This window comes from Nocardia grenadensis (assembly GCF_050942415.1).
Taxonomy (GTDB): domain Bacteria; phylum Actinomycetota; class Actinomycetes; order Mycobacteriales; family Mycobacteriaceae; genus Nocardia; species Nocardia grenadensis.
In genome coordinates, this window is record NZ_CP192054.1 from 4,811,822 (window position 1) to 5,271,686 (window position 459,865).

At 67.9% G+C, this 459,865-nt stretch carries 432 protein-coding genes, 3 tRNA genes, 1 other RNA gene, 5 pseudogenes and 1 riboswitch (2 of these 442 cut by a window edge); of the genes and pseudogenes, 220 read left to right on the forward strand and 221 right to left on the reverse strand.

Going from position 1 to position 459,865, the window contains the following annotated elements; translation table 11 throughout:
• On the reverse strand, positions 1-554 hold the start of the coding sequence (gene ctaD / locus ACQPYS_RS21980; RefSeq protein ID WP_063039829.1) for an aa3-type cytochrome oxidase subunit I. Its footprint begins 1,186 nt before the window's first position; the window shows 554 of its 1,740 coding nt (coding positions 1-554); the start codon lies at positions 552-554; its stop codon lies beyond the left edge, outside the window.
• A gap of 573 nt (positions 555-1,127) precedes the next feature.
• Between ctaD and ACQPYS_RS21985 the strand changes: the two genes are divergently transcribed.
• The 7 genes from ACQPYS_RS21985 to ACQPYS_RS22015 all read left to right on the forward strand — a co-directional run bounded on the left by ACQPYS_RS21985 (position 1,128) and on the right by ACQPYS_RS22015 (position 6,980).
• Positions 1,128-2,219, forward strand: a complete 1,092-nt coding sequence (locus ACQPYS_RS21985) for an ABC transporter substrate-binding protein (RefSeq protein WP_433490666.1) — start codon at positions 1,128-1,130, stop codon at positions 2,217-2,219.
• 410 nt (positions 2,220-2,629) lie between these two features.
• Positions 2,630-2,884, forward strand: a complete 255-nt coding sequence (locus tag ACQPYS_RS21990) for a hypothetical protein (RefSeq protein WP_433490667.1) — start codon at positions 2,630-2,632, stop codon at positions 2,882-2,884.
• A 374-nt stretch (positions 2,885-3,258) separates the two neighbouring features.
• Positions 3,259-3,480, forward strand: coding sequence for a hypothetical protein (locus ACQPYS_RS21995; protein ID WP_433490668.1), 222 nt, complete (start codon positions 3,259-3,261; stop codon positions 3,478-3,480).
• Between the two features lie 171 nt (positions 3,481-3,651).
• Complete coding sequence (gene nrdF, locus ACQPYS_RS22000; RefSeq protein WP_063039824.1) at positions 3,652-4,614, forward strand: class 1b ribonucleoside-diphosphate reductase subunit beta; 963 nt, start codon at positions 3,652-3,654, stop codon at positions 4,612-4,614.
• Positions 4,615-5,027: 413 nt separating this feature from the next.
• Entirely contained in the window at positions 5,028-5,849 is an 822-nt protein-coding gene (locus tag ACQPYS_RS22005; RefSeq protein WP_433490669.1) for an SH3-like domain-containing protein, read from the forward strand.
• A gap of 30 nt (positions 5,850-5,879) precedes the next feature.
• Positions 5,880-6,602 (forward strand): thiocyanate hydrolase subunit gamma, encoded by a 723-nt coding sequence (gene scnC, locus ACQPYS_RS22010; RefSeq protein ID WP_431939817.1) that lies wholly within the window; start codon positions 5,880-5,882, stop codon positions 6,600-6,602.
• A gap of 18 nt (positions 6,603-6,620) precedes the next feature.
• On the forward strand, positions 6,621-6,980 hold the full coding sequence (locus tag ACQPYS_RS22015; RefSeq protein ID WP_431939818.1) for a thiocyanate hydrolase: 360 nt from the start codon (positions 6,621-6,623) through the stop codon (positions 6,978-6,980).
• Between the two features lie 72 nt (positions 6,981-7,052).
• Here the strand turns inward: ACQPYS_RS22015 and ACQPYS_RS22020 are convergent, their stop codons facing one another.
• The 3 genes and pseudogenes from ACQPYS_RS22020 to ACQPYS_RS22030 all read right to left on the reverse strand — a co-directional run.
• Positions 7,053-7,964, reverse strand: a complete 912-nt coding sequence (locus tag ACQPYS_RS22020; RefSeq protein WP_433493101.1) for a MerR family transcriptional regulator — start codon at positions 7,962-7,964, stop codon at positions 7,053-7,055.
• A gap of 55 nt (positions 7,965-8,019) precedes the next feature.
• A complete protein-coding gene (locus ACQPYS_RS22025) occupies positions 8,020-8,343 on the reverse strand; it encodes a WYL domain-containing protein (protein ID WP_433493102.1) in 324 nt (107 codons plus the stop codon).
• Positions 8,313-8,522 (reverse strand): annotated as a pseudogene (locus ACQPYS_RS22030) (WYL domain-containing protein); the annotation flags it as partial. The pseudogene ACQPYS_RS22030 and the gene ACQPYS_RS22025, both read right to left, overlap by 31 nt.
• On the opposite strand from ACQPYS_RS22030, the gene ACQPYS_RS22035 reads away from it, so the two are divergent.
• A complete protein-coding gene (locus ACQPYS_RS22035) occupies positions 8,467-8,886 on the forward strand; it encodes a TIGR03086 family metal-binding protein (protein WP_433490670.1) in 420 nt (139 codons plus the stop codon). The pseudogene ACQPYS_RS22030 and the gene ACQPYS_RS22035 sit on opposite strands and share 56 nt — an antisense overlap.
• A gap of 345 nt (positions 8,887-9,231) precedes the next feature.
• Here ACQPYS_RS22035 and ACQPYS_RS22040 read toward each other — a convergent pair whose 3' ends face one another.
• Positions 9,232-9,615 carry a pirin-like C-terminal cupin domain-containing protein gene (locus ACQPYS_RS22040; protein ID WP_433490671.1) on the reverse strand — a complete coding sequence of 128 codons (384 nt, stop codon included), beginning with the start codon at positions 9,613-9,615 and terminating at the stop codon, positions 9,232-9,234.
• A gap of 330 nt (positions 9,616-9,945) precedes the next feature.
• Between ACQPYS_RS22040 and ACQPYS_RS22045 the strand changes: the two genes are divergently transcribed.
• Positions 9,946-10,767 (forward strand): mycofactocin-coupled SDR family oxidoreductase, encoded by an 822-nt coding sequence (locus tag ACQPYS_RS22045; protein ID WP_433490672.1) that lies wholly within the window; start codon positions 9,946-9,948, stop codon positions 10,765-10,767.
• 357 nt (positions 10,768-11,124) lie between these two features.
• Here the strand turns inward: ACQPYS_RS22045 and ACQPYS_RS22050 are convergent, their stop codons facing one another.
• The gene (locus ACQPYS_RS22050) at positions 11,125-11,313 is read right to left on the reverse strand and encodes a DUF397 domain-containing protein (RefSeq protein WP_063039802.1); all 189 of its coding nucleotides are present in this window, start codon (positions 11,311-11,313) and stop codon (positions 11,125-11,127) included.
• Positions 11,313-12,188 carry a helix-turn-helix domain-containing protein gene (locus ACQPYS_RS22055; protein ID WP_433490673.1) on the reverse strand — a complete coding sequence of 292 codons (876 nt, stop codon included), beginning with the start codon at positions 12,186-12,188 and terminating at the stop codon, positions 11,313-11,315. Before ACQPYS_RS22055 ends, ACQPYS_RS22050 begins: the two co-directional genes overlap by 1 nt.
• A gap of 323 nt (positions 12,189-12,511) precedes the next feature.
• Here ACQPYS_RS22055 and ACQPYS_RS22060 point away from each other — a divergent pair, with 323 nt between their 5' ends.
• The gene (locus ACQPYS_RS22060) at positions 12,512-12,649 is read left to right on the forward strand and encodes a hypothetical protein (protein WP_433490674.1); all 138 of its coding nucleotides are present in this window, start codon (positions 12,512-12,514) and stop codon (positions 12,647-12,649) included.
• Entirely contained in the window at positions 12,646-13,224 is a 579-nt protein-coding gene (locus ACQPYS_RS22065; protein WP_433490675.1) for a hypothetical protein, read from the forward strand. The genes ACQPYS_RS22060 and ACQPYS_RS22065 overlap by 4 nt, the downstream gene beginning before the upstream one ends.
• Positions 13,225-13,259: 35 nt before the next feature.
• On the opposite strand, the gene ACQPYS_RS22070 is transcribed toward ACQPYS_RS22065, so the two are convergent.
• The 4 genes from ACQPYS_RS22070 to ACQPYS_RS22085 all read right to left on the reverse strand — a co-directional run bounded on the left by ACQPYS_RS22070 (position 13,260) and on the right by ACQPYS_RS22085 (position 16,403).
• Complete coding sequence (locus tag ACQPYS_RS22070) at positions 13,260-14,033, reverse strand: ESX secretion-associated protein EspG (RefSeq protein ID WP_433490676.1); 774 nt, start codon at positions 14,031-14,033, stop codon at positions 13,260-13,262.
• Between the two features lie 123 nt (positions 14,034-14,156).
• The gene (locus ACQPYS_RS22075) at positions 14,157-15,329 is read right to left on the reverse strand and encodes a WXG100 family type VII secretion target (protein ID WP_433490677.1); all 1,173 of its coding nucleotides are present in this window, start codon (positions 15,327-15,329) and stop codon (positions 14,157-14,159) included.
• A complete protein-coding gene (locus tag ACQPYS_RS22080; protein WP_433490678.1) occupies positions 15,326-15,799 on the reverse strand; it encodes a hypothetical protein in 474 nt (157 codons plus the stop codon). The genes ACQPYS_RS22075 and ACQPYS_RS22080 overlap by 4 nt, the downstream gene beginning before the upstream one ends.
• A 40-nt stretch (positions 15,800-15,839) precedes the next feature.
• Entirely contained in the window at positions 15,840-16,403 is a 564-nt protein-coding gene (locus ACQPYS_RS22085; RefSeq protein WP_433490679.1) for a DUF3558 domain-containing protein, read from the reverse strand.
• Positions 16,404-16,745: 342 nt separating this feature from the next.
• Between ACQPYS_RS22085 and ACQPYS_RS22090 the strand changes: the two genes are divergently transcribed.
• Positions 16,746-17,036 carry a hypothetical protein gene (locus tag ACQPYS_RS22090; protein WP_433490680.1) on the forward strand — a complete coding sequence of 97 codons (291 nt, stop codon included), beginning with the start codon at positions 16,746-16,748 and terminating at the stop codon, positions 17,034-17,036.
• 47 nt (positions 17,037-17,083) lie between these two features.
• On the opposite strand, the gene ACQPYS_RS22095 is transcribed toward ACQPYS_RS22090, so the two are convergent.
• The 5 genes from ACQPYS_RS22095 to ACQPYS_RS22115 all read right to left on the reverse strand — a co-directional run bounded on the left by ACQPYS_RS22095 (position 17,084) and on the right by ACQPYS_RS22115 (position 22,525).
• On the reverse strand, positions 17,084-18,202 hold the full coding sequence (locus ACQPYS_RS22095; RefSeq protein WP_433490681.1) for a Fic family protein: 1,119 nt from the start codon (positions 18,200-18,202) through the stop codon (positions 17,084-17,086).
• Between the two features lie 164 nt (positions 18,203-18,366).
• On the reverse strand, positions 18,367-19,731 hold the full coding sequence (gene mgtE / locus ACQPYS_RS22100; RefSeq protein WP_431939830.1) for a magnesium transporter: 1,365 nt from the start codon (positions 19,729-19,731) through the stop codon (positions 18,367-18,369).
• A 299-nt stretch (positions 19,732-20,030) separates the two neighbouring features.
• Positions 20,031-20,630 carry a hypothetical protein gene (locus ACQPYS_RS22105; RefSeq protein WP_433490682.1) on the reverse strand — a complete coding sequence of 200 codons (600 nt, stop codon included), beginning with the start codon at positions 20,628-20,630 and terminating at the stop codon, positions 20,031-20,033.
• A complete protein-coding gene (locus ACQPYS_RS22110) occupies positions 20,627-21,421 on the reverse strand; it encodes a MerR family transcriptional regulator (protein WP_433490683.1) in 795 nt (264 codons plus the stop codon). The genes ACQPYS_RS22105 and ACQPYS_RS22110 overlap by 4 nt, the downstream gene beginning before the upstream one ends.
• Positions 21,422-21,553: 132 nt before the next feature.
• On the reverse strand, positions 21,554-22,525 hold the full coding sequence (locus tag ACQPYS_RS22115; RefSeq protein ID WP_433490684.1) for a hypothetical protein: 972 nt from the start codon (positions 22,523-22,525) through the stop codon (positions 21,554-21,556).
• A gap of 387 nt (positions 22,526-22,912) precedes the next feature.
• Between ACQPYS_RS22115 and ACQPYS_RS22120 the strand changes: the two genes are divergently transcribed.
• Positions 22,913-23,908, forward strand: a complete 996-nt coding sequence (locus tag ACQPYS_RS22120; RefSeq protein ID WP_433490685.1) for an LLM class F420-dependent oxidoreductase — start codon at positions 22,913-22,915, stop codon at positions 23,906-23,908.
• 75 nt (positions 23,909-23,983) lie between these two features.
• Here the strand turns inward: ACQPYS_RS22120 and ACQPYS_RS22125 are convergent, their stop codons facing one another.
• The 5 genes from ACQPYS_RS22125 to ACQPYS_RS22145 form a co-directional block, all read right to left on the reverse strand.
• Complete coding sequence (locus ACQPYS_RS22125) at positions 23,984-24,670, reverse strand: hypothetical protein (RefSeq protein ID WP_433490686.1); 687 nt, start codon at positions 24,668-24,670, stop codon at positions 23,984-23,986.
• A gap of 290 nt (positions 24,671-24,960) precedes the next feature.
• On the reverse strand, positions 24,961-27,120 hold the full coding sequence (gene nrdE, locus ACQPYS_RS22130; protein WP_433490687.1) for a class 1b ribonucleoside-diphosphate reductase subunit alpha: 2,160 nt from the start codon (positions 27,118-27,120) through the stop codon (positions 24,961-24,963).
• Positions 27,117-27,566: a class Ib ribonucleoside-diphosphate reductase assembly flavoprotein NrdI gene (gene nrdI, locus ACQPYS_RS22135; protein ID WP_063039775.1), complete on the reverse strand. Its 450-nt coding sequence runs from the start codon at positions 27,564-27,566 to the stop codon at positions 27,117-27,119. The genes nrdE and nrdI overlap by 4 nt, the downstream gene beginning before the upstream one ends.
• A gap of 119 nt (positions 27,567-27,685) precedes the next feature.
• Positions 27,686-27,916, reverse strand: a complete 231-nt coding sequence (gene nrdH, locus ACQPYS_RS22140) for a glutaredoxin-like protein NrdH (RefSeq protein WP_030521995.1) — start codon at positions 27,914-27,916, stop codon at positions 27,686-27,688.
• A gap of 533 nt (positions 27,917-28,449) precedes the next feature.
• Positions 28,450-29,019: an NAD(P)H-dependent oxidoreductase gene (locus tag ACQPYS_RS22145; RefSeq protein ID WP_063039924.1), complete on the reverse strand. Its 570-nt coding sequence runs from the start codon at positions 29,017-29,019 to the stop codon at positions 28,450-28,452.
• Between the two features lie 205 nt (positions 29,020-29,224).
• On the opposite strand from ACQPYS_RS22145, the gene ACQPYS_RS22150 reads away from it, so the two are divergent.
• Both ACQPYS_RS22150 and nadE read left to right on the forward strand, forming a co-directional pair.
• Entirely contained in the window at positions 29,225-29,830 is a 606-nt protein-coding gene (locus ACQPYS_RS22150; RefSeq protein WP_063039922.1) for a TetR/AcrR family transcriptional regulator, read from the forward strand.
• Between the two features lie 11 nt (positions 29,831-29,841).
• Positions 29,842-30,666, forward strand: coding sequence for an ammonia-dependent NAD(+) synthetase (gene nadE, locus ACQPYS_RS22155; protein ID WP_433490688.1), 825 nt, complete (start codon positions 29,842-29,844; stop codon positions 30,664-30,666).
• Positions 30,667-31,110: 444 nt separating this feature from the next.
• On the opposite strand, the gene ACQPYS_RS22160 is transcribed toward nadE, so the two are convergent.
• Both ACQPYS_RS22160 and moaA read right to left on the reverse strand, forming a co-directional pair.
• Positions 31,111-31,353 (reverse strand): MoaD/ThiS family protein, encoded by a 243-nt coding sequence (locus ACQPYS_RS22160; protein WP_433490689.1) that lies wholly within the window; start codon positions 31,351-31,353, stop codon positions 31,111-31,113.
• A complete protein-coding gene (gene moaA, locus ACQPYS_RS22165) occupies positions 31,346-32,404 on the reverse strand; it encodes a GTP 3',8-cyclase MoaA (protein WP_431939837.1) in 1,059 nt (352 codons plus the stop codon). Before moaA ends, ACQPYS_RS22160 begins: the two co-directional genes overlap by 8 nt.
• A gap of 136 nt (positions 32,405-32,540) precedes the next feature.
• Between moaA and ACQPYS_RS22170 the strand changes: the two genes are divergently transcribed.
• From ACQPYS_RS22170 to ACQPYS_RS22180, 3 genes are read left to right on the forward strand one after another with little or no spacing between them, the layout of a single operon-like run.
• Positions 32,541-33,764 carry a molybdopterin molybdotransferase MoeA gene (locus ACQPYS_RS22170; protein ID WP_433490690.1) on the forward strand — a complete coding sequence of 408 codons (1,224 nt, stop codon included), beginning with the start codon at positions 32,541-32,543 and terminating at the stop codon, positions 33,762-33,764.
• Positions 33,761-34,858, forward strand: coding sequence for a bifunctional molybdenum cofactor biosynthesis protein MoaC/MoaB (gene moaCB / locus ACQPYS_RS22175; RefSeq protein ID WP_433490691.1), 1,098 nt, complete (start codon positions 33,761-33,763; stop codon positions 34,856-34,858). Before ACQPYS_RS22170 ends, moaCB begins: the two co-directional genes overlap by 4 nt.
• Positions 34,851-35,321 carry a molybdenum cofactor biosynthesis protein MoaE gene (locus ACQPYS_RS22180; protein ID WP_084481567.1) on the forward strand — a complete coding sequence of 157 codons (471 nt, stop codon included), beginning with the start codon at positions 34,851-34,853 and terminating at the stop codon, positions 35,319-35,321. Before moaCB ends, ACQPYS_RS22180 begins: the two co-directional genes overlap by 8 nt.
• On the opposite strand, the gene ACQPYS_RS22185 is transcribed toward ACQPYS_RS22180, so the two are convergent.
• Positions 35,273-36,379 carry a CobW family GTP-binding protein gene (locus tag ACQPYS_RS22185; protein WP_431939841.1) on the reverse strand — a complete coding sequence of 369 codons (1,107 nt, stop codon included), beginning with the start codon at positions 36,377-36,379 and terminating at the stop codon, positions 35,273-35,275. The genes ACQPYS_RS22180 and ACQPYS_RS22185 overlap by 49 nt on opposite strands.
• A gap of 386 nt (positions 36,380-36,765) precedes the next feature.
• Here ACQPYS_RS22185 and ACQPYS_RS22190 point away from each other — a divergent pair, with 386 nt between their 5' ends.
• Complete coding sequence (locus tag ACQPYS_RS22190) at positions 36,766-37,140, forward strand: hypothetical protein (RefSeq protein WP_433490692.1); 375 nt, start codon at positions 36,766-36,768, stop codon at positions 37,138-37,140.
• A 75-nt stretch (positions 37,141-37,215) separates the two neighbouring features.
• Here the strand turns inward: ACQPYS_RS22190 and ACQPYS_RS22195 are convergent, their stop codons facing one another.
• The 6 genes from ACQPYS_RS22195 to ACQPYS_RS22220 form a co-directional block, all read right to left on the reverse strand.
• A complete protein-coding gene (locus ACQPYS_RS22195) occupies positions 37,216-37,677 on the reverse strand; it encodes a PaaI family thioesterase (RefSeq protein WP_433490693.1) in 462 nt (153 codons plus the stop codon).
• A 24-nt stretch (positions 37,678-37,701) separates the two neighbouring features.
• Positions 37,702-39,072, reverse strand: a complete 1,371-nt coding sequence (locus ACQPYS_RS22200) for an MFS transporter (protein WP_433490694.1) — start codon at positions 39,070-39,072, stop codon at positions 37,702-37,704.
• A gap of 243 nt (positions 39,073-39,315) precedes the next feature.
• Positions 39,316-41,103 (reverse strand): GMC family oxidoreductase N-terminal domain-containing protein, encoded by a 1,788-nt coding sequence (locus tag ACQPYS_RS22205; protein ID WP_433490695.1) that lies wholly within the window; start codon positions 41,101-41,103, stop codon positions 39,316-39,318.
• Between the two features lie 91 nt (positions 41,104-41,194).
• Positions 41,195-42,847, reverse strand: a complete 1,653-nt coding sequence (locus ACQPYS_RS22210; protein WP_433490696.1) for an alkaline phosphatase D family protein — start codon at positions 42,845-42,847, stop codon at positions 41,195-41,197.
• An 85-nt stretch (positions 42,848-42,932) separates the two neighbouring features.
• Complete coding sequence (locus tag ACQPYS_RS22215) at positions 42,933-43,661, reverse strand: LppU/SCO3897 family protein (RefSeq protein WP_433490697.1); 729 nt, start codon at positions 43,659-43,661, stop codon at positions 42,933-42,935.
• The gene (locus ACQPYS_RS22220; RefSeq protein WP_433490698.1) at positions 43,658-44,266 is read right to left on the reverse strand and encodes a hypothetical protein; all 609 of its coding nucleotides are present in this window, start codon (positions 44,264-44,266) and stop codon (positions 43,658-43,660) included. The genes ACQPYS_RS22215 and ACQPYS_RS22220 overlap by 4 nt, the downstream gene beginning before the upstream one ends.
• 483 nt (positions 44,267-44,749) lie before the next feature.
• Between ACQPYS_RS22220 and ACQPYS_RS22225 the strand changes: the two genes are divergently transcribed.
• Together ACQPYS_RS22225 and ACQPYS_RS22230 are read left to right on the forward strand one after the other, a co-directional pair.
• Positions 44,750-45,151: a hypothetical protein gene (locus tag ACQPYS_RS22225; protein ID WP_063039755.1), complete on the forward strand. Its 402-nt coding sequence runs from the start codon at positions 44,750-44,752 to the stop codon at positions 45,149-45,151.
• A 135-nt stretch (positions 45,152-45,286) separates the two neighbouring features.
• Entirely contained in the window at positions 45,287-46,150 is an 864-nt protein-coding gene (locus tag ACQPYS_RS22230; RefSeq protein ID WP_063039753.1) for an SDR family oxidoreductase, read from the forward strand.
• A gap of 264 nt (positions 46,151-46,414) precedes the next feature.
• On the opposite strand, the gene ACQPYS_RS22235 is transcribed toward ACQPYS_RS22230, so the two are convergent.
• The 4 genes from ACQPYS_RS22235 to ACQPYS_RS22250 form a co-directional block, all read right to left on the reverse strand.
• Positions 46,415-47,173, reverse strand: coding sequence for a TetR/AcrR family transcriptional regulator (locus ACQPYS_RS22235; protein WP_431939850.1), 759 nt, complete (start codon positions 47,171-47,173; stop codon positions 46,415-46,417).
• Positions 47,174-47,501: 328 nt separating this feature from the next.
• Positions 47,502-48,728: an acyl-CoA dehydrogenase family protein gene (locus ACQPYS_RS22240; protein ID WP_373861456.1), complete on the reverse strand. Its 1,227-nt coding sequence runs from the start codon at positions 48,726-48,728 to the stop codon at positions 47,502-47,504.
• 206 nt (positions 48,729-48,934) lie between these two features.
• Positions 48,935-50,218, reverse strand: a complete 1,284-nt coding sequence (locus ACQPYS_RS22245; RefSeq protein WP_063039751.1) for a cytochrome P450 — start codon at positions 50,216-50,218, stop codon at positions 48,935-48,937.
• Between the two features lie 292 nt (positions 50,219-50,510).
• The gene (locus ACQPYS_RS22250; RefSeq protein WP_431939852.1) at positions 50,511-51,683 is read right to left on the reverse strand and encodes an aminoglycoside phosphotransferase family protein; all 1,173 of its coding nucleotides are present in this window, start codon (positions 51,681-51,683) and stop codon (positions 50,511-50,513) included.
• Between the two features lie 282 nt (positions 51,684-51,965).
• Between ACQPYS_RS22250 and ACQPYS_RS22255 the strand changes: the two genes are divergently transcribed.
• The 3 genes from ACQPYS_RS22255 to ACQPYS_RS22265 all read left to right on the forward strand — a co-directional run bounded on the left by ACQPYS_RS22255 (position 51,966) and on the right by ACQPYS_RS22265 (position 54,014).
• On the forward strand, positions 51,966-52,175 hold the full coding sequence (locus ACQPYS_RS22255; protein ID WP_063039746.1) for a FitA-like ribbon-helix-helix domain-containing protein: 210 nt from the start codon (positions 51,966-51,968) through the stop codon (positions 52,173-52,175).
• Positions 52,176-52,437: 262 nt separating this feature from the next.
• Positions 52,438-53,043 carry a TetR/AcrR family transcriptional regulator gene (locus tag ACQPYS_RS22260; protein WP_084481563.1) on the forward strand — a complete coding sequence of 202 codons (606 nt, stop codon included), beginning with the start codon at positions 52,438-52,440 and terminating at the stop codon, positions 53,041-53,043.
• 77 nt (positions 53,044-53,120) lie between these two features.
• Positions 53,121-54,014 carry an alpha/beta hydrolase gene (locus ACQPYS_RS22265; protein ID WP_433490699.1) on the forward strand — a complete coding sequence of 298 codons (894 nt, stop codon included), beginning with the start codon at positions 53,121-53,123 and terminating at the stop codon, positions 54,012-54,014.
• A gap of 344 nt (positions 54,015-54,358) precedes the next feature.
• On the opposite strand, the gene ACQPYS_RS22270 is transcribed toward ACQPYS_RS22265, so the two are convergent.
• The 8 genes from ACQPYS_RS22270 to ACQPYS_RS22305 all read right to left on the reverse strand — a co-directional run bounded on the left by ACQPYS_RS22270 (position 54,359) and on the right by ACQPYS_RS22305 (position 61,881).
• Entirely contained in the window at positions 54,359-54,640 is a 282-nt protein-coding gene (locus tag ACQPYS_RS22270; protein ID WP_433490700.1) for a DUF4254 domain-containing protein, read from the reverse strand.
• 730 nt (positions 54,641-55,370) lie between these two features.
• Complete coding sequence (locus ACQPYS_RS22275) at positions 55,371-56,126, reverse strand: SDR family oxidoreductase (RefSeq protein ID WP_063039738.1); 756 nt, start codon at positions 56,124-56,126, stop codon at positions 55,371-55,373.
• A gap of 1 nt (position 56,127) precedes the next feature.
• Entirely contained in the window at positions 56,128-56,931 is an 804-nt protein-coding gene (locus ACQPYS_RS22280) for an enoyl-CoA hydratase/isomerase family protein (protein WP_433490701.1), read from the reverse strand.
• Positions 56,931-58,610, reverse strand: coding sequence for a CocE/NonD family hydrolase (locus ACQPYS_RS22285; protein ID WP_433490702.1), 1,680 nt, complete (start codon positions 58,608-58,610; stop codon positions 56,931-56,933). Before ACQPYS_RS22285 ends, ACQPYS_RS22280 begins: the two co-directional genes overlap by 1 nt.
• On the reverse strand, positions 58,607-59,365 hold the full coding sequence (locus ACQPYS_RS22290) for an SDR family NAD(P)-dependent oxidoreductase (protein ID WP_433490703.1): 759 nt from the start codon (positions 59,363-59,365) through the stop codon (positions 58,607-58,609). The genes ACQPYS_RS22285 and ACQPYS_RS22290 overlap by 4 nt, the downstream gene beginning before the upstream one ends.
• A gap of 13 nt (positions 59,366-59,378) precedes the next feature.
• On the reverse strand, positions 59,379-60,200 hold the full coding sequence (locus tag ACQPYS_RS22295; protein ID WP_433490704.1) for an enoyl-CoA hydratase/isomerase family protein: 822 nt from the start codon (positions 60,198-60,200) through the stop codon (positions 59,379-59,381).
• The gene (locus ACQPYS_RS22300; protein WP_433490705.1) at positions 60,197-60,916 is read right to left on the reverse strand and encodes an SDR family NAD(P)-dependent oxidoreductase; all 720 of its coding nucleotides are present in this window, start codon (positions 60,914-60,916) and stop codon (positions 60,197-60,199) included. Before ACQPYS_RS22300 ends, ACQPYS_RS22295 begins: the two co-directional genes overlap by 4 nt.
• Complete coding sequence (locus ACQPYS_RS22305; RefSeq protein ID WP_063039726.1) at positions 60,913-61,881, reverse strand: amidohydrolase family protein; 969 nt, start codon at positions 61,879-61,881, stop codon at positions 60,913-60,915. The genes ACQPYS_RS22300 and ACQPYS_RS22305 overlap by 4 nt, the downstream gene beginning before the upstream one ends.
• An 87-nt stretch (positions 61,882-61,968) precedes the next feature.
• Here ACQPYS_RS22305 and ACQPYS_RS22310 point away from each other — a divergent pair, with 87 nt between their 5' ends.
• Positions 61,969-62,586 carry a TetR/AcrR family transcriptional regulator gene (locus tag ACQPYS_RS22310; RefSeq protein WP_431939859.1) on the forward strand — a complete coding sequence of 206 codons (618 nt, stop codon included), beginning with the start codon at positions 61,969-61,971 and terminating at the stop codon, positions 62,584-62,586.
• On the opposite strand, the gene ACQPYS_RS22315 is transcribed toward ACQPYS_RS22310, so the two are convergent.
• The 5 genes from ACQPYS_RS22315 to ACQPYS_RS22335 are packed head-to-tail and all read right to left on the reverse strand — an operon-like array spanning position 62,587 to position 68,787.
• Positions 62,587-64,188 carry an AMP-binding protein gene (locus tag ACQPYS_RS22315; RefSeq protein ID WP_433490706.1) on the reverse strand — a complete coding sequence of 534 codons (1,602 nt, stop codon included), beginning with the start codon at positions 64,186-64,188 and terminating at the stop codon, positions 62,587-62,589.
• Positions 64,185-64,919, reverse strand: coding sequence for an ABC transporter ATP-binding protein (locus ACQPYS_RS22320; protein WP_433490707.1), 735 nt, complete (start codon positions 64,917-64,919; stop codon positions 64,185-64,187). Before ACQPYS_RS22320 ends, ACQPYS_RS22315 begins: the two co-directional genes overlap by 4 nt.
• Complete coding sequence (locus ACQPYS_RS22325; RefSeq protein ID WP_063039714.1) at positions 64,916-66,682, reverse strand: branched-chain amino acid ABC transporter ATP-binding protein/permease; 1,767 nt, start codon at positions 66,680-66,682, stop codon at positions 64,916-64,918. Before ACQPYS_RS22325 ends, ACQPYS_RS22320 begins: the two co-directional genes overlap by 4 nt.
• Complete coding sequence (locus ACQPYS_RS22330; protein ID WP_433490708.1) at positions 66,675-67,550, reverse strand: branched-chain amino acid ABC transporter permease; 876 nt, start codon at positions 67,548-67,550, stop codon at positions 66,675-66,677. The genes ACQPYS_RS22325 and ACQPYS_RS22330 overlap by 8 nt, the downstream gene beginning before the upstream one ends.
• Before the next feature lie 7 nt (positions 67,551-67,557).
• Positions 67,558-68,787, reverse strand: a complete 1,230-nt coding sequence (locus ACQPYS_RS22335; protein ID WP_433490709.1) for an ABC transporter substrate-binding protein — start codon at positions 68,785-68,787, stop codon at positions 67,558-67,560.
• 463 nt (positions 68,788-69,250) lie between these two features.
• On the opposite strand from ACQPYS_RS22335, the gene ACQPYS_RS22340 reads away from it, so the two are divergent.
• The 5 genes from ACQPYS_RS22340 (at position 69,251) to ACQPYS_RS22360 (ending at position 75,282) form a co-directional block, all read left to right on the forward strand.
• On the forward strand, positions 69,251-70,015 hold the full coding sequence (locus ACQPYS_RS22340; protein WP_433490710.1) for a tryptophan 2,3-dioxygenase: 765 nt from the start codon (positions 69,251-69,253) through the stop codon (positions 70,013-70,015).
• A complete protein-coding gene (locus ACQPYS_RS22345; protein ID WP_433490711.1) occupies positions 70,005-71,045 on the forward strand; it encodes an amidohydrolase family protein in 1,041 nt (346 codons plus the stop codon). Before ACQPYS_RS22340 ends, ACQPYS_RS22345 begins: the two co-directional genes overlap by 11 nt.
• 108 nt (positions 71,046-71,153) lie before the next feature.
• Positions 71,154-72,452, forward strand: coding sequence for a cytochrome P450 (locus ACQPYS_RS22350; RefSeq protein WP_433490712.1), 1,299 nt, complete (start codon positions 71,154-71,156; stop codon positions 72,450-72,452).
• A 48-nt stretch (positions 72,453-72,500) separates the two neighbouring features.
• A complete protein-coding gene (locus ACQPYS_RS22355) occupies positions 72,501-73,865 on the forward strand; it encodes a hypothetical protein (RefSeq protein WP_433490713.1) in 1,365 nt (454 codons plus the stop codon).
• A 70-nt stretch (positions 73,866-73,935) separates the two neighbouring features.
• A complete protein-coding gene (locus ACQPYS_RS22360; RefSeq protein WP_433490714.1) occupies positions 73,936-75,282 on the forward strand; it encodes an FAD-binding oxidoreductase in 1,347 nt (448 codons plus the stop codon).
• Between the two features lie 205 nt (positions 75,283-75,487).
• Here ACQPYS_RS22360 and ACQPYS_RS22365 read toward each other — a convergent pair whose 3' ends face one another.
• Positions 75,488-76,936, reverse strand: coding sequence for a PLP-dependent aminotransferase family protein (locus ACQPYS_RS22365; protein WP_433490715.1), 1,449 nt, complete (start codon positions 76,934-76,936; stop codon positions 75,488-75,490).
• Here ACQPYS_RS22365 and ACQPYS_RS22370 point away from each other — a divergent pair.
• The 4 genes from ACQPYS_RS22370 (at position 76,935) to ACQPYS_RS22385 (ending at position 79,953) form a co-directional block, all read left to right on the forward strand.
• Positions 76,935-78,014 carry a DMT family transporter gene (locus tag ACQPYS_RS22370; RefSeq protein WP_433490716.1) on the forward strand — a complete coding sequence of 360 codons (1,080 nt, stop codon included), beginning with the start codon at positions 76,935-76,937 and terminating at the stop codon, positions 78,012-78,014. The genes ACQPYS_RS22365 and ACQPYS_RS22370 overlap by 2 nt on opposite strands.
• A gap of 56 nt (positions 78,015-78,070) precedes the next feature.
• A riboswitch (guanidine-III (ykkC-III) riboswitch) is annotated at positions 78,071-78,137 on the forward strand.
• Positions 78,138-78,147: 10 nt separating this feature from the next.
• Positions 78,148-78,462, forward strand: coding sequence for a DMT family transporter (locus tag ACQPYS_RS22375; RefSeq protein ID WP_063039696.1), 315 nt, complete (start codon positions 78,148-78,150; stop codon positions 78,460-78,462).
• Between the two features lie 2 nt (positions 78,463-78,464).
• Positions 78,465-78,797 carry a DMT family transporter gene (locus tag ACQPYS_RS22380; protein ID WP_433493103.1) on the forward strand — a complete coding sequence of 111 codons (333 nt, stop codon included), beginning with the start codon at positions 78,465-78,467 and terminating at the stop codon, positions 78,795-78,797.
• A 100-nt stretch (positions 78,798-78,897) separates the two neighbouring features.
• Entirely contained in the window at positions 78,898-79,953 is a 1,056-nt protein-coding gene (locus ACQPYS_RS22385; RefSeq protein ID WP_433490717.1) for a PDR/VanB family oxidoreductase, read from the forward strand.
• A 284-nt stretch (positions 79,954-80,237) separates the two neighbouring features.
• Here ACQPYS_RS22385 and ACQPYS_RS22390 read toward each other — a convergent pair whose 3' ends face one another.
• Positions 80,238-80,693, reverse strand: coding sequence for an NUDIX domain-containing protein (locus ACQPYS_RS22390; RefSeq protein WP_157107377.1), 456 nt, complete (start codon positions 80,691-80,693; stop codon positions 80,238-80,240).
• A 475-nt stretch (positions 80,694-81,168) separates the two neighbouring features.
• On the opposite strand from ACQPYS_RS22390, the pseudogene ACQPYS_RS22395 reads away from it, so the two are divergent.
• Positions 81,169-81,273 (forward strand): annotated as a pseudogene (locus tag ACQPYS_RS22395) (dihydrodipicolinate reductase); the annotation flags it as partial.
• Positions 81,274-81,507: 234 nt separating this feature from the next.
• On the opposite strand, the gene ACQPYS_RS22400 reads toward ACQPYS_RS22395, so the two are convergent.
• Complete coding sequence (locus ACQPYS_RS22400) at positions 81,508-82,107, reverse strand: TetR/AcrR family transcriptional regulator (protein ID WP_433490718.1); 600 nt, start codon at positions 82,105-82,107, stop codon at positions 81,508-81,510.
• Between the two features lie 334 nt (positions 82,108-82,441).
• On the opposite strand from ACQPYS_RS22400, the gene ACQPYS_RS22405 reads away from it, so the two are divergent.
• From ACQPYS_RS22405 to ACQPYS_RS22415, 3 genes are all read left to right on the forward strand, one after another.
• Positions 82,442-83,554, forward strand: coding sequence for an alkene reductase (locus tag ACQPYS_RS22405; protein ID WP_433490719.1), 1,113 nt, complete (start codon positions 82,442-82,444; stop codon positions 83,552-83,554).
• 117 nt (positions 83,555-83,671) lie between these two features.
• Positions 83,672-84,226: a TetR/AcrR family transcriptional regulator gene (locus ACQPYS_RS22410; protein WP_433490720.1), complete on the forward strand. Its 555-nt coding sequence runs from the start codon at positions 83,672-83,674 to the stop codon at positions 84,224-84,226.
• Positions 84,227-84,295: 69 nt separating this feature from the next.
• Positions 84,296-86,044, forward strand: coding sequence for an alpha/beta fold hydrolase (locus ACQPYS_RS22415; RefSeq protein ID WP_433490721.1), 1,749 nt, complete (start codon positions 84,296-84,298; stop codon positions 86,042-86,044).
• A gap of 201 nt (positions 86,045-86,245) precedes the next feature.
• On the opposite strand, the gene ACQPYS_RS22420 is transcribed toward ACQPYS_RS22415, so the two are convergent.
• Both ACQPYS_RS22420 and ACQPYS_RS22425 read right to left on the reverse strand, forming a co-directional pair.
• Positions 86,246-86,680: a DoxX family protein gene (locus tag ACQPYS_RS22420; RefSeq protein ID WP_433490722.1), complete on the reverse strand. Its 435-nt coding sequence runs from the start codon at positions 86,678-86,680 to the stop codon at positions 86,246-86,248.
• A 108-nt stretch (positions 86,681-86,788) separates the two neighbouring features.
• A complete protein-coding gene (locus ACQPYS_RS22425) occupies positions 86,789-87,424 on the reverse strand; it encodes an NADPH-dependent F420 reductase (RefSeq protein WP_433490723.1) in 636 nt (211 codons plus the stop codon).
• Positions 87,425-87,522: 98 nt separating this feature from the next.
• Between ACQPYS_RS22425 and ACQPYS_RS22430 the strand changes: the two genes are divergently transcribed.
• Positions 87,523-87,903 carry a winged helix-turn-helix transcriptional regulator gene (locus ACQPYS_RS22430; protein WP_431939878.1) on the forward strand — a complete coding sequence of 127 codons (381 nt, stop codon included), beginning with the start codon at positions 87,523-87,525 and terminating at the stop codon, positions 87,901-87,903.
• An 18-nt stretch (positions 87,904-87,921) separates the two neighbouring features.
• On the opposite strand, the gene ACQPYS_RS22435 is transcribed toward ACQPYS_RS22430, so the two are convergent.
• Positions 87,922-88,113 carry a TetR/AcrR family transcriptional regulator C-terminal domain-containing protein gene (locus ACQPYS_RS22435; protein WP_433490724.1) on the reverse strand — a complete coding sequence of 64 codons (192 nt, stop codon included), beginning with the start codon at positions 88,111-88,113 and terminating at the stop codon, positions 87,922-87,924.
• A gap of 66 nt (positions 88,114-88,179) precedes the next feature.
• On the opposite strand from ACQPYS_RS22435, the pseudogene ACQPYS_RS22440 reads away from it, so the two are divergent.
• Positions 88,180-89,405: pseudogene (locus ACQPYS_RS22440) on the forward strand (DUF2252 domain-containing protein).
• 121 nt (positions 89,406-89,526) lie between these two features.
• On the opposite strand, the gene ACQPYS_RS22445 reads toward ACQPYS_RS22440, so the two are convergent.
• Entirely contained in the window at positions 89,527-90,189 is a 663-nt protein-coding gene (locus ACQPYS_RS22445) for an O-methyltransferase (protein ID WP_433490725.1), read from the reverse strand.
• 285 nt (positions 90,190-90,474) lie between these two features.
• Here ACQPYS_RS22445 and ACQPYS_RS22450 point away from each other — a divergent pair, with 285 nt between their 5' ends.
• Positions 90,475-91,446, forward strand: coding sequence for an AraC family transcriptional regulator (locus tag ACQPYS_RS22450; RefSeq protein WP_433490726.1), 972 nt, complete (start codon positions 90,475-90,477; stop codon positions 91,444-91,446).
• Here ACQPYS_RS22450 and ACQPYS_RS22455 read toward each other — a convergent pair.
• Positions 91,443-92,642, reverse strand: coding sequence for a cytochrome P450 family protein (locus tag ACQPYS_RS22455; RefSeq protein ID WP_433490727.1), 1,200 nt, complete (start codon positions 92,640-92,642; stop codon positions 91,443-91,445). The genes ACQPYS_RS22450 and ACQPYS_RS22455 overlap by 4 nt on opposite strands.
• Positions 92,643-92,999: 357 nt before the next feature.
• Here ACQPYS_RS22455 and ACQPYS_RS22460 point away from each other — a divergent pair, with 357 nt between their 5' ends.
• Positions 93,000-93,884, forward strand: coding sequence for an FAD-dependent oxidoreductase (locus tag ACQPYS_RS22460; RefSeq protein ID WP_433490728.1), 885 nt, complete (start codon positions 93,000-93,002; stop codon positions 93,882-93,884).
• Positions 93,885-93,927: 43 nt separating this feature from the next.
• Here ACQPYS_RS22460 and ACQPYS_RS22465 read toward each other — a convergent pair whose 3' ends face one another.
• Positions 93,928-94,731 (reverse strand): lipase family alpha/beta hydrolase, encoded by an 804-nt coding sequence (locus ACQPYS_RS22465; RefSeq protein ID WP_433490729.1) that lies wholly within the window; start codon positions 94,729-94,731, stop codon positions 93,928-93,930.
• A 246-nt stretch (positions 94,732-94,977) separates the two neighbouring features.
• On the opposite strand from ACQPYS_RS22465, the gene ACQPYS_RS22470 reads away from it, so the two are divergent.
• Entirely contained in the window at positions 94,978-95,598 is a 621-nt protein-coding gene (locus ACQPYS_RS22470) for an antibiotic biosynthesis monooxygenase (protein ID WP_431939883.1), read from the forward strand.
• Between the two features lie 14 nt (positions 95,599-95,612).
• On the opposite strand, the gene ACQPYS_RS22475 is transcribed toward ACQPYS_RS22470, so the two are convergent.
• Positions 95,613-96,287: a TetR/AcrR family transcriptional regulator gene (locus tag ACQPYS_RS22475; RefSeq protein ID WP_307718778.1), complete on the reverse strand. Its 675-nt coding sequence runs from the start codon at positions 96,285-96,287 to the stop codon at positions 95,613-95,615.
• Positions 96,288-96,343: 56 nt separating this feature from the next.
• On the reverse strand, positions 96,344-97,567 hold the full coding sequence (locus tag ACQPYS_RS22480; protein ID WP_433490730.1) for a cytochrome P450: 1,224 nt from the start codon (positions 97,565-97,567) through the stop codon (positions 96,344-96,346).
• Between the two features lie 329 nt (positions 97,568-97,896).
• Between ACQPYS_RS22480 and ACQPYS_RS22485 the strand changes: the two genes are divergently transcribed.
• On the forward strand, positions 97,897-98,196 hold the full coding sequence (locus ACQPYS_RS22485; RefSeq protein ID WP_063039647.1) for a DUF1540 domain-containing protein: 300 nt from the start codon (positions 97,897-97,899) through the stop codon (positions 98,194-98,196).
• A gap of 151 nt (positions 98,197-98,347) precedes the next feature.
• Here ACQPYS_RS22485 and ACQPYS_RS22490 read toward each other — a convergent pair whose 3' ends face one another.
• The gene (locus tag ACQPYS_RS22490) at positions 98,348-99,025 is read right to left on the reverse strand and encodes an NPCBM/NEW2 domain-containing protein (RefSeq protein ID WP_433490731.1); all 678 of its coding nucleotides are present in this window, start codon (positions 99,023-99,025) and stop codon (positions 98,348-98,350) included.
• Positions 99,026-99,310: 285 nt separating this feature from the next.
• On the opposite strand from ACQPYS_RS22490, the gene ACQPYS_RS22495 reads away from it, so the two are divergent.
• The 6 genes from ACQPYS_RS22495 to ACQPYS_RS22520 all read left to right on the forward strand — a co-directional run bounded on the left by ACQPYS_RS22495 (position 99,311) and on the right by ACQPYS_RS22520 (position 103,403).
• Positions 99,311-99,553 (forward strand): hypothetical protein, encoded by a 243-nt coding sequence (locus ACQPYS_RS22495; protein ID WP_433490732.1) that lies wholly within the window; start codon positions 99,311-99,313, stop codon positions 99,551-99,553.
• On the forward strand, positions 99,553-99,723 hold the full coding sequence (locus ACQPYS_RS22500) for a hypothetical protein (protein WP_433490733.1): 171 nt from the start codon (positions 99,553-99,555) through the stop codon (positions 99,721-99,723). Before ACQPYS_RS22495 ends, ACQPYS_RS22500 begins: the two co-directional genes overlap by 1 nt.
• Entirely contained in the window at positions 99,723-100,376 is a 654-nt protein-coding gene (locus ACQPYS_RS22505) for a TetR/AcrR family transcriptional regulator (RefSeq protein ID WP_431939890.1), read from the forward strand. Before ACQPYS_RS22500 ends, ACQPYS_RS22505 begins: the two co-directional genes overlap by 1 nt.
• A 166-nt stretch (positions 100,377-100,542) precedes the next feature.
• Positions 100,543-102,195 (forward strand): DEAD/DEAH box helicase, encoded by a 1,653-nt coding sequence (locus ACQPYS_RS22510; RefSeq protein ID WP_433490734.1) that lies wholly within the window; start codon positions 100,543-100,545, stop codon positions 102,193-102,195.
• Positions 102,196-102,477: 282 nt separating this feature from the next.
• Positions 102,478-102,825 carry a glycerophosphodiester phosphodiesterase family protein gene (locus ACQPYS_RS22515; protein WP_433490735.1) on the forward strand — a complete coding sequence of 116 codons (348 nt, stop codon included), beginning with the start codon at positions 102,478-102,480 and terminating at the stop codon, positions 102,823-102,825.
• On the forward strand, positions 102,816-103,403 hold the full coding sequence (locus tag ACQPYS_RS22520; protein WP_433490736.1) for a glycerophosphodiester phosphodiesterase family protein: 588 nt from the start codon (positions 102,816-102,818) through the stop codon (positions 103,401-103,403). Before ACQPYS_RS22515 ends, ACQPYS_RS22520 begins: the two co-directional genes overlap by 10 nt.
• A 71-nt stretch (positions 103,404-103,474) precedes the next feature.
• Here ACQPYS_RS22520 and ACQPYS_RS22525 read toward each other — a convergent pair whose 3' ends face one another.
• Complete coding sequence (locus ACQPYS_RS22525; RefSeq protein ID WP_433490737.1) at positions 103,475-104,971, reverse strand: MFS transporter; 1,497 nt, start codon at positions 104,969-104,971, stop codon at positions 103,475-103,477.
• 131 nt (positions 104,972-105,102) lie between these two features.
• Between ACQPYS_RS22525 and ACQPYS_RS22530 the strand changes: the two genes are divergently transcribed.
• The 9 genes from ACQPYS_RS22530 to ACQPYS_RS22570 all read left to right on the forward strand — a co-directional run bounded on the left by ACQPYS_RS22530 (position 105,103) and on the right by ACQPYS_RS22570 (position 116,812).
• Positions 105,103-105,786 (forward strand): TetR/AcrR family transcriptional regulator, encoded by a 684-nt coding sequence (locus ACQPYS_RS22530; protein WP_431939894.1) that lies wholly within the window; start codon positions 105,103-105,105, stop codon positions 105,784-105,786.
• 344 nt (positions 105,787-106,130) lie between these two features.
• Positions 106,131-107,855 carry an arginine--tRNA ligase gene (gene argS, locus ACQPYS_RS22535; RefSeq protein WP_433490738.1) on the forward strand — a complete coding sequence of 575 codons (1,725 nt, stop codon included), beginning with the start codon at positions 106,131-106,133 and terminating at the stop codon, positions 107,853-107,855.
• Positions 107,856-107,994: 139 nt separating this feature from the next.
• Positions 107,995-109,941, forward strand: a complete 1,947-nt coding sequence (locus ACQPYS_RS22540; protein ID WP_433490739.1) for an acyl-CoA dehydrogenase family protein — start codon at positions 107,995-107,997, stop codon at positions 109,939-109,941.
• Between the two features lie 452 nt (positions 109,942-110,393).
• A complete protein-coding gene (locus tag ACQPYS_RS22545; protein WP_433490740.1) occupies positions 110,394-111,710 on the forward strand; it encodes an MFS transporter in 1,317 nt (438 codons plus the stop codon).
• A 3-nt stretch (positions 111,711-111,713) separates the two neighbouring features.
• A complete protein-coding gene (locus ACQPYS_RS22550) occupies positions 111,714-112,418 on the forward strand; it encodes a GntR family transcriptional regulator (protein ID WP_063039629.1) in 705 nt (234 codons plus the stop codon).
• Positions 112,415-113,296, forward strand: coding sequence for an isocitrate lyase/PEP mutase family protein (locus ACQPYS_RS22555; protein ID WP_433490741.1), 882 nt, complete (start codon positions 112,415-112,417; stop codon positions 113,294-113,296). The genes ACQPYS_RS22550 and ACQPYS_RS22555 overlap by 4 nt, the downstream gene beginning before the upstream one ends.
• The gene (locus ACQPYS_RS22560) at positions 113,296-114,735 is read left to right on the forward strand and encodes a dihydroorotase (RefSeq protein WP_433490742.1); all 1,440 of its coding nucleotides are present in this window, start codon (positions 113,296-113,298) and stop codon (positions 114,733-114,735) included. Before ACQPYS_RS22555 ends, ACQPYS_RS22560 begins: the two co-directional genes overlap by 1 nt.
• Positions 114,732-115,448: an isochorismatase family protein gene (locus ACQPYS_RS22565; protein WP_433490743.1), complete on the forward strand. Its 717-nt coding sequence runs from the start codon at positions 114,732-114,734 to the stop codon at positions 115,446-115,448. The genes ACQPYS_RS22560 and ACQPYS_RS22565 overlap by 4 nt, the downstream gene beginning before the upstream one ends.
• On the forward strand, positions 115,445-116,812 hold the full coding sequence (locus ACQPYS_RS22570; RefSeq protein WP_433490744.1) for an FAD-dependent oxidoreductase: 1,368 nt from the start codon (positions 115,445-115,447) through the stop codon (positions 116,810-116,812). Before ACQPYS_RS22565 ends, ACQPYS_RS22570 begins: the two co-directional genes overlap by 4 nt.
• Before the next feature lie 153 nt (positions 116,813-116,965).
• Here the strand turns inward: ACQPYS_RS22570 and ACQPYS_RS22575 are convergent, their stop codons facing one another.
• The 8 genes from ACQPYS_RS22575 to ACQPYS_RS22610 all read right to left on the reverse strand — a co-directional run bounded on the left by ACQPYS_RS22575 (position 116,966) and on the right by ACQPYS_RS22610 (position 125,644).
• Positions 116,966-117,943, reverse strand: a complete 978-nt coding sequence (locus ACQPYS_RS22575; RefSeq protein ID WP_063039619.1) for an alpha/beta hydrolase — start codon at positions 117,941-117,943, stop codon at positions 116,966-116,968.
• A 546-nt stretch (positions 117,944-118,489) separates the two neighbouring features.
• Entirely contained in the window at positions 118,490-118,966 is a 477-nt protein-coding gene (locus tag ACQPYS_RS22580; protein WP_431939903.1) for a RidA family protein, read from the reverse strand.
• Between the two features lie 108 nt (positions 118,967-119,074).
• Positions 119,075-120,724 (reverse strand): aminopeptidase P family N-terminal domain-containing protein, encoded by a 1,650-nt coding sequence (locus ACQPYS_RS22585; protein ID WP_433490745.1) that lies wholly within the window; start codon positions 120,722-120,724, stop codon positions 119,075-119,077.
• A gap of 49 nt (positions 120,725-120,773) precedes the next feature.
• The gene (locus tag ACQPYS_RS22590; protein ID WP_265804244.1) at positions 120,774-121,553 is read right to left on the reverse strand and encodes an ABC transporter ATP-binding protein; all 780 of its coding nucleotides are present in this window, start codon (positions 121,551-121,553) and stop codon (positions 120,774-120,776) included.
• A 19-nt stretch (positions 121,554-121,572) separates the two neighbouring features.
• Positions 121,573-122,598 carry an ABC transporter substrate-binding protein gene (locus tag ACQPYS_RS22595; protein WP_433490746.1) on the reverse strand — a complete coding sequence of 342 codons (1,026 nt, stop codon included), beginning with the start codon at positions 122,596-122,598 and terminating at the stop codon, positions 121,573-121,575.
• Between the two features lie 20 nt (positions 122,599-122,618).
• Entirely contained in the window at positions 122,619-123,467 is an 849-nt protein-coding gene (locus ACQPYS_RS22600; protein WP_063039610.1) for an ABC transporter permease, read from the reverse strand.
• Positions 123,468-123,724: 257 nt separating this feature from the next.
• On the reverse strand, positions 123,725-124,654 hold the full coding sequence (kdgD, locus tag ACQPYS_RS22605) for a 5-dehydro-4-deoxyglucarate dehydratase (RefSeq protein WP_433493104.1): 930 nt from the start codon (positions 124,652-124,654) through the stop codon (positions 123,725-123,727).
• A gap of 189 nt (positions 124,655-124,843) precedes the next feature.
• On the reverse strand, positions 124,844-125,644 hold the full coding sequence (locus ACQPYS_RS22610; protein ID WP_245664703.1) for an IclR family transcriptional regulator: 801 nt from the start codon (positions 125,642-125,644) through the stop codon (positions 124,844-124,846).
• 148 nt (positions 125,645-125,792) lie between these two features.
• Here ACQPYS_RS22610 and ACQPYS_RS22615 point away from each other — a divergent pair, with 148 nt between their 5' ends.
• From ACQPYS_RS22615 to ACQPYS_RS22645, 7 genes are all read left to right on the forward strand, one after another.
• The gene (locus ACQPYS_RS22615; RefSeq protein ID WP_063039606.1) at positions 125,793-126,659 is read left to right on the forward strand and encodes an isocitrate lyase/PEP mutase family protein; all 867 of its coding nucleotides are present in this window, start codon (positions 125,793-125,795) and stop codon (positions 126,657-126,659) included.
• A gap of 17 nt (positions 126,660-126,676) precedes the next feature.
• Complete coding sequence (locus ACQPYS_RS22620; RefSeq protein ID WP_433493105.1) at positions 126,677-127,921, forward strand: 3-isopropylmalate dehydratase large subunit; 1,245 nt, start codon at positions 126,677-126,679, stop codon at positions 127,919-127,921.
• A complete protein-coding gene (locus ACQPYS_RS22625; protein WP_063039602.1) occupies positions 127,918-128,451 on the forward strand; it encodes a hypothetical protein in 534 nt (177 codons plus the stop codon). Before ACQPYS_RS22620 ends, ACQPYS_RS22625 begins: the two co-directional genes overlap by 4 nt.
• A gap of 50 nt (positions 128,452-128,501) precedes the next feature.
• Entirely contained in the window at positions 128,502-129,797 is a 1,296-nt protein-coding gene (locus tag ACQPYS_RS22630; protein ID WP_433493106.1) for an MFS transporter, read from the forward strand.
• A complete protein-coding gene (locus ACQPYS_RS22635; protein WP_433490747.1) occupies positions 129,794-131,476 on the forward strand; it encodes a class I adenylate-forming enzyme family protein in 1,683 nt (560 codons plus the stop codon). Before ACQPYS_RS22630 ends, ACQPYS_RS22635 begins: the two co-directional genes overlap by 4 nt.
• Before the next feature lie 195 nt (positions 131,477-131,671).
• On the forward strand, positions 131,672-131,896 hold the full coding sequence (locus ACQPYS_RS22640) for an antitoxin VbhA family protein (protein ID WP_433490748.1): 225 nt from the start codon (positions 131,672-131,674) through the stop codon (positions 131,894-131,896).
• A 291-nt stretch (positions 131,897-132,187) separates the two neighbouring features.
• Complete coding sequence (locus ACQPYS_RS22645) at positions 132,188-133,690, forward strand: plasmid pRiA4b ORF-3 family protein (protein ID WP_433490749.1); 1,503 nt, start codon at positions 132,188-132,190, stop codon at positions 133,688-133,690.
• Between the two features lie 10 nt (positions 133,691-133,700).
• On the opposite strand, the gene ACQPYS_RS22650 is transcribed toward ACQPYS_RS22645, so the two are convergent.
• Entirely contained in the window at positions 133,701-135,173 is a 1,473-nt protein-coding gene (locus ACQPYS_RS22650) for an AAA family ATPase (RefSeq protein WP_433490750.1), read from the reverse strand.
• 55 nt (positions 135,174-135,228) lie between these two features.
• On the opposite strand from ACQPYS_RS22650, the gene ACQPYS_RS22655 reads away from it, so the two are divergent.
• On the forward strand, positions 135,229-135,423 hold the full coding sequence (locus tag ACQPYS_RS22655; RefSeq protein WP_433490751.1) for a hypothetical protein: 195 nt from the start codon (positions 135,229-135,231) through the stop codon (positions 135,421-135,423).
• A 259-nt stretch (positions 135,424-135,682) separates the two neighbouring features.
• Here ACQPYS_RS22655 and ACQPYS_RS22660 read toward each other — a convergent pair whose 3' ends face one another.
• A complete protein-coding gene (locus ACQPYS_RS22660) occupies positions 135,683-136,483 on the reverse strand; it encodes an aminoglycoside phosphotransferase family protein (RefSeq protein ID WP_433490752.1) in 801 nt (266 codons plus the stop codon).
• Positions 136,484-136,646: 163 nt separating this feature from the next.
• Complete coding sequence (locus tag ACQPYS_RS22665; RefSeq protein WP_433490753.1) at positions 136,647-136,910, reverse strand: hypothetical protein; 264 nt, start codon at positions 136,908-136,910, stop codon at positions 136,647-136,649.
• Between the two features lie 202 nt (positions 136,911-137,112).
• Between ACQPYS_RS22665 and ACQPYS_RS22670 the strand changes: the two genes are divergently transcribed.
• From ACQPYS_RS22670 to ACQPYS_RS22695, 6 genes are all read left to right on the forward strand, one after another.
• On the forward strand, positions 137,113-137,877 hold the full coding sequence (locus ACQPYS_RS22670) for a hypothetical protein (RefSeq protein WP_433490754.1): 765 nt from the start codon (positions 137,113-137,115) through the stop codon (positions 137,875-137,877).
• Positions 137,861-138,334 (forward strand): NUDIX domain-containing protein, encoded by a 474-nt coding sequence (locus ACQPYS_RS22675; protein ID WP_433490755.1) that lies wholly within the window; start codon positions 137,861-137,863, stop codon positions 138,332-138,334. Before ACQPYS_RS22670 ends, ACQPYS_RS22675 begins: the two co-directional genes overlap by 17 nt.
• 23 nt (positions 138,335-138,357) lie before the next feature.
• Positions 138,358-139,224 carry a helix-turn-helix domain-containing protein gene (locus tag ACQPYS_RS22680; protein WP_433490756.1) on the forward strand — a complete coding sequence of 289 codons (867 nt, stop codon included), beginning with the start codon at positions 138,358-138,360 and terminating at the stop codon, positions 139,222-139,224.
• Positions 139,221-139,412 carry a DUF397 domain-containing protein gene (locus ACQPYS_RS22685; RefSeq protein ID WP_280458882.1) on the forward strand — a complete coding sequence of 64 codons (192 nt, stop codon included), beginning with the start codon at positions 139,221-139,223 and terminating at the stop codon, positions 139,410-139,412. The genes ACQPYS_RS22680 and ACQPYS_RS22685 overlap by 4 nt, the downstream gene beginning before the upstream one ends.
• Before the next feature lie 137 nt (positions 139,413-139,549).
• The gene (locus ACQPYS_RS22690) at positions 139,550-140,704 is read left to right on the forward strand and encodes an NERD domain-containing protein (protein ID WP_433490757.1); all 1,155 of its coding nucleotides are present in this window, start codon (positions 139,550-139,552) and stop codon (positions 140,702-140,704) included.
• A 538-nt stretch (positions 140,705-141,242) separates the two neighbouring features.
• Positions 141,243-141,836: a hypothetical protein gene (locus tag ACQPYS_RS22695; protein ID WP_433490758.1), complete on the forward strand. Its 594-nt coding sequence runs from the start codon at positions 141,243-141,245 to the stop codon at positions 141,834-141,836.
• Positions 141,837-141,935: 99 nt separating this feature from the next.
• On the opposite strand, the gene ACQPYS_RS22700 is transcribed toward ACQPYS_RS22695, so the two are convergent.
• Positions 141,936-142,910 carry a DUF3039 domain-containing protein gene (locus ACQPYS_RS22700; protein ID WP_433490759.1) on the reverse strand — a complete coding sequence of 325 codons (975 nt, stop codon included), beginning with the start codon at positions 142,908-142,910 and terminating at the stop codon, positions 141,936-141,938.
• Positions 142,911-142,973: 63 nt separating this feature from the next.
• Positions 142,974-143,432, reverse strand: a complete 459-nt coding sequence (locus ACQPYS_RS22705; protein WP_218020809.1) for a helix-turn-helix domain-containing protein — start codon at positions 143,430-143,432, stop codon at positions 142,974-142,976.
• Between the two features lie 781 nt (positions 143,433-144,213).
• On the opposite strand from ACQPYS_RS22705, the gene ACQPYS_RS22710 reads away from it, so the two are divergent.
• The 5 genes from ACQPYS_RS22710 to ACQPYS_RS22730 all read left to right on the forward strand — a co-directional run bounded on the left by ACQPYS_RS22710 (position 144,214) and on the right by ACQPYS_RS22730 (position 150,663).
• Positions 144,214-144,996 carry a hypothetical protein gene (locus tag ACQPYS_RS22710; protein WP_433490760.1) on the forward strand — a complete coding sequence of 261 codons (783 nt, stop codon included), beginning with the start codon at positions 144,214-144,216 and terminating at the stop codon, positions 144,994-144,996.
• The gene (locus ACQPYS_RS22715; RefSeq protein ID WP_433490761.1) at positions 144,989-146,110 is read left to right on the forward strand and encodes an XRE family transcriptional regulator; all 1,122 of its coding nucleotides are present in this window, start codon (positions 144,989-144,991) and stop codon (positions 146,108-146,110) included. Before ACQPYS_RS22710 ends, ACQPYS_RS22715 begins: the two co-directional genes overlap by 8 nt.
• A 465-nt stretch (positions 146,111-146,575) precedes the next feature.
• Positions 146,576-146,875, forward strand: coding sequence for a hypothetical protein (locus ACQPYS_RS22720; RefSeq protein WP_433490762.1), 300 nt, complete (start codon positions 146,576-146,578; stop codon positions 146,873-146,875).
• A gap of 57 nt (positions 146,876-146,932) precedes the next feature.
• Positions 146,933-149,260, forward strand: coding sequence for an N-6 DNA methylase (locus ACQPYS_RS22725; protein ID WP_433490763.1), 2,328 nt, complete (start codon positions 146,933-146,935; stop codon positions 149,258-149,260).
• Between the two features lie 110 nt (positions 149,261-149,370).
• Positions 149,371-150,663 (forward strand): DUF6973 domain-containing protein, encoded by a 1,293-nt coding sequence (locus tag ACQPYS_RS22730; protein ID WP_433490764.1) that lies wholly within the window; start codon positions 149,371-149,373, stop codon positions 150,661-150,663.
• Between the two features lie 18 nt (positions 150,664-150,681).
• Here ACQPYS_RS22730 and ACQPYS_RS22735 read toward each other — a convergent pair whose 3' ends face one another.
• From ACQPYS_RS22735 to arfB, 3 genes are all read right to left on the reverse strand, one after another.
• Positions 150,682-151,047 carry a hypothetical protein gene (locus ACQPYS_RS22735; RefSeq protein WP_396901548.1) on the reverse strand — a complete coding sequence of 122 codons (366 nt, stop codon included), beginning with the start codon at positions 151,045-151,047 and terminating at the stop codon, positions 150,682-150,684.
• Positions 151,048-151,460: 413 nt separating this feature from the next.
• Entirely contained in the window at positions 151,461-151,967 is a 507-nt protein-coding gene (locus tag ACQPYS_RS22740; protein ID WP_433490765.1) for a hypothetical protein, read from the reverse strand.
• A 441-nt stretch (positions 151,968-152,408) separates the two neighbouring features.
• Entirely contained in the window at positions 152,409-152,837 is a 429-nt protein-coding gene (gene arfB / locus ACQPYS_RS22745; protein WP_396901550.1) for an alternative ribosome rescue aminoacyl-tRNA hydrolase ArfB, read from the reverse strand.
• 308 nt (positions 152,838-153,145) lie between these two features.
• Here arfB and ACQPYS_RS22750 point away from each other — a divergent pair, with 308 nt between their 5' ends.
• Positions 153,146-153,967, forward strand: a complete 822-nt coding sequence (locus ACQPYS_RS22750) for a lysostaphin resistance A-like protein (protein WP_396901551.1) — start codon at positions 153,146-153,148, stop codon at positions 153,965-153,967.
• Positions 153,968-154,230: 263 nt separating this feature from the next.
• On the opposite strand, the gene ACQPYS_RS22755 is transcribed toward ACQPYS_RS22750, so the two are convergent.
• Both ACQPYS_RS22755 and ACQPYS_RS22760 read right to left on the reverse strand, forming a co-directional pair.
• Positions 154,231-155,127 carry an aminoglycoside phosphotransferase family protein gene (locus ACQPYS_RS22755; protein WP_433490766.1) on the reverse strand — a complete coding sequence of 299 codons (897 nt, stop codon included), beginning with the start codon at positions 155,125-155,127 and terminating at the stop codon, positions 154,231-154,233.
• Between the two features lie 64 nt (positions 155,128-155,191).
• Positions 155,192-155,797, reverse strand: coding sequence for a dihydrofolate reductase family protein (locus ACQPYS_RS22760; RefSeq protein ID WP_433490767.1), 606 nt, complete (start codon positions 155,795-155,797; stop codon positions 155,192-155,194).
• Between the two features lie 393 nt (positions 155,798-156,190).
• Between ACQPYS_RS22760 and ACQPYS_RS22765 the strand changes: the two genes are divergently transcribed.
• Complete coding sequence (locus ACQPYS_RS22765; RefSeq protein WP_433490768.1) at positions 156,191-156,622, forward strand: pyridoxamine 5'-phosphate oxidase family protein; 432 nt, start codon at positions 156,191-156,193, stop codon at positions 156,620-156,622.
• 214 nt (positions 156,623-156,836) lie between these two features.
• On the opposite strand, the gene ACQPYS_RS22770 is transcribed toward ACQPYS_RS22765, so the two are convergent.
• Entirely contained in the window at positions 156,837-157,379 is a 543-nt protein-coding gene (locus ACQPYS_RS22770) for an MOSC domain-containing protein (RefSeq protein ID WP_433490769.1), read from the reverse strand.
• Positions 157,380-157,467: 88 nt separating this feature from the next.
• Positions 157,468-157,896: a nitroreductase family deazaflavin-dependent oxidoreductase gene (locus tag ACQPYS_RS22775; RefSeq protein WP_433490770.1), complete on the reverse strand. Its 429-nt coding sequence runs from the start codon at positions 157,894-157,896 to the stop codon at positions 157,468-157,470.
• 86 nt (positions 157,897-157,982) lie between these two features.
• On the opposite strand from ACQPYS_RS22775, the gene ACQPYS_RS22780 reads away from it, so the two are divergent.
• Positions 157,983-158,927 carry an AraC family transcriptional regulator gene (locus ACQPYS_RS22780; RefSeq protein WP_433490771.1) on the forward strand — a complete coding sequence of 315 codons (945 nt, stop codon included), beginning with the start codon at positions 157,983-157,985 and terminating at the stop codon, positions 158,925-158,927.
• A 10-nt stretch (positions 158,928-158,937) separates the two neighbouring features.
• On the opposite strand, the gene ACQPYS_RS22785 is transcribed toward ACQPYS_RS22780, so the two are convergent.
• Positions 158,938-159,987 (reverse strand): linear amide C-N hydrolase, encoded by a 1,050-nt coding sequence (locus tag ACQPYS_RS22785; protein ID WP_063039534.1) that lies wholly within the window; start codon positions 159,985-159,987, stop codon positions 158,938-158,940.
• A gap of 479 nt (positions 159,988-160,466) precedes the next feature.
• Positions 160,467-160,664: a hypothetical protein gene (locus tag ACQPYS_RS22790; RefSeq protein ID WP_433493107.1), complete on the reverse strand. Its 198-nt coding sequence runs from the start codon at positions 160,662-160,664 to the stop codon at positions 160,467-160,469.
• Between ACQPYS_RS22790 and ACQPYS_RS22795 the strand changes: the two genes are divergently transcribed.
• The 6 genes from ACQPYS_RS22795 to ACQPYS_RS22820 all read left to right on the forward strand — a co-directional run bounded on the left by ACQPYS_RS22795 (position 160,572) and on the right by ACQPYS_RS22820 (position 166,793).
• Positions 160,572-161,015, forward strand: a complete 444-nt coding sequence (locus ACQPYS_RS22795; RefSeq protein WP_433490772.1) for a VOC family protein — start codon at positions 160,572-160,574, stop codon at positions 161,013-161,015. The two genes, ACQPYS_RS22790 and ACQPYS_RS22795, sit on opposite strands and share 93 nt — an antisense overlap.
• A gap of 15 nt (positions 161,016-161,030) precedes the next feature.
• Positions 161,031-161,384: a DUF1707 SHOCT-like domain-containing protein gene (locus ACQPYS_RS22800; protein ID WP_433490773.1), complete on the forward strand. Its 354-nt coding sequence runs from the start codon at positions 161,031-161,033 to the stop codon at positions 161,382-161,384.
• 519 nt (positions 161,385-161,903) lie between these two features.
• Positions 161,904-162,776 (forward strand): YczE/YyaS/YitT family protein, encoded by an 873-nt coding sequence (locus ACQPYS_RS22805; protein ID WP_433490774.1) that lies wholly within the window; start codon positions 161,904-161,906, stop codon positions 162,774-162,776.
• Positions 162,777-163,205: 429 nt separating this feature from the next.
• The gene (locus tag ACQPYS_RS22810) at positions 163,206-164,657 is read left to right on the forward strand and encodes an amidase (protein ID WP_433490775.1); all 1,452 of its coding nucleotides are present in this window, start codon (positions 163,206-163,208) and stop codon (positions 164,655-164,657) included.
• A 37-nt stretch (positions 164,658-164,694) separates the two neighbouring features.
• A complete protein-coding gene (locus ACQPYS_RS22815; protein WP_433490776.1) occupies positions 164,695-165,153 on the forward strand; it encodes a hypothetical protein in 459 nt (152 codons plus the stop codon).
• Positions 165,150-166,793, forward strand: a complete 1,644-nt coding sequence (locus ACQPYS_RS22820) for a flavin-containing monooxygenase (RefSeq protein WP_433490777.1) — start codon at positions 165,150-165,152, stop codon at positions 166,791-166,793. Before ACQPYS_RS22815 ends, ACQPYS_RS22820 begins: the two co-directional genes overlap by 4 nt.
• Before the next feature lie 69 nt (positions 166,794-166,862).
• On the opposite strand, the gene ACQPYS_RS22825 is transcribed toward ACQPYS_RS22820, so the two are convergent.
• Together ACQPYS_RS22825 and ACQPYS_RS22830 are read right to left on the reverse strand one after the other, a co-directional pair.
• A complete protein-coding gene (locus ACQPYS_RS22825; protein WP_433490778.1) occupies positions 166,863-168,110 on the reverse strand; it encodes a cytochrome P450 in 1,248 nt (415 codons plus the stop codon).
• 160 nt (positions 168,111-168,270) lie between these two features.
• A complete protein-coding gene (locus tag ACQPYS_RS22830; RefSeq protein ID WP_433492984.1) occupies positions 168,271-169,383 on the reverse strand; it encodes an IS630 family transposase in 1,113 nt (370 codons plus the stop codon).
• Positions 169,384-169,463: 80 nt separating this feature from the next.
• On the opposite strand from ACQPYS_RS22830, the gene ACQPYS_RS22835 reads away from it, so the two are divergent.
• Both ACQPYS_RS22835 and ACQPYS_RS22840 read left to right on the forward strand, forming a co-directional pair.
• Entirely contained in the window at positions 169,464-170,276 is an 813-nt protein-coding gene (locus tag ACQPYS_RS22835; protein WP_433490779.1) for an AraC family transcriptional regulator, read from the forward strand.
• A gap of 94 nt (positions 170,277-170,370) precedes the next feature.
• The gene (locus ACQPYS_RS22840) at positions 170,371-170,997 is read left to right on the forward strand and encodes a LysE family translocator (protein WP_433490780.1); all 627 of its coding nucleotides are present in this window, start codon (positions 170,371-170,373) and stop codon (positions 170,995-170,997) included.
• Positions 170,998-171,049: 52 nt separating this feature from the next.
• Here the strand turns inward: ACQPYS_RS22840 and ACQPYS_RS22845 are convergent, their stop codons facing one another.
• A complete protein-coding gene (locus ACQPYS_RS22845) occupies positions 171,050-172,312 on the reverse strand; it encodes an MFS transporter (RefSeq protein WP_433490781.1) in 1,263 nt (420 codons plus the stop codon).
• 91 nt (positions 172,313-172,403) lie between these two features.
• Between ACQPYS_RS22845 and ACQPYS_RS22850 the strand changes: the two genes are divergently transcribed.
• The gene (locus tag ACQPYS_RS22850; RefSeq protein ID WP_433490782.1) at positions 172,404-173,357 is read left to right on the forward strand and encodes a LysR substrate-binding domain-containing protein; all 954 of its coding nucleotides are present in this window, start codon (positions 172,404-172,406) and stop codon (positions 173,355-173,357) included.
• On the opposite strand, the gene ACQPYS_RS22855 is transcribed toward ACQPYS_RS22850, so the two are convergent.
• A complete protein-coding gene (locus ACQPYS_RS22855) occupies positions 173,299-173,832 on the reverse strand; it encodes a hypothetical protein (RefSeq protein ID WP_245664700.1) in 534 nt (177 codons plus the stop codon). The genes ACQPYS_RS22850 and ACQPYS_RS22855 overlap by 59 nt on opposite strands.
• A gap of 232 nt (positions 173,833-174,064) precedes the next feature.
• Between ACQPYS_RS22855 and ACQPYS_RS22860 the strand changes: the two genes are divergently transcribed.
• Together ACQPYS_RS22860 and ACQPYS_RS22865 are read left to right on the forward strand one after the other, a co-directional pair.
• On the forward strand, positions 174,065-174,505 hold the full coding sequence (locus tag ACQPYS_RS22860) for a DUF2267 domain-containing protein (RefSeq protein WP_063039516.1): 441 nt from the start codon (positions 174,065-174,067) through the stop codon (positions 174,503-174,505).
• A 52-nt stretch (positions 174,506-174,557) separates the two neighbouring features.
• Positions 174,558-175,484, forward strand: coding sequence for a DUF5996 family protein (locus ACQPYS_RS22865; RefSeq protein ID WP_433490783.1), 927 nt, complete (start codon positions 174,558-174,560; stop codon positions 175,482-175,484).
• Positions 175,485-175,602: 118 nt separating this feature from the next.
• On the opposite strand, the gene ACQPYS_RS22870 is transcribed toward ACQPYS_RS22865, so the two are convergent.
• Positions 175,603-176,694: an alpha/beta fold hydrolase gene (locus ACQPYS_RS22870; RefSeq protein WP_433490784.1), complete on the reverse strand. Its 1,092-nt coding sequence runs from the start codon at positions 176,692-176,694 to the stop codon at positions 175,603-175,605.
• Positions 176,667-177,425: a MerR family transcriptional regulator gene (locus ACQPYS_RS22875; protein WP_433490785.1), complete on the reverse strand. Its 759-nt coding sequence runs from the start codon at positions 177,423-177,425 to the stop codon at positions 176,667-176,669. Before ACQPYS_RS22875 ends, ACQPYS_RS22870 begins: the two co-directional genes overlap by 28 nt.
• Positions 177,426-177,858: 433 nt before the next feature.
• Between ACQPYS_RS22875 and ACQPYS_RS22880 the strand changes: the two genes are divergently transcribed.
• Positions 177,859-178,794: an AraC family transcriptional regulator gene (locus ACQPYS_RS22880; protein ID WP_063039510.1), complete on the forward strand. Its 936-nt coding sequence runs from the start codon at positions 177,859-177,861 to the stop codon at positions 178,792-178,794.
• 248 nt (positions 178,795-179,042) lie between these two features.
• Here ACQPYS_RS22880 and ACQPYS_RS22885 read toward each other — a convergent pair whose 3' ends face one another.
• Both ACQPYS_RS22885 and ACQPYS_RS22890 read right to left on the reverse strand, forming a co-directional pair.
• The gene (locus ACQPYS_RS22885; protein ID WP_063039508.1) at positions 179,043-179,285 is read right to left on the reverse strand and encodes a hypothetical protein; all 243 of its coding nucleotides are present in this window, start codon (positions 179,283-179,285) and stop codon (positions 179,043-179,045) included.
• Positions 179,286-179,910: 625 nt separating this feature from the next.
• Positions 179,911-180,204: a hypothetical protein gene (locus ACQPYS_RS22890; protein WP_433490786.1), complete on the reverse strand. Its 294-nt coding sequence runs from the start codon at positions 180,202-180,204 to the stop codon at positions 179,911-179,913.
• On the opposite strand from ACQPYS_RS22890, the gene ACQPYS_RS22895 reads away from it, so the two are divergent.
• Both ACQPYS_RS22895 and ACQPYS_RS22900 read left to right on the forward strand, forming a co-directional pair.
• Complete coding sequence (locus ACQPYS_RS22895) at positions 180,191-180,349, forward strand: hypothetical protein (RefSeq protein ID WP_433490787.1); 159 nt, start codon at positions 180,191-180,193, stop codon at positions 180,347-180,349. The two genes, ACQPYS_RS22890 and ACQPYS_RS22895, sit on opposite strands and share 14 nt — an antisense overlap.
• Before the next feature lie 143 nt (positions 180,350-180,492).
• Positions 180,493-181,767 carry a VWA domain-containing protein gene (locus ACQPYS_RS22900; RefSeq protein ID WP_433490788.1) on the forward strand — a complete coding sequence of 425 codons (1,275 nt, stop codon included), beginning with the start codon at positions 180,493-180,495 and terminating at the stop codon, positions 181,765-181,767.
• Between the two features lie 39 nt (positions 181,768-181,806).
• On the opposite strand, the gene ACQPYS_RS22905 is transcribed toward ACQPYS_RS22900, so the two are convergent.
• The 4 genes from ACQPYS_RS22905 to ACQPYS_RS22920 all read right to left on the reverse strand — a co-directional run bounded on the left by ACQPYS_RS22905 (position 181,807) and on the right by ACQPYS_RS22920 (position 184,833).
• A complete protein-coding gene (locus ACQPYS_RS22905) occupies positions 181,807-182,163 on the reverse strand; it encodes a hypothetical protein (RefSeq protein ID WP_157107365.1) in 357 nt (118 codons plus the stop codon).
• Between the two features lie 651 nt (positions 182,164-182,814).
• Positions 182,815-182,937, reverse strand: coding sequence for a hypothetical protein (locus ACQPYS_RS22910; RefSeq protein WP_281179783.1), 123 nt, complete (start codon positions 182,935-182,937; stop codon positions 182,815-182,817).
• 230 nt (positions 182,938-183,167) lie between these two features.
• Complete coding sequence (locus tag ACQPYS_RS22915; RefSeq protein WP_063039500.1) at positions 183,168-183,605, reverse strand: DUF6069 family protein; 438 nt, start codon at positions 183,603-183,605, stop codon at positions 183,168-183,170.
• A 247-nt stretch (positions 183,606-183,852) separates the two neighbouring features.
• Positions 183,853-184,833, reverse strand: a complete 981-nt coding sequence (locus ACQPYS_RS22920) for a zinc-dependent alcohol dehydrogenase family protein (protein ID WP_433490789.1) — start codon at positions 184,831-184,833, stop codon at positions 183,853-183,855.
• A gap of 84 nt (positions 184,834-184,917) precedes the next feature.
• On the opposite strand from ACQPYS_RS22920, the gene ACQPYS_RS22925 reads away from it, so the two are divergent.
• From ACQPYS_RS22925 to ACQPYS_RS22945, 5 genes are all read left to right on the forward strand, one after another.
• The gene (locus tag ACQPYS_RS22925) at positions 184,918-185,301 is read left to right on the forward strand and encodes a winged helix-turn-helix transcriptional regulator (RefSeq protein ID WP_063039495.1); all 384 of its coding nucleotides are present in this window, start codon (positions 184,918-184,920) and stop codon (positions 185,299-185,301) included.
• 133 nt (positions 185,302-185,434) lie between these two features.
• Positions 185,435-185,893: a nitroreductase/quinone reductase family protein gene (locus ACQPYS_RS22930; protein WP_063039891.1), complete on the forward strand. Its 459-nt coding sequence runs from the start codon at positions 185,435-185,437 to the stop codon at positions 185,891-185,893.
• An 82-nt stretch (positions 185,894-185,975) separates the two neighbouring features.
• Complete coding sequence (locus ACQPYS_RS22935; protein ID WP_281179782.1) at positions 185,976-186,104, forward strand: hypothetical protein; 129 nt, start codon at positions 185,976-185,978, stop codon at positions 186,102-186,104.
• Between the two features lie 261 nt (positions 186,105-186,365).
• Positions 186,366-187,358: an MlaD family protein gene (locus ACQPYS_RS22940; RefSeq protein ID WP_433490790.1), complete on the forward strand. Its 993-nt coding sequence runs from the start codon at positions 186,366-186,368 to the stop codon at positions 187,356-187,358.
• Between the two features lie 94 nt (positions 187,359-187,452).
• Complete coding sequence (locus ACQPYS_RS22945) at positions 187,453-187,998, forward strand: hypothetical protein (protein WP_433490791.1); 546 nt, start codon at positions 187,453-187,455, stop codon at positions 187,996-187,998.
• Here the strand turns inward: ACQPYS_RS22945 and ACQPYS_RS22950 are convergent.
• The gene (locus ACQPYS_RS22950; RefSeq protein WP_433490792.1) at positions 187,943-188,365 is read right to left on the reverse strand and encodes a DUF6223 family protein; all 423 of its coding nucleotides are present in this window, start codon (positions 188,363-188,365) and stop codon (positions 187,943-187,945) included. The two genes, ACQPYS_RS22945 and ACQPYS_RS22950, sit on opposite strands and share 56 nt — an antisense overlap.
• A 190-nt stretch (positions 188,366-188,555) precedes the next feature.
• Between ACQPYS_RS22950 and ACQPYS_RS22955 the strand changes: the two genes are divergently transcribed.
• Positions 188,556-189,638, forward strand: coding sequence for a sensor histidine kinase (locus ACQPYS_RS22955; protein ID WP_433490793.1), 1,083 nt, complete (start codon positions 188,556-188,558; stop codon positions 189,636-189,638).
• Complete coding sequence (locus ACQPYS_RS22960; protein WP_433490794.1) at positions 189,635-190,297, forward strand: response regulator; 663 nt, start codon at positions 189,635-189,637, stop codon at positions 190,295-190,297. The genes ACQPYS_RS22955 and ACQPYS_RS22960 overlap by 4 nt, the downstream gene beginning before the upstream one ends.
• A gap of 64 nt (positions 190,298-190,361) precedes the next feature.
• Here ACQPYS_RS22960 and ACQPYS_RS22965 read toward each other — a convergent pair whose 3' ends face one another.
• The gene (locus ACQPYS_RS22965) at positions 190,362-191,360 is read right to left on the reverse strand and encodes a hypothetical protein (protein ID WP_433490795.1); all 999 of its coding nucleotides are present in this window, start codon (positions 191,358-191,360) and stop codon (positions 190,362-190,364) included.
• 122 nt (positions 191,361-191,482) lie between these two features.
• Positions 191,483-191,755: an IPT/TIG domain-containing protein gene (locus ACQPYS_RS22970; RefSeq protein ID WP_433490796.1), complete on the reverse strand. Its 273-nt coding sequence runs from the start codon at positions 191,753-191,755 to the stop codon at positions 191,483-191,485.
• A gap of 317 nt (positions 191,756-192,072) precedes the next feature.
• On the opposite strand from ACQPYS_RS22970, the gene ACQPYS_RS22975 reads away from it, so the two are divergent.
• The gene (locus ACQPYS_RS22975; protein WP_433490797.1) at positions 192,073-193,617 is read left to right on the forward strand and encodes an acyl-CoA carboxylase subunit beta; all 1,545 of its coding nucleotides are present in this window, start codon (positions 192,073-192,075) and stop codon (positions 193,615-193,617) included.
• Between the two features lie 399 nt (positions 193,618-194,016).
• Here ACQPYS_RS22975 and ACQPYS_RS22980 read toward each other — a convergent pair whose 3' ends face one another.
• Complete coding sequence (locus ACQPYS_RS22980; protein WP_433490798.1) at positions 194,017-195,069, reverse strand: fatty acid desaturase family protein; 1,053 nt, start codon at positions 195,067-195,069, stop codon at positions 194,017-194,019.
• A 320-nt stretch (positions 195,070-195,389) separates the two neighbouring features.
• On the opposite strand from ACQPYS_RS22980, the gene ACQPYS_RS22985 reads away from it, so the two are divergent.
• The 3 genes from ACQPYS_RS22985 (at position 195,390) to ACQPYS_RS22995 (ending at position 198,339) form a co-directional block, all read left to right on the forward strand.
• Positions 195,390-195,533 (forward strand): hypothetical protein, encoded by a 144-nt coding sequence (locus ACQPYS_RS22985; protein ID WP_433490799.1) that lies wholly within the window; start codon positions 195,390-195,392, stop codon positions 195,531-195,533.
• 49 nt (positions 195,534-195,582) lie between these two features.
• Positions 195,583-196,731, forward strand: coding sequence for a nucleotide disphospho-sugar-binding domain-containing protein (locus tag ACQPYS_RS22990; protein WP_433490800.1), 1,149 nt, complete (start codon positions 195,583-195,585; stop codon positions 196,729-196,731).
• 231 nt (positions 196,732-196,962) lie between these two features.
• Complete coding sequence (locus tag ACQPYS_RS22995) at positions 196,963-198,339, forward strand: MFS transporter (protein ID WP_433490801.1); 1,377 nt, start codon at positions 196,963-196,965, stop codon at positions 198,337-198,339.
• 24 nt (positions 198,340-198,363) lie between these two features.
• On the opposite strand, the gene ACQPYS_RS23000 is transcribed toward ACQPYS_RS22995, so the two are convergent.
• The 3 genes from ACQPYS_RS23000 to ACQPYS_RS23010 all read right to left on the reverse strand — a co-directional run bounded on the left by ACQPYS_RS23000 (position 198,364) and on the right by ACQPYS_RS23010 (position 202,534).
• A complete protein-coding gene (locus ACQPYS_RS23000; protein WP_433490802.1) occupies positions 198,364-198,945 on the reverse strand; it encodes a TetR/AcrR family transcriptional regulator in 582 nt (193 codons plus the stop codon).
• A 4-nt stretch (positions 198,946-198,949) separates the two neighbouring features.
• A complete protein-coding gene (locus ACQPYS_RS23005) occupies positions 198,950-201,175 on the reverse strand; it encodes an MMPL family transporter (protein WP_433490803.1) in 2,226 nt (741 codons plus the stop codon).
• Between the two features lie 150 nt (positions 201,176-201,325).
• Positions 201,326-202,534: an MFS transporter gene (locus ACQPYS_RS23010; protein ID WP_433490804.1), complete on the reverse strand. Its 1,209-nt coding sequence runs from the start codon at positions 202,532-202,534 to the stop codon at positions 201,326-201,328.
• A 59-nt stretch (positions 202,535-202,593) separates the two neighbouring features.
• Between ACQPYS_RS23010 and ACQPYS_RS23015 the strand changes: the two genes are divergently transcribed.
• Entirely contained in the window at positions 202,594-202,983 is a 390-nt protein-coding gene (locus ACQPYS_RS23015; protein ID WP_431939965.1) for an ArsR/SmtB family transcription factor, read from the forward strand.
• A gap of 143 nt (positions 202,984-203,126) precedes the next feature.
• Here ACQPYS_RS23015 and ACQPYS_RS23020 read toward each other — a convergent pair whose 3' ends face one another.
• Positions 203,127-204,920 carry an AMP-dependent synthetase/ligase gene (locus ACQPYS_RS23020; RefSeq protein ID WP_433490805.1) on the reverse strand — a complete coding sequence of 598 codons (1,794 nt, stop codon included), beginning with the start codon at positions 204,918-204,920 and terminating at the stop codon, positions 203,127-203,129.
• Between the two features lie 539 nt (positions 204,921-205,459).
• On the opposite strand from ACQPYS_RS23020, the gene ACQPYS_RS23025 reads away from it, so the two are divergent.
• Positions 205,460-206,293 carry a slipin family protein gene (locus ACQPYS_RS23025; RefSeq protein ID WP_431940035.1) on the forward strand — a complete coding sequence of 278 codons (834 nt, stop codon included), beginning with the start codon at positions 205,460-205,462 and terminating at the stop codon, positions 206,291-206,293.
• 118 nt (positions 206,294-206,411) lie between these two features.
• On the opposite strand, the gene ACQPYS_RS23030 is transcribed toward ACQPYS_RS23025, so the two are convergent.
• The 3 genes from ACQPYS_RS23030 to ACQPYS_RS23040 form a co-directional block, all read right to left on the reverse strand.
• Positions 206,412-207,425 carry a hypothetical protein gene (locus ACQPYS_RS23030; protein WP_431939967.1) on the reverse strand — a complete coding sequence of 338 codons (1,014 nt, stop codon included), beginning with the start codon at positions 207,423-207,425 and terminating at the stop codon, positions 206,412-206,414.
• Positions 207,425-208,705, reverse strand: coding sequence for a Dyp-type peroxidase (locus tag ACQPYS_RS23035; protein WP_433493108.1), 1,281 nt, complete (start codon positions 208,703-208,705; stop codon positions 207,425-207,427). Before ACQPYS_RS23035 ends, ACQPYS_RS23030 begins: the two co-directional genes overlap by 1 nt.
• 62 nt (positions 208,706-208,767) lie before the next feature.
• Complete coding sequence (locus ACQPYS_RS23040) at positions 208,768-209,328, reverse strand: hypothetical protein (protein WP_063042643.1); 561 nt, start codon at positions 209,326-209,328, stop codon at positions 208,768-208,770.
• Between the two features lie 454 nt (positions 209,329-209,782).
• Between ACQPYS_RS23040 and ACQPYS_RS23045 the strand changes: the two genes are divergently transcribed.
• The 3 genes from ACQPYS_RS23045 to ACQPYS_RS23055 all read left to right on the forward strand — a co-directional run bounded on the left by ACQPYS_RS23045 (position 209,783) and on the right by ACQPYS_RS23055 (position 213,062).
• Complete coding sequence (locus ACQPYS_RS23045; protein ID WP_433490806.1) at positions 209,783-211,057, forward strand: FAD-dependent oxidoreductase; 1,275 nt, start codon at positions 209,783-209,785, stop codon at positions 211,055-211,057.
• Positions 211,058-211,289: 232 nt separating this feature from the next.
• On the forward strand, positions 211,290-211,991 hold the full coding sequence (locus tag ACQPYS_RS23050) for a hypothetical protein (protein ID WP_433490807.1): 702 nt from the start codon (positions 211,290-211,292) through the stop codon (positions 211,989-211,991).
• Positions 211,992-212,564: 573 nt separating this feature from the next.
• On the forward strand, positions 212,565-213,062 hold the full coding sequence (locus tag ACQPYS_RS23055) for a MarR family winged helix-turn-helix transcriptional regulator (RefSeq protein ID WP_433490808.1): 498 nt from the start codon (positions 212,565-212,567) through the stop codon (positions 213,060-213,062).
• Between the two features lie 338 nt (positions 213,063-213,400).
• On the opposite strand, the gene ACQPYS_RS23060 is transcribed toward ACQPYS_RS23055, so the two are convergent.
• From ACQPYS_RS23060 to ACQPYS_RS23100, 9 genes are all read right to left on the reverse strand, one after another.
• On the reverse strand, positions 213,401-214,405 hold the full coding sequence (locus ACQPYS_RS23060; RefSeq protein ID WP_433490809.1) for a hypothetical protein: 1,005 nt from the start codon (positions 214,403-214,405) through the stop codon (positions 213,401-213,403).
• 283 nt (positions 214,406-214,688) lie between these two features.
• Complete coding sequence (locus ACQPYS_RS23065; protein ID WP_431939973.1) at positions 214,689-216,068, reverse strand: DoxX family protein; 1,380 nt, start codon at positions 216,066-216,068, stop codon at positions 214,689-214,691.
• A 157-nt stretch (positions 216,069-216,225) separates the two neighbouring features.
• The gene (locus ACQPYS_RS23070) at positions 216,226-216,768 is read right to left on the reverse strand and encodes a helix-turn-helix domain-containing protein (protein WP_431939974.1); all 543 of its coding nucleotides are present in this window, start codon (positions 216,766-216,768) and stop codon (positions 216,226-216,228) included.
• 231 nt (positions 216,769-216,999) lie between these two features.
• Positions 217,000-217,395, reverse strand: a complete 396-nt coding sequence (locus ACQPYS_RS23075) for a tautomerase family protein (protein ID WP_431939975.1) — start codon at positions 217,393-217,395, stop codon at positions 217,000-217,002.
• A gap of 261 nt (positions 217,396-217,656) precedes the next feature.
• Entirely contained in the window at positions 217,657-218,019 is a 363-nt protein-coding gene (locus tag ACQPYS_RS23080; RefSeq protein ID WP_433490810.1) for a hypothetical protein, read from the reverse strand.
• A complete protein-coding gene (locus ACQPYS_RS23085; RefSeq protein WP_433490811.1) occupies positions 218,016-218,867 on the reverse strand; it encodes an arylamine N-acetyltransferase family protein in 852 nt (283 codons plus the stop codon). The genes ACQPYS_RS23080 and ACQPYS_RS23085 overlap by 4 nt, the downstream gene beginning before the upstream one ends.
• Positions 218,864-219,733 (reverse strand): NAD(P)-dependent oxidoreductase, encoded by an 870-nt coding sequence (locus ACQPYS_RS23090; RefSeq protein WP_433490812.1) that lies wholly within the window; start codon positions 219,731-219,733, stop codon positions 218,864-218,866. Before ACQPYS_RS23090 ends, ACQPYS_RS23085 begins: the two co-directional genes overlap by 4 nt.
• A 40-nt stretch (positions 219,734-219,773) precedes the next feature.
• The gene (locus ACQPYS_RS23095) at positions 219,774-221,192 is read right to left on the reverse strand and encodes an MFS transporter (RefSeq protein ID WP_433490813.1); all 1,419 of its coding nucleotides are present in this window, start codon (positions 221,190-221,192) and stop codon (positions 219,774-219,776) included.
• A 14-nt stretch (positions 221,193-221,206) separates the two neighbouring features.
• Positions 221,207-221,779: an NADPH-dependent FMN reductase gene (locus ACQPYS_RS23100; protein ID WP_063042668.1), complete on the reverse strand. Its 573-nt coding sequence runs from the start codon at positions 221,777-221,779 to the stop codon at positions 221,207-221,209.
• Between the two features lie 112 nt (positions 221,780-221,891).
• On the opposite strand from ACQPYS_RS23100, the gene ACQPYS_RS23105 reads away from it, so the two are divergent.
• From ACQPYS_RS23105 to ACQPYS_RS23115, 3 genes are all read left to right on the forward strand, one after another.
• Positions 221,892-225,008, forward strand: coding sequence for a BTAD domain-containing putative transcriptional regulator (locus ACQPYS_RS23105; protein ID WP_433490814.1), 3,117 nt, complete (start codon positions 221,892-221,894; stop codon positions 225,006-225,008).
• Positions 225,009-225,409: 401 nt separating this feature from the next.
• On the forward strand, positions 225,410-225,664 hold the full coding sequence (locus tag ACQPYS_RS23110; protein ID WP_431939982.1) for an IPT/TIG domain-containing protein: 255 nt from the start codon (positions 225,410-225,412) through the stop codon (positions 225,662-225,664).
• Positions 225,665-225,900: 236 nt separating this feature from the next.
• Positions 225,901-226,581: an IPT/TIG domain-containing protein gene (locus ACQPYS_RS23115; protein ID WP_433490815.1), complete on the forward strand. Its 681-nt coding sequence runs from the start codon at positions 225,901-225,903 to the stop codon at positions 226,579-226,581.
• Positions 226,582-226,894: 313 nt separating this feature from the next.
• On the opposite strand, the gene ACQPYS_RS23120 is transcribed toward ACQPYS_RS23115, so the two are convergent.
• Positions 226,895-228,097, reverse strand: coding sequence for an IS256 family transposase (locus ACQPYS_RS23120; protein ID WP_433493109.1), 1,203 nt, complete (start codon positions 228,095-228,097; stop codon positions 226,895-226,897).
• Positions 228,098-228,246: 149 nt separating this feature from the next.
• Between ACQPYS_RS23120 and ACQPYS_RS23125 the strand changes: the two are divergent.
• Positions 228,247-228,610, forward strand: a pseudogene (locus ACQPYS_RS23125) (transposase); the annotation flags it as partial.
• 67 nt (positions 228,611-228,677) lie between these two features.
• On the forward strand, positions 228,678-229,169 hold the full coding sequence (locus ACQPYS_RS23130; protein ID WP_433490816.1) for a GNAT family N-acetyltransferase: 492 nt from the start codon (positions 228,678-228,680) through the stop codon (positions 229,167-229,169).
• Positions 229,170-229,972: 803 nt separating this feature from the next.
• Here the strand turns inward: ACQPYS_RS23130 and ACQPYS_RS23135 are convergent.
• From ACQPYS_RS23135 to ACQPYS_RS23150, 4 genes are all read right to left on the reverse strand, one after another.
• Positions 229,973-230,197 carry a TetR family transcriptional regulator C-terminal domain-containing protein gene (locus tag ACQPYS_RS23135; RefSeq protein WP_433490817.1) on the reverse strand — a complete coding sequence of 75 codons (225 nt, stop codon included), beginning with the start codon at positions 230,195-230,197 and terminating at the stop codon, positions 229,973-229,975.
• Between the two features lie 264 nt (positions 230,198-230,461).
• A complete protein-coding gene (locus ACQPYS_RS23140) occupies positions 230,462-230,719 on the reverse strand; it encodes a MerR family DNA-binding protein (protein ID WP_431939986.1) in 258 nt (85 codons plus the stop codon).
• Positions 230,720-230,785: 66 nt separating this feature from the next.
• On the reverse strand, positions 230,786-231,409 hold the full coding sequence (locus ACQPYS_RS23145; protein ID WP_433490818.1) for an MFS transporter: 624 nt from the start codon (positions 231,407-231,409) through the stop codon (positions 230,786-230,788).
• A 36-nt stretch (positions 231,410-231,445) separates the two neighbouring features.
• Complete coding sequence (locus ACQPYS_RS23150; protein ID WP_433490819.1) at positions 231,446-231,961, reverse strand: MarR family winged helix-turn-helix transcriptional regulator; 516 nt, start codon at positions 231,959-231,961, stop codon at positions 231,446-231,448.
• Positions 231,962-232,124: 163 nt separating this feature from the next.
• On the opposite strand from ACQPYS_RS23150, the gene ACQPYS_RS23155 reads away from it, so the two are divergent.
• The 6 genes and pseudogenes from ACQPYS_RS23155 to arsA all read left to right on the forward strand — a co-directional run bounded on the left by ACQPYS_RS23155 (position 232,125) and on the right by arsA (position 237,416).
• The gene (locus tag ACQPYS_RS23155) at positions 232,125-232,502 is read left to right on the forward strand and encodes an ArsR/SmtB family transcription factor (protein ID WP_433490820.1); all 378 of its coding nucleotides are present in this window, start codon (positions 232,125-232,127) and stop codon (positions 232,500-232,502) included.
• Complete coding sequence (arsB, locus tag ACQPYS_RS23160) at positions 232,499-233,590, forward strand: ACR3 family arsenite efflux transporter (RefSeq protein ID WP_433490821.1); 1,092 nt, start codon at positions 232,499-232,501, stop codon at positions 233,588-233,590. The genes ACQPYS_RS23155 and arsB overlap by 4 nt, the downstream gene beginning before the upstream one ends.
• Complete coding sequence (locus ACQPYS_RS23165; protein WP_433490822.1) at positions 233,587-234,039, forward strand: low molecular weight phosphatase family protein; 453 nt, start codon at positions 233,587-233,589, stop codon at positions 234,037-234,039. The genes arsB and ACQPYS_RS23165 overlap by 4 nt, the downstream gene beginning before the upstream one ends.
• Positions 234,039-234,694, forward strand: a pseudogene (locus tag ACQPYS_RS23170) (arsenate reductase ArsC). The gene ACQPYS_RS23165 and the pseudogene ACQPYS_RS23170 overlap by 1 nt, the downstream one beginning before the upstream one ends.
• Positions 234,695-234,706: 12 nt before the next feature.
• Entirely contained in the window at positions 234,707-235,117 is a 411-nt protein-coding gene (locus ACQPYS_RS23175; protein WP_433490823.1) for an arsenate reductase ArsC, read from the forward strand.
• A 541-nt stretch (positions 235,118-235,658) separates the two neighbouring features.
• The gene (gene arsA, locus ACQPYS_RS23180; protein WP_433493110.1) at positions 235,659-237,416 is read left to right on the forward strand and encodes an arsenical pump-driving ATPase; all 1,758 of its coding nucleotides are present in this window, start codon (positions 235,659-235,661) and stop codon (positions 237,414-237,416) included.
• 60 nt (positions 237,417-237,476) lie between these two features.
• On the opposite strand, the gene ACQPYS_RS23185 is transcribed toward arsA, so the two are convergent.
• From ACQPYS_RS23185 to ACQPYS_RS23200, 4 genes are read right to left on the reverse strand one after another with little or no spacing between them, the layout of a single operon-like run.
• Positions 237,477-238,316, reverse strand: a complete 840-nt coding sequence (locus tag ACQPYS_RS23185) for an alpha/beta fold hydrolase (protein ID WP_433490824.1) — start codon at positions 238,314-238,316, stop codon at positions 237,477-237,479.
• The gene (locus tag ACQPYS_RS23190) at positions 238,313-239,395 is read right to left on the reverse strand and encodes a flavin-containing monooxygenase (RefSeq protein WP_433490825.1); all 1,083 of its coding nucleotides are present in this window, start codon (positions 239,393-239,395) and stop codon (positions 238,313-238,315) included. Before ACQPYS_RS23190 ends, ACQPYS_RS23185 begins: the two co-directional genes overlap by 4 nt.
• Positions 239,392-240,615: an MFS transporter gene (locus ACQPYS_RS23195; RefSeq protein ID WP_431939994.1), complete on the reverse strand. Its 1,224-nt coding sequence runs from the start codon at positions 240,613-240,615 to the stop codon at positions 239,392-239,394. The genes ACQPYS_RS23190 and ACQPYS_RS23195 overlap by 4 nt, the downstream gene beginning before the upstream one ends.
• Positions 240,616-240,631: 16 nt before the next feature.
• Positions 240,632-241,141: an ArsI/CadI family heavy metal resistance metalloenzyme gene (locus ACQPYS_RS23200; protein WP_433493111.1), complete on the reverse strand. Its 510-nt coding sequence runs from the start codon at positions 241,139-241,141 to the stop codon at positions 240,632-240,634.
• 96 nt (positions 241,142-241,237) lie between these two features.
• Between ACQPYS_RS23200 and ACQPYS_RS23205 the strand changes: the two genes are divergently transcribed.
• The 4 genes from ACQPYS_RS23205 to ACQPYS_RS23220 all read left to right on the forward strand — a co-directional run bounded on the left by ACQPYS_RS23205 (position 241,238) and on the right by ACQPYS_RS23220 (position 243,066).
• Positions 241,238-241,597 carry an Rv2640c family ArsR-like transcriptional regulator gene (locus ACQPYS_RS23205; protein ID WP_431939995.1) on the forward strand — a complete coding sequence of 120 codons (360 nt, stop codon included), beginning with the start codon at positions 241,238-241,240 and terminating at the stop codon, positions 241,595-241,597.
• Positions 241,598-241,674: 77 nt separating this feature from the next.
• Positions 241,675-242,049, forward strand: coding sequence for a hypothetical protein (locus ACQPYS_RS23210; RefSeq protein WP_433490826.1), 375 nt, complete (start codon positions 241,675-241,677; stop codon positions 242,047-242,049).
• Complete coding sequence (locus ACQPYS_RS23215) at positions 242,046-242,627, forward strand: hypothetical protein (RefSeq protein ID WP_433490827.1); 582 nt, start codon at positions 242,046-242,048, stop codon at positions 242,625-242,627. Before ACQPYS_RS23210 ends, ACQPYS_RS23215 begins: the two co-directional genes overlap by 4 nt.
• 16 nt (positions 242,628-242,643) lie before the next feature.
• Positions 242,644-243,066 carry a creatininase family protein gene (locus tag ACQPYS_RS23220; RefSeq protein WP_433490828.1) on the forward strand — a complete coding sequence of 141 codons (423 nt, stop codon included), beginning with the start codon at positions 242,644-242,646 and terminating at the stop codon, positions 243,064-243,066.
• A 167-nt stretch (positions 243,067-243,233) separates the two neighbouring features.
• Here the strand turns inward: ACQPYS_RS23220 and ACQPYS_RS23225 are convergent, their stop codons facing one another.
• From ACQPYS_RS23225 to pgm, 8 genes are all read right to left on the reverse strand, one after another.
• Entirely contained in the window at positions 243,234-243,761 is a 528-nt protein-coding gene (locus tag ACQPYS_RS23225; protein ID WP_433490829.1) for a hypothetical protein, read from the reverse strand.
• Positions 243,762-243,796: 35 nt separating this feature from the next.
• Positions 243,797-245,218: a hypothetical protein gene (locus tag ACQPYS_RS23230; protein ID WP_433490830.1), complete on the reverse strand. Its 1,422-nt coding sequence runs from the start codon at positions 245,216-245,218 to the stop codon at positions 243,797-243,799.
• On the reverse strand, positions 245,178-245,474 hold the full coding sequence (locus ACQPYS_RS23235; RefSeq protein ID WP_433490831.1) for a WXG100 family type VII secretion target: 297 nt from the start codon (positions 245,472-245,474) through the stop codon (positions 245,178-245,180). Before ACQPYS_RS23235 ends, ACQPYS_RS23230 begins: the two co-directional genes overlap by 41 nt.
• On the reverse strand, positions 245,471-245,803 hold the full coding sequence (locus tag ACQPYS_RS23240; RefSeq protein ID WP_433490832.1) for a WXG100 family type VII secretion target: 333 nt from the start codon (positions 245,801-245,803) through the stop codon (positions 245,471-245,473). Before ACQPYS_RS23240 ends, ACQPYS_RS23235 begins: the two co-directional genes overlap by 4 nt.
• Positions 245,804-246,178: 375 nt before the next feature.
• Positions 246,179-246,254, reverse strand: a tRNA-Ala gene (locus ACQPYS_RS23245).
• 94 nt (positions 246,255-246,348) lie between these two features.
• On the reverse strand, positions 246,349-247,086 hold the full coding sequence (locus tag ACQPYS_RS23250) for a DsbA family protein (RefSeq protein ID WP_433490833.1): 738 nt from the start codon (positions 247,084-247,086) through the stop codon (positions 246,349-246,351).
• 57 nt (positions 247,087-247,143) lie between these two features.
• Positions 247,144-248,391 carry an MFS transporter gene (locus ACQPYS_RS23255; RefSeq protein ID WP_433493112.1) on the reverse strand — a complete coding sequence of 416 codons (1,248 nt, stop codon included), beginning with the start codon at positions 248,389-248,391 and terminating at the stop codon, positions 247,144-247,146.
• A 575-nt stretch (positions 248,392-248,966) separates the two neighbouring features.
• Positions 248,967-250,604, reverse strand: a complete 1,638-nt coding sequence (pgm, locus tag ACQPYS_RS23260; RefSeq protein WP_063039385.1) for a phosphoglucomutase (alpha-D-glucose-1,6-bisphosphate-dependent) — start codon at positions 250,602-250,604, stop codon at positions 248,967-248,969.
• Positions 250,605-251,227: 623 nt separating this feature from the next.
• Here pgm and ACQPYS_RS23265 point away from each other — a divergent pair.
• Entirely contained in the window at positions 251,228-252,556 is a 1,329-nt protein-coding gene (locus ACQPYS_RS23265) for a D-arabinono-1,4-lactone oxidase (protein ID WP_433490834.1), read from the forward strand.
• Here the strand turns inward: ACQPYS_RS23265 and ACQPYS_RS23270 are convergent.
• Positions 252,521-253,264: an SIR2 family NAD-dependent protein deacylase gene (locus tag ACQPYS_RS23270; protein WP_063039062.1), complete on the reverse strand. Its 744-nt coding sequence runs from the start codon at positions 253,262-253,264 to the stop codon at positions 252,521-252,523. The two genes, ACQPYS_RS23265 and ACQPYS_RS23270, sit on opposite strands and share 36 nt — an antisense overlap.
• 489 nt (positions 253,265-253,753) lie before the next feature.
• Here ACQPYS_RS23270 and ACQPYS_RS23275 point away from each other — a divergent pair, with 489 nt between their 5' ends.
• The 7 genes from ACQPYS_RS23275 to ACQPYS_RS23305 all read left to right on the forward strand — a co-directional run bounded on the left by ACQPYS_RS23275 (position 253,754) and on the right by ACQPYS_RS23305 (position 258,539).
• Positions 253,754-253,942 (forward strand): hypothetical protein, encoded by a 189-nt coding sequence (locus tag ACQPYS_RS23275; protein WP_084481526.1) that lies wholly within the window; start codon positions 253,754-253,756, stop codon positions 253,940-253,942.
• 64 nt (positions 253,943-254,006) lie between these two features.
• Complete coding sequence (locus ACQPYS_RS23280) at positions 254,007-254,240, forward strand: hypothetical protein (protein WP_063039067.1); 234 nt, start codon at positions 254,007-254,009, stop codon at positions 254,238-254,240.
• Positions 254,241-254,289: 49 nt separating this feature from the next.
• The gene (smpB, locus tag ACQPYS_RS23285; RefSeq protein WP_063039068.1) at positions 254,290-254,763 is read left to right on the forward strand and encodes an SsrA-binding protein SmpB; all 474 of its coding nucleotides are present in this window, start codon (positions 254,290-254,292) and stop codon (positions 254,761-254,763) included.
• Between the two features lie 86 nt (positions 254,764-254,849).
• Positions 254,850-255,218: a transfer-messenger RNA gene (ssrA, locus tag ACQPYS_RS23290) on the forward strand.
• Between the two features lie 311 nt (positions 255,219-255,529).
• Complete coding sequence (locus ACQPYS_RS23295; RefSeq protein WP_433490835.1) at positions 255,530-256,432, forward strand: metal-dependent hydrolase; 903 nt, start codon at positions 255,530-255,532, stop codon at positions 256,430-256,432.
• Positions 256,429-257,547 carry a PDR/VanB family oxidoreductase gene (locus ACQPYS_RS23300; RefSeq protein WP_433490836.1) on the forward strand — a complete coding sequence of 373 codons (1,119 nt, stop codon included), beginning with the start codon at positions 256,429-256,431 and terminating at the stop codon, positions 257,545-257,547. Before ACQPYS_RS23295 ends, ACQPYS_RS23300 begins: the two co-directional genes overlap by 4 nt.
• 26 nt (positions 257,548-257,573) lie before the next feature.
• Complete coding sequence (locus tag ACQPYS_RS23305) at positions 257,574-258,539, forward strand: alpha/beta fold hydrolase (RefSeq protein WP_433490837.1); 966 nt, start codon at positions 257,574-257,576, stop codon at positions 258,537-258,539.
• Positions 258,540-258,587: 48 nt separating this feature from the next.
• Here ACQPYS_RS23305 and ACQPYS_RS23310 read toward each other — a convergent pair whose 3' ends face one another.
• The 3 genes from ACQPYS_RS23310 to recQ form a co-directional block, all read right to left on the reverse strand.
• On the reverse strand, positions 258,588-259,562 hold the full coding sequence (locus ACQPYS_RS23310; protein ID WP_433490838.1) for a helix-turn-helix transcriptional regulator: 975 nt from the start codon (positions 259,560-259,562) through the stop codon (positions 258,588-258,590).
• A 109-nt stretch (positions 259,563-259,671) separates the two neighbouring features.
• A complete protein-coding gene (locus ACQPYS_RS23315; RefSeq protein ID WP_431940010.1) occupies positions 259,672-260,667 on the reverse strand; it encodes a hypothetical protein in 996 nt (331 codons plus the stop codon).
• Positions 260,668-260,768: 101 nt separating this feature from the next.
• Positions 260,769-262,637 (reverse strand): DNA helicase RecQ, encoded by a 1,869-nt coding sequence (gene recQ / locus ACQPYS_RS23320; RefSeq protein WP_431940011.1) that lies wholly within the window; start codon positions 262,635-262,637, stop codon positions 260,769-260,771.
• Between the two features lie 254 nt (positions 262,638-262,891).
• On the opposite strand from recQ, the gene ACQPYS_RS23325 reads away from it, so the two are divergent.
• Positions 262,892-263,785 carry an SMP-30/gluconolactonase/LRE family protein gene (locus ACQPYS_RS23325; protein WP_431940012.1) on the forward strand — a complete coding sequence of 298 codons (894 nt, stop codon included), beginning with the start codon at positions 262,892-262,894 and terminating at the stop codon, positions 263,783-263,785.
• 135 nt (positions 263,786-263,920) lie between these two features.
• The gene (locus ACQPYS_RS23330) at positions 263,921-264,472 is read left to right on the forward strand and encodes a DinB family protein (RefSeq protein ID WP_431940013.1); all 552 of its coding nucleotides are present in this window, start codon (positions 263,921-263,923) and stop codon (positions 264,470-264,472) included.
• A gap of 57 nt (positions 264,473-264,529) precedes the next feature.
• On the opposite strand, the gene sigJ is transcribed toward ACQPYS_RS23330, so the two are convergent.
• The 3 genes from sigJ to ACQPYS_RS23345 form a co-directional block, all read right to left on the reverse strand.
• A complete protein-coding gene (sigJ, locus tag ACQPYS_RS23335) occupies positions 264,530-265,471 on the reverse strand; it encodes an RNA polymerase sigma factor SigJ (protein WP_431940014.1) in 942 nt (313 codons plus the stop codon).
• A gap of 108 nt (positions 265,472-265,579) precedes the next feature.
• On the reverse strand, positions 265,580-266,365 hold the full coding sequence (gene hisN, locus ACQPYS_RS23340; protein ID WP_063039084.1) for a histidinol-phosphatase: 786 nt from the start codon (positions 266,363-266,365) through the stop codon (positions 265,580-265,582).
• Positions 266,366-266,438: 73 nt separating this feature from the next.
• Positions 266,439-267,029 carry an NADPH-dependent FMN reductase gene (locus ACQPYS_RS23345; protein WP_431940015.1) on the reverse strand — a complete coding sequence of 197 codons (591 nt, stop codon included), beginning with the start codon at positions 267,027-267,029 and terminating at the stop codon, positions 266,439-266,441.
• A 140-nt stretch (positions 267,030-267,169) separates the two neighbouring features.
• Here ACQPYS_RS23345 and ACQPYS_RS23350 point away from each other — a divergent pair, with 140 nt between their 5' ends.
• The 13 genes from ACQPYS_RS23350 (at position 267,170) to ACQPYS_RS23410 (ending at position 282,040) form a co-directional block, all read left to right on the forward strand.
• Positions 267,170-268,024: a helix-turn-helix domain-containing protein gene (locus ACQPYS_RS23350; protein ID WP_063039391.1), complete on the forward strand. Its 855-nt coding sequence runs from the start codon at positions 267,170-267,172 to the stop codon at positions 268,022-268,024.
• Positions 268,025-268,089: 65 nt separating this feature from the next.
• Positions 268,090-269,211: a peptide chain release factor 2 gene (prfB, locus tag ACQPYS_RS23355; protein WP_063039393.1), complete on the forward strand. Its 1,122-nt coding sequence runs from the start codon at positions 268,090-268,092 to the stop codon at positions 269,209-269,211.
• A 62-nt stretch (positions 269,212-269,273) separates the two neighbouring features.
• Positions 269,274-270,146 (forward strand): mechanosensitive ion channel family protein, encoded by an 873-nt coding sequence (locus tag ACQPYS_RS23360; RefSeq protein ID WP_063039088.1) that lies wholly within the window; start codon positions 269,274-269,276, stop codon positions 270,144-270,146.
• Positions 270,133-270,297 carry a hypothetical protein gene (locus ACQPYS_RS23365; protein WP_157107352.1) on the forward strand — a complete coding sequence of 55 codons (165 nt, stop codon included), beginning with the start codon at positions 270,133-270,135 and terminating at the stop codon, positions 270,295-270,297. The genes ACQPYS_RS23360 and ACQPYS_RS23365 overlap by 14 nt, the downstream gene beginning before the upstream one ends.
• A gap of 56 nt (positions 270,298-270,353) precedes the next feature.
• Positions 270,354-271,043 carry a cell division ATP-binding protein FtsE gene (gene ftsE, locus ACQPYS_RS23370; protein ID WP_039826181.1) on the forward strand — a complete coding sequence of 230 codons (690 nt, stop codon included), beginning with the start codon at positions 270,354-270,356 and terminating at the stop codon, positions 271,041-271,043.
• Positions 271,043-271,948, forward strand: coding sequence for a permease-like cell division protein FtsX (gene ftsX, locus ACQPYS_RS23375; RefSeq protein ID WP_063039090.1), 906 nt, complete (start codon positions 271,043-271,045; stop codon positions 271,946-271,948). Before ftsE ends, ftsX begins: the two co-directional genes overlap by 1 nt.
• Positions 271,949-272,189: 241 nt before the next feature.
• Entirely contained in the window at positions 272,190-273,599 is a 1,410-nt protein-coding gene (locus ACQPYS_RS23380) for an acyl-CoA dehydrogenase family protein (RefSeq protein ID WP_433490839.1), read from the forward strand.
• A gap of 40 nt (positions 273,600-273,639) precedes the next feature.
• The gene (locus ACQPYS_RS23385; protein ID WP_063039094.1) at positions 273,640-274,860 is read left to right on the forward strand and encodes an acyl-CoA dehydrogenase family protein; all 1,221 of its coding nucleotides are present in this window, start codon (positions 273,640-273,642) and stop codon (positions 274,858-274,860) included.
• A 645-nt stretch (positions 274,861-275,505) separates the two neighbouring features.
• A complete protein-coding gene (locus ACQPYS_RS23390) occupies positions 275,506-276,141 on the forward strand; it encodes a hypothetical protein (RefSeq protein ID WP_431940018.1) in 636 nt (211 codons plus the stop codon).
• Positions 276,142-276,347: 206 nt separating this feature from the next.
• The gene (locus ACQPYS_RS23395; RefSeq protein WP_431940019.1) at positions 276,348-277,967 is read left to right on the forward strand and encodes an acyl-CoA synthetase; all 1,620 of its coding nucleotides are present in this window, start codon (positions 276,348-276,350) and stop codon (positions 277,965-277,967) included.
• A 169-nt stretch (positions 277,968-278,136) separates the two neighbouring features.
• A complete protein-coding gene (locus tag ACQPYS_RS23400) occupies positions 278,137-279,783 on the forward strand; it encodes an acyl-CoA synthetase (protein ID WP_433490840.1) in 1,647 nt (548 codons plus the stop codon).
• Between the two features lie 65 nt (positions 279,784-279,848).
• Positions 279,849-280,412 (forward strand): hypothetical protein, encoded by a 564-nt coding sequence (locus ACQPYS_RS23405; RefSeq protein WP_433490841.1) that lies wholly within the window; start codon positions 279,849-279,851, stop codon positions 280,410-280,412.
• 185 nt (positions 280,413-280,597) lie between these two features.
• On the forward strand, positions 280,598-282,040 hold the full coding sequence (locus ACQPYS_RS23410; RefSeq protein ID WP_063039105.1) for a PepSY-associated TM helix domain-containing protein: 1,443 nt from the start codon (positions 280,598-280,600) through the stop codon (positions 282,038-282,040).
• A gap of 61 nt (positions 282,041-282,101) precedes the next feature.
• Here ACQPYS_RS23410 and galK read toward each other — a convergent pair whose 3' ends face one another.
• Positions 282,102-283,247, reverse strand: coding sequence for a galactokinase (galK, locus tag ACQPYS_RS23415; protein WP_084481476.1), 1,146 nt, complete (start codon positions 283,245-283,247; stop codon positions 282,102-282,104).
• A 305-nt stretch (positions 283,248-283,552) separates the two neighbouring features.
• Between galK and ACQPYS_RS23420 the strand changes: the two genes are divergently transcribed.
• Positions 283,553-285,073: a GGDEF domain-containing protein gene (locus ACQPYS_RS23420; RefSeq protein ID WP_063039107.1), complete on the forward strand. Its 1,521-nt coding sequence runs from the start codon at positions 283,553-283,555 to the stop codon at positions 285,071-285,073.
• Between the two features lie 233 nt (positions 285,074-285,306).
• Here ACQPYS_RS23420 and ACQPYS_RS23425 read toward each other — a convergent pair whose 3' ends face one another.
• On the reverse strand, positions 285,307-286,059 hold the full coding sequence (locus tag ACQPYS_RS23425) for a DUF6319 family protein (protein ID WP_063039109.1): 753 nt from the start codon (positions 286,057-286,059) through the stop codon (positions 285,307-285,309).
• A gap of 161 nt (positions 286,060-286,220) precedes the next feature.
• On the opposite strand from ACQPYS_RS23425, the gene ACQPYS_RS23430 reads away from it, so the two are divergent.
• Entirely contained in the window at positions 286,221-287,036 is an 816-nt protein-coding gene (locus ACQPYS_RS23430) for a nuclear transport factor 2 family protein (RefSeq protein ID WP_433490842.1), read from the forward strand.
• A gap of 245 nt (positions 287,037-287,281) precedes the next feature.
• Positions 287,282-288,283: an AurF N-oxygenase family protein gene (locus ACQPYS_RS23435; RefSeq protein ID WP_433490843.1), complete on the forward strand. Its 1,002-nt coding sequence runs from the start codon at positions 287,282-287,284 to the stop codon at positions 288,281-288,283.
• A gap of 55 nt (positions 288,284-288,338) precedes the next feature.
• On the opposite strand, the gene ACQPYS_RS23440 is transcribed toward ACQPYS_RS23435, so the two are convergent.
• On the reverse strand, positions 288,339-289,079 hold the full coding sequence (locus tag ACQPYS_RS23440) for a TetR/AcrR family transcriptional regulator (protein WP_433493113.1): 741 nt from the start codon (positions 289,077-289,079) through the stop codon (positions 288,339-288,341).
• A gap of 520 nt (positions 289,080-289,599) precedes the next feature.
• On the opposite strand from ACQPYS_RS23440, the gene ACQPYS_RS23445 reads away from it, so the two are divergent.
• Positions 289,600-289,782, forward strand: coding sequence for a hypothetical protein (locus ACQPYS_RS23445; RefSeq protein ID WP_063039119.1), 183 nt, complete (start codon positions 289,600-289,602; stop codon positions 289,780-289,782).
• Positions 289,783-290,214: 432 nt separating this feature from the next.
• On the opposite strand, the gene ACQPYS_RS23450 is transcribed toward ACQPYS_RS23445, so the two are convergent.
• The gene (locus tag ACQPYS_RS23450; RefSeq protein WP_431940023.1) at positions 290,215-290,622 is read right to left on the reverse strand and encodes a RidA family protein; all 408 of its coding nucleotides are present in this window, start codon (positions 290,620-290,622) and stop codon (positions 290,215-290,217) included.
• A 133-nt stretch (positions 290,623-290,755) separates the two neighbouring features.
• On the opposite strand from ACQPYS_RS23450, the gene ACQPYS_RS23455 reads away from it, so the two are divergent.
• Both ACQPYS_RS23455 and ACQPYS_RS23460 read left to right on the forward strand, forming a co-directional pair.
• Entirely contained in the window at positions 290,756-291,604 is an 849-nt protein-coding gene (locus ACQPYS_RS23455) for a helix-turn-helix domain-containing protein (RefSeq protein WP_431940024.1), read from the forward strand.
• Between the two features lie 133 nt (positions 291,605-291,737).
• On the forward strand, positions 291,738-292,859 hold the full coding sequence (locus tag ACQPYS_RS23460; RefSeq protein ID WP_431940025.1) for an NADH:flavin oxidoreductase: 1,122 nt from the start codon (positions 291,738-291,740) through the stop codon (positions 292,857-292,859).
• A 116-nt stretch (positions 292,860-292,975) separates the two neighbouring features.
• Here ACQPYS_RS23460 and ACQPYS_RS23465 read toward each other — a convergent pair whose 3' ends face one another.
• The 3 genes from ACQPYS_RS23465 to ACQPYS_RS23475 form a co-directional block, all read right to left on the reverse strand.
• Positions 292,976-293,416: a nitroreductase family deazaflavin-dependent oxidoreductase gene (locus tag ACQPYS_RS23465; RefSeq protein ID WP_433490844.1), complete on the reverse strand. Its 441-nt coding sequence runs from the start codon at positions 293,414-293,416 to the stop codon at positions 292,976-292,978.
• A gap of 741 nt (positions 293,417-294,157) precedes the next feature.
• A tRNA-Met gene (locus ACQPYS_RS23470) sits at positions 294,158-294,231 on the reverse strand.
• 229 nt (positions 294,232-294,460) lie between these two features.
• Positions 294,461-294,534 (reverse strand) — tRNA-Met (locus tag ACQPYS_RS23475).
• Positions 294,535-295,097: 563 nt separating this feature from the next.
• Here ACQPYS_RS23475 and ACQPYS_RS23480 point away from each other — a divergent pair.
• Entirely contained in the window at positions 295,098-295,433 is a 336-nt protein-coding gene (locus ACQPYS_RS23480) for a transglycosylase family protein (RefSeq protein WP_063039129.1), read from the forward strand.
• A gap of 167 nt (positions 295,434-295,600) precedes the next feature.
• Here the strand turns inward: ACQPYS_RS23480 and ACQPYS_RS23485 are convergent, their stop codons facing one another.
• Positions 295,601-298,603 carry a UPF0182 family protein gene (locus tag ACQPYS_RS23485; RefSeq protein WP_433490845.1) on the reverse strand — a complete coding sequence of 1,001 codons (3,003 nt, stop codon included), beginning with the start codon at positions 298,601-298,603 and terminating at the stop codon, positions 295,601-295,603.
• A 181-nt stretch (positions 298,604-298,784) separates the two neighbouring features.
• Between ACQPYS_RS23485 and ACQPYS_RS23490 the strand changes: the two genes are divergently transcribed.
• Positions 298,785-299,378: a PPA1309 family protein gene (locus tag ACQPYS_RS23490; protein ID WP_433490846.1), complete on the forward strand. Its 594-nt coding sequence runs from the start codon at positions 298,785-298,787 to the stop codon at positions 299,376-299,378.
• Between the two features lie 58 nt (positions 299,379-299,436).
• Here ACQPYS_RS23490 and ACQPYS_RS23495 read toward each other — a convergent pair whose 3' ends face one another.
• Positions 299,437-300,462: a YlbL family protein gene (locus tag ACQPYS_RS23495; RefSeq protein WP_218020802.1), complete on the reverse strand. Its 1,026-nt coding sequence runs from the start codon at positions 300,460-300,462 to the stop codon at positions 299,437-299,439.
• Between the two features lie 87 nt (positions 300,463-300,549).
• Entirely contained in the window at positions 300,550-300,813 is a 264-nt protein-coding gene (locus ACQPYS_RS23500) for a mycoredoxin (protein WP_433493114.1), read from the reverse strand.
• 414 nt (positions 300,814-301,227) lie between these two features.
• Between ACQPYS_RS23500 and ACQPYS_RS23505 the strand changes: the two genes are divergently transcribed.
• The 3 genes from ACQPYS_RS23505 (at position 301,228) to ACQPYS_RS23515 (ending at position 305,674) form a co-directional block, all read left to right on the forward strand.
• Positions 301,228-302,280: an IS110 family transposase gene (locus ACQPYS_RS23505; protein WP_433490847.1), complete on the forward strand. Its 1,053-nt coding sequence runs from the start codon at positions 301,228-301,230 to the stop codon at positions 302,278-302,280.
• A gap of 317 nt (positions 302,281-302,597) precedes the next feature.
• Positions 302,598-304,727, forward strand: coding sequence for an ATP-dependent DNA helicase UvrD2 (locus tag ACQPYS_RS23510; RefSeq protein ID WP_433490848.1), 2,130 nt, complete (start codon positions 302,598-302,600; stop codon positions 304,725-304,727).
• Positions 304,728-305,392: 665 nt separating this feature from the next.
• Complete coding sequence (locus ACQPYS_RS23515) at positions 305,393-305,674, forward strand: WhiB family transcriptional regulator (protein ID WP_051714877.1); 282 nt, start codon at positions 305,393-305,395, stop codon at positions 305,672-305,674.
• 152 nt (positions 305,675-305,826) lie between these two features.
• Here ACQPYS_RS23515 and ACQPYS_RS23520 read toward each other — a convergent pair whose 3' ends face one another.
• The 5 genes from ACQPYS_RS23520 to ACQPYS_RS23540 form a co-directional block, all read right to left on the reverse strand.
• On the reverse strand, positions 305,827-307,170 hold the full coding sequence (locus tag ACQPYS_RS23520) for an ABC1 kinase family protein (RefSeq protein ID WP_431941819.1): 1,344 nt from the start codon (positions 307,168-307,170) through the stop codon (positions 305,827-305,829).
• Between the two features lie 81 nt (positions 307,171-307,251).
• Positions 307,252-308,115 carry a TOMM precursor leader peptide-binding protein gene (locus ACQPYS_RS23525; RefSeq protein WP_431941820.1) on the reverse strand — a complete coding sequence of 288 codons (864 nt, stop codon included), beginning with the start codon at positions 308,113-308,115 and terminating at the stop codon, positions 307,252-307,254.
• 183 nt (positions 308,116-308,298) lie between these two features.
• Entirely contained in the window at positions 308,299-309,726 is a 1,428-nt protein-coding gene (locus ACQPYS_RS23530; RefSeq protein ID WP_433490849.1) for a zinc-dependent metalloprotease, read from the reverse strand.
• A gap of 199 nt (positions 309,727-309,925) precedes the next feature.
• Positions 309,926-310,855, reverse strand: a complete 930-nt coding sequence (gene nudC / locus ACQPYS_RS23535; RefSeq protein WP_431941822.1) for an NAD(+) diphosphatase — start codon at positions 310,853-310,855, stop codon at positions 309,926-309,928.
• Between the two features lie 39 nt (positions 310,856-310,894).
• Entirely contained in the window at positions 310,895-311,959 is a 1,065-nt protein-coding gene (locus tag ACQPYS_RS23540) for a potassium channel family protein (RefSeq protein WP_433490850.1), read from the reverse strand.
• 134 nt (positions 311,960-312,093) lie between these two features.
• On the opposite strand from ACQPYS_RS23540, the gene ACQPYS_RS23545 reads away from it, so the two are divergent.
• On the forward strand, positions 312,094-312,510 hold the full coding sequence (locus ACQPYS_RS23545; protein ID WP_063039404.1) for a DoxX family protein: 417 nt from the start codon (positions 312,094-312,096) through the stop codon (positions 312,508-312,510).
• Between the two features lie 25 nt (positions 312,511-312,535).
• On the opposite strand, the gene ACQPYS_RS23550 is transcribed toward ACQPYS_RS23545, so the two are convergent.
• Together ACQPYS_RS23550 and ACQPYS_RS23555 are read right to left on the reverse strand one after the other, a co-directional pair.
• A complete protein-coding gene (locus ACQPYS_RS23550) occupies positions 312,536-315,922 on the reverse strand; it encodes an ATP-dependent helicase (protein WP_433490851.1) in 3,387 nt (1,128 codons plus the stop codon).
• Complete coding sequence (locus ACQPYS_RS23555) at positions 315,919-320,226, reverse strand: PD-(D/E)XK nuclease family protein (protein WP_433490852.1); 4,308 nt, start codon at positions 320,224-320,226, stop codon at positions 315,919-315,921. The genes ACQPYS_RS23550 and ACQPYS_RS23555 overlap by 4 nt, the downstream gene beginning before the upstream one ends.
• Before the next feature lie 93 nt (positions 320,227-320,319).
• On the opposite strand from ACQPYS_RS23555, the gene ACQPYS_RS23560 reads away from it, so the two are divergent.
• Both ACQPYS_RS23560 and ACQPYS_RS23565 read left to right on the forward strand, forming a co-directional pair.
• Positions 320,320-321,096 carry an alpha/beta hydrolase gene (locus tag ACQPYS_RS23560; RefSeq protein WP_433490853.1) on the forward strand — a complete coding sequence of 259 codons (777 nt, stop codon included), beginning with the start codon at positions 320,320-320,322 and terminating at the stop codon, positions 321,094-321,096.
• Positions 321,096-321,392: an MGMT family protein gene (locus tag ACQPYS_RS23565; protein WP_433490854.1), complete on the forward strand. Its 297-nt coding sequence runs from the start codon at positions 321,096-321,098 to the stop codon at positions 321,390-321,392. Before ACQPYS_RS23560 ends, ACQPYS_RS23565 begins: the two co-directional genes overlap by 1 nt.
• 11 nt (positions 321,393-321,403) lie before the next feature.
• Here ACQPYS_RS23565 and ACQPYS_RS23570 read toward each other — a convergent pair whose 3' ends face one another.
• Positions 321,404-322,195 carry an amino acid ABC transporter ATP-binding protein gene (locus tag ACQPYS_RS23570; RefSeq protein ID WP_433490855.1) on the reverse strand — a complete coding sequence of 264 codons (792 nt, stop codon included), beginning with the start codon at positions 322,193-322,195 and terminating at the stop codon, positions 321,404-321,406.
• Entirely contained in the window at positions 322,192-323,670 is a 1,479-nt protein-coding gene (locus ACQPYS_RS23575; RefSeq protein ID WP_433490856.1) for an ABC transporter substrate-binding protein/permease, read from the reverse strand. Before ACQPYS_RS23575 ends, ACQPYS_RS23570 begins: the two co-directional genes overlap by 4 nt.
• Before the next feature lie 174 nt (positions 323,671-323,844).
• Between ACQPYS_RS23575 and ACQPYS_RS23580 the strand changes: the two genes are divergently transcribed.
• From ACQPYS_RS23580 to ACQPYS_RS23590, 3 genes are all read left to right on the forward strand, one after another.
• Positions 323,845-325,635 carry an NTP transferase domain-containing protein gene (locus ACQPYS_RS23580; protein WP_433490857.1) on the forward strand — a complete coding sequence of 597 codons (1,791 nt, stop codon included), beginning with the start codon at positions 323,845-323,847 and terminating at the stop codon, positions 325,633-325,635.
• Positions 325,636-325,851: 216 nt separating this feature from the next.
• A complete protein-coding gene (locus tag ACQPYS_RS23585) occupies positions 325,852-326,589 on the forward strand; it encodes a hypothetical protein (protein ID WP_169811939.1) in 738 nt (245 codons plus the stop codon).
• Positions 326,590-326,644: 55 nt separating this feature from the next.
• A complete protein-coding gene (locus ACQPYS_RS23590; protein WP_433493115.1) occupies positions 326,645-326,821 on the forward strand; it encodes a DUF6886 family protein in 177 nt (58 codons plus the stop codon).
• Between the two features lie 41 nt (positions 326,822-326,862).
• Here ACQPYS_RS23590 and ACQPYS_RS23595 read toward each other — a convergent pair whose 3' ends face one another.
• From ACQPYS_RS23595 to ACQPYS_RS23615, 5 genes are all read right to left on the reverse strand, one after another.
• Entirely contained in the window at positions 326,863-327,666 is an 804-nt protein-coding gene (locus tag ACQPYS_RS23595; RefSeq protein ID WP_433493116.1) for a sirohydrochlorin chelatase, read from the reverse strand.
• Positions 327,667-327,728: 62 nt separating this feature from the next.
• Entirely contained in the window at positions 327,729-328,943 is a 1,215-nt protein-coding gene (locus tag ACQPYS_RS23600; protein ID WP_433490858.1) for a uroporphyrinogen-III synthase, read from the reverse strand.
• Complete coding sequence (nirD, locus tag ACQPYS_RS23605) at positions 328,940-329,338, reverse strand: nitrite reductase small subunit NirD (RefSeq protein ID WP_063039174.1); 399 nt, start codon at positions 329,336-329,338, stop codon at positions 328,940-328,942. The genes ACQPYS_RS23600 and nirD overlap by 4 nt, the downstream gene beginning before the upstream one ends.
• A gap of 298 nt (positions 329,339-329,636) precedes the next feature.
• Positions 329,637-332,165, reverse strand: coding sequence for a nitrite reductase large subunit NirB (nirB, locus tag ACQPYS_RS23610; protein WP_433490859.1), 2,529 nt, complete (start codon positions 332,163-332,165; stop codon positions 329,637-329,639).
• A gap of 479 nt (positions 332,166-332,644) precedes the next feature.
• The gene (locus tag ACQPYS_RS23615) at positions 332,645-333,907 is read right to left on the reverse strand and encodes an MFS transporter (RefSeq protein ID WP_063039178.1); all 1,263 of its coding nucleotides are present in this window, start codon (positions 333,905-333,907) and stop codon (positions 332,645-332,647) included.
• A gap of 65 nt (positions 333,908-333,972) precedes the next feature.
• Between ACQPYS_RS23615 and ACQPYS_RS23620 the strand changes: the two genes are divergently transcribed.
• On the forward strand, positions 333,973-334,641 hold the full coding sequence (locus ACQPYS_RS23620; RefSeq protein WP_063039180.1) for a FadR/GntR family transcriptional regulator: 669 nt from the start codon (positions 333,973-333,975) through the stop codon (positions 334,639-334,641).
• A gap of 224 nt (positions 334,642-334,865) precedes the next feature.
• The gene (locus ACQPYS_RS23625) at positions 334,866-336,356 is read left to right on the forward strand and encodes an MFS transporter (protein WP_433490860.1); all 1,491 of its coding nucleotides are present in this window, start codon (positions 334,866-334,868) and stop codon (positions 336,354-336,356) included.
• Between the two features lie 84 nt (positions 336,357-336,440).
• Here ACQPYS_RS23625 and ACQPYS_RS23630 read toward each other — a convergent pair whose 3' ends face one another.
• The 3 genes from ACQPYS_RS23630 to ACQPYS_RS23640 all read right to left on the reverse strand — a co-directional run bounded on the left by ACQPYS_RS23630 (position 336,441) and on the right by ACQPYS_RS23640 (position 339,869).
• Positions 336,441-337,295: a TIGR02569 family protein gene (locus ACQPYS_RS23630; protein WP_030523402.1), complete on the reverse strand. Its 855-nt coding sequence runs from the start codon at positions 337,293-337,295 to the stop codon at positions 336,441-336,443.
• Between the two features lie 164 nt (positions 337,296-337,459).
• Positions 337,460-338,641, reverse strand: coding sequence for an adenylyltransferase/sulfurtransferase MoeZ (gene moeZ, locus ACQPYS_RS23635; protein ID WP_063039412.1), 1,182 nt, complete (start codon positions 338,639-338,641; stop codon positions 337,460-337,462).
• Positions 338,642-338,816: 175 nt separating this feature from the next.
• Positions 338,817-339,869, reverse strand: coding sequence for a DUF3152 domain-containing protein (locus ACQPYS_RS23640; RefSeq protein ID WP_084481486.1), 1,053 nt, complete (start codon positions 339,867-339,869; stop codon positions 338,817-338,819).
• Between the two features lie 227 nt (positions 339,870-340,096).
• Between ACQPYS_RS23640 and ACQPYS_RS23645 the strand changes: the two genes are divergently transcribed.
• The gene (locus tag ACQPYS_RS23645) at positions 340,097-340,753 is read left to right on the forward strand and encodes a TetR/AcrR family transcriptional regulator (protein ID WP_030523399.1); all 657 of its coding nucleotides are present in this window, start codon (positions 340,097-340,099) and stop codon (positions 340,751-340,753) included.
• 76 nt (positions 340,754-340,829) lie between these two features.
• On the opposite strand, the gene ACQPYS_RS23650 is transcribed toward ACQPYS_RS23645, so the two are convergent.
• The 3 genes from ACQPYS_RS23650 to ACQPYS_RS23660 all read right to left on the reverse strand — a co-directional run bounded on the left by ACQPYS_RS23650 (position 340,830) and on the right by ACQPYS_RS23660 (position 343,432).
• Complete coding sequence (locus ACQPYS_RS23650; protein ID WP_030523398.1) at positions 340,830-341,057, reverse strand: DUF3107 domain-containing protein; 228 nt, start codon at positions 341,055-341,057, stop codon at positions 340,830-340,832.
• 492 nt (positions 341,058-341,549) lie between these two features.
• Positions 341,550-342,251, reverse strand: a complete 702-nt coding sequence (locus tag ACQPYS_RS23655; RefSeq protein WP_063039184.1) for a ferritin-like fold-containing protein — start codon at positions 342,249-342,251, stop codon at positions 341,550-341,552.
• Between the two features lie 41 nt (positions 342,252-342,292).
• On the reverse strand, positions 342,293-343,432 hold the full coding sequence (locus ACQPYS_RS23660; RefSeq protein WP_433490861.1) for an alpha/beta hydrolase: 1,140 nt from the start codon (positions 343,430-343,432) through the stop codon (positions 342,293-342,295).
• A gap of 524 nt (positions 343,433-343,956) precedes the next feature.
• Here ACQPYS_RS23660 and ACQPYS_RS23665 point away from each other — a divergent pair.
• From ACQPYS_RS23665 to ACQPYS_RS23685, 5 genes are all read left to right on the forward strand, one after another.
• A complete protein-coding gene (locus tag ACQPYS_RS23665; protein WP_433493117.1) occupies positions 343,957-345,720 on the forward strand; it encodes a DEAD/DEAH box helicase in 1,764 nt (587 codons plus the stop codon).
• Between the two features lie 129 nt (positions 345,721-345,849).
• Positions 345,850-347,136 carry an Rv3212 family protein gene (locus ACQPYS_RS23670; protein WP_433490862.1) on the forward strand — a complete coding sequence of 429 codons (1,287 nt, stop codon included), beginning with the start codon at positions 345,850-345,852 and terminating at the stop codon, positions 347,134-347,136.
• Positions 347,137-347,174: 38 nt separating this feature from the next.
• Positions 347,175-347,675: a nitroreductase/quinone reductase family protein gene (locus ACQPYS_RS23675; RefSeq protein ID WP_063039419.1), complete on the forward strand. Its 501-nt coding sequence runs from the start codon at positions 347,175-347,177 to the stop codon at positions 347,673-347,675.
• 62 nt (positions 347,676-347,737) lie between these two features.
• Positions 347,738-348,340, forward strand: a complete 603-nt coding sequence (locus tag ACQPYS_RS23680) for an acid phosphatase (RefSeq protein ID WP_431941838.1) — start codon at positions 347,738-347,740, stop codon at positions 348,338-348,340.
• Positions 348,341-348,414: 74 nt separating this feature from the next.
• On the forward strand, positions 348,415-348,921 hold the full coding sequence (locus ACQPYS_RS23685) for an N-acetyltransferase family protein (protein ID WP_433490863.1): 507 nt from the start codon (positions 348,415-348,417) through the stop codon (positions 348,919-348,921).
• Between the two features lie 13 nt (positions 348,922-348,934).
• On the opposite strand, the gene ACQPYS_RS23690 is transcribed toward ACQPYS_RS23685, so the two are convergent.
• Positions 348,935-349,354: a hypothetical protein gene (locus ACQPYS_RS23690; RefSeq protein ID WP_063039188.1), complete on the reverse strand. Its 420-nt coding sequence runs from the start codon at positions 349,352-349,354 to the stop codon at positions 348,935-348,937.
• Between the two features lie 102 nt (positions 349,355-349,456).
• Here ACQPYS_RS23690 and ACQPYS_RS23695 point away from each other — a divergent pair, with 102 nt between their 5' ends.
• Positions 349,457-350,404: a diacylglycerol/lipid kinase family protein gene (locus ACQPYS_RS23695; protein ID WP_063039190.1), complete on the forward strand. Its 948-nt coding sequence runs from the start codon at positions 349,457-349,459 to the stop codon at positions 350,402-350,404.
• A gap of 254 nt (positions 350,405-350,658) precedes the next feature.
• Positions 350,659-350,913, forward strand: a complete 255-nt coding sequence (locus ACQPYS_RS23700) for a WhiB family transcriptional regulator (RefSeq protein WP_033243220.1) — start codon at positions 350,659-350,661, stop codon at positions 350,911-350,913.
• A gap of 210 nt (positions 350,914-351,123) precedes the next feature.
• Here ACQPYS_RS23700 and ACQPYS_RS23705 read toward each other — a convergent pair whose 3' ends face one another.
• Positions 351,124-352,638, reverse strand: coding sequence for a sensor histidine kinase (locus ACQPYS_RS23705; RefSeq protein ID WP_063039192.1), 1,515 nt, complete (start codon positions 352,636-352,638; stop codon positions 351,124-351,126).
• Positions 352,639-353,066: 428 nt separating this feature from the next.
• Complete coding sequence (locus ACQPYS_RS23710) at positions 353,067-353,282, reverse strand: biotin/lipoyl-binding carrier protein (RefSeq protein ID WP_063039199.1); 216 nt, start codon at positions 353,280-353,282, stop codon at positions 353,067-353,069.
• Positions 353,283-353,427: 145 nt separating this feature from the next.
• On the opposite strand from ACQPYS_RS23710, the gene ACQPYS_RS23715 reads away from it, so the two are divergent.
• Complete coding sequence (locus ACQPYS_RS23715) at positions 353,428-353,502, forward strand: 50S ribosomal protein bL37 (RefSeq protein WP_022597109.1); 75 nt, start codon at positions 353,428-353,430, stop codon at positions 353,500-353,502.
• 93 nt (positions 353,503-353,595) lie between these two features.
• Here ACQPYS_RS23715 and rsrA read toward each other — a convergent pair whose 3' ends face one another.
• Positions 353,596-353,868 (reverse strand): mycothiol system anti-sigma-R factor, encoded by a 273-nt coding sequence (rsrA, locus tag ACQPYS_RS23720; RefSeq protein WP_063039428.1) that lies wholly within the window; start codon positions 353,866-353,868, stop codon positions 353,596-353,598.
• 20 nt (positions 353,869-353,888) lie between these two features.
• Positions 353,889-354,557, reverse strand: coding sequence for a sigma-70 family RNA polymerase sigma factor (locus tag ACQPYS_RS23725; RefSeq protein ID WP_085995454.1), 669 nt, complete (start codon positions 354,555-354,557; stop codon positions 353,889-353,891).
• Positions 354,558-354,859: 302 nt separating this feature from the next.
• Here ACQPYS_RS23725 and ACQPYS_RS23730 point away from each other — a divergent pair, with 302 nt between their 5' ends.
• Both ACQPYS_RS23730 and ACQPYS_RS23735 read left to right on the forward strand, forming a co-directional pair.
• Positions 354,860-355,351 (forward strand): aminoacyl-tRNA deacylase, encoded by a 492-nt coding sequence (locus ACQPYS_RS23730; protein WP_063039201.1) that lies wholly within the window; start codon positions 354,860-354,862, stop codon positions 355,349-355,351.
• 123 nt (positions 355,352-355,474) lie between these two features.
• Positions 355,475-355,828, forward strand: coding sequence for a hypothetical protein (locus ACQPYS_RS23735; protein ID WP_063039203.1), 354 nt, complete (start codon positions 355,475-355,477; stop codon positions 355,826-355,828).
• A gap of 47 nt (positions 355,829-355,875) precedes the next feature.
• Here ACQPYS_RS23735 and ACQPYS_RS23740 read toward each other — a convergent pair whose 3' ends face one another.
• Positions 355,876-356,727, reverse strand: coding sequence for an SOS response-associated peptidase (locus tag ACQPYS_RS23740; protein WP_063039205.1), 852 nt, complete (start codon positions 356,725-356,727; stop codon positions 355,876-355,878).
• A gap of 183 nt (positions 356,728-356,910) precedes the next feature.
• Between ACQPYS_RS23740 and ACQPYS_RS23745 the strand changes: the two genes are divergently transcribed.
• The 6 genes from ACQPYS_RS23745 (at position 356,911) to ACQPYS_RS23770 (ending at position 363,105) form a co-directional block, all read left to right on the forward strand.
• On the forward strand, positions 356,911-358,416 hold the full coding sequence (locus ACQPYS_RS23745) for an aldehyde dehydrogenase family protein (protein WP_433490864.1): 1,506 nt from the start codon (positions 356,911-356,913) through the stop codon (positions 358,414-358,416).
• An 80-nt stretch (positions 358,417-358,496) separates the two neighbouring features.
• Complete coding sequence (gene aroA / locus ACQPYS_RS23750) at positions 358,497-359,807, forward strand: 3-phosphoshikimate 1-carboxyvinyltransferase (protein ID WP_433490865.1); 1,311 nt, start codon at positions 358,497-358,499, stop codon at positions 359,805-359,807.
• 128 nt (positions 359,808-359,935) lie between these two features.
• On the forward strand, positions 359,936-360,805 hold the full coding sequence (gene rsgA, locus ACQPYS_RS23755) for a ribosome small subunit-dependent GTPase A (RefSeq protein ID WP_433490866.1): 870 nt from the start codon (positions 359,936-359,938) through the stop codon (positions 360,803-360,805).
• A gap of 187 nt (positions 360,806-360,992) precedes the next feature.
• Positions 360,993-361,958, forward strand: coding sequence for a hypothetical protein (locus ACQPYS_RS23760; RefSeq protein WP_431941894.1), 966 nt, complete (start codon positions 360,993-360,995; stop codon positions 361,956-361,958).
• Between the two features lie 5 nt (positions 361,959-361,963).
• The gene (locus ACQPYS_RS23765; protein ID WP_431941893.1) at positions 361,964-362,317 is read left to right on the forward strand and encodes a GntR family transcriptional regulator; all 354 of its coding nucleotides are present in this window, start codon (positions 361,964-361,966) and stop codon (positions 362,315-362,317) included.
• A gap of 398 nt (positions 362,318-362,715) precedes the next feature.
• Positions 362,716-363,105 (forward strand): DUF732 domain-containing protein, encoded by a 390-nt coding sequence (locus ACQPYS_RS23770; protein WP_063039212.1) that lies wholly within the window; start codon positions 362,716-362,718, stop codon positions 363,103-363,105.
• A gap of 88 nt (positions 363,106-363,193) precedes the next feature.
• Here the strand turns inward: ACQPYS_RS23770 and secA are convergent, their stop codons facing one another.
• Positions 363,194-366,040 (reverse strand): preprotein translocase subunit SecA, encoded by a 2,847-nt coding sequence (secA, locus tag ACQPYS_RS23775; RefSeq protein WP_431941892.1) that lies wholly within the window; start codon positions 366,038-366,040, stop codon positions 363,194-363,196.
• 308 nt (positions 366,041-366,348) lie between these two features.
• Here secA and ACQPYS_RS23780 point away from each other — a divergent pair, with 308 nt between their 5' ends.
• From ACQPYS_RS23780 to bluB, 6 genes are all read left to right on the forward strand, one after another.
• The gene (locus ACQPYS_RS23780; RefSeq protein WP_431941891.1) at positions 366,349-367,758 is read left to right on the forward strand and encodes a WS/DGAT/MGAT family O-acyltransferase; all 1,410 of its coding nucleotides are present in this window, start codon (positions 366,349-366,351) and stop codon (positions 367,756-367,758) included.
• Positions 367,759-367,765: 7 nt separating this feature from the next.
• Positions 367,766-368,269, forward strand: a complete 504-nt coding sequence (locus tag ACQPYS_RS23785) for a DUF6912 family protein (protein WP_431941899.1) — start codon at positions 367,766-367,768, stop codon at positions 368,267-368,269.
• Positions 368,270-368,431: 162 nt separating this feature from the next.
• Positions 368,432-369,586, forward strand: a complete 1,155-nt coding sequence (locus tag ACQPYS_RS23790; RefSeq protein WP_433490867.1) for a ferredoxin reductase — start codon at positions 368,432-368,434, stop codon at positions 369,584-369,586.
• Positions 369,587-369,870: 284 nt separating this feature from the next.
• On the forward strand, positions 369,871-371,244 hold the full coding sequence (locus ACQPYS_RS23795; RefSeq protein ID WP_431941889.1) for a fatty acid desaturase family protein: 1,374 nt from the start codon (positions 369,871-369,873) through the stop codon (positions 371,242-371,244).
• Between the two features lie 216 nt (positions 371,245-371,460).
• Positions 371,461-372,717 carry a fatty acid desaturase family protein gene (locus ACQPYS_RS23800; RefSeq protein WP_063039225.1) on the forward strand — a complete coding sequence of 419 codons (1,257 nt, stop codon included), beginning with the start codon at positions 371,461-371,463 and terminating at the stop codon, positions 372,715-372,717.
• 614 nt (positions 372,718-373,331) lie between these two features.
• Positions 373,332-373,967, forward strand: a complete 636-nt coding sequence (bluB, locus tag ACQPYS_RS23805) for a 5,6-dimethylbenzimidazole synthase (RefSeq protein ID WP_433490868.1) — start codon at positions 373,332-373,334, stop codon at positions 373,965-373,967.
• A gap of 43 nt (positions 373,968-374,010) precedes the next feature.
• On the opposite strand, the gene hpf is transcribed toward bluB, so the two are convergent.
• From hpf to cofD, 15 genes are all read right to left on the reverse strand, one after another.
• On the reverse strand, positions 374,011-374,730 hold the full coding sequence (gene hpf, locus ACQPYS_RS23810; RefSeq protein ID WP_431941887.1) for a ribosome hibernation-promoting factor, HPF/YfiA family: 720 nt from the start codon (positions 374,728-374,730) through the stop codon (positions 374,011-374,013).
• A gap of 190 nt (positions 374,731-374,920) precedes the next feature.
• A complete protein-coding gene (locus tag ACQPYS_RS23815; protein WP_433490869.1) occupies positions 374,921-375,553 on the reverse strand; it encodes a ComF family protein in 633 nt (210 codons plus the stop codon).
• Between the two features lie 41 nt (positions 375,554-375,594).
• On the reverse strand, positions 375,595-377,400 hold the full coding sequence (lpqB, locus tag ACQPYS_RS23820; protein ID WP_433490870.1) for an MtrAB system accessory lipoprotein LpqB: 1,806 nt from the start codon (positions 377,398-377,400) through the stop codon (positions 375,595-375,597).
• The gene (mtrB, locus tag ACQPYS_RS23825; RefSeq protein WP_433493118.1) at positions 377,397-379,235 is read right to left on the reverse strand and encodes an MtrAB system histidine kinase MtrB; all 1,839 of its coding nucleotides are present in this window, start codon (positions 379,233-379,235) and stop codon (positions 377,397-377,399) included. Before mtrB ends, lpqB begins: the two co-directional genes overlap by 4 nt.
• A 151-nt stretch (positions 379,236-379,386) precedes the next feature.
• Positions 379,387-380,064: an MtrAB system response regulator MtrA gene (gene mtrA, locus ACQPYS_RS23830; RefSeq protein ID WP_033243239.1), complete on the reverse strand. Its 678-nt coding sequence runs from the start codon at positions 380,062-380,064 to the stop codon at positions 379,387-379,389.
• A 79-nt stretch (positions 380,065-380,143) separates the two neighbouring features.
• Entirely contained in the window at positions 380,144-380,818 is a 675-nt protein-coding gene (locus tag ACQPYS_RS23835) for a dTMP kinase (protein ID WP_433490871.1), read from the reverse strand.
• A gap of 77 nt (positions 380,819-380,895) precedes the next feature.
• Positions 380,896-382,377, reverse strand: a complete 1,482-nt coding sequence (ahcY, locus tag ACQPYS_RS23840) for an adenosylhomocysteinase (protein ID WP_433490872.1) — start codon at positions 382,375-382,377, stop codon at positions 380,896-380,898.
• Between the two features lie 201 nt (positions 382,378-382,578).
• Positions 382,579-383,736 carry an alkane 1-monooxygenase gene (locus tag ACQPYS_RS23845; RefSeq protein ID WP_433490873.1) on the reverse strand — a complete coding sequence of 386 codons (1,158 nt, stop codon included), beginning with the start codon at positions 383,734-383,736 and terminating at the stop codon, positions 382,579-382,581.
• A gap of 230 nt (positions 383,737-383,966) precedes the next feature.
• Entirely contained in the window at positions 383,967-384,587 is a 621-nt protein-coding gene (locus ACQPYS_RS23850; protein ID WP_063039241.1) for a TetR/AcrR family transcriptional regulator, read from the reverse strand.
• A gap of 41 nt (positions 384,588-384,628) precedes the next feature.
• Positions 384,629-384,811: a rubredoxin gene (locus ACQPYS_RS23855; RefSeq protein ID WP_063039243.1), complete on the reverse strand. Its 183-nt coding sequence runs from the start codon at positions 384,809-384,811 to the stop codon at positions 384,629-384,631.
• Between the two features lie 29 nt (positions 384,812-384,840).
• Positions 384,841-385,026 carry a rubredoxin gene (locus ACQPYS_RS23860; protein ID WP_063039245.1) on the reverse strand — a complete coding sequence of 62 codons (186 nt, stop codon included), beginning with the start codon at positions 385,024-385,026 and terminating at the stop codon, positions 384,841-384,843.
• Positions 385,023-386,255: an alkane 1-monooxygenase gene (locus ACQPYS_RS23865; RefSeq protein WP_063039247.1), complete on the reverse strand. Its 1,233-nt coding sequence runs from the start codon at positions 386,253-386,255 to the stop codon at positions 385,023-385,025. The genes ACQPYS_RS23860 and ACQPYS_RS23865 overlap by 4 nt, the downstream gene beginning before the upstream one ends.
• Before the next feature lie 249 nt (positions 386,256-386,504).
• The gene (locus ACQPYS_RS23870; protein WP_433490874.1) at positions 386,505-387,023 is read right to left on the reverse strand and encodes an NUDIX hydrolase; all 519 of its coding nucleotides are present in this window, start codon (positions 387,021-387,023) and stop codon (positions 386,505-386,507) included.
• The gene (locus ACQPYS_RS23875; protein WP_433493119.1) at positions 387,020-388,372 is read right to left on the reverse strand and encodes a coenzyme F420-0:L-glutamate ligase; all 1,353 of its coding nucleotides are present in this window, start codon (positions 388,370-388,372) and stop codon (positions 387,020-387,022) included. Before ACQPYS_RS23875 ends, ACQPYS_RS23870 begins: the two co-directional genes overlap by 4 nt.
• 14 nt (positions 388,373-388,386) lie before the next feature.
• Positions 388,387-389,385 (reverse strand): 2-phospho-L-lactate transferase, encoded by a 999-nt coding sequence (cofD, locus tag ACQPYS_RS23880; RefSeq protein WP_433490875.1) that lies wholly within the window; start codon positions 389,383-389,385, stop codon positions 388,387-388,389.
• A 513-nt stretch (positions 389,386-389,898) separates the two neighbouring features.
• On the opposite strand from cofD, the gene ACQPYS_RS23885 reads away from it, so the two are divergent.
• The 7 genes from ACQPYS_RS23885 (at position 389,899) to ACQPYS_RS23915 (ending at position 396,985) form a co-directional block, all read left to right on the forward strand.
• On the forward strand, positions 389,899-390,132 hold the full coding sequence (locus tag ACQPYS_RS23885) for a WhiB family transcriptional regulator (protein ID WP_039826355.1): 234 nt from the start codon (positions 389,899-389,901) through the stop codon (positions 390,130-390,132).
• Between the two features lie 85 nt (positions 390,133-390,217).
• Positions 390,218-390,697 carry a metallopeptidase family protein gene (locus ACQPYS_RS23890; protein ID WP_169811940.1) on the forward strand — a complete coding sequence of 160 codons (480 nt, stop codon included), beginning with the start codon at positions 390,218-390,220 and terminating at the stop codon, positions 390,695-390,697.
• A gap of 591 nt (positions 390,698-391,288) precedes the next feature.
• Complete coding sequence (locus ACQPYS_RS23895; RefSeq protein WP_084481536.1) at positions 391,289-391,663, forward strand: DUF3499 domain-containing protein; 375 nt, start codon at positions 391,289-391,291, stop codon at positions 391,661-391,663.
• A 57-nt stretch (positions 391,664-391,720) separates the two neighbouring features.
• Positions 391,721-393,097, forward strand: coding sequence for a phosphomannomutase/phosphoglucomutase (locus tag ACQPYS_RS23900; RefSeq protein ID WP_431941359.1), 1,377 nt, complete (start codon positions 391,721-391,723; stop codon positions 393,095-393,097).
• A 114-nt stretch (positions 393,098-393,211) separates the two neighbouring features.
• Entirely contained in the window at positions 393,212-394,408 is a 1,197-nt protein-coding gene (locus tag ACQPYS_RS23905) for a hypothetical protein (RefSeq protein WP_063039261.1), read from the forward strand.
• Complete coding sequence (gene manA / locus ACQPYS_RS23910) at positions 394,408-395,622, forward strand: mannose-6-phosphate isomerase, class I (protein WP_431941358.1); 1,215 nt, start codon at positions 394,408-394,410, stop codon at positions 395,620-395,622. The genes ACQPYS_RS23905 and manA overlap by 1 nt, the downstream gene beginning before the upstream one ends.
• Before the next feature lie 436 nt (positions 395,623-396,058).
• The gene (locus ACQPYS_RS23915; RefSeq protein ID WP_431941357.1) at positions 396,059-396,985 is read left to right on the forward strand and encodes a cation diffusion facilitator family transporter; all 927 of its coding nucleotides are present in this window, start codon (positions 396,059-396,061) and stop codon (positions 396,983-396,985) included.
• Here the strand turns inward: ACQPYS_RS23915 and ACQPYS_RS23920 are convergent.
• The 5 genes from ACQPYS_RS23920 to ACQPYS_RS23940 form a co-directional block, all read right to left on the reverse strand.
• A complete protein-coding gene (locus ACQPYS_RS23920; RefSeq protein ID WP_433490876.1) occupies positions 396,982-398,454 on the reverse strand; it encodes a phytoene desaturase family protein in 1,473 nt (490 codons plus the stop codon). The two genes, ACQPYS_RS23915 and ACQPYS_RS23920, sit on opposite strands and share 4 nt — an antisense overlap.
• Positions 398,455-398,480: 26 nt before the next feature.
• Positions 398,481-398,876 carry a RidA family protein gene (locus ACQPYS_RS23925; RefSeq protein WP_431941355.1) on the reverse strand — a complete coding sequence of 132 codons (396 nt, stop codon included), beginning with the start codon at positions 398,874-398,876 and terminating at the stop codon, positions 398,481-398,483.
• Between the two features lie 80 nt (positions 398,877-398,956).
• Positions 398,957-400,261, reverse strand: a complete 1,305-nt coding sequence (locus tag ACQPYS_RS23930; protein ID WP_433490877.1) for a cytochrome P450 — start codon at positions 400,259-400,261, stop codon at positions 398,957-398,959.
• Positions 400,262-400,467: 206 nt separating this feature from the next.
• On the reverse strand, positions 400,468-401,187 hold the full coding sequence (locus ACQPYS_RS23935; protein ID WP_431941353.1) for a TIGR03089 family protein: 720 nt from the start codon (positions 401,185-401,187) through the stop codon (positions 400,468-400,470).
• Between the two features lie 16 nt (positions 401,188-401,203).
• Positions 401,204-402,610, reverse strand: coding sequence for an LCP family protein (locus tag ACQPYS_RS23940; protein ID WP_431941364.1), 1,407 nt, complete (start codon positions 402,608-402,610; stop codon positions 401,204-401,206).
• 213 nt (positions 402,611-402,823) lie between these two features.
• On the opposite strand from ACQPYS_RS23940, the gene rfbD reads away from it, so the two are divergent.
• Genes rfbD through ACQPYS_RS23955 form a run of 3 tightly spaced genes read left to right on the forward strand, consistent with a single transcriptional unit; the run spans position 402,824 to position 405,741 of the window.
• Positions 402,824-403,693, forward strand: a complete 870-nt coding sequence (rfbD, locus tag ACQPYS_RS23945; RefSeq protein WP_433490878.1) for a dTDP-4-dehydrorhamnose reductase — start codon at positions 402,824-402,826, stop codon at positions 403,691-403,693.
• Between the two features lie 11 nt (positions 403,694-403,704).
• Positions 403,705-404,607 (forward strand): glycosyltransferase family 2 protein, encoded by a 903-nt coding sequence (locus tag ACQPYS_RS23950; RefSeq protein ID WP_431941351.1) that lies wholly within the window; start codon positions 403,705-403,707, stop codon positions 404,605-404,607.
• Positions 404,608-404,661: 54 nt separating this feature from the next.
• Positions 404,662-405,741: a sugar phosphate nucleotidyltransferase gene (locus ACQPYS_RS23955; protein WP_431941350.1), complete on the forward strand. Its 1,080-nt coding sequence runs from the start codon at positions 404,662-404,664 to the stop codon at positions 405,739-405,741.
• 3 nt (positions 405,742-405,744) lie between these two features.
• Here the strand turns inward: ACQPYS_RS23955 and ACQPYS_RS23960 are convergent, their stop codons facing one another.
• Positions 405,745-407,316: a carboxylesterase/lipase family protein gene (locus ACQPYS_RS23960; protein WP_433490879.1), complete on the reverse strand. Its 1,572-nt coding sequence runs from the start codon at positions 407,314-407,316 to the stop codon at positions 405,745-405,747.
• A gap of 116 nt (positions 407,317-407,432) precedes the next feature.
• Here ACQPYS_RS23960 and ACQPYS_RS23965 point away from each other — a divergent pair, with 116 nt between their 5' ends.
• Complete coding sequence (locus ACQPYS_RS23965) at positions 407,433-407,654, forward strand: FmdB family zinc ribbon protein (protein WP_433490880.1); 222 nt, start codon at positions 407,433-407,435, stop codon at positions 407,652-407,654.
• Between the two features lie 80 nt (positions 407,655-407,734).
• Here ACQPYS_RS23965 and ACQPYS_RS23970 read toward each other — a convergent pair whose 3' ends face one another.
• The 4 genes from ACQPYS_RS23970 to ACQPYS_RS23985 form a co-directional block, all read right to left on the reverse strand.
• The gene (locus ACQPYS_RS23970) at positions 407,735-408,031 is read right to left on the reverse strand and encodes a SelT/SelW/SelH family protein (RefSeq protein ID WP_063039286.1); all 297 of its coding nucleotides are present in this window, start codon (positions 408,029-408,031) and stop codon (positions 407,735-407,737) included.
• A 54-nt stretch (positions 408,032-408,085) separates the two neighbouring features.
• A complete protein-coding gene (locus ACQPYS_RS23975) occupies positions 408,086-408,526 on the reverse strand; it encodes a YchJ family protein (protein ID WP_084481506.1) in 441 nt (146 codons plus the stop codon).
• Positions 408,523-408,861, reverse strand: a complete 339-nt coding sequence (locus ACQPYS_RS23980; protein WP_245664686.1) for a hypothetical protein — start codon at positions 408,859-408,861, stop codon at positions 408,523-408,525. Before ACQPYS_RS23980 ends, ACQPYS_RS23975 begins: the two co-directional genes overlap by 4 nt.
• A 131-nt stretch (positions 408,862-408,992) precedes the next feature.
• The gene (locus tag ACQPYS_RS23985) at positions 408,993-411,509 is read right to left on the reverse strand and encodes an AAA family ATPase (protein ID WP_433490881.1); all 2,517 of its coding nucleotides are present in this window, start codon (positions 411,507-411,509) and stop codon (positions 408,993-408,995) included.
• A 505-nt stretch (positions 411,510-412,014) separates the two neighbouring features.
• Here ACQPYS_RS23985 and ACQPYS_RS23990 point away from each other — a divergent pair.
• The 4 genes from ACQPYS_RS23990 to ACQPYS_RS24005 all read left to right on the forward strand — a co-directional run bounded on the left by ACQPYS_RS23990 (position 412,015) and on the right by ACQPYS_RS24005 (position 419,736).
• A complete protein-coding gene (locus ACQPYS_RS23990; protein ID WP_433490882.1) occupies positions 412,015-414,879 on the forward strand; it encodes a DUF5691 domain-containing protein in 2,865 nt (954 codons plus the stop codon).
• Positions 414,876-415,982 carry an ATP-binding protein gene (locus tag ACQPYS_RS23995; protein ID WP_063039292.1) on the forward strand — a complete coding sequence of 369 codons (1,107 nt, stop codon included), beginning with the start codon at positions 414,876-414,878 and terminating at the stop codon, positions 415,980-415,982. Before ACQPYS_RS23990 ends, ACQPYS_RS23995 begins: the two co-directional genes overlap by 4 nt.
• Complete coding sequence (locus tag ACQPYS_RS24000; protein ID WP_433490883.1) at positions 415,979-418,399, forward strand: DUF5682 family protein; 2,421 nt, start codon at positions 415,979-415,981, stop codon at positions 418,397-418,399. The genes ACQPYS_RS23995 and ACQPYS_RS24000 overlap by 4 nt, the downstream gene beginning before the upstream one ends.
• Positions 418,400-418,557: 158 nt before the next feature.
• Entirely contained in the window at positions 418,558-419,736 is a 1,179-nt protein-coding gene (locus ACQPYS_RS24005) for a VWA domain-containing protein (protein ID WP_433490884.1), read from the forward strand.
• A 54-nt stretch (positions 419,737-419,790) separates the two neighbouring features.
• Here the strand turns inward: ACQPYS_RS24005 and ACQPYS_RS24010 are convergent, their stop codons facing one another.
• The 4 genes from ACQPYS_RS24010 to ACQPYS_RS24025 all read right to left on the reverse strand — a co-directional run bounded on the left by ACQPYS_RS24010 (position 419,791) and on the right by ACQPYS_RS24025 (position 426,771).
• Complete coding sequence (locus tag ACQPYS_RS24010; protein ID WP_431941362.1) at positions 419,791-422,304, reverse strand: ABC transporter permease; 2,514 nt, start codon at positions 422,302-422,304, stop codon at positions 419,791-419,793.
• Between the two features lie 64 nt (positions 422,305-422,368).
• The gene (locus ACQPYS_RS24015) at positions 422,369-423,145 is read right to left on the reverse strand and encodes an ABC transporter ATP-binding protein (RefSeq protein WP_433490885.1); all 777 of its coding nucleotides are present in this window, start codon (positions 423,143-423,145) and stop codon (positions 422,369-422,371) included.
• 162 nt (positions 423,146-423,307) lie between these two features.
• Positions 423,308-425,176, reverse strand: coding sequence for a serine/threonine-protein kinase (locus tag ACQPYS_RS24020; protein ID WP_063039302.1), 1,869 nt, complete (start codon positions 425,174-425,176; stop codon positions 423,308-423,310).
• A 248-nt stretch (positions 425,177-425,424) separates the two neighbouring features.
• Positions 425,425-426,771 carry a serine/threonine-protein kinase gene (locus ACQPYS_RS24025; protein WP_433490886.1) on the reverse strand — a complete coding sequence of 449 codons (1,347 nt, stop codon included), beginning with the start codon at positions 426,769-426,771 and terminating at the stop codon, positions 425,425-425,427.
• A gap of 109 nt (positions 426,772-426,880) precedes the next feature.
• Between ACQPYS_RS24025 and ACQPYS_RS24030 the strand changes: the two genes are divergently transcribed.
• Together ACQPYS_RS24030 and ACQPYS_RS24035 are read left to right on the forward strand one after the other, a co-directional pair.
• Entirely contained in the window at positions 426,881-427,651 is a 771-nt protein-coding gene (locus tag ACQPYS_RS24030) for a deoxyribonuclease IV (protein WP_431941340.1), read from the forward strand.
• A 171-nt stretch (positions 427,652-427,822) separates the two neighbouring features.
• The gene (locus tag ACQPYS_RS24035) at positions 427,823-428,758 is read left to right on the forward strand and encodes a TauD/TfdA dioxygenase family protein (protein ID WP_433490887.1); all 936 of its coding nucleotides are present in this window, start codon (positions 427,823-427,825) and stop codon (positions 428,756-428,758) included.
• Between the two features lie 424 nt (positions 428,759-429,182).
• On the opposite strand, the gene ACQPYS_RS24040 is transcribed toward ACQPYS_RS24035, so the two are convergent.
• The 5 genes from ACQPYS_RS24040 to ACQPYS_RS24060 all read right to left on the reverse strand — a co-directional run bounded on the left by ACQPYS_RS24040 (position 429,183) and on the right by ACQPYS_RS24060 (position 434,329).
• Positions 429,183-430,334 carry an MCE family protein gene (locus tag ACQPYS_RS24040; RefSeq protein ID WP_433490888.1) on the reverse strand — a complete coding sequence of 384 codons (1,152 nt, stop codon included), beginning with the start codon at positions 430,332-430,334 and terminating at the stop codon, positions 429,183-429,185.
• Positions 430,335-430,618: 284 nt separating this feature from the next.
• Positions 430,619-431,104 (reverse strand): glutathione peroxidase, encoded by a 486-nt coding sequence (locus ACQPYS_RS24045; RefSeq protein ID WP_431941337.1) that lies wholly within the window; start codon positions 431,102-431,104, stop codon positions 430,619-430,621.
• Positions 431,101-432,324, reverse strand: a complete 1,224-nt coding sequence (locus ACQPYS_RS24050) for a cytochrome P450 (RefSeq protein WP_431941336.1) — start codon at positions 432,322-432,324, stop codon at positions 431,101-431,103. The genes ACQPYS_RS24045 and ACQPYS_RS24050 overlap by 4 nt, the downstream gene beginning before the upstream one ends.
• Positions 432,324-433,124 carry an SDR family oxidoreductase gene (locus ACQPYS_RS24055; protein WP_063039310.1) on the reverse strand — a complete coding sequence of 267 codons (801 nt, stop codon included), beginning with the start codon at positions 433,122-433,124 and terminating at the stop codon, positions 432,324-432,326. Before ACQPYS_RS24055 ends, ACQPYS_RS24050 begins: the two co-directional genes overlap by 1 nt.
• Positions 433,124-434,329: a cytochrome P450 gene (locus tag ACQPYS_RS24060; RefSeq protein ID WP_433490889.1), complete on the reverse strand. Its 1,206-nt coding sequence runs from the start codon at positions 434,327-434,329 to the stop codon at positions 433,124-433,126. Before ACQPYS_RS24060 ends, ACQPYS_RS24055 begins: the two co-directional genes overlap by 1 nt.
• 312 nt (positions 434,330-434,641) lie before the next feature.
• Between ACQPYS_RS24060 and ACQPYS_RS24065 the strand changes: the two genes are divergently transcribed.
• The 6 genes from ACQPYS_RS24065 (at position 434,642) to ACQPYS_RS24090 (ending at position 440,530) form a co-directional block, all read left to right on the forward strand.
• Complete coding sequence (locus tag ACQPYS_RS24065) at positions 434,642-436,111, forward strand: aldehyde dehydrogenase (RefSeq protein ID WP_433490890.1); 1,470 nt, start codon at positions 434,642-434,644, stop codon at positions 436,109-436,111.
• Between the two features lie 74 nt (positions 436,112-436,185).
• The gene (locus ACQPYS_RS24070; RefSeq protein ID WP_433490891.1) at positions 436,186-436,935 is read left to right on the forward strand and encodes an SDR family oxidoreductase; all 750 of its coding nucleotides are present in this window, start codon (positions 436,186-436,188) and stop codon (positions 436,933-436,935) included.
• The gene (locus tag ACQPYS_RS24075) at positions 436,935-437,969 is read left to right on the forward strand and encodes an NAD(P)-dependent oxidoreductase (protein WP_433490892.1); all 1,035 of its coding nucleotides are present in this window, start codon (positions 436,935-436,937) and stop codon (positions 437,967-437,969) included. Before ACQPYS_RS24070 ends, ACQPYS_RS24075 begins: the two co-directional genes overlap by 1 nt.
• Positions 437,969-439,435 (forward strand): FAD-dependent oxidoreductase, encoded by a 1,467-nt coding sequence (locus tag ACQPYS_RS24080; RefSeq protein ID WP_433490893.1) that lies wholly within the window; start codon positions 437,969-437,971, stop codon positions 439,433-439,435. Before ACQPYS_RS24075 ends, ACQPYS_RS24080 begins: the two co-directional genes overlap by 1 nt.
• A gap of 18 nt (positions 439,436-439,453) precedes the next feature.
• Complete coding sequence (locus ACQPYS_RS24085; protein WP_063039320.1) at positions 439,454-440,032, forward strand: TetR/AcrR family transcriptional regulator; 579 nt, start codon at positions 439,454-439,456, stop codon at positions 440,030-440,032.
• A gap of 75 nt (positions 440,033-440,107) precedes the next feature.
• The gene (locus tag ACQPYS_RS24090) at positions 440,108-440,530 is read left to right on the forward strand and encodes a nitroreductase family deazaflavin-dependent oxidoreductase (RefSeq protein ID WP_084481538.1); all 423 of its coding nucleotides are present in this window, start codon (positions 440,108-440,110) and stop codon (positions 440,528-440,530) included.
• Between the two features lie 211 nt (positions 440,531-440,741).
• Here the strand turns inward: ACQPYS_RS24090 and ACQPYS_RS24095 are convergent, their stop codons facing one another.
• From ACQPYS_RS24095 to ACQPYS_RS24105, 3 genes are all read right to left on the reverse strand, one after another.
• Complete coding sequence (locus tag ACQPYS_RS24095) at positions 440,742-441,356, reverse strand: MBL fold metallo-hydrolase (RefSeq protein ID WP_433490894.1); 615 nt, start codon at positions 441,354-441,356, stop codon at positions 440,742-440,744.
• On the reverse strand, positions 441,353-442,438 hold the full coding sequence (locus ACQPYS_RS24100; protein ID WP_433490895.1) for an S-(hydroxymethyl)mycothiol dehydrogenase: 1,086 nt from the start codon (positions 442,436-442,438) through the stop codon (positions 441,353-441,355). The genes ACQPYS_RS24095 and ACQPYS_RS24100 overlap by 4 nt, the downstream gene beginning before the upstream one ends.
• A gap of 506 nt (positions 442,439-442,944) precedes the next feature.
• A complete protein-coding gene (locus tag ACQPYS_RS24105) occupies positions 442,945-443,235 on the reverse strand; it encodes a hypothetical protein (RefSeq protein WP_245664687.1) in 291 nt (96 codons plus the stop codon).
• Between the two features lie 297 nt (positions 443,236-443,532).
• On the opposite strand from ACQPYS_RS24105, the gene ACQPYS_RS24110 reads away from it, so the two are divergent.
• A complete protein-coding gene (locus tag ACQPYS_RS24110) occupies positions 443,533-444,312 on the forward strand; it encodes a hypothetical protein (RefSeq protein WP_433490896.1) in 780 nt (259 codons plus the stop codon).
• Between the two features lie 14 nt (positions 444,313-444,326).
• Here ACQPYS_RS24110 and ACQPYS_RS24115 read toward each other — a convergent pair whose 3' ends face one another.
• From ACQPYS_RS24115 to ACQPYS_RS24135, 5 genes are all read right to left on the reverse strand, one after another.
• Positions 444,327-445,073 carry an ESX secretion-associated protein EspG gene (locus ACQPYS_RS24115; protein ID WP_433490897.1) on the reverse strand — a complete coding sequence of 249 codons (747 nt, stop codon included), beginning with the start codon at positions 445,071-445,073 and terminating at the stop codon, positions 444,327-444,329.
• Positions 445,070-446,326 (reverse strand): WXG100 family type VII secretion target, encoded by a 1,257-nt coding sequence (locus ACQPYS_RS24120; protein WP_433490898.1) that lies wholly within the window; start codon positions 446,324-446,326, stop codon positions 445,070-445,072. Before ACQPYS_RS24120 ends, ACQPYS_RS24115 begins: the two co-directional genes overlap by 4 nt.
• Positions 446,319-446,702 carry a hypothetical protein gene (locus ACQPYS_RS24125; protein ID WP_431941328.1) on the reverse strand — a complete coding sequence of 128 codons (384 nt, stop codon included), beginning with the start codon at positions 446,700-446,702 and terminating at the stop codon, positions 446,319-446,321. Before ACQPYS_RS24125 ends, ACQPYS_RS24120 begins: the two co-directional genes overlap by 8 nt.
• Before the next feature lie 38 nt (positions 446,703-446,740).
• The gene (locus tag ACQPYS_RS24130) at positions 446,741-447,412 is read right to left on the reverse strand and encodes an alpha/beta hydrolase (protein WP_433490899.1); all 672 of its coding nucleotides are present in this window, start codon (positions 447,410-447,412) and stop codon (positions 446,741-446,743) included.
• A 104-nt stretch (positions 447,413-447,516) separates the two neighbouring features.
• Entirely contained in the window at positions 447,517-448,239 is a 723-nt protein-coding gene (locus tag ACQPYS_RS24135) for a hypothetical protein (RefSeq protein WP_433490900.1), read from the reverse strand.
• Between the two features lie 227 nt (positions 448,240-448,466).
• Between ACQPYS_RS24135 and ACQPYS_RS24140 the strand changes: the two genes are divergently transcribed.
• Together ACQPYS_RS24140 and ACQPYS_RS24145 are read left to right on the forward strand one after the other, a co-directional pair.
• The gene (locus ACQPYS_RS24140; RefSeq protein WP_063039448.1) at positions 448,467-449,639 is read left to right on the forward strand and encodes an acyl-CoA dehydrogenase family protein; all 1,173 of its coding nucleotides are present in this window, start codon (positions 448,467-448,469) and stop codon (positions 449,637-449,639) included.
• Between the two features lie 9 nt (positions 449,640-449,648).
• A complete protein-coding gene (locus ACQPYS_RS24145) occupies positions 449,649-450,776 on the forward strand; it encodes an acyl-CoA dehydrogenase family protein (protein WP_433490901.1) in 1,128 nt (375 codons plus the stop codon).
• A 34-nt stretch (positions 450,777-450,810) separates the two neighbouring features.
• Here the strand turns inward: ACQPYS_RS24145 and ACQPYS_RS24150 are convergent, their stop codons facing one another.
• Together ACQPYS_RS24150 and ACQPYS_RS24155 are read right to left on the reverse strand one after the other, a co-directional pair.
• The gene (locus ACQPYS_RS24150; protein WP_063039342.1) at positions 450,811-451,446 is read right to left on the reverse strand and encodes a phosphoribosyltransferase; all 636 of its coding nucleotides are present in this window, start codon (positions 451,444-451,446) and stop codon (positions 450,811-450,813) included.
• Positions 451,446-452,312 (reverse strand): carbon-nitrogen hydrolase family protein, encoded by an 867-nt coding sequence (locus ACQPYS_RS24155; protein WP_063039344.1) that lies wholly within the window; start codon positions 452,310-452,312, stop codon positions 451,446-451,448. Before ACQPYS_RS24155 ends, ACQPYS_RS24150 begins: the two co-directional genes overlap by 1 nt.
• Before the next feature lie 60 nt (positions 452,313-452,372).
• Here ACQPYS_RS24155 and ACQPYS_RS24160 point away from each other — a divergent pair, with 60 nt between their 5' ends.
• Together ACQPYS_RS24160 and ACQPYS_RS24165 are read left to right on the forward strand one after the other, a co-directional pair.
• Positions 452,373-454,175 (forward strand): DEAD/DEAH box helicase, encoded by a 1,803-nt coding sequence (locus ACQPYS_RS24160; RefSeq protein WP_245664688.1) that lies wholly within the window; start codon positions 452,373-452,375, stop codon positions 454,173-454,175.
• Positions 454,176-454,280: 105 nt separating this feature from the next.
• Entirely contained in the window at positions 454,281-457,616 is a 3,336-nt protein-coding gene (locus tag ACQPYS_RS24165) for an AAA domain-containing protein (RefSeq protein ID WP_433490902.1), read from the forward strand.
• Positions 457,617-457,726: 110 nt separating this feature from the next.
• On the opposite strand, the gene ACQPYS_RS24170 is transcribed toward ACQPYS_RS24165, so the two are convergent.
• Together ACQPYS_RS24170 and ACQPYS_RS24175 are read right to left on the reverse strand one after the other, a co-directional pair.
• The gene (locus tag ACQPYS_RS24170) at positions 457,727-458,914 is read right to left on the reverse strand and encodes an amino acid deaminase/aldolase (RefSeq protein WP_433490903.1); all 1,188 of its coding nucleotides are present in this window, start codon (positions 458,912-458,914) and stop codon (positions 457,727-457,729) included.
• 30 nt (positions 458,915-458,944) lie between these two features.
• Positions 458,945-459,394 carry a TetR family transcriptional regulator gene (locus ACQPYS_RS24175; RefSeq protein ID WP_245664689.1) on the reverse strand — a complete coding sequence of 150 codons (450 nt, stop codon included), beginning with the start codon at positions 459,392-459,394 and terminating at the stop codon, positions 458,945-458,947.
• A 439-nt stretch (positions 459,395-459,833) separates the two neighbouring features.
• On the opposite strand from ACQPYS_RS24175, the gene ACQPYS_RS24180 reads away from it, so the two are divergent.
• On the forward strand, positions 459,834-459,865 hold the 5' portion of the coding sequence (locus tag ACQPYS_RS24180) for a tyrosine-protein phosphatase (RefSeq protein ID WP_433490904.1). 727 nt of this gene lie beyond the right edge of the window; the window shows 32 of its 759 coding nt (coding positions 1-32); it begins with the start codon at positions 459,834-459,836; its stop codon lies beyond the right edge, outside the window.

The window sequence follows — 459,865 nt, forward strand, 5'->3', positions numbered from 1 at the left end:
ATGGTGCCCAGACCGGAGACGGCCAGACCCATGATCCACAGATCGGTGCCGACACCCGGCGAGTGCAGGATATCGGTGAGCGGCACGTAGGCCGTCCAGCCGAAGTCCGCGGCGCCGCCCGGGGTGATGAAGCCAGCGGTCGCCATGGTGGCGCCGAACGCGTACAGCCAGTAACTCAAGGCGTTCAGGCGCGGGAAGGCGACGTCGGGGGCGCCGATCTGCAGCGGCAGGATGATGTTGGCGAAGCCGAACACGATCGCGGTCGCGTAGAACAGCAGCATGATCGTGCCGTGCATGGTGAACAGCTGGTTGAACTGCTCGGGCGACAGGAACTGCAGGCCCGGACGAGCGAGCTCACCACGCATCATGAGGGCCATCAGGCCACCGATGAGGAAGAACGCCATCGAGGTGGTCAAGTACATGACACCCAGGACCTTGGGGTCCGTGGTGGTCACCATCTTGTAGATGAACGACCCCTTCGGCCCTGTTCGCGCCGGAAATGGCCGAGTCGCTTCCACCCCCTGCGGGACTGGTTTGGGCTCTACGGCAGTCACTGATCCTCCTGAAGGTGCCTTTAAAGTCCGCTCCGCAGGCTCCACTGTTTTGCCCGCCGCCCGGTGTGCCCGGGCGGCCAACGGTTAGCTTGCGCTTCTCGAATCGTAAACCTTCCGCTGAAGCGGGGTCCCCCGGGTCCTACTCTCTGTCGTACTCGGGGCCGCCGAGCACTCTTTCCCGAGCGAACGCCCGCCGGTCACCGGTGGCGGCAGCAGGCCCCGAGTACACCGACCCGGCTCACCGTCCCTGTCACGCAGCCGCACAGAGCAGACACAACCCCATGCGCCGAGTCCTACGAAGCACCGCCGAGGGGCGAAGCCCATCTCGCCGTCCATGCCGCACAAAACAGATGTAACCCGTACGCGTCGAGTTGTACGAGATACCGCGAAGGGTTGAGGCCCGTCTCGCCCCTTGACCGAAGGTGCTCAACGGTCGCGCTCTACGGACGGCCCACCGCACATCGCAGGAGCCGAAGGCTGGAGTCTCGAGGCCGAAACGGCGAGACCAAGGGGGCCTCAATCGCGCGACGCCGAAGGCGGCGCCAAAAAACACAGCCGTGTACCCTTCCCCGCATGCCGGTGAGCCCCGCTGTCCACAACCCCGCCGCGCGTGAGCCCTGGATCTCCGGGCGGACCGGCCGGTTCGGCCGGCTTCTGGGCGCCGTGCTCGCCTGTACCGCGCTGGCGGTGTCGGCGTGCGCGGATCATCCCGACGATTCGGCCTCGATCATCCGCACCACGACGAAAATCGCAGGTGCGGGGGTGGTCGGTATCGAACGCGACACCACGCAGGCCTGCCCGCTACCGTCCCCGCCCGATCCGGCGGACGGCCCGACCCGCACCGTCCGGCACGCGTCGGGCGAGTCCCGGGTTCCGGCGGATCCGCAGCGCATCGTGGTGCTGGGGACCTCCGCGCTCGATGCCACCTGCGCGGTCGGGCTGTGGGAGCGGGTGGTCGGCACGACCACGGTCCCGGGTCCCGCGCCGCAGCCCGGCTATCTGGGTTACGGGGTGGTCGAGATCCCCGGTGTCGGTACCGCCGCCGATCCCGATCCGGCACTCATCGCCCAATTGGACCCCGATCTGATCATCGGCGAGGTCCCCGCCGGCCGCGCCGGCTATGAAGCATTGAGCGCGATCGCCCCGACGGTGCTGGTCGGCGCGGAGCCGAACTGGGAGGAGCAGTTCACCGCGTTCGCGGGCGCAATGGGCCGGCAGGGTGCGGGCGCGGCGGCGCTGGACGCCTATCACACCGAGGCCGCCGATACCGGCGCCACCATCAACGCCCGCTACGTCCAGGCCTCGATCGTGCGTTTCACCCCGGGCGGTACGGAGTACCTGGGCAGCGAAACCTTCGCCGCGCAGATCCTCGCCGATACCGGCGCCACCCGGCCCACCGGGCAGCGCGACACCTCCGCCCCGATCGACGAATCCGATCCCGTGGCCGCCGAGGGCGATCTGATCTATGTACTGTTCGCGGGCCCGGACGGGCAGGAGCACGGGGAATCGGTGATGCGCTCGCAACCGTGGGAGGAACTCGGCGCGGTGGTCGATAATCGCACCTTCGTGGTCGACGACGCGCTGTGGCATACCACCGGCCTCACGGCGGCGCGGGCGGTTCTCACCGATATCCGCGACACCCTGAACGCCTACGTCATGGACTGACGCTCCCGCGCACGCCCGGTCGAGGTGGGCAGCCTCGGGTACGTGGTCGGCATTCCACCTCGTGGGGACCGACGCCGCCCGCACACCCGGTCGGGGTGGCGGTCGCCGGTACGGGGCCGCCGCCCGGCACTCCGTGCGAGCCACCCGCCGGGTCTCACCGCACAGCAGGACCGGAGCCCGGTACCGCGCGGCGGCATCGCCTGCCGAACAGGCGCCGATCGGTCCACAGAGGACTCACAGTGCGGCTCCAGTAATCCGCCAGACAGCGTCCCTACCGTGGTTCTCACCCCATCGGAAAGAGGTGCCCACGTGCGGAAACGACCTGAACGGCCACAGACGGAACTACCCTACGAACACGATCTCGGGCTCGCCCACGATATGTCGGTGATGCTGGGCCGCCGGCGGGCGCTGTGGATCACGGGCGCGGTCGGGACCGCATCCGTGACCGCGGCCTGCTCGTCCGGTACCGGCACCGCACCACCGGTTCGGCAGCATTCACCGCCGCGAGCGGCACCGCGGGCGCCGGGGAGAACGCCCGGCTGACCGCCCAGATCGCGCTGCCGCGGGAAGCCTGCGAGCAGGTCTTCGGTGCCGACTCCGGTTATGCCCGCAGTGTGACGAACCTCGGGAGAGGTGACGCCGGCCGGGGACAACGTCTTCGGTGACGGCCGGGACGCCGAGCCGGCCACGGTGACCGGCGATCCCGGGAGCGGGATGGAGATCTCGCTCACCATCGCTTAGCCGAGAAGTCGGCGAACCGAGCCGACGGTGGTCCCGGACAGGGCGGCCCCCGCCGGAACCGCCCGCAGGTGGCGCGGGGCCCGGTGGTGCTCCGCCCGCGGGCCCACCTCCCGGCGACGGCACCGCCTCCGGCATCGGGCCCGGCGTAGAACCGCGGAACGCTGGTCCGGCCGGCTGACCGGAACACGGCCCACCGGATCCCGCACACCGCCGAAGCCACCGGTCCGCAATCGGACATCAACCGTTCCGAGACCCTGTTTTCGCAGGTGAGCAGCCTTAACCGGCGTACCGTCGAAGTATGGGCGGCAACACTGAGGGTGATCGCTCACTCGCGAGCCGGCTGAGTATCGGGATCGCCATCGGACTGGCGATCGGTATCCCGCTCGGCCTCGTGGTGCTGAACAACCTGGTCCTCGGAATCGGGCTGGGTATCGGCTTCGGGCTGGCCTTCGGTCTCGCCATGGCACCGTCGAGTGACGACAGATCCGATGGCCACCACAAACCACCGTCCAACGACTGAAGTACGCTCGGCGCCTGCGGGGCCCACGCGCGCCGAAATCTCCCGCTCCCTAGCGCATTCGACGCGTGAAACACAAGTTGTGGTAGCGCTCGGCGATTCAACCCCCAAGGGGTAGTGTTACGGCACGCGCTGAGCAGTCGTCGGATTCGTTGGGAAGGGTGTGGAAGCAGCATGAAGCTCATCGATCGGGTTTCGGCCATCAACTGGAATCGGGTACCCGACGAGAAGGACGCCGAGGTCTGGGATCGGCTCACCGGTAACTTCTGGCTGCCGGAGAAGGTCCCGGTGTCCAACGACATCCCCTCCTGGAACACCCTCACCGCCGACGAGAAACAACTCACCATGCGGGTGTTCACCGGCCTCACCCTGCTGGACACCATCCAGGGCACCGTCGGCGCGGTCAGCCTCATCCCCGACGCGCTGACCCCGCACGAGGAGGCGGTGCTCACCAATATCGCGTTCATGGAGTCGGTGCACGCCAAGAGCTACAGCTCGATCTTCTCCACCCTGTGCTCGACCCGCGAGATCGACGACGCCTTCCGCTGGTCGGAGGAGAACCGCAACCTCCAGCGCAAGGCCGAGATCGTCCTCGAGTACTACCGCGGCGAGGACCCGCTCAAGCGTAAGGTCGCCTCCACCCTGCTGGAGAGCTTCCTGTTCTACTCCGGCTTCTACCTGCCGATGCACTGGTCCTCACGCGCCAAGCTCACCAACACCGCCGATATGATCCGCCTGATCATCCGGGACGAGGCGGTGCACGGCTACTACATCGGCTACAAGTACCAGCGCGGACTCGAACAGGTCACCCAGGCCGAACGCGACGAGCTGAAGAACTACACCTTCGAGCTGCTGTTCGAGCTCTACGACAACGAGGTCGACTACACCCAGGACCTCTACGACGAGGTCGGCCTGACCGAGGATGTCAAGAAGTTCCTGCGCTACAACGCCAACAAGGCCCTGATGAACCTGGGTTACGAGGGCCTGTTCCCGAAGGACGAGACCGAGGTGAATCCGGCCATCCTCTCGGCCCTGTCCCCCAATGCCGACGAGAACCACGACTTCTTCTCGGGTTCGGGTTCCAGCTATGTCATCGGCAAAGCGGTCAACACCGAGGACGAGGACTGGGAGTTCTGACCGGAACGGCGCCGATATCCGGCTGAGCGGACGATTCGAGGGATCCTGTCGAGCGGGACCGCCGCATCGGGGTCGCGGCGATGGGTATCGATGGTCGGCGAGCGGCGGAGACTCCGCGAAACGTCCGGAGACCGGGTGGAGCCGGGCGTCGATTCGGCTCCACCCGGCGGTCGCAGTGTCCTGGCAGCCGACCGGTAGTACGGCGCCGAGCCGATGCTCGGCGTGCGGGTAGGTGCGGTAGCGGCCCACACGCTCGGCGTCCGACGCAGCCGGCTTACCTATATCGAACCGGAGTATCGGCTGGTCGTTACCCTCGGAACCGAGTCACAGATTTGATGGTTTCGAAACCGGTGAATCCGACCGACCGCCGTTAAGGTTGAGGGCGACCTACCCACTTCAGGGAGATGGCGATCATGGCAAATTCGGTCATGGACGACTACGTCAGTCAACTGCGCGTCGCGCTACACCAGCTCCGCGATTGGCCCTACCCCGATCAGATCGATCACGCGCTCTTTCGGGCATTCATGAAAACCCCGCACGATGTGGGCGGGGAACCCGATGCGCCGGCTGTTTTCGAAGAGAAGGAAGAGGAGGTCTGGGAGCTCAATACGTTCATCACCTGCGAGGTGCTGGGCTGGCGGGGCATCTGGACTTCCGAGGAACGCCGCCGGCTGGGAAATGTCGATGTCGGGCGTACGCAATATCTCGGATTTCCGTATTACGGCCGCTGGGTGCTGGCCGTCGCTCGTTGCCTCATCGACAAACGGCATATCACGCTGCGTGAACTGCTCGAACGAACCCAGGAGGTCCGGGAGCGCAGCGCGGGCAGCTCCGGCCCGTTGACGGCCGCGCCCCGTGGCACCGGAGACGGTACCGAGGTGGCCCGGAATATTCATCACCGTGACGCGGTCGGTCACGGCGATCCCCAATGTTTCGCCGGGCAGGCGGAAACTCCCCGGTTCGGAGTCGGCGACCGGGTACTGGTGCGTGACCTTCCGACCATCTTCTACACCCGCACCCAGGAGTATCTGCGCGGTAAACCGGGGACGGTCGTCAAAGTGTCGTACGAGAGCCCGATACCGGAAGACGAGGCGTTCGACCGCGAGGACCGGCGCCCCGAATGGTTCTACATCGTGCGCTTCGATATGACAGATCTGTGGGATCCGTATCGAGGATCCCCCGGCGACACGTTGCAGGCGGAAATATCGGAGCCCTGGCTCCAGGCGATCTCGTAGACCGGGTTACACCTCAGTGGGAGGAACACGATGAGCGGGATATCGAACGAAGGCGAGGACACCGAAGCACCCCGGCACGCGGCGCCGATGGTGGAGGAGGTCACCGATTTCGAGGTGCTCGAGGTCGCGCTACGCGAACTCGCGATCGAGAAGGGACTGTTCACCGCCGAGGACCACCGCCGGTACACCGAGTATTTCGAGCAGTTGGGTCCGGCGCCGGGTGCCCGGTTCGTCGCCAAGGCGTGGTCCGACCCCGACTTCAAGCAGCTCGCCTTGGACGACGCCATCACCGCATGCCATGAGGTCGGCATCGATTGGCTGAAACCGACCGGCTTCGGAACCCCCAGCGATTTCACCGCGCTGCACGTCCTCGAGGACACACCGACGCTGCATCACGTGGTCTGCTGCAGCCTGTGCTCCTGCTACCCCCGTCCGCTGCTCGGGAATTCGCCCGAGTGGTACCGGACCCCGAACTACCGCCGCCGGCTCGTCCGCTGGCCGCGTCAGGTTCTCGCCGAATTCGGCCTCTACCTCACCGAAGATGTCGAGATCCGCGTCGAGGACTCCAATTCCAAGCATCGGTTCATGGTCCTACCGGTACGCCCGGACGGCACGCAGGGATGGAGCGAGGAGGAGCTCACCCAGATCGTGACACGTGACTGTTTGATCGGCGTCGCCCTGCCCAAGCCGGGACGCACCGCGGACGTGGAACGCCCCCTACACACCGCGGTGCACCCGGCGCAGAACTACTGACGGACCGGAGGACAACAGATGCCAGTGAGCGAGGACATCACGCGGGTCAGAGTGCCGCTGTTGGAGGAGATGATCGCCCGGGGGCAGGTGTGGTCACGAATGGCCGACAAGTACGGCGTCGAAAACCCGTCGCCACCGTGGAAATCGAGTCTGGACGGAATATGCGACGCCCTCGACCGCGAAGGGGCGGCACTGCCGCTGCTCACCCGGCGTGACGAGGAGGACCGTCTCACCGAGGAGGTGTATCCGGCGCTGCCGTTCCCGGAGAATCAGCTCGTCGCGCTGGCGCATTCGTTGATCGCCAGAGGAGTCATCGACGAAGCCGAGTTGGCCGGCCATATCGAGGAGGTCCGGGCCAGGCTCGAAGCGGGGGGATGAATCGGTCGTCGGTGCGTGTGGAAGAACGCGTCTCCGGTGCGGCGACGGTGTCACCGCACCGGAAGACACCGATCAGGCGTGGGCACGCAACGCGTCGATGAACCACTCCCAGGCCGGAACGCGAGGTTCCCGCCGCGGCCAGTCGTTGAGTACTGCCAGCAGCTCCCAGTACCGCTCGACCCGGCGGTCGGTGAATACCTCGGTCCGATCGGCCAATCGCCGGCGTGCCGCCGCGGGCAGAGCGGCGTCGATGATCTGTTCCAGTACCTCTTTGCCGCGGACAGATCCGGGTGTCACGCCTTCATCGAGCGCGCGCCCGGCGTACTCGGACACACGATCCGGATCGATGTCGCTCTCCGGCCCGGTCTCGCCGGTGGCGCCGACCACCGCCATCTGCCGGCAACGGGCCTGGAAGTCGGTGTCGGTCACCAGTTCGGCCAATTCGATCCAGGCGTTCACCTGCTCCGGGCTCGGGTCGTCGGGGAGTTCAGGGGGCAGCATGCGCATCCCGTGCGCGATATTCGCGCCCGGCGCGTCGCCCGCTATCCCGTCGAACATGGCGTTGACGAAGTCGTCGATCAACCGTTGCCGTTCGGCGGCGGACAGTTCGGCCATCTTGTGCATAATTCTCATCTCCTCGGTCGAGCTTCCTCGATGAGCGACCGAACGCAGGACCGCGCGCCGGATCCGCAGGGTGCGGATCTCGGCGTCCAAGGCGCGGGCGTGTGATGCGGCGACCTCGGCCACGGTGGCCTGTCGTCGCAACACCTTCTGCACAGTCGGCAGGTCCAGGCCCAGCTCACGGAGCGTGCGCACCAGATCGAGCCGGGCCACCGCTTCGGTGTCGTAGAGCCGGTAGCCGGACGGCGACCGATCGGTCGCCGGTACGACTCCGGAGTCCGACCAGAACCGGATGGTCCGCACCGAGAGTCCAGTGCGGCGCGCCAACTCACCGATGGTGAACAGTCCCTCGTAGTCACTCACGGGAATCAGCCTGAACCTTCCAGTAGATGGAGAGTCAACAGGTATTTCGCCCGTATCACATGTCGGCAGGATCCGGCCGCCCCGATGCCGTCCGATGATGTTCGCCGGCGGCCTCCGCGATCGCGATGATCCGGTCCCGCAACTCCGCCGGGGCGAGGATATCGACCTCGGCGCCGAAACCCACCAGCACGGCCGCGGCCCCTTCCACACTGCGCACCGGCAGCCGGTACACATCCGGCTCGCCGGGGACGGGATCGGGGTCACCGAGCGCGGCGTCACCGCCAGGGACCGCAACACCAGCGATAGTCGCGGCCGGTGCACGCGCAGCACGATCTCGGTGGCGGGCGCTGCACGGAAGTCGTCGCGCATCTGCCGCCACACCCGGTGCAGATCGAGGTCCGGCGGCCGGCGGCCGGGTTCACCGAGCCGGCGCACGGCGCTGATCCGGGACACCCGGTAGCTGCGCGGCCTGCCCCGATGGGCGGCGACGAGATACCAGGTCGTGCCGACAACCGGCGCCGACCCACGCCCGCTCCCCGCCCGAGCCGATATCGACACGAACCGGCCCGGTGAGGACTACTTGAAACGGTCGAGCGCCGCCCTCGACCGGTGGGCCGACGACACACTGCTGACCCGCACACTCATCGCGCCCTGGGGCGAGGCCCCCGGTGGACTCGCCGTCGGCGGATACCTCATGGAAACCGTCGCGCACGGCTGGGACCTGGCCGTATCCATCGGACAGCCCGCGGAAGCCGACCCGGCACTGGTGGCCAAGGCGCAGGCCATCGCCGACCGGGCGTTGAGCGACGCGTTCCGCGGTCCCGGGTCACCGTTCGGTATTCGCGTCGAGCCGCCCGCCGAGGCCGGACCGACGGAGCGACTGGCCGCCTTCCTCGGCCGCAGCCGGCCCGAGAGCCGCTGACGGTTTCCGCGCGCCCGTCGCACCGCGTCGCAGATCGGGCCGGTGCGGTGGGCAGGCCGCCCTACAGGCCGAGGACCATTTCGAATTCGCGCCGGTCTCCCGAATGCCGGTCCGTCAACCCGTGGCGCGAGTACAGCCGTTCGAGCGCGGGACAGCTGGTTGGCAAGACCTCAGTGGTCGCCGGAGGAGCCGGCGGGGTCGGTCCGGCCACCGCCGTTCGACCGGCGGGCTTGGGCGTACGTGTTCGTCACGGCCGGCGCGTGGCCGAACCGGAGGCCGCCGTCGAGGATGTACGGGCCCGGCGAACGCAGGTGTCCGGGCATGGTCGTCGGGCTCGCCCGCGGTTTACTCGCACGGGCGGAGTCTGGCATTCGGCAGCGGTGGCGCCGGTAGTGGCGGCTTTTGGTGGGGTGGGGACTCGCCGAACAGAGCAGGCTTTCCGCCATCCCTCGGGTCGGCGGGTTCGAAACCGAGCTCGGCCTGGTAGCGGCGCCGGTACTCGACAATCTCCTGGTGATCGCGTCCGACGAAGTTCCACCACATCACGATCTGCTCCCGCAGCGGGACGCCTCCCAGGAGGATGACGCGGGCTCCGGTGTCGCCCGCGGTGATGACCAAGGTGTCGGATCCGGGCGGTATGCAGGCGAGTGATCGATGGTCGACGGCGGCCGAGTTCACCGTGACCTCGGCGCTCACGGCGAGGACGGCGTGTTCGAAGTCGGCCCGCACGGCGAGTTGTGTCGAGGCGCCGGGCTCGAGTACCAGCTCGGCACCGAACAGGTCCGGGGTTCGCGTGTCGAGGGGAGCTCGATCCGAGCAGCGCTCCGATGAACACACGTGCCGTGACGCCGGGGCGTGTCACCGATTCCGGCGCATAGTGCGCGAACGCGTTCTCGCTGAACCTCGTCGCGTCCGGCAGCGCGTACCAGAGCTGCACGCCGTGCAGGGCGCCGGAATCGCCGGATACACCGGCATCAAATACTGGCGATACTCCGAACCGGCATGCAACGCGCGCCGGCAATGTGAGGATGGGGGCATCGAGCCGACGAGGGAGGAACCATGGGGAAGTTGGACGGAAAAGTCGCTGTCGTCACCGGCGGCGCACGCGGGCAGGGCCGCTCGCACGCCGTGACGCTGGCCACGGCGGGCGCCGATATCGTGCTGTGCGATATCGCCGCGCCCATCGCGAGCGTGCCCTACGCACTCGGTTCGGAAGACGACCTCGCCGATACGGTGAAACTGGTCCGCGACACCGGCCGCCGCTGTATACCCGTCACCGCCGACGTTCGTGATCAGGAACAGCTCTACGCCGTCGCCGACCGCGCCATCGACGAATTCGGCCGTATCGACATCCTCGTGGCCAACGCGGGCATCGCATCCAACGCTCTGATCGCCGAAATGCCCGAACAGACCTGGCAGGACATGATCGATGTCAACCTGACCGGCGTCTACCACAGCTTCCGCGCCGTCGTCCCACATATGATCGAGCGCGGCGCGGGCCGCATCGTCGCCACCGCCTCCATCGTCGCCCGCATGGGCGCCCGCAGATCCGGCCACTACGCCGCCGCGAAATGGGGTGTGGTCGGCCTGGTGAAATCACTGGCCGAGGAGGTCGCGGAACACGGCATCACCGTGAACGCGGTCCTCCCCTCGGGCGTACAGACCGACATGATCATGAACCCCGCCACCTACCGCGAACTGATGCCCGACCACGAGAACCCCACCCGCGAGGACGCCATGGCGATGTTCGAGGCCGGGGGCGGGTTGATCCAGCCCGAAGAGGTCTCCGAGTTGATCCTGCTACTCGTCTCCGACTCCGGCGGCCGCTACAACGGCGAAGCGCTGACAATCTCAGGCGGCCTGAGCACCCACACGGTCTGAGCGGATCTATTCGGATCCACTGGATTGGCGAACCGCGGCAGAGACCTTCGAGTCCGGACCGACAGGATGAAGTATTGCGCCGCCGTGACCCCGGTGATGGCCGGGCCGTGATCGTGCACCTCACCGAGGCGGCCGACACAATGAAATCGTCCAGGTGTCGCGACGCTCACTGGGACTATCGGGAGTTCTTCGCCACCCCTGTTATCGCCGGTGGCCATATCGGGTACACATTCGTAGCCGGACCGCCTGTCACCGGTGATCTGGTTCCGACGGTCACGGCCTTCGGCCCGGATCAGGCCGAGGTGGGGCGGACCCGCGCCACAGTTCCCGGCGCCCTGAGACGACGGGAGATCGTTTTCAGTCCCCGCGCATCCGGGCGATGAAGGCGTCCCAGTCCGCAGGCGCGAAGTCCAGCGCCGGACCGACCGGGTTCTTGGAATCCCGGACACCTACCCGTCCTGATCCCAACCATGCGACTTCCACGCAGTCGCCACCACCCCCGCTGTACGACGACTTGAACCACTGCACACCCGATAATTCGCCCATTACTGGTCGTATCTCCTTGCGATTCCTCTTATTCGATCTCGTGAAGTCACCTCATCGAGCGCCGCGGACCGGAGCGTTTCGTACAGTGAGCGAAACCGCATCACATCATCGGCGTCCTCGAAAGTCATGGAGCCGATGGCACCCTCAGAGTGGACCACAGCCGGTTCGCTATCCGGGAAGTCGAGCACGATGAAAGGCTGGACGACATCACCGGTCGGTAGCCCGGCGGCGAAAGGCAGTATTCGCAAAGTGACGTTGTCGTGGGTGCTCGTATCGGCGATTGCCCGGCACTGAGCTGCCATGATTCGCTTCGAACCAACCACCGTGTGCAGCACGTTCTCATGCAGCAAGTACTCCATCCCAGTCTTCGACCGCCGCTGCGCGAGCCGTCGCTGACGCTGCATCCGCACCTCTACCCGGCTGTCTATCTGCTGCTCGCGGTCGTCCGGCGCGTAGGCGCGGTAGATAGCTCTGGCATAGTCGGCCGTTTGAAGAAGGCCAGGAATCACAAGCGGTTGGAAGAACCGCAAATCGGTGGCATAGGCCTCCAGCTCGAGATAGGAACTGAATCCCTCGTGCATAAAATGTCGATAGTTCTGCCACCAGACCTTCGTATTCGATTCCGCGGCAATGGCCATCAGATACTGGGTGCGATCGTCCGGCAGATCGAAGTAACGGCAGAGGTATTCGACTTCCCGAACCTTGATCCGCTCGTACTGCCCCAGTTCGATCCGGCTCAATGTCGCCCGGCTGAACTCGGTCTCCCGAGCCACCTGTTCGAGCGTCGAACCGCGTGCGTGGCGCGCGTCGCGCAACGCTCTCCCCAGTTGCCGCCGCGGCAGTGTGGTGCCGCTGAGATCCGCCTTGCTCGGCATCGTGCCTCCCCTGTTTCTCAACGAATCGCCCGGCGTTTCTCAGTTCGAGAACAATCGTAGGCAGGTACCGGGAAACGTGCTGCGACTTCCGATCGATCCCGTGACGGCCTCCCGTCGACCCACGCCGAGTCTGTGACCTGCAGCAACATAGTCGCATGTCCGAGAGATACGGAAGACGTTGTCGCAAAGACGCTTTCCCGGCGGGCTCCGGCGCCGCCGGTGCACCCGCGCCGACGCGCCACACCGAATGCGAAGGCCGGGTGGCGGCCTGGCGACTCGATGGCGGGGCGATCCGGATTCTGGAGGTGCGCGACACTTCGGGCGTGAGCATGCCGCTGCCCGCCGACACCTGCACCGACCTCGCGGATATGCGCGAGCGGTTCCCCGAATACGCCCTGCTGTGGGATACGATCCGCCACGAGTTCTGGGCGCATACCGTCGCGCGGGGACTGCTCGGATGACCGCAATCCGCTACCCCGACGACGAGTCGGTCGCCGAGATCACCGCGCATTTCCTGCCGGTCGTACCCGCCGGATCGCTGCCCGTACTGTTCGGATTCCGATTCGACGGCGAGACGATCCACGCCGAATGCGCCGAGGTCGATCCGAGCCGGGGCGTCACGGATCCGAATCCGATCCATGTGGCGGCCGCCCGAGTGCGTGCCGTCCTCGGCCCCGGCATGTTCGGATTCGGTTTCGTCTTCCTCGTTTTCGCCGATCAACTGGATTCCCGCGATGCCGCACGGCACATCCCGGCACCTGTCCGTACCGCCGCGGCGCGACTGCCCGCCGGGCCGGATATGCTCGCGGCCGCCACCATCGATGCCGCCGGTCGCCAGTGGTGGGCAGTCCGCCCCCACCAGTGCGCCGCCGACCCGGTACTCCTGCGGTACCCCGCAGTCGCACCACCGGATTGGCGCCTACCCGAATCCATCGACGCGTCCCTGTGGACCGCCGCACTCGCTCTCGACGCCGCCAACCATCCGCATCTACTGAGGCTGCGGATCACGAACCCGCGCGAACGGACCGGACTGTGAGTGCCACCCGTGTCCGCCCGCACCGAAGCCCGTGCTCACCAGGCGTCGGCGTGCTCCTCCGCCAACCGGCGCCAGCCCAGATCCAGCCAGCTGCCGAAATGGCGGGTGAACTCGGCCGGGGTGGCCGGGCGCACCGTCACGTGGGTGCCGCGCTGTTCGATGTAGCGGCCGTCGCCGGTGATATCGTGCCATTCCAGCAATCGGAGCGGGTCGGCATTCGCATCGAATCGCCCCATTCGCAGCACCGCGCAACCGCCACCGTCGGCCTCTCTCCGGACCAGCCGCCGATACCGGTCCCGCGCGCGAGTGCGCTGCGGATTCTCGAACTGCTCCGGCCGGGAGTCCACATCGTCGGGATGGAAGGTCTCGGGTCCGGCTGTCCCGGGCGCGCACCCGGGCAACGTGGTCACCAGCCGGGCCGCCAGCTGCTCCGGCCGCAACAGTCGCACCTGAATCGACCCGAAGTCGTCGGCATTACCGGCCTGGCTCATCGTCACCGCATGGCTCTCGGTGCGCGCGCCCACGATCCGGTAGTTGCGCATATCGCCGCGTCCGGTGCTGCGTTTGTGCGCGACGGTGCCGCCGAAGATCGCGATATGCATTGTCGAGGTGCCCAGCGTATCCAGGGCCACCTGGATAGTGGCGCGCTCCTCCCGCGTATACCGCTCCCGCACCGCGAGACGATGCGCCCGGGCTTCATCGTTGAAGGCGAAACGGCTGGTGTAGCGCAGTGGGCTGGGGAACCGGTCGTAGGCGTCGCTGTACCACAGCGCCGCGAAATCATCCGGCTCCCACGTCCACTCGGACATCGATCATTCCTCTTTTTCGTTGCGGGACAACAGTTCCCGCGATGTATTGACGACGTTCCGGTACCGCACCGAACACCGCTCGGCCGGCTGACCGAGCGATTCGTACGGCGAAACTCTCGGCTTCTAGTCGGGGTTGCGTCCGATCACGCCACCGGCGATGGTGGGCGGGATATCACCCAGCAACTCCTCGGTGTTCTCCTGATTGATCAGGTAATCGGGTGTCGAACGCTTCGACTCGTCATCCTGACCACCACGTCCCGCACCGGCGCCACCCATCGGCATACCCGTCATCCCACGGTTGGCCGCCGCGTTCGCCGCGGCGGCGGACGCCGCGGCCGGGACGCCGGCGGCGGTATTCGGTGCGCCCTGGACGGTCCGACCGGGCGTCGGCGACTCGGGAGTACCGGGGGAACCGGGACCCCCCGGAGGTGCGCCGCCCGGCGAGCCGGGACTTGTGGTCACACCGGACGGGGTTGTGCCCGCAGGGACAGTGGGGGTGGTGCCGGTGGGGGTTGCGGTGGACGCGGGGGCGGTGGCGGTATCGCCGGGGTCCGTGGTGGTATCGCCGGGGTCGGTGGCGGTCGACTCCGGCGTCTCCTCACCGGGGGCTTCGCCCGGCGTCTCGGCCTCCGGCGTCCCCGGCGTCTCGCCGGCAGGCGTCTCCCCTGCCGTACCGGTGGGGCTCTCCGAGGTGGTAGCGCCGGGGTTCCCGGTATCGGTGTCGTATCCGCCGGGTGGCAGGGCGGGGATATCGGTTGTGGAGGTGGGACCGACAGGGACCGGAATCACCGGGATCTGGGTATCGAGTTCCCCGAACCGGCCGACGTAATGGGTTTGCATCGCCACCCTGGCCGCCTCGGTACGCCGACCGATCTCGCTGTCGTTGAACGTTTCGTTCAACCAACCCTTGAATCCATCGGTGGTCAGAGGGTCACCGATGGCGTTCTTGGTTTCGACGATGGCGGTAGCAGCATTGCGTACTCCAGCGGACAGCGCTTCGAGCGCCGATGTCGCCGGGCGAGCGTACTGGTCGATGTAGTCCTGGATGGCCTGCTTGGATTGTTCGGCGGCCGGGCCGGACCAGGACTGCGCCAGCGAGGCTCGAGTGGAACGTATGAACGTCTCGACACCCTGCTCCCACAGCTGACGCATCTGCCAGTACCGCTCCGCCTGGTCGATCGCATCTTGGACGAGAAGCGGACTGAATGCCGCTTTGATCTCGGAGTGTTCCCATTCATTAGTGTGCTCGCCACCACCCAGGATGGTCGGGTTTTCGTAATCAGGAGTGTTGCTCATCGTGTCGATCCGCCCGGAAGAATGTACGGTCCGAGGGTCGGCGCCACGGGCGGCCGATCAGGAAGGGTCTCACTCAAGGAATTAAAGGCGGCGGCCCATTCACTATCAGCCTGCATCATCTGGTCGCGCATGATCCGGAAAACATTCTGTATATCTTCGACGATCCGATAGTGCTGCTCCATGATTTCGTAGACGCCATTGCCATCTGGGGCACCCCTGCCCTTCACCTTGTACCGACCGACCATCGCACGTGCAGATGTCAAGCGGTCGTTGGCTTCTCCCAGGCCCCACACGTCTTGTCGGGATATGTCGTCCGCGATTGTTTCTATATTGGTGATCAGCAGCTTGAAAGTTTCGCAATCGCGGTCCAGGTAGATGAAGTCCTCCGGAGTCATTCGGACAGTGATCTGGCCTTCGGATGCCGCAGCAAGCATATTGGCCATCGGCCGCGGCGCTGGATTATCACTCACTAACTTCACCCTCCCGTGGAGCAGTAGTGGAATGTGCGTGCTATGCCCCAGCAGGGATGGACGGCGCGACTATTTCAGCCAGAGCCCGGGCAAGCACACAGGTGTCTGTCTGCCCGCTCTTACTCCGCGAGGGTGGGTTCGTCAGCCCGAATTCCAGGCTGCCGCCTTTCATCTCCACGTTGACGTGACAGGATTCTTCCGGGCGATGTTCCAGCTGCCGCGTCGACAGGGCCGGGCGACCACCGGCCGTGAACTCGGTGGCATCGGCAAAGTTTTTACTTCGCACGAGCTCCACGGTGAGATTCGTTGTCCGGATGCTGACCCCATAGCCGTCCGGTTGTGCCCACAAGCATCCGACCCATTTCGCTCCGCTCGACCTCTCCGACTTATCCGGATTCTTGCTCCGTAGTCCCTCCGAGTCGAGAACATCCTGCGGAATGTCGGTGCAGGGGTCGAACCCTGCCGGAATCTGCGCGGCGAGAGTCGGCCCGGCCGGAACTTCAGGACTGGCAGCCCCTTCTGTCGAGGAGTCACACCCTGCCAGCACGAAGACGGCCCCGCACACCAGTGCGGTCAGTCGCTTCCGATTGCCCCTGGCCACCATCCGACCTCCACCGCCGATACCATCAGTCGTCCGACCCTTGGGGAGGACCGGCGTCTCCGCCCCCTGCTGCCGGCTCGTCCAGACGTTACCGGCGCTAAAAACTCGACGCAACCGCCAAGCCTCCCGGACCTGCACGCATAGTCAACGCGCCGGCGAATTCGTCCCCCTGCTCACCAACCCACGTCGAGCGGCGACCAAATCCTCTGCGCGCCTGGGAAAACGCGATGTTCTCCACTCTGCTTCTTGTCTGCGGACTGTCGAGTGCCCTACGTCGAATACCACTCCCACCGGGGCCTACTCTTCCGGCTTGGCACCGTACGACGCCTCTCAGGAGAATGCCGGGTGGCCCATGTCGATCTGACCGCTGCACGGTGGCGGGAACTGTCCGACGAATCGGCGTCGCGGGTAGCGCGTGCCACAGCCCGCGGGAACAGCGCAGAGCTGGTCGGTGTCCGCCGCCACGAGTACGCGGGCCGGCAACAGCGAGTTGCGTTGTTCGACCGGGCGGGTTTGCGGTTCTCGCTGGTACCGGGAGGTCGGGTGCGGCTCGGCTACGACGGGGGCAGATTCGTCCCGTCGCCACGCCAGGCGGCCGATTTCGCCGAGATCGCCGAGAGTACGGCCTGCCGGTGATTTTCATCCGCTCCGATGAACCCATAACCACCCGCGTCCGCCGGGCATCAGAGCGCCGCCAGCTCATAGGAGGTGCTCCGACCGCCCGCGTCCGACCGCAGCAATACTCCGCGGTCGACCAGTTCGTTGATATCGCGCAGGGCGGTGTCCTGAGAGCATTTGGTGATGATGGCCCATTTGCGGGTGGTGAGTTTGCCGTTGAACCCATCCAGGAGCCGGTTCAGCATCGTTATTTGGCGGTCGTTCAGCGGGAGCGACTGCTGGTGCCGCCAGAAACGGGACTTCAGCAGGACCTTGTCCACCGTCTCGTCCGAGTGGGCGATCGCACGCCGGAGCGCTTCGAGGAACCAGATCAGCCACTCCGTCACATCGAGCGAGCCCTTCTGGGTGCGTTCCAGGATCCGGTAGTACGCCGCACGGTCGCGCTGGATCTGCGCGGAGAGGCTGTAGAACCGCCGGGAACTATGGTCCGCACGCGCCAGCCACAGGTCGCCGAGGGCGCGCGCGACGCGGCCGTTTCCGTCGTGGAAGGGGTGCACGGTCACGATCCACAGATGCGCCAATCCGGCTTTGATTATCGCCGGTTCCGCGGTATCGGCATCGACCCAGTCCAGGAACTTTCGCATCTCGAGGTCCAGCCGCGTGGCCGGCGGCGCCTCGAAATGCACCCGCTGTCGACCGTAGCCACCGGAGACCACCTCCATCGGGCCGGCCTCATCGGCGCGCCAGGCACCGATGCCGATCCGGGTCCTACCGGAGTATCCGGTAGGGAAAAGGGCGGCTTGCCAGCCGAACAGACGTTCCGCGGTGACCGGCCGGTCGTCGTGCGCGGTGGCATCGAGCACCATTTCGACAACACCGTCGACATGCCGATCGGTCGGCGCAAGCGCACCGATATCCACTCCGAGGTGACGGGCGAGGGAAGAACGCACAGAGGCCACGTCCAATAACTCGCCTTCGATTTCGCTGGTCTTGACCACATCCTGGGTTAGCACGGCCAGGCTTGCCTCGTCCTGGATGGAGTCGGCTGTCTCGGCGAGCCGGCCCAGCAGACGACCCTGCTGATGTGCCACCTCGGCCAGCGGCGCAGCCAAGCGGGCGGCGTCGTATTCGAACACCGGCCAGCCGGCGCGCTGCCAGATGTACTTCCGGTACCCGGAGGTCATGCGGCGATACTACGGCCTATTCACCGCAGATTCTGCGGTGAATAGGCCTTCGATTCCCCGCACGGGCTTCGCCGCGCTGTCGACGAACGAGCACCCGCGAACCATCACTCCTATGGCACGGGCCGGGCCGCCCCAGCGCCGGACTCGACCCGACGCTGCCCCGCTCAGATCCCCAGCACCAGCTTCGCCGTGGTGAAGTAGATAATCAGCCCGGTCGCGTCGACCAGCGTCGTGACCATGGGCGCCGACACCACCGCCGGGTCGATCCGCAGCCGCTTGGCCAGCAGCGGCATGGTCCCGCCGATGGTGGCGGCCCAGGCACAGATGAGCACCAGCGTGACCCCGACGACCAACGCGACCCGGGGGCCCACGAACAATCCGCCGATGATCACGCCGACCACGGCGAGCATCGTCCCGAGCACCAACCCCACCCGGCACTCCCGCCAGATGACCTTGAACAGGTCGCCGCCGCGTACCTCGCCGACCGCGACCGCACGCACACAGGCCGTGGCAGCCTGCGCACCGGCATTACCGCCCGCCCCGATGAGCAGCGGAATGAACAGCGCCAGCTGCGCGGCCTGTTCGAGGGTGGCTTCGAAGAACCCGGTCACACTTACCGTCAGCGTGGCCGCCACCAGCAGCAGCATCAGCCACAGCGCGCGGTAGCGGGCGAGCTGGAACACCCCGGCGGCCATGTAGTGGCCTTCCCAGGGCGCCGAACCGGCCTGTTTGGCGACATCCTCGCTGTCCGCGGCCTCGATGACCTCGACGGCGTCGTCGATGGTGAGCAGCCCGACCAGCCGGTCCTCGCTGTCGACGACGGGCAGGTTGATGTCGTTAGTCTCGCGCATGAGGCGTGCGGCCTTCTCCGCCGAATCGGTGGCGCGGACGAAGGCGGGTTCGGTGACGACGAGGTCGGCGACCATGGTGTCGGGGCCGGTGAGTACGAGTTCACGCAGTTCCACGATGCCCTGGAGGCGGCGGCCCGCGTCGACCACGGGGAGGGTGTAGACCGTTTCGGCGTTGCCGCCCTTGAGCCGGACCGTGCGCAGGGCGTCGGCCACGGTGAGGGTGCCGGGGATCGCGACGACCTCGGGCGACATGTACCGGCCGACCGAACCCTCGGGGTAGCCGAGCAGCGCGGCGGTCATCCGGCGTTCGCGAGGGCTCAGCCCGGCGAGGGCTTTCTTCGCCACCTTGGCCGGCGCTTCGCGCAGCATGCGGGCGCGGTCGTCGGGTGCCATGCCCTCGACGAGTTCGCGGAAGCTCTGATCCCGCAGACCCTGCAGGATCTGCTGCTGATCGACGGGTTCGAGTTCCTCGAACACCGCGAGTGCCAGATCCTTGTCCAGCAATCGGAACGCGACCCCGGCCTCGACGGCATTCATCCGTGCGAGTTCGTCGGCGATGACGTGCGGCGGATGGTTGTCCAGCCAGTGCAGCGCGGCATCGACGCGGTGGCTCTCGACCACGTCCTGGAGGGATTCCGACAGCGTCGTCGGCACTTCGATGAGATCGATCTGCGACATGAGAAGTCCTCGGCACAGCAGTGAGTTGCGAGTGATTTCGAAGGAAAGTCACACCGCGAGGCGCCGAGCCGGGCCGCTCCGCCGACAGTTACTGCTGGCGGAAGCGCGGGCGGACGGCGCCGCGCGGCCTTCGACTGGGAGGTTCGCTGCGCATTGCAACACCACCTCCTCTTAGGTCGCCGCCGCGCGCGTGGGTACACGCCCGATCCGGATAACTGTCTATGAATGCGAACGCATTCTTGATCAGAATACATCCTGACCATGGGAAGCCCGCATCGAAAGGTTCGTCACACGGCGTTTCACACTTCCGGGCGTGTCCGCGCGCCACGGAGTTGCTCGGGATTGTCGAGAAACAGGCTTATCCGGGTCACCGCGGCGGAGATCCTACCGCTGGGCACCGGTGACTCCACCCGGATATCGGTCGGTTCGCGCAGCGTCACATCGATGGTGGTGCCATCCGGTCCGGCGAGGAACAGGCGGTCGCCGTCCAGTGCTGTCCCGGTGTGGTTGTAGCGCCGGTGTTCGGTGACGGCCGCGATCCGGTCGAATGCGATGGTCGCGATCTCGCGGCCGCCGCGGCGCAGCACCAGCGCCCGATCGGTGGCGTAGTGCGGGTAGGCGATATCCGCGACGAACACCGCGAACAGCAGCAATAGTGACCACAGCGACAGCACGCCCAGCGAAATACTCAGCCACGCCCACGGAATCAGGAGGTGGAGCACCGCCATCTCCAGCAGGGTCGCCGCCAGAAAGGCCAGGGGCATCGCCAGCGCGCCCCGCGTGCCGGGCAACGGTTCACGTTCCCGGCCGTCGCAATCGGTGCGACGGCGCAACCACAACCAGACCCCGAGGTAGGCCCGGCCCTGGTTCCGCAGGAACCTGGATGGGCGCCCGGTCACGGTCGAACGTCCGTGCCGGTGAGCAGTTCGATCGCCCGCAGTACCGCGCGGCGCTGGGCCGGATCGGGCACGAGTGCCACCAGCGACAGATCGGGGCCGCTCGCGTCGCTGGACGCGGTCGAAGCCGCCAGCGATTCGAAGTCGGCAGCGCGCAGCCCGGCGGCGAGCTCGTATGCCACCCGTTCGATCAACTCCCCGGACCGCTCCACCGCCCGGCCGCTCAACTGCTCCCAGCCCCGCAGCATCCGCCGGTAGCTCTCCCGTGCCGAGGTATCGGAGAACGCGCGCGCGAACCACGTGAACATCTCCTCCGGAGTGTCGCCGGAGATGGCGATGATCTCCAGGAGATCGCGCTCCCGGTCGAGTGCCGCGCGTTCCAGATCGTCGGCCTGGTCCCGGGCAGCGTCGAGCACGTCGGCGAGCTCTGCGGGTAGCGCGGTGAGCGTGCGGCCGGCGTCGACGGCGGCCAGCATTCGGCCGAGCCCTTCCTTCTTACGGACTAGCTGGGCGACGCGGTGGGAGATCTCGTCGTGCAGGGCCGCCAGATCCGCGCGGAGATCATCGGTATCCGATGTCCCGCGCTCGGTCTCGAACACCGCGGCCACCGCACCCAGCGGCAACCCGTTGTCGGCGAGCCAGCGGATACGCATGAGTCGCGCCAGCTCCGCCAGTCCGTAGTCGCGATAGCCGCCGTCGGGGCGGACCGGTTCGGGCAGCAGGCCCAGCCGGTGATAGTGGCGGACGGCGCGGGGAGTCGTTCCGGCGGCGGTGGCTATCTCGCTGATTCTCACACCATCAGCTTCGGGTGTGACGCTACGTCGCAGTCAAGTACTGGGGCCTGGAATCGGACACACCGGGCCCGCCGGCGTCCGGCTCCGGTTCGTCCTATGCCGTACGGGGCTGCGAGCTCGGTCACACTCTCGTCACCGTGCCCCGTCCGATGCCTCGCCGGGTTCGTATGGCCATGGGGGGGCGGCGGTTTCGGAGCCGGGGACGGGGGTCAGGAATCGTCCATCGGGGCGATCGGTTGTATAGATCTCGTGTGGTCCCTGCCGGTCGTCGAATTCGCCGATTTCATGCCGGGCAATCGACAGTGCGCCCAGCTTGGAATCGACCATGATTCCATCGGGGCCGACCTGCGCGACCACGCCCGTGTGATTGATCACGCCGCGGCCGGCTTCCTCGCCGTCTCCTGGTGCCGCCCGATAGACGACGACATCCCCCGGGGTAGCGGAACTTTCGTCGGTCACCCGGCGAAACCCGTTGTCGGCCAAAATGTCGTCGACTTTCGCGCCGGGAAGCCAGCCGGCTGCACCGTCACGGCTGAATGTATAGCCGTGGCAATTGAAGTGTGGATTGATCTTGCCCCGTGGTTCGAAGTGGTCCAGTTGCTGACCGAGGTCTCGCTCCAGGTAGAACAGCCCTTTCAGACCCTCTGGCGTTCGGTAGTACCAGGGCCCTTCGGGTGCCAGGTGCGAGATCGTTTCCCAGGTGCGCGGCGGGATTCTGGTGCCCCTGTCGGTCTCGTACGTGCGTAGCTCTTTCGATCCTGGTGTCACCCAGCCTGCGCGTTCGATATGGGAGTCGATGATGGTCTGCCCTCGCCCGGCGTCCGGTTTGCCGATGTGCGAGCCATCCAGCGGCGCCGAGTTCTCGCCGATGTCATCGGCTCGGCGGCTTCCGGGCACACTGCCGAGAAGAGGACTTCTGTCGACAGCGAACGTCAGCGTCAGATGACTTTTCCGCTCGACATCGGCCAGCAGTCCTTCGAGCTTCAATGCCCCCGCTCTGACGTCACTTACCTTGTCTTTGAAATCACCCGACCAGCCCGTGAAAGCTTTCAGGAGGCGGCTTTTGACCTCGGTGATACCTTCGGGACCGGTCATCGGGCGCACGGAGAACTCCCTGTGTCGCTGGTGTTCCGTCTATCGACAGCAATGTCGCACAAGACTGCCGTGGCTGTCACCTTCGGCAGAGGTGACGCAACGGTGGCCGATGGCGTCCACGGCGTGACCAGGCCGACCGCCCGGGCCCGATCGACGGATTTCGTCGGCCCGTTCGCCACGGGGAGCAGTCCTCAGACAGGCGGTACCACCCGTGGAATGCGACTCGGGCAGGGGGCGCCCGTACCGGGCAGCCGCACTCGGGTGCGGGCGTGCGGTGGCGGCACCAGCAATTCGGCGCGGTCAGCGTACAAACGTTGCCCACCCGCCCAGGGCTTGCCAGAGTGGAGACCGAGATATCTCGCGGTGGCCCCGGGCCCGACATCTGAGGAGAGTGCTGTGCGCTTCGGAATCTTCATCCCGCAGGGGTGGCGTCTCGACCTGGTAGGTCTCGAACCCGCTACCCACTGGGAGGTGATGCGGGGTCTGGCTGCCCGCGCCGATGCGCACCCGGTATGGGAGTCGCTGTGGGTGTACGACCATTTCCACACCGTTCCGGAGCCCAGCGAGGAAGCCACCCACGAGGCCTGGACCCTCATGTCCGCCTTCGCCGCCACCACCACCCGGGTGCGGCTGGGGCAGATGTGTACGGCGATCAGTTACCGTAACCCGGCCTACCTGGCCAAGGTCGCGGCGACGGTGGACCTCATCTCCGGCGGCCGCACCGAAATGGGTATCGGCGGTGGCTGGTACGAACACGAATGGCGTGCCTACGGATACGGTTTCCCCACCGCCGGGGAGCGGCTCGGCCGGCTCGACGAAGGGGTGCAGATCTTCCGTCAGGCCTGGCAGACCGGCACCGCCACCCTCGACGGCCGCTACTACCAGGCGGACGGTGCGATCGTGCGCCCGCTACCCGCCCAGGAGGGCGGCCCGCCGCTGTGGATCGCGGGCGGCGGCGAGAAGAAAACCCTGCGTATCGCCGCGAAGTACGCGAACTACACCAACTTCGCCGGTAACAGCCCCGACGAGTTCACCCACAAATCGGAGATCCTGCGCGCGCATTGCGCCGAGGTCGGCACCGACTTCGACGCCATCGTGCGCAGCGCCAACTTCAATGTCGCCATCGGCGCCACCGAGGCCGAGGTCGAACAGCGAAAAGCCGAGCACGTCGCCCGGATCGCCCCGGTCCTGGGCGAGGAGAAGGCCCGCGCCTATGTCGACAACCTGAACAATGGCAGCGCGGCGGCCGGCACCCCGGAGCAGATCGTGGAGAAACTGTCCGCCGTCCGCGATCGCGGGCTGGGCTACGCCATCTTCAACTTCCCCGAAGCGGCCTACGACACCAGCGGTATCGAACTCTTCGAACGCGAAGTCCTCCCGGCGCTTTCCTGACTTCGGGCAGAGGTGGTCCCGGCACTCCGAGTCCGACAAATACGCCGTGGACCACCGCGCGATATCGGAGCCGTATCAGACGCTCGGAATGGTACGTGCGGACTGGATGTCTTCGATTCTCCCCAGGACTCCACCGATCGCGCTCTCGTCGAAGCCGAGGTCGTCGAGGGCCGCACGCACCTGTTCAGGGGACAGGGAATCCACCGCTTCCAGTACGTCCGAATCGAAGTCGGCGCCGCGGTGGGTGTCCGCGAAGTCGGAGTCGATCCCGAACGATATCGCGTCATCGCGACGGGGGTCCCGGGCCTGTGGAAAGGCGTACCCGTGGTCGAATAGAACCAGGTCACCGTTCTGGTCGCGCCGGTAATTGTGGGCCAACCCATCCGGCATACCGATGATGTAGTGCAGGACGGCCGCCTGTTGCTGCTGCTTCGCGTCGAAGGCGTGCCAGGACTCCTCATCGGGTCGCAGTTTGCGGTATTCCTGCACGGAGCCAGGGCCATGCGGCCCCCGCTCGATCAGCCCGGTGGGGGGTACGAGGTCGAACCCCAGCAACCGGTTGATGCGATACGCCGCGACCTCCCGCTTCGCCAGTTCACCCGGCACGTGCCGAATCCAGCTGATCCCTTCGAAGGTTTCCTCGGCCGCTGGCTTGTAGACCACCAATTCGTCGGCGCTGTCCCGCATGATGTGCACACCGTTGTTGCCCGGCGGCAGCGACGCGGTCAACTCGTCTTCGGATCTCAACCGCCGGGAACTCATCGCCTGCTCCTCCGGCGTCGGCCGATACGACCGCGACAGTTCCGGCCGCCCCGAAGCGGGATCCCGTGAATGTTCGATCCGGTCTCCACCGAGCAGGCCGACGGATGCCTCTTCTGCGTTGCCGGCGGCTGCAGGACCGGTCCGGATCGTCCCGTTGAAGTCCTGCCGCCGACCAATATCCCGCTCGGTGAATCTCATCAAAGCGCCGGTGATCCGTTCCACCACTTCCGACATGCGGTGCCACTGTGCGCCCATTGATCACCAGGGCCGGCCTGTATCCTGCACGAGGACTACAGCATGCAGCTCACGCAGCCCTCGACCTCGGTGCCCTCCAGCGCCATCTGCCGCAGGCGGATGTAGTAGAGGGTTTTGATGCCCTTGCGCCAAGCGTAGATCTGGGCTTTGTTCAGGTCGCGGGTGGTGGCGGTGTCCTTGAAGAAGAGGGTCAGCGACAGGCCCTGGTCCACGTGCTGGGTGGCCGCGGCGTAGGTGTCGATGATCTTCTCGTAGCCGATCTCGTACGCGTCCTGGTAGTAGTCCAGGTTCTCGTTGGTCATGTACGGGGCCGGATAGTAGACGCGGCCGATCTTGCCTTCCTTGCGGATCTCGATCTTCGACGCCACCGGGTGGATGGAGCTGGTGGAGTGATTGATGTAGGAGATCGACCCGGTCGGCGGGACGGCCTGCAGGTTCTGGTTGTAGAGGCCGTGCTCCATGACCGCGGCCTTCAGCTCCCGCCAGTCGTCCCGGGTGGGGATACGGATACCGGCGTCGGCGAACAGCCGCGCGACCCGCTCGGTCTTCGGCTCCCATACCTGATCGGTGTACTTGTCGAAGTACTCACCCGAGGCGTACTTGGATTCGGGGAACCCGCCGAAGTACGTACCACGTTCCCGCGCAAGCATATTCGAGGCCCGCAGGGCGTGATAGACGACGGTGTAGAAGTAGATATCGGTGAAGTCCAGGCCCTCTTCGGACCCGTAGTGGATATGTTCGCGCGCCAGGTAGCCGTGCAGATTCATCTGACCGAGGCCGATGGCGTGCGAGGAGTTGTTGCCCTGTTCGATCGAGGGAACCGAGTTGATATGGGTCTGATCGGAGACGGCGGTCAGCGCCCGGATCGAGACCTCGATGGTGCGCGCGAAATCCGGGGAATCCATCGCCTTGGCGATATTGAGCGATCCCAGGTTGCAGGAGATGTCCTTGCCCACATGCGCGTAGGTGAGGTCGTCGTTGTAGATCGACGGGGTGGAGACCTGCAGGATCTCCGAGCACAGGTTCGAGTGGGTGATCTTGCCGGCGATCGGGTTGGCCCGGTTCACCGTGTCCTCGAACATGATGTAGGGGTAGCCGGATTCGAACTGCAGCTCGGCGATGGTCTGGAAGAACTCACGCGCCTTGATCTTGGACTTGCGGATCCGCTTGTCGTCGACCATCTCGTAGTACTTCTCGGTGACATCGACATCGGCGAACGGCTTGCCATAGATCCGTTCCACGTCGTAGGGCGAGAACAGGTACATGTCCTCGTTCTTCTTGGCCAGTTCGAAGGTGATGTCGGGGATCACCACGCCCAGCGACAACGTTTTGATGCGAATCTTCTCGTCCGCGTTCTCCCGCTTGGTGTCGAGGAACCGGTAGATATCGGGGTGGTGGGCGTGCAGGTACACCGCGCCCGCACCCTGGCGCGCACCGAGCTGGTTGGCGTAGGAGAAGGAGTCCTCGAGCAGTTTCATGATCGGGATGACGCCCGAGGACTGGTTCTCGATCTTCTTGATCGGGGCACCGTGTTCACGGATATTACTGAGCAGCAGCGCGACCCCACCGCCGCGCTTGGACAGCTGCAGCGCGGAATTGATGGAGCGCCCGATGGACTCCATATTGTCCTCTATGCGAAGGAGGAAACAACTAACGGGCTCACCGCGCTGCTTTTTCCCCGAGTTCAGGAAGGTCGGGGTGGCCGGCTGGAACCGGCCGTCGATGATCTCCTCGACGAGTTTGCCCGCGAGCACCTCGTCACCGGCGGCCAGGGTCAGCGCCACCATGCACACCCGGTCCTCGAAACGCTCCAGGTAGCGCTTCCCGTCGAAGGTCTTGAGGGTGTAAGAGGTGTAGTACTTGAACGCGCCCAGGAAGGTCGGGAACCGGAACTTCTTGGCGTAGGCCTGCTGGAACAGCTTCTTGACGAAGGCCCGGCCGTACTGCTCGAGCACCTCGGACTCGTAGTAGTTCTCCTCGACGAGGTAGTCGAGCTTCTCGTCGAGGTTGTGGAAGAAGACGGTGTTCTGGTTGACGTGCTGCCGGAAGTACTGGTGCGCGGCCTCGCGATCCTTGTCGAACTGGATCTCGCCGTTCGGACCGTACAGGTTCAGCATCGCGTTGAGGGCGTGGTAGTCCAGGACCTCACCGGGCTCACCGGCACGCTGCGGGGGCTGCTCCAGACGGGCCGTCATACCTGCTGGTGCTGTCGTTGTTGGTGCCAAAACAATCCCAATCCCTCACGGACGCGGGCGACGTCCTCGGCGGTTCCCATGAGTTCGAAGCGGTACAGGTAGGGCACCCCGCATTTACGCGAGATGACATCACCTGCGAAGCAGAAGGTGTCGCCGAAGTTCGTATTCCCCGCCGCGATGACCCCGCGCAGCAGCGCGCGATTGTGCGGATCGTTGAGGAACTTGGCGACCTGGCGCGGGACGAATTCCTTGTCGGAACGTGTCGAACCGAATACGTGCCGACCGCCCCCGTAGGTGGGAACGATCAGCACGTAGGGTTCGTCGACCCGCAGCGAGTCGGTGGTGTGCAGGGGAATCCGGAGTGCCGGGATATCCAGCTTCTCGACGAATCGGTGGGTGTTCTCCGACGCACTGGAGAAGTAGACCAGCGTATGCGACTCGGACATCTCACCTCCCCTGTTGCCAAGACCCGGTCGGGTGCGCTGTTCGCTCGGACTATGTCCATCGCGCCTGAGCGCGGGTCCTTCGTGGTTACGCTGCGCTCCCGCCTCCGGGCCTGACGCACTCAGGCGGCTACGGTGGCCAGCGCCTTGATGCGGTCGGGCCGGAAACCGGACCAGTGTTCGTCACCGGAGACGACGACGGGGGCCTGCAGGTAGCCGAGGGCCATCACGTAGTCGCGCGCGTCGGCATCGGTGGAGATATCGACGACCTGGTATTCCACCCCGGCCTTGTCGAGGGCCTTGTAGGTGGCGTTGCACTGCACGCAAGCGGGCTTGGTGTACACGGTGATCATTCGAGTCCCTCTCTCCTGTGCCTATGTGCGGTGTTCGCGGTCCTTCGTGGTGACGGTCCGCCGCCCTCCGGGCCGAGCTCACCGCATACCTGATCCAGCCGGTGACCCGTCTGTGTTGTGCGGTGTGTCGGCACGATCGGATGATCTGCGCAAACTCCGAGGACCGACCCTGAAACGCCACGTCCGGGCCGGTTCCACCCGGTGTCGGCGGGCCGATCGCGCCGCCGCCTCCAGGCATCGATGACACTACACCTAGTGGCCGACAGAAAGAAACAACACGAGATGTTGCGAGTCACAACCATGTGATTTCACCGCTGTAAGCCGCAGGACAGCAACTCGACACGCCGTATTCGCCGTGGTCCAGATCACAAATCATCCGGGCCAGTTCTCTTTCAGCAAACGCAGGAGGTTACGCCTGTAACACCAGTCGCTCCGGGCCCCAGCAGGCCCTCGGGTCCCGCAGGAAACCGACCGACCGGAAACGCGAGGGTCGCTCCGCCATCGGACGGAGCGACCCTCGCGATGCGCGGAGATCAGGCGGAGACGAGCTCCCCGCTGGCGGCGGTGACCAGAACCTGCATCGACTCGGCCAGCTCGCGCTGCACCTCGGCATCCTCACGCGGATGGCCGGCGGCGAAGCGCTCACCCCATGTGGCGTAGTGCAGATGCGCTTCCTCGACGATCTTCCCGCCGGCGATGCCCACGGACTTGACCGCGTCGGCGTGCGCCCACCGGGCGGCATTGGGGCTGATCGAACCGCTGAGCACGGCCACCGGCTTGCCGCCGATCGCGCCCGCACCGTAGGGCCGGGACAGCCAATCGATCGCATTCTTCAGCACCGCCGGCAGGGTGCCGTTATATTCCGGGGTGACCAACAGCAGACCGTCGCTCGCCGCGACCGCATCGCGCAGCGCCTGGGCAGCGGCCGGTACCGAACCCGCGATATCGATATCCTCGTTGTAGAAGGGGATATCACCGATACCTTCGTAGATCGAGACCTCGGCGCCCGCGGGCGCGGTGGAGGCCGCCGCCTCGGCGATCCGCCGGCTGACCGAGGCGCCACGAAGGCTGCCTACGAGGGCGACGATACGGGTCTGGCTCATGTTCACTCCTGCGGTACTAGTTGTGTGACGATCGCACTGCCCAGGTTAACCGGACCGCGGTCCGCTACATTCCTCCGGAGGGACGCACAGCGCCGTGAACTACGACACACTCAGTCCGGATTCCGCCGGATCCGAAACCCCGGGTGGCCCGCGCCGAACCCCGGCGCCGGCCGAACCGCTCGCGCTACGGGGCCGGCCGCAAGGGGTGGGGCCCGAACTCCCCGGTACCGCCGAACCGGCCGAACGCGCCGATGCCGCGCGCAACCGGCGCCGGCTGCTCGACGCCGCACAGGAACTCGTCCGCGACCACGGCGTGGACGCCCTCACCATGGACGCGCTCGCCAAACGGGCCGGCGTCGGCAAGGGCACGGTGTTCCGGCGCTTCGGCAATCGGACCGGCCTGATGTACGCGCTGCTGGACCACTCCGAGACCCAGGCGCAGGAGGCGTTCATCTTCGGCCCGCCGCCGCTGGGGCCGGGCGCGCCACCGGTGGAGCGACTCGTCGCGTTCGGGCGGGCCCGGCTGCTGGACCTCGAGGTGGCGGGTGAACTGTATCGCGCGGCCGAACTCGGCTCCTCCGAGGACCATTTCAGCAGCCGGCCCTACCTCGTACTGAAAACCCATGTGGCGATGCTGCTGCGCGATGCGGGCGGCCCCGGCGATCCCGCACTGCTGGCCGACACCCTGCTGGCCGCGCTCGGCGCCGCGCTCGTACTGCACCAACTCCGCACACTCGGTTACACGCGCGAGCAGATCGGCGACAACTGGGAAGCCCTTGTTCGGCGCGTGGCCGTTTCCACCGAGCAGTAGAGTGATCCGGCATGGGAAGCCTGCGTGAACAGATCATCTCCGAACTGGGTGTGCTGCCGAACATCGAGCCGAAGGACGAGGTTCGGCGCCGCGTCGATTTCCTGAAGGACTATCTGCGCGCCACACCGGCAAAAGGTTTCGTGCTCGGCATCAGCGGGGGCCAGGACAGCGCCCTCGCCGGACGGCTGTGCCAGCTGGCCACCGAGGAACTGCGCGCCGAAGGCCACGAGGTCCGATTCGTCGCGGTGCGGCTACCCTACGGCGTGCAATCCGACGAAGCCGACGCCCGCGTCGCCATGACCTTCGTCGCGCCCGACGACTCGGTGGTGGTGAACGTCCGGCCGGGCGCCAATGCCGTGGCGGCAGAGGTCGCTTCGGCCCTCGAGGTCGGCAAACTACGAGATTTCGTACGCGGCAACATCAAGGCACGCGAGCGGATGGTGATCCAGTACGCCATCGCCGGTCAGGAGAATCTGCTGGTGATCGGTACCGATCACGCCGCCGAAGCAGTCACCGGATTCTTCACCAAATACGGCGACGGCGGCGTGGACGTGACCCCGCTGACCGGTCTGACCAAACGGCAGGGTGTCGCGCTGCTCGAGGAACTGGGCGCACCCGCGCGCCTGTCGTCCAAGGTGCCGACCGCGGATCTGGAGGACGACCGCCCGGCCCTGCCCGACGAGGAAGCGCTCGGCCTGCGCTACAGCGAGATCGACGACTACCTCGAGGGCAAGGAAGTCACCGACGAGGTCGCCAAGCGCATCGAGACCATCTACCGCACCACCCGGCACAAGCGCACGGTCCCGGTGACCCCGCTCGACGAATGGTGGCGCTGAGCGCGGTGGTTGCACACCACGGCCGCCGAGTCGAGCGGTCCGCGGGCACGATCGGTCGCAACGTAGCGGAGCGGTACGCCCGGTACATGACACGCCGCGCCGAGCCGGACCTGTCCACGGCGCGGTCCCCTCGGCCGTAGTGCGACTTTTCTCATGGCTGTTTCTCGACCCGCGGATCGACCGGGCGGCGACGACAGATCCCGCCTCGCCCGGTTGCCCCCGGTCGAATACCGAAGCAACCATGACACCAGCGGGCAGCCGGGCTGCACGACTCCTTTCGCCTGCCTGTGCAGCGGCCGGTCGTTTCTGCGGCCCGGGTGGGGAGCTCATCGGCGTGGAGGCCTCCACAGAAGCATCCTGCCGTGGCGTGAATCGTGGGCCGGAGGCGCCTGCGGGACCCGCGCCCGGCGATCACCCCGGTAGCGCTGCTCGAACCGCGCCGGATCAGCCGCCGGCGAAGGGGGGCATGACATCGACCCGCCGCGTCAGCGTGGTGCCACTGTCCCGGGTGAGTTCGTCGCCGATCAGATACGCGCAGACACCCAGCATCTTGTCCAGGTCCGGACCGTAGGTCTCGGTGAGCCGGGCACGCAGGTCGGCGATCGTCGCGCCGGGGGGCAGGTCCAGGGTCTCGGTGTCCTTGCCGACCGCGTCGGCCACGGCGGCGAAGTAGCGGACCTCAACCACCTATTGCTCCCATCGTGCGTTCCGGGGGCACGAAACCCTCGGCATCGATACCGTGGCCCGCCCATTTCTGCCACATCGCGCCGCGCCACAGCTGCGCGAGTTCCGCATCGCTCGCCCCGGCGCGCAGACTCGCACGCAGATCGAACTCCTGGTCACTGAACAGGCAGGACCGCAGCATACCGTCGGCGGTCAGCCGGGTGCGGTCACAGGTGTCGCAGAATTTCCGGGTCACCGAGGCGATGATGCCCACGGTCGCGGGACCTCCGTCGACCAGCCAGGTCTCCGCGGGCGCGGCCGGATCGTCGCGACCGCCCGCGGTGAGCCGGAACCGGGCGCCCAGCACCTCCAGCAGTTCGGCGGCGGTCACCATATTGGCTCGCGCCCATTCGTGGTCGGCGTCCAGCGGCATCTCCTCGATGAACCGCAGTTCGCACCCTTCGTCCAGGCACCAGCGCAGCAGGTCCGTGGCACCGTGCAGGGTCTGCCGCATCAGGACCGCGTTCACCTTCACCGGCGCCAGACCGGCCGCGCCGGCGGCACGAATACCCGACAGCGCGGAATCCAGCCGGTCGCGGCGGGTCAACCGGGCGAAGTCGGCCCGGTCCACGGTGTCCAGGGAGATATTGACCCGGCTCAATCCGGCGGCGGCCAGCCCGGCCGCGCGATGCCGTAGGCCGATACCGTTGGAGGTCATGGCCAGGGGCACCTCCGGGACCGCCGCGTGACAGCCGGCCACGATCTCCTCCAGATCGCGGCGCATCAGTGGTTCACCGCCGGTAAACCGCACCTCGCGCACACCCAGATCGCGGACGGCGAGCGTGACCAGGCGCACGATCTCGGCCGCCGTCAGCAATTCCGCGGGCGGAATGGCCGGCAGCCCTTCCTCGGGCATGCAGTAGGTGCAGCGCAGCGAGCACTTCTCCGTGATGGACACCCGCAGATCCCGCGCGGTCCGGCCGAATCGATCCACCAGCAGCGGCGTTTCCGGACGTCCATCGAAAGAGGGGCGCCCGGACCGCACGGTGGGGATCCCCATTTCGACCAGCGTCACGCCTCCATTATGTACGCCGGGTCCATCTCGGTATCGAGCCTCGGCAGTATCGGCCGATATCGGGTGCCCGGCCCGCCCGTCGTCGCCGGGCCCCGACGGGCGGCGATCGGCCGGCCGGCGCCACTAGGCTGGGCCTATGATTTCTCGGCCCGCCAGTCGTCCGGTCCGGTCGGCCGACGACTACCGCGACACCATCGAACAGCTGTTGCGGCCGCTGGCCGCCCGGCCGGTGGAGTACGCCCCGATCGCCGAGGCGCTCGGACGCCGGCTCGCGCAGGATCAGCACGCGCCGATCGATCTGCCCGTTTTCCGTAGTTCCGCCATGGACGGCTACGCCGTGCGCGCACAGGATGTCGCGATCACCCCGGTGACCCTGCCGCTCACCGGGGTGATCGCCGCCGGTGATCCCGGCCACGAAGCACTGGCCCCGGAGACCGCGCGCAAGGTGATGACCGGGGCGCCGCTACCGGCCGGCGCCGACTGCGTGGTTCCGGTGGAGGATACGACCGCCGACGAGCATTCGGTGCGGATCACCCGCGGCCGCTCGGCCGGCGAATTCGTCCGAGAGCCGGGCAGCGATATCCGCGCGGGTGCCGAACTGGTCCCGGCCGCGACCGTGCTCGCGCCGCGGCATATCGCGGCGCTGGCCGCGGCGGGTGTGGGCCGGGTCCCGGTGTTCGCACCGCTGCGGGCCGTTGTCATCAGCACCGGGAGCGAATTGGTGCCCGCCGGAACCGAGCTGCGGCCGGGGCAGATCTACAACTCCAACGGAATCGCGCTGGCGGCCGCGCTCACCGCCAACGGTGTCGCGGTGGCCGGTGTCGAGCACTGCGGCGACGAACCCGCGGAGTTCCGGCAACTGCTCCGTTCCGCGACCGCCGCCGCCGATCTGGTGATCACCACAGGCGGAGTGTCCAAGGGTGATTTCGAGGTCGTCCGGGAGGTCCTCATCCCGCTCGGCGGCGAGTTCGGTTCGGTGGCCATGCAACCGGGCGGCCCCCAGGGCCGCACGGTCGTCGACGGGGTGCCGGTGCTGAGTTTCCCGGGGAACCCGGTGAGCGCGGTGGTGTCGTTCGAGGTGCTGGCCCGGCCCATCCTGCGGCACCTCTCCGGGCTGGACCCGGTACCCGAGTACGAACTCCCGCTGCTGGGCGCGGTGCGCCGCTCGCCCGAGGGCCGCCGCCAGTTCCTGCGCGGGCGGCTGGTCCGCAACGGAACGCGGCCGCACGCCGTGGAGGTGGTTTCCGGACCCGGTTCCCATCTCGTCGCGAGTATGGCGGCGGCCGACGTGCTGATCGATATCCCGGCCGCGGTGACCGAACTCGCGCCGGGCGCGACTGTGCGAGTGTGGACGTTATGAGCGAGTTGTCACATGTGGATGCCGAAGGCCGCGCCCGCATGGTGGATGTGAGCGCCAAGGCCGATACCGCGCGGATCGCCGTCGCGGGCGGGGAACTGCGCACCACCGCGGACGTGGTGGCGTTGGTGCGCGCCGACGATATGCCGAAGGCCGATGTGCTCGCGACCGCCCGGCTGGCCGGGATCGCCGGTGCCAAGAAAACCGCGGAACTCATTCCGCTGTGCCATCAGCTCGCGCTGTCCTCGGTGAAGGTCGAATTCGGTTTCACCGACTCCACCATCACCATCGAGGCCACCGCCAAGACCACCGGGCCCACCGGGGTGGAGATGGAAGCGCTGACGGCGGTGGCCGTGGCCGGACTCACCCTGCACGACATGGTGAAAGCGGTCGACCCGGCGGCGGAGCTGAACGGCGTTCGCCTGATCCGCAAAGAGGGCGGGAAACACGGTCACTGGACCCGCGCGCAGTCACCGGCCGCGACCGGCACCACCCCGCATCCGGTGCCGCACTCCGAAGCGGAAACGCATGCGGCCACTCCCCGAAGCGATATCAGCGGCACCGCGGTGGTGCTGGTGGCCTCCACCGGCGCGGCGGCCGGAACCCGGACCGACACCACCGGACCACGGCTGGTGTCCTGGCTGCGCGATCGCGGATACACCGTGCGCGGCCCCCTCGTCTACGCCGACGCCGAGATCGCCGACGGCCTGGCCGACGCGCTGCACACTGCCCCCGACCTGGTGGTGACCACCGGCGGTACCGGCGCCTCCCCCACCGACCACACCCCGGAGGCGACCGCGTCCCTGCTGGACCGGGAGCTGCCCGGGGTCGCCGAGGCGATCCGGCAACGCGGCACGGCGAAATTCCCGCTCGCGGCGCTCAGCCGCGGCGTCGCGGGTCTGGCCGGCCGTTCGGTGGTGGTGAATCTGCCCGGTTCCCCGGGCGGGGTGAAAGACGGTATCGCGGTGCTGGAACCGCTGCTCACCCATCTGCTCGCGCAGGTGGCCGGCGGCGGTGCGCACGAGAACGACAGTGCGCGGGCGAAATACGACGCGCCGCGGGAGAAGAGTATCGGGAACGAGAGCGCACATGCCTGACCTGTCCACCGGAACCCCCGGCCGCGAACACCGCGCGGCGGTCGGCGGAGTACGGCTCGCCGAGATCAGTGACCACGCCCTGGATCCCACGGCGGTCGACGCCGCCGTCCGCGGTCCGTACCACGGGGCGGTGGTGCTGTTCACCGGCGTGGTCCGCGATCACGACGGCGGGCGGGAGGTTTCGGCGCTGGAGTACTCGGCGCATCCGGAAGCGATCCGTTTTCTGCGCGAATGCTGCGCCTCGGTCGCCGAATCGAGCGGTCTGCCGGTGGCGGCCGTACACCGCGTCGGCGACCTGGTGGTGGGTGATCTGGCGATCGTGACGGCGGTGGCCGCGCCGCATCGAGCCGCGGCCTTCGCGGCATGCTCGACGCTGGTGGACCGGATCAAACACGAAGTGCCGATCTGGAAACGTCAGCTGTTCGCCGACGGGCTCTCCGAATGGGTCAACGCCTGCGGGTAGTCGTCGTCGGCCGCCTCCCGCGCGATATCGGGTACGTAGCGCCAGACCGCGAGCATCTCCTGGTCGTCCAGGCTTTCGGGTCCGCCGTGCACGGTCGCGCGCAATCGTCCCAGTACCGTGTCGGTATCCAGACCGGTGCCGATGAGCACCAGTTCCGCTCCGGTGCCGCGGGTGGCCCGATCGACCGGTTCCAGCGTGATCGCGCGGCCGACCAGGTGCAGGAGGAAACGGCGGGGTCCCGGCGCGGCGAAGGTGACGAAACCTTTCGCCCGGAACAGTCCGGCGGGCGGTTTCTCCAGGAACTCGATCAACCGGCGCGGATGCAGCGCCGCGGTCTCGGTGAACACCACGCTGGTGTAATCGTCGTGTAGATGCCGGTGATCATCGTCGTGCTCGTCGTGCGGGTGCTCCTCGCGCAGCAGTTCGTCGAGACTCAACTGCTCGCCGATGCGGGGTTCGCCGCGGCGGCGCGGATCGAACAGCAGTCCCGGATCGACCCGCCCGCGCGTGGTCGCGTACACCGGTGCGCCCCCGGTCAGTTCCGTGATCTCGGCACGCAACTCGTCCAGTTGCGCCGCGCCGACCCGGTCGGCCTTGTTCACCACCACCAGATCCGCCAGGCGCAGATGACTCGCCAGTTCCGGATGCCGTGCCCGGCTCCCGGCGAACTCCCCCGCGTCCACCACTTCGAGCAGCCCGCCGTAACGGATCCGGGAGTTCTCGCTGCCCACCACCATGCGCACCAGATTGCGTGGTTCGGCCAGACCGCTGGCCTCCACCACGATCACATCGATACCGGCACGGGGATCGGTCAACCGGGTGAACAGCTCGTCGAGTTCGGAGACGTCCACCGCACAGCACACACAGCCGTTGCCCAGCGACACCATGGCGTCGACCTGACCGGCCACCAGCATCGCGTCGATATTGACGGCACCGAAATCGTTGACCACCACCCCGATCCGGGTGCCCCGGTTGTTGCGCAACAGGTCGTTGAGCAAGGTGGTCTTTCCGGCGCCGAGGAATCCGGCCACGATCACCACGGGTATACGCTCAGCCACCGGGCAATAGTATTGGCGCGCCTTCGGGGCGCGGGGTATGGGCCTCGTGAGACTCGGCACGGAGCATCGCCACCGGCCGATGTCGGCTCTCGACGGCATAGCCTCCACCGCGTACATCGAGAGCCGGTGGCAGGTGACCCGGGGAAGATCGTCGGACGTACGCGCGGTGGGCGGGTGAGTGACCTGCGCCCGCGGACGCGGCAGGGGCGGCGCGGCTGCCGACGACCGGTACCGGGCCGCTCGGTTCCAGTCCCCGAGGCACTTTTCGCGATTCTCCGGAAATATCGCGATTCTCCGAAATCGGTAGCGCCGACTCTGGTAGACGTGCCGGGGAGATCGGGAGGATCTCACTGTATCGAGAAACAGAGAAATACCGAGGAGAACGAATGCGTGCAGGCACGTTTCTGATCGCCGGTGCGGTGTTGTCGGCGGCGACCGTGCTGGGCGGCGGTATCGCGGCGGCCGAGCCCGTGGATCACATAGCGCACGACGGCGCCTACCGGGTCGGCGTCGATATCCGGCCCGGAACGTGGGAATCGGCCGGGCCCGCCGATCCCACCCGGAGCTGCGACTGGCGACGGCTGCGGTTGATCGAGGGCGACAACACGGATATGAGCTACATCATCGAGAACAACTACACGAAGCTGGGCCCGATCCGGGTCACGGTGAAACCGACCGACGCGGGTTTCAAGACCGAGAACTGCGGAGCCTGGCGGATGGTCCCGCCCGCGCCGGCGCCGACCGGTTCGGCCGGACGCTGACGCTGACCCCACCACCGACCGGGGCCCGGCTCCCCCGCGACCGGGCAGCCGGGCCGGAGCCGCCACGGCGGCCCGTCACCGATGGGCGCGCAGCTGGTACAAGCCTTCCGTTTCGGCGACGACCACACCGTCGGTATCGCTGAGCACCGCGCGCAGCGTGAAATCCGCCTTACCGTTGGCGGCGGCCTCGGTCGCGATCCGTTCGATCTCGGCGTCGTCCAGGGTGGCCTGGGCGCGAACCGCCGTGGTCGCCGGTTTCCGGAACACGATTCGCAGATCCTTCACCAGCGGGTAGAACTGCGTGGTGTCGAAACTGGCCACCGCGATGGCCCCGCCCAGTATCTCGCCGACGGTGAACAGCACCCCGGCGTACATGACACCGAAATGGTTGCCGTTGCCCTCCACGGGCACCGTGGCCGCGGCGTACCCGCGGCGCACCTCCTCGGCGTGCACCCCCATCCGGTGCGCCACCGGGATGGTCTGTTCCAGCGCCGAGTTCACGACCTCGGCGATGGGCGGGTTGCGGACTTCACTCATAACAGGGTCGGCCCTTCCGATGGGTCACGCGACGATTGGTTTTTCTTCCGGGGTCGGCGGCTCGGGTTCGGCGGCATCGGGCACCTCGGTGCCGCGCAGCGACGTTCCCGCGGTCTCCCGAAGGAAGTACCATGCCACGAGACCGATCAGCGCGGCGGCCACCATGTAGAGGGCGGGGAACAGACTCCATCCGGTGGCTTCGATCACCGCCTCGTTCACCAGCGGGGCGGTACCGCCGAACGCGGCCGTGGACACGTTGTAGGCCAGGGCGAACCCGGCATACCGCACGTGGGTCGGGAAGATCGCCGGGAAGGTCGCGCTGATGGTGGACAGCTGCGGGACGTACAGCAGGCCCAGTACCACGAAGCCCACGATCGCCCAGCCGGTGCCCACACCCATCAGCCAGTACATCGGCACGGCCAACACCGCAAGCCCGACCAGCGAGAACAACCACAGTGGCCGCCGCCCGGTGCGGTCGGACAACCGGCCGAAGAAGGGGACGCACGCCATCATCGCCACCTGGCCGATGAGCATCATGGCGGTGGTGGTGGACTCACCGAGACCGATGGTGTTCTGCAGATAGGTCGGCTGGTAGGTGAGCAGCGTGTAGTTCGCCACGTTCAGCGCGATGACCAGGCCCGACAGGGTCAGCAGCTCGCGCCGGTAGGTGGTGAGCAGCACCCGGAGCCCGCCCTCGGGATGCTCCTGTTCGTTGACCTCGGTGAACACTGGCGATTCGTCGAGCTTGGTGCGCAGGTACCAGCCGATGGCGCCCAGCGGGACGGCGATCAGGAACGGGATCCGCCAGCCCCAATCGTGCATGGCGTCCGAACCGAGGATCAGCTGGCACAGCAGTACGACCGCGGAACCGCCGACGAAACCGCCGAGCGTGCCGAACTCCAGGAAGCTGCCGAAGAAGCCGCGCTTCTTATCGCTCGCGCATTCGGCCAGGTAGGTGGCCGCGCCACCGTACTCACCGCCGGTCGAGAAACCCTGCACCACGCGGAGCAGGATCAGCAGGATGGGGGCGAGCACCCCGACCTGGCCGTGGGTCGGCAGCACACCGATCAGGCCGGTGGCCGCCGCCATGAGCAGGATGGTGGTGGCCAGCACCACTTTGCGACCCACCCGGTCGCCCAGTGGACCCCAGACCATGCCGCCGACCGGCCGCAGAACGAAGGAGATGGCGAAGCCGAGCATGGTGCCGAGGGTGCCGAGCTCCCCGGGAAAGAATGCGTCGGTCAGGTAGGTGGCGGCGGCGGCGTAGACGCCGTAGTCGAACCATTCGGTGGCATTGCCCATTGCCGAGGCCGCCACCGACCTCTTGAGTTGTGGTGGTTCGACCTGTGCTGGTTGCGGCTGCTGGTCCGTCACGGTCAGTCCTCTCCGGCGCATGCGTCCGTGTCGGCCCGGCCGACCCATGACGTCGCGCTCGCCGGCGACCGGGTTACGGCGAGTATCGACCTCAATCCGTTACCCGGGATTTTTCCTGGGTAAACGCCCGCAGCCCCGGACCCGCGGCACCGGGCACCTCTCATCAGCTACTCGCCAGCGTATGTGAAGACGCTCACACCTGCGGGAAAACCGGCCCCGGACACGCCTGCGACGCCTCCGCCCCGGGCCGGTTTCCCCGGCCGCTCAGTGGGACTCCTCCCCGCCGACGGCGGCGGGATCGGGGCGGTGATTCACCTCTACCAGCGGCAGCCGCAGCGCCGCGGGCGCCGACTCCGGCACTACCGGGGACACCGGGGCGACCGGGGCGAGCCGCCGGTAGGGCGCGCCGAGCGGCGGCCGCGGATCCGTCTCGCCCTTGTTCGGCCACATCGCCACCGCGCGTTCGGACTGGGCGGTAATGGTGAGAGAGGGGTTGACGCCGAGGTTGGCCGAAATGGTCGATCCGTCGATCACGTGCAGCCCCGGATAACCGTAGAGCCGCTGGTAGGGGTCCACCACACCGGTCTCGGCGCTCTCCCCGATCACACAGCCGCCGATGAAATGGCCGGTCATCGGAATATTGAACACGCTGCTGGTGGCACCGCCGGCGATACCGTCGATCTTGTCGGCGACCCGGCGGCCCACTTCGTGCCCGGCCGGGATCCAGGTCGGGTTCGGGGCGCCCTCGCCCTGCCGGGTGGTCATCTTGCGGCCGAACAGCCCGCGTTTGGTGTAGGTCGTGATCGAATTGTCCACCGACTGCATCACCAGCAGGCCGATCATCTGTTCCGACCAGCCCCGCGGGTTGTGCAGGTGTGGCAGGTCGCGGCGGTTGCGCCAGATCTCGCGCAACCACAGCCGGCGTTTGGACACACCCGGCTCCTCGTCGACCATGACACTGCCCATCAGCGAGATGACATTGCTGCCCTTGCCGTAGCGCACCGGTTCGATATGGGTGTCGTGATCGGGGTGGATCGAGGAGGTGATGGCCACGCCCTTGGTGAAATCGCTGCTCTTGTCCCGGCTGCGGATCGCGAGCAGTTCCTCGGAATTGGTCCGGGACAGGAACCCCAGTCGTCCGGAGATATCGGGCAGCGACCCGGAATCGCGCAGTTTGTGCAGCAGCCGCTGGGTGCCCAGGGAGGCCGCGGAGAAGATCACCTGCTCGGCGGTGAAGGTGGTGCGTTTCTTGCGCAGCCAGCGCCCGGTCGTCACCGTGGCCACCGTGTAGCCGCCACCGGGCAGCGGTTTCACATCGGTGACGGTGCGCAGCGCGTGCACCGTGGCACCGGCCTGCTCGGCCAGGTACAGATAGTTCTTGACCAGGGTGTTCTTGGCGTTGTGGCGGCAGCCCGTCATACATTCGCCGCAGTGGGTGCAGGTGCGGCGCGTGGGCCCGGCGCCACCGAAATACGGATCCGGCACGTCTTCGCCGGGCCGGCTTCCGGGACCGCCGAAGAAGACGCCGACCGGCGTCCGCTGATAGGAATCGGCGACGCCCAGTTCCTCGGCGACCTCCAGGAAGACCCGATCGGTCGGCGTGGTCGCCGGATTCTTGGTCACGCCCAGCATGCGTTTGGCCTGGTCGTAGTAGGGCGAGAGTTCGTCTTTCCAGTCCGTGATCCCCGCCCACTGGCCGTCGCGGAAGAACTTCTCCGGCGGCTCGTAGAGGGTGTTGGCATAGACCAGGGACCCGCCGCCGACTCCCGCCCCGGCCATGATGAGGGTGTTCTTCAGCAGCGCGAGCCGCTGGATACCGAAGCAGCCGAGATACGGCGCCCACAGGTACTGCCTGGCACGCCAGGATGTCTTGGCGAATTCGTCGTCGGCGAAGCGGCGGCCGGCCTCGAGGACGCCGACCCGGTATCCCTTCTCGGTCAACCGCAGGGCGCTGACGCTGCCCCCGAATCCGGAGCCGATGACGAGGACGTCGTAGTCGAAGGTCTGGCCGGGCCCGGCGCCGGTGCCGGTGCTCGTTGCGGAACTGGACATCTTTCCGAGACTATGGCCTGGATCACCGTCGTGGGAACATACCCGCGGACACGAAATCGGCACTTTCGGCCAACCTGTCCGAGCGGTTGGTTCACCGTCCGGCTCCGGCCGCCGGCGCCGGGCCGGAAAGCGCTGCGTCGGGCACGGCGGCCCCGGGATCCCAGGCGGCCTGCGCGCCGGGTCTGCCGTGTTCCACGACATAGGCCGCCCGAGTGCGGATCGGTGCCCCGGGCCGGCCGACATAGGGCACCACCCGGTACTCGCTGCGCCACAACCGCTCGTCGACCTCCACCCGCACATAACCCCGCTGGCCGTTGAAGAACTTCATATCGGGATTGGCGGCCAGCAGCGTGCGACCCCGCGGCGGGAGGTCGGCGCCGTCACGCCCGGTGGTGATGGAGGTCCCGGTGAACTCGGTGGCCACCACCGGGGAGTGCGGGTCGCGGTAGTTCCCGCGCAGATCGACCACATAGTTCTCGTGCCGGTCGCCGGTGAGCACCACCAGGTTTCCGCGCCCGCGCGCCGCCGCCGCCGCGAGTACCGCATCGCGGTCGGCGACATAACCGTCCCAGGCGTCGGTGCCCACCGCGACCACCGGGCCCGGGTCGTAATCGGACTGCGCCATCGCGACCTGATTGCCCAGGATCTGCCAGCGGGCCGGGGAGCGCGTCAGTCCGTCGATCAGCCAATCGCGTTGCGGCGCGCCCAGGATCGTGCGGTCCGCCGCGAAGCGATCCGGGCAGTCGACCACCAGGTTCCCGCCGTCACCGCAGGCCGTCGAGGTTCGGTACTGACGCGTGTCGAGCATGGTGAGCTCGGCGAGATCACCGAAGGCGTAGCGACGGTGCATCCGAACGTAGGGGCCGGCGGGTAGCTGTTCGATCCGCAGCGGCAGATGCTCGTACATCGCCCGGAACGCGGCCGCGCGGCGCCGCCGGAACAGGGCGGGCAACAGGTGGATATCGATCCCGGTGCCCGGGTCGAAACCGGCCCAGTTGTTATCGATCTCGTGATCGTCGAAGGTGCAGATCCAGGGGAACGCGGCATGTGCGGCCCGCAGTTCGGGCTCGGCCTTGTACTGCGCGTACCGCAGCCGATAACCGGTGAGATCGGCGGCCTCCGCACGCAGCGTCTCCGGGATCGATACCCCGGCGCGGCCGCGGGCCCACTCCTTCTCGTAAATGTAATCGCCCAGATGCACCACGAACTCGAGGTCTTCGTCGCACAGATGCCGATAGGCGGTGTAGTAGCCGGAACTCCAGTGCTGACAGGAGGCGAAGGCGAAGCGCAAACGCGCCACCCGCGCACCCGCGGCGGGTGCGGTGCGGGTACGGCCGACCGGGGAGATCGCCGCACCGGCGCGGAACCGGTAGTAGTACCAGCGATCCGGTGCCAGTCCACGGACCTCCGGATGCACACTGTGGGCCAGCTCCCGGGTCGCGAGCGCGCTGCCGCGGGCGGCGATCCGGCGGAACTGCTCGTCCTCGGCGACCTCGTACTCGACGGTGACCGGTGCCCGGGCGGTGCCGCCGAGCGCATCGGGCGCGAACGGGTCCGGCGCCAGCCGGGTCCATAGTACGACCCCGTCGGGCAGCGGATCCCCGGACGCTACGCCCAGGGTGAAGGGATCGCCGAGCCATCGCGGCGCCCGGTACGGAGCGCTGCTCGCGAGACCCGCGCCGGCCAGGAGCGCGGCCGCACCGGCGGTGCCTGCCTGCAGTAACCGCCGTCGGGACAGAGCCATGAATCAGCTTAACCCGGCCCGGATCGCCGGAAGCGCCGCGACGGAGTCCGGTCGCCCGGTCCGGTCACCGGGCGACCGGACCGTTCTATCGATCGCCGATGCAGACCACGAACCGGCGTTCGTCGTAGACGAACCCGCGGTCGGCCGACGGGCACGCGTTCACGTTCACCGTGTCCGGCAGGATGCTGATCACCTGCACCCCGCCCGGCCCGCATTCCGTGTGTTGCGGCTGGTCGCCCGAGACATCCACACAGCTGCCGACGACCCAGTCGATATCGAGGCACAGGGTCGTCTCGCCGATGGTGTGGGCGGAGTCGGCGTCCGAGGGACAGGCGGTCCCCGCCGGGCCGACCGCGGCCACCTTGTAACGGGATTCCGGGCTACCGCAGGAGGCTTTGGCCACCTCCTTCTCGCCGAGCGCGCTCAGGCACTCCCCGGCCACCACCTCGACCTTCGGTGGGGCCTGTTTGGCCTCTTTATTGGCCGAACCCGCGATACCGACAGCGGAAGGGGTGGTGGTAGGCGGGACCGTCGCCGACGGCACGAGCACCGACGGCGGGGCCACCGGGGCGGGCGAGGTCTGGGTCACGCCGGTGCCGGCCGTCGTCTCGACGGTGGCCGGCGCGGCGAGATCCTCGGTCGTCTCGTCACTGCCGGCGGTGGCCAGCAGCGCGGCCACACCGATTCCCAGCACGATCGAGGTCACCACGGCCGCGATGGCGATCGCGGCGGCGGTGGCGCCGACCCGCGCGCGTTTGTCCTGCGGTGAGAGCGGCGGACGCCCGCCGTCCTCGTCCGGGCCCGGCTGGGTCACGGTTCGCCGCGCAGCACGGCGGTCACCGCGTCGGCGAACGGCTGTCCACCGGTGATGTAACCGCCGGCCACCGCACCGACGACCAGACCGATCGGACCGGTGATGATGCTGAAGAATCCGAGCCCGACGAACGCGCCGAGCAGACCGCCGAGTACCGCGCCCGCCGCGACACCGACGACGTTCTCCTGCAGCTCGGCGGTCAGCCGGGTCATCGAGCTGACCGGCCGCATCTCGCCGATGTTCGCGGCGGTGACCGTCGGGGTCAGCTCGAGAGTGGTCCCGTCGGCGCTGATCTCGTGGGCCACCGCCATCTCACTGCCGGAGATCTCGTACTGCAGCGGCACTTCGGCCACCACGGCACCGCTGACGGCCTTGAGTACGGCCTTGGCGCCGTCCGGCGTCAGTTCGAACCGCCCGTCGTGGACCTCGGTGGTGATCGTCTGGGTCTTCTGGTCGACGCTGGTCTCGTAGGCGACGCCCTGGTCGACGCCCTCGCTCTTGATCTCCGGAGCCGGAGCCGCGGGCTCGGCGTGCACCACGCCGGTGGAAATCCCTACAGCGGCGACGGACAGAAGTGCGGTAGCGGCGAAAGTGCCGAACTTCATTACGTTCAATTCCTTCTCACGTGAACCGACCCTGGGCCGGGCGGCTGCGATTTCATTCGCGCACAGGACCATACCGATATTCGGAGCTCGAATGCATATCAAGAATTAAACGGAAAATGCGTCCTTTAAATTGCTGACCAATAACCGCGCGGTACCGCGGGAATTCCGCGATACTCGACTCGGTCAACAGTTATACGACTCTGCGATATCACCGTGGCACCAGCACCGGCCCCGGCAGCATTCCGCCGGCAATCGGCCAGGGGCCGCAACTTTTACGCCCGGTTATTCAGCGGAAGGTCTGCGGGTGTTACACAACCCGCCGGAAAGTATTGACCGGCGCCGGGTGGGGTGGCCGGGTCCGCCGGTGACAAACGGAAACTACTTCGTGATCGACGAGGACTGTGCCGCGCGACCTCGCGGTGCTGCACTTCTTACAGGACGTTCTACCGTGTACCCACCGTCGATCCGACCGGAGCACGCCCTATGACGACCGCCGCATACCCACTGCTCACCGCCTGCGCCCTCGCCGCCGCGACCGCGTTCGGGCCGGCCCCCGGCGCCGCGGCCGCGGTGACGGGTGTGAGCATCTCCGGTGGTTTCGGCCTCGGTTTCGTCCAATACGGGGTCGGTTGCACCTACACCGTCACGGTCCACGGGGACGGGGTGGGCGCATTGGAGGACAGGGCCGACGGGCAGCCCGGCGGCACCTTCGGGCCGCTCGAGCAGGCGGGACCCGGCACCTTCACCGCGGACTGGGCGCCGACGGTGCCCGGTCGGCATTCGGTATCGGCCGACGGGGTGGGCACCGAAGTGTACGTGCAGAAGGGTTACGACTTCGGCCTCGTCTGCCTCACCCTGCCCGAGTATCTGCACCTGCCCGGCTGACCCGTGGACGGGACCGGCGGCCGGTCGCGATCGCCGCCCGCATCACTCCAGGCCGCTTGACAGATTCCGTACTTTTGACAGACTCCGTCGAATGGCCCCGGGACGGCAGTCCTGGGCCGGAAGAAGGGATTTCGAATGGGTGTCTACGCGGTCACGGGAGCGGCGTCGGGAATGGGCAGGGCGGTCGCCGACAAACTGACCGCCGCGGGCCACCGCGTGATCGGGGTGGATATCCAGGAGTCCGATATCGTCGCCGACCTCGCCACCGCCGCGGGCCGGCGCAGCGCGATCGACGCGGTACTGGCCGCCGCGGACGGCCGGCTCGACGGCGCCGTCCTCGCGGCCGGGCTCGGGCCGGTACCGGATCCCGCCCGATTGCCGGTGATCGCCGCGGTGAACTATCTCGGCACAGTCGAACTGCTGGAGGGCTGGCGGCCCGCGCTCGCGGCGACCGGATCCGCGCGGGTCGTCGCCTTCGGCAGCAATTCCGCCACCACGGTCCCGGCGGTGCCGCGCCGGACGGTGGCGGCGTTCCTGGCCGGCGATACCGAACGCGCCGTCCGGACGGTGAAGATCTTCGGTAAGCAGGCCGGACCGTTCGTGTACGCGGCCTCCAAGATCGCGGTCAGCCGCTGGGTGCGCCGCCGGGCCGTCCGGCCGGAATGGGCCGGGGCCGGTATCCGACTCAATGTCATCGCCCCCGGCGCGATCCTCACCCCGCTGCTCGAAGGCCAGCTCGCCTCCCCCACGGAGGCCAAGGCGGTCAATGCGTTCCCGGTCCCCACCGGTGGCTTCGGCAAACCGGAGCACATCGCCGACTGGGTCTGCATGATGCTGTCGCCATCGGCCGAATTCCTCTGCGGTAGCGTGATTTTCGTGGACGGCGGCACCGACGCCTATTTCCGTCCGGATGATTGGCCGCGGGCGGTACCGCTGCGCCGCATCATCGGCTACCTGCGCCGGTTCCGCGGTTTCTCCGCGACCCCGCGAGCGGAGTAACCACAGACTGCCCTGCGCCGGACGCATGCCCGGGTTCGCGCCGGGCATCCTGTCCGGTAGCCGATCCGCGACGCCCCGGGGTGAGCCACCCGGGCGGGCTATCGCTTACGCGCGGACCGGGCGCGTAAGTTGACCTACGTATCCAGCCACTCCGGCGACACACCCACCGGCCGCCACTGCGGTAGCTCACGCAAATCCCCGGAATCCGGCCCGATACGGCCACAGCTCGCCCCGAGCGCCACCCGCGCCGCGGAGCACGAACTCTCATCGCCGATCGGACTCGGTTCCCGCACCGGGTGATTCGGGCAGTTGGAGAGCGTTGCACCAGATCCAGTCGAGCGTCTCCAGCAAGGTGTCGAACTCGATCCGCTCCTCGTCCACGAACACCAGATACGCCACCTTGCTCACCATGCTCGACAACGCCAGTGCTGTCACCCGCGCGTCCAACCGCGGCGTCACCAGACCGCGCTCCTGGAGATCCCGGATCAACGCCGCATTGCGATCGATGAACGCCGAAGCCCGCTCGGCTCGCAGCGCGGCGAACTGTGGGTCCACCCGGGACACCTGCTCCAGAACGGCCATCAACCGCGCGTTGCGCCGATAGGACCGTAGGTACTCCCGGTTCGCCGCGGCGATCCAGTCGCGCGGATCGTCGCTCCCGGCGCGCGCGCGGACGTGCGGATGCAGCATCTCCTCCCGGACTTGATCGACGACCTCGGCGAAGATTTCTTCCTTGCTGTCGAAATGGGTGTAGAACGACCCCGAGGCCACCCCGGCGGTCCGGGTGATGTCGCTGATCCGCGCATCCACGAACCCGTCGGCCTCGAAAACCGCACGGGCGGCCGTGAGCAGCGCCGCCCGGGTGCGGATCCCGCGGCGGCTCTTCGGGGCGGGCCGGGTCGGACGACCGGCCGCCGTGAGCTCCCGCGCAGCTCCCTCGCCGGTTTTCCCACCCGTGGATACGCTGTCGGCTCCGCCGCCGCTCGTCCGGGCCCCGGATACGTTCTCCTGCCGAGCGTTCACCGGCCACTCACAGTCGTCGCGGGCCGGCCGGATCGCGGAAGCCGGCGACGGGCGCGAATGAACTCCGGGAGCGCAGGCCGGGCGGAATACGGAAGGCGGTGGTGGCGGGCGCGAACAGGCTCGGATAGTGCGTTCACGCCGCTAACAGGCGGCCCGTCGCCGACGCGGTGATCCGATCGGAGTTCCCGGTATCGCGCGGGGTCGCCCGGCCGGCCTCGGCCCGCAGGGTCGCGTCGGGGGAACAGCCGGGCACCGAGCGGACATATCCAACGTATCGGGCGGCGGACCGGAATGCCCGGGCCACATCCCCGGACCCGGGCCGGCACCACTAGCTGCCGGCGGCTTCGGCCGCCGCGCGGGCCTTACCGAGCTCGGCCCGGGCGATAGTCAGTTTGTGCACCTCGTCGGGACCGTCGGCGATCCGCAGGGTACGCAGATGGGCGTACATGCTCGCGAGCGGGAAATCCTCGGTCACACCGGCCGCGCCGTACACCTGGATGGCACGGTCGACGATCCGCAATGCCATCACCGGCGCGGCGATCTTGATCGCGGCGATCTCGGTGCGGGCCTCCTTGTTGCCGACCGTATCCATCATCCAGGCGGTTTTCAGGGTGAGCAGCCGCGCCTGTTCGATATCGATGCGCGCCTCGGCGATCCAGTCCCGGATATTGGCCCGTTCGCTGACCTTGCGCCCGAATGTGGTCCGCGAATCCGCCCGGGCACACATGAGTTCCAGTGCGCGTTCGGCCATCCCGATCGCGCGCATGGCGTGATGGATGCGGCCGGGGCCCAGCCGGGCCTGGCTGATCGCGAAACCCTCCCCCTCGCCCTTCAGTACATCGGTGACCGGGACCCGCACATCGGTGAACTCGATCTCGGCGTGCCCCTCGCGATCGACATAACCGAACACCGGCAGATTGCGGACGACGGTGACACCCGGGGCGTCGATCGGCACCACCATCATCGACTGCTGCCGATGCTTGGGCGCGTCCGGATCGGTCTTCCCCATGACGATGAGCACCCTGCAATTGGCGTGCATGGCGTTGGAGGCGAACCACTTCCGGCCGTTGAGCACGTACTCGTCGCCGTCGCGTTCCATCCGCATCTCCACATTGGTGGCATCGGAACTGGCGACCCCGGGCTCGGTCATCGCGAACGCCGACCGGATGGTGCCCGCCAGCAGCGGTTCGAGCCAGCGCTGCTTGTGCTCCTCGGTACCGAAGAGGGTGAAGACCTCCATATTGCCGGTGTCGGGCGCGGAACAGTTGCACGCCTCGGGCGCCAGCGCCGGACTGCGACCCATGATCTCGGCCAGCGGCGCGTACTCCAGATTGGACAGGCCCGGGCCCCACTCCGGGTGCGGATGGAACAGATTCCACAATCCCCGCTCCTTGGCCTCGGCCTTGAGGTCCTCGAGGATCTGCGGGTGATGATGTGGATCCCCCGCCGCGGCCATCTGCTCGGCATAGACCGGCTCGGCCGGATACACGCGCTCGTCCATGAAGGCGAGCAGGGTGCGCCGGTACTCGCGGGCACGCTCGGTCGAGGTGAACAGTTCCACGAGAACTCCGATCGTCGGGGCGCGGCTTCAAGCCCTCCCGACGGTAACCCAAACTTGAATCCGAATTCAAGTACTTCGGCGGCGCCGGACCGGGCCCCCGCGACCCCGGCGCCGCACAGCACCACCGGAGCCGCCGCAGTCCCGCGCAGGGCCCGAACCCGCCGGGTCCGGGTCCCGTCGCAAGTGGCCGCCTGCCGGGCTCAGGCCCGGACCGCGGGCCGGGCGGCGGTGTCCGCGTAACCGGGCAGCGGGATCTGCGGGGGAAATGTCACCGGCAAACCCGCCAGCGATCGGTGGAACGGGCCCGGCCGCCAGACCGGCTCACCGTCGGGGAAATCCGCGCGCATCTCCGGTATCGCGTCCAGCAGCTGATCGATGGCACCCTCGGCGACCATATAGGCCAGCGATTGAGCGGGGCAGGCGTGCGGACCCAGACCCCACGCCAAGTGGGCGCGGTTACCCGTCAGCTCCGAGGTGCGGATGGCCGGATCGTTGTTGCAGGCCGCCATGCTGATCACCACCGGCTGATGCGCGGGCAGCCACACATCGTCGAGCAGGATCGGCATCCGCGGATAGGTGATCAGCAGATTCGCCAGCGGCGGGTCGTTGAACAGCACCTCGTCCAAGGCGTCGCGGGAGGTGAGGTTCCCGCCGAGGACGCTGCCGCCGAACCGTTCATCGGTGAGGATCAGCAGCAGCGTGTTGACGATGAGGTTCAGTTCGAATTCGATCCCGGTGCCGTATACCTGCGAGACGTGGTGGGAGACCTCCTCCTCGGACAGCTCGACCGGATGCTGCAGCAGCACCGAGGTGATATCGGTGCCCGGTTGCTCGCGCTTGAGCAACACCAGGTTCATCAGGGCCTCGCCCAGCATACGACTGCCGCTTTCGGCGTCCACGCCCTCGAGCAGCGCGGCCGTCCCGGCCGCAACCTGCTGCCCGATCTCCGGCGGGCAGCCGAGCAGATAGTTGATCACCTGGAACGCCAGCGGGAACACGTACTGCTGGATCAATTCCGCGTGACCGTCCTCGCAGAACGAGTTGATCAACGGGCCCGCGATGTTCTCGACGACCGTGTGGATCGCGTACATGTCCACTTCGTCCATGCTCGCGGTGATCGCCTGCCGGTAGCGCACGAATTCCTGTCCGGCGCACCGGCTGGCCATCGGCCGCCATTCCAGCAGTGGCAGGATCGGGCACTCGGCCGGAATATCCTTCTGCCAGACCCGAGGGTCGGCGGGGAAGCGATCCGGATCGTTGAGCACCCGCAGGGCGGTGTTGTATCCGATCACCAGGGTGGCGGGCACGCCGGGGGCGAGTTCCACCGGCGCCAGGGACCCGTACCGACCCCGCATCTCCCGGTAGAACCGGTGCGGATCGGCGGCGAATTCCGGGAGGTACAGCGGTATCCGCGGATCATCGGAATCGATCGGCGAACCGTGCACGTGGGCCTGAGCGTGTCTTCGGTGATCCGAGGTAGTCAAGAACGAAACTCCATACCGTCCGGTTGCGGCGCCGATGGTTTTCCACCGGCCGATCCCGGTTCGAGGCTCCTCCTGCAGAATCAGCTGACTCGAGCCGGAACCAGGCGATGGTACGACATGGTCACGAAATCTGATCGATTCAGAAACAAGTTGTACGGCCGTCTTTTTCGAGTTTTTGTTGGACTAGTCCGCACAGTTTCGATCGGTCTGGTCCGAATATTCCGCCGGCCATTCTCGCCGCCGCGACGCGGCCGGGCTCGGCAAATCCGAAACCCGGCCGGCGCAACGGTTCTCATACGCCGAGCGCGTCCAGCGATCGATTGTCGTCGATGGCCGAGGTGATCCGCCGCAAAAGTGTGAGACAGGTCTCCCTCGACTGCATCTCGGGCTGATACGCGGCCCGGCCGATGGTGAACGCCCATGCCGCGTAGGCGAACATCGACTGCTGCCGGTAGATCAGCCAGGCCGTGTCGAAGTCGGGCGCCACCCCGCCGGCCTCGGCCAGTTCCTCCAGATAGGCCCGCAGCAGTTCTTCGGCCCAGGCCCGGCGGTCCTCCGGTTCGCAACCGGAATTGACCGTATAGGCGAAATCGTGCCCCCAGCCGCCGCGCATCACGACCTGCCAGTCCACATAACCCATCCGTCCCTCGGCGGTCCGGTAGGTCTGCCCGATATGCGGGTCGCCGTGCAGCAGGGTGTGCGGGAGTTCGGTCGTGGCCAGGTCCACGGCACGCTCGACGCCGGACCACAACCGGTCCGCCTGTCCGTGCAGGCTTTCCGGAACCACTTCCGCCGCCCGGCCCAGACCCACCGCGCAGCGGGTTTTCATATCGATCGCGGCGAGATAGGCCTGCAACGCCTCGTTGGTGGTCTTGAGCACCTCGATGGCGGGATCCTCCCAGAAGGTCCCGTGCAGCCGGGCGAGATTGCGGACCAGATCCTCCATTTCGGCACGGCCGATCGGGGCGGTCGGTTCGCTGAATACCGCGCCCCGCGTGACGGCGATATCCTCCATCAGCGCGATCGACCGCCACGACGCCGGATCCGACGCCCCCCAGTAGCCCAGCGGGGCCTGGATCTCCAGTTTCGGCCGGAAATCGCGGAAGAAACGGGTCTCGCCGTCGATCATCTTGCCGCCGCCGAGCAGAATCCGCTGACTCAGCGAAGACGTGGTTTTGGCGAACAACGCCTCCGGTAGCCCCGCGGCCCGGCCCGCCTCGTTGTACTCCACCCGGATCGCCACCCGGGTGGAGGTACCGCTGCTGCCACCCGAGATGTCGAAGGAGACCACTTCGGCACCGGGTGCGTCCCGGCAGAGCACGGCGGTGAGCCATTCCGCGGTGAGCGCGGCGCCGGACGCGGGCACATCGTCGATCGTGCGGGCCCGGTGCCCGGTGAGCTTCTCGCCGACGATATGCCCGCCCACCGCGACGAGCCGGCCGAGCAACCAGAGCTTGTGATTCATTTCCGCCTCACTTTCCGGATGCGCGCGAAAGCGCGCACCGTGCCGAACCGTCCGGTCCGGACTTTTCCTTCACACAGACGATTTCCGATTTTGCGCCATATTCGCTGCGCTGGAACAGGTTTCGACGAATTACTCTACGATGCGGCGGCGGATCGGCCCGGCGCGCCCCATTCGGGCCCCGCGCGCGGCATATATCGGACCGAGACGCCACCGGCACCGGCGGTTTGCCGGAGCGCGAAATATAATCGGGTCACCGACCACTGTCGACGAAAGACGCCCGCTATGGTGACGCTATCTGTTCGACATGTACCGGACGCGGTGTATCGCGCCCTGCGGATTCGCGCGGACAATCACGGTCGCAGCACCGAGGCGGAGGTCCTCGCCATTCTGGAGGAGGTAGTGACGCGCTCCCCGGAGAGAGTTCGCCTGGGAAAGGTCCTGTCCGGGGAGCACCCCGAAGACGACCCGGAGCAGGCCGAACCCGCGGACTGACGCTCGGCGTCGGAGCGCACGCCGACGATCAGTGGTCGGTCGACGACCTGTTCACCCCGTCCGCCGGCCACGATCGCACCAATGCCGGAAGAGAACCGGATCATGACCCCACATTCCGCTGGGACACGAAACCGCCGAAGCCGAACGGTGCGATCCACCCATTCGGGCCCGGCGGAGCGAGAACGCTATCAACGGTGTAGCTCCGTGTCCCGCCCCGCGACCGTTCTGCGATGTCGGTGATCACCCTCGGTACGGTGAAGCCATGCTGGATAACTCCGCTGGTCCGCGCACCGGCCGTCCACGCGACAGCCGAGTGGACGCCGCACTGCTCGAGGCCGCCGCGGAACTGATCGCCGAACGCGGTTACGGCGCGCTCACCCTCCAGGCCGTCGCCGATGCGGCGGGGACGAGCAGGCCCGCACTCTACCGCCGGTACAGTTCCCGGGCCGATCTCGTGGTCTCGGTACTGATCGACCGGTACGGACTGCAGCCCGGCGCCGAGGACCTGGGTGGGATCGAGGCCGAGCTGCTCGCGATCCAGCAACATCAGCGTGACCTGTTCAACGATCCGGTGCTGCGCCGGGCAGTGCCGGGCCTGCTGGAAGAGCTCGGTCGCACCCCGGAGGCCGCACGACGATTCCAAGAGCAGTTCCTACGACCACGCCGGCGTTCCACGGCCACGATCCTGGAACGCGCGACCGCCCGCGGCGAGATCGAACCCGGATTCGATTCCGAATGGGTGTGTGATCTCATCACCGGGCCGATGCTCATGCGAGCACTGTTACCCGAACTCGGGCCGATCGACGAGGAATTCGTACAACGCACGGTGCAGTCCGCACTCGATGCCGTAGGTCGATACCAGCGCTGATAATTCTGTGGTTGACCTCATATCGCCGGCTCGCCTAAGTTCCATTACACGTCGCAATGTAATGGAAAGGTTTCGCGATGCGTGAAGACGTGGAGTTCCTCAGCGGTGGTGTCTCCCTGCGCGGGTGGCTGTATCGACCGGAAGGCCGCACCGGCGCCGTGCCCCTGGTGGTGATGACACACGGATTCGCCGGCGTCAAGGAATGGGTCGCACCGTTCGCCGAGGTATTCAGCGCCGCCGGGCTGGCCTGCCTGGTCTACGACCATCCCGGATTCGGCACCTCCGACGGCGAACCGCGCTTCGAGGTGGACCCGGGCGCACAGATCGAGGGTTATCGCGACGCGGTGACCTACGCACAGACACTCGACGGAATCGACAGCGATCGGATCGGCATCTGGGGAACCAGTTACGCCGGTGCCCACGTCCTGGTCGTCGCCGCCACCGACCGCCGAGTCCGAGCCGTTGTGTCGCAGGTCCCGTTGACCAACGGCTGGGCGACCTTCGGCCGCCTCGTGCCGTCGATCATGCTGCCCGCCGTACATCAGGCGATCGCCGCGGACCGGTCGGCCCGCGCCGCGGGCGAACCGCACCAGATGATCAAGGCCGCCTCCGACGACCCCACCGAACTGGTCGCGATGCCGGGAACGGAGGTCTACGAATGGCTGCTGGCCAACGGCCCACAGGTACCGACCTGGCGCAACGAGGTCACGCTCTCCAGCGTGGACAAATTCCAGGGTTACGCACCAGAGGCGTTCCTACGCCGAGTCTCCCCGACTCCCCTACTGATGGTGATCGCCGAGAAAGACACCCTCACGCCCAGCGATATCGCCCTACAGAGCTACGCCGACGCCCTGGAGCCCAAACAGCTCACCCTGATCCCCGGAGGTCACTTCGCGGTATACGGTGAGCGATTCGATCAGGCGGCCGCGGCCGCCCGCGACTTCTTGCTGACGAACCTCGCCGAGCAGTGACGGACCGACCCCCACGGCGATCGAATCGAGTCGCAGCCTCGACGTCATGAGATCGCGACCCCGACAGCGGCGCCCCCGCAGGGACGACGGATCGGCCGCGTGCTGCGAGGTCGAGGCGAAATGCAGCGAGAAGCGATCTGCGGTATGCGAACCACGGATGCTGCCTCCGGTCGACCGCGCGCGATGACCGAATGGGCCTGCGACGCAGCTCGCCGCTTCCACGCGGCCGGACCGAGGCGGCCACCGGCGGCACCCGCGGCACCCGCGAGTTCATCGCCGGTTGCCGAAGCCCCGGGCGGCAGCCTCTCGGACCCATCGAGGGCAGTGATCGAGGTGCTCGCCACCTACGCGATCGGCGTAATCGGCAGGCGTCGCGCCCCGGTCGTCACCGCGGTGGCCAGATCGGTGTAGTCGTCGATCAGCTGAGCGAGCCGATACCACTGCGCGTGCACGACCGGGTCGGACGGCTTCGTGGTCATCAGCAGGTGATATGCGTAGACCTGCTGGCGGGCGAGTCGATCGATCACCGCGCCCATGGATTCCGAGTGCAGGGTGGCGGTGGGATGCGGTGCCGGCGCGTGGTCGGCCACCCACCGGTCGGCTTGCCGCGCCAAGGCGTTGCGCAAGTATCGTTTCGCGCGGACCGAACTCCGCGCATCCGGACGATGAAGCCGTCCGAGCCGACAAGCGACCCGGGCCAGCGGGTGAGGTCCGACATGATGACCTCGGATCGCCGACAGCAGTTCCTCCCCGGTCGGTAACGCGTAGTGCGCCGGGCGCGCCGAACAGGTGGGCAGCGTAGAACAGATGATCGCCGGCATCCGAATCACCGCCGCGGTGTCGCGAGGTGCCGGCAACCGTTGCGGCCATGATGCCGGCCGCCTTCGCATCCACCCGGACAGCTCTCGCCCGCCGAGGGCGACAGCGCCGGCCGATTCGGCGGGTCGGCAACACCCTCCTTCGATGGCCGACTGCCGGATGGGCCGAGCCACAGCTCGCTACCGACCAGATCCTCGGCACTACCGAACCCGAGCACGCGACTGACGATCTGCAGGTCGTGCAGTGTCAGCCCCGTGGCCGCATCGGCGGGATGGGCGCGTTCGCCACCTTGCCGCCTCGGGCGGGGTCGTCTACTCATCGCGCACTCACTCCGCCCCGCGGCTTTACCCCGCCACTGAAGAATCGCACCTCGTCGCGCACGAACCACTCCTTTCATTACATTACGCGTTGTAATGAAACATAATCGATCCAAGGTGTGACGTCAACCACAAAAATCGGAGCCCCCGATCAAGGCCGGTTGAGCGCGCCGGCGCCGCGTTCGACGATCAGCGGCTCGGCGGCCGCGCACCGAGCGGGTTACGCGATCAGATTGCCGCCATCGGCGATCACGGTCTGGCCGTTCACCCATGCGCCGTCGTCGCCACACAGGAACTTCACCAGGCGGGCGAGGTCGGGGGCCCGGCCCACCCGGCCGAGCGGAGTCGACTTGGCGACCAGTCTCTTGAGGCGCTCCGGGTCCGGCGAGACGGCCGACAAGGCGTCGGTGTCGATGACCCCGCCGCTGGCGATATTCGCGGTGACGCCTACCCGGCCCAACTCCACGGCCAAGTAGCGGATCACGGCTTCCGTCGCCGCCATCGATACCGCGATGGGTGCGTACCCGGGAACGTATCGCCGGGTACCGGTGCTACTGACGGCGACGATTCGACCACCGTTGCGTAGATCGTCGCCCGCCGCCTCGACCAGGCCGAGCACGGAGCCCACCCGGGCAGTGAACATTTCGGTGTATGTCTCGATCGAAGTCTGCACCGTCGAGGTCAGCGCGGGCGAGGAGTCGGCGAATCCGGTCGCGTTGGCGACGACAGCCCGGACCGGCCCCAGCGTGCGCGCCCGGTCGACCATCGCACGGCACGAGCCGGGATCGCGCGTATCGACCTGCACCGCACACGCCGACCGGCCGAAGCGCTCGATCGCGCGGACCACGTCGGCGGCATCGCCATTTCGGGAGTAGTAACCCACGGCGATGTCATAGCCCAGGTCGGCGAGTTCGAGGGCGATCGCGCGGCCCACCCCCCGGCTCGCACCGGTGACGACCGCGACGCCGCCGGGCATATCAGCGCTCCTCTCGGTAGGTGCCGAAGTGCACCGGCTCGTCGTCGGCTGCGGTGGCATAGGCGTGTCGCGCACGCTCCTGCAACGCAGCGGATTCCGGCGTCGCGAGCAGCTCCGCGAAGGCGGCACCCTCGAGACGGAAAGCATCGGTGACCCCCAGCTCGGCGCCGTCGCGCAGCACTCGTTTCGCCGCCGCGAGCGCTGCCCGTGGCTTCCGAGCCAGCCTCGTGGCGGCGGCCAGAACGGCCTCGTCGAAGCCCTCGGTCGCGAAGACCCGGCCGATCAATCCGATCTGCCGCGCCCGCCCGGCATCGACAGCTTCTCCGCTCAACACCATTTCGGTGGCGTCGCCACGGCCGACGAGCCGCATCAGCCGTTGTGTCCCGCCCGCTCCCGGGATGATGCCCAGCGATGTCTCGATCAACGCGAAGTGCGCCGACTCGCTCGCCCAACGCAACGCACAGGACAGGGCGAGTTCGACACCACCGCCCCAGGCCTGCCCGTCGATCGCGGCGATCACCGGCTGCGGCATGGTTTCGACGAGCCGCATAGTGGTGTACCAGGAACGAGCCTCCGGCACGGGGCCAGCGGCGAGCAGGGCGAGTTCCGCCAAATCCGCGTGCGCTACGAAGTAGCCGGGAACCTCACTGCGCAGCACCACCACCGAGATCGTGTCGTCGGTGGCGATCCGCCGCAGTATCTCCCCCAGTTCGGCGAGCGCGGCGAAAGTGAGGAAGTTCCGGGGTGGGTTTCGGTACGACAGCACGGCCACTGCGGCCTCGTGTCGTTCGGTCCATACCGACATCATCGGCTCCTTTCGCCAGGAAGGATGTCGAGGGTGAGCATCGAGCCCGCGGTGTGCAGACTCACGGTGACCGGCGGTGGGTCGACGGTGACCGGTGCGATATCGAAGTTACGATCGACGTGCGGAAAGTTACTGCTCGTCACCAGTACGCCGAGCTGGTGCCCGACCGCGAACCGCTGGGCGGTATTGCCCAGATCGACAGTGATGACAGCTGTTTCGCCAGGCGGCAACGGACACGCGGTGGTCAGGTCGTCACGGAACCGCACCCGGGTGTTGCCTTCGGCCACGGGCAGCAGCCGACCGTCGGGATGCCGGTCGATCAGCCTGATGAACAGGTCCGTGTCGGAGCGGTCGAGGCTCACACACACCGTCATCGATACCGCGCCCACCACATCCACGGCCTGTTCCAGCGGCGCGGTCAGGTAGTGGAGCGTGTCGGCGCGCGCGCAATGCCGGCCGAGATCGATCGGCCCCGGAGCGAGGCGACCCAGGTGCAGAAGCCGGCCGCCCCGGCTCGGCACCGGCGAGAGCGGGTCGTGGACGTAGGTGTCGATACCGTCCTCGCCTTGCCGATTCTCCTCGGAAACCAGTCCGCCGGCCCGGCCCTCGCCCGCGCCACAAATCAACCGGAATCGCTGCGACACCACTTCCCTCGGCGGCCACCGATCGTCGGACCTCCACTCGTCGGCGCCCATCAGGAAGTAGTCGACCTGCCGTGACGGCAGCACTGGTGCGGTGTCGGCGCATCGCCGAAAGAATTCCAGTTGCCGGGTGGGCAGGCCGATCGCCGCCGCCGAGGCCGACACACCGAAGTTGACCTCACCCTGGATGTGCTGGAGGGGCCCGGTATGCGCCCACGGCCCGATGACCAGCCGATACGGCACCTCGGGATGCGCGGCCGCCCCGGCGGTGAAGGTATCGATCGTCGACGACGCGTAGACGTCGTACCAGCCCGTACTCACGAACACCGGCACCTCGATCGCCTCCGGCGCCCACTCCGGCAGTGTTGTCCCGGCCCCCGCGAGCAACTGCTCGACATCGAGCGGAAAGCCACGCAGCCGGGCGAGCGGATTCGCCGACGGCGGCCACGACCGCATCGCCGCCATCGGGTCGGCGAATAACGACCCGAGCAGGGCGACGTTGTCGGCGTCTGCGTACTCGGGATTGCGGGCGAGCCAGTCGGCGGCCATGTAGATCATCCAGCCGAACAGGTGGTCCAGCCGCAGCGCGCCGCCCATCTCCGCCCGGTCACGACTGCCGGTCGTCACCATGGCCGCGGCCACACCGGCCAGATGTGGCGGGCGCGTGGCCGCGCCGAGCATGGACAGGATCCCGCCATAGGAAGTGCCCGCCAGGATCACCGTCCCATCACACCAGGGCTGGGCCGCTGCCCACTCGACCGTATCGTGGGTGTCGAGGGCCTCTTGATCCCACATGATCGGCTTCCACGTACCGTCGGAGCCGAACCGCCCCCGGGTGTCCTGGACGAAGGCCGCGTAACCGGACTCCACGCAGTCCATCGGCCGGAGGACATCGGAGCTGATCTTGCGGCGGCCGTAGGGAGTTCGGAAGATCACCACGGGCGCGGGCCGGGCCGGTCGCCAGAGATCGCCACGCAGCACGACGCCGTCCCGCATCGGGCTCTCGACATCGCTGTGCCAGCTCGCGTCGGGGTTCATGCCGGTGCGGTGAGGGTCAGCATGCGGGTGGCCATCTCGTTCCATCCCGCGGTGGCGCCGCCGTCGACGGTGAGGACACCACCGGTCAGGTAGGCCGAGCCGGGCAGCGCGGCGAACACCGCGACCCGCGCCTGTTCTTCCGGGGTACTCAGTCGTCCGACGGACGTGGAGTCGACCAGGGTCTGCCGCAGGAGGCCCTCGGGCCACAGTTCGTCGACCATCGCGGTGTGGGTGGGGCCGGTGACCAGCGCCACCGCGCGAATGTTCTGGGAGCCGTAATCCACCGCCACCGACCGGGTCAGACCGATCAGCGCGTGTTTGGCCATGTTGTACACCGGCGACCTCGGTGTGGCGCCCACACCGCACATCGAGGTGGTGAAGACGAAAACCCCACCGGTTTCGCGCATATGGCCGACCGCGGACCGGACGAGGTAGAAGTTGGCGTCGCAGCACACACCCATCACCCGGCGATAGTCCTGGTCGGAGAGCGAATGCGCGCGACCGGCGATATTGATACCCGCGTTGCCGTGGACGATATCGAGCCGACCGTGACGGTCGACCACCTCGGTGAGCGCCGCGTCCACGGCTGCGGGGTCGGAGACGTCGCACGCGAGGATGTCCGGGCCGGCGTGCAGGTCGAGGCCGACGACTGTCGCCCCGGCCTGCCGGAACAACTTCATCGAGGCGGCACCGATACCGCTGGCCGCGCCGGTGATGACGGCGACGTGCTGGTCGAAGGAACCGAAGATGTTCATGGCGTTGTGCCCCTTATCTGCCCACGAAGTGCGGGTCACGCTTTTCCAGGAAGGCCATCGCGCCCTCGTGGGCGTCGGCGACTTCGACGTTGTTACGAATGTGCACCGAGTTCTGTAGGCGCAACGCCATTTCGATCGGCTGACCGATACAGCGTTCGCGCAGTTCTTTGAACAATCCGATCGCGGCGGTGGCCGATCGGGCCAACCGCTCGGCCTCGACCAGCGTGACCGCCACGAGTTCCGCCGGCGGTACCACGCGGCCGAAGATTCCGGCCCGCTCGGCGGCGGCCGCGTCCAGCAACTCGCCGGAGAGGTAGATCTCGGTGGCCCGCGCCGGGCCGACCAGGCGGCCCAGCATGGCGACGCTGCCCGCTTGGGCGACCCGCAGCAGGCCGCTGCCGATGCGGGCGCTGCTGGCAGCGATGCGCAGATCACCGGCACAGGCGAGCTCGGCGCCCGCCCCGGCAGCGAAGCCGTTGATCGAAGTGATGACCGGCACCCGGGCCGTCAGAATCATCTCGATGATGCGCAGGTAGATGGGATCGGCGGTGTCACCCACCACCGGCGAGTTGGTGCGGTCACCGCGCAAATGTTCCTCGACCGCGCCGAGATCGTCACCGGCACAGAAGGCACGTCCTTCGCCGGTGAGCACGACGACCCGGGTCGCGCGGTCGGCGAAGCGCCGCTCGAGTTCGGCGCACAGTTCGGCTCCGAGTCGACGATCGATGGCGTTGAGGCGGTGCGGGCGGTTCAGGGTGATCCAGACGATGCCGGGGCCCGGCAGCGTGACCCGCAGTGTGGAATGCGGTGCGGTGAGCTCGTCCTGGGCTTTCATGAGCGCGTCATGCCTCCGTCGACGTAGAGCGACTGTCCGGTGATGTATCGGGAACGACCGCTGAGCAACCACACCACGGCGTGCCCGATATCGTCGGGGATGCCGAGCCGACGCAGCGGCAGACCGCGGGCCACCTTGGCGGCGAGGCCGCGCAGGGAGCCGGTGTCGAGCATCGGAGTATCGATGAATCCCGGACAGATCGCGTTGGCGCGGATGCCCCGGGGGCCGAGTTCCACCGCGAGCGAGCGGGTCAGTGTCTGCAGGCCTCCTTTGCTCGCGTCATAGGCCACCTGGCCGGCGAATCCGGTGACCGCGATCGAACAGATGTTGACGATCGCCGCGTCGACTCGGGACTCGAGCAGGCCCGCGAGGTCGCGGCCGAGCCGGAACGGCACGTCGAGATTGACAGCCATGACCCGTGACCAGTCGTCGTCGGTGTGCTGACCGAGCGCGGCCCGATACTCGATCCCGGCGTTGTTGACCAGTCCGTCGATGCCACCGAGCTCCCGGCAGAGCTGCTGGACCCGGGCCGTGGCTCCCGCGGCCGTCAGGTCGAGACCGTACGCCGCGGGTGCGCCGGCGCGTGCCACGGACTCCGGACGATCGATGCCGACCACCGTGCCGCCCTCGGACTCGATCAGCCGGGTCACCGCCGTACCGATACCCCCGAGCGCGCCGGTGACCAGGATCCGGCGACCGTCGAGAAGCCCGGTCATCGCGACACCACCGCGTCGAGTCGAAGCATCCGTTCGGCATTGCCGTACAGCCAGGCGTGCCGCACATCTTCGTCGATGGGCAGCCGGTCCGCCCGATCGGCGATCTCGCGCACCGATCGTCCGTGCGTCCAACTGGTGGAGCCGAACATGATCTGGCGCTGTATCGAGCGAGCACCGTGTAGGAACAGCGGTTCCCAGCCGGAGCCGGCCGCGGCCATCGTCGCCGGGTCGTGGGAGGAGAACTCGAGGTACACGCGCGGATGGCGTTGCAGCAGCGCGATGGCCTCGAGGACCCAGGGCCAGCCACCGTGTCCCATGACGATGCGCAGATCGGGGTGGCGTCCGGCGATCCGGTCGATCACCGAAGGAGCGGAGATCCCCGCGGGCACCGTGGTGCGGAAGTGCTGGCCGCTGTGTATCCAGACCGGCACATCGTGTTCCACGCATAGTCGCCACAGCGGATCGTGGACCTGGTCGCCGACGTCGATTCCGTCGAGAAACGGGATGATCGAGAGACCGGTCAGCCGCAATTCTCCGAGTGCTCGGATGGCCTCGGTCAACGCCGGACCCGGCTCCCGCAGACTCACTCCCGCCCAGCCGATCAGACATTCCGGGTGTGCGGCGACCTGCGCGGCAACCAGGTCGTTGACCGTGCCGTGCGTGGTGGGCCACGGACCGCCGTGCACGACCTGCGCCCGGATGCCGTCCGCGGCCAGGCGCGCGGCGTGCGCATGCGGTTCGGTCGACCCGAGCCGTTCGGCCAGCCAACCGATGGTGTTGCCGGGATCGGCAGCGAATGCCTTCATCACACTCGCTGCCGATCGCCCGCTGAGCCGCCCGAATCGACCGGCGAAGACCTCGAGATAGCGAGGTGCGTTCCCGAGCAGGGCGTGGAGGTATGCCCGCCAGCCCTGTTCGTCGAAAACGACATCGCACATGTCGATCACGGACTGCTGTTTCACCATACCTCCAAATATCTATGAACGTTTGTTTACCAGCATGCGGAAAGTACGTCAACAAATGTTCGTTCATATAACTGCTAATCTCGGGATGTGACCGAACCTCGTAGCGATGCCCGCACGACCGACACCGCCCAGCGCATCCTCGACGTCGCCGCCGGGCTGTTCTTCAGAGACGGCTACCCCGCCACCTCGGTACGGCGAATCATGACGGCGTGCCAGGTCACCGCCGGCTCGCTGTACAACCACTACGCATCGAAGGAAGACGTCCTCTTCGCGATCCTCGAGCGATCACACGACGACACCCTCACCGCGCTACGCGACGGACTCGCCACCGCCGGTGACGACCCGGCCGAACAACTCCGGGCCATCGTGGCGGCCATTTCCACCTTCCACACCGAGCGCCAGATCGAGGGGATGGTCAGTCAGCGCGAATGGCGGCACCTGCCCGCCGACCGCGGCGCGACAATTCTCCAGCGCCAGCGCGAGGTTCGCGAGATCTTCGAACAATGCCTGCGCCGCGGCGTGGAGAATGACACCTTCACCTTTCCGGAACGGGGCATCGACGTGGACATCGCGGCCAAGTCGATTCTCGATCTGTGCATGAACGCCGGCCAGTGGTTCCGGCCCGCGGGCCGACTCGATTCCGTCGAGCTGGCCCGGCAGCACACCGAGATCGTCATGCTCATGGTGGGGACGAGACGACACTGACTACTCTCGCGAGCCCAACCGGCCACGCTTGACCACCACACCGAGGTCCTCCCGATCCAGCGTGTCCTCGGTGATGCCCTCGCTCCGCAGCAGGTGCTTCTGGATTTTGCTGGTAGGCGTTTTGGGCAGCGCGTCCAGAACTCGGACGAACCTCGGCACCATGAAATGCGCCATGCGCGGACGGACGAACTCCAGCAACTCCACGACATCTATCCGGTGGCCCTCGACGGGCGCCACCACCGCGAGCACCTCATCCTCCCCATCCGGGCTGGGCGTCGCCACCACCGCGACCTCCTGCACATCAGGGTGCGCGAGGATCTCACTTTCCACCTCGAAGGAGGAGATATTCTCGCCACGCCGACGAATGGTGTCACCGAGCCGGTCGACGAAGAAGAACTCCCCGTCGACGCGCCGGAACGCGTCACCGGTGTGGAACCATCCATTGCGCCACGCCGCCGCGGTCGCCTCGGGCCTGCCCAGATAGCCGTTCGCGATGATCCAGGGGCGATCCGCTCGCACGATCAGCTCACCGACGGTCCCGTCCGCGACCTCGCGGTCGTGCTCGTCCACCAGCCGGGCCTCCACCCCCGGTCGTACCCGGCCCGAGGTCCCCACGACAGACGGGTTGGGCTCGGAGATGATGGGAATCGACACCTCCGTCATATTGAACATAGCGACGAGATCGACGTCGAACCGCCGCGCGAACTCCGCCGCGTCATCGGACAGCGGAATCATGAAGACCCGGCGCAACGGATGCTCGGTGTCCGTGGGGGACTCCGGTTGCTTGCCGAGGAAGGTTGCCATGACCCCCAGCAACGTGACATGGGTGCAACCGGTGGCCCGCACCAGGTTCCAGAACTCCGAGGTCCGGAACTCGGTGGTCAGTGTGATGCTGCCGCCCAGCACGACTGCCGCGTTGACTCCGATGGTGCCGCCGGCGTGGAAGAGCGGAAGGGTCACCAGGTACCGATCATCGGCACCGAAATTATCTTCGAATGCAGCCTCCGCGCAGGCGCTGAGCTGCGCGTAGGTACAGATCACCCCCTTGGACGGACCGGTGGTGCCCGAGGTCAGGATGATCGCGTAGGTGTCCCACGGTGCGAGGTCCACCGCAGGGGGGCTCGCGCGACCGCCCGCGAAGATCGCCGCATCGTGCACGGTGGCAGCGAGCGGACCGGGATCACCGGAACCGACGGCGACCACCTCGCGGACGCTGTGGAGATCGATCTCGCGCAACCGCGGCAGCAGGTCGGGATGCACGACCGCTACCTCGGCGCCGGAGAGCCGGATGGCGTGTTCGAGCAGCCCGCCGCGATAGGCGGTATTGAGCGGCACGAGGACCGCACCGAGTATGTTGACGCCGAACCACACCCGAAGCGCGTCCGGTCCGTTCGGCAACCATGAGACGACTCGATCGCCCCGGCCGACGCCGAGCGTCGCCAGCCCGGCGGCCACCTGCTCGGCCTCTCGTAACATCCGCGCGTAGGTCCACTCGACGCCATCCTCGAAGACCACGAAAACCCGGTCGGGGTGCTCGGTCGCCCGCCAACGCAGCACCGTGGGGAGGACACATTCGTCCGCGGGACGCAACCAACTCGTCATCGCACTTCCTTTGTTCCCAGATACGCGGCCCGCAGTCGCGGATCGTCCACCAGCGACGCAGCCGGACCGGTGGCGACCACCCGGCCGTTCTGCAGGACGGCAGCCCGGTCGGCCCGCTCCAGCACCTTCTTTACCCGCTGTTCGACGATGATGATCGCCTGCCCTTCGGCACGCAGCGCGGCCAGCACATCGAAGACCCGGTCGATGATGACCGGCGCGAGTCCGATCGACGGTTCGTCGAGCATCAGCAGCCGGGGTGCGCGCATCAGCGCCAGCCCGATGGCCAGCATCTGCTGCTCTCCGCCGCTGAGCACCTCGGCCGGCGAATTCCGTCGTTCGTGCAGGATCGGAAAGAGCTCGACCACCCGCTCCCGCCGCTCGGCGGCGATCCGGCGGGGCAGCCGCTGCTTCCACAGGCCCATCCGAAGGTGCTCGTCCACGGTGAGCCCGTTGAACAGCCGCCGTCCCTCGGGCACCAGCGCCACCCCCAGCTCGATAAGCCGGTCCGGGCTCGCTTTCCGCACCGGGACACCATCGACGATCAGTCGTCCTTCGGCCGGCGGCAGCAATCCTGACAGGGCACTGAGCAGGGTGGTCTTGCCCGCGCCGTTGGCACCCACGACGGCCAGGATCTCTCCGCGCGACACAGTCAGATCGACCGCCGCGACCACCGGAACCGGACCGTAACCCGCGTGCACGTTCTCCGCTACGAGAACAACATCATCGCTCATGAGCTCACTCCCAGATAGGCCTCGACAACCCGGCGATCCGCCAGCGCCTCGCCAGGTGTCGCCGTCACGACCAATCGGCCGCGATCGAGCACGGTCACCGTGTCGGCCACCCGCGCCACCAGCTCGATATGGTGTTCGACCAGCAGTACCGTCGTCCCGCCGTCCCGAATCGAGCCGATCAACTGTTCCAGCGCACTGAGCTCATGGGGAGCCAGCCCCGCGGCGGGCTCGTCCAGAATCAGCAGGCGAGGCCGGGCGACGAGCGCGCGACACAACTCCAGCAGCCGCTGCCGCCCGTGTGGCAGGAGATCGGCCTGCGACGATTCCGAGGATCCCAGGCCGAGTTCGACCAACACCTCGTGCGCGTGCGCACGGACCTCCCGTTCCTCCCGACGTCCACCGGGAGTCCGCAGGACGACCCCCAGTACCGAAGCGGTGCGGCGCGCGTATCCGCCGAGGACCACGTTGTCGGAGACGGACGCCTCCGGAAGGAGCTTGGGTGTCTGGAAGACCCGTGCGACACCGGAAGCGGCCAGCCGCTCGGCCCGGGTCGACAGCAGGTCGGTCTCGTCGAGGCGCACCCGCCCTGAATCCGGGACCAGCATGCGACTGACAATATTGAGCAGCGTGGTCTTACCGGACCCGTTCGGCCCGACGATGGCGTGCACCGATCCCGGCACCACCTCGACGCTGACGCCGTCGAGCGCTCGGACACCGCCGAAGGACTTCGACACCTCCGATATCGACAGTGCCGCGGGCGCGCCGGACGCCATATGCTCGGACCGGGCGAGCAGCGGCTTCTCCGGGACGGGGTCCGAGCGCCGGGTACGGCGATCCCGCCACGCCTCGACCGCACCGATGATGCCGCGTGGTGCGAACACCATCAGGAACAGCAGACCGACACCGTAGATGAGCCCACGCCACTGATCGAGCGAGGTAAGCAGCTCCGGCACGGCGAAGAACACCAGGGTGCCGACAATCGGCCCCCACAACCGACCCGCACCGCCGATGATCACCACGATCAGGAAGAAGATGGAGAAATCGAGGGTGAAGTCGTCGGGCGAGACCATCCCGTTGTTGGCGGCCAGCAGCGCCCCGGCGAGCCCCGCCGCGGCACCACCCACGGCGAAAGCGGCCAGTTTGACCACGGTGGCGTCGACACCGACGGCGCGCGCGAGCTCCGGCGATTCCCGCACCACCATCATCGACCGTCCGATCCGGGAGCGGGCCGTGCTCGCGATCAAGGCCAGCACGATCAGGTCGACGACGATCACCAGCCAGTACACCCCGCGGTCACCGAGCTCGATCGCCCCGACACTCGGGCGCGGGATGCCGACGATCCCGGCATACCCGCCGGTGAGCCACTCGAGCTCCACGATCAGGGTGCGCGCGACCATCGCGAAGCCCAGGGTGATCAGCGCGATGTACCACGACGACAGTCGTAATGCGGGCAGTGCCATGACCGCTCCGGCCAGCGTGCCGGTGAGCGTGGCGACCGCGGCGGCGAACCAGAACGACCAACCCTGATCGGTCATCAGGATCGCCGCCGTGTACGCCCCGACGGCTACCAGCGCACCGTGCCCCAGCGAGACCTGTCCGGTGTAGCCCATCGTCACATTCAGGCCCATCGCGACGAGGGCGAGAATTCCTACCATCGCCGCGAGGTAGATGAACGAGGGATGCGCATTGACCAGCGGCAGCGCGAGGAGCAGGACAACTGCGGCGCCGATAAGCGCGAACCGGACCGTGCGACGATCAGACATGGCGCATCACCTTCTGGCCCAGTACCCCGTTCGGGCGAAGAAGCAGGAACGCGAGCATGAAGACGAACAGCACCACGGTCTGGAGCCCGGGACTCACATAGTTGGTGCCGATGGCCTCCACCAGACCGAGCGTCCAGCCCGCGAGCAGCGCGCCCTTGTTGGATCCGATACCGCCGATGGCCAGGGTGGCGAAACCCTTGATGAGAAGCGCCAAACCCATGCCGAGAGAGGCCAGCAGCATGGGGGCGGCCAAAAGCCCGGCCAGCCCGGCGAGCGCACCACTGATGAAGAACGATTGCCGGGTCAGCGAAGACGGATTCACGCCGCGCAGGCGGGCGCCGTCGCGGTCGGCGGCAACGGCGCGCATCGCGCATCCGAGCGGCGTCCGGTCGATACGTTGCAGCACGAGCATGACCAGCACCGCCGCGACCACCACCGCGGCCTGATAGGAGTTGAAGCTCACGCCTGCCAGGTCGATCCGGTCCAGCGACAATGGGGCGGGCGGTGCGACAGCGCGAGGCTGATCGGTCCACAGCTTCCCCGCCACCTCGCCGATCACCAGCGAAAACGCCAGAGTCGTAATGACCCAGCCGGTCGCGTGGCTCGACCGGCGCAACACCGGGGTCACCGCGATCCGTTCCTCCACCAGGGCGATCGCGCCGACGAGAACCATGACGGCCACCGCGGCCAACCCCCACGGCAGTCCACCGAGCGAGGTCGCCGCGACCACCATCGCTCCGACCATGACCAGCTCGCCCTGCGCGAAGTTGACCACGTTGGTCGGCCGATAGGACACATTGAAGCTCATGGCGATGAGCGCGTAGATACTGCCGAAGGTCAGGCCCGGCACGACGATATCTGTCAGCATTCCGGCCTCACAGCCCGTCGGCCCGGCGGCGCAGCAAGCCACCCAGTGACTCCGGTTCCAGCGCCGAGGTCAGCGTTCCGATCGTGATTTCCTCGTCGGCGATCCCGGTGTGGTTGTCGGCGGTGAAGCCGATCTTCGAGCGCACACCCTGATAGCCCTGGACTCCGTCGAGCGCCTTCTTGAGTGCCCGCGGATCGGCGGTGTTCTCCTGCGCGACGAGATCGGCCATCAATGTGAGGTAGTCGAAATACGGACTCGTGATGGCGGAGTAGCCGAGACCTGCGGTGTCGGGGTGCTCAGCGATACGTCCCGCGAGGGCGACGACCCGCTCATGTGGGGTCTCGGTGGCGGTGTAGGTCAACCCGCGATACGTCGTGCCGAAGAAGTTGTCCAGCAGTTCGCCTCGGAATTCCGAGAGCGCGTCAACGTAATTCAGGTCGTGGGACACGATCGTCGGGGCGAAACCGCTCGCTCGCATGGCACGCAGAATCAGGATGGTCGCCTGCGGCTGCCCGGTGAACAGCCCCAACCCGTCGACCTTCGCGGCTTCCAGTTTGCGGACGTAGGGGGTCAGGTCGTTCGCGTCGACCTCGAAGGTCTCCACCGCTACCGGGGTGGTCGAGTACTCGGACGCGAGGTAGTCGATGGCCGCCGTCCTGATCGACTCTCCGAACTCGGAGTTCTCCACGATCAGACCGATCCGCTTCTTGTCACGCGCCTCCCGCAGGAATCGCACGGCGGCCTCGGCCTGTTGCGTGGTGTTGTAGACGAGCTGATAGAAGTACGGGAATTCCTTCCCGTTTCCCAGGTTCGCGCTGCCACCCCAGCCCGACTGGATGAATCCCTTCTGCGCCAGCGCACTCGCCGAGGCGAGCACCTGCGAACTCCCTGTCGGGCCGACGACGAAGGTGGGCTCGGCGCCGACCACGCGTCGCGCGATCGCCGCTTGTGTCGCGGGACTGCCCTTGTCATCGATCTCGGTGAGCTCGGCCGCCTCGCCGAGCAGGCCGCCACCGGCAGTGATGTCGTCGAGCGCCAACCTCCCACCCACGTAGATCGGCTTGTACGCGGCGGCGAGGCGCCCCGTCTTCGGTTCGATCCACCCCACCCCCACCTTCCCGGTGCCCCCGGCCCCGCTCCCGCAACCACTGAGCGCGAGCGCACCGGCCGCGGCCAGGGCCCCGAACCCGGCAAGCGCCGTCCGACGCGAGAAAGGCGCGCTGATGAGCTCCGACATACAACCTCCTCAGGTATATGAACGTTTGTATATGTGATATGAGACATAGTCAATACCTTCCCCGAACCGAATCGGACGACCGGAACGGTCCGTGATCCCTCACCGCGAGCTCGACCGCGGAGACCGCGACTCTCCCGCGAGGCGGCCGGTGAGGGTGTCACCCCGGCCGTCACGCCCGAGAACTGCGACCAGAGCCGGACACATCAATGCCCAACCATGGGAAGTCACCTGTCCGATTCGACCGAGTTTCGGGAGCTACATTCACGTGCGCGCCGATCGCCGGGCAGTGCATCGGCGGCGTGCAGTCGCCGGCTGTGTTTCACTCACCTCGGTGGCGAAGCCCGACACAACCCTCGAACGAGACCTGTGCGCCGGTTCACCTCCCCGGCGGCAGCCCACCGAGTCCAGGCCCGGTACGTCCCGCGCACGAGGCGGCACCAACCAGATGAGCGGAGCCCGGTCCATGACCAAAGACCAAGCCAGAGCGGCCTATGTGGAGTACCTGGGCCTGGATCGGATACTCGATGCCCAGCGAGTGCGCACCGAACCGGAACAGCACGACGAAATGCTGTTCATCATCTACCATCAAGCTACCGAACTGTGGTTCAAGCTCCTTTTACATGAGCTGACCGCGGCGCGCGAGGCTTTCGGCAAGGACGCCCCCGTGGTGCCGAAGCTGGCTCGCGCACAGCAGATACTGCTGCTGCTGAACAATCAATGGCTGGTTCTCGACACCATGACGCCCGCCGCGTTTCACCGGATTCGACCGCTTCTCGGTCCTGCGTCCGGCATGTATTCCGAACAGTATCGAGCGTTGGAATTCCTACTCGGGAAACGGCATCCCGAATGGCGGGATCTCGCTCCGGAATATGCCGACGGCCCGAGTCTGTTCGACGAACTGATCCGTTACCTGCACCGGCGCGGTCATCCGGTGCAAAAGCGTTTGCTCGAACGGGATTGGCGCCGAGGCCGGGACACCACCCCAGAATTGCTCGGTATCTTCCGAAGCATCTACACCGCCGGGTATCACGGCGTCGAATACGAGATCTGTGAGCAACTCGCCGGTATAGACGCATATCTGCGGGAGTGGCGGTTACGGCATCTCGAAATCGTCCGAAAGCACCTCGCCGACCAGCCGGGCACCGGAGGAACCTCGGGCGCCGAGTACCTCAACGGGACGCTGGATGCGCTGTATTTCCCCGAATTGGTGAAGCCGCATGATGTTTGATCGCCTCCTCACCGCCGACGCCGCATGGTTGGGCGGGCGGGCACTCGCCGGACCCACGGCCATCGGTGTGCGGGGAAGCGAGATCGGCTGGATCGGACCGCTCTCGGCCGCCCCTGCCGGCGCGCGCTGCGCACATATCGAGGGCGTGCTGCTGCCCGGGCTCATCGACTATCACGTACACGCCGCACTGATCCGGCCGGAAGAACTGCTGGCGGCGGGCGTGACAACCATAATGGATCTGGGCTGGGCCCCCGCCGAGATCTGGCCGCTGGTCGAGCGCGCACGACACGACCCCGGCCTACCCCATATCCATGCCGCCGGACCGTTCCTCACCGCCCCCGGTGGTTATCCTTCCCGGCAGCCGTGGGCGCCGCCGCTGGTCGCGATCGAAGTCGACAATCCAGCGGCCGCGAGCCGAGCGGTCCGATCACTGGTCGCTCATCGCCCGGCCACCATCAAGGTCACACTCAATTCCCAGGCGGGCCCGGTTGTCGACGACGCCACCCTGCGTAGCATCGTCCACGAAGCCGGCGCCCACCGTATTCCGGTCACCGCGCATACGCAGGGCCCCGGCCAGACACGGCGAGCCCAGCTGGCCGGGGTGCGGGTACTCGCACACACACCGTGGACCGAAACCCTCGACGACCAACTCATCTCGGATCTGGCCCGCGACACAACGATCATCTCCACAATCGACATCCACGGCTGGGGCGAACCCACCCCAGACCGTGAGATCGCCCTGAAGAACCTGCGCCGCTTCCACCGCGCCGGAGGCGTCGTACGGTACGGGACAGATCTCGGTAACGGCCCGCAGCCTCCCGGCGTGAACGCCCGCGAGATCATCGCACTCACCGACGCCGGGCTGAACCCAGCCGATGTGCTGGCCGCGATCACTGGCGCACCGCTGCGGCCCGGCACCCCCGCGAACCTGAGCGTCGTGCCCGGCGACCCCCTTGCCGACCCCGCCGTCCTCGGACAAGCGCGCGCTGTCCTCAAGGCCGGGCAGAGCATCATCGGCTCGATCGGATGAGTCGGCCGTGGAACTGTTCCTGATCCGGGCCGGCAGACCTGTCCGGCTCCCTATCCATATCCCTCGCATCCCCGTGTTATCGATCTGCTCAGATCTCGAGAGGTTCTGATGTCCGACCTGGATAAGGCAGCCGCAGCGGTCCGCACTCTCGCGGGCGCGCCCTCGAACCCGTTCCCGGCCTATGCTCGGTTACGCGACTCTTTGCCGGTGTTCTTCGACGATTCCCTGGACATGTACCTGATCACCCGCTACGAGGACTGCCACCGGGCTTTGAGCAGCCCACATGTGCGGGTTCCCGATCATGTCTGGCACGACCGCGTCATGCCCGACTGGCGAGAGCATCCGGCGGCCGTCTGGTGTTTCACCAGCCTGCCGTTCGAAGGCCATTCGAGTCACGCCCGGATCCGGCGACTGGTGAACAAGGCGTTCACGCGGCGCCGGGTGGACTCTCTGGTGCCGGCGATACATCAGGTGGTTACCGGGCTACTCGATACGCTCGAAGAACACGGCTCGGACAACACCGTGGTGGATCTCCAGGATGTGGTCGGGTTCCGGCTGCCGGTCGCGGTCATCGCCTCCCTGGTCGGTGTGCCCGATACCGATCTGCCCCGGTTCCGATGGGTTTTCGGCGATATCCTGCGGGTGATGGACCTGGTGGTCGACGATACGACCCTGGCACGCGCGAATGCCGCCATGGTGGAGGTGCGCGAATACTTCACCGAACTGCTCCGGTATCGCCGTGAGCACCCGGCCGACGATCTCGCCTCCGGCCTGCTCGCCGCGTGCGACGAGGACGGGGACCGGCTCAACGAAGAGGAACTGCTCAGCCTGGTCATTCTCCTGTTCACTGCCGGCTTCGAAACCACTACGCTGACCATCGGTACCGGCACCTGCGCATTGCTGGCCGACCGCGACCAGTACGACCTGCTGCGCAATGATCCTTCGCTGGCCGCGGGCGCGGTGAGCGAGGCCCTGCGGTGGGATTGCGCGCTGCACAGAGTGATTCGCGTGACCGACGAGCTCATCCGGATCGGAGATGTCACTGTGCCCGGTGGCTCGGTGATCGCGCCGTTGCTGGGCGCCGCCAACCGGGACCCGCAGGTGTTCCAGGATCCGGACCGATTCGATATCCGGCGGTCCGGGCCGCGACCGTTGACCTTCGGTGGGGGCGCGTATGTGTGCCTGGGCAATGCCCTCGCTCAGACCGAGCTGGAGGTCTATTTCGCCGAGTTGAGCCGGCGGTTCCCCGATATGGAGCTCGCCGGCGAGCCCGAACGCCGACGCGGCTACGTCCGCGGCCTGGACACTCTGCCGGTCACTCTGGGACGACCCATCGAAAACCGTTCGGGCCGTAGAAGTTCGGAGAATCTGTCGTGCCCGCACCGCACCGCCCCGCACCACGGCTGACCGCCGGACCGGAAGAACTACCGACTGCCCGAACCCACTGGAGGAACCATGCCCGACAAGCACCCGCACCTCCCGGCGCAGCTACCCCGGATGCTTTCGGACGGGCTACTGTTGCGCCACGCCGTCCCGCAGGATCGGGACGCGCTCGGTGATCTGTTGGCGTCGGTACACGCAGCGCCGGACGGGACACCGAACGCCACCGTCGGACGTTGGCAGCGGGATCTGTTCGACAAGGGCCACCCCACGATCGGTACCGAAGACATGCTCGTCGTACAGGACCCACACGGCGAGCTGGTGTCCAGTTTTCTGATGGTTCCGCAAACCTGGTCGTATGCGGGAGTACCCGTCGGTGTCAGCCTCATGGAGCTGGCGGCCACCCGACCCGACTACCGCGGCCACGGACTGTCGAAAACACAGCTGACCGCTTTACTCGAGCTGAGCACATGGCGCGGGGACCTGATCCAGGGCATTACCGATATCTTGTCTTTTCGCAGCGATACCGGTCTGCTCCCGGCGATCACCCAACGAGCCGGTCGCGGTGGGCATATTCGAGAGCTCCCCGCGGTCCGCGAAGGCAGTGAACCGGTCGCGATTCGAGCCGCAACAGTCGACGACATCGCGTTCCTCGTCGATACCGAAGCTCGGGCGATGAACAGGGGGCTCATCTCGTGCCTCCGCGACGAGGCGCAGTGGCGCCATGAGCTGTGCGGCCGCGACGTCGGCAGTATGGTGCACAGTCGGATACTGATCATCGAGACGACCGGCGGACCGGTCGGGTATCTGGTGCTCGGCTACGGCGGCACCCCCAGCTTCCCCATTCCCGGCTGGCTGCCCGGCCTACCGTGCCCGGAGCCGGCGGTATCGATCGCCCGCTTCGAACTGGGACCAGAGGTTTCCTGGTTCGACGTCGTGCCCAGCGTGCTCCGGCAACTCACCCTGCCCGACCGAGGGGAGCCGGAAAGCTACATGCTGTGGCTGGGCCGAGCGCACCCCGCCTACGACATACTCGGCGACCTGCTGATCCGGCGACCGCCCGAGATAGGCTGGTTCCTCCGCATACCCGATGTGGCAGCGCTACTCCGCGAGATCGCGCCGGTGTTGGAGCAGCGTCTGATCGGTACCGCGGCCGAGGCCTTCAGCGGAGAGCTCCACCTCGACCTCTATCGGGCCGGGATCCGATTTTCCTTCGACAGCGGGAAGCTGAGCGCGGTCGAGCCGTGGCCAGGACACAGCCGACGAGCATCGGACGCCTCACTGCCCGCGCAGATGTTCCACCAGATGATCTTCGGCCACGCCACCTGGGCCGAGTTGTCCCGCGCCTTCCCCGACTGCCGCCTGCAAACCACTCGCGGCAGCACGCTGCTCCCCCTCTTGTTCCCCGCACAGCAGTCGGATGTCTGGCCGCTCATCTGACAGCTTCGCCCTCGGGCCGGCCGGCCCGAACATCAATGTTTCGACCCGCTACCGCAACAGGAGAATGTGTATGGCCGCCAACTTGGGAAAAGTGACCGCCGAGTTCCACGGCCAGGTCCTGGCACCCGGTCACCAGGACTACGACGCCGCCCGCCTCATCTGGAAGGGCATCGACCGGCAGCCGGCGCTGATCTTCCGATGCGCCGACGTAACCGACGTCCGGCGAGCACTCGAGTACGCGCACGACGCGGGGTTGCCCTTCGCCGTCGCAGGGGCCGGACACGATGTCGCGGGCAGGTCTGTTCCCGACGGCGGCATCGTATTGTCCACCGCCCGGCTGCGCCAGGTCACGATCGACCCGGTCGGGAAGGTCGCCCGGCTCGGCGCGGGCGTCCAGTGGGGTGAGCTGGCGGCCGCGGCTGTCCCGTACGAACTGGCCACAACCGGCGCCGCGTCCGCCTCCGTCGGGGTGGCCGGTTTCTCGCTGCACGGCGGGTACGGGCTGTTGATGCGCAGTTGCGGGACCGGATGCGACAACATCATCGAAGTCGACATGGTCACACCGGATGGGACACACCGCACCGTCAACCAGCACACCGACCCGGATCTGCTGTGGGCCGTGCGCGGCGCCGGCGCCAACTTCGGCGTAGTCACCTCCCTCACCCTTCGTATGCACACCGTCCCGCGAGTCACCGTCGGGGTCGTCTCCTACCCGGTAACGCGGGCACGAGACGTCCTGCGGGCCTATCGGCAGATCACCGCGACCGCGCCGAACGAACTCGTCACCGACTTCTACTACAAGGTCAACCTCGACGGAACCCGCACCGCCAGCATCGGCATCTGCTTCAACGGTGCCCGCGTCGACGCCGAACGCGCGCTCGAGGCGCTCACCGGCCTAGGCCGGCCGTGGCGCGATGCCTTGCGCGAAGCGAGTGCCGTCGAGTTGCATGCCCTGCACAACACCAGCACTCCGTACGGCCCCCGATACCACCTCCGCAGCCACTACCTGGACGAGCTGAGTGACGAGGTCATCGAATTGATCCTCGACCAGGGCAAACGCATCACCGCGCCGCTCACCGGAATCTTCCTCGAACACCTCGGCGGCGCGATCGCCACGGTGCGCCCGGACGCCACCTCTTTCCACGGCCGCGATGCCCGGTACTCCTTTCTGGCCATCGCCGGATGGACCGAACCCGAGCAAGACGAGACCCACAAAGTATGGACTCGCGAGCTCAGCAAAAGTTTGGAACCATTGTCGATGGATGCCTGCTATGCCAATTACCTCGACGACGATGAGGACAACCGCATCGCCTGTGCCTACGGTCCCGGATACGAACGCCTGACAGCCCTCAAGCAGATCTACGACCCGACCAACCTCCTGCGCGGAAACCGCAACATCCCGCCGACGGCCCGGTGATCCGACGCGGATCGCCCACGCACCCCGGCCACTGACCTGCTCGCGACGCGCAATGCCCGCGTCTATCCGAGAGCACCGCGTAGTTCCGGCAATGACGCGGAGTTCGGTGGCCGGTTTCGGTCATCAATCCCTGCTGGCTTTTCGACCGGGCAGGTACGGAAGGCCGTCTACCGCGGCGTCGTCTCCACCCGGCGGCCACCCGCCGTTACCGGCCCGGGCCGGTAACGGCGGGTGGCCGCCGGCTCGGATGCTGCCGGGCCAGCGCGCGGCCGATGACCCGGGCACCGTCGGAGAACGCGCCCGGATTCGGCCCGGAGTAGTTGATCCGGAGGTAGGCGCCGGTGGGCTCGGCGGGGAACCATTCGTCGCCGGGAGCCACCACCACGCCGCCGTCCTCGCAATCCCGTACCAGCCGGGCCGGATCGGTGTGTTCGGGTAGCCGGACCCAGAGGTTGAGCCCGCCCCGCGGCACCAGTTCCGGAACCGCGTCGGGGGCGTGTTCCCGGAGCGCGGTCAGCAGCAGGTCGCGGCGGATGGCCAAGCGCTGTCCGAGACCGCGCAGGTGGGTACGCCACCCGGGATGAGACACCACATCGAGCGCGACCGCCTGCAGCAGCCCGCTCACGTACATGGATTCGGCCTGGGCATCGGAGAGAATCCGGTCGCGGGCCGGCCCGCGCGCGACCACGGCGGCGATCCGGACCGACGGGGAGACGCTCTTGGTGAGCGATCGCAGATAGATCACATGCCCGCTGTCGTCCCGCGCGGCCAGCGGGACGGGCACCGAATCGATACCGAAATCGTGCGCCCAGTCGTCCTCGATGAGGAAGGCACCGTACTCGCGCACCACCTCGAGCACCCGCGTGGCGGTCTGCGGAGCCCACTGGGCCCCGGTGGGATTGGCGAAATGAGGTTGCGCGTAGAAGGCGCGGGCCCCGGTCTGTTCGAATGCGCGGGCCAGTTCCGCCGGCCGCGGACCCTGCGGACCGCTCGGGACCGGCACCACCCGCACCCCGGCTCGCTCGGCGGCCATCAACGCACCCCAGTAGGTCGGCGATTCCACCAGCAGCGGCCGGCCGGGGCCGACCAGCGATTGGAAGGTCGTGTTCAAGCCGCTCTGGCTGCCGCCGAACACGATCACCTCGCCGGGCACCGGCGGCAGCACCCCGGCCGGGGTCACCGTCGCCAGCTCGGTGGCGAACCAGCTCTGCAGCTCCGGGGCCCCCGCGGTCGGCGGGCGGCCGATCGCGGCATCGCCGCGCGCGGCCCGCGCGAAGGCGGCGCGGACCAGGCGAACCGGCAGCAGTTCCCGGTCGGGGTACCCCGAATGTAGGGCGATCCGGTCGTTGGGCACCGTCCGTAGGACGGTGGATATCCGGGCGCGCCGACCCCGCGGTGTACCGAGGGCCGCGGTCTGCCAGCCGTAGTCGGCCGGACGGGCCGGGCGCACCGTCTGGACGAATGTGCCGACCCCGGGCCGACTCTCCACCAACCCCTGGGCCACCAGTGCCCGCAACGCCTTCTGGACGGTGACCGGGCTCGCCGAGTACCGCGCGACGAGGGTGCGGCTGGACGGCAGCCTGGCCCCGGCGGGGGCCGTGGCGATCCACGCGCGGAGGTCCGCGACGATCCGCGAACTGCTATCGTCGGACATGAAGGAACATAGTAGCGCTACTCGACAGCCTCGCGCACCGCTATCGTCCACTCGCACCGGACCGGCCTGGGGGTTGCTGGGCGTGGCGGCATTCTCGCTCACCGTCCCACTCACCCGGATCACGGTGGCCGAGGGCGGAATGTCGCCTTTGTTCGTCGCCTCCGCCCGCGCCGTCGTCGCTACCTTCCTGGCCGCCACGGCACTGCTCGTGACGCGTCAGCCGCTGCCCCGCGGCCGGCAATGGATCCGGCTCGGTGTCGTCGCGGCCGGTGTGGTCGCGGGCTTCCCTCTGCTCACCAGCTTCGCGCTCACGATGACCTCGGCGGGCCACAGCGCGGTGGTGATCGCGCTACTCCCGGCGGCCACCGCCGTCCTGGCGGTACTGCGGACCGAGGAACGACCACCGCGCGCGTTCTGGTGGGCCGCCGCGACGGGAGCGGTGGCGGCCGTGGGCTTCGCGGTGTTCCACGGGGGCGGGTTCGCCGGTCTCCAGTGGCCGGATCTACTGCTGTTCGGCGCGGTCGTCGCGGCCGCCGCCGCATACGCCGAGGGCGGACTACTGGCCCGCGAACTCGGGCCCTGGCAGACCATTTCCTGGGCACTCGTCCTGTCCGCGCCGCTGATGGCCGTGCTGAGCGGTATCGCGGTCGCTGCCCAGCCGTTAACCGCTTCCCCGGCACAGTGGGCGTCGTTCGCCTACCTGGGTGTGGTCAGCATGTTCCTCGGCTTCCTGGCCTGGTATCGCGGCCTCGCCTACGGTCCGATGGCACAGGTCAGCCAGATCCAGCTGGTCCAGCCGGTGCTGACCCTCGGCTGGGCCGCGCTGCTCCTGGGCGAATCCCTGACCTTGTCGACCGCACTGGGCGCGCTCGCGGTCATCGCGTGCGCCGGCGGCGCGGTGCGTACGCGGCTCGCGCGCCCCACACCGGATGCCGCAAGCCCACTCGGTTCCGGTGTGCTCCGGCGCGGCTCGGTGCCACCGCCCGAGCGCGTTTCCGGTGCCACCGCCCGGCGCGGCGCCGCGCCGGGCGCGCCGGAACAGCGATCGGATCCCGCGCCGGCGTCGGCCGACCGGTGATCATGGTGGTTCCGCTCACCCTCGGGAATCCGGCGCACACCCCGTTCGTTACCGCAGTGGAGCCCGGCGATCGGGCTCGCGGACGAGGGAGCAGTACCCGCATCGCGACAAGACTGACTCGGAAGGGTTCGTCATGTCCTGGGTCGTCCTGCTGCTGTCGGGGGTGCTGGAGGCCGTCTGGGCCGCCGCGCTGTCGGCCTCGCACGGTTTCCGCCGATGGAAACCCACTGTTCTGTTCGTCGTGGCGCTTGTCCTGAGTATGGCCGGCCTCGCGTGGGCGATGATCGATCTGCCGACCGGTACCGCCTACGCCGTCTGGGTGGGTACCGGCGCGACATTGACCGTCGCGTGGGCCGTCGTCACCGGCCGCGAACGCGCGGATACCGCCCGCGTGCTGTTGCTCTCCCTGCTCATCGTATCCGTGGTGGGCCTGAAGGCGGTGAGTTGACCATGGCGTGGATCATCCTGCTGGCCAGCGCTGTCTGCGAAGCGGTCTGGGCGACCGCGCTCGGCAGATCGGCGGGTCTGACCGAACCGGTGGCGGCGACCGTATTCTTCGTCGCGCTGGCGGCGAGCATGCTCGGGCTGGGCCGGGCGGTGCGTGATATTCCGATCGGCAGCGCCTATGCCGTCTGGACCGGTGTCGGCACCGCCCTGACCGTGTCCTATGCCATGATCACCGGCAGCGAGACGGTCACGCTCGCGAAGGTGGTGTGCCTGACCGGGATTGTGGTCGCGGTCATCGGGCTGGAACTGCTCCCGCACGAGAAGCGGGAGGAGTAGCGGTCGCTCCGCGCGGCGGTACTTCCGCCGCGCGGAGGTCGGTCCACGGCAACGGTTTTCAACATTGCGAGCCTATTTGTTGCTTTGTAGGCTGACCGGCATGGTCAGTCCGAGCACCCGGGCCCCGGCTTTCGTCGCACCCCGGCCGCTGCGGGTCCTCGGCGCGGTCATCGACGCCTACCGGAACATTTTCGTCTCCGGACCCGCGGCACCGCTGCTGTCCCGTCCGAACCCGGTGCACCGCAGCGGGTTCGACCTGCGGCTCGTGGTGGACGATATCCGGGAGGAAGCCGACGGAGTCCGCGGATTGCACCTGCGCGCGGCCGACGGCGGGCTGCTTCCGGCCTGGCGACCGGGCGCCCACCTCGACCTCTTCCTGCCGTCCGGACGGCTGCGGCAGTATTCGCTCTGCGGTAACCCCCGCGAGCGGCTCCGCTACCGGATCGCGGTCCGGCGGATCGACGACGGCGCGGGCGGTTCGCTGGAGATGCACCGCGATCTCCGCCCCGGCGACCCGCTCCGGGCCCGGGGCCCGCGCAACGCCTTCACCTTCGTGGCGGCCCCGGCATATCTGTTCCTCGCCGGCGGTATCGGCATCACCCCGATCCTGCCGATGGTCCGGGCCGCGGGTGGGCGCGGCCGGCTGATCTACACCGGCCGTTCCCGGGCCACCATGCCGTTCGTCGCGGACCTACCCGGAGCCGATATCCGCCCCGATGATGAATACGGTCCCCCGAATATCCCGGAACTGCTCGCGACCGCCCCGCCCGGGGCGGCGGTCTACGTCTGCGGCCCGCCGCCGATGCTGGCCGCGGCCCGGCGCAGCATCTTCGAGCACAATCCCACCGGCTCCCTACATACCGAACAGTTCTCCGCGCCCGCCGTACTCGACGGCGCGGAATTCGACCTGACCCTGGCACGGACGGGCCGTACGGTCCGGGTGGGCGCGCGGGAGACCGCGCTCACCGCGATCGGCCGGGTCGTCCCCGACGTCGCCTATTCGTGCCGCCAGGGTTTCTGCGGTACGTGCCGGACGGCGGTGCTCGCCGGTGAGGTGGACCACCGCGACCGGGCGCTCCCCGAATCCGAACGCACGACCCATATGTTGCCCTGCGTATCGCGCGCGGCGGGCGGCGCACTGGTTCTCGACCTCTGAGCCGGATCGGGTGGATGCCCCGGCTACTACCGGACCCCCTGCGGCCGGCATGCGGGACGCCACCCGAATTGGGATTTCGAATATCGTTATCGCACAAGAGAATTCGATGCCGACTCGCACGGGATCAGCTGATGTCTCATCGCCCGGACGCAGTCCGCCCGTCGACAGGATCGGCCATCACGCCGCCCGGGACGCGCCGTGCGCTCACCGAAGAAGCGACATACCTCGCGCCGGACGCCGACGCACGGATTCCGTTCGAAGCCGGGCCGGCGACCCCGCTCGGTTCAGGGATAGACCAACTCGCGATAGGTATCCAGGATCTTCTGGATCGAGGAGGTGACGTGCAGCTCGCCGTTGAGCGGCGCCCATTCGTACCCGGCGTGCGCACTCAGCACCACCGGCGCGGTCGCCGCCACCTCGACGGCGAAGTGCAATCGCCGCACCGGTTTCCCCGCGGGGGACAGATAGTCGAAATCGCCGATGTGATGGCGGACATCCGTGACGATCAAACCCGTCTCTTCCTGCACCCCGCGAATGAGCGCTCCGGTCACCGATTCTCCCGGTTCGACGGTTGCGCCGGGAAGTTTCAGGGTGGGACTGATCGGTCCGGTACTGGGCAGTTCGAGTAAGAGAACTTCCCCACCCCGGTCGACGATCGCACCCACCCGCAGTCCGACCCCGTCCCGCTCGCCACGCGGCAGGGTCTCGTCGAACATGGATACCGACATATGCGGTTTCACCAACCTTCGATCGGGCGGACTCGCCTCGGTCACGCCGTAGGCGAGCTCTTCGATATTACCGTGTCGTGACCATCGGATGACAGCGGATGAACCGAAGTGAGCTGCACAACAGTGCGCTCCGGCCCGGCCGGCCGCGTATATCCGGTAGCAGGAACACGCGTCCACGCCGAGGGAATCGCGCCGGTGAATCCGGTTGCTCGCCAGCGCGTTCCGGAGTCCGAACAATCTCCCGGCGATACCCTCACCGGCACCGCGACCGATACGAATCCGCACTCGCCGCGACCATCTCCGGTGACATCCACTTGTGACGGACACCTCGCTGTTACAGAAGCGGCGGCCACGGTCGAACTCGCGCCCGAAGCGGGCGCCACGGCGTTCGCAGTAAGGTCGCAGCGGGGCATGCCATTTCCGAAATTCGGAAATCATCCCTATGCGAGCGGGTGCCCCGGCATGATCGGTATCGGGTCGTCCAACGACCGGCAATGCCGGAAAGAGCTCGGTCCGTGCCCTCGTCGCGAACCCCACCCTCGAACTCGTCGGCTGCTATGCGTGGACACCGGCGAAAGTGGGCCTCGATGCCATCACCCGCGAACTCGACCATCGGCCCTGCGGAGTCCACGGATACCGCAGCGCTGCCGAGGCCTACGCTGAACACCTGAGCAGCGGTGATGTGCTGACCCTTTGAGACCGCCATCGTTTTCCGGCAGGGCGCCGCAGCTTGAACCATCCGCCCGCCGTCAACTCGGGTGGCGCCGATGCCGTGACCGTGCGGCTCGCCGGACGGAACGACGCAGGGCCGGCGGGCGCGAAGCCGTCAGTCGAGAGCGTGGGCGCGGCAGATCCGCAGAATCTCCTCGGACAGTTCGGGCTGGACGTGGCTCACGGCGCGGGCGAGGGCCATCGCCCCTACAAGTCGACTGAGCAGCAGCACCGCGCGCTCCCGCGCCTCCTGTGAGGTGATCTCCCCGTCGTGCTCGCGGGCGAACTCTTCGGCGAAGCCGGTGAGGTACCCCTCCACGCCGGTTGCGTAGGCGCTCTGCACCGTGTCGGTGTGTCGTCCGGCGTCGGTGACCAGGGAGGCAGAGGGGCAACCGCCGTCCGAGGCATCGCGGTGGGCGGCCGAAAGGTAATTGTCCACCACTCGCTTCAGCGGTGGGCCGGTGAGATCGGCGCCTTCCTCGAGGGCCTGGTCCAGGAAGCCCAGAGAGGCTTTGAACGAGGCACCGCACGCCTCGGCGGCCAGATCGCCTTTGGACGCGAAGTGGTTGTAGAAGCCGCCGTGGGTCAGGCCCGCCTCCTTCATCAGTTCGGCGATCCCTACGGCATCGACGCCCTGCGAACGGAACATGCGCCCGGCCGCCTCGACGATGTTCTGCCGGTTCCTGGCCTTGTCTTCCTTGGTTATCCGCGGCATGGCCGCCCTCCTGCGTCGGCAGTGTTTGACATTTTCAATGTTACCCCTCATTATTCATTTTTAATGATGAGCATCATCAAAGATTGAATGGAGGCTCTTGTGCCCACCGTGGAGTACACGCGGCACGGGGAAGCCGCACAGGTACCGACGCCGAAGGAGGAGGCGCTGCCCCTTCGCCCCCATCGACCTCGGAACACTGCGTGAGGGAGGGCGCCTCATTCAGCTCGGCGGCCCCCTGTCCGCCCTCCACGCCCTGAAGCAGGACTGATCCCACCAACTCGCTCGCGCTCCTCATGCCCCACGACGAGCGACTTCCGCAACGAAAGAGATCCTCATGCCCGATCGGACCTCAGCACCCAGCATCCAACCCCTCCTGCAGCCCGTTCAGCTGGGCGCGCTCGAGCTGCCCAACCGCGTCGTCATGGCTCCCATGACGCGCTCCCGGGCCGATAACGAGGAACTGGCCCCCACCGCCCTGCACGCCACCTACTACGCGCAGCGCGCCGGCGCCGGCCTGATCATCAGCGAAGGGACCTGGGTCAGCACGGACGCGATCGGCTTCATCAATGTCCCAGGTATCTACACCGACGGCCAGACCGCCGGCTGGACCGAGGTCACCGAAGCCGTGCACGCCGCGGGAGGCAGGATCGTCTCGCAACTCGGCCACGCCGGCGCCGCCTCGCACCCGGATCACCACGGCGGCAGGCTCCCCGCCGGCCCTTCAGCGATCAATCCTCACGAGATGTCCTTCACCCCTGATGGCCCGAAGGACTCCCTCACCCCACGCGCCCTGAGCGCCGCAGAGATCGCCACCACGATCGGCACCTATCGGCGGGCGGCCGCCAACGCCCTGCGTGCCGGGTTCGACGGTCTGGAGATCCACGCGCAGGTGTCCCATCTCGTGGCCCAGTTCCTCAACCCGCGGCTCAACCAGCGCACCGACGCCTACGGCGGCAGCAGTGAGAAGCGAGCCCGGTTCCTCATCGACATCGTGGATGCCGTCAGCAGCGTATGGGGCAGCGACCGCATCGGAGTCAAACTCTCGCCCTACTGGAATCACGGGCCTGCCTTCACAGCAGATGCCGAGACGCTGGAGGAGTACGACCAGCTCCTCGAGGGCCTCAACGACAGCAACCTGGCCTACCTCCACCTCCTCGGCCCGGAACCCGATACGGGAACCGACACCCTCACCGCATTCACCCGCTACCGCGCCCACTACCGCGGCGCCGTCATCGCCAACCTCGGCTTCACGCGAGCGAGCGGCAACGAGCTGCTCGAACGGCAGCTGGCCGACGCGGTTTCCTTCGGCGCCCCCTTCATCGCCAATCCAGACCTCGTCGATCGATTCACCCACGGCCACCCTCTCGCCGCCGGCAACCGTGACACGTACTTCGCGGGTGACGCGGAGGGATACACGGACTACCCCGCGATGACCGGGTCCCACTAGGGTCTGCCGTTCGGGTTCATGCGGCAGGTCTCGGGGTGTCGCACGCACATTTGCGGCGTTGTCACCGGCTGCCGACGGCTCTTGACATTTTTATGAAGACCGGTCTACTTTTTTCCTATGGGAGCCAAAGGAGCCGAGACCCGGCAGCGGATGATCAACGCGACCCGGTCCTCGATCGAGCGTCAGGGCTATTTCGGCACCGGACTGAACCAGATCCTCACCGAGAGCGGCACCCCGCGGGGTTCGCTGTATTTCCATTTCCCCGGCGGTAAGGACGAACTGGTCGCCGCGGCCCTCACCCAGACTTCCGGACTGATCGACGCCGCCCTCGACGCGGCCGACCTCACCGATCCGGCCGGTGCGGTCGCCGGGTTGATCACCCTGCTCGGCGAGCGGCTCGAGGCCTCCGACTGGGAGAACGGATGCCCGGTCGCCACCGTCGCCCTCGAGGTCGCGGGCACCAACGACGCGGTACAGCAGGCGTGCGCCCAGGTGTACGCCCGCTGGACCGAGGCGCTGCGCATCATCTTGCGGGCCGCCGGATATCGCGAGGCCGACGATCTCGCCGTCGCCCTACTCTCCCTCGTCGAGGGTGCGCTGCTGCTCGCCCGCACCCATCGCAGTCGCGATCCGCTGGATCGGGCCGCACGCGTCGCCCGCACCCTGCTCTGACCCCGTCCACCCGGCCGGGGCTTTCCGCTCCCAAACAAATATGTAGACCAGTCTAGTTAGGAAGTGGTTATGAGTACTCCCGATACCGTCGTCTTCGGGGCGGCGGGATTCATCGGCCGCGCCCTCGTCGCCCGGCTGCTGCAGCAGGGCCACACCGTCGCCGCGGCGGTCCGCCCCGGTACCGAAGCGCGGCTCCTGTCCTGGCTGCACGACCGGGATCTCGATCGAGAGCGGCTCACCGTACACGGCTGCGATATCACCGATCCCGGCCTGGGCCCCCTGGGCGCGGCACCCTGGGACGACGTGCGCGACGTCTACAACTGCGCCGCGCGGTTTTCCTTCGGGCTCGATCCCGCCCAGGCCCGGGCGGTCAACCTCGACGGCGCTCTCCACGTACTGCGCTGGTCCGCCGCCCGCCCGCGGCTACGCCGGCTCGTGCACATCACCGGCTACCGGGTCACCGTGCCGGAATCCGCCGAACACGACTACGCCGTCGGTGCCTACGGCGCCTCCAAATTCGAAGCGGACGCCGTGCTGCGCGAACAGGCCGCGGCCGCCTCGGTCCCGCTGACCGTCGCGAATCCGAGCACCGTCGTCGGGCCCGGTCAGTACATCGGCCTGGCCGAACTCGTCCGCGATCTGTGGCACGGCGCGCTACCCGCGCTGCCCGGCGACGCGGAGACCCTGCTCCCGATCCTGGACCTGGAATACTTCGTCGATTTCCTTACTCTGCTCCCGCAGCAGCCCGATACCGCCGGCCGCTCCTACACCGTGCTCGATCCGGCCAGTCCGCCGCTCCCGGAACTGATCGGGCTGCTGGCCCGGCATATGCACGTCCGCGCGCCCCGTCTCACCCTCCCCGTCGGCCTGGTGGCGCGGCTGCCCCGCCGGTTTACCGGAGTGGATGCCGAACGACTGGCCTTCATCTCCGGTGATCGCTACGACACCTCCGCCGCCGACGCGGTGGCCGCGCGCGCCGGACTCGTCCATCCCGCCGCCGAAACCGTACTGCGGGACTGGGCGGATCACCTGGTGAGCAGCCGATTCGGCGCCGCCGAAGCCGATTCCGCCGCGGGCTTCGACCACGGTCTCTGGGTCTCCGGCGAGCGACGCACGCCGGACTACGTCCTGCTGCACGGACTTCCCACCGACAGCGAAGCCTGGCGCGAGGTCCGTGGGTACCTCGACACCCCCACCCTCGCCGCCGACCTTCCCGGCCTGGGCCGGTCCGCACCACGGCATGGCGAACCGGACCGGTGGCTCGACGATCTGCTGGCGCCGGTCGCCGGCCGCCCGGTGCTGGTGGGCCATTCCCTCGGCTGCGTGCCGGCACTCCGATATGCCGCCGCCCATCCCGACCGCGTCGCGGGCGTGATCCTGGTAGCCCCGGCCTTCCTGCAGCGCGGCAGCTCCCGCCTCGCCCGCACCCCGATCGCCACCGCGCTGCTGCGCCGCCTGCCACCCGCGCGACTGGCCGCGCTGCTGGGTATCCCGGCGGGCCCGGCACTGGACAGTGCCGGCGCGAACCTGCGCCGCCCCGGGGTGGCCCGGTGCACGGTCGCGGCGCTACGCGCCGCCGGGAAACCGGACGCCCACTTGACCGCCCGCCGCCTCCTCGACCAACTGCGCGTGCCGGTCCACCTGGTGACCGGGTCCCGCGATCCGCTCACTGCCGCGGTCACCGCCCCGATCACCGAGATCGCGGGCGCCGGTCACTATCCGCATCTCACCCATCCCGAACAGGTCGCCCGGGTTCTCGATTCGGTCCGGAAGGAGTTCGCGGACAGCACCCGTTCAGCGATGGCACCGGGCCGGTGATCGGGCCGCGGCGTGAGCCGGGCGACCCTGTCCGACCGGTCCTCGACCGACCGGCAGCGCTGGGGTCCTGGTCGGCCCCGCTCCCGCCGCGGCAATGGTCCCTGGATCGATCGCCGCCAACCCGACCGGCGATCGACCCGAGCACGCACGACCGGCGATCGATGGCCAGGCCACCGATCGCCGGTCTCACCTACGAATTCCTCATCGCGACAGCGAGTCCCGCAGCGCGGCCACGCCGGCGCGGCGCTCGTAGGCGATCCAGGCGAAGACCACCGCCAGTACCAGCGGGAAGATCGCCATCGCGGGCTCACCGGCGATGAACGCCTGCGTCCCGGCGGCGAGCACGGTGAGCACCGACAGGCCCACGGCAGCAAGGGCAGCCAGCCGCGGCACCAGCAGACCGATACCACCCGCGACCTCGACCAGCCCGATGAAAACGAGCAGCGCGAACGGGATCGTCAAATTCTCGGGAGCATTGTCGGCCAACGCGTTCGGTATCACGAGCTTCGGCCCGCCCGAAGCGATGACGAAGAACAGGCCGAGCAGGATCTGCAGGGTCCACAGGACCCGGTTACGGATCGTGCCGGGACGGCCGGCGATATCGGCGGAGGCGGCGGCGGGGCTGGTGGTAGTCATTTCCGGTCCTTCGGGTCGGTCGCGCCGGGTTGGTAGCGCGTTCAACCGATACGACGGCACGCAGCCGCAGGACTCATCGCCGGCCACGAAAATTGTTGCGTGCCCCGGTCACGATCGCACCGGCAGCAGACCCGGCGCCACGGTCCGCGGGTCGACCCCGGCGAACGCCAGCGCGATGAACAGCCCGGCCACCTCCTCGGTTTGCCGCGCCCGGGCCAGCGACCCCACCACCACCGGTTCCGCCCCGGCATCGCGCACCAGCTTTTCGACCACGCGCAGCGCGCCGGGGTCGTCCCCGCACAAGACGACCGTCGTCGCCGTGCCGTCCGCCCCCCACTGTGTGGACGGCACCAGATGGAACCCCTTCACCACCAGGCCGCCCGGGGCCGCCGCGGCGATCCGTTCGGCATTGGATCCGCCCGCCGGGCCCAGCACCACGCCCACCCCGTGTTCGACCGGGTTGGTCGGGTCGATGATCGGTATCCCCGCCAGATCTCCGTTGCTCCCACCAGCGGCCGCCAGCACTACGGCCGCCGCGTCCCAGGGCACCGCGAGCAGGACCGCATCCGCTGCGCGTATCGCCTCGCGGGCCGGGGCCGAGCGGGTCGCGCCGCCGAGCCGCCGGGCCAGCGCCGCCGCCTTATCCGGCGACCGTCCCGCCACGGTGACCCGGTGCCCCGCCCGCGTCCAACATCCGCCCAGCGCTCCGGCCAGATGGCCCGTTCCCAGAATCGCTATCCGCACCCTCGTGCTCCTCCGTCGTCGCGAACCGTGTACGAGGGCTACCGTAGGGAGCGGATACGCACCGATCGGTGCGTATCGGACCGCGACGCTGGTGGGCGATGACCGATTATCACAACCGCACCGACCCCGTCGCCGACTGCCGGTTGCGAGGCGCACTGGACCTGTTCGCCCACACCTGGGACCCGGTGATCCTCGCCGCCCTCGCCGACGGTCCCCGGCGACGCGTCGACCTGCGCATCGGAATCGGCGGTATCCGCGACAAAACGCTCACCGAGGCGCTGCGTCGGCTGCTCGGACGCGGCCTGGTCGCCCGACGACCCGATCCGGACGCGCCGCCCGGAGTCGAATACCGGCTGACCGAACTGGGCGTCGGCCTGGTGGACGGGCCGTTGCGCGCGCTGGCCGCCTGGGTGCGCGACCACGGCGACGAACTGCGTGTCCCCGAGGGCGCGGATCCGCCGCTGCGCCGCGTCCGCTGACCGTGCGCCCACCCGGACTCACCGTGGCCGCAGCGCACTCTCCGGTCGGTCGGCGCCGGTTCCGTAGGCCGCCAGGAACATCCGGACCGCGGTGGTGGCGATCGCCCGGAGTTCGGCGGGCGGGACTTTACGGGTGCCGTGGGCGGACCGGTTCATCAGCAGTCCGGTGAGCAGCGCGAGGAATCGTTCGACGTCGTGTGACGATGCCACACCCGCCGGCTCCCTCACCCGGATCGGGTGACGACGGGCCGGACACGCCCGTCCTAGAGTGCGCTCATTGGCGAACCCCACGCCGATCGGTGCCGGCCCGCTATCGCCTCCCGTGCGGAGCGGATCGAATACGGCGCCCGGCAGCGTGACCGTGTCCCGTTCGCCGCGATCGCCGCGGCGGCGGCCGCTCCCGAACGTGACCCGCTGGCCCTGCTGGAGTCGCAGACTCCGATGCGGGTGCCCGAACTCGTCCCGGTCCGCTACGGCCGGATGGCGGTCTCCGAAGAAAGAGGCTGGCCGCGAGCCTCGCGGTCGCCGGGCGCGACAACGGCTTCAAGAGAAACAGCGGCGCCGGATCATCCGCGCCTGCGTGGCCGAGTACCGCGAGACCATGAGCTATCAGGCCGGACGCGGTGAGCTGGCCGTCTGGTACTCGCATATCGACGCCGCGACGGATATGGCCGAGTTGCGGGAGGTCCTCGATTCGCAAACGCGTCCGCAAGACCATCGACAAAGCCTGGGGTCGCGACAGTTTTCAGGCGCTGTCCAAGCTGACCACGCCGTGCGACGGGCAACCGCGCATCGTGAGCATGCCGCCGCTGATCGTCCCGGTGGAGGAGCTCTACTCCGGCGCCGACGCCGAGACAGTGCACCGGGGTCTGCTGCGACGTCTGGCCGATTACCGCGGCACCCTGCAACCCGACCGCCGTTTCCTGCTGGACCGGTTCGAGTACGTGCACGCGGCGCGCAAGGTGGTCGGGGTGGGCAGTGTGGGCACCCGCACCTGGATCGTGCTGCTGCGCGGACCCGGCGACGAACCACTGTTCCTGCAGGCCAAGGAAGCACAGCCCGCGGTCCTCGCGCGTTATCTGGCCGGCCCCGAGTACACGAACCAGGGGGAACGGGTGGTGAGCGGGCAGCGCCTGATGCAGGCGGCCAGCGATATCTTCCTCGGGTGGCAGCAGCGCCCCGGCCCGGACCCCGACGGCGTGACTCGCGATTTCTATATCCGCCAGCTCCGCGACGGCAAGGGCTCGGCGGTGATCGAGACCATGTCCCCCGACCTCATGGCCCTCTACGGGCGTCTGTGCGCGCGGGTACTGGCCCAGGCCCACGCCCGTGGCGGTGACCGTTTCGGAATCGCCGGATATCTGGGCACCGACGACGATTTCGACGCGGCGATCGCCGATTTCGCCGAGGACTACGCCGACCGGAACGCCCTCGACCACGCCGCGCTGCTACGCGCCATCGAGGACGGCCGGATCGCCGCGTCCCCGAACCCGGACGCGTGATAGCCCGACCTCGCTTCCCGGACGCGGCCCGGGCCGCCGCCGACCCCGAACAGCCCTCCCGGGGAAGATCACTTCCCGGCCGGGTGCGGACAGCGGCCGGTGAATCCGCGTGGGTTCGCCCTCAGTTCACGACCGCGAAGGCGAACCCGTCCCAGCCCTTCGCGCCCACCGTCTGCAATACGGTGGCGTCCAGGCGTGGTTCGTCGGCCAGCAATTGCACCAGGTCCCGGCTCGCCCGCACCGCGGGGTCGGTATCGTTCGCGTCGGCCAGCCGGCCACCGCGCACCACATTGTCGACCACGACCACCGCGCCCGGCCTGGTCAGCCGCAGTGCCCACTGCACGTAATTCGAATTGTTCACCTTGTCCGCGTCGATGAACACCAGGTCGAACGGATCGGGCTGCTCCTCGGCCAGCACGGGCAGACTGTCCAGGGCCGCACCCACCCGGATATCGACACGGTCGCCGACACCGGCGCGGTCCAGATTCGCCCGGGCGACCGCGGCGTGGCTTTCCGCGAACTCCAGCGTCGTCACCCGGCCCTCGGCCCCGACCCCGCGGGCCAGCCACAATGTGCTGAAACCGCCCAGCGTGCCGATTTCCAGCACCCGTCCGGCCCCGACAGACCGGGCCAGCAGGTAGAGGAATTTGCCCTGGGCCTCGGAGACGTCGATGGCGGGCAACCCCGCGTCCGCGTTGGCCCGCAGCGTCGCGCTCGTCTCGCCGTCGCGCGCCAGGTGATCCACCACGTACCGGTCCACATCAGCCCAATCCGGTGTGCTCATATCCGCAGTCTGCCACCCGCCGCCAGACTGTCGAGGAAAGCCTCCCGCGCCCGGCGCTGCAGGCGCCAGGCCGATCGGTCCGACGACCGGGATCAGCGTCACCGCGATCCCGTGCGATGCTCCCGGATGCGCGCTGTCGCCGGGCAGGCTCCGGCTCTCTGGTGAAACTTACTGACCGCGAGCATAATTCGTGTCCGGAGCGCACCGGGCCGGGCCCCGCCCAGTATGGTGAGGACGCCGATCGTATCGGCCGGTGGTACGGGGCAGCCGAGTCCGATCGAGGGGATGGTGACCATGCGCTGGCATCAGGCGGCCGCCTGCGGACCCGAATTCTTTTCCGAGCTCGCCGACGGCTTCGTGCCCATGGCACACGAATTCGGCGCTCCGGAGGACTGGCACGCCGGGCTCACCACCCAGGAGTCGGTCGCCTACACCCTGCTGCGCTGGGAGCAGCACGGAAATCGCCTGTGCCAACGGACCCACCGGCATATCCGCACCGTCCCCGGCGACGACTTCTTCTGGGTCGTCGTCCCCGATCGCGGTGATTTCGCGATCCGTTTCCGCGACGAGGTGACCCGGGTCCCGCGCGGTCACGCGGTCGTGGCCGGACTGGAGATACCGTGCCGGCTGCATATTCCCGATTCGGCGGCCTACGGGTTCCAGGTGCCGCGGACCGAGTTCGAGGCCCGGGTCCGGCCGCGCGGACATATGAACGTCGTCCTCGATATGACCCGGGGTCTGGGCCGGGTCGCCGGCGATATGATCCGCGGCGTCCACGCCGAACAGTCCCGGCTGAGCGAACGCGAATTCAACGCCGTGTGCGACCGGGTCACCGAACTGCTGTGCATGATGGCCGTCGGCGAGACCGACCCGCAGGAGACCCATCACGCGGAGGTCGCCGAGAGCATCCGGCGGTACCTGCGCGAGCACATCGGCCGCGCCGATGTGCGCCTGCCCGCGGTGGCGCACGCGCTCGGCTGGTCGCCCCGGCAGCTGCGGGTGGTGCTGCACGAAACCGGGACGACCTTCCGAGACCTGCGCCGCGACGAGGCTCTGCGGGTGGCACGCGAACTCCTGGCCGACCCGCGCGCCACCTTGACCATCGCGGAACTGGCGGCCCGCTGCGGTTTCACCCCGGCCTGGTTCTCGGCGGCGTTCAAGGAGCGGTTCGGCGTGACGCCACGGGAGTTCCGGCGCCGCAGACGTGCCGACTCCACCGACCGGCACAGTGAACCGACCGGTCCGAACCCGGCCTAGGAGCCGGGGTTCAGTCGCACCGGAAGTTTCTCCGGACCCACCGTGCTGATCTGCACCGCGTACTCGACCTCGGCGCTGGGCACGGCCAGGGCCAGCTTCGGGAAGCGGGTGAACAGCGTCTGCAGCGCGATCCGGCTCTCCAACCGGGCCAGCGGTGCGCCCAGGCAGAAATGCGGTCCGCGGCCGAACACGAGCTGGTCGCGGTGCTCGTGGTCGATATCGAATACCTCCGCGTTCGGGACGAGCAGCGGATCCCGGTCGGCGCCGCCCCACCACAGCGTCGGCGTACCCGCGGGAATATCGACACCGGCGACCGTCACATCGTCGAGTGGGTAGCGCATGAGCGCACCGACGACCGAAGAGCGATAGCGCAGCGCTTCTTCGACCACATCGGCCCAGCGATTCTCGGCCTGCGCCCGCGCGAGCTGTGCGGGATGGTCGTACAGGGCGATCACCGCATTACCCAGCAGATGAACGGTGGTCTCGTGCCCGGCCACGATGACCAGCCACAGCACACCGATCAGCTCCTCCTCGGAAAGCTCGTTCGCCGCGTTGGCCTGCAACAGCGCCGAGGTCAGATCCTCCCCCGGTTCGGCCCGTTTGTGGGCGAGCAGTTCGACGAAATAGCCGCTCATCGCCGCCATGGCCGCCTGGGTCTGTTCGCCGGTGCTGTGCGCCGAGACGATCGTCAAGGTCCAGTCCTTGAGCTGCGGCTGCGCCTCCAGCGGTACCCCGAACAGATCGCAGATCACCCGGACCGGCAAGGGGACCGTGTAGTTCGCGACCAGATCGACCTCTTCGGTATCGGGGAAGGCGCTGATGAGGTCGTCGGCGATCTGCTGGATCCGTGGTTCCAGCGCCGCGATCCGAGCCGGGGTGAACGCCTTGTTGATCGTCTGGCGCAACCGCCGGTGCGCGGCACCGTCCTGATTCAGCATGTGTTCGGCGTCGGTCAGGGCGCGCAGCGGCCAATCGGCGGGGATCCGGCCGTCGTGCAGCGCGGGACACTTGGACGGGTGCTTGGCGAAGACCTTCTCGTCGAGCACCTCACCGGCGGCACGGTGACTGACCGCGATGTAGGCGCCGACTCCGCCGAGCAGTTCAATGGGCACGACCTCACCCGCGCGAATTATCCGCTCCAGCGTTTCGTACATCGGCTCGCCGGGTGTCGGAAGTTGGATGACTTGCTCGGACATGCTGTCTCCCTGAGTTTTTCGATGCGACCAGGGAGAGTCTGGAATGTCGGGGCGGGCCGCACAATCGGTACGCCGCATCGTGCCCCGCACCGATATTCCACCGCGCCGGAACGTAATTCCGCGCGGGGATCTCACTCTTCGACGTGTTTGCGCACCCGGAGGTCCTGTCCGGCGCCCGCCGCGGCCGGCCGGGCGTTGTCGATGGTGAAGGTCACCCGGTCGGCCGATAGCGGTCCTCGCCGTATTCGAGCGGGACCCCGGCCGCGGACGAGGTATGCCGCCGTTCCCGCAGCACCGGGGTCCCCGGGGCGACTCCCAAGCAGGGCCGCGTCGGTCTCGTCGGCGCCGACCGCGTCGATGGTGTGCCGGGCCGGAACCGTGGTGGTGGCCCGGACCGCCGCCGAACTCGGCGTCCTGGAGGAATTCGCGGCCGAGCGCGGTACCGAGCAGGTACGACTGCTCGACCGCGCCGGAACGGCCCGGCTCTTCCCACCCGCCGGCGGCCCCGGCAGCGATATCGTGGGCGGCGCCCATCTACCGCTCGACCTGCGGGTCGACCCGCGCGCCGCGATTCCGGCGCTGGCCGACCGGCTGACCGCACGCGGCGTCGAGTTCGTCTGGAACACCCGGGTGGGCGCCGTATCCGAAGGTGTCGTGCACGCCGCGTGCGGTGATCTGACCGCGACCGCGATCGTGCACGCGACCGGCCACGATATCGACCGGCTCTTCCCGGTGATCGCCGAAGAGAACGAGGTGCGCCGCTGCCGGCTCCAGATGCTGGAGGTCGCGCCGCCCGGTGATATCCGCATCGCACCGGCGGTCCTCACCGGCTACTCCATGCTGCGCTACGGCGTTCTGGCCGCCACCGCCTCCGCCGCCGCGGTGCGGCGCGAGATCACCGACCGGGCGCCGGAAACGCTGGACGCCGTGATGAACCTGATGTTCACCCAGCGCCCGGACGGTTCGGTGGTTCTCGGCGACACCCACCACTACGCCCGCACCCATCCGCCCTTCGACGAGGAGGAGATCGCCCGGCTGGTGCTGCGCGAAGGTGCCCGGCTCTTCGCGACCGGTGAGCTGTCGGTGCGACGGCGCTGGCGCTGGATCTACGCGGATTCGCCGCATACCGATTTCCTCGTGGCCGCGCCCGCGCCCGGTATCCGCGTGGTTTCGGTGACCTCCGGCATCGGTACGACCACCGCACTGGGTCTGGCTCCGGCGGTCGTGGACCAGCTGGTCTGAGCACCGGACCGCGCGGCCGCCGCACTCGGCCGCCGCGCCGACATCAGCTCGCCGCGGTCACGATCGTCGCGGCGACCGCGTCCGGCTGCGAGACCAGAGAGGCGTGGGACGCGTCGAGGTCGCTGGTCTGCGCGCCCATCCGGCCGGCCATGAAACGCTGCGAGGCCGGCGGGATGACCCGGTCCTGCGCGGAGACCAGGTACCAGGTGGGCATACCCGACCAGGACGGCGCCCCGGATGGTTCCAGATTGGCGGCCAGAGCGATCGATTGCTGGTGGGCGATCATATCGGCGGCAGTGGCGTCGGCGACGTCCTGCGCGAAGACGTCGTGGAAGTATTCGGGTGCCACATAGCCGTCGAGATTGCGTCCCGCGATGCCCTGCGGATCGTCGACGGCCTTCACCTGCAGTGCCGGGGGCAGCAACCGGCTACCCGGGAACCGCACCGGGTCCAATGCCTGCTGGGCGAATTCACCCTGGGTCGGCGCGAAGGCCGCGACGTAGACCATGGAGACGATATCGGGGTCGTGCACATTGCTGATCACGGTCCCGCCGTAGGAGTGCCCGACCAATACGATGGGCCCGTCGACGGTATCCAGGGCGCGCTGGACGGCGGCGGAATCGTGGGCCGGGCCGCGCAACGGGTTCACCGGGGTCAGTACCTCGTAGCCCTGCCCGCGCAGTCGCCCGGCGACTCCGTGCCAGCTGGTCGGGTCGGCGAACGCTCCGTGCACCAGGACCACGGTGGGCCGCGGCGCGGCCCAGGCGGGTATCGCGACGCCGGCCGTCGCGACGAGGGCGATGATCAGGCTCAGCAGAGCGGTACGCAGCGTGCGAATGATGGTCATTGGTTCCCTGTCCCGTCTCGTTCGGTTTTTCACGATTCGAGCAGTTCGGCGCGCATACGCGCAGCGCCGCACAGGTGATACGGGTGATCAGTGTAGCCGGGCGGGGTACCCGCGCGAGCCCGATCGCCCGCGCCACGAGGGGCCGTCGCGAGGACCGGCCTCTTGCCACCGCGACGCGAGGAGCGCAGGGTTGAGAACACCGGTGGCGCCACCGGGGCGCCGCCTCGAGCAGAGAGGGGGTGGCTCGTGTTCGCGCGATCCACCACTATTCAGGCGCAACCGTCCGCGATCGATGCCGGGATCACGCATATGCGCGATGTCGTTCTACCCGGCCTACGGGATATCCCCGGGTGTATCGGGCTGTCGCTGCTGGTCGACCGGGACACCGGGCACTGTATCGCCACCAGTGCGTGGGAGTCCGTGGATGCGATGCACCGCAGCCGGGAGCCGGTCGGTCCGATTCGCGATCGGGCACTCGCGATATTCGTCGGTAGCGCACAGGTCGAGGAATGGGAGATCGCGGGCCTGCATCGGGCTCATCACGCGGACGAGGGCGCCTGCGTGCGTGCGACCTGGGTCAAAACCGATCCGAGCCGTCTCGATTCGGCCATCGAGATCTACAAATCCGCCACCCTGCCCGCCATGGAGAACCTGGAGGGATTCTGCAGTGCGAGTCTTATGGTCAACCGGAAATCCGGCCGCGCCGTGTCCTGCACCAGTTACGACAGCGCCGCGGCGATGCGAGCCGGCCGTGAGCAGTCGGCGTCGCTGCGCGTCGACGCGGCCCGGCACACCGGCGTCGAAGCGCTCGACGTGCGGGAGTTCGAACTGGCCCTCGCCCATCTGCGGGTTCCGGAAATGGCCTGACCGGGCGAACCGGCCTACTCCGCCTCGCCTGTGGTGAGACCCATACCGGCGGCGAGGTCGGTGAGTACCGCGTCGAATAGCACATCCGGGTCGCTCACCGGCATCGGGTAGTTGCCGAACACCTCCAGCGTGACGTGGCCGTAGAGCCGGACCCAGACCGTCATCATCAGATACGCCACCCCGAGGTCGAATTTCTCGGCCGGGAACTTCTGCTCCGATCCGGCGAGCAGCGCCAGCAGCTCGTTCTGGAATGCGATCAGATCGGTGCGCAGCGCTTCGGGAATCGATTCGGTGGGCGGAGTCGCCAGGTCGTAGGCCGCGAGCAACTTACCCGCGGCCTCCAAGAACACCAGCCCGAACGCTTCGTCGAAACGCCGCACCGTACCCGGACCGCCGGCCGCCGGTGAGGCGAATACCAGGGTGAATTCGTTGCGGTGGGCCAGCGCCCAGCGTCGGAACGCCCGGCAGATGGCGAACAACCGGATCACCCCGTCGTCCGGTAGTTCGGCCACCTGCCCACCGAGGTCCTCGGCCAGCCGGATACAGATATCGCGCCGCAACGCGGCCAGCAGCTCTTCCCGAGACGGGTAATAGCGGTAGAGGGCGGGGGCGGTGATCCCGAGTTCCCGCGCGATGGCACGCAGGGTCAGCGCCTCCGCTCCCTGGGCGACCAGAAGCTCCACAGCCACGCGCCGGATGTCCGCGTCACTGACCGCGGGCATCCGGCCCCGCCGGGCGGGTGGTGTCATTCGTATGCGACCTGCCAGTTCTTGATTCCGTTCAGCCAACCCGACCGTAGCCGAACGGGTTCGGCGACCTGACGCAGGTTCGGCATCACATCGGCGATGGCGTTGAAGATCAGGTCCAGTTGCAGGCGGGCCAGGTTGGCGCCCACGCAGTAGTGGGTACCGGTGCCACCGAAGCCGACGTGCGGGTTCGGGTTGCGGGTGACATCGAATTCGAACGGCTCGGTGAAATGGTCCTCGTCGAAGTTGGCCGAGGCGTAGAACAGACCTACCCGCTGCCCCTCGGCGATGGCCTGCCCGCCGATCTCCGTGTCCTGCAGAGTGGTCCGCTGGAACGCGATGACCGGGGTGGCCCAGCGCACGATCTCGTCGGGCGCGGTGCGCGGACGCTCGGCCCGGTACAGCTCCCACTGCTCCGGATTGTCCACGAACGCCTTCATCCCGTGGGTGGTGGCATTACGGGTGGTTTCGTTACCGGCCACCGCCAGCAGGATGACGAACCAGGCGAATTCCTCCGAGCTCAGCGCCTCACCGTCGATATCGGCGCTGAGCAGCTGGCTGATGATGTCGTCGGCCGGGCAGCCACGGCGTTCTTCGGCCAGGTTCCAGGCGTAGCCCATCACCTGCGCATTGGCCATTTTGTAGCTGTCGGCGTATTCGGGGTCGTCGTAGCCCATCATCTGGTTCGACCATTCGAACAGCTTGCCGCGATCCTCCTGCGGCACCCCGAGCAGTTCGGCGATGGCCTGGAGCGGCAGCTCACACGCGACCTGCTGGACGAAATCGCCACCACCGGCCCGCTTGGCCTCGTGCACGATGCGCTCGGCCCGCTCGTGCAGGGCGTCACGCAGGCTCTGCACAGCACGCGGCGTGAAGCCGCGGGAGATGATGCGACGCAGTTTGTCGTGCTCGGGCGGGTCGGTGTTGACCAGCATCGCGCGCTGGATATCGATCTCCTCGCGGGCGATATCGCCGTTGAAGCGGATCACCGCAGTATTGGCATGGGTGGAGAAGACCTCGGAGTTCTTCGAGATCTCTTTGATGTGGTCGAGTTTGCTGACCACCCAGTAGCCGCCGTCGTCGAACCCGCTGACCCCGTTCGGCTGATCGACCCACCACACGGGCGCGGTCCGGCGCAGTTCGGCCCATTCCTCGATGGGCAGCCGAGCCGCCAAGAGGTCGGGATCGGTGAAGTCGAAGTCGTGAGAGAGACCGGTGGTCATTGTGCCTCCTTGTGAAGCTGGTACATACGGTCCGCGGAGGCCGCAGCGAAGGCGGAGGTACCGCACTCCCTGCAGGAACCCTCTCCCGAGGAGTGAACCACACCACATCGATTTTGTGAACAGGTTTTAGTAAATACCGTTCACATAATCGTCCGGCAACGGGGGTCGCCGCGTTCGGCAACCATTTCGCTACGTTCCACCGCCGCCGCCGAATGCCCCGCACGAACGGCGAGAAGAGCGCCATAATGAGGTTTGGGGCCCATTCCAACCGGCCTGCAGCGGGTAGCCGCATGAGCAAGACTCCCGAACTCTTCCGGAGGACGCAGCACATGACCACCATGGAAATGCCGCACGTCAGCGAATGCACAGTGAACAGTTGCTCGTACAACCACGACGGATGCCACGCGTACGCGATCAATGTCACCGGGCAGAACGGCAGCGCCGACTGCACGACATTCATACCGCTGGCGACCAAGGGCGGACTCGATACCGTCACCAGCATGGTCGGCGCCTGCCAGCGCACCGACTGCGCCCACAACGTCGACCTCGAATGCACCGCCGCCGAGATCAGGGTCGGCCCGGGCAGCACCGACCACGCCGCCCGCTGCATGACCTACGCCCCGCGCTGACCCGGCCGACCCGCTCCGCGACCACCGGGGACCCCGGCGGAGCGGATCGGCTGCGCCGGAATACCGAACCGCCGGTGTAAGGCGTCGACGGTGTTGATCTCTACAGCATCCGAACACCGTCTCGGGCACCGAGCGGGTTCGCCGAATCGCCTTACTTGGTGAGCCCCGCGTCACCCCACACGCCGTTACCCGCCTGACTGCAGCTCTCCATATTCCCGCCGACGAACAGGAAACTGATCGTCAGGTTCTGGACACCCGCGACCGGCACGTCCACCGTCGGTGATTGCCCCACCGGAACGTTGCCGGAGGAATAGATCGACTTTCCGTCGGCGACCACCTCGAACTGGAGCACCGATTGGGAATTGCCACCGTCGGCGATACCGATAGTCGAGCTGAACCGCGACCATTCCCGATTCAGGTTGTAGGTGTGGCCCACCTCGGTATCGCAGCCGCTGAACTGCTGATAGATCGAATGTGGGTAGGAGACGCCGTTGACCGATATCGTCCCGGTATACGCGGTTCCGGTGGTGGGCGACATATCGGCCAGGTACCGCTTGGGCTGCGGCGCGGGGGCCGGGGCCGGGGCCGCGGATGGTGCGGTGCTTTCGCTTGTCGTAATCGCCTGTGCGGTATCGGCTTCCGCGTCCGGGGAGCCGGATCCGACGAGGAGGGTGACCACCAAACCGACGACGGCCAGCGCGATACCCGCCCCCGAGACGAGCATGACCCCGCGCTCGGCGTCCCGGGCGCTCTTGGGGGCCGCGGTGCCGGTCGCCGGCGAATGGGGGCGCGGGTTCGGCCCGCGAGTGGGTTCGGTTGGATTGGACACGCGCACACTCTTCTTCGACGTAACTCGACGGGCCCGGCCGGGCGCCGCAGCAGAGATATACCACGCCGGGCGGGGTGATGGAATTGGAGCGCCGCGCCGGATTGTTCCGCCCGCCCGTACGCGATTCGAATTTCCGGTGCTCGACGGTGAGATTTCGAAAATAGTGGCGAGCTAGGACTTTTCATCGGTCCGGACCCGGAGAACCCCGCGGCCCCGCGCTCGCACCCGGAACCGGCGAACACCCGGAATCCAAAAAGATACGGTACGTACCGTACTGTTACGCCGGTGACCGCCGACAACACCTGGCCTGGGGTGGCCCAGGTCGGATTCGCCCGCCCCACCGACCGGCTCGACGGGGTGATCCGCTTCTACGTCGACGGGCTCGGCCTGCGCGAGCTCTACCGGTTCGCGAACCACGCCGGCCACGACGGGGTGATGCTCGGCTCCCCGGCACCGGCTACCACCTGGAATTCACCAGCCACGCCGACGACAGCCCCGGGGACGCGCCGAGCAACGAGAATCTGCTGATGCTGTCCTTCGAATCGGAGGCCCGGACGTTCGAGACCGTCCGGCGGCTCGGCGGATTCGGTGCCGAACCGGTCCCCACCGAGAACCCCTACTGGGCCACCCACGGGGCCCTGGCCTTCCCGGATCCGGACGGCCGACAGGTCGTGCTCGTCCCGCGACCGGTGTTCTGATGCCGGGACGCGCCCGAGACGAACGGATCGACACCGCTGTCCTGGCGGCCGCGCGAACCCTGCTCGACGCCAAGGGTTACGCGGGCCTGACCATCGGGCAGGTCGCGGCGAGCGCCGGTGTCCATCGCCCCGCGATCTATCGGCGCTGGCCGTCCAAACGACATCTGGTGACCGCGGTGGTGGCCGATCTACTCGGCCTCGAGCCGACCCCGGACACCGGCGAGCTCCGCGCCGATCTGACGCGCTCCATGCGGGAACTGGTGGCCGCCCTGCGCGACACCTCGCTGGGCCGGGTGCTGCCCGCCCTGGTCGCCGACCTCGCCGCCGATCCGGAACTACGCGAACAGCTGTGGTCCACCGTGTTCGGCCCGCGCCGCGAGACCACCGCCCGCGCCCTGCGCGCGGCGATCGCCCGCGGGGAGATCGACCCGGGCACCGATATCGATTTCGTCCTCGACGCGGCCGCCGCGCCGATCTATTTCCGGGCCCTGTTCGGACATCTCCCGCTATCCGAAGAACTGGCCGACCACTCGGTGGACACGGTGCTGGCAGCGATCCGCCGCGCCGGGCGATATTCGGCTGCCGCGCCGAGTGGAGATGCGTCACACCGTGCCGTTGATCACCGGGCCGGGACGAAACGGGCGGTACGGTAGGATCGCTTCAGTACCCGCGCCCGAGGCGCACACATGTACTCTCCGTCGCGGATCACCAGCCTTTCGCGTCGGGACCCGCGACGCCGCCACCTCGAATAGGCGCGGACAGACGGTCCGAACGGACGTCGCGGTATCACCTCCGATGCCGAAAGGCGCTCATACCTTCATGCCTGCCAACACTGCTGCCGCGCAGACGTTCACCGACCTCGGCGTCCCGGCCGATATCGTCGCGAAACTCGCTGCCGGCGGTATCACCGAACCCTTCCCCATCCAGAACGCCTCCTTGCCCGATACCCTCGCCGGTCGCGATGTCCTCGGCCGCGGGAAGACCGGCAGCGGTAAGACCCTGGCGTTCGGGATCCCGGTGGTCGCCCTGCTCGCCGGCGCACCGCGCACACCGGGCCGGCCCGCCGGGCTGATCCTGGCACCCACCCGGGAACTCGCGACCCAGATCGCCGCGACCGTCGCTCCGCTGGCGGAGGTGTGTGGTCTGCGGGTGACCACCGTTTTCGGTGGCGTACCGGTGAACCGCCAGATCAAAGCCCTGAAGCAGGGGGTCGATATCGTCGTCGCCTGCCCCGGCCGGCTCGAGGATCTGATGCAGCAGCGGGCGCTGTCGCTGGACGCGGTGCGGATCACGGTGCTCGACGAAGCCGACCATATGGCCGATCTCGGCTTCCTGCCGGGCGTGATCCGGATCCTCACCGCCACCCCGCGCGACGGCCAGCGCCTGCTGTTCTCGGCGACCTTGGACAACGGTGTCGGGAAACTGGTCGACCGTTTCATGCACGCGCCGATCTCGCATTCGGTCGACGAGGCCGCCGCGCCGCCGCCGAAGATGACCCATCACATCTTCGAGGTCGAGGGTGCCGCGGCGAAGAAGGAACTCGTGCGCGCGCTCGCCGCGGGCAGTGGTCGCCGCATCCTGTTCATGCGCACCAAACATCACGCCCGCCGGCTCGCCGGGGAACTCACCCGCGCGGGTATCGCCGCGGTGGATCTGCACGGCAACCTCTCCCAGCCCGCGCGCGACCGCAACCTCGCCGCTTTCGCCGCGGGTACCGCCAAGGTCATGGTCGCGACGGATATCGCCGCGCGCGGTATCCACGTCGACGATCTCGAACTGGTGGTGCACGTCGATCCGCCCGCCGAGCACAAGGCATACCTGCACCGGTCCGGTCGCACCGCCCGCGCGGGCACCGAGGGCACGGTGGTGACGCTGGTGCTGCCCGAGCAGCGCAAGGATGTGGCGGCGCTGTTGCGCAAGGCCGGTATCGAGGCGCGCCCCCGCCCGGTGACCGTTGATTCCTCGATCATCGCCGACCTCTCGGACGGCTCGGGTCTCATCGAACCCGTCGCCGCTCACCCGACACCCACCGCGGCCGAGCCGGGTGCCCCGCGCGCGGCCACCGGCGGTTCCCGCAACGGCCGGCGGGGCTCGCGCGGCCGCCGCGGCGGAGCCGGCGGGCACGGCGAAGCGATGCGGTCCGATGCGCGCGAGACGACGACCGCGCGGAGCGGGGAGCGCGGCCGCGCGGAGAACCCCACAAAACGCTCGCGGCAGGGTGAACGGTCCGGTGCCGCCGAGCACGCGGGCGCGCGCGGTTCCGCCGGCCGGCGGGGAAATACCGCGGGACGGTCCGGCGCCCGGGCCACCACGGCAGGGCACAGCACCCGGCAGTCCGCCGCGCCGACGCGCCGGCAGCCGGCGCAGGGCGCCGGGCAATCCGGCGGTTCGGCTCGGACGAGCGGCGCACGCACCCCGCACAGCGATCCCGCCCGGCGCCGGCCCCGCCGGGCGACCCGTCCGGCCGGCTGATCACGGCCGGCCTCGCCGGTCACACAGCGTGTGGCCGGCGAACTGACGGACGGCCTGTAGCCCGTGCGGCGTCGCGGTGCCGCACGGGGCTTCCCCGCACGGCGGCCCCGGCCCGCCTCTCGCGCGTGAAGCGGGCGGTCTCGTGCGCGAAGCGGCCGGAACGATCGCGGCGATACGCGGCGTGACCGGTCGGTGAACCACACGCTTCCGCGCTCCCGCCTCCTGATGCACAGCGTCCGAACAGGCTCGACGGACCGGGTCGTCGACGCCCACGATGGGGATATGCGGTGGGTGTGCGCGGTGCTGTCGCTCGTCCTCCTGTCCGGCTGTACCTGGGGCGGACCCGACCGCCCGCCGCTCTTCGACCTGCAAGCGCATCGTGGCGGGCTTGGGCTGGTCTCGGAGAACACCCTGGCCGCCTTCGCCAATGCCCTCGAGCTCGGGGTGACCACACTGGAGCTGGATGTGCAGATCACCCGGGACGATCAGGCCGTGGTAACCCACGACCGTGATCCGGATCCGGCCGAATGCCGTGATACCGGGCCCGCGTTCCCCGGCGACCCCGCGTTCCCCTACGTTCCCCTACGTTCCCGGACGGACCGTGATCCGGGAACTCACCGGTGCGGTTGAACATCGAGACGAAGGTGGAGGCCGCCGCTCCCGAACAGACCGCGCCGCGGGATGTTTTCGCCCGCATCGTCGTGGCGGAGGTCGAGCGCGCCGGGGCGAGCGATCGGGTCACGATCCAGAGCTTCGACTGGGCGGCGCCGACCGAGGTACGCGCGCGGGCACCGGAGCTTCCGATCTCCGCCTTGACGAACGGCGAGCAGTTCCTGGAGGAGGGACAGCCCGGCCGCTCACCGTGGCTGGGTGGTCTGGATATCGACGATTTCCCGGGGTCCCTGCCGGAGAGATACGTGGCGGCGGCCGCTGTGCTCGGCGCCGATATCGTTTCTCCGGTACACGGGAGCCCACAGGACGGTGTGGTCGGCGATCCCGGCTACTGCCCGTTCACCACCGCCGCACTGGTCGACGCGGCGCATCGGCGGGGTATGCGGGTGCTGCCGTGGACGGTCGACGATCCCGCGACCATGAACGCCCTGCTGGACCTGGGTGTCGACGGCCTGATCACCGACCGCCCGGATGTGCTGCGCACCGTGCTGGCCGACCGCGGCTATCCCCTGCCGCCGGCATTCTCCCGGCCCTGACCCGCCCGGCAACCGATACGCCACCGCCCGCCTCCGCATATCGCGGAGGCGGACGGTTCGGGCGCGGGATATCAGTGCGCGAGTACCGGTTCGCCTTCGGCGGGTGCCGGGAGCGCACTCGGCATCAGCACCGCGAGCACCACCGCGCCGAGGACGAACACGCCCGCGGCCCAGGTGAAGCTGGTGGTGTAGCTCTCGATGGCCGATTGCGCGACGGTGAGCCGGTCCGGGGTCCGGGCAGCCAGATAATCACCGGCGGCCGAGGCCGCGATGGTGCTCAGCAGCGCCGTACCGATCGACCCGCCGACCTGCTGGCTGGTGTTGATCATCGCGGACGCGACCCCGGCATCGTCGTGGCGCACACCCGAGGTCGCGCTCTGGAACGCGGTCGACATCGCACCACCGAGACCCAGTCCGAGCAAGATGAGGCCGGGCAGGATATGGGTGGTGTACCCGGTGTCCAGACCGATGCGGGTCAGCCAGGCCATACCGAGCGCGGCGATCGCGAACCCGCCGCTGACGACGACCTTCGGTCCGAGTTTGGGCAGCAGCAGCGACGGTGTGGTGGTGGAGGAGGCGACCATGGCGGCGACCATCGGCAGGAACGCCACCCCGGTCATGATCGGCGAATAGCCCAGCGTCAACTGCATGTAGTAGGTCAGGAACAGGAAAATCGCGAACATCCCGATACCCATGACGAACACCGCGAGGTAGGCCCCGCCGCGGGTGCGGTCCAGCACGATGCGCAGCGGCAGCAGCGGATGGGCCACCCGGGCCTCCAGCCAGACGAACAAGGCCAGCAGCACCGCGCCGCCGAGGAGGAACGCCAGCGTGACCGAGTTCGTCCAGCCGTCGCTCTCGGCGTGGGAGAACCCGTAGACGACGCTGAACAACGCGGCGGTGACCACGGCGGTACCCGGGATATCGAGCTTGGGTCGCGACCCACCGGCATGGCGGGCCAGCAGCAGGACCGCGCCGACCAGCGCGACGGCGGCGAACGCCAGGTTCACGAACATGACCCAGCGCCACGAGGCCCATTCGGTGAGCGCCCCGCCGAGCAGCAGGCCGATAGCGCCGCCGGTCCCGGCGACAGCGCCGAAGATGCCGAAGGCCTTGGCCCGTTCCGACGGCTCGGTGAAGGTGACGGTGAGCAACGAGAGCGCCGCCGGCGCGAGCAGCGCGCCGAACACGCCTTGGCCGACCCGGGCCGCCACCAGCATCTCGAAGTTGGTGGCCGCGCCGCCCACGGCGGAGGCGACCGAGAAGCCGATCAGGCCGACGATAAAGGTGTTGCGCCGGCCGAACAGGTCACTGAGCCGGCCACCGAGCAGCAGCAGGCTGCCGAACGCCAGGGCGTAGCCGGTGATCACCCACTGCCTGCTCGCATCGTCGAACCCCAGGTCACGCTGGGCTTCGGGCAGCGCGATGTTCACCACGGTCGCATCGAGCACGACCATGAGCTGGGCGACGCCGAGCACGGCGAGAACCCACCACCGCAGCGCGTGCGAACCTCGCCTTCCCGACGATGTTTCCTGCGCGGATGGACCGCGATCGATCGTGGTAGTCATCTCGCCCCTTGGGAGAAGGTTGGATTCATGAGAAGATCAGGAAATCGGAGAAGGTGCCTCCGCTTACATGAACGCTAACACAATAACGGAGATCTCACCTCCGCTTAATCCCGCGTTGATAGAATGCCGGTGTGAAACACGCCACGACCCTGCGCGCACCCCGGCGTCTGCGCGCCGACGCCGCACGCAATCAGCAACGCATCGTCGAGGCGGCCCGTGAACTGTTCGCCGATCGCGGGTTGGAGATCACCCTCGACGATGTCGCCGAGCGGGCGGGCGTGGGCGTGGGCACGGTCTACCGCCGCTTCGCCAACAAGAAGGAGCTCATCGCCGAGGTCTTCGAGCACAGCCTCGGCGCCTTCGCCGACCACGCCGAGGGCGCCCTGCGCGATCCCGACCCCTGGCTCGGCCTGGTCCAGTTCGTCGAATACGCCTGCCGGCACCTGGCCGCCAACCGCGGATTCAGCGAGGTCATCCTCGAACTCGACCTCGACACCGAACGTTTCCACGGCCTGCGCGACCGCATCAAACCCGCCGTGGCCGCGATCGTCGCCCGGGCCCGCGAAGCGGGTGTGCTCCAGCCCGATATCGAACCGTCGGACCTCTTCGCGATGATCCATATGGTCGACGGCCTGGCCGAATTCGCCAAACCGATCAACCCCGATATCTGGCGCCGCTATATGGCCATCACGCTCAACGGGATTCGTGCCGACAATGTCGCCCGCCAGGAACTCCCGGTCCGCGCGCTCACCGACGACGAGGTCGATCAGGCGAAGTCCGCCAAGGCCGCGCCCTGCCCCGGCCGGCGCCGCTGACCCGCGGCCCGGTCGCGGCGAACTCGCCGGTTACCTCTCGGCCGCGGGACCCGGCGGCCGCACGTTTCCGAACGTCAGCCGCGCTGTAGTGCCACCCGGAAGGTCGTACAGCCGTTGGCTTCGACGGTGAGCTTCAGACCGATCTCCCCTTGCGCGCGGACGCATTCGGGTCCGGGGCGGCAGCGACCCGGTGCGGTGCACTCGGAACTGGAGTACCGATACCGACGAACCTCACGCGGCCCCGCGGGGAAATACCACGGGACAACCGATCCCGCGTCCCGCACGATCGCCCTCGGGCGGTTCCATCGGATCGGACAGCACCGCGTTCGCTAGGGTTTTCCTCCGTGGGCACCCCCGAGCAAATACTGTCCGATCGCCTCGCGCACGCCTTCGAGGCCGTAGTCGGTGAACGTGTCGACCCGCTGGTCCAACGGTCGCAGTTCGCCGACTACCAGTCGAACGCGGCCCTGGGATCGGCCAAGCGCCTGGGCCGCGAACCCCGCGACGTGGCCGCCGCGGTGCTGGCGGCCGCCGACCTCGACGATCTGACGGAGCACACCGAGATCTCGGGGCCGGGATTCATCAACGTGACACTGCGAGCACGGGTGCTCGGCGAACTGGTCGGCACGGTCGGTGCCGACGACCGCCTGGGTGTCCCGCCGGCCGCGGAGCCGGAGACCGTGGTGGTCGACTATTCGGCCCCGAACACCGCCAAGGAGATGCACGTCGGGCACCTCCGCAGCACGATCATCGGTGATGCCGCGGTACGGATCACCGAATGGCTCGGGCACCGGGTGATCAAACGAAACCATCTGGGCGACTGGGGTACTCCGTTCGGCATGCTCATCGAGCATCTGCTCGATATCGGCGAGACCGAGGCGGCCGCCGAACTCTCCGTAGGCGACCTGAACGGCTTCTACACCGCGGCCCGCCGCAAATTCGACGGCTCGGACGAGTTCAAGGAACGGTCGCGGCGGCGGGTCGTGCTGCTCCAGGGTGGCGACGAGGCCACCCTCCGGCTGTGGCGGCTGCTGGTCGCCGAATCGAAGCAGTACTTCATGACGGTGTACGACAGCCTCGACGTCCGGCTGGTCGAAGCGGATTTCGTGGGCGAGAGCGCCTACAACGACGAACTCGCCTCGGTGATCACGGAATTGGACCGGCTCGGACTGCTGCGCACCAGCGACGGCGCCGACTGTGTATTCCCCGCCGGGTTCACCGGCCGCGACGGCGCACCGCTACCCCTGATCGTCCGCAAGAGCGACGGCGGATACGGTTACGCCACCACCGATCTCGCCGCGATCCGTGACCGGCTCATCACCCTGGGTGCCACCCGGCTGCTCTATGTGGTGGGGACACCGCAGCAGCAGCATTTCGCGATGGTGTTCGCCACCGCCCGGGAGGCCGGCTGGCTCGCCGCACCGGCACGCGCCACGCATATCGGGTTCGGTTCCGTACTCGGCGCCGACGGCAAAGTACTGCGCAGCCGGGCCGGCGGCACTATCAAACTCGTCGACCTGCTGGACGAGGCAGTGGACCGGGCGACCCGCGCGATCGCGGAGAAGAACCCCGACCTCGACCCCGGGTCCCGCACCGAGGTCGCCCGCGCGGTGGGGATCGGCGCGATCAAATACGCCGACCTCTCCACCGACCGGCGCCGCGACTACACCTTCGACTTCGACCGCATGCTCTCCTTCGAGGGCAATACCGCCCCCTACCTGCAATACGCGCACGCTCGTATCCGGTCGATCTTCCGGCGCGGCGGCGTCACCCCCGGCCGCGACGGTACCCCCGTACAGATCGAGGAGCCGGCCGAACGCGCGCTGGCGCTCGAACTCCTCGCCTTCCCCGATATCGCGGCCGCGGTATCGGAGACCATGGAATTCCATCGGCTCGCGAACTATCTCTTCACCCTGGCCACCGCGTTCACCACGTTCTACGAGCGCTGCCCGGTGCTGAAGGCCGAGGAACCGAGCCGGAGCAGCCGCCTGGCCCTGTGCGACCTCACCGCCCGCACGCTCGCCACCGGACTGGGCCTACTCGGTATCACCGCCCCCGACGAGATGTAGTGCGTTCCGAGCCGGTGACAACGGCCGGCTTCCGCGGACCTCCGCCGACACAAACCCTTCACCAAACAAGGGCTACCCGTGGGTAACAAAGGCTCCTACACTCGTCTGTGACCGCCATCACTTCCGAGGAGGACAGGCCATGTCCACTGCCGCGAAAGTCGACGCCACCGAGGAGCAGGCCCGGCGCCTGGTCGAGGAATCGCGCGAGGTCACCTGGACCAAACCATCCTTCGCCAAGGAAATGTTCCTCGGCCGCTACCGGGTGGATCTCATCCATCCGTTCCCGAAGCCCAGCGCGGAGGACACCGCCCGCACCGACGCGTATCTGACGCGGCTGCGGGCCTACTGCGAGACCCTCGACGGCAGCGTGATCGAGGAGCGGGGCCGGATCCCCGAGCATTTCGTGCGCGGCCTCGCCGAACTCGGCTGTTTCGGTCTGAAGATTCCCGAGGAGTACGGCGGGCAGGGTCTGTCCCAGGTCGGCTACAACAAGGCCTTGATGCTGGTCGGCTCGGTACACGCCAGCCTGGGCGCGCTGCTGTCCGCGCATCAGTCGATCGGCGTCCCCGAACCCTTGAAACTGGCGGGAACCCCGGAGCAGAAGCAACGGTTCCTGCCGCGGTGCGCGCGGGGCGCGATCAGCGCCTTCCTGCTCACCGAGCCCGATGTCGGCTCCGACCCGGCCCGGATCGCCAGCACCGCGACCCCCACAGCCGACGGCGAAGCCTACGAACTGAACGGCGTCAAGCTGTGGACCACCAACGGTGTGGTCGCGGAACTGCTGGTGGTGATGGCGCGGGTGCCCAAGGGCGACGGGCACCGCGGTGGTATCTCCGCCTTCGTCGTCGAAGCCGACAGCGCGGGCATCACCGTGGAACGGCGCAACTCTTTCATGGGTCTGCGCGGCCTCGAGAACGGCGTCACCCGCATGTACAACGTGCGGGTGCCCCGGGAGAATCTGATCGGCCGCGAAGGCGACGGGTTGAAGATCGCGCTCACCACGCTCAATGCGGGACGGCTCGCGATTCCGGCGCTGTGCACCGCGGCGGCCAAGTGGTCGGTGAAGATCGCCCGCGAATGGAGCACCGCCCGCGTGCAGTGGGGACGGCCGGTCGGCGAGCACGCCGCGGTGGGCGCCAAGGTGTCCTTCATCGCCGCGACGGCCTACGCCCTGGAGGCAGTACTCGATCTCTCGGCGACCATGGCCGACGAGAACCGCAACGACATCCGGATCGAGGCGGCGCTGGCGAAGCTGTGGGCCTCGGAGATGGGCTGCCGGATCGCCGACGAACTCGTGCAGATCCGGGGCGGCCGCGGTTACGAGACGGCGGCGTCGTTGCGGGCCCGGGGCGAGCGGGCGGTCGGCGCCGAACAGCTGGTCCGCGATCTGCGGATCAACCGCATCTTCGAAGGCTCCAGCGAGATAATGCGTCTGCTCGTCGCCCGCGAGATGGCCGACGCGCATATGGCCGCCGCCGGCGCACTGGTCGACAAGAACGCGGAGTTCAAGGAGAAGGCCAAGGCGGCGGCGGGCGCCGGCGGCTTCTACGCCAAATGGTTCCCGCAGCTGGCCGTCGGACCGGGCACGGCACCGGCCGGGTTCGCCGACTTCGGCCTGCTGGCCCGGCATATGCGTTTCGTCGAGCGGATGTCGCGGAAACAGGCCCGCGCGCTGATGTACGGGATGGCGCGCTGGCAGGCCAAGCTCGAGTACCGGCAGGTGTTCCTGGGTCGCCTCGTCGATATCGGCGCGGAACTGTTCGCCATGTCGGCGGCCTGTGTACGCGCCCAGGCCGAGCGCGCCGACGGCACGGCGGAGGGCGAAGCCGCCACGGAACTGGCCGACGTGTTCTGCCGGCAGGCCCGGATCCGGGTGCGGCAACTGTTCGACTCGCTGTGGGAGAACACCGACGACGAAGATATGCGCTTGGCCCGCAACCTGTTCGACGGCCGCTACCGGTGGGTGGAGGAGGGCGCACTAGACCCGAGCGAAGGTACCGGGCCGTGGATCGCGGAATGGCAGATGGGCCCGTCCACCGAGGAGAACCTGCTACGACCCTGGCTCCGGGTGGGCGCGCTGCGCTGACCGACGCCCTCACCTGGTACCGGCGACTCCGCCACGGATCGGCATATGGCATGCCGATGGGTGATACGCGCGCTCCGGCCCGCGCCGCGTAAGCGTCGGGCGCGCCGAGCGAAGCGTCGGTCATGTCGACGAGCGGTCGACGGGCCGAGGCGACCGGGCAGGTTCGGAGATATCGAACCGGCCTGTCCGGTGGTGTTCGCGGCTGTCCACGCAAGCAGTCGCGACTCCGTCCACCTATGACAAACCGCAGGTGGTGCCGTCCGATCGGCCACGGTCCAAGTCGGGGGAATCCACGAATGGACGGTCGACCCACCCCGGCGACCGCGCGGGGACACGCGCCTTTAACATTGCAAACTGTTGACAGTTGACTGATTGGCGATGCAAGGTTCACTTCGAGTCCACTCACGAGACGTTCGCATCTCAGCGCCCCGGCGCAAGAACACGAGGAATTCATGACCGAGTTCGCTGCTTCGGCATCCCCCGCCGATACCGCTCTTCCACCACAGCCCACCGAGATCAAGCCGCGGGTCGTTGCCGCCGGTTTCATCGGTTCGCTTCTCGAGTACTTCGACTTCGGGGCCTACGGTTATCTGGCCGTCATCATCGCCGGCCACTTCTTCGTCTCCGAGGACCCCACCTCGGCGCTGTTGTCCACGCTGCTCACCTTCGCCGCGGCCTTCCTGCTACGCCCGATCGGCGGCGTGATCTTCGGATACTTCGGGGACAAATACGGTCGTAAGAAGGTCCTCGCGTTCACCATCTTCATGATGGCCGTCGCCAGCGGGCTGATCGGCGTGCTGCCCACCTATGCCGCGATCGGCGTCGGTGCGACCACCCTGCTCGTCCTGGCCCGTTGCGCGCAGGGGCTCGCGGCCAGTGGCGAGGTGAGTGGAGCCGCGGCCTTCGTCGCCGAGTTCTCCCCCAACCACCGGCGCGGGTTCCTGTGCTCGACGATCCAGACCGGCGCCCTCGGCGGCGCTCTGCTGGCTTCACTGGTCATCACGCTGCTCACTACCGTTCTCGGTGAGGACGCCATGCGCGACTGGGGCTGGCGTATTCCCTTCCTGGCCGCCATCCCGCTGGGCCTGTTCGGGCTGTGGATCCGTTCTCAGCTGCAGGAGACCCCCCGGTTCGTGGCGCCGAAGGAACACGCCGTCGCCAACCCGATGAAGGAGCTGTTCCGCAGCCACCGTCAGGCGCTCGCGATCTGCCTCGGCCTGTCGATCCTGCTGTTCTCGGCCTACTACGTCGCCTACGTATACGTCGCGTTGCACCTGCAGACCGTCGTGGGCATGTCGTCGACCACCACGTTCTGGTTCAACTCCATCACCCTGGCGGTGGCCACCGTCTGTATGCCGTTCTTCGGCCTGCTCTCGGACAAGGTCGGCCGCAGACCGGTCTTCCTCGGCGCCACGCTCGCCGCGCTCGTCATTCCGATCCCCGCCTTCATGCTTTTCGAGCAGGGTGGCGCGATCACCCTGGTGTCGATGGTCGTGCTCGGCCTCATCGACTCGGCGCTGATGGGTGTCGCCTTCTCGGCCTTCACCGAGATGTTCCCGACCCGGGTCCGCTACACCGGTATCGCTCTGGGATTCAACCTCGGTGCCGCGCTGGCCGGTGGCTTCTCGCCCTATATCTGCACTTGGCTGGTAAAGCAGACCGGCAATTCGCTCTCGCCGGCGTACTTCCTCATGGCCACCGCGCTGATCACCTTGGCGGCGGCGGTACCGATGCGGGAAACGGTCGGCAGCGCGCTGAAGGATGCTTGAGCCATGACGACGTCACCGCCGGCCGCCGATCGCCGCCTCGACCGCACCGCCGCCACTTTCGCGCACCGCACCGAATCCGTACTCCGCGATATGGTGCTCGACGGCACCCTGAAACCGGGGGAACGGCTCAACGAGGTCGCACTCGCCGCGGAACTCGGTATCAGCCGCGGGCCGCTGCGCGAGGCCATCCAGCGGTTGGTGAGCGAGGGTTTGCTGACGGTGATCAGTCACCGTGGCGCCTTCGTCCGCACCTTCACACGCCAGGAGGTCGTCGACCTCTACGAACTGCGCGCGGCTCTGGAATTGCACGCGGTGCGGCTGCTCTGCCGCCACGCGGGCGACGACGACCTGGCAGATCTCGAGGCACTGCTGACGGCCGCACAAGAACATGTCACCGCGACGGCCGATACCGCCTATCCAGCCGAACTCGATTTCCACCTGCAGATCGTGGTTCTCACGAACAACCAGGCTCTGCTTTCGGCGGCGCTGGAGGCCCAGCGGCTGGTCTCCCTGGCCCGCACGATGTCGGCGAACCGGCCGACGCGTGCCCGCGAAGCGGTTGCGGAGCACGAAGAACTGGTCGCGGCGCTCAAGGAGCGCGACCCGGACCGCGCGGTCCGGTGCATGGAGGAACACCTGCGCCATTCGATGGAAAGCGCACTGGCGGCTCTGGGGCTGCCCCACAAGGAAAGGGAAAACGACGAATGACCCCGGCAAGAATCCTGAGGGAGCGCCTGGCCGATCAGGCCGACGGCCCCCTACTACTGGCCGGAGCGCCGAACGCGCTCGCGGCCCGGGTGGTCGAGGAGACCGGCTTCGGCGCGGTGTACGTCTCCGGAGCCGGCGTGACCAACTCCTACCTCGGGATGCCTGATCTGGGATTGCTCACCATGACCGAAGTGGCCGACCATGTGGCCGCGATGGCCGACGCCGTCTCGTTGCCCCTGGTGGTCGATGCCGATACCGGCTTCGGGAACGCCCTGAACGTCCAGCGCACCGTCCGCCGGCTGGAGCGGGCCGGTGCGGCCGCGATCCAGCTGGAAGACCAGGTCGCGCCCAAGAAGTGCGGCCACTTCGCCGGTAAGGACGTCATCTCGGCCGCGGAGATGGTCGGCAAGATCCGTGCCGCGGTCGATGCCCGTGCCGATGACGATACGGTGATCATCGCCCGCACCGATGCCCGCGCGACCTCCGGTCTGGACGAGGCGTGCGACCGGGCCGCGCGATACCTCGCGGCCGGTGCCGATGTGTTGTTCGTCGAGGCGCCACGCAGCGCCGAGGAAATGCGCAAGATCACCGCGAACGTCCCGGCGATCCACGTGGCCAATATGGTCGAGGGCGGCCTGACTCCGATCCTCGGCCGTGCCGAACTCGGTGAGCTGGGCTTCTCCGTGGCCCTCTACGCCAATGCCGCGATGCGCGGCGCCGTTCTGGGGATGCGCACGGTGCTGGAGCACCTGCTCGAGCACGGCGACACCATCGACGCCGCCGACAAGATGATCAGCTGGCAGGAGCGCCAGAGCCTGGTTTCCAAGCCGTTGTTCGACGAGCTCGACGCCCGCTACGCCGCGCCCGAGGAGAAGTGATGACCGCAGAATACGATCTACGACTGCACGGTGGTCGGGTCTTCCTGCACGGTGAAGGTCTCAGCGATGTCGATGTCCTCATCCGTGCCGGACGGATTGCCGGTATCGTCGCCCCGGACGCCCCTGAGCCCGCACGTGAGGTGGTCGATCTGCGCGGTGCCACAGTGCTGCCGGGCGCCATCGACCCGCATGTGCATCTGGGCAAGGATATTCGCGTCCCGCGCGACCCCGACGACGCCGACCTCGAGACGGCCTCGGCCGTGGCCGGTGGCGTCACCACCATGCTCGCCTATCTGATGAGCTCGGAACCGTACGAGGACGTGTTCACCGCCGCCCGCGACGTGATGGCGGCCCATTCACGCACCGACTTCGGCTTCCATTTCGTACTCGGCACCCCCGAACATCTGAGGGCGCTGCCGAGTTATGTCACGGAGCTGGGCGTCTCCAGCTTCAAGTTCTTCATGAATTTCCGTGGCGACGAGGGCAAATACCTCGGCATGCCGGGCAACGACGATGCGTTCATGTACGACATCCTCGGTCTCACCGCGGATCACGGCGCGATGGTGAACCCGCACCCGGAGAACGTCGAACTGGTGTGGCGATTGCGCGAACAGCCGCGCGACGAGACCAAGGGTCCGCTGTGGGCTTGGCACAACTCGCGCCCCGCCTATGTCGAAGCCGAGGCCCAGCAGCGTGTTTCATATCTGGCCAGCGTCACCGGCGCCTCCATGTACGCCGTGCACACCAGCAGCGCGGCCGCCCTGGCCGCGACCCGGATGCACCGGGCCGGCTATCCGAACCTGTTCGTGGAGACCTGCACGCAATACCTGACGCTGAGCACCGAGTCGAGCTGCGGAACCTACGGCAAGGTCAACCCGCCGTTGCGGCCGCCCGCCGATATCGAGGCCCTGTGGGCCGGGCTGGCGGCCGGTGAGGTCGATACCGTCGGCTCGGACCACAACGCGCGCCATCGCATCAACAAGGAGAAGGACATCTGGTCGGCGTCGGCCGGGTTCCCGGGTCTCGGTGCGATGCTGCCGCTCACCCTGTCCGAGGGCCTCGCCCGCGGAGTCCCCCTGGAACGTCTGGTCGATGCCACCAGCACCCGCTCGGCGAAGCTCTTCGGAATGTATCCCCGCAAGGGCACCATCGCCGTCGGCTCCGACGCCGACCTGGTGGTCATCGATACCGAGAAGGCCGCCACCATCACCGCGGCCACCCAGCACTCGGCCGCCGAGTACACACCGTGGGAGGGTCGCGAGGTTCCACTCTCCGTGCGGCACACCATCGTCGGCGGCCACTTCGCGGTCCGCGACGGTGTCCTCGCCGACGCTCCTACCGGTAACTACCTGTCCCGGCCGAAGAGTGGTGCCGCGGCACTGGCCGCCATCGCCGGAAACGACACCCCGAACCCCTCGACGAAGGAGGACCGGCTGTGAGTGAGCAGCCCTGGTCCGCGGGCGGCGCCGGAGCCGTCGACGCGGAAACCCTGAAACGCTATGAGCTGGCCGGTTTCGGCAAGCCGGTCGGCCTCGGCGAACGTCCCGCGCTGCTCATCATCGATGTGCAGTACCGGACCGTCGGCACCGCGCGGGTGCCGTTCGAGCAGGCCGTCGCGGAGTTCCCCACCGCGGTGGGCGAGGTCGCGTGGGACGCAGTGGACAAGATCGCCGATTTACTCGCGGAGTTCCGGTCCAACGACTGGCCGGTGCTCTACCCACATGTGGCGCCCAAACAGAGCTACGACACCGGCGCCCTCGGCGCCAAAGTCCCCGCGATCATGTCCATCCCCGCCCGCGGCTACGACTTCGTCGAGTCGATCGCACCGGCCGATGGCGATGTGGTGCTGCCCAAACGGCATCCGAGCGCATTCTTCGGTACGCCGCTCACCAGCTATCTCATTGATCGTGCGGTCGATTCGCTGGTGATCACCGGGTGCAGCACCTCCGGGTGCGTGCGCTCGAGTGTCGTCGACGCGTTCGCCTACAACTTCAAGGTGACCGTCCCGGCCGACGCAGTCTATGACCGCAGCCCGCTGGTACACGAGGTGAATCTGTTCGATATGGCCCAGAAGTACGCCGACGTCACCACCACGCCGGAACTGGTCGACCGGCTCCGCACGCTGGGCACCACCGAGGCGGTGTCCCGATGAGCGAAGTCGACGTCGATGTGGTGGTCGTGGGCGCCGGGGGTTGCGGACTCACCGCGGCGATCTCTGCCGCCGAGCAGGGCGCTCGCGTAGTAGTTCTGGAGAAGCTGGACCGCCCGATCGGGAATACGGGCGTGAGCACCGGTTCGATCCCGGGCGCCGGCACCCGCTACCAGCGGGAGGCCGGTATCGATGACGGCCCCGAGCGGATGGCCACTGATCTCCTTCGACAGAGCGGCCCGCACGAGGCCGAGGATCTGGTCCGGCAGCTGGCCGCGGAATCGGCCGCGCTGGTCGAATGGCTGGTCGAGGAGCACAATATCGATCTCCGGCTGATCACCGACTACAAGCATGTCGGCCATTCGGTCGAGCGCCTCCACGCACCGCCGGACCGCCGTGGGGCGTCACTGATGCGCGATCTGCTCGCCGAAACGAAACGACTCGATGTCGATGTGGTCACCGGGAATCCGGTGGGCCGGCTGTTGGTCGAAGACGGACGCGTGGTCGGTGTGCATATCGACGGACCCCGGTCGGGTTCCTACGATATCCGCGCGCACGCGGTAGTCCTCGCGGCCAACGGCTTCGGTAACAGCCGGGAAATGCTGCAGCGCTGGGCACCCGAGATCCTGGGTGCCCAGTACTTCGGCGCCGAAGGCTCCACCGGCGAAGCCATCTCCTGGGCGCTCGAGCTGGGCGCGGGGACGGGCAATATGGGCGCCTATCAGGGCTACGCGGCCGTCGCCTATCCGCACGGTTCGATAGTCTCCTGGACCACTGTGGAAAAAGGCGGGATCCTGCTCTCCCCGGAGGGCGACCGAATGGGCGACGAAAGCCTCGGGTATTCGGGTTTCGCGACGGTGGTCAGCGCACATGCCCCGGAGAGCTATGTGGTCTTCGATACCGCGATCCGCGACTATGTGCGCGCGAACGAACCCGAGTTCGCGGAGCTGATCGATATCGGGGGTGTCGCCGAAGCCGCCACACCGGAAGGTATCGCCGAGGCGATCGGTTGCGATCCCGAGCCGGTACGCAAGGCACTGGCCGGATACGCGGCCGCCGTCGCCGGCGAAAAGCCGGATCGGTTCGGCCGCACCGATTTCGGACTTGCCCCGTTACGGCCGCCCTACTGTGTGGTGCGCTCGGTCCCGGCACTGTTCCATACCCAGGGTGGCGTCACCATCGACGACGAGGCCCGGGTGCTCCGCGCCGACGGCAGCGTCGTACCCGGGCTCTACGCCGGAGGCGGTGTGGCCACCGGGGTCTCGGGCGCCCGGGGCGCCCGGGGATACTGCTCCGGCAACGGACTGCTCACCGCCGTCGGACTCGGCCGAATCGCCGGCCGATCCGCCGCGGGGCAACGTCCGTGAACGCCGGCCGACCTATCCGACCGGCGACGAAGGGGACATCGTCGGCGATGTCCCCTTCGGCCGCGGATATCTCGGCCGCACGGTAGCGCTTCCGCGATCCTCCTGATGCGCGCAGCCGACCGCGGATCCGCGACTTCGCGGTGGTGCCCGTCGTCAGCTCGCGCCGAGTGCGTCCAGGATCATCGGGCGGGCGGTGGTGATCGCCTGCTCCCAGTAGGGCCAGGTGTGGGTGCCGTTGACGAGGTCGACGCGGGCCTGGATCCCCAGCGCGGCGAGCCGATCGCGGAAAATCTGCGCGGCCACTGTCGACAAGGCCTCCAGACCCATCGCGTTCACGGTGTTACCGACGCCGTTCGGCAGGTCGGGCGCCCCGGGCACGCCGTTGCCGGCCCAGATGTACATCGGCAGGCCGCGCAGCCGTTCGGCTTGCACGGTGGGATCGTTGCGGTGCCAGGCCGGGTCGCCGGCCGGACCCCACATATCGTCCACATTGAACCGGCCCTCGTCCCACAGCGCGGCGCGGACCGCCTCGTTCCACATCGGGAATGTCGGATTCAGGAATCCGGAGAACGATCCGGCGAATGTGAACTGGTCGCGGTGATGCGCGGCGAGGGCCAGCGCCGCCCCACCGCCCATGGAAGCACCCACGATGGCGTTATTGCTGCGCGAGACACCGTATCTCGTGAGGAAGGCCGGCAATTCCTCGGTGAGGAAGGTTTCCCATTTGTACGTCGTGGCCTGGCCGTTCGTACTGCTCGGCCGGTACCAGTCGGCATAGAAACTGGAATGCCCGCCGACCGGGAAGACCAGCGTCACATCGTCTCCGGCGAACCGCCGCAGGATGTCGGTATCGCTGGTCCACTGATTGTGGTCATGGGGTGCCCGCAGGCCGTCGAGCACATAGAGCGCCGCCCGCCCACCACGCGCCGCCCACTGCACCTGGACCTTGATCGGACCCATATCGGACGGCACCACGAGTTCCTGGTTCCCCCCGGCCGGGGCCCGTAGTGCCGGCGCACCGAGCGGCGCCGCGGCCGCCACCGCCCCACCGGCACCGGTGGTCAACACCAGCGCCGCAATGACCACACCGAGTTTCCGCAGCCGCCCCCGCGCGACCCACCGCTTCTCCACTGCCACCCCGTACCTTGTCGTCGGTCTCCAACCGTGCCGCTGAGCAACGCTACCGGCGAGATCCGTACTGCGCCCCCCATCGGGCTTCCCAAGGATCGGAATAGACGGGGGCCGAAGCGTCCCGTGACGATTCGTTCACCACCGACGGTATGAGCGAACCGCGCCGGCAACGTGCACCGCAGGCGGCTTCGTCGAGCAGTGGAGTCATCGCCCCCGCGGTAGCGCCCGCGCGATGCGTGCCCAGGCCTCACACCTCGGCGACGGACGCGGCCCGGTGTGTGACACCCGGCTTCCGCGCGGCGGCCCGGCCCGCGGCCGCCGGGCTCGAGCTTCGCAACCAAGGCGTCGCCCTCGAACTCCTCGGCCCGGCCGCCCACACCACCGCGACCGCGATCCCGGCCCTGGACAGAGTTGCCGGCCACGCGCGGGCCCGGCCGGCAGCTCGTCGCACTGAATCGGAATTCCGACGCGCCCCTCATCGGCGGACGGCTCCGGTATCAGTGCGTGGCAGTGCCGGAGCGCCGGGCAGGCCCGGCACCGCCACGCCTATCTATCGCCCGATCCGGCCCGGACGGCCACCGTGGCATCGAGTTCCACCAGCGCGCCCTGCGGCAGCACCTGGGTCGGCAGCGCGGTCCGCGCATGCCGGCCCGCGTCGCCCAGGACGGTGCGCAGCAATTGTGAGGCGCCGTCGGCCACCGTCGGCTGATCCACGAAATCGGGGGAACTGGCGACCCAGATATCGAGTTTGAGCACCCGCTCCACATTGTCGAGACCCACCGCGGCGTCGATGCGCGCCAAAAGGTTGAGCGCCGACGTCTCGGCCGCGGCGATACCGTCGTCGACGGTGGCGGTTTCCCCCACCCGGCCCCCGCGGATCTCGCCCGACGCGGTCCGGGAGATCTGACCGGAGATCCACAGCAGGTCCCCCCAGCGCACCGTCGCCTCGTAGGCGTAGCGGGGTGCGCCGAGCGTGGGGAGTTCGATGGCCAGTTCGGCGAGTCGCCGCTGTACCTCAGACATGGCGTTTTCCATTCGACGGCCGGGAGCGCGCCCCGGGGCGGGTTCCGGCCGGGGCGTACGGGAACCCGCCCCGGCGCATCCGGGTGGGATCGGCGGTATCGGCCGAGGTCATCGCTTGCTGACGATGTAGGTGCGGTCGCGCCCGATGTACCACAGGTCTTCGGTGCCGATCGCCGCGTTGTCGTAACGCCACGGGATCTCCGCCGCGCCGTAGGAACCGATATCCAGGACATGCTTGTACCCGGGACGGAGTTCGTTCGCGAAGGATTCCTGCTTACCCATGAGGTGCCCGACATTGCGTTTGCGGTACTCGGTGTTGAAATCCACCTCCGTTCCCAGCATGCCGATCTCGACCATCCGGTCGAGGTGCGGCGCCAGGTAACGCAGGGTGCCCTCGTGCACGTCCTCACAGATCACGCCAGGCCGGAGCTGACCGATGATGCCCTCGCGCACCACATCGAAGAAGAAGGCGTAGGCCTCTTTCGCCGCCGGGGTGCGCGGCAGTGAGCGGGCCATATCGGAGGTCGCGACGATGACTCCGTCGATCACGATGCGCACGCCGGCGTCGAGTTGGATGCATGTCGTCTCGGCATCGATCGGGAAATCGACGGGCGGGCCGGGGAAGAGCATCCGATTGGAGGAATGCAGATTGGTGAAGTAGGGCTCGATGCCGAACGGGATCTCGTTCGCCGTCCGGAATTCGACGATCTTGTCGAGGTACACGGCATTGATATCGAGTTCGGTGAACGAACGACCGGTGTCGAGGCCTGCCTCCGCCCAGGCCAGCGCTTCCTCGATGGCGAACACACTCGCGCGTGCCGCGACCACCTGGAATGCGAGATCCTCGTGATCACGGATATCGCGCCAGTGCCCGAGGTCGTGCGAGATGCCGACGAGTTCGGCGCCGGCCTGCTCGAGCTCGCGGGCCAGGCCGACGCTGACAAACTCCTCCTCGACCCCGGTGCGCGGACCGCCGGCCAGTACCCGGACGGCAGCGCCCACCGACGGGTACCGGCCGATGGCCGCACCCGGAATTCCGGTGGCCTCGTCACCGGCCAGCACGAGCAGTTTCCCGGAACCGGCGAGCCACAGCGCGACCGCCCCGTCCGGCTGCGCGAACCCGGTGACCTCGGTGAAGTTCGGCGGCGCGGCGAGCAGCAGCGCGTCGAGACCACGATCGGCCACCAGCGCCTCCAGCGCCGCGAACCTGCTGTCCTCGCTGCTGCTGAACTCCGCTTCCAGACCCGCAAGATGCGGCACACCCTCGATCAACCGCCGCGCGGTATCGACCCCGGTCCGGCGCCACTGCGCGAACCGCGCGAGCACCTCCGACCGGTCCAGCTCATAGGCGGTCACCGGCACGGGGTCCCGGTCGGCGGCGACGAGATCCACCGCCCCGGACAACGCGCGGTAGTGCGTGTACACCACATCCGCGGCGAGGTGCACCGGTCCGTCCTGCGCGAGTTCACGAACCAGACTCACCAGGGATTCCGCGGCGGGGGTATCGGCGACGACCCGCGGGTCGATCGTCACCCAGGGTGCGTAGAACTTCATCCGCTCTTTCGGAACCCCGGCCGACAGTGCGTTGCCCTGTTCCTGCTGACGCACGAGCAGGTACTCCTCGTCGCCGGTATGGGCGATCAGCGGCGCGACGAACGGGTGCGAATCGAGACGGATCGCGGAGAAGAGGAGACTTTTGCGCGCATCGAGCCCGTAGGTGCGTGCTACCTGCGCCGGATCTGCGGTGATACTGAGCATTTTCTTCCCTCGGTGTCGAGATTCTGGATGGGAGTCGGGCGGGGCGGGGTCAGCTGATCCCGGTGGTGACCCCGATATGGGATTCGATTTCCGTCACGTACTCGGAGAATTCCGTGGAGTACCGGTGTTCTTTGCCGCGCGGCCGGGGCAGATCGATCGTGATATCGGCGACGATCTTGCCCGGGCGGCCACCGACGACGACCACACGGTCGCCGAGCCACACCGCCTCGGAAATGCTGTGCGTGACGAACAGGACACTGCATCCGGCGGCCTGCCAGATGCGCTGGATCTCGAAGTTCATCGAATCGCGCGTCATGGCGTCGAGCGCACCGAAGGGCTCGTCCATCAGCAGCAGCTCGGGATGCGACACCAGCGCCCGGCAGATGGCGACCCGCTGCTGCATACCACCGCTGAGCTCGTAGGAGTAGCGCGTGGCCCGGTCGCCGAGGCCGACCATTTCCAGCAGTTCCCGGGCGTAGCGGCGCGCTTCATCGGTGCGGGCGCCGCGGAACTCCAGCGGCAACAGCACATTGTCGAGATTGTTGCGCCACGGCAGCAGGACCGGGCTCTGGAACACCATGGCGATATCCTCGATACCGTCGCTGATGGGCCTGCCCTTGACCAGGATCTCGCCCGCGGTGGGCTGCTGGAGTCCCGAGATCGTCTTGAGCAGCGTGGTCTTACCACTGCCCGACTGTCCGACGATCGACACGAACTGTCCGGGATTCACATGGAAGTCCACCCCTTCCAGGACCGTGTTGTCATGACCGTCGCGGGACCGATAGGTCATTCCGACGTTGTTGACCGAGATGGCGTATTCGTTGTTCATAGGGCCCTCTGTCCGGCTCTCACGGGGCTTGGATGGTCTCGCCGCGCCGCACCGGCGCGAGGAACTCATTGGTGTAGATGTCGTCCGGGGTCAGCTCGCTGTCCGCCCGGAGACCGAGGAATTGTCGGGAGATATCGAGCATTTTCTGCACTCCCGCGTCGTCCATGACGCCGTATCGATCCACCGATTCGTCCGCCGACCAGTTCAGGGAGCACTGTTCACGTATCGCCAGGGTGACGGTCTCGGTTTCGAAACCACTCACCTCCTTGCGGAAGTCCTGGGCCGCCTCCTCCGGGTGCTCGCACGACCACAGGAAGCCTTTCTGCATCGCCCGGTTGAATCGGCGCACCTGGTCGGGGTTGCTCCGCAGTTTCTCGTCGGACATGACGATTCCGTTGCCGTAGAGGTCGATACCGATATCGGCCCACTTCAGCACCACGGCCTCCCGGCCCAGCGCGTCGATGGCGGGTTGGTCGGAGACGTACAGCGCGAGGTTGGCGTCCCACTGGCCCGCCAGCAGGCCGGGGATCTTCGACCCGCTCGAAGCGTGCACGACGTGCACATCCCGCTCGGTGAGTCCCAGTTTGCTCAGCGCGAAGGGCCACATCGCGGTCATCGCGCCGGCTCCCTCGGTGGCCAGAGTTTTGCCTCGGAGATCGTCCCAGTCCTCGATTCCGGTCCCGGCGAGGCCCACCACCGCGTAGGCGGACCTGGCCTGCAGGAGGTTGACCTGTTTCACCTCGGCGCCCCGGCCCTGGCTGATGATCGTGGCACCGAAATCCGCGAAGCCCACGTCGACCTTCCCGGTCTCCACGGAGGTGACCGTATTGGTCGAACCGGATCCGGGCATGATGGTGAGGTCGAGCCCCTCGGCCGCGAAGAAACCGCGTGCGGCCGCCGCGAAGAACGGCGCGTGCTTGGGCAGGTATCCCACGTCCATCATGATGGTCATCGAGTTCGCTCCGCCGCCGCTCGCACAGGCCGGTAGCGCGGCGAGCAGGACCGCCCCGACGAGCGCGGCGATCTTTCGCCTCGAGTTGCGCATTCGAGTCTCCGCTCCCCTGGTCACTTCGCGTGGTTCTTCCACGGGACCAGCTTCCGTCCCGCGAAATCGACGAGGAAGAACAGTGCCAGCGCGATGGCGGCGAGCACGATGAACGCCGCGAACATCGACGGCAGGTCGACCTGACTGTTCGCGAGCAGGATGACATAACCCAGCCCTTTCGAGCCGGCGATGAATTCACCGACCACCGCGCCACCCACCGCGAGGGAGATCGAGATCTTCGCGCCGGAGAAAATCGACGGCAGCGCGTAGAACAATTCGATCTTCGTCATCTTCTTCCACTGCGAGGCCCGATTGATCCGGGCGAGTTCCTGCAGCTCGTTGGGTACCGAACTCAAACCGTCATAGGTATTGATGACCAGCGGGAAGAATGCGATGGCCATAGCGACGAATGCCTTCGATTCGAAACCGAATCCGAACCACACGATGAACAGCGGCGCGAGCGCGACCTTGGGAATGGTGTCGATCGCGACGAGTGCGGGGTAGAGAAAACTCCGTATTGTCGGCGAGTAGTGCAGTGTCGCCCCGCACAGCACACCGAGGGCCGTGCCGAGGGCGAACCCGGCCAGCGCTTCCTGCAGAGTGACGAAGGTGTTGGTCGCGAAGTACTCCGGCCGCTCGATCAACTCCTGGAAAGCGGAGACAGGGCCGACGAGCAGGAATTCCGGCGGATCGAAAACGACCACCAGCAGCTGCCAGACCACGAAGAGCCCGACGATACCCGCGACCGCCTTCATCCCGGTCGCGATCGAATCGCGCGCGGGCATCTTCGGGAAGGAAACGGCAGCGCGCCGGGCTGCCGGTTCGGTGTACGAGCGCGCGGCGCCCGGGTCGACCTCAGGAACGGCCATGACAACGGCTCCCTTCAACGGACCCGCTGAGCGCGGAGACCGCGACGTGGTGGATGCCGGCGCCCGCCGGCAGGCCCGGACACCCGCGGTCTCCCGCGGTGGCAGGCGTCGCCCGGCCGGGCGACGGCGACAAAGGGACTGGTCGAAATATCATGGGTTCCTCACAACATTGGAAGGTCCGCGGCCGGGGCGGACGAGACGGCCGGATCCGGCGCGGCGAGCCGGCCGCCGGTGATCGGCCGGGTGGCACACTGTTCTCAAAGGGTGATCGAGCGGGATTTCTCTACGATGTCCATCAGCAAGTCCCTCTCGACATCTTCCAGGTCGGTCAGCGGTGGCCGTACCGGGCCCGCCGGATGTCCCACCAGGGTCATCCCGGCCTTGACCACGCTGACCGCGTATCCGGCTTTCCGGTCACGGATCGCGGTATAGGGCAGCACCACCTCGTCGAGCAGCCGGCGCACGGTCGGCCTGTCCTCCGCCCGCACCGCCCGGTAGAAGGTGAGGGCGAATTCGGGCAGGAAGTTGAACAGCGCCGAGCTGTAGGTGGTGACCCCGAGTTCGAGATACGGTAGCGCGAACGTTTCCGCAGTCGGCAGGCCACCTATGTACATCAGGCGGTCGCCCAGCCGCGAATGGATGCGGGTGATCGCCTCCAGGTCACCGACACCGTCTTTGTAGCCGACCAGGTTGGGGTGGGCGTCGGCCAGTTCGGCGAGGATTTCCGGCGTGTACACCGCATTGGCCCGGCCGTAGACAACGATGGCCAGCGAGGTCGCTTCGCAGACCGCACGAACATGGCCTTTGAGGCCCTCGGCGGACGATTCGGTGAGGTAGGGCGGGAACAGCAGCAGGCCGTCGGCTCCGGCCGCCTCGGCATCGCGGGCCATTTCGACCGCTTGTGCGGTGCCGTACCCGGCGGGGGCGAGGATCGGGGTGCCCGTCGGCGCGCTCTCGGCGGCCGCCCGGACCACCCGGCCGACCTCCGCCGGGGTCAGCGAGAAGAATTCCCCCGTCCCGCCGGCGGCGAACAGACCGGCGACGTCGTATTTACCGAGACGAACGATATTCTCCCGATAGGCGGGTTCGTCGAATGCCAGGTCGTCGGTGAAATGGGTGACCGGAAACGACAACAGCCCGGAGCCGAGCTTTTCGGCGAGTTCGGTCGGTGTGAAAGCGGGGGGCAACGTTTCCTCCTGCTGATAACAGCTCTTCTTAGTGAACGAGACCACAGTAAAAACCGCTGTGATACATGTCCAACACTGTTTCGGCATCTATCAATACCTATCTTGGATTGATCTGCTGCCGAACAGCGGCAAGAGCTTTCACCCGCCGAACCACCCCGGCGCCACCGCCGGAACCTCCACCGGATGTTTTCAGCCCCGCGGTAACGCCTGCACGATCCGCGTGATCCGCGCGCCGGCCTCGCATACCCGCTCGATCTTCGCGGCGAGGTCGTCGCCTTCGAATTCCTCGGCCCGCCCGCCGACACTGATGGATGCCACCACCGAACCGTCGCGTCCCAGGATCGGCGCCGCCACGGCGGCCACCCCCGGCAGATAGTCGGAGTTGCTCACCGAGTAGCCGGCTTCCCTGATCTCGTCGAGGTGTTCCACCATCCGGCGCTCGTCGGTAATGGTCCGCTCGGTGATCGCGGGCAGCTCGCCCGTAATCCATTTGCTGCGTAAGGCTTCGGAGTGCGCGAGCATAACCGTCGGCCCCGCCGCGGCATGGTAGGGCATCACCGACCCGACCGTGATCCCGGCGACGACGAGCGAATTCCGCCCCTCGAGCAGATCGATGCAGACCGCGCCCTGTTCGGCGGGCACCATGAGATAGGCCGTGTTGCCGAACGCGGTCGCCAGTTCGGTCATGAAAGGTTTTGCCGCCGAGCGGATATCGAGTTTCGACAGCGCGGCCGCCCCGATCTCGAAGACCGGCATCGCCACCCGGTAGGCGCCCTCCTCGGTGCGATCCACCCACCCCGCCTGGATCAGCGTGGCCATCAGGCGGAACACCGTCGTCTTGTTCATCCCGCTCGCCGTGGTGAGGTCGTTCAGGGTCCAGGCGGGCCGGTCCGCACTGAAATGACCGAGCAGCGTGCACGCCTTGAGGACAGCGCCCACGACATCGCGACCCCCCGGCGCCTCGGACTCCACGGGCACAACCACTGCCACTCACTCGCTTTCATTCGACGTGCGATCGGTCTCGTCACCATACGAACAGACATCCACCGATCGGGGTTGACTTTGTGACCCGCACCACCTTACCGTCTCATATCGATATACGAAACGCATTCCGCATTGCGAAACGGAGAGTGGACTGGTGCGCAGCCCGACCTTGAAAGACCTCACGTCGAACGGACTCGTCTACGCCCCCGGCGTATGGGACGGCCTCACCGCCCGCCTCGCCGAACAGGCAGGTTTCAGCGCCCTGTGCGCCTCGGGCTTCGCCGTCTCGGCGGCGCTGGGCCTCCCCGACGCCGAGCTCTACACCCAGACCGAGAACCTCCAGGCGGTCCGCACGATCCGGGAGTCCTCCAAGCTGCCGCTGGTCGCCGATATCGACACCGGCTACGGCAATGCCGTCAATGCCGCCCGCACCGCCACCAAGTTCGCCGACGCGGGCGTGGGCGGGATGTTCATGGAGGACCAGGTCTCCCCCAAGTCCTGCCCCATCTGCGTGGGCGACCCCGTCGACCTGATCACCGTCGCCGAGGCCACCGGCAAGATCCGCGCCGTCCGCGACTCCATCCCCGACGACGTCCTGCTGATCGCACGCACCGATGCCCGCGGCGACGACGCCATCCGCCGCGCCCAGGCCTATGTCGAGGCCGGCGCGGACATGATCATGCCGGTCACCAAGACCTTCGAGACCGTCGAACAGTGGCAGCGCTGCCACGAGGAGGTCGGCGTCCCGCTCATGGCCACCCTCACCGCGTCGACCTGGACCGAACGCGATTTCACCCCCGAGATCCTCGACCAGATCGGCGTCCGGCTCGCCCTACTGCCCACCCAGGTGCTGATGGCGGTGGCCGGCGCGGCCCGCGAGACGCTGAAGCGACTGGCCGCGGGCGAGGCCCCCGCCCAGGTGAGCGCCGACGCGCTCCAGCACCACGAGTTCGTCGAACTGATCGGGTTCCCCGAGGTCGAGGCCATGCAGAACAAGTACCTACCCGCGAAGGAGCAGTGACCACCGTGGGTTACACGATGACGGAGAAGATCCTCGGCCGCGCCTCGGATCAGGACACGGTCCGCGCCGGCGAGAACCACGCCGTGCACCCCGCCCGCATGATCGCCTACGACTTCCCCGGGTACACCGATGTGATGTTCCGGCAGATGCGCGAGGACTTCGGGATCACCGAACTGGAGGACCCGAGCCGCTACATCGTCTTCATCGACCACATGCTCACCAAGGGCAACGACAAGGAAACCGAGGTCCACCAGGTCACCCGCGACTGGTGCGAGTTCTACGGTATCGAACTGCACGAGGGTCGCGGTATCGGCCACCAGCTCACCGCCGAACTGGGCCTGGCCATCCCCGGTGAATTCCTGGTCCATTTCGACGGCCATATCAGCGGTATCGGCGCGTTCGGTGCCCTCGGCTGGGGTATCCGGCGCGACCTCATCGAAGCCTGGGTCACCGGCCGGGTCTTTGTCGATATCCCCGCCACCACCCGTTTCGACCTCGTCGGCGAATTCCCGCCCGGCGTCGACAGCCGCGACCTCGTGCACACCATCATCGATATGGTCGGCGCCGACGGTTGCGCCCATCAGGTGATGGAATTCGGCGGCCCCGGCGCCCGCGCCATGACCATCGACCACCGCCAGGGCCTGTGCGGAATGGCCATGTTCACCGGCGCGGTCTCCGCTCTCTTCGAACCCGACGAGACGTCCCTCGCCTACGCGAAGAATGTCGCCCGCCGCGACTTCGACCCGGTCTACCCCGACCCCGACGCCACCTACGCGGCCCGCCACACCATCGACCTCTCCACCCTGACTCCCCGGGTGGTGCTCCCCGGCTCGGCCCGGGCCGTCAACACCAAAACCGCCCAGGAACTCGCCGGCACACCCATCACCAAGGCGTTCATCGGCTCCTGCGCCAGCGGCCGCATCGAAGATCTACGCGCTGCCGCCCTCGTCCTCGACGGCCGCGAGGTCGCCCCCGGCGTCGAACTCAATGTCGTCCCCACCTCGCAGAAGGTGTACGAGCAGGCCGAGCGGGAGGGCATCCTCGATGTGCTCCGCGCCGCAGGTGCGCATATCAATATATCGAGCTGCGATTTTTGCTTCGGCTACCAGAAACCCCTGCAAGCGGGTGAGAACTGCATCTCCACCGGCGTCCTGAACATCTCCGGCCGTATGGGCAGCCCCGACGCCAACATCTACATGGGCTCCCCCTACACCGTCGCCGCCAGCGCCCTGGCCGGCACCATCCAGGAGTCGGTCCAGTGAGCGCCTATCCCCCACCCCCGGACATCATCGAAGGCAAGGTCGCCTGGATCTTCGGCGACGATTTCGATATCGACCTCGTCGTCGGCGTCGCCAATATCAAGTCCTACGACCCCGACCATCTGCGCTCGGTGTGTATGCAGGCCTACGACCCCACCTTCACCGACCGCGTCCGCCCCGGCGATATCATCGTCGGCGGCCGTAACTTCGGCTACGGTCATCCGCACTATCCACCGATGGTCGCCCTCCGCAACGCGGGTATCGCGGCCATCGTCGCGGAATCCTTCTCGCCCGGCTTCTGGCGCGGCGAGACCTTCAACGGCATGCCGTTGATCACGATCCCCGGCGTCTCGACCGCAGTCCGGGTCGACGACGCCGTGGCCCTCGACTGGCGCACCGCCACCCTGCGCCGGCCCGAGGGAACCGACCTGGTCGGAACCCCACCGAATCCGCGGACCGTTCAGGTCATCGAGGCCGGTGGTTCGTATGAACTCCTGCTCGCCGAGCACGCACGCCAAGGACAACCGCAGTGACCAATGTCGATCATCGCGTCGAGAACCCTGACAGCCGGCCCGCCGGGCAGCTGCCGGTGACCGCACCGAAGAAGTCGAACTCCGTGGCCCGCCGCGCCGCCATCGCCGGCGGCGTCGGCACCCTCATCGAGTACTACGACTTCGCGGTCTACGGCTTCCTCGCCGTCACCATCGCCCCCCTGTTCTTCCCCTCGGACAATTCCGGCGTGTCGATCCTGTCGACCCTCGCCGTTTTCGGCGTCGCCTACGTCGCCCGCCCCCTCGGCGGCATCTTCTTCGGCCGCCTCGGCGACCGCCGCGGCCGCCGCCACTCCCTGGTGATCACCGTGGTCAGCATGGGTATCGCCTGCGGCATCCTCGGCCTGCTCCCCACCCATTCGACCGTCGGCGTCCTCGCCCCCATCCTGCTGGTCCTCGTCCGCCTCGCCCAGGGCTTCTCCGCCGGCGGCGAAGTCGGCGGCGCCGCGACCTATATCGCCGAATCCGCCCCGCCCAAGCGCCGCGGCTTCTTCGGCTCCTTCACCCCCGTCGGCTCCACCCTCGGCTTCGCCGTGGCCGCCGCGGTCGTGGGTGTGGTCGCCCTGATCACCACCGACGAGCAGATGGAGTCGTGGGGCTGGCGTATCCCGTTCCTGCTCGCCCTCCCCCTCGCCTACGTGTGCCTGCGCGTCCGGATGAAGCTCGAGGACACCCCCGAATTCGAGGAGATGGCCGAGAAGCAGCAGGTCACCAAGAGTCCGCTGCTGGACACGGTCACCAAGAACCCGTGGTCGGTCCTCCGCGTCGTCGGTGTCGCCATCGCGATGAACGGCTCCGGCTATATCGGCCTCACTTACTTCAGCGTTTACCTGATCAAGGACCTCGGCTTCTCCAAGGACGCCGTCTACTGGACCTCCGCCATCGCCATCGCGCTGGCCTGCGCCACCTTCCCGATCAGCGGCATGCTCACCGACAGGTTCGGCCGTAAACCGGTACTCGTGGGCGGGTATCTCGCCTACGTCGTGATCGCGCTTCCGGCGTTCATGATCATGGGGGCGACCGAGAGCATTCTTGTTATCGGGATCGTCTACTTCCTGTACATGGTGCTCAACGGGGTTGTGCAGGTTCCGGCGTTCCCGCTGTTCACCGAGCTCTTCCCGCGGACGGTTCGCTACACCGGAGTCTCGCTGGGCTTCAATATCGGCACCATCGCCGCCGGCGGGACCGCCCCCTATGTCGCCGCGCAGCTCGTCGAATCGACCGGCAATGCGATGTCGCCCGCCTACTGGGTGATGGGCGTCTGTGCCATCGGCCTCCTCACCGTCGCCACCATCCGCGAAACCAGCCGCAAGGAACTCCCGGCATGACCACCGGTAACACCGGGTCGACTCCGTCCGCCGCACTTGATGAGGGTGCGGCGGGCGGGGTTTCCCCACGCCCCCACTTCGACACGCTCGTAGCGGCCTGGAACGACCGGGTCACCCACGAACCCGACGCTCCCGCCGTCGTCTACTTCGACACCACCCTCACCGTGCGGCAGACGGACGACCTCGCAACCGCACTCGCGGCCGCACTCGCCGAACGCGGCGTAGGACATGGCGACCGGGTGGGCATCCACCTCCAGAACATCCCGCAATACGCCCTCGTCCTGCTGGCCCTCTGGAAACTCGGCGCCACCGCCCTACTGCTCAACCCCATGTACCGCGGCCGCGAACTCCGGGTATTGATCAACGACGCCGAACCGGTCGGAATCATCACCACCGACAGCGATGTCCCGCAGGTCCGGGAAGACGTCGCCGACAGCACGGTCCGCTGGGTCCTCGGCACCGCCGAATCAGAACTCCAGTGCCGCAACGACCGCCGTATCTTCAACGGCGAACCTGCCCCCGCGGCCCCCGCCGAACCCGACCTACTCGGCTTGGCACACCGCTACCTCGGCAAACACCCCCCGAAAACCCAGGTCCACGGCGAAGACCTGGCCTTTCTCGCCTACACCTCCGGCACCACCGGCCCGCCCAAGGGCGCGATGAACTCGCACACCAACGTCCTCGCGGTAACTACCAGCTTCGCCGAACTGGCCGGCATCAACACCGGCGACGTCGTCTACGCCCTCGCCCCGCTCTTCCACATCACGGGCGCCGTGGTCATCGGCTCCCTCGCTCTCACCGAACGCACGGCCCTGGTCTTCACGGGCCGGTTCCACACCGAGGTCGCCGTCGACGCGATCCGCGAGCACGGGGTCACCTACACCATCGGCTCCATCACCGCCTTCAACGCGATGATGAACTCTGAATATGCGTCCTCGGAACACTTCACGTCGATCAAGACGCTGTACAGCGGGGGTGCGCCGGTTCCGCCGAGTACGGTCGAGCGGTTCCGGGAGAGGTTCGGGCATTACATCCACAATGCGTATGGGATGACCGAGACGTCGTCGGCGGTCACGGCAGTGCCGCCGGGGGTGAGTGCGCCGGTCGACCCGGACAGCGGGACGCTGTCCATCGGACTGCCGCTGCCGGGGGTGAAGGTCGAGGTGGTCGACCCTGAAGGCCACCCCCTCCCGCCCGGCAGTCAGGGCGAACTTGTCGTCACCGGGCCCCAGGTCATCGGCGGATACTGGCGTAAGCCAGAAGAATCCGAGGCCGCTCTACCCGAAGGTCGCCTCCGAACCGGGGATAGCGCGATCGTGGACGAACACGGGTGGGTCTACCTGGTCGACCGCATCAAAGACCAGATCAACGTCTCCGGGTACAAGGTCTGGCCGCGCGAGGTCGAGGACGTTCTCTATGAACACCCGGCCGTACTCGAAGCTGCGGTTGTGGGCGTCGCCGACGAATATCGAGGCGAGTCGGTAGCCGCCTACGTCTCCCTGAAAGACGGCCACACCGCCGACGCCGACGCGCTGATCGCGTTCGCCCGGGAACGCCTCGCGCCCTACAAACGGCCCAGGTCCGTGGGAATACTCGCCGACCTACCCAAAACACAAACCGGCAAGATCCGCCGACGAGCGCTGCGCGAGCAACGGGATGACGTTCGAACAACACGATGAACTCCGGTTGATCGGTCGATGATGACATCATGACCTGCGTACTTGAACAGCATGAGCAGCTCGACCGCGTCTAATGTGTACACATTCGGGCACACGTAAGTCATGTTGATCGAGACATGGTCAGTACGGGAAGCTCGCGAGCGGCTACCACGAATGCTCGACCGATTCCGCCACGGCGACCGGACACCGGTCGGGGTGGGTTCACGCCGCAAGACCGAAGCCGTGATGATCTCTGTCGAAGTCTTCGAGGAGTTGACCGCCGAGCGTACTCGCGCGACCGCGGAGGCCAGAGCGTCGGTCCGCGCCGAAGGTCTGGCCCCCAGTCCTGAAGCCGACGACATCACGGCCCGATGGTCGCGGGGCGAGATCAGCACCGAGCAGATGCGTCAAATTGTTCGCGAACTGCACGGCGCGACGTGACAACAGACCCCTATATCGATACCGAATCAGGTGCATTGAGAAACCGCCTCGACAGGTGGAGAACGCCACAGCGTCGAGACTCTCGCTGGTCGGCGACAACAGGCCGCTGCGCGGCCTACTCGACCGACTGGTCCAGCCGGAGTAGCCCGATACGCACGTCATTCGTTGCTGTCTCGGCGCTCGTCAGCCGGTGACGGAGCTACTTCACTGCTCCGGTTCCGCGCCTTGTCAACGTGCCGGATACCGATCTCCGATGCGCCTGCTTCGCGGGAATTCCGTACGGTGTCGGCCATGACCGACAACGACCCCGCACCCGACCTCGACGAGATCTCGGCCGCGATGCCACCGGCGGCGGTCAACAGGTTGTTCGGTGAACTGGTCGCCGATATCGCCGGGCAGCTCGGAGCGCCGGGACCGGCGGCACCCCGCGACGTGCCGAGTGCACGGCGGCTTCGGCGCTCGACGCCGGTGACCTACCGGATTCGTATCGACCTGCTGCATGCGAAGCCGCCCGCGTGGCGGCGGGTGGAAGTGGCCTCGGATATGTTCCTCGACGAGTTGCACGAGGTGATCCAGGCAAGCTTCCATTGGTACGACTGCCACCTGCATCAGTTCGCCAGTTCCGGCGATCATTTCGCGGACGACGCCGAACTGTATCTGTGCCCATACCAGGTGGAAGAGGGCGATCCCGGCGTACCGGAGGAGCAGGTGCGGCTCGACGAGGTGCTCGTCGATGCCGGTGACGCGATGTCGTACTGGTACGACTTCGGCGACGACTGGATGCACGTGCTGAAGCTGGAGGCGGTGCTGCCGCGGGCGGATGATGCGCCGCGGGCCCGCTGCACGGCCGGCCGGCAGCCTTCCCCGGCGGAGGACTGCGGCGGAATTCCGGGATACGAGTTGTTCACCGCGGCCTGCGATCCCGGCCATCGCCGACACCAGCAGGCCCTGGCCGAAGTGCGTGAGTGGTACGGCGAGCATTTCGACCTCGACTCCTATGCCCCGGTGCCATTCGATCTCGATGAGATCAATGCGGCGCTGGCAGAACTCGGCACCGGCTCGCGCACCGGCAGCGCCGGTGCCGATGACGCGCAGGCGATCCCGCCCGCACTCGCCGAGATACTCCGGGCGACCGGCACGGTCCGCGGCAAACGGCAGCTGCGGGCGCTGATCACCGACGCCGCGCTGGACCGGCCCGCCACCGTCGATGCCGGCACGGCAGCTCGAGCCGTCCGGCCTTACGCATGTCTGCTGGACCAGATCGGGCCCGACGGCGTCGCCCTCACGTCGGCCGGCTATCTGCCACCCACCACGGTGGCCACGCTTTTTACCGACCTCGACCTGGGCGAACGGTGGATCGGGAAAGGGAATCGCGAGGATCTCACCCCGCCGATCGCGAACCTGCGGCAGGCGGCGCAACAGGTCGGCTTGCTGCGCAAGTATCGCGGACGGCTCAACCTGACCGCCAAAGCGCGGGCGATCGATGGCGACCCGATCCAGCTGTGGATGTTTCTCGCGGAACGGATCCCGGCGATGCTGAAGGGAAAGGCCCGCCACGACACCGGCATTCTCTACTTCCTGACGCTCGCGGCCGGCGACGCCGAGTCCGCCGTCGCCGAGATCCTCGACAATATGGGCTGGTGCCACAGCGACGGTTCCCCGGTGACGGCGCATTCGGTGATCGAACTCCTCCGCGATATCAGATATGTCCTGGAACCGACCGGCCTGCGCTCCCCCGACGCGAGCCTGGCCACCGAACCGTTCGCCCGGGCGGTTCTGGCCCGGTTGCTGTAGTCGTCAGGTGTCAGTCGCCCCGATACAGCCGCTCGAGGTCGACCAGTTCCACATCGTCGCGGGAATCGGCCACGGCGCGCAGTTCGGGGGTGAAGTCGTATCCGGTGAAGAGCAGCAATTTGGTCTGCCGCGACGCGCGGGGATCGCGCTGTACCAGCAGATCCCGGATCCGGTCGAGCCGGTTGACCTGTTTCTCCCCGACGACCGCATGGTTCTTCGCCTCACCGATCGCGAGGATCCGTTCCGCACCACCGGCGTCCCGCCCGAACACTACGACGTCCAACTGATGGCCGGTCTTACCCGCGGGGTCGGGCAGAACTCCGGAAAGCACATGGGTGCGCCGGCCTCCCACGGCGTTCGGGGCCGCATACCACCGGCACCACGTACGCGACAACTGCTCGAAATGTGGACCGAGTACTTGACTTGTGAAGGTGGGCCCGGAGCGCTCCCACACCTCTGTCGCGTGCCCCGGGCGCTCGAGGTCGCTCCATTCCGAGCGCATGATCGCGTAATAGAAGGTCAGCAGCGGCTCGGTGATCCGGTACGTGGATCGGCGGGCGTGGAAGGCATCCTGTTCACGCGCGATCATGCCGACGTCTTCCAGGACGGTAAGCGGGTGCCCGAGATCGGTGGACTTGCGGGCGAGGAAGCTCGCAATCCCGCCCCGGGTGTTGTTGCCCTCGGCAATCGCCGCGAGAACACCGTGATAGAGCGCGCTTTCCCGGAGTTCGGGCTCTTCCGCCAGCAGGAACCGCGATTCCCGGAACAGCGGCCTCGACGAGTTCAGCACATTGCGAACCACCCACGGGCCGAAATCCTCGCGGTCGGCGGGAGTGTCACCGAGCGTGTATTCGCGCCGGTAAGCCGGCGTACCCCCCACCACGGCGTTTACCAGGAACGCCAGCGACAGGTCGTCGATCTCCCAGAACTCCCGCGCCAGCCGGTAGTCGAGGGTCGGCACGACAAGCTCCAGGCTGGCGCGTCCCCGCAACGGGGCACTCCCGACGAGCAGTTTGCTCATGAACGACTGAGCCGAACCGCACAGCAACAGCCGTATGGCCCCGGCGTGGCGCCGACCGGCCGGATCGAATGCGCGCTGGACCAACGACGGCAGCTCGGGTGACGCCTTGGCCAGGTAAGGAAACTCGTCGAGGACCACCGTCAGGGGCCGGTCACCAGCGCCCAGGGTCATGATTGTCTCGATTGCCTCCGGCCATCCGGCGAACCGGCGCGGCACCGGCTCGCCGAGATACCGCGCCAGAGCGCTACCGAGCTGGTGCAGCGACTCGGGCTCGGTCGCCTCGGTGGCCGCGAAGTAGAACCCGCCGGTTGCCTCGCATACCGCGTCGAGGAGGAAGGTCTTTCCTTGCCGGCGACGCCCCGAAACGATACCCAGCGCGGGCTGCGGCCCAGGGTAGGTGGCAAATCGGGTCAGCTCCGACCACTCGTGCTCGCGATCGAACATGGTCTCGGGCTTCAGCATGAGATCTATTATAACTCGATCTATTATAGGTGGAGTTATAATAGTCTGGACTGTCGTGGATCAGCTCGCGTCGCTGCAGCAGGATCTCACCCGCCTCACACCACCTGCTGATTTGCTCGGCGGCGCCGGGATCCAATCTGCTTCTCCACTGCGCGGCCCGCACCTCGTCGATCAGCACTGTGGGGCGGTCGGCGTTGCACTTTCCCCCGGCCGCAGCATCGCACACTGCAGCAATCGCGGCCTGAACTGAACTGCGGGTAGCCGCGAGACCTTCCACGAAGCGATCCGCGATCTGAAACGATTCCTCGACGAACCCAGGCCCACCGGTCGATCAGAATTCACATAGGTGAGTCGGCTCGTCGGCACCGAAACCGCGGGTTTCACCGAGCCGGCTGTACACGATTTGTCAGCTCCGCGGGATCCACCGCCTGGACGAATGCCTCGATCCGATCGCCGGACGCCGGGAGGTAGGAGCGATACTCGGCGACAGCCAGCACGTATGTCCAGGCTTAGAGCCTGTTTTCATCGAGCATGGGATGCGCGCAAAGCTCGCTCAGCCGCTCCGGAATCGACTCCGGCCCGTCTTGGATCGCAACCCATAAGCCCGCCTCGGTATTGATATCCCCGACCGCGCCGAGTGGATCGATCGTGTACCACCTACCCGGGCCTTGCAGGATGTTCTTCGCCTGCAGGTCCGCATGGAGCACATGACGCTCAGTAGTAGTGCTGAGCAGTACCTCCAGCAGCTTCTCTGCCTTTGCAAGATGAGTTGCAGCACCGAAACGTTCCATGGCGTCGGCATAGCGCTCGTCCGCGAAACGCTCGCGCGCCCAACCGATCCGCATCCACGCTATATCGGCTAGGTCCTTGAGCTTCGGCGGTTCGGGCAACCCGGGAGCGTTGAGCCTGCTCAGCAGCTCACCGAACTGCGCCGAATCACCGGCGCCGTGCACGGGCCAGGCAATCTCACCCGGCACGATGCGAGACATCAGGAAGACGCCCGACTCTTGGTCGAAGTGCAGAATTTCCGGTGTCGCACCCGAAGCCGACCAGCGATTGAGCATCGCCGTCTCGGTGGCCCCGGATTCCTGGTCGACGGGAATTTTCAGTACCGTAGCCGCTCCGTCTTCGGTGCTCGAATACACGCAGCACGACATGGCTCCGCTATCGGCGATGCTTTCCCACCGCAGACCCCATCGGTCGGCATATCTCGCGATCCGTTCGGGCAGCGCGTCGAGCCACACCCGGCCGTCGTCTTCACCTCGGAGAAAGATGATCGCCATTCCGAGCCGTTCGGGAACGAGAGGCACTGTCACCTTGGGGTACCCCCTTGACTGCGGCAGGCAAGCGCTAGATGCCGTGCTGGTGTCGGGAGGCTTCAGTGGCTGCGCTACGGGCGGTTCACCGGCCAGAACACCGACCACACGATCACTGCGACCGGCAGCCCGACCGCCACCGCCAAGCCGAGCATTGTCACCGCGCAGTCCCGGCCGCGTACCACCGTGCGAACGACAACCGGGGTAGGACCGTCTCCACGTCGGCCACGTCCATCACCCGGTTCAGTTCGAGCGCGCCGAGGTGATCCGGCGCGGGCAGTATCACCACGTCGACCCCCGCGTGCCGCACCTGGTCCACGACCGAAAGCACCGAACACACATCGGGCCATATGATCCGATAGCCGAGACGGTCGGCCAATCGCCGAATCTGCGCCCGGTCCCATTCGGGCGCGGTGCTCACATCGTCATCCACCCATCCGAACGCGGCCGGCCGCATCGTTTCCCCTTCGGTTCATATCGTTGGCAGACTCCCCGTGACGCGGCGCCGACACACACCACGGGGTCGCGAATCAACGTATGGACACTGGCCGGACACCTGAACTACGTCCGGGACGTTTCTCCGGACACTTCAAACCATTTGAATGTCCCGGTATGGTTCGGGCATGAGCCAGCGCCTCGAATCGGCAATGCTTCGGGCACAGATTGATTCGGCCACACTCGCCGCCGCGGTCGGCGTCGACGCCAAGACCGTGAATCGGTGGTTGGCCGGGCGGGTGCCGCACAAGCGGACGAGGGCCGACGTTGCCCGTGTGCTGCACGAATCCGAGTCCACCCTGTGGCCGCAAACTCGGCCGGACCTCAGTGTGGGAGCACCTGCTACAGCCGAGGTCATAGCCGCTTACGCGCACCGTGCCGATATCCCGAACGACGTCTGGATCTCCCTGCTGACGAGCGCGACTCAGCGGATAGACATCATCGGATACGCCTATCGGTTCGTACTCGAGTTGATGCCGGATGCCTCCGACCTGATCGCCGGCAAGTGCCGCGACGGTGCCACCGTCCGACTAGCGTTCGCAGATCCGGATTGTCCGCACGTCGCGGAACGCGATGCGCTCGAGCAGATGCAGGGGACGCTACCCGGCCGCATCCGGAATGCGCTGAGTATGCTCGGCCCGCTCGCCACAGCGCCGGGATGCCGGATCGGCTTGCACACCACGCACCTGTACAACTCGGTGTTCCGGTTCGACGACCAGATGATCGTGACCCCGTACCTGGTCCGGGCCCGTGGATACCAGCACCCAGCGCTCCATCTGCGCAGGCTGTCTCCTCACGGTATGTTCGCCTCGTTCGAAGACCAAACCGAACAGATCTGGGGAGCAGTGACCCCGTACCTGCAAGAGGTAGGCCCCGATGGCATCACGGCGTGACTACTACCGAGATCCGGAAGCGCCCGAGGCGAACAGCCTGGTTCCCGGAGGCTCGGCCCTGATAGTCGACGACAACGGCGCGATTCTGATGCAACGCCGCAGCGACTCGGGGAACTGGTCGTTTCCCGGTGGGACCATGGAGATCGGCGAGACACTGGAACAGTGCGTGATCCGGGAAACGAAAGAAGAGACCGGCCTCGATATCGAAATAACCGGTCTCCTGGGGATATACACCGATCCTGACCATGTAATGGCCTACGCGGACGGCGAGGTCAGGCAAGAATTCAACATCACGTTCTACGGGCGGGCCACGGGGGGCGCCATCAGGGTCAGCGCGGAATCGACCGAAGTTGCGTTCCTGACTCCAGCGCAGCTGCAAACGCTCCCGGTACACGAGACGGTGCGGCTCCGGCTACGGCATCACGCCGACCAGAGGTCTGAGCCGCATCTCGGCTGACGTCGTCGAGCAGAGTGGTGGCGATGCTCTCCTACCGCAGATCCCATCGGCCGGCGTACGAACAGCTCCGAGTACAGGCCGGGGTAACGATGGAGGCTGCGGCCGCCACCATCGCGGTCGCGAAATCGACGCTGTGGCGGATGGAAACGGGCCAACCGGTGCGACTCAATCCCGTACTACTCGAACGACTTTGCCATCTCTACAATGCCCCGCCCGAACGGACCGGGATGCTGCTCAGTCTGGTGGAGGAGACAAGAACCAAAGGGTGGTGGCATGCGTTCAACGACAGCATCCCGAAGGATTTCAGCTCCTTCGTCAGCCTCGAGGATGCCGCTGTTCATGAAATCTCTTTCCAGACAACGTTCTTGCCGGGCCTGCTCCATACTCCCGACTACAAGCGCAATTTGATCTGGTCAGAATTCCCGAACATGCCGTCCGCCGACGTCGACCGGATGCTCTCCGTGGGCATGCGACGCCAGGACCGGCTCACTTCGGGCGACCGACCCATCCGATTCGATGTACTACTGGACGAGGCGGTGCTGCGCCGGGTCGTCGGCGGCCCGGCGGTGATGGCTGATCAGATGCGGCAGCTCGTCACGGTGGGCGAGATGCCGAATGTGTCGATCCGAGTGGTTCCCGCGTCTACCGGCCCTTATCTCGGGCTGATCGCCGGTACGTTCGTCCTCCTGGAGTTCCCGAGACACCCGAAAGCCGACCTCAGCATGCCGCCGGTTGTCTACGTCCAGGGTTTCACGGGGGACCTGTATCTCGAGAAGGAAACGGAAGTGGCCCAGTATCGTGAGGTGTGCGCCGAGATCAACCGGCGCGCGTTGGACGATGAGCGCAGTCGAGTTCTCATCGCGAGCACGGCCGAGGAGTATTCAGCATGAAGGTTGCGCTAACCGGGGCAAAGTGGTTCAAGAGCAGTCGGAGCACCGGCTCGAAGGATTGCGTAGAGGTAGCGCACCTCGACGGCAACATGGTCGGTGTGCGGGACTCCAAGGATGCCAGCGGGCCGGCACTCGTGTTCACCCCGGTCGAGTGGGATGCGTTCGTGACATCCACCAAGCGCAGCTGACCGGCTCACCGATCATCGTCGGCGCCCCGCACCGCGCGTGACGATCTTTAGGTGGTGATGTCTGGCCGTTGGTAATGTCGACCACCTATGCACGCGACCCGCAGACGGCCGCGGGGGACCGAGCGGTAGGTGGTGACGTGGCACGAAGTGACGAGCGGTGGATCGAGGTCTCCAAGTCGGCATTCCCGCACGAAGCCGAGGGTTTGGCGATGCTGCGGAACATCGTTCCGGACGCGCCGCCGTATCGCGCGTGGACCAACTTCGAGTTCATGGACAACCACGGCCAGTGGCATGAGATCGATGCCCTGGTGCTCGGCCGCCGGCGCCTGCACCTGATCGAACTCAAGCATTACACCGGTGTGCTGCAGGGCACGGAAGCGAACTGGGTGCGCACCATTCCCGGCCGTAACAAGCGCCGCACACAGCGCTCACCCCTCCTACTCACCCGCCGCAAGGCGCAGCGACTCGCCACCCGTATCGATGAGGAGGCACGTAAGGTCGCCCAAGAGTTCGGACTCGGACCCGAAGCCGAGAAACACTTCGGACGGCGCCATTTCATGGATCTACTCGCCGTCTTCACCGCCGCCCCGGAGTTCACGGTATTCGCCGGACGCCAGGAAATCGGCACCGTCGGCACCACCGTCCTCACCGACCCCATCGAAGGCCCACGAATCTTGCTGCTCGCCGGCCGATCCTGGCAAGTCACCCATATCGACTGGAAACGCCGCCAGGTCTACGTCGAAACCACCGACATCCCGGGCCGCGCAAAATGGAGTTCGGTCCCGGACGGCGCCTCGTTCGCGATCACCCGCGGTGTCAGAGACGTTCTACTCGGCGCCCTCCCCACCGGAGTCACCCTGACGAAACGGGCCGCGGCGCCCCTCGCCGACCAGCGGCTGGTCCGCGCCGAACACGTCGCGGACGGGGCATTCCTGATCGTCCGCAATCGGCGGGAGGATTGGCACTGGTGGACCTGGGCCGGCAGCAAAGTGAATCGCACGCTGGCAGCCTGGGCAACCGACCTGGTACCGACCCGGCAGCGGATCGGCGCCGAATCGCTACGTCTCCACCCTGACCTAACGGTCGCGGATATCCGGGCGGGCCTGTCCAGGCTGCGGTCCGTCGGCGGCGGCCCGCAGCCCGAGGTCGACAGCAGTGCGCTTCAGGGTTTGAAGTTCTCGGCCACCCTTCCCAAAGGTCTCGCCCACGCCACCCTCACCGCCCGCATGTCCGACACGTCCCGTGCACGATCCGCCCTCGCAGAGCGAACAAGGGTAGCGAGTACCAAATGATCTGTCGGCCTGAACAGCTGTCGCCCCGAGAACCGGTTCAGGCCGCACGGTATTGACCGACAGCCGCCGCCAATCAGTCATATACCGCGGTGGAGCAAACCCTCAGCCAGCATCAGCCGGTCGAAACTCATTGTGTGCATGGGCATTTGGCCACTAGCAATCGGACGAATGCGATGCGGCGTCGATCACGCGCTCGGTAGCCTCGATGCATGGGCGAGGTCTTCAATCACCTGGTACGACTGCTCGAACTGTTCGCCAACTTCCTCGACAAAGTGAGCCCATGGGGGTTCCCTGGCCGATTACGATCGCCTGCATTTTCCCTGTCTTCATGGCGGTACTCGCCACTATGGTGTGGTGGTCGCGAGGTCGGGTGTGGCGGGTGACATGCGACTACACCGGCACCCGCGACGGGGTCCCCTGCCGGCGTTCGGTACGGGGCGAATGGCGACGCTGCTACCAGCACAGACCTGGGCAGCAGCGCAGCGGAGGGGAGGCCGTAGACGGCCGGTTGCGTTGGCAAACGAAGCGAAATGGCTCGTTGGTCGAGCGAGATGACATTCGCGGGAAGGGCTTCGTTCGTGACGAATCGCAAACCAGGTCTTTGCTGTACCATCGAGGATTCGCCCGTCCGCCCCGGGCTGTCGCGAAATTCTGGCGCGACTGGTGGTCATTTCGCCGAGATGATCTCAGGAAGCTGCGCGATCAACTCCAGGCGGCCGGCGCCCTCGATCTACGTGCGATCTGGCGGGGGCCAGCCGGCCCATCGGCCCGCACAGCAGTCAATGAGCAGTTGGCACAGGTCATTCAGGCGACCAGGTTGGTCCTGGCGCTGGCCCTTTCCGGACTGGTTCTGGTGGGCGCTGCCGTATGGCGCGGCCATCACGCTCATTCCCTGCTGAACTTCGCAGCGACATTTGCTTTCATCGCGGCCTGGATGGTCGCGCGGTGGGGAATATGGCGTGTCGCTGCCGGCGAGGTGCCGGCGACCGGACCCTCATGGTGGAAGCTGGCGTGCAATCAGACGCTATCGTGGTTCGGGGGATTCCTGATCATTTCCTTCCTGGCAGGCCAAGCCCTCAGTCAATTGGAAACCTTGGTGAACGGTCCAGGGACTATTCAAATCGGCTTATAGGTGGCCGGCCCGTCGGGCTCACGCCAGTTCGCGACCGGTTTCCCGATGCTGCCGCGCCGAAAATGTCCGACTACCGCCGCGGTCTCTGCTCCGTCGAGATCAACTCGGAAGAGTCGCGAATTGCTCCGCACAGCGCGGGCATACCGGCAGCTGGTCGGGATCGCGCATCGGAACAAAAACGACCCCGCACATCGCCCGGATTGCTGTACCGTTCACGCTGGCCTCGGCGATATGGGCCGAATGCGTGTAGTGCCCCACCGCGGCGTCGATGCACCAGCCTTGTCGATCGAGGTGGCCGACCTCGCAGATAACCCAGGCGTGGTTCCGATATCGATCCCAATCCTGTACGGGTGGTGCGACGGAAATCAGAACACGCTCCATCGCGAGCCAACCCCACCTGCTCGCCTCGTGCGCCGACTCCAGTTCGAAGGTGAGCGTGAATTCCTCACGCGGAGTTCCGTCGTCGGGAATATTGTCGAACTCGATCTCGACCCGTCCGATCCTGGAGGGTTGTCTGGACGGGGTCTGAGGGAGTTCGACTACCACTGTCCGTGTCGACCGAATCCCGCGCAATGCCGCGGCAATACGATTCTGGATATCGAGGTGCCACCTCGTGAGTGCCCAGGCGGCAGTCTCTCGCTTCAGCAGGGTGAAGTCCTGTGAAGTGGGCAGCAAGGACGACCCTCGATCCGGCCTTGCGACCTGCCGCTCGAGGAGTTTGTAGAAGTCGTCGTCATCCTGGTGGTCGCCCTTGGCCAGTCCGGCGGTCACCACCCAGCGGACGCCGGTTGCGGGATCGGTCCAGATACCTGCTCGCCATTGGGCATTACGGAGTTCTTGGAGTCGCAGATCACCCGAACAACCGATCAGACGGGGCGCCGGATCCTGCCGGGGATCGGGGCCGTACATCGCTGCAGCTTTCCGCAGTAGCGGGTGCGGTAGCTCGCCGAGAGGCTGGATCGTGTCCCATCGGCCGTCGGCGATCGCACGCGCGTAATGAGGGTCTTCCCAGTTGGCGTGCAGGTCTTCGGCCAGCAATCGGACGGTGGGTCGCGCTCGCCGGTTGTGTTCCATCACGCCATTTTGCACAGCTGCGGGGCACCGCGTAAACCCAGTGCCCCGCAACCTTTGTGCGTTCTACAGTTCATCCATCAGTTCTTCGAGCGCGGCATTGTTGTCCTGGTCCATACGTGCAAAACGTTCGGCGAGCTCGTGGCGGTCACGATCGCGAGCAGCCGCGAAATCGAAGACGTCCTTCACGTAGAGGCGGCGGTCGCGGCCGACGTTGTGATAGGGCAGGACTCCTTTGTCGAGCAGCTTGTAGAGGTGGGTGCGACTCATGCCGAGCCGCGTCGCCGCGTCGGCGGGCGTGCAGGTTGCAGTGTCACCGAACACTGCGACGTTCACCCCATCGCCCGACGCGACACTGTCGGTAACCATACGAAGCGCTTCTCGCAGTTCAGAGGGACCGAGGGTATCGATCAACGATTGCAGGGCGGCCAGCTGTTCAGCCGGGGCACCCGTCGCGCTAACCTCGCGTATCCCGGCAGCCACGGCGACCTCCTCATCCTTCAGTTCGGCCTGATCTGATGTCACAGACGATACAGATGTCACAAATGACACTACGCGGCTCGGAGTACAGCGTCAACGCAAAATGATCAGCAACAACCCTGCCGCGGTGAACTCGAACACCGGCACTCGCCGACATCCAGGAGCGATGGCGATGAACCTGAACCGTCCGGAGCCGGCCCAGGGGCTGCTGTACGGCCGCGCCGTCCACACCGACATCCAGCACAGCCACCGCCGCGGCGCCATCGGATGCACCGCACCCGTCCTCACTCATCCGCGCACCGGCCGCTGGGCCTTCCTCATCCGCGCCGACCTCCCCGACGACACCGCCCTGTTCGCCGAGATGTTCCGCCACGACATCTGCCCCACCCGCCCCTGCGCCACTATCGTCGTCCTCCCCTCCCCGCCGATATCGACGAACACTTCCGCCGCTGGATACACCTGCCCCGCAACCCGTTCCGCCCCTCCGGCCACACCGTCCGCGCCCGCACCGCCTGCACCGGCTGGCTGCCCCCCACCCCCCCACCCACGGACCACGCCCATGACCTCGCCCCGCCCCGCCCCGCCCCGAGGAGCCCGACCTCCACCTCAGCATCCACCTCCACGACCTCCGCCTCGACTACGCCGCCTCCCACACCGCAGCCCACCACTTCCTCCACGAATAGCGCACCCACCACCATCCCGACGCCGCCACCATCTGCGTTCGGAGGGTCGGCATATCGAGGACCTCCACGACATCCATGGTCCAGCAAGGATTGCCGTCGACCGGACCCGCCTGGTCACGCAAGGGCAACGCACCCTGGATCAGATGACTGAAGCAGATGCGCGCGATTGGCGTGAGATAATGAAGTCGCGTCCAGACCGAATCCGTGGCTCCGGACGTGGATTCAGGAGGTCCACGATGGTTTCCTCACCAGTCGACGCTCTCGGCCCCCACGCTCCCGGCATCCGTTCCCTGCTCGTCGAAGTCGTGCGGTCCAGGCACGATCGGTTTGCCGAGGGGCACCAGATCTCAGGGTCGCGGTACACGCTCGGATTCAGTACTCAGTGGCGAGACCTGTTGGAGGACTTCCACGAAGCGGCGACGAAGATCGGCTTCCAGTCGTACAAGCTGACTCCGGGGGGTCACAAGATCCCGGTTGTCAACGGCTGCCTGGTTTACGTCTGGCGCGTCCCGGACAACCCGAATGCGGTGAGCAAGTTCGCCGCGAGTCCGACACGCAAGGCCGGCTTCGCCGCCGAGCCGCCTCCACCGATGCTGTTCGAGCCCCGTTTCGCTGACGCGGTCGAATCGGCTGAGGACAGTCCCGCGACGAGCGAGACCGAGGCCATATACGAGACCGTTCACGATACGATGCCGGTCGTACTCGTCATGGTCTGGTCGACTCCCCGTCACTTGCAGTCGATCGAGTGGGCAGTCGCCGTGCTGGACGACGCTGATAACGTCCAGCTGAGCGGCCAGGAGTGCATCTGGGAACCGGAGCTCGTCAGTGCCGATGTGGCATCCGACGTCGAATCGTTCGATAGCGGCACTCCGGTCAGCCCCGTCGTCGAACCGCGCGAACAGGAGGAAACGGATCCGAATGGGTGACGACACCCCGAGCCTGTTCGCCCCGGCCGGCTCAGGGCAGATGCACGGCCGCTTCGAGCCCGCGCGGCTGACCCAGGCCCGTGTCTTCCGCTCGATAACCAAGTCGGACTTGGCCGGCCAGGTAGGCGTGTCGGCCGCCGCGATCGGCCAGTACGAGGCCGGAGTCAACGCGCCCCGTCCCGACGTGCTCGAACTCCTGGCGAAGGTTCTGGAGGTTCGTCCGAGCTTTTTCTCTATCGGACGCCCTCTGGTCCGCATCGACGCCGTGAACGCGCACTTCCGAAGCTTGCGGTCGGCGCGCGTGAGCGACCGCCAGAAAGCACTGGCCACGGCGACGCTCGTGTGGGAACTGACGTTCGCGTTGGAGCGGCACGTCAAGCTCCCCGCAGCGGACCTTCCCGCGGTCCGGCCCGGCACTGCACCGGCGGAGGCCGCTGAGCTCCTTCGCCGACACTGGAGTCTGCCAGATGGCCCGGTCAAGCACTTGGTTGCTACGGCCGAGTCCCGCGGCATCGTCGTGGCGGTGCGCCCACTCGGTGAGATCGACGCGGTGGACGCCTTCTCGGTCCTGCTCGTGGACCGGCCCATCATCGTGACAACGCCACGGCGGACCGAGAACGTGTTCAAGCATCGGTTCTCGATCGCGCATGAAATCGGCCATCTCCTGCTGCACCCCGGCCCCGGTGAGCACGGCGCGACCATCGAGAAGGAGGCCGACGAGTTCGCCGCTGCGTTCCTCACCCCGGCGGCCTCGATGGATGCTGTCCTCCCGCAGCGCCTCGACTTGGCTGCCCTCGATCGGCTGGGCAGGACGTGGGGTGTCTCGCCGCATTCACTGGTTCGCAGGATGGTCGAGCGCGGGCGCACCACCGAGTCGTCGGCCCGGCGGGCCTACCAGCGCCTCACAATGGTCAACGACCCGCATGCCGACCCATCGAGCGCGTACCCGGGAGAGGTACCGACGCTTCTGAAGAAGGCCGCGGAGCTCGCAGGAAACCACGGCGCTGGTATCCCCGCCCTCGCCGAAGCTCTCAGGATCAGCCCGGGCCAAGTCCGCGACCTACTCGGCGAGGCCGATCAGCGGCCAGTCCTGCGCCTCGTCGGTAGCGAATAGCGGTCGGCCCGGATGCCTTCGGATAGCGGGAAACCGAAGGTATCGAAGTGCCCGTCCGGACTGGGAATCCCTGACCACAGCCAAGTCCAGCCCGCACTCGAGCGCCGGGCACAGGCCGGGGAACCCTGAGCTTCGGAGTCCGCTTCGGGTCAGCGTACGAATGGCTTACCGTACTCCCGCGCGACGACCAACCGGCCGATTTCCTGCAATCTCGGGTAGCGTCGACCGCCAATCGGGCTAATCGAGCAGTATCACTGCGCATGCCACCGACGCGGGTACGAAGACCTTCCACACAAGCTACCAAAGGGGCTCTTTACCTGCAGTTATAGTCGGCTGCCGGGGTGATTTGGTCCAGATTTCACAAACAGGTCTAGTGCAAATACTGACAACTGACATTACGACTGAGTTGATGCGTTGCTATAGAGTCGGCGGCATCGAATCCGAGACCCCACCCAGTGAGGCGTTATGTCCGTAGAACCAGATCCGGCGACCAACTTCCCGGCAACGTCGGCGCCGACCGGAGGGTCTGACGCGTCGCACAGCGATACCGAGCCCTGTCCCCGATGCCGGACCGCCACATGTCTCGCGCATGTCCGGATCACCGATAAACCCGATACCTGGATCGACGTCGTAGACCGCTTCTTCACGAGGTTCAGCAGCGAGCACTGGGGATGGAAGAAAACCCTACAGCTGTTGGCCCTCATCAGCGGTCTGCTCTGGATGGCGGTGATCGCGCACAATTTCCTGTCCTGGCCCTTCCGGTAACCGCACCGGAGTCGACGCCCACCGGCTTCCCCGAACAACCGCCGAGCACGAGGACTCATGACAACGCCGACCTGGAACTTCACCACAATCCACCTGCGACTTTCCGACATTGCCGAGAAGATCGGCGTAAGTACCGCGACCTGCAGTAACTGGCGCAGGCGCCATCCGGACTTTCCCACCCCTGATGAATCCGGCAATCACGCGTCCGACGCCGTCATTGACTGGCTCGGCAAACGGCCGATACCCGCGGCCTACCGCACTCCCGCGGAACTCCACGGCGCAACCTACGGTGACCGGTTGCAACGTGCGCTCGGCGAAGGCGTTCCCACGCGAACCTGCCGCGATGCCGGGGACGGGCAAGCGAATCAAGCCGCGCGCCAGTTCCTTTGCACCGGGCTGCCCAGGCGTTTCCGGGATGCCGGTATAAGCGATATCGACTACCTCGATGCCGGTCTACTGCTCGTGTTCACCTGGATCTGCTCCGAACAGCATTGGCAGCGCCTCACCGACGAAATCCAGCCACACGCGAGCGCGGATCGTCCGACCGTGCTGCTGGGCGTCGTCGCGGAAGCCGTTGATGCCGCACTGCGTTTGCACGGACTGCCGGTCGGGGCCACGGAAGTCTTCGGCAGATTGCGGAAAGCCCGGACATCCGACGTTATCGCCCTGATCGACAACGCAAGCCGAGCCGGGCAGCCCGGATTCGACAGGCTGCTCGATCAACTCCCGAAGGCTCAACCCGCCACCAGCCACGACTACCGCACGCCTGCGGAAGTCGCGAGACTCATGGCAAGGTGCGTTACGCCGCCCGGGAACTCGGTGAACACCGTCCTCGACCCCTACACACGCCTGGGCGAACTACCGTTGGCAGTTCTGGGGCGAAAAGGGGCAACGCCGGTACAGTTGCGGGCGATCGGCCGCCGAACCGATGCCGCACGCCGTGCCGGCCTGAACCTCGCTGTGCACGGCTGTGTTTCCGATATACAAGTCGAGGACAAACAGCCCTGGCAGTATCGCCTCCGCGGACCTTACGACGCCGTCGTGGTCAACCCGCCGTTCAACGAGACCTTTCTGGACAGCTCAGGCACCACTTGGCCGTTCGCAACTCCTCCACACAGCGGAAATCTCGCTTGGGTTCACACAGCGGTCAAGGTCCTCGCCGCGAAAGGAAGAGCGGCAGTCCTGCTGCCTGCGGCGGCAGGCGGCACCAACAATCGGTACGAGCGCGAGAACAGGAAGGAGATGCTCGAACAAGGCGCCGTTCACGCCGTCATCCGGCTTCCGGCGCAGATCTTCCCGGCCTCCTCGGTAGACGCCGCTATCTGGGTGCTGCGTCCCCCGTCGAAAACGCCACGCCCAGTTGTCTTCGCCGACGTTCGTTCGATGCTGCAGGCCACTCCCGGCACTCTGCCGCGGCTGGCCGACACGGCACAGATCGCCGAACTCGTCAATACCCCAGAAAGGTTGAAGGAAGGCGTTGCGGCTGTCGTCGAACACGGCGGACGTGCGATCTCGGTTCCCATCGAGACGATCCGTGAAGCCAAGCACTCACTGGTTCCCGATGACTACCTGCAGTCGGCACCCACAGATGCTGACGCCCGCTGGCAGACGATCGGCCGGTACACCAACGCGATGGCGCGGGCGATCGAGGCGATCGACTCCTCGACCAGCGCACCCTTTCACCCGCCTATTTCTCGTACTCTGTCCAGTCCACGAGCGCTGGATGTGTCACCGGTCGCGGACAAACGGTTCCGAGCGCGGCTTTCCGACCTCTGCGAAATCAAGGCCGGCCCCTCCAATACCTATGGCATCAAATACGAACCGGATTCAGTATTTCAGGTGTTGAAAGCCAAGCATATCCATTCCCGCCGACTAGAAGTCCCCGAGAACGACGACAGTCGGATATCCCCGGAGATGGCGAATCGGCTCGCCGATTTCGAGGTACACGAGAACGACATCCTCTTCGTCCGCGTGGGTCAGGTCGGCGCTGCGGCGCTCGTGACAGACATGCACCACCGGTCTTACTTCGCCACCAACGTAATCCGACTGCGGATCAAGAATCACGATGCACTGGCCCCGGAGTACCTCTTGGAATGGCTCCTATCCGACGATATTCGGCTGCGCATCCGGTCCCGGGCCGCGGTCAACTCCGTTCCGTCGATCAGCACCGGCGACCTCGGCCGCTTCGAGATCGAATATCCACCAACCGAACAGCAGCGAGCCATCGCCACAGTGTTGCAAGAATGCGACCATCGAGCACAGGCGTACCAAGATGCAGCGACACAATGCGCGGCCTACCGAACCGCGGTGGCCGCTGGGCTTCTCTCCGGCGCAGCCAAAGTCGACCGCCGGAGTACATTCGAACAGTTATACTTGTTCGAATAGATGCGGGCTGTCGCCGGAGCGACGCGAGCATGCGCGAACGACATGAGTATGACCGATGAAGGGTTCGCGGCCAGAATGAACGAACTCGACTTCAAGCCTGCGCAGAGCTGATGAAGATTTCGAAATCCCAGCTGGAGCGCTGGGACCTCACAGCCATGAACTACTGGGCCGACGCTCTGAACAACATCAACGAGCAGGCGATGCAGGCCATCGACAGCACCCGCAACTATTTCACCGACGCCGGAACCCATTGGCAGGGAGCCGCCTACAACGCAGCGTACGAGCGCATATCCGAAGACCACGACCAATCCCGTCGCGTCTACTACGAAATCTCCGACGTGCCTGGGATCATCAAGAACGCGGCAACCGACCCGACTTCTCTTCGCGGCGTACTCCGCGGCAAGGTCGACGACGCAGTAGAAGCGGGTCTCCGCATCGACGACGACTGGACCGTGCACGGAATTGACGAGACACAGGTCAAGACCCATCAGGATGCGATCCGGGTCGCATACGATGCGCTGGTCCAGGAGGTCTCCCGGCTTCAGATCGACATCCTGCACCAGGCGGGTCTGATACGCGCGGCAGGTGACCCGCTCGGATCAGGAAACTTCATCGACGAGCAATCGACCAACAATCGGCGACAAACACTCGCCAAGCTGTTCCACGACGACCTCCTCGCTCGGTTCAACGTCCCCGTCGACCCTGATGGCATGACGACCTGGCCGAAACCACCACTCAGCTGGCCATTCGGTAGCCAGAAGATGACAGCCGAGGAAGCGCGTCTACTGGACGATCTCGGGCTCCTGGGTGCTCGCGATGCCTACGGCATCTACAAGACCGCGATTCACGAGTCGGAGAACGTGTTCGACCGCGCGGGAATCACCGATGGACACTCGGACGCGTTCCGGCACGCCTACTGGAACGCGATGCCGGCCAACCGGTTCGGACCGGAGTTCGCACAGGAGTACACCAACGCCCACGAGGGAGTGGACACCAATGCGGCGTCCGCCGAAGCGATGGACCTGCACAACAATGCGGTGGGGCGCAGAATCGCCGCCGAACATCCCGACGCAAGCCCCGAAGAATTGGCCACATACGTATCAAAGAAGCTGTTCTCCGTGGAGACCGAACCCATGTGTCGTCACACGCCCAAAGACATCTATCTCCCCCACGGCGCCGACCTCACCGGCACCCGGCCGAATATCAACGAGGCCGAAATGATCCGGTGGGTTCCGCTCGACGAAGCGGATGATCGACCGCGGCGAGATCGTCGGCGCCACGACCGTAGCCGGTGTGTATCGGGCGCTGCCGGAGGACCGCGGGTCGGTGGCCGGGCGCACGCCCGAATCGGCGGACCTTCGTTCACCGATTGGCTCGACGCCACCTGCCCCGTCAAGGGCTGACCCCGCGGCCCCGTCCGATCAGCAGCCCTTCGGAGCCCGCCAGGCGTCCTGGGCGTAGGTGGTCGAGCCGACCATGGCGCCGATCACGCCGCCGATGATCCCGAGCGGGATGGCCCCAACAATGGCGAGGGGCAGCCCTGCGATCGCGCCGCTCCCGGTCCCGAGCAGGGCGCCCAGGCCGGCCCGGAGTTCGATGGAGTCGCCGGGCGCCATGCACGCCGCGATGGGCGCCACCGCCCCGGACCCCGCTGCATCGGGTGCTTGCACCGGCGCGACCGGCGCGGGCGCCGGGGCGGGCTCGGCCGCCGCGACGCCCACTGAACCGACAATGAGTTGCGCGGCAATGACGCTGCCGAGCACGGTGCGGGTCGATTTCTTCAACATATGCGCGCAGATTCCTGATCAGTCGACGACGAGTGTGTGACCTGAGTAGTCAGATCCGCGACCATAATGTCGTATCGGCCGGTGTAATGCTCGCTTTCGGGTATCGGTCGGAGCAAGCCACAAACCGTGCTCGCCGATGATCCGGCCTTCCTCGCCTGCCCCTCCTGCGCAGGTAGACCCGCTTTCCGTCCTCCCCCATATCGTCGGCTCGAAGGAGTTGCCGTCCGACTCTCGAATCGACCGCCGCCACCGCGTAGCGTCGGGTCGAGTCTGCCAGAATGCCCTTGACCTGACCGGGGTAGAGGCTCATCCGCCAGAAATCCGGCGGTAGCGATTTATGGCAGATAGTGACCCACTATCTGCCGGAGACTGTAACTCGCCCTGGCGTGATGACGGTTCCGCGATAGGGTGGATCAGTCTTCGTCGAAAACGAGGATCGTGACGACGATCCCGCTGCCTACACCGATCACCACCGCGTCGAACACGTGCCGTGTCACGGGGTTCCACCCGCCGGCGCCGTCGGTGTTACTCCACCAGCGGCTTCCATGCCCGAGGAGGCGGACCAGCGAACCGAACACCTCAGCTGCCTTGGCCTGGTCATAGCGTCCGGGCGAGCCGTAGGCGAGCGTGGTCGAGGCAAGGCCGATCAGCCGGTGCACAGCACCGTCCACATCGATCTCGGTGAGGCGGTCAGCCAGTTCCGCAGAGGATTCCGGAACGTCTACCGGCACCTTGGGGTACCAGCGCTCGAGAACACCGAGGCCTTCGATCAGGTCGAACACCTCACGGGGCATCCGCGCCGGCTCGCCGAGATTCGCCCACGCGTGCATCTCCCCATTGCCGAGCGGTCCGTTCAAGCCGGACAGCAAAGCGCGGATGCGGTCAAGGCGATCGCCGACCGGCAGCATGTCGGAAGTCACGCCGCCCAGCTTCGCACGGCTGGTGTCACCGCGACGCCTGGTCCGCGACGAGGTGCCTACCGCCGGATTTCCGGCGGGCGCGCTCCTACCCCCTGCTCCCTCCGGTTCGGTCAGCGGTTCTACACCGGCAGAGATCACCCCGGGGAGGAGTCATCCACGCGCGGGGCAGGTTCGGCAAACATGGGTAGCACAGCGTAAGCCGAGGAAGGAATGGACACGCGCAAAGGCGTACTCGCGCAAATTATCACCGAGCCTGCGTCCAGGAAACCCTCGCCGATCCGCCGTCCATGTCTGCCCATCCCAGTATGGTGGGTGCTGCCGAAACGGTCGTCGAGGGCCCGATGGTTGCCACTCGACGAGGCGGTAGACATGATCGCCCGCGGAGAGACCATCTGCGCGGCTTCCATTGTCGATGTGTACTGGGCACTCACACCGATCTGGCTAGTCGTCGGGAAAGGCACGGCGGTTTCGCTTGGTGATGCCGCGTCGTTTCTTCGCGGCGATGCGACGTTCCTTCGCGCCGCGCGAGGGCTTGGTGGCGCGGCGAACGGGTGGCGGAGGGGCAGCGGCGTCGCGCAGTAACGCGGCCAGGCGTTCGCGGGCGGCTGCGCGGTTCTGCAGTTGTGCGCGGTGCTCCGAAGCGGCGATCGTGAGCACCCCGTCGACCAGGCGGGTCGCCAGGCGGTCGAGCATCCGGGTACGCAGCGACTCCGGCACGGAGGGCGAGTTGGCGAGGTCGAATAACAGCTCGACCCGGCTGTCGGTGGTGTTGACGTGCTGCCCGCCCGGGCCGGACGAGCGTGAGAACCGCTCGCGTAACTCGGCGGCGGGTATCACCAGCGTCCGAGTCACGGTCAGGTCTTCTGCCATGATCCGATGCCGTCTTTCCGATTCGCGAGGCCACTATCCCGAGTGGCTGAATGGTGACTCTCTCGTTCACGATAGTGACGACCTTGGGTACGGGTAACAGGCAGCACGCGGTCGTCGCGTTCTCACCGATGTCGCCGACGCCGGACTCGCACGCCTCGCGAAGCCTCGCCTCGCGGGCCTGACCGAAGGGCGAGCGGACAGTACGGTGTCCCCCTCGAGTACTACCGGGAAGTCTCCCGGGGAGTGATGCGACGCGGCTCGGCTCGTTCGTAGTCTCGCCGTACTGCACAACGGCGAGAGGACTTTCGATGGCCATCCCCACCGAGCGGAAACCGCCGATGCAGCGGTTCCGGGTGCCGGTTCTGCTCGTCGGGACGGTCGTGTTGCTGATCGCCGCCCGGGGGCTGGACGCGCTCGTTTCGGGTGTGCCTGTGCTGCGTTTCTCCCTCGGGATCGGCGCGGCCGCCGGAGCGATCTTCGCCTACACGTGGCTGTCCCGCCGCGTCGAGAACCGGCCGGCGGTCACCGAGCTGGCCGCCGCGGGGCGGTGGCGCGGGCTCGGGCACGGCGTACTCGTCGGTGCCGGGGCTTTCCTCGCGACGATGCTGCTCGCGGTCATGTTCACCGACGCCGACATCACCGGTGGGTCGTTCGGGGCCTGCCTGGGCGTTGCCGGCGCGATGGCCTCGGTGGCGGTCACCGAGGAGCTGCTGTTCCGTGGCGTGGTGCACCGCATCCTGGAGGAACGGACCGGCAGCATCGTCGCGATCGCGGTCTCGTCACTGATCTTCGGTCTGACACACTCGGTCAACAGCAACGCCACGCTATGGGGCGCCCTGGTCATCGCGGTCGAAGGCGGTGCGCTGCTGGCCATTGCCTACACCGCCATGCGGTCGCTGTGGCTGCCGATCGGCCTGCATTTCGCCTGGAACTTCACCGAGTCCGGTGTGTTCGGCACTGCGGTATCCGGCGCCGACGGCGAACCCGGCCTGCTGCGCACCGTCCTTTCCGGACCGGAGGTACTCACCGGTGCGACGTTCGGTCCGGAAGCGAGCCTCTTCGCGCTGCTGTGCTGCCTCGTCCCGGCGGTGTGGCTCCTCCGCAGGGCGAAGCTCGTCACCCTGCGCTGACCAGTTCACCTCCGGACCTCCAGGAGCGGGCATAGCTGCGCGGATACGATGGCGATTTCCGGATGTCGACGCTCGAGGAACACGCTTTTCCGGCAGCCCGGTAAGCCCCGCATTTCGATCGGACTTCCGTAGGCGAAACGTCCGGGAACGACCTGGGCGAGGCGCTCGTCGCTCTCGAGAGACATGCGAAGCGCAAAGAAAGTAGGATTCGGCGGCCCTCTATTCCTGCTTCAGGATGAAAGCGGGAATAACAACGTCGCGTGTCACACGCCCTTCAGAACACGCTCGAGTGCCGCTCGGCCTACCGGCCCCCAGTGCGGTTTTCCGCCCGGAAGGCCCCGATCTCCGTTCTGCCCCATGAGCATCAGGAACAAACTCTTCATGGCCGCCAATCCGCGGGCCCGCCGGATCGCCGCCTCGTCCGCGAGCGCGTAGCTGTCGAAGAACCGTGTGGCCATGTCCGCGGGCAGCAGGACCCAGGCGGCGGCGAGGTCCCACGCCGGGTCACCGGCGAACAGGTCACCGAAGTCGACTATGCCCGAGAGCGTTCCGTCCGAGACGACGACGTTCGCGGGATGGAGGTCGCCGTGCACCCACACCGGCGGGCCCTCCCACACGCCGGCGGCGACGGCATCGTCCCAGACCGCCCGGACGTCGGCGGCGCGGTCGGCAGGGGCGACGGCTCGGCAGAAGGCTTCGAAGCCATCTGCGCAGTCCCTGGGATGGGCGCCGCGGTCGGTGGCGATCGGCGCCTCGGCGGGTGCGGGAACGTGCAGCGCCCGGAGGAAAGCTGCCAGCGTATCGGCCGCATGGGCGCCGCGGCTGATCGTGGCGTGGTCGAGCGGCTCGCCGGGAACCCACGTCATCACGGTCCAGTGCTTGGGGAAACGCTCGGACGGTTCACCGAATCGCACCGGGGTCGGCACCGGCAGCGGCAGGCGCGGGGCCAGCGCGGGTAGCCACCGCCGCTCCTTCAGCTGCACGTCCGGGGTGGGGTCCATGCGCTGCATACGTACGGCCAACTCGTCCCCGAGACGCCACATCTGGTTGCCCCAGCCACCCGCCACCTCGCGGATGGTCAGGCCCGCGAGTTCGGGATGCTGCTCCCGCAGCAGGTCGCGGACCAGGTCTGCGGTGATCTCCAGTTCGGTGCCGGTCATACGAAGTCACTGTACCGAGGCGGCATACAGTGTGAGTGTGGGCCGGACCGGCGGACAGGAGTCCTCACGCGGGGGCGCCGAGCGGCGGGTGCTCGAGCACGCGGGGCTTGTACTCGACCAGCTGGATGCGGCCATCGAAGGTACGGTGCTCGGTCATGTCGAGAGCGACGTCCGGATAGCCGTCGTAGATGCGTTCCTCGCCCGTCGCCCCGGTGATCACCGGGAACATCACCACCCGGAAGCGGTCGACGAGCCCGGCTCGCAGCAGGGACCGGCTCAGGCCAGGGCTGCCGATCGTGCTGAGGAGCCCCGAGCCACTCGACTTCATGGCGCGGACCGCCTCGACGGCGTCGTCGCGGACCAGCGTGGAGTTGGCCCACGTCAGCGGCTCCTCCAGGGAGGAGGAGAACACCACCTTGGACGCTTGCGTGAGTTCATCGACCGACGCCTCTTCTTCGGGCCTGAACTCCTCTTGGCCCTCCGGGACCTCGCCGGCGGCGAAGCCCGACATCACACGGTAGGTGTTCGCTCCCATCAGGTAGGTGACCTCGGGCTGCTCGCCGAGCCACGCGAGATACTCCGGGCCCTCCAGGCCCCAGAAACCGGGCCATCCTTGTCCTGATGCGTAGCCGTCGAGCGAGGTGATGAAGTCGACGAGAAGCTCAGGCATGACGGTGTCCTTTCCTAGGGTGTCACGAGCTTCGACCGGCCGGAAGTCGCAAACTCATCGGCCGCGCTGTCGGGTAACGAGAACACCTGCGCTCACGAGCGAGCTGCACTACGGCGGCCTGGCTTTCTCACGTCGATCAACCGAACCGGAAGAGGGGAACAGGCGTGGGGCGCCGGTCTCGTCCTCGACGAGCTGGACGCACTCGGCGCACGACTCAAGAAGAGTTCCGAACATATTGAGTTCTTTGGCCTATCCGCGGTGTGCAAGCCGCCCATCCGCTTGTCACTGATGTCGAAGCCGCGCATCCGGTCAGCCGGCCCGAGGAGCGCCTCGATCCCAGCGTCATGCGCCACCCGAGGGAAGAGAGCCACCGACCGGCCGGTTACATGCGGTATGCCGAAACCCTTCACCGAAGCCGAACGTCATGAATTCCTCGCGGGCAAGCACATTGCGGTGCTGTCGGTCGCGGCGACCGACGGACGGCCGCCCGCCTCGGTCCCGATCTGGTACGACTACGTCCCGGGCGGTGATATCAGGGTCAACACCGGCGCGAACCGGCGCAAGGCCAGGCTCATCCAGGAAGCCGGTGTGGTGACCTTGGTCGTCCAGCGCGAAGAGTTGCCGTATCAGTACGTCATCGTGGAGGGCACCGTCGTCGATGCCGAGACCCCGTCGCCTCATGCGGCACGGGAAGCCATCGCCGTCCGCTATCTCGGTCCAGAAGGCGGACGCGAGTTCGCCGATCAGATGGACGGCGCGCAGTCCGTCCTGTTCACGATTCGCCCCGACCGCTGGATCAGCCAGGACTACTCGAGCGACTTCTGACCAGGACTGGTGCCGCGGAGTCACCGCATGGGGCGCCGATGCGGCGGCGATCGTCGGCGGCCACGAGTTGAGCATATCGCTCGGCGAGGGATCACCACTGGCACGCTCCGCAGAAAAATCAGTTGATCCCGTTGAGGCGGGTCCGCGGCTTGCCTATTCGAATGGGAGCGAGGCCGCCGGAGGACTACGTCCCGGTCACGACAAGGGCGCGTTTCTAGACCGGTTGAAGTGGCCTGTGTAGTCCGGTGGGCAGTTCGACGATGATGTCGTCTCCGGGCAGGACTCGGCCCCCGGTCAGGACGATCGACATGATCCCGGCTCTGCGGATCACCGCCCCCTGCTCGTCGCGCCCGACAACGCGCTCGAGCACACCCTGTCGGAAGTGGTCGATCTGGACGCACGGGTTACGCAGACCTGTCACCTCGACCACCGCTTCGGCACCGAGCCGCAGGAGCGTGCCGGTGGGCAGACCAAGCAGATCCACACCACGCGTGGTGACGTTCTCGCCGAGTTGTCCCGGCCGCACATCGAATCCGGCCGCACGGAGGTCGTCGAACAGTTCGGAGTGGATGAGGTGGACCTGTCGCAGGTTCGGTGCGCTCGGATCACGCGCCACCCGGGACCGGTGTTTGACCGTGACGCCCTGATGGGCATCACCCTCCACGCCCTGCCCGGCGACGAGACCGATGCTCGCGACGGTGGGTTTGGTGAAGGTGTGCTCCCGACTGCGGCCGACGGCCGTCACGATTGCTCTCACTCGCCGCGAGTGTACTCGCGTCACCGGCCCGCGGCCCGGATACATTCGATACCGCCCGCGTGCATCGAGGCAGCCTCGGCCACCCGCGTCAGTGACCCGTCCGCTGCAACTCGACCACGGGGATGACCCGGTCGGTCTTGCGCTGATACTCACCGAATTGGGGCTGCACGGCGACTTGTTTGGCGTAGATCTCATCGCGTTCGGCCCGGGGCAGCACCCGAGCGGCGACCGGGAACGTCTCCGCGCCGAACTCGACGGTGGTGTCCGGGTTGGCCACCAGGTTGTGGTACCAGGCCGGGTGCTTCGGGCTGCCACCCAGGCTCGCGAAGACGAAGATCCGGTCATCCTCCACGTAGGGGACCAGCGGCGCGATGCGTTCGACGCCCGATTTCGCGCCTCTGTGATGCACGAGGATCAGCGGAAAGCCTTCGAACATACCGCCGACGGTGCCGCCTTTCTCCCGGAATTCAGTGATGACCTGGGTGTTCATCTCGATGATGTCGTCCGCGTCTGCCATGGGTCGACCATATGCGGTACCGGGTGAATTGATCGATAGCAGAATCGGCCAGAAACATATCCGTTTGTCGCACTATTATCGATCATATGGACATTCTTGCCGATGTACTCGCGGTCGGTGGTGTCCGCGGCACCGCGGGAGCACGCATCGAGGCGGGCGGCACCTGGGGGATCTCCTGGGACGCGCGCTGCGACGCCGCGTTCTATGCCGTCACCTCGGGCACCGCCTGGTTGCGCCTGCCCGGCGGGGAGGCGCAGCAACTCATGCCCGGCGATGTGGTGCTGTTGCCGAGTGGGGCGGAGCACGCGTTGAGCAGTGCTCCCGGCGTACCGCCGGCCCCGTGCGGCGGGTGCGGCGGTGACGCGGCGATGGAGAACGGCAGTGTGTTGCGGCTGGGCACCGGTGCGGTGCAGACGCATATTCTCGGCGCGAGTTACGAATACGACCGCACGGTGTCGACGCAGGTGATGACATCGCTGCCGCCGGTTCTGCACATCAGGGCCGACCACGGCGGCAACTGTCTCGACGACACCGTCCGGCTGCTGTCGCGGGAGTTGGCCTACCCGCAGATCGCGACCGCATTCGTACTCAACCGCTTGGTCGACATCCTGTTGGTGCAGTTGCTACGGGTCTGGTCGGCGAGAAGCCCGGACGAGGCGCGCGATTCCTGGCTCGGCGTGCTGGCCGACCCGATGGTCGGCGACGCGCTCGCGAAACTCCATCAGGAGCCGGCCCGGGGGTGGACCATCGACTCACTCGCCGCGGAGATGACGCTCTCCCGCAGCACGCTGACGCGGCGGTTCCGCGCCGCCACCGGTGCCGCGCCGGCCGAATACCTGACGCGATGGCGGATGGATCTGGCCGCGATCCGGTTGCGGGACAGCGACGACCCACTCGAGACCATCGCCCGGTCGGTCGGATACACCTCGGTCTACGCGTTCAGTCGAGCGTTTCGACGGGAGCGCTCGCAGGCTCCCGGTCAGTTCCGTAGCGCGGCGCGAGCGACCGAACGTGTCCCGGCCCGCTCGTGATCCCGGCCGGTTATCGACTCACCGGATCCGACGGGCCCGGCGAATGAGTATCCCCCGCCGCGAGCTTTTCGGCGGCCTGGAACGAGAAGAACACCATGGGACCGGCATCCTCGAACGACCCGCTCACTTCGCCGGCGATACCGCCTTCCAGCGAAAGCTTCCCGAGCAGGTCCAGTTTGAGCTGCGGCGAGCCCACCCCGAAATCCAGATCTGCCAGATCGACCCAGACGATATTGGGCCGCAACGTGGACTCGAACACGTACCGCTTGTTCGTCAAGTCCAGCACCGCCTGCCAAATCGTCTGCGACGCATCCGGTTTCCCGGGGTCCGGGATGCGGAACGGCTGCGCCACGTTGCGGATGACGCTGAATATGCTGGCTATGGCTTCCAGTCGACTGTTCGGCTCGGGTAGCCGTTTCGCATAGTATTCCGCGCGCGCGAAACGATGTTCGGCCAGCGTATCGCCGGGTACCGGTTCGTTTCCGCCGAGCCCTTCCCAGCGGGTGAGCAGTTCGATCTGCCGGTCGTAGGTGGGCGAATTCGTCATTACGCGATAGTCGCGACTGTGGTAGACGTTCGGGTGGCCATCGATGTACTCGACGATCGCGGAATCACCGTGTGCGTCATCGAGAGCGAGATGGACCGCGGGCGGTTTCCCACCTGTCGGGTCCGGCATCTGTACGACCTGAACGTTCGTTTTCTCGATCCAGTCCACGGCCTCTGCCACGGTGGCGAAATTGTCCAGGAAATACTGCAGCCAGATGGCCTGGCTCAGCGCGGGGCGTGAAGTGTCGAGTTCTCCGTAGGTCGATTCGGCGAGCCACAGGATATGCCCACCCAACCCCGCCTCGTTGAGGCCGTCCACCGAAATAATATCGAAGGCGGCCGCGATAACACTTCCGTAACGAGAGGTCCACGTCAGCTCACCATGGACGCCGTCGTCACGGACGACTCCGCGAGGCTGCTTCCACAGGTTGGTCATCAAATCCTTGTGGAAGTCCATATTCCGGCCCACCAGGACGGATCCGTTCGCCTCAGGCCAGATCACACGAGTGCACATAAGTCTGCTGGACCCTTTCGCAAGCGCTGTCGAGTAAGCCGCCGACTCCAGAACTCGGATTGTTTTCCCAGCTATTTGTAACGGTCATCCTACTGCCCATTACCTCCGGAGGAACGTCACGACCGGACTGCGGCGATCACCGGCGTGGCGGGCCACCGGCACTCGGCGAATCTCCACAGAAGTACCCCCCCGGATCGGACGTGGGTGACGCGCGTGGTCGAGGGCTGCGCGCGAGCGTTGTGTCACCTCGCCCATCAGGCGCCGCCGCGATCGAACCCGAGCCCGTACCCTCCCCACCTCTACACCGTCACCTACCCTCGCAGCACCGGCCCCGCCGGCAATCCGAACACGAGTGGCCACCACCCCCGGCCATCGATGCTCCCCCTCCACCGCCCGACCCCATGTGTCCTACAAGAAACTGCGCCGGTAACAGGCGCACGCCGCGGGACAGCCCGACCATCCCAGGAGAGACGACCGGGCTAGGGATTCGATAGTTCGGTATGACGCGAAACCGTTGCGCCATAACGCAATCCATCGTACAAGATGGTTGCGATACGCACCGCGTCCTCCTTCCATCCACTGGTATGCAACCCGCAGATACCACCGAGCGCACGCAGGACGATACGTCCGCTGACGCCCTCGCGCAGGAGACCCGCGGCAGCGCCCGCGGTGAGCAGTTCGTCCAGGGCGCGGGCCATCTCGTCGCGGGTCGCGAGAGCACGTTCTGGCACCGGCTACTCGGCGGCTCCGTCACGAAGACCCCGACGCACCACTTTCTACAGAGCGACCGATTCCCCACGGTCGTGATCCAATACGCCCCCGGCCACCGGCCGCCGCAGTGGCCCGACGGAGTCTCGCAGCAGATGCACTTCGACCTCGCCACAGACGACCTCGGGGCCGCCGACCGGCGAGTGCTGGACGCGGGCGGACGCCGATTGCGGCCGACGGATGACGCCGCCGGCACCCGGCAGGGCTCCGGCGTTTATGCCAGTCCCGCCGGACATCCTTTCTGCCTCCGCTCGTCCTGACCGCTCCTCCCGGCGGTGCGCGCCGGCGACAGCGAATGCAACAACGCCACCACGCTCATCCAGCAGGCGCACGCCGACGGAGTGCTGGACCTCACCGAATCGGATGAGCGACTCGCCGCCGCGTACTCCAGCAGAACCGGATCGAAGCCGGAGGTGGTCGTCGTCGACCTGTCGCCTCTCACGCACGGCGACGCGGTAGGCCGCCCGGCACTGCGCTCGAAGGACAGCGAACGCGCACGGCGTTGCGGCCGCTCGATACGCGCGATCGCGACACATGGCACCGCACATCGGCTCAATACTTATGAGCAAGATCACCAGCACGCGCTGCCGCAGGCGACAGAAGCGCGTTCTAACAGGCATTTCCCCTGACCATCGCTAGACCCCTGAGCCACATGGTCAATGTACCGTTAGATGACGGCACGGTGCACAATGACGTAATGTCGTGGCTTGGACAGGTTGAACATCGCTCGGTCGACAGACAGGGAAGAGGACATCATGAGCCGACGCGCCAGGTCCGGCGAGCACTGGGTGGACGCACGGCCGGGTCGACGCGCACGACACCGAGACGCGAAACTCGACGCCGCGCTCTATTGCCATCGAGGTTTCCCGCGGTTTCGACGGCTCTGGATTTCGGCTCCGGTGCAAACGACCGCACTCACCGGCGAACGCGATCTGCCTTTGCGTGAGATCCGCTGACACTCAACGGATTCAGCGGCCGAGTGTGACAAACACGCCGGCGAGCGCGGCGCGGAAGTCTCGGAAATACGCACAAGATCACCGGATCGATGAAGCGGTCCTCGAAAACCCAGCGCCGGAAATCCGGTAGTGAGCCGAAGACAAATCGATTCGCGAATGCGTAGAACAAAGGGATTATAGATGGTTCCCACAATGAAATCAGGAAAGCCGTACGATCTTACCGCAAAGCGGATGGCGGCCATGGAGCAACTGCGAGCCGAGAAAAGAATCCTGAGACTTTCACTACTCTTCGTCGGCGTGATCGGATTCGGAGTAGCAACAGAGTTTCTGGTGAAATCTTCACTGGGGGCAGCGAGCTGGAATGTTCTCGCGGAAGGTATTTCGCTTCACACCGGCATCACGTTCGGTTGGGTCACCAATATAATTGCTGTCATTGTGCTGCTCTGCTGGATTCCATTGAAGGAGAAGCCGGGGCCTGGGACATTTTTGAATGTCTTTCTCGTAGGCTTTGCCGCCGACGCGACAGCCGGATTGATACCCGATGCCGATTCCTTCCGACAGCAGTTGCTGTACTACGTACTCGGCCTGGTAGCGCTGTCCTTCTGTTGCGCGCTCTACCTTGGAGCCCAGTTCGGCGCCGGCCCCCGCGACGGTCTCATGACCGGCCTTGTTCGAGCAACAGGTAAACCCATCTGGATCGTGCGTACCGTTATTGAACTAGTCGTCGTTGCTCTTGGTTTTCTGATGGGTGGAGTGATCGGAGTCGGCACATTGTTGATCGCGATCACGATGGGGCCGCTGGTGCAGTTGTTCTCACGATGGACCACAGTTCGGCTGGCCCGCGACAACAGTTTTCAAGACGAGAAACGGCGAGTGAAGGCAGCCCGCACCGCGAACAGCGGCATACAGCACCGCCGGCATCACCCACAGGTGTCACCGGTGATGAACCTCGCTTGCCGTGAGGTCGGGAAGACGACCGCGGCGGTGCTCGCGACAACCGGAGGCGGCCGGGCCGAGTCGGCCTCGATCGCCACGACATCGCCGGCGGCGTTACCTCTCGTCTAGTACACCGAATTCGCGTGATCGTGACTGCCGTCACGGTCGTGCGGTCATCACGTAGGCGACGGGCATCCGGGATTCACAGGGATCGGCGCGCGCCTGGCCGATCCCGTGAAGGTATTCCCCGACACGGTCCGGTGGACACCCGACGCGGCTACAGCATTGTGCCGAACCGCTCGGTCGCCGACTCCGGCGCACAACGCATGTGGCGCGCTCGGCCAGATGAGCATCGAGACATCTATCCCATTGCACGACGGGGCGTTCTTATGCCCCGCGACAAAGTAGTTGCCCCCTGCCGACGCCGCGACCTGGGGTAGGACGTCCTCGTCGGCAGAACGAGCGGCTGATATCACCTGTGCACTTGATTCACTCGACTTTCCATTGTGCGAAGCGGCATTTTATGCCCTCTTCGGCATACCAATAGCGTCGCTTTTCATGAATTGGACCTTTCATTCGGCGGAAGAACTCGCGGCCGCCCTGCGGTCCGGTGATGTGAAATCGGTGGAACTGACCGAGGAAGCGATCACCGGGATCGAGCGGGACGACGAGGCGATCAACGCGATCTGTGTACCGGATTTCGATCGTGCGCGGGCCGCCGCACGCGCTGCCGACCAGGCACGCGCCCGCGGCGAGGATCGGCCGCTGCTCGGCATTCCGGTGACGGTCAAGGAGTCCTACGATATGGCCGGGCTGCCCACGACCTGGGGTATGCCGCAGCACGCCAACTACGTACCGGCCGAGGACGCGCTGCAGGTGTCGCGGTTGAAGGCGGCCGGTGCGGTACTGCTCGGTAAGACCAATGTGCCGTTGGTACTGCGAGATATCCAGAGTTTCAACGAGATCTACGGCACCACCAACAATCCGTGGGATCAAGGCCGCACATCGGGTGGGTCGTCCGGCGGTTCGGCGGCGGCCCTGGCGGCCGGGTTCGGCGCGCTGTCCATCGGCTCCGACCTCGCCGGTTCGCTGCGCACCCCCGCGCATTTCTGTGGCATCTACGCGCACAAGCCGACGCCGGGGCCGGCGCCGACCCGCGGCATGGTCGCGCCGCCCGGGCCTGCCCTGCCGATCGACCTCGACCTCGCCGTCGTGGGCCCGATGGCCCGCACCGCCCGCGACCTCACGCTGCTGCTCGACGTGATGACCGGACCGGACCCGCTGACTTACGGCCTCGCCTACGACGTCGCACTGCCACCCGCGCGCCACGAGCGGCTGTCGGACTTCCGTGTCCTGATCATCGAGGATCATCCGCTCATCCCGACCGGGTCGGCGGTGCGGGCGGGCGTGAACCGGGTCGCCGAGGCGCTCGCCGACGCGGGCGCCCGCGTCGAGCGGCACAGTCCGCTGCTGCCCGATCTCACCGAGGCGGCGACGCTCTACATGCTGCTGATGCTGTCGAACGCCGCCGCGAGTCTCCCCGGCGACGTGTACGCACAGCTGCGGACCCAGGCCACGGCCCTGAGCGCGGACGACCGGAGTCTCGACGCGGCGCGGCTGCGCGGCATGGTGCTGAGCCACCGCGACTGGGTCGAGGCGAACAACCGTCGCGAACTCCACCGCCACGGCTGGCGGCAGCTCTTCGCCGAGTACGACGCCGTGGTGTGCCCCATCACACCCACGCCCGCCTTCGCACACGACCACAGCGGAGGTTTGGAGGACCGGCACATCGACATCGACGGCGTCGAGTACCCGTACTTCGACCAGCTCGTCTGGGCCGGCGTGGCCACCATGCCCGGGCTGCCCGCCACCGCGATACCTACGGGGCGGTCCCCCGAGGGACTACCGGTGGGAGTACAACTCGTCGGTCCGAGGTTCGAGGACCGCACCCCGCTGCGGTTGGCCGAACTGCTCGAGCAGCAGATCGGCGGTTTCCAGGCGCCGCAGTAGGGCGTACTACCCGGGTGCCGCCGAGGACAAGGTACGGATGACGAACGACAAGCGGGTTGCCCGGAGCACGGCCGACGACATCGACCGGCAGGCCCGCACCACCGCCGGCGACAAGGCCGTCGAGCCCGGCTGTCCGGACGGCCGGTCCGACGAGTCGGTCGTCGTCGGCCCCATCGGGTTCGGCCACCGGAGTTGGATAGAGCTGCGCAAACATCAACGCGTGCAACGCTGTTCCGCCAACTGCAACCTGTACCGGTCTGCAATACTGACGCTCGGCGAGTCTCGTTCGCGCACCGATGAGCTCGTGACATCGGCCGAGTTGTCGCGATATGAGGGAGGGGGCAGGAACTTCCGCGGTGTCACCGTCTACCACATCCGACCACCACACCACGCCCAGCTCTTTCCTCGACCAGGCGACTGCCGGCTCGCCACGGAGTCGAACCGAATCGCTGTGTCCCTCCCACGGCGACCGATGGAAAGGCAGGTCCCACGATGACAACGACCTCGGAGCATTCCGGATCCTCGACCGGGCAGGGGGCCCGCGAGATCGACGCAGTCGTCGTCGGTGCCGGGTTCGCCGGCCTGTACACGCTGTACAAGTTGCGGGAACTCGGGCTCTCGGTGCAGGTGTACGAGGCAGGTGCCGGACTCGGCGGCACGTGGTACTGGAACCGTTATCCGGGTGCGCGGGTCGATGTGAAGAGCATGTACTACAACTACTCCTTCGACGCGAAGCTCGAGCAGGAGTGGGAGTGGACGGAGAAGTTGCCGCCGCAGCCGGAATTGCTCCGCTACATCAACCATGTCGCGGATCGTTTCGACCTGCGTAAGGATGTGCAGTTGCGGACCCGGGTCACCGCCGCGGTCTACGACGAGGCCGCCGCGCGGTGGCGGATCACGACCGATCGAGGCGAGGTCGTCTCGGCACGGTTCGCGATCATGGCGACAGGCTGCCTGTCGGCGCCGAAGATGGTGGAGGTCCCGGGCATCGAGACGTTCCGGGGTCGCAGTTTCCACACCGGCAACTGGCCCGACCAGGAGGTCGATTTCAGCGGTCGGCGGGTCGCGGTGATCGGCACCGGTTCCTCCGGGGTGCAGGTCATTCCGCTCGTCGCCGAAACGGCCGAGCAGCTCACCGTGTTCCAGCGGACCGCGAACTATGTCCTGCCCGCCGGCAATCACGCGATCGATCCAGAATTCCAGCGCGATATCAAGTCTCGTTATCGCGAGGTGCGCGAGGCCAACCGGAAGTCGTCGTTCGGCATCGCGCGGCCCGAAGCCACCAAAGGGGCGCTCGAGGTGAGCGAAGACGAGCGAAATGCTTTCTACCGGGCGGTATGGGAGGACAAGAACAGTGAACTGGTCAGCATGCTGACCGGTTTCACGGACACCCTCGTCGACGAAGCCGCCAACGAGACCGCCGCCCAGTTCATCCGCGACCGCATCGCCGAGATCGTGACGGATCCGGCTGTCGCCCGGCTACTTCAGCCCTCCGGCCTGTTCGGTGTCAAACGCCCGGTCCTCGGCACGGACTACTACGAGACCTTCAACCGTCCCAATGTCCGGCTCGTTGACGTCTCCGCGACCCCGCTCGAAGAGATCACCGAGGCCGGGCTCGAGACGACGCAGGAGAGTTTCGAATTCGACGACATCATCTACGCCACCGGATACGACGCGATGACCGGTGCGCTGGACGCGGTCGATATCCGCGGCCGGGGTGGCGTGTCGCTGCGGGAGAAGTGGGCCGACGGGCCCCTGACCTACCTCGGTCTCGCCGTGGCGGGCTTTCCGAACCTCTTCACGATCACGGGCCCGGGTAGCCCGGCGGTCCTGTCGAACATGATGGTGTCCATCGAACAGCACGTCGACTGGGTAGCGGACGCGATCGAGGTAATGCGCGCCAAGGGCGTCACGACCATGGAGGCCCGGACCGACGCGGAGCGGGAATGGACGCGGCACGTCGGCGAAGCCGGCGATATGACGCTGTATCCGAAGGTGGACTCCTGGTACGTGGGATCGAATGTGCCCGGTAAACCGAGAGTGATGTACGCCTACATCGGCGGCGTGGGCACATTCCGGGAAAAGTGCGACCAGGTAGCCGCCGACGACTACGCCGGGTTCACGCTGACGCGGTGACCGAGAGGTACTGCCGGTGGCGGGTGCCGCACGCGCCCGCCACCGTGTGGTGTCCGACGTAGTCCCCGCTCAGGCGAGACGCATCGGCGGGCACGCCGGGAACTCGACCGGTAGCGATGCCATTGCGCGGTGGAACTGGCCCTGCCGCCATGGTAATTGCTGCGCAGGCACTTTCGGGCGGATATCCGGCAGGGCATCGAGCAGCAGGTCGATGCCCTGCGCGGCGATGGTCTGGGCGAGGGTCTGGGCCGGGCAACCGTGCGGGCCGCCTCCCCATGCGAGGTGCGATCGGTTACCCCTGCGGTCACCGCCAGCGACGCTGGGATCGTTGTTGCACGCGGCCAAGCTGATCACCACCGGCTGATCGGCCGGCAGCCACACATCGCCGACGAGTTGCGGTTGTCTGGGGTAGCTCACACACCAATTCGCCAGCGGCGGATCCTCGAACAGCACCGCGTCGATAGCGTCCCGGGTGGCCATGGCGCCGCTGAGGACCTCGCCCCCGTACTGCTCGTCGGTCATCAACAGCAGCAGCGCGTTGAGGATGAGATTGCAGGTAGGTTCCGTACCCATCGAGAACAGGAGCGCGGCCTGATTCACCATCTCCATGGCATCGAGCTCGTCCGGGTGCTTCAACAGCTCCGAGGTCAGATCGTCGCCCGGCGCGGCCCGTTTCTGCTCGACAACGCCGATCAGAGCCTGGACGAAGCGTTGCTGCCCCGCCTCGGCACCGACCCCCTCCAGCATGGCCGCCATACCGTGATAGGCCTCGGCCGCGGCGTCCTCGGGAAATCCCATCAGTTCACTGAGAACCCGGAAGGTCAACGGATACGCGTAATCCGTTCGCAGGTCGGCGGTACCGCGTTCGCAGAAGTCGTTGATCAGCGCATCGGCGGCCCCCGCCACCGCACCGTGCACCCTGTGCATATCCACGGTGTCCAACGCCGCGATGATGGTGCGCCGGTAACGCTCGTGTTCCAGACCTGCGGTTCGCAGCGCGTTCTGGCGGTAGCCCAGCATCGGCAGCATCGGGGAGTCCGCGGGGGCGTTCTTCTCCCATCGGCGCGGGTCGGCGGGGAAATGGGCCTCGTCGTTGAGGATCCGCATGGCCACCTGGTAACCGATCACGAGCGTCGCCGGCACCCCCGGAGAGAGCTCGATCGGCACCAGCGGGCCGTGCCGGCGCATATCCGCGTACACGCGGTGCGGATCGGCCGCGAACGAGGGGGTGTCCAGCCGCACGGGTGAGACGGCCGGTACCGGGGACCCGTGCGCGATCAGGGGTCCCCCCTGCGAACCCGGATCTGTATCGCTCAACGCGTGACTCCCCCGACCGGTGCCGCGTGGTGTCCCTTCCGGCCCGCTGCGGGATGGGATGGCATTCGTAGTGTGGGCATGCCGGCGGATACTACCGGGAACCGTTACAGTTCAAGATCTTTGGCGTGCGCGGAAGCATCGGCGCAGTTCTAGTGCCTTGTCAGGCAACGTTGGGTAGGTAATCCGGGCGGCGGATTGGTGAGTTGACTGCGAAGTCTCGTTTGGGTCGGGCGTGTTGATTGTGCCAGCGGATGTAGGCACCGATCGCAGCGTCTTGCTCGGTGTGGCTGCGGTGGTCGGTGCCGTTGAGAGCGAAGTACCGCAACGCGGCGAACTCCGATTCGATCCAGTTCAGCCACGACGAATAGGTCGGTAGGAACACCAGCTCCACATTGTTGGCCGCAGCCCAGGCCCTGACCTCGACCCGCTTGTGCGGGGAGAAGTTGTCGACGATGACATAAAGCTTCTCGCCCGGCCAACGAGCCCGCAGGGTCTTCAAAAACGCCAGGAACTCGATCCATCGTTTCCGGTCCCGGATCCGGTAGTGAATACGGCCGGTGGCCAGGTCCAACGCGCCGAGCAGGTGCCGCACCCCGTGGTCGCGATGGTAGGTCGCCCGCAACCGGCGGGGTTTGCGGGCCGGGAACCAGCCACGTCCCGGGCGGGGTTGCAAGTTCAACGGACCGAACTCGTCGACACAGACCACACGTCCGTCGGCGGGCGGGTGATCGTAGAGATCGAGGATCCGGTTCATCTTGGCGGTGAAGTCGGGGTCGGTACCGCCCTTCCAGGTCTTGGTGGCCTGCCACGACACCCCCTGGGCCCGCAGGATCGTGCGCAGTGTTTCACGGCTGATATCAGCGATCTTGCTGGTGGCAAGCCAGTCTCGAAGTTTCGACAGGCTCCACGTCGAGAACGGCCGACCGAACTTGCGGGGGCAGCACCGGGCGATGCAGGCGATGGGTTCACGCGTCGCCCGATCCACCTTGCTCGGCCTGCCCCCACTCCATTTTGGGTCCAACGCGTCGAACCCCCGTTCGTTGAAATCGTGGATCACCTGGCGCACATAGGCTTCCGAGACCTGCATCAACCGCGCTATCGCCGGCACCGGTTGATGCTGCGCCGAGGCCATCACCACGATCGCGCGACGAGTCCTGATCGGCTGCCGGCTCGACTTGGTGATCTTCTGCAATCTGCGTCCCTCATCCGGGGACACCTCCCGCACGAACACTTCCGGTTTCCGGGCCATCGACACCACCTCCAACAGCAGCATCACCGACGACAAGCAACAGCTCAAACCGACACCCGGATTACCAGCGCAACCTATCTGGACGGGGCACTAGGCTTGCTCCTGTGGTGCAGGCTGAGTTCTGGCGTAGCGATGCGCTCCCCTTTCTCGAGAGCAGGCGCGCCTGCCGCGCCGTGTCGTGCTACAAGCCGCACTCCCACGATGCGGTGTCGATCGGCGCGGTCGACGAAGGGCGCAGTGTTTTCACCGGCGCACCCGGCGGTCCCGTGCAACTCACGGCGAAGAAACTCGTGGTGATCCCCGCCCACCGAGTCCATGCCTGCAACCCCGTCGAAGGCCGGTGGAGCTACCAGATGCTCCATGTGGACGAGGCGTGGCTCGCCGAATCGCTCCCCGAACTCGGTATGGGGGCCGACCGGACCGCACCGCCGGTACGCATCATCGACGAGCCCGGACGATACGCTGCCTTCTGCCACCTCAACGAGGTGCTGTTCTCCGACATCGACCCGCGCGAGAAGGAAGAACTGCTCGTCACTGTTCTCGACGAGGTACTGACCGCACCCGCTCATATCATCGCGGGGAGCGGAGTCGGCGATTCGGACCTGGCCATCGTCGCCCCGATCCTCGAGCACCTTCGCGCCTCGAACATGCAGGTCACCCTAGGTGACCTGGTCCGGGGCACAGGTCTGAGCCGGTTCCAGTTGGTTCGTCGGTTCCGGGATGTCACCGGGCTGCCTCCCATTGCCTGGCAGCTCAATGAGCGCGTCATCAGAGCACGTTCCCGGCTCCGCGCGGGCTGCGGCCTGGCCGAGGTTTCCAACGACCTCGGCTTCGCCGACCAGAGCCACTTCCACCGGATCTTCAAATCGCGCACCGGGGTCACACCCGGCGAGTACCGGGCCGGCGCCAGCCGCTGAAAGGAACACACCGGCCCCGCAATTTCGTTCAAGACACTTCCGCGGCGACGACGGCACAGTGACCCGGTCCGTACCCGTCGAGCACAGAGGAAGAATGAATCAATTCGCTGCCGTGGCCGGTGCTCATTTCCTTGCCCTGCTGTCCCCGGGCCCCGATTTCCTCCTCATCGCGCACTCGTCGATGACCACCGGATGGCGTCGCGCGACAGGAGCGTGTGCGGGCATCGCGGCCGCCAACGCCGTCTTCGTCGCGACAGCGTTCACGGGCCTGTCGATCCTACGGCCGGACACCATCGCGTTCACCGCTGTCCAGATCGCGGGTGCCGGATTCCTCATCTACCTCGGCATACGCTTCCTGGGCTCGGCCGGCGCCACCTCGATCGAGCTGAGGCCTGCCGCCGAAACCGCCGGAAACGCTGCGAGCTGGTGGAAACTTGCCGCGACGGGGTTCGCCTCGGCTGCCCTCAACCCGAAGAACGCTCTCTTCTACGCCGGTCTCGCCGCCGTTCTCACCGTCGGCACGAGCACCGGAGAGCTCGTCGCATACGGCATGTGGATGTGCGCTGTCGTACTGGTCTGGGACCTGGTCGTTGCTGTCCTCATCGGCAATCGCGTCGTCCTGGCCAGATTCGTTCGAGCGCTTCCGAGGCTCGAACGCGCATCCGGCGTGGCGCTGATCGTGCTGGGTCTCGGTATTCTCCTGATGGCGGCGTTGCACTGAGCATCATGTGGGCGCGGACGGCGTCCGGGCAGTCGGCGAGTAGCCATATCGACTAGAAGCCTTGTTCGCGGTATCCGCCCGGCCGATCCGGTCTGTCGGCCGGGAGCTGTTCCGGTCGGCGGACTGCAGACCGGTCCACGCCCCCGCCGGGGGCCGTGGCCAGGGCGGCCGCGGCCGCCACGCCCGCCGATACCCAGAGCAGCACGGACAATCCGACGCCGTCGAGGATCACTCCGCCGAGGAAGGACCCCAGGGCAATGCTGCCGGTGAATGCGCCGACGAACAGACCGGTGACGGCTTCGCGCCGTTCGGGCGCGGCCTGGACTGCCCAGATCTGGCTGCAGACCGATACACCCCCGTAAGAGAATCCCCACAGCACCAGCACCACGGCGGCGCTGATCGGGGACGTACCCACCAGCGGCAGCGCCAGCAGGGCGGCGGTGATGCCGATCGCCAGGACGAGCACAGTGAACCGGACGCGGCGCATGGCGGCAGCCCCGGCGGCGAAGTTCGCGGCGATCCCGCAGAGTCCGTAGAGGAGGAGCAGCAGCGAGATACCGGCACCGCGGATGGCGGACAATTCCTCCAATGCGGGCCGCACGTAGGTGTAGGCGGCGAAATGGGCGGTGACCAGGAGGGTTACCGCGATAAGTCCGCGGCGCACCGCGGGAACGGCCAGCAGCGAACCGGAATGACCGTCCGCTCCGGCGTCCTGCTGCGGTGGGAGCGCCGGCAGGAGCGCGGCAAGCGCCGCGGCGAGCAGGAGGGCGGCCAGGGCAAGTGAGCCGAACGCGCTGCGCCACCCCGCGATATCGCCGAGGAAGGTGCCGAACGGCACCCCCAGAACGGACGCCACCGCGACGCCGCTGACGACCGTCGACACCGCCGGCCCCGCGCGAGAGGCGTCGACCAGCCGGGTCGCGAGCGCCGCCGCGAGCGCCCACACCGTCGCCATGGCGAACCCGACGACCACGCGGCCGAGGGCGAGCACAGCGAAACCCTGGGCGACCGCGGTGATCAGGTTTCCGGCGGCTAGCACGAGCGCGGCCGCCACCAGGACGTGGCGCCGATCCGCGCCGCCGATCAGCCGAGAGACAAAAGGCGCGGCCAAAGCGGCCACGACCCCGGTGACGGCCAGGCTGAATCCGGCCGTCCCCGGCGTGACGCCCAGCCCTTCGGACATCGGCGTCAACACGCCGACCGGAAGCATCTCCGAGGTGACGACGAGAAATGTGGACAGGGCGAGGACAGCGATCGCCGGCCAACGGCCGCCGGATTCGGCTGCGGGTGCCGGTAATTCACGCACAGTGGACATGCATCCAGTCAAGGATGCCCGCTGCACCGGAACAACAGTGATCAGCTCATTGTTCGATCAGCTGAACTCATCGATCGCCGGAGGGAGCGGGATGCCGGACCTTCCCGTCCGTGAGCTGGAATGTCTGCTGGTACTGGCCGAGGAACTGCACTTCGGCCGGACAGCACAGCGGCTACGGGTGTCGCAGAGCCGGGTCAGCCAGCTCGTCGCCGCCCTGGAACGCAAGATAGGGACGCAGCTCGTGGAACGCACCAGCCGCCGGGTGACGCTCACCGATCGCGGCGCGGACTTCGTCGATCAGGTGCGTCCCGCGTACGCCCGGCTGGTCGAACTGGTCGACGGCGCGCGGCGGGAGGCCGGGCAGGCCGCGCCGATCCGGATCGGTTTCCAGGGTCTCGCCTACGAGACGATCACCTGGACCCTGACCCGATTCACCCAGGAGAACCCGGACGTAGCACTATCGCTGCGGGAACTGCCGCTCGGCGACCCGTTCGGCGCACTGCTGGCCGGTGATATCGATGCCGCCATCGCGTTGCTCCCGGTCCGCGAGCCGGGACTCGCGGTCGGGTTCGCGTTCCCGCCGGCGCCGCGAATGCTGGCCGTGAGCCACGGCCATCCGCTGGCACAGCGGGAGCGTATCGATGCCGAAGCGCTGGCGGAAGTGGACCTCGTCTCGGTGGACGGGCCGGCACCACGATATTGGCGGGATGTGCATTTCCCCCGCTTCACACCGCTCGGGAAGCAGATCGCCGGTACGGTCCGTGCGACGACCCTCCAGGAGGGGATGACGCTGGCCGCGACCGGTCGATACGCGATGCTGACCTGCCGCCCGGTGGCCGAGCGCAACCAGCGCGCCGACCTGCGCTATGTGCGCGTCACCGGATTCGACGAGGAGTCGAGAATGGCGTTGATCTGGCGTTCCGCCCAGCGCCCCGCGCAATTGACAAAACTGGCGGCACTGCTGGGCGGACGCCCCGCTGCCGCGGTCAGGGAACGAATACCTCGGCCGTCGCCGGAACGCTCGGACGGTCGGTACGCACGGTGAGCGCGACCCGGCCCGGGCCCGAGTCCACGTGCAGGTAGAACGGCCGGGAGCTCGTGTAGCCGGCGGGGACGAATTGGCTCACCGAGCCGCTCCGGCCGGTGTCGAGGTTATGCCAGTCCACGATCGCCGTGACATCGCAGGCCAGGACGGTCGGTGCCCAATTGCCCAGTGGGGAGAAACCCTGCGTGAGCCGCAGTTCTATGGAATGGCTGGTGCCCGGGAAGGTGTGGTACTGCGCCAGGGGGCCGTCGTAGGCGACTCCGGCGGCACTCAGCATGCCGACGCAGATACCGTTGCCCACCGTCCATGCCGGAGCCGTCCGGACCTCATTCGTGGCGCATGACCGGGGCCCGACATTCGACCACCCGAGCTGGCAGGGATCCGCGGCGGTGGCAACCCCCGGTGATACCACGGCCATCGCCGCGCCGACGAGTCCGGTAGCTGCTGTCGTGGCCACTTTGCGTGCGATCGTCATGCATAGATGATCGTGCATCACCTCGTATCCATTACGTTTCGTGCCGTGACGGGCGGGTCGCGCCCGGTGTACGAACGGCTCGCGGACCCCGGTCGCCTGGAAGGCAGGGCGCGGTGCTGCCCCGAGACGGCCGCGGAGAAAGGAATCGAGTCTGCCGTTCCCGCTGGTAACGCCGTAGAATTATGATGTCGAACCGCGCATCGGACCGGCCACCCGGAAGGCAGGTGCACCAATGACGCATCACAATGACCCCCTTGCCGCCGGCATGCACACCGCACACGCCTGGTTGCGTGCCGTCGCCGACGCTCTGGGAACCGAAGACCTCACATTCGCGCTGCGAGCACTGCGCGCATGGATGCATACCGTCCGGGACCGGATAGGTGTGCCCAACTCCGCCCACCTCACGGCCCAGCTACCCGATTACCTGCGCGGCATCTGGTACGAGGGCTGGGTGCCCAGCCGGGTACCGGGCGGCCACGGCGTAGCGGAGTTCGTCGACGAATTCTCCGAACGCGCCGGGATCCCGGCGGGCGATGTCGCGTTCACCGCCGGTTGCGTCACCTCGGCGCTGGACCGGATGATGTCGCCCGGCCAGCTGGATCACGTCTTCGCCGTGTTCCCGGATCGCCTCGGCACCGTGCTGCGCGGTAAGGGGGTGATGGCCGAAGCCTGACGCGCCGCCGCCCGCCCCGAATCCCCGGGTGCACCGAGCCGAAGGGACGGATATGCGCACCACATCGAACGAAATCTGGCCGGTCCTGCGGGTCGACGACTGGGCCGACACCCGCGACACACTGCACATGTGGATGCAGATCGTCGGCAAGCTCCGTTTGGCCCGCGCCCCGATGGTCAACCACTGGTGGCAGGTGACCCTGTATCTCTCCGCACGCGGTTTGACCACCTCGGCGATCCCCTACGAGCGCGGCACATTCGATATCGAATTCGACTTCATCGATCACCAGCTGCACATCCGGTCCGGCACCGGCGCGCGGCACCGGGTCAATCTGGAGCCGCAAACCGTGGCCGCGTTCTACGAAGAAGTGATGGCCGCCCTGCACGCATTGGGTATCGACATCCCGATCCTGGCCAGACCGGTCGAAGTGGAACAGGCGATCCCGTTCGCCGAGGACACCGCGCATGCCGCCTACGACCGGGACCATGCCAACGCCTTCTGGCGCCAGCTGATGGCCGCCGACCGCGTCCTGAACCGGTTCCGCGGGGAATTCGTCGGCAAGGCCAGCCCCGTGCACTTCTTCTGGGGTGCGATGGATCTGGCCTATACCCGCTTCTCCGGGCGTACCGCCCCGCCGCATCCGGGCGGCGCCCCGAACTGCGCCGACTGGGTCATGGTCGAGGGCTACTCACATGAGTTGGCCAGTAGCGGCTTCTGGCCGGGCGGCTCGACCGAGGGCAGTTTCTACGCCTACGCCTATCCCGAGCCCGATGGGTACGCGGACACCCTGATCCGGCCGGAGGCCGGCTACTACGACGCATCCGTCCACGAGTTCCTGCTTCCCTACGAGGCCGTGCGCACCGCCGACGAGCCCGAGGCGACCCTGTTGGAGTTCCTGCGATCCACCTACGGTGCCGCCGCCGATGCCGCCGACTGGGACCGAGCACACCTGGACGCGATCGCGCCCCGGATGCGGTGACGGCACCGGCCATCCGGGGCCGGACGAGCGGATGCGCCTGCCGACAGCTGAGGAACGATCTCGCCGCCGCGGGGAGGGACCCGCAGGCCACACCGGCCCCGCCGATGGGGAGGTGCGCCTACCCGGCGAGGAATTCTTCGATATCGGTGGCGATCCGTTGCGGGTGTTCGCCGTTGATCGCGTGAGACGCGCCGGGATAGACCTTCACGGTGCCGTGCCGCAGGCTCTCCCGGGCGACCTGGGCGACCGCACCACTGTCGTGCATCGGCGAGTTGCCGGCGATAATCGCGAGGACCGGCATCTCCAAGGCGCGCAGCCGCTCCGGACCGATCAGCTTCGGCGTCGGTAGCTTCATTGTGTACGAGGACATTCCGGCCTCGATCATCCGGGCGACCGGAACGTCCTCGACCGGTGCGCCACCGGCGCTCCAGCTGCTGAAATCGTCCCGCCACGATTTCGGGAACCAGCTCACGCTCGCCGACAGCGATCGCACCAGCAACTCCGCGGAGAGGCCGGCGAAGGTCTGCACCGGCTCGACCAGGATCAGACTCGCGACCTTCTCGGGTTCGTGGACGGCGAGGTTGGCCGCGCTCCAGCCGCCGATCGAGAGTCCGAGCAGGTGGAATGCCGGTTCGGGCAGCTCGAGCAGGACTTCGTGCAGCCAGCGGGCCTGATCGGCGTGGGTTTCGATCGGACGGTCCTGCACGCTCATTCCGGGTTCACCCAGCAGGTCCAGCGCGTACACCGCACGCTGCGCGAGCAGGCCGGGCATATTGTCGGCGAATACCGGTGCGCCCGAACGGGTGCCGGGAAGCAGTAGGAACGGTTCCCGCTCATCGGCCCCGTCCGGACCGGCGTATCGGTACACCCGCACGATCCCGTAGCTCGTCCGTACGTCCAGCACGCGCTCCGGGTCGGGCATCTCCCGCATCGCCTCGTGGTACGCCTCCAGATAGCGGGTCTTGTCGGCGGCCGAGTCGAAATGGCCCACCGGCGAGGTGTCCCGCAGGATGAGCCAGGCGAGCGTCGCCGCGGCGACGAGAACGGCGACGACCGGGCGTAGTCGGCGGAACCGCGACCGCGGCCGGCCGGCCCGCCGGGCTCCGGTCCCGCGGGCTGCTCCGAAGACGGGTTCCGCACCTCGGCCCAATTCCTCGGCACGCCCCTCGGGCAGGTCGGCGGTCATTTCTGCTGTGCGGCGAGTAGACATCGGTCGAGAAAATCCTTCGTTCTCTGATGCAGGACTCGGTCTTCCGGTGGCCAGCTGTGCTCGGAGCGTTCCACCGCGCGGTACAGTTCGCCGGTCCCGGCGGGCTGATCCCGGAGCGCGTACTCCGTGGTCGCCTGCCATTCCCGGCCCAGGCGACGACCCGAGCGCGAATCGGCCGGCACCTCGTTTTCCACCAGCAGCAACGCCTGGACCGCGTGCGCCTTCCATCTGAAGTAGGTGGTGATCACCCGCTCCACATCGATATCGAGGCCGACCGGTGCACGCGCGTCCGGGTTTTCCACACCGGGGTGGCGCAGCAGGGTGCGGTCGAGGCTCATGGTGGCGGCCACGACTCCGGCCGGCACCCGCGCATCCGGATGTTCCCGTAGGATTCCCGTCACCGCGGCCAGCACGATCCGCTGACACCGCAACCGCAGCTCCGCGATCTCGAGCAGCCGAACCTGTTCGCTGTAGGTCTCGACCAGCGGCCGGCCGGCCTGCCGGTCGAGCGCCGCGTCGGCCTCGTCGAGCCGCAACCCCGCACTGGTCAGCAACTGGATCCGGCGAAGCCGATCCAGCTGCTCGGGGCCGTAGCGCCGCCGTCCGCTCTCGTCCCGCTCCGCGACCAACAGCCCGATCCGGTCGTAGTACTGCAGCGTGCGCACCGTGGTCTCGCACCGCCGCGCGGCTTCACCCACGGTGATCCATTCCGCTGCATCCCGACCAGGCATGCCGGCGAGCCTGACATATGACGTCACGTCACCTGCAACATCCGGCCGATGAGCCGCCTGCGCGCCGTATCCCATGCTGAACAAGGGCCATGGGGCGGAAACGCTCGGCTCGGTGCCATGGGGTCCAGCATGCCCGGTGCCGGTTTGGGCACGGAGGCCCCGGCGGCACGTCGTTCGGCTGCCTCCAGCCAGTGTCCTCTGGTTCGAGCGTCCGTGATCATGGCGCGACAGCCGACGTCCGGACGTCGGCTGTTCTGCTCTGCCGAACTCGTGCTGTCGTTTCGGAACAAATTTCCGCACGGTGCGGGCAGAGTTCTTCTTTGTTGTTATCGTTGCAAATAGTGTGGCTTTTGATTTTATGACTGCGCTGAAGCACGTCGGACGTGGTTCGCGCAGATATGCACGGAACTGGTATGGCGGCTGGAGGGTCCGCATGACACTGTCTGAGCCCTACCTCGTTGGACGAGCCGACACCGCCGCGGTCGCGGCGGACGAGTCGGCCGACTTCTGGGCCGAACGGGTCTGTCGTAACCAGGGCACTGTGCGCTTTCGTTTCGCCGACGCGTCGACATTCCGTGGCAGCATGGCCATGCAGGGCTACGCGGGCTACCTGCTGATCGACGTCTGTTCCGACGGCATCATCTACTCGCGAACACCAAAAGATATCCGGCGCGACGACGATGCGAGCCTGCGGCTGTCCATTCCCACTACAGGTGTACTCAACCTCCGACAGGAGGATAACGCCGTGCAGGTCTTTCCGGGACAGGCCGCACTGTTCACGAAAACACGCCCGGCAGATTTCGGTCAACCGCAGAACACCCAAGCTTGGGTTATGAACATTCCCACGGGCGGATTGCCCTTCGACATCGGCGACGGCCCTGCGGTCATCGACCTGAGAACTGGCCTGGGATCGGTGGTCGCGGGCATGATCAGCGAACTCGGCCAGCAGCGCGCGGCAATGGATGGGCTCGGCTTCGCGACGGCATGTGACGTAATCGTCGATTTGGTCAAGCTGTGTCTGCGTCCCCCGGAGGGCTCGCTCACCACCTTGGGGACAGTGGACACCGCAGTCCGTGACTACGTCCGCCGGCACGCCGCGGAGCCCGAACTCACCCCGAACGTGATCGCGCACAACTTGGGCTGGTCACTGCGACAGGTCCAACTGGCACTACAAGGCACGGGTACGACGCCGAGCGAGCTGATCCGTATCGAGCGGCTCGACCGTGCGCGCCAGCTTCTGCGCGGAGCTTCCGTAGACCGCACCGTGGCCGAGATCGCCTATGCCAGCGGTTTCCGGTCCCTCAGCGCCTTCGGCGCCGCTTTCAAAGCCCGATATGGGCTCACTCCGCAGGAAGCTCGCATTCAATAAGACGCCCCACAGGCTGTGCGCAAGCATGGTGACCATTCCCAGCGCCGCAGTAGCATCACTTCAGGACAGCGTCCAGGCCTCGAGGACATGTCATACGGCCATGCACCGAGGAGGGCACTTCGAAACGGCCGCAGTCGGCTTTCCGGTATTTCTCGCGTCGCGGAAAGAACGTCCTCGGCGTAGCTGGTGACGGTTGGGACCTCGAGCCCACCCACCCGGATGAGGTCACCCCCATCCGGCGGATGGCTTCAGGGCTCGAGTTCTTGTACTTCGACATTGCCTCGGACGTCGAGGACCGAAAGAAGGACCATTCGGCACACCGCCATACCTGATAGGTGTCCGCACAGCGTCAGCACCATACGCGCTTCGGCTCGCCGGCATTCCTTGACGAGATCGATGAACACCGGGGGCAGTGTCGCGCTCTGTGGTGCCGGCTCGTGGAAAACGGTGGCCAGCTCGTATCCGAGGGACCGGGCGGCGTCCCGCAGCATAGTTTCGCTTGATTCTCGGGTATGGAGTAAATCGTCGCGCAAATATCCGTAGGCAAGAGGTAAGAGAGCAGTCATCGGAAGTATCCGGTTTCGGGTCGGCCGCCGATGAGAGGCGGTCTCGGGTCGGTGAGGGTTGAGCAGCAGGTGCGCACCTGTTTGCCATCGACTCGGCGTGCGGTGGTTTCGTCGATTCGACGTAGGTGGTAAGTGGGCAACTATCGGTCTGTGCGATCGCGGTCCCAGCCGAGCGCCATTGCTCGATTCGGCCGCACCCCATTGTGCGCCGCGGGCCGCATTCGGTTTCATCTACAAGTTGTTGCCGACCTCGGTGGGATGCTCACTGGCATGGTGTGGTCCTTTCGTGGTCGATCCCGGTAGACTGTTTCGACGTTATGAGCGCACCTGTGCTCGTTCGACCTGATCCGCGCATGCGGCGCACGGAAACGCGCAAACTATCGAATGGCCGGTTGTTGCGGGTCGTGACGTTGGTGACGCGGGGTGTGGTCGACGTGGTCGACACTCTTCATCAGTGAATCCTGACCTCGGCCCGAACGACCAGGATGCTGTATCGGCGACATGTGTCGCCGCATTGCAGGCTCACCGGCACTCCGCCGGAGACCAGGCCTCATGCGATCAGCAACAACACCCCGCCGATCGGGCCATGACCGAGCAATGGGTAGAGCGAAATCAGCACGGGCAGTCCCGCGGCGATGCCGAGCACGGTGCGACGCGCGGCGCGTCCGGTGAAAGCGCCCACGAAGAAGCTTCCGGTGATGCCCGCCACGCCGAATCCCAGCAACAGCGGGCCGATGAACTCCGCGCCGATTCCGGACAGCTGCCGCAGCACCGGCCCGATGAAGGTATAGGCCACGAAATGCCCGGTCACGACCAGGAATGTGGCCAGGATGCCCGCGCGCACCCGGGTTCCGGAACTACTCGGCCAGCTGGGCAAGCCCGACCGGCTGAGCAATCGCGTGACCGCGGGACTGCCGCTGCTCCGCGAGGACGACCGGTGGCAACTCGCGCGCCGGGAGCAGGTGGGAAAGATCGTCCTGCACCCGTAGTGGATCACGCCGCCGATCGGGCTGCGGCAGCGCGCCCGATCGGCGGACGGCAACGGTTGCGGAGTGGGCCGCGACCGGCAACAGATCGGGTGGTCGCGACGATGGTCCCCGGACACCACAACTTCGGCGGAGGGATACAGAGGGTGATCACGCAGCTGACCAGAGGACAGAACGGACCGCTCGCCCGTACCGAGTTGCTGCTCTCGGTCGAGGTCGCCGCGGCGGCGGATCTGGCCGCGATACTGGTTACCGAGCAGGGGGTGGTGCGTTCGGATGCCGATTTCGTGTTCTACAACCAGCCCGAGGGCCCAGGGGTTCATTTGCGGCCCGGCCCCGACGGACGGCCGAGCGAACTGCGGGTGTCGTTGCCGGCGGTTCCGGCGGATATCGCGCAGATCCGGGTGGTGGTCGCGCTCGACACCGTATTCGGCGAGCTGCCCGCCCCGACCGCCACCGTGACCGACAGCGCCGGAACCTGTCTCTACGAGTACCGGATCGCGGATCTCGGCAGGGAGAAGGCTGTCGTGGCCGTCGAGTTCTACCGCCGTTCGGGTGGCTGGAAGATCCGGGCCGTCGGCCAGGGGTATGCGGGCGGCCTCGCGGAATCGGCGACCGATCACGGAATCGATGTGGGAGGCGAACACCCGGGTCCCACACAGACCGCACCGCTGCCCGCCACCGAGATTCGCACGGCCCCTGGGGAAGAGTCGTTATCGCTGGAGACGCGGGCGAAACTCGACCTGCGTAAGCGTGAGGTCGCCAAAGTACTCGTCGGCAAGGGAGCCTGCGGCGTTCGCGCCCGGGTGGTCCTGGTCCTCGACAAGACGGGCAGCATGCGGCGTCTCTACAGCGCCGGCACGGTCCGGCGGGTCGTCGAACGCATGATCCCGATCGCCATACAACTCGACGACGACGGCCGCATCGAGCCCTACCTCTACGCCGCCGATTACGCCAGACTGCCCGATATCACGGTGGACCGCGCCGATGCGTGGTCGGCCGAATACCTGCATCTGCGCGGCCGCCACGGCGGTATCGACTATGCGGAGATCGGCGGCTCCAACAACGAACTGCCCGTGATGCGCGAGATCATCGCCTCGTTGAATCGCCATCGGCAACCGACATTGGTCCTGTTCTTCACCGACGGCGGATTCCGGGAGAAGGCGAAGATCACCGCGCTCATGCGGGAAGCTTCCGCGCTGCCCGCCTTCTGGCAGTTCATCGGACTCGGCCACGCCGACTATGGACTCCTGCACACCCTGGACACGATGACCGGGCGCCGGGTCGACAATGCCGGCTTCTTCTCTGTCGACGATATCGACACGGTGACCGATGCCGACCTCTACAACCGGCTGCTCGGCGAGTTCCCCGACTGGCTGAGCGCGGCGGAAGCCGCCGGCATTTACAGCGGCGCCGCGTGACCGGCGGTCGGATCGCGCCCCGGATCCGCCGGTCCGAGGTCATCGCACTTCCCCGCTCCGATACCAATCGACGACCGACCGTGCCGCGTCGCCGACCTCGGTACCGGCGACCACGATGAGGTATGAGGTGCCGAGGTCGGGCAGGCCGTTGATCGCGCATTCATAGCCGATCCGGTGCGCCACCTCGCGGACCCACCGGATCGCGCGCGTGCGCTCGGCCGGGGAGACCTGCCCGGCATCACACACGATGAGGAGGCGCCGGGCGGCGAGGGCGGTCGCCGTCACGGTCGTCTTCTCGCACAACTCGTTCTCCCAGGACCGCATCTTCGCCGCCCGAAGAAACGGCCGGAAGCCCACTCGACCGCTGTCGGACGCACCGAACAGACGATTCACCATCGACCGATCGATAATGACGACGACGCTCGCCGCCGAGCCGGTCCGGATTCCGGCGACGGTCGGTCGCGCGGGCGCCGAGGCCCGGTCGCCCGGCCACGACCGCGAAACAGGCGATGCGCCGGTAGGACTCGCCGGGATCCCACCGCGGTGTAACTCCGCGAAGATCGCACCCACCAGAGGGGCCGGGGCGACGCCGAGCGGCGAGCGGCCGGTCTTGCGGTCCGGGGCCGGGCGCAACACGCTGCGCCGCGGCCGCGCATACGCCCGGCTCCTAGGGTTCCTTTTCGTCGCGATCACGGCTGTCGTACCTGTCTGTGCGTGCGCGAGTTGCCCGGACGTCGAACATCGCCTCGATGCGGGACTTGATCTCCGCGGTGCTGAACTTCGATCCGCGGTCGTTTCTTCGGTCCGCGATTCTCGGTGCGTTCATAAATTACTCCCTGAGATATAAAAATCGCACGGTTCATCGCCGTGAACCGTTACACGTCCGTTCGGTGAAAATAATTATCCGAAAAGAATCGGATGCGACGATCACGGCAAGAACAACCGTCTCGCGTCACCATTGGACCGAGGACGACCCCACCGGGTCACCAGTCCGGATCTTATCCCTTACCGGGTTGCTCGTCCGAGCCAGAAGAGATGGGAACTACTTCAGCGCTTCTTCTTTCGTACGACAACCCTCGACTGCTCCTGCTGCTCACGCTTCGCTGCCCGGCGCTGACCGAGGGTCGACGAAGGTTTCTTCAACGATTTCCCGCGCGATTTATCAGCCACTGTCGCTCCCTTTTCCGAAGTTCCATCCGACCGACTTCGACCATACGTCAGAAAAAATAAAAAGCCAGTCGGGCGGATTCGGCCGGCGGGAATCGCCGGCCTCCTCGGCCGCCACCGCTCACACCGAGAACGCGTGACCACGTGCCCGATCCGAACGCTACGAATTGCGACGATCGCATGCGAAGAGAGGCCTGCGCCCATTGGACGCAGGCCTCTCTCGTCCGCGTATCTCACCTGTCGATCAACTTGCGGCGCAGGCCCTCGGTGGCGACAACGAGGGCGGGGACCAGGGTCAGGTGCGTGATCGACAGTGCGACCGTGGACGCGGTGTCGAAGTCGGCGCTCACCGTCATGCCGATGGTGGCGACGGCGAGCACCGAGCCGATCACCGCGGCGATGCGCAGCACACCGATCCACTTGTAGGACAGCAGGACGGCCGCGCCGAGACCGGTCAGCATCGGGACCACCGTCATCATGATGATTCCGCCGGGGGCGACACTCTGCACCCGGCCCGCGTCGGTCATTTCGAAGGTGCCACCGGCGGCCGCCCCGATCAGCCAGACGACGAGGTTGGCCAGGAGCGCGGCGCCGATCGCGCCGAAGAGGGCGACGGGGCGATTCAGTGCGGGGATCCGCGTGGTGGCCGCTGGATTGGTCGCGATACTCATGACGATCTCCTTAAGCTGCGCAGTTCGCGTGAGACCATCGTGAAACCTAAACAAATGTTTAGATCAATCCATCGAGGCGTAGAGAGATACAGATCACTCAGCGCGGTGGGTCCACCGCATCGCCGCCGAGTACGCCGCCCCGCTCGACGAATCGCCGGTGCGCGGTGGCCACCGAAACCACCGCGCACGGCCGCGACCAGCGCCGACCATCCATGTACGGCAGGCGAACATGTACGCACGGGCCCGGTTAGACCGTGACGACGATCTTCCCGGCGTGCAGCCCCTTCTCCAGGTGGCGATGCGCCTCGACGATATCGTCGAGGCCGAACACCGCATCGACGGCGGGCCGCAGTGCGCCGAGGCGTACACCGGCGTTCAAGAAGGCCGCCATGCGCCGCACCACCACGGCGTCGAGGGTGTGCTCGAAACTCCGGTAGCCGTGGATCGTGAGCGGCGTGCCGCCCGGGAAGAGCGTCGGTCGCGGATCCAGAAAGCCTGCCGCCACCAGCGTCGCGCCCGGACGGGCCGCCGCCAGGAGATCCTGCTGGCCGGGGCCCATCACCAGATCGAGGACGATATCGGCACCGATCCCGCCGGTGTGATGACGGACGGCTTCGGCGATATCCACCTGGTCGGTGACGATGACCCCGGCGGCACCGGCGGCCGTCAACGCGTCCCGCTTCGCGGCATGCCGGGTGACGGCGAGAGGCACGGCGCCGATCTGGTTCGCGATCTGCATCGCCGCCCGGCCGACGCCGCCGGACGCGGCCGTGATGAGAACATGGTCGCCGGGACGCATCCGCGCCTTCTCCACGAGCGCGCCATAGGCCGTGGAGAAGGCGACCCAGATCGCCGCCGCCTCCGTGACGCCGAGCCCGGCCGGCCGCGCGAGGACACGGCGCGCGGGGACCGTGGTGTATTCGGCGTAGCTACCCCGGACGCTCGCGTCCGGAACGGCGGTGAGGACGACCGGATCGCCTGCCGCCAACCCGGTGACCTCGGGGCCCACCGCGTCGACGATGCCGGTTCCTTCGACGCCCAGTCGGGCGTGCGGCAGGGTGACGGCCGCGGGCATGCTGCCGGAACGCATCATCAGATCGAGTGGATTGACGGCGAACGCTTCGATCCTGACCCGTACTTCACCGGCTGCGGGCTCGACGACCGGTTCCTCGACGATATGCATGACATCCGGCCCGCCGAACCGGTCGAATACGACGACTCGTGACATGGTGATTCCTCCGTATCCAGCGCGGAATGCGCTGCTCCAGAACGCTACGGAGCCGTGCGTTACCTCCTGGTACCTTCGAATTCCATGCAGAACACCGCCGGACCGGCCTTCCTCGCCGACTGCCCCACCCGCCTGGCGGTCGAGATCATCTCCGACAAATGGACCGTGCTGGTGCTCTTCGGGCTCAGCCAACGACCTCGCAGACACGGCGAACTCGTCGACCTCATCGGCGGCATCTCGCGCAAGGTCCTCACCCAGACACTGCGCCGGCTCCAGCGGTACGGTCTGGTCGACCGTCGTGCCGAAGCGCCACGGCGGGTCGTGTACAGCCTCACCGACCTCGGCCGGACCCTCGTCGAACCCATCGAAGTCCTGACGAATTGGGCGCGAGACCACGGCGAGGCCATCGTCGACTTCCAGGAGGCGGCCCGGACCGCCGAGCCGGATCGCGCTCCCCGGGCGGGTTGATCCCGACGACGGCCGGTCATCCGAAGACTCCCACCCGACCCGGCTCGGTGGAGTCGGAAGATCGGTTACCGCTGTGCGCGGCACCGACGTCTCGATCCGCGCACAGCGGAACAGGGGGACTAATATCTCGCAGATGTCGTTGCCGAGTGATATGCGCGCGTTCAATCGTTCCGTGGTCGAGAACTTCCGCGCCGAAGGCGGGAAGATCACGATGGACGGGATGCCGAAGGGATCCGACCTCGTTCTACTGACCACTGTCGGCAGGCGCAGCGGGCGGCAACATATCGTGCCGCTCGGGTACCTGACCGACGGCGATGATCGCACCGTGTTGTGGGCGTCCAATATGGCCGCGGCCGAACACCCGGCGTGGTACCGGAATCTGATGGCCGAGCCGCAGGTCATCGTCGAGCGGCCCACCCCGGCGGGTATCGACCTGTTCACCGGTACCGCGCATACCGCCACCGGTGCCGAACGCGAGCGCCTGTTCGCGATGCTGGCAGACCGGTTCCCGCATATGGCCGCACATCAGCAGCAGACCGAACGGGAGATTCCGCTCGTGGTGGTGGAACGAGTATCGGGCCGGGCCGGGTAGGGCGGCACGGCGGCATCCGCTCCCGGCCCTCGGCTGCGCGCAAACCGGTGACCATCGGCGGGATCTCCCACCTGTACTGGGGATGCTCGGTTGGTTCACCGGAGCATTGGCCGACCGGCCCGACGAAGACCGCGGCACTTTCGGCGGACTACTCGGCCGATTCGTCGATGACCTCACCGCGCATCTGAAGGTCGCCGAGGATGGCCCGTAGGCCGCCTCGGCCATTTCGTGCCGAGAGATCCTCGGCGGCAGGCGATCTCGCTGCGCCGAGATATGTTCGCCATGATTCTGGATCTGGCTCTGCCACCGGTCGTGCCATACGGTTCGGTCGCCCTTGCCTGTCACCGGCCACCGGAACTCCCCCGTCGTCGCGGCGTCCCCGGTCGTCGACCGACCGGCTCGAGCGCAGCTCGAATCGTCGCCGGCACCGCGCCGCACATCGCACGGCCGGCCGCCCCCCAGAAGGAGTCCGATGTCATCCGTGCGTGGCCCCGCGATCGGGTTGTCCGTCTTCGGTGTTGTCGCAGTGTGTTGCCTGAGCCTGATCATGACCACCGCGCGCGGACCGGCCGCCGAGGGCGATACCGAATACGCGGCGGTCTTCACCGATGTCTCCGGGCTCACCGCCGGCAGCGGTGTACAAGTGGCCGGATCCCGGATCGGAACCGTCACCGCGATCGAGATCGCCGACGACGCCACGGCCCGGGTGGGTTTCACCGTCGGTCACGACCGGTCGGTCCTGGAGACCACCCACGCCGCGGTCCGCTATCAGAGCCTGCTCGGGCAGTACTACCTGGAATTGTTCGAGTCCGGGCCCGGAGGTGCCGTACTCGACTCCGGCGCAACGATTCCGCGTGAGCGGACCACGCCGGGCGTGGACGTATCGCGGCTGTTCGACGGATTCCGGCCGTTGTTCACCGCGCTCGACGTCGAGGAACTTGGCCGGGTGGCGGAGAACGTGGGCCGGGTCCTCCAGGGCGACGGTACGGGGATCGGACCGGTCCTGACGGCTCTGGGCGATCTGCTCGAGTACGCGACGAACGAGCACGCGGCGGTGGCGGTGTTCATTCACAACCTGGGGAAACTCGCCACCGAGATCGGTGGTGTCGCCGAACAGGTCGGTGTACTGATCGAGGGGATCGCCGCCCTGGTAGGGCTGTTCGACGACGCCGCGGAACTGGTGAACTCACTGTTCTCCGAGGACGCGGGCCTCGATGCGGACGGCGGGCTGCTCACCGAACCGTCCCTTCCCGAAGACGACTACCCGGCGCTGCACGAGCAGTTGCGCATACTCGCTGCTCGCCCCGATCAGCTCGTGGAGGTCCTGTCACTGAAGCCGGAACTGATCGGCGGTTTGAACTCGGACGATCCGGCGGGAAGCACGGAATCCGCGGCCATCTGTTCGGCCTGGCCGTGGGCTCCGGCCGACCTCACCGGAGCAGGACAGCGAGCGGCGTGCCGATGACGTGCATTCGGCCGTGCGGGATCGATCCCGGGGTCTCCCCCATCGGCGAAAAAACCCGGCACACCGAGAATTCCGTAGCGAGCGAGGATCCACAGTGAGCGACACCCCGGCGTCCGGCACAGAGCGGAAGGTCGATGGACGGCGCGCATCGCCTGCGACTGTATCGGCGTGGGGACTCGCCGCGGCCGCGTTCGTCGTCCTGACGGTACTTCTCGGATGGCGCTGGTATTCCACCGAGCACGAACTCGACGACGTGCGCGGCCGCATCACCGATCGCGACCGGGTGGCCGCGGTCGCCGCCGGCTACGCGCACCGGTCGCTGACCTACGACTTCCGCAGTCTCGACGCCTTCTTCGCCGGCGTCCGGCACGGGACCACCGCCGCGTTCTCCCACCGCTACGACACCGTCGGCGACGAACTCGCGAAGATCATGACCGAGGCCGAGGTCGTCGCCCAGGGCGAGGTGGTGGGCACCGCGGTCGAGGCCGTCGACCCCGACAACTACCTCGTCACGGTTTTCGCGACCCAGCAGACCCGTAACGTCCGGCACCCGGAACCGGTCGGCGTCCCCACCCTGGTAACCGTCAGTGTGCAGCGTGTGGGGGAAGAGTGGCTTGTCGCCGACTACCGCCCGCGATGAGGACCCGGCCGGGCTCCCTGCGCCCCCGCGAGAGCCGAACCCGCCACAGCGCGAGCGCACCGAGGACCGCGGCGACCGATCCGATGGCCAGCGCGAGGAAGCCGCCGACGATCCCGTACCCGGTGCCGGGTCCACCCTCGGCGGCGAGGACGACCGCCAGACCGACCACCAGACCGATCACCCCGGCCACCAGTGCGATAACCGCCGAACGCTGTCCGGCCCGGCGGATGACAGCACGCACACCGAGCACCACACCCGTGAGTCCCACCGCCACACCCACCAGGGACCACACACGCCCGGCGGTCGGCCCGGCGGCGGCCGCCTGCGCCAGGATCTCCGAGGTGACGAGTAGCTGCTGAACGGACATGACGTCCTCCTTCTCCGACAACCGATATGGGCTATCGTCGCCGCCGAGTGCGCCTCCGGTCGTCCTGCGCACGGAGGCATTCCGGTTACCGCCGAGGGCGTAGGTACCGGCAGGAGTACTGCGGTCGCAGTAGCCGGTGATCATCCCCGTGCACGATTCTGCTGCACGCGCGTCGGGCTAGGGTGCAGCAATGGAAAGGCTCCGGAACTGGGCGGTCGCCGCGGGCATCGCGGTGTTCCAACTGGTTTCCGGGTTGTCCGGGCCGCCGGTCGGCTGGGTGCTGCTGGTCGTCGGCGGGCTGGCGCCGGCCGCGGCCGGCCGGGCGCCGGTCGCCGTGCTGGCCGTGACAGGGTCGACCGCGTGGGCATATCAGGCCCTCGGAGTGGACGTACCCGCGGTGGCGTTCCTGGTCGCCGTGTACGCGGCTGTCCGCGCCGGGCGCTGGGTGGCGGCCGTGTCGGGGTCGGTGGTGATGGTGGCGGCCATGCCCTTGGCGCTGCTGATTTCACCGCGCGGACTGCTCGTGGGCCAGGCGTTCATGGAATCGCGCGACGTGCTCCAGTTGGCATGGCTGGTCGCCGCGGGCGCGGCGGGCGAAGCATTGCGGCAGGCCGAGCGGCGCGCCGACGAGGCCGAAAGGACTCGTGAGGAGACCGCGCGGCGCCGGGCGGACGCAGAGCGATTACATATCGCGCGGGAGCTGCACGATTCACTGACCCACCAGATCTCGGTGATCAAAGTGCAGGCCGAGGTGGCCGTCCACTCGGCCAGCCGGCGCGGCGAGCAGGTGCCCGACGCGCTGCTCGCGATCCTGGAGGCCGGGCGCGAGGCGTCCCGCGAGCTGCGGGCCACCCTGGCGGTCCTGCGCGACGACCGCCCACCGTCGTACGGACTCGATCATGTCGCGGAGCTGGTGGACCGGGTCCGCACCACCGGCCTGGATACGACATTGACGGTCGCCGGGCGGCCCGACCCGCTACCGGTGGCCGTGGACCGGACCGCGTACCGGATCATCCAGGAATCGCTGACCAATATCACCCGGCACTCCGCCGCCGGGACCGCAACCGTCCGTATCGATTACCACCCGGACTCTGTGGTGATCCGGGTGGACGACGACGGTCGGGCCACACCGGACCTCACTTCCGGCCCGGGTGTGGGACTACTGGGGATGCGCGAACGGGTCACCGCTCTCGGCGGCCGGTTACACGCCGCGCCGCGCAGCGAGGGCGGGTTCACCGTCCGAGCCGAACTGCCCGTGGAGCGGGCGCCGTGATCCGGGTCCTGCTGATCGACGACCAACCGCTGATCCGCAGCGGTTTCCGCGCACTGCTCGAGTTGGAAGACGATATCGAGGTGGTGGCCGAGGCCGCCGATGGCGCCCGGGGCGTCGAGCTGGCTCGCGAGCAGCTGCCCGATATCGCACTGGTGGACATCCAGATGCCGGTCGTGGACGGTATCGAGGCGACCCGGCGTATCGCCGCGGACCCGGCCCTGGCCCGGGTACATGTGGTGATCCTGACCAACTACGGTCTCGACGAGCACGTTTTCGATGCCCTGCGGGCGGGCGCGGCCGGATTCCTGGTCAAGGACATCCACCCGGAAGACCTCGTACACGCCGTCCGGGTCGCGGCCCGCGGTGACGCGCTGCTCGCGCCGTCGATCACGCGCAAACTCATCGACCGATACGTCAGCCGGCCGCCGGCCCCGGACCGGATCGCCGGAACGATCGGGCTGACCGCCCGTGAGCGGGAGGTGGTCGTCCTCGTCGCGCGCGGTCTTTCGAACCATGAGATCGCCACCCACCTGGTGATCAGCCCGCTCACCGCCAAAACCCACGTCAATCGCGCCATGACCAAACTCCACGCCCGCGACCGCGCCCAATTGGTGGTCCTGGCCTATGAATCCGGCCTCGTGATCCCGCACCGGGCATGATTCCCTGTTCCGCGGCGTCCGACGCCACCCGGCCGGACCACTGTGGATCGCGTCCGGCGGCGAGTTATCCGGCCGAACCGATCAGCAGATGTTCCATACCGTTCGCCTCGTCAGAGTGCTTGTGGAGTCCGACGATCGCCACGAAATCGTGGTCGCCGACACTGCGCTGCAAGGGGCGCCAGTTATCGGCGAGATACCGTCCCGCACCCGCGGTACCACGCAGGCCCAGGCCCCCGCAGTACACCCAGTATCGGCCGGGGTGCAGGTCGGGGCCCGGTCGCACCCGCGCGATGATGCCGATATCGGCGACGCCGTGCGCGTCGAAACGGTATCCGTCGCTGAGCTCCACCCACTGTGGGTAGAAGCCGTCGCCGGTCGCGCTGTCGTCGACGGTGAACAGTGGTCGCTCGGCGATCTCGGCATATCTGCGGACACAGTCGTTGCCGCCGAGCCCGAAGCTGACGAAGGGGCGGTCGTGGTGTGCTGCGACGTCGCGGTCACTCCGCACCCTGATCGGAATACGTGTATGCCGCTGGAGCAGATCGAGAACGTACAGCAGGCCGCGGAGGTCACTCTCCAGTACGACCATGGTTTCCGCGGGCTGCCGCGGCGCGGGGGCCCCGTCCTTCCTGCCGAAGAGGCGCCGGCGCGCGACACCCGGCGAACGACGGTCGTGCACCGGCCCGGTCAACTCGAACGACGGGTGCACGAGAAGGGCCTCCCCCGTAACCATCTCGGCACCGAAGAAAGCCCCGAGCAGGATATCGACGTCGGCGGCACCCGCGGGCAGCGGTCGTCCGGGGGCCGGCGCCGATCCGGCGATCTGGAACAGACCCTCGACTGTCCAGCCCGGGAACATCTTTTCCAGCACCCGACAGTGATAGTCACGGGGCAGCCCGATCATGCGACCGGAGAGCCACTGGTAATACTGGGCTTTCGCCGGTCCATAGCCCGGGGGGATGGGCGGGTCGAGCTGGGCCGCGCACCTGTCGTACGCGGCCAAGAAGTCCGGATGGCTCTTCAGATGCTGTTCGGCCAACAGCACCTTCAACACGGTTGCCAACGAAAACCCCCTTTACCCCGCCGGTCTCCGGCCACTGTGCCGGAGACCCCGGCATCGCTGGTTCGACCACGGCGAGGCCGGGTCGCCCGCCGAACCTGCCGACGACCCGGCTCTCTCAGGTGTCACATATAGGTGTAGCCCAGGCCGTGACTGGTTCCGCCAGGGCCCGTGACGGTGACCTGTGCCGTGCCCACCGATCCGCCGGTCGGCGCGGTACCGGCCGAGCCGCCGGGGGCGATGGCAGTGATCCGGGTGGGGGAATCGAGGGTGAGGGTGGTGGCGGTGGCGCCGAAGCGGACAGTGGTGGGGCCGGTGAAACCCGCGCCCGTAATAGTCACGCTCGTGCCCCTGGTGGTGGGGCCGGAGGTCGGGGACAGAGATGTGATGGTAGGCATGGTGCCTGCTTCCTTCTTACCGGAGTGATGTCCTTCGCTACATGGAGTGATCTACTCGAGCTCTGATAGCCGCCCGCTCTTTCATTAGGCGCCTGGATCTGTTGCCGGGCAATGCATCTCACGATCCGTTTTCGTCCGTTTTCGTCTGTTTTCGGACGTCCGGGAGGCCGCGGAACCACCGCGGCGCCGCCGGCTCTCGCCGCGCGGACCGACATCGGTGAGAGCTCACAAACCCACCCGCCCGGCAGTCCGGGTACGGTGACATCCACCCCCGATCACGGTGCGGTATTTCCTGCTGAGAAATGAGGATGTACTCGATGACCTCTACCGCCGAGAAACTGGCCGACCTGCGTAAGAAACTGGAGCTAGCGCAGGAGCCGGCCGGCGAGGCGGGGGCCGCCAAGCGAGCGCGTAAGGGCATACCGTCCGCCCGCGACCGCATTGAGACGCTGCTGGACCCGGGCACCTTCGTGGAGATCGGTGCCCTCGTGCGGAACCCGGCGGACAAGGACGCCCTCTACGGTGACGGAGTGGTCACCGGACGGGGGCTGGTGGACGGCCGGCCCGTCGCGGTGTTCTCCCATGACCAGACCGTGTACGGCGGCACCATCGGCGAGATGTTCGGCCGGAAGGTCGCCGCGATCATGGACCTGGCGGGCCGGATGGGTTGCCCGCTGGTCGGTATCAACGACTCCGGCGGCGCGCGTGTCCAGGAGGCCGTGACGTCGCTGCGTTGGTACGGCGAGTTGGCGACCAAGATGGAACCGCTCTCGGGTGCGGTACCGATGGTCTCGCTGATCCTCGGTAACTGCGCGGCCGGCGCGGTCTACCAGCCGATCTGCACCGATGTCGTGGTCGCCACCAAGAGCGCGCACATGTTCGTCACCGGGCCCAAGATCATCGAGGACGCCATCGGTGAAAAGGTGGACATGGAGGAGCTGGGCGGTGCCTACAACCAGGCCGCCTACGGCAATATCCACCATGTGGCCGAGGACGAGGCGTCCGCCTTCGCGTGGGTGCGCGACTACCTGAGCTACCTGCCGTCGAGCGCCGTCGAACTCCCGCCGATCGTGAACCCCGGACTGGAGCCGGAGGTCACCGAATCCGATCTGAGCCTGAACACACTGGTCCCCGACTCGGACAATGCCGTCTACGATATGCACGACGTGCTGTTGCGCATCTTCGACGACGGTGAGTTCCACGAGATCGGCGCGGCCGCCACCAAGAACCTGATCACCGGGTTCGCCCGCGTCGACGGTCACCCGGTGGGTGTGGTCGCCAACCAGCCGACCGTGCTCGCGGGCGCGCTCGACGCCAAGGCCGGCGACAAGGCAGCGCATTTCATCCACATCTGCAACGCCTTCGAGATTCCGCTGGTACTGGTGGTCGACACCCCCGGTTTCCTGCCCGGCGTGGAACAGGAGAAGGTGGGCGTCATCAAACGCGGCGGCCGGTTCCTGTTCGCCTACGTGGAGGCCACCGTCCCCAAGGTCACCGTGGTGGTCCGCAAGGCCTACGGCGGCGGGTGGGCGGTCATGGGCGCCAAGGCGCTCGGCTGCGATATCTACCTGGCCTGGCCCACCGCGCGTATCGCGGTCATGGGCGCCGAGAGCGCGGTGGGCCTGACCCAGCGCAAGGTGCTCGACGCCACCCCCGAGGACCAGCGGGCCGCACTGCGGCAGCAGATGATCGACTTCTACAACGCGACCGTCGCCACCCCGTGGGTCGCGGCCGAGCGCGGCTACATCGACAGTGTGATCGAGCCGTCGGCCACCCGGCTGGAGCTGCGGCGGGCCCTGCACCTGCTCCGCGACAAGAAGGTCATCCGCTACCCGCGCAAGCATCACCTGCTGCCGCTGTGACCGGGCGGACCCGCCGGTCGGCGCCGGCAATGTAACGAATACGCATCGGCGCGCGAAAGACACAGCAGCGCACGCATTCCAGCGTGGCGCGTGGGATTCGGACGGCGATCCGCATATGGCCACCGTTCGATGACCAGGACCGACAACCGAGAAAGATGGATATGCCTGGCTTCCTGAAATACATCGTGTGGTTGAACATGCTGGGCATGCTCTCCGGGGCCTACTACTGATCAGGCCGTGCCGAGGCCGGATCCGGTGGTGGATTCCATCGGCAGTCAGTAGGTGAACGCTCTGTCGGGCCGGTCGGCGGCCGCGGATCACACCGCACCGCCGACCGGCCCGCGGCGGGCTCGGGGTATCGCGAACTCCGATAGCACGAGCGGCGCGGTACGCCCGGAGTCAGCCGGTGGCGCGCAGGGGTGCGCCGACCCGATGCAGGTGGGCCAGCGCTTCCCGGTACGACGTGATCAGACCGGTCTCGTGGTAGGGCACACCGATTTCGGCGCAGTAGTCGCGGACGATCCGTTGTGCGTGGCGCAGATTCGGCGTCGCCATGCTCGGGAACAGATGGTGCTCGATCTGATAGTTGAGCCCGCCGAGCGCGAGGTCGGTCAGGACACCGCCCCGCACATTGCGGGAGGTCAGCACCTGCCGACGTAGATAGTCGGGGCGGTCGTCGCCGGTCAGGGTCGGCATACCCTTGTGGTTCGGGGCGAAGACACAGCCCATGTACAGGCCGAACAGTGCCTTGTGGACGATGAGGAACGCGAGTGCCTTGTCGGCGGGCAGGACCGCGAACACCACGGCCAGATAGGCGGCGAAGTGGCCGAGCAGCAGCGCGCCTTCCGCACCGCGGTGTCGAACCGATCGGTTGCGGAGCGCTCGGATGCCCGCGATGTGGAGGTTGACACCTTCCAGCAGCAGTAGGGGGAAGAACAGGAACGCCTGCGCCCGTCCGATGACACGAGGCAGGCCGCGGCCGGCCCGCGCCTGTCGTTGCGACCAGATCAGGATGTCGGGCGCGACGTCGGGGTCGAGTTCCTCGTGGTTCGGGTTGGCGTGATGGCGGGTGTGCTTGTCCTGCCACCAGCCGTAACCGAGGCCGATGCCCGCGTTGCCGACGATCCGGCCCACGAGTTCGGTCGGCCGCCGGAGCCGGAAGACCTGGCGATGGGCGACATCGTGCATGACGAGTGCCACCTGCGCGCAGGCCACCGCCAGGAACGCCGCCACCGCGAGTGTCCACCACGAGTCGCCGACGAGGGCGAACGCCAGCCAGCCGGCCACGTACGCGATTCCCACCAGACCGAGCCGGACGGCGTAATAGCCGGGCCGCCGGTTCATCAGTCCCGCGTCGGAGATCCGGCGCAGCAGGCGGGCGTAGTCGCCGCCGGTGCCGCCGCACCGCGCGGACCGGGGCGGTGATTCCGGGACCAAGGCCGGTGTTGTCATAGGAATTCCTCGGAGTCGAATGCGGATCCCGCCCGCCGTTTCCGGTGTCGTCCGGCCGATCTCGATGGGAGACCCGACCCGGCGGGTAATGCCCGGTGCGAGACGGTGTGGTGATGTCGTGGAACCGACGCTATCGACCGGATTCTCGACCCCGGTAAACCCTCGGTATGAGATCGAATCGCACTGTGGGGTGATATCCGGGGATCTCCGCGGCAAGCATCGCCGCCCACAGGCACGTTCGTTTCCCCGGAAGTACGTCATGGCCGCGATCGGTTGGACCGAACACGAAACATCCCTGCTCGCCCGATGGCATTCCGAGAATGGCATCCCGGCTCGCGGCCGGCGGCGCACCCACCGCACCGATCCGGCTCGATGCGACCGTACTGGTCGCGGACGCCACGGCCGGGCGGGCATCGGCGCCCCTCCGCGAATTCGTACCGCCGACCGCGGACATGTCACCCTGATATCGGAATCCTCTGCCGACGAACGTATCTCCAACGATCCGGAGAACCCGTGAAACTGCTGTTCAGCGCGACCCCCGCCTTCGGCCACATCCTGCCCCTGGTGCCGCTCGTGCACGCGGCGGTGGCGGCCGGGCACAGCGTCGGCCTCCTGTCGAGTGCCGGATTCCGCGACACTGTCGAAGGCGAGCTTCCACCGGCGGTCGACTACCTCGGGGCGGGCGCGATGCCCGGCACGTTCTCCGAGGAAGCGGCCCGGCGCACGGGGATGGATATGTACCGGCCCGCACCCGCGATGATCGGGGAGATATTCGGTGGCGCACGCGTCGACCTCGGTATCGAGGACAGCATCGACCGGGCCACCGGCTGGGGTGCGGACCTGGTGATCGCGGAACCGTTCGATGCGATCGGCCCGATCGTCGCGGCCCGGCTCGGGGTCGGCTGGCACCGGGCGGGTATCGGCCCGGCGCTGCCCACGGTGATCACCACGGAGATCGATCGCGCGGCCGCCACCCGGTACGACCGGGCGGGCCTCCGGCCCGTCGCCCCGTCGAGTTGTATCGACCCGTGCCCGCCGCAACTACAGGACCCGGACTGGTCCCCCGCGACGCGGGTGCTTCCGGTCCGGCCACAGGCGCACCGCCGCCCGCAGGACGCCGCGATCGACCTGTCCGGCATCGGTGAACGCGGCAGGCCGACGGTGCTCGTCACCCTGGGCACGATCTTCTCCGACCCGGACGTTCTCGAGGCGGTCGTGGCGGCGGTGGCGGGTACCAGGGCCGATGTGATCGCCACCCTCGGCTCGTCCCTGCGGCATCCGGAAGCCGGCCGGTCCGTCCCGGCGCCGCGCGACCACGCAAGCCGGTCGAATGTGCGGTATGTGCCCTTCATCCCGTTGGCGCAATTGCTCGAGCGGGCCGATCTGGTGGTCGGCGCCGGCGGCGTCGGTACCGTGCTCGGTGCCCTGGCACACGGCCTGCCGATGGTGCTCTGGCCCCAAGGCGCCGACCAACCTGTCAATGCCGCGCGCGCCGCCGCCTCCGGGGCATCGATCACGGTCGACTCGGCAGCCGGTATGGCGCCGGCGGTCACGAAGGTGCTGGAAGACGCCTCGTACCGGCGCCGCGCCCGGGAGGTCGCGGCCGAGATCGCCGAGCGGCCGGGGCCGGCCACGGTGATCGCGCAGCTCACGAACCAGTAACCGCCGGTGGTGCGCGCCGCCGACGGACCACAGCCGCATCCGGTCCGTCGCGCGCCGCCGCCGGAGACCACTGCGGCTGTGCGGATATCCGGGCTCACCCGCCCTGCGCCGACAACGGATATTCCGAACCTCACCCCCGGACCGTGCCCTCTACCTGCACACTGAGTGCCGAGCCGCGCAGGATTCCGGTCCTCGCGCGCTCCGTGTACGGGTGAACGAGAGGGATCACTTATGTCCGAAACCATAACCTCGGGACCGGCCGTTCCCGACGGCCGGCCACCGGCCACCGGATCGGCCTCGTCGCGGGCGGCGACCCGCCGTGCGGTCTGGAACACACTGCGCGGATCGTCGGGCAATCTCGTCGAGTGGTACGACGTCTACGTCTACACCGTGTTCGCCTCGTATTTCGAGAGCCACTTCTTCGATTCGGCGGACAAGAACTCCACCGTCTACGTGTACGCGATCTTCGCCGTCACATTCCTCATGCGCCCGGTCGGCTCATGGTTCTTCGGCCGCTACGCCGACCGGCGCGGCCGGCGGGCGGCACTCACCTTCAGCGTCTCGCTGATGGCGGCCTGTTCGCTGGTGATCGCACTCGTGCCGGGACGCGAGACGATCGGCGTGGGCGCGGCCGTGATCCTGATCCTGTGCCGGCTGGTGCAGGGGTTCGCGACCGGCGGTGAGTACGGTGCGTCGGCCACCTACATGTCCGAGGCGGCCACCCGGGAACGCCGCGGCTTCTTCTCGTCGTTCCAGTACGTGACCCTCATCGGCGGCCATGTGCTCGCCCAGCTCACGCTGCTGGTGTTGCAGGTGTTCATGGACAAGCAGGAGATCTCCGATTTCGGCTGGCGTATCGCCTTCTTCATCGGCGGTGTGGCCGCGGTCGTGGTGTTCTGGTTGCGCCGGAGCATGGACGAATCACTGACCCAGGAGCAGCTCGACGCGGTCCGGCGCGGTGAGGATTCCGAATCGGGCTCCCTGCGCGTCCTGCTGGTCGAATACTGGCGGCCGCTGCTGGTGTGCTTCCTGGTCACCATGGGTGGGACCCTCGCGTTCTACACCTACAGCGTGAATGCCCCGGCCATGGTCAAGACCGCGTTCGAAGGTCAGGGGATGACGGCCACCTGGATCAACCTGGCCGGGCTGGTGTTCCTCATGCTGTTGCAGCCGGTCGGTGGACTGATCAGCGACAGGGTGGGCCGTAAACCCGTCCTGGTGTTCTTCGGCATCGGCGGTGTCCTCTACACCTGGTTCCTCATCACCTTCCTCCAGGACGCCACCTCGGTGGCGGCGACACTGGTGGTGACCTGCGTCGGTTACGTGCTGCTCACCGGCTACACGTCGATCAATGCCATCGTCAAGGCCGAGCTGTTCCCCTCGCATATCCGGGCCCTGGGCGTCGGTATCGGTTACGCCCTGGCCAATTCGGTGTTCGGCGGTACCGCGCCGATGATCTACCAGGCCGCGAAGAACGGCGGACAGGTGCCGTGGTTCATCGGGTACGTGACGGTCGTCATCGGTATCTCGCTGGTCGTCTACCTCTTCGTACTGAAGAACAAGACCGAGACCGCACTGGACAAGGAGCAGGGGCGCGCCTTCGGGTAGCGGACCCGGTGGCGTCGTTCGCTGTCAGAGCGGCATCCCGTTCGCGAGGAACTCCAGTGCCTCGTCGACGACGGCGTAGATGTCCTCGCCGTTCTCGATCGCGCGCAGATAGGCCATCAGAGCGACGCCCGCCACCGCACCGCTCCAGTACCGCACCCGCGGATCGGCCGGTTCCCGGCCGGTCCGGCGGGCGACGGCCTCGATGAACTGCGGCAGATCCGTCTCGACCTTCTGCGCGACGGCGCCGCGTAGCTCCGGCACGGTGGCAATGAGTTTCATCCGGGTGGTTTCCACTACGGCCAGATCCTGCTCGGTATTGGCGAGCACGGCGAGCAGCGCATTGCGACCGGCTTGAAGGGGGGAGAGCTCGGCGGGCTCGGCGAGGAACTTCTCCAGGAAGATGGGGTCCACACGGTCGAAGAGCACCGTATCCGGTTTGGTGGGGAAATAGCGGAACAGCGTGCTCGGCGAGACCTCGGCGGCCGCGGCCACCTCCTCGAGCGTGGTGTTGGCGTATCCCTTTTCCCGGTAGAGGCGCAGGGCGTGATCCTGGATGGCTTCACGCGTCCGCTTCTTCTTGAGTTCTCGCAGCCCGCCGGTGCTCATGGTTTCATCCTGCCGAACCTTTCGCCGGCGCAACAATGCGGTGGTGTGCGTCGGCGGGGTCGGGCCCCGGCGCCGCGCGCAGCTTCTCCCCCTCGACATCGAGGTTCGGCAGGATCCGGTCCAGCCACTGCGGCAACCACCAGGCTTTCTCACCGACGAGCGCGAGTACCGCCGGGACGATGGTCATCCGGACCACGAAGGCGTCGACCGCGACCGCCGCCGCCAGCGCCACCCCGATCTGCACGATATCGCTCGCCTCGCCGGTGGCGAACCCGGCGAACACGCTCACCATGATGATCGCGGCCGCGGACACCACGCGCGCGCCGTACCCGAAACCGGCGCGGACCGCCGCGGTCGCCGCGGCGCCGTGCACGTATTCCTCCCGCATCCGGGTCACCAGGAACACCTCATAGTCCATGGCCAGCCCGAACACGACGCCGATGATGAAGATCGGCAACATGCTCACCACCACATCGGTATCGCGGATACCCAGCCATTCCAGATGACCCCACTGGAAGGTGGCCACCAGGACACCGAAGGTCGCCGCCACGGTGAGCAGGAAACCCCCGGTGGCCTTCAGCGGTACGACGATCGAGCGGAAGACCGTCATCAGCAGCAGGAATGACAGACCGACCACCACCAGGAGGTAGGTCCACAGGGCGTCCGCCATCCGGCTGCTGAAGTCGATGATGACGGCGGCGGTTCCGGTGACCGCGATCCGGGCACCGGAATCGGCGACGCTGTCGGCGACACCGCCGCGCAGCCGCTGAACCAGTTGCTCGGTCTGTCCGCTGTCGGGTCCGCTCTCCGGGACGACCCCGATGATGGCCGTATCACCGGCCGGGTTGAATTCCGGCGGTGCGACCATGGCGACCCCTTCGGCTCCGGCCAGGGCCGCGTGCACCTGCCGTGCGGCGTCCGCGGGCTGTGGCGCGCCCGCGAGGTCGACGACCACCAGCAGCGGTCCGTTGAACCCCGGACCGAACCCTTCCGCCACCGCGTCGTATGCCCGACGTTGCGTCGAATGCTCGGGATAGGTGCCCTGGTCCGGCACGCCGAGGCGCAGATCCAGCGCCGGCAGGGCCAGGACACCGAGTCCGAGAAACGCGACGATCAGTGTCGTCACCGGCCGGCGGGTGGTCAGCGCCGCCCAGCGCTGCGCGAGAGTCCGCCGCGGCCGGCCGGTCGCCGCCGGCGAGGCACCCGCGGTCGCTTGCCGGCGCCGGCCGCGCCGCAGCACCCGCCGCCCGGCGAACCCGAGCAGTGCCGGCAGCAGGGTGACGGCCACCAGCACCGCGACGACCACGGTCACCGCGGCGGCGACCCCCATTTCGGTAAGCAGCCCGATCCCCACGACGCCGAGTCCGAGCAGTGCGATCACCACGGTCAGGCCGGCGAAGAGGACGGCGGATCCGGCGGTGCCCACCGCCCGGCCGATGGCCTCCTCGGGGTCTGGAGTCCGGGTCAGCTCATGGGTGTAGCGGGAGACGATGAACAGCGCGTAGTCGATACCCACGGCGAGACCGAGCATGAGCGCGAGGATCGGGGTCGTGACGCCGAGGTCGAGAAAGGCGGTGGCCGTGAGGATTCCCAGCAGCCCGACCGCGACCCCGGTGAGCCCGGTGACCAGCGACATCCCCGCGGCGACCAGCGACCCGAGCGTGATCACGAGAACCACCGCGGCGACGAGCAACCCGATGAGTTCCTTGCTGACATCCGGCATCAGCTCCATCACGTCGCCGCCCACCGCGACCCGCAGGTCGGCCGAACCGCTCCGTTCGACCAGGTCCATCAGTTCCTGACGACTCGAATCACGCACTGCCTCGAAGGACACGGCGTAGGTCACCTCGGCGACGGCGATCCGCCGATCCGCCGAGATCAGGCCGCTGTCGTACGGGCTGCGCACCGCCGCCACCTCGGCCGCCCCGGCGGCGGCGTCGACCACCTCGGTGATCCGCCGGCGCAGCACAGGATCGGTCACGGTGCCGTGTTCGGCGATGAAGACGATCTGGGCGGATCCGCCGGCCGACGGAACCTCGGCGAACCGCTCCGCCAGTAGATCGAGGGCTTCCTGGGATTGTGTGCCGGGCAGGCTGAAGGAGGTCGCGGAAGGGGAGGCCAGGGTAGCGGCCCCCACTCCCAGGGCGGCCACCAGCAGCACCCAGCACAGGAGCACGAGTCGTCGAGCGCGAAAAGCGAACCGCCCGATCCGATACAGCAGGGTCGACATGACAGCCTCTCGAAAATGGTAGTTACTGTTTTATGACAGTAGCTACCATTTTTGAGCGGGGCAACGCCTCGCACCTCGAACCCGGCCAATCGGTATGCCGGACACCGACCGCCGATCGGCATCGAGGGTCGGGCCGCGCAACCGGCGAACTCAGCGGCGCAGGGCCATATCGGGGCCGGTGGTAGTGCCTGCGTCCCGGCGAGCCGGCAAGGTGAGTAGCCATGCGAGTGCCACGACTGCCGCGCCGACAAGGGGGATCGCCGATGCGGAATGGTTGTCGACGAGGTAGCCGCCGATAGCCGCACCGAGGGCGCTGCCACCGTAGAGCCCGCTGATTGCCAGCGCGAGGGCGAGCATGGCCTGCTGGGGGTCAACGGCCATGATCCCGGCCTGGATGGCGGGGCTGAGCGCCCAGGCGAAGATCGACCAGATTCCGATCGCGACGAACAGCGCCGGGGTGACAGTGGTGGTGGCGGTGAGTAGAGCCGCGAGTGCCAGCAGTGCGACGGCGTGCCCGCCGACGATGACCGCGCGGGCGGTGCGTGGATTCGTCTTGTCGGTGAGTGCGCCGCCGAAGAATACGGCGGCCACGCCGACGATTCCGACGAGGAGCAGCGCGGCAGTGACCTGGCCCGAGGTGCCGTCGAGTTTGGTCTCGAACACAGCTCCGAGGTAGTTGTAGAACATCAGGCCACCGGTGCCGCACAGGAACATCGCACCGACCAGAGCCATGATGTGGGGGTTGGAAACCGGGGTCAACCGCGCGGCCAATCCGACCCGGCCCCCACCGGCGACCGAGGGAGCGAAAGCGCCCACAGCCACGGCGGCCAGTGCGGCAACGACCGCGATCAGGCCGAAGGTAGCGCGCCAGGAGTACAGGTCACCGATCAACGCTCCGGCGGGAACCCCGGTGAACAAGGCCACGGTCAGCCCGGAGGTCGCCACCGCGAGGTAGCGGCCTTGCTGACCGTCGGGCGCCGCACCACCGGCGATAGCCATCGCGGTGGGAGAGGCTGCCGCAGCGGCGAGCCCCGCGGCGACGCGCAGCGCCAGCGCGAGCCAGAAGATATCGACGACGACCATGAATGCGTTGGCCAGCGCGAAGATCATCAACCCCCAGATCAGGATGCGTTTCTTATCGACCCGATCGGTGATGACCGCCAGGACCGGTGAACCAAGACAGAAGGCCAGCGCGAATGCGGTGACCAGGTGGCCCGCCTGACCGGCGGTCACCTCGAGGTCGTCCGCGACCGCGGGCAGGATGCCCGAGATCACGAACTCGTCGGTCCCGAGGGCGAGCATGGCGACGAAGAGCAGGATCAGCCACGCCGGTAGTGATCGTGCAGGTGAGGTACTCATAACAGCCTTCGTTCGTTGTTCGTCGATCATCGAATGACGGTGAAGGTAGCATCAGTGGTGTGGTACGAACAACGCCCCCGGATTACCGTGATCTCGCCGAGGTCGAACTCGCCGAAGTCATGCACGCACTGGCCGATCCCGTGCGCCTTGGGCTGATCCGGTTGCTCAGCGACGGCCACGAAGTCGCATGGGGGCAACTCGACGTCCCGGTGGCGCCGTCGACTCTGAGCTACCACCTGAAAGTGCTGCGTTCGGCGGGACTGACCCGCACACGCAAAGAAGGCACACGCTGCTTCGTGCACCTACGGACCACCGATGTCGACCAGGCATTCCCCGGCCTTCTCGACACCACACTGACCCTGATGGCACACACACCGGGCGGGATCGTGCCGGTGAAACTCAAATCCGAAACACGGACCGGCGAACCTACCTGCCGACTGGCCGGCTGACCGACATCAACCACAGGCACCGACGGCGTGAGGAAACGAACGCGCGCAGTGACGTCATTCTCGTCGTCACGGTCACGCCTGACAGGCTCTGTGCGACGGCAGACTTCGGCGTTCAACGATGTCGGAATTCACTGGCACAACCCTCATCCGCTGTACATCGCGTCGACCTCCGTCGCGAACTCGCGAAGTACGATATTGCGCTTGAGTTTCAAGGAGGGGGTGACATAACCGTTGGCCTCGGTGAGCTCGGTGGGCAGCATGCGGAATTTACGGACGGCCTCGGCCCGGGAGACAGCTCGGTTGCCGTCGTCGACGGCGGCCTGGATCGCGGCGAGCAGATCGGGGTCGGCGGCGAGATCGGCGACAGTGGCCTCGGCGGGTTTGCCGTTGAGCTGTTTCCAGGTGGGGAAATGCTCGCCGTCGATGGTCACCAGGCAACCGACGAACGGTCTGTGGTCGCCGACAACGATCACCTCGCCGATGAGAGCGTGTGCGCGGATGCGGTCTTCGATGACCGCGGGAGCGACGTTCTTGCCGGCGGTGGTAACGATGATCTCCTTCTTGCGTCCGATGACGGTCAGGTATCCGTCCTGGTCGAGGGTGCCGAGATCGCCCGTGGCGAACCAGCCGTCCCGGAACGTGTCGGCGGTGGCCTGGGGGTTGTTCCAGTACCCGGTGAACACATTCGGGCCACGCAGCAGAATCTCCCCGTCGTCGTCGATACGAACCGAGGAGCCGGGTAGCGGCCGGCCGACCGTACCGATCTTCGGCCGGTCGTCCGGGTTGAAGGTGGCGGCTCCGCAGGTCTCGGTGAGGCCGTAGCCCTCCAAGACGGTGAATCCGACCCCGCGGTAGAAGTGGCCGAGCCGTTCGCCGAGCGGGGCGCCGCCGGACAGAGCGTGCGTGGCGCGTCCCCCGAGCGCGGCGCGTAGCCGGCGGTAGACCAGGCGGTCGAACAACGCATGCCCGATTCGGAGCGGGATCGGGACCCGGCCGCTGTCGCGGGCACGGCTGTAGGCGATCGCCGTCGTGGCCGCGAGATCGAAGATCCGGACCCGGCCGGTCAGCTGGGCTTGCGCCCGGGCGGTGTTGTACACCTTCTCGAAAACGCGAGGCACACCCAGGATCAGCGTCGGCCGGAATTCCCCGAGCTCCGCGGTGACGTCCTTGATATCGCCGACGTGGGCGATATCCACCGGAACGAACGCCGCCGCGATCTCGGCGATCCGGCCGAGCACATGCGCCAAGGGCAGGAACAACAGGACCGAGGACTCGCCGGTGCGGAACAGTTCCGGCAGCCGAGCGGTGATATTGCCCAGCTCGGCCAGGAAGTTACCGTGGGTCAGCAGGCACCCCTTCGGCCGGCCGGTGGTGCCGGAGGTGTAGACGATCGTCGCCGGTTGATCGGCCGTCAGGGCCGCCCGGCGAGCGGCCACGACAGAATCGCCGATCCCGGCCCCCGCCGCCTGCAAGGTCGCGACGGCGCCGGCATCGATCTGCCAAATATGCGTCAATTTCGGCAGCTGATCACGCAGGCCGGCGACCACGGCCGTGTGGTGGTCGGTTTCGGTGACGATGGCGACCGTTCCGGAGTCGGAGACTATCCACTCCACCTGTTCGGCGGAGGACGTCTCGTAGACCGGTACGGTGATCGCGCCGGCACACCAGATCGCGAAGTCCAGCAACGTCCACTCGTAGCGGGTGCGGGACATGACGGCCACCCGATCCCCCGCCTGAATGCCGTGTGCGATCAGCCCCTTCGCCGTCGCCAACACCTCGGTACGGAACTGGGCAGCGGTAATATCGCGCCAGCGGCCGTCCACCTTGCGGCTGACCACCGCGATATCCGGGTATCGCTCGGCGTTGCGGTCGATCGGATCGGTGAGGTTCGCGTCGGGGTGGACCTGATACAGAGGTGGCAGTCCGAACTCCTGCATGATCGCTCCTCTCCGGCGACGCTGCCGGAAGGCACACAATGCGCTCCACCTGAGCACGCGGCGCTCAGCCGAGTATGAACCGCACCGCACCGGCGCGGATACGGTTATCGGCAGTCTGCGCGAGGACCAAAGTCCTCTGTCGCGGACGATGCGGAACCTCCCGGCCTCGCGACCGATCTCGGCACGAAACCACCGGTCGCGGGCGATATCGCCGCCCACCGTCGGAGCCCTGGACCGCCCCGAACGCGGGATTCGGTTGTTCGGACCCGGACAGCATGCCCGGTTTCTTCGCCCCGGCGGCGAAGTACTCGACCGACGATGGCCTTCGGCCCTGTGAGCTCCGGGCACGAGGCCGCATCCTGGATCAGGTGGGCGAAGGCCATCGCGTCTGTACGTGTCGAGCCGACGATCGCGATCACGCCGCGCAATGCGCCGGCAATGCCGTCGACCGCCCGCCCTCGGAGCCCCTTTCGAGACGGTTAGGAGAAAACGTGAACGTACTCGTGATTGTCGGCGCCGTGGTGGTCGTGACACTGATCATGCTGTGGCTGTCGGTCCGGGTGGTGACCCAGTACGAAAAAGGAGTGTTGTTCCGCCTCGGACGCGTGATCGCAGTCAGAGAACCCGGGTTGCGGATCATCATCCCGGTCGTCGACCGACTGCGTGAGGTATCGATGCGGATCATCACCATGCCGATCCAGTCCCAGGGCATCATCACCCGCGACAATGTCAGCGTCGACATCTCCGCCGTCGCCTACTTCCGCGTCATCGACGCCGAGAAGTCGGTCGTGGCCATCGAGAACGTGCACGCCGCCATAGATCAGATCGCCCAGACCACGCTCCGCAAGGTCGTCGGGCAGCACACCCTCGACCAGGCACTCGCCGAGACCGACACCATCAACGCCGATATCCGGCAGATCCTCGACACCACCACGCTGGAGTGGGGTGTCGAGGTGACCCTGGTCGAGCTGAAAGATATCCAACTGCCGGAAGCCATGAAACGGGCCATGGCCCGCCAGGCCGAAGCCGAACGGGAGAAGCGAGCCAAGATCATCGCCGCCGAGGGCGAATCCATGGCCGCCGCGGCCCTGGGCGACGCATCCGACACCATGGTGGCCCACCCGCTCGCCCTCCAGCTCCGCAACCTGCAGACCCTCCTGGAACTGGGCGTCGACAAGAACACCACCGTCGTGTTCCCGGCCCCGTTGATGAGCGCGATCGGCGATATCGGCGCCTTCTTCGCGCGCGAGACCGCCGCCTCCGAGACGGTTAATCCCGTCGCCCGGACACTGCCGACGACCCCGCCGCACGCGACACCGATACACACCGGGACATCGAGCACCACCGTCAAGACGCGTACACCGCCGGACTGACCCTGCCGGACGTCTCGCCGACGCCACCGCGGCGCGAGCGTCGAAGGTGTCGTCGACGGCCGCCCGAGAGTAGATCACGTCCTTCTTCTTGCGCTCGGCCCCGCCTGCCGGGCCTCGGTCATTTCATGGTCGCGAGATTGCGCCAGAGGTTCTCGAGACTGTCGGTGCCGCCGAACAGGGTGGTGAAGTTGGTGGAGTCGATGAGGACGATATCGCCCGCCCGCCGGCCGGCCGGCGGCATCCAGATCAGCGCGTTGAACTCCGTGTTACCGGCCGCGGTGAACGGGTGCGGCCGCGCCGGGTCGACGCGCTGGCGACCCAGGACCCGTAACGAATCGCTCTCCGGCGCAGTGAGTTCGTAATGCGGGAGATGGGGGTGGAAGTTCAAGGTGGTGACATCGTCCAGCAGCCGAGGTGTATCCAGATCGCGAAAGGCGGTCAGCGGGGCGATCTCCCGGGTACCGTCGATGACCGCCGGGCGCAGACCCCATATGTTGTGCACCGGTACTTCCAGGGCTTTCATCAGCGAACGCGTGTACCGGCCGAATCGCTGCTGCCGGGGTACCAGCGGGTCGCCGTGATGCTCGTATTCCGTTTGCCGCTGTGCATAGTCGTCGGTGAAGCCGACGTCGTGGTGCGGCGCCAACAGCAGGCACGTACCGTCACGCTCCAGCCACTCCCGGACCGCGGCGCTCTCCTCGGGTGCGGCTTCCTGCTGGGCGAGCAGGTGGTCGAGCCCGAACACCATCAGCGTGTCCGTGTCGGCCAGGATCCGCTCATCGATCGGCAGTATGTATCCGGCCTGGTCGATGCGCTGGAACACGGCGACGGGATGACCGGTCACCGCACCGGCCAACCGCTGGAACGCCAGCGTGGAGCGGTGGAAGAGCTCCAGCGTGCCGGCAATACCCTGCAGGAAGTGCGCCGCGTCGAAGGCGGGGGTCTCGTAACCCGGCCACGCCGCGTTGCGCACTTCGGTCATGGTGGAGAAGCGGTTGTAGATTTCGGCGGGATCACGTTGGGCTTCCCACGGGTAACTCCACGCCCAATAAATGCTTATCCGCCGGCGTCCGTCGTGCCTGCGCGGAACGTGGGTCTGGTTGTAGGTGCGGGCCGGCGACGGGGTGCTCATCATGTCACCTCTCCACTGTCCAGGGAGGCCAGATACCGGAGGGCTCCGATACCCGGCAGGAAGAAGTACGCGCCGCCGCGGAGAGTCGTGAAGGCCGGCAGGTTCGCGAGCACCTTGCGGATGGGCCGCTCGGGGATCGTGAACTGCAGACTGCCGTCCTGCGCGCCACAGATGGGGTCGCGTTCATTACCCAATTCATGGAAAGTCTTATCGTTGATCCAGACGTTCTGCGCGAACTCGAACTGGCGAACCAGGCTGGCGCAGATGATGAACGCGGCGATGCCTCGATCCGCCCCGTCCTCGGATGCGTCTTCGGGCAGCGCCGGACCGTAGGTGGCGCCACGACGAATCATCCTGTGCCGGTTCATATTCGCTGCGGTGCCGCGCGGATTGAGCCGCCGCACGTGCGCGCCCAGTGGCACGGCGTAGCCGTGCGGGTCGGTCTCCGCGTAGTCGAAGTCGTTGTTCCGCAGCGGATCCGCCCCCAGCTGTGGATCATCGCGTTCGGGGGCCAGGGCCAAGGGTGCGCCGCTTCGCCAGCGGCCCATGAGTTTCGCGGCGAGCAACTCCTGCCCGTCCGGGGTATCGGCGTGCTCGCGCAGATAGTTCCGGAACGCGCCGACATGCTCCCGCAACCGCCGGTAGGCCATATAGCTGCCGTTGCGGGACAGCACCTCCGGCTGTGGCAGTCCGCGGGGCGGCCCCGCCTCGTCGGGGTACCCGAGGATGAACTCACCGGGTTCGAGCGGTGCACCGGACCCCGGTGTCGGTTCTTCGCCGGATCCTTTCATCACCGGCTGGGACAACCGGTCACGGAATCCGAAATGGTCGTGGGCATAGTCGAACGGTGGCGTCGCGTTCAGATCCAGGTACGACAGCACACGCACACCGGGGCAGCGGGCCACCAACCGGTCGTGCTCCGCCGTGCATCGCCGGTGTTCGTCGGCGGTGCGGGCGAACAAGATCGCGATGGCGTGCAGGTCGTCACCGGCCAGCCCACCCACCCAGTTGTCCGGGTGGCCGGCCCCCGTATCGCCCAGGATGTCGGCGCGGGCGGGCATACCCTCACGGAACTCGTTCGGGAAGGTGGCGAGCGCCTCCTCCGGCACTCCCAGCGCCCCCAACCCGCGCCAGGTGAAGGCCAGCGTGATCCAGCGCTCGGAGCTATCCATCGTGGCGCGTGCGTCGGCAGCCGACTGAACCCGGTCCACCAGCGCGGTCAGCCAGGCCCGGCCGCCGGCGGGATCGTCGAAGGACAGGAACTCGTAGCGGCCGGTCATCGCCGGGGTACGGGTCAGCAGGATGTGCTGGATATCGTCCAGCTCAAGGGTCGGCACGGCGATCACTGCATCTGATCGAGCATATCGGAGAACGCGGCCTCGAGCCGCAGCGCCTTCTTGATCCGCTCGGCGGTGACGTAGGGGTACTCGCCGTATTCGAGGAAACTCGGGACGTGGTGCTCGCGGACGAACCGAGCGAATGCCTCGGGATTCTCCCGCCAATCCTCGGGAAACCCTTCGAGGTTAGTGAACACGGTGGTGATGCCGGTCTTTCCGAAGAGGGCCACGGCATCCTCGGTGTACTTGTCGAAGTCGGTATCGAAGATCCCCTGGTATTGAAAGTGCAACCCGGAGCCGACGTCGAACAACTGCCATCGCAGATAGTGGAGCCGCAGCGGCGCGAGCACATTCGGACTACCTGCCACGGCGTCTTCGATCTGCTTCCCGTACGCGCGTATCGCCTCTTCTCGGCCCGGTTTGACCTTCGCGATGATCGAGAACCCGTAACAGGCGGGGGTCCGCGGGTAGGTCGGACCGTAGCGACCCCGCTCCAGCTCGAAGTAGCCCTCCCGGGGGATGGCCATCGCCGCGGGTTCGCTCCATTCCTGATCGTTCGCTGGCATATCGCCCTCCCGGACAGGAGTTGACCGAACATCGAAAACCGACAAACACGCGGTGGAACCCGGAATGCCGCAACCCCCGACGTCGGGACCCTCGGGGAACATCCGCCGGATTCAGAATAACTGTGAAATTGCCACTCGGCACCCCCCGATCCCGTCCCCTGGCACCCCGGCGGCGTATACGCTCCCGGAGCATTACGGTCCAGCGCGACACCGCCTTGCGGCCGTCGTCGCCGCGACCGCGGCCGCGAGCTCGCACTGTGACGACTAGCCATCCCGGGTATCCACCGCCTGGACGCGTGGCAGCCACCACCGGACCGCCCCCGAGCCGTATCGCCGACCCCGGGACAGCGGTCGAACCATGATCCGGCCCGAACGGCCGGGCCGGGGTCGTCGCCCGACCGATTAGCATTTCAGGAACACCTCCGGACCGCGCGGCGATCGAAGGAGACTTCTCGTGGAACGGACAACCTGCTTGGTGGCCGGCGGCGGACCGGCGGGGCTGATGCTGGGCCTGCTGCTCGCCCGGGCCGGGGTCGAGGTCACCGTACTGGAGAAACACAAGGACTTCCTCCGCGATTTCCGCGGCGACACCGTGCACCCCACCACCCTCGACCTGCTCGACGAGCTGGGCCTCGGTGCCGAGTTCGGGAAACTGGGCGCCCGGGAGTTGCGCCGGATAGTGCTACCGATCGCGGGCGGTACGCAGCTGCTCGCGACGTTCGAGCAGCTGCCCGGCCCGCACAAGTATGTCGCGATGGTGCCGCAGTGGGATCTATTGGACCTGCTGGCCCGCACCGCAGCGCCGGAACCGACCTTTCATCTGCGGATGAGTACCGAAGCGACCGAACTGCTTCGGGCCGAGGGCAAGGTCATCGGTTGCGCGTACCGGACGGCCACCGGCGCGACCGGCGCGATCCACGCCGACCTCACAGTGGCCTGCGACGGTCGCGCTTCCGCACTCCGGGCCTCGACCGGACTGCCGGCGCGGAGCTGGCCTACACCGATGGACGTGTGGTGGTTCCGTCTCCCGCGCACCGCTACCGACCCCGCCGGAGCGCTCCCCGTCGTCACCGCCCGCCGCGCCGCCGTCATGCTCGACCGTGGTGACTACTGGCAATGCGCCACACTCATCGCCAAGGGTGCCGACGCGGAAGCCCGACGTGGCTCGGTCCGGGACATCATGCGCAGCATGGCCGACGCCGCGCCCTGGCTGAACGACCGGCGCGACGCCCTGACCAGTTGGGACGAGGTGAAGTTACTCGATGTCCGACTGGATCGGCTGAGCACCTGGTACGTCGACGGACTGCTTTGTATCGGCGACGCGGCGCACGCGATGTCCCCGGTCGGGGGTGTCGGCATCAATCTCGCCATCCAGGACGCCGTCGCCGCCGCCAGGATATTGGCCGCACCGCTGCTCGCGGGAACCACGACGACCCGCGATCTGGCCCGAGTACAGCGCCGCCGTACCGTCCCGACCGCGGTGATCCAGGCGGTACAGCGGGTGCTGCACGCCCGCCTGATCGTGCCGGCTCTCACGGGCCGGGTCGAGATCGCCGGCGCCCCGAGCACACCCCGGACCCTGCGATTACTGCGCCGGATTCCGCTGGTGCGCAGCATTCCCCCGTATCTCCTCGGCCGCGGCGTCCTCCCCGAACACGCACCGGATTTCGCGCGCCGCCCGCCCGCCGGGGCTGTCGCCGAGCCGGAGGAACCGGCATCCGACGCATGACGGTAACCGTATGAAAGCTGGGTACCGGCAGCAGTGGATATAGTCTCAGGTCGGGGCATGTATTCCAGCGAATTGCGGGCCTGTCCATTCCGCGATGGACAGGCCGATAGGCGGCAAAGAAAACGTCGACCCGCCTCGAAAACCTTTCCGTAATTAACTATTAAAAATGGATAGTTAATTCCGGAAAGGTTCTTTTCGGCACGTCTAGATCGATGATTTCGACCACAGATAGATGAGAACAGGTTATATTTTAAAAACCCTTTTCGGAGGGTTCGACATCCGGTCGCACCGTTGCTCAACATTTCTGGAGATAGCCATGAGATCGACCTCGTCCCTGCTTCGTGCCGGTATTCTTGCTCCGGTAGCCGTCGCTGCCCTCTTTTGTTCGGCGGCACCGGCAAATGCCGACCCCGTCAGCGTGAACTGGAACTGCCGGGGCACGATCCTCGGTATCGGCCAAACCTCGAACATGACCACATCGGTCACCGGCACCGCACCGGGCTCGGCGGCGTCCGGTTCCGCGGTGGCCATCACCATCACACCGGGTGCCTCGTCGGTTCCCAGTTCGGCTTCCGGCTTCACCGTGAACAACATCAGCAACCTGAAGATGACCATTCCGACTCCGGCGAATTCGACATTGGTCTCGGCTACCGCCTCCGGGGGCACCGTGGCCGGCACCGTCTCCACATCGGGTGGGAACGTCACGCTGACCGTACCGGGACCGATCGCCGGCGGCACCAGCTTCACCCCGCCGGCGGTGACCATCAATGTCACCGCCGGCACCGCCGGAACACCGATCACCAGCAAGTACGCGGGGACCAGCTACACCAGTCCCGGCATGACCATGACGACCAACGTCGCATTGGTCGGCAATGTCGCGACCTCGTGCTACCCGAACCCGTCCCCGACCCTCACCACCACGACTGTCAGCTGAGCCGGCGGACAGACACCACGGCGTAATGACCGGCGCCCGCGCCGGTAGCCGGTGGTGAACATGACTGGACCGGGTTGTCCCAGCAACCCGGTCCAGGTCTCACCCGAGGTGGTCCGGTGGGAGCCAGCCCTCATAGTGATTGCCCTGCTTCGGGTTTGGTGCAGCGGCAGCTACTTCGACCGAATATTCGGATGCGCACTATCACATCGGTCGCTGTGTCGTACAGTGCATATCCGACACAGCAACGGTCGCTTCGACGGCCGGAGCGGTGCCCGCTTTCGTGATGGTCGCCGGCCGCGGTTCGGGCTGCCGGCCGATCGATCGACAGGAGCCCACATGTCCGCTTCGAACGCCCGGCGGCGATCCCTACCGCACACAGGGAAAACCGTGGCCTGTACTCGTGATTCCCCGACTGCCCTCGATCCACGCCGCGCTACCGCGGCCCGCGGCATTCATCCGGTCCACCGATCTCCCTGACTCCCCGGACGAAATCGGACGCTCGGCGACCGAGCGCGCCCTGATCGGTGACTTTCGCTGAGCGGTTTGAAGTTTCGAGTGATCGAGGGAAGGCCTATGTGTCCGAGAACAACCGAACCCGCCCGGATCTCGGTCCAGCTCAGAAGGGCCCTGGAGTTCTATCACGGAACCGTCGAGGATCTGGTCCGCGAATTGATCAGAGTACTGGGCGTGAACGAGACCGATCGGCGCGCCCTGGAGATCGTCCTGCTCGAGGAGGAGAAGGCTACGACGCCCAAACTGCTGGCCGAACGGCTCGGCCTCACCGCTGCCGGCGTCACGATCATGCTCAACCGGCTGGAGAAGCAGGGCTACATCGCCCGATCGCTGCACCCGACCGATCGTCGCCGCGTGATCGTGATGGCCACCGACCTCGCGGCCCATCGCATACAGGAACTCGTCGTACCCATGATCGTCGAGAGCTACAAGATGCTGCTGAGCTCGTACGACTCCGCGGAACTCGACATAATCGCCGACTTTCTGATCCGTGCGGGCGAACTGCAACAAATCCACCGGCAACGGCTGCGGAACGTGGTTCCCTATTCGAAACCCTGAAATCCTCGATCACGAAGGCTTGCCGAGTCGATAGAATTCCGAGACGCTTCGAAATCAAGTGCCCGTATTTTTGCTGTGGAAGTCCGAATGCGCAGTGCTTGCGCACTGACCTTTCGGTAAATTCCTGAATCATCGATGCCTCGCTCGGTCTTTTCGGCGAGGCGGCACCGTACTGCCCGCACTTCGGTGCTCGGCCGAACCACTGGAATTCGGTGTCCGACACTCGGGATTTTTCGGGTGGTGCAGGCGGTGCCGTCACGGATACCACAGGCCGGGTCGTCCGAAGTGGCGTCACCGGTTCCCAGCGGTCGGCGCATCTCGCGGGAGAAAGCAGTAGTTCAAATGCAAACCGAAGACAACAGCGAAGACCGAGTGGCAGAGCCGGAAATCGATGCCGAGCCGCCTCGGTCGCGGATCCTGCGGTGGCGCGGCCGGCAGGCCGCGGGACCGTCGGCCGATCGGTTCCGGCGCCACATATCGCGCGCGGCTGTGGTGGCCGCATCGGCGACCGCGGCAATCGGGATAACGATCATGGTGCGGGCGGATTCCGACCCGCCGGCCCGAGCGAACGACTCGGGTGAATGCACCATAGCGGCGTTCGACCACCGCGCAATCCGAAGCCGGACCAGCATGACGAACCCGAACACGATATCGGGCGCACCGAGCGACGTCGCACCGAGCGAGATCGCTGTACCGGGCGATATCGCGGGCTCCGACACGGCTACCGATCCCGGAGCCGCCCAGTCGAGCCCCGATCCCACCGACCCCGGTACCGGCACGGCCCCTGCGACGGAGCCGACGACAGCCATAACGCCGGATGTCCCGGCCGAAAACTCGACCGATGCGTCGGTGAGTGCGAGTTTCTCTGCCACGGTGAGCCTTTCGATCCAGGCCACAGTCGGCGTGCCGGATCCGGGTACGGCCACCTCGACCTCGGTATCCACGGTGACCGTCACCATGACTCCGACCGATACGCCGACGGTCCCGGTGACAGCCGACCCGAGCACGGTGACGGTGCCGGCAGATCGGTCGACGATCACCGTCACCTCCGAATCGGCGACCACCACGGCGCCGACCACCACGACAACGGCACCGACCAGCACCGCTACACCGGCACCGACCGGTACGACGACAACACCGACCGGCACCACAACTACGGCCACGACGGCGCCCCCGAGCGCCACCACCACCCCGACTCCGACGAGTTCTGCCCAGATCTCCACGTCACCGGAGGTGTCCACAGTACCCGTGTCGCCGACGATCGCCTCGCGGTAGTCCGGGACATCGACGCCGACCAGTGGTGCGCGCTGAGCGAGCGAATCACCATGGTCTGCCCCACTCATCCGGACCAAGGACCTTCGAGCTACCGAGGGAGCCGATGAGCATCGCCTCGAGCAGTGCGACTTCGCCTCGGGATAAGGTTCCGATGCGCCGAGGTGGTCTGCCTACGACCATATGCGAGGTGCACACGGTGCATGGGGATCGAGCTGCCGGTGCCGGCGGTCGGCGCATGCTCCTGGCTTGCGTCAGCGCGGCGGGCCGCGATCAGCGTTGGTTCCGCGGTCCCGGAAGACCGGAGGCCGTGGCCGCCGGCCGAAGAGCCGGGCAACGCGGAGTGTGCGGCGATCATTGCGCCGGTTGTTCCTGGACCCAATGGAACCCGGTGCTACGCAGGGTGAACTGGTCCGGATCCACACGGTGCAGAACCATGGTCACCGAGTGACCGCCGAGTTGGCCGGTCAGCGTGGCCTGGTCCGGGGTGGTCTGGTCGAAGGTCAACGCGGCCGGGAGTGTACCGCCACTGTCTTCGGCGGGGACTTCGATGCGGTGGGTGGCAGGGTCGACGATGCCCGGTGCCGTGACAAGTGTGCCGTCCATCAGCTGGTATGAGATCTGGCCGATATGTTCGAATACGACAGTACGCCACTGGGTGTCGTCGGTCAGCATGGGCGGGGCCGGTTGTCCGTCGCGGGTGAACTCCGATACCGACCACATGCCGTACAGGGGTGGCTTCGGGCGGTCCGGTCCCACCGCCTTCCAGATATCCCAGGTGAAGTACGTGATCGATACTGTCACCCAGACAGCGAGCGCGACCTGGCACCAGGTAGCGATTCGTCGTGCGCGGGTGGTCCGGAAAGGGTAGGGCGCGGTGGATGGCCCCGTCGTGTGGTTCAGGACCAGCGCCTCGGCGAGCCTGCGTGCCTCCGGGGCCAGCAGCACAAGGCCCATGAGCAGCAGGTGGCCGGACAGGATCTTCACCGGCACACCGAAGGTCATGTTCAGAATGAATACCTGCGCCATACTGACCACCGCCAGAATCGACCCCACCAGCGCGGTTCGCGGGATGAAGAGCAAAAGCCCCGCTGTCAATTCCGCTGCGCCGAGCAGGATCTCGTATGCCGGGGACGCACCGACCTGGTTCCACAGCAGTGTGAACGGTGTGAGGTCGCCGACCGGCGTCAGCAATGTCGTGAGGGCCGGTTCGGGCATCTGCGCCGGAAACACCTTGGCCAGACCGTAATGCACCAGCTGCGCGGCGACACACAGGCGCAGTAACAGCAGCAACCACCCGGCGAGCCGCCGATACTCCACACGCCGGTCGAGCAGCGTCCACACCAGGGTGCCGACCAGCGCGATCACCAGTACGCAGAAGAGCTGAACCCAGTAGATACCCTGATCGCCACTGCCGTTCAAGTACAGGGCCACATCGACGTCGAAGAGCGTGTGTCCCACCCATGACAACGCCGGTTCCGTCAACCGGACCTGCCAGAACACCGCGTCGTCGGGTAACCAGGCGCCGAACAATCCGGTGAACTCGAACAGCATCACCGGGGAGACCAGGCAGAACAGGCCGAAGTACAGGAAGCAGAATCGGAAGACGACACGGGTGAACGGCTTCCAGCGGCGTGGTGCGGGGGCGGGCGATTCCGGCAGCGCCGGTCGGGTCGCCGTCGTGGGTGTCCGAGCGGGTACGGAGATCGGAACGGTTTGGTCGAGGTGGTTCATGAGCCCGCCACCTTGATGGCCCGGTGGTCGGCATCGGCTGTCGAGACAGTGACTTCATCGAGGAGTCGCTGCGAACCACTGCAGTCCAGGAGTAGGTGCGATCCGGGTACAGGGCATATGGCGGGCCCGCCCCCGGTGGGATCCAGCATGGCCACGGTCATCCTTCCGTCAGTGGGAGCAGGATGGTTGCCAGCAAGCGCGGCGTTCGTCCCCCCCCTGGTTTATTCGCGAGCAGAGGTTGCACCAACTCGGCGAAGTCCTGGGCGAAGCGCGCGAATTCCGCGTCGTCCAGGTGTAAGGCCACCTGCTGGTAGCCGACGCCGTCCGCCACCAGATCGATGGACTCCCTGGCGAGATAGCGGGTGAACTCCGACAGCAGGCTGCCGACGAATGCCGTGAAGTATCGTGCGTGCTCCTGCGGAGTGGCCGAAGCCAAACTCTCCGCTGTCGGGGTCAAGCCCCCCTCGGGCACCGAGTACACCCGCTCGGTCGCACCGCCGACCTTGCGCTCGGCGACCACCTCCAGCATGCCCGCTCCGGCGAGCGTCGCGATATGGCGGTAGAGCGTGGCCTGCGGCACATCCGGCAACAGCCCGGCCAGTTCGGAGGCCGTTCGGCGGGTGCCGGCTACCGAGGTCAGTATTCGGATACGCACCGGATGCAGCGCGAGGTCTGCCCAACGTGCCGATGATGCGCCCATGACTCGACGTTATCATTATCGATAACGAGAATATAGTCCTAATTCTCAATGCCCGTGCCGGCCCCAGGGCAGGGTCCTACGGCGCGCCGGCCGCGGAGTACCGACGAGGTCGCCGCTGATGAACTCGGACTCGAGCGGTATTTCGCCCGGCCGAGGGTGCGTTCGACCGGGCGAGGCAGGTGAACGTTTCGGCGTGGACGTTCTCGGCGATTTCGCCGGCTTGCCCTGCTCTCATTTTCCCGCGAGCCAGGCCGCCTCTTCGCCGGGTTCGGGTAACACCCGACCCCCCTCGACTGCGAAGTGCGCAGGGCTGCTCTGGAAGACCACCAGCACTCGGTCGGTGGGGATAGCGGTCACGCGTGTAGCCACGGCGGCGATCTCGGTGGCCAGTCTGGTGGTATCCGCTTCGGGATGCCCGTTACGCACCCAACCGCTGATCAGCAGAGGGCTGGCCGGGACACCGTCGGTGTAGACGCTGTCGGCGGGAAGGCTGGGGAATACGACGTTGACGTAGGTGCTGGGGACGTGGTTGATCTCGGAATGGATTCGCGATATCTCCGCAGCCAAGGCCGCTTTCACCGCGCCGGATAACGCAGACTCGACAGTTGTGCAGGTATAGACAGGCATGGTTCTCCCGACCGCCTGTCACCGAGCGGGCCCACGCCTGCAGTACCTGATCCACAAGGCCCAGGAGATGGAACCCGAGGAAGGACAACCGCCCTATCTCTGGCTGGCTGTACACGCCTTGGGGGTCACTCCCGGTTCCACGACAAACACGAAGATGGGGTTTCGTCGTCGGAGTCCCCCATCCGCATTCCGGTGCCCGACGCCGAGCTGGTGTGTAATCGGACGCACCGGCGCGCGCAGCGGGACTCGGGTCAGGGTGCGCTAGCGCGGGTAGACCTCTACATAGGCGTTGGTGGCCACCGCGAGGATGCCGGGGCCTGCCCCGGTGCAGCCGGTGGTGACGCGGTCGCCGGACGGGACGAAGGGGTAGCTGAGGGTGTGGTACGGGCCCATGGCGTAGAGCGGGAACGGACCGTTGGCGTAGAGGCCGAGGCATTCGACGCGTAGGACGTAGTTGCTGCCGCCGTCGGGTCGGCAGATCGCCGAGGCGCCGAAGAGGTCACGTTCGACGACACAGTCCTGGGGCGCGGCCTGGGCGGTGCCGGAACCGATGATCGCGACGAAGGCCAGGCCCGAGATACCGGCGGTCGCGAGTCGCGCTGCCGAAACGATGTTCTTCTTCATTGAAGTTCTCCTGTGTCGAGGTGGTTGACGAGCTTCGCCGCATCCGCGGCGTCGGTTTCGATATCGAAGATCTCGGTGAGGATCCTCGGGACATCGGAAGATCGCAGCGTACGGGTCTCGCCGGTACCGTCGGGGTAGTTGGTGTGCAGGGTGAGACCGTCGAGCATGTGGTGGGCCTCTGGGTGGAGGCGCTGCGCGATGGGGCGAGTGGTGAACGGCGAATGCGGGGACGTCGAGACGTAGTAGTTGCCGACGGCCTGGTCGATCGGGTACTGCGGGTTCATCGTGAAAGTGCGACGGGTGAGCCAGCCGTTGCGGGAGAAGTGGCGCAGGGTCCACAAGCCGCCGCCCAGCACATCGGTGTCGCGTTCCAGCGTGAATCGCCATGCACCAGCGGTGAGTTCGCCGTCGACAGGGGTGAGTTCGATCGGTTCCAGCGGTCCGGAGCCGAAACCGACATCACACAACCAGCCTCGTTCGTCATCGGTCGTGGTGACGTGCAGCAGGGCATGTGTGGCGGGGAGCAGGCGGGTGTCCGCGCCCAGGAAGATCCGTCCGGCCAGGCCGGTGACCCCGAAGCCGAGCCGTTCCAGCACCGCGGCGAACAACGCGCAGTTCTCGAAGCAGTAGCCGCCTCGGCGGTGTCGAACCATCTTGTCCTGCATGGACTCCACGTCCAGCCGGACCGGCCGGCCCAGGATGATCTCGAGGTTCTCGAAAGGGAAGGTCGTGGTGTGCCGATAGACCAGGTCGCGCAATGTCGCCAGGGTCGGTGCACGCACGCCGGTGTAGCCGATGCGGGCCAGATACGCGTCCAGGTCCAGGTCCGCACCGTGCCAGGTGCTCATGCGCGGCCCGGTCGGCCGAAGTGTTCGACCAGTCGGGAGTAGCTGTCGTCGCCGTGGCCGGCGGCCAGGGCGTCGGCGACGAGTCGCCTGGTGTAGGTCGGCAGCGCGATATCGATTCCGCGGGCCTCGCTTTCTGCGATCACATCGTCGATGGAGGGCAGGTGGTGTTTGAGGGCGCCGAACGGGGTGGCGAATTCGGCGCGGTCGATCTCCCCGGCGAACAGCCCGAACAGCGACGGCAGCGCCGCCAGGGACGGCTCCGCCTGTTCGGTGTAGCGGCCGATCGGGATTCCGGCGTCGCGGAGCAGCGCCGCGGCGTGCAGGAACCCGTTCAGCAGGCCCCACATGATGTCGTGGAGTGCCATTCCGTACAGCAGTGGCACTCCGGGGTCGGTGGACACATGGGTCGCGCGGCCACCGAGTGCCCGCAGAACCGATTCGTACCGGTCGAAGACCGGCCGGGGGCCGCCGAAGAAGATCACCGCGTCCGGCGAGCCGATCGCGGGAGCAATGGTCATGATCTGGCCGTGCAGGTAGTCCGCACCCAGACCGGTCACCAGACCCGCTGCGACCCCGGCCTGTTCGGACGGGCCGTCGGTCAGGTTGACCACGGTACGCCCGGCCAAGGCGGCGCCCGCCGCCCGCAGTAGCTTCTCGGCCACCGCGCCGTCCTGGACGTTGACGATCACCAGCTCGGCCGCACGGGCCGCCGCTTCCGGCGACTCCGCCGCCCGGGCACCCGCGGCCACCAGCGGCTCGGCCTTCTCGGGGGACCGGTTCCAGACGGTGAGCGGGTGTCCGGCCGCCAGCAGGGCTGCGGCCAGCGCGGAACCCATCTCACCCAAACCGAGCAGTGCGATTGTCATGATTCTCCGATCTCGTTACTTGGTAAACGACCCTGCAACATCAACTTTTGTTGAGGTCAAGAGGTGTGACGTAGGCGACCTCGGCCGGCAGCGCGCGCCTATTGGGCAGCGCCCAGGCCGCGAGGAGGCCGAGCAGGATGAGAGCGGAGGCGACGATGACCGTGCTGCGCAGACCGTCGGCGGTCGCCATCCGCAGCGTGTCGCCCTCGAGCCCTGTCGTGCCCGCGTTCGCGATGCCGACGAGCACTGCGAGTCCGGCACCGGTGCCGACCTGCATGGCGGTGTTGGCCATCCCGCCCGCGGTGCCCTGCTCCTGTTCCGCGACACCGGTGCCCGCGGCGGCGTACATGGTCGGGTAGACGGTGCCCATCCCGGCGCCGTAGACCAGGATTCCGACCAGGATCGTGCGGTAGGAACCGTCGGCGACCATGCCCGCGGCGAGCAGGGCGCCGCCCAGCGCACCGAACAGCAGCCCGGCGATCAGCGTGGCGCGGATACCGATCCGCACGATCAGCCGCTCGGCGACGAAATTCGCGACCGCGATGACCAGCGAAAGGCTCAGGAACACCAGCCCGGTGACCAGCGCGCTGTAGCTCCACACGTTCTGCAGGAACAGGGTGAGGAAGTAGACAATGTTCTGCATGGTCGCGCCGAAAACGAAGATGACGGCCAGCACCGGCCCCAGCGCGCGGGCCAGCCGCAATGGCATCAGCGGGCTGTCGCTGCGCGACTCGATGGCCAGGAACGCCGCCAGCAGCGCCACCGCGAGCGCGCCGCCGCCGAGTACAGGTGCCGAAGTCCAGCCGGATTCCGGTCCCTGCGCGACGGTGAACACCAGCAGTGTTACGCCGACCGTCCCGGTGAGCGCGCCGGGCACGTCGAACCGGCCCCGATCGCGCGGACCGTCCGCACGCAGCAGCGGGAACGCCGCCACCACGCCGACCACGACCAGCGGCACATTGATCAAGAACACTGCCTGCCAGCCGAAAGCGCTGGTCAGAATGCCGCCGAGCAGGGCGCCGAGGCTGAGCCCGCCGGCCCCGGCCATCGCCCACACCGCGAGTGCGCGGATCCGCTGCCTGCCCTCCTCGAACATGGTGTTGACCAGCGAGAGTGTCGCGGGGAACAGCAGGGCCGCGCCGATGCCCTGGATCGCGCGGGCGGCGATCAGTGCGATCGTGCTGGTGGCCAGGCCCCCCAGCAGTGACGCGATACCGAACACCACCATGCCGAGCACGAACATCCGTCGCCTGCCGAGCAGGTCCGCGGAGCGTCCGCCCAGTAGCAGCAGACCGCCGAAGAAGATGGCGTAGGCGCTGACCACCCACTGCATGGAATGCCCCGAGAATCCGACGTCACGGGCGATATCGGGCAGGGCGACGTAGATGATCGTGAAGTCCAGCGAGGTGATCAGGCTGGAGAAGGCGAGTAGGGCGAGTGTGGTGGCGGGACGTCTCATGACGGTGTCTTCCTCTACAGCGGATAGGGGCGGGCGGCGCGGGCGTCGTGCAGCGCGCGGGCCCACCAGATGAGCTGGTTGAGCAGCGCGGTGGCGGCCGCGCCCGCACCGGCGCTGTCGAGCGGCCGACCCGCATCGTCGAACTTGTTCCAGCACGAGTGGAAGCTGACGGTGTCGCGGATCGCGATGGCGTGCAGTTCGCCGAACACCTGACGCAACTGTTCGGCGGCGCGCAGACCCCCGGAGACGCCGCCGTAGCAGACGAACGCGACCGGCTTGGCCTTCCACTCGTCGACGAAGGAGTCGATGGCGGTCTTGAGGGCGGCGGGATAGCCGCGGTTGTATTCGGGCGAGACGATGACGAAGGCGTCGGCCCCGGCCAGACGTTTCGACAGGGCCGCGACCGTGTCGTCGGGCTGGTCGAGATCAGCGGGGAGCGGGGTCTCGGCGAGATCGATCAGATCGAGGTCGAGTCCGCCGTGTTCTACGGCGTGACCGTGGAACCAGCGGGCGACCGTCGGCCCGAATCGCTGGGTACGGGTACTACCGATGATGATCGCCACGCGCAGGAGTTCGGATGCGGGCATCGAGTCTGCCTTCCGGTCGGGTCGTTGTCGTCACGACCTTCGCCCGGGCGACCTACGCCGCGCCTACAGTCGCCCTACACGGTCCGGAAAGCGAGCCCGTATCGTCACGATCATGCGGTTCGGTGTGCTCGGTCCCTTGACGGTGTGGACAGACCAGGACGAGCCGGTCACGATCCCGGCCGGACAGGTGCGCACGGTGCTGGCCGTGCTCCTGATACATCGGGGGCGGTCGGTATCGACCGATCGCCTCATCGAGGCGCTGTGGCCGCGGCGGGTTCCGCGGGATGCGGCGGCGGCGCTGCAGGTCAAGATCTCGCAACTGCGCAGCGCGCTGGCCGCCGCCGAACCGCGTGCGCGGGCCCTCGTGGTGTCCGGGCCCGCGGGATACAGCCTGGACGTGACAGCCGATGCGGTGGACGCGGGCCGCTTCGAGGACTTGCTCGCCCACGTCGACCCGGACCTCCGGCAGCGCGCCGATACCATTACCACCGCGCTCGGGCTGTGGCGCGGCCCCGCGTTCACAGAGGTGGCCGATGCGGAGTTCGCGGAAGCCGAGATCGCCCGGCTGGACGAATTGCGACTGTCCGCGGTGGAATCCCGGGCCGAAGCGCTGCTCGAACTCGGCGAATACGCCGGGCTGGTCGGCGAGTTGGCGCCGTTGGTCGCCGAACATCCATTGCGCGAACGCTTGCGCGCGGCGCACCTGTGGGCGCTGTACCGGGCCGGACGGCAGAGTGACGCGCTGGCCGGGTTCACCGACCTGCGCACACGATTGCGCACCGAGCTCGGCGTGGATCCGAGTCCTGAGATCGTTGCCGTGCACCGGGCGATCCTCGCGCAGAACCCGCTGCTCACACCCCGGTCGGCCACCGCGACGAACCTGCCGGGCCAGCTCACCGACCTCATCGGCCGGGCCGAGGCAGCGCGCGATGTGCGGATGCTGGTCGGCGCGCATCGCTTGGTGACCCTCGTCGGGCCCGGTGGTGTCGGCAAGACGCGGCTGGCGATCGAGGCGACGCGCACGCTGCTCACCGAGCACCCTGACGGCGCGTGGTTCGTCGAGCTGGCCGGGATCGAGGCGACCTCCGCCGCGCGCGCGACCATCGTCGACACCGTGCACGCGGTGCTGGGCATCCGTGACGACGTCCGCTCCCCGGCCGGTCCGGTCGACCAGCTGATCAGCGCGTTGCGCGGCAAGCGGGTGCTGCTGGTCCTCGACAACTGCGAACACCTGGTGGCCGTTGTCGCCGAACTCACCGAGCGGCTCTTGCGCTCGGTCGCCGAACTACGCGTGCTGGCCACGAGCCGCGAACCACTCGGCGTCGCCGGGGAGGCCGTCTACCCGGTCGCCCCACTCGAGTTACCGCATTCTCCCGCGGATATCGGCCCCGACTCGCTCCCGAGATTCAGCGCGGTCCGCCTGTTCACCGCACGCGCGACGGCCGCGGCGCCCGGTTTCACCCTCGATGCGGGAAACGTCGCGGCCGTCGCCACCATCTGTCGCCGACTCGACGGGATTCCGCTGGCCCTCGAGCTGGCCGCCGCGCGAGTCCGGGCGCTCGGCGTACGGGAACTGGCGGCCCGGATGGATGATCGGTTCGACCTGCTGGTCGCCGGACACCGCGGCGGGCCGAGCCGCCAGCACACGCTGCGGGCGATGATCGACTGGAGCTGGGAACAGCTCTCCGAGCCGGAACAGGCTGTACTGCGCCGCCTTTCCGTACACGCCGACGGTTTCGGGCTGGCGGCGGCGGAGTACATCAGCGCGATCGGGGAACTCCCTCGCGGGCAGGTCCTCGATCTGCTCGCCCGGCTGGTGGACCGATCGCTCGTCACGATGATCGATACCGAGGACGGACCGCGCTACCGGCTGTTGGAATCGGTCGCGCTGTACTGCTCGGAGCGGCTGAGCGAAGCCGGTGAGACCGACCCGGTGCACGAGCTGCGCAACGCGTACTACGCGACGCTGGCCGAGCAGGCACGCGACCGGCTACGCGGCGTCGAGCAGCGCCAATGGCTCGCGGTACTGGATATCGAGTACGCGAACCTGCGTGTTTCCGTGGAGGATTCATCGCGTCGCGGGGATCATATCGTCGCGCTTCGGCTGGTGGACGCGACGGCCTGGTACTGGTTCCTGCGCGGCCGCATCGGCGAGGGTGTCCGGCTGCTCGACACGGCGCTGGCCACCTCCCGCGAGGCCGCGCCCGTACTGTGGGCCAGGGCCAACGGCTGGCGCTCGGCGTTGATGCTGCTCGGCGGCGGCGACGCGGACCGTTCGGGATTGGTGCCCACCGGGCTGGCCGGGTTCGACGAGGTGGACGATCCGGCGGGTCGCGCGTTCGCCGAATGGCTGCTCGCCGAGGTGCTGCTCGGCGGCGGCGACCAGGCGCTCAGCGATACGCTGGCGCAGCGCGCGCTCGCCGGATTCCGCGCGACCGAAAACCACTGGGGCATCGCCGCGGCCCTGAGCAGCGCCGCGCACCATGCCATGCTCCGCGGAGACCTCCCCGCCATGGCCCGCGATGCCGCCGAAAGTGCTCGGTTGTTCACCGAACTCGGCGATCGGTGGGGACAGCTGCGCGCCACCGAGCTGCTCGCCCGCCGCGCCGAGATCATCGGCGACTACCCCGAAGCCGCTCGCCTGTGCCGCGACGGTCTGTGCCGGGCCGAGGAGCTCGGGCTCTGGCCGCAGGTCGCCGACATGCTGTCCGGACTGGGCCGGCTCGCCCTGCTCGCGGGCGATCTGGACCAGGCACGCCGCCTCCACGAACGCGCGCTCGAACTGTCGGTGAGCCAGGGCCACGAGCTCGGCCGGGTCTTCGCCGAGGTGGGTCTCGGCATCGGCGCCCGGCGTGCGGGCCGCCTCGACGATGCCGAACGCCACACTCGCGCATCCCTGGACTGGAATCGCGAAGTCGGCTACGCGCCGGGCCTCGCCCACAGCCTCGCCGAACTCGGTTTCATCGCCGAACTGCGCGGCGATCCCGAACAAGCACGCGCGCTGCACGAAGAGGGGATCGCGGTGGCCCGGCGCACCGGTGACCCCCGCGCGATCGCCCTCGCACTGGAAGGACTCGCCGGAGCCGCCGCCCTGGCGGGGGATTTCGACCAGGCGAGGTCTCTGCTGGCGGACGCCACCGCGGCACGCGACGCCGCGGGAGCGCCACTGCCGGAAGAAGAACGCGCCGATGTGGACCGCATCGCGGCGGCGATCCGCGCGGCCGAGTGACCCGGGGTTGTGAGCGGTTCCGCGGCGCCGATGGTTTTCATGCGCGGCTGTGCGTGATGTGGGTGCGACACCGGTTCGAGCCCGGTGACGCATGCATCGGTCCAAGGGAGACGGCGGCCATGGTGGCCGAGCGGTCAGCTCACCGCGTCCTGGCGCCCAGCGCCTGTTTTACTCCCCGCTTGCGATAGCGGCAGGACTGGATAGCCCGCGAGCAGCGGGCCTTACCAGCCCCTCTGCCGAATCACCGGACCGAAACCGGACAAGAACAGACGAAAACGGACTCCGGATCCTTTGCCGAAATGTCGTCGCCGGAGGCTTACTTGAGATGTAGCGGTCGCCGTGAAGATCGGAAACCGTTGCAAGGTAAGGCTTCTCATTCGATCACGACTTGGAGTTCGACCATGGCAGCTGTTCTCACCTCCCTGACGCCTTCTTCCGGCCCGGCGACGACTTTCAATTCTGTGGTGATCGCCGGCTCCGGATTCAGTGGTGTCGGTCCCTTGACCGTGCGGTTCGGTACCAAAGCAACCACCTTCACCATCGACTCCGACACCCAGATCACCGCCATCTCCCCGACGGGGACGGGCACGGTGGACGTCACCGTCACCATCGAGCTGGACGGCACCAGCAACGCACTGCCCTACACCTACGTCTGACCGCCTCCATCGCGGTGCGGTCGGGGTGACGGCTGATCGAGATCCTCACCTCGGTGATGACTTCGAATTGCCGGTTGTGGCCGGCGGTACCGCGAGTGTGCTGCGCTCGCGGCCTGCCGGTCACCTTCGGCGGCCTCCAGAACCTCCTCGGTGTTCCGGCATAGGGGTTTTCGCCGGCGGTTCAATCCTCGTCGGCGTAAGCGGCGACGCTCGTCCACGGCCGATCGGCCCGCTCAGTGGCAACGACACCTACACCGCAGTGTCCGCGCGCCCGCACACACCTGCGCCGTGTACCGCACGATTCCGCCAACCAGATCACGGCCGTCGCGCCCGCGGGTGTGGCCGGGACGGTGCAGGTCACCGTCACCACCGGCGGCGGAACCAGCAATGCTCTGGGCTATGCCTATGTCGACGTCCCCACCTTGCTCACCGGTGCCCCGGACCTGGGACCCGAAGCCGGTGGCACAACGGTCGTGCTGACCGGAACAGATCTGACCGGAGCCACCGCGGTCGACTTCGGCGCCACACCGGCAGCATCGTTCACCGTCGATTCGAATACCCAGATCACGGCCGTCAGCCCGGCCGGGACCGGGCTGGCTGAGGTCACTGTCACCACACCGGGAGGAACCAGTAACAACGTCTTCTTCACCTACCTTCCGGTTCCGACCCTGACCTCCGTGGTTCCGGACAGCGGGCCCGAGATCGGTGGAGATTCGGTGACACTCACCGGGACGGACTTCGCCTACACCACCGAGGTGAGTTTCGGTACCGCACCGGCGGCGTTCACCGGTATCTCGGAAACGCTGACCGTCGCCACCAGTCCCGCTGGAACCGGGACGGTGCTGGTGACCGTCACCACGCCGGGCGGAACCAGCAACGGCGTCTCCTACACCTACGTGCCGGCTCCAGGAGTCTGACAATCGATTGATCGGGCCGCCGGTGAACTATCACCGGCGGCTCGGTGTGTGCCCGCATCTCACTCCTCGCCCGGCACGAAGACGCAATTCAGACACTGGCGGACCTACCCCACCTGCCACAATGACTCCCGGTCCGGACGTACACCCGGATCAGATGACACTGTTTCACTGGCAGGACACGGCAGAACCATCCTCAACGCCATTTCGGGACCAAATCGGGGATAAACTGGAGCTTGGTGAAGGCAAAAAGGTCAGGCCCGATACTGAACCGGGGTGTGTCCAGTTAACGGCTGATCTTGGTTGTCGATAACTGTCAGCTGGTGGGAGTCATGCGGCCTTCGAAAGCGATCTGGAAAGCATTCAGCGGGGCCTTCCAGCGCATGGTCCACCGTTTCCGGCCCCTGCCGGTCGGGTCGAGACTCATCAATGCCATGTAGACGCACTTCAGGGCGGCGGTCTCGTTGGGGAAGTGGCCGCGGGCGCGGACGGCTTTGCGGATGCGGGCGTGGACCGACTCGATCGCGTTCGTCGAGCAGATGACCTTGCGGATCTCGACGTCGAAGGCCAGGAACGGCACGAACTCGGCCCAGGCATCGGACCAGAGCTTCATGATCGCGGGATACTTGCGGCCCCAGGCCTCGGAGAACTCGAGGAACCGTTCACTGGCCGCGTCCTCGGTCGCCGCGGTGTAGACCGGCTTCAACGCTTTCGCGATCTTGTCCCAATCCTGGCGGCCGGCATAGCGGAAACTATTACGCAGCAGGTGAATTATGCAGGTTTGCACGACTGTTTTCGGCCAGACCGCCTCGACTGCCTCCGGCAGCCCTTTGAGACCGTCGCAGACGAGCATCAAGACGTCGCCGACGCCGCGGTTCTTCAGTTCGGTGAACACGTGCAGCCAGTACTTCGCACCCTCACCGCCATCACCGGCCCAGATCCCGAGGATGTCGCGGTGCCCTTCGACGGTGACGGCCATCGCCACGTAGATCGGCCGGTTCGCGACCTGCCCATCGCGGATTTTCACGTTGATAGCGTCCACGAACAGGACCGGATACACCTGGTCCAACGGCCGGTTCTGCCATTCGGCCATCCCGTCGATCACCTTGTCGGTAATGATCGAGATCGTTTGCCGCGACACCTCCGCACCGTAGACCTCGGCCAGATGCGCGCTGATCTCACCATGGGTCAGGCCCTTGGCCGACAGCGACAGCACCATCTCGTCCACCCCGGACAACCGGCGCTGGCGTTTGCGCACGATCTGCGGCTCGAACGTGCCGGCAGTGTCACGCGGCACCTTCACCTGCACGGGCCCGATGTCGGTGGTCACCGTCTTCGACCTCGTGCCGTTGCGGCTGTTACCACTGCTGCGTCCGACGGGGTCGTGCTTGTCATAGCCGAGGTGGTCGGTGACCTCGCCTTCGAGAGCGGATTCGAGCACCCGCTTGGTCAGCTGCTGCAGCAGACCACCCTCACCACTGAGCTGCAAACCGTCGGTGCGGGCCCGATCGACCAGCATCGCGATCAACTGCTCATCCGACACCTCCGCTGCGCCAGATGTGACGGCCTGCGCGGTCACCGTCTCGTCCTCGGCTGCCGTGTCACTCACTTGGCTTCTCTCCCTTGATCATTGAGATCCGCCGTTAAGTAGACACTCCCGACACCCGCGTCACCGCCGCGAACACCCACGATTCGGTGATGCTGCAACCGATGGTCGAGTCGATCCCGCGGATTCGGTCGGTCCGTGGCCCGCGTCGTGGCAAACCCGCCAAAACTGCGTGCCGACAAGGGCTACGACTATGACGTCCATCGCCGCTGGCTGCGTACTCGCGGGATAGTGCCTCGTATCGCCCGGCGTGGGATCGAGGACCCCACGAGGTTGGGCCGGCATCGGTGGAAGATCGAACGCACCATCGCGTGGTTGACCGGATACCGGCGATTGACAATCCGCTACGAACGCCACGGCCGTCTCTTCGCAGCATTTCTACAACTCGCCGCAGCTCTGACCTGCTACAAGAAACTCTCCACATAAGGCACCCTCTTAACGATCCGCACCTGAAACCACTTGAAATTCTCGCCGGCCGACCGAAGATGTTGTCATGAAAGGACCGAAGATGATCTTGAGGAAAATGACGGAGACGGAGTACGAGCAGGCTACTCGGCATCGTGAAGCCGAGGGCGCCCGTGAACTCTCCAAGTTCATGCCCGAGGAGGAGGCGTGGAACCGATCACGGCAAGGTACGGCCCACTTCTTGCCAGATGGCCGCGATACGCCGGGCCATCACCTCGTCGTTGCCGAAAACGAGTTCGGTGAGGTCGTGGGCAATGCGTGGATCGGGCCCGACCCGCAGGATACGACCGGCACAGCGGACTCCGCGTGGCTGTACGACATCAATGTGTTCGAACGCTTCCGCCGTCGAGGCTACGGGTCTGCGATTCTGGCCGCCGCAGAGGCTCTGGTCGCCGGCGAGCACCGCGCCAGGTTGGGGTTGAACGTGGTGGGCGACAATGAGGCGGCGATCGCGTTATACCGCCGCAACGGATACCGCGTTTCATCGATGCAACTGGACAAGCAGATTCGCCCTGAATAACTGCTGAGGCGAGTGCTACGCTGGATCTGACGGCCTGGATGCAAACGCTGGCCATGACCGGGCATCCCGCACGCCGATGGGAAGCAAAAACACTACGGACACGCTTATTCCGATCCCGGCACGGCTGGCTCGCCATGCCCGCCGACTCCATCTGCGGCTACCCGCTCACCACCGGTGGGCTGGCCTGGCTCTCACCGCGTTCACCCGTCTCGCGGCCCCCTGACCAGCACCGAACCGTCCCAGCAAAAGCCGAAAGGCACCCCTCCGGGCTCGTGGAACCCGGCAGACAACCCGCTGTCCGGGCAGCTCACACTGCCCGGACAGCAGAAACAAACACCTCCGACACCGACCGAACCGGTCACGATCACCCCGGCGACGGCAACGAGAACAGCCGCATCGTTCCGCTACGAGAACCGCGAAATATATCCGCCCGCAACGAATTACAGCGAGCATCGAGGAAAGCTCATCCGGACCGAACTGCACGGCCTCCCCGCCGCACTACCCCGAACGCACTCCACAACAGAGACTCGACCCTCGATGACCGGTCGTCAGAACGTCAAGTCAACCGGCGGCAATGCAGCATCCCCGACCACTGCGCCCGAGAAGCTCCGTTATGTCCGTGCAGATGACTGAGCAGGGAAAAAGGGCCATTCGACCGGCGACGCCCTTCGGCTCCACGAGCAGTGCCCTCCCGGCGGACACCTGACGCCGACGTCAAATCGACGATGAAAGCGCGGGGTAATCGGGGGGGCCGACTCGAGTCGGCGCCACGCCCGCGAAGCACCACCAGACGGCGGCGGCGTTCAGCCGGCCGGGAAGAGTTGATCGAGGTGGTAGCGCACGAGTTCGGTGGCGGTCTGGATGTTCTGCTGGCCGGCCAGCACGCTGGTTCCGAGGCCGTTGGCGAGAGCGACCAGCCGCGCGGCCTCCTGGTGTGGGTCGGCCCCGGCGGCGAGGTCTCCCTGGGCTGCGGCGCCGGGTGAGTGTGTCGGAGAGTTGCTGCCCGAGGCGGTCGATCCTGGCGGCAAATGGTGCGGCGGCCAGCTCCGGGTCGGTGAGCGTGCTGGCGGGACTGGGGCTGTTCACCGTGGCGAGCCTGGCCGGTGGGCTGGCCGGGACCGGGACGTGGCTGATCAGCGCGCGAACGGTACAGGGGCTGGGTGCGGCGGCGTTGGCGCGCCGGGATCGCCGCGGCTATCCCGGCCGGTCTACTGCGACTTTCCATCCTCGATCCCGCTATCGACGCGGCGAACCTCGATCGCGGAGACCGGGATCGAGACCGCCGCAGACGATCAGGATGATCCTGCCCAGCCGGATCGGGCAGTGAGCAAGTCGCCGAATTCCTCGGCGTAGGTGAGATGTCGGCGCAACCGATCCGCACTGTCGCGGGTTCGCTCACGGCACTGCCGAAGGAATTCCGTGGCCTGCGTGCGTTTTTCGCCGGTGGCCGCCGGATCGTCCAGTACCTCGAACGCGTCGAGGAGTTGTTTCATCTCCGCCAGGGTGAATCCGAGGGGTTTCATGCGCCGGATCACCAGCAGCCGTTCCACATCCGTGGTGGTGTAGAGGCGGAACCGCCGGCCGAACGCGCCGAAGGGATCACCAATCCGACTTCTTCATAGTGCCAGCGACCTCGTAGATCGACCGTAACCCGCGACCATGCCACCGGGGCGGCGCGCGTGTGGTGGCAGCGACTCCGGGATCCAGAACCACACCCCCACCGCCAGCGCCGATCCGAATACGGCCAGAACGAGAAACACTCCGCGCCACGGCAAAACCAGCAACAGCGCACCGCCGGCGAGCGGCGCCAGCACCGGCGCGGCGGCAGTGATGGCTCCCAGACGCGAAAACACATCCGCGATGTCATAATCGTCGAAGACATCGGCGACCACCGCGCGAGACACCACGATGCCCGCCGCCCCGGCCACGCCTTGATCGAACCGCGCCGCATCCAGGACCACCACCGTCGGCGCCAGCGCGCACACCACCGACAACACCGCAAACCCGAGCGCCCCCGACAGCAACACCGGCCGCCGACCGGACCCGTCACTCAGCGGCCCCAACACCAACTGGCCGGCTATCACCCCCACCAGGAAACCGGTGAGCGACACCTGAGCACCGGAAGTATCGGTCCCCAAAGAGCGAGCCAGCTCCGGCAGCGCGGGCACATACATATCGGTGGCCAACGGCGCCGCACCACTGAGACCGGCCAGTACCACCAGCAACCGACCCCGCCGCACCGGCAGCCTCGCCGTGGCAGCCGGTGCGCTCAGCGGTCACAGGGCCGGTACCGCACCGTCGCCACGCACCGGCGCGGCCGCTGGGACACCGGTGGCGAGCGTCGATTCGGCGACAGTGCGCAGCAGTCCGGCCGCGATCTCGATCACTGAGCGTTCGGCATCGGTCAGTGAGTCCCGCAGTGCGGCCGCCAACCATAGGTTCCCGTCGCGCACATGCTCCCGCAAGGCCTCATGCCCCGCCTCGGTGATGACGATGTCGTGCTGCCGGGCATCGACCGCGCTGCGCGCTCGACGGATCCGGCCGGACCCGTCGAGCTCGTTCAACACCCGAGTCAACGACTGAACCTGCATCCCCTCGATCGCCGCGAGCTTCGACGCCGTCAACGGACCACTGTGCGCAAGGTTCGCCAGCACCGACGCCCCCAAACGCGTCAACGGCCTATCACCGCCGGGCTGTTCGGCCCGCAACCGCGACGAAAACCGCGAAACCGCCCACCGCACCGATTCCGCCAACACTATGTCAGCCGCCCTGAACTCAACCTCAGATGCCATCTTTACCAAGCTAAAGCTTTATAAATAGCCATGTCAATGTGATAACTACCAGAAAGCGCTACGCAAAGGCTTTATTTAATCGAGTCGCGAGACTTGACCGGGACCGGGATGTTCACCTGCTGTTCATTTGGCTCCTGACATAGATGGCTGTCAATATCGATTCATGTCTAAACCGCAGTTGCCGGTGATCCCGGTCTCGGCATGTGACCCAGCACCCCGGGTGCGCCGGCCCCTGACACCGGATGCGGCGGCCGGGTTGGCCTCGGCGTTCAAGGCGCTCTCGGACCCGGTCCGGTTGCGGCTGCTCAGCTCCATCGCCTCGCGGGCCGGGATGGAAGCGTGCGTGTGTGACCTGTCCGAGGGCATCGACCTGACCCAGCCGACCATTTCCCACCACCTGAAGGTGCTGCGTTCTGCCGGGTTGTTGACCAGCGAACGCCGCGCTTCCTGGGTGTACTACCGGGTCGTTCCGCAGGCCTTGCAGCAACTCTCCGAGGCGCTGCTGATGGAGAGCGGCGAGACCGCCCGGGTGAACGCATGAGCGCCACCGGCATCGAGCACGGCGTGGTCGGCAAGCTGTCCACACTCGATCGTTTCCTGCCGATCTGGATCGGAGTCGCCATGGCGGCCGGGTTGGTGCTGGGCCGGGCGATCCCCTCCCTTGGCCAGGCGCTGGCCGCAGTGGAACTCGACGGGATCTCGCTGCCGATCGCGATCGGGCTGCTGATCATGATGTACCCGGTGCTGGCCAAGGTCCGCTACGACCGCCTCGACACCGTCACCGGCGACCGCCGGCTCCTCGTCGGATCGCTCGTGTTGAACTGGCTGCTCGGCCCGGCGCTGATGTTCGCGCTGGCCTGGCTACTACTCCCCGACCTGCCCGAATACCGCACCGGGTTGATCATCGTCGGCCTGGCCCGCTGTATCGCGATGGTCATCATCTGGAACGACCTGGCCTGCGGGGACCGGGAAGCCGCCGCGGTGCTGGTCGCGTTGAACTCGATCTTCCAGGTAATCATGTTCGCGGTCCTGGGCTGGTTCTACCTCTCGGTGCTGCCCGGATGGCTCGGCCTCGAGCAAACCACGATCGAGACCTCCCCGTGGCAGATCGCGAAGTCGGTGCTGATCTTCCTAGGCATCCCGCTGCTCGCGGGCTATCTGACCCGCCGGTTCGGGGAACGCGCCAAGGTCCGCGACTGGTACGAAACGACCCTGATTCCGCGGATCGGGCCGTGGGCGCTCTACGGGCTGCTGTTCACCATCGTGGTGCTGTTCGCGCTGCAGGGCGAACGCATCACCTCCCAGCCCCTCGACGTAGTCCGGATCGCGGTGCCGCTGCTGGCGTATTTCGCGATCATGTGGGGTGGCGGCTTCCTGCTGGGCGCGGTCCTGGGCCTGGGCTACGAGCGCACGACCACGCTGGCGTTCACCGCGGCGGGCAACAACTTCGAACTCGCCATCGCAGTCGCGATCGCCACCTACGGCGCCACCTCCGGCCAAGCACTGGCCGGGGTCGTCGGCCCACTCATCGAGGTGCCGGTCCTGGTCGCCCTCGTCTACGTCTCCCTGGCGCTACGCAACCGCTTCCGCGACACCACTATCGTCCCGGTCGAGGCGGGTTCCCGGTGAGCACACCGTCGGCGTTGTTCGCGTGCGTCCGCAACAGCGGTAAATCCCAGATGGCCGCCGCCCTGATGCGCCGGGCGGCCGGGGATCGGGTGACGGTGTATTCGGCCGGCACCGACCCGGGCTCGGGATTGAACCCGCTCGCGGTGCAGGCCGTGGAAGAACTCGGCACCGATCTCGCCGGGGAGGCCCCGAAACCGGTCGATCCGCACCTCCTGACCGCGGTGGACCTGGTGGTGGTCCTCGGCCGGGAAGCCCGCCTCGATACCGCCGCCGATATCGAGGTCAGGACCTGGGACATCGATGAACCGTCGCTGCGCGGTATCGACGGGGTCGAGCGGATGCGGCTGGTCCGCGACGATATCGCCACCCACGTCGACGTCTTGCTGCCCGAACTGCTTCCCCCTGACCATCCTTTACCCCATACACCTCTCGAGCATCGGATCTTGTGATGACCGAATCCCCGATTCCCTTGACCGCGTTGCGTGCGGACCTGTCCATCGACCAGCACGTGGCGTTGAAACCGCGGCGACCCGGTGGCAGCGTGAGTTCGACGGCACCTTCGGTACAGAAACCATCGAGGCGTTCTTGCACTCCTCCTACGAACAGTTCGTCGGCCGCGCCACCATCGTGAACTTCCTGCCTCTGCTGGCCGAACGGTTCGCTCGCCAACGCCTGCACGCTTCGGCCAAGGTCGAAGGCCTCACCCACACCGGTACCCCGGCCGTACTGTTCCTGTACGCCCACAACGCCGGGCGCTCCAGATGGCACTCGGTCTGTTCACCCACCTCGCCGGCGAACACGCCATCGCCTGGTCCGGCGATAGCGAACCCGGTGAGCAGGTCAATCCTGCCGCGGTGGCGGCGATGGCCGAGTTCGGCATCGATGTCACCGGTGAATATCCGAAGCCGTGGACCGAGGAAATCCTGAAAGCCGCCGATGCCATCGTCACTATGGGCTGCGGCGATGCGTGCCCGGTGTATCCCAGCCGCCGGTATGAGGACTGGGATCTGCCCGACCCCGCTGGCCTCCATCCGGCCGATCCGCGCCGAGATCGAAACCCGAGTCCGTACCCTGCTCGCCGAACTCGGCGTCCCCACCGTCTGAAAGGCCCTTGTCGTGACCGATAAGCCGAGTGTGTTGTTCGTCTGCGTCCACAATGCCGGGCGCTCCCAGATGGCCGCTGGTTTCCTCGCCCACCTCGCAGGCGGTGCGATCGAGGTCCGCTCCGCGGGCAGCGCGCCCGCCGACCGTCTCAACCCCGCTGCGGTGCAGGCCATGGCCGAGGTCGGCATCGATATCACCACCGCGGCCCCGAAGATCCTCACAGCAGACGGCGTGGAGTCTTCGGATGTGGTGATCACCATGGGTTGCGGGGACACCTGCCCGGTGTTCCCCGGTATCAGCTACCGCGACTGGGACCTGGAAGACCCCGCCGGGAAAGGGGTCGAGGCCGTGCGCCCGATCCGTGACCAGATCCGTACGCGGGTGGAGGCGCTCATCGCCGAGCTGTTGCCCGCACACGCCTGAAAATCTCTCCCGCACAACATTATCGAGGAGCGTGATGGCTGGTGCCGAGCCCGCGCCGAGCGCCTGGAACCGAGCGGCTGCACGGTATCGCGCGGAGATCCTCGGCACCGGGGTGGTGATGCTGGCGCCGGTGGTGTGCTGGTGGTCGGTGTATTTGATCGGCCCCGGGCACGACACGGCTCGGGCAGGGGTCATCGCGGCCGTAACTATCACTGTCCTGGCCGTGGGCACCGGGGTGTTCCGGTGCCTGACCCGTGACCGAGGACCGGTGCACCATTTCGGTCACTGCCGGTATCGCTGCTCGTCGATACCGCCCGATCGGAAAACTACTGCGGCCAGATTATGCGAAACCGCGCGAAGCCACGGTCGACCGGCCAGGCCCCTACGACTTTCCCGGACGGGTTTCCTGGCCCGTGCGGCGTGGGTCGGAAGGGACGTTCGGCCCTGCCGCTCGAGGCGGGAGTGCGATCGAATGAAGCGCACAGGTCCGGAGTGGTTGTCGGTATCGGCTCGGGTGGAGGTATCGGGCACGGTGGGTGAGATGAAGTTTCTGGCCGGTATGCCGCGGTTCATGTTCTTCACCGGCAAGGGCGGGGTGGGCAAGACCTCGATCGCCTGCGCGGCGGCAGTGGGGTTGGTGCGGGCGGGGCGGCGGGTACTGCTGGTATCGACCGATCCGGCGTCGAACGTGGGACAGGTATCCGGCCTCACGGTCGGTAACACGGTGACCGCCATCGCGGATGTGCCGGGGTTGTGGGCGCTCGAGATCGACCCCGAACAGGCGGCGGCCGCGTATCGGGAACGGATCCTCGCACCGCTGCGGGGTATGCTGCCGGAGACCGATATCGCGTCGATGACCGAGCAGTTGTCGGGGTCGTGCACCACCGAGGTAGCCTCGTTCAACGAGTTCACCGCCCTGCTCACCGACGAAACCAGCGACTACGACCACGTGCTGTTCGACACCGCGCCCACCGGCCACACCATCCGGTTGTTGCAGTTGCCGGGCAGCTGGAGCGAATTCCTCACCGGCGGCGGCGACGCCAGCTGTTTGGGCCCGCTGTCGGGGCTGGACAAACAGAAAGCCGTCTATGCCGACGCGGTCGCCGCGCTGGCCGACCCGCACCGTACCCGCCTGGTGCTGGTGGCCCGCCCGTCACGCTCGACGCTGGCCGAGATCGCCCGCACCCGCACCGAACTGGCCACTGTCGGGCTGTCCGATCAGTACGTGGTGATCAACGGCGTACTACCCGAGACCGCTGATTCCAGGGACCCGCTCGTGGCCGCGACCCGCCGCCGTGAGCGCGCCGCGATCGAGGCCATGCCCGCCACCGTCCGGGAACTGCCCCGTGATCTGGTCGAACTGAAGGCCACCAATATCGTCGGTGTCGACGCCTTGACCACTCTGTTCGACCCGACCCCGCCCGTCACCGCCGCGACGACAGTCCCGCCGGCAGTGGCAGCGGTGGCCGATGCGCCGTTGGCCGCGCTGATCGAGCAGATCGAACACGACGGACCGTGCCTGATCATGTGCATGGGCAAAGGCGGGGTCGGCAAAACCACCGTGGCCGCAGCGGTCGCGGTAGCGCTGGCCCAACACGGCCACGAAGTACACCTGTCGACCACCGACCCCGCCGGCGACCTCACCGAAACCGTAGCGGGCAGCCTGGAACACCTGCGGGTCTCGCGCATCGACCCGGCCCGGGCCGTGGCCGACTACCGGGCTCGGGTCATGGCCGGTAAAGGCGCCGGCCTCGACGACGCCGGACGCGCTGCCCTCGCCGAAGACCTGCGCTCACCGTGTACCGACGAAATCGCGGTCTTCCAGGCGTTCTCACATATCGTCGCCGAATCCCGGCGCCGGTTCGTCGTCGTCGACACCGCACCCACCGGCCACACCCTGCTGCTGCTGGATGCCACCGGCTCCTACCATCGCGACATCGTGCGCCAGATGGCGCTCGGCACCCGGTTCATCACCCCACTGATGCGACTGCAGGACCCCGAAGCCACCAAAGTTCTGCTGGTCACCCTGCCCGAGACCACCCCCGTCCTCGAAGCCGCCGAGCTGCGCGACGATCTGGAACGCGCCGGTATCCATCCCTGGGCCTGGGTCATCGACAACAGCCTCGCCGCCGCAGCACCCACCGACCCGCTGCTACGCCGCCGTGCGACCGCCGAACTCGACCAGATCCAGCAGGTCACCACCCACACCGGCCGCTACGCGGTCATCCCCGCCCTCGCCGGCGAGCCTGTCGGCATCCCCGCCCTCGGCGCACTCGGTCGTACCTCCTCACCGGCGTGACCGCCAGGCCGCGGACAACCCTGGCAGGTGCACCCCAGGCTGCACTGTGGGCCGGTCACCTCATCTGCCGACCGCGCCACCCGCCCGGGTTTCCGGGCCAGGAACCAGGGCCGCAGCCAGCGCACCAGGGTCGACGTGATGGCCCTGGCCAGGCAGCGTTGTACGGGTCGGATCCGCGAGCGCGGCGGTGAGCAGGTCCGCGGCGGTAAGGAGGTAATCGGCGCTGGTGGTGCCGGTGATCACCGTGGTCGGCGCGGTGATCGCGGCGTAGCGACTTACGTCGGGGTCCACACCGGCCAGTACCCGCAGCGTCGTGGCCAGGGTCGGAGCCTGGGCGACCTTGTGCCACCACAACGGATCGGCGCGCAGCGCGGCCAACTCGGCCGGGGAGAACCCACCCGATACCGCGGAGGCGTCCAGGATCAGGCGCTCGTAGTCCCCGTCCGCGATCGCCGCATCCACCGTCGCGAGATCCGGGATCGGGTAGGTGACCGGTAACGGTGGCTCATAGACCGCCAGCCGTGGCACCCGATCCGGTGCGCGCAGCGCGGTTTCCAAGGCCAGGACCGCACCGAAGGAGTAACCGAACACCACCTCGACCTGCCCGACCGCGTCGATCACCGCGGTGATATCGGCGGCCTCGTGCGCGATATCCGGGGCCGAGCGCGGGTCCCCGGAGCTACCGTGGCCGCGACAGTTCACTGCCACGACCGTGTAGTGCTCGCCGAGGCGACCGGCCAGCGGCAACATGCTCACCGCGCTACCCAAACCACCGTGCACCGCCACCAGCACCGGGCCCGCGCCTCGGACCAGATAGGTGATCGGCGTAACGTCGGCGGAGATCACGCGACCACCCCGAACCAGCCCCTGCAGGGCTGTGTCCATCGGTGCGGTGGTCATCGCGCAGGCTCCCGGCGGTGTGCCGCCGCCAGCCGTAGGCGCCGGGCCAGATAGGCCGCGTCCCGTCCGACCCCGCGCAGCGAGTTCGACGACGGGGTGCGCTGCCACTCCAACCCCAGGAAACCCAACCCTGGATGGGTCAGCGACAGGCCCTGGCGCTGCCGCGGAATCCCCGTCTCGGCCAGGGCCCCCGTTCCGGTGAGATAAGGCAGGTGCGGCCGGTAACCGGTGGCGAAGATGACCGCATCCACCGGAGTGCGGGTGCCGTCCGGCCACACCACACCCTCTGGCACGAATGCGGTGAATATTTCCCGCCGTGGCGGCTTCCCGGCCGCCAGCGCGGCGCGGTAACGGCCTTTATCGAACACCGGCTGCGTCGGCGCATCCTGCACGATCCGGCCCAGCGGGGCAGCGTCGAAACCGGTGACGGCGAACCAGAAATGCACGTCCCGGCCCAGCGGGCGCTGCGGCACGAACTTCACCGGCGCCCGACTGGCCAGCACGACCTGCGCGTGTTCGGCGAGTTCGGCGGCGATCTGCACCGCGGAGTTCCCGGCACCCGCCACAACCACCTGCTGGCCGGCGAACTCGGCCGGGGTGCGGTATTCGCCGGCGTGCAGGACCCGGCCGGCGAACTCGTCCCGGCCGGGAAGCGCCGGCAGGAAGGGGGAACCGAACGACCCCGTCGCGGCGATCACCCGGGGCGCGGTGAACACCGCGCCCGGTCCGGTGTTGATCGTGAAACCCTCACTGCCGAAGGGCGTTACGGACTCGACGGGAGTGCTGGTGTGGATCTCGGTGTCCAGGCCGGCGGCGTAGGAGCGCAGATAGTCGATCACTTCGTCGCGGTGCGGATACCGGTCCGGGTCACCGGGGAATCTGCGTCCGGGCAGGGTGCTGTAGCGGGCGGGTGAGAACAGGGTCAGGCTGTCGTAATAGTGGGGCCAGGACCCGGTCGCCTCTCCGGTGGCTTCCAGGATTGCGGTGTTCAGGCCTTGGCCGGTGAGGTGGTGGGCGGCGGCAAGGCCGGATTGGCCGCCGCCGATGACCACCGCGTCGTATGCGTATTCGCTTGTCACAATAGTTCTTTCTTGGTGATTGCGGTGAGAGGGGCGATCGCTGCGGCGAGGGCGGCGATCACGCCGAGGACGAGGTAGGCGTTGGCGTAGCTGCCGGTCCAGGCCGACAGCACCGTGCCCGCCCACGGGGCCAGCGCGGACACGATCACCACCGGCGCCGACAACAACCCGTTCAGGCGCCCGTAATGGGTGGTGCCCCACCGGTCGGTGATCGCGGTGGCCTGGATCAGCGTGAAGACCCCGCGCACCAGCCCGGCTCCGATCGCCACCGCGATCAACACCACCACTGCCGACACCAGGCCCAGCAGGGCCGTCGATACGGCGAGGGCGGCCAGGACCAGCACGGTGCGGGTAGTGGCACCGGTGTAGCGGGATAGCGGCAGATACCCCACCCGGCCCAACACCTGCCCGGCGCCACCGAGCCCGAGAGCAGTCGCGGCCAGGCCGGCACTGAAACCCTGTTCCCGCAGCAGCTCGACCAGGTTGAAGATGCCGGCGAAGCTCGCGAACGCCGCCAAACACATTGTCACGACCAGCGCCGCGAAACGCGGGCTGCGTGCGATCCCGCTGTGGTCGGCGTGGGCGGCCTCGGCGGGGGCCGGTGGATCCGGCCATATCGCCCGCAACCCGAACCAGTGCACCGGGACCGTCAGCACCGTGAGCACAGCCGCGAGAACGATATAGGTGGCACGCCACTCGGTATGCGCATCCAGGGCGGCGGTAACCGGCGCGAACACCGTGGACGCCAGGCCACCGGCCAGGGTCAGGATCATCAGCGCGGTCACGCTCTGCGGCCCCCACCAGCGGGTCAACGCCGCGAACGCCGGCGGATACAACACCGCACCCATCGCCACCCCCGCTGCCAGCCACCCGAGGTAGAACACGGCCAGGTTCGGCGCGGCCGCGATCGCGACCAGCGCCGAGACACCGAGAACCGATCCCGCGGTCATCACCCGCCGCGGGCCCGTCCGGTCGATGACCACGCCGACCGGGATCCCGGTGAGCGCGGCCGCGAGCTGACCGATCGAGAACGCCGCGGTGATCGTCGGCGTCGACCAGCCGGTGTCGGCGGTGATCGAGGCCGATAGCACTGGGAACGCGTAATACAGGATCCCCCAACTCGATATCTGGGTCAGGCACAGCACCGCCAGCACCCGGCGCCGCCCCGCCCGCGGCAATCCGTCCACCGCTGCCGCGGGCGCGGTCTCCACATCGGTCACCCCGAAACCCGGGCTTCTACTTGGTGGCGGCCGGGGCGCAGCATGCCACCGTCGACCCCTTTTCCGATTCCGGCTCGGGTGTGGAATCGCCGGTGCCGCAGCACGCCTGCACCGCCTCCCCGTCCTCCTTCCCGGCGAACTTCGGTTCGGTACCGAAGTGCTCGGTATCGGCCAGCACGGTATAGACCTCCCACCGCTCGGAGTCGGGTCCGGTCACCCACACCTTGTCCTGCGTGGCGAAGCAACACGTCGTCGCGATCTGCTCCTCGGTGAACAACCCCGCCTCCGACAACCGCGCGATCTCGGCATGCACCTTCTCCGAGGACTCCACCTCCACACCCAGATGGTTCACACTGCCGCCCTGACCAGGGTTCTCGATCAACACCAGCTTCAGCGGCGGCTCGGCAACCGCGAAGTTCGCATAACCGGGCTTGCGTTTGGCCGGCGGCACGCCGAACAGCGCCGAGTAGAACTCGACGGCCTGCTCCAGATCGTCGACGTTGAGTGCGAGCTGAACACGTGACATCATGATCACCACCTGTGTGACATATATCGAAAGATTGACAGCGGCCAGTCTGCCACCTTTTCGACATAAGTCAACATCGTGAGTAGGATGGATTTCATGCCCAAAGCGCTACCCGTCATCGACATGACCACCCCGCTGTGCTGCCCGCCGGTCGCGGCCGGCCCGGTCGACGACGAGGCCGCCCTGCACGTCGCGCTCCGGCTCAAAGCTCTGGCCGACCCGGTCCGGGTCAAACTGATGTCACTGCTGCTGGCAAGCCCTGAGGACGGCCGCAACGGCGGGGAACTCGCCGACGCGGTCGGGCTGTCGGAATCGACGGTCAGTCACCACCTCGGCCAGCTCCGCAAGGCCGGGCTCGTGAACTCCGAACGTCAGGGCATGAGCGTCATCCACCGCGTCCACCGCGACGCGCTGGCAGCACTCTGCGTGGTCCTCGACCCCAACTGCTGCCGGTAATAACTACCGCACGCAAGCAAACAACCCGCCTCTGTCTCTCGTTTCCCGCACTTCTCACACTGGCTCGTTCGGCCGCTGTGGGCGGGGTCGATGGTGCCGACGAATGCTGCTGCGGCGCCGCCCAGCTGGGGCAGCAGAATTTGGTAGTCGGTGTAGCTGAAGTGTTCGCCGTCGGGCAGGTGGACTTGGCAGAGCGGGCCGCAGCGGTAGCCGCGGAACTGTTGCCAGGATGCGTCGGTGTCGAGACTGTGGTCGCCGGCGCTCATCAGCAGGAACGGCCGGTCCAGGCCTTCGTCGGCGGCGCGGCCGAAGTCGCGGGCGGATTGGGAGTAAGCCATGCTGCCGTCGAGATCGGCGCCCGCGCTGATGCGCTGGTCGGCGAGCATGGTCTCGGCGGTGGTGAATCCGCCACCGGAGTGACCGAACATGCCGATGCTGGACAGACCCTTTGAGGGACGATTTCCTGGTCGAGGTCTTCGCCCAGCACAACCCCGTGTATCTCGGAGCCGAGGTCAATTTCCTCGACTGGTCCGGCTGCGACGAATACGCCTACAACCTCGCCCAAGCCGACGTGCAGGACTTCTACATGGGCGACCACATCTTCGCCCAGTGGGACCGCGGCAAGGTCGAACTGTTCGACCTGCTGAAGGTGGACCACTCCCGCAAGAAGACCTACGTCATCCACACCAAGAAGGGATTCGCGGCAGCCACACGGGATGCCTGTTCGCAGATCAAGCTGTCCGCCGATGTGATCCGGCAGGACCTGCGCAACGGCCGAAAGATCCTGACCGACTACTACCTGCGGTGGCGTGACAACGACCGGAACGGCAGGGTGGGCGAAGCCGAATTCCTCAGCTGGTTCGACTACGAACTCGTGTTCGTCGTCCTCTGTTCCACCGCACAGAAATTCGTACCGGCCGACTTCACCAACAAAACCCTGCACTCCCATATCGCACGCCAGGAGATCCTGGCGACGAGACGGCATATGGGCAGCGCATTTCGACTCGCCCATACGAGGTCGACCCGGTAGGAGAGACCCACCGACAATGGCTGCACCGGTCCGCCGAGATCGGAAGTCCAGCGGACTGTCCAACATCACCCAGCAGGCCAACGTAGAGGGCCGCCACCTCGCGCTGTTCCCCGGCCGCGCCGACTGGGACGCCGCCCGCCGCGCAGCCGGTATGTCCACCACCGGCCACGAGGACATGCACGGCGGCGAACTGGAAACCTCCCTGCTCCTGTACGCCCGCCCCGACCTGGTCCGTGACAGCTACCGGACAGGCGATCACGAAGCGAGCGACCGCCCGCACCTCCTGGTCACCGGCATGACCGAATACACCGACAACGGGATCATCCGGCCGCCCGTCCCTGGCCGACGCGACGAAGGGCAAAGCGGCGCTGGAAAGCCTCGCCCAGTCCTTCGCGGGCCACCTGGCTACGCTCGGCAGGTAACGGAGATTCTCGCCTGAACTCGGCCGACGAATGAACCACAGAGCATTGACCCGGTTTGTTCGAGGCGCATCCGATCGGGGTCACCGAGGCGCGTCACGGCCTCCGGATCGGAGCCAGCCGCAACAATTCATAGGCTCGAAGTAGGCATCGTCAGCGTCGCCGCACTGACGTCGAGGTCACGTCTCTAGTCATCGGCTGCGACGGTCAGTCGAAGGGTGCGGCTTGCCGTGTCAATGGTGACGATCTCGTGGAATTCGGTGTGGATGAACCCGTAGTCGTTGACCGCCGAGTCCCCCAGCCAGGGCAGGAGCATGATGCTCGTCGCGGCGCGTGCCGGGATGAACACCTCCCGTTCGATAACCCGACGAAGCGCGTCCGGGACGACTCCACACCGGTCGACCCATCGGGTCACCAGCGCCACCACGGACTCGGCTGACACAGGTGTATAGGACTCAGGGGTGATCCTCTCGATCCAGTACGGGCCGTGACATACGCCTACCGGATCCACTCCGCCGCCGATGTAGTCGTCGCGGAAGTACTCGTTGCCGATCAGCGCGGCCAGCAGATCGTGGTCGGGACCGACGGATGCGGTGATCGTGAACCGCTTGATATCGATCCACTGCCGCATGGGGTTTCCCCCGTCTTCGAAGTCGAAGTCCCGGAAATTGATGAAGGAAGACCTCTCGTATTCCAGGTTCGCCGATGTCTGCACGCGCTCATCCTTGTCTGACAGTAGGGGCGATCAGGCTACTGACCCGGGATATGCCAGCGTTTGATGGGCACTCCGGGAACGTCGTTGAAGTCCAGTGTCGGCCCGCCGGATTTGCTGAACGGACGATACGTCACCGTCGATTTGGGGTCACCGGAGACCTCCCAGACCTCGATATTGCCCTTGGGAGTGGACTTCACTTGTGGCGGACCGAGTTTCTCGGTCAGTTCGGTGCGTGCGGCATCGACCTCCTTCTGGGAAACCATCTGCACGCCGGTCGCGTCCTCGGTGCCGATCAAGGTTCCGGACTCGTCGGTCACGACGTCCTTGACGGCCTGCGATTTCTCCTCGGTGGTCTTGGCCACAGACGTCGATCCGTCGTCTCTGCCTTCGCTGGGGTTGGCGTCGTCGTCGAGATTGACGCGCAGCGCAATGATTCCGGCCAGGGCCGCGGAGATGGGGTTGAGGTCGGGCAGGGCATCGAATTCCTTCACGACACCGACCGCGGTCGCGGCGACAGCCGTCACGCCCAGCAGCCGGTAAAGGCGGCTGGCCTGGTAGAGGCCGCGGATGGTGTTCACAGTGGCCGTGACGGTGCCGGCGATACCCGCGGTGCCGGCGGCGAGGCTGCCACCGAAACTCAGCCATGAGGCAGCGACCGCGGCGGCGGCTATGACACCGATCTGGATCAGCAGCGTGTTGACCTCACCGGTGATCTCGTTGCTGACATCGACGGTGGCGGTGCGGTAGTTCGCCACCGGCGCGGCCATCAACTGTGTGGTGGACGAAAGCTGTTCTGCCGCCGATTTCAGGGTGCCGAAGTGATCGGAGATCAGCTGCGCGGTGCGCTGCTCATCCATACCGGCGAGCATGTCCGCTATACCGGCGATCCGGGACGCGGCACCGGTGACGGCCTCGTGGCCGGCGAACGTCGACCACACGGTCCCCGCCGTGGCGAGTTTGTCGATCTCGCCGTTGGGCAGCTTGCCGAACTGCGCGGCGATCGTGCTCGACAGCTGGCCGAAGAACTCCTCGACCCCGCCGTCGTGGCGCAGCCCGTCGCCGTTGTCTGCGACCGAGGTCGGAACCTGTACCGAATGGATCATCACCTCCCCCACTGGCGGGCGAGGCGGTTTACTCTTGTCCGGGTACCAGTGGTTGTAGCCGACCGCGTACAGGACGTATCCGAAGTTCTCCAGCGCGTCCGCCAGATTCGTGCACGTCTGCAAGGTGGCCAGGGCATGGGCATCGTACGCCTCGCCCCACTGTTTACATCCAGGAGCGTCACCGGCCATCCCGGCACAGTCGCCCTTTAGCGCGTCGTGCACCGGTTTGTCCGCGACCCGGAGTTCCCCGGCCAGGGTATGGCACTGTTTGGCGGCTTCGTAATAGGTTTCCCAGTTCACCCACACCGGCGGTTCACCCGCCTCCGAGCATCCGGCGATTGACTTCGATCCCACGCAGGTACCCGTCGTGCGCAGCGCGGGTGGCATCGCTGATGTCGGCCAAACCTGTCGCGAACTCCCGAGCTCCGACCGACCACAACGCATGCGCATCCCGGTACGCAGCGGCGGCGAGCGCCTCCCAGTTTCCGTCCAGGCTCGCCACCTTGTCATCGATCAGATCCAGCTGCTCGGTCAGATGACCCGCCAGATTCGCCAGCCGGATGATCAACTGGTCGAGACGCTCGAGATCGACCGCGAACTCCGGGTTCACAGGTTCAAACTCGAAAACTGTTGTGAGGTACCGCCATCGGTGCCCTCGTAGGCATCGGACTGCACCCCCAACTCCTCCGCCATCCCATCCAGCGCCTGCAGAATCTTCAGTCCGCCGTCGCGCAGCTCGGTCCAGCCACCGGAAAACTCGTCCGACGCGTCACCGCGCCACCCATCCGCGAGTAGCGCATCGACCTCCGTGCCGGCGGAATCCAACCCCGCGCGAAGGTTCCGGGCGATATCTGCAACGAATCGACCGACCGCCCGCACTTCCTCGGGCACAACCTGGATCTCACCGGACGGATTCGGATTTCCCCCTGAATCGACCATGCCCGCGAAATTACCAGAATCGGTCTCGACACTCAGGGCACGTGACGGACTCTTCCGGGAGGTACAGCACTGATTGATACTGCTGCCGATGCCATCACCGTTCTTCGCCTGTCAATATGTCCGCGCTTGGCCTGTACGCATCGCCGCCGGCCGCCGAACGGGCCGCGAGGCGCAACTCGTCTTTACACAATCGGCACTACTTGGGTGACACATAGCGGGAGAGTGCATCGTCGAAAGGAGCCGCTGGACCCGGCCCGGTGACGACCACACTGACAAGAAAAGTGCCCTCACACCGGGATTTCGGTGTGAGGGTCAGTGTCGTCGAAAAGTATCGTAAAACCAGTCAAATCGGGCATACCGAACGGATATAACCCCTGGTGGAGCTAAGGGGACTCGAACCCCTGACCCCCACACTGCCAGTGTGGTGCGCTACCAGCTGCGCCATAGCCCCGGATATCTGCCGCCGGTTCCCCGGCTGCCTGAACGAAGTTACACCACGGGTGCGCCGGGCACCAAATCGCCTGGATTCCGGGTGAACGGCCAGGTCATGGTGCCAGGTGCTGGACCCATTCCGGCTCGTTGACGTCGATCTTGGTAGTGCCGTCGAACACACTCGGGGTGGCGGCGGCGCCGTCGAGGGCCGCGGTCAGGGCGTCGAGGGTGGCGGCGGCCTGGTCGGTCACCTGGCCGCGGCGGGCGCCGCCGGTGATGCAGTCGCGGGCGGGGCCGGTGGCGCCGGATTCGGTCGCGATGGTGAGCAGTTCGTCGTCGGTGAGTTCGGAGTCTTCGTCCGGCTGGCGGGTGGTGAACAGGGTGTCGTGGAATTTTGAGTAGGTGACGCCGGAACCGGAGTCGGCGACGCACTGGAGGGCGGCGATGGCGCGGGTGGAGTAGTCGCCACTGGACGATTTGGGGTCGAGGAAGTTGACGAAGCGGTAGTGGACGGCCAGTTTGCCCTCGTCCAGCTTCTGTGCGATTTCCTGGCCGTAGAGGGTTTCCAGGGTGCCGCAGGACGGGCACATGGGGTCTTCGTAGACCTCGATCGTCTTGGGGACCTCGGGGCGGCCGAGCCGGACGCCGCCGTCGCTCTGCAGGGCTGCCGTGACGGCCTCGTCGCGGACCGTGCCGTATCCCTCGTTGCGGACCTCGACCTGCTGGTCGCCGCCCCAGCGGTAGGCGAACACGACGATCAGCGCGATGAGGACCAGGGCCAGCGCGCCGAGGGCGTAGGTGGTCCGGTTGGACATCGGCCGCGGGGTGTAATCGGACGGCTTGTTGCTCACGCGACCACTCTGCCGCATCCGGGCGAACCGGTCACGCACGAATCGTTGCGGTCCGGGTCAGCTGTGGTTTTCCGACCCGCTCTCGGCCGGTGTGGAGCCGGGGCGGCCCACGACGGTGGAGTCGGCGCCGGAGGTCTTCGCCAGCGAGACGCCGGAGTACACGGTCGCGCGGTCGGGGTCCGGTGCGGCGGGCGCGCGATCCATCGGCTCGGGCACGATCAGCCAGGCCAGCGCGGCGCCGGCGAGCAGCGAACCGGTGACGGCCAGACCGGCGCCGTAGGACAACCGCTGGGCGATGGCACCGACCACGATCGGCCCCAGGACCGTGCCCAGGTCCTGGGCCATCTGGAAACCCGCGAGCATGGTGCCGCCGCGGGCGCGGTTGCCGATGATATCGCCGACGGCGGCCTGCTGGGCCGGGGTGAGCAGGCCGGATCCGATACCGGCGACGAACGAGGTGGCCAGCAGCCAGGTGAGGGTGGGTGCCAGGCCGAGGCCGGTGGTGCCGACGGCGCACACCAGCGCACCGGAGATCAGCAATGGGCGGCGGCCGTAGCGGTCGGACAACCGCCCGGAGAAGAACAGCACGGTGGCATTGCCGGCCGCGAACACGGTGAGCGCGACACCGGCCATCCCGGCCGACTGGCCCAGCACTTCGACCACCAGCAGTGGAACGAGCGCCATCCGGACCCCGAACACCGCGGCTCCGCTGGCGAAATTGGAGAACAGTGCCGCCCGGTACTCGGGGCGCGCGAGCCCCTGCCGGAAGCTGACGGTGGCGATATCGCGGCCGGTGTCGGATTCGGTGATGCGGGAATCGCGCAGATTGAAATAGACGACCGCGACGGCGAGCAGTAGCGCCACCGCGTAGATGAGGAAGGGGGCGCGCAGACCGAAGCCGGCCAGCGCGCCGCCGATCAGTGGGCCGGACAGGCCGCCGATGAGGAAACAGGTGGACCACAGTCCGGTGACCCGCCCCCGTTCGGTCGGTGGGGAGAGCCGGATCACCAGCGCCATGGACGAGACGGTGAACATGGTCGACCCGACCCCGCCCAGCGAGCGCAGCACCATCAGCTGCCAATAGGTCTGGGCGAAGGCGCTCGCGCCGGTGGAGATCGCCACGATGAGCAGGCCGATCAGATAGATCCGCCGCTCCCCCAGCAACTGCACGAGCCGGCCGCTGACCGGCGCGAACAGCAGCCGCATGGCGGCGAAGGCACTGACGATGGCGGAGGCGGCCGCGACGCCCACCCCGAAGCTGAGCGCGAACTGCGGCAGCACCGGGGACACCAGGCCGAACCCCATGGCGATACAGAAGGCGGCGCCGACCAGCACCCATATCTCGCTGGGTAGCGGCGGCTTGCCCGAGGTATTCGGGGACCGCCGAACCGTGCGCGGACGCCGGAATCCCGGCTTTCGCCCCCCGACCTGCCCACCCGTTCCGTGCGCGTTCCCGGATCCGGGTCGATCATCTGCCAGGGCCTCACCACTCACCCCGGCAGTCAACGCCGGGGTGGACCCGACAATTCCCCGCGCCGGCGCGGGGTTCACCGAGAGGAGCGGTCCGCGGGGGTCGCGGGGGCGAGACGGCCGCTTCCGGCTCCCTGCCCTTTCCCGGCGCTCATCTCAGGGCCGGCGCAGCCCGTACTGTTGGCCGGCCCCTGGCTCCAGGCGATCCTTTTTCAGGACCGGCCCGCTCGCCGGACCGCACTATCGCCCGACCCCGGCTCGGGGAATCTTTCGCGGCCGGCCCGGGCTCGTCGTCTCGCCCTACCCGGCGAGCAGCCCCGGCTCCGGGTCCCATTCCTCGATCGGCCCCGGGCGGCGTCTTCCCGGGCCGATCCGGGCGGCGTCGACCCGGACCGGCCCCGACCCCGCTGCTACCCGTCGGCCAGTACCCGCCCGACCATCTCCCGGGCTTCCTCCTGGACCTGCGCGAGGTGCTCGGCGCCGTGGAAGGACTCGGCGTAGATCTTGTACTTGTTCTCGGTGCCCGACGGCCGCGCGGCGAACCAGGCGTTCTCGGTGCTCACTTTGAGTCCACCCAGCGCGGCGCCGTTGCCCCGGGCCCGGGTGGCGATATCGGTGATGGGTTCGCCCGCGATCTCGTCGCCGGTCACCTGCTCGGAGCTGAGACCGGCGAGCAGTTCCTTCTGGGCGGGGTCGGCGGGAGCATCGATCCGGGCGTAGGCGGGGCTGCCGTAGCGGCGTTCCAGTTCGTGGTAGCGGGTCGAGGGGCTCTGCCCGGTGACCGCGGCGATCTCGGCGGCCAGGAGGGCCAGCAGGATTCCGTCCTTCTCGGTGGTCCATACGGTGCCGTCCATCCGGAGGAACGATGCGCCCGCGCTCTCCTCACCGCCGAAGGCGAGGCTGCCGCTGAACAGTCCCGGCACGAACCATTTGAACCCGACCGGGACTTCGTACACGTCGCGGCCCAGCACACTCACCACCCGGTCGATCATCGAGGAGGTGACCGCGGTTTTACCGATCTTGGTGAGCGCGTCCCAGCCGCGCCGGTTGGCCACCAGGTATTCGATGGCCACCGCGAGGAAGTGGTTCGGGTTCATCAGGCCGCCGTCCGGCGTGACGATGCCGTGCCGGTCGGCGTCGGCGTCGTTTCCGGTGGAGATGTCGTAGTCGTCGCGGATCGCCACCAGCGAGGCCATGGCGTGCGGGGACGAGGGATCCATCCGGATCTGACCGTCGCTGTCGAGCGTCATGAACCGCCAGGTGGGGTCCACACTCGGGTTCACCACTTCCAGGTCGAGGTCGTAGCGCTGCCCGATCTCCTCCCAGTAGTCGACGCTGGCACCACCCATGGGGTCGGCGCCGAGCCGGATCCCCGCGCCCCGGATGGCATCCAGGTTCAGTACCGCGGGGAGGTCGGCGATGTAGTGGTCGAGGTAGTCGTAGCGCTGCACCGAGTCCATCGCCCGGGTGAGCGGAGCACGCTTCACCTCGGCCAGGCCGCCGCGCAACAGTTCGTTGGCGCGTTCGGCGATGCTGTCGGTGGCGCCGGTATCGGCCGGGCCGCCGTGCGGGGGGTTGTATTTGATGCCACCGTCGCGCGGCGGGTTGTGGGAGGGAGTCACCACGATGCCGTCGGCCTGGGGCCGGGCGCCGTCCCGGTTGTGGCGCACCACCGCGTGACTCAGCGCGGGGGTCGGCGTGTAGCGGCCGCGGGAATCGACCACGGCACCGATCTCGTTGCCGGCCAGTACTTCCAGGACCGTGGTCCACGCGGGTTCGGACAGTGCGTGGGTGTCGCGGGCGAGATAGACAGGTCCGGTGATGCCCCGGGTCGCCCGGTATTCGACCACAGCCTGGGTGATGGCGAGGATATGCGCCTCGTTGAAGGTGCCGTCCAGACTCGAACCACGGTGCCCGGAGGTACCGAAGATCACCCGCTGGGTGGGTTCGGCCGGGTCGGGTACCCGGCTGTAGTAGGCGGTCACCAGCCCCGGAACATCCACCAGATCGCCGGGGCGGGCGGGCCGTCCGGCTCGATTATGGGCCATGCCCGGGTCTCCCTTCGTGGTCGGCCGCACGCGGCTGGTCATCGTGATCACCCGAACGGCCCTGCGGCCGCGTCCGGTGCTCCGGACCTTCCCGACACCATCATGACCCGACCCCTCTCGCTCGTACCGTACTGCGTTCAGCTCGTGCCGTACTGCGTTGCCACACCGTGCCTTCCGGCCACCGCACCGGCGGGCGGACCGGGCCGCGACGGTAGCAGGATGGGCACACCACCACTCGGACCGGACCTCACACCGGCGGCTACCGGTCCGAGAAGTGTACGAACCCGGCCGGGGTGGCCGGAAAGGGTGGTGAACCTGCCGCTCGCGCGGCACCGGCAACCGTCCGGCGGGTCCTGGATGGATGCCGATGCCGGTGACGAGCAGCTACCGTCATATCGGGCGGAGGGGGCCGGCCGCGGTGGAACCGCCGAATCGACGGCGCCGCAAATGGTCCCGAGCGCACCGGGATCGATTCGGCCGGATCGAAACCGATTCCGGTTACGGTCGAGCAGGTCAAGACCGCCGAACCGGGTCCGATGCCGATCCGGCGGCGCTGAGCTCCCGCAATCCGAATCTCCGCGCTTTTTCCCCATCGGCCGCCCTCTTCCCCTAGAGTTGGACGTGTGACCAAGTTATGGGTGAACTGGGCCGGTGATCAGCAATGCACACCGGCTCGCCTGTGCGCGCCGCGCGATCACGCGGAACTGGCCGCCGAACTCGCCCGCGCGGCCGAGGAGGGACACCGGGTCCGCGTCGCGGGCTCGGGCCACTCGTTCACCGATACCTGCCTCACCGACGGCGTTCTGCTCGACCTGTCCCGGATGAACCGCGTCCTCGAGGCGGACTCGGCGACCGGTCTGGCCCGGGTACAAGCGGGGACGACCCTGGCGACACTGAACGCCCGGCTCGACGACTACGGCCTGGCATTTCCCAATTTGGGCGATATCGATGTCCAGACCATCGCGGGCGCCACCGCCACCGGCACCCACGGCACCGGCGGCCGGCTACCCAATATCTCCGCCGCCCTGCACGCGGTGGAACTGATGACGGCCGACGGCCATATCGTCGAACTGACCGAGGAGTCCACCCCGCAGGCCTGGCGTGCCGCCCGGGTCGGACTCGGGGCCCTGGGCGTGGTCACCGCGTTCACTCTGAAACTCGTCCCCTCGTTCGTCCTCGAAGGCGTCGAACGCCCGGTCCCGGTCGACGAAGTACTGGCCGATCCGGACTCGTATATCGACGGCAACGACCATTTCGAGTTCTACATGTTCGCGCACAGCCCGATCGCCATGACCAAGCGCAACAACCGCGTCGACCTTCCCGCCGCGCCGCGCCCCGAGCTGGTGGACTGGTTCGCCGATACCCTGCTGTCCAACCACGCCTTCAACGCGCTGTGCCGGCTCGCCCGCCGCCGGCCCGCGCTCATTCCGTGGATCCAGCGCGGCGCCGCCTACGCGGGCAGCTACCGCCGCCAGGTCGATCGCTCCTACCGGGTGTTCACCAGCCCCCGGCTGTTCCGCTTCACCGAAATGGAATACGCGATCCCCCGCGAGCATTCCGTCGCGGCGATCCGGGAGATCAAAGAGACCGCGCGACGTTTCGACAGCCCGATGCCGATCGAGGTGCGCTGGGTGGCGGGTGACGACGCGTTCCTCTCCCCCGCGGGCGGACGCGCCACCTGCTATATCGCGGTGCATCAGTACCAGGGCATGGACCACGAGCCGTTCTTCCAGGCGTGCGAGGCGGTCTTCGACCGCTACGACGGCCGCCCGCACTGGGGCAAACGCCACTATCAGACCGCGGACACACTGCGCGGCCGCTATCCCGACTGGGACCGCTTCGCGGCGGTGCGCCGGCGCTACGACCCCGACGGCCGGTTCGCCAACGCCTATCTGGACCGGGTCCTCGGTCCGGTGTCAGCGACCGAGGATACGGTCGACCAGCTCGGGTAGTGCGGTGCCGATCGGTTCGCGCACGACCTCGGTCGCGAGCGAATCGTAGGGCGTGGGTTCGGCATTGACGATGACGAGATCGGCACCGGCCGATACCGCCCGCCCGCACAGTGAGGCCGCCGGCTCCACCTGCAACGAGGTCCCCACCGCCAGGAAGATCTCGGCCGTCTCGGCGGCCAGCGTCGCTTTGATCAGCGTGCGGTGATCGAGGGCCTGGCCGAACATGATGACATCGGCCTTGAGGACTCCCCCGCATTCCGGGCAGGGTGGATCCGCCTCACCGCCGGCCACCCGCTCCAGCGTGGCGGCCATGGTGGCGGTGTAGTCGCACTGCACACAGACGACGTCGAACATGTTGCCGTGGATTTCCACCACCCGCTGCGGGGTGGATCCGGCACGCTGATGGAGCCTGTCGATGTTCTGGGTGACGATGGTGAGCGCCCGGCCCGCTCGTTCGAGGTCCACCAGCGCGCGGTGGGCGCCGTTCGGTTCGGCCGCCCACGCGGGGTTGTCCCGGCGGGCGAGCCACGATTTCTCGCGAAGTGCCGGATCGGCCAGGTAGTGGTCGTAGGTCGACAGCAGTTCGGCGATGGGGTCTTCGGTCCAGACCCCGCGCGGTCCGCGGAAATCGGGGATACCGCTGTCGGTGGAGATTCCGGCGCCGGTGAGTGCGGCGATCCGGCCGGCGCGTGCATGCCAGTCGGTCACCGCCCCGCCTCCGGCCCGCCGCGCGCCGCGCGGGGCAGCGTCACCCGAGGGGTTGGATTGCACATGCCACGAGCTTAAGCAGCCGGGACCGCACATGCCTTCGAACAGGCTCCGGTCAATCGTTAGCAAACAATTTGCTGCATTTCAATTCGGCTTCCAGAGCCCGTGAAATCCTCTGTTCGCAATAGTCGCCCATAAACCGACCCAAAGTCTTTTAACAGGCATTTTTTCCGAAAGATCACGAGCTCATCGCACAATTGCACGATTTCACCGGCGCCGCCGTGATCGCCGTCTCTTGATTTGCTGAGCGGTTTCCAGGAGGAGATTTATCCGTTACTGTTAACACATCCACACCGCCACCGAAACGGAGGTTCTGCCATGGCTCGCCACCGCATTCCCCGTCCGGCAGACTCGCGGGTCGGATACCATATTCCGAGTGATTACGGCAGTCACGGTTTGGTAACTCACGCCGCCGGGTACACCGAAGATATGACAGCATTGCGCAACCGACCCACCCGGATCGCCGGCATGGAATGGGGCACCGCACTGCTGGCCCTCGCCACGTGCCTCATCTTCAGCACCAGCATCGCCGCCATCACACAATCCTTCGCGGCCGCACTGGTCGCCACCGCGAGCATTCTCCTCGGCCTCGGTATCGCCCTGCGAATCCTCAGATAAGCTCACCGGCCCCAATTCGCGCGCCCCGCCCACGAATATCTGCCCGCGCGGCTAGTCTGCGAGCATGGTATCCGGGGACGGGTCCGACGACACCATCGGCGGAGACGAGAGCGGTACCTCCGGCGAAGCGGCCGATGGTCCACCGCGGCGCCGGCGCGGAGACGCGGCAGTCGAGAGCGGCTGGCTCGATCGCCGGACCCGGCCGTATGCCACCGGCAGGCCCCGGCTCTCCACCGCCCTGCTGATCCTGGCCTTCGCCGCTGTGCTCGTTCTGTATCTGATCCTGCAACCCGGCTGACCAGCGACCGGGAATAATCCGGTTGCCGCGGCCGCTTAAGGTTGTCGTTATGAAGGAGAACGGGCGCAAGGTCATCGCGACCAACCGCCGGGCACGGCACAACTACACGATCCTGGACATCTACGAGGCCGGGATCGCGCTGGTCGGTACCGAGGTCAAGAGTCTGCGTGAGGGCAAGGCCTCACTGGTGGACGCCTTCGCGACCGTAGACAACGGCGAAGTGTGGCTACGGGGCCTGCACATCCCGGAGTTCAGCCACGGCACCTGGACCAACCACGCACCGCGCCGGGTCCGGAAGCTGCTGCTGCACAAACGGGAGATCGAGCGCCTGGTCGGCAAATCGCGCGAGGGCAACCAAACCCTCGTCCCGCTGTCGATGTACTTCTCCGACGGCAAGGTGAAGGTGGAGCTGGCCCTCGCCAAGGGTAAGCAGGATTACGACAAACGGCAGGATCTGGCCCGGCGGACCGCCGAACGCGAGGTCACCCGCGAGCTCGGCCGCCGCATCAAGGGCATGCGTTGAGCAGTCCCGGCGGCACCGGGAAAAAGGAATGAACCACGGTGGGTCAGGTGTTAACATGACTAGCCCGGCAAGGTGCCGGGACGTACGGGGCTGAACGGTTTCGACTGCGTACGTAGATTCAGGGGAAGCGTGTCGGTGCAGGCAAGAGACCACCGTAAGCGTCGTTGCAACCAATTAAGCGCCGATTCCAATCAGCGCGAGTACGCTCTCGCTGCCTAAGCGATAGCGTCTCTGTCGGCCCGAGGTTCGCCCTCGGCTTCGGTGCCGGCATCAGCTAGAGGGCTCACCGCGCGACTCGGTCGCGGAGTAGTGCGGGACATCCAACAGCGACTGGGATCGTCATCCCGGCTTGTTCGCGAGACCGGGAGATCCGAGTAGAGGCACAGCGAACTGCACACGGAGAAGCCTTGATGACGCGGCGGAGGACCCGGGTTCGATTCCCGGCAGCTCCACCAAAGGCCCGCAGGTCACCGACCTGCGGGCCTTTTCTGTGCGCTGGTACCGGCGAGTGCTCCGCGAGGCCGGGCCGATCCGGCGGTGGCGCACGGACCGGAACGCCGCAATCCGGTGCGCGTCGAGGATCTCGACGCACGGTTCCCGGGCGTGCTGAATCCGGTCGCGGGCTGGGAGCCGCCGACGGTCATGCATTCCTGTTACCCATCTTTTCTGTAACCCATCGTCCCACTAATGTGTATCATCACAGGTTCCGGTACACCGCCTGCCGCGACGCGTCGCCGCTGGTACCGGTGACGATCGAGGAGGATCGATGAGGCTGTTCGGTACTGCCGCCCCCGTCCGGGCGACCGATCCGGGAGACATCGCGTTGCACGCGCGCGATGTGCGCTTCGACTGGGCCGAGATCCCACTGCACTGGATGACCGCCGAACCCATCGCCTCCCATGTGATGAACTCGCTCAACCTCCTGCTACCCGAAGGCGAACGCAGTTTCCTGACCACTTTCGGCGAAGCCCTCCCGTTCGTGCGGGACGAGAAACTGCGCGAGGATATGCTCGGCTTCATCGGCCAGGAGTCGACGCACGCCGAAACTCACGCCGGCTCGCACGATATGCTGCTCACCGCCAACGGTATCGATCCGCGGCCGTTCCTGCGGCAGGCGGAATACCTGTTCCGCAAAACCGTCGGCCCCCGGCAGGGGACCGGGACCCGGGCCGGGCGCCAGCAGCTGGTCGACCGGCTCGGGGTCATCGCGTCGCTGGAACACTTCTTCGCGTTCCTCGGCGACTGGGTGCTCAACAGTGACCTGGAACAGTTCGACGCCGACGCGCGCATGCTCGACCTGTACCGCTGGCACGGCGCCGAAGAAGTGGAACACCGCAATGTGGCCCACGATGTCGCCGAATACTTCGGCGTGGGCTACTTCCGGCGCGGCGCGCTGATGCTGCTGGTCTTCCCGTCGTTCCTGGTACTGCTGGTGCGCGGCACCAAATATCTGGTGCACCGGGACCCGTCCCTGCCCGACCTGGGCTATCCGCGGCTGCTGCTGCGGATCTTCGGCGCCATGCGGCGCGGTGCGCTACCCGGCGTCCCCGCCCTGCTGATCAGTGCGCTGTCGACGTTCCGGCCGGGATACAGCCCGGAATCGGTGGGTTCCACCGCGCAGGCGATCGCCTATCTGGCGCAGTCCCCGGCCGCCCGGGCGGCCTCGTGACCGTCGCCGGCCCGCATCCGAGGGCGTCGCTTCCGCTACCGGCCGACCTATACGGCAGGCCGCGTCGCGACCGGACCCTGCGGCTGCTCGACGCCGTGGTGGACGCCCGCATGCGCTGGACCGCCCTCACCAATCGGCGCGAGCCGACATCGCGCGCGGACGACAGACGGCTCGGTGTCCGCGTCGTCGAGCGGCGGATCCGGGCGCACGACAACGAGGTGGTGAGCCTGCGGCTGGCCGCGGCCGACGGCCGGGCCCTGCCGAGGTGGCGACCGGGCGCACATCTGGATGTGGAACTGCCTTCCGGGCGGCTGCGCCAGTACTCGCTGTGCGGGGACCCCGCCGATACCCGGACCTACCGGATCGCGGTCCGGCGCATCCCCGACGGCGGCGGAGGCTCCGAGGAGGTGCACCGGTCGTTGCGGGTCGGATCCGCGCTGACGGTGCGGGGCCCACGCAATGCGTTCCCGTTCGCGGTACCGGGCCACGGATCTCCGGCCACCCGGCTACGGTTCGTGGCCGGAGGTATCGGTATCACCCCGATCCTGCCGATGATGCGACTGGCCGACTCCCTCGGCATCGACTGGACCGCGCTGTACACCGGACGTGCCCGCGAGACCCTGCCCTTCCTCGACGAGGTCGAGTGCTTCGGCGATCGGGTCGCCGTGCGCACCGACGACCGATCCGGGCTGCCCACCGGTGCCGAACTGGCGGACGGCGTGGACCGGGGTACCGCGGTGTACTGCTGCGGTCCGGCACCGATGCTCGGTGCGGTCACCACCGCCCTGCGCGGGGTCTCGGGTGTGGAACTGCATTTCGAACAGTTCTCGGCGCCGCCGATCGTGGACGGGGTGCCGTTCGAGATCGAATTGGCCCGCAGCGGCGAGGTACTCGCTGTCCCGGCCGACCGGTCCGCCCTGGACGTATTGGTGGCGCACCGCCCCGACCAGCCGTACTCGTGCCGCCAGGGTTTCTGTCGCACCTGCCGGGTACGGGTCCTGTCCGGTACACCCGACCACCGCGATTGCGTCCTGACCCCGGCCGAACGTACCGCCGGTGACCTGCTGGCATGCGTATCACGCTGTGCGGGTGACCGTCTGGTACTCGACCTCTAGCATTCCGTGAGCACCGAGGAGTAAGCGTGACCGAATCCGGCAACGAACCCATCGCGACCCGGCGCACGGTGCGCAGCGGCGCCTTCGACCTCGCGGTCTACGAGTACGGCGACCCCGCCGCCGATACCGTGGTGCTGGTCCACGGCTGGCCCGATACGAGCCACCTGTGGCACGGGGTGATCCCGCTGCTGGCCGATCGATTTCACGTGGTGGCCTATGACACCCGCGGTCACGGCGCCTCCACCCGCACCGGCCGGGTCGCCGATTTCCGGCTCGCGGAACTGGCCGCGGACTTCTTCGCGGTCGCCGACGCGGTCAGCCCCGACCGGCCGGTCCACGTCCTCGCGCACGACTGGGGTTCAGTCCAGGTCTGGGAGGCGGTCTGTGAGCCGCGGGCGGGCGGGCGCATCGCCTCATTCACCTCGGTCTCCGGCCCCAACCTCGACCACCTGGGCAAATGGGTGCGCGACCGGCTCGGCCGGCCCGGCCCGCGCAATATCTGGCAGCCTTTCACCCAGTTGCTGTCCTCGGCCTACACCGGGTTCTTCATGACCCCCGGTCTGCCGCGACTGGCGTTCGGCCTGCTCGCCACCGAGCACCGCTGGCGCCGGGTCATCCAGCTCATGAACGACACCGAACCGTCGACGATCTCCTTCGCCCCGACACTGAAGCGGGATATGGTCGACGGTCTGCTCATCTACCGCGCGAATATTTTCGCGCATCTGCTGAATCCGCGCGAACGCACCACCGACGTACCGGTCCAGCTCATCGTCGCCGGTCGCGATATCGCCGTGCGGCCGGCCGGTTACGACGATACGGGCCGGTGGGTCTCCCGGTTGTGGCGCCGCGATATCCCCGCCGGACACTGGATGCCGTTCTCCCATGCCGCGCTACTGGCCACCGCCACCACGGAATTCGTGGAGGCACTGCGCAACGGCGAGGTCGCCGTCGGGGTCACGGTGCCACGGTCCGGCGCGCAGCCGTCGCGCTGATCGCGGGCGATCCGGCCCACCGGCACGAACCGACCTGCTCCGGGCCGCTCACGACACGGCGGGTCGCCGGGTGGCGCGCCGGAAGCGTTCGCCCCAGACCCGGATGTGCTCGACCAGTTCCGGGGGTTCCAGAACCTGGAACTCGGCGTCGAGCGATCCCAGTGTCAGGGCGGGCCAGTCCAGCGAATCGGTGGTCATTGTGATCCGGCAGCTGCCCGCGTCGATCTCCTCGACACTGCCCCAGCGTCCGAGACGCTGCCGCACCGACTCCACCGGGGCTTCGACCAGTGCCTCGATCCGATGCAGATGCGGCATATTGTCCACGCCGGAACGGACGAACTCCGCGGCGTCCGCGGTGGGCAATTCCCGTGGTCGGAAACGCGCCCCGTCACCCGCCGGGCCGGTGAGCCGGTCGACCCGGAAACTGCGCCAATCGTGGCGGGTCAGGTCGAAGGCCACCAGGTACCAGCGCCGGCCCAGAGCGACCAGGCGGTGCGGTTCGACATGCCGGACGCTTCGGCGGCCGTCGGCGGCGGTGTAGGTGAAACGCAACCGCTCGCTGTCGCGGCAGGTCAGGGCCACCGTGGCGAGCGACGCCGGATCGAGGGCGGCGGAACGGTCGCCGCCCCAGCCCGCGGGCACCGTCATGGCCCGGATCGCCTCCACCCGTTTACGCAGCCGGGGCGGCATCACCTGCACTACCTTCGCCAGCGCGCGTACCGAGGACTCCGCGACGCCCTCCACCATGCCCTGCGTCGCGAACTGCAGTCCGACCACGAGTGCCACGGCTTCGTCGTCGTCGACCATCAGCGGCGGTAGCGCCGCCCCGGCGGCGAGCTGGTAGCCGCCGTCGACACCGCGTTGCGCTTCCACCGGATACCCCAGATCGCGCAGCCGGTCGATATCGCGCCGCAGGGTCCGCGGCGAGACTCCCAGCCGCTGCGCCAGCTCGGTGCCGGGCCAGTATTTGTGGGTCTGCAGCAGCGACAGCAGGCGCAGCGTCCGCGTGCTCGTATTGGCCATACCATCGATTGTTCTCGAATTGCGGTCGGTTATTGGCCGCTGGGTCCGGATTTCGCCGATGACCGGTCGGCACCACGAGTTCGCCGCCGTTCCAGGCCCGGCGCCCCGGCTAGTGCGTTCCGAGTGCCCGCAGTGATACGCCGGTGATGGTGTCGGCGAAGATTGAGCCGTCGGCGTGCTTACGGCCGTAGACCATGATCGGGGCACCCTCGGCGATCGCCTCGATGGTGGTGGCGATCAGCACGTAGATCTTGGTGTGGTCATCGGTGTGCACCACGACCTCCGAATGGCTGATCTCGCTCTTCACAGTGAGCGTGCTGCCGTCGTTGGTGAGCACCTTCCCCCATACGAAACCGGCCCCGATATCGGGGGATTCCGCAGCCGGTGCCGCGGTCTCGCGGGACGCCATGGTCGAGGCAGCGATGGCCGCGGTCGGGGCGGCGGCCGAGTCGGAATCGGTCGTCCGCCCGAGGTAGAAGAATCCCACGGCGAGCAGCACAGCCATCCCGAGGCACAGGCCGAGCAGCGCGTGGCCGCCGACGGGAAGCAGTTCCAGAGCTTCGGCGTCCGGTCCGGTCCACACCGGATTCACGGTCTCGGGAGGCGGGCCCGCATGATGGGGCACTCGCGCCGTCGCCGCCGGGCCGGCCGGTATCCGGGCCGGGTGCGGCACCGGCGGATCGGGCACGGTCCACCGCCGTCCGCCGTCGTCGACAGCGGATTCCGTGGGCCGGCGTTCCGCCGGCGCCTGCTCGGCGAGGAGATCCGTGGATCGGTCCCGCTTCGGGTCGAATTCCGGTCGGCCGAGTGCCGAGGGTGATGCACTCGGCGCGGGGCCCGGCCCGCGGCCGGGCGGGCACTCGGCTAGATCGTCCTCGCTGTCGGACTCGGCGTCCTCGGCCCGCATATCGGCCGCGAGGCCGGAGTCGTGCGCGGCGGTTCCGAGTAGCCGCACCGAGTCGAGCGACCCGGTAGCTGCCGGGCGATTGCGGTGCGCCCGAGACCTCGCGGCCCGGATGACTCCCGGGTCCAAACTGCCGAACTGGTCGGCGGACAAGCCCGCGCGGTGGCGCGACCGCGACCACGGAGTGTGCTTGTTGGACATACTGCCAGGTTAGGTCCTCTGTTCAGGCCCCTATCGTCACTGACGGGAGGAATCATAGGATGAAAGCGGCTCTGTCACAGCAGGTTCCGCCCACCCTTGGCTCATCCGGCCGCCAGCACCTCGAGAACCTGCTCCCCGTAACGGGACAGCTTGTTCTCGCCGACACCGTTCACCGTGCCCAGCTCCCGCAGATCGGCAGGCTTGCGGGCGGCGATATCGCGGAGGGTGGCATCGTGGAACACCACGTACGCGGGAACACCCTGTTCCTTGGCGGTGTCGGCCCGCCACTGCCGCAATTTCTCGAACAGCGCGGTATCGGCGGTATCGAGATCGGCAGGCGCGGCTCGGCCGGATTTCGCGCTGCGCGCCGCTCGCGCGGGGGTGGGCCGCTCCGGTTCACGGCGTAGCGCGACGGTCCGGCCGTCGAAGAGCACGGCTTCGCTGGCCTCGGTCAGGGTGAGCACCCCGTAATCGCCGTGGACCGCGAGCAGCCCCTGGGCCAGCAGCTGCCGAACCACCCCCCGCCACTGGGTGTCACGCAGATCGGTGCCGACGCCGAACACGCTGAGTTCGTGGTGGTCGTACTGCTGCACCTTCTGGTTCTTCTTGCCGAGCAGGATATCGATGAGATGACCCGCGCCGAAGCTCTGCCCGCGCTCCCGTTTCAAGCGCAGTACCGCCGAGAGCAGTTTCTGCGCGGCCACGGTGCCGTCCCACGATTCGGGCGGGTTCAGGCAGGTATCGCAATTGCCGCACGGCTGCGGCGACTGACCGAAGTAGGCCAGCAGCCGGGCCCGGCGACAGTCGACCGTCTCGCACAGGGCGAGCATCGCGTCCAGGTGTAGCTGCAACTGACGGCGGTGCGCGGCATCTCCGTCGGAGGTCTCGATGAGTTTGCGCTGCTGCACCACGTCCTGCAGGCCGTAGACCATCCACGCAGTGGACGGCAGCCCGTCCCGCCCGGCACGTCCGGTCTCCTGGTAGTAGCCCTCGACGGATTTGGGCAGATCGAGGTGGGCGACGAACCGCACATCGGGTTTGTCGATACCCATACCGAAGGCAATGGTCGCCACGACCACCAGGCCCTCCTCGCGCAGGAAGCGCGCCTGGTTCTCCGCGCGGGTACGGTTGTCCAGGCCCGCGTGGTACGGGACGGCCCGGATACCGTTCTCGGTGAGGAACGCGGCGGTCTTCTCGACGGAGTTTCGGGACAGGCAGTAGACGATGCCGGCGTCGCCGGGATGCTCGGCGCGCAGGAACTCCAGGAGCTGCCGATCGGGCCGGTTCTTCGGTTCGATGCGGTACTGGATATTCGGCCGGTCGAAACTGGCCACGAAGCGGCGGGCACCGCCCAGATCGAGCCTGGTGATGATCTCGTCGCGGGTCTTCTCGGTGGCGGTCGCGGTGAGCGCGATCCGGGGCACGTCGGGCCAGCGTTCGTGCAGCACGGACAGCGCCAGATAGTCGGGCCGGAAATCGTGACCCCACTGCGAGACACAATGCGCCTCGTCGATCGCGAACAGCGCGATCCGGCCCCGGTCGAGCAGTTGGGCGGTGGATTCCATCCGCAACCGCTCCGGCGCCAGATACAGCAGATCGAGTTCGCCGGCCGCGAACTGCGCTTCCACGGTGCGGCGTTCGTCCGGGAACTGGGTGGAGTTCAGGAAGCCGGCCCGCACCCCGAGCGCGCTGAGCGCGTCCACCTGGTCCTGCATGAGCGCGATCAGCGGGGAAACCACCACTCCGACGCCGGCGCGGACCAGCGCGGGAATCTGATAACACAGCGATTTGCCACCGCCGGTGGGCATGAGCACCAGTGCGTCGCCACCGCCGATCACCTGGTCGACGATCGCGCGCTGTTCGCCCCGGAAACTGTCGTAACCGAAGACCCGGTTCAGAATCCGCTGTGCCGCATCGGATTCGGCACCGGACTCGGGCACGGGCACGGGCGGGGCTTCGGGGGCTTCCACGCGGCCCATCCTACGAGCACCACCGGACAGCCTGCGGGGCGTCCGGCGCGGACGCCGAGGTCCTGCGCGTAGTGCACACATGTGGATGAACCGGGATCCGCCGCCACCGCCGACACCGTGACCAGGGGCGCGCCGAATCGCGCGGTACCGCCGTGGATCACTTAGGTTTGTCCGGTATGGCATCCAGAACACGATCGCGCGCCCGGTGGGCGATGTGCACCGCCGCAACGGCAGCAGCGGCCTGGGTGAGTGCGGTGCCCGCGCACGCACAGGAATTCCCGGCCATGTGCGCCGACGGCTGGCAGGCGACCACGATCGTCGAGGGGGTCGGCAATCTGGAGAACCTGGATTCCGACGGGGCCGGTGGCTTCTATGTCACCGGCATCGTCGACGGCTACCTCGCCCACGTATCGGCCGACGGGTCGTTCGAGAAGCTGGTCACCGGACTGCAGCATCCGGCAGGCGTCCGAGTGGCCGGGCGCTCGGTGTACTTCCTGACCGGCGACGGGGTGACAGATCCGCCGGGCACGCTACAGCGCTACGACCTCGACACCGGCGCGGTGACCGTGCTCCGCACCGGGCTCAACGGCCCGAACGGCCTGCTGTTGCTTCCCGACGGGGACCTGCTGATCAGCACGATCGGTCTGTCGCGGGCACCCACCGGAATCGCCCGGTACCGGCCGTCGACGGGTGCGTTCACGGAATCGTGGTCGCCGCTCCCGCTGACCAACGGCCTGGCCCTGGCCTCCGACGGGGAATCGATCTACACGGACAATCTGACCATGCGGATCTTCCGGATCCCCCTGGATTCGCCCGCCGAGGCGCAGGTGGTCGCGGGGCCGCCGAACCTGCTCACCGTTCCCGACGATATGGAGGCCACCCGCGCCGGTGACCTGTACGTCGCCGATCACGGAGTCGGCGCGATCTACCGGGTGGACCCGGCCACGGGGGCCGGATGCGCGATCATCGCGGGCCTGATCAGACGGCCCGACCCGGTCCGGACCGTGCCCGATGGCACCACGTCGGTGCGGATTGCCCGCGACGGCGAGTCGTGGGCACTGTTCGTGACGGGGATGGACGGGGCGCTGCGGCGGTTGAACCCGCCCCCGGATATAGATCTGACACCGGCCGACGCCACGCGTCGCTGATCAAAATTGCCGGCTCAGAGATAACTTTCGGAAGATCCGAACTGTCGCGCAATTGAGGTCGGAAAGTGGCCGCTGAGGGTCATATCGTGCTTCTCGAACACGGCATCCACCGAACCCTTACGGAAGGCGAAGACCTTGAGCGAGAACTCCACCCGCCCCCGGCCCGACACCGCCGCGCCCCTGTCCGGCGAACGCGCCGACCTGCTGGCCGAACTGCGGGCCGCGCGCTTCGTCCTGCGCTTCACCGCCCGCGAGCTGACCGAGGAACAGGCCGCGGCCCGCCCGACTCCCAGCACACTGTGCGTAGGTGGCCTGATCAAACATGTGACCGGGGTCGAGCGCGGCTGGGTGGATTTCATCGTCGACGGAATCTCTACCTCGAAGGATTTCGACGAACTGACGCCCGAGGATTTCGCGGCCCGGGAGAACGAATTCCGGATGCTGCCGGGTGAGACGCTCGCCGGGGTCCTCGCCGCCTACGATGAGGTGGCGCGCCGAACCGACGAGATGGTGGCCACCCTGCCCGATCTGGATGCGAAGTGGCCGCTGCCCAAGGCGCCCTGGTTCCAGGAAACCCACTGGTCGACGCGCCGGGTACTGCTGAACATCATCGCCGAGACCACGCAGCACGCGGGGCACGCGGACATCATCCGCGAGGCGATCGACGGCGCCAAGACCATGGGCTGACGGACCGGGAGGACCCCGCGCCCGCGCCGGGCGTGGGGCTCTGCCGCGTGCGGTAGGTCACCACTGTGCGTCGAGCGGGCGGTGGGGGCCGGCGGCCGCCCACTCCCGGGTGAGACGCGCCAGCTTCGCGGGCGCGACCTGCACACGCAGCGCGGCGATTCCCGTGGGAGCCATTTCGAGGCACAGGACGCCGTAGATTCGTCCGCTGACCTCGATCACGATCGCGGGATCGCCGTTGAGCACGGCCGCGTAGAAGGTGAGGTCGCCGCCGACGAAGGTGCGTTTGGCGCCGGTCGGGCGGAACAGCGTGCGCAGATAGCGGGCCACGGCGGCCGCACCCACCACCGGGCTCTTATGGGCCGGCACGGCGCCGCCACCGTCGGCCACGCTGACCACGTCACCGGTGAGCAGCCGGATCAGCGGCTCGGTATCGCCGCTGAGGGCGGCGGTGAGAAATTCGTCGGCGATCCGGCGCGCCGCCACCGCGTCGACCTCGATCCGGGACCGGCCGCCGAGATGCTGCGCGGCCCGGCGGTAGATCTGCTGGCAGTTCGATTCGGTGAGATCGAGGATCTCCGCGATCTCCCGGTGCGGATACCCGAACGCCTCGCGCAACACGTACACCGCGCGCTCGTTGGGGGTGAGCCGTTCCATCACGGTGAGCATCGCGAGCGAGACCGACTCGCGCTGCTCGGCGGTCTCGGCGGGACCGAGCATCGGGTTCCCGGCCAGGACCGGCTCCGGGAGCCACTGCCCGACATAGGTCTCCCGGCGGGCCCGCGCCGAGGTGAGCTGGTTGATGCAGAGGTTGGTGAGCACCTTCGTCAACCAGGCCTCGGGCATCTCGATCCGCTCCCGGTCCACCGCGTGCCACCGCAGGAACGTTTCCTGGACCGCGTCCTCGGCATCGCCGGCCGACCCCAGCAGCCGGTAGGCGATCGCCTCCAGACGGCGTCGGGCCCCCTCGAAGAGATAGGCCTCGTGCGTGCTGAGCGACATCAGCCCATAGTCGGCCATAGACGCAGCTCGCGTCCACCGCCGCGGATCCGGGCGCAGCACGGTGCCGAACCCGGGCGGTCCCGGCCGGGCGCCACGGTGCGCTGCGGACTAGCCGCGGAGGCGGAGCAGAACCTGCTGGTGCAGCCGTCCGTTGGAGGCCACCGCGTCCCCGCCGTGCGGGCCGGCGCGACCGTCGAGGGCGGTGAAGGTGCCGCCGGCCTCGCGGATCAGGATGTCCAGCGCGGCCAGATCCCACAGCGACACCTCGGGTTCGGCCGCGATATCCACCGCCCCCTCGGCGACCAAGCAGTAGCTGAAGAAGTCGCCGTAACCGCGGACCCGCCACACCTCGTCGGTGAGGTCGATGAACTGCTCGCGCAGACCGCGGTCCCGCCAGCCGGACAGGCTGGAGAACGCGAGGCTGGCCGCACCGAGATCGGCGACGGCGCTGACCGTGATGGGCTGCGGCGCACCGGGATGGAAACTCGACCACGCGCCCTGGCCTGCCGCGGCCCACCAGCGGCGGGCCAGCGCGGGCGCGCTCACCACACCGACCACCGGCACACCGTCCTCCAGCAGGGCGATGAGAGTGGCCCACACCGGGACGCCGCGCACGAAATTCTTGGTGCCGTCGATCGGATCGACGACCCATTGCCGGCCGGTGAACTCGGCCGTGCCGCCGAATTCCTCGCCGAGCACCGCGTCCTCGGGGCGCCCGTGCCGCAGCATCCGGCGGATCGCCTCCTCCACGGCCAGATCGGCATCCGATACCGGAGTGAGGTCCGGTTTGGCATCGACCTTCAGGTCCAGCGCGCGGAACCGTTCCCGGGTGATCGCGTCCGCTTCGTCGGCCAGCCGCAATGCGAGTTCGAGGTCAGAGGAGTGAGCAGCCACACCCGAACACTATCGAGTCGGTCCGGGCGCGGCCGCGTGCCGTGCCGTCCTCCGTCCGTGGGGCGGTCCGCCGTCAGGCCGCCACCGCGCGGGCCGCCACCAGTGCCTCCGCCCACCAGTGCAGCCGATCCAGCATGACCTGGGCCGCGGCCTCCGGTTCCGCGGGTGCGAGCAGTTGCCCGTCCTCCCCGAACAGCAGGTAGTAGCGGGGGAAGGAGACGTACTCGCGCACCGTGTGGGCGTCGAGTTCGTTGAACACCTGCCGGAGCTGTTCGATGGCCGGCAGTCCGCCGCTGGCCCCGCTGTAGCCGACGAACGCGATGGCCTTGCCCTGCCACTGGGTGAAATGCCAGTCGATGACGGCTTTCAGCGAGGCCGGGAAGCTGCGGTTGTAGTCAGGGGTGACGATGACGAACGCGTCGGCGGCCGCGAGCCGGGCGGTCAGGTCGAGCATTCCGGCGGGACGTTGCGGGTCGGGCTCGAGCGCCGGGGAAACGGCGGGTAGCGCCAAGGGGATTTCGGCGTCGGCCGGGTCGATCACGTCGATCTCGAACCGGTCGTGGCGGGCGGCCTGCGCGGTGATCCAGGAGGCGACGACCGGCCCGAAGCGGCCCTCGCGGACGCTGCCGATCAGCACCGCGAGACGTAGGGGCGTAGTGGACATGGTGTGCTCCGTTCTGCTCGGGCGGCCCGGCGGCCGCCGGAATCGAATCTGCCGTCCCGCGCGCCGCGGTGGGAGACCGCGCCGAGAGTGGTACTGCCACGGCCACCCTGAACGGCCGGCCCGCCGCTACCGTGGGCCTCGTGAGCGCGAACGAGATGGGCCTGTTCCTGCGCAGCAGGCGCGACGCGGTGACACCGGCCCAGGTGGGGCTGCCCACGGGCGCGCGCCGCCGGGCGCCCGGACTGCGCCGAGCCGAACTCGCCACGCTGGCGGGGGTCAGCGTCGAATACATCACCCGTCTCGAGCAGGGGCGGGACCGCAATCCCTCGCCCCAGGTCCTCGCCGCGCTGGCCGACGCGCTGGGACTCGCCTCCGCCGAACGGATCCACCTGTATCGCCTGACCAAGGCCGATACCGGGTTCAACTGCATGGGCCGGGCCCGGCCGGGTCGCGAGATCCGGCCGACGATCCGGGCCCTGCTCGATCAGCTCGACCCCGCGGCGGCGGTCGTGGTCAACCGGCTCACCGAGGTGCTGGCCTGCACCGAGGGCTACCGCAGGCTGATGGAACCGACCGGGGCGCTGGACGGGGCGCACTGGTCCAATCTCGCTCATTTCACCTTCACCGATCCGCGGGCCCGCGCGGTCTACCCGGATTGGGATCATCTGGCCGACCACTTGGTCGCCACCCTCAAACAGGGTCCTTTCCGTGCCGATCCGGAGATCGCGGCGCTGGCCGACCAGCTCACCATCACCGCGGGTGCGGCGTTCACCGACCGTCTCGCCACAGTGCCCAATCTGCCCGCCGCCACCGGCGTGACCCGGATGACTCATCCCACGGCCGGGACTCTCCGGCTGGCCTTCGAAACTCTGGACCTGTTCGCCGACGACGATCAGCAGCTGATCGTCCACCTGCCCGCCGACCCCGCGACGGCCACCGCGCTGGACCGCCTCGCCGGCCACCGCCCCGGCAACCTGCGGGCCGTCCCGAGCTGACCGGCGGCGGTCTCCGCGGGCCGCGCGGTACACCGCGACGGACGCTCCTAGTAGCCTTGAACACCGTGCATCCAGACGTGACCGCCGACCTCGCCGAACTCGACGCAACCCTCAAGACCGTCGAATCGGTCCTCGATATCGAGGAGCTGCGCCGCCGCATAGACGAACTGGAGCACCAGGCCGCCGATCCCGAGCTCTGGAACGACCAGGATCACGCGCAGCGGGTCACCAGCGAGCTCTCGCACGCCCAGGGCGAACTGCGCCGAGTCGAGGAGTTACGGCAGCGGCTCGAGGATCTGCCGGTGCTCTACGAGCTGGCCGAGGAGGAAGAAGGCGAGGCGAAGACCAGCGCACTGGCCGACGCCGACGCCGAACGGGCCGCGCTGCACACCGATGTGGAGGCGCTCGAGGTCCGCACCCTGCTGTCGGGCGAGTACGACAAACGTGACGCGCTGGTCAATATCCGTTCCGGCGCGGGCGGCGTGGACGCGGCCGACTGGGCCGAGATGCTGATGCGCATGTACATCCGCTGGGCCGACCGGCACAAGTACGCGGTCGAGGTCTACGACACCTCCTACGCCGAAGAAGCCGGTATCAAGAGCGCCACCTTCGCGGTGAAGACGCCGTACGCCTACGGCACCCTCTCGGTGGAGATGGGCACGCACCGGCTGGTCCGGATCAGCCCGTTCGACAACCAGGGCCGCCGCCAGACCTCCTTCGCGGAGGTCGAGGTGCTGCCGGTGGTGGAGACCACCGACCATATCGAGGTCCCGGAAACCGATATCCGGGTCGATGTGTACCGGTCCTCCGGACCCGGCGGCCAGAGCGTCAACACCACCGACTCGGCGGTCCGGATCACCCATATTCCCACCGGGATCGTGGTGACCTGCCAGAACGAGAAATCCCAGCTGCAGAACAAGGTGTCGGCCATGCGGGTGCTGCAGGCCAAACTGCTGGAACGCAAACGACAGGAGGAGCGCGCCCAGATGGATGCGCTCAAGACCAACGAGGGCGCGTCCTGGGGCAACCAGATGCGGTCCTATGTGCTGCACCCGTACCAGATGGTCAAGGATCTGCGCACGAACTTCGAGGTCAACAATCCCTCGGCGGTACTCGACGGCGATATCGACGGATTCATCGAATCCGGGATCCGCTGGCGGATGAGTACAGTGCTGCAGGAGAGCTAGCGGACCCGGATCCGGGACGTCGCAAGCCGTTTCGGTGATGCACGGGAGAGCAGGGTGGTCTGATGCATGCGGAGGGGGCGCTGTCGCTGGCCGCGCCGGCGTTGTCTTCGGAGGTCACCTCGTGGTTGCGGTCGTCCGGCCTGGAGATCGTGCTGCTGATCCTCGGGGCGATGCTGTTCGCCCGCTTCGCCACCTACCTGCGCGACCGGGTCACCCAGAAGATCGATTCCGGGTTCCGCGGCGGCGACGCGCTGGTCCGCTCCGAGGAGGCCAAGCACCGGCACGCGCTGGCGCAGGTGCTCACCTGGGTGGTGCTCACCGTGGCCTACGTGCTCGTCGCCATGGAGGTCCTGGGGCGGATCGGATTCTCGATGTCGGGCCTGGTCGCACCGGCGGCGGTCCTGGGTGCCGCGCTCGGTTTCGGCGCGCAGCGCATCGTGCAGGACATCCTGGCCGGGTTCTTCCTCATCACCGAACGGCAGTACGGGTTCGGCGATGTGGTGCGGATCGCGGTGACCGGTATCCAGGATCCGGCCGAGGGCACGGTCGAGGATGTGACGCTGCGGGTCACCAAATTGCGCAACCCGGACGGTGAGGTCATCACCGTCCCGAACGGCCAGATCGTGAAAGTCACCAATCTGTCCAAGGATTGGGCCCGGGCCGCGATCGATGTACCGGTCTCGGCCAGTGCCGATATCATCCGGATCAACGAAGTGCTGCACGAGGTGGGCGGCGAGGCCTACCGGGACCCCCGCCTCGAACCGCTGCTGCTCGACGAGCCGACGGTGATGGGCGTGGAGGACCTGACCGTGGACCAGATGAACATCCGGATGGTCGCCCGGACGCTGCCGGGTAAACAGTTCGAGGTGAGTCGCGAACTACGGGTGCGCGTGGCCGCGGCCATGCGCCGGGAGGGCCTGCATGCGCGCCCGTAGATCCACGCTGATCCTGGCGTGCGGCTGGGTGGCGACCTTCGTGCTGTACCTGTTCGTCAAACCGGACCAGATCACGCCCGCGAAACCGGAGCCCGCCCCCGCCGTACCCGCCGTCCATCAGGTCCCTGTCCAGGTACTTCCGGCACGCTAGCGGGTACGACACGGCCCGCGGGCCGCTTCGTTATCGAATGGTTACACTGTCTCCTCGTGATCACCCTGCGCAACGTCAGCAAGTCGTATCCGACCGCTACGCGACCAGCGCTGGAAAACATCACCGTCCATATCGACAAGGGTGAGTTCGTCTTCCTCATCGGTCCGTCGGGTTCGGGTAAATCGACCTTCATGCGGTTGCTGCTCAAAGAGGAGACACCGACCGCGGGCGAGATCTCGGTCGCGGATTTCCGTGTCGACCGGCTGCCGGGGCGGAGGGTGCCGCGTTTGCGGCAGCGGATCGGATGTGTTTTCCAGGATTTCCGGCTGCTGCAGCAGCGCACCGTCGCCCAGAACGTGGCCTTCGCGCTGGAGGTGATCGGCAAACGACGACAGTTCATCGACCGGACCGTGCCCGAAGTACTGGAACTGGTCGGGCTGGGCAGTAAGGCCGACCGGCTGCCCACCGAACTGTCCGGCGGCGAACAGCAGCGGGTCGCCATCGCCCGGGCCTTCGTCAACCGGCCGCTGGTCCTGCTGGCCGACGAACCCACCGGCAACCTCGACCCCGAGACGAGTTACGAGATCATGCTGCTGCTCGAGCACATCAACCGGATGGGCACCACCGTGCTCATGGCCACCCACGATCCACTGATCGTGGACGGTATGCGCCGGCGGGTGGTGGAACTCTACGAGGGTCATCTGGTCCGCGATCAGGCCGACGGCGGTTACGAGGTGCGCCGGTAATGCGGGCGGGATTCCTGTTCGGCGAGGTCTCCGAAGGACTGCGCCGCAATGTCACCATGACCGTCGCCATGATCCTGACGACCGCGGTCTCGCTGACCATGCTGGGTGGCGGTCTGCTGGCGGTGCGGATCGCCGACAAGACCGAACAGTACTTCTTGGACCGACTCGAGGTACGGCTGTATCTCACCGAGGACGTCTCCGCGACCGATCCGGATTGTGTGAACGATCCGTGCCGGACGCTCATGGCCGATCTCGAGGCCGTCGACGGCGTGCAGAACGTGCAGTACCTCAACCGGGACGGCGCGGTCCGGGAGGCGAAAGAGAAAACTTTCAAGGACCAGCCGGAACTGGCCGAATACGTGAGCGAGACGCCACTGCCGGCCTCGCTGCGGGTCAAGATGACCGACGCGTCGCTGTACCCGACGATCTACGAGCAGTTCTACGAGCGGCCCGGCGTCGGTATGGTCCGCAACGACAAGGACATCGTGGACCGGCTGGTCAGCCTGTTCGACGGCCTGCGCAACGCGGCGTTCGGTATGGCGCTGCTGCAGGCGGTGGCGGCGCTGCTGCTGATCGCGAATATGGTGCAGATCGCGGCCTTCACCCGGCGTACGGAGGTGAGCATCATGCGCCTGGTGGGCGCCACCCGCTGGTACACCCAGCTGCCGTTCCTCCTGGAGGCGGTGGCCGCCGCGCTGGCGGGCGGTCTGCTGGCCACGGCCGGCCTGTTCGTGGCCCGGCCACTGGTGATCGACCGGGCCCTGGGCGATCTGTTCGCCAGCAATGTGTTCCCGCAGATCACCTTCGACGACATCTTCACCACCGCGCTCATGGTGATGCCGGTCGGCGTGCTGTTCGCCGGTCTCACCGCCTACGCGACCCTGCGCTGGTACGTGCGGGAATAGCCGGCCGGAGTCCGCGGTCCGGGTGACGACATCTCCCACCCGTGGTAACTCCGGTGACCGAGAACGCCCGCCCCGGATTCCGGGGCGGGCGTTCTCGGCTTCATCACCTGCGCGTTCCCCGCGCGCGTCCGCGCACCAGGCCGTACAGACCACTCGACGCCTTTCTTACTCCGCAGTAAGATAGCCTTACTCCGCAGTAAGATACCTCGGGGTCCGACCCTCACCCCCGCGCGAGAAACAGGTGATGATGAGCATTCGAGACAGCGCTACCGAGCGGCGGTCGCCGGGCGGCGTCCGCCAGGAGAACGGGGTGGGCCTGCACCAACCCAAACGGGACTGGATGGGCGCCGCCATGCGGGTCATGTCGACCATCACCGGTTCGGAGCTGGCCGAGAAGTACAACCTGCGCAAGCCGATCGACCGGGTCACCTACCAGAGCACCAAAACCGGATTCCGCACCCTCGGCGCGGCCACCCGCGCCTTCAACAAGGTCGCCGGCGGCGGGGCACCCAAACGGCTCCCGGACAACGAGTCGAAGACCAAGGACTATTTCGACCTCACCCCCACCGACGAACAGCAGATGATCGTCGAGACGGTGCGTGAGTTCGCGGCCGAGATCCTGCGCCCGGCCGCGCACGACGCCGATGAGGCCGCCGCCGCGCCGGCCGATCTGCTCGGCCGGGCCGCGGAACTGGGTATCACCCTCATCAATGTGCCCGAAGAGCTCGAGGGCGCGGCCACCGAACGCGGCGCGGTCACCAATGCGATGGTCGCCGAGGCGCTCGCGCACGGCGATATGGGTCTCGCGCTGCCGCTACTCGCACCGAGCGGTGTCGCGGTCGCGCTGTCCCAATGGGGTACCGACGCTCAGCAGCAGACCTATCTGCCGGCCTTCACCGGCGAAAACGTCCCACAGGCCTCCGTGGTCATCAGCGAACCGCGGGCCCTGTTCGACCCCTTCGCTCTGCAGACCAAGGCGGTCCGCTCCCCCAGCGGATACCGGCTGACCGGGGTGAAGAGCCTGGTTCCCGCGGCCGCCGACTCCGAGATCTTCATCGTGGGCGCCGAACTCGACGGACGACCGGCCCTGTTCGTGGTCGAATCCGACGCCGAGGGCCTGTCGGTGGAAGCCGATCCGAGCATGGGTCTGCGCGCGGCCGGCCTGGGCCGGCTGGTCCTGGACAATGTGGCCCTCGCCGCCGACGCCGTCCTCGGCGAGGGCGATGCCGCGCAGCACGCGGCCGACTACCGCGACGCCGTCCAGCTCGCCCGCCTCGGCTGGGCTTCGCTGGCCACCGGCACCGGGCAGGCCGTACTGGACTACGTGATCCCCTACGTCAACGAGCGGGAAGCCTTCGGCGAACCGATCAGCCACCGCCAGGCGGTCGCGTTCATGGTCGCCGATATCGCCATCGAACTCGACGGTCTGCGCCTGGTCACGCTGCGTGGCGCCGCCCGCGCCGAACAGGGCCTCACCTTCGCCCGCGAAGCGGCGCTGGCCAAGAAGCTGGCGGCGGACAAGGGTATGCGCTTCGGACTGGACGGTGTCCAGTTGCTCGGCGGCCACGGCTTCACCAAGGAACACCCGGTCGAACGCTGGTACCGCGATCTGAGGGGTATCGCGGTCGCCGAGGGCGTGGTGTTGGTCTGAGTTCCCGGCGTCGTCACAGCTCTTTTCCCAGGAGATCTCCATGATCAATCTCGAACTTCCCAAGAAACTGCGGGCCAGTGCCAATCAGGCGCACCAGGTGGCCGCGCAGATCTTCCGGCCCATCTCGCGCAAATACGATCTCGGCGAGCACGAATACCCGGTGGAACTCGACACCATGGCCGCCATGGTCGACGGACTCAGCGATTCGGGCACGCAGAAGATCAGCGGGGCCAGCGGCGGACGCTCCGACGACGAGGCGCCTTCCACCGCTGTGCTGGTCAACGCCAACGGCGGCAATATGTCGGCGCTGCTCAACGCCCTGGAAACGTCCTGGGGCGATGTCGGACTGATGCTGTCCATCCCATACCAGGGGCTGGGCAATGCCGCGATCGCCGCGGTGGCCACCGACGAACAGCTGAAACGGTTCGGCAAGGTGTGGGCGTCGATGGCTATCACCGAACCGAGCTTCGGATCCGATTCGGCCGCGGTCACCACCACCGCCGTTCTCGACGGCGACGAATGGGTGCTCAACGGCGAGAAGATCTTCGTCACCGCGGGGCAGCGTTCCACCCATATCGTGGTGTGGGCGTCGGTGGACCGCAGCCTCGGCCGCGCCGCCATCAAATCGTTCGTGGTCCCGCGGGACGCTCCCGGTCTGTCGGTGGCCCGGCTCGAACACAAGCTCGGTATCAAGGCCTCCGATACCGCGGTGCTGTTGCTTCAGGACTGCCGGATCCCGAAGGACAATATCCTCGGCAGCCCGGAAGTGAACGTGGAGAAGGGTTTCGCGGGGGTCATGCAGACCTTCGACAACACCCGGCCCATGGTCGCGGCCATGGCCATCGGCGTCACCCGCGCCGCGCTCGAGGAACTGCGCACCATCCTCACCGACGCGGGTATCGAGATCTCCTACGACACCCCGCCCAACAATCAGCACGCGGCAGCGGCCGAGTTCCTGCGAATGGAAGCCGACTACGAATCCGCGTACCTGCTGGCCTTGCGGGCGGCCTGGATGGCCGACAACAAGAAGCCCAACTCGCTCGAGGCCTCGATGTCCAAGGCGAAGGCGGGTCGCACCGGCACCGATGTGACGCTGAAGTCGGTCGAACTGGCCGGCGCGGTCGGCTACTCGCAGCGGTTGCTGCTGGAGAAGTGGGGCCGGGACTCGAAGATTCTCGACATCTTCGAGGGCACCCAGCAGATCCAGCAGCTCATCGTCGCCCGCCGGGTTCTGGGCAAGACCAGCGCCGAACTGAAGTAGGCGGCAGGTGGACCGGTGTGAGCTCGTCCGGCGGGCGCACACCGGTCCATATCGCTTCCGGGCGACGTCGGAGCCGCCCGGCAGTCACGGCAGCGGCACCCACGGGCTACGGCCGGCGCCGTCGCGGGCGAATGTACCGAACACGACTTCGGCGAAATGGTTACCGAAGGCCAGGTCACCGGTGGCGGCGATTCGTCGACCAGCCGGTGGCGCGCCTGTGCCTGCCTACCCGACCCGATCGTGGTCCGCGTCCGAGGACCAGTGCGGATACCGGACCTGTAGCGGCGTGTGCAGGGCGGCACCCAAGGCGAGCAGACGCCAGCGAACTACGGACCCGACTACTCGACCTGGTCGCGGCCGATTCGCCGTTACGGCCCCTCACCCAGCAGGACCAGCACACCCTGCAGCAGTTGCTCCAGCTCGCGGTCACTCCGGCTGATCCGGCGGTATCGGATACGAAACCGCGACCGACCGGCCGCGCGGCGGTCCTGGACAGCACCGGGACCTAGTGACAGTGTTTGTTCGATCGAACGATCGGTGCCACCGGATCCGCTCTTCCGCCGCGCCGGCACGAGTTCCACCACGCAGCACCCACACCGAGTCACTGAGCAGTACTCCGGACATCACCCTGCAAGGAGACTGGTTATGCGCATATCGGCCTTTACCCGTCGGCTCCTCACCTCTGCCGTGGGGACAGCCGCAGCCACCGTTCTGTTCACCGGGCACGCGACCGCCGAACCCGCCCAGGTCGATTGGACTTCGGCAACCCAGGCCCTGCACACCGCCGCGGCGGGCGATCCAGCCGCCGAGCAGGCAGTATCCCGGCTGCTCGGCGACCCGCGGGTTGCCACGGCCGCCCGTGATGCCGCCCTGCCCGCGCAGCCGTTCCAGATCCCGGCCGAATCCACCGTGGGCCGCGGCGGCGGCCCGGGAATGTACGGCTCGGGCCTGTCACTGAACGTCGACGGCTTCCGGTTCGCGTTCTTCGGCGGACCGGGCACGATCGCCCCGGATCAGACGGGCGCGCGGCTGGATGTCGTCTGGCTCAACCTCAACAACGGCCGCAGCGGTATCGAGCAGCTCACCGAGCATCGGGACATCATCGCCGACACCACGATCCGCACCCGGCCGATCGATCCGGGCCCGGGCCTGATCGTGGCCGCGGTGTACGGCAACCTGTGGCACCGCTGGCCGGTGCCGGTGAGCGCGGAGCACCCGGACGGGTTCCAATACGTGCGCGGCGACATCACTTTCCCGTCGCTGGGCTCGGTCTACAACTGACCCGAGGCCGGCGGGCCGGTGCGGGCGGGCGTCGAATTGTCGACGCCCGCCCGCACCGGCCATCGCGGCGACCGCTCGCGGATGTCTTTTTTGTCCGGAGCGTACGGTGTGAGCGATTACACTTTCACTGCTACGGTGGCCACCGATATGCCGTTCGGAATCGCTAGGTCGAGTGCCGACGCGAGGATCTGTGGAGGTGTTCGAAGGTGAACCTGGCGCACACGCTGGAAGTCGTCAAGGCATACGGGCTGCTGCAGTCCAGCGGATTCATCGATCTGAGGAATCCGGGGGAAACGCTGCGAACGCTGAAGGATTCCAAGACCTACATCCCGCAGGCCACCCTGATCATGCACTCCGCGCGCATCGCGCCGGACGCACCCGGACTGGCCGACGAACGCGGTGAGCTGACCTACCGCGAACTGGATGAGCAGTCCACCAGGATCGCCCACGGACTGCGCGCCGCGGGAATCACCGAGGGGACCGTGATCGGCATCCTCGCCCGAGACCATCGCGGACTGATCCTCTCCATGGCCGCCGCGGGCAAGCTCGGCGTGAAGATCGCGCTGCTGAACACCGGTTTCGCCAAACCGCAGTTCGCCGAGGTGTGCGAACGGGAGCAGGTGAAGGCGGTTCTGCACGACAGCGAATTCCTCGGCCTGCTCGACGCGCTGCCCGCGGATATGCCCCGATTCCTCACCTGGGTCGACGAGGGCACCGAAATTCCCGAGGGCGCCCGGACACTGGACGATCTGATCGCCGAGAACGGCACCGAGGCGCTGCCGGTACCGGCCAAACCGGGTGGATTCATCATCCTTACCAGCGGTACCACCGGCCTGCCGAAGGGCGCGCCGCGGGAGAAGGCCAGCCCGGTGGCGACCGCGCAGTTCCTGGACCGGATGCCGTTCCCCAAGCGCGGCACCGTCGTCATCGTCTCGCCGATCTTCCACAGCACCGGTTTGGGTACCTACCTGGTGAGCATCGGTCTCACCAACAAGATCGTCATGCGGCGCCGGTTCGATGCCGAGGCCACGCTGAAGATGATCTCCGACCACAAGGCCGAACTGCTGGTCGCGGTACCGACCATGCTGCACCGGATGGTGGAACTGCCCGCCGAGGTCCGGGCGAAGTACGACATCTCCTCGCTGAAAGGGATCGTCCTGGCGGGTTCGGCGCTGTCACCGGAGCTGTGTGTCAAGGCGACCGAGGCATTCGGGCACGTGCTGTACAACCTCTACGGCTCCACCGAGGTCGCCATCGCCACGGTGGCCCAGCCGGCCGATCTGGCCAAGGCCCCCGGGACGGTCGGCCGCCCGCCGCTCACCTGCGATGTCCGCCTCTACGACGACAACGACAAGGCCGTGACCGCCGAGAATGTCACCGCCCGGATCTTCGTCCGCAGCGGCGCGCCCTTCGAGGGCTACACCGACGGCCGGCACAAGCAGATCATCGACGGCTACATGTCCAGCGGCGACGTCGGCCATTTCACCGAGGACGGCCTGCTCATGGTGGACGGCCGCGACGACGACATGATCGTCTCCGGCGGGGAGAACGTGTTCCCGCAGGAGGTCGAGAACCTGCTGCTCGAGCGTGACGATATCTTCGACGCCGCGGTGGTCGGCGTGGACGACGTGGAGTTCGGGAAGCGACTGCGCGCGTTCGTCGTCCCCGAACCCGGGCACACCCCGGACGAGACCGAGATCAAGACCTACGTCAAGGAGAACCTGGCCCGGTACAAGGTGCCGCGCGAGGTCGTCTTCCTCGAAGATCTGCCCCGCAACCCGACCGGCAAACTGCTGCGCCGGGTGCTGGTGGAATACGAGGTCTGACATCTCTTCTGGTCGGGAAACCGGGAATTCTCACAGTAGTATCCCGGTTTCCCTACTGTCCGAGACAATGGCCTGGCGGTCCCCGCGACGGTTGCTAGGGTTGGCGGTGCACAGGAGTTCGAGGAGGTAGCCGCCGTTCCCGGCGGTACACCGCGGAAGGTTGTCGCCGATGACATTGTCGCTGCCCGGCCCCGTTCGCAGAGCCGGCGATATCGCTTTGGCCGTGAACGTCATGCGCAAACGCGGCCTCTTCGATCCATTGCGGCTCGACCACGCCCTCCGGTCGATGAGCAATGCGACCAAGTACGGCCCGTTCGCCGGTGTGGTCATGCACGCCGTGCAGACCCGCCCCGACTCCCCGGCCATTGTGGACGAGTCCGGCGAACTCACCTTCCGCGAACTCGACGACCGCTCGAACGCCTTCGCCCGCGGCCTCACCGAACGCGGACTGCGGCCCGGCGATGTGGTCGCCGTCCTGGCCCGCGACCACCGCGGCATGGTGCTGAGTATGCTCACCGCCGGCAAACTCGGCCTGCGCGCGGTCCTGATGAACACCGGCTTCGCCAAACCGCAGTTCGCCGATGTGGCCGAGCGCGAGAAGATCAAAGCCGTACTGCACGACAGCGAGTTCTTCGACCTGATGAGCGCCATCCCCGCCGAGATCCCGCGCATCCTCACCTGGGTCGACGAATCCGATGATGCCGACCCGGCGATCCCGACGGTCGAATCCGTCTCGGCGGGACAGTCCACCGCACCCCTGGCGACCCCCGACAAACCGGGTGGGACGGTCATCCTCACCAGCGGCACCACCGGCACACCCAAGGGCGCCCCGCGCGACAAGGTCAGCCCGTTCATCACCGCCCAGTTCATCGACCGGGTGCCGCTGCCGACCGACGGCACCATGGTGATGGCCGCGCCCATCTTCCACGGCACCGGACTGTCCCAGTTCTCCCTCGGCCTGGCGCTGGGCAACCGGGTCGTGTTCCAGCAGCGCCGGTTCGACCCCGAACTAACCCTGGCCAATATCGCCCGGTACCGGGCGGATTCACTGGTCGTGGTGCCCACCATGCTGCAACGCATCCTGGACCAGCCGAAAGAGGTACTCGATCGCTACGACGTCTCGTCGCTGCGGGTGATCTTCGCGGCGGGCTCGGCCATCCAGCCCGATGTGGTGGTGCGTACGGGCGAACACTTCGGCGAGGTGCTGTACAACCTGTACGGCTCCACCGAATGCGCGGTGATCACCGTGGCCACGCCGCAGGAACTGAAGAAATCGCCGGCCACCGCGGGCCGGGCGCCGGTCGGGGTGCGGATCGCCCTCTACGACGAGAACCGCAAGCGGATCACCGCGCCGAATGTCACCGGCACGATCTTCATCGACAACCCGCACGCCTTCAAGGCATACACCGACGGACGTACCAAGGAGACCGTCGACGGCATGATGTCCAGCGGCGATGTCGGGCATCTCGACTCCGACGGTCTGCTGTTCATCGATGGCCGCGACGACGACATGATCGTCTCCGGTGGCGAGAACGTGTTCCCGCAGGAGGTGGAACACCTCATCGCCGAACGGCCCGATGTACTCGAGGCCGCGGTGGTCGGCGTGGACGATCGGGAGTTCGGCAAACGGCTGCGCGCCGTGGTGGTCCCGGGGCCGGATTCGGCACGCGACGCCGAGGAGATCAAGGACTACGTCAAGGCGAATCTGGCCCGCTACAAGGTCCCGCGCGAAGTGGTGTTCCTCGACGAATTGCCACGCAACGCCACCGGGAAACTGCTGCGGAAACCACTGATGGAACTGGAACCCGGCAGCTGAATCCCGGAGCCACTCCGGATATCGGCTGCGCCGCAGACAGGGCGGGGGTCCGATATCATCCTCTGGTGCGTATCAGGTTCGGTTCCACCCATGTGGTGGACCAGCTCGGCGCCGCCCGCGTCCGCGGTGCGGCGGCCGGCCTGATCTCGGGGGCCGTCTCGGTGGCCGCGCACGGCTGGGCAGACCGGACGAGTTCGCCCCACGGGACCGCGGTCGTCCTGCTGGCGCTGACGGCGGCGGCGGTCGGTGCCCTGGTCACCGGATTGCGCCCACTGCGCACCGGCACCACCGGACTCGCCGCGGCGCTGACGGCCGGGCAACTGCTCGGCCATCTGAGTCTCGGGTGGAGTTCCGGCCATCTGCACCACGGTGACCTCCAGCCGACCCCCACCATGCTCACGGCGCACTTCGTCGTCGCCTGCGCAGCGGCGGTGGTCGTGCGCGGCGCCGAATTCGCCTACCGGGTCATGGCGACCGCCCTCGCGCGCCTGGTGCCGGTCGCGCCCCGGCCACCGGTACTCCCGGATCCACCCCCGCTGCGTCTACTGCACCGCGACCGGGTCGTCGCGTGGATCCTCGCGGCCGAGACGGGCCGCACCCGGGCACCGCCTCGGGCTGTGCCGATCTGATCTTCCACCCGGCCGCCCCGGCCGGGCGCCGACTGCCGCTGCGGTGATCTCCGCACGCACCCGCGCCCATGGCCCCGGCCGGTTCTCTCAGCGCGGCGACCCGAGTTCTCGGTGCGCGCCGCGTCCCCGCGCACCCGTCTACCTCCGGCCGGGTGCCGGGCCGGCACAGGACGCAGGTAACACCGATGAGTACCACCGAGGTCCCCGCGGCGCCCGCGGGCACCGCTACGGCGACCGATTCACCCCGGCCGGGAAGAGGCGCGTTCCGCGCGCTCGCGCTGCGGCTGCATTTCTACGCAGGCCTCTTCGTGGGGCCCTTTCTCCTGATCGCGGCGATGACCGGCGGCCTCTACGCCGTCGCGCCGAGTATCGAATCCTTCGTGAACCGGGATCTGCTGACGGTGGATTCCCGTGGCCCCGAGCGACCGCTGGCCGACCAGGTGACCGCCGGAACCGCGGTCCGGCCGCATCTCACACCGGTGGCGGTCGCACCCGCGCCGGCACCGGGTGAGACCACCCGGGTGCTGTTCAGCGATCCCACCCTCGGCGAATCCGAGCGGCGCGCCGTCTTCGTCGATCCGGTGACCGCGCGGCCGGTGGGCGAATCGGTGGTGTACGGCAGTTCCGGTGCGCTGCCCTTCCGGGCGTGGGTGTCCCAGATGCACCGCCATCTGCATCTCGGCGAACCCGGCCGGTTGTACTCCGAACTGGCGGCCTCCTGGCTGTGGCTGATCGCGCTCGCCGGGCTCGCCCTGTGGATCCGGCGGGTACGCAGCCGGCGGCAGCGTAACGCGGCGCGGTGGCTGTTCGTCCCGAACCGCGCGATCACACGGGAACGCCGGTTGAACTGGCATGCGGTGGTCGGGGTGTGGATTCTCCCGGCGGTGCTGCTGCTCTCGGCCACCGGACTCACCTGGTCGACCTATGCCGGCGCCAATATCGAGGCACTCCGGGAGAACCTCGGCTGGACCACACCTGTCGTCGCGACCGCGCTGCCCGGGTCGGCGGCGCCGGCCGATACCGGGCACGGCGATCACCACGGCGGTCACCCGGCCGGGCATTCGGTGCCGGCGGATCGGATCCAGCAATTGGATCGGGTCCTCGCCGCGGCACGCCAGGCCGGAGTCACTCGTCCCGCCGAGATCACGATCCCGGCGACCGACGGCACCGCGTTCGCGGTGAAGGAGCGGCGGCTGTCGGGCACACTCACCGCCGATGCCGCGGCCGTCGACGGGGCCACCGGCACCGTCACCGATCGGCTCCCCTACTCCGACTGGCCGTTCATGGCCAAGATGGCCAACTGGGGCATCCAGCTCCATATGGGCCTGATGTTCGGCGTGCTCAACCAGTTGTTGCTGCTGGCAGCGGCGATCGGGCTGATCACGGTGATCGTGCGCGGATACCTCATGTGGTGGCGGCGCCGGCCCGCCGCCCCGGGCCGCACCTTCGCGGTGGGTAGGCCACCGCGCCGCGGGGCATTGCGCCGGTCGGCGGTCCTGGCGGTGCCGGTGCTCGCCGCGGCCGCACTGATCGGCTGGTTCGCTCCGGTGTTCGGCCTGAGCCTGCTGGCCTTCCTCCTGGTCGACATCCTCGTCGGCGCGCTGCGCCGCGCACGTCCGGCGGCCTGAGCAAGAAGGTTCGGTGCCGTGATCGCCGCGGTGCCGAACCTTCTCGACCGGCCGAACCTCCTCAACCCACCGGGCCGGCGCCCGGACCGGCCACGGCCTCGATGGCCCGCGCGTCGGGAAAGCCCATGCTCGCGAGACGTTCCCGGACCGCCTGCTCGACCCGGCCGGCGGCAGCGGTATCGACCAGGGCGATAATGCTGCCCCCGAAACCACCCCCGACCATCCGCGACCCGTGGGCACCGGCCGCGCGAGCGGCGTCCACCGCCGCGTCCAGCACCGCGGTGGACACCTCGAAATCGTCTCGCAGCGAGTCGTGTCCCGCGTCGAGCAGCGGACCGATTTCACGCGGGTCGGCTCCCGAGCGCAGCAGTTCCGCCACCGCGCGCACCCGGTCGTTCTCGCGGAGTACATGTCGCGCCCGCCGGTACAGCACCGGATCGGTGAGACCGGACAGTTGCCCGGCGTCGGCGATATCGCGCAGCGACGCGACCCCGAGAGCCGCCGCCGCGGCGGCGCATTCGGCACGACGGGCGCCGTACCCGCCGGCCGCGTGCTCATGGGTCTGCCCCGTATCGATGACCAGTAGCCGCAGGCCGGTGGCCGCGAGATCGAACGGAATCCGTTCGAAACCACCCGAATCGGAGGCACCGAAGGCACGTACATCCAGGTACAGGGCGTGTCCCGCGGTGCACAGGATGGATGCCGCCTGATCCAGGATGCCGGTGGGCGCACCCACATAGTCGTTCTCGGCGGCCCGGGCGATATCGATCAGTTCCCGGTCGCCGACCTCCGGCGCGCACAGATCGCGCACCGCCACCGCGGCGGCACAGCACAGCGCCGCCGACGAGGACAGCCCGGCCCCGGCCGGGACGGCGCCGTCGAAATCCAGTTCCACACCTTCGATCCCGTGGCCGCGGCGCCCGAACTCCGCGACCACGCCGAGCGGGTACCGTGCCCAGCCCGGCAGCAGGTCCCGCTCGGTGGCCAGCGCCGCGGCCGGGAGCCGCACCGATTCACCCGGCCGCTGGCGTGAGCCCACCCGGACCAGATCATCGGCGTGCCGGGCACCTTCGCAGGTGACCACCAGGGGTATCGCTATCGGCAACACCAAGCCGTCGTTGTAGTCGGTGTGCTCGCCGATCAGGTTGACCCGGCCCGGCGCCGACCATCGACGACGCCCGCCGGTGCTCTCCTCGCATTCGGTCACCGGACTACCGTACGAGCCGCCCGCCGCTGCCCGAGAACCGCCGCGCCGCCACCATCGAGACACCTGTTACGACGTTGTTGTGCCAAGAGAGCGACAAATTCGACACTGCGTGTCATCATCGGATCCATAGTCCAGGTTTGGTGGGCCGCACGCACTGCGGACGGCTCGGACATCCCCTCGTACAGGAACACTCGGTTTGCGTCAGCCGCCGCTCGATGGACAGGTAGAGCACGACAGACAGATAAGGACCCAGGCCTGCGACGCGGCTCGATTTCACCGGGAATGGAGCGATCAAAGGGGGGCTGATGATCATCAGCGAACCGCAGGGAGCAGGGCAGCACGGTATCCACCGGATACGTTATGGCGCAGCGTTTTCCGTGTTGGTGGGCGCGCCGCTCCTGGTGCATCCGATACTCGGGTCCCGTCCGCTGTCGGTAGCGGTCACCTTGTTCGCGGCGGCCGGCACCGTCGGCATGATCTGCTTCGGCCTACGCCGGCATCGTCCGTCACATCCTCTGCCGTGGTATCTGCTGGCCGGGGCCACACTCCCCTTCGCGACCGGAACCGTGCTGCGGGAACTGACCGGCTACGCGTCCACCCCTCTGGACGAGATCTGCACGCTGGCCGGTTACCTGGGTTCCGGTCTGGCGGCGCTGATGTGGTTGCGGCCACGGCAGGCGCGGGCCCATCCCGATGTCGTCCTGGACTCAGGGCTGATCGGGCTCGGCGCGCTATTGGCGTCCTGGATCTTCCTCATCGCACCCGTGCTGCACTCCGAGACCCCGGACACGAACACGATCACGGCGGTGGCCCTACCGGTCTGCGATGCGCTACTGCTCACCCTGCTGGCACATTCGTTGGCCACCTCGAGCCGCTCGGAAACCTCGCTCCGCCTGTTGCACACGGCCCTCGCGGGAGTGCTGGCGACCGATCTCGGGTACCGACTGGTCGCGGCAGGGACCCTGAACACGGCACCGGAAGTACTGATCCTCCCCCTGATCGGCGCGTATCTGGCGGCCGGGGCGGCGGCCCTGCACCCGACCATGACGACGCTGGGCGCGCCGCGCACCATCCGTATCCACCATTCCCGTCAGCGTGCCAGCGTTATCGCCGTCGCCCTGGTGCTCTCCTCCCTGGTGCCGGTGGCCCGAGCCCCGCTGAGCCCGCTCGACCAGGTCATCGTGTCCTCGGTACTCGCCCTGCTGCTCATCGGATTGCTCATCCGCAGCGAACGCGCGATCGGCCACAGCGCCCGCAGCGAACGCCGCGCCCAGTACCAGGCCGACCACGATCCACTCACCGGATTGCTCAACCGTTCCGCGCTGCTGCGGGTACTGCATCGTGAGCACCGGGACTGGGCCGAACGCGCGCTCTGTCTGCTCTTCATCGATCTCGACGAGTTCAAGGCGATCAACGACAGTTACGGGCACACCGTCGGCGACGAGTTGATCGCCGAGGCAGCCACCCGGATCCGCTCCACCGTGCGCCGCGACGATGTGGTGGCCCGTTACGGCGGGGACGAATTCGTCGTCCTTGCTCCGCTGGAGCGGATGGAAGCGACCAAAATGGCCGAACGCCTGTTGGGTGTGTTCATGAAGCCGTTCCAGCTCAGCACCGGCGAAGTACCGCTGACAGCCAGTATCGGGCTGGCCTGCGGCGGCCCCCGCGATATCGACGCCAGCATCTACGACCTCATCCGCGACGCGGACGCTGCCATGTACCAGGCGAAACGGCGCGGATTCGGCTACATGTTCCACGACTCGATCCGGTACACCCCGCCCGAATCGAGCCGCCGCGGCTGGCGACCGCGGGAAACAGCGGTGTGATCTGCCCGCCTGCGGCGCCGCGGGGCGAGCCCGCCCGGCCGCGAACGCAGTTCGTCGGAACAAGCAGTGCAGTGCCGACTGTCGTGTGCCTCGACAGAACCGGGTAGGCCACAGCACTTGTCCGTCCCAACGGCCGCCGGTCTATGGACGGTCGGCCGCATCCGCCCCGGAGACCGAGCGGACCCCGCCCGCGGAGGTGGCTCCGGAGACGGGTCCGTATCGGCGGATGCGGATCAGTCGGTCAGTTCTTCCAAAAGTTTGCGCGCCTGCTCGAGTTCGGCCTGGAGCTGCTGGACCTTGGCTTCCTGAGCGCCCCGCACCGATTCCAGCAGACCGTCCACCACCTCGGACACCTCCGGCGGCAGGAGTTTCGCCGCCTGCGCCACGGCGGTACCGGTGACCGGGACCGCCCGCGCGGTCCGCTTCTTACCCGCGGTGACGTCCACAGTCCACTCACCGTCGCCGGTGCCGTTGATGGTGACGGTGACCTCGGGCGCCTTGGCCTTGCGCGCGGCCGGCGCCTTGGCGGCCTTGGCAGCGGCCGAGGTCCGCGGCGCCCCGGCCGGCTTCGACTCGGCGGCAGCACTCTTCGCCGGGGCGGGCGCCGGTTTCCGATCCGCGGCCGAGGGGGCGGGGGTGGACGGGGACGCGGCGGGAGTCACGGGCGGTTCCTTCTTCTCGGGGGCGGGTGGGGGCGCGGGTGGCGCGGCGGCCGGCTTGTCACGCTGGGGTTTTACCATCGTGACCTCGGTGGGGCCGAAGGACAGGACATCCTTGGACCCGGTGGGCCGGATCTGCAGGAAGTCACCGTCGGCGGGATCGCCGAGCGAGACCACCTTGCCCGACCGGCCTTCGGTGACCCCCACCGCCGCGGCGGTGAACCAGACCATCGGCGGGCGCCCCGCTTCGATCTCCGCGGCGATCTGCTCGAGGTCGTTGTCGGACAGAGGTTTCGGCTTCGTGCTCGATGTTGTTCGCGACGGCATGGGGTACTCCGGACAATCTCACTTGTTCGTCGAATAGCTGCGTGCACAGATGATGCCGCACCGCACCGACATTTTCACAAGCAGGCAGGTTACGTCACTCGGCCACCCATAGAACGTGTTCTATTGTGGGAACGAATTCCGGCCATCCGAAGGGAGTCACCGTGCCGCTGGAACCGACCGCCGCGGATCTGCGCGAGGCCGTTCTCGCGTCTCCGCGCGCCGTAGCGGCCCACGACCGGGCCGCCTGGGTGGGCCTGTTCGCCGCCGGTGCGGTGGTCAATGATCCGGTCGGCTCGGACCCGCACACCGGGTACGACGCGATCGCCCGGTTCTACGACACCTTCATCGCACCCAACGACATCATGTTCGACGTGGCACACGATTTCGCCGGTCCGGCGACCGTGTTGCGCGATCTCACCATCACCATCACGATGTCGACCGGCGCCCGGGTCCGGGTACCCATGCATCTGCGCTACGAGGTGGTCGAACAGGACGGCACCCTGCGGATCGGATATCTCGCCGCGTACTGGGAACTGGTGCCCATGGTCGGGCAACTCATGGGCACCGGACCGAAGGGATGGCGGGCCGGCACCCGGCTCGGCGGCCTGCTGCTGCGTAATCAGGGCGTGCCCGGCCTGACGGGTATGGCGCGGGCGTGCACCGGTATCGGTGCCACCGGGAAACGGATCGCGCACCGGTTGTGCGCGGCGGCGGCCGCGGGTGATACCGCGACGGTCACCGCACTGACCGGCGACCGCGACACGGTGCGGTTGTGGTCGGGTGAGTCGATCGGTAGCGCGGAGTTGGCCGTACGAGCGCGCGGCCTGCGACAGGGCAAAACGCTGGCGGCGGGTCGTTCGGTCACGATCAGCGCCGATCTGCCCACGGGACCGGCGCTGCTGATCCTGGACTTCCACCCCACCCGGGACCGGATCGAGACGCTGCGAGTACATACGAACACTGTCGCCGTGCAATAGCCGCCCGATGCCGTCGCCCGGTCGGCACACCGCCTCGTGGCCCCGGCGCAGACCCGCACGCACCCCCGCGTGACCGGGAGATATGACCTGAAGCGCGGCTTTCGCGCACACCATCGCCACTCCTGCGCCCTCATCACCACAGGGCACGATTGCGCCCCGGCTCTACACGCTCTATTTACTGAGACGCTGAGTCCCGGTAAATTCATCCATAGAGAGATGTACGCCATACGCACGAGGAGGCACCGATGACGCCGTCGACTCTGCCGCGGGCTCCCAAGCTGGACACCCGGTACCGCGAGACGCTGGAAACACTGTCGGAAGGCTCGGTGCACCGCCGGTTCGATCCGTATCTGGACATCGATTGGGATGCGCCCGAACTCGCCCTCGACCGCGACGATCCGCGCTGGATCCTCTCCCCCGACTACGACCCGCTCGGCGCCACCCGCTGGTACCGGGAACTACCGCCGGCGAAACAGATCGAGATCGGCCGCTGGCGGATCGCCAACGCCATCAAGGTCGGCGCAGCCTTCGAAACCGTACTCATCCGCGGGATGATGCAGTACATCGCGAAACTGCCCAACGGGTCGCCGGAGTTCCGCTACTGCCTGCACGAGATGACCGAAGAGTGCAACCACATCCAGATGTTCCAGGAACTGGTGAACCGCATCGGCGACGATGTCCCCGGCATGCGGCCGATCTTCCGGGCGCTCTCCCCGTTCATCGGAGTGGCCGGGGGCTACGCGCATGTGGTGCTGTTCCTGGGCATCCTGGGCGGCGAGGAGCCGATCGACCACTACCAGAAGGCGATGATCCGCAACGGCGCGAACCTACCGCCGCTGGTGGTCCGGACGATGGAGATCCATATCGCCGAGGAGGCGCGCCACATCTCCTTCGCGGGCGAATTCCTGCGCGCGCATATCGCGAAACTCGGCCCGGTCTCGACAACGCTGTGCGGGCTGTCCTTCCCGCTGGCGCTGCGCTGGCTGGCCGGCGAGATCATGGCGCCGCCGCCGGAGTTCGCCCGCCGCTTCGACGTGCCACGCGAGGTGATCGAGGAGGCGTTCTGGCGTAGCCCGCACTCGCGGAAGATCCTGTCCGGCTACTTCGGCGATATGCGTGCCCTCGCCGACGAGCTCGGTCTGATGAACCCGGTCACCGCGCGGCTGTGGCGGGCACTCGGAATCGACGGCGACCGCTCGCGCTACCGCAGCGAACCGGAACGCCGGGTTCGGGCCTCGGTGGCCTGACCCGGGACGGCCGGGCCGACCGACGACGTTCGGCCCGGTCGATGACCTCGCACACTCACGAGGACGAACCCCGCAGTCCGGCGACCACCTGCGCCAGTTCCCGGTCCGGGTCCACCGTCACACCGACCGTCCGGGCGGCGCCGTCGAGGATGTACCAGGCGTAGCCGGAGAGGTCGGCGACCATTTCCGCGCGCGTCCGGCTCGGCTCCGGATCGGCGACCCACGCGGCCAGCACCCCCTCGACCATGGTCACCACCGCGAACGGCACCGGCTCCAGCGCGGCCGACTCCACGTCCATGATGCGGGCGATCGCATCGATCAGCTCACGTGACCGCTCGGTGATCCGGATCTTCAGGCTGGAGATCGCGTCCACACTGTCCGGCCCCCCGGCCGGCGGGCCGGTCCGCGCGAACGCGGCCAGATTGGGGTGGTCGCCCATCCAGTCCGCGACCGCGCGAACCGTCCGGGTGATGATCTCGCGCACCGAGCCGGACGATACGTCCAGCTGCGCGTCCAGCACGGCCCCCAGATCGTCGATCAGGTACGACCGGATGCGCCGGTCCAGATCCTCCCGGCCGCTGAACTGCCGGTACACGACGGACTTGGCGACCCCGGCCCGTTCGGCGATCTGCCGCACGGGCACATCGGCGCCCAGGGGTTTCTCCTCCAGCAGTTCGACCGCGGCCCGCAGGATGCGCAACTGACGCTTGGTATTGTGCTGCTCCCAGCGCGCCTCGTATCCGTTGACCTCCCCCGGGATCCGCGATCGCGACGACGCCACCGACATGTCCGGCAGTGTACTCAGCACCGCCGCCCGAAGCGGCGGGTCCCGGCGGCGCCGCGCTCGGTCGGCCATCCGACCGGGGATTTCTTCACCGGGATTTCATATGCCACCCCGTTCTGCACGATCAAATGAAAGTACACTTACACCGGCATTAAATCGGGATTGCGCGCATACATCACGCAATACATTCGCCATATATTACAAACCGGTCGTTTTGTCGAATCCGGCAGCGGCGGCGCGTCACGTAGCATCGGAAGATGTTCTCGCACAGACACATCCAGAATACCGTGCGACAGATGGTTCCACCAGGAATAAGCCGGCGGCTGCCCACGGATTCCAATCCGTGGGCAGCCGGGGCGAAAAAGGCTAGAATTGCGGCACATTGGTACCGGGCGGGTCCGGCGATCTGCTGTCACTACGTTGCTCGGTCGCGGGAATTTCCGGCGACACCGGTCACGGGGGCGGCGCAATCGGAGCAGCGTACGAATACGCGCAGCGACCCGCCGGCGCACCACGCGTACAGGAGGCAAGGATGCCCGACAACACCGGCCCCGAGGAGAACGACGTGGAATCGACCGCCGAGCACGCACCCGTGATCTGGCCGGAGCCCAGCCGGCTGGATTCCTGGTGGCGCGACATCATGACCGACCCGAGCGCCGCGGTCCCGGTCGCGGAGCCCGAATCGGTGCCTCCGAGCCTCACCCGCAACGGCTGAGCCGCCCATACGCCGGACCCGGCACCGCAAGGTGCAGACACCGGTCGCCGATCCGACACCGGAGCACCGGGCGATACCGCGCATCGTTCCATTCGCCCGATCAGCAGTTGCTCGGATATCACTGCGCGCCATCACGGAGATCACGGCGACGGAGCCGAACCCCGGGCAGCACCGCCCGCGACCGGGCCCGGATCGGTCTCCACGAGAATGCGGGTTCTCGTGGAGCCGTGGCCAGGCCATCGCGGATCGCACTGGGGACCGACTGCCCGATCGGCCGGTCCGCATCGGCCTCGGCGAGTGCCGCCCCGGGACCTCTGGAACCTTGCACTCCACCGCGGCGGATCGGATCACATGGAATTTCGAATCGTCGGCCGACGACGCTACGCACCGGTTGTGCACAGGCCCGGCGCGGTGACCGCCGGTCGGCCGCTGCTACGAGGACCTTTCGACCGGGCAGAGGGCGATCACTTCGATTTCGATCAGCCATTCCGGCCGGGCCAGAGCAGAGACTTCCAGTAGGGTGTCCGCCGGATAGGGCTCGGCGAGAAACTCGGCGCGCAGTTCGAGCACATCGGGAAGATTGGCAGCCATGTCACGAACGAAGATGCCGACCTTCACCACATCGGTCAGGGTCGCACCCGACGCGGCCAGTACGGTCTCGACATTGCGGAAGGCCTGGCGGCCTTGTGCACGGAAGCCTCCCGGCACTGTCGTGCCGTCCTCGGTGAAACCGGCCTGACCCGAGACATAGATCATTCCGTTGGCCACAACGGCCTGGGAGATGCGATAAGGGTGATACCAATCGGGATCGGTGGCGATTTTGTGGATTCGGGCGGCCATCAGGCAGTCCTTTCGCTGGTCGGTACGCAGTGTCAGTGCTCAGCGTGACCGGTGCCAGATCCGGCAGCCAGCCCCTGCCGCACCCATGACCAGATAACCGGGGCCTGACCGACCCACCTTATAATCGCCCTTTGTGGGCGACGTGGAGCAAATCGGCAGTTTCTTGGCCTCACGCCGTGGACGGCTCCGGCCGGAAGACGTCGGGCTCCCCTACTTCGGCACCCGGCGGCGCGTGCCCGGCCTGCGTCGCGAAGAACTCGCGCAAGTAGCCGGTATAAGCGCCGACTACTACGCTCGATTGGAGCAGGGACGGTTGGAGAACGTCTCCACCGAGATCCTCGACGCGGTCGCAACCGCCCTGCAACTGAGCCCGGATGAGCGCATTCACCTGCACAACCTGGCCCGACCACCATCGCCGGCCGGCCCCGTGGAGCCGAACCCGCCGGTCTTGCGCCCGGCCCTGCGCGTGCTCCTGGCCGCGCTCGAATCGGTGCCCGCCTACATCATCGGCCATCACACCAATCTGCTGGGGTGGAATCGGGCGGCGGAGTTGCTGTTCGGGATCGATTTCGCCGACCTTCCGGACGAACAGCGCAACTGGACGCACCTGGTTTTCCTGGACCCCCGCACCCGCGCGCTGTTCGCCGACGAGCACCCCGCCCTGGCTCGCCAGGTCGCCACCGATCTGCGCCTGCGGATCGGCCACCGGCCCGGCGATACCGCACTCATCGCGCTGATCGATCGCATGCGTTCGGTCAGCCCACAGTTCGATGAACTCTGGACCGCTCATGACGTCAACGATGTGGCGTTCGGCACCTATTACATCCAGCATCCCGAGATGGGCCCGGTAGAACTCGACTATGAGTTCTTCTCACCGATAGCCGACCCGGGGGTCCGCGCCCTGGTGACCTATACCGCCAAGCCCGGTAGTCGCACCGAACAGGCGCTGCGCACGCTCATCGAGCGCGACCGGCAAAGCTAGGTCTGCCCGACCCAGGATCCCGGAACAGTGGTGCGCCGGGCACTGGTCCCTGTCGACACGGTCGGGAAGGCTCGTCGTCGCGTGCTCGGCACAGGGCCGTGCACGCAACCCGAGCAGACGAGGAGTCGACCCGTTGACGACCACTGAACACGATCTGACCCACCCGGCCCTGGAGCCGTTCCACCTCGCGGCGCTACCGCTACGCAATCGCCTGGCGGTGGCTCCGATGACGCGCGTATCTGCCGAACCCGATGGCACGCCGACCGCGCAGATGGTCGATTACTACCGTGAATTCGCCACGGGCGGTTTCGGTTTGATCACCACCGAGGGCATCTACACCGATGCCACCCACAGCCAGGGCTACTTCAATCAGCCAGGCCTGGTGACCGACCAGCATGTCGAAGGTTGGCGGACTGTGGTCGAGGCTGTCCACGCCGGCGGAGCCGCGATCATGGCGCAGCTGATGCACGCGGGCGCGATCTCGCAGGGCAACTCCGGCGGTTTCGAGCCCATCGGCCCGTCGGCAGTTCGGCCGCGCGGACAGATGATGGTCGATTACGGCGGAGCGGGCGGCGCGTGGGGTGTGCCCCGAGAGATGTCGGTACGCGATATCGACGACGTAGTCGCCGGTTTCGTCACTGCCGCGGAGAACGCGCGAGCGGCGGGCTTCGACGGTGTCGAGATCCACGGCGCGAACGGTTATCTGCTCGACCAGTTTCTCACCGACTACACCAATCAGCGCGCCGACGAGTACGGGGGATCGGTAACGAACCGCATCCGTCTCACCGCGCGGGTGCTGAACGAAGTGCGCGCCGCTGTGGGCGATTTTCCGGTCGGCGTGCGACTGTCGCAGACCAAGGTCAACGACTTCACCTATCGGTGGCCCGGCGGTGAGGCCGACGCACGCGTGGTATTCGCCGCCCTGGGCGAGGCCAGTTTCCTGCATATCGCCAGCGAGGGGAGAGATTTCATCGACACCGCGCGCTTCCCCAGCGGTGTGACGATCACTCGGCTGGCCCGTGAGATCTCCGGCCGGCCGGTTGTGGCCAACGGTGGCATGCATGTGCTGGAGCAAGCCGCGGACGTTCTGGCCGGAGGGCATGCCGACGTACTGTCGGTGGGTCGTGGCGCATTGGCGAATCCAGATCTGCCGCGCCGTATCCAGGATGGTGCCGCGCTCGCGGCTTTCGATTACGCCATGCTGCATCCGATGGCAACCCTGGACTCCGCCGCTGCCTGGCGTGCCCGCTCCTGATGCCGGTTGCGATCGGCTCTGTTCCTATCAGCCGATGCGGATAGGACCTTCAGAGAACAGTAGGTGGGGCGGCACCGGGCAGAAATGCCGCTCCACCTCCTACTTCGAACCATGCGCTAAGCGTGTCCCGCCGTCGGCGTGAGCCGGACCAGCGGGATCTCCCGGTCGGTGCGCTTCTGGTAATCCCCGTAGACGGGATAGGTGGCGGTGATCCGGGACCACAGTGGCGCCCGCTGCTCGGCGGAGAGGATATGCGCGGTCATGGGCCGGCGCGGACCGTTGCGGAACGAGACCTCGACGGCGGGATTGTCGCGGAGGTTGCGGTACCACGCCGGGTGGGTGGGGTCGCCGGCCCGGGACGCGACGATGATGTACTCCTCGCCCTCGACGACCGGCGCGGTCAGCATGACCGAACGCGGTTGCCCGCTCTTGCGGCCGAGGGTGGTCAGCTCCAGGGCCGGCATCCCGAAGTACTCGGTCCCCAGGCGTCCGAAGCTGATCCGCAGTAGAGCTCGGTGCACGGCATTGACGGCCTTCAACGTGAAATCAGATGGCACGACAGCTCATCCCCTCCGGTTCGCGGCAGTTGATCCAGCGAAGCAGTTCGGTCGAGGTTCGGCAACGCCGTGGATCCGCCCGCTGCCGGAGTCCCGCCACAGGACGTGGCGCGGCGACTCCGCCGGCCCGCGGCGCCGCCGGAAGTTCATGACGCCCGCTGGGTTCGGCAGCTGAAATCCACCCGGCAGTACCCGGATCCGGTCGCCCGGACGCCCCTCGAGCGCAGTCGGCGAGCGGTCGCGCACCATCGACGGCCTTATCCGAGAGGCGGTTGAATTGCACCGATGTGATTCGATATATACGTTTCGGCTATTACCTGTTCGTTGACCGATAAATAGGTTTCGACCACCCGATTCGAACGATATCCACCCGACGGAGCCGCCCCCGAAACGCTTTCCTTGATGAAATCGCTACATGATTGCCCATTCTTTATCTACGCCAAGGTATTCGGTCGTCGGCGTGTCCATCGTGCCGGACCGCACGCCGAATACGCACAGGTGCCGGATGATTCGGGCACGAGGGTAGGTCGCACGAGTACCGCGGGAACCGGTCGCCGCCCCGAACTCGGCGGGCACCACTTCCGCCGGCCGGCCGCACGACAGCGAACCGCACACGACCGCCCGCGTTCCACGGCGGTTTCGGGCGGGCCGGCAGCGGCAGAGGAGGCGGTCACCGGGCGATGCCGCGGCACGGAAAAGGAAAGGTCCCGGAGAGGGAATCTCTCCGGGACCTTCCTGTAGTAGCGGGGACAGGATTTGAACCTGCGACCTCTGGGTTATGAGCCCAGCGAGCTACCGAGCTGCTCCACCCCGCGTTGGGTGCCCCCAACATTACGCATTACCTCTCGCAACACCAAAACATGCCGCTGAGCTGGCCTGACGCCGATCGCGAGCAGGCCCGGGGCGCCGCGAGGCCGCGTCGACCACACCGCGGCCACCCCGACGAGCGGGCTCACGACATCCGGCCGGCCCGGGCCACCGCTCGAACGGGCCACAGACACGAGGAAGGCCCCGGAACCATGGTTCCGGGGCCTTCCTCGTTAGTAGCGGGGACAGGATTTGAACCTGCGACCTCTGGGTTATGAGCCCAGCGAGCTACCGAGCTGCTCCACCCCGCGTTGGGTGAACACAACATTACACACGGCTTCCGAATACTGCCAAATCACCAGCTCAAACCACATATCCGCCAGCGCGCTCGCAGGCCGCACGGGCAGCCGGGGGGCGCACACCGGGCTCCGCCGGCAAGCACCCCGGCCCGTCGGCACGCCGGACCCCACGGCGGCAACCCCGGCAACAGGACTCAGAACATTAACGGCGCGATTGCCACTTGTTCCGATCGCTATACGCGTGACACGAATTACCCATTTTCGGTGATCCCGGTCACATTTCTGCATTGCCGCAGACCGCCATGGGTACGGGAGAAATCCGTTTATGACCTGGAATTTTCCACATATTCCCGGCTGACACCAATCGACGTATTGATAGTTATCGATACGTGATCTGACGAGATTTCTTCGTTACCGTCGTTCCCAGGCCCCGACCAGACCGGGACGGGCCGACCGAACCGGAGAACGCCGGCAACCCTGTCCCACGGTTCGGATCAAACCCCGACACATCACCTGGGGACAGGGGCACGCAAGCTTCCAACGCGCTGCCGGTGGGCACAGGGAGGGATTCGCATATGTCCAAGACCCGAAAGTTCAGCACCCGCGTTCTCGGCATGACTGCTATCGCCGGGGCCCTCGTTGCCGTACCGTTCGGTCTTTCCACCGCCACCGCAACGGCTGCCTCGGGCAACTGGGACGCCGTCGCCGAATGCGAGAGCAGCGGCAACTGGTCCACCAATACCGGCAACGGCTTCTACGGCGGCCTGCAGTTCACCCAGAGCACCTGGGAGGCCAACGGCGGCAGCGGCAGCGCACACAACGCCAGCCGCGAGGAGCAGATCCGCGTGGCCGAGAACGTTCTCGCCACTCAGGGCCCCGGCGCGTGGCCGGTGTGCGGTCAGTACCTGTGACCCTGCCCGGCGCGCACTGAGCGCGCCGCCATTCAGCGCGTACGAAGAGGCGCTGCCATCCGGGTGGATGGCAGCGCCTCTTCTTTCGTTCTCCGGCCCGGAGTCCGACCGGACCCGCAGCAGCGCCGTGCGCGGAGCCGACAGCAATCGGCTCCGCAGCCGGGCTGTTACCTACCCCCGCCGGCGTCCTGATACGCCTTCACGGCGGCGTCCAGCTCGTCCAGCGCCCGGCCGAAGTCCTCGAAGTTGCCGGTACGCATGGCGGTGCGTACCGCTTCGATCTTGCGATCCAGCTCCACCGCCGCGGCATCCCGCGCGGCCGAACCGGTACTCGCGGGCGGTGGCGTCGAGCCGTTGGGGGTCGAGGCGCCCTGGTCCTGGGAATCATTACCCTGGGGCTGCGGCGGCGCGCTGCCGGGACTCGGCCGGGTGGCCGGATCGCCGCCGGACGGGGTGGCCAGCGCACCGGCACCGGGTAGCACCTGATTCAACGCGTCGGCCAGCGTCGACCCGTAGCCGACCTTCACGCTGCCGGCCTGGTCGCGGTAACTCACCAGTACTCGCAGCAGCTGCGGGAACGTGGCCGTGTTCTGACCGGTATTGCGCTCGTTGTAGAACGGCTCCACGTAGAGGATGCCGCCGTCGGCCACCGGCAGGGTGAGCAGATTGCCGTATCTGATCTTGTTCGAGTTCGACAGCAGCGTCTTCTCCTGGGAGACCTGTGGCGCTGTCGTCATCGTGTTCTGTGTCTGTTGCGGACCCTGGGTCTGCGTATCGGTCGGCAACTGCAGGATCCGGAACTTGCCGTAACCGTCCGGATCGGAGCGCACCGATATATAAGAGGATAGGAACTGCCGGTTGTACCCGACCATCGCACTGGTCAGATTGAACACCGGCTTACCGGTCTCCGGATCGCCGAGCAGCACGTAATACGGCGGCTGGCTGGCCGACACCCCCTCCACCGTCGGATCGGCGGGCACCGACCAGAAGGCGTTGTTGGTGAAGAACTCGCGCGGATCGTCCACGTGGTACTTGGTCAGCATCTCGCGCTGCACCTTGAACAAGTCCTCCGGATACCGGAAGTGCTCCCGTAGCTCGGGGCTGATCTCGCTCTCCGGAATCACCGCGTCCGGGAACACGCCCCGCCAGGCCTGCAGGACCGGGTCGCTGGGATCGGTCTCGTACAGCTTGACCGTGCCGTCGTAGGCGTCGACCGTGGCCTTCACCGAGTTCCGGATATAGCTGACCTCTTTACGCGGCAGCAGCCGGCCGGTGCGCTGGTCGATACTGTCCTCGACCGCGCCCTCGAGCGAGGTCGTCTGGGAGTAGGGGTAGCTGTCCAGCGTGGTGTAGGCATCCACGATCCAGACGATCCGGCCGTCCACCACCGCCGGATAGGCGTTGCCGTCCGGTGTCAGCCACGGCGCGACCTTCTCCACCCGGTCGCGCGGCGACCGGTTGTAGATGATCTTCGAATTATCGCTGATCGCCGAGGAGAACAGGATATTGCGTTCGGCGTACTTGGCCGCGAAAGCGAGCCGGTTGAACCAGTTGCCGATGGGCACTCCCCCGGCACCGTCATAGGTGAAGCGGGCCTGGTCGGTGTCGTACTCCCGGGGGTTCTGTCCTTCCTCCGCGCCGACTATGGCGTAGTCGGGATCGGACTGCGAGATCAGCTCGCCGTAGTAGATACGCGGCTGATCGACCTTGATCCGCTGCTGATCCTTCGGTGTGAACAGATCGCTGACCAGGAAGATCGGATAACCCGAGTCGCTACTGCCGCCCGCGGCGTTGGGATCCTCGGACTGCGGCCGGTTGACGCGGTTGGCGGGCGCGGCGACGAACCCGTTGCCGTGCGTGTAGACCGTGTGCTTGTTGATCCAGTCGGTCTGGTTACCGCTCAGGGTGGCCGGAGACAGTTCGCGGGCGGCCACGATGTAGTCCTGGATCTGTCCGTTGAGCGCGTACCGGTCGATATCGAGCGCCTCGGGGAAGCCGTAGAAGTTCTTCAGCTGTCGCAGCTGGGTGAACGTCGGGGACAGGATATTGGGATCCAGCAAGCGGGCGTTGGCGATGGTGGCATGGTCCACCGGCACGTTCACCGGATTCTTGCTGCTCTCCCCCTTGTAGTCGACGTATTCGATCTTGTCGTCGGTGATCCCGTAGGCATCCCGGGTGGCGGCGATATTGCGCTCGATGTACTCGCTCTCCTTCTCCGCCGCGTTCGGACGCACCGAGAACTGCTCGACCATGAGCGGCCACACCGCACCCACCAGTACCGAGGAGAGCACCAGCAGCGCCGCGGCCATCGCGGGCACCCGCAGATCACGCAGCACGATCCCGGCGAAGAAGGCCAGCGCGCAGATGATCGCGATGGACATCAAGATCAGTTTGGCCGGCAGCACCGCGTTGATATCGGTGAACGAACCACCGTTGAAGGTAGGCTCCTTCCGGCTGCTCATCAACAGCTCATAGCGGTCGAACCAGTAGGCGACGGCCTTCAGCAGCACGAAGATCCCGGCCAGAACCGCGAGCTGGATCCGCGCCGGCGTGGTGAGCACGCCCTCGCGCCCGGTCAGCCGCAGACCGCCGAAGATGTAGTGGGTCACCAGATTCGCGACGAACGCGATCACCACGGCGACGAACAACCAGTTCAGCACCATCCGGTAGAACGGCAGGTCGAAGGCGTAGAAACCCACATCCAGACCGAACTGCGGATCGGTCTGCCCGAACGAGCCGCCGTGCAGGAACAACTGCACGGTGACCCAGTTCGACTGGGCGACCAGCCCGGACAGCATGCCCAGCAACGCCGGGATACCGAGCCCGAACAGTTTCAGCTTGCCGAGCACCGTCGTCCGATACCGGGCGACCGGATCGCCGGCGCCCGAGGTCGGCACGAAGACCGGGCGTGATCGGTAGGCCAGCAACAGGGCGAGCCAGACGATCACCCCGACCAGAAGCGCGACCACCGCGAACACCGCGACCCTGGTCAGCAGCACGGTCAGGTAGACGCCGCGGAAATCGACCTCCCCGAACCAGAGCCAGTTCGTATAGGTATCGACGAGCCGAGGCCCTACCAACAGCAGTGCGGCCAGCACCACCGCGGCCACCAGCAGCAGACGACTGCGCCGGGACAGCGACGGTAAACCGGCGGGGGGGCGCATGCCCACGATGCCACTCTCCAGGGTCCGGCGGCGAGTGAACCGGTAACGCCACCGGCCGCTGCGCCGCAGTCCGAATTGTTGAGGTCGGGCCCGTACGGACCCTCATGGGCCCACTCTACGGAAAACGGACATGTTCGCGACCGCAGGGTTCGGGCGGTGTCGCGGCGGCGGATGCGAGGATGGTCGAGTGAGCTCCGATCTGCATGCCGAAATCGTCCTTGCCCGTTCCGTCCACGAGGTCGCGGAGTTCGTGGACGCCGAGGGCTGGGGAAGATCACCGCAGATGTTCGCGCTGGTGCGAACCACGGATCTGGTGGCCGCCGAACCCGCGCTCATCGACGAGGTCGACGCCGCGGACGAGTTGACACCGATCGCCCAGGACCCCCTGCCCGATCATGTGGCCGGCGGATCGATGGCACTCGACGAATTCCTCGCCACCACCAGTTGGCCCCCCGCGGTGGCGGGCTGTGTCCTGGTGCAGGAAATCGTGGTTCTCCCACCGGACGCCGAGGAGGATCTCGACGAGGCCCTCACTCCACTGCTGGCCGATGCGGACGCCGCCGACGCGGCAGGCCGGGCCGCCGCCCATGCGCACCCGGGACGGCGCGAGGCCCGGCTCTTCGCGGCTGTGCTGCGTTCGGGAAACAGTCTGTGCCTGTTGCAGCTACGGCCCGAAGAGAGCGAGGACGACGGCGCCGACCTCGACCTACGCACCTACCCGAACCTCGCGCCGAACCTGGTGGAAGCGCTGCGGCACACATTCGAGGAATCCGCCGACTGAACGGAGAACGCCCGGGCCCGCGGGCTCGGGCGCGGTTACGCCGCCGCCCTCGGATACCTCAGCCGCAGCCGACCACTTCCTGCCCCGCCGACAGATCCTCGAGCGCCTGCACCGCGCCCGCCAGCGTCTCCACCCGGACCAGCCGCAGACCGTCGGGGACCCGCTGACTCGCCTCGTTGCAGTTACCCGCCGGGACCAGGAATGTTTCCGCGCCCGCCTCCCGGGCCGCCATCATCTTGTACTGGATTCCGCCGATCGCGCCGACCTTGCCGTCCTCGTCGATACTGCCGGTCCCCGCCACGAACGACCCGCCGTCGAGGTCACCGGGGCTCAGTTTCTCCACCAGCGCCAGACTGAACATCAGACCGGCGGACGGGCCACCGATATCGGCCAGATTGAAATCGATCTGCATGGGCGGTGCCGCGGACTCGGTGGGCGTCAACCCGAGAAACCCTTTGGTCGCGTCATCGGTCCGGGCGCCCAGCGTGATATTCGCGGTCTGCTCGGCGCCGTCGCGGCGATACACCACCGGGACCACGGTCCCGGGCGCCCGGCTCGATGCCTCGTTGAGCACATCCTGAGCGGTCGCCACCGGCTTACCGTTCACGCTGACGAGCTGATCCCCGGCACGCAGCACGTCCTGGGCCGGAGCGCCCTCGATGACCTTGTGCACGAACACCGCGGTCGGCAGGTTCAGCTGACGCATCGCCGCGACCTCGGCATTGCTCTCCGAGTTCGTGAACTCCTGCTCGTTCGATTTGTCGACCTCCTCCCGGGACACCCCGGGCGGATACACCTCGGCGCGCGGCACGATACCGTGCCGGCCGCTCACCCAGAAGCCGAGTGCCTCGAAGATCGTCAGCCCGTCCCGCACCGCGACCGTGGTCATGTTCAGATGCCCGGAGGTCCGATCCACCTCGGCCCCCGACACCTGCACGACCTCGAGGCCGTCCACTTTGCCCAGCGTATCGACGGTGGGCCCCGGCCCCAGCGCCACGAACGGCACGGTGAAGACACTGCCCACCACACCGAACAACACAACCGGGACAAGGGCGACCAGGAGCGTGATGATCCGACGATTCACCCGGCCAACACTAGCCATCCGCTCCCGCACAATGCGGGACAGGCACGCGAGCGCGGCCCGTGAGATCACCCACCGCGCCCGAGTGGATCACGCCTGACGCGCGAGCGCCTGCTTCACCTCGGCCAAGGACGGATTGGTGGCGGTCGACCCGTCGGCGAATTTCAGCGTCGGCACCACATGATTGCCGTTGTTCACACTGCCGACGAACTCCGCCGACGCCGGATCCTGCTCGATATCGATCTCCATATAGCTGATCCCGGCCTCTTTCAGCTGGGTCTTCAACCGCCGGCAGTAACCGCACCAGGTGGTCGAGTACATGGTCAGATCAGGAGTCACGTCAGTCACGGACAGAGCAACACCGGCCGGGTCACGTTTATTGCAGTGTTTTTGGCGGCGCCTTCGGCGCCGCGGGGTTGAGGCCCCTTTGGTCTCGCCGTTCAGGCCTCGAGACTCGCGGCTTCGCCGCATGCGCTTCGAGGCCTGAACGGCGAGACGGGCCTCAACCCTTCGAGGTGTCTCGCAAAACAGTGAGGATGGGTGTGGCCCCGCAGCGCGTGGTTCTGACCCTTCGTAAAACTGACCGTGGTGTCTTGGTCGAGATCTGTCGGATCAGGGTTGCTGCGGGGCCACTGCCCGCACCGGGCGTGGTGGCCGTGACCTCATAGGAGCCTGTTACCGCAGACCCGTCACTGTTCTGTCCGCCTGCCCGGCCGGTGCGTGCCGCCCCACCGAACCGGTCGAGACAGCAGGACGGACCTTTCCAGCATGACCCATCACGAAGTCGAAGTCGATGTGACCGGTGGGGTCGACACCCACCGCGTCACCCACACCGCGGCAGTGCTGGACCCGCTCGGGCGGGTGCTGGGCACCGCGCAGTTCGCTGCCGACGCCGCCGGTTACACAGCGCTGCTGGCGTGGATGCGCGGGTTCGGGCGGGTGACCCGCATCGGTGTCGAGGGCAGCGGCGCCTACGGCGCCGGACTGGCCGCGAGTCTGGCCGAGCAGGCGATACCAGTGGTGGAGGTCGATCGCCCCGGCCGTAAAACCCGCCGGTTCCAGGGTAAATCCGACCCGATCGACGCGATCGAAGCCGCACGGGCCACGCTGGCCGGTCACCGTACCGGCACACCGAAACAGCGTGCGGGCCGGGTCGAAGCGGTGAGGGTTCTGCGTATCGCGCGCCGCTCGGCGATCACCGCGCGCGCCGATGCCACACTCAGAATCAAAGCGTTGATCGTCACCGCACCCGAACCCCTGCGGGCCCGGCTGCGTGGGCTCACCGATACCACGCTGATCACCACCTGCGCCGGGTTGCGTCCCGGCCGCGCCGATATCGGGTCACCGACCGGCGCGACGAAAACCGCGTTACGGTCGCTGGCGCGTCGTCACCAGCAACTCACCGTCGAGATCAACGACCTCGACGAACTACTGACCCCGCTGGTCGCCGCGATCAACCCGGGTCTGGTCGCCGCCCACGGCATCGGCACCGACACCGCCGGCCAACTCCTGATCACCATGGGAGAAAACCCCCACCGGATCCGTTCCGAAGCCGCGTTCGCACGCCTGTGCGGGGTCGCACCCATCCCTGCGTCCTCCGGACGCACCCACCGTCACCGCCTCAACAGAGGCGGTGACCGGCAAGCCAACGCCGCCCTGCACCGCATCGCGATCACCCGCTTGCGCTGGGACCCCGCCACCCGCGCCTACGCCCAACGACGCACCACACAAGGCCTGACCAAAAAAGAGATCATCCGCTGCCTCAAACGCTACATCGCCCGCGAGATCTACCACCTCATCACCAACCCACCCACCACTTGACATCCATAGGAGCATCTCGACGCATAGGGTTGCGTCGGCATTCGACGTTCGGGTCGGATGCCGACCCGACCGCCCGGCCGACCTCGCGTCCGACCACCTTCATGAACAGCGGAGCCCTCTCGGTGCCGAACTCGGCGAGGCCCTGAAAGGGTCGAGGCCCGTCCCGCCCCTTGGCCGAAGGTGCTCAACGGTCACACTCTGCGGACGGCCCACCGCACATCGCACGCCGCGAAGCCGCGAGTCTCGACGCCTGAACGGCGAGACCGAGGGGCCTCGACCCCGCGCTGCCGAAGGTGGCGCATATATACACTGCCCGGGTGGGCGCAGTCGATCTTTCCGAGTTGGATCCGGAGCAGGCCGCCGCGGTCCGCGCGCCGCGCGGGCCCGTCTGTGTGCTGGCCGGCGCGGGTACCGGGAAGACGCGCACCATCACCTATCGCATCGCGTATCTGGTGGCGGCGGGGCAGGTGCGGGCGGATCAGGTGCTGGCCGTCACATTCACCGCCCGGGCGGCCGGGGAGATGCGGGCGCGACTGCGGGCACTCGGGTTGGGGTCGGCCGCCTCGACCGTGCAGGCCCGGACCTTCCATGCCGCCGCGCTGCGGCAGCTGCGGTATTTCTGGCCGCAGGTGGTCGGCGAGGTGCCGTGGCGGATGCTGGACGGTAAGTTCCCGGTCGTCGCGCAGGCCGCGAATCGGGTGGGTCTGGCTTCTGGGACCGAGAGTGTGAAGGATCTGCTCGGCGAGATCGAATGGGCCAAATCCTCGCTGGTGGCGCCGGAGGATTACGTGGCGGCGGCCGAGGCCCGCCGGCGGGAGACACCGTTCGCGGCCGCCCGGGTCGCTGAGGTCTACGCCGCCTACGAGTCGGTGAAAACGACACCGGAGGGTCTGCTGCTGGATTTCGACGATCTGCTGCTGCACACCGCCGCCGCGCTGGAGGACTATCCGTCGGTCGCCGACGAGTTCCGGGAACGCTATCGCTGCTTCGTCGTCGACGAATACCAGGACATCACCCCGCTGCAGCAGCGGGTCCTGGACGCCTGGCTGGGAGACCGTGACGATCTCACCGTCGTAGGGGACGCCAACCAGACCATTTACTCGTTCACCGGAGCCGGGCCCGGCCAGTTACTGGATTTCTCCCGCCGGTTCCCCGAAGCGACCGTGGTGCGGCTCGAGCGCGACTACCGCTCGACTCCGCAGGTTGTCGATCTCGCCAATCGGGTGATCGGAATGGCGCAGGGCCGGATCGCCGGGACCCGGCTGCAGTTGATCGGGCAGCGGCCGGACGGACCGGACCCGGAATTCGCGGAATACGACGAGCTCGCCGCGGAGGCGGCCGATATCGCCCGCCGGATCGAGGAACTCCTGGCCGGTGGCACCCCGGCGGCCGAGATCGCGGTGCTCTACCGGATCAACGCCCAGTCGGAGGCCTACGAACAGGCACTGACCGAACGCGGGATCGCCTACCAGGTCCGCGGTGGCGAGGGTTTCTTCCAGCGGCCGGAGGTCCGTCAGGCGGTGCAGGAGCTGCGTAAGGCGGCGACCCGCGACGATCTGCCCGAGACGGCGCGCTCCGGGAAGAACCTGGTGAGCCTCGTGCGGGCCGCGCTGGCGCCGATCGGTCTCACCGCGTCCGCGCCGGCGGGGGCGCAGGCCCGGCAGCGCTGGGAGTCCCTGACGGCGCTGGTGCGGCTGACCGAGGAACTAGTCGAGCACGAACCGGGCCTGGACCAGACCGGACTGTTGCGCGAACTCGCCGCGCGGGCCGAGGCCCGGCACCCACCGACCGTGCAGGGCGTGACCTTGGCCTCGTTGCACGCGGCCAAGGGCCTGGAGTGGGACGCGGTGTTCCTGGCCGGGCTCACCGACGGCACCCTGCCGATCTCCTACACGCTCAACGGTGACGGGTCGGTCGCCGATGTGGCGGCGCTGGAGGAGGAGCGGCGGCTGCTCTATGTGGGGGTGACTCGCGCCCGGGTCCATCTCCGGTTGTCGTGGGCGCTGAGCCGCGGTGACGGTGACCGCCGGACACGGCGGCGATCCCGGTTCCTCGCCGGGCTGGTGCCCGACGGCTCCCCCGCGTCCCGCATCGCCGCCCCGGCGCGCCCCGCCGCGGACGCGAACCGGCCGGTGTGCCGGATATGCGGTCGTGCGCTGCTCGATTCGGAGACGCTACTCCTGCGCCGGTGCAAGAACTGTGTGGGACAACCAGATACGGAACTGCTCGGCGCACTCCAGGATTGGCGCCGGGAGAAGGCGGCCGAACTCGCCGTGGATCCGCGCGGGATCCTCGGTGTGAATACGCTCACCGCGATCGCCGAGCAGCTGCCCGATGACGAAGCCGCGCTGGCCGCATTGGGTATCGGCGAGAGCAAGATGCGCAAGTACGGGGCCGAGGTGCTGGCCATCATCCGGTCCCGGCGCCGTTCGATCGCCGGCCGGTAGTCATATTCGCTACCGAATCCGGCGAAACTGCAGGTAGAAAATAGGTTGTCGACTCCGGCGAGATTGCTTAAGGTGGAAATCGCGCTCGGGAGGGTACATCCACGCGCACAGTTGAGATCACGACCACGAGTACAGGAGGGAGGCAGTCAGATGAACGGCACAACGAACTACGGCTTCGTCACCGTAGCGCCGAATATGCGGTCATCCGCTGCTTCCCGGGGGTTCCTCGCTTTGCAGGGGACCGGCCTGTCCTGCCTCGATATTGCGGGTGAGCAGGCGCGTATCCGCTATTCGCATCAGCCGAACATCGTCGAATCGCAGGACCAGTCCGTCGTGAACTGGCACCCGGGGGCTGCTCTGGCAGCCGTCGGCTCCTTCGCTATCGATCCCGCCGCAGCACCCGCGGTGGCAGATACGCGACCGGAAAGCCTTCGCAAAGGACACCGAGCGACCGTGAACAGGCGGCCCCACAGCCGACCAAGGTAGGGATCAACCCCACCTCTCCTGGCCACGGGACGCAGATGCGAAACCGTGGCCAGAATTTTTTTGGCCTTCAGCCCACAAGGCATCGGTTTCGCAGCACGAACACCGAACCGCTGCACAACAAGCTGAAGGAGAACGACGTGGTCACCACCACCCAGAGCTGGCCGTCGGCCACCACTGATGTGGCGTGTAGCACCGTGGCAACCGATCCGGGGGGCCAGCGGCAGCGCGTCCTGCCCTGTCGAGCGGGCGATCCCGATCTGTGGTTCGCCGAGAGCCCGGTCCAGCTGGAAGAGGCCAAGGCGCTGTGCGCGTCCTGCCCGATCCGTAAGGGCTGCCTGACCGCGGCCATCGATCGGCGGGAGCCGTGGGGCGTCTGGGGCGGCGAGATCTTCGATCAGGGGGTCGTCATTGCCCGAAAGCGTCCGCGGGGCCGACCGCGCAAGGTCGCCAGCTGTGTCTGACCGGCACCCCGTGTCCCTCGCGGGCATCCACCACCCACACCGGAAACGAGCCGCTCATCGCTTCGCCGATGAGCGGCTCGTTCGCTGCTGTACCGGTAACGTTATGCGCGCGGTGCTCACCGGAACCCGGGGAACTCCTGCGCGGTAATGCTTCAGGCGCTGTCCCGCTGATCCCGGAAACCGGGCAGCCAGGTGGCGGCCAACCGCATGAACGGTACCTCGGCATCGAGCTGGGCGCAGATACCGATGGACCCGCCCAGCACCCGGAAGATCATCACATATTCGGCGGGCAACATCATCGCCCGCGCGGTCTTCATCTCCGGCGAGGAGTAATCGGTCGCCTTACCCGCCACCCGCTGCATCCAGCGCCGGGTGAAGTGGAACGATTCGGTGCGGATCGGGTCGGTGAACGGGCGCAGGTACTCCTCGATCTCGGCCTCGGTAAGAGTCCGGCCCGGCTGCACCCAGCCGTTGGCGTGCAAGATCTCGGTGAGTTCGCCGTACTCCTCGGCGACCGCCAACGCGAGGATGCGGCCCAGCAACTCCGGGAAACCGCCCGGCAGGGGCGCGCAGGCGCCGTAGTCGATCACCGCGAGCTTGCCCGCCGGAGTGATCATGAAGTTGCCCGGATGCGGGTCCGCGTGCAGCAGCCCCACCGTTTCCGGCGCGGAGAAATGGAACCGGCCCATCAGCCCGGCCACCCGGTTGCGCAGGGCCCGAGTCCCCTCCGGGTCCGCCTGGCCGGCGCTGATGATCGCGGAAACCGGTGTGCCGTCGAGCCATTCGCTCACGATCACCTTCGGCGCACTGGCGACCACCTTGGGCACCACGAATTCGGGATGCCCGTCATAGGCCTTGCTGAACGCCCGCTGATTCGCGGCCTCGTTGCGATAGTCCAGTTCTTCTTCGGTGCGCTCGGTGATCTCGGCGAGCAGCGGTTTCACATCGGCGCCGGGGATGACCTTCGCGAACAGGCCGGTCATCCGGTTCAGGGTGCGCAGGTCGGCGCGTAGCGCTTCGTCAGCCCCTGGGTACTGCACCTTCACCGCGACCGGCCGCCCGTCCGACCACACCGCCCGGTGCACCTGGCCGATACTCGCCGACGCGGCCGGAGTGTCCTCGAACGACCGGAACCGCTTACGCCAATCGGTACCGAGCTGCTGGTCCAGGACGCGGTGCACGGTGGCGGCGGGCATCGGCGGCGCGGCGGCCTGCAGTTTGGTGAGCGCCTCGCGATAGTGCTCGCCGAACTCCTCCGGTACCGCGGCCTCCATCACACTGAGGGCCTGCCCGAATTTCATGGCGCCGCCCTTGAGTTCCCCGAGTACGGCGAACAACTGTTCGGCCGCCTTCTGGTTCAGCTCGGTGTTGATCTCTTGACGATCGCCACCCGCGAGCTTCTTGCCGAAACCGACCGCGGCGCGCCCCGCTACTCCCAGCGGGATCTTTGCCAACTTGGCATTGCGGGACATGGGCCGGCGCACGATCTCAGACACTCCCCCATAATGGCCGACAACCCCGCTTCGCTGCCACGGAAAACCGGAGCAAATTACCCTCGGCACCGAATGTGAATGTCATCACACACTTTCGACGACCGTGTTTCCGAGACAACCACAGCGGGGATGCGGCGCCCACGACCGGCGATCGAGAGACCGGGTATCGAGATCGAGTTCGAGGGTTCTGTTCAGCGTTTCCGGTGGAAAACGCGGCTCGCAGGCAATGATCGTCTCGAGTTCGCCGAGCGCCAGCGCGGCCACCGCGGCGATCCCGGCGGGGCTGGCATGACCGGTCCGTCCGAGCAGTTGTGCGGCCAGTCGCGGCCATTCCGCGTCGTGATCGACTCTGGTCAGATCCGCGCAGCGCAGGCAGCTGGTCCGCCCCGGCTGGACCAGCGGGCCGACGATCCCCTTCCCGTCACGCAGCCGCACGACCAGATGGGCGGTCCGTGCATGGGACAGATCGCGCACCAACCGAGGATCCGGGATCAGCGCGTCGGCGAGCACCACTAGATCGGCGGGCCGGGCCCGGCCGTCGATCTCACCGCGGTAGTCGCGCGAGCGTTGTGGGCGGACTCCCAGATCCCGCAGGCCGGCGGTGATCGCGTCGGTGAGCGGGCCGATGCCGTGCACCCGGATCGATCGCACGCGACCGGCGGGGCGGGGCGGGTGGACCAGGAGGCCCGCGGTATCGATCATCTCGAACAGGGCCGTGGCCTGTGCGGGTTCCAATCCGAGCGAGCGGGACCGCCAGAGGATCGCGGGTTTGCTGTTCAGCCCATCGATCAGCCGGAGGAAACCCAGCACCTGCTGGGTTTCCAGGCCCGGCGCCACACAGAGCACCGCGGTATCGGGATCCCAGCCCAATTGGACCTGTCCGGTGGATCGGACCAGGATCGGCACCCGGGGATGCAGCAGGGGGCCGCGTGGCCGGAGCATCGTCATGCCGGAAGTATGCGAGTGTCGTTGCGGTGCAACCGGGTTCGCGCACCGGGTTGTCCACAGGATTTCGCCCTGTGGACAACTCCGTTTTCCGAGGTGAGCGGGTGTCCGCGACAGCTGCGCGGCGGCCCGCGGAAAGTCGGAGGGAACAGGCCCCGGGAGTCACCGCCGGGGCCTATCGATCCGCTACTTCTTACCGGATTCCGGATCTTCCGGATCGGACTCGGGACGCTGTTCGCCGCCCCTGTCGCTCTCGTCCTCGGCGCTCGCCGCCGCACGTTCAGCGGCCTCGGTGGCGGCCAACTGCGCGAGCGGGTCATCGAACGCGCCCGCGCCACCGCCGATCACCGTATCGATGAACCCGGTGGGCTTATCGAGATCGGCGGAGTCGGGGAGCAGATCGGGATGCGCCCACACTCCGTCCCGCGCCTCGATACCGGCGTCGTCGGTGAGTCGCTGCCACAGGGTGGCCGCCTCGCGCAATTTGCGCGGACGCAGTTCCAGACCGACCAGCGTGGCGAAGGTTTGCTCGGCGGGCCCACCGGTGGCCCGGCGCCGGCGCAGTGTTTCGGCGAGCGCGCCCGCGCCCGGTAGCCGATCGCCCACCGCCGCGGCCACCACCACCTGTACCCAGCCCTCGATCAGGGCGAGCAGGGTTTCCAGCCGGTCCAGCGCCTGTTTCTGCTCGGGCGTGGTCTGCGGCTCGAAGCTGCCCTGGGCGAGGATCTCCTCGAGTTTGGACGGATCGGTGAGCGCGGTCGGATCGAGATTGCGGGCGGCGTCCTCGAGGGCGGAGAAGTCCATGGTGATCCCCCGCGCGTAGTCCTCGACGGCGCCGAGGACCTGCTGGCGCAACCAGGGCACATGAACGAACAGCCGCTGGTGGGCGACCTCGCGGGCGGCGAGGAACACCATGATCTCGCTCTCCGACTGCTCGAGTCCCTCGCTGAACTCCGAGATGGCGGTGGGCAGCAAGGCGGCGGTACCGGCCGGGCCCAGCGGCAGGCCGATATCGGTGCCGGTCAGCACCTCCTTGGCCAGCTGGCCCAGCGCTTGGCCGAGTTGGGAGCCGAAGGCCAGCCCGCCCATCTGGCCGAGCATCCCCATCATGGGGCCGGCCATCTCGCGGGCCTCCTCGGGCAACCCGGCGGTCCACATACCGGAGATCTGCTGGGCCACCGGATCGCACAGCCGCTGCCAGGTCGGCAGGGTTTTCTCGATCCAGTCGTTGGCGGTCCAGGCGACGGTGCTCGTCGCACCGGCCGGGAAGGTGGTCGCATCGTCGAGCCACAGTTCGGCCAGGCGCGCGGCATCAGCGACCGCGGCGGCGGTACCGCTGGACACGGGTGGGACGGTTTTCCCGAGCTGCTGGCGGGCCAGCCGCTTGGCCACGTCGTAGTTGACCGGGCCGCCACCACCCCCGCCGGACATACCCTGCCCCATACCGCTCAGCATCTGGCCGAGCGAGGACAGCATCTGACCCAATGCCGCCGGATCGAACCCGGCGCCGCCGGCACCGAAACCGAAGGGGTCGTTTCCGCCGCCGCCCGGTTTGTCGCCGCGGCCGCGATCGTCGTCGTCGCCGTGCGAGAAGCCGAACGGGAGGTCACTCATTCCGCCTCACCCGCCGGCATAGCGTCCGGGTGGTGTCCGGGGAGCGCGCGCGCACCGTTATCGGGCGCTTCGTGAAGCTGCATATCGTCCATAGTAGGCGCGGCGAACCGCCCGGTCCGCGTCCCCGGACGGTCTTCGCGCTGGGTGAACATCGCGGCGGGTGCCGCCCCGCCTCGGTTCGCCCCGTAGCGCCGGGCCCCTACCCGGCGGCGACCCAGGATTCCACGATCGTCCGGGCGATCGAGATCGAGCCGGGCAGCAGCAGTCGTGCTTCGCCGGCCGGGGCGGTCTCGCCCGCCTCCGGGCGGGTCCACCGGCCGCCCGCCGCCAGCGCGTCGCGCACCTCGTCGCGGGTGAACCAGTGCGCCTCGGCGATCTCACCGTCGCTGAAGACCAGCGCCTGGTCGGGGTCGGCCCGCGCGGCGAAACCGAGCATCAGCGAGCGCGGGAACGGCCACGGCTGGCTGCCGAGGTACTCGATATCGCGCACGTCGAGCCCGACCTCCTCGCGCATTTCCCGCTCGACGCACCGTTCCAGCGACTCCCCCGCCTCCACGAACCCGGCCAGCAGCGAGAACATCGTCTCCGGCCAGCTGTGCTGCCGGGCCAGCAGCACCCGGTCGCCGCCATCGTGGATGAGACAGATCACAGCGGGGTCGGTACGCGGGAAATCCTCACGGCCGTCCTCGGCCACCCGGGACCAGCCGCCCTTGGCCGGTATGGTCGGGGTGCCGTCCGCGCCGTGAAAGGCCGCGCCGGCATGCCAGTTGATCAGCGCCAGCGCGGTGGACAGGACCCCGGCCGTGAAATCGTCGATCGAGGCGTCGGCGAGCCGCCGCAGATCCCGCAGGGTGCCGGTGAGCGCCTCGTCACGCACCGCCCACAGGTGCACTCCGTCGCGCACTCCGAGGAACACCGCGTCGGGGCTCGGCTCGGGGGACAGCTCGAGCGCGGCGTCCCAGACCAGCGCCTCCGACTCATAGCGCACCACGCCACGCGGCCCCACCCGGAGCAACCGGGCCGTGGACCAGCCGTCCTTCAGCGACTGTTCGTCGGTGCGCAGATGATCGGCGCGGTCCAGCGCCGAACGGGACAGCAGGGGAATCTGGTTGAGTCGGAAAACGGCCACGTATCGAGACTATCGCGGCTCGATAACAGCCGTGGCGGGTCAGCGGGCGCGCCGGATGTAGAGAAGTTTGTCGCCGGTTTCCAGGGCGTCGACCGCCGGCTCACCGACACGCACCAGCTCACCGGCCCGGACCACCCCGAGCACGATATCGCTGAGATGCCGCGGTGACCCGCCGACCTCACTGGGTTCCACCTCACGCTCGGCGACCGCGAAACCGTGCTCCGGAGTGAGTAGATCCTCCATCATCTCCACGACGCTGGGCGTGGTGGTGGCGATCCCGAGCAGCCGGCCCGTGGTCTCCGAGGACACCACCACCGAATCGGCGCCGGACTGCCGCAGCAGATGAATGTTCTCCGATTCACGGATGGAGGCGACGATCTTCGCCTTCTTGGTGAGTTCCCGGGCGGACAGGGTGACCAGGACCGCGGTGTCGTCGCGGTTGGTGGCGACGATGACCGAGGCCGCGTTCTGCACACCCGCCAGCCGCAGCACGTCGGACTGGGTGGCCGACCCGTGCACGGTGACCAGCCCCGCGGTCGAGGCCGCCTCGAGACTCACCGCGTCCGTGTCGACGACGACGATATCGGCGGGCTGCACGCCGTCACCGAGCATGGCGTCGATGGCGGTGCGGCCCTTGGTGCCGTACCCGACGACGACGGTGTGATTACGCACGGTGCGCCTCCAACGCTGGATCTTCAGAGCCTGGCGGGAACGTTCGGTGAGTACCGCCAGTGTGGTGCCGACCAGGACGATGAGGAACAGCACGCGCAGCGGGGTGATGACGAAGATGTTCACCAGCCGGGCCGACGGGGTGACCGGGGTGATATCGCCGTACCCGGTGGTGGACAGCGAGACGGTCGCGTAATAGAACGCGTCCAGCAGGCTCACCGTATCGTCGGCGCCGTCCCGATAGCCGTCCCGGCCGAGATACACCACGATCGAGGCGGCGCACAGCAGCCCGATCGCGAACAGCACCCGACGGAACAGCGAGATCCACGGACTGTTCTGCACCTCCGGGATACGGAGCAGCCCGACCAGCGCGAAATCCGGTGGTTCGGCCGCGCCGCGGGCCCGGCTCCCGAGATCGGCGAACCGCGAACTCACCGGCGACGCCTTTCGCCGATCCGGTCGTCACGCACACCGGTCACCGTCAGTCCCTCCGACACAGCTCGGGAGCCTACCCGCTCCCCCACCGTCACGTCGGGCGCATGGTCACGGCGGGTATCTATGGTGATGCCATGGCAGATATCACCCCGGCGGGCGCACCGGATTCCGGTCGCACCCCGGCGCTTCGACTGGCCGCGCTGCTCCTCGGCGCCGGCGTCCTGCATTTCGTGGCTCCCAAACCGTTCGATTCGATCGTCCCTCCGCAGTTGCCCGGAAAGGCACGCTCCTACACCTACTGGTCCGGCGTGGCCGAAATCGGCGTCGGCACCGCGCTGTTGATCCCGCGGACCCGGCGGCTCGGTGGTCGGCTGGCCGCGTTGCTCTTCATCGCGGTGTTCCCGGCGAATATCCAGTTCGCCGCGGATTCGGTGCGTAATCCGAAGGCACCGTCGATCCTGAAGGCGGTCTCGGTACTGCGCCTTCCGCTGCAGTGGCCGATGATCACCAGCGCGCTGGCGGTGAGCCGCCGGGCCCGGCGGGGTCAGTGACCGGCCAAACCCTCGCAGCCCGCGCTCACAACATCCGGTTCTCGTCCCCGTCTCGGCGGGTCGAATCGGTGAGCAGCGCCGCCAGTTCCTCCGGACCCGGTAGGCGCTCGGGCGCCACCGTGCGACCGCTGCGTACATAGTGGAAGGCGGCGCCGATCCGGTCCAGCACGCGCGGTTCGGTTTCGCCGGTACGCGCCACCACCAGTCGCGCCCACGCCAGCCGGTAGACCGCCAGCTGCACCGCCACCGCGGCCTCGTCGGCCGGGCCTGGTTCGGCGCCGGTCTTCCAGTCGACGACGGTCCAGCCGCCGCCGGGTTCGGCGAACACCGCGTCCATCCGACCGCGGATCACCACCCCGGCGATGGTGGTCTCGAACGGCACTTCGATCTCTACCGGTCGGCGCGCCGACCAGGGCGAGGACAGGAACGCGTCCTGCATCCGGGCCAGTTCCGCGTCGGCGGCCGCCCCCGCGTCGGCCGCGCCGGGCAGATCGTCGAGGCCGGGCAACTGATCGGTGGCGAACCAGCGCTGCACCCAGGCGTGGAAGGCGGTGCCGCGGCGGGCCAGCGGATTGGGTGGGTAGGGCAGCGGGCGGCGCAGCCGGGCGGCGAGCCGGCCCGGATCGGCGCGCAACTCGACCAGCGCCGTCGCCGGCAGCTGGGTGGGCAGTTCGACCTCGGCCACGGCATCCGCACCGGACCGGTATTCGGCGAGCAGCGCGTCCACATCGGCGATCCAGCCGTCGGGATCGTCGCCGGGTTCGGGCACGTCCGCGCCGGCGGCGAATTCCGCCAGCGCCGCGTGGACCATTGCGGCTCCGGCTTCGATATCGTCGCGACGAGCACCGAGCGGGTCACCGGGCCAGGACGCGGTCACCGGGGTGGCCGCCAGCGGATTCGGCTCGCCGGGTTCGGGACCGGCGGCCCAGCAACCGATTTCGACCCCGCTACCGGGCCGGTCGGCGGCGGTTTTCACCTCGAGCAGGAATTCCGACGGCCCCTTCGGCTTGTCGCCGGTTTCGGGCCAGTGGTGCGCGGAGACCAGCAGGACGCGTTCGGTACGGGTGAGCGCGACATAGAACAGCCGGCGGTCCTCGTCGAGCCGGCGCCGCGCCAGCGCTTCCTTGTGCGCGGTGAGGCCGCGCTGCAATTCCGCGCGGTCGGTGACCTCGGACAGATCGAGAACCGGGACACCGTCCGGGGATTCCGCGGTGGCCCGGTCACCGCGCAGCGAGGTGGGTAGTTCGGCCAGGGCACCGAGCCAGGTGTTCACGCCGCGGGTGGACGGGAACACATCCCGGGTGACGTGCGGTACCGCGACCACCTCCCACTCCAGTCCTTTCGCCGCGTGCACCGTGAGTACCTGGACCCGATCCGGGGCGACCTCCACCTCGCCCGGTTCCAGACCGTTCTCGACCGATTCGGCGGCGGTGAGAAAAGCGAGCAGACCACCGAGGGTGGCCCCGGCGTCGTTCGCGAAGCCGGCGACCACCTCGGCGAAGGCGTCCAGGTGTTCGCGGCCGGCGCCGGAACCCGCGAGCGCGCGCCGGGCCTGGCTCTCGACGCCGACACCGATGGTGCGTTCCACATCGGCGACCAGTTCGGTGAGCGGCTGCGCCGCCCGTTCGCGCAATATCGCCAGTTCCCGCCCCAGCGCGGTCACCCGCCGGTATCCGGCCGCCGAATAGCGGTCCGGCGGACCGGGATCGGCGATCGCGTCGGCCAGGCCGGCCCGTTCGGCGGGTTCGGGGGCCACTTCGTGCAGGGCCGCCGCCAGGGTGGTGGAGTCGGTGATATCGCCACCGGGGTCGCGGGTGATGGACAGTTCCCGGGCCCGCCGGGCCAGCGCGGCCAGATCGGCGCTCCCGATCCGCCAGCGGGCACCGGTGAGGATCCGGACCGCGGCGCTGCCGGCGGCGGGGTCGGCGACGAGGCGCAGGGTGGCGACGATATCGGCGACCTCCGGGGTCGACAGCAGACCGCCCAGCCCGACGATCTCGACCGGTAACCCCTGCGCCCGTAACTCCTCGGCGAGTTCGGCGGCGTCGGCGTTGCGGCGGATCAGGACCGCGGAGGTGGGCGGGGGCCGGTCGGCGGCCCGGGCTTCGGCCCAATGCGCGGCGATCCGTTCGGCGATCCACCGGCGTTCGCTCGCCACGGTATCGGTAAGCGCGAGCGCGACGACGCCCGGTTCCGCACCGGGTTTCGCACGCAACGGGTCGACGGTGACGCCGCCGCTGTCCCGGGCCACCGCGCGCAGCGGCTCCACGACCATATTCGCCAGATCGAGCGCCTCGGGCGGATTGCGCCAGCTGGTCAGCAGCGGCAACACCGGCGCCGGGACACCGGGGGCGGCCGGGAAATCGGTGGTGAAGCGCGGGAGATTGGCGGCCGAGGCGCCGCGCCAGCCGTAGATGGACTGCATGGGGTCACCGACCGCGGTCACCGCGAGCTCGCGCGGGCGCGCCCCGCGGGACCGCGCGTCGCGCTGTTCCGGGTAACCGGCGCCGAACAGCGCGGACAGCAGTATGCGCTGGGCGTGGCCGGTGTCCTGGTATTCGTCCAGCAGCACCAGCCGGAAGCGGGCACGTTCGGCGGTGGCGACATCGGGGTGCTCAGCGGCCAACCGCGCCGCCAGCGACATCTGCGCCCCGAAATCCAGGGCGCCACGCTGGTACAGCGTCTCCCGCAACTGCTGGACCAGCGGCAGCAGCGCCACCCGCTCGCGCTGGGCACGCAGGATCGACAGCAGATCCTTGTTCGGTCCGCCGCGCTGCCGCGGACCGGGCGGCAGGGTGTGCACGAGTTTCGCGAGTTCGGTATGCGCCTCGGCGAGTTCCTCCGGTTCCACCAGATGCTCGGCCAGCTGGCCGGACAGCGCGAGTACCGCCTCGGTGACCGTGAGCGGCGAACGGTCGGTATCCAGGTCGCCGTCCCAGCCGCGCACCACCTGATGGGCGAGCTGCCACAGCTGGGTCTCGGTGAGCAGCGCCGCCGACGGTTCCACCGGCAGCAGCAGGCCGTGTTCGCTCAGCAGCCGGCCGGCATAGGAGTGGTAGGTACTGATCTCGGGCTCCGCACCGGCCAGGCCGGCACGCAGTTCGCCGGAGGGGTCGAGATCCCGCAGCAGCCGGGACCCGGCCAGCCGGGCCAGCCGCGTACGGATCCGGGCGGTGAGCTGCTGAGCGGCCTTGCGGGTGAAGGTCAGCCCGAGCACCTCCTCCGGCGTGACCAGCCGGTTGGCCACCATCCACACCACCCGGGCCGCCATGGTCTCGGTTTTTCCGGCGCCCGCCCCGGCCACCACCAGCGCCGGACCGGGCGGTGCGGCGATCACCGCGGCCTGTTCCGCGGTCGGCGGGGGGAGCCCGAGTGCGTCGGCCAGCTGTCCCGGCGAGACCCGAGCGCTCACTCGTCGGTCACCTGACGCCCGGCGTCCTGCACCGGGCAGCTGTTCTTCACGGCGCAGTGCCGGCAGCCCTCGTTGCGGATCGCCAGGAAACCGGGGCCCTCGGTGCTCGCGGCCGCGGCGTGGATGGTTTCGCGCCAGGTCTCCAGTGCCTCGGCGTCCAACGGGGGCTGGACCCGCTCCTTGGCCACCCCACTGGCCGCCGGTAATCCGACGTACACCAGCCGTGCGCCACCGGGTTCGGGAGCACCGGCGTGCTCCTCCAGGGCGCCGGCCGCGGCGGCGACCTGGTAGGTCGCCAGCTGGGCGTGCTGGGCGGCGTCGGCTTCGCTGACCGGATTCTTCCCCGTCTTCACATCGACGATGACGAACCGGCCCGCGGCGTCCCGTTCCAGCCGGTCGATGCGGCCGCGAATGCGGACCTCGGGCATATCGGCGGCGGGCGCGGGCAGCACACAGTCGACCGGTACCTCGATACCGGCCTGGGTGAGTTCGCCGCGGGTGGTGCGCACCCAGGCGACGAACGCGTCCAGCATGGCCTCGGTGCGGCGCAGTTCCTGCCGGGAGTACCAGCTGGTCTCCGGATCGATACCGGACCAGGTCCGGGCGAGTTCGGCGCGCACCTGATCCAGTGGTACGCGGCCGGCCAGCGCCTGGACCAGGGTATGCACCAGGGTTCCTTTGACGGCGTACGGATTCTCGCCGTCGGATCCGCCGTTGCGTTCCAGCGCCCACCGCAGCGGACAGGTCCGCAGCAGCTCTACCGTCGAGGGCGACAACGCGATCGGGGCGTCGTCTTCCCACAGGGTCTCGGTGGAGCTGAGCCCGGGCACCCCGTACCAGTCGTCGGGCGCGGTACCGGGAATCCCGGCCAGCGCGAGCCGGGCCAGTTGCCGGGCGGCGCGGCGGCGGCGCTCGTCCCCGGCGCCGGGATCGCAGACCGCCGCGCGGAGTTCGGCGATCAGCGCGTGCAGGGCGAGCACCCGGCCGGGTTCGGCGACCGGAAGCGCACCCGGTTCCCCACCGGTCTCACCGCCCAGCAATTCGGCCAGGAATCGGGACGGCACCAGATCACGATCGCCGGTCACCGATTCCACCGCCGTCACCAGCAGCGACCGGCGGGCCCGGCTGCACGCGACGAACAACAGCCGGCGCTCCTCGGCCAGGACCGGGGCGGCGCGGCTGACCCGTTCGGTGATACCGGCGACCTCGTCCACCAGCTCCTCGGTGTGCAGCAGCGTCCCCCGCGGCCGAGGGTCCGGCCAGATCCCCTCCTGCACTCCGGCGACCGCGACAACCTCCCATTCCCGGCCGGAGGCCGAGTGGGCGCTCAGGAGGTCCACCGCCTCCTCCCGCTGCGTCCGTACCGCCCGGTCCTGCGGGATCTGCTGCTGGAGCAGGTATTCGACGAAACCCTCTATGGTCGCGCCCGGGAGGCGGTCGGTGTAGGCGGCCGCGGCGTCGAACAGCGCGACCGCGGCGTCGAGATCGCGGTCGGCCTGCATACCTACCGCTCCCCCGCGCCGGGACTGCGCCAGCCAGCGCCGCTCCAGCCGCGACCCGGTCCACAACGCCCACAGCACATCCTCGAGGCCGCCGCCCTCGCGCCGGACCCGGCGGGCGCGGTCCAGTGCGCGGACCACCCGCTCCAGCGGGGCGATCTCGACCTCGGTGAGGCCCGCCAGGATCCGATCGTCGCCCGCGCCGAGCAGCAGCTCCCGTAGCACCTCCACCGAAGGGCGGTCCGGACCGGAGCCGCGCGGGCCCGGTCGCCGGGGTTCGGCATCCGGTCCGCCGGCCGGGGATCGCGGATCTGTTCGGGGGACTTCGGATTCGTCGGCGGTCTCGCCCGGTGCCGGCCCGACTGCCTCCGCGTCGGATCCGCCGACCGATCCGACCGGCTCCCCGGCGGCAGTGTCCGGGCGGCCGGCAGCGTCCCCTGATTCTTCCTGGAAGACGTCGGGATCGGCCATACGGCCGGGGCCGACCGGTTCTCGGCTGTCCCTGCTGGTACCCGACCCGCCCGCGCGGCCCGGCGACTCGAATCGAGCACTATCGGTTCGCGCGGGTCCGGACGCGTCCGCACCGATGGCCACCTCGGACTCGTCGCCGTCACCGGGGTACGGCTCCGGCGGGAAATCCTCTTCGTCGACCGGTTCCGGTGGGAGACCGTCCCACGGGTCGTCACCGAAGCTCTCCTCATCGATCCCGTACCAGTCCGCGTCGGCCCGGTGTCGGCTGACCTCGGCGAAGAGGTCCCGGGGCGGCAGTTCGCCGACGGTATCGTCGGTCCGGTAGGTATCGAGGACAGGTGGTTCGTGTATCGGCTCGGGCGGGAAATCCGGTGTCGCGGCGAAGTCCGGACCGGGGATGCGGGCAGGGTCCGCTCCCGAGGCACCCGCAAGGCCCGATCCCGCGGCACCCGCAAGGCCCGATCCCCGGGCACCGGCGAGGTTCGGGCCCGAGGCACCGGCAGGGTTCGCGCCCGATACAGCGTCGAGGTCCGGATCCGGGACACCGGCAACGCCCGGACCGGCGGCAGCGTCCGGAACCGGCGGACCGGCTGCGTTCGAGCCCTGGGCACCGGCGGAGTTCGGGGTGCGGGCGAGTTCTACCGCGACGCGGCGGATCCCGCGCCGCAGCCGCCGCAGGCCGATCGCGTCGGCCCCGCCGAGCGGTCCGGCCAGGAGGTCGAGCGCCTCGTCGGGACCGAACAGGGATTCGGTGGATCCGGCGCCACGTCGCGTGGCCTCGCCGGCGAGCACGGCCCGCAGCGCCAGCAGCATCCAGGCGGCACCGCGGCGACGGGCCAGCGGTATATCGTTCGCGGGTTGCGCGATCGGGACCCCGGCCGCCAGCAGGGCCCGGCGCAGTGGCGGCAGCAGCAATGGCACCGAACGCACGATCACCGCCATCTGCGACCAGGGCACGCCCTCGGTGAGATGCGCGCGGCGCAGATGGTCGGCGATCAGTGACGCTTCCTTGGCGGGGCTACCGAGTACCCGCACCCGCACTTCGGCCGGGACGGGTGCTTCGGTACCGGTATCCGGGGGCACCTCACCGCGTTCCGCGGGGCCCAGGTCGGCCCGGGTGATGCGATGCGGGGCGTGCCCGGGTAGCCGCGACGCGATCCGGGCGGTGGCGGTGGTGATCGCCGGACCGGACCGATGGTTGTCGTAGAGGACGATGCGCCGATCCGCCGGGGAGTCCTCGGTGAGGAAGCGCGAATCGGCGCCGCGGAAGGTGTACACGGCCTGGTCGGGATCACCGGCGATCACCGTGGTCCCGGCCCCGGCCGCCAGCACCCGCACCAGCAGCGCCGCCTGCGGGTCCAGATGCTGGGCGTCGTCGACGAGCAGACAGCGCAACCGGGCCCGTTCGGCCGCCAGCAGTTCGGGGTCGCCGGCCAGTGCGTCCAGGGCGGCGCCGACGAGTTCGGCCGCGTTCAGGGCGGGCGCCGACGCCTCGGGCGCGGCCACCCCGACCGACCAGCGCAGCAGCATCGCCTGTTCGTAGCGGAGCGCGAAACCTCCGGCCGCGATCCAGTCGGGACGGTCCCGGCGCCGGCCGAGATCGATCAGCTCCTCCGGCCCCAGCCCGCGTTCGGTGGCCCGCAGCATGAGATCGCGCAGTTCATCGGCGAATCCGGTGAGCCCCAGTGCGGGCTGTAACCGCCGCGGCCACAGGTCACCGGCACCGGCGACGATATCGGCCATATCGCCGCGCAACATCTCGCGCAGCACGGCGTCCTGTTCGGCACCGGTGAGCAGCCGCGGTGGCGGATTCCCGTGCCGGGCGGCCTGCCGGCGCAGGATCCCGAAGGCGTAGGAGTGGATCGTGCGGGCCAGCGGCTCCCGGGTCGCGCCGGCGACGCCGGGCACCGCGGCCGGCGGTCGAACCGGCTCGGCGAGCCCGAACAGCGCACCGGCCCCCGGCTCGACGGCGCGTGCCGCAGCGTCCGCGGACGGAGCACCCCTGACGACCGGGGCGCACACCGTCCAGTTGTCCAGCCGTTCGGTGAGCGCGTCCCGGGCGGTCGCCGCCGCCTGTTTGGAATGGGTGAGCAGCAGCACCGACTCCGGATCCGCGCCCGCGGCGATCCGCGTCGCGGCCAGATCGATCAGCAGGGCTGTCTTCCCGGTGCCGGGGCCTCCGAGCACCCGCCGGATCCGGTCCGGGTCCGGTTGCGCGGCGGTAGCCGACGGCGGGACGGCGAACAGCGCGCCGACATCGGCTCCCCAGGTCCGAGCCCGGGGAGCCGCCGCTTTCCGGCGCACCAGCCGCACCGGCTTATCCGAACGCACCACGACGGCTATTGCAACAGACGGGGCCGACACCGCCGATACCACGTCGGAACCGCCCCCGCCACGGTGTCGGAGCGCTCGGATAAGAATGTCATTGTGTCCACACTGCATGTTCACCGTTTCGGCCCGGCGACCGGCCCGGTGCTGCTGGCCCTGCACGGCCTGAGCGGCCACGGGAAACGTTGGGAGGCGCTGGCCACCGAGTTCCTGCCCGATATCCGGGTGATCGCCCCCGACCTGCGCGGACACGGCCGTTCCACCGCACTGCCGCCCTGGGATCTCGAAATGATCGTCGCCGATCTGGTCGCGTTGATCACCGCCGAAACCGCGGAGCCGGTGGTGGTGGCCGCCCACTCCTTCGGCGGTGCGTGCGCACTGCATCTGGCGCGGCGGCATCCGGAGCTGGTCCGCGGCCTGGTACTGCTCGATCCGGCCGTCGCGCTGGACCCGGTGTGGTTGCACGAGATCGCCGAGGCCACCCTCGGCTCGCCCGATTACACCGATGTGGACGAAGCCCGGATGGACAAACTGGCGACGGGCTGGGGCGCGGTCGCGCCGGGACTGCTGCGCGCCGAGCTCGACGAGCACCTGGTGCCCGCCGCGGGCGGCCGGATGCGCTGGCGGGTGGATACGGCGGCCGTCGTCGCATACTGGGGTCAGCTCGCGCGTGACCTGGTACTTCCCGAACCAGGTCTGCCGACGGTACTGGTCCGGGCCACGAAGGTGGATCCGCCGTTCGTCACGCCCGAACTCCACACCGCACTGGCCGACCGGCTCGGCTCGGCGCTGACCGTGCACGAATGGGATTGTGAGCATATGGTCGCCCAGATCCTGCCGCGTGAGACCGCGGCGCTGATCCGGGACGTGCTCTGATGGTCACCAGCGACGAACAGATCGAACGCGTCCGTGAACTGGTCGCGGCGATTCCGCCGGGCCGGGTCGCGACCTACGGTGATATCGCCGCGGCGGCCGGACTGTCGACCCCGCGGACCGTGGGCTGGATCATGCGCACCGATTCCGCCGATCTGCCCTGGCACCGGGTGCTGGGCGCCTCGGGCCGGCCGGCCGCCCACCTCGCCGACCGGCAGCTGCGGCTGCTCGCGGCCGAGGGCGTACCCGTCACCGACGGCCGGGTCACACTGTGTACCGCACGTCACCGGTTCGACTGAACCGCGGCCGGTCAGCCGGGTTCGAGCACACGTTGCAGGAAGCGCCGCGTCCGCTCTTCCCGCGGCTCGCCGATCACCTGGTCCGCCGGGCCCCGCTCGACGATGACGCCCGCGTCGAGGAACAGGACCTGGTCGGCCACCTGCCGCGCGAACCGGATCTCGTGGGTGACAACCACCATCGTCCAGTCCTGGGTGGCCAGGTCCTTGATCACCGCCAGCACCTCACCGACCAGTTCGGGATCCAGCGCCGAGGTCGGCTCGTCGAACAGCACCACCCGCGGTTTCAGTGCCAGGGCCCGCGCGATCCCGACCCGCTGCTGCTGGCCGCCCGAGAGCTGGAACGGATAGGCGTCCGCACGGTCGGCCAGACCCACCTGCGCCAACAGGGTCCGTGCCTCGGCGACCGCCTCTTCCCGAGGCCGCCGCTGGGCGACGACCGGACCTTCGACGATGTTCTCCAGCACCGTGCGATGTGGGAAGAGGTTGTGCGACTGGAAGACCATTCCGCTCTGGGCACGCAACCGGCTCGTCTCCCGGCGCCCTACCCGCCCGCGGGGCAACCGGGCGAAGTCGATCTCGACATCGTCGATGCCGACCACTCCCCCCTCCGGGATATCCAGCGCATTCAGTGACCGCAGCACGGTGGTCTTGCCCGACCCCGAAGGTCCCAGCAGTACCGTCGCGGTTCCCCGCAGCGATTCGAAGTCGATACCGCGCAGCACCTGCCGGTCGCCGAAGGACTTCTCCAGGCCGCGCACCCGGATCCGGGCGGGCTCGGTGTTCTGGTCGGTGGTGTCGGTCATTTCGCCACGTACCTGTCGAGTCGGGTCTCCAGTCGTTTCTGACCGGCGGAGAGGGCCACGCAGATCACCCAGTAGTACAGCGCGGCGAAAGTGTAGAGCGCGAGGAATTCATTGCTCTCGGCCGCCGCGAGCTGGGCCTCCCGGAAGAGTTCGGTCAGCAGTACCACCGAGCCCAGGGAGGTGTCCTTGAGCAGCGAGAGCAAGGTGTTGGACAGCGGCGGCACCGCGGTCCTGGTGGCCTGCGGAAGGATGATGCGGCGCAGCGTCTGCGCGTAGCCGAGGCCGACGGTGGCCGCCGCCTCGAACTGCCCCTTCGGCACGGACAGGATCGCCGACCGGAGCACCTCGGCCGCGTAGCCGGCCACATTGAGACTGAAGGCGATCACGGCCGCGAGGAACGGATCGAACTTCAACCCGATCTGGGGCAGCCCGTAGAAGACGATGAACAGCTGGACCAGCAGCGGTGTTCCGCGAATTATCGAGATGAACGCGCGGGCCGGTCCGGCCAGGACCCGGTAGGAGGAGATCCGCGCGAGCGCGACCAGCAGTGCGAGCCCGAGCCCGATCGCGAAACTCAGCGCGGTCAACGGGACGGTCACCTGCACCAGCCCGACGAGCATCGGCCACGCCGCCCCGCGCAGCACTTCCCAGGTGTCGCGGTGGCCGCGGCCCTCGGACAGGTCGGCGCTGCCGCCGTCCGGTACCGACACATCGGCCCGGAAGTATTTCTGCGAGATGGCGGCGAGCGTTCCGTCGGCGGCCAGCGCGGCGATCGCCCGGTTCGCCTGGTCCAGCAGTGCCGAGTCGTTCTCGCGGAAGGCGAGGACCTGTTCGCTGGTCTCCGCCCCGGCGTCACCGGCGATCTCGATATCCGTGGACCCGGTACTGGCCAGGTAGTCGAGCACGGCGATGTTGTCGTTGACGATCGCGTCGACCCGGCCCTGGGTGAGCAGCGCGGCGGCCTGCGTGAACCCTTCGACCGCTTCGACGTGGGCCCCGGCGTCGCGCGCCACCCGAGCCCAGTTGCTGGTGCTCGACTGCGCGGTGGTTCGGCCGGCCAGATCGTCTAGGGTCCGGATGCGCTCGTCGCCGGTGCGCCGGACGATCACCCCACGAGAGTAGGTGTAGCTATCGGACAGGCCGTATTTCGCCCGGCGCTCGTCGTTGACCGAGACCTGGTTGGCGATGACGTCGATCCGGCCGGAGTCCAGCGCGGGAAAGATAGCGTCCCACTGGGTCTCGACGAATTCGATATTCCAGTCGGCCCGGTCGGCGATCGCCTCGATCACTTCGATGTCGTATCCGGTCAGCTGCCGGCTGCGCGGATCATGGAACGAGAACGGCGGATAGGTGCCCTCGGTACCGACCCGGACCACCGGCCGGTCGGGATCCTGCGCCGTCGCCATGCCCGGCTGGGTGACCCCGGCGAGCACCAGCAACAGGGACAGCACCATCCCCCGTAGTACGTGTCGCATCGGCGACCCCCTCATTTCGGATGGAACCGGAATCCGGTCCTCGGAGGGAGAGTAGTGCGCCCCGGGCAGGGGCGCCGGACGGACCGGCGGCGGGCGGCCACCCCACCGTCCGGAAATCCGGCGGTCGGCGCCTCCGGACCGCCCATCGTCCCAGACGGCGAATAGCATGACCGTATGCCGAATTCTCCGCTGGCTCCGGATGTGATCGTGCTCGCCGGGGGGCGGGCCAGCCGTATGGGCGGCGTCGACAAACCGGGCCTGGTGGTCGGCGGGCGGTCCATGCTGCAGACGGCGCTGGCCGCGGTGGCCTCCCTCGGGCGGACGGTGGTGGTCGGGCCGCCGCGCCCGGATCTCGCCGCGCATATCGTGCAGACCAGGGAGCCGGAGCCGGGCTCGGGTCCGGTCGCGGCGGTCGCCGCCGGCCTGGCTGCGCTCGGTGCCGAACCCGCGCCCCGGATCGTTGTCCTCGCCGCGGACCTTCCGTTCCTCACCGACGCGGCGATCGGTGAATTGGTGCGGCAGAGTGCGGATTTCGACGCGGTGTTCGCCGCCGACCCTGCCGGGCGCCCCCAGTATCTGATCGGCGTGTGGCGGACCGAACCGCTCGCGACCCGGCTCGCCGAACTCGACAGCGTGCTCAACCAGCCGATGAAAGCCCTGGTCCCGCATCGCACGACCATCGTGGAACTGCCCGGGGTCGACGACTGTGACACCCCCGGCGAGATCGCCGCCGCCCGCAGCGCACTCGGCGACCGGGGCGCCGGCGATTCCGCGCCGGCCGCTACTCGGGCCGACACCGCGCCGGTATCACTCGAGCAGGCCCGGGAACTGCTGCGTACCGACCTGTCCCGGCTCCCCGAACACGAGGCGGATCTGCCCGCGGTGCGCGGGGCCGCCCTCGCCGCACCGCTCACCGCCGCCGAGGCCCTGCCCCGCTTCGATGTCTCGGCCATGGACGGGTACGCCGTCGCCGGGGACGGCCCGTGGGAGCTGCGCGCCGATATCGGTTTCGCCGGCGGGCAGCGACCCGACGGGCTACGTCCGGGCGAAGCGGTGCGGATCGCCACCGGCGCCCAGGTTCCGGAAGGCACCACCCGGGTGCTGCGCGACGAGTTCGCCCGGATCGCCGGCGACCGCGTAGTGCACCGGCTTCCGGAGACCCCGCCGCGCTCCGATATCCGCCGCCGCGGCGAGGACCGTACTCCCGGCGACGAGATCGCACCGGCCGGCACCGCGGTGACGCCCGCGCTCGTCTCCGCCGCCGCGGCCGTCGAGGTCACCACCGCCGCGGTCCGCGGTCCGGTCCGCGCTCGTATCGTCATGACCGGGGACGAGATCCGCAGCAGCGGTCCGCTGCAGGCGGGGCAGACGCGCGATTCGATCGGCCCGATCCTGCCCGAACTGCTCGCCGCGCACGGCGTCCCGTTGCTCGACCGGGTGCACCTCCGCGATACCGCCCACGGTTTCGACCAGGTCCTGGCCACGGCGGCCGATTGCGAGCTGTTGGTCGTGGTCGGAGCCACCGGTGGGGGTGCGGCCGATCAGCTACGCGGTGCTCTGGACCGCTGTGGGGCGCGGTTGCTGGTGTCCCGGCTCGCCCTGCGTCCGGGCGGGTCCACCGTCGTCGCCGAACTCGATTCCACGACAACGGTTCTCGGCCTTCCCGGCAATCCCTACGCGGCGATCGCGACCCTGCTCGCCCTGGTACCCGCGATCGTCGGAGGCCGTACCGGCGCCCCCGCTCCCCGCCGGGCCCGCGGGCCCCTGCGAAACGCGGGCGAGATCTCCGGCGCGGTAGCGCGGATCGTGCCCGCCCGGTACGCGACACAGCCAGGTGGCGGTTGGGTGGGTGATCCGGCGATCCGCACCGCCCACCTCGGCGGACTCATCGACCGCGACGGTCTGGTCGTCGTGCCGGCGAGGGCCCGCGACGACGACCACGTCGAGTTCATTCCCCTGGTCTAGCCGTGTGCCCGGTTCCGATCGGCGCTGCTCCGGTCGTCTATGTTCGCTGACACACGCGGGAGTGACCGGGGGCGCCCATACGCCGATCTTGTGTACACAGATCCACACTTCCACCGGCTGGGAACAGCCGCGGCGAGCGGTGCGGCTCCGGATCGTCTACGCTGACTGCCCGATCCGACCGCGTCGGCGGTCGCTCGAGCAAATTCGAGGTACGCGATGTTCAGCGTTTTCCGGTGGGGGCGGAGCCGGCGTCCCCTATCCGCCACCGTATGCGCGGTGCTCGCCGCCGCCGGTGCGGCGCTGATCCCCGGATACACCGCGGTGGCCGCACCCACCGCGGCCGCACCCGCCGTGACGGTGTACCCGGGTATGGAGATCCGGCATACCGAGATAGCCGACGGGAAGGCGGTCACCACCCGCTGCACCGTGGGACTCACCGGTTCGATCGGCTCGGCCCAGTACGCGGTGACCGCCGGCCACTGCTACCACCAGGGAATCGTCACCGACAAAATCGGTAACCCGATCGGCTGGTTCGAATTCCACCGCCCGGACGAGGGCCTGAAGTTCGGTTTCGGGTTGATCCGCCTGTACGACGGGATCGGCGTCGCCGCCTCCATGGGCCGGTTCGGGCTGTCCACGGTGGATATGAAACCGCAACTGGGACAGGAGATCTGCAAGATCGGCGCGACCACCGGCTGGAGTTGCGGATCGATCACCGAAGCGAACGAGGAGTGGCTCTACGCGACCAACGCGCTCGGCGCCGAGGCCGGCGACTCCGGGGCCGTGGTCTACCGCCAGACCTCCGACGGGCATGCCGCGTTCGTCGGGATCCTGGTGGCCTACGACGACGCCCAGGGCCGCAGCGCGGTCGTGGAACCGGCCGCCCTGCTGTTCGAGCAGATCGACCGGTACGGCCCGACCCGCGACGACCCGTTCGTCTGGTACCGGGTCTGATCCCCTGCGGGGTCGCCAGGGTCTGCTCCCATGCGACCCCGCACCCGGTGAGGTACTGCACTTCTCCCAAGACCCGACGATCACCCGCTTCGTGCCCCATACGGCCGCGACCGCCCGGCAGGCCGAACCGTATTTCTGGGCCGTCGACGCGGCCCGCGCACCCGACCACTGGCAGGCCCTGACCACCAGCACACTGGGGTTCAGCGGCGTCCGGTTACGGAACGCGCGCTGACGGGGCCACCCGCCGCTATGCCCGGCGAGCAGCGGGAGTGGTCAGCGTACCGACGCCCGGTCCCCGGCCCGGACCGCGCGGCGGTAGCGGTCCGCGATCAACCGGACCACGGAGGGATGGACCCCGATCGGCTCGGCCACTCCGGTCGCCCCCGCCCGGTGCAGCCGCTCGTGGAAGAGCCCGTGCGCGAGCAGGTACGAGGCGATGAACACCCGCTCCTGTCCGGTCTCCCGGAGCTGAGCCACGACTTCGGGTACCCGGGGCGCCCCGGTGGCGACGTAGGCGGTGCGCACCGGCGTCGCGAGCTGCGCGGTGAGCATGGCGGCGGCGCGGCGCACATCGGCACGAGCGCGCGGGTCCGAGGAGCCGGCGGCCGCGAAGACCACGGCATCCCCGGACCGCCAACCGGCCGCCCGCAACCGTACGGCCATGACGCGGGCCAGCGCGGGGTCGGGGCCCATGGCCGCGGTGACGGTCACCGCGAGATGCCCGCTGTCGGCCACCTCGCGGGGTACGTCCTGGTAGACGTGATATCCGGAGGCCAGGAAGGCCGGCACCAGCACGGCCGGAACGGAATCGCCCGCCACCACGGCCCGGGTGGCCAGATCGCGCAACACCTCGGCCGGCGAGGGGCCGAGCACATCGACGAAGGCTGTGCGCACGGCCGGGTTCGCGCCGCTGTCCGCCGCGGATCCCGCCGGTGGCTCGGGTGGACATCCGCAGTTCACGTAGCCGGGCGCCGGGGCATGACGGCCGGGCGAGCCGGGATGGACACACCCTGCGTCCGGGACGCCGGGACGCCGGTCCAGTTCGTGCCCGACCGCTTCGGCCAGCGCGGCGATCATCTGCACGCCCTTCGCGCTGCGGGTGCCGTGCGCGACCAGTACCAGCGCGGGCCGCGGCCGCCTCACCCCGGCACCACCGTCCGGACATAGCGCGCGTTGCGCGCCGGGGCCGCCGGCGCCGGACCGGCATTGTTGTCGGTGCATTCGGCCGGATCCATGGCCAGCCGGTACCCGCGCTTGACCACGGTCTGGATCGCTTTGGGGGTGCCCAGCCCCGCCCGCAGCCGCGCGATCGCGGTCTCCACCGCGTGCGTATCGTCACCGCCGCCGGGCAGCGCGGCCAGCAGATTCTCGCGGGAGACCACCCGGCCCGGCTGGCGGGCCAGTGAACGCATCAGTGCCATGGGCGCCGGGGCGAGCTGTTTCACCGTGCCGTCCACCACCACACACGCACCGCGCACACTGATGGTGTGCCCGGCGGCATTGATGCGGCCGGCCCGGCGCGGAAGTTCCTCGGCGACATGGCGGGCCAGGGCGCCCAGCCGGGCCCGGCCGGGCATCGTGGTGGGCACCCCGAGCTCCTCGAGCGGGGCCGCGGTGATCGGGCCGACGCACGCCGCCGGCACCCGGCTGCGCAATGCGTGCAACACCCCCTCCAGCACTCCGGTCTCCTCGGCGCGCATCAGCATCGAGGCCACCGCCGGAGCACTGGTGAACGTCACACAGTCGATCGCGGAGGTCACGACGGCCTCGATCAGCTGATCCATCGGACCGCGGTCGGCGGGCGGCTCCCACCGGTACACCGGCACGGGCACCACATCGGCGCCCGCGCACCGCAGCACCTCGCAGAAGTCGGGGATCGGTTCCCATTCGGTGGTGGCGCCATGCAACTGGACCGCGATTCGCACGCCCTCGACACCCTCGGCGAGCAGATGATCCAGCACCTCCGCCGAAGACTCCGACGCCGGGGACCACTCCTCGCGCAGTTCCGCGGCCCGGATCGCACCCTTGGCCTTCGGGCCCCGGGCCAGCATCCGGGTGCCGCCCAGAGTCGCACGCAACTGTTCGGCCAGGCCCCAGCCCTCGGCAGCCTCCATCCAGCCACGGAACCCGATACCGGTGGTGGCCACCGCGATCTGCGGCGGGTCGGCGACCAGGTCACCGGTCACCCGTTCCAGTTCGGTATCGTCGGCGAGCGGGATGATCCGGATGGCCGGTGCGGATACGACCGACGCACCCCGCCGGGTGAGCAGGGTGGCGAACTCCTCGGCCCGCCGGGCCGCGGTGATACCGATCGTGAAGCCGGCCAGCGCGGTGTTCGTCTCCGGAACCGTCATACCGGGCAGCCGTCCGGGGCCACCGTCACGGGCCTGCCCGAGATCGACACCTGTCCGTCGTCCACGCGCACGGAATATACCGGCAGGCTCGTCGTCGCGTCGTCCAGGCATCGGCCGTCCAGCAGGGAGAAGGCCTGCTTCAACAGCGGTGACACGACCACCGGCTCACCGCCGCGATCGCCGACGATACCGCGCGACATCACTGCCGCCCGGCCGAACGGATCGATATTGCCGACCGCGTACAACGTGCCCTCGGGCAGCAGGAACAGGGCCACCTGGGCGCCGCCGGGCAGCAGCACCGCCACACCGCGGCCAGGGATCAGGTACTCGAGCGGGCACGCCCGGGTCCACCCGGTGGTGGCCGGAACAACTACTGGGGTGTCGATCACGGTCATTGGTGTCTCCTCCACACGCCGTTACCCATTGGTACCGGCGGCCTGTTTCTTGACGGTTAAGCCGTCATTTCCCACTCGTAGCGGCCGACGCCGAAGCCCTGCCGGGCAGGCTGTGCCCATCGCGGGCCGCCCGGCACGCCCTACGTGGTTACGCCGCACTGCCGCCTCCGGGCATACCGGGCAGGCTGTGCCCATCGCGGCCCGCCCGGCACGCCCTACGTGGTTACGCCGCACTGCCGCCTCCGGGCATACCGGGCAGGCTGTGCCCATCGCGGCCCGCCCGGCACGCCCTACGTGGTTACGCCGCACTGCCGCCTCCGGGCATACCGGGCAGGCCGAGCAGCACCGGGACCTTGCGTTCACCGCTGTCGTCGAAGGCGATGGTCGGGTCGGCCTCGGCCGGGGCGTTGACGAACGATACGAACCGCGACAACTTCTCCTCGTCGTCGAGGACCGCGGCCCATTCGTCGCGGTAGCCGGCCACATGGTCGCCCATCGCGCGCTCCAGATCGGCGGCGATCCCGAGGCTGTCCTCGCACACCACCTCGCGCACGTAGTCGATACCCAGGTCTTCCTGCCACGGCGCGGTGCGCTGCAGCCGGTCCGCGGTCCGGATGTAGAACATCAGATACCGGTCGACATAGGCGATGAGGGTCTCGTCGTCCAGATCGCCCGCGAGCAGGACCGCGTGTTTGGGGGTCAGGCCGCCGTTACCGCCCACATACAGGTTCCACCCGTTCTCGGTCGCGATGACGCCCACATCCTTGCCGCGGGCCTCGGCGCATTCCCGGGCACAACCGGATACGGCCAGTTTCAGTTTGTGCGGCGAACGCAGCCCACGGTAGCGCTTCTCCAGCAGCACGGCCATGCCGACCGAATCCTGCTGGCCGTACCGGCACCAGGTGGAACCGACGCAGCTCTTCACCGTGCGCAGCGATTTACCGTACGCGTGGCCCGATTCCATACCGGCGTCCACCAGGCGTTTCCAGATGAGCGGCAGCTGTTCCACCCGCGCGCCGAACAGGTCGATCCGCTGTCCGCCGGTGATCTTGGCGTAGAGACCGAACTCTTTGGCGACCTCACCGATCACGATCAGCTGTTCCGGGGTGACCTCGCCCCCCGGCATCCGCGGCACCACCGAATAGGTGCCGTTCTTCTGCATATTGGCCAGGAAGTGGTCGTTGGTGTCCTGTAGCGCGGCCTGTTCGCCCTCCAGGATGTGCTCGCTGGAGGTGGAGGCCAGAATCGAGGCGACCGTCGGCTTGCAGATATCGCAACCGGTCCCCCGGCCGTGCCGGGCGATGAGCTCGGAGAAGGTGCGGATACCGGTGGCCTGCACGATCCGGAACAGTTCGGCGCGCGACTGCTCGAAGTGCTCGCACAGCGCCTGGGACATCTCGACGCCGGACTGTTCGAGCACCTTCTTGATCATCGGCACGCAACCGCCACAGGAGGTGCCGGCCTTGGTGCAGGCCTTGATGGCCGGGATATCACGGGCGCCCTCGGTGATGGCGCCGCAGATGGCGCCCTTGCGTACATCGTTGCACGAGCAGATCTGGGCTTCGTCGGGCAGCGCGTCGGCGCCCAGTTCCGCCCCCGCCGGGGAGATGAGCGCGGCCGGTTCGACCGGCAGCGGCCGGCCCACCAGCGGGCGCAGCGCGGCGTACTGGGTGGCATCGCCGACGAGGATGCCGCCCAGCAGGGTCTGCGCGTCATCGGAGATCACCAGCTTGGCGTAGGTGCCACGGGCGGCGTCGTGCAGTACCACCGACAGCGCGCCCTCGGTGGTGCCGTGCGCGTCGCCGAAACTCGCCACATCCACCCCGAGCAGTTTGAGCTTGGTGGACATATCGGCGCCGGAGAACTCACCGGCACCGCCCAGCAGGCGGTCGGCCACGATCTCGGCGGTGCTGTAGCCGGGCGCCACCAGCCCGTAGCAGACCCCTTCGATCGCGGCGCATTCACCGATGGCGTAGATATTCGGATCGGAGGTGGCCAGTCCCAGGTCGGTGATCACGCCACCGCGCGGGCCCACCTCGAGCCCCGCGTCGCGGGCGATCTGGTCCCGCGGCCGGACTCCCGCGGAGAACACCACCAGCGCGGCATCGATGACGGTGTCGTCGGACAGGGTGACCCGCAGCCGTTCGGCCGGGTCGGCGGCCGCATCGCGTTCGATCCCGGCGGTGCCCACGCCGGTGTGCACCCGCAGCCCCAGGTCGGTGACCAGTTTCTCCAGGATCGCGCCGCCGCCCTCGTCGACCTGGGCCGGCATCAGGCGATCGTTGTACTCGACCACGTGCGGGGTGAGCCCGAGCAGGCGCAGCGCATTGGCGGCCTCCAGCCCGAGCAGGCCACCGCCGACGACCACACCGTGGGCGCCCGGTCCGGCCGCGTCGGCCGCGGCCCGGATGCCGTCCAGATCCTCGATGGTCCGGTAGACGAAGCATTCCTGGTGGTCGTGCCCCGGCACGGGCGGTACGAACGGGTAGGAACCGGTCGCCAGGACCAGCGCGTCGTAGTCGAGCACCTCACCGGAGGTGGTGGTGACCTTCTGGGCGTCCTTGTCGATGGCCTCGGCCCGCTGGCCGAGGCGCAGGTCGACCAGTTCGTCACCGGCGTACTCGTTCCCTGGTAGCGCCAGCGAGCCGGCGTCCCAACTACCGATATACGAGGACAGACCGACCCTGTCGTAGGCGGGCGATTTCTCCTCGCCGAGGACGACGACCTGCCACTGCCCCGCCTCGTCCCGGGCGCGGACGGCCTCGACGAACCGGTGGCCGACCATGCCGTGACCGGCGACGACGACTGTTCTGCGCTGTGCGTTCATGGTGTCCTCCGTGGGGATCCGGGGTCAGACGGTCGCCGATGACCGGGCGGACCGGGATTCGGTGGGCTGAGAATTGCGGTAACCGGCTTCGGCCCGCCCGACCAGGGCTTCGACGGCCACGACGACCTCACGGTCGCGGACCGGGGTGGCGCAGGAACACCGCCCAGGTGACCAGGGCGCAGGCAATGTAGAACGCCGTGAACACCCAGAAGGCGGTGGTGGCGATCTTCTTACGCCGGCCTCCCAGGCCGCGGTGTCCTCGGCATCCCTGCGCTCCAGCTTCGGCCGCCGCAGCAGCGCCGCCCGGGCATTGCCGCGACCCTCGGACTGCGTGCTCACAAGGCCTCCCAACGTGGTTCGACCCCACGGTAGGAAACCGGTATTGCGGAAATGCTGCCTGAGATGACCGCCGAATCAAAGGTTTCTCACGCGCTTCACGGCACTCGGGTGAGCATCGGGACCGGATTCCCGTGACCGGTTCAGCGCGGGGAGACCGAGTCCTCGAGCATTCGCGGTTTGCACGCCTGCCAGGCGCCGGTGAGCAGCACCAGTACCGAGACGCAGAGCAGCGCGAAGGGCGCGGTCCACCCGTCGGTGAGCGTGTGCAGCATGCCGAACACCAGCGGTCCCACGCAGGCCAGCGCGTACCCGACCCCCTGTGTGAACCCCGACAGCGCGGCCGAACCGGCCGGCGTCCGGGTGCGCAGGTTGATGAGGGTGAGTGTCATCGGGAAGGTACTCGGGCCCAGACCCAGGATCGCCACCCACAGGACGGGCGCGCTCATGGGCGCGAAGAGCAGCCCGGCGAAGGCCACGAAGAAACAGGCGGCACACCCCACCACCACCGGATACGGGTTGGTGAGCCGGGCGGCCACCGTGGGCGCGGTGAGGGCCGCGATCAGTCCCACGAGCGCGAACAGGGCCACCATGGAACCGCCGAAGGCCGCGTCGGCGCCGGCGTCGGCGAGGATCGTCGGCAGCCAGGTGAATACCGAGTAGGTGGTCAGCGAGGTCATGCCGAAGGTTGCCGCCATCCCCCAGGCCAGGGGCGAGCGCCACACCTTGGGGGCCGGCGCGCTGCCGGCATCCGGCAGTCCGGTGGTGTCCGCATCCGCCCGGCCGCGCCGCACGCGCAGTACGCCGATCCAGGGGACGGCCGCCGCGAAGCCGAGCAGGGCCCACACCCCCAGGGAGACGCGCCAGCCGTGCGCTTCCGCCAACGGCACCGCGACCAGCGCCGGCAGTACGGTGCCGATCTGCACCATGGTGATGTAGAGCGCGCTCACCGTGGCGAGCCGGTCCGGGAAATAGCGTTTGACCAGTGGAGGAACCACGATATTGCCGATCCCCATACCGCCGAGCGCGAGCGCGGAGAACAGCAGCAGCTCGGCCGTCCCCGAGACGAGGACCCGCACGAGCATGCCGGTCCCGGCGGCCGCCATCGCCAGCAGCACGGTCCGTTCCAATCCGAGTCGGCGGGCCAGGAGCGGCGCCAGCAGCCCGGTCACGGAGAACATAAGGGTCGGGATCATCCCGAAGACACCGACGACGGCGGTGGAGTAACCGATATCGCGCCCGATGTCCTCGGCGAGCGGTGTGAACGCGGTGACGGCCACGCGCAGTACGAGAGCGGACATGACAATTGCCGCGAGTACCAGTAAACGGCCTTCGATAAGCTTGCGTTTCCGCTGCTCGAGAGGTGGATCGGCCGCTTGGGAGGTCTCGGGCAGCGCAGCAGTCACCGAGAAATCATAGGATGACCCTATGACAGGGGCAATAATATTGTGATGGGCGGTACTGTGTTGCCGTGCAAAGCGTGCGCCGCACCAGTCTCATCGCCCAGGTCACCGAGCAACTCAAAGAGGATATCCGCTCGGGGCGCTGGCCGATCGGGACGCGGATCCCCACCGAGCCCGAACTGGCCGAACTCACCGGCACCGGCCGCAACACCCTACGTGAGGCCGTCCAGGCGCTGGTCCATGCCGGCATGCTGGAACGGCGACAGGGTTCCGGTACCTACGTCATCGCCACCTCCGAGGTGGGCGGGACACTGACCAAATACTTCGCCGAAGCCGCCGAACGCGATGTCCTGGAACTACGCCACGGACTCGAGGCCACCGCGGCCGCGCTGGCCGCCCATCGCCGCGATGACACCGATATCGCCACGCTGCGCCGGCTACTCGACGACCGCAACCGGCTGTGGCGGGTGGATCGGGCCGCGGCGATCGAAGCCGATGTCCAACTACACCGAGCGATCGTGCTCGCCAGCGGCAATGCCGTGTACATCGAGTTCTACGACTCGGTGCTGGGCTACATCGAATCCGGGATCCGTTCGCGCACCGACCGTATCGACAGCTGGTACGCCGCCGAACATCGCGAACTGGTACAGGCCATCATCGACGGTGACGCCGACAAGGCCGCCCGGACCTCCCGATGTTTCCTCGACACCCTGCTGGCCGACTACCGCGACCACTAGACGTACCTTCGCTGCGCTCCGGGTTCCCTCGAGGTTACGGACCGATCACAGCGGTGTAGCTCCGCCGTGAGCGGGATTTGTGGCGATCGTCATTGCCTGCCATGTGGTGGAAACACCCGGCTCCTAGCGTTTTCTCACGTCACGACACCACACTCGACCGCCCGGCCGCCGCGGCCGGGCACCCCCGGTCCGGGGGGCGTCGAGTAACGACGAGAGGGGCGCCGATGACCGCGACAGCCGACACCGGACGGCAACCATCCGCTACCGCAACGACTTTCGTCCATCAGCGCCGGGGCCGCTGGATCGACCGGTGGGAACCGGACAACGAGCGGTTCTGGAGATCCGGCGCCGACCGCACGGCCAAGAAGAATTTGGTGTTCTCGGTATTCGCGGAGAACCTCGGCTTCAGCATCTGGGTCCTGTGGGCCAGCGTCGTCACCGGGATGGGCGCTGCCGGTTTCGCCTTCCTGGACGGGCTCGGTAAAGGCGACCCGACCGCGGTCAGCAATGCCCTCCTGCTCACATCCATCCCCACCCTGGTCGGTTCGACCCTGCGTATCCCCTACACCTTCGCCATCCCCCGGTTCGGCGGGCGGGCCTTCACGGTGTTCAGCGCCGCCATGCTGCTGGTGCCCACCGTCGGCCTGATCTTCTTCGTCAATCAGCCCGGTACCCCGATGTGGGTTTTCGTGGTGCTGGCCGCGCTGTCCGGTTTCGGCGGCGGTAATTTCTCCTCGTCGATGGCCAATATCTCGTTCTTCTTCCCGGACGGGAAGAAGGGCGCCGCGCTCGGGATCAATGCCGCGGGCGGCAATCTCGGTGTCGCCCAGACCCAACTGCTGGTGCCGCTGCTGATCACCCTCGGCACCCATCTCAGCGCGAAGGACGCGGCCGGTTACCGCTTCGGGATCACCCTGGCGGTGCTGGTGTGGATTCCATTCATCCTGGCCGCCGCGTTCGGCGCGCTGCGATACATGGACAGCCTGTCCACCGCGAAATCCGACGGACGCTCCTACAAACCCGCACTGACCAATCACCACACCTGGGTGATGGCGTTCCTCTACATCGGCACCTTCGGTTCGTTCATCGGCTTCTCGTTCGCGTTCCCGACGCTCATCAAGGCGAATTTCCCGGATCTGGCCAGTATCGGCTGGATCACCACCCTCGGAAATCTGGCGTTCCTCGGCGCCCTGGTCGGCTCGTTCTCCCGCCCGTTCGGCGGCTGGCTCTCGGACAAACTGGGCGGCGGTGCGAAGATCACCGTCGCCGTGTTCGGCGGGATGGCCGTAGCGGTCGCACTCATCATGGCCGCGCTCGAGATGGAGAGTTTCCCGCTCTACCTGCTGGCCTTCCTGATGCTCTTCGTACTCACCGGTATCGGCAACGGCTCCACCTACCGGATGATCCCGTCCATCTTCAGCGCCCAGGCGAAGAGGTACGCCTCCGAGCACGGCCTCGAGCCGGCGGAAGGGGCGGCCTCGGCGAAACGGCAGGCGGGTGCGGCCATCGGGGTCATCGGAGCGGTCGGTGCCTTCGGCGGTTTCGTACTCCAGCAGGCACTGCGCCTGTCCAACACCAACTTCGGCACCATGGCGCCCGCGTTCTGGGCCTACGCCGCGGCGTTCCTGGTGATGGCCGGCGTCACCTGGTGGTTCTACCGCCGTACCTCGTTCGCGGTGGGCCGGGTGCCGTCACTGGCGTACGCCAACGTCTGACGGCTCCGCAGCCATGGCAGAGTCCGGCCGGTTCGATCCCGGCCGGGCCCTCCCCATGCCGGGTCCCGCGCGGAGCCACCGGTCTCACAGCAGGAATCGCACCATATCCGCCGTCCGGACCAATCCCGGCAGTGCTTCCGGTGTGGACCGCGGATGCAATACATGCACCGCCAGCCGGAACATGACCGCGCGCAACAGCATCTGCGGCCATTCCGGCAGATCGGACCAGCGCTCCAGCAGCCCGTCGTCGGCTCCGCCCCACGACAGCGCGTCCACCACGACCACCCCCGCCGCCCACGCCGGCGGGCGCCAGTACGGGGTCAGATCGGTGAGCGCGGGTGTCTGTGCCCCGGCGAACAGTACGGTGCCGAACAGATCGCCGTGCACCAGTTGCGGCGGAGTCCGCACGGGTTTGCGCAACGTGGCCAGCTGCCCGATCAGTTCGAGGCTGTGCCGGCCGTCGGGCGAGTTCTCCATCACCGCCCCCGCCGCGCGCAGCGTCCGCAACGGCACGGCCTCCCACGCCGCCCGGTCCGCGGCGACGAAGACGTCCACATCCAGCCAGGGCGTAACCGGCGGCTGCGAAAGGAATCGGGGCCGCTCGAGGGTGGCGGTGGCCTTGTGCAGGCGCAGCGAGACCGAGACCACCTCGTCGTGGCGTGGTTCCGGACAGCCCGTCATGAAGGTGTCGCACCGCCAGCCCGACACCACGTACCGGCCGTCGGTGGCCCGCACCGGGCGGGCCAGCCGCAGCCCGTCCACCCGCAGGCTCTCCCGGACCTTCGCCGACCAGGCGGCACGCGCATGGTCGGCGACAGGGCTGAGCACCACATCGCCGAGGCGCCAGCCACCTTCCCAGTCGCCGAGGGCGACCGGGGTCAGCTCCCGCAGACCGTACGTGGCCCGCACATGTTCGGGGGGTTCGACAGTGGTGGTCACGGCCGTACCGTACTCCCGCCACCGGGCCCCGGTATCGCGCCACACCGTGTCGTAGCAGTGCCGCGACACACCGCGGCCGGCCCCGGTCACACACCGTGTACACCGGTCGAGGCCGTCGGCCGCACGCTGTTCACGCGCAGGTCAGCGGCCTAACGCGGGGCGGCTCAGTACACCGGGAGCGACGGGTCGACCTGGTGCGCCCAGGCGATCACGCCGCCCTGCAGATGCGTGGCGTCGGCGAAACCCGCCCGCTTGAGCGCGGCCAGCGCCTCCGCCGACCGGACACCCGTCTTGCAGTGCAGCACGATCTTGCGGTTCTGCGGCAGTTCCGCCAGCGCCTCCCCCGAGAGAATGCGGTCCTTCGGGATCAGCGTCGCGCCTTCGATGTGCACGATGTCCCATTCCACCGGTTCACGCACATCGATCAACTCCACATCACCGGCGTCCAGCAGGTCCTTGAGCTCCCGCGCGGTCACCGTGGAACCGACGGCCGCGGCCTGCCCCTCCTCGGACACCACACCGCAGAACGCCTCGTAGTCGATCAGTTCGGTGATCGGCTGCCGCGCGGGATCGCGCCGCAGTTTGATGGTCCGGTAGCTCATATCGAGTGCGTCGTACACCATGAGCCGGCCCAGCAGCGGGTCACCGATACCGGTGATCAATTTGATGGCCTCGGTCACCATCACCGAGCCGATGGACGCGCACAGCACACCCAGCACGCCGCCCTCGGCGCAGGAGGGCACCATCCCCGGCGGCGGGGCCTCCGGGTACAGATCGCGATAGTTGATCCCGCGACCGTTCGGGGCATCCTCCCAGAACACCGAGACCTGGCCCTCGAACCGGTAGATCGAACCCCACACATACGGTTTGCCGGCCAACACCGCGGCATCGTTGACCAGGTAGCGGGTCGCGAAGTTGTCGGTACCGTCCACGATCAGGTCGTATTCGGCGAACAGCTGCACCGCGTTCTCCGGCTCCAGCCGGATCTTGTGCAATCGCACGTCGATCCCGGAATTGATCTCCAGAATGGAATCGCGGGCGCTATCGGCCTTGGGCCGTCCGATATCGGATTCACCGTGGATGACCTGCCGTTGCAGATTCGAGGCATCGACCTCGTCGAACTCGACGATGCCCAGGGTGCCCACACCGGCGGCGGCCAGGTACAGCAACGCCGGAGAACCCAGCCCGCCGGCGCCGATCACGAGCACCTTCGCGTTCTTCAGCCGTTTCTGCCCGTCCATCCCGAGGTCGGGAATGATCAGGTGACGGCTGTAACGGGCGACCTCGTCCCTGGTCAGCTCGGCGGCGGGCTCCACAAGTGGGGGCAGGGACTGCGGTGTTGACACGTCTTCGAACTCCTCGTATCGAAATAGCCGGATGCGGTGTGCGGATGCGTACGGCCGGTGACCCGTGGCCGCTGTGACCCGCACCCACACCGGCGTAGGTTCCCGGTACAACGCCGGCGCGAGGGTCATTCTTCCCGGTCCGGCGCCGGACCGGCCCGTGCGCCCCGGAGCGAGCTCAACCTCGCGGATACGGCCAGGGGTTGAAGCGGCAGGTCTTGCCGTCCATCGGCACGACCCCGTACGGATCCAGGGCGGCGATCTCGTTGTTGGCGGTGCCGAAGGTCTGCTGCATCATCACCGGGGCCAGACCGCCCTCGCTCTCGCAGGGCTGATGCTCGTGGTAGCCGATAGCGTGCCCGACCTCGTGGTTGACCAGATACTGGCGGTAGGAGCCGATATCGCCGTCGAACGCCGGAGCCCCGCGCACCCAGCGCGCCTCCGACAGCACCACCCGGCCCTGATCGGAGTTGTAGCACGAGGAATCGATCGGGATATCGAAACCACAGGCCTCACGGGTGGTCGCGCGGGCGGTGAGCGAGATCCGGAAATCCGGCTCCCCGCGATCGATACGCTGGAATGCGAATTTGCGGTCGTGCACCCAGCTCTTCGGATTACCGAGCGTGGATTCGACCAGCCGGGCCACCGATTCGTCGCCACCGAAATTCCGGGTATCGATGCCATTCTCGACCTCGACCGTGTAGGTGAAGGTGTACTGCTCGCCCGCGCCGACCCGGGCCGAGGTGCCCGGCACGATCCGCCAGGTCCCCTTACCGGTCTCGGTGAACTTCCCGCCCGCGGGCAGCGCCCCGATCGGCAGATCCTCCGGGAAGGTCCCGTCGCCCGGCGGTGCGCCGATGACCCCCGCGCTGGCCGGCGGCGGTCCGAGCGCCCCGAAACCGGGATCGATCGGGTCCGCCGGGCCCTCACGACCCGTACGTACCGCGTCGACCACGACGAACACCGTCAGCACCAGCAGGACCGGCAACGCGTACACCCGCCACCCGTACCTGGATACGACGAAACGCAGCCGGCGGCGGCGCGACCCGGCCGCGAGCCGGGCGGCGGGCGGCGGATCACCCTCCGGGTCCCGGCGCGCGCGCAGCGGTTCCCGGGATCCGTCGCCGTGCGGTAACGCCGGCGTAGCCCGGGCGGCGACCGCGAGCTCTGAATCCGGGGGGCGGTGCGCGCTGCGCCCGCCGCCGGAGGGGTTTTCCGGTCGGTCGGTCACGGCTCCACACTCTCACAACCCGCCGTAACGGCCACAATGGAAGTACCCCGGCGGCCATGCCCCCGGTACCGCGCGAGCCACTTTCCGGCATTCCCGAAGGGCACCACACGGATCGGGGCCGGTCCGGGTTCACCAACCCGGGTCGGCAACAGCAGCGTAAGCGAGTATGGTGCTCGAAAGACCCGGTACACACCCCTTTGCCGGGGAATCGACTGGGAGATCCGAATATGACCGACCTCGTGGACCGGATGACGTCCCGCTCGTCGTCCGGCACCGCCCCCAAACGTGGCACCCGGCTTCCCCGTGACGAGCGGCGCCAGCAACTACTCGCGGCCGCCAGCGAGATCTTCGTCCTACGCGGTTATCACGCCGCCGGTATGGACGAGATCTCCCAGTGCGCCGGTGTCAGCAAGCCGGTGCTCTACCAGCACTTCACCAGCAAGCTGGAGCTGTACCTGGCCGTCCTGCAGAACTATGTCGACATGCTGGTGTCCAGTGTGCGCCAGGCGCTGCGCTCCACCACCGACAACAAGCAGCGTGTACGCGCGGCGGTCGCGGCCTACTACGACTTCGTGGACAACGAGATGCAGGGCTTCCGCCTGGTCTTCGAATCCGATCTCACCAACGAACCCCAGGTCCAGCGCCGCGTCGAACAAGCCACCGAAGCCTGCGTGGACGCGGTCTACGACCTCGTCGCCCACGATTCCGGCCTCGACCCCTACCGGGCCCGCATCCTCGCGGTCGGCCTGGTCGGCGCGAGCCAGTTCACCGCCCGGTACTGGCTGGAAGCCGACCGCCCCATCCCCAAGGACGAAGCCGTGGACACCACCGTGGCACTGGCCTGGGGCGGCCTCAAACACGTCCCCCTGCACCCGATCGGCTGACCCACGCCGACCGGACCGGAACACGACGAAGCCCCTGCCGAACCGGCAGGGGCTTCCGTTCGTCCGGGCCCGGTACTCAGACCGCGGCGAAACCCACCCGGCCGCCGGTCACGGCCCCGATCTCCACATAGGCGACCTTGCCGGCCTGGATCAGATACTTGCGGCCCTTCTCGTCGGCCAACGCCAGGACCCCGCCGGTAGCGGCCAGCGCCTCGGAAACCAGAGCCTCGACCTCGTCCGGGCTCTGCGCGCTGGCGATGACGAGTTCCCGCGGGCTATCCGAAATACCGATCTTGACCTCCACGGCCAACCTCCGAACCTAGAGTCCTGTGCTGTCCCAGTAAGGCTAGTTGAGCCGCCGGAGCCCGGACACCCGACGGGGTGCGCTGTCAGCGAACAGTGCCCAGCTGCGGCGCCTCCGGCGCCGCGGGTCGGGGGCCCTGTAACCCCGATTCTTCACTCCGCCGCTCAGTCGCTACGCTCCTTCGCTCTGTCGCTCCAGAATCGGGGGCGGGCCCCGACCACTGAGGTAGACCGTCCGGAACAGACGGAAGGCGCACGCTGCCGTGCGCCTCGACCAGCATGGGGAGGCTCACTTCACTGTAAGTGCTCAACGGTCACCGATCTATGGACGGACGACCGCACACACTCGAGCGCTGCGCTCCTTCGCTCTGTCGCTCCAGAATCGGGGGCGGGCCCCGACCACTGAGGTAGACCGTCCGGAACAGACAGGAGGTGCATGCTGCCGTGCGCCTGGACCGGCTCGCGGAGGCTCACATCCGGCCGCGTCGAAACGTCAGAGACCGAGTACCGCCATTCGTTCGGCGTGGGCGCTCTGCATATGTTCGAACAGGGTGGCGATCCCGTTGAGATCCCCGGTGGCCGCCAGCACGAGTTCGGTGAGCTCGTCGCGCTGCGCCATCACGTACTGGGCCTGGGTGATCGCTTCGCCGAGCAACCGGCGGCCCCACAGGGTGAGCCGATCACGTTCGGATCTGCTGGCCGCGACCGCCCGCCGGACTTCTTCCACGACGAATTCCGAGTGGCCGGTATCGGCGAGCACATCGCGCACCACGGCCGCTACATCCGGGCTCAGCGCACCGGCGATCTCGCGGTAGAAATCGGCGGCGATACCGTCACCGACATGGAATTTGACCATCGACTCCAGCCAGGTGGAGGGGTCGGTTGAGCGATGGTAGTCGTCGAGCGCGCGGGTGAACGGGGCCATGGCCGCGTACACATCGGCGCCGCGCGCGGTCAGGGCCACGTCGAGCCGTTCGAAATGCGCGAGTTCGGCCGCCGCCATCCGGGCCACCGCGACCTTGCCGCGCAGTGTGGGTGACAGCGTGGCTTCCTCGCTCAACCGGTAGAACGCGGATATCTCGCCGTAGGCGAGTACCGCGAACAGGTCGGTCACGCCGGCATGATCGGCGGGGATCGGCGAAGTGGACGAATCGCTCGGTGTAACAACCGGCCCGGCGGGTGACTGTGCTCCCATGGAACTCCAGCGTAGTACGCCACCGTTACACGACGCCGCGCTCACACCGGTGTGGTGAGGAACTTGTCGATATAGGTCCAGGTCGTCGCGCGGGCGGTGGCGCCGGCGAGGATGCCCAGGTGCCCGCCGGGTGCGGTTTCGTAGTGGACGGCCTTCGCTCCGGTGAGCGTGCGCACGCCGTGCTCGACCGCACGGGCCGGGGTGATGACATCGGCGGGCCCGCCGACCAGCAGTACCGGGGCGGTGATATCGGCCAGCCGAATCGATCCCCGCCCGAAATCGACCACGCCGCGGCCGATTTCGTCGCGTAACACCAGCCGATTCCACAGCTGCTGGTACATGCGGCCCGGATAGCCGGGCATATCGGCCATGAAGCGGTCGATGGCCTCCATCCGGGCGAGGGATTCGGTGCGGGCGAGATTGTTGGCCACGAACCAGGGCCGTTTGACCTCCCGGTCCCAGGCGGTGATGCGGTAGGCGAGCCGGGTCAGGGGCGCCGGGACACCGCCCACCGCGCGCAGCGCAGCGCCCACGGCGTCCCCGGTGCCGGTGAGCCGCGCGGCCGCGGCGAGCTGCGGCGTCATCGGCATCGCGCGGTAGTTCAGCGGTGCCCCGACCGCGGTGATCGACCGCACCGGCAGGTCACTGCCCGCGGCCGCGGTCAGCAGCGCCATGGTGCCGCCCAGCGACCAACCGACCAGGTCCACCTCCGGTTCGCCGCCGGCGGCGGCCCGATCGGCGGCGGTGCGGCGGATCGCCTCGGGCAGGATGTCGTAGACCCAGTCGTCGAAGCCCATCCGGCGGTCGGCGTAGGTGATCTCGCCGTAGTCGATCACATACGGCGCGCGACCGGTCGCCAGCAGGAACTCCGCCAGGCTCTGGCCGGGGCGTAGATCGAAGCAGCTCGCGGGCGCGGCGAGCGGCGGCACCAGCAGTACCGCGGCCGCCGACGGTGCGGCGGTACCGGCGAGCAGGGCGGGTTCGAAGCGCCGGAGCAGGCGATGCGGTTCGTCCCACAGCACCGACGCGGTAGTCGGACGGCGCCCTTCCACGCCGTCACCGAACGTCAGCGCCCAGGCGTTGCGCGCGGCCCGCTCGACGGTCCGGGACAGCTCGCCGTCCGGGTCCACCGCCCGGACGGCGCGATCGGCCAGGGCGATACCTCGGTCTGCGATGCTCACGGCACGAATCTCTCATAGATGTATACGGCGGTACCAGTTATGCCGGTGACCGTCCGGTCGAGTGTGTGCCGAATCACTTCCTACCTGCGCGGATTTCCGGTCGCACGTGCACACCTGCCGCAACGGGCGAAACGCTGTGCCGCGCAGGGCAGCTCACCGGAAGAGCCCACCGAAACGAACAACGTCCAGCGGATTTGCGCGAGCGCCTTTCGGAGCGCGGAACAATAGCACGCTACAATCGCGACGGACAACGGAAGAATTCAGCCGATCCATGAGAACCGGCAGCGCCGAAAGTCGCGCACCCCGGGTGCGCCGTGCGGTGGTCGAAGAATTCTCCGGGGTCCACGGAAAATGTGCGCGCACCAGATCCGCATCACCGATGCGCTGCGCCGATGTCCGAGCTTCGCTGCCCTCATCCGGGCACCTGCCGACATCCGGCGGCGGCCCGGGTGAGTATCGCAGGGCGGATCCGTGGTCGTCGCGGACCAGCCGGTCCGCCCCACGCCTCGTGCGCGTGTAGCGCGATAACGAGGGAAGGCACGAACCTGAGCAAGATCACAGTTGAACCGGAACCCGGTCTGGCGGAGACGCTGTTGACAGCCGAGTTGGACTCCGCCCACACCGCACCGACATTCACCGAATTGGGAGTACGCGACGAAATCGTGCGCGCGCTCGGTGAGATCGGTATCGAACGCACTTTCGCAATCCAGGAACTCACCCTGCCCCTGGCCCTGACCGGCGAGGATCTCATCGGTCAGGCCCGTACCGGAATGGGTAAAACCTTCGGTTTCGGAGTTCCTTTGCTGCACCGGATCAGCACCGCCGAATCCGGAACCACGCCGCTGGACGGGACCCCGCGCGCCCTGGTCATCGTTCCTACGCGCGAACTGTGCATCCAGGTGACCCAGGATCTGGAGAACGCGGCGAAGTACCTCACCAACCAGAAGGGTCCGCTGCGGGTCACCTCGATCTACGGCGGCCGCCCCTACGAAGCGCAGATCGCGGCGTTGCGCGCGGGCGTCGATGTCGTGGTCGGTACGCCGGGCCGGCTGCTCGACCTGGCCGATCAGCAGCATCTGATCCTCGGCAAAGTGGGCGTCCTGGTATTGGACGAGGCCGATGAAATGCTCGATCTGGGCTTCCTGCCCGATATCGAGCGCATTCTCGGGATGGTGCCGGACAAGCGGCAGACCATGCTGTTCTCGGCGACCATGCCCGGCCCGATCATCACCCTGGCCCGCACTTTCCTCACCCGGCCGACCCATATCCGCGCCGAGGAACCCCACGATTCGGCGGTTCACGATCGCACCGCGCAATTCGTGTACCGGGCACACGCGCTGGACAAGAGTGAACTGGTCGCACGGGTGCTCCAGGCCGAGAGCCGGGGCGCCACCATGATCTTCACCCGCACCAAACGCACCGCGCAGAAGGTCGCCGACGAATTGGCCGAGCGCGGTTTCGCGGTCGGCGCGGTACACGGCGATCTCGGGCAGATCGCGCGCGAGAAGGCCCTGACCAAATTCCGGAAGGGCACCATCGACGTCCTGGTCGCCACCGATGTCGCGGCACGCGGTATCGATATCGACGACGTGACCCATGTCGTGAACTATCAGTGCCCGGAGGACGAGAAGACCTATGTGCACCGGATCGGCCGCACCGGCCGGGCCGGACGCACCGGCGTCGCGGTCACGCTGATCGACTGGGACGAACTGACCCGCTGGGCGTCCATCGACGCCGCGCTCGGGCTGGGCATTCCCGACCCCGTGGAAACCTATTCACGCTCCCCGCACCTGTTCGCCGACCTGGGCATCCCCGAGGGTGCCGCCGGCACCGTCGGCGCGCGCAAACCCCAGCGCGACCCCGATGCCGTGGTGGTGGAGCGGCCCGAGCGGGCACCGCGCAAGCGCAACCGCCGACGCACCCGCGGCGGCCAACCGGTCGAGGCGGCGGACGCGACCACCACCGAAACCGACGCGCCGGCCGGCACCGGTCCGGACGCCGAGGCGCAACCGGCCGAGGCACCCGCACGGCGGCGACGCCGGCGGCGACGCTCGGCCGATACCGAGTCCGGTGGAACCGAGGACCCCGGTTCGGGCGCCACCGACGCACCGGCGGCCGAGTCCGGCACACCGGCGGCCGACGCCGGGGACAACGGGGCGGAGAAGCCCGCCCGCCGTCGGCGGCGCCGCAAGCCGGCCGACGCCGAGAACGGCAGTGCGGGTGCTCCGCGTGCCGAGAGCGCCGCCGGCCCGGCGCCGGTAACCGAGAACGCGGCGGCCCAGGCCTGACCGACGCAGCACGAGCGCCGGTGGTGATCGATACCGCCGGCGCTCGTGGTGTCTCCGGACCCGGGAGACCGGCGCGGGGCTCACGAGCACCGTCGGATGCGGTACCTGCCATCCGTTACGCTCGCCTACGTGCTCGCACCCGAGCGGCGAACGCGCGCCGACGTCATCACCGCAGCCGCGATCGCCGTGTTCGTGGTGGTCGTGGTGATCGTGGCGTGGGCGACCAGCGGGGTGGCGAACACCGAGTCGATCGTCGCCGACGAACCGGCCCGGCCGCCGCAACCGGCCGCGAAGTTGCCCGCGAAGCTCCAGGAGATGTGGCGCGCGCCCGATACGGCGACCGGCCGGGCGCTCACCGCCGAGGGCGTCGCGGTCACCGGGGCGGACGGCAGTGTGGTCGGACACGATCCGCGGACCGGCGAACAGGTCTGGCGTTACACCCGTGAGCTGCCGCTGTGCGGAGTGGAATCCCAGTTCGGCATGGTGGTCGCGGTCTACCGCACCGGCCGCGGCTGTAGCGAGACGACCATGGTCTCCGGCGCCGACGGGCAACGCCGGACCGCCCGCAGCAGCTATATGGACGGGCAGGTGCGACTGTCGGTCGACGGCACCTATGTCCTCGCCCAGGGTCCCGATCGGCTGGAGGTCTGGCGGTCGGATCTGGTGCGCACCCTCGAATACGGCTACGTGGACGCCAAGGAGAACTGGAAGACCCAGCCGCGGAAGGGTTGTGCGCTGCTGTCGGCCGCCTCCAGCCCGTCCCGGCTGGCGGTCGTGGAACGCTGCCCGGGTGAGCCGGCGAACCGGATCACCGTACTGGCACCGGCCCCCAAGGACGACAATGTGCCCGAGGAGTACGGGTCACGACTGCTGGAGGGCGCGGGCGCCGCATCCGCCGACGCGCGCGTGATCGCGGTGTCGGACAACCGGATCGCGGTCTACCAGCCCGGCACCGACGGACCCGGATCCGAGGCGCCGCGACTGACGATCCTCGACGCCAAGGGCAATCCCGTCGTGGTGCAGGAGCTCTCGGCCCCACTCGACCCGGCCGCCGCCACGGTACGCACCAACTCGGCGTTCCTGGTGTTCACCGGTAACAGTGTCATCGCCCTGAATTCCGCTACCTTCGAGCCGATGTGGACCGCGGCCGACGCGCTCGGTACCCCGGTCCCGATGGCCGGGAAACTGTTGCTACCGGTGCCCGGTGCGATCGCCGCGCTCGATCCGGCGACCGGCGCCCGGACGAACCGCATCCCGGTGGCACGCCCCGATTACGGCGGTGGCCCGATCTCGCTCGGCGCACTCGGTACCACAGTGCTCGAGCACCGGGACGGTCAACTCGTGGCCCTCGCCGACCCCGCCACCGTCGACGCGCCGCGCAGCGATACCGAGCGGCCGGCAAAACCGTTGCGGTGAACCGTTTTCTGTCGGTGCCCTCCGGCAGACTGCGCGCCATGACCGAAGCAGCGCGATCTCTCGACACGGCTCCCGTGGCCGGCCGTCTCCGTTACGACGATCCCGACGCCCCGTGGAACCAGTTCGCCGAGCAGGGCCCGGCCGACTGGAACAGCGAGGTAATCCGGGAGTTCCGCGCCAACGGCGGACGGGTCGGCGGCGCCTACGCGGAGGCCGAACTGCTGCTGCTCACCACCACCGGTACGCGGACCGGTAAGCGACATGTGGTCCCGCTGGGCGCACTCTACCGCGGCGAAACCCTATACGTCAGTTCGTTCGTCGAGGGTGGTTACCCCGCCTGGTATCACAATGTGCGCGCGGATCCGGCGGTGATCGTGGAACTGGGTGATCACGTGTACCACGGCACCGCCCGGGTGCTCACCGGCGCCGAATACGACGAGTTCGCGGCCTGGGTATCGGCGAACAATCCGCTGCTCGCCGACTTCCAGGCCACCACCGACCATCCGGTGCCGCTGGTGGTACTCACCCTGGCCACCTGACGCCGGGCACCGCGGGGTCCCGAATGGCTGCGGCGGCCCGGCGGCCGGGCATGATGGACCGTATGCCCGGCTCCGACGACGCCCGTGTGGTGCTGGTCCGCCACGGTGAGACCGATTGGTCGGTGCGACACCGTCACACCGGCCGCACGGACCTACCGCTGACCGATACCGGCACCCGGCAGGCCACCGCGGCCGGCCGGGTGCTGTCCACGCTGCGGTTGCGTGATCCGCTGGTCTACGTCAGTCCCCGCCTACGCGCCCGGCGCACCGCCGAATTGGCCGGGCTACCCGACCCGCGGATCGATCCCGACCTCGCAGAATGGGACTACGGCGACTACGAGGGCCGCACCACCGCCGAGATCCGCACCCGGAATCCCGGCTGGACGGTGTGGACCGGCACGATCCCCGGTGGCGAGTCCGCCGAGCAGGTCGGCGCCCGCGCCGACCGGGTGCTGCACCGGGCGGCCGCCGCCCTCGGTACCCGGGATGTGGTCCTGGTCGGGCACGGGCATTTCTCCCGGGCCCTGATCGCCCGCTGGCTGGGGTTCGAGGTCCGGGAGGGACGCCGATTCGCGCTCACCACCGCCGCGGTGAGCGTCCTGGGCCACGAACACGAGGACCCCACGTTATGGGCACACAATCTGCGCGCCGGCACCCTCGAATGATCCCGCGCGGGCGGCCCGCCCGGCACACCTCCCATCCGGGCTCCGGCCCCCGACCAGACAAGGATTCCGCGCCAGTGACCTCCGCCCCGCTCATCCGCCGCGCCACACCCGCCGACGTACCAGCCCTCGTCGATCTGGTGTACGGCCTGGCCGAGTACGAGAAAGCCCGGGACGAATGCACGCTCACGGCCGAACAACTGCACGCCGCGCTGTTCGGTCCCGAGCCCGTGGTTTTCGCCCATGTGGCGCTGCTGGACGGTGTGGTCAGCGGCTGCGCCATCTGGTTCCGCAACTTCTCCACCTGGGACGGCGTGCACGGGATATATCTCGAGGATCTGTACGTAACCCCCGCGGCCCGCGGTAGCGGTCTCGGCCGGGCGCTGCTCGCGGCGCTCGCCCAGGAGGCGCGGACCCACGGCTACAGCAGGGTGAGCTGGTCGGTGCTCACCTGGAACTCGCCCTCGATCGGGTTCTACGAATCACTCGGCGCGCGCGTCCAGGACGAGTGGGTGGGCTACCGGCTCTCCGGCGAAGCTCTTACCGCCCTGGCCGAGACGTCGCAGACCGCCGCGACGGAGTGAAGCGCGGCGCCGGTCATTCCTCGCCGGTCACCCCGTACTCCTGCGCCGCCCAGCGCGAGCTCGGCGGCGCGAACAACAGGCCCAGCGCGCCCAGCGCCACCACTCCCAGCACGGTCCCGTACAGCGGCTGCCCCGACCCGAACAGCAGCGACCACACCACCGGCAACAGCAGCAGCTGGGTGATCACCGCGATCGCCCGCCCCCAGCGCTGCCCGAACAGCAGGCCGATCCCGGAAGCCAGCACCGCGCCACCCAGAATCCCGAACCACATGGCCGTGCCGTAGCCGCTGATCTCGTCCTCCCGGTGCCCCAGCAGCGCCCGCACGATCAGCACCGCCGCCACGGTTACCGCGACCGCGCCTTCCAGCGTCACCAACCCCCCGGCGCCACGGACCGTCCCGGGCACACCACCGACGTCTTTTCGCTCGACCACCCGGCCAGCTTAGGTGGACACACTCCCAACCCCCACCCGCAGCGTCACGTGATCGATACCTCCTCCGACCGGACCGTCCATTCATTCCATTAAGGTGCGTAGGTGCGGACGTTGTTGATCGTCAACCCCAATGCGACCTCTACCACGGCGGCCACGCGAGATCTGCTCGCGCACGCGCTCGAGAGCCGGACCCAGCTGACGGTGGCGCACACCCAGCATCGTGGACATGCCGCGGAGTTGGCGCAGTGGGCGGCGACCAATGAGATGGATCTGATCGTGGTGCACGGCGGGGACGGGACGGTCAACGAGACCATCAACGGTTTCGTCCCGCTGCCGCAGGTGGACGACGGGCAGGTGTGGCGGCCGCGGCTCGGCATAATTCCCGGTGGTTCGGCCAATGTGTTCGCGCGGTCCCTCGATATCCGGCCGGACCCGGTGGCGGCCACCAACCAGTTGATCGATCTGCTCAAGGCCGGTGACGCCGATCGCCGAATCGGGTTGGGGCTCACCGATGATCGCTGGTTCTGCTTCAGTGCGGGCGTCGGTTTGGACGCCGATGTGTGTGCCGCGATCGATACCGCTCGGGCCAAGGGGCATGCCGCGACCCCGGCACGTTATGTGCGCACGACCGTCCGTCAATTCTTCCGCGTCAAACAGGACCGGCCCGAAGTCACGGTGCACGTTCCCGGACACGAACCTGTTTCCGGTGTTCATTACGCCTTTGTGACCAATACCAGTCCCTGGACTTATCTGAACGCCACTCCGGTGTGTACCAATCCGGGTACCCGGTTCGAAACCGGACTCGGTGTGTTCGCCGTGCGAACCATGGCGTTACTGCCTACACTGCGCCTGGCGACACAACTGCTGTCGCCGCACTCCGAGCCGAAGTCGCGGAAATTGTTCCGTGACGACGACGTCCCGTCGGTGCGCATCACCAGCGCCGATCCCATCGGTCTGCAAATCGACGGCGACTTCATCGGTGAACGTGACGTGGTGGATTTCACCGCTGTGCCCAACGTCCTGGACGTGGTCGCCCCGCGGCCGGTTTGAACTGACGCATTCGGGAAATACATCTCGTTGTGCTGCAGAAACCGGCGTAGGCGAGTACAAAGGACTGCGGCAGGTCCCCGATGCGGGACTTCAGTGCGTGAGCTTCCCCACGGTGCATCGGATACCTATTGACATCTACGGTGTTCGTGAAAGCATTCACAAGCAACCGTGCGGAAACATTCAGTTCGCACAAGTGAACGACCCACCAACCGAATCGGCGCCCGGTAGCGGCGCCCTACTAAGGAGCAGAAGGAATGGACTGGCGCCATAAGGCCATCTGTCGCGACGAGGACCCTGAACTGTTTTTCCCGGTGGGCAACAGTGGTCCTGCGCTCGCGCAGATTGCCGATGCCAAGCTGGTCTGCGCTCGCTGCCCTGTGACCGCCGAATGCCTCTCCTGGGCTCTGGGATCCGGGCAGGACGCCGGCGTATGGGGCGGAATGAGTGAAGACGAGCGGCGTGCGCTCAAGCGCCGCAATGCGCGCACCCGCACTCGGACCGCCGTCTAGAGCGCAGGGAAGCGATTACCGGACCCGGCCCGGTCCGGAGAGTCGCGAGTGCCCGGCACCAGCATTCTGGTGCCGGGCTGAATCTTTTCTACGGTCCGTCGGCACGGGCACGAGACTTTACCGGAATACAGCCCCGGAAATTCCCGAGTGTTTTCCACCACAGGCGATCCCGAGCGTGCATAATTGATACCGGCGAGTTTCCGTCGGGTATCAGCGTGCCGAACGGCGCCCCAGCGGCACACGCAGTACCGCGTCGGTGCCGATATCGGACCCCGGATGCAGGCCGATGGTGCCACCCAACTCCGCCGTAACCAGCGTGCGCACGATCTGCAGGCCGAGACTGTCCGAGGACTGCAGGCTGAATCCTTCCGGCAGGCCCCGCCCGTCATCGCTGATGATCACGTCCAGCCAGCGTGCCGAACGCTCCGCGCGGATGGTCACCGTACCGTTCTGCCCGCCGTCGAAGGCGTGCTCGATGGCGTTTTGCACCAATTCGGTGAGCACCATGACCAGCGGCGTGGCCCGCTCCGCGGAGAAGACGCCCAGAGAACCGGCGCGGCGCACCGTGATCCGGGCCGTGTGCACCGTGGCGACATCCGCCATGATCGGCAACAGCCGGTCCACGACCTCATCCAGATCGACTTCCTCGTCGACGGACATGGACAGCATCTCGTGCACCGACGCGATGGAGGTCACCCGGCGCACCGATTCGGTGAGCGCCCCCCGCGCCTCCTCGTTCTCGGTACGCCGGGCCTGTAGCCGCAACAGCGCGGCCACCGTCTGCAGATTGTTCTTCACCCGGTGGTGGATCTCGCGGATGGTGGCGTCCTTGCTGAGCAACGCCCGGTCCCGGCGTTTGACCTCGGTGACATCGCGGACCAGCACCGCCGCCCCCGCCAGTTGCCCGTGCGGCCGCAACACCAGGGTGCGCAGCAGCACGGTCGCCCCCCGCGCCTCCACCTCCATCCGGCGCCCGGTACGACCCGCCAGCGCGGCCTGGATATCCCCCACTACCTCCTGCGCGTCGAACGGGTCGGTGACCAGCGACCGAGTGGTGACAGCCAGATCCTGGCCCGCCAGATCGGCCTGCAACCCCATGCGGTGATACGCCGACAGCGCGTTCGGGCTGGCGTAGGTGACGATCCCCTCGGTATCGAGCCGGATGAACCCGTCGCCCGCCCGCGGGCTGGAATGGGTGGCAGCCCGGTCCTCCGTGGTCGGGAACGTTCCGTCGGCGATCATCTGGCACAGATCATCGGCGCAGGCGACATAGGCGATCTCGAGCCCACTGCGCACCCGCGACCGCTGCCGGTCGGTATCCCGGCTGAGCACCGCGATCACATCGTCACCGCACCGCACCGGAATCGCCTCCCGGATCGCGTGCACCGGATGCGGGTGGTAGACCCCCTGCGCCTCCCCCTCGGTATCGGTGCGCACGATCTCCCCGCGGGTGAGCGCCTCGAACACCTGCGAATGCTCGGAATACCGGGCTGTGGTCCCGACCAGATCCTCCAGATGCACCGTCGGCGCGGTGGTCGGCCGGCACTGGGCGACACATACGATATCGGCGCCGTCGTCGACCGGCCCCGCCCCCACCCACAGCAACAGATCCGAAAACGACAGGTCGGCGAGCAACTGCCAGTCCCCGACCACCCGCTGCAGATGATCCACTCCCGCCCCGGGCAGATCGGTGTGCTCGGCCAGCAGATCACTCAGTGTCGACATACTGTAATTCTGGCGCGCCTTCGGCGCGCGGGGTTGAGGCCCCCTTGGTCTCGCCGTTCAGGCCCCGAGACTCGCGCTTCGCGCATGCGCTTCGAGGCCTGAACGGCGAGACGGGCCTCAACCCTTTCAGGGCCTCGCTGAACTCGGCACCGAGCGAGTGCCGCTGTGCGTGAAAGCGATCGGACGCCAGGTAGCCCGTGCGGTCGAGTCGGCATCCGAGCCGGCCGTCGAATGCTGACGCAACCCGCATGTGTCGAGTTGTGCGAGACACAGGGTTGAGGCCCCTCCAGCCCGTTGGCCGAAGGTGATCAATGGTCGGCCTCTATAGACGATCCACCGCACATCGCATGCGCCGAAAGCGCGAGTCCCGAGGGCCGAGACCGCGAGACCGAGGGGGCCTCGCCCCCACGACGCCGCCGGCGCCAAGATCACTGCACCACGGCGATGAGGTCACCTTGCTGGAGGACCTGGCCCGGGGTGACCGCGATGGAGGCGACCTCGCCACCGACCTCGGTGATCACCGGGATCTCCATCTTCATGGATTCGAGCAGAACCAGGGTCTGGTCGATCGTCACCCGGTCCCCGACTGCGACCTCGACGGTGAGCACCGTGGACACCATCTCCGCCCGCACTTCTTCCGCCATGACACCCCGTTCGGTAGGTTCGTTCCGGTATCGGGGCCCTGCCCGCTGTACCGCCGTCGGTACAGCCAACCACACATGGAAGAATGGCCGGGATCAACATGTACTCCCCGCAGTCGCGGGATATGTCCCCAGGAGGGAGCTACCTATGGGTAAGCGTGGCCGCAAGAAGCGCAGCCGTAAGGGAAATGCCGCCAATCACGGCAAGCGTCCCAACGCCTGAGCCGACCGGCCGAGGCCGGGCAACAGACCACGAGCGGCCCGCACTTCGTCGAAGTGCGGGCCGCTCGGTGTTCGGGGCGTGGGCGGGCCGGTCTCAGGCCCGGTTCGGGTCGGCCGGGAGATCGCCGGTCCGGAAGGTCACCGCCCGGATCTCCACGCCGAGCCGTTCGCGCAGCGAATCGGGGGCCTTCTCGCCGCCGCATTTGCGGTGCAGCATGCTCTTGATCTTCTCTTCGATGCCGTAGGCCTCGATACAGGGCGCGCAGTGGTCCATATGGTGCTGGAGCCGTTCGCGGGTGCGGTCGTCGCATTCGCCGTCGAGCATGAGCCAGACGTCGGCCAGTACCGCCGTGCAGTCGAGCTCCATATCGGGGTCGTGCTCGGTGCTCACTGCTTGACCTCCTGGCGCACCGCCGCGGCGGTATCGGCATCGCCGGACTCGGACGCGGTGCGGTTGAACCCGCGTTCACGCGCCACATCGGCGAGCAAACCCTTCAGTTGTTTCCGTCCGCGATGCAAACGGGACATCACCGTACCGATAGGAGTGCCCATGATGTCGGCGATTTCCTTGTACGGGAACCCTTCGACATCGGCGTAGTACACCGCCATCCGGAACTCCTCGGGCAGTTGCACGAGGGCGGCTTTGATGTCGTCGTCGGGAAGGGCGTCGAGGGCTTCGACCTCGGCCGAACGCAGACCGGTCGAACTGTGCTCGGCGGTGGCGGCGAGCTGCCAGTCGGTGATCTCGTCGGTGGGGTACTGCGCGGGCTGGCGCTGTTTCTTCCGATACGAGTTGATGTAGGTGTTCGTGAGGATCCGGTAGAGCCAGGCCCGCAGGTTGGTGCCCTCTTTGAAGGACTTGAATCCGGCATAGGCCTTGACGTAGGTCTCCTGGACCAGGTCTTCGGCGTCGGCGGGGTTACGCGTCATCCGCAGGGCAGCGCCGTAGAGCTGGTCCAGCATGGGTAGCGCGTCCCGCTCGAACCGCTGGGCCAGTTCGGCGTCGGTCTCCGGCTGCCCGGCAGGCCGCGCGTCGGCGCCGGTGTCGGTCGCCACGTCGTCCTCGCTCGTCACACGTGTCCCTTCGATCGGCTTACCTGCCAAATCTACCGGGAGCGTGAACTGCGGGAAGAACCGCGTGCGCGCCGAAGCCGGATCGTGGTGGACCGGGCGTGGTTCGACGAGAACGGGCACCGTCACTCCTTCACTCGTGCGCGGGGCCGCACCAGCGGAACCGTAGGTTCCGTCCGATGCGCTGTTTCTGCCGCGTACAACTCACTGCGCCCGCGAAGTGTTCCCCGACCACGGGAAAGTGACCTCACAGATCGGCTCGGCGCGGCCCGGGTAGGGTCCGGCCCATGGCAGCAGCCGCCACTCCGGCGATCCGGGCACTGGTCACCGCCGGTGCGGCCCACACCGTGCACAGCTACGACCACGACCCGCGCGCCGGAACCTACGGTGGTGAAGCGGTCGATGTGCTGGTCGCCCGGCTCGGTGTCGCCCCGGGACAGATCTTCAAGACATTGGTGCTGGAGTTGTCCACCGGGGCGCTGGCGGTCGCGGTGCTGCCGGTTCCCGGCACGCTGTCGCCGAAGGCCGCGGCGGCGGCGCTGGGGGTGCCCAAGGCGGCGCTGGCCGACCGGGTCCGGGCCGAGCGCGGCACCGGTTACGTGCTGGGCGGTATCTCTCCGCTGGGACAGCGCAAACGCCATCCCACGGTGGTGGACGACTCCGCGCTCGGCTGGGATCGGGTGTTGTGCAGTGCGGGGCGGCGGGGCCTGGAGATCGAAGTCGCGCCCGCCGATCTGGTCCGGTTGACCGGCGCGGTCACCGCCCCGGTCACCGCCTGAGGGCCGGGCGCGGGCGCCTGATCGGCCCGCTCCCCGCGTGCCGAAGGGCAATTCAGCAGGTCAGGCCGGTTCGTATGCGTTACTTGGTACGTCCGATCGTCTGACCCGAGGATGTGATGCGATATGTCCCCGCGCAAATTCGTGCGCACCGTGTTCCTCGCCGTGTCCGCGGCCGTGGCCCTGTCCCTCGGCCCGGCGGTGCTGTCGGCGCCGGCGGCCCTGGCGGCGCCGGGTGAGTTCCCGTTCGACGGCCAGGGCGGTTCGAAGAGCGAATCGGAGAACCGCACCCCGGAGAACCGCGACCAGGAGAACCGCGCCCTGGAGAACGATCTCGGTAAGCGCGTCGAGGAGGCCGGCGAGCGCGCCGAGGAAGCCGGCGGCGGAATGGTGACCCAGGCCATCGATATGAGCGCCGATATGTTGAAATGCGGCCTGCATATCGCCACTCCGGCGATCGAGTGCCCCCTGAACAGCTGAACCCCGTATCCGCCCGGAGCGATTCGCCGTCCCGGGCGGATACGAGTTCACAGCAGGGTGGTCTGCTCCGCCGCATCCGGGGCGGGCGCCAGTAGTTCCGGCCCGTTGTTCTTCACACTGTTCACCAGGGTCGACACCGGCCGGGCCGTGATCGCGGCCGCCAGGGCCTCGCTGGGCGGCCCGAGCAGATCGGCGGGGGCGCGGTGATCGGGGTCGAGCCAGGCGTCCCAGTGTTCGCGGGGCATGGGCAGCGGCATCCGGTCGTGGATCCGGGTGAGGTCACCGATGGCGTCGGTGGTGAGGATGGTGCACGACAGCAGCGGTTGCGGATCGTCGAGCGACCGGTCCCGCCAGACCGACCACAGCCCCGCCATGTACAGCCGCTCACCGTCCGGACGGGACATGAAGTACGGGTGTTTGACCATTTTGGGCTTCTTCCCGTTGCCCGGCCCCGCCGGATCGGGCTCGACGAGCCATTCGTACCAGCCGTCCATCGGGACCAGGCAGCGCCGGTATTTCACCGCGTCCCGGAAGGACGGGAGCTCCGCCGCCCGGTCCGCCCGGGCGTTGAACAGCGGCTTCCCCTTCACCGGGACTCCCGGTTCGGCGGCTTTGCTCCAGTGTGGAATCAATCCCCAGCGCATCCGCCGGATACGGCGGCTCGGTGTGTCGTCGGGGTGTTCGTGGGTATGCCGGTCCACGACGGTGACGATCTGCGTCGTCGGCGCGACGTTGTAGTTCACGCCGGGCACCCGGGCGCCGGTGTTCGCCCCCTCCCCGGCCGCCGGCCCGGCACCGCCCGGCGCTTCGTAGCCGCCGGAGGCCCCGGTTTCGTCGAGGGCGTCCAACTCGACCGCGAGCCGGCCGGGATCCGTCGTTGTCGCATACCGTCCGCACATATTCCGATACTTACACCGAATACCGACAGATCAAGACAATCCCGGCCTCGTCCGCAACAATGAGGGCAGCACTTGGTGACGTGTTGAGAGTTATGCCTTAGCATCCTCTCACCGAGGACGTGGCGGTCACAGGCTGCCCGTCCACGCGCGCAGCTACCGCCCTACTTCCGCAGAGGAGAACCTGTGACAACCACCGAAAACGCCACCGAGAAAGAATCGGTGCTCACCTCGGTCGATCCGGCCACAGGAGCCACCCTGGCCACGTACTCGATCGCCGACGAGAAGGCGGTCGGCGCGGCTGTCGCGAAGGCGCGCGCCGCCGCGCCGGTCTGGGAGGATCTGGGTTTCGACGGCCGGAAGAAGGCCCTGCTGCGCTGGTCCAGCCGGCTGGTCACCGAATCCGACGAATTCTGCGCGCTCATCCACGCCGAGAACGGTAAACCGCTCGACGACGCTTTTCTGGAACTGATGCTCGCGCTCGAGCACATCGCCTGGGCGGCCAAGCACGCCAAGAAGGTCCTGTCCCCCCAGAAGATCCCCTCGGGCCCGCTGATGGCGAACTTCTCGGCCCGCATCGAATACCGGCCGCTGGGTGTGATCGGCGTGATCGGACCGTGGAACTATCCCGTCTACACCCCTAACGGGTCGCTGGCCTACGCCCTGGCCGCCGGTAACACCGTGGTGTTCAAGCCGTCGGAATTCTCCACCGGAATCGGCAATTTTCTCGCGGAGGCATTCTCCGAGGCCAATCCGGAACTGCCCGAGGGCGTTTTCGTCGCGATCAACGGTTTCGGCGCGACCGGTGCCGCGCTGGTGAAATCGGGTGTGGACAAGATCGCGTTCACCGGTTCGGCCGCCACCGGACGCAAGATCATGGCCTCGGCCGCCGAGAACCTCACCCCGGTGCTGCTGGAATGCGGCGGTAAAGACCCCGTGATCGTGGCGGCGGACGCGGATGTGAAGGCCGCCGCCGACGCCATCGCCTGGGGCGCCACCTCGAACAGCGGCCAGACCTGCGCCGGCGTGGAACGCGTCTACGTGGACAAGTCGGTCAAGGAGGAGTTCCTCGCCGAACTGACCCGCATCCTGAAAGATGTGAAACCGGGTTCGGACAAGGACGCCGCCTACGGTCCGATGACCATGCCGAGCCAGATCGACATCGTCAAGAAGCATATCGACGCGGCCCTGGCCGGCGGCGGCAAAGCCCTGCTGGGCGGCCCCGAATCGATCAAGGGCCCTTTCATCGAACCGGTCGTGCTGGTGGACGTGGACGAGGACTCGGCGGCGGTCAAGGAGGAGACCTTCGGACCGACGGTGACCGTCACCACGGTGAACAGCATCGACGAGGCCGTGGATCTCGCCAACAACACCACCTTCGGCCTGGCCTCCGCGGTCTACTCGAAGAAGCAGGGACTCGAGATCGCCCGGCGGCTGAAGGTCGGCGCGACATCGGTGAACTCGGTCCTCGGCTTCGCCGCCATCCCCGGGCTGCCCTTCGGCGGCAGCGCCGATTCCGGTATCGGTCGTATCCACGGTGAGCCGGGTATGCGCGAATTCGCCCGGCCGCATTCGATCGCGGTGCAGCGCTTCACGATTCCCGGGATGGCGTTGCAGAGCTACCGCCGCACCCAGGCGAACATGAAGATGCTGCGCCGGATGGTTCCGCTGCTGCACGGCCGGAACAAGTAGTCCGGCCACCACAGGTGCGAACGCGATCGGTGGTGCCCGGCGACACACTGACGAGCACCACCGATACGCCTGTCGGCCCGATGCGCCAAGATGGTCTGGTGAGTTTCTGGCCAGCGCCCCATGTCGATGCCCCAGTGCATGCGACCGTCACCCTGCCCGGCTCCAAATCGATCACGAACAGAGCGCTGGTCCTGGCGGCGCTCGCCGATGGTCCCTCGACCATCACCGGAGCCCTGCGCAGCCGTGACACCGGTCTGATGATCGCCGCGCTACGTGCCCTGGGCACCCAGATCATCGGCGACGCCGACACCCTGGCCGTCACCCCCGCGCCGCTCCGGGGCGGTCGGGTCGACTGCGGCCTGGCCGGCACCGTGATGCGTTTCGTCCCCCCGGTGGCGACCCTCGCGGTGAGCGAAACGGCCTTCGACGGCGATATCGCCGCCCGGGTCCGCCCGTTGCGCACCATCCTCGACGCCCTGCGTGGACTCGGGGCGGATATCGAGGGGGACGCCCTGCCGTTCACCGTGCGCGGGACCGGCGCCCTGCGCGGTGGCGCCATCACCATCGACGCCTCCGGTTCTTCGCAGTTCGTCTCCGGTCTGCTGCTGTCGGGCGCCCGTTTCGACGAGGGCGTGATGGTGCGTCACTCCGGGAGCGCGCTGCCCTCCATGCCGCATATCGAGATGACGGTCGAGATGCTGCGCCGCGCCGATGTCGTGGTCGAGGCACCCACCGACGTCCGGGGCGAACAGACCTGGACCGTGTCCCCCGGCCCGATCCGCGCGGTCGACTGGACGGTCGAGCCGGACCTGTCCAATGCCACCCCGTTCCTGGCCGCGGCCGCGGTCACCGGCGGCCGTGTCAGCATTCCGCACTGGCCGCGGCTGACCACACAGGCCGGCGATGTGATCCGGGAGATCCTGGTACGGATGGGCGCCGAGGCAGGTTTCAGTGACGGCGCACTCACGGTGACCGGTCCGGACCGGCTGGCCGGTATCGATATCGATCTGCACGATGTGGGCGAGCTGACTCCGACCGTCGCGGCGCTGGCGGCACTGGCCGATTCGGAGTCCCGGCTGCGGGGCATCGCCCATCTGCGCGGACACGAAACCGACCGGCTGGCCGCACTGTCCACCGAGATCAACCGGCTCGGCGGGCAGGTGTCCGAAACCGAGGACGGACTGGAGATCGTCCCCGCCCCACTGCACGGCGGCCGCTGGCATTCCTACGCCGACCACCGGATGGCCACGGCGGGCGCGATTCTCGGACTCGCCGTACCGGGGATCGAGATCGAGGACATCGGGACGACGGCCAAGACCCTGCCCGATTTCGTCGCCCTGTGGGAATCGATGCTCGACCCGCGGTTGGCCGAACCGGGAGCGGCTCACTGAGCCGGCGCGGCCGCACCACCGCCTCCTACGACGAATCCGATGTCCGGGTGCGTCCCGGGCGGAGTTCGCGGCCGCGGACCAAGACCCGCCCGGAACACCGCGATGCGCAGCCGGCGATGGTGGTGTCGGTGGACCGGGGGCGTTGGGGGTGCGTGCTCGACGGCGATCCGCAGCGTCCGCTGGTGGCCATGCGGGCCCGGGAACTGGGGCGCACGCCCATCGTGGTCGGTGATCGGGTCGAGGTGGTCGGCGACCTGTCCGGGCGGCCCGACACCCTCGCGCGGATCATCCGGGTCACCGAGCGCACCACCGTGCTGCGGCGCACCGCCGACGACACCGATCCGTTCGAGCGGGTGGTGGTCGGAAACGCGGAGAAGTTGTTCATCGTGGTGGCGCTGGCCGATCCGCCGCCGCGTACCGGGTTCGTCGAGCGGGCCATGGTCGCCGCCTACGCGGGCGGGCTGGAACCGGTCCTGTGTCTCACCAAACACGACCTTGCCGGCGACTCGGATTTCGCGGCCGCGTTCGACGATCTGGACCTGACCATTGTCTACGCGGGCATCGACGACCCCCTCGATACGACACTGGCCCTGCTCACCGGCCATCTCACCTGTTTCCTGGGGCATTCCGGGGTGGGGAAATCCACCCTGGTCAACCGCCTGGTTCCCGACGCCGCGCGGGCGGTCGGCGAGGTGTCCGGGGTCGGCAAAGGCAAGCACACCTCCACCCAATCGGTCGCGCTGGCGCTGCCGGACGGCGGCTGGGTCATCGACACGCCGGGTATCCGGTCGTTCGGCCTCGCCCACATCACGCCCGACGATGTGATCGCGGCCTTCACCGATCTCGCCGCGGCGATCGAGGACTGCCCACGCGGTTGTACACATCTGGGCCCGCCCGCCGATCCGGAATGCGCGCTGGACGAACTCCCGGACAAAGCGCGGCGAGTGGCCGCGATCCGCCGTCTGCTGGTCGCGCTGAACTCCAACGACCAGTGGTGAGCATGCCGGTTACGGCAGCCGGGCGCTCTTCCGCCTCCCTCGGTGCCGGGGTTTCGGCGTCTTGGGCGGAGCTCGGTCTTCCACCAGCGGCCGGGTGTGCATCGCCGCCGCGCGCTGACGTACGCGGGACCACCCAAATCGTCAGTTGCACCGTTTGTTATGGTTTAATCATAACAAGGAGGTGCCCATGACCAACCTGACCTCGCTCCGGCTCTGCCTACTCGCCGGACTCCCACCGATCCTGTCCGCCGTGCCCAACATCGTGTTGCTGGCCGCGGCGGCCGACCGACTGCCCGACCCGCTGGCCACCCATTTCACCGCCGACGGCGCCGACGGCTTCACCGGCCGGGTAGCGACGATGTTCGTCTCCGCCGGTCTGGGCCTCGGCCTGGGAGTCATTTTCGCCGCGATCCTCGTGGTGGGCGTACGCACCAACGCGCGCCGGGCCGATACTCCCCTGGACCCCATTCGGTCACTGGTCGCCACGGCCTGGGGTGTGGGCGGATTCGTCGGCGCCATCGTGCTGGCGGGCACCATCGCCAACTTGGATGCCGTCGATCCCGCGCGGGTCACGCTCTCGGGCTGGGCGTTCGCGGCCGCGGCGGCCGCCGGGCTGCTGTTCGGTGCGGCGGGCTGGCTGGCCGCACCGGCGAGCCCGGTGACACCCGGCCCGGCACCGGCCGAACCCCTCCCACTCGGGCGTTCCGAACGCGTCAGCTGGTCTCGGCGGGCGGTGTCGCCGTGGATGCTGTTGACCGGTGTGGTCGCTGTGCTCATGGGGGTGGTGGTCGGACTCGTCGCCCAGCCGCTGGCCGGTGTGCTGCTGGCGTTCACCGGGGTGCTGCTCGCGCACCTGGCGCTGCTGCGGGTGGTCGTGGACCAGCGCGGTCTCACCGTGGGGACCGGCGTGCTGGGCTGGCCGCGGTGGCGGCTGCGGCCCGGTGACATCACGGAGGTATCGGCCGACGACATCTCCCCCCTCCAGTACGGCGGGTACGGTATCCGGATGATCCCGGGCGCCACGGCCGTGGTGCTACGCGCCGGGCCCGGCATCGTGGTGACCCGCCGCTCGGGGCGCCGGTTCGTGGTCTCGGTCGACGACGCCGGCACGGGTGCGGGTGTCCTGGCCGGTGTCGTCGCACGGGCGGACTGACCCCGGTGCTGATCCGTGTCGACCCGGCGCGGCCCGAACCGCTGGCCGACCAGATCGCGGCCTGTGTCCGGCGCGCGATCGCCGACGGTGCCGCGCCCGCCGGTATCCGGCTGCCCGGCGCCCGGGAACTCGCGGCATCGTTGGACGTCAGTATCCACACCGTGCTCGCGGGATATCAGCGGTTGCGCGACGAAGGGCTGATCGAACTCCGCCGCGGGCGCGGTGCCACGGTCCGCGCCGGAACACCGGACGGGCGGGCGGCGGTGGTCGAACTCGCCCGGCAACTCGTGGACGCGGCCCGTCGCATCGACCTCGACGAGACCGAACTGCTCGACCTCGTCCGCGCCGCCGCGCGCTGACCGCGCCCGCGCTGCGCTCGCCGCCGGGCGCGGCGTAGCTGCGCGGCTGGGTCGCTCGATGTTCGGGCCGCGCGGTCGGGTCGATATGGGGATGCGCTGACCCCGAGCCGAGTATCAACGTGCGGCCGCCGTCACGCCCGGCTGCGGGCGGGCCCGGTCAGCGGACACGCCTGGTCAACCAATATTCCCGAAAATCGATCAGGCAAATTCATGGGATGTTCGGCGACGCACGGCGAATCAGCAAACTGCGGGCTTCCCGCCGCGTTAATATGCGGCGCGCACCGAAGTTATTCGGCCGAGACGGCACCGAGACGTCGGCGCGACAGTCCGGGTCCGAGCCGTCGCGGCGGGCCTCGCCGGCCCCAACAACCCGTCCCGCACCAACGAACACAGAAGGAATGATGCTCAAAATCCTGACCATCGGCGCGGTCACGGCCGCGCTCGTGTTCGGCAGCTTCTCCAGTGCCTCGGCACACCCGCCCGCCGCCTCGCGGCCGGGTTCGGCGGGTGTGCACAGCCCGGCGGGCAAGGACGATTCCGTCGCGCAACTACCCTTCACCGACCGAGAATTCCTCCGCGCCAGTGCGTTCGACGACGAGACCCGACAACTACAGGACGCGGCGATCGCCCTCGCCCACGCCCAATGCGATTACCTCGGCACCTCCGGCAACACCCCGGCGAACCGTGCCTATCTCGCCGAGGAAGCGCGGCCGTTCGTGGAATACCCCTACTTGTTCCTGGAAGCCGCGGTCGGCACCTACTGCCCGCAGCACACCGCGCTGGACTGAACAGCGACCCACGCGGCGTTCCGGCCACCCCTGACGGCAACGACGGCGCCGCTCCCGACATCCGGGAGCGGCGCCGCCTGTTACCAGCTCAGTGCTTACGCCGGGTCTTGGGACCGCGGCCCTGTTTCGTCTGTGCCCGGGCCGCCTCGCGGCGTTCCCGCCGGGTGCCCGGCGTCTGCCCGTCGGAGCCGTACTCCTCCGCGTCGCTGTGCACCGCGGTGCGGCCGCCCTCGTCCGGCCCCGAGTAGCTCAGGCCCCGCGGGCCCGAATCGTCTATACCGCGGGCGCGCAGGGCCGGCGGCGCGCCATTGAGGATCGGCAGCTTCTCGGTGGGGTACTGGCTCTCCGGCGGCACCGGCTGCGAGCCGATCGGGGAACGCAGACCCTGGCCCACCTGGACACCGTCGGGTTGCGGCTGCTGGACCTCCACCTGGACGTTGAACAGGATGCCGACGGCATCCTCCTTCAACCCTTCCAGCATGTTGGAGAACATATCGAAACCCTCGCGCTGGTATTCCACCAGCGGATCGCGCTGGGCCATCGCGCGCAGGCCGATGCCTTCCTTCAGGTAGTCCATCTCGTAGAGGTGCTCACGCCACTTCCGGTCCAGCACCGACAGCAGCACCTGGCGTTCCAAGGTGCGCATACTGCCCTCGCCGGCCAGGCCGTCGATCTCGGACTCACGCCGCTCGTAGGCGGAGTGCGCGTCATCGAGGAGGGTTTCGAGCAAATCCTCACGGGTGATCTCCCCGGCCTCACCGACCTCGGTCTCACCGGTGATGTCGCGGTGGTTCAGGCTCACCGGGTAGAGCGTTCTCAACGCTCCCCACAGTTTGTCGAGATCCCAGTCCTCCACGTAACCCTCGGCGGTGGCCCCGTCCACATAGGCGGTGATCACGTCGGTGATCATGCTCTGGACCTGACCCTCCATATCCTCGCCGCGCAGGATCTGGTTGCGCTCGTTGTAGATGACGGTGCGCTGCTGGTTCATCACCTCGTCGTATTTGAGCACGTTCTTACGGATCTCGAAGTTCTGCTGCTCGACTTGGGTCTGCGCGCTCTTGATGGCCTTGGAGACCATCTTCGCCTCGATCGGCACATCGTCGGGCAGATTGAGCCGAGTCATGATCGACTCCAGCGCCGCGCCGTTGAAACGGCGCATGAGCTCGTCGCCGAGCGACAGGTAGAACCGCGATTCGCCCGGGTCGCCCTGGCGACCGGACCGGCCGCGCAGCTGGTTGTCGATACGCCGGGAGTCGTGGCGCTCGGTACCGAGCACATAGAGGCCGCCGGCCTCCTTGACCGCCTCGGCGTCCTCGGCGACCTGCTTCTTCACCTTCTCCAGCGCGTGGAACCAGTTGGCCTGGTATTCCTCGGGGGTGTTCACCGGGTCCAGGCCCTGCTGGCGCAGCAGGGTGTCGGTGATGATGTCGGGGTTGCCACCGAGCACGATATCGGTACCGCGGCCGGCCATATTCGTCGCGACGGTCACCGTGCCGGGGCGGCCCGCCTCCGCGATGATCTGCGCTTCCTTCTCATGGAACTTCGCGTTCAGCACATTGTGCGGAACACCGCGCTTGGTGAGCTGCTTGGACAGATACTCCGACCGGTCCACGCTGGTGGTACCGATCAGAACCGGCTGGCCCGCCTGGTGGCGCTCCACCACGTCGTCGACCACGGCGTTGAATTTCGCCTCTTCGGTCTTGTAGATCAGGTCGGCCTGGTCGATACGGACCGGCGGCTTGTTGGTCGGGATCGGGATGACACCCAGGCTGTAGATCTGGTGCAACTCGGCCGCCTCGGTCTCGGCGGTACCGGTCATCCCGGAGAGCTTGTCGTAGAGGCGGAAGTAGTTCTGCAGCGTGATGGTGGCCAGGGTCTGGTTCTCCGGCTGGATCTCGACCCCTTCCTTGGCCTCGATCGCCTGGTGCATACCCTCGTTGTACCGGCGGCCGACCAGGATGCGCCCGGTGAACTCGTCGACGATGATCACCTCGCCGTCGCGGACGATGTAGTCCTTGTCCTTGGTGTAGAGCTCCTTGGCCTTGACGGAGTTGTTCAGGTAGCTCACCAGCGGGGAGTTGGCGGCCTCGTACAGATTGTCGATACCGAGCTGGTCCTCGACGAATTCCACACCCGCCTCGTGCACGCCGATGGTGCGTTTCTTGATATCGACCTCGTAGTGGAGATCTTTTTTCAGAAGCGGTGCAATTCGGGCGAATTCGGCATACCACTTGCTGGAGGCGTCCGCGGGACCGGAGATGATGAGCGGAGTACGCGCCTCGTCGATCAGAATCGAGTCGACCTCGTCGACCACGGCGAAATTGTGGCCGCGCTGAACCAGATCGTCCAGCGAATGGGTCATATTGTCGCGCAGATAGTCGAAGCCGAATTCGTTGTTGGTGCCGTAGGTGATATCGGCACCGTAGGCCTCGCGCCGCTGCGGCGGCGTCATACCGGCCAGGATCGCACCCACCTCGAGGCCCAGGAAACGGTGCACCCGGCCCATCCACTCGGAGTCACGTTTGGCCAGATAGTCGTTGGTGGTGACGATATGCACGCCGTCACCGCTGATCGCGTTCAGGTAGGCCGGCAGCACCGACGTCAGAGTTTTGCCCTCACCGGTCTTCATCTCGGCGATATTGCCCAGATGCAGCGCCGCGCCACCCATGATCTGCACTTTGTAGTGCTTCTGCTGCAATACCCGCCATGAGGCCTCGCGCGCCACCGCGAATGCCTCCAACAGCAGGTCGTCGAGCGATTCCCCGTCGGCATAGCGCTCGCGGAATTCGTCGGTTTTGGCACGCAGCTCGGTATCGGTGAGGTCGGAGTAGTCGCCCTCGAGCCCGATCACCTCGTCGGCGAGATGGGAGAGGCGCTTGACCATGCGACCCTCACCAAAACGTAGCAACCTCGTCAGTGTCAGCGCAGGCACGAGTCTCGTCAGTCCTCTGGGTCGGTTTCGGCTCCGATGTCGGCGGCGCGCGGCCCGACGAGGGGCCACGAAGCCGCAGCTTGCTTCATGGTAATGCGGCTCCCATGGTAGGCGCCGCCGCGTACCCGGCCAGTGTGCCTCGTTCGACATTCGCCGAGCGGTCGGGGCCCGCGGCGGCTATATCACCCAGAGCTCGCGCGCAAGCCTTCGAATTACATATCGGAATATCACACACAATGGTGCGGGAACAGGTACTACCTGGTCACAATGGAGACCGGATTCCGGACCCCGAAGGAGCAGACACCAGGGTGATAGCGAAGCTGACACCGCAGGACGCGGACTTCTTCCGGCTGGAATCGACCACCCACCCGGTACACATCGGGTCACTGGCCGTTCTCGACAACACCGGCGACGACGGCGAGCCGATCCTCGACTACCAGGGGCTGGTCGATCTGGTCGAGTCACGCCTGCCGCTGGTGCCCCGGTATCGCCGCAAGGTGCGCGAGATCCCCCTGTCGCTGGGGCGCCCGGTGTGGGTGGAGGACAGCCGCTTCGATATCACCTACCACCTGCGCCGTTCGGCCCTCCCCTCGCCGGGTGGCGACGACCAGCTCTACGACCTGACCGCCCGGCTGGGTTCCCGGCCCCTGGACCCGGGCCGCCCGCTGTGGGAGATGTATCTGATCGAAGGGCTGAGCGGGGGGCGGTGCGCGATCTACACGAAATCGCACGCGGCCCTCGTCGACGGGCAGGCCGCGCTGGAGATCGGCCATGTCGTCGTCGACGGAGCCGAGTCCCCGCGCGAGATAGCGGACGACGCGTGGATCCCCCGCCGCGAACCCAGCGATACCGATCTCCTGCTGGGCGCCCTCGGGCATCTGGTGGCCCAGCCCGGCTCGGCGGTGGAGGTGCTACGCGAGGTGGGTGCGGGTACCGCCGGATTCATCGGAACGGCCGGACGGACGGTGGAGGGCGCGGTGGCCGCGGTGCGCTCGGCGGCCAGCGGCACCCCGGACAGTCCACTGAACACGCGCACCTCCCGGCAGCGCCGGTTCACCGTCGCGGTCACCGAGCTCGACGACTACAAACGGGTACATCAGCAGGCGGGGTGCACGATCAACGATGCCGTGCTGGCCGTGGTCACCGGCGCGCTACGCAACTGGCTGCTGTCGCGGAACAAGGGCCTGACCGAATCGAGCGTGCTCCGCGCGGTCGTGCCGATGTCGGGCTACGGCAGGGAGCCGGGTACCGGCCGCACCCTGCCCAGCGGGATCACCCCGTTCCTGATCGATCTGCCGGTCGGCGAGCCCAGCCCGGTCATGCGGTTGTCCCATATCGCTCATGCCACCGCCGAGGACGCCCGCGGCCGGCACGGCGTACGGGCCTCGACGCTCGTACACCTCGCCGGGTTCGCTCCGGCCAGCCTGCACGCGATGAGTGTGCGGGCGGCGAGTACGTTCGCAGACCATACGTTCAATCTGGTGATCACCAACGCGCCGGGCCCGCAGACGCCCATGTTCGTCGGCGGCGCGCGGATGCTGGAGATGTACCCGGTTTCGCCACTGCTGCGCAACCAGGCGACGAGTATCGGGATCACGTCCTACGACGGGCGGGTCTGCTACGGACTCAATGCCGACCGCGAGGCGATGGCCGATATCGGGGTCCTGGCCGCGTCGGTGCCCGAATCGATGGAGGAGTTACTCGGTGCCTGCCTCTGACCGGACCATGCGCGTGTACGTGCCGGCGACCGTGCCCATGCTGCGCGAGCTCGTGGACAAACGGGTACTGCACGCGGTCGGCGGGACGGCTTTCGCGCTCACGCCCACGCTCCGCGAGGCCTATGCCTCGGGCGACGACGAAGAGCTGGCCGAGGTCGCCATGGCCGAGGCCGCGCGCGCGGCGCTGCGACTGCTGGCCGAGGAGGTGCACGGTTCCACGACCCCGATGTACCGCCGTGCGGTCATCGCGGTGGATGTGGAGGGCGCGACCCTGCGCCCGGACCTGGACGACGCGGTGGTGAAACTGGACGGACCGATCGAGTACGAGCGGGTCGCGTCGGTTCATCTGGACCTCGCCGAAGCCGAATCGGCGGTGGCCGAGGCGGTCGACAATGTCGATGCCGCCGACCTCGGCGACGAGGACGCCGAGTTCGTACTGGGCGACGCCGAGGACCATCAGCTGGCCTGGTACGCCACCCAGGAACTGCCGTTCCTCGTCGAACTGCTGTGAGCCCGCGCTTGTGACCGGGGACCGCCGGCACCGCCGCTCGCTGTGAGCCGCAACCGGGTCCGTGGAGGCCGTTCACCTGCGCCCCCACGACAACCTACGATGCCGTAACCTGGTGCCACGGCGCGCTGCGGGCGCGGACAACACAGGAGAAGAACAGCGCAAATGGGCAGGAAACCGAACGCGATGACGGTGCGCGGTGTCAAGAGCTGGCTGGAGGCACCGGCGGCCGGTATCGCCGAACGTGGCGGCAAACTGAATCTGCTGCGAGGCGCGGTGGCGCGGGTCACCACGCCCCTGCTCCCCGACGACTATCTACATCTGGCCAACCCGCTGTGGTCGGCGCGGGAACTGCGCGGCCGGGTGGTCGACGTCCGTAAGGAAACCGCCGATTCGGCGACCCTGGTGATCAAACCCGGCTGGGGCTTCGACTTCCGCTACGAACCCGGGCAGTACATCGGTATCGGGATCCTGGTGGAGGGTCGCTGGCACTGGCGGTCCTATTCGCTCACCAGCCCGCCCGACTGGGACGACCCGCGCTACGGCAAAAAGGCCATCGCCATCACGGTGAAGGCGATGCCGGAGGGTTTCCTGTCCAGTCACCTGGTCAACGGCGTGTCGGCCGGGACGATCGTGCGGCTGGCCGCCCCGCAGGGCGCGTTCGTGCTCCCGTCCCCGCCGCCGCCGAAGGTGCTGTTCCTCACCGCCGGGTCCGGTATCACCCCGGTTATGTCGATGCTGCGCGCCCTCGATCGCCGCGACGCGGTGACCGATGTGGTGCACATCCATTCGGCGCGGACCGCCGCGGACGTGATGTTCGCCGCCGAACTCGACGCACTGCACACGCGGCATCCCGGATTCGTCTCCCACGTCCACCTCACCGGCGAGAAGGGCAAGTTCGCCACTGCCGCCCTGGATGAGCTCTATCCCGATTGGCGGGAGCGCCAGACCTGGGCGTGCGGCCCGCTGGGGATGCTCGACGAGGTCGAGAAGCACTGGCAGGAGGCCGGGCTCGAATCGGCGCTGCACGTGGAGCGGTTCGAGGTGGAGCGGTCGGCGACCGGCGAGGGCGGCACCGTCACCTTCGGCAGAAGTGGCCGCACGGTCACCGTGGACGGCGCGACCACCCTGCTGGAAGCCGGTGAATCCGCTGGAGTTCAGCTGCCGTTCGGCTGCCGGATGGGTATCTGCCAGACCTGTGTGGTCACCTTGAGTTTGGGACATGCCCGCGATCTGCGCAACGGCACGGAGCGGTTCGAAGGAGAGAAGGTACAGACGTGCATCTCCGCCGCGGCGGGTGACTGCACACTGGATATGTGACAGGCGACGGTTCACCCGGCGAGCGCCGCTTCCGGGTACGCTCGGGGTAGCTTCCCGGATCCGGGAAGATCGCGGGAACACGCGTTCCCGCTTGAAGCCAGGTCCGACCGCCGGCGTGGACGTGTGTCAGCGTGCGAACTGCACCGTTGGCGCTATCGCGGTCCGACACCAGACCAGCCGGGTGGACAGACGGTCGGCACACGGACGCGCTCGACCGAAGAGTCGGCGGCGGTACGCCTATCCCGCTGCCATCTTCGCGGACAGCGCCTACAGAAGGGACGCCGGTGGCAATCACCGACATCAGAGCCTTTGCCCACCTCACGGCCGAGGATGTCGAGACGCTGGGACAGGAACTCGACACCATCCGTCGTTCGGTCGAGCAGTCCCTGGGCGAACGGGACGCCCGGTACATCCGGCGGACGATCGCGGCCCAGCGCGGCCTGGAACTGGCCGCCCGCGGCGTCCTGTTCGGTAGCCGGAACCGGTGGGCCTGGCTGGCCGGTACCGCCATGCTCTCGGTCGCCAAGATCATCGAGAACATGGAACTCGGTCACAACATCAGCCACGGCCAGTGGGACTGGATGAACGATCCGGAGATCCACTCGACCAACTGGGAATGGGATATGACCGGTCCGTCGGCACAGTGGCGGCGGGCGCACAACTATTCCCATCACACCTATACCAACGTGTTGGGCAAGGATGAGGATCTCGGCTTCGGCATCTTGCGAATGACCCGAGATGAACCGTGGCGGCCGGTGCACCTGGTGCAGCCGATCGCCAATATCATCTTGGCCGCAGCGTTCGAATGGGGCATCGCTCTGCATGATTGGGCGATCGAGAAAGAGCTCACCGGAACACCGCGGAACCAGCTCCTCTCCGAACCGAACAAACTGTTCGTCCGCAAGATCGCCCGGCAGGTAGCGAAAGATTTCCTGCTCTATCCCGCGGTCACCGGGCCGGCCTTCATGTCGACTTTGAAGGCGAACGCCACCGCGAACCTGATCCGCAATCTGTGGGCCTACGCGGTGATCTTCTGCGGCCATTTCCCCGACGGCGCGGAGAAGTTCACCGAGGAACAGCTCGTGGGCGAGACACCCGGTGAATGGTATCTGCGGCAGATGCTGGGCAGCGCGAACTTCTCCGCCGGTCCGGTCATGGGCTTCATGAGCGGCAATCTGAGCTACCAGATCGAGCACCATCTCTTCCCGGATCTGCCCAGCAACCGCTACCCCGAGGTCGCGGTCGGCGTGCGCGAGCTCTGCGAGAAATACGATCTGCCCTACACCACCGGATCCCTGGGCAAGCAGTATCTGCTCGCCTTCCGCACCATTCACAAGCTCGCCCTGCCCGACCGATTCCTGCGGCGCACCGCCGACGATGCGCCGGAGACCTCCTCCGAACGCAAGTTCGCCGGGGTCACCGTGCCCGCGGGGTCGGAGAACCGGCCGTGGAGTATCGACCCGGCGACCGGAAAACGCCGCGGCCTGCGCTGGGCGTTGCACGAGGCGAAAATCGCGCTCCGCGCCAAAGCCGAGCAAGAGAAAGAAATGCTGCGCACCGCCGAACGCACACTGCGGGCCAAGGCCCGGCAGGAGCAGGATCTGCTCCGGCGGGCCCGGCACACGTTACGCAAATCGCAGCGTTCCCACTCGGCCTGAGTGGCGCGGTTCGATTCCGGAAAGATAATCGGGTACCGGGTGTAACACGACTGCCACGGCAGGCGATCATCCCCATCGAGGCCCGAGTGTGACGCACGGTTGCGCTGTTTCCCCGTGCCTATCATTCGTCTTTGGTACCCGCAATAGGGCGCACACCACATTTTTTGAGTAAATCTCCAAACCTACGGTGTCGTAACTTACGGTAGGGTAGCCGCCATGGCTATCTCGGATGTCAAGGAATACGCGCATCTCACCGAGGCGGATGTGGAGGCTCTCGGAGCCGAGTTCGACGCGATTCGCCGGGACATCGAATCGACCCGGGGCGAGCGCGATGCCCGATACATTCGCAATGTCATCCGGCTGCAGCGGGCGCTTGAGCTCAGCGGTCGGACGGTCCTGTTCGCCAGTTTCCTGCCCCCGGCCTGGCTGGCCGGCGTGGCGCTACTGGGCACCGCCAAGATCATCGAGAACATGGAGATCGGGCACAATGTGATGCATGGTCAGTGGGACTGGATGAACGATCCGGAGATCCACTCCACCCACTGGGAATGGGACAACGCGGGCCCGTCCAAGCATTGGAAGCACACCCACAACTACCTGCACCACAAGTACACCAACGTCCTGGGAATGGACGACGATATCGGCTACGGCCTGCTCCGGGTCACCCGTGATCAGCGCTGGAAGCCATTCAACATCGGTAACCCGGTCTACAACCTGGTGCTGCAGTCACTGTTCGAATACGGCGTCGCGATCCAGCACCTCGAACTCGGGAAACTGGCCGCCGGAAAGTTCGAGCCGGGCAGCGCGGAACGGGCGGAATTCGACCGCAAGGTCGACGAGGTAGTGGCCAAGGTCAAAAAGCAGGCGCTCAAGGACTACGTCGTCTACCCGTTGCTGACCGGGCCCTCGTTCTTCCACACCCTCACCGCCAATCTCACGGCGAACGTGATCCGCAATGTCTGGTCCAACGCGGTCATCTTCTGCGGCCACTTCCCCGACGGCGCCGAGAAATTCACCAAGGCCGATATCGACAACGAGTCCCAGGCCCAGTGGTACCTGCGGCAGATGCTGGGCAGCGCCAATATCTCCGGCGGCAAGCTGATGCATTTCATGACCGGCAATCTCAGCCACCAGATCGAACACCATCTCTTCCCCGACCTGCCCAGCAACCGCTACGCGGAGGTCGCGGTGCGGGTACGCGAACTGTGCGACAAATACGACCTGCCGTACACCACCGGATCGCTGCCGGTGCAGTACTTCAAGGCATGGCGCACAATCCTGAAACTGGCGCTGCCCAACAAATATCTCCGCCACACCGCCGACGACGCCCCCGAAACGGCCTCGGAACGGAAATTCAACGGGCAGGCGGTCTCCACGTTCGACCCCATCACCGGAAAGCGCCGGGGCCTGCGCACGGCGATCGCCGAAGGCCGCCGCCGGCTCCGCCGCCGCTCGGTCGCCCTGGCGGGCTGAGCCACCGGCGGTGGGGTCGCGGGTCCGAGCTCCGCTCCGCCCTGCGATCCCGCCGCACCCGTACGCACGTCGGCCGTGCACAGACTCCGGCAGGACGCGAACACTCGACAGACCGGCCACCGCGGTTCCCGGACCCGACCGGTCACACAGCGCGTCCACTTCGATGTGCTGGTGAGCGATGTGAAGGTCACCGAACCGCCCGTGCCGGCGAGGGATGCCGCTTTCGTCCGGACATTCACGGTGCCGAGTTCAAGGCGGCCCATCAAAGGGTCGAGGCCCCCTCCCGCCCTTGGCCGGAGGTGGGGCTGCGTGTATTTGCGCCGTCGGCGGCGGCGCGGGGTCGAGGCCCCCTTGGTCTCGCCGTTTCGGCCTCGAGACTCGAGCCTTCGGCTCATGCGACGTGCGGTCGGCCTTCCACGGAAGGCCGACCGTTGAGCACCTTCGGTCAAGGGGTGAGACGGGCCTCAACCCTTCGAGGTGTCTCGCAGAACTCGACACATACGGGGTTGCGTCGGCATTCGACGTCCGGGTCGGCAGATGGGTCGTCCATAGAGCGCGACCATTGAACGCGACCCGAGACCGGGGAGCACAATAGTGCTGTGTGTGCAGCGGAGATGAGCGTTTACGAAGCCATCCGGACCCGCCGGGATGTGCGGGCGGAGTTCACCGGGGAACCCATCGACGACACCACCCTGTGGCGGATCCTCGAGGCGGCGCACTGCGCCCCCAGCGTCGGTAACTCGCAGCCCTGGGATTTCGTGATCGTCCGTAATCGAGCGACCCTGCGGACATTCGCCGCCCATGTGGCCGAGCGACGGCGCGACTTCGCGCATTCGCTTCCCGCCGACCGGGCGCGGACCTTCGCGCCTATCAAGATCGACGGAATCGAGGAGAGCGGTACCGGCGTCGTAGTCGTCCATGACGACGCGCGGGGTGGGCCGCAGGTACTGGGCCGGGCGACTGTACCCGAAACCGGTTTGTACTCGACTATTCTCGCGATCCAGAACCTGTGGCTGGCGGCTACCGCCGAACGGGTGGGGGTGGGCTGGGTGTCGTTCTACGACGAGGCCTTCCTCACCGGCCTGATGGATCTGCCCGCGGGCGTCCGGCCGGTCGCCTGGCTCTGTATCGGCCCGGTGGCCGAATTCCAGCAGGTTCCGGATTTGGAACGATTCGGCTGGCGGGAGCGGCGTCCGCTGCACGCCGCCGTCCACGAAGAGCGGTACACCCCGGCTGGCCGGGAACAATAGAGCCGACCGGCCCAACGTGCGGACCGGTCGGCTGCAGTGTCGGCTAGGCGAGCCTGATCAGGCCGTAGTCGAAGGCATGCCGGCGATAGACCACCGACGGACGATCGGTTTCCTTGTCCTGGAACAGGAAGAAATCGTGGCCCACCAACTCCATTTGGTAGAGGGCGTCGTCTACCGTCATCGGGATCGCCGAGTGCACCTTGGTGCGCACGATATGCCCGGGCCCCTCGTATTCGGGGTAATCGGCCGCGAAATCGGACCGTTTCGCACTGTGCGGAGAGTGGTCGTGCGGAATTCCGGAGAGGTCGCCGAGTAGCGCCTCATCGGCCAGATCGGCGGTGGCGTCGTGTACCGAGACCGGAGTCTTCTCACCGTAGTGGACGCGGCGACGGTCCTTCGTGCGACGCAGCCGGCTTTCCAGTTTGGCGGTCACGGCCTCGAATGCGGCGTAGAAACTGTCCGCGCAGGCCTCGGCCCGGACAATCGGACCCTTACCGCGCGCGGTGATCTCCACCCGCTGGCAGTTCTTGCGTTGACGACGGTTGCGCTCGTGGAACAGCTCCACGTCGAAGAGGAAAATCGATGGGTCGAAGCGTTCCAGCCGGGACAGCTTGTCCGACACATAGATTCGGAAATGGTCGGGAACCTCGACATTGCGGCCTTTGACGACGATATCCGCCCGGGTGTCCCGCGGTCGGTCCAACTGGTCGTCCAGCTGCGTCTCGGCTGTGTCCTGAACTGAAGGTCGTGAAGTAGTCGTCACGCGTACCTCCCAAATTCGGCCGCACACTTGTCGTCGCATGCGGCGGGATGAAACGGTGCCGGCCATGTCGGATCCAGTCGGCCGGCACGTGATGTACGAGGCCCACCTCCAAACTCCCGGATCGGGTGTGTGCACGCGACGCTAGTACGAGGATCGGAGGTTCGCCACTGTTCACGCAAATTTCCCGGATTCACCCAGCACACGTCACGAATACGCCATCCGCGCGTGTTCCTGCGGCAACGAGGGCCCGGGTGCACGCGGACGCCGTGGCACCTGTCGTCAATACGTCGTCGACCAGAACGACCTGTGCGTTCAGCACGTGCGCCGATAACGGCGCGGCGCTCACCCGGCCGCGTAGATTGCGGTCGCGCTCGCGCGCCGACAGACCGGCCGAATCGCGGACTCCCCACCAGACTCTCAGACAAGGCAGAACCTGGCAACTGCCCAGCGATCGGGCCGCGATCCGCGCGCACCGCAGTACCGGGTCGCCACCGCGCCGCCGCGCCGCGGCCCGCCGGCTCGGCGAAGGTACAAGTATCAGGGGCCGGTCCGGTGCCCGCAACTCGGCGAGTCCGGCCGCGAGGGCGAGTCCCAGTGGGCGAACGAGATCACGACGGTGCCGTTCCTTGGCCGCCAGTACGGCCTGCCGCGCCGGGCCGTGGTAGCGGCTCAGCGCCCAGCACGGCACCCCCGGATCGGCCCGGGGATACACCCGGATCGGCGGGCCGGAGACACTGCGGGCGCACTCGGCACACCACGGTGTCCCGGGCAGGCGGCAACCGCCGCATTCCGACGGTACGACCAGATCCAGCAGTGTCCGCATGCGCGCAGTGTGCCGGTGGACACCGACAACCGGGGCCGGGATCAGCCCGGCAGCACCGGCACGGCGTCCGCGCCGAGACCGGGAACCTCACGCCAGTAGGGATCGCCGCCTTCGGGCGTGCGGGTGAATTCCAGTACCGCGCGGGAATCGGCGGCATACTGGCGTTCGATGGAAGCGGTGACCTGGCGGACCGGCGGAGTGAGATTGCGGCCGCCCAGCGAAGCCATACCGGAGCCGTCGATCTTCACCGTCCGCACCGGATCCACATTGCCCGCGGTAGCCAGGATGACCGTATCGTCGCTGAACCAGTCGACCGAGGTCGCGGCGGTACTCAACTCCATGGCGATCTGGCGCGGTGCGGTGAGCGCGAAGGTACCGTCCGGCCGCCGCAACACCATGGAGACGTACACCTTGCCATCGGCGATCAACACCGCGCCGACGCCGTTACGGGAGATCCGCAGTTCGGTGATCGGCAGTTCGAAGGTCGGCCCGGAACTCGGGGCGAGCAACTGGGCGGTATCCACCTCCTGGACCGATACGGTGCCGGTATCGCGGTTGGTGACCGCGCGGATCACCCGATTCCCGTCGATAACCGCCCAGGCCGCGCTGCCGTCGGCGGTCCAGGACGGGCGGGTGATGGCCCCGCCCTCGGCGACCGGGAACGCGTTACCCCCGTAGCTGCCCACCATCAGCGTGCGCTGCGGCTGCGGCGGCTCACGGCCCGCGTCGGCGACGGCGGCCACCAGCTTCCCGTCCGGCGACAACCCCACCGACTGCAGGTTCTGTACGTCACCGAAGTAGCCCGGGGCCGGGGCGGGGGTACGATTCTCCTCCACCTTGACCAGCTTGCCCTCGCGCAGCGCGTGCAGTCCGATCAGGGCGTCCGGCTCCACGGAATCGGCGAGCGGTCCCAGATCGTCGATCGACCAGCCGTTCCCGGCCAACCGCTCCTCCAGCGGCCGACCGTCGTCGAGCAGCATGTAGGGGCCGAGCACATCGGCACCCGCGAGGGTGAACACCACCTGGGCCGCGAACAATTCCCGGTCACGGGGGCTCAGTTCGCCGATCCCGGTGAAGTCGATCCGCACGCCGCCCAGGCCCACGCCGACGCCCACCGGATCACCGTTGGCCTTGGTGACGGTCCCGCGCACCGCGACAGGCGGGGCCAGGTAGTTGCGTACGACCGGAGCGATATACGGCTGCGGGCCGGAAATCAGCTTCGCCACCAGTTGCTGCGCCAGCTCGTCCGGGCGCCCCGCGACCCAGCGCAGATCCGGCGCCACATGCTGACCGTCGGCGGTGACGAAGTACAGGGCGTGCCGCCGGTAGGACTGGGTGAACGCACTGTACTCCATCACCACGCCGTCGGGCAGTTCGTCGATACGCCACTGGCCGTCGACCCGGATCATCTCGATCTTGTTCTCGATGATCCCGTCCACCGCGTGGTACGACCCGTCCGCGGCGAGCTCGCCGACCTTACGCGCGCGCAGCACGTAGGTCGCCTCGTTCTCGTTACGCGATTCGCGCAGGGTGTCCGCGCGCTCCACGATCACGGTCGAATCGGTGTCGTTCCACTGGGTCGACGCGGCGGGCGTCATGTACTGGCGGGCGGCGAGGTGGCCGTCGGCGGGATCTGCGGTGGCCTGCAGGAAATCGCGCAGCAGCAGATCCGGATCCCGCCCCGGCGTCGGGGCCGGGGGCCCCTCGGCGGTCGGTTCCTGGTTGATCGTGCCGAGCGCCTGGGGTTGGGAGGAGTCGGGCAGATTCGCGCAACCGCCCGTGGCGGCCAGGCCGATCACCGCCGCCGCCACCACCAACTGCCGGAACCACCGCCTGCGTGCGCTCATGACTTCCGGTCCCCGCGGTCGGTGGTGGGCACCGAGCCACCGGCCGGGCCGGGTGGCTGTGGGTTCGTGGCGTCACCCGGTCCGGCTTCCGGATTGCGCGCGGACGGTCCGGAATCCGGACCGGCGTCGTGCGTGTCGACCGCCGGCGCTCCCGGCGCCGGGGTTTCCGGTTCCGCAGGGCCCGTATCCGGCTCGGCGGGTGCCGCGGGCAGGGGCGCCCACGGCTCGGATTCGGTGACCGGCGGTCCGAGCTCCACCCGTTCGCCGCCGACCCGCTCGCTCTCGGCGTGCGGCCGTCGCGGCGCCCGGCGCATACCGGGTTCCAGCGGCAGCGGGCTCTTGCCCAGCTTCTGGCCGCGGATCAGTGGCAGGGTCAGCCGGAAACTCGCGCCGACCCCGGGCCGTCCCCACGCCTCGAGCTTGCCGTCGTGCAGGTTGGCGTCCTCGACGCTGATCGACAAACCGAGCCCGGTCCCCCCGGACCGGCGCATCCGCGAAGGGTCGGACCGCCAGAACCTGCTGAACACCAGTTTCTCCTCCCCCGGCCGCAGACCGACACCCTGATCTCGTACCACCACGGCGAGGGCGTTGGCTTCGGTGTCACCGCGCATCCGGATCAGGACGGGTTTGCCCTCGCTGTGGTCGATCGCATTGGCGAGCAGATTGCGCAGCACCCGCTCCACCCGGCGCGGATCGACCTCGGCCACCACCGGCTCCTCGGGCAGGTCGATGACCACCTCGATACCGGTGTCCCGGGCCAGATGCCGCACCGTGGAAATGGCCGCGCGGACGCACATCCGCACATCCAGCGACTCCACCTGGAGTTCGGCGACGCCGGCATCGTGGCGCGAGATCTCCAACAGATCGTTGAGCAGGCCTTCGAAGCGGTCCAACTCGGTGACCAGTAGTTCGGCGCTGCGGGCCAGCGCGGGATCGAGATCGTCGCTGCTGCCGTGGATGAGATCGGCGGCCATCCGCACCGTAGTCAGCGGGGTACGCAACTCGTGGCTGACATCGGAGGTGAAGCGCCGCTGCAGATTGCCGAATTCCTCCAGCTGGTTGATCTGGTTGGACAGGCTCTCGGCCATTTCGTTGAACGCTTTCGCCAGCCGAGCGATATCGTCGTCGCCACGCACCAGCATGCGTTCCTTGAGCCGGCCGTCGGCGAACCGGCCCGCGATCCGGGCGGCCGACCGGATCGGCAGCACCACCTGCCGGGTCACCAGGGCTGTGATGGCGGCCAGCAGGATCAGCAGCACCACACCACCGACGAGCATGGTCCCGCGCATGAGCGCCAGACTGCGTTCCTCGTTGCCCAGCGGGAAGATCAGATAGATCTCCAGCGTGGGCACCTCGGCGCTGGGGCTGCCGATGATGAGCGCGCGACCGTGGTAGCCGTCCGGGTCCGAGACGGTGGCGAACTGGTAACTGACCTGGTTGCGCTGGACGAACCGGCGCAGCGCGTCGGGCACCTCTTTGATGGGCCCGGCGGTGATCACCTGCTGCGGAGTCCCGCCGATCATGCTCAGCGCCGAATCGAAACTGCCCGCCGCCCCGCCGGTCCGGCTCGAATCGCGCCGGTTGGACAGCGACTCCCGGGCATCGGTCAGCCGCTGCTCCTGGCTGGTGAGATCGTGGACCCCGGCCAGCTGGGTTTCGACCGTATTGCGGACCCGGTCCATCTCCTCGACCCCGGCATTGATCTTCGCATCGAGCAGCCGGTCGGTGATCTGGCTGGTCAGCACGACACCGAGCACCGTGATGACGATCAGCGACAGTGTGAGAGTCGAAACGATGACACGCAACTGCAGCGAACGCCGCCACAGCAGACCCAGCGATCGGCCGACATGCTGGAACCATTCGTTGACCGGTGCCGATGCCTCCCGCGCGTCGGCGAGACGCCCGTTCTGTCCGACTTTCCGACCGGCGTCCGACCCTACGTGGTCGCGCAAGGTAGCGCCTCCGGACCCGGGCCCTCGAGCCGGATCACGGCGGACCGGCCTTGTACCCCACACCGCGGACGGTCAAGACGATCTCGGGATTCTCTGGATCTTTTTCGACCTTCGCTCGTAGTCGCTGCACATGCACGTTCACCAGGCGGGTGTCGGCGGCGTGCCGGTAACCCCAGACCTGTTCCAGCAGTACCTCGCGGGTGAACACCTGGCGCGGTTTGCGGGCCAGCGCCACCAGCAGATCGAACTCCAGCGGCGTGAGCGAGATCTGCGCGCCCTCGCGGGTGACCTTGTGCGCCGGGACATCGATCACGATATCGGCGATGTTCAGCAGCTCGGCCGGTTCTTCCTCGGTGCGGCGCAGCCGGGCCCGGACCCGGGCCACCAGCTCCTTCGGTTTGAACGGTTTGACGATGTAGTCGTCGGCTCCGGATTCGAGACCGAGCACCACATCGACAGTGTCCGTCTTGGCGGTGAGCATCACGATCGGCACACCCGAGTCGGCGCGCAGCACTCGGCACACATCGATGCCGTTCATCCCGGGCAGCATGAGATCGAGCAGCACCAGATCGGGCCGGATCTCACGAACTGCCGACAGGGCCTGGGTGCCGTCGCCGACCACGTGCGGATCGAAACCCTCGCCCCGCAGGACGATGGTGAGCATCTCCGCGAGCGCCATATCGTCGTCGACGACCAGAATCTTCGGCTTCATAGTTACTATGTTGTCATCTCCCGCGCTCGTAACGGGCCGCCACGCCACACAGTGGCGCGTTCCCGCCGGATATCCAACACTAAATCGCGACCAATGCGGCGAGCCGCGCGGCCAATGAGTTCATTTCCCCGGCGAGCCGGCCGGAACCGTCTTCTTCGGTGGATCGGAAAACCCACCAGGTTCCGTACCAATCACGCCGAGCAAGATCACGGTACACCTCGGCGGTACGTTCCTGTAATCCGCCGTCGCGTTCGTAAGCGTCCAGGTCGCGCGACGCATCGTGTTCACCGCGGCGGCGCGCGCGGGAGGCCGCGACCTCGACCGGAACATCGAGCAGCAACTGCACCCGCGGTACCGGGAGTTCGAACCGGCCGAATTCCAATTCCCCCACCCACCGCACGATTTCCCCGTCGGCGGACTGGCCCAGCCGGGCCGCGTTGTAGGCGGCATTGGAGGCCACGTACCGGTCCAGCACGACGATATCGTTGTCGACGAGCAATTTCGCCAGTTCGTCGGCGGCCTCGGCCCGGTCGAGCGCGAACAGAACGGCCATGGCGTTCACCGACGCCGCCAGATCACCGTGCGCGCCGCGTAATGCCTCGGCGGCCAGATCCGCGTGCACCGACCGGCCGTAGCGCGGGAACGCGAGGGTAGCGACCCGGAGTCCGCGACTGTCGAGCCCGGCCGCCAACCCGGCGATCAGCGTCCGCTTACCCGCACCGTCGAGGCCTTCGACCGAGACCAGCACACCCATATGGAGCAGCCTACTCGGATATGCGCGCCCACCTGCTTCGCAGGTGGGCGCGCATGGAGTCGGCCGATCCGGTGGGATCAGTACCGGTAGTGCTCGGGCTTGAACGGACCCTCGACGTCGACGTTGATGTACTCGGCCTGATCCTTGGTGAGCTTGGTCAGCGTGCCGCCGAGCGCCTCCACGTGGATCCGGGCGACCTTCTCGTCGAGCACCTTGGGCAGGCGGTAGACCTCGTTGTCGTACTCGTCCGGCTTGGTCCACAGTTCGATCTGCGCGATCACCTGGTTGGAGAAGCTGTTGCTCATCACGAACGAGGGGTGGCCGGTGGCGTTGCCGAGGTTGAGCAGACGGCCCTCCGAGAGCACGATGATGGACTTACCGGATTCCCCGAACGTCCACAGGTCGACCTGGGGTTTGATATTCAACCTCGTCGCGCCCGAACGTTCCAGGCCCGCCATATCGATTTCGTTGTCGAAATGGCCGATATTGCCGAGAATGGCCTGGTCCTTCATCGCCTTCATATGCTCGAGGGTGATGATGTCCTTGTTGCCGGTGGAGGTGACGACGATATCGGCGTCGGCGATGGCCTGTTCCACGGTGACCACGTCGAAGCCGTCCATCAGCGCCTGCAGGGCGTTGATCGGATCGATCTCGGTGACCTGGACGCGGGCACCCTGGCCGGCCAGCGATTCCGCACAACCCTTGCCCACATCGCCGTAACCGCAGATCAGCACCTTCTTACCGCCGATGAGGACATCGGTGCCGCGGTTGATGCCGTCGATCAGCGAATGCCGGGTGCCGTACTTGTTGTCGAACTTCGACTTGGTGACCGAATCGTTGACATTGATCGCGGGGAAGCTCAGCTCGCCGGCGGCAGCGAACTGGTAGAGCCGTAGGACGCCGGTGGTGGTCTCCTCGGTGACGCCCTTGACGCTTTCGGCGATCGCGCTCCACTTACCCTTGTCGCTCTCGAACCGGTCACGCAGCAGGTTCAGGAACACGGTGTACTCGGCGGAATGCTCCTCGTCGGCCGGTGGAACCACTCCCGCCTTCTCGAACTGGGCGCCGCGCAGGACGAGCATGGTGGCGTCGCCGCCGTCGTCGAGGATCATATTGGCCGCTTCGCCGGGCCAGGTGAGCATCTGCTCGGCCGCCCACCAGTACTCCTCCAGCGTTTCGCCCTTCCAGGCGAAAACGGGAGTGCCCTGCGGCGCGTCGACCGTGCCGTGCGGGCCCACCACCACGGCCGCGGCCGCGTGGTCCTGGGTGGAGAAGATATTGCAGGAGGCCCACCGCACCTGCGCGCCCAGCGCGGTGAGGGTCTCGATCAGCACAGCCGTCTGCACCGTCATATGCAGCGAACCGGAGATCCGGGCACCCTTCAACGGTGCGACGTCGGCGTACTCGCGGCGCAGGGCCATCAACCCGGGCATCTCGTGCTCGGCCAGCCGGATCTCCTTGCGGCCGAAATCGGCCAGCGCCAGATCCGCGACCTTGTATTCGACACCGTTGCGGGTATCGGTGCTCAGCGAGGTTCGAGGCAGTTCGGAGGTCGTCATCAGCGTGGATCAGCCTTCTCTCGGTTAGGACAGGAGCGAGTCAGGCCCGGAGGCGGTAGCGGAGCGTCACCACGCAGGGCCCTCGCTCATGCCCGATAAACACGGTCTCGATCGCAAGGCTAGCCGGTTGGCCCGCACTGTGGTGCGGGTGTGCCGGTCGGCGCGATAGCCGATCGGTAACGCTCCCGGCGGGTCCGGTGATCAGGCCGCGACAGGACCCTGGGCCGCCACCGGCAGCCGGCGGCGCCTACCGGGAGACAGATGGGCCCGGCTGATATCGCCGTCGTAGTGGGCGAGGACCCGTTTGTCCATCACCCGCCGCCACAGCGGCGGAACGATGGCCAGCACCACCATGGCCGCGTAGCCGGCGGGCAGTTGCGGAGCCTCGTCCGAACTGCGCAGGGTCTGGTACCGGCGCCCCGGGTTGGCGTGATGGTCGCTGTGCCGCTGGAGATGGAAAAGGAAGATATTCGTGACCAGCCGGTCGCTGTTCCAGCTGTCGCGCGGAGTGCACCGGCGATAGCGGCCGTCCGGCTTACGTTCCCGGAGCAGTCCGTAGTGCTCGATGTAGTTCACCGTTTCCAGCAGCCCGGCGCCGAGCGCCGCCTGCAACAGCAGGTACGGCAGAATTTCCCAGCCGAAGACCAGCATCAGGGCACCGAAGAGCGCCACGGTCATCGACCAGGCCTGCAAGATGTGGTTGCGGGGGCTCCACCAGCCGCGACCGGCCCGCCGCAGCCGTTCCCGCTCGAGGGTGATCGCGGAGCGGAAGCCACCGATCACACTCCGCGGCAAGAAGGTCCACAGGCTCTCGCCGAGCCGGGCACTGGCCGGATCATCCGGGGTGGCGACCCGGGCGTGGTGGCCACGGTTGTGTTCGACGAAGAAGTGGCCGTACCCGGATTGCGCCAGGGCGACCTTGGCCAGCCAGCGTTCCAGGTGTTCCGCCCGGTGCCCGAGTTCGTGTGCGGCGTTGATACCGATTCCGGAGACCAGTCCGAGGGTGGTGGCGAGTCCGATCTTGTCGAGGACGCTCAGCTCGGAACCGGCCCACAGGTAGCCGGCCAAGGTGAGGCCGATGAGCTGGAAGGGCAGGAAGAGGTAGGTGCACCAGCGGTAGAAGCGATCATTGGAAAGAGTCTCGTAATCCTCGTCGCGCGGGTTGGTGCCGTCGTCGCCGACGAGCACATCGAGCAGCGGAATGATCACCAGCACCACGATCGGCCCGAGCCACCAGAACACCTCGATGCCGGTGTGCAGCACCAGCTGCGACGGCAACAGCGCACAGGCCGGTGCGATCAGTCCGAGAATCCACAGATGGCGTTTGGGATCGGCCGATCCAGCCGACTTACCAACCAATTGCACTTTTTGCCCCGCATAGTGAGAACCCGTACCGACAGCGGCCTACATATTGACAGAACATGCGTCACCGATGCGTCCTTGTTCGCTCCGAACGTGGGCACCGTTACACACCGGTACCGCACCGGGGGTCGAGTCACCCCGCATCCGAGCAATCCCGCGACCCCTCCGCTATCGATCAATCGTCAGCATGAGCGCGCGAAAACGACATGTCCACCGAAACAGCGAATTCACCGCAATCCGCGTTCGGCGAGCACGGCCGCGACGTAGGGGCTGAAAACTCGCCCCAGTTCGGCCGGCGCATCGTGACCGGGTGGCGGCGGGGTAGGAATGTAACTGATCGCCAACCGCACCAGCGCGTGGGCGAAGGTACGGGCCTGGGCCTGCGTCAGCGCGATCCAGCTGCGCTGCATCACCGTCGACAGCCGCTCGGTGGCATGGGCGATCAGCGCCCCGGCGTCGAGGGTGATGAGTCGGAGCAGGTCGAGTTTCACCTCACCCAGCAGCAGTGACTGCACGAGCGGGTCCTGGGCCGAATCGTGGAAATAGCGCGCCAGACCGTCCCGGATGGATGCCTGGGCGTCTCCCACATTGGCGGCCAGCGCCGTTTCCACATGGTCCACCAGGTGATCGGCGAGCCGGACGGCGTAGGCCTCGGCGAGGCCACCACGCGAACCGAATTCGTTGTAGAGGGTCTGGCGGCTCACCCCGGCACCGGCCGCCACATCGGTGAGCGTGATCTTGGACCAGTCACGCTGCACCAGCAGGTCGCGCATCGCGTCGAGGATGGTTGTGCGCAGCAGCTCACGCGCAGACCCCTGGGTGGTGTTCCGGGCTCCGGTGCTCGGCATATCAGCGACACTGGCACGAACCAACCATGTGAGTCAAAGTTTCAAGTTCGTTCGATTTCGATCATGAAGAAGTCCGACTTGGCCGCACCGCAGTCCGGGCACGTCCAATCGTCGGGAATATCGTCCCAGCGGGTACCGGCCGCGATACCGTCCTCCGGCCACCCGAGGGCCTCGTCGTATTCGAAGCCGCACTGGGCGCACTGATACAGCTTGTAATCGGTCATGGAGCACACCGGCCTTTCGGTCGATAGGGCTACCACCGGCCGCGGGGCCCGGCGGGCAACGGCTCGAAATCGATCTTCTCCCGGACCGCGCAGTCCGGGCAGCACCAGTCGTCGGGCACCTCTGACCAGGGCGTACCCGGCGGGAAACCCTCACGCGGGGCACCCGCGCGCTCATCGTAGACGTAGTCGCACACGGGGCAGCGGTATTCGCTCATTCCGGAGCCTCCATCGCGGTCGTGCCGTAGCGCGCGAGTACCCGGTCCCGCACCGGAGGATGGATATTCGCGCGGGTGATATCGCCGCCGTAGTGCGCCAGCACCCGTTTGTCCATCACGCGCCGCCACAGCGGCGGCACATAGGCGAGGGTGATCATTCCCGCGTACCCGGCGGGCAGCGCCGGGGCCTGCTGCCAGGTGCGCAGCGCCTGGTATCGCCGGGTCGGGTAGGCATGGTGATCGCTGTGCCGCTGCAGGTGGTAGAGAAAGATATTGGTGACCAGGAAATCGCTGTTCCAGCTGTGCGCGGGAGTGGGGCGCTCATAGCGTCCGGAAGAAGTACGCTGCCGCGCCAGACCGTAATGCTCCGTGTAGTTCACCGCCTCCAGCAAGCCGAATCCCACCACCGCCTGCAGCAGCAGATACGGCAGTAGTTCGATCCCGAACACGAGGACGAGCGCGGTGAACAGCACCACGGTCAGCAGCCAGGCGGTCAGCACATCGTTACGCCGGTTCCACGGCCCGAACCCGAGCCGCTGCAAGCGGGTACGTTCCAGCGACCACGCCGAGCGCAGGCCACCCCGGACCGACCGCGGCAAAAATGCCCAGAAACTCTCGCCGAACCGGGCGCTGGCCGGGTCCTCGGGGGTCGCTACCCGCACATGATGACCACGATTGTGTTCGATATAGAAATGGCCGTAGGCGCTCTGCGCGAGCGCGATCCTGGACAGCCGCCGCTCCAGACCCACTTTCTTGTGGCCGAGCTCGTGCGCGGTGTTGATGCCGATGCCGCCGATCACCCCCATCGTTACGGCCAGGCCGATCTTGTCTATCAGGTACAGCCCACCCTCGACCGGCAGCTGCGCGCCGTCGGCGGTGATCAGGTAGGCACCGGCGAGCAGGGTCGCGTACTGGCACGGCAGATACAGGTAGGTGAGGTAGCGGTAGTACCTGTCCCGCTCCAGCGCGGCCACGGTCGATTCGGGTGGGTTGGATCCGTCCGTCCCGACCATTCGATCGGCTATCGGGATGATCAGATAGAGCAGGATGGGCCCGAGCCAGAACACGATATGGATCAGACCGGGACGGCCCATGGCAGCCAGCGCCCAGACCGCCGGGATACCGATGACGAACAGTCCGGTGGGCGCCAGCAGACCCCACAGCCACAGGTACCGCTTGGGGTCGCGCCAAGATTCGGGTGGAGTGGATTCGAAGGGCTCGACAGGCATCTCCGTCTCACTTCTGATAGGGGCATGGGCAGGCTCCGACCTGCTGTCCGACTTCCTCACGCCGGGCGCACTGGGCGCACCACACTCACTCCTGACACGGTAAACGCGAAGAAGGCCCGAAGCGGACACGTTTATAAGTTCGGTAAAGAACGGATTCGGGTTCACGCATACGTTATGTAGCGACCCGTTTCCGAGGCCATCCGCGAGCGAAACCGCTGCTCAGCCGTGACCGGCCGAGCAGCGGGCTCCTCAGCGAATCAGTACATCGGCGTCCGCGGGCAGCCCGTCGACGGGCCACCACCGCAGATCGGCGGACTCCGCGCTGCGCACCGGGACAGCTCCCGGGGGCGCGGTGATCCGGAACAGCAGATCCAGATGCCGGGTCGGGGCACCGAGCGAACAGGTGATCGGATGCGCCTGGGCACCGTAGAGTTCGGGCTCCAGCCGGAGCCCGGGGATTCCCGATTCCTCGGTGGCCTCGCGCAGGGCGGCGGCGGCCACGGTGTCGTCATCGGGCTCGCAGTGCCCGCCGAGCTGGATCCAGCGTCCGACCCGCGGATGCAGGGTCAGCAGTACCTCGCGGCCGTCGGCGGAGAACACCACGGCCGAGGCGGTGATATGCCCGGGTGCGTGCTCCCGCAGGCAGCCGCGCGGCGCCGAGCCGAGGAAGGCCAGCATCGCCTCCCGCAGCGAGGCGTCGGCGCCCGAATCCGGCCGCCACGCGGTCAGTAGTTCGGTCGCCGACACGTGCAGCGATTCGGTGGTCACAGTTCCACCAGCCCCGGGGCCGGGTCACGCGGGGGACGCGGCCGGAGTTCCTCGGTGGGATGCCCGACCGCGATGGCGCCCAGCGGGCTCCATTCGTCGTCCAGGCCGAGTACTTCCCGGGTCGTCTGCGGGGCGAAGATGGTCGACCCGATCCAGCAGCTGCCCAGCCCCTCGGTCGCCAGGGCGACCAGCAGTCCCTGAACAGCGGCCCCGACCGCGACGGTGAACATGGTCTGTTCGGCGGCGCGGCGGCGGTCGTCCGGATAGTCATGGGCGCCGTCGGGGACGCAGAACGGGATGATCACCTCGGGTGCGTCGAACAGAATGCGGCCGCGGTTCACCCGCTGTTCGGCCCGCTCTGGATCCAGACCGTCCGCCGCGAGATCGGCCCGCCATTCGCCGGCCATCGCCTCGAGCAACCGTCGCCGCCGGTCCTCGTCGCGCAACCAGACGAAACGCACCGGGCGGGTGTGGTGCGGAGCCGGTGCGGTGAGCGCCACCGCGACCGCGGCGCGGATCCGTTCGGGGTCGACGGGGTGGGGCGCGAAGCTGCGGACCGAGCGGCGCATCAGCACCGCTTCCCCGCGGCCGCGCGCGATCGCCTCGGCGGTGCCGAGCCAGAACAGGTCGTCGGTACCGGCGCGCACCAGATCGGCTGCACCGGAACCGTTGTCGGCCACGGACAGGCCGCGCACCACCGCGATCGGGACCCCGCCCAGCTTGCCCTTCACCAGGTCCGCCGCGGCGGCCAGCTCGTCCGCGATCGCCACCTGGGTGACCTGTAGTTCGTTGCCCTGTCCGTCGACGGCCCCCGCGTAGTCGTGCAGCACCGGCAGTCCCGCCGAACCGATAGCGACATCGGTCTGCCCGTTACGCCAGGCACGGCCCATGGTGTCGGTGACGACCACCGCGATATTCACCCCGAGTCGCGCGCCCAGTGCCGAACGCAATCCCTTCGCGCTGCCGTCGGGATCGGCGGGCAGCAGCACCAATTCACCGTGCTCCACATTGGATCCGTCCACGCCGGACGCGGCCTGCACGATACCGAGCCGGTTCTCGGTGATCAGGGTCCGGCCGCGGCGCGCCACCACCCGCACCGCCTCCTGTTCGACCAGCCGTCGGCGCGCGGCATCGCGTTCCTCCGGATCGGTGGGGGCCGGCACGATCCGGCCCTCGGCCTTGGCGACGATCTTGCTGGTGACCACGAGGACATCACCGTCGGCCAGCCAGGGCGCCCGGGCGGCGATATGTTCGGCGAGATCGTCACCGGGCCGGAATTCCGGCAATCCGGTGATCGGCATAATCTGTAATTGCGTGGCGGCGTGGTCCGCGGCCACTATCCCGGCCAACGGTTCTGCGCTGGTCACGGCTTCACTCCTGCCAAATCGAGGGCCTCACGCACCATTTCGGCGGTGGTGGGCGGGTCGGTCATCACAAGGGGAACGCTGCGCACCTGTACGTCCGGGACCTCGGCGGTATCGGTCGTATGGATCAGCCAGCCGTCGAGAATGCCGGTGGCCGAACGGGGTCCATAGTGGCGCCCCACTGCCTCCGCCGTCGTCTCCACACCGATCACCGACAGGCACTCGTCGGCCATCCCGCGCAACGGTTTGCCGTCGATCACCGGCGAGACCCCGATCACCGGGGCCTTCGTGGTGCGCAGCGCACCACGAATTCCGGGCACCGCGAGGATCGATCCGACGCTGACAACGGGGTTCGAGGGAGCGAGTAATACGACATCGGCATCAGCTATGAGTTCGGTCACATTCGATGCCGGTTTGGCGTCATCCGCCCCGATTGTGGCGAATCCGTGGGTTTCGACGGCGGCGCGGTGGCGAACCCACCACTCCTGGAAATGGATCGCGCGGCGTTCGCCAGGGCTCTCCGGGTCGCTGATAACAACATGCGTTTCACAGCGATCGTCGGTTGCCGGGACGAGTTTCACACCCGGTTGCCATCGTTTGCAGAGGGCTTCGGTAACCGCCGAGAGGGGATACCCGGCGCGCAGCATTTCGGTACGAACCAGGTGCGTCGCGATATCCCGGTCCCCCAGCCCGAACCAGTCGGGCTGGGCATGATATTTCGCGAGCTCCTCCTTGGCGTGCCACGTTTCCCCCAACCGGCCCCAGCCGCGCTCCGGGTCGATTCCACCGCCGAGCGTATACATGCAGGTATCGAGGTCGGGGCAGATTCTCAGCCCGTGCATCCAAACATCGTCGCCCACATTGACGATGGCGGAAACCTCCGCCTCGGGCAGGAGCTCCCGGACGCCCAGCAGGAACCGCGCGCCACCGACTCCGCCGACCAGGACGACGATACGGGGGCCATTGGCGGGTGCGCTGTCCGCTTGTTGTGAAGTCACATCTGTACACACTATGCCGCGTCGGAAATGGTGCGCCTTCCGCTATATTTGCCGCTCATTTGCTATTCGGGTCACAAGATCGACTCGCAATGCCGCGCGGGATAGTAACGGAATAGTGACGGTGGCTTGACCATCACTACAGGCGGCGTGTCTAATCACAGACATGTCATTCCGGGTCGCGCGGGAAGTACAAGGCGCGTACGGAAACTCGAACGGATGTTCGAATTGGAATGGCAGGCTCGGGGAAGTCCGCGAGACAACGTCGCGGAGTTTGGCCGTCGGCATGCGCGTTGATCGACGGAAATGAATTCTTTCTGCGCTAACACACAGTGAGGAGGCGGAGCGATGGCCGATGATCTGGCCCCGGCCGGCATTCCGGTGGGTGTATCGCGAACCGATTCCACAGCAGGCGCAGCACGAGGCGTCGCTGTTGACAACGGCTGGTCCGGACCTGATCGGAGTGAGCGTGAATCGACACCCCGGCTCAGCCTGATCGTGACCGGTTTCGACGAGATGTTCGGCTCCATCGAAGAACAATGGCAAGAACGCGCACTGTGCGCGGAGACAGACCCGGAGGCCTTCTTCCCGGAGAAGGGTGGCTCCACCCGCGAGGCCAAACGCATCTGCATGGGATGCGAGGTCCGTGACGAATGCCTGGAATACGCGCTCGCGCACGATGAGCGCTTCGGAATCTGGGGCGGCCTGTCGGAGCGGGAGCGCCGGCGCCTCAAGCGCGGTATCGGCTGACGACACCGCTCGCGTCGGTGCGCCCCGGAGTATGTGGCCGGGGCGGGCCGTCGCGATCGGCGCTCACTGACTAACGTTCATGGTCATGGCACGATCCCGCAACCGCAGACCCCCGACCGCCCGGTCGGTCAGCCGTCGCGGCCGCGGTGTCCGCGGACCGATGCTGCCGCCGACCGTCCCGGCCTGGCGCACCAGGGGCCAGAAATTCGACCGGCTGGTACTGGAAGCCTTCGCCCCCCTGGACACCCGCTGGCACGATCGGCTCACCAAACTCGATATCGCCGTCGACGACGTACCCAAAATACGTCCACTGCACCCGGATTCGGTCACCTGGCCGGACGAGGTCGTCGCCGACGGCCCGGTCCCGCTGTCCCGGCTCATCCCCGCCGGCGTCGACCGGCACGGCACCCCCATCCGCGCCCGGGTGGTGCTGTTCCGTAAACCCCTCGAACTGCGCGCCGGCGATCCGGAGGACCTCGTGGAACTGCTGCGCGAAGTACTGGTCCAGCAGATCGCCACCTACCTCGGCGTCGACCCGGATGTCATAGACCCGGACCCGGAATAGGGCTGTCGACGGCGCCCCACCTTCCGGGCCCGTGGATCGGCCGGGCCAACGAGCCGCATCCGACCGAACCCCGGAGGTGAGGGGCGGGCTCGCTTGCGAAGGCGAGGGTGTGGACTCACTCGCGAAGGTGAGGGTGTGAACTGCTCGCAAAGGTGCTGTGTTTTGGCGGCGCCTTCGGCGCCGCGGGGTCGAGGCCCCCTTGGTCTCGCCGTTTCGGCCTCGGGACCCGAGCTACGCTCATGCGCTTTCGAGGCCGAAACGGCGAGACGGGCCTCAACCCGTTGAGGTTGTCTCGCAAAACTCGACACATACGGGTTGCGTCGGCATTCGATGACCGGATCGGATGCCGATTCGTTCGAATCGGAGGCCGACTCCACCACCCCGCGGGCCTGACATCCGATCGCCTTCACGAACAGCAGCGCCCGCTCGGTGCCGAGTTTACGCGGCCCTGAAAGGGTCGAGGCCCGTCCCGCCGGAGGCGGGGCAAATAGACACGAATCACACTGCGGCGCGCCGTATGCGAGTGGATCCATGAGCGTGTCTACCCCACTCGCGTCGGTGCGGCGGGTTACGCTCATCGACGTGATCTCCATGCGTCGTTGCTGCCGCCCCGGCTGCAAGAATCCGGCCGTCGCGACGCTGACCTATGTCTACTCGGACTCCACCGCGGTGGTGGGCCCGCTGGCGACGGTGGCCGAACCTCATTCCTGGGACCTCTGCGGAACCCACGCCTCCCGGATCACCGCCCCCAAGGGCTGGGATATGGTCCGGCACGAAGGCGGCTTCTCCACCAGCCCCGACGACGACGATCTGACCGCCCTCGCCGAGGCCGTCCGCGAGGCCGGGCTACGCCGCCGCCCGCCGGAACCCGACCAGCGCGGCTACCGCGACCACACCCCGCCGCCCCGCCCGACCCGTACCGGCCGCCGCGGCCACCTGCGCGTACTCCCCGATCCCCCCAGCTGAGCTGCGCTTATCGGCGGCGACTCCGACGCCGCAAACATAAGCATTAGGGTAGTCGCCATGACAGTCGCCCGCCCTGCCGAGTCCGTGAACGCGGTGATCAAGGCCTACGACATTCGCGGTGTGGTCTCCGACCAGCTCGATACCGATTTCGTCCGGGACACCGGTGCCGCGTTCGCCCGGTTGATGCGGGGTGAGCAGGCACGGCGCATTGTCGTCGGGCACGATATGCGCGCCTCGTCTCCCGAGCTGGTGGCGGCGTTCGCCGAGGGGGTGCTCGCCCAAGGACTCGATGTGGTCCATATCGGGCTGGCGTCCACCGATGAGCTGTATTTCGCCTCGGGCCGACTCGACTGCCCGGGCGCCATGTTCACGGCGAGCCACAATCCGGCCCGTTACAACGGCATCAAACTGTGCCGTCCGCGAGCGCTGCCGGTCGGTCAGGACACCGGTCTGGCGGCCATCGCCGCGGAGTTGATCTCCGGCGTACCCGGGTACGACGGTGAGCCCGGTGGCGCCACCGAGATCGATCTGCTCGACGACTACGCCGCGTTCCTACGCGACCTGGTGGATCTGGCCGGTATCCGGCCGCTGACCGTGGCGGTGGACGCCGGCAACGGGATGGGCGGGCATACCGTCCCCGCCGTACTCGGCGCACTGCCGCAGGTCACGGTCGTACCGCTGTACTTCGAGCTGGACGGCAGCTTCCCCAACCACGAGGCCAATCCCCTCGATCCGAAGAACCTGGTGGATCTGCAGGCACTGGTCCGCGATTCGGGCGCCGATATCGGGTTGGCCTTCGACGGCGACGCCGATCGCTGCTTCGTGGTCGACGAACAGGGGGATCCCGTCTCGCCGTCGGCCATCACGGCGCTGGTCGCCGAACGGGAGCTCGCCAAGGAGCCCGGGGCCACCATCATCCACAATCTGATCACTTCCCGATCGGTACCGGAGCTGGTGGCCGAGCTGGGCGGCAATCCGGTGCGGTCGCGGGTGGGCCATTCGTTCATCAAACAGCTGATGGCCAGCTCCGGCGCCGTCTTCGGCGGGGAGCACTCCGCCCACTATTATTTCCGGGATTTCTGGGGCGCCGATTCCGGCATGCTGGCCGCTCTGCACGTACTGGCGGCCCTGGGCGAGGACAAGCGGCCCGTGTCGGAGCTGATGGCCTCCTACACGGCCTACGCCGCTTCCGGCGAGATCAACTCGACCGTCGACGACGCGGCCGCGCGGACCGGCGCCGTGCTCGACGAGTTCGCCGGGCGCGCGGTCTCGGTGGACCGGCTCGACGGTGTCACGGTGCAACTACCGGACCATGCCTGGTTCAACCTGCGCGCCTCCAATACCGAACCGCTGCTACGACTCAACGTCGAAGCCAGGTCGCAGGAGGAAGTAGACGCACTCGTGACCGAGATCCTGCGCATCGTCCGCGCCTGACTGGAATAGTGGAAATACACACCGTGGATTCGCCCGTTCCAGACCCGGTGTCCACAACGCGGGCGGTCGCGGCCGAGACCGACAACAGCGCGATGAGGGGAGGTGCCACGCCCGATGATCGCTGACACCCCGGTACTCGATCTGGACGATGCCGCAATGCTCGAAGCCGCCGATACCGGCGGCGCCCTCCGGTCGGCCGCGTCCGGTGGTGCCCAGGTGCGTGCCACCGCGGCAGCCGTGGCGGAAGGGGCGCTCACCCGGCTCGACGGTTTGCGCCCGCGGAGTCTGCTGCTGGTCTCCGGCCCCGGACGGGCCACCCGGGCCGCCGCACTGCTCGTCGCGACTCTCGGCGACCGGACCGGTCTGCCGCTGGTCCAGGTCACCACGGTACCCTCCTGGGCCGGCCCACTGGACGTGGTGCTGGTGGCCGGCGACGACGCCGGCGATCCACGGCTCATCGACGCCGTCGACCGGGCGCTGCGCCGCGGCGCGGAGGTGGTCGTGGCGGCACCGGACGAAGGTCCGCTGCGCGCCGCCGCGGCCGGGCGGGCCGCGCTGCTCGCGCCCCGCATCCCAGTACTCGACGAGAACCGGCTGCTGCGCTATCTCGGCATCGGAATCGCGGTCCTGCAGGCCATCGACGGGCATCGCAGCGCCACATTCCTGCCCGAACTGGCCGAACTGGCCGATGTCCTCGACACCGAGGCCCTGCGCGACGGCCCGCAGCACGAGGTCTTCCACAATCCCGCCAAGAATTTGGCCGCGCGGACCCAACAGCGCGGACTCATCCTCGCCGGCGACAGCGAAGCCACCACCGGGCTCGCGCTGCACGCGGCCGAGGTGCTGCTGCAATCGGCCGGCCGCACCGCGACCGCGGTGGATCTCGCTGTCGCGGTGACCGCGCTACCCCGTCTGGTGAACGCCGCCACCGCGGCCGCACCCGACTACGATCCGCTGTTCCACGACGAGCAACTCGACGGTCCGCCGCCGGTGGAGAAGAAGCGGATCTTCTTGTGCAGCACCGATTCCGATCTCATGGCGGCGCGCCGCCGGATCGCGGTATTCGGTGGAGCGGGCGGCGGCACCGTGGACGCCGACCTGGTCACCGCGGAACTCGAAGCGATTCCCGCCGACCCAGCCCGCGCCGGGTCGGCGGACCCCCAACCGGTACCCACACCGATCGGTGGTGAACTGGACCGTCTCGCGGTACTCGCGTTGCGCTGGGAGATGGCAGCGGCCTATCTGCGGCTCATCGGCGGCCGGGCGATCGCGGCGAGCGATCCGGACAGCTACGACGGGGGACACTACTAGTGCACGAACTCGTGGGTGCGCTGCGCTCGTACGCCTGGGGCTCACGCACCGCGCTCGCCGAACTCTGCGGACGCCAGGTCCCGTCGGCACACCCGGAAGCGGAACTGTGGTTCGGTGCCCATCCCGCCGACCCGGCCTATCTGCGCATCGACGACGGCACCCGGTCGCTGCTGGAGGCGGTGTCGGAGAATCCGGACGAGGAACTCGGCGCGGCCGCCGCGCGGTTCGGTGACCGGCTGCCGTTCCTGCTGAAGATCCTGGCCGCCGAGGAACCGCTGTCGCTCCAAGCGCATCCGAGCGCGGAACAGGCACGGTCCGGGTTCGCCCGGGAGAACCGCACCCAGGTACCGCTCGACTCCCCGATGCGCAACTACCGCGACGACAGCCACAAACCCGAACTGGTGGTCGCGCTGGAAAGGTTCGAGGCACTCGCCGGATTCCGCGACCCACTGCGCACGGTGGATCTCTTCCGGGCCCTGGAGGTCGCCGAACTCACCCAGTACGCCGACCTGCTTGCCGCACAACCCGATTCCGATGGCCTGCGGACGCTGTTCACCAGCTGGATCACCCTCCCGCCGAACGTACTGGACACTCTGCTGCCGACCGTGCTGGACGGCTGCGTGCGATACCTGTCCAGTTCCGAACGGGAATTCGCCGCCGAAGCCCGCACCACGCTGGAACTGGCCGAAGCCTATCCCGGTGACGCCGGTGTGCTGGCCGCGATGCTGCTGAACCGGATCACCCTGCAGCCCGGTCAGGGCCTGTTCCTCGCCGCCGGGAATCTGCACGCCTACCTGCACGGCGTGGCGGTGGAGATCATGGCCAACTCCGACAATGTGCTGCGCGGCGGGCTCACCCCCAAACACGTCGACGTTCCGGAGCTGCTGAAAGTGCTGGACTTCGAACCGATCGACCTGCCCCTGGTCCTCCCCCAGCCCGCCGGTGACGGTTCCGTCCGTTATGACACCCCGGCCCCCGAATTCGCGCTGCGCCGTTTCGACCTCACCGCCGGATCCGCCCTCGTGCCGCTGACCGACGCGGGCCCGGGCATCGTGCTCTGCACAGCCGGTTCGGCCCGCCTACTGGACGGCGATTCGAAGGTCACCCTGGCCCGCGGCTCGGCCGCGTGGATTTCGGCGACGGACAAGGATATTCGCGCCCAGGCCACCGACGAACCCGCCACCTTGTTCTGCGCCTGCGTCGGCGCCGTTTAGTTGGCGCCGCCTGCGGCGTCGCGGATTCGAGGCCCCCTTGTGTCTCGCCGTTTCGGGGTGTCTCGCAACACTCGACGCATGCGGTTGCGTCGGCATTCGATGTCCGGGTCGGATGCCGACTCGACCGTCCGGCCGGCCTGGCATCTGATCGCCTTCACGAATACCCGGACCCTCTCGGTGCCGAGTTCACGAGGCCCTGAAAGGGTCGAGGCCCGTCCCGCCCTCGGCCGAGGGCGCTCAAACGGCCGCACTCTATGAACCGGCCCACCGCACATTGCATGCGCCGCAGGCGCGAGTCCCGAGGACTGAACGGCGGGACCTTCGGGGGCCTCGACCCCGCGGCGCCGGAGGCGCCGCCATCCAACACAGCATAGGCTGTGGCGCGGCGTGGCTTCGGACCAATGGTTCGGGCATCGGAGTAGCAGGAGGGTGGCGGATGTCGGCTGGTGGAAGTAAGCGGGCGATTCTTGCCGCGTTGTCGGCGAATGCCGGGATCGCGGTGGCCAAGTTCGTGGGTGCCGCGATCACCGGGTCGGCGTCGATGCTGGCGGAGGGCGTGCACTCGGTCGCCGATACCGCCAACCAGGGTTTGCTGCTGTTCGGGCAGAACCGGGCCGAGCAGCAGGCCGATGAACTGCATCCGTTCGGGTACGGGCGTAGCCGTTATTTCTATTCGTTCGTGGTGGCGCTGGTGCTGTTCACGCTGGGTTCGGTGTATGCCCTCTACGAGGGTGTGCACAAGATCCAGCATCCGGAGGAGTTGAGTTCGCCGATCGTGGCCGTGGTGATCCTGGTGATCGCTATCGCGTTGGAGAGCTACAGTTTCCGCACCGCGGTGAAGGAGTCGGCGCCGCTGAAAGGGCGGGCGAGCTGGTGGCAGTTCATTCGTAATTCGCGGAGCCCGGAGTTGCCGGTGGTGCTACTGGAGGACACCGGCGCGTTGATCGGTCTGGTTTTCGCGCTCGGTGGTGTGGGACTCACGATGGTGACCGGCGATCCGGTGTGGGACGGGGTGGGCACGCTGGCGATCGGTGGCCTGCTGGGTGTGATCGCGATCGTGTTGATCATCGAGATGCAGAGTCTGCTGATCGGTGAGGGCGCGACTCCCGAGGAGGACCGGGCGATTCGCGAGAACCTGGTGGACGGGACCACCATCGACCGCCTGATCCATATCAAGACCCAGTATCTGGGCCCGGAGGAGCTGCTGGTGGCGGCGAAGGTCGCGGTGACGCCGGGGCTGGATATCGCGCAGATCGCGGCGGGTATCGATGCGGCGGAGAGCCGGGTGCGGGCGGCGGTCCCGGCCGCGCGGATCATCTATCTGGAACCGGACCTGTATCGGGAGATCGTGCGCGAGGCCTAGGTCGCCGGATCCGGCGCGATGTCCGCGGCGAGCAGCCGGTAGGGGTCGGTGCGGTCGCCGAAGACCGTGCGCAGCGCGTGCCGGGCGGCGTGTAGGCCGCTCATACCGTGGACGCCGCCGCCGGGCGGGGTCGCCGAGGAACACAGGTACACCCCGGGCAGCCCGGTGCCGTACGGATTCCAGCGCGGTACCGGGCGGAAAACGGTTTGCGCGAGGGTCATCGCTCCCGCGTTGATATCGCCACCGACATAGTTGGCGTTGTATGCGGGCATTTCGGCGGCCGTCCGTACATGTTTCGCGAGGACGAGGTCGCGGAAGCCGGGGGCGAATCGTTCGATCTGACCGGCCACGAGTTCGCTTACGTCACGGTCGGAGCCGTGCGGTACGTGGGCGTAGGCATAGAGGGTGTGCTGTCCGGCAGGGGCCCGGGTCGGGTCGACCACGCCGGGCTGGATGACCAGGGTGAAGGGGCGGTCGGTGTGGATTCCGGCGGCTACCGCGTGTTCGGCGGCCATCGCTTCGGCCCGGCTGCCGACCAGATGCAGGGTCCCGGCTTCGGCGCATCCGGGTGCCTGCCACGGCACCGGCCCCGACAGTGCGAAATCCACCTTGCAGGAACCGCCGCCGTAGCGGTAACGGTCGAGCCGGCGGCGATATCCGGCGGGGAGGCGGTCGCCGGCGATCCGGAGCAATTCGGCCGGGGCGATATCGCAGAGCACCGCGCGCGCGGTCGGGAATTCGGCCAGGGAGTCCACCCGATGGCCGGTGTACAGCCGCCCGCCGCGCCGGCGCAGATCGGCGGCCAGCGCGTCCATGATCGCCTGGCTGCCGCCGCGCGGCACCGGCCAGCCGACCGCGTGGGCGAGAGTGGCCAGCAGCAGTCCCGCGCCCACCGCGGGCAGCTGCCGGGGCGGGACGATAACGTGCTCGGCGACCCCGGTGAACAGCGCGGGCGCGATCCCGTCACGGAAACGGGTGTTCCAGAGCGGGGAGCCCTGTTCGAGCATGCGCAGGCCGAACCGGACGGTGGCGGGGCTGAAGGGGATATGCCGCATATCCGACATCGCCGTACGTACGACGTGCTGCCAGTCCCGGATCAACGGTGCGAACAGCGATCGCCAGGCCTTACCGTCGACTCCCAGTTCGTCGACTGTCCGCTCCAGGTCCCGCCACGCGATCCCGGCAGTACCGCCATCCAGTGGATGGGCATAGGACGCCACCGGGGTGAGCAGTTCGACCCCGTGCGCGGCGAGATCGAATGCCTGGAAGAAGGGGGAGGCCAGGGCCATGGGATGGGCGCCCGCGCATTCGTCGTGCCGGAACCCGGGCAGGGTCGTCTCCGCGGTCCGACAGCCGCCGCCCACGGTATCCGCGGCCTCGTACACCTCGACCTCGAGCCCCGCGGCGGCCATGGTCACCGCCGCCGCGAGGCCGTTGGGGCCAGAACCTACCACTACGACATCCGCCATCCCCCGATTGTGCCTTCTCGGACGGTTCAGGGTCGGACAGCCACCGCATCCACCTCGAACAGCATTGCCGGGAGCGCGAGGGCCGCGACGCCGGTCAGCGTCTGGACCGGCGGCCGGTCGCCCCAGATCTCGGCGATTTTCGCGCCGACCACGGCCAGTTTGTCCGGGCCGTGGTCGACGATATGGGTGCGCAGCTGAGCGATATCGGCGAAATCCAGGCCTACCGAACGCAGCGCGGTGCCCAGGTTGGCGAATGCCCGCTCCACTTGACCGGCGAAATCACCGGTTGTGGTGGCGCCCTGTCCGTCGGAATCGTATTGACCGGCGACGAACACCAGTTCGCCGCTGGTCACGGCCACATGGCTGTAGCCGAACGGGACCGGATCGTGCAGGCCGGCCGGATTGCTGATCTCGATGGACATATCGATTCTCCTCGATGCGATGACTCTTCGACAGCGATCCGACGATTCGCGCGCGCCGAGTGTGACATCACCGTCGCGGATCAGGCGATGGCCTGCCCGACCCGGGCGCGGGGACCGGTGTGGACCGGCAGGGTCTCGTAGCCGTGCAGGGTGTACAACTGCCGCCGCCGCGGCGTGCCGTCGAGCCGGAGGTCGGGAAACTGTTCGAAGAGCGCGCGCAAGGCGTGGGCCGCCTCCATCCGGGCCAGACTCGCACCGAGGCAGGCGTGGATACCGCTGCTGAAGCCGAGGTGTTCCTTGGCGTTGGGGCGGGTGATGTCGAAGCGGGCCGGCTCGGGGAACATCGCCGGATCGCGGTTGGCACCGGCCAGCGACAGCACCAGGGTCGTGCCCTCGCGCAACCGCTTACCCGCGATATCCACGTCGGCGCGCGCCAGCCGCGCGGTGGTCTGCACCGCGGGATCGAAACGCAGGATCTCCTCCACCGCACCGGGCCACAGCTCCGGTTCGTCCAGGAGGCGGGCGCGCTGCTCGGGATGTTCGAGCAGCAGCACAATACCTTTGGAGATGAGGTTGACCGTGGTCTCGAAACCCGCGCCCATCAGCAGGGTCGCCGACGCGCACAATTCGTGGGTGGACAGTTCGCCCTTGCGGACCAGGCTGGTGAGGATATCGTCGCCGGGTTCGGCGCGCAGCCGGTCGATATGGTCGAGCAGATAGTCCTGTACCGCTTCGGAGGAGCGCATGGCGCGTTCGTGGGCGCGCCAGGAGATCCCGATATCCAGCAGCGGACTGATGGCGTCACCCCAGCTCAGGAACATCTGTCGATCGCGGTCGGGAAACCCGAGCATTTCGGAGATGATGGCGATCGGCACCTGTGCGGCGAACCGGCCGACCAGGTCGGCCGGAGCGTCCTCGGGCAGGGCGGCGAGTAGTTCCTCGGTGACCGTGACGACCCGATCCCGCAGGCGGCCGATGGCCCGCGGAGTGAAGGCCGCCGCGACCGGTTTGCGCATCCGGGTGTGTTCGGGTTGGTCGATCATCAACATGGAGGGCGGATCGACGGGATTGGCCGGGATCGGGCGGCGCGCCAGGGCACGGCGGGCGAATCCGGGCAGGCGGACGAGCGCGGGCATACCCACCCCGAAGCGATTGTCCCGTAATACTTCCCGGACCACCGCGTGATCCATGGTGATCCACAGGGGCCCGGCGCGGTGTATTCCGCCCTCCCCGCGTAGTTCCTCGAGCAACGGGTACGGGTTCGTGATCCCCTCGGGTCCGCCGTTGAGGCGGGCGAACAGATCCCCCCGGCGCAGCTGCGCTTTCTTCGCGACGCGAATCAGCCCGTGCTGATTCACCCAGCGGAACACGTATTCCGGTTTCATTCCCACCCACTCCTGTCATGCCGACGGCTTCCCGGTGCCGCGCCCCCGGCGGCCCGGGCGGCGGCAGGTGGCGGCCGGCCGGTCCGGTCGCGTTCGATGTCCACCGGCACCGGAGTACCACCGCGTCGAACGCTACGGACCGTGCGGCGGCCGGGGAACCTGCCGGAGTCGGAAACTCCGGCCCTACCGTGGTAGGAGAGGACCCGTCACAGGATGCAGGTGACCCGTTCGGTTTCCACCCGCCGCTCCCGCAGCGCCGGGTCGGGATTGGCCACCTGTACCAGGGAGGCGCCCGCGGTGAGCACCGCGAGGTAGCCGTCGATCAATTCGGCGGGGGTATCCCAGGCGGCGCTGGAGAGCACCCGGTCGCCTTCGGTGAAGCCCTGCCGGGCAGCGGATTTTCGAGCCTCGGTGAGCACCTCCGAGACCGACATACCGTCGAGGGCCGCACCGGTGCCGCCGGGCAGGAACTGATCTCCGTGCACGCGGACCGCGGTCGCGTAGTCGGTGACCCCGATGGGCAGATCACGGACCGGCCCACCCATCGGGTCCAGCGACAATGCCGCAACCTCGGGCGCGTCCTCGGTCTCGGCCAGCCGGCCCGCGGCGGCGAAAACGAGTTCCGCGTCGGGGTCGGCGTGCAGTACCACCTCGGTTCCCGCCCACCAGCAGCCGAGCAGGACCGCCGCGGTCTGCCAGTGCGCGGGCAGCAGCACCGCGACCCGCGCGCCCGGGGTGAGCCCGAACTCGTCACGGATCAGATTGCCGGTTTTGGCGGCCCAGTTGGCGAGGGTGAGCCCGGACAGCTCGATCCGGGCGCCGGTCGCGTCGTCGTACCAGGTGACGCGGGGGGCGGCCGGTTCGCGGTCCAGAATCGGCTCGAGTACCGCTTCGGGAAGGGTCGTTGCCTGGTCTATGTCACGCATCGTCTGCTTTCGGCGCTCAATTCACACAGGTGGGTCCATCTTCGGCCGCCGCGATCGGCGGCGCGGGCGGTACCGGAGTGGCCGAGGTCGACGTAGAGCCGAAATCGATCACGTCTGCGCTACCGGATCCGGGGCCAGCGTAGTCGCTCGTCAGCACCACGCTCACCGCTCCCGTCGCAATCGACGGATCCGCGACGACGGGTACCCCGCCCAGCGCGGCCGCGACCGCTTTCGCGCCCGGATCCGACGCCGACGGAGCACGCACCTGACTCTGCGACACCGGCCCACCGTAATAGTTACCCACGGCCCCCCGGGTGTAACCGAGTCCGAGCAATTCCTGGGCGACCGAGTTCGCCAGACCCGAGATCGTGCTGGAGTTGTACACCGATACCTCGACATTCGCCGGGTTCACCTGCGGGGTGGCCGTCTCGGTCTCGGGCCGGCCGGTGGGTTCCTCCCCGACCAGCGCCGCGACATAGTCGCGTATCTCGTCGGGATCGACACGGACCACCGATTCCCCGTTGGTGGTGGTGCCGTTGAGATCGGCGACCGGAACGGTCTCGAAGGTGACCTCCCCGGCAGTGAGGTCCTGGAGCTGATTCAGGAAACCGATCAGATCCCAGCCCTCGTCGAGTACGACGGTGCGCCCCACCGCGTCGCTGAGTTCCCGCAACCGGCTCGGGTTGCTCAACGTATCGGCGCTCACGACCTGATGGACCAGCTGGGCCATGAACACCTGCTGGCGCACGATGCGATCCAGGTCGCCGCGTTCGAGATTGTGGCGCTGCCGCACGAAGCTCAGTGCCTGGGGACCGTCGAGCTTCTGCCGCCCACCCGGGAAATACGCCCCCGAGAGCGGTTCGTCGACCGCATGGCGTAGGCAGACGTCCACCCCGCCGACCGCATCGGTGAGTAGGACGAACCCGAGCAGCGAGACCTCGGCGTAGTGGTCGACGGTGATCCCGGTCAGCCCGGCCACCGATTCGATCAGTGCCTGGCGCCCGCGCTGGGTCGATTGTTCCTCGGCATCCTCCGCCGACACCCCCTCGGCGAGCAGATCGTCCTGCACGGTCTGTTTGGTGACCCCGTAGGCGGAATTGATCTTGCCTTTCCCCAGGCCCGGGATAGCGACGTAGGCGTCGCGGGGAATCGAGATGGCCGTGGCCGAGCGGCCGTCGTTGGGCACACGTACCAGCACGATGGTGTCGGTATTGGTACCTATCTCGTCACCGGCGTGCAGCATGGCCCGCTCGGCGTCGGTGAGCGGGTTGCCCTTGGCGTCGGTACGCGAATCCACACCGACGAGCAGGATGTCGACCGCGCCGTCGGTATGCCCGCCCAGGCCCAGATCGCTGATCCGCTCGATATTCGAGACCAGGGAATCCACCCCGCGCCAAGCGAACCCGGTCGCCACCAGCACCATCAGAGCAACTGATGCGACCAGGACCCGCACCGGGCTCCACAACGTCGGCTCCCCACGCTGCGCCACCTTGGACTTCCTCTCCCCTTACGGATCGGTCGAGGACCCCGACCCACTTCGCGTATGCCGTCGAAACACCTTCCGCACCACGCAGGCTAACCAACAGCAGCCCGGGTGACCCCGATTCGGCGACCGACGGCGTGCCAGACTGGGCCGGTGAACGCCGTTCTACCGCCCGCAACCGAAGTAGCCGACCGTCTCCTCGTCACCGGGGCGGGTGGTCAGGTGGGTGGTGAACTACTCCGGCGGATACCCGCTGCCCGTGCCTTCACCCGGTCCCGGCTCGACATCACCGATCGGGCAGCGGTGGAATCAGTGGTCCGTTCCGGCGATATCGTTCTCAATTGTGCCGCGTTCACCGCGGTCGACCGGGCCGAATCGGAGTCCGGAGCCGCCTTCGCCGCCAACGAGACCGGCCCGGCGGTATTGGCTGCGGCCTGCGCGCGCGCCGGCGCCCGGCTGATCCACCTCTCCACCGACTACGTCTTCCCCGGTACCGCCGAACGCCCCTACGAACCGTCCGATCCCACCGGGCCCACCACGGTATACGGCCGCTCCAAACTCGCCGGGGAACGCGCGGTGCGTGACCTGTGCCCGCAGGCCCAAATCGTGCGGACGGCCTGGGTGTACGCCGGGACCGGCACCGATTTCGTGGCCACCATGCGCCGGCTGGAAAAGGAACGCGACACCGTCTCCGTGGTGAACGACCAGATCGGCTCCCCCACCTTCGCCGCCGACCTCGCCGCCGGGCTGCTCGAACTGGCCGCGACACCCTCGGCACCTCCTGTGCTGCACGCCACGAACTCCGGCCGGGCCAGCTGGTACGACCTGGCCCGCGCGGTATTCGCCGGTATCGGCGCCGACCCCGAGCGGGTCCGGCCGTGCACCACCGCGGAATTTCCCCGGCCCGCCGCCCGGCCCGCTTTCTCCGTGCTGTCCGGGACCGCCTGGCGCGACGCCGGACTGACTCCTTTGCGCCCGTGGGAATCCGCGCTGACCGAGGCACTGAACCGGGCCGCCCGTTAGGGTGGTGCGCTGTGAGCGCTTCCGATACCCCGCACGACCGGCCACGTCTGGCCGTGGTCACGGTCACCTATTCGCCGGGCGAACATCTCGAGCATTTCATCAGCACGCTGGCCACGGCCACCGCGGAGAAGCCGCAGGTGATTTTGGCCGACAACGGCTCCACCGACGGCGTCCCCGAACTCGTGGCCGACGCCAACGCCCAGGTGCGTTTCCTACCGACCGGCGGCAATATCGGATACGGCGGCGCCATCAACCGGGCCGTCGCCGAACTCGACCCCGAACTCGAATACGTGCTGATCGCCAACCCGGATATCCGGTGGGGCAATGATTCCATCGACATCATGCTGGAGGCTGCCCAGCGATGGCCGCGGGCCGGCGCCATCGGGCCCATGGTCCGCGAACCCGACGGCAGCGTCTACCCCTCGGCCCGCTCGGTTCCCGGGATCCTGGACGGCGCGGGTCACGCGATCCTCGGCGCCGTCTGGAAGACCAACCCGTGGACCCGGCGCTACCGTCAGGAGAACGAGGAGATCTCCGAACGCACCGTCGGCTGGCTGTCCGGGTCGTGCCTGCTGGTGCGGCGCGCGGCGTTCGATTCGATCGAGGGATTCGATTCCCGGTACTTCATGTACATGGAGGACGTGGACTTCGGTGACCGGATGGGCCGGGCCGGCTGGCACAACGTCTTCGTACCCGACGCCGAGGTCACCCACGCCAAGGGGCACGCGGCCGGGCGCCACCCCGAGAAGATGCTGCCCGCCCACCACGCCAGCGCATACCGCTTCCAGGCCGACCGGCATCCGCACTGGTGGCAGGCCCCGCTGCGCTGGGCGCTGAAGGCCGGACTTGCGGTGCGCTGCCGGATTGCGGTTCGATCCGCTCTGCGTGCACGGGAGCGGGAGCAGGCCGGATAGCCGACCGACCGCCGCCGTGCCGGGTCGATGATCGGATGGGAACAAGGGAGCTCCATGGCATCACAAGCAGGCGCGGACGCAGTGATTCTGGTCGGCGGACAAGGGACACGGCTGCGGCCGCTGACCCTGTCGGCGCCCAAGCCGATGCTCCCGACGGCCGGGCTACCGTTCCTGACCCATCTGCTGGCCCGGATCGCGGCAGCGGGCATCACCCATGTGGTGCTCAGCACCTCCTACAAGGCCGAGGTCTTCGAGGAGTACTTCGGGGACGGCGCCGAATTCGGCCTCGAGCTCGAATACGTCACCGAAAGCGAACCGCTGGGGACCGGCGGCGGTATCCGCAATGTGCTGTCCCGGCTCACCGCGGACAATGTCATGGTGTTCAACGGTGACGTGCTCGGCGGCACCGACCTGACGTCCATCCTGGAGACCCACGAGAAGACCCGGGCCGACGTCACCCTGCACCTGGTGCGGGTGAGCGATCCGCGCGCCTTCGGCTGCGTGCCGACCGACGCCGACGGCCGGGTCACGGCCTTCCTGGAGAAGACCCAGGATCCGCCGACCGATCAGATCAATGCCGGCTGCTACGTCTTCCGGCGCGAATACATCGAGAAGATCCCGGCCGGGCGCCCGGTCTCGGTGGAGCGCGAAGTGTTCCCCGCGCTGCTCACCGAAGGCGCCCGTGTCCAAGGCCACGTCGACACTTCGTACTGGCGGGATATGGGCACACCGGAGGATTTCGTCCGGGGTTCCGCGGACCTGGTCCGCGGTATCGCCCCCTCCCCCGCGCTGCCCGGTCAGCGCGGCGAATCCCTCGTGCACGAAGGCGCCGGGATCGCCCCGGGCGCTCTGCTCATCGGCGGCACCGTGGTGGGCCGCGGCGCGGAAGTGGGCGCCGGTGCCCGCCTCGACGGCGCCATCCTGTTCGACGGTGCCAAAGTGGAGGCCGGAGCCACGGTGGAACGCTCCATCATCGGTTTCGGCGCCCGTATCGGCCCCCGCGCCCTGGTCCGCGACGGAGTGATCGGCGACGGTGCCAGCGTGGGTGCCCGCTGCGAACTGCTGCGCGGCGCCCGGGTGTGGCCGGGAGTGGAGATCCCCGACGGCGGGATCCGCTTCTCCACCGACGTGTAGTGATTACGCGAAGCCGACGGCGCGTTCCCCCCAGGCGGTGAGCAGGTCGCCCTCGGGGTCCGGCACCACTCGGTCGATCGAATCGATCAGCAGTGTGTCCCGCGATTCCGGATGGTAGGGGGGCCAGTGTTTCGATCCGTCCAGCGCGGCCGGGACACCGTGGGCGGCGAAGGCCAGCCAGCGGCGCATCATCCGGCCCGAGACCTCGGCGGCCTGTTTACGGCCGCCGAGCCAGAAGGTGGGGTCGTGGTCGAAGGTGCCGAAGTTGCCGAACACGTACGGCAGCTCGGTGGCGTGACCGGCGCCGACGCGGGCGGCCCGCAGCATGGGCGTGGCGTGGTCGAAGCGGTACATCCAGGTCCGTGAGTGCTGGGCGTGACCGTCGGCCACCCACAGGGCCGGCATCCGGAACGCCGCGTCGGTGGACATCGCCAGCGCACCCCGCGGCTTCGCCAGATCGGGGTACACCGCGGTGATCTCGGCGAGTCGTTCCGCGGTCAGCCCGGGATGCCCGGCTTGGACCTGTTCGAGCATGGCGTTCACCGCTTGCGGGGTCACCGGCATGATCGGCGACCGGAACAGCCGGAACAGCGACGCCTCGTCCTTGTTGGTGCCGATGATGAGCGGTACCCGGTGTGACCGCCCGTCCCGGAAGCGGTCGGTGGGATACCCGGGAAGCAGATCCTCGTCGACGACCGGGGCGGCGGCCAGGGTGCCAGGCGCCTGCAGCGGTACCTCGTCGATCAGGACCGCGGCGGCTCGCACGATCCGTTCGAGCGGGCATTCGAGCAGTTCGCCGATCCGGGCGCGGGGCAGGTCGATCAGTTCACGGAAACGTTCGGCCACCCCGGCCGCGCGTTCCTGCCCGTACACGGCGGTGGCGGGTGGGCTCTGCGCGATGGCGCGCTGGAACAGGCCGGCGGCCCGCGGCGCGGTGAGCAGCGCCGTGACACAGCCGGCCCCGGAGGATTCCCCGAAGAGGACCACATTGCCCGGGTCACCACCGAAGGCGCCGATATTGTCGCGCACCCATTCCAGCGCCGCGAGCTGGTCGAGCAGGCCCAGATTGGGAACGAACTCGTCGGACAGCGACGACAGGTCCAGGAACCCGAACGCGCCCACCCGGTAGTTCACCGTCACCACCACCACGTCACCGGTCTCGGCCAGGTGGCGACCGTCGTAGACGCCCTGGGCCGCGGAGCCGAGGCAGTACGCGCCGCCGTGCAGCCACACCATCACCGGCCGCGGCTCCTCCGACGCGGTGGCCGGCGCCCAGATATTGAGCCACAGGCAGTCCTCGCCCATGGTCAGCGAGCGGTCCATGGGCACCGTGTTGGCCATATCCTGCGGCGCGATCTGCCCGGCGACCAGACAGTCGCGGACGCCATCCCAGCGCTCCGGGGCCCGCGGCGGCCGAAACCTACGGGGTCCGGCGACTGCGGCGGCATACGGAACACCCCGCCAGACCGATACCGCGCCCTCCCGGCTACCCCGGACCGCACCGAACTGGGTCCGCGCCACCGGGCCGCCCTCGTCGCCCACCCCAGGCGTCACCTCGAAGCACTGGACGTTCATCACAGACCTCCTCTACCTGTGCATTCGAGGGTACGACCGAAGTGGTTACACTTCAGTTTCAAAAACGTCGCGTTGCATCGCGAAAATGGGCCGTCGGCCCGCTCTAGAATTCGGCCATGCCGAGTTACGAGTTCCGCTGCCGCAGCTGCGGCGACACTTTCGAGATCAACCGCCCGATGGCGCAGGCGTCGAATCCGGCCCGTTGCCCGCACGGCCACGACGACACGGTGAAATTGCTGACCACCTTCGCGACCACCGGCCGCGCGGCCGCCCCGGCCGTCGCCGCGACCGCCGCGCCTACCGGCGGTGGCTGCTGCGGCGGCGGTTGCTGCGCCTGATCCCGCGTCCCGGGCCGGGTCGCCACCCCGCGGCCCGGCCGGTCGCGGCGCGTCTCCACTGCGGCGGCCCGGCGCACGGGTCATTCCGCGACGCGAGGATCCGCGCTGCCGCGGTCGATATGGCCGAGATCGCGCTCCGGGGCGATCCGATCGCGGACCCGCTGTTTGAGTACCGCGATATCCGGAAATCCCCCATCGGCCCGGCGCTCCCACACCTGGGTGTCGTCGACCGTGATGCGGAAGACGCCACCCTCGCCGGGGATCAACGCGACCTCGCCGATATCGGTGGTGAAAGTGGTCAGCAATTCCTGGGCCATCCAGCTCGCACGCAGCAGCCAACGGCACTGGGTGCAGTATTCGATGGCGATACGCGACACGACAGGTACATTACCGGCGGACCCGACGGGTGGCCGGGCGACCGGCCCGGCCGGTCACCATCGGTCGACCTCCCCGTCCACGTACTGCCAGCATCCATCGACCCGCAGGAATCGGCTGATCTCGTGCAACCGGCCCCGGCCACCCGGATCCCGATAATGCGCGGTGAATTCGACGGTCCCGGATTCGTCGAACGGACCGCCCCCGGACGCGTGCAGGATCTCCACGAACAGCCAGCGTCGGGCAGGGTCCGGACCGAGTTCGGCGGGCCGCGTACCGGCGTGCCAGGTACGCAGCAGGTAGCCGGTATCGCCCACCGCGAAGGCGGTGAACCGGGACCGCATCAGCGCTTCGGCGGTGGGTGCCGGGCGACCTGCCAGCAGCGGTCCGCAGCATTCACCGAAGATATCGCCGTGGCGGCAAGGGCACGGCTTCGTATCGTCCACCTCCCGATTGTGCCCGGCGGGCGCCGGCCACCTCGGACACCGCCCGCTCATCCGGATACGGCGGCCAGTTCGGTGGCGATCCGGACGGTGTCGTCGCGCCAGCGGCGCAGCTCGGTGACACCGGGCGCGAGCTCGTAGTCGTGGTGATGGGTGGCATGCGACAGCGCGGTCCACAGGGCGGCGATCCGGGCGGCGGTGAGCGGGTCGGTCACCACGCGCAGCGCCAGCAGCTGGGCCCGCATCGGACAGCGTGCGAGGTCGGGTTCGGTCCGCGACCACAGATCGTCCACCGACTGTTCGAGCGCGATTCGCAGAATCCACGCGGTCGCGCGTGACCAGACACCGCCGGCGGCGGGCACCGAACCGTCCAGCAGGCGGTCGACCACCGCCAGCCTTTCCCCGATACCGGGCCGCGGGCCGGGGTCACCGGTGGGGCCGGACCGTACCGGCCGGCCGTCGGTCCGAAAGCCGCGGCCGCCACCCCCGCGCCGCCCCGAGCCCCGGCCCCGGCGTCCGCTCACCCCGCCAGCCACTCGGCGAAACGTTCGGTATCGGCGATCAGCTCGGCGAGATCGCGGTCGATCGGGACATGGGCACCGGCGGTGGCATCGCGCACGACCTCGACCGCCCAGCGCCCCTCCTTGGCCAGCTGTTTGTTCAGGTCCTCGATCCGGCGTCCCGGCCCCAGCACCGCGAGGGTGACCATCGCCCGGGTCGATTGGGCCCGGTCGATCCGTCGCTGTACCTCCCGGTGATCCATACCGCCGGCCAGCAGCACCCGCTTGGCCCGGGCCAGACTCGCCGCCTCCAGCGCGGAACGGCAGCAGGTCGCGACGAGTTCGTCGGCGATGGCCCGGGGCAGCTGCGGGGTTCGCAGCAGCGCGCGCGCGTCGTCGAGGTAGCGGTGGACGGGGTCGCTGGACAGCCGGATCTCCACCACCGAGCGTTCCCGGCGCTGCACCTCGACGATCCGGGCGTCGATCTGCATCCGGCGTACCGCCTCGGCGAGCCGGTCGTCGTGGGTGAACACCACCACCTGCCGCTCCCAGGCGACGGTGGCCAGCACCCGGGCCAGCCCGTCCACCTTCGCGGGATCCATCGCCTGCACCGGATCGTCGATCACCACGAACCGGAACGGGCTCGCCGCGACGGTCGCACGCGGCAGGAACAGGGCCAGGCCGAGCGCGTGCAGCTCACCCTGGCTCATCACCCCGAGCGCGGCGCCGTCCACATCGTCCACGGTGACCTCCAACTGCACCCGGCGCGCGCTGTTCGCGTTGCCCTGCAGATGGATGCCGCCGAGTTCGACGCTGCTCTGCTGGCGCAGGGTCTGCCACACCCACCGGGCCGTCCCGGCCAGCGGGGCCAGCCGCTCGTCACGCACCCGCGCGGTGGCCGCTTTCAACCACTCTTCGGCCGCGCGGGCGGTCTGTCGTTCCGCGGCCTGCGCCGCGACCGTGCCGGTGAGTTCGAGCCAGGCCCGCAGGCGCGGCGCGAACGGCGCCCATGCCTCGTCGAGCCGATCCAGTTCCTTACCGGCGCACCGCTGGACGAAATCCAGTTCGGCGGACAGATGCTCGTGCACGGCACGCAACCGATCGGGCAGTTCCCCCGGATCTTCCGATTCGGGCAGCCCCACCCAGCGGGCCCATACCTCGCCCAGTGTCACGGTGTCCAGGCCTGCGGTATCGGCCGCGGCCAGTGCCGGCGGGAGCTCGCCCGTGAGCACCCGCAGCTCCACCAACGCCCGGGTGAGCTCGTCGCGCGCCCGGACGAGATCGGCCGTCCGTAGCGACAGTCCGGCGATCGCGGCCGCGGTATCGAGCAACCACTGCCGATCCAGCGTGCCGCCCCCACATACGGGGCAGGGCGTGGTGCTGTGCTCGTCGGTATCCGGGCCCGTCCGTGTGCCGGCTGCGGAGAACAGTGGACCGGCGGGACGTGTGTCGGGCGTCCCGGGCCGCCCGTGCGTGGTGACGTGCGTGTACGCGGCGCGCAGCACCTCGAGGACGCGCAGGTCCGCGGCGACCTCGGGTGCGGTCGCCGCGGCGACCGCGGCAGCCGCGGTGGCGATTCGGGCCGCCAGCGCCGCTATCCGCTCGGCCGACGGTAACTTCAGGGCCAGTACCGCCCGCAAGGCGGCCGGTTCCGGCCCACCGGCGGTATCGCCTACCAGCGCCTCGAGCGCGCCGATATCCGGGGCCGGCTCGCGCAACAGCGCGACCGCGCGCCGCGCGCGCTGATCGGCGACCTCGGCGAGTTCGGTCAGCAGGGTCTGCCTGTCCCGGCGCGCGGTCCGGGCTGCGCGCTCGAGGTCCAGGCGGCGGACCCGGATCCGCTCGTGCGCGACGATCAGTTCGTCCAGGCCGAGCAACTGGTGCAGCGCGTCGAACAGTTCGCTGGGCTTCCCGTCCACCAGCGCGCCGAGTTCGCTGTAGGACAGGAACGGCCGATACAACTCCAGGGGCAGCGCCCAGTCACCGCTCGCGAACACCTGCTCGGGCCCGTCCCCGCGCCGCTGGGTCCAGGTGCCGCCCGGCAGCGGTTCTTCGGCGTCCCATTCCCGGGCCACGGTCAGCGCGGGTTCCGGCCCGTCGGTCCGCAGTTCCAGTTCCACCCGGACCGGGCCGGACCGGTGCAGGTTGCGCCAGCCCTCGCGCCACGCGGTCGAGCGGCCGTCCCAGCGGCGATTTCCGCCGGTCAACGCGAGTTCCGCGGCTTCGGCGAAACTCGATTTCCCGCTGCCGTTGCGGCCGGTCACCAGTGTCAGCCCCGGGCCGGTGGGCAATTCGAGCGTGGTCTCCGGGCCTATACCACGGAACCCGCCCACCCGGATGGTGCGCAGGAAGACACCGTCGAGGACGCAACCCGTTGCGCTCGCCATCGATTCGGCGGAGCCGGGCGGCGGGTCGAGGGCCGCGCGGACGAGCGCGGCCACCGCGGTGGGAATATCCGGATCCGCATCGATGCGACGCTTTATCACGTCGGCGGGCCGGACGAATGCCGCCCCGGATTCCTTTCCCACAGCGTTCACGGAAGTTCTCCACCCCCTCGAGGCCACACGCCTGTCGAGCCCCCGTGTGTGGTCGTACGGTCGAAAGCTGTGCGAAACGCTACCCGATGGCGGCCGTTCCGGACAGAGCCGGTTCCCGGCTCTGTCCCGGACGGTTGCGATACACCACGCCGGAACCGGGCGCGGGGAAGTACGCACGGCCGGCGGCTCGAACGTGCCCGCGGGGATGGGATCTGGTCATCGGCCGACCCGACCGGCTGCCGATGGCCACCCCTCGCCAACCCCGTCGGGCAGCTCGTCGGTGTGTCACCCTTCAGGGGTGGCTCGGTCTGGCCGAACAGAACAGAATGCCAGACTCGATCGGATCACGCAACATTTACGGAATTTCCCGGAGCCTCGAATGTGGTTCGGCGCCAAGCGCTTCCACCCGTGACCATGCCGCGGAGAGATTCTGTCGGTGCGGTGCGATAGAAATCTCTCGACCGAGAGACGGGGGCATCATGACCGACCGAAACGAGTCCGCCGGATGACACAACGGTGGAGCGAGAACCAGGTGACAGCACTCGCGCCCGATACGAGTTCCCTCACCGCCGCCCGCAAACTGGCCGGAAAGTGGTCCGGCACCGGCTGGTCCGGGGCCACACTGTGGGGCTTGTGCAAGGGCAGCGGGCAAACCCCGTACCAGACGATCGTCGATCTGGCCGGTCCCGCTTTCCGCTGCTCCTGCCCGAGCCGCAAATTCCCGTGCAAACACGCCCTGTCACTGCTGCTGATCTGGTCGTCGGGCACGGTCGCGGAGTCCGCCGAAACCGCCGATTTCGCCGCCGAGTGGGTCGGCCGGCGGACCGCGAAGGCGGCCGCACCACCGAAGCGGCCGCGCGGCGGCGATCCGGCTACCGCGCAGCAGCGGCAGGAACGGGTGAAAGCCGGTCTGGCCGAACTCGATACCTGGCTCACCGACCAGATCCGCACCGGGCTGGCCCAGACGGATCGTTCCCACGCGGCGTTCGAGGCGGTGGCAGCGCGGCTGGTGGATGCCCAGGCGCCCGGCCCGGCCGCTGCGGTGCGCCGCCTGCCCGACGCGGTGGTGCGCCGGGCGAACTGGCCCGAAGTGCTGCTGGGCCGGTTCGCCTGGCTGCACCTCCTCATCACCGCCCATACGCGACCGGACACGCTGCCCGCGCCGCTGGCGGCTGCCGTCCGCGGCCATATCGGCTATCCGGTTCCGGCGGAAACGGTGCAGGCCGAACCCGCCGTAACCGACCGGTGGCTGACCGTCGGCACGCGCACCGTGGAAGAAGACCGGTTGCATACGCGCCGGACCTGGCTCCACGGCATGCGGACCGGCCGGTGGGCACTGCTGGTGGATCATTCGTTCGGCTCCCCCGTCTTCGCCGCCGACACCCCGCCGATCGGCCTCGCGGCCGAGTACGCAGTGCACTTCTATCCGGTCGCGGCGCCGCTGCGCGCGGTGGTCGGCCCGGTCCGGGACGAGGCGGCACCCACTGCCGCGGAACCGCCGGAGACCGCCGGGGCAGGGACCGTCGCCGCGGCGCTGACGGATTTCGCCACGGCGGCTGCCGCCGATCCGTGGCTGGAGTCCTGGCCCGTACTACTGCGCGGGGTGACACCTGTCCGGGAGGGCGAGGACTGGCTGCTCGGCGAAACCGACGGCACCGCGCTGCCGCTGGCGGAGCCCGCACAACCGTGGCGGCTGCTCGCGCTGTCCGGCGGCCGGCCGGTGACCGTCTTCGGCCTCTGGACGGGCCGGCGGCTGGAGCTGATCTCCGTCCTGGCCGACGGGGAGTTCCACGATGCGGGGCCCGCCACGGAGGCCGCCGGCTCCGCCGTCACCGCCACACCGGAGGCGGCGTCGATCGCCCTGCTGGGTACCGCGCGCGGTGCGGCCACTCCGCCGGGGATCGGTGCACCGGTCGCCGCGGCCGTCGCGGCGCTCCCGGAGCACGATGCCGCGCAGCGACTGCTCGCGGCCACCGCGCTGGAGATGGCCTGGGCGCGCGGCGGCTATCTGCCCCGCCGGGTCGAGGTATCCGCTGAGCCGGCCGCCGACGACCCCCGACCGGAACTCCCTCGCGCGGCCGCCGACCGGCTGGCCCTGCTGATCGAGTACCGGCCGGAATTCCTGCCCGAATGGTTCGCCGCCGCCGCGCCGCACGAATACCGCGCCCCGCACCGGCTGGTGGGAACGCTGCTCGCATTCGCCTCGGGCGACAGCGGCACACGCGAGGCGGCCCTGCGGCTGGCCGGCGCCCGCGGCCGCTGGCTGGCCGGGTGGATTCCCCGCTGGCACGATCTGGCCCGGCGGGACACCGCCGAGCCCGAACCCACCGAGGAGACCTGGCATCTGGGCCGGCCACCGGAACGGCTCGCATGGCTGAACGCGCTGCGACACCGGGATCCGGCTGCCGCCCGCGCCGCCCTGACCGAGGCGTGGCCGCGGGAATCGGGTGCGCCGAAGGCCGAGTTGCTCCGGGTACTCGCCGACGGGCTGGGCCCCGCGGACGAGGAACTGCTCGAGCGCGCGCTGGGCGATCGCCGCGGCGATGTGCGTCGTACCGCCGCGGAGTTGCTGGCCCGGCTGCCCGACTCGGCGTTCGCCGCGCGGATGGCCGCGCGCGCCGCCGACTGGATCGAATGCGGCGAGACCGGGGCAGGCCGGGGAACCGAGCTTTTCGTCGGCATTCCCGAGACGCTGGACGAATCGGCGATCCGCGACGGTTTCACCGACGGCACCACGGAATTCGGTTACCGCTGGAACGGACAGCCCGATCTCACGGCGACCCGGCTGCGGAAACTGGTGGCCGCACTACCGCTGAGCTACTGGACCGGTCCCCTGGGCGCTCCGGCCCGCGCCGTGGTGACGCAGGTGGACGACCGTTTCCGGCAACCGCTGTTCGACGGCTGGATGGATGCCGCCCTCGCCCAGCGCGATATCCGCTGGGGGGAGGCGCTGTTCACCGCCGGGATGCCGTCGAACCTGGCGATCCTGCGCCGGCGTGAACTGTTCGCGCTGCTCCCGCCCGGCGACCAGCTGCGTCATCTGCTGGGGCTGGGTACCTCCTGGCTGTCCGAACTGGAATCCCTGCTGCCCGCGGTGGCTCGTCCCTGGCCACCGGAATTGGCCCGCCATCTCCTGCACCTGTTCGAGGAACGGGCCCGGACCGCCGCAGCTCGGCCGGGCACACCCGGCACCAATCCCAGCGCACACCGTTCGCTGTTGCACACCGCCACACTCCATCTACCACCCGAGTTCGCGGGCGAGGTCACCGCGCTGGCGGGCCGCTGCGAAGCCGACGAGTGGGCCTCGGTCCTCGAATTCCTCGCCCACGACCTGCACCGACGATCCGCAATGCTCGAGGAGCTCCTATGACCACCGCCGTCACCGAACCCGCCCCGGCGCTGCTGCGCCCGCACGCCGAACAGGCCTTCGCCGACGAACTGCGTGCTCTGATCGCCGTGGACGATCGACCGCGACCGCCGTCCTGGACCATGTCGCCGTGGGCGGTGGTCACCTATCTGCTGGGCGGTGCCCTCCCCGACGGCACCGTGATCAGCCCCAAATACGTGGGACCGCGCCGGCTGATGGAGGTCGCCGTCGCGACCCTGGCCACCGATCGCGCCCTGCTGTTGCTCGGCGTCCCCGGCACCGCGAAGACCTGGGTCTCCGAACATCTCTCGGCCGCCATCAGCGGGTCGTCCACCCTGCTGGTCCAGGGCACCTCGGGAACCGCCGAGGAAGCCATCCGCTACGGCTGGAACTACGCCCGGCTGCTCGCCGAGGGCCCCAGCGATGCCGCGCTGGTGCCCTCGCCGATCCTGAACGCGATGCGTTCCGGCGCGATCGCCCGGCTCGAGGAACTCACCCGGATCCCGTCGGACGTCCAGGACGCGCTGATCACCATCCTGTCGGAGAAGACTCTGCCGGTTCCCGAACTCGGGAGGGAAGTGCAGGCCGCCAAGGGTTTCAACATCATCGCGACCGCCAACGACCGCGACCGCGGCGTGAATGAACTGTCCTCGGCCCTGCGCCGCCGGTTCAACACCGTCGTTCTCCCGCTGCCGGGCAGTGAAGCCGAGGAGATCGATATCGTCACCCGCCGGGTCGAGCAGCTGGGGTCGGCGTTGGAACTGCCCGAGGTCCCGGCTGCCGCCGAGGAGGTGCGCCGGGTGGTGCGTATCTTCCGCGAGCTGCGCGCGGGCCTCACCGCCGACGGCCGGACCAAGCTGAAGTCTCCGTCGGGCACACTCTCCACGGCCGAGGCCATCTCCGTGATCACCAACGGTATGGCACTGTCGGCGCATTTCGGTGACGGTGTCCTGCGAGCTGCCGATATCGCGGGCGCGGTGATCGGTTCGGTCGTCAAGGATCCGGTGGCCGATTCGGTGGTGTGGACCGAATACCTCGAGGCCGTCGTGCGCGAACGCCGCGAATGGGCCGATTTCTACCGTGCCTGCCGGGAGATCAACAAATGAGCCCCGCGCAGGCCGGCGAACCCGGCGAGACCCGGGTCTTCGGGATACGGCACCACGGCCCCGGATCGGCGCGGTCGTTGCGCCTGGCGCTGGAGGAGTTCCGGCCCGACACCGTACTGATCGAGGGCCCGGCGGATGCCGACCCCCTGGTGGTCCATATTGCCGCCGCGTCGATGGCACCACCGGTCGCCCTGCTCGGTTATGTCTCCGACGAACCCGCCCGGGCCGCGTTCTGGCCGTACGCGGTGTTCTCCCCGGAATGGCAGGCGCTGCGCTACGCGGTCGACAATGAGGTACCCGTCCGGTTCTGCGATCTTCCCGCCGCCCAGGTCCTGGCCGTCGACGACCGCACCGGTGGCCGCGACGCGCTGGCCGAACTGGCGGCCGCGGGCGGTTACGACGATGCCGAACGCTGGTGGGACGCGGTGGTCGAATCGACCTCGGACATCGGGACCTTCGAGGCCATCACCGAGGCCATGGCCGCGCTCCGCGAGACCGCGATCATCGAACCGGAGACCGATACAGGCGCCGGCCCGACCGATGTGCCCGAATCCGGGCTCCGCGCCGGCGATCCGGGGTACCCACCGGCCGGCGGGTTCCGGATTGCTTCCGTCGATGAGGTCGGCGATGGTGCTCCCGGTGCGCCGCCGGCCGCGGCACTTCCCGGCGAGTTCCCGGCCTCCGATGCGGTCGGCGATCCGGCCCCACCACCACCCGAGCCGCTGATCCTGGACCGGCACACCCTGATCCGTGAAGCCCATATGCGACAGGTCCTGCGCAAGGCACGCAAGGACGGCGCCCGCCGGATCGCCGTGGTATGCGGCGCCTGGCACGCCCCCGCGCTCCAGGAACCGCTCGGGCCGGCCGCGGCGGATCTTCGCCTCCTGAAAGGCCTGCCCAAGGTCAAGGCCACGCTGACCTGGGTGCCGTGGACGCATTCGCGGCTCGCCGCCGCCTCCGGTTACGGCGCGGGAGTCACCTCACCCGGGTGGTACCACCACTTGTTCACCGAGACCCAGCGTCCGATCGCATCCTGGCTCACCAAGGTCGCGAGCGTATTGCGCGGCCACGACCTGCCGGTCTCCAGTGCCCACATCATCGAGGCCGTACGGTTGGCGGAAACCCTGGCGGCCCTACGGGCCCGCCCGCTGGCCGGTCTCTCCGAGGTCACCGAGGCGACCCGCGCGGTGCTGTGCGAGGGCGACGATACGGCGCTGCGCCTGGTCGGGACGGAACTGGTGGTGGGCGAGGCGCTCGGCGCGGTACCGCCCGAGGCGCCGACCGTGCCACTGGAAGCCGATCTGCGGGCCACGGCCCGCACCCTGCGGCTGAAACAGGAAGCTCTGGTCCGCACGCTGGATCTCGACCTGCGTAAAGAACGCGATATCGGCAGGTCGCGGCTACTGCACCGGCTGCGGCTGCTCGGCGTGCACTGGGGCACGCCCAGCGCCGGAATCGTGCAGTCGAAAGGTACATTCCGGGAGACCTGGGAGCTGCGCTGGGAACCGGAGTTCGCGGTCCGGGTGATCGAGGCCGCCCGGTGGGGTACCACGGTGCAGGCGGCGGCCGAGGCGAAAATCCTCGATACGGCCGCGCGATCCGGCAGCGGGGTCACCGAACTCACCGAGGCGCTGGAATTCGCGCTGCTCGCCGAACTGCCGGGCGCACTCGACGGGCTCATCGCCCGGCTCGGTTCGGCGGCCGCGGTGGACCACGATATGACCCACCTGCTGGCGGCGCTGCCGGGCCTGCTGCGCACACTGCGGTACGGCGACGTGCGCGGCACCGATACCTCGGCGCTGACCCATGTCGCCGACAGCATGCTCGTCCGCATCTGCGCCGGTCTACCCGCCGCGGTCACCGGGCTCGGCGACGACACCGCCGCGGCGCTGCGCGATCAGCTCGATGCCGCCACCACCGCTATCCATACCCGGGACCACGCCGAATCCACCGAACGGTGGCTGGCGGTACTGGCCCGGCTGGCCGACCGGCCCGACGTGCACGGCCTGCTGGTCGGCCGGACGGTACGCCTACTCTGCGACGCCGACCGGATCGATACCGAGGAGGCGGCCCGCCGGTTGGCGGCGGCGCTGTCGGTCGGCAATACCGCGGCCGCCAAGGCCGCGTGGGTCGACGGTTTCGTCGGCGGCCGCGGGCTGGTCCTGGTCCACGATCGCGCCCTGCTGCGGCTTATCGACAGCTGGCTCGCCGATCTGACCGAGGAGCAGTTCGTCGAGGTCGTGCCGCTGCTGCGGCGGACCTTCGGTGCCTTCGAATCCGGGGAGCGCCGCGCGATCGGCGAAGCCGTACGTGACGGCCGCCCGGCCGCGACCGCCGCCGCGGCCACCGAAATCGATCCGGTCCGCGGCCTGCTCACCCTGCGCGCCGTCGCCGACATCCTGGGAGTCCCCGCTTGACCAATCCCCCGCCCGAAGGCGGGGGGAGTTCCCTTCCGGCTCGCGCCGGAAAGCTCCTGCTTCACAGCCGACCGCCCGTCCGGAGGGCTCCCGTTGAGGTCTTATACCGGCTCCACAGGCCGACACCGCCAGCCCGGCGGCCAGCTACGGAGGATCTGATGACCACCACCACACTGCACGGCCGCACCGACGAGGCCCGGCTGCGCCGCTGGCGCCTGGTGCTCGGCGCGGCCGCCGAACCGGCGCTCGGCGCCCTCGGCACCGCCGACGACAAGGCCATCGACAAAGCCCTCGGCGCGGTCTACGACAGCGGTGGCGGCACGGCCCGCTCCCGCGGTGACCGGGCCGGCGGCCTCGGCGGGTCCGCGCCGCGGGTCGCCCGCTGGCTCGGTGATATCCGTACTTACTTCCCGTCGACGGTGGTCGAGGTCGTGCAGCGGGACGCGGTGGAGCGGCTGAACCTCACCCAGCTGCTGCTGGAACCGGAGCTCATGGAGGCGGTCGAACCGGATGTGCATCTGGTCGGCACGCTGCTGAGCCTGAACCGGGTCATTCCGGAAACCACGAAGGCCACCGCCCGGATGGTGGTGTCGAAGGTGGTCAAGGAGATCGAGGAACGGATCGCGACCCGTACCGTGGCCGCGGTGAGCGGGGCGCTCAACCGGTCCACCCGGACCTCCCGGCCCAAACCGCGCGATATCGATTTCGACCGCACCATCCGCAAGAATCTCGCCAATTACCTGCCCGAACAGCGCACCATCATCGCCGAACGGCTGGTGGGTTACGGGCGGCGGGCCCAAGCGGTGCATCGTGATGTGATCCTGGCGATCGACCAATCCGGTTCCATGGCCTCCAGCGTGGTCTACTCGTCGGTGTTCGGCGCGGTGCTGGCGTCGATGCGGTCGCTGCGCACCTCACTGGTGGTTTTCGATACCGAGGTCGTGGACCTCACCGAGAAGCTGTCCGACCCGGTCGATGTGCTGTTCGGTACCCAACTCGGCGGCGGGACCTACATCAACCGGGCCATCGCCTACTGTCAGTCGCTCATCACCCGTCCCACCGACAGCCTGTTCTTCCTGATCTCCGACCTGTACGAGGGCGGGGTCCGGGAGGAGATGCTGCGCCGCGTGCACGCCTTGAAGGAATCAGGTGTCCAGGTCGTCGTGTTGCTCGCGCTCTCCGATGACGGCGCGCCCTCCTACGATCGCGAGAACGCCGCGGCGCTGGCGGCCCTCGGTGTGCCGGCCTTCGCCTGCACCCCCGACCGGTTTCCGGAGCTGCTGGCCCAGGCGCTGAACCGGGGGGATCTCATGCGCTGGGGAACCGAGCACCGCTGAACCCGGCGCGCACTCCGTGGTCCGGCCCGGGCGGACCGGACCACGGAGCCGGACTCACAGGTCGGCGATGGCGGCCAGCGGCGGGGTGCGCGCCGCCCGGATCGCCGGCCAGAGCGCGGCAAGCACTCCCACGATCGCGGAGCCGACCAGCATGTACACCAGCTGATCCCACGGCACCGCGATCTGGTCCAGCCCGAGATCGCGCAGAGTGCGCAGGAATCCGACGCCCAGCCCCAGGCCCAGGATCGCCCCCACGAGAGCACCGAACACCGCGATCAGCATGGATTCCAGGTAGATCGTGCGGCGTACCTGCGCCCGCTGGGTGCCGACCGCGCGCAGCATGCCGATCTCCCGTCGGCGCTCCACCACCGACAGCGCCAGGGTGTTCACGATGCCCAGGACCGCGATCACCACCGCCAGCGCGAGCAGGCCGTACAGAATGGCCAGCAGATTGTTGATCTGCTTGGCGTTCTCGCCCTTGAATTCCTCGCGGTCCTGGACCTGCACGATCACGAATTCCTCGGTGGCCTGCTCCAGATCGGTGCGCATGGACGCGAGGTCGGTCCCCGGCCGGGCCTTGATCAGTACCGCGACATCGGCCCGCAGGGAGACCGGCACCGCCCGCTCGTATACCGTCGACGGCACCATCAACGGGCCCAGGACCTGCGAATCCGTGTAGACCCCGGCAACCGTCAACGGAATCTCGGTACCGTCGAGGGTTTTGACCGGTAGCCGGTCACCGGTGGTCACGCCGTGCTGGGTCGCCTCGTCCTGGCCGAGCAGGATTTCGGAGTCGCCGAGGGTGGAAGAACCGCTCAGCATGTCGAGGTTCACGACCTGGTCCAGGGGGCCGTCGGGCGAGGTGCCGAATTCGTCGTCGTCACCGATCTTCAGCGCCAGCCCGCGCAGGCCCACGGTCTGCGCCGCCTCGGGCACCTTCGCCCGCACCGCGTCGGCGGCGCCGGTCGGCACTCCCATCATCTGCGGCCCGGTGAGGACGTAATCGGCCTCGATGCCCTGGTCCACCACTCGGGAGATACTGACCTTCGCCGATTCGCCGAGCATGCCGATGGCGGTGACCAGCATGAGCCCCAGGGTCAGTGCGAACGCGGTGGCGGCGGTGCGACGGGGATTGCGGGTCGCGTTGTTGCGCGCCATTCGCCCGATCGACCCGAACGGCCGGATGAGCAGGCCCAGTCCGGCCAGCACCGGACGCGACAGCGCGGGCGAGGCGAGCAGCACCGCCAGAATCAGGCCCAGCGCCCCGACACCCACCACGGCGGCCGCCCCACCACCGGTGTAGCGGGCGCCCAGCACCACCAGCCCGATTCCGGCGACCGCCAGGACCGCACCGGTCACCGTGCGCACCCGCAGCGTGTCACCGGCGGAGGCGAACTCCTCGCGCATGGCCTGGACCGGCGGGATCCGGGAGGCGCGGCGGGCCGGCGCGTACGCGCTCACCACCGTCACCAGCAGGCCGACCGCGAAGGCGACCGCCACGGTCCGGGGCAGCACGGTCATCCGGCCCGTCGGCAATCCGAGATCGAACGCGTTCAGCAGCCCGGCGAGCCCGTAGGCGAGCCCGATACCGGCCAGCAGGCCGAGCAAGCTGCCGAGCACGCCGACGACCAGTGCCTCCCCGACCACCGACCGGCCCACCTGACCGCGGCTCGCGCCGACGGCCCGCAGCAGCGCGAGTTCGCGCAACCGCTGTGCCACCAGCATCGAGAAGGTGTTGTAGATGATGAAGGTGCCGACGATCAGCGCGATGGCACCGAAGGCCAGCAGGAAGTAGTTCAGGAAGTTCAGTGCCTCGGAGAGCTGGGCCCGCATATCGGCGCGCACCTGGTCACCGTTCTGCACCTTGTAGTCCGGGTACAGCATGGACAGCCGGTCACGCAGGGTGTCCCCGGGTATGCCCTGGGCCGCGATATCGACGTAGGCGACGTGGGTCCCGTCGGTGAACAGTTCCCGGGCCTGCGCCTCGGTGAACTGCAAGCCGATAAAACCGCCGGTATCGGACGGCGGCGCGTAGATGCCGGTGACGGTGACGTCGATCGGGCCGCCGTGTGAGGGGACGAGCACTTTGGTGTGGTCCCCGACCTTCAGGCCGGCCCGATCGGCGGCACCGGTGTTGAGTGCTATCTGGCCGGGTTCGGCAGGGGGTACACCGGCGACGAACGGATCGGGTTCGGCGACCGCCTGCTGCGGCGGGATATAGGCCTGCCCCGTACTGGGCGCGCCCCCGGTCTGCACCGCTTTCTTCCCGGACGGATCGAGCAGTACCACCGACCCCTGGATACCGGGGGCCACAGTGCGGACCCCGTCCATGACGGCGATCCGGTCGACCACGTCCTGGGGGATACCCGCGGACTGCCGCTCCTCCGGGCTCACCCGCACATCGACGCCCTTGGCCTCGTTCGCGAAGATTCCGTCGAAGGTGCGCTGCAGCGTATCGGTGAAAACGAACGATCCCGCGATGAACGCGGTCCCGAGCACCACCGACAGCAGCGTCAGCACGAGCCGCACCTTGTGCGCGGCGAGATTGCGCAGTGCCACCCTGCGCATGGGATGGGCGGCCACTACCGGACCGCCCGCGCCGGCCGGGGACGCTCGCACATTCCGGGGTGCGTCACCGGACCTCCAGGGCTTTCATCCGGTCCAGCACCGAGTCGGCGGTCGGATCCCGCATCTCGTCCACGATTCGGCCGTCGGCCAGGAAGACCACGCGGTCGGCGTAGGCGGCGGCGGTGGGTTCGTGGGTGACGATGACGACCGTCTGACCGAATTCGTCCACCGCCGCCCGCAGGATCGACAAGACTTCGCCGGACGAATGGGAGTCCAGGTTGCCGGTCGGTTCGTCACCGAAGATGATCTGCGGTTTACCCGCCAGCGCCCGCGCGCAGGCGACGCGCTGCTGCTGACCGCCGGACAGTTCGCTGGGCCGGTGGCCGAGCCGGTCCTCCAGACCGAGCCGCTTCAGCACAGTGTCGATCCATTCCGAGTCCGGAGCCCGGCCGGCGATATCGAGCGGCAGGGTGATGTTCTCCAACGCGGTCAGCGTCGGGACCAGGTTGAAGGCCTGGAACACGAAGCCGACGCGGTCCCGGCGCAGCGCGGTCATCTGTTTGTCGGACAGGTCGGTGAGCTCGGTGTCCCCGATCCGCACCCGGCCGGAACTGGCATCGTCCAACCCCGCCAGACAGTGCATGAGGGTCGATTTCCCGGAGCCGGACGGCCCCATGATCGCGGTGAACTCGCCCCGTACGAAATCGACCGTTACCGCGTCCAGCGCGGTGACCCGCGTATCCCCGGACCCGTAGACCTTGGTCAATTCGATGGCGCCGGCGGCGACGGTGGACGAGGAGCCCGGCTCGGCCGGGTCCACGTCGACAGCGTGAGCAGTCATGGGTCCAGTGTGTCGGGCCGCCGCGACCCGCGCCATCCGGGATCGCCCTGACCATTCGTACACCTGGAGGATCGCCGGGTACGCGGGTGGGATGACACCCACCGGTGAAAACGAAACGGCGGGCCGCACCTGCCGTGGGGCCCGCCGTTATCGCTTCGTCACTCAGTTCAGCGGTGCCGACTTCCACCAGGTCAGCATCTCGTCGATGGTGCCGACGATGCCGTCGGTGTACATCAGGTATTGGGCTCGTTCGGGATGATTGGTGAACACCGTGACCATCTTCGGGCCGTCGCTGTCCCATTTGTAGTTGGTGTAGGTTTGGCCGCCATTGGCGTCGGTGGATTTCTCCGAGGTCGCGGGCAGTCCCTTGACCACCGATTCCACATCGGCCGCGGAGGCGTAGGCGTAGATCCGGTAGAACGGATCGTCATTGTTGTTACCGCCGTAGCAGCGCCACTGCCAGGCCCATTTACCGAAATCGGGTTCGCCGTCGTCGGGGCTGGGTGTGTAGCTGCTGTCGGTCTCCCAGCATTTCGCGTCGTGGTATCCGACCTCCGCGGAGGTCGACGCGGGCACCAGCCGCGGGAACTCCTTGCTGATGGAGTCCGCGGTGGCCGGGACCGGGGCCACGGTGGTCTGGGTACTGGTGCCGGCGGCCGTGGAGTCGGTTCCGCCGCCCCCGCTGCTCCCGGCGAGGGCCACCACGCCGATGACGACGCCGATCAGCACCACGAGCCCGACACAGAGGGCGACGACGAGCCCGGTGTTCGACTTGGGCGGGCGCGGTGCCTGCTGGACCTGCGCCATCGGCTGGGGATAGCTCGTGGGCTGGGCGTATCCGCCCGGCGATCCGCCGCCGTAGGGCTGACCGACCGGGGTCGTGTACCCGAGCGTGCCGCCGTAGGGCTGCTGTTGCCCGTCACCCGGCCCCGGCTGGAATCCGCTCGCGTACTGCGGCGCTCCGCCGGCATAGGGCTGGCCCTGGACACCACCAGCATAAGGCTGGCCCTGGACACCACCGCCATAGGGCTGGCCCTGCACATTGCTCGCATAGGGTTGCGCCGGTGCGCCCCCCGCGTAGGGCTGGGGCGCCGCGGTGCTCGGGTACTGATTGGCCCCGCTGTTGTACGGCCCGGACTGATAGGCCGGGTTCACCATGGTGGGCGGCGGTACGGCCAGCGGGATCGCCGGAGAACTCGGCGAGGTCAGTGCCTGTTTGGCGGCTTCGGCGAAGTCGGTACAGGAGGTGAACCGGTCGTCGGGTCGCTTCGCCATCGCCTTGGCCAGGACCGCGTCCAAGGACGGCGGCAGTTCCGGCCGGGCCGCGCTCAGCGAGGGCGGCGGCGACTGCAGATGCCCCTGGATGACCCCCGCCGGGTTCGTGGAGGTGAACGGTCCGCTGCCGGTGAGCAGCCAGTACAGCGAACAGGCGAGCGAATACTGGTCCGAGCGGTGATCGAGATCGGCGCCGGTGAGCTGTTCGGGTGAGGCGTAGGCCAGCGTGGCCGTGAACGTACCGGTCTGGGTGAGGTGTCCGGTGTCGTCGCGCAGCCGCGCGATACCGAAATCGGTCAGGTAGACGCGTTCACCACGGCCTCCGGTCGAGCGGGCCAGCAGGATATTGGCCGGTTTCACGTCCCGGTGCATCACGCCCATACCGTGCGCGTAGTCGAGCGCGGATGCGGTTTCGGCGATGATCTGGACAGCACGTTCGGGCGGCAACTTCTGCGGATCCACCGAGGCGGCGTCGATACCGTCTATGTACTGCATCGAGATCCACAGCTGTTCGTCTTCGAGCCCGCGGTCGTAGACCGTGACGATATTGGGGTGGTCCAGGCGGGCGACCAGATCGGCCTCCCGTTCGAACCTGGCGCGCACCTCCTTGTCGAAGAACATCTCGCGGTTCAGCAGCTTGAGCGCTGTCATCCGCGGCAGCCGCGGATGTTTCGCGAGGTAGACCGAGCCCATCCCACCCCGGCCGAGTTGCCGGTCGATGACATAGCCGGCGAAAACATCGCCGTTGGCCAGCATGTCTGCTCCAATTCCCGCCTGCGGGACCGGGACCCACCGGTACGCAGGCGTAGACGAAAAGCGTGTCCGGACCGTGGCGCTCCGGGCACGCGAAATCATCGAAACCATAGCAGCAGTGGATCGAGCGCCGAGGGCTCTCACCGGTCCACATACGCAGCCGCAACACCGCCGCTACACGGATACCGCGCTACCGGCGCGCACGGAACCTCCGGCCCGGGCGACCGCCCGCGACGGTGCGGGACCCGGCGCTATGGCGCGGCGCCGGGATCCCGGGGCGGCCGGTGGGGTTGCGCCGGCGGCGGGGTCGCCCTGGGGCGGTTGCGGAAGCCGGGCAGATCGATGATCGCCGGTTCGGCCGGACTCGAACGGTGCGGCCGGGCCGGGCGGGTGGCCCGTTCGTCCGCCGAGGACATGAGGTCGGGCGCGTGCCGGGTATCGGGACCCGGCTGCCGGAACTCGGCCGAACCCGGTGGCGGCCCCGCCGTGGCCGGAGGCCGATGGTCACCGGGCCCCGGAGGCGGGCCTGGCTGCCGGTATTCCGCGGACCGGTAGGGCGGGGCCGCGCCCGGATGCGGGTATTCAGTGGACGGATACCGCGGCGGCGGACCGGGGCGGCGGTGTTCGGTGGCGGGATACGCCGGCAGCCGCCGCATCCCGGGCTGCCGGAACTCCCCCGATCCGTACCCCGGAGCGGGTCCGGTCGGTGCCGGATACCGCTGGGCGGGCCGCAATCTGACTCCCGGCGGCCCGCCACGCGGTCCCGGCGGGCGCAGTGTCCGCGCGGCGGCCGTCGCGAATTCGGTACAGCTGAGGAACCGGTCGGCGGGATTCTTGGCCAGTGCCCGTGCGAGGACCTCGTCGAGCCCCGGCGGTAGTCCGGGCCGGATCCGGGTGAGCCGGGGCACCGGCGTGGTCAGATGCGCCTGGATGAGCTCGGCCGGATTGTTGCCGCGATACGGCCCCGACCCGGTGAGCAGCCAGAACAGGGTGCAGGCCAGTGAGTACTGGTCGCCGCGGTGGTCGAGTTTCGCGCCGGTCAACTGTTCGGGTGCGGCGTAGGCCAGCGTCGCGGTGATGGTGTCGGCGGCGGCGATGGTGGTTTCGGCGTCGCGCACGCCCGCGATACCGAAATCGGTGAGCAGGACCCGTTCCGGCTGTCCGATGGGCGGTTTCGCGAGCAGGATGTTGCCCGGTTTCACATCCCGGTGCAGCACTCCGTTGGCATGGGCGAAGTCCAGGGCGATCCCGGTATCGGCCACGATCTGGACCGCCCGCCGGGGGTCGAGGACGTGCAGGTCCACCAGCGAGGCGTCCGAACCCGGGACGTACTGCATCGAGATCCAGAGCTGTTTGCCCTCGGCGCCGCGGTCGTAGACGGTGACGATATTGGGGTGCTCGAGCCGGCCCGCCAGTTCGGATTCCCGTTCGAACCGCAGGCGGATCTCCCTGTCGGAGTAAAGGTCCGGGTTCAGCAGTTTCAGCGCGACCAGTCGCGGGAGCCGTGGGTGCCGGGCGAGGAACACCATGCCCATACCGCCGACGCCCAGCCGCCGCCGGATGGCATAGCCCGCGAAGTCGTCACCGGGCTCGAGCATGGCCGATTCCCCCTCGTCGGGTCGTACGCGTGTCTTCCGGTGTATCTTCCCGCACCGCCCGGGCGCAACACGAGGGCCGGTTGTCGGTGCGGGCCGATAGTCTGACGCCATGCGCATTGGAGCACATGTCCGCACGGACAGCGACCCGATCGGGTACGGCGAGCGACTCGGCGCCGATGTCGTCCAATTGTTCGTGGTGGATCCGCAGAGCTGGGACAAACCCACGCCGCATCCGGCGACCGAGCAGATCCTGGCCAGCCCGATCGATGTGGTGGTCCATTCCTCGTATCAGATCAATGTGGCCAGCACCAACAACAGGCTGCGGATGCCCTCCCGTAACGCCGTGGCCCAGCAGGCGCGGGCGGCGGCCGATCTCGGCGCGTTCGGGCTGGTGGTGCACGGCGGTCATGTGCGCAACGACGACGAGATGGCGGCCGGTTTCGTCAACTGGCGCAAACTGTTCGAGCGCCAGCAGGACAAGGGCGGTTTCGCGGTTCCGATCCTGATCGAGAACACCGCCGGCGGCAACCATGCCATGGCCCGGCATTTCGACAGTATCGCCCGCCTCTGGGATGCGGTCGGCGACTACGGGGCCGGGTTCTGCCTCGATACCTGTCACGCCTGGGCGGGCGGGGAGGATCTGGTGGGCGTGGTCGAGCGGATCCGCGGCATCACGGGCCGGATCGATCTGGTGCACCTCAATTCCTCCCGGGACGCGTTCGATTCGGGCGCCGATCGGCATGCCAATTTCGCCGAGGGCACCATAGATCCGGATCTGCTCACCGAGGTGTGCCGGACCGCCGACGCGCCGGTCGTGCTGGAGACCCCCGCCGAGGGAATCGCCGACGATCTGGCCTATCTGCGCGAGCATCTCGGCTAGCGCCGCGAAGCTCCCGGTTCGTGCCGGCCGGGGCATACCGAATCATGACGGCGACGCGGCGCCCGGATGATCGCACGTTGTGATCAGCGCGACCGCAATCCTGTTCGGTGCGGGGCCCCGGTGATGTGCTCGAGAGGCGAACGATTCCGCTCTCGATCCGTGAGGTGCCTCATGACATCCGACAACGCCACCCCCGCCACCCTCCCCACCGTGGTCAAGCTCGGATCCAAGATCGGAGCGCGCGTCGACGGGGTACGGCTGGGCGGTGATCTCGGTCCAGCGGCCGTCGAGACCATCCGCAAAGCACTGGTGGAACACAAGGTGATCTTCTTCCGCGGCCAGGATCAGCTCACCGAGGACGGCCAGTACGAATTCGCCGAACTGCTCGGCAGCCCGACCACCCCGCATCCGACGGTCACCTCGCACGGCGAGAAGACCCTGGCCATCGACTCGGAGTACGGCAGCGCCAACAGCTGGCACACCGATGTGACCTTCGTGGACCGCATCCCGAAGGCGTCGATCCTGCGGGCGGTGACCCTGCCGTCCTACGGCGGCTCCACCACCTGGGCCTCCACCGTGGCCGCCTACGAATCGCTGCCCGAGCCGCTGCGGCTGCTGGCGGAGAACCTGCGGGCGGCGCACACCAATGTCTACGACTATGTGGGCCGCCACGGTGAGCACCCGGACCAGAAGACCCGGGAGCACCGCGCCGAGTTCGAATCCTCGCTCTACGAAACCGAGCACCCGGTGGTGCGGGTTCATCCGGAGAGCGGCGAGCGCGCGCTGCTGCTCGGCCATTTCGTGCGCAACTTCGCCGGCTTCTCGACCACGGAGTCGCAGACGCTGTTCCGGCTCTTCCAGGATCGGGTGATCCGGCTGGAGAACACGGTGCGCTGGGAGTGGCAGCTCGGCGATGTCGCGATCTGGGACAACCGCGCCACCCAGCACTACGCGGTGAACGATTACGACGGACAGCCGCGCCGGCTCACCCGGATCACGCTCGCCGGCGATATCCCGGTGGGTGTCGACGGCCGGCCGAGCGCGGTAATCACCGGTGACGCCGGTCACTACTCGGTGGTCGAGGCGCCCCGCGCGCTGGCCTCCTGAGCCGGTAGGTCCCGCGGCCGGGGCGAGCGCCGAGGTCCGCCGGGAAACCCGGGTGCGACCGGCCGCGGGGCCATCCGCCAGACTGGGGGCCATGACTTACTGGCCACCGATAGGTTCGCCCCAGGCGGCACCGGGCGCTTCCGGGGCCTTCCCGGCCGATTCCGGGGCCGGCGTCGCAGACCGGGCCCGGACCGCCATGCGCCGCCCGCACGACGGTGGCGCGGGGGCCGCCCGATGAAACGACGTCGCACTGCCCGCGGCCCACGCAGCCGCAACCGTCACGAGCTGCGCGCCCCCGCGCACCGGCGGCCGACGGTCCATCCCAACCCCGCGGGTCTCAGCGACAAACCCTGCGGCGGCGTGATGTGTGTCCGTCCCGGGCCGGGACAGCCCGAGGCCGGGTCCTAGTACCGCTGCTCCCTGCTCAGCGCATACCGGGCATACCACCGAAGAGGAACTCGAATACGGTCGGATGGTTCTGGTATATCCGGGTGGAGGGGATGAACGGATTGACCTCCGAGGTGTCGGTGACCACGTAGTCGGAGTGGCTGCCCGGCACCCGGTCCAGGACGCCCGCGCAGCGCGGGCCGCCGGTGGCATTCACCTTGGGTAGATCGTTCGGGTACTGGTAGGCCTCGGCCCCGTACATGAAGCTGGCGTTGAACGAGGCACCCGGGTTCCGTCCGCCCATCAGGTCGTCGGCCAAGGGCATCGCTTTGGCCAGCCCGCGAATGACGCAGTCCAGCGAAGGTTTGTAGGCGTCGAGCAGATCGGTGGTGGGCCGGAGCAGGTCCAGCGCGGTGGCCAGGTTCTGTTCGTTCTCGGTCAGGACCGCGCCGGTGGTATCGGAGAGGCCGATCGTATCCAGCAGCAACGCGTCGAAGCTCTGCTCGTTGTCGGTGAGCGTGTGGCCGAGGGCGGTGGCATTGTCCACCGTGCGCAGCAGATCCGGCGCGGTATCGGCGTAGAGGTTCGTCACTGCGGCGGTGGCCTGGAAATCGTGCTGGAGTGCGGGGATGCTCGGATTGATCTCGCGCAACAGCCGGTCGGCGTTCACCAGCAGATCACCGAGTCGCTCACCGCGCCCCTGGAGCGCGGTACCGAGCGCAGTGAGCGTGGCATTCAGTTTCGTCGGTTCGACCATGTTCAGGACTTCGGTGAGCCGCTCGAACAGCGTGTTGAATTCGACGGTCACCGATTCGCCACGCAGAACCTGGCCCGGTTGCAGACGGCCGGCGGGCTGGGCCGGTTCGACGAAGTTCACGTATTTGGCCCCGAAAACCGTGGTGGAGCGAATATCGACCCCGGCGTTGCCCGGGACGAGCCGCATCAGATCCGGGTTCATATCGAGTTCGAGGCGGACCTCCCCGTTACCGGATTCGATCTTCCCGACCCGGCCGACCTCCGCGCCCCGGAATTTCACCTTGGCGTCGGGATCCATCACCAGCCCGCTGCGCGGTACCACGACCGACACCGGTTCCTTCGGCGTGAACCCGCCGAAGAACATGACCAGCGAGAAGACCACGGCCGCGGCGATGACCACCACCATCCCCAGTGCCGCGAGCTTGTACCGCACGGCGGCCCAGACCTTGTGCCGTGTCGTTGTCGGCCGATCGGACCGATTAAGTATCGGTACCACCACTCACCTGCCTCGAGCGGTTCGGCACCCCGGCGTGCCGAACTGAACCGGATTTATGTCCAGACAGTTGTCCATGTTATGGGCGATTCAATCCGGGCGGGCGATTTTCACCGATCACGTCCGGATTGCGCCGAATAATGCTGTTCTCGCAGGTAGAAAGTGAAAAAGGCCCGCTCACCACTGGGTGAGCGGGCCTCGATCATAAGCCGTTACGGCATCGGTTACAGCGCTTTCTCGATCGCCGCGACCAGCGTGTCCGCGTCCGGTGTGGTAGTGGGCCGGAACCTCCCCACCACCCTCCCGTCCCGGTCGATCAGGAACTTCTCGAAGTTCCACTGCACATCACCGGCCGCATCCTCGGCATCGGGGGTTTCGACGATTTCCCGGTACAGCGGGTGCCGGCCGTCGCCGTTCACCTCGACCTTCTCCAGCAACGGAAAGTCCACACCGTAGGTGGTGGAACAGAACTGCTGGATCTCCTCGGCACTGCCCGGTTCCTGCCCCATGAACTGGTTGCACGGCACACCGACCACACTGAAACCACGATCCCCATAGTTCTTCTGCAGTTCGACCAACCCGGTGTACTGCGGTGTGAGACCGCATTTCGACGCGACGTTGACCAGCAGCACCACCCGGTCGCCGACCAGCTCACCGAGCGTGGACGCCGAACCCGACAGTGTGTTCACCGGAATATCCCGAACGTTCATGCGTAGCGCACCTGCCAACTCTTGATTCCGTTGATCCACCCCGATCGCAACCGTACCGGATCGGAAACGGAGAACAGGTCGGGCATGGCGTCGGCGATCGCGTTGAACATCAGGTCGATTTCCAGCCGGGCCAGATTGGCGCCCACACAGTAATGGGTGCCGGTGCCGCCGAACCCGACATGCGGATTCGGATCGCGCAGGATATCGAAGGTGAACGGTTCGTCGAATCCCGCTTCGTCGAAATTGGCCGAACTGTAGAACAATCCGAGGCGCTGCCCCTTCTTGATCTCCTGCCCACCCAGGATGTGGTCGGCGGTGGCGGTGCGCTGGAACGCGGTCACCGGAGTGGCCCAGCGCACGATTTCGTCCGGCGCGGTTCGCGGCCGCTGCTCCCGGTACAGCGCCCACTGTTCCGGATTGTCCACGAACGCCTTCATTCCGTGGGTGATGGCATTGCGGGTGGTCTCGTTACCGGCCACCGCGAGCAGGATGACGAAGAAACCGAACTCGTCGGAAGCCAGCCCCTCCCCGTCGACATCGGCGTTGACCAGCTGGGTGACGATATCGTCGGCCGGACACGACCGCCGTTGTTCGGCCATGTTCCAGGCGTAGCCGAGGATCTCCGCCGAGGCCACGGTCGGGTCGCCGTATTCGGGATCGTCATAGTTGAGCATCTGGTTCGACCAGTCGAACACCTTGCGCCGGTCCGCCTGCGGGACTCCGAGCAGTTCGGCGATCGCCTGCAGGGGCAGTTCACAGGCGACCTGGGTGACGAAATCGCCGCCACCGCTCTTCTTCGCCTCGTGCACGATGCGGTGCGCGCGCTCGGTGAGCGCCGCACGCAGACCCTCCACCGCCCGCGGGGTGAAACCCTTGGAGATGATCCTCCGCACCTTGGAATGCTTCGGAGGGTCCATGTTCACCAGCAGTGCTTCGGTGAGCTGCATCTGGTCGGGGGTGATATCGCCGGGCAACCGGACGATGGACCCCTTCTGCTGCGAGGAGTACAGCTCCGGGTTGCGGGACAGCTCCTTGACGTCCTCCAACGTGCTGACCACCCAGTAGCCGCCGTCGTTGAAACCGCCCGAGGTCTCGTCGGATTGGGCGTTCCACCACACCGGTGCCGTCCGGCGCAGCAGCGCGAATTCCTCGACCGGACTGCGATCGGCCCACAGTGCGGGGTCGGTGAAATCGAAACCCGGGGGCAGTGCCGTGGACATCAGGAGTCCTTTCCTTCTTCCGGGAGCGGTCGCAACGGCGCTTCCGGTTGCACCTCGACCAGCACGAGATGGGCGCCCCGCGGGGTGCCGACGACCGCCGACACCGCCCGGGCCAGATCGGAGGCCCGCAACATGTACGGATGCCGTGCCAGGCCCCAGGCCTGCCAGGACTCCAGCAGCGGTCCCACCACCTCGGGCGATGCGTTCATACCCATGCCGGTGACAGTCGGGCCGGGCCGGACCAGTGAGGCCCGGATACCGGTGCCCTCGAGCTCCATCCGCAGTTGCTGCACCATTGCCTCGACGCCGGCCTTGGCGGCGCTGTAGGCCCCGTTCCACGGCCGCGGCAGCGGCGCGCAGTCGGAGCTGATCAGCACCACATCGCCGCGCCGGCGGGCCAGCATGCCGGGCAGTACCGCATGGGTCATGCGATGCGCGCCGACCAGATGGATCTGCACCTGGTGCGCGAAATCGGCCGGGTCCATGTCCTGGATGAGACCGAATTCGATATCACCGGCCCCGGAGACCAGGATCTCGGTGGGCCCGATGGCCGCTTCGGCGGCGGCGACGAATTCGTCCACCGAGGCCTGGTCGGTCACATCGAGGCGGTGGGCGAAGGCGGTACCGCCGTCGGCCCGGATCTTCCCGGCCAGATCTTCCAGGATCTCCACCCGGCGCGCGCCGAGCGCCACCGGATGGCCCTGTGCGGCCAACTCCACGGCGGTGGCGGCACCGATACCCGACGAGGCACCGGCCACGATGGTCGGCCGCTTCTCGGGATGGGGGTCGAACCGGGGCATTACCGCACCTCCACGGAGATCGGGAGCTCGGCGAAGCCCCGCACATTGGACGAGTGGACGCGGACGAATTCGTTCTCGCGCACCCGGTAGGACTTCACCCGCGCGGCGAATTCGCGCAGGGCGACCGTCGCTTCCAGGCGGGCCAGATGGGCGCCGAGGCAGAAATGCACACCGGCGCCGAAGCTGGCCAGATTGCCCTTCTCGGCGCGATCCAGGTCGTAGGCGTCGGCGTCGTCGAAGACCTCGCCGTCCCGGTTGGCCGAACCGATCAGCAGCAGCACCTTCGACCCCGCCGGGACGACCCGGCCGTGGTACTCCAGATCCTCGGTGGCGGTCCGCGCGACGATCTGGCTCGAGGTGTCGTAGCGCAGGGTCTCCTCGATCCAGTCCGTGACGCGGTCCGGATCGGCGGTGACCTTGGCGTATTCCGCCGGGTTGCGACCGGCCCAGTACAGGGCGTTGCCCAGCAGTTTGGTGGTGGTCTCGTTCCCGGCCACCACCATCAGGAACATGAAGCCGATGATCTCGTCGTCGGTGAGCCGGTCACCGTCGATCTCGGCCCCGAGCAGCGCGGAGGTCAGGTCGTCGGTGGGGTTCTCCCGGCGCGTCGCGACCATGTCCGAGTAGTAGACCACCAGGTTCAGCGAGGCCTCGATCGCCGAATCCGGGACATCGGTCACCCCGTCCTCGCGGTGCATGACCATATCGGCCATATGGCGGATCTCGTCGCGGTCGGCGGCCGGGACCCCCATCAGCTCGGAGATGACGTCCATCGGCAGTTTGCCCGCGAAGTCCTGGATCCAGTCGAATTCGCCGCGCTCGAGCGCCGGTTCCAGGTATTCGAGTGTCAGGTCCCGGATGCGGGTCTCCATATCGGCGACCCGCTTGGGGGTGAAACCTTTGAACACCAGCTTGCGCATCCGCATATGCCGGGGATCGTCCATGGCGAGAAACGACATGGTTCTGTGCGCGTGCGGCCCCCAGGCCGCGGGGTCGAGCGACACGCCGTTGGCATTCGACAGCGCGGCGGCGTTGCGGAATCCCGCGGTGACATCCGCGTGCCGCGACAGCGCGTAGAAGTCGAGTTCGGCGTTGTAGTAGAGCGGCGCCTCCGCGCGCAGCCGGGCGTAGATCGGGTACGGGTCTTCGTGGAAGACGTAGTCGTAGGGATCGAACGCCACCGGCTCCAACGATGCGGCCGTCATCGGACCCACCTCTGTTTCGATAACGAGTTCTCGCCGGGCGCGACCGATTGGCCACCCAGGGGAGACACATAGCTGGACATGTGTCTGGACGGTACCAGCGGCGCGCCCCCGCGACAATGATCGTACGGGAATCGACTGTTCAGAAGCGCGGGCGCGGCCGCGTATCGGTAGCGATCCGACCCACCGCCCGCGACCCCGCCGGATATGCGGCACGATCAGCACGGAGCGCCGAACTATAGAACCCGTTCTTGCACTCCGGAAAGAGTCCGGACTATATTCCAAACACCTGTCCAGACAGTATTGGGGTCTTCCATGAACAGTCTTCTGCCCGGCGACAGTTCTCGACTGCTGATCGGCGGCAGCCTCGTGCCCGGCGGCAACGGCGTGTTCGAGAATGTGAACCCGGCGACCGAAGAGGTCATCGGCACCGCGGCCGACGCTGACGCCGCCGATATGAATGCCGCCATCGCCGCCGCCCGCACCGCCTTCGACGAGACCGATTGGTCCCGTGACCACGCGTTCCGGGTGCGCTGCCTGGAGCAGTTGCAGGCCGGGCTGAAGGCGCACGCGGAGGAACTGCGCGAGATCACCGTGGCCGAGGTGGGCGCGCCGATCATGTTCACCAGCGGGCCCCAGCTCGAGGGCCCCGTCGAGGACCTGAGTTTCGCCACGCGATTGGCCAGGAACTACGAATGGGAAACCGAACTCGGGGTGGCCGCGCCGATGGGTATCAGCACCCATCGCGCGCTGCGCCGCGAAGCGGTCGGCGTGGTCGGCGCCATCACCCCGTGGAACTTCCCGCACCAGATCAACTTCGCGAAACTGGGTCCGGCACTGGCCGCCGGCAATACCGTCGTCCTCAAACCCGCCCCCGACACCCCGTGGTGTGCCGCCGCGCTCGCGTCGATCATCACCGAAGAGACGGAGCTCCCGCCCGGAGTGGTCAATATCGTCACCTCCGCCGATCACGGCCTGGGTGCTCAGCTGTCCGGTGATCCACGGGTCGACCTGATCAGTTTCACCGGGTCCACCAACACCGGTCGCGCCGTGATGGCCGCGGCCGCGGCCAATCTCAAGAAGACCTTCCTCGAACTCGGTGGCAAATCGGCGTTCATCGTGCTCGACGACGCCGATCTCGCCAGCGCGGTGAGCTACGCGGGGTTCTCGCTGTGCGTCCACGCCGGCCAGGGCTGTGCACTGTCCTCGCGCCTGCTGGTACCGCGGCACAAATACGAGGAGGCGCTCGAGGCCGCCGCGAACACTATGCGCGGTATCCGCCCCGGCGACCCGACGAACCCCGGCACCGTCTGCGGTCCGGTGATCTCCGACCGCCAGCGCACCCGGGTACTCGGCTATATCGACAGCGCCCGTGCCGACGGCGGGCGGATCGTGGCCGGCGGCGGCCGCCCGGCCGGGCACGACCGCGGGTTCTATGTCGAACCCACCGTCATCGCCGATCTGGACAACAGCGCCAAGGCCGCCCAGGAGGAGATCTTCGGCCCGGTCCTGGTGGTGCTCCCCTACGACGGCGACGACGATGCCGTCCGGATCGCCAACGACTCCCCCTACGGCCTGTCCGGCGCGGTGTGGGGTAAGGACCCCGAGCGGATCCGCCGGGTCACCGACCGGGTGCGTACCGGCACGCTCGGCGTCAACGGCGGTATGTGGTACAGCGCCGACGCGCCCTTCGGCGGCTACAAACAGTCCGGTATCGGCCGCGAGATGGGGGTCGCCGGGTTCGAGGAGTACCTGGAGACCAAACTCGTCGCCACCGCGCAGTAGGCGCGCCCGGCCGGTCCCACAGCAGCGGAAACCCTTTTCGACCAAGCTTTCCCGATCAACGAGGAGCTCATCCTATGGCTCGTTTCACCGGCAGGACCGCCATCGTCACCGGCGCCGCCCGCGGTATCGGCGAGGTCTACGCGCAGGCGCTGGCCGCCGAGGGCGCGTTGGTCGTCGTCGCGGATCTGAACGAAGAGGGCGGTACCGCAGTCGCCGAGAAGATCGTGGCCGACGGCGGTACCGCGTCGTTCCACACCGTCGACGTCTCCGACCCGGATTCGGCGAAGGCACTGGCCGATTTCACCGTGGCGGAGTACGGCAAGATCGATCATCTGGTGAACAACGCCGCCATCTACGGCGGAATGAAACTCGACCTGCTGCTCACCGTGCCCTGGGACTACTACAAGAAGTTCATGTCGGTGAACCTGGACGGCGCCCTGGTGATGACCCGCGCAGTCTGGGAGAACATGGCGGCCAACGGCGGCGGGTCGATCGTCAACCAGTCCTCCACCGCGGCCTGGGTGTACTCCGGCTTCTACGGTCTGGCGAAGGTCGGGATCAACGGCCTCACCCAGCAGCTGGCCACCGAACTCGGCGGATCGAATATCCGGGTCAACGCGATCGCCCCGGGGCCCACCGATACCGAAGCCACCAAGACGACCACGCCCGAGAGCATGGTCAAGGATATGGTGAACCGGCTGCCACTCAAGCGGATGGGCACGCCCGACGATATGGCCGGCGCCCTGCTCTACCTGCTCTCCGACGACGCCTCCTGGGTCACCGGGCAGATCTTCTGCGTCGACGGCGGCCAGGTGATCCGGTAGTGGGTGCGGACTCCGCCGGCGACACCCGGGTCGGTTTCATCGGCCTGGGCGATATGGGCGGGCCGATGGCGAAGAAACTGCTGGGCTGGTCCGGCGGTCTCACCGTCTGCGATACCCGGCCCGAGGCGGTGGAGCCGTTCACCACCGCGGGGGCCGAGGCCACAGCCACCGCGGCCGAACTGGCCGCGAAATGCGGGGTCATCAGTATCGCGGTGGTGAACGACCGGCAGGTCCAAGCCGTACTCACCGGCGAGAACGGGGTATTGAGTACCGCCGCGCCGGGCACCGTGGTGGCCGTGCACTCCACCATCGGCGACGAGTCCGCGGTGGAATTCGCCCGCCGCTGCGCCGAACGCGGCGTGTATTTCGTGGACGCCCCGATCAGCGGCGGGGCCGCGGGCGCGAATAGCGGCCGGCTGGCCGTGATGATCGGCGGCAGCGCCGACGCGGTCGCGGCGGTGCGCGAACCGTTCGGCTGCTTCGCCGATCTCGTGGTGCACGCCGGCGAGGTCGGGGCCGGCACCCGCATGAAACTGGCCCGCAATCTGCTGCATTTCATCTCGTTCACCGCTGCCACCGAGGCACAGCGGCTGGCCGAGGCAGCCGGGCTCGATATCACCGCGCTGGGCAAGGTGGTCCGCCACTCCGACGCGGTGACCGGCGGGGCGGGTTCGATCATGCTGCGTGACACCACCGCGCCCATCGAAGAGGGCGATTTCTGGTTGCCGATCCTCACCCATGTCCGGGAACTCGGGGAAAAGGATCTATCCCTGGCGCTCGACCTCGGCGGCCGGGTCGACGCCGAACTCCCCTTGGCCGCGCTGGCACTGGCACGCCTCGGCGAGGGGCTGGGCGTCGGGCGGGGTGCGATCGCCACCGCGCGACAGGGAGCCGACGCGCCGCAAGACGCCCCCACCGCTGAGCGGGACGTCCACTCCACCCCCGCACCGGGGCGTGCCACCATCGCCGCACAGCAGGCCGCTCCGGGGACCCCGGCAGCCGGTGCGCAGAACGACAGTGAGGAATCCGAATAATGGCCGACCCCATCTCTCCCCGACCGTTACCCGCCGCCGAGGCCACCGAGTGGGACCACACCGCCGATGTGGTCGTGGCCGGCTACGGGATCGCCGGTGTCTGCGCCGCGATCGAGGCGGCGCGGGCCGGGTCGAATGTGCTGATCCTGGAACGCACCAGCGGCTGGGGCGGTGCGGCGGCGCTGGCCGGCGGCTTCATCTACCTCGGTGGTGGCACGCCGTTGCAGCAGGCACTCGGTTTCGCGGACAGCCCGGAGAACATGGAGAAGTTCATGGTCGCCGCGCTGGGTCCGGGGGCGGATCGCGCGAAGATCGCCGACTACTGCCGCGGCAGTGTCGAGCACTACGAATGGCTGGTCGCCAACGGTGTGCCCTTCAAGGAGGAATTCTGGGGTGAACCCGGCTGGGAACCCCCGCACGACGAGGGACTGATGTATTCCGGCGGGGAGAACGCGGCCCCGTTCAACACTGTCGCGGACCCCGCCCCACGCGGCCACGTCCCGCAGATGAGCAACAAGCGGACCGGGTCCAAGGGCGGCGGCTACATGCTGATGAAACCGCTGGCCGAAACCGCCGAGAAACTCGGCGTGACCGCCGTTTACGACACCCGCATCCAGCGCCTGATCGTCGACGGCGACCGGGTCGTCGGCGTGGTCGCCAAACAGTACGGCAAGGAACTGAACATCCGGGCCGAGCGCGGGGTCGTCCTGGCCACCGGCAGTTTCGCCTATCACGACCAGATGATCGAGGGGTTCGCGCCGCGGCTCATCGGCCGCCCGGGCGCCGCCATCGAGGAACACGACGGGATCGCCATCCGGATCGCGCAGGCACTCGGCGCCGATCTGGCCCATATGGACGCCACCGAGGTCGCGTTCTTCGGCGATCCGCAGATGATGGCGCGCGGCATCCTGGTGAACGGCCGCGGCCAGCGGTATGTCCCCGAGGACACCTACCCCGGCCGGATCGGGCAGATGACCCTGTTCCACCAGGAGAACCAGGCGTTCCTGATCATCGGCGAGGCGGCCTACGAGGAATCGCTGACCACCGAGACCTCCACCCCGTTCTTCCGCCGGCCGCCGACCTGGGCGGCGGAGACGATCGCCGAACTCGAATCCGATATCGGCCTGCCCGAACTGGCCCTGCAGACCACGGTCGAGTTGTACAACAAGCACGCCGCGAACGGTCAGGACCCGCTGCTGGGCAAGAAAGCGGAGTGGACGAAACCGCTGGAGGGCCCCTTCGCCGCGTTCGATATGCGCGGTTTCACCGCGGGCTTCACCCTGGGCGGTCTGCGTACCGATCTGGATTCCCGGGTGCTGCACGTGAACGGCGAACCCATCCCCGGACTGTTCGCCGCCGGCCGCTGCACCTCCGGTGTCTGCGCGGGCGGATACGCCAGCGGGACCTCGCTGGGTGACGGCAGTTTCTACGGCCGCCGGGCCGGGATTACGGCCGCGAAGAACTGAAACGGTACATTCAGACACATGTCCGAAGGTGAATCCGTCGTCGTAGAGGCGACCCGTCGGCGGCTGTCCGCGAAACAGGCCGATACGGTCGACAAACTGACGAAGGCCGCGGTGGAGGTACTGACCCGCGAGGGGTTCGCGGGAATGACCATCCGCATGGTCGCCGCCGCGGCCGGGGTCGGCACCGCCACCGCGTACACCTATTTCTCGTCGAAGGAACATCTGGTCGCCGAGATCTTCTGGCGGCGGCTGGTGGCGGCGCCCTCACCGGTCAGCGAGGATCCCGATCCCACGGTCCGGGTGGTGGCCGAACTGCGTGCCATCGCCATGCTGGTCGCCGACGACCAGGAGGTCTCCGGCGCGGTCACCAGCGCGTTGCTCGGCCGTGATCCCGATGTGGCCCATCTACGCGCCCGCATCGGCCTGGAGATCCGCACCCGTATCGAGCGCGCACTGGGACAAGACCCGGATCCCGACGTGGTCGTCTCGCTGGAACTGGTCTACGCGGGTGCACTCGTCCGGGCCGGTATGGGCTATGCCTCCTACGCCGATATCGCCGACCTCATCGAGAAATCCGCGCTGTTGATCCTGCGCTGAGCACCGGAGCTTCGAGAAGTGAACAACCGCCCCAAACAGCTCGACTCGGCCTTCGTGCCGACTGTCATCAAGTACATGTCCAAGGTCAACACCTGGGCCTACCGGAAAACCGGCGGCCGGATCGGCGGCACCTGGCGCGTCGGGGCGGGCTTCCGCAAACCGGTGCCCACGCTGCTGCTGGAACACACCGGCCGCAAATCCGGTAAGCAGTTCACGGTGCCGCTGCTGTTCCTGCGCGACGACGCGAACATCATCGTGGTCGCCTCGCAGGGCGGACTGCCGAAGAACCCGCAGTGGTACCACAACCTCGTCGCGCAGCCGGAGACCACCGTGCAGATCGGCAAGGACCGGATTCCGGTGCGGGCCCGCCTCGCCGACGATGCCGAACGCGACCGGCTGTGGCCGAAACTGCTCGAACTGTACGCGGATTTCGACAACTACCAGTCGTGGACCGAACGCCGTATCCCGGTATTCGTGCTGGAGCCCCGCACGACCTGACAGTTCAGGTGTTCTCGGCCGGTCACGCGGTTCGCCGTGGTGACCACAGCGCGGTCGGCTCCGTGCCGGTATCGCCCGAGTCGCCCGTGGGCCGAGAACGCCCGCGGCCCGCGGCGGCGCTCCCGGCCCGGAGCTTCGGCGATCACCTCCCGGCGGAGCGACCCGATTCGGCGACACCCGTGGGGGCATCGCCGAATAGGGGTGTGGCTTCTCAGGCCTGCGCGGGCACATTGGCCCGCTCGGCGCCGAGAGTGGTGTCGGGTCCGTGCCCGGTGTGGACCACCGTCTGCTCTGGTAGCGCGAACAGTCGCTCGTTGATGGAGGCGAGGATGGTCGGGTAGTCGGAATAGGACCGGCCGGTCGCGCCCGGTCCGCCTTCGAACAACGTATCGCCGCTGAACACCTCGCCGCTCGCACCGAAGTACAGACAGCACGACCCCGGTGAGTGGCCCGGCGTGTGCAGGACCCGTAGTTCCGCGCCACCGACCCGGAACACCTCGCCGTCGGCCAGCGGCCGGTACTCCACGCCGGGATGGGTCTGCTGCCAGAGCACATCGTCGTCGGGATGCAAGAAGATCGGCGCACCGGTCGCCGCCGACAAGGTGGGCGCCACGGTGACGTGGTCGTTGTGCGCGTGCGTGCACACCACGGCGGTCACTCGGCGTCCGGCCACGGCGGCGAGAATCGGCTGCGCGTCGTGCGCGGCGTCGATGATCAGCACTTCGTCGTCGTCGCCGACGAGCCAGATATTGTTCGCCACATCCCAGCAGCCGCCGTCGAGGCAGAACTGCCCCTCGGTGACGATCCGTTCGACCCGGGCCGTCACAGGACCACCACCGAGCGCAGGACCTGCCCACCGTGCATGGTGTGGAAGGCCTGCTCCACCGCGTCCAGCCCGATCCGCTCGGTCACGAACCTGTCCAGCGGCAACCGGCCCTGCCGGTAGAGGTCGATCAGCATCGGGAAATCGCGTTCCGGCAGGCAGTCCCCGTACCAGGACGATTTCAGCGCGCCACCGCGGCTGAAGAAATCGATGAGCGGCATCTCCAGCGTCATATCGGGGGTCGGCACCCCGACCAGCACCACGGTGCCGGCCAGATCGCGCGCGTAGAACGCCTGCTGCCAGGTCTCCGGGCGGCCGACCGCGTCGATTACCACATCGGCACCGAATCCGCCGGTGAGGTCCTGGATTCCGGCGACCACGTCGGTGGTGGACGCGTCGATGGTGTGGGTCGCGCCGAGTTCGCGCGCCCAGTCGAGTTTCCGGGCGTCGGTGTCCACCGCGATGATGGTGCCCGCGCCGGCCAGCCGGGCACCGGCGATCGCCGCGTCCCCGACTCCACCGCAGCCCAGTACCGCCACCGAATCGCCGCGGCCGACATTTCCGGTGTTCACCGCCGCGCCCAGACCCGCCATCACACCGCAGCCCAGCAGGCCGGCCACCGCCGGATCGGTCGCCGGATCGACCTTGGTGCACTGTCCTTCGTGGACCAGGGTCTTGTCGGCGAAGGCGCCGATACCGAGTGCCGGGGTGAGTTCGGTGCCGTCCTCGAGCGTCATGGGCACACCGGCGTTGAAAGTATCGAAGCAGTACCAGGGGCGGCCGCGCCGACACGCACGGCACTGGCCGCAGACCGCCCGCCAGTTCAGCACGACGAAATCACCCGGTTCCACATGGGTGACCGCCGAACCCACCGTTTCCACCACACCCGCGGCCTCGTGACCCAGCAGGAACGGGAACTCGTCGTTGATCCCGCCCTCGCGGTAGGTGAGGTCGGTGTGGCAGACCCCGCACGCCTGGATCCGTACCACCACATCCCGGGGGCCGGGATCGGGTATCACGATCGGGACCAACTCGACCGGGGCACCGGCACTGCGGGCGATGACACCTCGAACCTGCTGGGGCACAGCATCTCCTCTCGGGCGGTAATGCGACGATGCACGACAGCGCATACGTTATCCGCCCACACGCCGCACGGGCAGCGCCCCCGCGGAGGGCGGGCCGTCTCCGGCAACGAACGGCGCCCCGGAACGCGGTGTGGCGGCGCACCCGCCGGGCACACCGCCACATCGTCGGCGAACGCTCAGAGAACTCCCCAGGCCTGCAGCAGATAGGTCACATTGGCGGCGATGGACGTGACGAGATTCGCCAGATTCAGGGCCGCGGACCCGGCTTCGATCATGTTCCACTCTTCTTTCTGATCCGACCCGACCGGAGCCCAAAGTACCGACGTAACCGAAGCCGGGCAAACGCGCGATCAGCCGGAAATCGGGCCACGAGGGATCGAATCGGCGAGTGAACAGCTGGCCGGAAAGGGGATCGGACACGAGTCCCACCCAGTGCGCAATCGCCGGCCCCGGGCCACACGAACGCTCGGATCGGGATCGTCGAGGAACGCAGCGCGGCCGCCGGCTCAGCCGGCGATACCCGCCTCGGGTTCGGGACCGGGCCCATCGGCCCGCAGCTTCAGCAGGGTCAGTCCCGCGGTGCACGCCAGAATGAGACCGATCACGGTGATGATCACCTGCAGGGTCCCGATCCCGAAGGCCGCCGCACCCAGCCCTCCGGCGAAAACCAGCCAGCCCAGCACTCTGCCCACTGTCGCACCCGTACCACGCGATTCAGGATCCGCCGGCTCCGGAGCCTCCGCCGCAGCGGATTCCTCCGCCGCGCCCGGCAGGTCGGTGGTGGTCTGGTCTCCCATCATCTACTCCTCGATGGCGCCGATCCGGAAATCGTTGCGCGCCTACCACTTCAGTGCATAGTCACCGAGACTCCGGCGTCTCATGCGTCACTTCAGCAACATACGCTACGACCACAACCGAAGATTGTTACGCGACACAAGCCCGCGACACGCGGCTGATATCAATTCGATACCTGAACCGTACCCTTTCTCGACCGTTCTACACGCGGCAACCAGGGGACCAGCAGATGGGGGTCTAGTTCTCCGCGGCGCGCTGAATTAAGGTTGGGCCACTGACATATCACAGGAGCGTCACCGATGGAGAGCAAAACGAAGGTCGCCGGACCCCTGGCGGCCGCCGGGGCGGTTTCCCTCGGGCTGGTGCTCATCGGCGCGTGCGGAATCGGTCATGAGGACACTTACATACCGCCGCCCCCGATCCGCTCCGGCCCGCAGGCCGCGGAACCGGCGGGGTTCACCGGCGAGCCCGCCACCGGTGTCGCGAAAGTGCTGATACCGCCGTCCCCGTCGTGGCGGATGGCCCCGGAGCCGCCGCCCCGGCGGACCCTCCCGCCGGAGTACCAGATCTCCGTCACCTCGTCCGCGGGTCCGGGCGCCGACCCCACCGCCGGCGAGACCACCCGCCGGATCACCCTGTCCGCCACCCCGGATCCGACCGACCCGGCCGAGCCCGGCTGGACCACCGCCTCGCTGCCGAGTCCGCCGCTGGAGCCGGCCCACACCGAGTCCCCGATTCCCGCACCGGCTCCGGACACGACCGTGGTGATCGCCCCGGTTCCGCCCGAAGCCGAAGCCCGGCCGCCCGCCGAACCCCCGGTCACACCATCCAGCGACCCCCCGGCGCCGCCCCCCGCCGAACCTCCGGCCGCGGTGCCGGCCGAACCTCCGGCCGCGGTGGACGAGCCGGGGTCCCCGGAAACGGATACGGCGGAAAGCGTCCCGGCGGAGTCGACGCCCACGCGGGTCCCCGTCGCACCCCGGGTCGCCGCACCCACGACCGGCGACTCGACCACACCGGATTCCACCGAAGAGCCGCTCCTGCCCACCCCGACCGTCACCGTCGCACCCGGTAACTGACCCGATCCCGGTACTCAGTGTTCGGCGTAGGCGACCGACCGCTGGGCGGCGGCGACCATGGGCCGCAGGGCATTGGTGAAACCTTCGGCGCCCACCGGGGCGATCTCGACATCCTTGCCGGTATGGACCGCGTAGCGGCCGTCGCCGGTGATATCCACCCAGCACAGCACGCCGAACGGGGCCGGCCCGGTGTTCCGGTGTACCGACACCACGATCTGGCCGATACCGTCGCGGGGTAGTTTGAGCCGCTTACGGATCCGGGTCGCCGCGGTGGGCCCGGACACCGGGACGGTGACCCGGTCCCGGCCGTCCTCGACAACCTCGCTGCGCGCCGCGCGCAATCGCCCTCCGGTCCCGGCGGCCACGGCCGGCAGCGCCGCGATCACCCGCACCGGTAACGAGGTAGCGGTGCCGGCGGTGATCCGCAGGTCGCCACCCCGGTCCGGCTGCGGGCCCGGCCGCTGGGTGGCGACCACTCCGATCCGGCCCGCCGACGCGCCGAGTATCCGCACGGCCGGGGCCCGGTCACCGTCCTGGGCGAACGTCGCCACGCTGACCTCGGGACCGGCCAGCACCCGTAGCGCCGCCTCCAGGTCGGCGTCGAGAGTGCTGTCGCACCACTGCCGTAGGGCGGGTAGCTGGGCGGTGCGCTCGACGGAATCGCGAGCCGACAGGCGCACCGCCAGCGGATAGGGAATACGGTCGCCGACGGTCCGTTCCCACGCCAGCGCGAACTGATCCGGAGTGAGGAGCCAGTTCACTCCTCTTCCGTCCACTCACCCAGCACCGGCGGAGTGGTGGGATCCAGGGCGCCGATCAACTGCCCGGCCGGTTCGCCGGGTTCCAGATAGGTGAGTTCCTCGTCGGCGAAGTGGAGATCGTCCTCGGCCGGAGCGGTCCGCTCGGGGCGCGGCGCCACCGGGGTGCCTGATCGGACCGTATCGGCCGCCATGGCGCCGCCCATCAGACCGCCGATCGCGCCCGCGCCCATCCCGGTGACCGCCTCGCCGCCCGCGGACCGCTGCTGTTCGTCCCGGGAACGTTCCTGGTCGCCGGTCGAACCCGCCGCGCGGACCGGGGCGGCGAACAGCGGGACACCCGTCGCCGGACTCGCCGGCGCGGGCCCGGCGGTGACCGGTGCCGCCGCGGTCGCGATGGCGGACGCGGCGACCTGGTGGGTAGCCGCCGCGGTCGTGCTGTCGGGGCCGGAGCCGGCCGCAGCGAGGTTCGTTGCATCGGGCCGGACACCGGAGACCGTGACCGCCGGCGTCCCCGGCTCGCCCGGGGTCGCGGCTTCGGACGACGCCGGAACCGGCTGCCGGTCACCCACCGTCGTCGGCACGGGTTCGGAGTGCGACCGCTGTCCCGCCGCGGTTTCCGGGCTCGGCACCGCGGACGCGGCCGGGGCCGCTCCGCCCGGCGTCTCGGCGCCCGGCAGCGCGTCCGGGAGATCGGGGAATGCGGGCACCTGGGCGCCGGTCGGGACGAAGGCACCGATGTAGACGCTGTCCATCACCCGCACCACCTCGGCGCGATCGTCGTCGGCGGTCCGCTGCACGGCGATATTGCCGGTGGCCGCATGCGGGTCCAGCAGCGCCGCCGCGAGATCCGGTTCGGCGCCCGAGGGTTCGGGGATCGCGGCGCGCAATGTTTCCGCGGCGTCCCCGGCACGGCCGAGCCGCTGCCCGACGTCGGCGAGCACATCGGCGAGATGCCGCCCGGCGGCCTCGAAATCACGAACCGCGGCCGCGGCCGGACCGGCCGCCGACCCGCGCCAGCCGTCGGCGATGGCGCCTCGGATCTCGGTATGCGCCTGTGCCACCGCGTCGGTGAGACCGGTCGCCGCACTCTGCCAGGCCTGGCCGCCGGTCTGCAGCATCGACGGGTTCATGGCGGCCACCCCGGCGTATATCTGCCGGTGGGTGAGATTGTCGAATACTTCCACGGTGGGTGCGTACTCGGGATCGACGCGGTAGTGCACACCGCGCGCCCCGGCGCGGGGTAGTTCACGCACCGGAAACCCCCGTCGGTTCGGCGGTCCCGAGCGCCGCGGCGGTCTCGGTATCGGATTCGCGATAGGCCGCCGCGGCGGCCCGGAAGGTGTGCGCGAGCTGCCGGGCGGTATCGGAGTATCGGCGCAGTGCCGCGATCGCCTCGGTGGCCTTGCCCTCGAATCCGGAGCGCAGTGCCGCACCCGAGTCGAAGCCCCCGAAACCCGGCAGCGACACCGCCGCCGACAACGTATCGATCTGGGCGTCCACCTGGTCGGCGAGTTGTTCGTAGCGCACCGCGCACTGTTCCGGCGCGCCCTCGGCCACCAGGACGCCGTCGATCCACAGCTGTCCGTCTTCGACGGCGGAATCGAGCGTGGTGATCGCGTTCGGCTGCATCGTGTCCCCCTTCCTGCTCCGCTGTCACACAGCGGATTTCACGGTCGTCGCACCGGCCCCGCGACGATCTCCTGCGTCCACTGCACGATATCGGCCGTCACCCGGGCGCGCACCCGCTCGTGCAGCAGATCGTGTCCGGCATCGGCATATTCGCGCAGTTCCACCGCTTCGCGCCGGCGCGCCCACACCCGGACCGGGTCGATCGGCGCCCGGCGGTCGTCCACCCCGTGGACGACCAGGACCGGTGGGAGCCGCGGCCCGGGATCGTCGAGGGCGCGCGTCGGAGTACCACACAGCACCAGCCCCACCGGCGCATCGGCGGGTATCGCCGGGTTCGCCGCGACGGCGGGGTCCAGGGCCGGCGGGGTGGCACCCAATGCGGCGAGCGCGGTGATCGCGCCGAGCGAATGCCCCATCAACGTGAGCGGGAGTTCCGGGGCCTGCGTCCGTGCCAGGTCGAAGAGCGCGGCCGCGTCCGCGACGAGTTCGGAGAGGACCGGGCGGGCTCCGGGATCGCCTTCACTGAGCCCCTGCCCCGCCGGGTCGAGCGTCCAGACCGTTATACCCGCCTCGTTCAACTGCCGGGCGAACTCGTGGTAATGCCCGCTGTGCTGACCGGTGCCCGGCAGCAACACCAGGCCGGTCGCGGCCCCGTCGACCGCTCGGTTCCGATAGTGCAGGCGGCCGCGCACGCCGTCGAAGAAACCCATGGCCGGATTCTGGCAAAGAATGACAGGCCGTTGGGGGGCCACGATCCGCCGGCGGTGGCCATCCCGTCCGCGCTACCGCGGACCGTACCGCTCGCGCCGGTGGGTCAGGCCGGGGCGGGCGCAGGCGCCGGTTCCGGCACAGGCGCAGGTGCGGGGGCCGGGGCGCCCGGTTCCGCGGGGGCGGACTGCGGCGCCGGAGCGGGGGCCGGGGCGGGCGCATCGGGCACCGGGAACATGCCGACCGTGGGCGTCATCACACAGAGCGCGTCCGGATAGTTGATGGTGCCCCACATGGACGCGAGGACGGTACCCGGACCGCTGTCCACGGTCCGGGACAGCGACGGGGTGCCGAACTCGGTGAGATCGTCGAGCATATCGAGACCGCTGCGCCCGTTGTTGATATTGATCCAGGCGACCACGAGGCCGGAAGCCTGCGGGAGGCCGGGGTGGCCGGGGGTGGCATGGAAGGTCAGGGTGCCGGGGGTGCCGCTGATGTTGGCGCTGGGACCGTTGGCGGTGCCGGCCGCGATGATGGTCGTGATCGGGCCGTTGCTACCGCAGCCGAAGGTGGGCGCCGCGTAGACGAAGGGTGTGTACAGACCGATGGTGCTGATGTGGTTGGCCGCGACGAAGTCGGCATAGCGATCCAGCGCGTCCACACCGGCGCGGGTTTCCGGTTTGTCGGCGGTCTGCTCGGTGAGCGCCTGCATCGCCGCTTCGGCCGGGGTGGGCGCGGGTGCCGCGGCCGCCGGTGTGCAGGCGAGCACTGCGCTGATACCGAGAGCGGCTGCCGTGGCCGCGGTGCGCGCGACAATTTTGTTGTGCACTGCTGACTCCCTACATCCGATCGGGGCGATGGTGCCGGATCGGGCCGGCGACCCCCCGCCCACCGCAGCAAAGTACCAGGCCCGTCCGGTTGCCGCCCGGTCACACTCCGCTCTCGTCCGCCGTGATCGACCGTGCGCTCCCGGCATATGTGATGCACTCGACACGGCAGGATCGGGGAGGGGTGTAAATTCTATGCGGGACAATCGAGACATATTTGGAGATGTGTATGAAATTAACTCTGTCTCCCGACGAGGTCGCCTTCCGTGACGAGCTGCGGAAGATCTACACCACCGCGATCCCGGCCGAGATCCGGGAACGCGTGAAGTACGGTCACGAGCTGTCTCGCGAGGACGTCGTGACCTCCCACCGGATCCTCAACGAGCACGGCCTGGCCGTACCGAACTGGCCGGTCGAATGGGGCGGCAAGGACTGGTCTCCGATGCAGCGGCATCTATGGCAGGACGAGATGCAGCTCGCCAGCGTGCCGGACCCACTGACCTTCAACGCCACCATGGTCGGCCCGGTCATTGCGCAGTTCGGCTCCGAGGAACTCAAGAAGCGTTTCCTGCCGGCCACCGCCAACCTCGACATCTGGTGGTGCCAGGGCTTCTCCGAACCCGACGCCGGTTCGGACCTGGCCTCGCTGCGCACCACCGCCGTGCGCGACGGTGACTCCTACATCGTCAACGGCCAGAAGATCTGGACCACCCTCGCCCAGTGGGCCGACTGGATCTTCTGTCTGGTCCGCACCGACCCGAACGCCCCGAAGAAGCAGGCCGGGATCTCCTTCCTGCTCTTCGACGTGAAATCGCCCGGTGTCACCATCCGGCCGATCAAACTCATCGACGGCGGGTACGAGGTCAACGAGGTCTTCTTCGAGAACGTCCGCGTTCCGGCCGACCAGCTGGTCGGCGAGGAGAACATGGGCTGGACCTACGCCAAGTTCCTGCTCGGCAACGAGCGCACCGGGATCACCGCCGTCGCCCGCACCAAGGTGCGGATCGGCGTGGCCAAGGAATACGCGGCCGCCACCAGATCGGGTTCCGGAACCCTGCTCGAAGACCCGCTGTTCGCGGCACGTATCGCCGAACTGGAGAACGAGCTACTCGCGCTGGAACTCACCCAGTTGCGGGTGGTGTCGAACTCGACCGAGGGCAAACCCAACCCCGCGTCGTCGGTGCTGAAAATGCGCGGTTCGGAACTGCAGCAGGCCGCCACCGAGCTGCTGCTCGATATCGCCGGCCCCGACGCGCTGCCGGTACACGCCACGGATATCGCCTCGCCGGAATGGGCGCAGCGCTCGGGTCCGAGCTACCTCAACTACCGCAAGACAACCATCTACGGAGGTTCCAGCGAGGTGCAGCGCACCATCATCGCCTCCTCGATCCTCGGATTGTGAGGTCAGGTAATGGATTTCGATCTCACCGATGAACAGGCCCTGCTCCGCGATACGGTGCGCGACCTGCTGAATCGCAATTACAACCCGGAATCCCGGCTGGAGGTCATCGGTACCGACCTCGGCTGGAACCGACAGGTCTGGAATCAGCTCGCCGAACTGGGCGTGCTCGGCCTGAGCTTCGCCGAAGAGGACGGCGGTATGGAGGCGGGCCCGGTGGAGACCATGCTGGTGCTCGAGGAGATCGGGCGGCGGCTGGCGCCGGAACCGCTGCTCGACGCGGTCCTGGTGCCGGGTGGGCTGATCGGCACGGTGGGCACGCCCGACCAGCGCCGGCGTGTCCTGCCCGAGGTCGCCGCCGGGTCGAAACTGCTGGCCTTCGCGCACGGGGAACCCGGCACCCGCTGGCCCGACCACGCGATCGCCACCACGGCCACCGCCCAGGGCGAGGGCTACACGCTCAGCGGCACCAAGAACCCGGTACCGCACGGCGACTGCGCCGACGAGCTGGTGGTCAGCGCGACCCTGCCCGACGGCGGCCTGGGCCTGTTCCTGGTCGCCGCCGACGCCACCGGGGTAACCCGCACCTCCTACGCGACGGTCGACGGCCTGCGCGGCGCCCAGATCGTCCTCGACGGCGCGGCCGCCGAACTGCTCGGTACCGGAGGCGATGCCACGAGCGCCGTGGACGAGGTGCTCGCCCGGGCCCAGGCCGGGTTGTGCGCGGAAGCGATCGGGGCGATGGCGGAGTCGCTACGGCTGACCACCGACTACCTGAAAACCCGTAAACAGTTCGGTGTCACGCTGTCGAAGTTCCAGACCCTCACCCAGCGCGCCGCGAACATGTACGTCTCGCTCGAACTGGCCCGCAGTATGAGCTACTACCTCACCGCGTCGCTGGTCGACGACGCCGGGAACCGGGTCATCGCATCCCGGGCACGGTTGCAGGTCAGCCGGTCGGCGAGGCATATCGGCCAGGAAGCGATCCAGATGCACGGCGGGATCGGCGTCACCTCCGAGTACCCGGTGAGCCACTACGTGGCCCGGCTCACGGCCATCGAGCGCACGCTCGGTAGCTCGCTGGAGCACCTGCGGGTGCTGACCGCGCAGGTCGCCGACTACGCCCAGCCGGAGCTGTAACCCGGCCTGCCCGGCTCCGGACGTCCGGTACCGTTCACCGGGCGTCCGGCCGGAGCAACTCGGTCACCTCGGCGTCGTCGAGCTGGTGGAAATCGCGGTAGGCCCCGCCCACCCCGGCCAGCGCCGACGGCGCCTGCGGGCACACCACCTCGTCGGCTTCGGCGCGGATCCGGTCGAGCGCCTCGGGCGCCGATACCGGTACCGCGACCACGATCCGCCGCGGCTGCCGGGCCCGGGCCACCCGGCAGGCCACGACCATGGTCGCCCCTGTGGCCACCCCGTCGTCGACGATCACCACGGTCCGGTCCCGTAGCGGGATCGGCGGGACTTCACCGCGCCAGACGAGGCGGCGGCGGTCCAGTTCGGCGCGCTCGGCCGCCTCGATCGCCTCGATCCGCGCCCGGTCCAGTCCGGTCTGGCGCAGTACATCGGCATTGAGCACCCGCGCGCCCTCCTCGCCGATCGCGCCCGCCGCGAGCTCCGGCTGCCAGGGCACCCCGAGCTTGCGGACCAGCAGGATATCGAGATCGCCGCCGACGATATCGCGAACCGCCGCCGCCACCGGGACCCCGCCGCGGGGCAGTCCGAGCACCAGCGGGTGCTCCGCACGCAGGTGCGTCAGTTCGCTTCCCAGTGCGCGCCCGGCGGTGAGACGGTCGGCGTAGAGCATTACCTGTCGACGCTACTCGCTTCCGGCGCGGTGACCACGAATCTCCGCAGCGCAAGACTCGGGTTGGTCCGCCGGACCCGGTCCACCAGGCCGGACTCCAGCTCCGCGACGGCGATACCGGGCGCGTCGGCCAGTTCGGCCAGCACCCGGCCCGCGGGGTCGACGATCATCGAGGCACCGGCACCGCGCGGCCCGCACTGGTCGGCACCGGCCACATACACCGTGTTCTCGATGGCTCGGGCCCGCAGGAGCGTGGTCCACTGATCGACCTTGCCCGGTCCGGGGATCCACTGCGCGGGCAACAGCAGGACCTGCGCGCCGGACACGGCCAGTCGCCGGAACCCCTCCGGGAAGCGGAGATCGAAACAGGTCTGCAGTCCGAAGGTGAGTCCGTCGGCGGTGAACAGTGCCGGTTCGTCCAGCGGTCCGGGCGCCACCACCTCCGATTCGCGCTGACCGAACGCGTCGTAGAGGTGCACCTTGCGGTAGTGCGTGCGCAGGGAGCCGTCGGGACCGAGCACGACCAGAGTGTTGTGGATCCGCTCGTCACCGGGCGGGGCCGTCTCCACCATCCCGGCGACCAGGTACACCCCGGTCTCGACGGCCAGTTCCGACAAGGCGGTGACATACGGGCCGTCGAGCGGTTGCGCGGCGGCCAGGGCCCGCTCGTCGAGCCGGCCGAGCGCGAACATCGAATACTCGGGAGCCACCACGATCCGGGCGCCCTGCTCGGCCGCTGCCCGCACCTGCGCGGTGAGTGCGGCGAGATTGGCCTCGATATCGGTATGCGGTGCGAACTGCACGACCGCGAGAACCGTCGTACCGGCGTGCGGAGGGTCGGAGAGCTCGGTGGGGGCGGCGTTCATGCTGACACCGTATGGGCCGGTGGGCCGGACGACCAGGCCGTACCAGTAAACTCCTGGTCAATGAGCACCAATGAGGGCGACGACAACCTGGGCGAGAACCCCGGGGAGACCGAACCCGAAACCGCCGGACCGTCCTTCGCAGATCTCGGTATCGATGACCGCATCCTTTCGGCCATCGCCGACGTCGGCTACGAATCGCCCTCCCCCATCCAGGCCGCGACCATCCCGCCGCTGTTGGCGGGCACGGATGTGGTCGGTCTGGCACAGACCGGTACCGGTAAGACGGCGGCCTTCGCGATCCCCATCCTGATGGGCCTGCTGCAGGAGCATCCCGCCGGCAAACAGCCGGCCGCGCTGGTGCTCGCGCCCACCCGGGAACTGGCGATCCAGGTCGCCGAGGCGTTCGGCCGCTACGCCACACATATGCCGGGCACCCATGTCCTGCCGATCTACGGCGGCCAGAGCTACGGGGTCCAGCTGTCCGGTCTCCGGCGCGGCGCCCAGGTGGTGGTGGGCACCCCGGGCCGGGTGATCGATCATCTGGAAAAGGGCACCCTGGACCTGTCGAAGCTGCGCTATCTGGTGCTCGACGAGGCCGACGAGATGCTGAAGATGGGGTTCCAGGAGGATGTGGAACGCATCCTCGCCGACACCCCGGCCGAGAAGCAGGTGGCGCTGTTCTCCGCCACCATGCCCGCGGCGATCCGCAAGATCTCCAAGCAGTACCTGCGCGAGCCGGTCGAAATCACGGTCAAGGCCAAGACCAGCACCGCCACCAATATCGCCCAACGCTGGGTGTTGGTATCGCATCAGCGCAAACTCGACGCGCTGACCAGGATCCTCGAGGTGGAGTCCTTCGAGGCCATGATCATTTTCGTGCGTACCAAACAGGCCACCGAGGAATTGGCCGAGAAACTGCGCGCCCGCGGTTTCTCCGCCGCGGCCATCAACGGCGATATCGCCCAGGCCCAGCGGGAACGGACCATCGGTCAGCTGAAAGCGGGCACACTCGACATCCTGGTCGCCACCGATGTCGCCGCCCGCGGGCTCGATGTGGACCGGATCTCCCATGTCGTGAACTACGACATCCCGCACGACACCGAATCCTATGTGCACCGCATCGGCCGGACCGGCCGCGCGGGTCGTAGCGGCGAGGCGCTGCTGTTCGTCGCCCCGCGCGAACGCCATCTGCTCAAATCCATCGAACGCGCCACCCGGCATCCGCTGACCGAGATGCAGCTGCCCAGCGTCGACGATGTGAACGCCCAGCGGGTCGCGAAGTTCGGCGACGCCATCACCGAGAATCTCAGCTCGGACAATCTCGCGCTGTTCCGCAAACTGATCGAGGACTACGAGCAGGAGCACAACACCCCGCTGGCCGATATCGCGGCCGCGCTGGCGGTGGCGGCGCACGACGGGGACAGCTTCTTCCTCGAACCCGAACCGGAGCCGGTGGAGCGGCCGCGGCGCGAACGGGCGCCGCGCCGGTTCGAGGAAGGCGGCTTCGAGGAACGTCGCGGTGCGTCCCGGCATCGCGCGACCGGCGCGGAGTTGGCCACGTACCGCATCAGCGTGGGCAAACGGCACCGGGTGGTGCCCGGCGCGATCGTCGGCGCCATCGCCAACGAGGGCGGCCTGCGGCGCAGCGATTTCGGGCATATCAGTATCCGGCCGGACCACAGCCTGGTGGAACTGCCCGCCCAGCTGCCGCCGGAGACCCTGGAGGCATTGCGCAGCACCCGCATCAGCGGTGTATTGATCCAGCTGCAGCTCGACCAGGGCCCGCCCGGGCATCGCTTCATCGGCCGCGGCCCCCGGCGCGACGGCCCGAAGCGTCAGGATCGCCGGAAACCGCGTTCCTGACGCGACGGCCCGTTCCACCAGGTCGGACCCGATGGCTACAGTGGGGCCCGTCCGGCCCGCGCGCGAGCGCCGGCCGGAGTGGCACTGGGCGCAGGAGGGCCGTCGTTGTTCGTTGTCGGTGATCGGGTGGTGTACGGCGCCGCGGATCTGGTGCGCGCCGCGCGCTGCGAATTCGCGCTGCTGCGCGCGCTCGACGCCGAACTGGGCACCGTGGGCCCGCTCCCCGATGGTGACAACGGGTACGCGACAGCCGATCACGCGCGCGACGGCCACGCGATCACGGCAATCGACCGGGTGCTCGGTGATATCCGGCAGCGATACACGAGTGCGCTGATCGAGATCCCCCGGCCGGGAGTGTCGCCCGATGCGCTCGCGGCGCTGTCCACGGCGCACACCGAAACCCTCGCCGCCCTCGACTCCGGCGCACCGGCGGTGCGCGATCCGCTCATCTCCGACGGGGAGGTGTTCGCCTCCGCCGATCTGCTGACCCGCACCGCCGACGGTATCCGGCTGCACGGCGTCGATACCGACGGTTCGGGACCGGTCGCCACGGCGCTGCGGATCACCGTCGCCGCGGCGCTGTTCGAGCAACGATCGGTCCGGGTCGCCCCGCAACTGTCGGTCCACTCGGAAACCGGCAGCCACCACGTCGAGCTCTCCGACACCCGGCCGGTGTATTCGGCCCGGCGACAACGGGTCACCGAGATCCTGGCCGAGCATTCCAGCGAACTGCTGCCGGTGCAGTGGGGCGATCCGCGCTTCCGCGCCTGCCACCGGTGCGCCGTCTGCCGCGCCGCCCGCGCCGAGGCCCGGGATCTGCTGCTGGTCGCCGGAATGGATCTGCCCACGCGGGCCGCTCTGCGCGCGGCCGGTGTCGCCACCATCGACCGGCTCACCACCCGTACCGTCGCCACCCCGGAGATACCCCCGCGCCTGCTGACCCGGTTGCGCACCCAGGCCTTCGTCCAGCTGCGCCAGGAACATTCCGGCCGCGGCGAATACGTCACCGCCGACCCGTCCGCCCTCGATATGCTGCCCGCCGCCACCCCCGGCGACCTCGCACTCGACGTCGACGAGGTCGCCCCGGGCCGGTTACGGATCGAGATCGCCGCCCGCGATACCGTCCGCCTGACCCGTGAGATCCCGCTCGAATCCCCCGGGGTCACGCTCACGCGACGGCACGAACTGCGCGCCGTGGGGCGCCGGGCCTTCACCGATATCCTCGCCGCGCTCACCGAACCGCTGCTGGCCGAGCCCGATCTGCACATCTACCACTACACCGCCGCCGCCCGGACATTTCTGTTACACACCGCCGCCCGGCTCGGCTTCGGCGAGGAAACCGTGGACGTGCTGCTGCGGGCGGGCACCCTGGTGGACCTGTATCCGATATTCCGGGGCGCTTTCGTCGCCGGATCGCAGACCTACGCGCTGCCCGCCGTCGCCGCGGTGCTCGACGGCACCCCGGCGGATCCCGGGGCCCGTACCGTGCTGCGGCTCGCGGACCGGTTACGCGCACAGATGGGCGTTCCGCCGGTCGGGCACGTCCAGACGCTGGACCGCCTGCTGCGTGAAACGCCCTCGGCGCAACCCTCGTCCACCGAGGCCGCCCTGGCCGAATTCGCCGCGCGGCGCCCGGACGTGGAGACGGAGGACCCGGCGGAACCGCACCGGGTCGCCGCACTGACCTCCGCGCTGCTCGGCTATCACCGCCGGGAACAGCAGACGGCCTGGTGGGCGCATATCGACCGGTTGACCCATCCGCCGGCCGACTGGGCCGCCGCACCCGGGGTCATGGTGGCCGATTCGGCCGCGGTCGATACGAAATGGCATATCGGTCCCGGTGATACGGTGCGCCGCTTCCTGCGGATCACCGGCCGGCTGGCCGGTCCGGGCCTCGCGCCGGGCACCACGGTCTGCGTGGTCTACGAACCCGCGGGACGCGCGCCGCGGGCCGTCCGTACCTGCGGGAAGGCCACGGTTCTCGGCTGTGCGGTGGACACCGATTTCGCCGATACCGTGCGCCTGGAGGAGACCCTGGCGCCCGGGGCCGAACCGCACGACGAACTGCCGGTCGCGCTGGCACCGGCACTGCCGGACCCGCCCGTCGCCGCGGCGGACGCGGTAGAGGATATCGGCCGGCAGCTGCTCGTCTCGCTGCCCGCGATCCCCGCGTCGCCGCTGTTCGACCTGCTGACCCGCCGCCCACCCCGCCTCGGCGCCACCGCCCCGGGCACCGCCGGGTCGCAGCTACCGCCCGCCGGGGAAGACCCGCGGGCCGCGATCTCCGCGGCGCTGCGCGACTTGGATCGTTCGTATCTCGCGGTGCAGGCTCCCACCGGAACCGGCCGGACCGCCGTCCTGGCCGATGTGCTGGCCGCGCTGGTCGCCGGAGACAACTGGCGGATCGGTATCGTCGCGCCGACCGTCGCGCCGGTCGAGAATCTGCTCGACGCGGTGGTGCGCGCGGGTGTGCTGCCCGAGCTGGTCGCCAAGAGCGACTCGGTGGCCGTGGCTCCCGAATGGCTGATCCTCGAAGCCGACCGCTATCCCCGGTTCCTGGCGAACGCGATCCGCGGCTGCGTGGTGGGCGGCACCCCCGCCGACTTCACCGACCCGCTACGGATCCCGCGTGATTCGCTGGACCTCCTGGTGATCGCCGACGCGAACGCCTTCCCACTGGCGACCACGGCCGCGGTCTCGGTGAGTGCCCGCAATCTGCTGCTCACCGGTGACCCGGCCGCCCGGTACGATCCCGATCCGGGCCCGCATCCGGAACCGGTGCGCACACCGGCCCTCACCTGGCCGAGTTCCGGTCACGTGACACTGCCGTCCACCCATGGATATTTCCTGGGCCGGACCCGGCGCCTGCATCCGCGGTTGAGCGAGGCGCTGTCACCGCTCTACTTCGACGGCCGGTTGCGGGCGTATCCGCCGCCCGCCGAGCCGTTCGCCGATGCCGTCGAGCCCGGAATCATTACGGTGCCGGTGGAGCACCACGGCGACAGCACGGCCTCCGACGCCGAAGCCCGCGAGGTCCTGCACCAGATCCGGAACCTGCTGGGACAGCGATGGGATGACGGCACCGGGCCCCGGCTCCTGCAACCGCACGACATTGTCGTGGTGTCCCCGTACCGTGCTCAGGTGAGCCGGATCCGGAGCCTGCTGGCGCGGGCGCGGTTCGAGGAAGTATTGGTGGGCACCCCGGATCTGCTCCGCGGACGAGAGGCGGCGGTGGTCCTGCTCTCCCTGGCGGCGTCGAGCCCCGAGGATTCGCCGATCACCGTCGGTGCGCTGCTGTCGCCCGCACTGGTACACGATGCGGTGGGCCGGGCCCGCCGGCGCGCGGTGATCGTACGTTCCCCGCTACTCACCGAATTCCTGCCGGAGACGCTCGATGAATTGGCGAGTATTTCCCGGTTCGTGCGATTGGAGAACCGATAGGTATTCACGGACCGATTCATCCTGCTGGGACAGTCGGTGCCGTTACCCGGAATTACTCGGCCCGAGAGGAATTACCGCCGAATATGGGCCACGCCGAATTCGTGTCGGCCTCATCCGAAACATTTACCTTCACCACGATATGTGGGCACCGCCGCGCGCGAGCCGTCACCGTCCACCAGATACAACCGGTCGAACCGTTCACACAGCTCACCGGCCTTGGCATGCCGGAACCACACCCGGTCCCCGATCGACAGATCCGCGGCGCCGGCCAGCGGCGTCTGCACCTCGCCCGCCCCTTCCGTACCGAGCAGCCGTAATCCCTTCGGCCACACCGGTTCGGGCACCCGCGTCGCCCCCGCCGGCCCGGATGCGATATATCCCCCGGCGAAAACCGTAACCATTCCGGGCGCCGGCCGGCGCAGTACCGGTAACGCGAAAAACATTGCGGGCCTTGGACGGAACGATCGATATCCGTCGAACAGCGTCGGTACGTACAGGCCCGATCCTGCGGTGATCTCGGTGACGCCCGGTGCGGCGGCGGATAATTCGATCGAACCGGTACCGCCGCTGTTGACGATCTCGAGCGGACCGGTCACCGCGTTTACGGCGTCCAGCACCGCGCCGCGGCGGCGGCCGATCTCCCGAGCGGAGGCCTTCTTCACCAGCCGCACCGGCAGCGAGGTGTCCGGCAGCCCGGCGATCTGCGCCTCGTAGGTCATCAGCCCGACCACCCGGAATCCGCGGGCGGCGGCCGTCTCGGCCAGTTCGGCGGCCTGGTCCGGGGTCCGGATCGGCGAGCGACGCACCCCGAGATGCACGGGACCGATCCGCAGCGAGGCGTCCACGTCCAGGCAGATCCGGGGATGCACGGTCGCGCTGCCGACCGCGGCCCGAATGAGGTCGAGCTGCGCCACATCGTCGACCATCAGCGTGATCGCCGCCAGCAGGACCGGGTCGCCGCCGAGTTCGGCCAGCGCCGCGCGATCGGCACTCGGGTAGCCGAGCAGCACATCACGGGCGCCCTGCCGGACCAGCCAGATCGCCTCGGCCGCCGAATAGGACATGAGGCCGGCGAAGCCGCCCGCGGCGGTCAGCCCGGTACCGAGCACTTCCTCCAGGACCGCGCGGCAGCGTACGGATTTACTGGCCACCCGGATGGGCCGGCCCGCGGCACGGCGCACCAGGTCGGCGGCATTCGACCGCAGTGCGGTGAGGTCCACCGCGGCCAATGGCGGGTCCAGGTCCGCGGTGGCCGCGTGCAGTGGGGCAATCGGCGAGGTCGCACTCACCCGGACCACTCAACCATCGTACTGGTCGAACGTCCAGCTTTATCGAGAGGAGTTTCCGGTGTCGATCGCGCGGGTGATCAGATTGGAGACCAGATCGTCGAAGGCGACCAGGACGACCTCATCGTCACAATCGGCCAGCCAGCGCAGCACCGAACCCTGGACCACCATGATCACGTAGGACGCCACCGATTCGACCGGCTCGATCCAGCGGGTGCCGGAACGTGCAGCACACAGCTCGAGCCATTCGATCACATCACGCTGCTGGGCACGCTGCCGCTTGGAGACCACCGGGTCGGGCACATAGTCCGCGGTCGAGTCCCAGTGCCGGCACAGCGTCTGCACGGTCTTGGAGTAGGCGTGGATCTGCTGCACCGGCGTCGCCTTCACGAGCGGCCAGTAGGCGCTCACCCCGGCGTGCAGCAGCACCCGCAGCGCCCGTAATCCGGTGATATCCATAACCGCGTCGGCATGATCGACCGCTTCACGCACGGCCGACCGAATCCGGACCTCCGCTATTTCTCCACGTACGCCCAACGCAAGCTCCCTCGGCAAACAACTCGCACACTGCGGACCGAAAACTCGGCACCGCAGTGGCCGGCCGGATCGGTAGGCATAGGTCGGGAAATCGCAGCCTATCCAATCCGTCTTCTCGATATTAGAAGGTTTTCGGGGTTTGAGAACAGTTCTGGCTGGAAACTCGTACCCGAAGACTGTTTTCACGGTCCCGGCGGCAGCGAATCCGCATACCTCGGGGAACCGGTACACGTGCGTCCGGCCCACCTGGACCGACCCCCGGGAGACGTACCCGTACCGCCACAGCGTCTCATGACAGAGACCGTCGGCCAGTCTACGACCGTGGTCCGGCGATCTTCGACGGCTGTGCGGCATCACACAACGCGCCCGGTCGGGCGCCCGTTAGCCTGATGCGGTGACAAGCTCTCCCCTCGCCGGGCATCTCCG

Excerpts from the sequence above, each read along its gene's own strand:
- ACQPYS_RS21985 (WP_433490666.1), top strand. The coding sequence starts at position 1,128 with ATGCCGGTGAGCCCCGCTGTCCACAACCCCGCCGCGCGTGAGCCCTGG.
- ACQPYS_RS21995 (WP_433490668.1), top strand. The coding sequence starts at position 3,259 with ATGGGCGGCAACACTGAGGGTGATCGCTCACTCGCGAGCCGGCTGAGT.
- nrdF (WP_063039824.1), top strand. The coding sequence starts at position 3,652 with ATGAAGCTCATCGATCGGGTTTCGGCCATCAACTGGAATCGGGTACCC.
- ACQPYS_RS22005 (WP_433490669.1), top strand. The coding sequence starts at position 5,028 with ATGGCAAATTCGGTCATGGACGACTACGTCAGTCAACTGCGCGTCGCG.
- scnC (WP_431939817.1), top strand. The coding sequence starts at position 5,880 with ATGAGCGGGATATCGAACGAAGGCGAGGACACCGAAGCACCCCGGCAC.
- ACQPYS_RS22015 (WP_431939818.1), top strand. The coding sequence starts at position 6,621 with ATGCCAGTGAGCGAGGACATCACGCGGGTCAGAGTGCCGCTGTTGGAG.
- ACQPYS_RS22045 (WP_433490672.1), top strand. The coding sequence starts at position 9,946 with ATGGGGAAGTTGGACGGAAAAGTCGCTGTCGTCACCGGCGGCGCACGC.
- ACQPYS_RS22050 (WP_063039802.1), bottom strand. The coding sequence starts at position 11,313 with ATGGGCGAATTATCGGGTGTGCAGTGGTTCAAGTCGTCGTACAGCGGG.
- ACQPYS_RS22055 (WP_433490673.1), bottom strand. The coding sequence starts at position 12,188 with ATGCCGAGCAAGGCGGATCTCAGCGGCACCACACTGCCGCGGCGGCAA.
- ACQPYS_RS22065 (WP_433490675.1), top strand. The coding sequence starts at position 12,646 with ATGACCGCAATCCGCTACCCCGACGACGAGTCGGTCGCCGAGATCACC.
- ACQPYS_RS22070 (WP_433490676.1), bottom strand. The coding sequence starts at position 14,033 with ATGTCCGAGTGGACGTGGGAGCCGGATGATTTCGCGGCGCTGTGGTAC.
- ACQPYS_RS22075 (WP_433490677.1), bottom strand. The coding sequence starts at position 15,329 with ATGAGCAACACTCCTGATTACGAAAACCCGACCATCCTGGGTGGTGGC.
- ACQPYS_RS22085 (WP_433490679.1), bottom strand. The coding sequence starts at position 16,403 with ATGGTGGCCAGGGGCAATCGGAAGCGACTGACCGCACTGGTGTGCGGG.
- ACQPYS_RS22095 (WP_433490681.1), bottom strand. The coding sequence starts at position 18,202 with ATGACCTCCGGGTACCGGAAGTACATCTGGCAGCGCGCCGGCTGGCCG.
- mgtE (WP_431939830.1), bottom strand. The coding sequence starts at position 19,731 with ATGTCGCAGATCGATCTCATCGAAGTGCCGACGACGCTGTCGGAATCC.
- ACQPYS_RS22125 (WP_433490686.1), bottom strand. The coding sequence starts at position 24,670 with ATGAGTTCCCGGCGGTTGAGATCCGAAGACGAGTTGACCGCGTCGCTG.
- nrdE (WP_433490687.1), bottom strand. The coding sequence starts at position 27,120 with ATGACGGCCCGTCTGGAGCAGCCCCCGCAGCGTGCCGGTGAGCCCGGT.
- nrdI (WP_063039775.1), bottom strand. The coding sequence starts at position 27,566 with ATGTCCGAGTCGCATACGCTGGTCTACTTCTCCAGTGCGTCGGAGAAC.
- nrdH (WP_030521995.1), bottom strand. The coding sequence starts at position 27,916 with ATGATCACCGTGTACACCAAGCCCGCTTGCGTGCAGTGCAACGCCACC.
- ACQPYS_RS22145 (WP_063039924.1), bottom strand. The coding sequence starts at position 29,019 with ATGAGCCAGACCCGTATCGTCGCCCTCGTAGGCAGCCTTCGTGGCGCC.
- nadE (WP_433490688.1), top strand. The coding sequence starts at position 29,842 with ATGGGAAGCCTGCGTGAACAGATCATCTCCGAACTGGGTGTGCTGCCG.
- ACQPYS_RS22170 (WP_433490690.1), top strand. The coding sequence starts at position 32,541 with ATGATTTCTCGGCCCGCCAGTCGTCCGGTCCGGTCGGCCGACGACTAC.
- moaCB (WP_433490691.1), top strand. The coding sequence starts at position 33,761 with ATGAGCGAGTTGTCACATGTGGATGCCGAAGGCCGCGCCCGCATGGTG.
- ACQPYS_RS22180 (WP_084481567.1), top strand. The coding sequence starts at position 34,851 with ATGCCTGACCTGTCCACCGGAACCCCCGGCCGCGAACACCGCGCGGCG.
- ACQPYS_RS22190 (WP_433490692.1), top strand. The coding sequence starts at position 36,766 with ATGCGTGCAGGCACGTTTCTGATCGCCGGTGCGGTGTTGTCGGCGGCG.
- ACQPYS_RS22195 (WP_433490693.1), bottom strand. The coding sequence starts at position 37,677 with ATGAGTGAAGTCCGCAACCCGCCCATCGCCGAGGTCGTGAACTCGGCG.
- ACQPYS_RS22200 (WP_433490694.1), bottom strand. The coding sequence starts at position 39,072 with ATGCGCCGGAGAGGACTGACCGTGACGGACCAGCAGCCGCAACCAGCA.
- ACQPYS_RS22205 (WP_433490695.1), bottom strand. The coding sequence starts at position 41,103 with ATGTCCAGTTCCGCAACGAGCACCGGCACCGGCGCCGGGCCCGGCCAG.
- ACQPYS_RS22210 (WP_433490696.1), bottom strand. The coding sequence starts at position 42,847 with ATGGCTCTGTCCCGACGGCGGTTACTGCAGGCAGGCACCGCCGGTGCG.
- ACQPYS_RS22220 (WP_433490698.1), bottom strand. The coding sequence starts at position 44,266 with ATGAAGTTCGGCACTTTCGCCGCTACCGCACTTCTGTCCGTCGCCGCT.
- ACQPYS_RS22225 (WP_063039755.1), top strand. The coding sequence starts at position 44,750 with ATGACGACCGCCGCATACCCACTGCTCACCGCCTGCGCCCTCGCCGCC.
- ACQPYS_RS22230 (WP_063039753.1), top strand. The coding sequence starts at position 45,287 with ATGGGTGTCTACGCGGTCACGGGAGCGGCGTCGGGAATGGGCAGGGCG.
- ACQPYS_RS22250 (WP_431939852.1), bottom strand. The coding sequence starts at position 51,683 with ATGAATCACAAGCTCTGGTTGCTCGGCCGGCTCGTCGCGGTGGGCGGG.
- ACQPYS_RS22255 (WP_063039746.1), top strand. The coding sequence starts at position 51,966 with ATGGTGACGCTATCTGTTCGACATGTACCGGACGCGGTGTATCGCGCC.
- ACQPYS_RS22260 (WP_084481563.1), top strand. The coding sequence starts at position 52,438 with ATGCTGGATAACTCCGCTGGTCCGCGCACCGGCCGTCCACGCGACAGC.
- ACQPYS_RS22265 (WP_433490699.1), top strand. The coding sequence starts at position 53,121 with ATGCGTGAAGACGTGGAGTTCCTCAGCGGTGGTGTCTCCCTGCGCGGG.
- ACQPYS_RS22275 (WP_063039738.1), bottom strand. The coding sequence starts at position 56,126 with ATGCCCGGCGGCGTCGCGGTCGTCACCGGTGCGAGCCGGGGGGTGGGC.
- ACQPYS_RS22280 (WP_433490701.1), bottom strand. The coding sequence starts at position 56,931 with ATGTCGGTATGGACCGAACGACACGAGGCCGCAGTGGCCGTGCTGTCG.
- ACQPYS_RS22285 (WP_433490702.1), bottom strand. The coding sequence starts at position 58,610 with ATGAACCCCGACGCGAGCTGGCACAGCGATGTCGAGAGCCCGATGCGG.
- ACQPYS_RS22290 (WP_433490703.1), bottom strand. The coding sequence starts at position 59,365 with ATGAACATCTTCGGTTCCTTCGACCAGCACGTCGCCGTCATCACCGGC.
- ACQPYS_RS22295 (WP_433490704.1), bottom strand. The coding sequence starts at position 60,200 with ATGAAAGCCCAGGACGAGCTCACCGCACCGCATTCCACACTGCGGGTC.
- ACQPYS_RS22300 (WP_433490705.1), bottom strand. The coding sequence starts at position 60,916 with ATGACCGGGCTTCTCGACGGTCGCCGGATCCTGGTCACCGGCGCGCTC.
- ACQPYS_RS22305 (WP_063039726.1), bottom strand. The coding sequence starts at position 61,881 with ATGGTGAAACAGCAGTCCGTGATCGACATGTGCGATGTCGTTTTCGAC.
- ACQPYS_RS22315 (WP_433490706.1), bottom strand. The coding sequence starts at position 64,188 with ATGACGAGTTGGTTGCGTCCCGCGGACGAATGTGTCCTCCCCACGGTG.
- ACQPYS_RS22320 (WP_433490707.1), bottom strand. The coding sequence starts at position 64,919 with ATGAGCGATGATGTTGTTCTCGTAGCGGAGAACGTGCACGCGGGTTAC.
- ACQPYS_RS22325 (WP_063039714.1), bottom strand. The coding sequence starts at position 66,682 with ATGTCTGATCGTCGCACGGTCCGGTTCGCGCTTATCGGCGCCGCAGTT.
- ACQPYS_RS22330 (WP_433490708.1), bottom strand. The coding sequence starts at position 67,550 with ATGCTGACAGATATCGTCGTGCCGGGCCTGACCTTCGGCAGTATCTAC.
- ACQPYS_RS22335 (WP_433490709.1), bottom strand. The coding sequence starts at position 68,787 with ATGTCGGAGCTCATCAGCGCGCCTTTCTCGCGTCGGACGGCGCTTGCC.
- ACQPYS_RS22340 (WP_433490710.1), top strand. The coding sequence starts at position 69,251 with ATGACCAAAGACCAAGCCAGAGCGGCCTATGTGGAGTACCTGGGCCTG.
- ACQPYS_RS22345 (WP_433490711.1), top strand. The coding sequence starts at position 70,005 with ATGATGTTTGATCGCCTCCTCACCGCCGACGCCGCATGGTTGGGCGGG.
- ACQPYS_RS22350 (WP_433490712.1), top strand. The coding sequence starts at position 71,154 with ATGTCCGACCTGGATAAGGCAGCCGCAGCGGTCCGCACTCTCGCGGGC.
- ACQPYS_RS22355 (WP_433490713.1), top strand. The coding sequence starts at position 72,501 with ATGCCCGACAAGCACCCGCACCTCCCGGCGCAGCTACCCCGGATGCTT.
- ACQPYS_RS22360 (WP_433490714.1), top strand. The coding sequence starts at position 73,936 with ATGGCCGCCAACTTGGGAAAAGTGACCGCCGAGTTCCACGGCCAGGTC.
- ACQPYS_RS22370 (WP_433490716.1), top strand. The coding sequence starts at position 76,935 with ATGAAGGAACATAGTAGCGCTACTCGACAGCCTCGCGCACCGCTATCG.
- ACQPYS_RS22365 (WP_433490715.1), bottom strand. The coding sequence starts at position 76,936 with ATGTCCGACGATAGCAGTTCGCGGATCGTCGCGGACCTCCGCGCGTGG.
- ACQPYS_RS22375 (WP_063039696.1), top strand. The coding sequence starts at position 78,148 with ATGTCCTGGGTCGTCCTGCTGCTGTCGGGGGTGCTGGAGGCCGTCTGG.
- ACQPYS_RS22380 (WP_433493103.1), top strand. The coding sequence starts at position 78,465 with ATGGCGTGGATCATCCTGCTGGCCAGCGCTGTCTGCGAAGCGGTCTGG.
- ACQPYS_RS22385 (WP_433490717.1), top strand. The coding sequence starts at position 78,898 with ATGGTCAGTCCGAGCACCCGGGCCCCGGCTTTCGTCGCACCCCGGCCG.
- ACQPYS_RS22400 (WP_433490718.1), bottom strand. The coding sequence starts at position 82,107 with ATGCCGCGGATAACCAAGGAAGACAAGGCCAGGAACCGGCAGAACATC.
- ACQPYS_RS22405 (WP_433490719.1), top strand. The coding sequence starts at position 82,442 with ATGCCCGATCGGACCTCAGCACCCAGCATCCAACCCCTCCTGCAGCCC.
- ACQPYS_RS22410 (WP_433490720.1), top strand. The coding sequence starts at position 83,672 with ATGGGAGCCAAAGGAGCCGAGACCCGGCAGCGGATGATCAACGCGACC.
- ACQPYS_RS22415 (WP_433490721.1), top strand. The coding sequence starts at position 84,296 with ATGAGTACTCCCGATACCGTCGTCTTCGGGGCGGCGGGATTCATCGGC.
- ACQPYS_RS22420 (WP_433490722.1), bottom strand. The coding sequence starts at position 86,680 with ATGACTACCACCAGCCCCGCCGCCGCCTCCGCCGATATCGCCGGCCGT.
- ACQPYS_RS22430 (WP_431939878.1), top strand. The coding sequence starts at position 87,523 with ATGACCGATTATCACAACCGCACCGACCCCGTCGCCGACTGCCGGTTG.
- ACQPYS_RS22445 (WP_433490725.1), bottom strand. The coding sequence starts at position 90,189 with ATGAGCACACCGGATTGGGCTGATGTGGACCGGTACGTGGTGGATCAC.
- ACQPYS_RS22450 (WP_433490726.1), top strand. The coding sequence starts at position 90,475 with ATGGTGACCATGCGCTGGCATCAGGCGGCCGCCTGCGGACCCGAATTC.
- ACQPYS_RS22455 (WP_433490727.1), bottom strand. The coding sequence starts at position 92,642 with ATGTCCGAGCAAGTCATCCAACTTCCGACACCCGGCGAGCCGATGTAC.
- ACQPYS_RS22460 (WP_433490728.1), top strand. The coding sequence starts at position 93,000 with ATGGTGTGCCGGGCCGGAACCGTGGTGGTGGCCCGGACCGCCGCCGAA.
- ACQPYS_RS22465 (WP_433490729.1), bottom strand. The coding sequence starts at position 94,731 with ATGACCATCATTCGCACGCTGCGTACCGCTCTGCTGAGCCTGATCATC.
- ACQPYS_RS22480 (WP_433490730.1), bottom strand. The coding sequence starts at position 97,567 with ATGACCACCGGTCTCTCTCACGACTTCGACTTCACCGATCCCGACCTC.
- ACQPYS_RS22485 (WP_063039647.1), top strand. The coding sequence starts at position 97,897 with ATGACCACCATGGAAATGCCGCACGTCAGCGAATGCACAGTGAACAGT.
- ACQPYS_RS22500 (WP_433490733.1), top strand. The coding sequence starts at position 99,553 with ATGCTGTCCTTCGAATCGGAGGCCCGGACGTTCGAGACCGTCCGGCGG.
- ACQPYS_RS22505 (WP_431939890.1), top strand. The coding sequence starts at position 99,723 with ATGCCGGGACGCGCCCGAGACGAACGGATCGACACCGCTGTCCTGGCG.
- ACQPYS_RS22510 (WP_433490734.1), top strand. The coding sequence starts at position 100,543 with ATGCCTGCCAACACTGCTGCCGCGCAGACGTTCACCGACCTCGGCGTC.
- ACQPYS_RS22515 (WP_433490735.1), top strand. The coding sequence starts at position 102,478 with ATGCGGTGGGTGTGCGCGGTGCTGTCGCTCGTCCTCCTGTCCGGCTGT.
- ACQPYS_RS22525 (WP_433490737.1), bottom strand. The coding sequence starts at position 104,971 with ATGACTACCACGATCGATCGCGGTCCATCCGCGCAGGAAACATCGTCG.
- ACQPYS_RS22540 (WP_433490739.1), top strand. The coding sequence starts at position 107,995 with ATGTCCACTGCCGCGAAAGTCGACGCCACCGAGGAGCAGGCCCGGCGC.
- ACQPYS_RS22545 (WP_433490740.1), top strand. The coding sequence starts at position 110,394 with ATGACCGAGTTCGCTGCTTCGGCATCCCCCGCCGATACCGCTCTTCCA.
- ACQPYS_RS22550 (WP_063039629.1), top strand. The coding sequence starts at position 111,714 with ATGACGACGTCACCGCCGGCCGCCGATCGCCGCCTCGACCGCACCGCC.
- ACQPYS_RS22555 (WP_433490741.1), top strand. The coding sequence starts at position 112,415 with ATGACCCCGGCAAGAATCCTGAGGGAGCGCCTGGCCGATCAGGCCGAC.
- ACQPYS_RS22560 (WP_433490742.1), top strand. The coding sequence starts at position 113,296 with ATGACCGCAGAATACGATCTACGACTGCACGGTGGTCGGGTCTTCCTG.
- ACQPYS_RS22570 (WP_433490744.1), top strand. The coding sequence starts at position 115,445 with ATGAGCGAAGTCGACGTCGATGTGGTGGTCGTGGGCGCCGGGGGTTGC.
- ACQPYS_RS22580 (WP_431939903.1), bottom strand. The coding sequence starts at position 118,966 with ATGTCTGAGGTACAGCGGCGACTCGCCGAACTGGCCATCGAACTCCCC.
- ACQPYS_RS22585 (WP_433490745.1), bottom strand. The coding sequence starts at position 120,724 with ATGCTCAGTATCACCGCAGATCCGGCGCAGGTAGCACGCACCTACGGG.
- ACQPYS_RS22590 (WP_265804244.1), bottom strand. The coding sequence starts at position 121,553 with ATGAACAACGAATACGCCATCTCGGTCAACAACGTCGGAATGACCTAT.
- ACQPYS_RS22595 (WP_433490746.1), bottom strand. The coding sequence starts at position 122,598 with ATGCGCAACTCGAGGCGAAAGATCGCCGCGCTCGTCGGGGCGGTCCTG.
- ACQPYS_RS22600 (WP_063039610.1), bottom strand. The coding sequence starts at position 123,467 with ATGGCCGTTCCTGAGGTCGACCCGGGCGCCGCGCGCTCGTACACCGAA.
- ACQPYS_RS22620 (WP_433493105.1), top strand. The coding sequence starts at position 126,677 with ATGACGGAGAAGATCCTCGGCCGCGCCTCGGATCAGGACACGGTCCGC.
- ACQPYS_RS22635 (WP_433490747.1), top strand. The coding sequence starts at position 129,794 with ATGACCACCGGTAACACCGGGTCGACTCCGTCCGCCGCACTTGATGAG.
- ACQPYS_RS22645 (WP_433490749.1), top strand. The coding sequence starts at position 132,188 with ATGACCGACAACGACCCCGCACCCGACCTCGACGAGATCTCGGCCGCG.
- ACQPYS_RS22650 (WP_433490750.1), bottom strand. The coding sequence starts at position 135,173 with ATGCTGAAGCCCGAGACCATGTTCGATCGCGAGCACGAGTGGTCGGAG.
- ACQPYS_RS22670 (WP_433490754.1), top strand. The coding sequence starts at position 137,113 with ATGAGCCAGCGCCTCGAATCGGCAATGCTTCGGGCACAGATTGATTCG.
- ACQPYS_RS22675 (WP_433490755.1), top strand. The coding sequence starts at position 137,861 with ATGGCATCACGGCGTGACTACTACCGAGATCCGGAAGCGCCCGAGGCG.
- ACQPYS_RS22680 (WP_433490756.1), top strand. The coding sequence starts at position 138,358 with ATGCTCTCCTACCGCAGATCCCATCGGCCGGCGTACGAACAGCTCCGA.
- ACQPYS_RS22685 (WP_280458882.1), top strand. The coding sequence starts at position 139,221 with ATGAAGGTTGCGCTAACCGGGGCAAAGTGGTTCAAGAGCAGTCGGAGC.
- ACQPYS_RS22700 (WP_433490759.1), bottom strand. The coding sequence starts at position 142,910 with ATGGAACACAACCGGCGAGCGCGACCCACCGTCCGATTGCTGGCCGAA.
- ACQPYS_RS22710 (WP_433490760.1), top strand. The coding sequence starts at position 144,214 with ATGACTGAAGCAGATGCGCGCGATTGGCGTGAGATAATGAAGTCGCGT.
- ACQPYS_RS22715 (WP_433490761.1), top strand. The coding sequence starts at position 144,989 with ATGGGTGACGACACCCCGAGCCTGTTCGCCCCGGCCGGCTCAGGGCAG.
- ACQPYS_RS22720 (WP_433490762.1), top strand. The coding sequence starts at position 146,576 with ATGTCCGTAGAACCAGATCCGGCGACCAACTTCCCGGCAACGTCGGCG.
- ACQPYS_RS22725 (WP_433490763.1), top strand. The coding sequence starts at position 146,933 with ATGACAACGCCGACCTGGAACTTCACCACAATCCACCTGCGACTTTCC.
- ACQPYS_RS22730 (WP_433490764.1), top strand. The coding sequence starts at position 149,371 with ATGAAGATTTCGAAATCCCAGCTGGAGCGCTGGGACCTCACAGCCATG.
- ACQPYS_RS22735 (WP_396901548.1), bottom strand. The coding sequence starts at position 151,047 with ATGTTGAAGAAATCGACCCGCACCGTGCTCGGCAGCGTCATTGCCGCG.
- arfB (WP_396901550.1), bottom strand. The coding sequence starts at position 152,837 with ATGGCAGAAGACCTGACCGTGACTCGGACGCTGGTGATACCCGCCGCC.
- ACQPYS_RS22750 (WP_396901551.1), top strand. The coding sequence starts at position 153,146 with ATGGCCATCCCCACCGAGCGGAAACCGCCGATGCAGCGGTTCCGGGTG.
- ACQPYS_RS22755 (WP_433490766.1), bottom strand. The coding sequence starts at position 155,127 with ATGACCGGCACCGAACTGGAGATCACCGCAGACCTGGTCCGCGACCTG.
- ACQPYS_RS22760 (WP_433490767.1), bottom strand. The coding sequence starts at position 155,797 with ATGCCTGAGCTTCTCGTCGACTTCATCACCTCGCTCGACGGCTACGCA.
- ACQPYS_RS22765 (WP_433490768.1), top strand. The coding sequence starts at position 156,191 with ATGCCGAAACCCTTCACCGAAGCCGAACGTCATGAATTCCTCGCGGGC.
- ACQPYS_RS22775 (WP_433490770.1), bottom strand. The coding sequence starts at position 157,896 with ATGGCAGACGCGGACGACATCATCGAGATGAACACCCAGGTCATCACT.
- ACQPYS_RS22780 (WP_433490771.1), top strand. The coding sequence starts at position 157,983 with ATGGACATTCTTGCCGATGTACTCGCGGTCGGTGGTGTCCGCGGCACC.
- ACQPYS_RS22785 (WP_063039534.1), bottom strand. The coding sequence starts at position 159,987 with ATGTGCACTCGTGTGATCTGGCCTGAGGCGAACGGATCCGTCCTGGTG.
- ACQPYS_RS22795 (WP_433490772.1), top strand. The coding sequence starts at position 160,572 with ATGCAACCCGCAGATACCACCGAGCGCACGCAGGACGATACGTCCGCT.
- ACQPYS_RS22805 (WP_433490774.1), top strand. The coding sequence starts at position 161,904 with ATGAAATCAGGAAAGCCGTACGATCTTACCGCAAAGCGGATGGCGGCC.
- ACQPYS_RS22810 (WP_433490775.1), top strand. The coding sequence starts at position 163,206 with ATGAATTGGACCTTTCATTCGGCGGAAGAACTCGCGGCCGCCCTGCGG.
- ACQPYS_RS22815 (WP_433490776.1), top strand. The coding sequence starts at position 164,695 with ATGACGAACGACAAGCGGGTTGCCCGGAGCACGGCCGACGACATCGAC.
- ACQPYS_RS22820 (WP_433490777.1), top strand. The coding sequence starts at position 165,150 with ATGACAACGACCTCGGAGCATTCCGGATCCTCGACCGGGCAGGGGGCC.
- ACQPYS_RS22830 (WP_433492984.1), bottom strand. The coding sequence starts at position 169,383 with ATGCTGCTGTTGGAGGTGGTGTCGATGGCCCGGAAACCGGAAGTGTTC.
- ACQPYS_RS22840 (WP_433490780.1), top strand. The coding sequence starts at position 170,371 with ATGAATCAATTCGCTGCCGTGGCCGGTGCTCATTTCCTTGCCCTGCTG.
- ACQPYS_RS22845 (WP_433490781.1), bottom strand. The coding sequence starts at position 172,312 with ATGTCCACTGTGCGTGAATTACCGGCACCCGCAGCCGAATCCGGCGGC.
- ACQPYS_RS22850 (WP_433490782.1), top strand. The coding sequence starts at position 172,404 with ATGCCGGACCTTCCCGTCCGTGAGCTGGAATGTCTGCTGGTACTGGCC.
- ACQPYS_RS22855 (WP_245664700.1), bottom strand. The coding sequence starts at position 173,832 with ATGACGATCGCACGCAAAGTGGCCACGACAGCAGCTACCGGACTCGTC.
- ACQPYS_RS22860 (WP_063039516.1), top strand. The coding sequence starts at position 174,065 with ATGACGCATCACAATGACCCCCTTGCCGCCGGCATGCACACCGCACAC.
- ACQPYS_RS22865 (WP_433490783.1), top strand. The coding sequence starts at position 174,558 with ATGCGCACCACATCGAACGAAATCTGGCCGGTCCTGCGGGTCGACGAC.
- ACQPYS_RS22870 (WP_433490784.1), bottom strand. The coding sequence starts at position 176,694 with ATGTCTACTCGCCGCACAGCAGAAATGACCGCCGACCTGCCCGAGGGG.
- ACQPYS_RS22875 (WP_433490785.1), bottom strand. The coding sequence starts at position 177,425 with ATGCCTGGTCGGGATGCAGCGGAATGGATCACCGTGGGTGAAGCCGCG.
- ACQPYS_RS22880 (WP_063039510.1), top strand. The coding sequence starts at position 177,859 with ATGACACTGTCTGAGCCCTACCTCGTTGGACGAGCCGACACCGCCGCG.
- ACQPYS_RS22885 (WP_063039508.1), bottom strand. The coding sequence starts at position 179,285 with ATGCTGCGGGACGCCGCCCGGTCCCTCGGATACGAGCTGGCCACCGTT.
- ACQPYS_RS22895 (WP_433490787.1), top strand. The coding sequence starts at position 180,191 with ATGCCCGCGCGCACCCGGGTTCCGGAACTACTCGGCCAGCTGGGCAAG.
- ACQPYS_RS22905 (WP_157107365.1), bottom strand. The coding sequence starts at position 182,163 with ATGGTGAATCGTCTGTTCGGTGCGTCCGACAGCGGTCGAGTGGGCTTC.
- ACQPYS_RS22915 (WP_063039500.1), bottom strand. The coding sequence starts at position 183,605 with ATGAGTATCGCGACCAATCCAGCGGCCACCACGCGGATCCCCGCACTG.
- ACQPYS_RS22920 (WP_433490789.1), bottom strand. The coding sequence starts at position 184,833 with ATGTCACGAGTCGTCGTATTCGACCGGTTCGGCGGGCCGGATGTCATG.
- ACQPYS_RS22925 (WP_063039495.1), top strand. The coding sequence starts at position 184,918 with ATGCAGAACACCGCCGGACCGGCCTTCCTCGCCGACTGCCCCACCCGC.
- ACQPYS_RS22930 (WP_063039891.1), top strand. The coding sequence starts at position 185,435 with ATGTCGTTGCCGAGTGATATGCGCGCGTTCAATCGTTCCGTGGTCGAG.
- ACQPYS_RS22935 (WP_281179782.1), top strand. The coding sequence starts at position 185,976 with ATGCTCGGTTGGTTCACCGGAGCATTGGCCGACCGGCCCGACGAAGAC.
- ACQPYS_RS22940 (WP_433490790.1), top strand. The coding sequence starts at position 186,366 with ATGTCATCCGTGCGTGGCCCCGCGATCGGGTTGTCCGTCTTCGGTGTT.
- ACQPYS_RS22950 (WP_433490792.1), bottom strand. The coding sequence starts at position 188,365 with ATGTCCGTTCAGCAGCTACTCGTCACCTCGGAGATCCTGGCGCAGGCG.
- ACQPYS_RS22955 (WP_433490793.1), top strand. The coding sequence starts at position 188,556 with ATGGAAAGGCTCCGGAACTGGGCGGTCGCCGCGGGCATCGCGGTGTTC.
- ACQPYS_RS22970 (WP_433490796.1), bottom strand. The coding sequence starts at position 191,755 with ATGCCTACCATCACATCTCTGTCCCCGACCTCCGGCCCCACCACCAGG.
- ACQPYS_RS22975 (WP_433490797.1), top strand. The coding sequence starts at position 192,073 with ATGACCTCTACCGCCGAGAAACTGGCCGACCTGCGTAAGAAACTGGAG.
- ACQPYS_RS22980 (WP_433490798.1), bottom strand. The coding sequence starts at position 195,069 with ATGACAACACCGGCCTTGGTCCCGGAATCACCGCCCCGGTCCGCGCGG.
- ACQPYS_RS22985 (WP_433490799.1), top strand. The coding sequence starts at position 195,390 with ATGGCATCCCGGCTCGCGGCCGGCGGCGCACCCACCGCACCGATCCGG.
- ACQPYS_RS22995 (WP_433490801.1), top strand. The coding sequence starts at position 196,963 with ATGTCCGAAACCATAACCTCGGGACCGGCCGTTCCCGACGGCCGGCCA.
- ACQPYS_RS23000 (WP_433490802.1), bottom strand. The coding sequence starts at position 198,945 with ATGAGCACCGGCGGGCTGCGAGAACTCAAGAAGAAGCGGACGCGTGAA.
- ACQPYS_RS23005 (WP_433490803.1), bottom strand. The coding sequence starts at position 201,175 with ATGTCGACCCTGCTGTATCGGATCGGGCGGTTCGCTTTTCGCGCTCGA.
- ACQPYS_RS23010 (WP_433490804.1), bottom strand. The coding sequence starts at position 202,534 with ATGAGTACCTCACCTGCACGATCACTACCGGCGTGGCTGATCCTGCTC.
- ACQPYS_RS23020 (WP_433490805.1), bottom strand. The coding sequence starts at position 204,920 with ATGCAGGAGTTCGGACTGCCACCTCTGTATCAGGTCCACCCCGACGCG.
- ACQPYS_RS23025 (WP_431940035.1), top strand. The coding sequence starts at position 205,460 with ATGCTGTGGCTGTCGGTCCGGGTGGTGACCCAGTACGAAAAAGGAGTG.
- ACQPYS_RS23030 (WP_431939967.1), bottom strand. The coding sequence starts at position 207,425 with ATGAGCACCCCGTCGCCGGCCCGCACCTACAACCAGACCCACGTTCCG.
- ACQPYS_RS23035 (WP_433493108.1), bottom strand. The coding sequence starts at position 208,705 with ATGACCGGCCGCTACGAGTTCCTGTCCTTCGACGATCCCGCCGGCGGC.
- ACQPYS_RS23040 (WP_063042643.1), bottom strand. The coding sequence starts at position 209,328 with ATGCCAGCGAACGATCAGGAATGGAGCGAACCCGCGGCGATGGCCATC.
- ACQPYS_RS23050 (WP_433490807.1), top strand. The coding sequence starts at position 211,290 with ATGAGAACAGGTTATATTTTAAAAACCCTTTTCGGAGGGTTCGACATC.
- ACQPYS_RS23055 (WP_433490808.1), top strand. The coding sequence starts at position 212,565 with ATGTGTCCGAGAACAACCGAACCCGCCCGGATCTCGGTCCAGCTCAGA.
- ACQPYS_RS23060 (WP_433490809.1), bottom strand. The coding sequence starts at position 214,405 with ATGAGTGGGGCAGACCATGGTGATTCGCTCGCTCAGCGCGCACCACTG.
- ACQPYS_RS23065 (WP_431939973.1), bottom strand. The coding sequence starts at position 216,068 with ATGAACCACCTCGACCAAACCGTTCCGATCTCCGTACCCGCTCGGACA.
- ACQPYS_RS23070 (WP_431939974.1), bottom strand. The coding sequence starts at position 216,768 with ATGGGCGCATCATCGGCACGTTGGGCAGACCTCGCGCTGCATCCGGTG.
- ACQPYS_RS23075 (WP_431939975.1), bottom strand. The coding sequence starts at position 217,395 with ATGCCTGTCTATACCTGCACAACTGTCGAGTCTGCGTTATCCGGCGCG.
- ACQPYS_RS23080 (WP_433490810.1), bottom strand. The coding sequence starts at position 218,019 with ATGAAGAAGAACATCGTTTCGGCAGCGCGACTCGCGACCGCCGGTATC.
- ACQPYS_RS23085 (WP_433490811.1), bottom strand. The coding sequence starts at position 218,867 with ATGAGCACCTGGCACGGTGCGGACCTGGACCTGGACGCGTATCTGGCC.
- ACQPYS_RS23090 (WP_433490812.1), bottom strand. The coding sequence starts at position 219,733 with ATGACAATCGCACTGCTCGGTTTGGGTGAGATGGGTTCCGCGCTGGCC.
- ACQPYS_RS23095 (WP_433490813.1), bottom strand. The coding sequence starts at position 221,192 with ATGAGACGTCCCGCCACCACACTCGCCCTACTCGCCTTCTCCAGCCTG.
- ACQPYS_RS23100 (WP_063042668.1), bottom strand. The coding sequence starts at position 221,779 with ATGCCCGCATCCGAACTCCTGCGCGTGGCGATCATCATCGGTAGTACC.
- ACQPYS_RS23105 (WP_433490814.1), top strand. The coding sequence starts at position 221,892 with ATGCGGTTCGGTGTGCTCGGTCCCTTGACGGTGTGGACAGACCAGGAC.
- ACQPYS_RS23110 (WP_431939982.1), top strand. The coding sequence starts at position 225,410 with ATGGCAGCTGTTCTCACCTCCCTGACGCCTTCTTCCGGCCCGGCGACG.
- ACQPYS_RS23120 (WP_433493109.1), bottom strand. The coding sequence starts at position 228,097 with ATGCTGGTCGATCGGGCCCGCACCGACGGTTTGCAGCTCAGTGGTGAG.
- ACQPYS_RS23130 (WP_433490816.1), top strand. The coding sequence starts at position 228,678 with ATGAAAGGACCGAAGATGATCTTGAGGAAAATGACGGAGACGGAGTAC.
- ACQPYS_RS23150 (WP_433490819.1), bottom strand. The coding sequence starts at position 231,961 with ATGGCATCTGAGGTTGAGTTCAGGGCGGCTGACATAGTGTTGGCGGAA.
- ACQPYS_RS23155 (WP_433490820.1), top strand. The coding sequence starts at position 232,125 with ATGTCTAAACCGCAGTTGCCGGTGATCCCGGTCTCGGCATGTGACCCA.
- arsB (WP_433490821.1), top strand. The coding sequence starts at position 232,499 with ATGAGCGCCACCGGCATCGAGCACGGCGTGGTCGGCAAGCTGTCCACA.
- arsA (WP_433493110.1), top strand. The coding sequence starts at position 235,659 with ATGAAGTTTCTGGCCGGTATGCCGCGGTTCATGTTCTTCACCGGCAAG.
- ACQPYS_RS23185 (WP_433490824.1), bottom strand. The coding sequence starts at position 238,316 with ATGACCACCGCACCGATGGACACAGCCCTGCAGGGGCTGGTTCGGGGT.
- ACQPYS_RS23200 (WP_433493111.1), bottom strand. The coding sequence starts at position 241,141 with ATGTCACGTGTTCAGCTCGCACTCAACGTCGACGATCTGGAGCAGGCC.
- ACQPYS_RS23205 (WP_431939995.1), top strand. The coding sequence starts at position 241,238 with ATGCCCAAAGCGCTACCCGTCATCGACATGACCACCCCGCTGTGCTGC.
- ACQPYS_RS23220 (WP_433490828.1), top strand. The coding sequence starts at position 242,644 with ATGGCTGCACCGGTCCGCCGAGATCGGAAGTCCAGCGGACTGTCCAAC.
- ACQPYS_RS23240 (WP_433490832.1), bottom strand. The coding sequence starts at position 245,803 with ATGGTCGATTCAGGGGGAAATCCGAATCCGTCCGGTGAGATCCAGGTT.
- ACQPYS_RS23255 (WP_433493112.1), bottom strand. The coding sequence starts at position 248,391 with ATGGGGTTCGGCCTGGTGTCCCCGGTGCTGCCGCAGTTCGCGCTCAGC.
- pgm (WP_063039385.1), bottom strand. The coding sequence starts at position 250,604 with ATGGCCCATAATCGAGCCGGACGGCCCGCCCGCCCCGGCGATCTGGTG.
- ACQPYS_RS23275 (WP_084481526.1), top strand. The coding sequence starts at position 253,754 with ATGACAGCATTGCGCAACCGACCCACCCGGATCGCCGGCATGGAATGG.
- ACQPYS_RS23280 (WP_063039067.1), top strand. The coding sequence starts at position 254,007 with ATGGTATCCGGGGACGGGTCCGACGACACCATCGGCGGAGACGAGAGC.
- smpB (WP_063039068.1), top strand. The coding sequence starts at position 254,290 with ATGAAGGAGAACGGGCGCAAGGTCATCGCGACCAACCGCCGGGCACGG.
- ACQPYS_RS23295 (WP_433490835.1), top strand. The coding sequence starts at position 255,530 with ATGAGGCTGTTCGGTACTGCCGCCCCCGTCCGGGCGACCGATCCGGGA.
- ACQPYS_RS23310 (WP_433490838.1), bottom strand. The coding sequence starts at position 259,562 with ATGGCCAATACGAGCACGCGGACGCTGCGCCTGCTGTCGCTGCTGCAG.
- ACQPYS_RS23315 (WP_431940010.1), bottom strand. The coding sequence starts at position 260,667 with ATGTCCAACAAGCACACTCCGTGGTCGCGGTCGCGCCACCGCGCGGGC.
- sigJ (WP_431940014.1), bottom strand. The coding sequence starts at position 265,471 with ATGTCGCTCAGCACGCACGAGGCCTATCTCTTCGAGGGGGCCCGACGC.
- ACQPYS_RS23345 (WP_431940015.1), bottom strand. The coding sequence starts at position 267,029 with ATGTCCACTACGCCCCTACGTCTCGCGGTGCTGATCGGCAGCGTCCGC.
- ACQPYS_RS23360 (WP_063039088.1), top strand. The coding sequence starts at position 269,274 with ATGCATGCGGAGGGGGCGCTGTCGCTGGCCGCGCCGGCGTTGTCTTCG.
- ACQPYS_RS23365 (WP_157107352.1), top strand. The coding sequence starts at position 270,133 with ATGCGCGCCCGTAGATCCACGCTGATCCTGGCGTGCGGCTGGGTGGCG.
- ftsX (WP_063039090.1), top strand. The coding sequence starts at position 271,043 with ATGCGGGCGGGATTCCTGTTCGGCGAGGTCTCCGAAGGACTGCGCCGC.
- ACQPYS_RS23385 (WP_063039094.1), top strand. The coding sequence starts at position 273,640 with ATGATCAATCTCGAACTTCCCAAGAAACTGCGGGCCAGTGCCAATCAG.
- ACQPYS_RS23390 (WP_431940018.1), top strand. The coding sequence starts at position 275,506 with ATGCGCATATCGGCCTTTACCCGTCGGCTCCTCACCTCTGCCGTGGGG.
- ACQPYS_RS23400 (WP_433490840.1), top strand. The coding sequence starts at position 278,137 with ATGACATTGTCGCTGCCCGGCCCCGTTCGCAGAGCCGGCGATATCGCT.
- ACQPYS_RS23410 (WP_063039105.1), top strand. The coding sequence starts at position 280,598 with ATGAGTACCACCGAGGTCCCCGCGGCGCCCGCGGGCACCGCTACGGCG.
- ACQPYS_RS23420 (WP_063039107.1), top strand. The coding sequence starts at position 283,553 with ATGATCATCAGCGAACCGCAGGGAGCAGGGCAGCACGGTATCCACCGG.
- ACQPYS_RS23425 (WP_063039109.1), bottom strand. The coding sequence starts at position 286,059 with ATGCCGTCGCGAACAACATCGAGCACGAAGCCGAAACCTCTGTCCGAC.
- ACQPYS_RS23435 (WP_433490843.1), top strand. The coding sequence starts at position 287,282 with ATGACGCCGTCGACTCTGCCGCGGGCTCCCAAGCTGGACACCCGGTAC.
- ACQPYS_RS23445 (WP_063039119.1), top strand. The coding sequence starts at position 289,600 with ATGCCCGACAACACCGGCCCCGAGGAGAACGACGTGGAATCGACCGCC.
- ACQPYS_RS23450 (WP_431940023.1), bottom strand. The coding sequence starts at position 290,622 with ATGGCCGCCCGAATCCACAAAATCGCCACCGATCCCGATTGGTATCAC.
- ACQPYS_RS23480 (WP_063039129.1), top strand. The coding sequence starts at position 295,098 with ATGTCCAAGACCCGAAAGTTCAGCACCCGCGTTCTCGGCATGACTGCT.
- ACQPYS_RS23505 (WP_433490847.1), top strand. The coding sequence starts at position 301,228 with ATGACCCATCACGAAGTCGAAGTCGATGTGACCGGTGGGGTCGACACC.
- ACQPYS_RS23525 (WP_431941820.1), bottom strand. The coding sequence starts at position 308,115 with ATGACGATGCTCCGGCCACGCGGCCCCCTGCTGCATCCCCGGGTGCCG.
- ACQPYS_RS23530 (WP_433490849.1), bottom strand. The coding sequence starts at position 309,726 with ATGAGTGACCTCCCGTTCGGCTTCTCGCACGGCGACGACGACGATCGC.
- ACQPYS_RS23545 (WP_063039404.1), top strand. The coding sequence starts at position 312,094 with ATGGCAGATATCACCCCGGCGGGCGCACCGGATTCCGGTCGCACCCCG.
- ACQPYS_RS23565 (WP_433490854.1), top strand. The coding sequence starts at position 321,096 with ATGGTCACCAGCGACGAACAGATCGAACGCGTCCGTGAACTGGTCGCG.
- ACQPYS_RS23570 (WP_433490855.1), bottom strand. The coding sequence starts at position 322,195 with ATGACCGACACCACCGACCAGAACACCGAGCCCGCCCGGATCCGGGTG.
- ACQPYS_RS23575 (WP_433490856.1), bottom strand. The coding sequence starts at position 323,670 with ATGCGACACGTACTACGGGGGATGGTGCTGTCCCTGTTGCTGGTGCTC.
- ACQPYS_RS23580 (WP_433490857.1), top strand. The coding sequence starts at position 323,845 with ATGCCGAATTCTCCGCTGGCTCCGGATGTGATCGTGCTCGCCGGGGGG.
- ACQPYS_RS23585 (WP_169811939.1), top strand. The coding sequence starts at position 325,852 with ATGTTCAGCGTTTTCCGGTGGGGGCGGAGCCGGCGTCCCCTATCCGCC.
- ACQPYS_RS23595 (WP_433493116.1), bottom strand. The coding sequence starts at position 327,666 with ATGATCGCCGCGCTGGCCGAAGCGGTCGGGCACGAACTGGACCGGCGT.
- ACQPYS_RS23600 (WP_433490858.1), bottom strand. The coding sequence starts at position 328,943 with ATGACGGTTCCGGAGACGAACACCGCGCTGGCCGGCTTCACGATCGGT.
- nirD (WP_063039174.1), bottom strand. The coding sequence starts at position 329,338 with ATGACCGTGATCGACACCCCAGTAGTTGTTCCGGCCACCACCGGGTGG.
- nirB (WP_433490859.1), bottom strand. The coding sequence starts at position 332,165 with ATGAACGCACAGCGCAGAACAGTCGTCGTCGCCGGTCACGGCATGGTC.
- ACQPYS_RS23625 (WP_433490860.1), top strand. The coding sequence starts at position 334,866 with ATGACCGCGACAGCCGACACCGGACGGCAACCATCCGCTACCGCAACG.
- ACQPYS_RS23645 (WP_030523399.1), top strand. The coding sequence starts at position 340,097 with ATGACCGACCTCGTGGACCGGATGACGTCCCGCTCGTCGTCCGGCACC.
- ACQPYS_RS23655 (WP_063039184.1), bottom strand. The coding sequence starts at position 342,251 with ATGGGAGCACAGTCACCCGCCGGGCCGGTTGTTACACCGAGCGATTCG.
- ACQPYS_RS23675 (WP_063039419.1), top strand. The coding sequence starts at position 347,175 with ATGACCGAAGCAGCGCGATCTCTCGACACGGCTCCCGTGGCCGGCCGT.
- ACQPYS_RS23680 (WP_431941838.1), top strand. The coding sequence starts at position 347,738 with ATGCCCGGCTCCGACGACGCCCGTGTGGTGCTGGTCCGCCACGGTGAG.
- ACQPYS_RS23700 (WP_033243220.1), top strand. The coding sequence starts at position 350,659 with ATGGACTGGCGCCATAAGGCCATCTGTCGCGACGAGGACCCTGAACTG.
- ACQPYS_RS23705 (WP_063039192.1), bottom strand. The coding sequence starts at position 352,638 with ATGTCGACACTGAGTGATCTGCTGGCCGAGCACACCGATCTGCCCGGG.
- ACQPYS_RS23710 (WP_063039199.1), bottom strand. The coding sequence starts at position 353,282 with ATGGCGGAAGAAGTGCGGGCGGAGATGGTGTCCACGGTGCTCACCGTC.
- rsrA (WP_063039428.1), bottom strand. The coding sequence starts at position 353,868 with ATGGAGCTCGACTGCACGGCGGTACTGGCCGACGTCTGGCTCATGCTC.
- ACQPYS_RS23730 (WP_063039201.1), top strand. The coding sequence starts at position 354,860 with ATGGCAGCAGCCGCCACTCCGGCGATCCGGGCACTGGTCACCGCCGGT.
- ACQPYS_RS23735 (WP_063039203.1), top strand. The coding sequence starts at position 355,475 with ATGTCCCCGCGCAAATTCGTGCGCACCGTGTTCCTCGCCGTGTCCGCG.
- ACQPYS_RS23740 (WP_063039205.1), bottom strand. The coding sequence starts at position 356,727 with ATGTGCGGACGGTATGCGACAACGACGGATCCCGGCCGGCTCGCGGTC.
- aroA (WP_433490865.1), top strand. The coding sequence starts at position 358,497 with ATGCGCCAAGATGGTCTGGTGAGTTTCTGGCCAGCGCCCCATGTCGAT.
- ACQPYS_RS23760 (WP_431941894.1), top strand. The coding sequence starts at position 360,993 with ATGACCAACCTGACCTCGCTCCGGCTCTGCCTACTCGCCGGACTCCCA.
- ACQPYS_RS23770 (WP_063039212.1), top strand. The coding sequence starts at position 362,716 with ATGATGCTCAAAATCCTGACCATCGGCGCGGTCACGGCCGCGCTCGTG.
- ACQPYS_RS23785 (WP_431941899.1), top strand. The coding sequence starts at position 367,766 with ATGCGCGTGTACGTGCCGGCGACCGTGCCCATGCTGCGCGAGCTCGTG.
- ACQPYS_RS23790 (WP_433490867.1), top strand. The coding sequence starts at position 368,432 with ATGGGCAGGAAACCGAACGCGATGACGGTGCGCGGTGTCAAGAGCTGG.
- ACQPYS_RS23800 (WP_063039225.1), top strand. The coding sequence starts at position 371,461 with ATGGCTATCTCGGATGTCAAGGAATACGCGCATCTCACCGAGGCGGAT.
- bluB (WP_433490868.1), top strand. The coding sequence starts at position 373,332 with ATGAGCGTTTACGAAGCCATCCGGACCCGCCGGGATGTGCGGGCGGAG.
- ACQPYS_RS23815 (WP_433490869.1), bottom strand. The coding sequence starts at position 375,553 with ATGCGGACACTGCTGGATCTGGTCGTACCGTCGGAATGCGGCGGTTGC.
- lpqB (WP_433490870.1), bottom strand. The coding sequence starts at position 377,400 with ATGAGCGCACGCAGGCGGTGGTTCCGGCAGTTGGTGGTGGCGGCGGCG.
- mtrA (WP_033243239.1), bottom strand. The coding sequence starts at position 380,064 with ATGAAGCCGAAGATTCTGGTCGTCGACGACGATATGGCGCTCGCGGAG.
- ACQPYS_RS23835 (WP_433490871.1), bottom strand. The coding sequence starts at position 380,818 with ATGGGTGTGCTGGTCTCGGTCGAAGGCCTCGACGGTGCGGGTAAGCGG.
- ahcY (WP_433490872.1), bottom strand. The coding sequence starts at position 382,377 with ATGACGACCTCCGAACTGCCTCGAACCTCGCTGAGCACCGATACCCGC.
- ACQPYS_RS23850 (WP_063039241.1), bottom strand. The coding sequence starts at position 384,587 with ATGCCGAGCACCGGAGCCCGGAACACCACCCAGGGGTCTGCGCGTGAG.
- ACQPYS_RS23855 (WP_063039243.1), bottom strand. The coding sequence starts at position 384,811 with ATGACCGATTACAAGCTGTATCAGTGCGCCCAGTGCGGCTTCGAATAC.
- ACQPYS_RS23860 (WP_063039245.1), bottom strand. The coding sequence starts at position 385,026 with ATGAGCGAATACCGCTGCCCCGTGTGCGACTACGTCTACGATGAGCGC.
- ACQPYS_RS23865 (WP_063039247.1), bottom strand. The coding sequence starts at position 386,255 with ATGCCTGTCGAGCCCTTCGAATCCACTCCACCCGAATCTTGGCGCGAC.
- ACQPYS_RS23885 (WP_039826355.1), top strand. The coding sequence starts at position 389,899 with ATGTTCGGCTCCATCGAAGAACAATGGCAAGAACGCGCACTGTGCGCG.
- ACQPYS_RS23890 (WP_169811940.1), top strand. The coding sequence starts at position 390,218 with ATGGCACGATCCCGCAACCGCAGACCCCCGACCGCCCGGTCGGTCAGC.
- ACQPYS_RS23895 (WP_084481536.1), top strand. The coding sequence starts at position 391,289 with ATGCGTCGTTGCTGCCGCCCCGGCTGCAAGAATCCGGCCGTCGCGACG.
- ACQPYS_RS23900 (WP_431941359.1), top strand. The coding sequence starts at position 391,721 with ATGACAGTCGCCCGCCCTGCCGAGTCCGTGAACGCGGTGATCAAGGCC.
- ACQPYS_RS23905 (WP_063039261.1), top strand. The coding sequence starts at position 393,212 with ATGATCGCTGACACCCCGGTACTCGATCTGGACGATGCCGCAATGCTC.
- ACQPYS_RS23915 (WP_431941357.1), top strand. The coding sequence starts at position 396,059 with ATGTCGGCTGGTGGAAGTAAGCGGGCGATTCTTGCCGCGTTGTCGGCG.
- ACQPYS_RS23920 (WP_433490876.1), bottom strand. The coding sequence starts at position 398,454 with ATGGCGGATGTCGTAGTGGTAGGTTCTGGCCCCAACGGCCTCGCGGCG.
- ACQPYS_RS23925 (WP_431941355.1), bottom strand. The coding sequence starts at position 398,876 with ATGTCCATCGAGATCAGCAATCCGGCCGGCCTGCACGATCCGGTCCCG.
- ACQPYS_RS23930 (WP_433490877.1), bottom strand. The coding sequence starts at position 400,261 with ATGAAACCGGAATACGTGTTCCGCTGGGTGAATCAGCACGGGCTGATT.
- ACQPYS_RS23935 (WP_431941353.1), bottom strand. The coding sequence starts at position 401,187 with ATGCGTGACATAGACCAGGCAACGACCCTTCCCGAAGCGGTACTCGAG.
- ACQPYS_RS23940 (WP_431941364.1), bottom strand. The coding sequence starts at position 402,610 with ATGGTGCTGGTGGCGACCGGGTTCGCTTGGCGCGGGGTGGATTCCCTG.
- ACQPYS_RS23955 (WP_431941350.1), top strand. The coding sequence starts at position 404,662 with ATGGCATCACAAGCAGGCGCGGACGCAGTGATTCTGGTCGGCGGACAA.
- ACQPYS_RS23960 (WP_433490879.1), bottom strand. The coding sequence starts at position 407,316 with ATGAACGTCCAGTGCTTCGAGGTGACGCCTGGGGTGGGCGACGAGGGC.
- ACQPYS_RS23965 (WP_433490880.1), top strand. The coding sequence starts at position 407,433 with ATGCCGAGTTACGAGTTCCGCTGCCGCAGCTGCGGCGACACTTTCGAG.
- ACQPYS_RS23975 (WP_084481506.1), bottom strand. The coding sequence starts at position 408,526 with ATGAGCGGGCGGTGTCCGAGGTGGCCGGCGCCCGCCGGGCACAATCGG.
- ACQPYS_RS23990 (WP_433490882.1), top strand. The coding sequence starts at position 412,015 with ATGACACAACGGTGGAGCGAGAACCAGGTGACAGCACTCGCGCCCGAT.
- ACQPYS_RS23995 (WP_063039292.1), top strand. The coding sequence starts at position 414,876 with ATGACCACCGCCGTCACCGAACCCGCCCCGGCGCTGCTGCGCCCGCAC.
- ACQPYS_RS24000 (WP_433490883.1), top strand. The coding sequence starts at position 415,979 with ATGAGCCCCGCGCAGGCCGGCGAACCCGGCGAGACCCGGGTCTTCGGG.
- ACQPYS_RS24005 (WP_433490884.1), top strand. The coding sequence starts at position 418,558 with ATGACCACCACCACACTGCACGGCCGCACCGACGAGGCCCGGCTGCGC.
- ACQPYS_RS24010 (WP_431941362.1), bottom strand. The coding sequence starts at position 422,304 with ATGCGCAGGGTGGCACTGCGCAATCTCGCCGCGCACAAGGTGCGGCTC.
- ACQPYS_RS24015 (WP_433490885.1), bottom strand. The coding sequence starts at position 423,145 with ATGACTGCTCACGCTGTCGACGTGGACCCGGCCGAGCCGGGCTCCTCG.
- ACQPYS_RS24020 (WP_063039302.1), bottom strand. The coding sequence starts at position 425,176 with ATGCTGGCCAACGGCGATGTTTTCGCCGGCTATGTCATCGACCGGCAA.
- ACQPYS_RS24025 (WP_433490886.1), bottom strand. The coding sequence starts at position 426,771 with ATGCTCGAGCCCGGTGACGACTTCGCGGGCTATGCCATCCGGCGGCGG.
- ACQPYS_RS24030 (WP_431941340.1), top strand. The coding sequence starts at position 426,881 with ATGCGCATTGGAGCACATGTCCGCACGGACAGCGACCCGATCGGGTAC.
- ACQPYS_RS24035 (WP_433490887.1), top strand. The coding sequence starts at position 427,823 with ATGACATCCGACAACGCCACCCCCGCCACCCTCCCCACCGTGGTCAAG.
- ACQPYS_RS24045 (WP_431941337.1), bottom strand. The coding sequence starts at position 431,104 with ATGAACGTTCGGGATATTCCGGTGAACACACTGTCGGGTTCGGCGTCC.
- ACQPYS_RS24050 (WP_431941336.1), bottom strand. The coding sequence starts at position 432,324 with ATGTCCACGGCACTGCCCCCGGGTTTCGATTTCACCGACCCCGCACTG.
- ACQPYS_RS24055 (WP_063039310.1), bottom strand. The coding sequence starts at position 433,124 with ATGCCCCGGTTCGACCCCCATCCCGAGAAGCGGCCGACCATCGTGGCC.
- ACQPYS_RS24060 (WP_433490889.1), bottom strand. The coding sequence starts at position 434,329 with ATGACGGCCGCATCGTTGGAGCCGGTGGCGTTCGATCCCTACGACTAC.
- ACQPYS_RS24065 (WP_433490890.1), top strand. The coding sequence starts at position 434,642 with ATGAACAGTCTTCTGCCCGGCGACAGTTCTCGACTGCTGATCGGCGGC.
- ACQPYS_RS24070 (WP_433490891.1), top strand. The coding sequence starts at position 436,186 with ATGGCTCGTTTCACCGGCAGGACCGCCATCGTCACCGGCGCCGCCCGC.
- ACQPYS_RS24080 (WP_433490893.1), top strand. The coding sequence starts at position 437,969 with ATGGCCGACCCCATCTCTCCCCGACCGTTACCCGCCGCCGAGGCCACC.
- ACQPYS_RS24085 (WP_063039320.1), top strand. The coding sequence starts at position 439,454 with ATGTCCGAAGGTGAATCCGTCGTCGTAGAGGCGACCCGTCGGCGGCTG.
- ACQPYS_RS24090 (WP_084481538.1), top strand. The coding sequence starts at position 440,108 with ATGTCCAAGGTCAACACCTGGGCCTACCGGAAAACCGGCGGCCGGATC.
- ACQPYS_RS24105 (WP_245664687.1), bottom strand. The coding sequence starts at position 443,235 with ATGGGAGACCAGACCACCACCGACCTGCCGGGCGCGGCGGAGGAATCC.
- ACQPYS_RS24110 (WP_433490896.1), top strand. The coding sequence starts at position 443,533 with ATGGAGAGCAAAACGAAGGTCGCCGGACCCCTGGCGGCCGCCGGGGCG.
- ACQPYS_RS24125 (WP_431941328.1), bottom strand. The coding sequence starts at position 446,702 with ATGCAGCCGAACGCGATCACCACGCTCGATTCCGCCGTCGAAGACGGA.
- ACQPYS_RS24130 (WP_433490899.1), bottom strand. The coding sequence starts at position 447,412 with ATGGGTTTCTTCGACGGCGTGCGCGGCCGCCTGCACTATCGGAACCGA.
- ACQPYS_RS24140 (WP_063039448.1), top strand. The coding sequence starts at position 448,467 with ATGAAATTAACTCTGTCTCCCGACGAGGTCGCCTTCCGTGACGAGCTG.
- ACQPYS_RS24145 (WP_433490901.1), top strand. The coding sequence starts at position 449,649 with ATGGATTTCGATCTCACCGATGAACAGGCCCTGCTCCGCGATACGGTG.
- ACQPYS_RS24150 (WP_063039342.1), bottom strand. The coding sequence starts at position 451,446 with ATGCTCTACGCCGACCGTCTCACCGCCGGGCGCGCACTGGGAAGCGAA.
- ACQPYS_RS24155 (WP_063039344.1), bottom strand. The coding sequence starts at position 452,312 with ATGAACGCCGCCCCCACCGAGCTCTCCGACCCTCCGCACGCCGGTACG.
- ACQPYS_RS24160 (WP_245664688.1), top strand. The coding sequence starts at position 452,373 with ATGAGCACCAATGAGGGCGACGACAACCTGGGCGAGAACCCCGGGGAG.